We start from the raw sequence: 348,529 nt of genomic DNA, 5'->3' as shown, positions 1-348,529 counted from the left end.
GAGCGTCTCCGCAGCTTCCACCGCGTCCCAGCACCTCAGCAGCGCCGGTGAAGGGGTATTTACGGATTAGGTCTGGGACCTGCAACCCCCAATTTGAAAAAACTTCACATTTCCGACCACCTTCTTCTTCACCTTAATAAAAACAACAGGTTAGCTTAACAAATCCTCCCGAGAACTCACAAAAAAGAGGTTTATAGAAAGAGAAAGAACAGTCTCTCGGCGGAATCGTACCCAATGCTTGGTACGCGCCCTGAGTCAGGCGCATGAAAACGCCGCCCGACTCTCCTCGGGCGGCGCAATTTACTGCGTTGGTTATAGGGTTACTTCAGATCAAAACGATCCGCGTTCATCACCTTGTTCCAGGCCGAGACGAAATCGCAGACAAATTTGCCACCTGCGTCGTCCTGACCATAGACCTCGGCCAGTGCCCGCAGCTGCGAGTTCGACCCAAAGACCAAATCCACGCGGGTACCTGTCCACTTCACGTCACCACTTGCGCGGTCGCGGCCTTCATAGACGCCGTCACCGGATGGTTTCCATTCGGTGCCCATATCCAGCAGGTTAACGAAGAAATCGGTGCTGAGCGTGCCGACCCGTTCGGTCAGCACACCATGAGAAGTTCCGTCAAAGTTTGTGCCCAGCACACGCATCCCACCTACAAGCGCAGTCATCTCCGGTGCCGACAGCGTCAGCAGTTGCGCTTTGTCTACCAGCAGGGCCTCGGCCGGAACCGAGTATTCCTTGTGCAGGTAGTTGCGGAAACCGTCCGCCATCGGTTCCATCACCGCGAAAGACTCGACATCCGTCTGCTCTTGCGAAGCATCGGTGCGGCCGGGGCTAAAGGGAACATCAACGTCATGACCTGCGGCCTTGGCTGCCTTTTCGATGGCAGCACCACCACCCAAGACAATGAGATCGGCCAATGAGACCTTCTTGCCACCAGACTGTGCGTCATTGAACGCTTTCTGAACGCCTTCCAGCGCATCCAGCGCCTTGGACAGTTTCAACGGTTCGTTGACCTCCCAATCCTTCTGCGGGGCCAGACGAACGCGCGCACCGTTGGCACCGCCACGCATATCCGATCCCCTGAAGGTCGAGGCCGAAGCCCAAGCGGTCGACACCAGATCTGAGACAGACAATCCCGTCGCGAGTATCTTGGCTTTCAGATCGGCTACATCAGCGTCGTCAATAAGCGCGTGATCGACGGCCGGGACGTTGTCTTGCCAAATAAGCTCTTCGCTGGGTGCCTCGGCTCCCAGATAACGCGCACGCGGACCCATGTCGCGGTGGGTCAGTTTGAACCACGCGCGGGCAAAGGCATCGGCAAATTCGTCCGGGTTTTCGTGGAAGCGCTTCGAGATCGGGCCATAGATCGGGTCCATGCGCATCGCCATGTCGGCGGTGGTCATCATAGTCTTGACCTTTTTCGATGGATCACCCGCTGCCGGGGCCATGTCCTCTTCCTTGACCCCAACAGGTTCCCAGATCCATGCGCCCGCTGGGCTCTTGGTCAGGTTCCAGTCGTAGCCAAACAGCAGGTCGAAGTAACCGTTGTCCCACTTGGTCGGGTTTGCGGTCCAGGCACCCTCGATGCCGCTGGTGGTGGTATCATCACCCTTGCCGCTGCCAAAGTCGTTGATCCAGCCAAAGCCCATCGCCTCCATCGGGGCGGCCTCGGGTTCGGGACCGACAAGACCGGGATCACCGGCGCCGTGGGCCTTACCAAAGGTGTGACCACCCGCAACCAAAGCAACGGTTTCTTCGTCATTCATCGCCATTCGGCCAAAGGTGTCGCGAATATCGCGACCTGAAGCCAAGGCATCTGGCTGACCATCTGGACCTTCGGGATTCACATAGATCAGACCCATTTGCACAGCGGCCAACGGGTTTTCCAGATCACGTTCGCCCGAATAGCGGCTGTGCGGGTTCTCGGTTGGGGCCAGCCACTCGGTCTCGGCACCCCAATAAATGTCTTCTTCGGGTGCCCAGATGTCTTCACGACCACCGGAGAATCCAAATGTTGTACCGCCCATGGATTCGATCGCGCAGTTGCCCGCCAATATGTAAAGGTCAGCCCACGAGATCTGGTTGCCGTACTTCTGCTTGATCGGCCAAAGCAGACGGCGCGCCTTGTCCAGGTTGCCATTGTCCGGCCAGCTGTTCAGCGGAGCGAACCGCTGATTGCCGGTCGATGCGCCACCGCGGCCATCTGCCGTGCGGTAGGTGCCCGCTGCGTGCCAGGCCATACGAATGAACAAACCGCCATAGTGCCCATAATCTGCGGGCCACCAATCTTGCGAATCCGTCATCAGCGCATAGAGGTCTTCCTTCAGTGCCTTCAGGTCGAGCTTCTTGAACTCTTCGGCATAGTCGAATGTCTCGCCCATCGGGTTCGATGCAGGGCTATGCTGATGCAGAATCGACAGGTTCAGTTGGTTCGGCCACCAATCCCGGTTGGACCGGGCCTCGGCGCCATGCATTACCGGGCATTTGCCCATGTTGGGGGTATCACTTCCGTCCATATCGATCTCCAGTCCTGGCTAGATGTGTGCGTCGCGCGGTTAACTTTGAAACGAGAAACAGGGGTCTTGAGTGTTTTTGCGCTCGTCCTTGGCAAGGGCGTTACGCGGGATCGCGCAGATCGGCCCTGCCTTCATTGTAGGAAATAGCATTAACGACTCGTTCTTTCTGTTTGGGTGTAGATTTAGCAAATCCAAGTCATTCATATAAGTTTTGTTTTTTGATGATATTGATAATCCAGAGCTATCACTTGAACATCTGCGCGCAGCCTGGCCCTGAAGCGCGTGATTGCGATTGCACCACCAAGCTTCACCGTGCCTCGCAAGTCGGGCACGAGAGAGAGTGGACGCAAATAAGCTTACGATGATGGCCGCGCATGAAACGACTGAACTGAGTTAGCGCAAAACGGATTGACCGGCCCAGATTCAGTGGCCACTGACCTTCTTATAAAGGGCCGATTTATAGCCGAAGGGAATTCCCAATACCCCGACAAGCCACCCAACCGTTCGGGCGATCTGGATCAATCGCCGATCTGGTTGGAACGGAAACAGAAGGATTGCCCCTAACAGCGCCAACAAGCGAAACGGGGTGCTCAAAAACCCCAAGATCGCCTTTGTTGGCTTCTGATCAAGCTTACGGCGCATATGGGTGTTGGACTGGTCCCTTCCCCGGGCGGTCTGATACCAGAATGACAACCTTTCGGGAGGAATGGTCTCGTACACAAAAGCGTCGGGCACCCAGCCGACCGGTAAGCCTGCAGCAACGGTCTCGGCATAAAACTTTGCATCCGTCCCGCCGGTCATCCGCATGGTTTCATCGAACCAAAGGCCGGTTTCGCTGAACAGACGTGTCTCGCCCAGCCAGTTATTTGTCACGATGGTCACGCCACCGGTACCGTTCAACGTGGCTTTCTTTGCAGCCGCGTTTTCCTTGTCGAGGTAACGATTGCTGATATTGCGCAACATCAGCCGCTGAATCGCGGTCTCCTGCCCCGATGGCCCCGCCGCACGAAGCGGAGCGCCCATTAGCACGGCAGAGCTGTTGCGATACCCGGCGACCAACCGTTCAAGCCAATCGACCGCCACCACCTCGTCATCATCGACAAAACAGAGCAGATCCGAGCCATTCTCCAACGCTTCGCGTGCGGCTCGGTTGCGTCCGAACGGGATGCCGAGTTCGGTCTCAAGGACATAGTTCAGACTTGCTCCATTAGGCAGCTTCTCCCCTACTGCCTGCACGGTACCTTCGCTGAGCGCTACGCTGTCGTTTTCCACTACCAAACATCGCACCGAGCAGTCGGGCGGCAGCTTCATCTCGCCCCAGCTTCGAATCAAAGCGGCCAGCATCTCGGGCCGCTGCCGGGTCAGGGTCGAAACGGTAATGTTCAGCGGGACAGAGCGGTCTTTCATCGAAATCCCATACAATCCGTGCCGGTTTCTTGGCAAGGCGCGGTGATCAAGTGGCATCCTTCTGATGCTGCATCAGTGCTTCCAACCCTACACGGTAGTTCGGATAGAGCAATGAGACGCCCAGTTCATCCTTGATCCGATCATTCCGAACGCGCTTGTTCTCATTGTAGAAACTGCGCGCCATCGGAGTCAGATCAGCCTCATCAAACGGAACGGCAGGCGGCATCGGCAGACCTTGCAGCTCGGCCGCATAGCCGATCACATCCTGCGGTGGCACCGGTTCATCATCACAGACATTGTAGATCGCACCCGGATTGGGTTTGACCATCGACGCGATTAAAACCTGTGCGATGTCGTCAACATGAATGCGCGAAAACACCTGGCCTGGCTTGATGATCCGCCGCAACCCTCCGCGCCTGAGCTTCGAAAACGGTCCTCGACCCGGCCCGTAGATCCCCGCCAAACGGAAGATATGCAAAGGAAGGCCCGGAATGCTGCGCCACTGCTGTTCAGCGCACACCCGCCAACGGCCGCGCTCCGCCGTCGGGGTGGCGGGCGTCGACTCATCTACCCAGCCTCCCTGGTGATCCCCATATACCGCCGTCGTCGACAGGTAGCCGACCCATTTGAACTGTCCGATCCGCGCGGCGATCTCATCCTTCAATTCCGCCAGCACCGGATCACCATCGGCTGTGGGTGCTGTAGAGACAAGCAGATGCGTCACCCCATCCAGATCAGGCCGATCCCCCGGCCAGACCCAAGGCTCGGCGCCCGAGTCGCGGATTGTCTCAAGTTGCTTGGAATCACGCGTGGTTCCGATGACCCGCCATGTGGTTGGATCCAGTTGCCTCGATATCGCTCGGGCAGAATAGCCGTGGCCGAAGGAGAATAGTGTCTGTGTCATGGTCCCTTTGATGATCTGCCCGGCACGTGGATGCAAGCGCCGGATGGACGCACTTGATTCGAATCCTCTGATGCGCATTCATTGAGAAATGACCAAAAAGACACCTGACTTGCACGCAGCCTACTCCCTGAAATCGCCCGAGGAGAACAAGCGCCTTTATGCGGAATGGGCAGGGGAATATGACGACAGTTTCGCAGCGCTTGAGGATTATCAACTCCACAACCACACGGCGCGCGCTTTTGTGGGTGCAGGCGGACAAGGCCCGGTATTGGATGTAGGCGCGGGCACGGGGTTATGCGGAGCGATTCTGGCCGGGTTGGGCGTGGGTCCGATCGACGCAACCGATATCAGCGCCGAGATGCTGGACGAGGCGATGCGCAAGGATATCTATCGCGACGCGATCGAAGCCGATCTCAATCAGGGCCTGCCAGTTCCACGCGGCAGCTATGCCGGTGTCGTCTCGTCCGGAACGTTCACCCATGGCCATCTTGGGCCAGAAGTTTTGCCAGCGCTCTTGCGTGTCGCACGCCACGGTGCGCAGTTCGCCCTGTCGATCAACGCAAAACACTTTGAGGCGCTCGGGTTCGCCGATACCTTCCGCCGCCTCGAGGCGGATCAGATCAGAGACTTATCTTTAACGCAGGTCCGGATTTACGGCGATCTTGCTGCTGGCCCCAACAAAGATGACATCGCTTTGATCGCGTTGTTTGAGAAAACCTGACCAAAGCTCTGCGTAGGTCATATACGGACCTATGCAAAACTCGGCGGGGCAGAACGCCCTCGTGATCTAAGTATACATCTGCTTCTTGAAAGCCCGTGTCCGTGTTGTCGCCTCGGCTGAACCATCGTGATAAGTGCCGAACCACTTGTCGAACGGAATCTCGGATGTGCCGTAGTTACACTCGAAATACCGGTGATGAAGCTGGTGGAAGAAATCCCCGGCCCGCGCGGCATCCGTTTCACCAGCCTTCAGCTTTTCGAAACCCGAGTGAGACAGTACAGGGCTGATCTGCTGGAAGTAGGCGTGAAACAGCAGATGCAGCGGATGCGAGGGTACAATCAGATGGATGAAGTAGGTGGTGAAATAGAGAAGGTTTTCATACCAGTGGTTCGATATTCCTGACCATGGTCCGATATTGACGTTGCGATGGTGCACAGCATGAACGTGCTTGTAGAGTTTCGGGTGATGTTCCAATCGGTGCACCCAGTAGAAATGAAGCCCTGACCACATCGGGATGAAAAGCATCCAGATCACGAACCAAACGGGGGCCGCGGCCCAGGTTATCACTGGCGCATAGCCATTCGCCATCGCCCAGTAGATCAGCCACTGATAGACCGTCGCCACAGTCATCGCACTTCCCAGCGTCCACCAGATGTTATCCAAAACCTGATTTCGAAAGGTAAACGACCCATTGTCACGTGTCAGATCACGCCGGTCGAATTTCTTGTACATGCCCTGCCCTTTGCGCATGTAAAGCCACCAATGCAGACCTCCTGCTATCATGATCTGAGGCACCATGTTCAGCAGCCAGATACGGAACATCCAGCCGGGCGCGAAACTCTGCATGGTCTCTAATGGAGGTAAAAACACGAAATAGGCGGCAAAAGCCATCACCATGCAAAGCGTCAGCGACGTAAGGGGAAGCCAAGCCCCTTTGTACCAGTTCAGGATAGCCGCAGGACGCGGCGGCCAGTTGAACAAAGGGTTCAAACCGACGGGCCCTTCGGGGCGGTAATTCCATCGGGCGGCTTCTGCATCATGTATATCGGTCATGGCTGAAACTCCTAACAGTGCGCTTCAGGTTGCGTAATCCGAGCCTTCGGCATCCAGAACAGATTTGATTTCGCGTAAATGTGCTTCGGCCTGACCGGGATATTCATCAAGCTCTTGCGCGGTTTTCTCAGCAATCTCATCGGACAGAACGCGCAAAGGTTGCCCGGTTTGAAGAGCACGAATGTACGTTTCTGCGGCGCGTTCAAAATAATAGAGTCTGTTAAAGGCATCTGCCGGACTGTCGCCGATCACCAAAACCCCGTGGTTGCCCATGATCATGACTTTCTTTTTCGGGTCCGACAGCATCGCGGCACAGCGCTCACCTTCGCTTTCAAAAGCCAGACCTCCGAATTCTTCATCGATTACGTAGCGATTGAAGAAAGTTGCGGTGTTCTGATCGATCGGCGGCAAGCTGCTGTCTGCCAGCGAGGCAAGAACCGTCGCAAAAATCGAATGCACGTGCATCACGCAGCGCGCATGCGGGCAATGGCGGTGGATCGATCCGTGGAGCCCCCAAGCCGTCGGATCCGGTGCGCCGGGCTGGTCCATGACATCTTTGTCATTGGCATCAAGCAGCAGCAGATTTGACGCCTTGATACGCGCGAAATGCATCTGATTGGCATTCATCAGGAACTGCGTGCCGTCTTCGTTCACTGCAAGGCTGAAATGGTTCGCCACCCCTTCATGCATGTTCAACCGTTCGGTCCAGCGGAATGCGGCGGCCATGTCCACGCGTTCGGACCAATGATCGATGTTGGGACGCAGGTTTGTAACGCTCATGCCGGGCTCCTTCGCTTGTCAATTGACTTCTGGGAAATCGTGCCTTCACCGCAAACGTTTGACCAACGAAAAAAACATGCCTAGTTCATTAGTAAAACTACTGGCAGAGTTATGAGCATGCAGAAATCACTTCCACCGCTCGGCTGGCTACGCACATTTGAAGCGGCGGCCCGTCATTTGTCATTCACGGGGGCAGCGCGGGATTTGAACATGACGCAAAGCGCAGTCAGCCAGCAAATCAAATCACTAGAGGGCTATTTGGGTCAGCCATTATTCCTACGTCGTCCGCGTGCATTGGAGCTGACCGAAGCTGGTATCACCTATCTGCCGGTCGTGCGTGAAGCCTTTCGAACTCTGGTAAGGGGGACACAAGCCGTCACGGGCGCACAACAAAACGCGGTTCAGGTCCAGAGCAATATCACATTTGCCGTCAACTGGCTGGCTCCGCGCCTACCCCGGTTTCGGGAACTGCATCCGGATGTACATCTGAATATCTTCACCGAACTGTGGGAGCCTCGCGAAATGGCCGAAGGCGCGGCGGTGGAAATCCGCTATTCGCTGCGCCCAGCCGATACGGTGCGAACGGAATTGCTACGGACAGATCACTACTATCCTGTCTGTGCCCCCGACTTCCCGGTGACGCTGGAAACTCTGCAGGAACAGCCCCTGTTCGACTGTTCAAATTTGTTGTCGAATTGGGAGAGCTGGATCACAGATCAGGGCCTAACTTGGGGGAAACCTAAGGTAACCTATTCGACGACCTATCTGGTCAGCCTGTCGGTTGCGATGGCCGGAGGAGGCTTGTGTTTAGCCCACGACATGATCGCAAAACGGTTGATTGAAGAAGGCCGCCTGATCGCGCCGTTCAACCATCGCGCTGCTATGCCCGAGGCCTATTATCTATTGCTATCGCCCCAAGCCGAGGAAACGCCGGGCGCGTTGGCGTTTGTCGACTGGCTGCGCGCGGAGATTGAAGCCGATCGCCACAACTAATCGCGGGTCGCTCCCACCCATCGTCAATGCCCTTCGGGCCTCTCCTCTGGTTGGGCGTGGCAGCGCTGGCGCGCTGCGGATGGCAGGTTTTGTGATGATTCCATGATACCTTAATAGTGGGGGTTGCACCTTGCGCCGCATTCGGGAAAGTTGGGCCATGGAATACACTCCCTTCCCAAGTTGGCCCGATACCGCCCCTCGTCTCATCGCTGTTGCTGCTGGCCGCGAGGCTGCCGATTTGGTGATCCGTGGCGGCGTCTGGGTCAATGTGCATAGCCGCGAAACCCTGCCTGACCATGACGTGGCGATCGCTGTGGGGCGCGTTGCTTTTGTGGGGCCGGACGCCGCGCATTGTATCGGTCCTGAGACTCAGATCATCGAGGCGCACGGTCGCTATTTGGTGCCGGGGTTATGCGACGCACATATGCATATCGAATCAGGTATGTTGACCCCGGCAGAATTTGCCCGCGCAGTCATTCCGCATGGCACAACTTCGATGTTCACCGACCCGCATGAGATCGCCAATGTGATGGGGTTAGAAGGTGTGCGACTGATGCATGACGAGGCGCTGATGCAGCCGCTGAACATCTTCACCCAGATGCCGTCCTGTGCACCCTCAGCACCGGGGCTTGAGACCACAGGGTATGAGATCACCGCCGAGGATGTGGTTGAGGCGATGTCTTGGCCCGGTATCATCGGTCTGGGTGAGATGATGAACTTTCCCGGTGTCATTCATGGCGATCCGAAGATGTTGGCAGAGATCGCGGCCACACAGCGCGCCGGAAAAACCGTTGGCGGGCACTACGCTTCGCCCGATTTAGGGCCTGAATTTGCCGCTTACGTCGCTGGTGGCCCTGCCGATGATCATGAAGGCACCTGCGAGGCAGACGCCATCGCACGTGTCCGTCAGGGAATGCGGTCAATGATGCGGTTGGGGTCGGCTTGGTATGATGTCGAAACCCAGATTACTGCGGTGACTGAAAAAGGGCTGGACCCGCGCAACTTCATCTTGTGCACCGACGACTGCCATTCGGGAACGCTGGTAAATGACGGACACATGAACCGCGTAGTGCGACATGCGATTGCCTGTGGTTGCGATCCTCTGGTTGCGCTGCAAATGGCGACGATCAACACGGCGACCCATTTTGGGTTGGAACGCGAGATCGGCTCGATCACACCCGGGCGGCGCGCTGACATTATCCTGAGTTCTGATCTGGTAGAGCTTCCGATCGAAACCGTGGTCGCGCGCGGTCAGATTGTGGCTGAAAACGGGACCGTAACGGTCGAATGCCCGCATCTGAACTGGCCCGCTAAGGCGCGAAATACCGTACACCTAGGGCACGCGCTGACCTCGACAGACTTTGAGATCGCAGCCCCTGCCGGAGCGAACCGTGTCACGGCCAACGTGATCGGGGTGGTTGAAAACCAGGCCCCAACGCAAGCGTTGAAATCCGAGCTGCCGATTATCGAAGGGCTGGTTGAGGGCGAGGGCGATGTGTGCCAGATCGCATTGGTCGAGCGGCACCGCGCCACGGGAGGTGTGACCAACGCCTTTGTCTCGGGCTTTGGATATCAGGGCAAAATGGCCATGGCCTCGACCGTTGCGCATGACAGCCACCATATGATTGTTGTCGGCACCGACCGTGAACAGATGGCACTGGCCGCGAACAGGCTGGCCGAAGTGGGCGGAGGCATCACAATCTTTCGCGATGGCGAGGAACTGGCCTTGGTGGAACTGCCGATCGCAGGCCTGATGTCCGACAACCCAGCGACTGAGGTTGCCGCCAAAGCTGAACAAATGGTCGAGGCGATGAAGACCTGCGGCTGTCAGCTTAACAACGCATATATGCAGCATTCTCTGCTGGCCCTGGTTGTGATTCCTGAACTGCGGATCTCGGACCTTGGGCTGGTGGACGTACGTACATTCGAAAAGATCGACCTTCTGGAACCCCTTGCATGACTACTATCCGAACACCTGACGTTCCCAACCCCGAGAAATTTAGCGATCCGCTTGCAGCTGTCGCACGTTTAGAAGAGCTCTATGAACAGGCGACAAAATTCCTGTGCGATAGGTTTGCAAATGCACTTAAGAACGGCGCTCCTACTGAGAGGTTTCGGGCGTTCTACCCCGAAATCCGGATCAGGACCTCGTCTTACGCGCAGGTCGACAGCCGGCTGAGCTTCGGTCACGTGTCCGAGCCGGGCACGCACGCCACGACAGTGACGCGCCCCGATCTGTTCCGGTCCTACCTGACCCAGCAGATCGCGCTTTTGATCAAGAACCACGATCAACCGGTCACAATCGGAGCTTCGGAAACGCCGATCCCGGTCCATTTCGCTGTCGCCAATAACCCGAATCTGGTTGTCCCGCATCAGGGTGCAGCTGGGTTCACTCTGCGCGATGCGTTCGATGTACCGGACCTGAATACAACAAACGACGATATCGTGAATGGCGTGCACGAGCTGGAAAACGAAGCGGGACCCCTTGCGCTCTTCACAGCCCAGCGAGTGGACTATTCGCTTGCACGACTGTCGCATTATACGGCGACTGACCCCGGCCATTTCCAAAACCATGTGCTGTTCACCAACTATCAGTTCTATGTCTCGGAATTTGAGAGCTACGCACGGGCGCAACTCGCTGATCCCGACAGCGGCTATACCAGCTTTGTCTCGACCGGGAATGTTGAGATCACGGACGCCGAAGCCGTACTGGAACAGCCCCTTAAACTGCCGCAAATGCCAACCTACCACCTGAAACGCGCGGATGGGTCTGGGATTACGCTGGTCAATATCGGCGTCGGGCCATCGAATGCCAAAACGGCCACCGACCACATTGCGGTTCTGCGCCCGCACGCCTGGTTGATGGTCGGCCACTGCGCCGGTCTGCGCAACACGCAGGCGCTTGGGGATTTCGTACTGGCACATGCCTACCTGCGCGAGGACAAAGTGCTGGACGACGACCTGCCCGTCTGGGTGCCGATCCCACCGCTGGCCGAAGTCCAGGTCGCGCTGGAACAGGCTGTGGCCGAGGTAACCGAGTTGGAAGGCTACGAGCTGAAACGTATCATGCGAACAGGTACAGTCGCCTCCGTCGATAACCGCAATTGGGAGCTTCGCGATCAGTCCGGCCCGGTGCAACGGCTCAGCCAGTCCCGTGCGATTGCGCTGGATATGGAAAGTGCAACAATCGCAGCCAACGGTTATCGGTTCCGGGTGCCATACGGCACCTTGCTGTGCGTCTCGGATAAGCCCTTGCATGGTGAATTAAAGCTTCCCGGCATGGCTTCGGCGTTCTATACCACTCAGGTCAGTCGTCATTTGGCGATCGGAATCCGGGCGATGGAGCACTTGCGCGGCATGCCGCTGGAACGGTTACACAGCCGGAAATTGCGTTCGTTTGACGAAACGGCCTTTCTCTGAAGCAAAAAAGCAACGAATTTCCCCTATTTTTGGGGTTTTTAGTGCTACTATTCGTTGTGTTCAGCCACAATATCCCGTTACAGTTACGCGGTGAGGCCCTATAGATCGGGCACGTTAAGGAGACCAAGAAATGGCAAAGCCTATGACAAAGACTCAGCTGGTGGCTGCTCTCGCTGAGGAAATGGGAACTGACAAGAAATCCGCAAATGCCGCGCTGGAGGCCATGACCGGCCTGATCACTCGCGAAGTTTCGGCCGGTGGTGCCGTCACCCTGCCCGGCGTTGGCAAAATCTACTGCCGCGAGCGCCCCGAGCGCATGGTGCGCAACCCCGCCACCGGCGAGCAGTTCAAGAAAGAAGCCGACAAAGTGGTCAAAATGACCATCGCGAAAGCTCTGAAAGACAGCGTCAACGGCTAATTCGCCGAAGACAGATCGCAAGATCGAAGGGGTCGCCACCGGGCGGCCCTTTTTTTGCCTGAATAAGTTATGTAAACATCTGATTAATATCGAGTTTTTGCAGCTATCGCCATAGCTGTGTCATATTCCTCATCCACTCGCTTAATGGGAGTATTATTGAGGAATTTCGATTTATGGCACGATATCAAACCACTGAATTCGATACAGAAAATCAATTCGACTGGGCAAGCATCCAATACACGATTGAAGACGATGTTGTCGTTGCAACGCGGACGACTTTTGATGCCGGATACGAGGTCTTCGGGACTTACGAAGACGGCGTTTTGCGTCAGGAATTTTATGTCGGAACAGAAGAGGCATTGGGCTTTGATAATCGGTTCATTGACTATGACGCCAATGGCATAATGACCGAACGCGGAACGGTTTATCCAGACAGTATCCGCGTGACCGAGACCTTTCAAAATGGTGTTCCGAATGAGATTCTCATCCAAGATGGGTTTTTCGGAGACGGTGCAAAACCCTGGGACCAGATCGTTCTACGCTATGATGCGTCGGGCAATATCATAGGCCGCACGATAACAAACGATAATGGTGCCCGGACGGTTGAAGCCTTCGCGCCCGGTCATTTCAGTACTGTTCAGGACTTTCTACAAACCAAATCCTGGGATCGGATCGACTCGTTCTTCGATGTCAACGGAGAGACAAACGGACGGACGACCACCTATGACAATGGAATTGTCAAACAGGAAACGTGGGCAGACGGACAGCATAGCAACGTAACGCAGACAGACGGAAGCGACATACGACAACGGCGTCGTGAAGCACGAGGTCTGGTCAGATAGCCAGCGCGTCAGCATCAGCCAGACTGATGAGCTGGATGCGAAATCCTGGGATTCGATCACGACCGCCTATCAGGACGGACAAATCTCAGAACGTCGGCTGGAGAAAGATAATGGGGACGTAACCGTTACACTTTACGCGGATGGAAAACGTTCTGACGTGCTGCAACTGGACGGGGACGACAGTGCTTTTTGGGCATTGAAAGTCACCAGCTATCCAGACGCAGGCGGCAAAGAGATTTCTTTGTATGAAAAGGTCGAGGACATCCCTGAATCCTTGTTCCAATACTTCCCGGAACTGACCGCGCCTGACCCGCTTGAAGAGTTCGTGCTGGATTTCAATGACGGAACCCGCATCAATGACAGTGATCAGGTGCTGAATGGTGCATTTATTGCAAGTGTTAGCAAAGGGCAGAGCAACACTGATGGTATTCTAACCCCATACGAATACGGTGGCTCAAACCCCGACCCCGACCTGGAGGCGTTCAATTCCTGGGGGGCAACGGTTGGCTTCTCGAAAAGCGATGGCGAAGAATTCAACTTCAACAGCGTTTCCTTGGCCAATGCTTCCAGATCGGACACCACGTATATACCTGAATCGAACTGGGCAAACCAAGTCACAATCAATGCCTATAATGGCGATGAGCTGGTGCACTCCGCAGAGGTCGATCTGACATTCGATCACGTCACCCACGAATTTGACTGGCGCGATATTGATCAGTCGAGTTCGTCGCATCGGGAGGTGAAATCACCAATGACCATGTCGAGAACGCGGGTTGGTTCTCGATGGACGATCTTAGCTTTTTCGCCTGAATCAAGCGACAAGCTGAATCATAATGATGAGCAGCGCTTTTCTACAAAAAGCTCTGCTCATTCTCATTGCGCGCAAGCTCATTGATGCCAACTATCGGGCGACCCCGCTATTCGACGCAATGGGTCCTTGCAGCTCATGTTAAAATCAGGAACAGTCGCCCGAATTTCATCAGGAGGCCGTAATGGACCTGCGCGCCATCGCCATGGGGCTTGTTTTCGCCCTCATCTGGTCTTCGGCCTTCAGCTCGGCGCGGATCATCGTTGCCGATGCCTCGCCTTTGTTCTCGTTGGCGCTGCGATTTCTGATTTCGGGACTAATGGGCGTGGCGATCGCACGCGCCATGGGGCAAAGCTGGCGCCTGACTCGCAACCAATGGCGCGCCACTATTCTGTTCGGAATCTGCCAAAATGCCCTTTATTTGGGTCTAAACTTCTATGCGATGCAGACAGTCGAGGCTTCGGTCGCGGCGATCATCGCCTCGACTATGCCCCTGCTGGTAGCCCTTGCCGGCTGGCTGCTATTGGGTGAGCGGATACGCCCGCTGGGCATCGTCGGCTTGCTGGCAGGTTTTGTCGGTGTCGCGCTGATCATGGGTAGCCGGATTAACGCTGGTGTCGATCTGTTCGGGGTTCTGCTCTGCGGAATCGGGGCGCTGGCGCTGACCTTTGCCACCTTGGCTGTTCGGGGGGCGACTTCGGGCGGTAACTTCATGATGGTGGTTGGGCTGCAGATGCTTATCGGATCGGCGGTGCTGTTTCTCGCCGCCCCGGTGTTCGAGTCTATTCATATCCACGCCACACTGCCTTTTATGCTGGCTTTCACCTACACCACGTTATTCCCGGGCCTTCTGGCAACTTTCATCTGGTTCCTGCTACTGGATCGCATCGGCCCGATCCGTGCAGCAACGTTCCATTTCCTCAACCCGGTATTCGGCGTGACCATCGCCGCCATTTTACTGGGTGAGAAGCTGGGCCCATTGGATGCGGTGGGGGTTCTGATCACAACGCTGGGAATTCTTGCTGTACAGCTGTCGCGCGAACCCGGTCAGCGCAGCAACGCCTCGACCTGATCTATCAATTTAGGCGCATTTGGCTTGGTGCTTGACCCATAGGTGGCAACGACCTCACCCTCGGGGCCAATAAGCACTTTGTTAAAGTTCCATTTCGGGACAAAGCCAGTCTGCGCAGCAACAGCTTGGTAAAACGGATGGGCATCCGAACCTTTCACTGGAGTGATATCCGTCATCGGAAGCGTAAGGTCATAATTTAGTTCGCAAAAATTCTTGACCTCTTTCGACGACGCCAGCTCTTGTTTGAACGAATTCGACGGGACCGCCAGTACAACCAGCCCGCGTTCTTCATATGTTTCGTGCAGCTCCTGCAACGCTGCGTATTGTCCGGTAAAGCCGCAAAGCGACGCCGTGTTGACCACAAGCACGGGCTGTCCGCGCCAGTCTTCCAGTGATAGTGTCCCGCCATCGATTGATGAAAATTCGCCCGTCAGTGGTGCCGCCTGAAGGGCTTTGCCCAACAAGATCAGAGCAGTCAAAAGAGCCATACGGAACATCACTTCACCTCCTGTTATAAATCATACGCGCTGTGCATTCGTTTGGATCAACTGCACAGACCCGCGAGCGCGCTGTAATATGGTTTTGATTCCTGCGCATCTATGCCCAAATAGGACATCATCATTCAAACACCGGAGGATCCATGTCCCGTTATACCAAAGACCCCGAGGTCATTGCGGCCCTCTCACCTGAAGAATTTCACGTCACCCAGCGCAGCGGCACCGAACGCCCGGGCACTGGCAAGCTGTTGAACAACAAGGAACCGGGCATCTACGTGGATATCGTCTCGGGCGAGCCGCTGTTCGCCTCGACCCACAAATACGAATCCGGCTGCGGCTGGCCCAGTTTCACCAAGCCAATCATACATGAACATGTCGAAGAGTTTCGCGACACCACTCATGGCATGATCCGGACCGAGGTCCGCTCGAAACACGGCGACAGCCACCTGGGCCACGTGTTTCCCGATGGCCCCCGCGAACATGGCGGGCTACGCTATTGCATCAATTCCGCCTCGCTGCGGTTCATTCATCGCGACGAGATGGAGGCCGAAGGGTATGGCGAATTTCTGATCCATGTGGAGGATATCTGATGACCGATGAACGCGCCGTTCTGGCCGGAGGCTGCTTTTGGGGCATGCAGGACCTGATCCGCAAACTGCCCGGCGTCTCGCGCACCCGCGTCGGGTACACCGGCGGCGATGTGCTAAACGCAACTTATCGCAACCACGGCACCCATGCTGAAGGGATCGAAATCTTGTTCGACCCGACCCAGATCACCTATCGCGATCTGCTAGAGTTCTTTTTCCAGATCCACGACCCGACCACCCTGAATCGTCAGGGCAATGACCGCGGAATGAGTTATCGCTCGGCGATCTACTATGTGGACGATGCCCAGAAACAGGTGGCCGAAGATACAATTGCCGATGTCAACGCCAGCGGCATTTGGCCCGGCAATGTGGTGACCGAAGTCGAACCCGTCGGCGATTTCTGGGAAGCCGAGCCCGAGCATCAAGATTACCTAGAGCGCATCCCCAACGGATACACCTGCCATTTCCCGCGCCCGGACTGGGTGCTGCCAAAACGCTCCAGTGCGGCAGAATGACATGCGCGGTAGCCCCTTGCGGGGCTATCCGACCGCCACCCGTGGTCGTCCGCTCGCTTCAACCGTGATCAACGCTTCGACGAATACCTCTTGCGCCTCAATCTTGGCGGTGCGGATATCGCGGTCGACTGTCACGCGTATATCCTCGGCACCTGCTTGGCGCACCGCGCCCTCAGCCTCGTTGCGCAGCACCTCTTCAAGCAGCTGCAGAGCGGAATTCGAGTCCGAGAAATCCTGCGGCCCCTCTTCCAGATGTACCCGATAGCGGCCTTCGGCCGGGGACGTAACTGAACCGGCACGCCGAAGGGTCAGCCGCCCGACAACCGCACCGATGGCATTTGCAACACCGGCATGCTCTGGCAGGACCATCTTGCAATGCAACCGCTCTCCGACTGCCGGGTAATAGCTGGGGGCCGAAGCCCCAAGGCCCACCACATCCACATTCAACGCGGTATCCAATGCCAACAACCCTCGGTGTTTCGCCAACCCGCGCTGCGTCAGAACATGCCGGGCCAGATCTCTTGCAGGCTGGTCAAACCCATGGCTCTCCTCGGCAAAAGCAGTCTCTAACAAGGTCAATGCGGTTTGTTCCGTCAACTGATCAACGATAATCTGAGCCAGCGCTTCAGGCGATACTGCCAGCCTGTCCCCTGATCCAACCCGCTTACGCGCCATCAGTTCCAGCGCCTTGAGCGCTGCCGAGCAGTCCCAATCCGCAAGCCGCCCCAGAGCATGGCTGGCATCCGAAGGGGTGACACCCGAGACCTGTACGATCCCGCGATCCACCAAACGACCCAGTGCCCCATGCTCCATCCGGGTTTGCAACAGACTGCTGAGCGGCACAACACGATCCTCCAACCGGTCCAGTAACACTGATTCACGCGGCCCGACCCCATCGGCGGGGATACCCGACACACGACGGGCAAACCTCGTGTCATGTTCACCTACGGTCGTCGCCCGCAATTGCTCATCCAATGCCGCATGTACCACATCCGGGGCCTCAGCTGCGATCAGCGACACCGGCAGCACCCGACGCGGCCCAAGGAAGACACCGCCGCCCAAGCCTTCGGTCACCACATGCACCTGACTGTCACCGCCCAAACCATGAGTCCGCATCGCAACCGCTTCAACCATGGTCCTGAAACCGCCAACCTGCGCGCCTGCGGGGTCGATGGCAGGTTTGCCATCTCTGATCAGCGCGACGTCGGTCGTGGTCCCGCCGATATCGGACACCAGCGCGTTCTCAACATCGGTCAGCCAGCGCGCGCCAACGATAGAGGCCGCAGGGCCACTTAGGATCGTTTCAATCGGACGCTCCCGCGCCTGCTCGGCGCTCATCAAAGCGCCATCCCCGCGCACAACCATCATTGGGGCGGTGATGCCCTGCGCGCGCAACTGATCCTGCGCGCGCCCGATCAAGCGGTCGATCATCCCGATCAATCGTGCATTCAGCACGGCGGTCACTGCACGCTTTGGCCCATTCAGCTTGGCCGACAGATGATGAGAGCACGTGACCGGCACTCCCGTACGCTCGGAAATCACGCGCGCCACTTCCAGTTCATGCGCCGGATTCCTGGTCGCGAACTGTGCCGCAACCGCATAACCGGAAATGCCTGAATGTGAGTCTAAAAAGGCCTCAAGCCCTGCAACATCCAATTCGGCGACCTGACCCCCGGCATGGTTGTGCCCACCGGCCAGAACCAAAGCCGGATCGCCCTTCAACGCCTCTCTTAGACCGTGTTTCTCAAGGTCGCTTTCCCGAAACCCGACATAGATCAACGCCACGCGCCCGCCCTGGCCTTCGACCAACGCATTGGTGGCCAGCGTTGTCGACAACGATGCCATCCCAATCTGATCCGGAGACACATCAGCCGTCTCTAGCACAGCAGAAACCGCGCGGCCCACACCAATCGCCAGATCCGCTCGTGTGGTCAGCGATTTGGCCGACGCGATCACCTCGCGCTCATCCCGGATCAGCACCGCATCCGTGTAGGTTCCGCCCGTATCCACCCCCAAAGCCAACGCCATCGGGTCCTCCATCTGTTCGCCAGAACCGGGTGTAGCGTTTTCCTGCGGCGCGTCCAGCCTGTTTACGACAACCGGGATGCCGCCCAGCGCGCGGCATCAGCCACGGTCGGATCCGGATCATCGGTCAGCGTCTGTGCAACCTGCAGTAACGCCGGCACCGCTGAGTTCCCAATCGCATAAAGCACGTTCCGCACGAACCGATTCCGTCCGATCCGCTTTATCGGCGAGCCCGAGAACATCGCGCGGAATGCTGTATCATCCAGCTGCGCCAGTTCCGCCAACGGAGGTGCCTTTAGCTCCTCCCGCGCCGCATAGCGAAGGTCACTGGCCGCGACCGCAAACTTGTTCCACGGGCAGGCCGCAAGACAATCATCGCAGCCATAGATTCGGTTGCCCAACAGCGCGCGCAACTCTTCCTCCACCGGCCCCTTATGCTCGATGGTCAGATACGAAATACAGCGCCGCGCATCCAACTGATACGGTGCCGGAAACGCGTCGGTCGGACAGGCCGTCAAACACGCGCGGCATGAGCCACAATGGTCGACCTCAGCGCCATCCACAGGCAAATCCAAAGTTGTGAAAACAGACCCTAAAAAGGCCCAATTTCCCCAATCCTGACTGACAAGATTGGTATGCTTGCCCTGCCACCCCAGCCCAGCGGCCTGCCCCAGCGCCTTCTCTGGCACCGGAGCAGTATCGACAAACACCTTCACTTCACCCCCACCCTCGGCAATCAGCCAGCGCGCCAATCGTTTGAGGCGCTTCTTAACCAGATCGTGATAATCCTTGTTCTGCGCATAAACCGAAATGGCGCCCAAGTTGGAATGCGCCAGCACCGCAGTCGGGTCATGCTCGGGCGTATAGCTCTCCGCAAGCATGATCACCGACCGCGCGTCAGGCCACAGCACAGACGGATCACCGCGCCAATGAGCCCGCTCAGCCATCCAGCCCATCTGGCCATGATATCCGGCTTGTAGAAAGGCATCCAACCGTTCGGGAACAAGGGGCACATCCCAAGGACGACAAACCCGACAGGCGACAAACCCCTCAGACAAGGCTTGCTCCACCAACCGCTGTTTCAACTCCGATCCGCTCTTCATCTGGCCAAAAATACCTTCGGGGGTGAATTGACCCAATGGCCAAGAGGGGGCGGACAGCCCCCTACCCCTCAATCTATCAGAAATCCAGATCCGCGTAATGTGGCGGTGGCCGGAATCCCGGAACCTGATCCGCCAGAATCGAGCGGAACGCCGGGCGGGATTTGATCTTGGCGTACCAGTCCTTCACCGCAGAGCTTCGGTTCCAATCTACGTCCGAAATGTAATCCAGCGCCGACAGATGCGCCGCCGCGGCGAAATCGGCCAATGTCATCTGATCTCCGGCCAGCCAGCGACGGTGATCCAGCAGCCAGGCCATATAATCCAGATGATACTTGATCGCGCGCGCGCCTTCCTTGACGTTCTTGCTGTCCGGATAGCCTTGCCCCGTTACTTTCTTGTTCACCCGCTCATAGAGTAGCTTTGAGGTCACCTCGTGGTGAAACTTGTCATCAAACCAGCCTACCAAACGCCGCACCTCATAACGTGCTTCGGCTTTTTTAGGCATCAAGGGTGGCTCGGGTCGGGTCTCTTCGATATATTCGCAGATCGCGGCGCTCTCGGCCATGATCTGACCATCCAGTCGCAGCACAGGAACCTTACCCGCCGGGTTGCGGCGCAAAAAATCCGGGTCCTGTTCCCAGTATCGTTCTTCGACCAGCTCAACCTCGATCTTCTTTTCGGCCAGAGACAGGCGAACCTTGCGGCAATAGGGCGAGAGGGGGACGTGAAACAGACGCGCCATGAACTTCCATTCGAACCAGTAGAGTACCCTTCAAGCTTTAGCCGCTGAGGGGTCTGGGTTTCAATCCTCGAAACACGCGGCGCGTCCATCTGCGCGGATGGTGGCCGCTCCATCCAGAATTGACGCGGCACGCCTGCGGGTCCGCACCGATGGATCCGTCACCGACCGGTTGCGCGGGGATGGCAGAATCGCCGCCACACGCGCCGCTTGTGTCGGAGACATTTTTGCCGCACTCACCCCATAATACTTCTGCGCCGCGGCCTCGACGCCAAAGATCCCTTGTCCGGTTTCCGCGACGTTCAGATACACTTCGAGAATGCGCTGCTTGCTCCAGACGATTTCAACAATCGGAGTCATCGAGGTTTCAAGCGCCTTGCGGACCCAGCTGCGCCCCTGCCAGAGAAATACATTCTTGACCACCTGCTGCGTGATGGTCGATGCACCCCGGCTGCCGCCATCTTCCAGCGCATCGCGGATCGCTTCGACATCAAAGCCCCAATGCAGGCAGAAGTTGGCATCCTCGGCTGCTACGACCGACCGCGCCATGATCGGGGCAATCTCTTCGATCGGCACCCACTCGCGATCAACCTTCCCAAGCCGACGCCACTCGGACCAGATCGTATGCGTGACCGGCGGGTTCACGACTGAATAGATCAGAACCAAAGACACAAAAGCCACGACCATCGCCAGAACAACACGAAGGGCCCAGCGCCGTATCCGAGCGATGGGGCCTGTTGTTTTGTTTGATCTGGACGCCTTCTTTTTCTTACCGCGCGGTTTGCGGACTGCTTTTTTTGCCATGCCTTGCTATACGCCGCGAAGGGCGTATTTGAAACGGATTATTTCGACAACATCTGTCCGTCGCGCGGTCGCACAACCGGGCGTGCAGTTCTGACTGAGGCTGCTCCGCGCGCCGCCAACTCCGGGAACAAGGCCAATACTTCTGCTTGCGTCCGACGCTCGGCCTGGGTCAGTGCATGTCCCGGGTAGTAGCTTTCACTTTTGGCGCCATTGGCGAACACGATCTCATGTCGCCGGAACAGAATGTGGATATAATCCACCTCGCCCCCTTCGACACGCGTCACTGTTGTTCCGTTCACAAGACAATGGGCAGCGATCAGAACTTCTTCATGGCCAAACAGGTAGGGTGCACGCCAATCATCGATCAGCATCCTGTGCTGCGGCGAAACAAGCAGAGGGCGCGTGAGCCCGAACATCCCTGTCTCGAAGCGAATTGGGGCCAGTTTACCCTCGGCTGCTACCTTGGTCCGACCAATCCAGAGCACAGGTTTAGCGCCGCTATCCGCGGTCGTAACCAGATCTCCAGGTTTCAGGTCCTCGACCGGTCGGGGCCCATCGGGGGTATTAATCAATGTGCCGGGCGTAAAGCAGGGCGGACCGAGATCACCGTTGGCGATATCGACCGAACCAAACGAAGCCCCATCATCGCTAAAATCGGTGACTGAAGAAGAAACAAATGTGCCTTGCTGCAGAACCGATCCGTCTGTTGGGGTAAAAACCTCGCGCCCGTCAGCAAGGTAGAAGGTAACGCCGGTATATGTAACCTGCGCACCACCTGGCAACTCGATCGTCACCATATCATTGAAGTAAGACGCAGTGATATCAGATCCGTCAACCGAGTCTCCATTCAGCCGGTTGACCAGATCATCGTCATTCTGATCGATGATATCAAAGAACTCGACGTTGAGCGTGGATCCAACAACGGTTCCGTTCGCACCCGGATTGGCCGGGTCGAGCACAAAAAACTGATCTGTATACGTCGTGGGCACACCGATATTCCACTTCACTCACATCATTGGGATAGCAGCATGCCTGCATTTCCCGAATAAACTATGACTAAAGCTAGGCGTTATGCACGGCATTACACAAGAATTGGAAACAATATGGCCAGACAAAAGAATACCCGGCGTGTTGGGAACGACACGCCGGGCCAAAGATTTAGATCTCTCAAGACCTATTCTGCAGGAACCGCCGCCACTTCGGTGGTCAGAGGATGACTGAGCTTGTTCAACATCTCTTTTGGGCAAACCTGCAGGAAGTTGGTCTTTTCCACATCCCAATGCTGTAAGATATCAATGGCTTTGCGGCTGTTGGTCTCCGCGACATGGCGCTCGATCATTGCTTTCAGCTGATCTTCCCAATGGTCCACTGTCACCGGACAGGTGACAAGCGTCTCCATATTCATCAGCGCCTCAGCTTTGCCTTCGGGGTCGTACAGATAAGCCATACCACCCGTCATCCCCGCACCAAAGTTGGCACCGATATCGCCGAGAATAACCGCAACGCCGCCGGTCATGTATTCACATCCGTTCGAGCCGCAGCCTTCGATAACCACTCTGGCACCTGAATTTCGCACCGCGAACCGCTCACCTGCGCGGCCTGCTGCAAATAGGTGGCCATCGGTGGCACCGTATAGGACGGTGTTGCCAATGATGGTGTTATATTCCGCCTTGAGCGGGCTCACCTGCGGGGGTCGCACAACAATCATGCCGCCCGAAAGCCCCTTGCCGACATAGTCGTTGGCATCACCCGAGACCTCCAGCTTGAGACCTGGAGCGGCAAAAGCCCCCAGCGACTGGCCGGCCGAACCCTGCAGTTTCACATGCAAGTGATCGTCCTGGAACGTGTTCCGCATGCCGAAATTCTGGACGATGTGGCTTGAGACACGTGTACCCACGGTCCGATGCGTGTTCTGCACCGCGTAAGATAGTTGCATCTTCTCACCGTCTTTCAGGAACCGTGCTGCATCGCGCACAATCTCGGCATCCAGCGTATCCGGCACTGCATTACGATCCTTGTCGCGGTTGTAGACGATATCATGTGCACCATCGACGGTGATCAACAGCGGGTTGAGGTCCAGATCATCCAGATGCGCCGATCCGCGGCTGACCTGTGCTAGCAGATCAGCACGACCGATGATTTCGTCAATCGAACGTGCGCCGAGGCTAGCCAGCAGTTCTCGCACTTCCTGTGCGTAGAAGGTGATCAGGTTCACCACCTTGTCCGCGTTGCCAGTAAACTTGGCACGCAACGATTCGTCCTGCGTACACACGCCCACCGGACAGGTGTTCGACTGGCACTGACGCACCATAATACAGCCCATTGCGATCAGGGCGGCGGTACCGATGCCGTATTCCTCAGCGCCCATCATCGCGGCCATGACGATGTCACGACCGGTGCGCAGGCCACCATCCGTCCGCAGAGTCACACGGTCGCGCAGGTTGTTCATCGCCAGAACCTGATGGGCTTCGGTCAGGCCCATTTCCCATGGCAGGCCGGCATATTTGATGCTGGTCGCAGGTGAGGCCCCAGTACCGCCATTGTGACCCGAAATAAGGATAATATCGGCTTTCGCCTTGGCCACACCGGCAGCAATCGTGCCAACGCCCGAGGACGCCACCAGCTTAACCGTCACTTTGCAGCGCGGGTTGATCTGTTTCAGGTCATAGATCAGCTGCGCCAAATCCTCGATCGAGTAGATGTCGTGGTGCGGCGGCGGCGAGATCAGCGTAACGCCCTTGGTAGAATGCCTCAGACGCGCGATCAGGTCTGTGACTTTCATACCCGGCAGCTGACCGCCCTCACCCGGTTTCGCGCCTTGAGCGACCTTGATCTCAAGCTCTTCGCACTGGTTCAGGTATTCGGCGGTCACGCCGAACCGGCCCGAGGCCACCTGTTTGATCTTGGCCGACGGGTTGTCACCGTTGGGCTCGGGCACAAAATGCGCAGGGTCTTCACCACCTTCGCCGGAATCCGACTTCGCGCCAATCCGGTTCATCGCCACGTTCAGTGTCTTGTGCGCCTCGGGGCTTAGGGCGCCCAGCGACATGCCTGGAGTGACAAAGCGTTTGCGGATTGAAGTGATCGATTCGACCTCTTCGATCGGCACCGGCTTGCCCAGCGGCTTGAAATCCATCAGATCGCGCAAGTGAATCGGAGGATTGGACTGCATCTTGGCCGAATACTGTTTCCACAGCTCATATGAGGCGCGGTTACAGGCCATTTGCATCATGTGCATTGAGGTTGCTTCCCACGCGTGGGTCTCACCCGATTTACGCGCTTTGTAGAAACCTCCGATGGGCAGAACATCCAAACCGCTGTCCCACGCCTTGGCATGAGTTTCTTCGACTTTGGTCTGAATACCGGTGACACCGATGCCGGAGATACGACTGGTCATACCCGGGAAATACTCGGCCACCATCGCGCGGCTGAGACCCACGGCTTCGAAATTCAGACCACCGCGATAGGACGAGATCACCGAAATACCCATCTTGGCCATAATCTTCAGCAGACCCTGGTCGATGGCTTCGCGATAGCGCGCAACGTTTTCGGTCAGGGTGCCGTCCAGCAGACCACGGTCAATGCGATCAGCCAGTGAGTCTTCGGCCAGATAGGCGTTCACAACAGTCGCGCCACAGCCGATCAGAACCGCAAAGTAATGAGGATCAACACATTCAGCAGACCGCACGTTCAGCGAACAAAAGGTCCGCAAACCCTGACGGGTCAAATGCGAATGCACAGCACTGGTGGCCAGGATCATCGGCATCGCCACACGACCTTGCCCTGAATTCATGTCAGACAGCACCAAGTGACCCGCGCCCGAGCGCACGGCTTCTTCTGCTTCGGCTCTAACACGCGCCAAAGCAGCGCTCAGAGCGCCTCGGCCGGGTTCAAAGCTACAATCGATCTCCGCAAGGGGTGAACCCAGTTGATTGACCAGGGTGTCCCATTGTGCATTGCCGACAAAGGGGCTTTCCAGAACGATGATCTCGGTCTGGCTGCTGTCTTCGTCCAGCACGTTCTTAAGGTTGCCGAACCGCGTCTTCAGCGACATCACACGGTATTCACGCAAACTGTCGATCGGAGGGTTCGTCACCTGGCTGAAGTTCTGCCGGAAAAAGTGGCTAAGCGGGCGGTATTGCTTGGACAGAACAGCCGAGGGCGTATCATCGCCCATCGAAGCCAGCGCCTCTTTGCCGTCCTCTGCCATCGGGGCAAGAATCTGTTCTAGGTCTTCTACAGAATACCCGGCCGCGATCTGACGCTTGCGCAGTTCTTCTCCGGTGAATTTCGGGTGTTCCGTAACGCCCGCAAGTGACTCGTCCAGATCGTTTATCTTGCCGACCCAGTCGCCAAACGGCAGTGCTCGGGCCAGTTTGTCCTTGATCTGCTTGTCGCGGAACAGCTTGCCCTTTTTCATATCGACAGCCAGCATCTGGCCCGGTCCCAGCGCGCCTTTTTCGGTCACGGTGGCCTCATCAATCGGCACCATACCCGCCTCGGACCCCGCGATGACCAGACCATCGCCGGTTACCACATAGCGCATCGGGCGCAGACCATTCCGATCCAAACCGGCACATACCCAGCGGCCATCCGTCATTGCCAGCGCAGCAGGGCCATCCCAAGGTTCCATCACTGAATTGCAGTAGGAATACATGTCGCGCCAGCTTTGCGGCAGCTCGATAGCTTGCTTGGACCAGCTTTCCGGAACCAGCATGGTTTTCGCCATCGGCGCCGAGCGCCCCGCACGCACCAAGACCTCGAATACCGAGTCTAATGCGGCGGAATCCGACGATCCGCCCGCTATGATCGGTTTGATATCCTCGGCATAGACGCCAAAGCTATCCGAGGTCATGCGGATCTCGTGGCTTTTCATCCAGTTGATGTTGCCTTTCAGCGTGTTGATCTCACCGTTGTGGGCCAACATACGGAAGGGCTGGGCCAGCCACCATTGCGGGAACGTGTTGGTCGAATAGCGCTGGTGGTAAATCGCAAAAGCGGACTCGAACCGCTCATCCATCAGGTCGGGGTAGAAAACAGCGACCTGCTCGGCCAGCATCATGCCTTTATAGATGATCGACCGGCAAGACAGCGACGCCAGATACAGCCCCGAGATTCCTGCGGCCAGCGCCGCTTTTTCAATACGGCGACGAATGACATAGAGCTCACGCTCGAATGTCTCTTCATCCACGCCTTTGGAGTTCGAGATCAGGATTTGCTCAATCTCGGGCCGGGTCGCGTTGGCCTTTTCGCCCAGACAGGTCACATCAACCGGCACATGTCGCCAGCCATAAATATAGTAACCCATGCGCAGAACTTCGGTTTCCACTATAGTCCGGCATTGTTCCTGCGCGCCAAAATCCGTGCGGGGCAGGAAAACCTGACCGACAGCAACCAGTTCATCCAAGTTTGGTTCATGACCCGTGCGACGAATCTGATCATAGAAGAATGGGACCGGGATCTGCACATGGATACCTGCGCCATCCCCGGTTTTACCGTCCGCATCTACCGCGCCGCGATGCCAGATTGCCTTTAGCGCATCGATCCCGGCATCCACCACCTTGCGTGACGGCTTACCATCGACGGACACAACAAGGCCCACACCGCACGAGGAATGTTCTTCTTCCTCTGAATAGAGACCGTTTTCTGCCATCCATTTGCGCTTGGCTTCTTCGGCCCGCACCCAATCGGCATCATATTTGGTCATTGGCTGTCTCCTTCTTCCCAAGGGGGCACACAGGCTTTTGTTAATCTGTCGGCGTTCGCTTTCGAACGCATACCCGCTGGGATTTTTCGAATTGCTTTTGCGTTTTGTTTCACTCGGCTGCGATGGCGGATTTGGCGTTAAAACGCTCAATTATGGCATCTGCGCAATCGCGCCCGTCACGGATCGCCCAGACCACCAGCGAAGCACCGCGCACGATGTCGCCGATGGCATAAACGCCCTCCATCTCGGTTGCACCGGTCTGGAACGCAGCTTTGATTGTACCCCAGCGGGTCACAGGCAGATCAGGTTGGCCGAATAAGGTGGGCAGGTCTTCGGGTTCGAAGCCAAGCGCCTTGATCACCAGATCGGCCTCTTCGACATAGTCTGCGCCCTCAATCACTTCGGGAGCCTGACGGCCCGAGGCATCGGGCTGGCCCAGACGCATCTTCTGCACCATGACACCGTTTACTTGCTCATCGCCGGTAAAGCCCTTGGGTGCGCTAAGCCATTCGAAGATCACGCCTTCTTCCTCGGCATTCTGGGTCTCACGCTGCGAGCCCGGCATATTGGCGCGGTCCCGACGATAGAGGCATTTGACCGACGTCGCACCCTGACGAATCGACGTGCGCACGCAATCCATTGCGGTATCGCCCCCGCCGATGACGACCACTTTCTTACCTTCCGCGTTCAGGCGGCCATTGTCGAAGTCATCAACCGCATCGCCAAAACTTTTGCGATTCGAGGCTGTCAGAAAATCGATCGCCTTTTCAATCCCACCCAGACCGCTGCCGGGCATGGACAGATCACGGGATTTGTAGACGCCCGTTGCAATAATCACCGCATCATGTTTCGCGTGGATTTCCGCGAATTTCGCGGCGTCCACATCGCAGTTCAGCTCAAATGCAACACCACCATCTACAAGCAGGTCATTTCGGCGTTGGACGATATCCTTTTCCAGCTTGAATCCTGGAATGCCGTACATCAGCAGCCCCCCCGCACGGTCATATCGATCATAGACCGTGACCTGAATACCCGCCCGGCGCAGCATATCCGCCGCAGCCAATCCACCGGGTCCACCGCCAATGATACCCACGCTTTCGTCGCGCTCGGCACGGGGATGAACGGGTTTGACCCAGCCTTTATCCCAGGCTGTATCGGTAATGTATTTCTCGATCGAGCCGATGGTGACCGTACCGTGGCCTGATTGCTCGATCACGCAATTGCCTTCGCACAGACGGTCCTGTGGGCAAATGCGACCGCAAATTTCAGGGAAAGTGTTGGTAGCCTGGCTTGTTTGATACGCCTCTTCCAACCGCCCGGTTGCCGTCAGATTCAGCCAATCAGGGATATTGTTGTGCAGCGGACAATGGGACTGGCAATAGGGCACTCCGCACTGGCTGCATCGGCTGGCCTGTTCGGCCGCCTTCTCCGCGGCGTACTCGGCATAGATTTCATCGAAGTCCTCTTTGCGGTCACTGGCGGCACGCTTTTCAGGCATGACACGATCGATCTGCACAAATTTCAGCATCGGTTGCTTGGCCACGGGTCAGACTCCATGAATTGGCTTGGTCAGGGTTCTTTAAGTGATGTCATTCTGGATGAAAAGTCAACAGTACTGACCTATATTGAGAAAACTGCATCGCTCGATGTTTTTTCAGAGAAATTTGTCGTGTTTTTAGTTCCGATTCGGACCTATCTGGACACTTCACTTTCCCGTTGCCCGCTTATACCCATTGTTCTCAACAAAACGAGCACGGTACCGGCAGAGCAGATGAGCCTTTTTCACTTGATTCTTGTGGCGATCATTCAGGGCGTCACCGAATTCTTGCCTGTATCTTCATCCGGGCACCTGATCCTGCTGCCCCGCCTGACTGGCGCGGTTGATCAAGGCCTGGCAATCGATGTCGCCGTCCATGTAGGAACACTTGGCGCGGTTATTCTTTATTTCTGGTCAGATGTGAAACAAGCCCTCGCCGGGATACCCCAAATTATCCGAGGACGAATTGAGACGCCTCAGGCGCGGTTGGCACTGGGCTTGGTCATCGCCACGATCCCGACAGTCATCGCGGGCGGGATCGTGTACCTGACGGGGCTTGAGCAGGCTCTGCGTTCAGTCGCCGTCATCGGATGGGCGATGCTTGGCTTCGGGTTAGTGCTGTATTGGATGGATCAAAAGGGGGTACAAACCAAACGTAGTTCGGACTGGGGCTTAAAGGACGCAATGATCATGGGGCTGTGGCAGATGTTGGCCTTGATCCCGGGGACTTCACGCTCGGGGATTACGATCACAGGCGCTCGTCAGCTTGGCTATACACGCGAAGATGGTGCGCGGATTGCCATGCTGATGTCGATACCTACGATCATCGCTTCGGGCGTCCTGCTTTCGGTCGACGTCATCCGTGAGGCGGATACACAGCTGGCCAAGGACGGCGCGATTGCCGCAGCCTTCGCCTTTGTTTCGGCTCTGCTCGCGCTTAACCTGATGATGCGGCTTCTGCGTAGCGTCAGTTTCACACCCTATGTGATCTACCGGGTCATCCTCGGAGCAATACTGCTAATGATCGCCTATAGCTGATCAGATGCGCAGGTTCTTGGCCGAGTTCTGAATATCGTCATACTGACCCGCGGGGCGGAATTTCCACAGATATTCTGGCAGAACCGACTCCAACGTTGCGGGCTCGATCCCGAGGTCCGAAAAACCTTTAGCGTCATCCGCCACCACATTATCGCGCCGCAGATTCTTAAGTTGGTCACGAGTCAGGATATTGTTCGGAAACAACTGAAAACTGACGAACTTCGCGATATCCAACACACCCGCCATGATTTTCGCCGCCCAGAAAGGCATCCCGATGATGATCCGGCGGCGATGAATTACTTCGAGCATCTGCTGCATCAAGGCGCGGAAACTCTTTACCTCTGGCCCGCCCAGTTCATAAACACCGGCAGACGCTTTGCCCAGAACGCCTTGAACTGCCGCTTGTGCAACATCATCGACATAGACAGGTTGAAATTTCGTTTCCGCCCCAACAAGCGGCAGGAACGGGCTCATCCGTGTCATTCCTGCGAAGCGGTTGAAAAACTGGTCTTCGGTGCCGAAAATGACTGATGGGCGCAGAATGACGGCACCCGGCATGTGTTGCAAAACGCCCGCCTCGCCCTGCGCTTTGGTGCGTGCATATTGGCTGTCGGATTCGGGATCCGCACCGATGGCCGAGATATGAACCATGCGGTCAATACCCTGAGCGGCCGCCAGCCGGGCGATCCGTTCGGCACCTTCGGCCTGCACTGCGTCGAACGCATTCTTGCCCAGCTCATTCAATACGCCAACGCAATTCACCACGGCGTCCACACCATGCATCGCTGCAGCGACCGAGGCGTCATCACGGATATTGCACAAGATAGGCTCGACCTGACCAACCGCGCCATAGGGTCTGACGAACATCGCTTCATTGGGCCGCCGCACAGCGACGCGGACACGCCAGCCTTCGGCAGCCATACGCCGCGCGATATATCGGCCAACAAAGCCCGATCCACCGTAAATCGTGACGAGTTTCGACATGATGGCGCTCCTGCTGTCTTGGTCTGAATTGATCTAGCGCCCACGAGCCCGTCGAACAAGGCGCAATAACGCCGCGCTTCTCTGAAAATCCGTCGCGTGAACCAGAAGTTGGGGCACGCATCAAAAAACTTTCAAAAACACCCCCGAATCTGGTTGACGCCCACTGCCAGTCAGCTTAAACGCCCCTCCACGACACCTGCCCAGGTGGCGGAATTGGTAGACGCGCTAGCTTCAGGTGCTAGTGTCCGTATGGACGTGGAGGTTCGAGTCCTCTCCTGGGCACCAAAATCTCCATAAAATTTGAACCCTGGCACTTCCGGTCACTTGACCGATGTACAATCAGACTGGTTTGGCCTGTCTGAGTCAATTTCTTTGTTTGACCCCGAGAATCGACCCGTAGCTACCGGAATTAACAGTCTCTGTTGCACTACCTTTTGCCAGTCGAAGAAGGACATGGTGCAATGCTATGGCAATTTCCTGCAAATCAAACTCATCTTTTTTGAAGATACCTACCCGTCACGCTTGTTAGTTACAAAGTCAACTATTACCACACCGATTAAATTCGATCGTATCTGTCCGGAAGGAACGTGCAAAATGAATGAGCCGACCAAGAATGAACGCATGACAGTTGCCCCATCCTTGAAAGGGCCGCACGAAGGGTACATGCCGGGCTTTGGCAACGATTACGAAACTGAAGCGCTTCCTGATGCTCTGCCCCAGGGTATGAACAGCCCGCAGAAATGCAATTACGGCCTCTATGGAGAGCAACTTTCAGGTACTGCGTTCACGGCACCCTCGCACCAGAACGAGCGCACCTGGTGCTATCGTATCCGCCCGTCAGTAAAGCATTCACATCGCTATGAAAAAATCGATGTTCCCTATTGGAAATCAGCGCCAAATGTCGATCCTGACGTTGTCAGCTTGGGACAGTACCGCTGGGATCCGGTGCCCCATACCGGTGAACAGACAACCTGGGTCACGGGCATGCACACCATGACCACTGCCGGGGATGTGGACACTCAGGTCGGGATGGCCAGCCATATCTATATGGTGAATACTTCGATGCAGGATGATTACTTCTTCTCGGCTGACTCCGAGCTGCTGGTGGTGCCGCAAGAGGGCGTTCTGCGATTCTACACCGAATTGGGGATCATCGACCTTGAACCCAAGGAAATCGCTATCATTCCACGCGGCCTTGTCTACCGGGTCGAAGTTGTGGAAGGCCCTGCGCGCGGGTTCGTGTGCGAAAACTACGGCCAGAAATTCGAACTGCCTGGCCGCGGCCCGATCGGCGCCAACTGCATGGCCAACCCGCGTGATTTCAAAGCACCGGTCGCGGCGTTTGAGGACCGCGAAGTGCCTTCAACCGTGACCGTCAAATGGTGCGGCCAGTTTCACCAGACTAAAATCGGTCACAGCCCGCTGGACGTGGTGGCGTGGCATGGCAACTATGCACCCGTTAAATACGACCTGCGTACCTATTGCCCGGTCGGAGCCATCCTGTTCGATCATCCGGATCCGTCGATCTTCACCGTTCTGACCGCACCTTCAGGCCAGCCCGGCACCGCCAATATCGACTTTGTTCTGTTCCGCGAGCGCTGGATGGTCATGGAAGATACCTTCCGCCCGCCCTGGTACCACAAGAACATCATGTCCGAACTGATGGGCAATATTTACGGCCAATATGATGCGAAACCGCAGGGCTTTATTCCCGGCGGTATGAGCCTGCACAACATGATGCTGCCCCACGGCCCGGATCGCGAAGCCTTTGAAAAAGCATCGAATTCAAACCTAGGGCCAGACAAGCTGGAAAACACCATGTCCTTCATGTTCGAAACCCGCTTTCCGCAGCATCTCACAGCGTTCGCCGCCAATGAGGCACCACTGCAGGACGATTACATCGACTGTTGGAGCGACATCGAAAAGAAATTCGACGGCACACCCGGCAAGAAGTGACGAGGGTATAATTTCTTCGTCTCCCAAAGGGCAGAGATTTAGAACGCTTGATCTGTAACGCATTTAAGCGGGTACGTTCAGAAAAGCTTGGCGACCCCGGCAGGATTCGAACCTGCAACCTGCCCCTTAGGAGGGGGCTGCTCTATCCAGTTGAGCCACGGGGCCGCGCGTCGTTTTCTCTAGCGGGGTTTTTTCAGATTGTCATGGGCTTTGCACAACAGTTGAACAATTCGCCCTGTTCACGCTACCATCGGCCAAACAAACAATGCAGGTATCTCGGTGACAACAGAAACAAAACGCCCGCTTACCCTTCGTGATGTCTCGGAAGCGTCCGGAGTATCCGAAATGACCGTTAGCCGGGTGCTACGTAATCGCGGGGATGTGTCGGATGCCACCCGTACCCGTGTTTTGGCCGCCGCAAAAGAGCTGGGATATGTGCCCAACAAGATCGCGGGAGCATTGGCGTCAAGTCGGGTGAATCTGGTCGCTGTGATCATCCCGTCATTGTCAAATATGGTCTTCCCCGAAGTTCTAACCGGTATCAATCAGGTGCTGGAAGATACTGAACTGCAGCCGGTGGTTGGCGTCACGGACTATCTGCCAGAAAAAGAAGAAAAAGTGCTGTACGAGATGCTCTCGTGGCGGCCCTCAGGCGTGATCATTGCCGGACTGGAGCATACCGAAGCCGCGCGCGCTATGCTGGATTCAGCTGGCATACCGGTGGTCGAGATCATGGATACTGATGGCAAACCGGTGGATGCGATGGTGGGAATCTCTCACCGCCGCGCCGGGCGCGAAATGGCGCAGGCAATCCTGAAGGCGGGCTATGAGCATATCGGGTTTATGGGCACCAAGATGCCGTTGGACCACCGTGCCCGTAAACGGTTCGAAGGGTTCACCGAAGTATTGGGCAAGCACGGGATCGAGATTGAGGACCGTGAATTTTATTCGGGTGGCTCGGCGCTGGCCAAGGGGCGCGAGATGACACAAGCGATGCTTGAACGCTCGCCCGAGTTGGATTTTCTGTATTATTCCAACGATATGATCGGCGCGGGTGGGCTGCTGTATTTGCTGGATCAAGGGATCGATGTGCCCGGTCAGATCGGATTGGCCGGATTCAACAATGTGGAGCTGCTGCAGGGGCTACCACGCAAGCTGGCCACCATGGATGCCTGCCGGACCGAGATTGGGCGCACCGCGGCCGAGATCATTGCGGCGAAGCTGGCCGATCCGGATTCCGAGGTTGAAACCCGCGTTACCCTAACCCCCAAGATCAGCTATGGCGACACGCTGAAACGGCGATAACGCCAGATGGCGCAGCAACGTCTGGACAACCGCGCTGCGCGGGCGCTGTTCATGGATCGGCACGCGCTTTTGGAACAGCCTACCGGAAGTTCCAAAGGCGATGACTTGTTACAGCTGATCCATCGTTTAGGGTTTGTCCAGCTTGACAGTATCAACACCGTCGCCCGCGCGCATGACATGATCCTATATGCGCGTAAGCCCAGCTATCGCGCGCGCCACCTCAAACACCTCTATGAACGCGACCGCGCGCTGTTTGAGCATTGGACGCACGATGCGGCGGTGATTCCAATGGAATTCTATCGCCATTGGCATCTGCGGTTCCTGCGCGATGCCGACATGCTGAAAGCTCGTTGGAAGAACTGGCGGCGAGACGGGTTTGAGCAAAAGTTCGAAACCGTCCTACAACATATCCGCGACCATGGTCCGGTTGGCTCGTCCGATGTGGGAAAAGACGAGAAAAAGGGATCTGGCGGTTGGTGGGACTGGCATCCATCCAAGACCGCGCTGGAATATCTCTGGCGATCCGGCGCGCTGACCGTGGTTGGACGCGATGGGTTTCAGAAACGCTATGACCTGACAGAGCGGGTTATAGAAACTCAACTTTGCCCCGGCAATTTGCACTGCGACGCAAATGAAACTGTGGATTGGTTGTGTAACGCCGCACTCGACCGGCTGGGGTTCGCCACATCAGGAGAGCTTGCCGCGTTCTGGGATACGGTAAGCGCTGCCGAGGCAAAATCCTGGTGCCAACAGGCTCTAACACAGGGTGAAATCGAAGAGAACTGCGTCGAATGCGCAGACGGGCGGGAACGAAAAGTGTTCGCCCGCCCCGGTCTATGCGAACACGCAGCGGCGATGCCCGATGCGCCGGGCCGGATCAGAGTTCTCAGCCCTTTTGACCCTATGTTGCGTGACCGGAACCGGGCCGAGCGGTTGTTCGGATTCCACTATCGGATCGAGGTGTTCGTACCCGAACCCAAGCGTATCTACGGCTATTATGTCTTCCCGTTGCTTGAGGGGCACCGGTTAATCGGGCGCATCGACATGAAGGCCCAGCGAGACCGTGGACTGTTGCGAATCCGATCCGTATGGCCAGAAAGGTCGGTGCGTTGGTCTGATGCAAGAACCCGCCGCCTGCAGGCCGAATTGGACCGGGTAAGGCGATTTGCGGAACTGGACGGGGTGGAATTTGAAAAGGATTGGCTGAAAGATCCTAAATAGAACCCAATTTTTCGATCAGGAAACCTTGTTCCTCAATCAGTAGGCGCAGCTCGTTCAGCGAAACATGGGGCGCCCTGCCCGATGTATCTAGCTGCGCATTTGCCCGCCCATACAAAGCCTCGCGACTGGCCAATATGTTCTTGAGCTGTTCCATCGCCTTGGGATTTCCGGCCATCGGGCGTTCGTCGCCTTGGGCGCGCACGCGGTCCATATGCTCGGTCGGTGACGCGCGCAGCCAGATGGTGTGAAACCGGCCAAGCAGGGTAGCATAGGTCGAAGGCTCTGATACGATCCCGCCCGCGACTGCCAGCACGACCCGATCATGCTCTGCAATCACCCGATCCAGCGCCTGCGCTTCCAGATTGCGATACCCGTCTTGCCCGTAGAACGCCATCACTTCAGACATGGGCATGCCGGCCATCTCTTCAATCATGGCTGTGAGCTCAACAAACGGCAGTCTTTGTGCAGCGGCCAGCATAGCGCCAAGAGTTGACTTACCCGCTCCGCGTAATCCAATCAGACAAACCCGATGCGCACGTGCATCCTCATCTGGGTGTGGTTGCAATGCACGCCTGACGCTTTCTTTGACGTCGTCGCTGGCTTGTCGGAAAAGCTCAACTATCTGCAAAGCATCCGAATCCCACGGATCATCTTCACCAATCAACCATTCGGCTTTGTAATCCAGTGCCTGTGCGACACGGTGCAACACGCCGATCGAGATGTTGCCCTCACCCGCCTCAAGCTGCGCCAGATAGCGTGGGGAAACGCCCGAGTACTCAGACAGGATCCGGCGCGGGATGCCTCGCATTTGACGCGCCCGGCGTACACGCGCGCCCACTCGTTCGCTCAAATCCTGCTTTGCAATATGTGCAGGCGGTGCCGGTTCTGGCGGTTTGGGCCCATCCATCTGCATTGAACCGTTTGTTAAAGGTAAGGATGAGGCTACGACGCGAACCATCTACGGGCAACGAATATTACCTTCTCCGCCCACAATGCTTATCGTTTGGGGCCTTAAACGAGGTCTGAACGACGGCAAACAGCTTGGTTAGAGCCTGTTCTGAGCATTGCGCTCAGCCTTCCAGCTGGTGAAGCTCTACCAGAAGGTCCAGCAACTTCTCGTGCTGCTCTGCCCCGAGCAAAGAGCGGGTGTGTTCCGCCAGCTCCAACATTTCCGCCAGATTTGCGTCGATAATTTGCAACCCATTCTCGCTGATTTCGACAATCTGTCGGCGGCGGTCTTTGGTATCCGGCCGCCTCATGATCAGCTTGCTGTCTTCTAGCTTTTTCAGAATGCGCGTCAGGCTGGGCAACAAGAGGCAGGCGCGCTCGGCGATCTGAGTAGGCTCCTGAGGTCCTTCTTCCTGTAAAACGCGCAGAACGCGCCATTGTTGCTCGGTGACGCCAGCATCCGTTAGCACACCACGAATAGGCCCCATCACCCTTTCCCGAGCGCGCAACAGCGCTATCGGCAATGATCGGGACGTCTGTGGTAAGTTTCTTGACATATGGAATTTTCGCGCAATTCCAAATATTTCGCAATAGAACGTTGGTTGTGGTTGAGTTTCGTGTACTGGGCTTTACTTAACTTGTTTAGCATATGATACTGACAAAAAGGCTACCGAGGCGGATAAGATGAAATGGAATGAATTCTCCGATTGGGGCAAGAAGGTTTCCGAGTGGACGCAAGACTATCACCTGACGGTGGGCGACAAGCCCGTGCGCGCCCGGACCGAGCCGGGCGATATCCTGAACGCTCTGCCCGCGCATCCCCCTGAGCGGGGCGAGCCGATCGAGGACATCTTTCATGATTTCGAACAAATCGTGATGCCCGGCATTACCCATTGGCAACACCCTCGGTTCTTCGCCTACTTCAATTCGAACGCGTCGGCCCCGTCTGTTCTGGCCGAGTTCCTGGCCAGCGCCATCGCGCCGCAATGTATGCTGTGGCAGACCTCGCCCGCCGCAACCGAGATGGAAACACGAATGATGGACTGGCTGCGCGAAGCGCTGGACCTGCCCAAAGGGTTTGCCGGGGTCATTCAGGATTCGGCGTCATCTGCGACATTGGCGGCTGTGCTGACCATGCGCGAGAAGGCGATGAACTGGCAGGGCAACACGCTGGGGCTGTTCGGTCAAAAGCCACTGCGCATTTATTGCTCTTCCGAGGTTCATACCTCAATCGACCGCGCAATCTGGGTTGCGGGGATTGGACAGGACAATCTGGTGCGCATCCCCGTGCAAGGTGATTGGCGTGGAATGAACCCCGAGGCGCTTGAAGCAGCGATTCAATCAGATTTAGAGTCTGGTTTCCACCCGGCGGGCGTGATCCTTTGTGTTGGAGGGACCGGAACCGGGGCAACTGATCCAGTGGATCGCTGCCTTGCGGTCGCACAGAAATACGGCCTTTATTCCCATGTCGATGCAGCCTGGGCGGGGTCGGCGATGATCTGCCCCGAATATCGTCACTACTGGCCGGGGATCGATCAGGCCGACAGCATTGTATTCAATCCCCATAAGTGGCTGGGCGTGCAATTCGATTGCTGTGCGCATTTCCTGAAAAACCCCGATGATCTGGTCCGCACGCTTGCGATCAGCCCGGAATATCTGAAAACCCACGGCAAGGACGGGATCATCAATTACTCGGAATGGTCGGTGCCATTGGGACGTCGGTTCCGCGCGCTGAAACTGTGGTTCGTCATCCGCACCTATGGGCTGGAGGGGCTGCGCGAACGGCTGCGGAATCACGTCAATTGGTCGCGCGCGCTGCATGATCGTCTAGCAGCAGAACCGGATTTTCGGATCGTGACGCCTCCAATGTGGTCTCTTTGGACCTTCAGATACGAGCCGGATGGGGCCGACGATCTGGATGATCTGAACCTGCGGCTGGTGAATGCAATCAATGATGCTGGGCGGATCTACCTGACACAGACCCGCGTGGATGGCGATCTGGTCATCCGCTTTCAGGCCGGTCAGTTTGAAACCACAGAACAGGACGTGATGATGGCCTATGACGTGATCACTGAAATCGCTCGAGGGCTTTAGGCCCTCATTGACGCTGCAGCCTGCGCGTATCCCCCCGAGGCCCCGTCAACAAAATGCACATGGTCGTCACGCATGGCCGAGGGAACAAAGCAGGTCATCATCGCCTCTTGCTGGGCGTGCATGCCATATCTGATTTTGCCTTTTGTTTGCGCGTCTTCCAGCATCTGAGTGAGCTTTTCCAACGTGCTCGAGTCACAATCCAGCGTCATTTTCAGACCGTCATCAAACTTTCGGAAATCAGCGTTGCGACTGACCATCTCCTTGTAATGCTTGGGTTCGAATTGACCCAGGCGCATCCCGGTTTTGAACAACAAGCCGATCAACATATTCCCGATCATCAAGCGTGTTTTCTGCATCAGAAGATTCCGACCCGCGCGTGAGACATGGGCATCGATATCGACGCCGGGCGGAGGGAAACTCATCGGAGGTCCTTTGGCCGGAACCGGGTGACCGGCGCGTTCTAGCCCTTCGGCGACGGACAGGATGGATTGAGTCAGGGCGGCGAATTCAGCCTCATTAGACTCTGATGTAGGCTGAATAACCAGTGAAACGATCTGACCAACCCTCGCTGGACTGTTGGACCAACGACAAGATAGGCCGGTTAGATCGGGCTGCGCGTCAGGTCCGGCTGGTTGCACAACAAGTTGCCCGGATTTCATCTGAGCCTCGGCCCAGGCCAGTCCCCCGCCGGTAAACATCGCATAGTCAACGCCGGTGGACGGCGCAAAGCGAGCAACACGCAGATCACGTCCAGCGGCGCGGATGTCGGCCACCGAAACCAGCGCTGCACGCAGAGTGATTGAGAATTCCGTTTCGGCCCAGCTTTGCAATGTTGCCAGCGTATCTCGCGCGATCTCGGCATCCTCGTCCGATACGGCGAATCCAGCACCATCACCACCGAAGACATACGGGAATATGCGCCCGCCCAGCGCATTGATCATGCCTGAAATCACGGCCGCCCCCACCATGTTGACGGTCTTGTACCGGCCCCGCGCGATTTCACCGGTCGAATCTACGATATCGGCGACGCCCAGAACCCATGTCTCTGGCAAAGGTGTGAACTGCGCGGGGTCACTGAGGCTGAGGAAATTGTCCGAAATGGGGACGGAGGCATAAAATACAGAGTCTGAGAGGGTCATAACACACTCGGGAAATCCTAAATCTGCAGTGATGATAGCTCAATTGTGAAGAATGTCCGCCCCAATCGATTCAATCATGGCACTTGTGCCGATCAACGCGGCGTGCAAAGCATCGGGGCGGGGCAGCTAGACAATAGGTCAAGAAATGCAGGCAGGTTTGGTGATCTTGTGTCTGGCCTATGTACTCAGCCAGTTTTTCCGCGCTTTTCTGGCAGTTTTGACTACCGATCTGGGACGCGATATCGGCGCAACACCCGAAGACCTCGCCTTTGCTTCAGGTCTTTGGTTTCTAATCTTTGCGGCGATGCAGATTCCGGTGGGCTGGGCACTGGACCGCGTCGGTCCTCGGCGCAGTTCTGCGGTGCTGCTGCTGATCGGCGGGGCTGGCGGGGCTGGTCTGTTCGCGGTCGCAACGACCCCGTTCCATGTGGCGCTCGCCATGGCGCTGATCGGGGTAGGATGCTCGCCGGTTCTGATGGCATCCTACTATATCTTTGCACGAGAGTTTCCGCCCGCCAAATTCGCCACGCTCGCCGCCGTGATGCTGGGCGTAGGGTCTGTCGGCAATCTGGTCGCCTCATACCCCACGGCGCTGGCGGTCGAGCTGATGGGCTGGCGCGCTACGCTGGCCGGTCTGGCGATCATCTCTGCCGCAGTGGCTGCGGGGATCTGGCTGACAGTACGTGACCCTAAAAAGGCCGAAACCGAGCAAAAAGGATCACTTCTGGACCTGCTGAAAGAACCTGCGCTGTGGACCATTCTGCCGCTCATGCTTGTGTCTTATGCGCCTTCGGGTGCGATCCGAGGGCTTTGGGCCGGGCCGTATTTGAATGACGTGTTCGGGCTCAGCACCGCTCAGATCGGGACGGCAACGTTGATCATGGGGGCCGCGATGATCGCGGGAACCTTCGCCTATGGGCCGCTGGACCGTATGCTGGGCACCCGGAAATGGGTGATCCTGGGCGGTAACGTGTTGGGGGCCACGACGCTCGGCCTGTTGTGCCTGTGGGTCGACAGCGGCGTTTGGGTCTCGGTGCTGCTGTTGGCAGTGATCGGCTTTCTGGGCGCCAGTTTTCCGGTGATCATGGCCCATGGCCGGGCCTTCGTGCCGCCGCATCTGGTCGGGCGGGGCGTCACCCTGCTAAACCTTTTTGGCGTCGGCGGCGTCGGTCTGGCGCAATTTGCCACCGGGCGCATCCATGCAGCCAGCGCCGGGATCAGCCCCTCAGCACCTTATACGGCGATCTTCGGCTTTTTCGCGGTCACCCTTGCCATTGGCTGCGTGATCTATCTATTCAGTCGGGACAGCGTGGACTGAAACCGGAGACCGCCAGTGCAGGACATTGAGGTGATTGCACCCAATCTGAAGCATTCCCTGTCGGGCGTGACAACGACGGTGATCCGTCTGCTGCCAATCCAGCAGAAAATGATCGGCATCCGTGCCACCGGTCCCGGCCTACCGGCAGATTTGCCCCATATCAGACTCTGGAAACTACTGTTTCTACCCAATCGCAAACGGGTCTGGCATGCACGCCGGAATACCGAGATGTTGATGGGTCTGGTCTTGCGTTCGGTGCTTCGACGCAACTACAAACTGCTATTCACCTCAGCCGCGCAACGTGATCATTCCGGGTTCACCAAGCGGCTGATTTCGAAAATGGACGCGCTGATCGCGACGACGCCTCAAGCCGCTTCCTTTCTGGAGCATCCCGCTACTGTTATCATGCATGGCGTCAACACCGAGCTGTTTCACCCGGCCGAGGACAAAAGCGCCCTGCGCCAAAAACTTGATCTGCCAGACGGGCTGCTGATCGGGTGTTTTGGCCGTATCCGCCCTCAGAAAGGGGTCGACTTGTTGGTCGATGCCGCCCTGAAGGTGCTGCCTAATCACCCCGATGCGCATGTGATCTTCACCGGGCGTACCACCAACGAATTTGAGGCGTTTCAGGCTGAGCAGGAGCAAAAGCTGCAGGACGCCGGGCTGGGCGACCGCGTTCATTTTCTGGGTGAGCGCCCTTGGGATGAGATTGTCGAGACCTATCGCGCGCTCGATCTGTTCGTTGCGCCCGCACGGCACGAAGGGTTCGGCCTTACACCGCTTGAAGCGATGGCCTCGGGCGTGCCCGCCATAGCCAGTCACGGGGTCGGAGCGTTCAGTGCGCAAATCAAGGATGGTGAGACCGGAAGACTGGTCGAGAAAGACAATGCCCCTGCACTGGCCGACGCGCTGGAGGATATGGTGCAGGACCGCGCTGCGCTGGCCGCTGCGGGACTAGCCGCGCGCGCCCATGTCGAGCAGAATTTTCGAATCGAAGGCGAAGCGCAGGCGATTGTCGAAGTTTATCGATCCTTGCTGAAACAACCCTGAACGGTACTGAACTGTGTCAAATCGGTGTGACGGGGTGAAATAAGCCGAAACCCCTCTTTTTTCTTTGCCACAACGCGGCTATGAACGCGCGTCCTTAACTTTGGAGACATGAAATGGGCTATCGCGTCGTAGTCGTCGGCGCCACGGGCAACGTGGGCCGCGAAATGCTGAACATCCTGGCGGAACGCCAGTTCCCTGTCGATGAACTTGCTGCTCTGGCAAGCCGTCGTTCGCTGGGTACTGAGGTGACATTTGGCGACAAGACGCTCACTACCAAAGATCTGGACACATTCGATTTCACTGGTTGGGACATGGCGCTGTTTGCCGTGGGTTCCGAGGCCACAAAGGTTTACGCCCCCAAGGCGGCAGCGGCTGGCTGCGTGGTGATCGATAACAGCTCGCTCTATCGCTATGACCCGGACATTCCGCTGATCGTGCCGGAATGTAACCCCGAGGCGATCCACGACTATAAAAACAAAAACATCATTGCCAACCCAAACTGCTCGACCGCGCAGATGGTGGTCGCGCTGAAGCCGCTGCATGACCGTGCACGCATTAAGCGCGTGGTCGTCTCGACCTATCAATCGGTGTCGGGAGCCGGCAAGGAAGGCATGGACGAGCTTTGGGATCAGACCAAGGCCATCTACAACCCGACGACCGAGGTTGAGCCGAAGAAGTTCCAGAAACAGATCGCCTTCAACGTCATCCCTCAAATCGACGTCTTCATGGAAGACGGCTCGACCAAGGAAGAGTGGAAGATGGTTGTCGAGACCAAAAAGATCGTCGATCCGTCGATCAAGGTCACCGCAACCTGCGTTCGCGTTCCGGTATTCGTTGGCCACTCCGAGGCGGTGAATATCGAGTTCGAAGAGTTCCTCGACGAAGACGAAGCCCGCGACATCCTGCGCGAAGCACCGGGCATCATGGTAATCGACAAGCGTGAAGCCGGTGGTTACGTCTCGCCCATCGAATGCGCGGGCGATTTCGCCACGTTCATCAGCCGCATCCGTCAGGATTCGACGGTTGAGAATGGCATCAACCTGTGGTGCGTTTCGGACAACCTGCGCAAAGGCGCGGCTTTGAACGCTGTTCAAATTGCAGAATTGCTGGGCCGTGAAGTTCTGAAGAAGGGGTAACCTTCGCCAGTTGGTTATGACTCTATTAAACCCCGCTGTACCGCCAGTGGGGTTTATTATTTTGTGGACGGGCAGAGATGGCAATATTGCGGGGCAAAGCCGCCCTGTGCATGCGTTGCCATTGCCTATCCAGCACCAGTTGGTCAGCCACCGATCTGGGACATTGTCGCTTTTACCGCATGGTATCTTTGAGAGTTTGGGGGATGCGTCCCTAGAAAGCGATCACCAGGATCAGGAACTCGTGCGAAGTACAGCGCACCCTTGAGTGGATCATAACCCGCTTTGTAGGCTATTACAGTGCCTAGTCGATCAGCTTCCAATTCAAAGTTCTTTGAATAGCTGCGGCCGCCAACAAAGGCTCCAAGGTCTTGTGCTGCGGCAATGTCATTCGGCCCTGACCCCGCAATTGTTGCTAGACCGGCCAAAAGCACCGCACCAGCCGCCGCATTTTGGGCCTGTCGCGCCAAATGCGCTTGAATGTGGTGAGCGGCCTCATGCGCCATAACAAATGCAAGTTCGTCAGTGTTGTTTACATTCCGTATCAGCGCTTGAGTCATTGTGATAACGGGGCGCCCCGACTTGCTTAAACTCTGATACGCGTTTGAGGGTGCTTTTTTGTCTGGATCAATGCGGATCAAAAAATCACAATTCACATTCTTAGTGCGGCGGCGGCATTCTCGTTCTGCCACAGGTTCTATTCGTGAGGCGACCTGACGGAACCTTATTTGTGCCTGTTGTGAACTGACGGGCGCGCTCGCGCGACCGGGGTTTGGAATAGGTGCTGATGGAGGAGTGGTGGTTGAAGCGCATCCCGCTAATGCCAAAACAGCTAACATCAATACCGTTCGCCTCATAAACACACCTTTCCAAATGTTCAGAGCATCAAAATCGAATCTGTGGCTTTCGAGAAACCAACTTGCACATTCGAACCTACGGTCTTCACGATTTGATATTCAATAACAGACGGGTTGTCGGTGGTCGCCCCGATTAAGCTGTCGTCAAAATGGTAGGCACTACAAATGGCTTTGAAGCGAAGGACCAAACGATCCACGCCCCGTTCTGTATGGGCTTGAACCGAGTTGAACACCGCGTCAGCGGAGGTTATTTGCGCTGCACGATGGCTTGATCCCAGCCTCCTGCGCGGCAAAGGGACTGCTATGAGCGCACGTACATTTCAACAATCGTTTCTGGTATGGCCTCAAAGCAGTCATCAGAGAGATGCCTACTGCCTGATCCTTCACCCCTGTCCCTCAACCAGCGTCTTCAAATTCTCCAACCCGCGCTCGTAATCTCCGCCGACCCAATTGTCCATCATTAGGCCCATCCAGCGGGACATGGGGTTCATACCAAGGTCGGATACGAATCCCCAGGTAACCTGTGTGCCTGATCCTTCTGGCCGCAACTGGAACGAGGCGGTGGCTGTCCCCATCGGGCCAAAATCCAGTGCGGTTTGCACGGACTGATCCGGGGTGCTCTCGGTGATTTCCTGCGAACCGGTTCCCACCTGCGGGTTGTCCGAGGCCCAGTTCAGCGTGTTTCCGACACCCGCTTCCGGGCCACTATAGCTCAGCTTGGTTTCGGGGTCTCGGGACAGCCAGGGGGACCATTTCTCGGTCTCCTGCATCGAATTCACATAGGGAAAGATCGCCGAGGCTGGTGCGTCGATTGTGATGCTGCGGGACACCTCGGCTTGACCAGGCAAAAGATATGATACTCCGACAAGCGCCAGAATGATCACCAGTAGGGTGACGAGAATGCGTTTAATCAATTTCATGAGCTCGATCCGATTCTGACAACATCATCGGAAACATATCAAAAAATCGACGTAATTTCAGAGGCCCGATCGTATGACCCGCAGGATCAGGCCGGTGGCTGGTAAGGCAGCGACGAATGGTGCAGCACGATGCGAAGCACTCCGTCAGCGTCTTTTTTGTAGCCGAAGCTTTTGTCGACTTGCGTGATGTTACCTTGGCTATCCGTCAGAATGACCTTGCCCATCCACATGGCGACATCACCTTCGACGAAGCTGGCCGATGTCTCACTTGCCATTTCGCGCCAACCCTTGATTCCGAAACCGCCATCAAGCGGAAATTCGGCATCGTGACCGACAAAATAGGCCAGTGCACCGTGGCGAGTCGGGCGAAAGGTTTGATCTCCGGACGCCATAGTTGGTTTGAACAGGACCGGACCCAGATTATAGCCGTATGCCGCATCCAGAACACCCTCGGCAACGGAACGGGCCGCATCGATCCCACCGTCTTCAAAAGCTTTGGAGATCGCAATCAACCCATCGCCCCAGGCGGTACGGGCAGCGGCCAGCTCGTCAGTGGTAATCGGCATGATCCTGTCCTTCTCTGTCCGGTTTCTACGGTACTGGCAGCAAGTGAGCGTCAACGCAAGAGGTGTGACCGGACTCTCGCCCGGTTTTGCCCACAGAACCGCGTGGAAGCCTGAATTCTCAGAAAATTCGACCCATTCTTTTGAACCGGTGCAAGGTTTTGCAAAGCATTTTGCCGCCAATCTCTGACAGTGCCGTGGGGGCACTTCAATTGGGGTGAATGTGGTGGACAAGATTATCACACTGGAACAGAAAGAACCCGTGCGTCTGGACCCGGACCGCCTGAGCAGCCTGTACAATCAGCTTGGCGACACCAACGCGATGGATGTGCTGTGCCGCACGGTTGAGGAACTGGCGTTGCGGTTGTCGAATTGTGAACGGTTTTGGCGGCAACGCGATTGGGCCGGGCTTCGCAAATGCGCAAAATCTCTCGTGGCCATATCCGAGCAAATCGGCATGACAGCACTGGCACGTGTGGCAGGCGATGTAGCCTGTACTGTCGACGCTGGCGATGCGGTGGCGACAGGGGCGACTCTGAGCCGCCTGATCCGTGTGGGTGAGCGATCGCTGACTGCCGTCTGGGACCAGCAAGATCTATCCGTCTGAGGGGGGTTGCGAGTGCGCCGCAGACAGATAGTCTGGGCGAAAATCCAACCAGCCGAGACACGCATGACCCTGTCCTTCGCCCCTGCCTCCGACCCATCGCTGCCACTACATGTGTTAGAGCAATCAGATTTTGAAAGCTGGCTGACCGATCAGCCGGATCATATCCGAGCTTGGGTTGCGGCCGATGGGTTTTCCGGAGCTCTGGGTCAAACACTTCTGGTGCCCGGCACAGATGGTAATCCGCAGTTTGCCTTGGCGGGGTATGGCAGCGCGGCAAAACGGGTACGCAAGCGATTTCCGCTAGCCGCTGCCGCAGAATCGCTGCCCAAGGGCACCTATCATATCGCCTCGGGCGTTCCCGCAGATGTGCTTGAGGCTGAATGCCTGGGCTGGCTGATGACGGGATATGCCTTTGATCGCTATGCAGCGCAAAGCCCGGCTAACGCTACGCTGATCGCGCCCGAGGGCGTAGATGCCCGGCGGATCGAAATCATGGCCAATGCCGAGGCATTGACACGGGATCTGGTCAACACACCCGCTTCGGACATGGGCCCGGTGCAATTACAACACGCGGTTGAGGCACTGGCACGGGAACACGGCGCAGACATCTCGGTCATCACAGGCGATGCGTTGCTGGAACAGAATTTTCCGATGATCCACGCGGTGGGGCGTGCTGCCGAACAGGCCCCGCGTCTGATCGAGATGAACTGGGGTGACCACGGGCCAAAACTAACATTAGTTGGGAAAGGGGTCTGTTTCGATACCGGCGGCCTGAATCTGAAACCCGGTGCTTCGATGGGGTTGATGAAAAAAGATATGGGCGGAGCGGCCAATGTGCTGGGTCTGGCCCGTATGATCATGGCGCTGGATCTGAAGGTGCAATTACGGGTCCTGATCCCGGCGGTCGAAAACGCTGTAGCGGGCAATGCTCTCCGCCCCGGCGACATCCTGACGGCGCGCAATGGGCTAACGGTTGAGATAAACAACACTGATGCCGAGGGTCGGTTGGTGCTGGCCGATGCCCTTGCTCTGGCGCATGAAGGGGCACCAAACCTGCTCATCTCGATGGCCACTTTGACTGGCGCGGCCCGGGTTGCATTGGGCGCTGATCTGGCCCCGTTTTATACCGATGACGACAAAGCCGCAGACGTGCTGGCGCGTGCTGGCCGGGCTGCCGCTGATCCGGTCTGGCGTATGCCTTTTCATGACCCCTATGAAGCGATGATCGAACCCGGCATCGCTAACCTCGACAATGCGCCTTCTGGTGGATTTGCAGGCTCTATCACCGCGGCACTGTTCCTGCGCCGGTTCGCTGCCGAAAGCCGTTATATGCATTTTGACATCTATTCGTGGCAACGCAGTAAGGAACCCGGTCGCAGCAAAGGTGGTTTGGGCCAAGGCCCGCGTGCCCTCCTGGGTGCTTTGCCAGAGATCCTTGGCCTATGACTCAGGCGCGCATCATTCAACCGGTCATAGACCTGCTGCGCCACCCTGACGGTCCGCGCGACCGGCAATTGTTGTTCGGCGACACGGTCACTGTTTTGGACGACCAAAACGGCTGGAGCGAGATCTCAGCCAGCAAGGACGGCTATACCGGATGGGTGGCGACAGACCATCTGGGACCAATTGAGCCACAGACTCACTGGATCGTCGCCGCTTCGACCCATGCCTATGAGAAGCCCGATATTAAAAGCCGCGATCTGACCTCGCTGAGCTTTGGCAGTAAAATCAGGGCTCTGTCTGAGGAGGGCGGGTTTCTGGAAACGCCAATCGGGTTCATTCCGGAGGTGCATGCCGTGCCCGCCTATTCCCTGCTGACCGATCCCGTTTCCGCGGCCGAACTTTTTCTCGGCACCCCTTATCTTTGGGGTGGTAACAGTCGATTCGGGCTGGATTGCTCGGGCCTCGTACAGCTCGCACTGCTCGCCTGCGGCGTTCCTTGTCCCGGAGACAGCGGCGATCAGGAACGCGAAGTTGGTGGATCGGTGCCCGAGGGCGATCCCGCACGGCGCGGAGACTTGCTGTTCTGGAAAGGCCATGTTGCCTGGGTTGCCGCCGAAAACCTTCTACTTCACGCCAACGCCTATCACATGGCCGTCGCGCTCGAACCGATGGATCAAGCGATTGCCCGGATCGCTGCCCAGGGTGACGGGCCGGTTACAGCGCACAAAAGGCTCTAATCCAGGTCAACCGCACGGATAAGCTTGCGTTCCAGAACCCTCAGAACCGCGCGCAGATCGTGCCCGCGCTTCAATATACGCCCATCCATGCCGACCACGGAATACATGCCCTGACGTAGCCGCAGGCGCGGGTGCTTCTCGACCCTGTAAATGGGATGTTCCGCCGTGCGCCGAAAGATCGAAAACACCGCCATATCCCGCAGGTTCGAGATTCCGTAGTCGCGCCATTCACCGGCAGCAACCATTCGGCCATAAACAGACAGGATTTGAGACATCTCGCGCCGGTCAAACGCGACCGGCATCTGGGCAGAGCCGGACCCGAACCGGCTGGGAGGCTGCATGTTCATATGACAAGCCTTGCCGGAAATCGCCGTCGAATCAAGCCCACTGGCATCAAGGTGTTGTATTTTTGGATCGCCCGCCCGCTATCTGCGCCCAACCTGACGGCAAATCAAGATCACCGGCAGCAACCCGACAGCCAGAATAACCAGCGACGGAACCGCTGCACCTTCAAGCCTCTCATCCGAGGCCAGACGATAGGCCTGCACTGCTAGCGTGTCGAAGTTAAAAGGCCGCATGATCAGGGTCGCGGGCAGCTCTTTCATCACATCCACAAAGACAATCAACAGTGCCGTTAGCAGCGAAGGCGTAAGGATCGGCAGATGCACCCGGCGCAGCGTTCCCAACGGGGTTTGACCCAGTGACCGCGCGGCGGCATCCATATTGGCGTGAACCGTACTCTGCCCACCCTCATAGGCGCTGAGCGCGGCGGCCAGAAAGCGCACCATATAGGCCGCGATCAACAACCAGATGGATCCAGTGACCAGCAGTCCGGTCGAGATACCAAAGGTTTGGCGCATCCACGCATCCAGTGCGTTGTCGAATCCCGCAAAGGGGACGATCAGCCCCACGGCGATCACGCCACCCGGCACCGCATAGCCTAACCGCGCCACATAAGCCGCCATGGCGGATCCGCGCCCGGGGCGCAGGCGTTGGAAGAATCCTATCGAAATCGCCGCGCTGACGGTGATAACCGCCGCAGTCCCCGCCAGTGTCAGCGAGTTCTGTATGAACCCGATATATCGGCGCGACAGCAGGTTCTGCTCGGATTCCAACCCCATCTGCACCAGGATAACCACAGGCAGAAGGAATCCGAACAGGACGGGAATTGCGCATAGCAGAAATGCCGCAAGTGATTGCCATCCCTTGAGTTGCGCCGCTGGCAGACCTGCGTGGCGCTTGCCTGCCTGATAGTATTTGGCCTTGCCGCGCTGTGTCCGCTCGGCCACGGCCATGACAAGCGCAAAACCCAACAGACAAAGGGCGAGTTGCGCCGCAGCAGCGCGATCAGCCATGGAAAACCAGCTTGTGTAGATGCCAGTGGCAAAAGTCTGCACTCCGAAATAGGCGACTGTGCCGAAATCGGCGATGGTTTCCATAACCGCCAGCAAGACGCCCCCCGCAATCGCCGGGCGTGCCATCGGCAGGGATACGCGCCAAAAGGCATGCCAGGGGCCATTGCCCAACGCCCGGGCCGCCAGAAAGGCCGTGGCGCTTTGCTGCAGAAACGCCGCGCGCGCCAGCAAATAGACATAGGGATACAACACCAGGATCAACATCACCGCCGCACCCTCGGTCGAGCGAATCTCGGGGAACCAATAGTCGCGCGGGCCCCAGCCGGTCACATCCCGCAGCGTGGTCTGAACGATTCCGGGGTGATCCAGAATGAAGGTATAGGCATAGGCCAGCACATAAGCCGGAAAGGCCAGCGGCAGGACCAGAGCGATTTCCAGCCACCGCACTCCGGGAAAGCGGGTCATCGTGACCAGCCACGCAGCGCCGACGCCAATCGAAAACGTCCCTGCTGCGACCAGCACCACCAGGATCACCGTGGTCAGCGCATAGCCAGGCAAAACAGTCTCTAACAAATGGGAAATTGTGTCGGTGCCACCGGTCACCGCCGCCAGAACAACCGCCACCATTGGCAACACACAGGCGGCTGCCACGACATAGGCAATGCCGCCCACAAAGCGTGTGCCTAGTGCGCCGCGATTATGCGTTCCGTGTTCTGAATATTCGACTTCGGCCATGGCGTCTGACTGAGAATCCCGTAGGGTCTGCCTTTAATCGACTAAAACTCTAAGAAACACCAGTGGGCGGACTAACAAAAACTGCGGCAATGTTCGCCGCAGATCCCTATTCATAAACGCGCTGATCCTCGATCACCAAGCCATCTTTTGGTAATGAGCCCGGCGCCACAACTTCAATCGCGCCTTTCAGTTTCAGGACTTCGACCACCGATTTTGCATAGGCACCATCGTTCTCGCAGGGGCTTTCGATCTGAACGGTCATGGTATCCATCTCGCCCTGTCGCGCCGCAATGACACGCGCCTTGACGATTTCATCATGCTTGTCGACCAGCGCGGCCACCTGTTCGGGGCGGACGAACATGCCCTTAATCTTGGTGGTCTGATCGGCGCGACCCATCCAGCCTTTGATACGCATATTTGTGCGCCCGCACGGAGACTCTCCGGGCATGATCGCCGACAGATCACCGGTGGCAAATCGGATCAACGGGTAATCGGGGTTCAGCGTAGTCACAACCACCTCACCTACTTCACCAGGTGCAACCGGGGTTCCTGTGCCGGGGGTGACGATCTCAACGATCACGTGTTCGTCGATGATCATACCCTCCATCGCAGGGCTTTCATAAGCTATGTTGCCCAGATCAGCGGTCGCGTAGCATTGCAGGCAGACGATGCCCCGATCGGCGTAATCTTGTCGTAGGCTTGGAAACAGCGCCCCGCCACCCACAACGGCCTTGGAAAATTTCAGCGCGACGCCCATGGCTTCGGCTTTATCCAGAATGACTTTCAGATAGTCAGGCGTTCCTGCATATGCGGTGCAACCCACATCGCGCGCAGCTGTCACCTGCAACTCGGTCTGACCTGTACCTGCAGGCAGGACCGACGCGCCAACAGCCTGCGCGCCGCTTTCAAAGATCATGCCCGCGGGGGTGAGGTGATAGCCAAAACAGTTCTGAACGATATCGCCCGGACCAACCCCGGCTGCATTCAGGAACCGGCCCATGCGCCACCAGTCGTGATCAGTGCTGCCGGGTTCATAGATTGGCCCCGGAGATTGAAAGACATGCTGGAAATTCCGCGCCGGTTTGACGGTGAACCCTCCAAACGGAGGCCGGGTGCCCTGCGCCTTTGTCAGATCAGATTTTCGCAGAACCGGCAGTTGTGCCAGCGCCTGCATGTCTGTCACTGTGCCGGCGTCCACGTTGGACAGGATGCCGGCATATCCGGGCGCTTTTTGCGCGCGGGCAATCTGTTCTGGCAAGGCGCGCGCGTGATCAGCGGTGCGCTCGTCAGCGGATCGGGTTTCAAGCTTATCAAAATAGGTCATTGAAATATCCTCCACCCACTTACAGCCATCTCTTGCGGCGGCGGTATGAGCGCACGTCTCGAAAGCTCTTGCGGCCTTCGTCAGACATGCCGAGATAAAATTCCTTTACGTCCGGGTTTTCGCGCAATTCCGCGGCGGGGCCGTCCATCACCACGCGGCCAGATTCCAGAATATAACCGTAATGAGCAAACCTTAGAGCCACATTTGTGTTCTGCTCGGCCAACAGGAAGGACACGCCTTCCTTCTCGTTCAGGTCCCTTACGATGCCAAAAATCTCTTCGACAAGTTGCGGAGCCAGACCCATTGAGGGTTCATCAAGAAGGATGGTCTCGGGGCGCGACATCAGAGCCCTGCCCATCGCCACCATCTGCTGCTCACCGCCCGAAGTATAACCGGCCTGACTACGACGGCGTTCCTTCAAGCGTGGGAAGTAATTGTAAACCAATTCAAGGTCCTGCTGGATCGCGGCAGACCCGTCCTTCCGGGTATAGGCACCGGTCAGCAGATTTTCCTCGACTGTGAGGTGTTCGAAACAGTGGCGGCCTTCCATGACTTGAATGACGCCCTTCTCAACCAAGGCAGCCGGGTCGCTTTCATGCACGCCCTCGCCGCGATATTTAATCGAGCCTTTGGTGACCTCGCCCCGTTCCGAATGCAGCAAGTTCGACACGGCCTTCAATGTGGTTGTCTTTCCCGCACCATTGCCACCCAGTAGGGCTGTGATGCCGCCCTTGGGCACAGTCAGGCTAACGCCTTTCAGAACAAGGATCACATGGTTGTAGATCACCTCGATATTGTTGACCTCAAGCAGGGTTTCCGCCTGCACGTCAGTGGTTTGTGCCGCATCCAACATCAGCGCGTGTCCTTGTGCGAGTGTGGGGTTCGGGGCGGCAGCGATCCGCCGCCCCGTTTGGTTCAGAGCACCTTATTCGCAGCGCTGAGAAATATTGTTCTCAGCAGCATATGCGCCCGAGTCTTCGTCGATCAGTGCGTTGATGACCTCAGCGTCAGTCGGTTCGAAGCCCTGAATCGAGTTCCAGGTACCCGCCGCTGCATCCCACTGAACAACGCCGACAAGGCCTGGGCCGCCGTGGTTTTCGCACGAGACCGCGAATTCAGGTCCGAAACCGGCCATACCCAACGCTTCCATCTTGGCGTTGGTGATCTCCAGCGCCTCCATGCCATCGCGCATCATCGATGCGTCGATTTCGGCAGTGCCGTGCATCTCTTGCGCGGTTTTCACTGCTTCTGCGGCCAGCATCGCAGCATAGAGGCCGCGGTTGTACTGCACCGTACCCAGTTGATCACCGGCGCCTGCAGCTTTGCCCGCATCGACGACATATTTCTTCAGGTCGTCATAGACAGGATAGTCGTCGCCCAGACCGGTGAAGGTCAGCGCTTTGTAGCCGGTGGCCTTATCACCCGCAGGCTCAACATCAAACTCGGCCCCGGACCACCAGACGCCGATGAAGTTCTCCATCGGGAAGCGGATATTGGCGGCTTCTTGCACGGCGACCTGGTTCATAACGCCCCAGCCCCACATGATCACATAGTCGGGCTTTTCCCGGCGGATTTGCAGCCACTGCGACTTCTGCTCCTGACCGGGGTGGTCGACCGGCAGCAGGGTCAGGTCATAGCCATGTTTTTCAGCCAGTGTTTCCAGCGTACGGATCGGTTCCTTGCCATAGGCCGAGTTGTGATAGACCAGCGCGATCTTCTTGCCGCTCAAGTCGCCACCGTTTTCGTCCAGCAGATAGTTGATCGCGCCCGACGCCCCGTTCCAGTAGTTGGCAGGATAGTTGAACACGTTGCTGAACACCTTACCGTTCGCCGCCGAGGTGCGGCCATAACCCATCGTGTGCAGCGGAATGCCGTCTGCGGTCACTTTAGGGATCAACTGATAGGTGATGCCGGTGGACAGGGGCTGATAGACCAAAGCACCTTCGCCCTTGGTCGATTCATAACATTCCACGCCTTTTTCCGTGTTATATCCGGTCTCGCATTCGATCACGTTGGCCGCAACACCGCCGATACCGCCATCGCGTTCGTTCAGCAGTGTGAAGTAGTCGGCATATCCGTCCGCAAATGGGATACCGCCGGCCGCATAAGGCCCGGTCCGGTAACTGAGCGACGGGAATACGAGGTCGGCCATGACCGGACCTGCGGCCATCACGGCGCCCAGCGCCAGGGTTGCCAGTTTCTTTTTCATCGGGTGTCTCCTCCCTTGGTTGATCCGATGTTGGGTTTCGGGTTTCACACCCGTCTTTTCGTTGGGCCGGTCCTTAGTGCGGGAACGGCCAGAGTCTGAGTTTCTCTTTCGCCACACGCCAGAGCTGCGCCAGACCGTGCGGTTCGAGGATCAGGAACATGATGATCAGAGCACCGACGATTACGAGGTTCAGGTGCGCCACGATATCTGTGGGCCAGCCCAGCAGATCGACGCCAAGCAGTTTCAAAACGACTGGCAGCAGCACGAGGAAGGCGGCACCGGCAAAGGACCCAAAAATAGACCCTAATCCGCCGATAATCACCATGAACAGCACCAGGAACGATTTTTGAATGCCGAACACTTCTCCAACCTCGACCGCGCCCAGATAGACCGCAAAGAACAGCGCGCCGGCCACGCCCACGAAGAACGAACTGACAGCAAAGGCGGTCAGCTTGGCCTTGAGCGGGTTCACCCCGATGATCTCGGCCGCGATGTCCATGTCGCGGATTGCCATCCAGGTACGACCAGTGGTGCCGCGGGTCAGGTTACGCGCGATGATCGCGCAGACGGTCAGGAAGATCAGGCAGAACAGATAAGTCGCCCATGCCGGAGCATTCGGGCCGGTGATGATGATCCCAAATACGTCGCGTTCCGGCGCATTGATCTGGCCCGAGGCCGAGTAGTTGTAGAACCACGGCACCCGGTTAAACAGCCACACAAGAAAGAACTGCGCCGCCAGCGTGGCAACCGCCAGATAAAAGCCTTTGATCCGCAGTGATGGTAAGCCGAATAGGACACCCACAATGGCGGTGATGCCGCCGGCTAGGATCACATGGATGAACATGCTAACATCGGGAAAGGCCGTCATCAGCTTGTAGCAGGCATAGGCCCCCACTGCCATGAACCCGCCGGTGCCCAGCGAGACCTGCCCGCAATAGCCCACCAAAATGTTCAGCCCGATCGCAGCGATGGCATAGATCAGGAATGGCAGAAGCAGCGCATTGGCCCAATAATCGTTGATGATGAACGGAATTATTCCAAACGCCACCGCCAGAACGACATAGTACCGATACCGGTCAAACTTGATCGGGAAAGTCTGGCTGTCGGCGATATATGAGGTTTTGAAATCCCCGGCCTCACGATAGAACATGTCTTACTTTCCCCATTCTTCCTGCGCCCGATTGCGGGCAGCGGCGTCCAGTTGATTGGACCCTTTGGCATATCCGGTGGCCTCGGAAGCGCGCACCAGTTTCATGTAAGCCAGGATGCCCATGACCAGCCCGGCAAAGGCCAGAATTACAGCGATCACAAGTTGGCCCTCGGTCAGATCGCTCGATGTCAGGGCGATGTAGCCGAAAGCCCAAAACCCCGCCCATGCGATCACGTTGATGATAGCAATCAGCTTGGTCACGCCCTAAACCCTCTCGATGATCTTCTCGCCGAACAGGCCCTGAGGTCGGAACACGAGGAATATCAGCGCCAATACATAGGCAAACCAGTTCTCAGTCGCACCGCCAACCATTGGGCCGATGGCGAACTCGAACAGTTTCTCACCCACACCGATGATCAGGCCACCGACGATGGCTCCGGGGATCGAGGTGAATCCGCCTAGCATCAGCACCGGCAGCGCCTTCAGCGCGATCAGCGACAGCGAGAACTGAACGCCCGATTTGGTGCCCCACATGATGCCCGCGACCAGCGCCACAAACCCGGCGACCGACCAGACCATGATCCAGATGAAGTTCAGCGAAATCCCGACCGATAGCGCCGCCTGATGGTCATCCGCCACCGCACGCATCGCCCGACCCTGCTTGGTGTACTGGCTGAACGCGACCAGAGCCGCCACCAGAAGTGCTGCGATGATCGTGGCCACGATGTCCAGATTGTCGATGAAGAAACCGTAGTCGAAGATATTAAAGGTCGTCTCGTCAATCCACAGGTTGATACCCTGCGGCAGACCCACATCCAGCGTCTTGATCTCGGACCCCCACATCAGGTCGGCGACGCCCTCAAGGAAATAGGCCAGACCAATGGTCGCCATGAACAGGATGATCGGTTCCTGTCCGACCAGATGGCGCATGACGAACCGTTGCACGCACCAGGCCAGCAACACCATCACGGCCATGGTCAGAATAATCGCAAGCAACGCGGGCACATTCCAACCAAAATTATAGACATGCGTGCCGAAAGTCGCGTTGATCAGATGCGCAAAAGGTACCTGCCCATTCATGATTCCGACCAGCGTCATCGCCGCAAACAGGGCCATAACCCCTTGGGCATAATTGAAAATCCCCGACGCCTTGTAGATCAACACAAAGCCCAGTGCGACCAGCGCATACAGCACCCCAGCCATCAGACCGTTGAGGATGACCTCCATCGCGAAGATTAATTGTTCAGGCATGCCAGCCCCTCCCCAATTCTGCCCGGACCTCAGTCATGGCTGACCCCCAAATAGGCATCAATGACTTCTTGGTTGTTGCGCACCTCATCCGGGGTGCCGTCACCAATCTTTTTGCCGTAATCCATCACAACCACACGGTCGCTCAGATCCATTACCACGCCCATATCGTGCTCGATCAGCGCAATCGTGGTGCCAAACTCGTCATTCACGTCGAGGATAAAGCGGCTCATGTCCTCTTTCTCTTCGACGTTCATCCCGGCCATCGGCTCATCCAGCAGCAGCAATTTCGGTTCCGCTGCCAGCGCGCGCGCCAGTTCGACCCGTTTCTTCAACCCGTAAGGCAGCCGGGACACCGGCGTTTTGCGGATGTGCTGAATCTCAAGGAAATCAATGATCTTCTCGACCGCCTCGCGATTCTCGGTCTCTTCTGCCTCGGCCTTACCCTTCCACAGCGCCTGCTGAAGAATATTGGTCTTCATAAAACCCAAACGCCCGGTCATGACGTTGTCCAGAACGCTCATCCCTTCAAACAAGGCAATGTTCTGGAACGTCCGCGCGATCCCTTGCTGGGCTACTTCAAAGGGCCGCATCGGCGGGCGTTTGGCACCGTGAAACCAAACCTCACCCTCTTGCGGAACATAAAAGCCCGAGATCACATTCAGCATCGAGGACTTACCCGCCCCGTTTGGCCCGATGATCGCACGGATCTCACCCTCACGGATGTCGAACGAGATATCCTTGATCGCCACCACGCCGCCAAAGCGCAGGGTGATGTTCTTCATCTCCATCACCACACCGCCGATCTTGCGGCCGTCTTCGGTGACATATCCTTCGGAGTTATCCAGCATCAGAACCTCCCTGACACAAAAACGGGATGGCGGGCTGGGCGATGACCGCAGGTCGAGCGGCGCGCGTCAGCCCACTCATTCCGCCGCCACCTTGTGCTGCGCGACCGGAACCACTGGCGCATCGACAATTTCCAACGTCGCAGAAATCGATCCCTTACGACCATCTTCATAGGTCACTTCAGTCGTGGTCGAAACGCTCGACGACCCGTCGTACAACGCCGCAATAATGTCGCTGAATTTGTCCTCGACAAACCCACGCCGCACCTTGCGGGTCCGAGTCATCTCGCCATCATCGGCATCCAGTTCCTTGTGCAGAACCACAAAGCGATGCACCTGACAGCCCGATAGCATTTCATCCGCCGCGACCGACTTGTTTACCACTTCAACGTGGCTCCGAATCGTCTCTAACACACGAGGATGTCCCGCAAGTTCCTGATAGGACGCGTAGGCCACGTTGTTGCGTTCCGCCCAGTTTCCGACCGCCGTCAGGTCGATATTGATGAAAGCGACGCATCGATCCTTGCCATTCCCGAAAAGCACGACTTCAAGAATATCGGGATAGAACTTCAGCTTGTTCTCGACATATTTCGGCGCAAACATCGAACCATCAGCCATCTTGCCCACGTCTTTGGCACGATCAATGATCCGCAGATGGCCTGAATTCTCCTCTATGAACCCGGCATCCCCCGTCGCCACCCAACCTTCGGCATCCTTGGTCGAAGCCGTCGAATCCGGGTTGTTGTAATACTCGACGAACACGCCGGGTGAGCGGTAATGAATCTCGCCCTTATCATCGATCTTCAGCTCGACATCTGGGGCCGGAACACCAACCGTATCCGCCCGTACCTCGCCATCCGGCTGCACGGTGATGAACACGGTCGCTTCGGTCTGACCGTAAAGCTGCTTCAGGTTGATGCCCAAAGAGCGGTAGAAATCAAAGATTTCCGGCCCGATCGCTTCACCCGCCGTATAGCCCACACGGAACCGGCCATAGCCAAGCGTATCCTTGAGTGGCCCATAGACCAGCAGATTGCCCAACGCATATTTCAACTTGTCGCCAAAGCCCACCGGCTTGCCGTCCAGCAGCAATCCACCAACCCTCTTGGCATGGGCCATGAAATAATGGAACATGCGCTGCTTCAGCTTGCCCGCATCCTCCATCCGGATCATCACGTTGGTCAGCTGGGTTTCGAACACCCGCGGCGGGGCAAAGAAATAGGTCGGCCCGATCTCGCGCAGGTCGGTCATCATCGTGTCGGCGCTTTCGGGGCAGTTCACGCAGAAGCCGCACCAATAAGCCTGACCAATCGAGAATATGAAATCGCCAACCCAAGCCATCGGCAGGTAAGACAGGATGTCTTCGTTCCGGGTAAGATGATCGAATTCCGCCGAGTTCTTAGCGCTTTCGATAACATTGCGGTTCGACAGCACCACGCCCTTGGGCTTGCCCGTGGTGCCCGAGGTATAAAGCATCACGCAGGTATCATTGTAAGTGATCGCCGCGATACGCTTGTCCAGCTCAGCATCGAAACGCGCGTGACCAGCGCTGCCTTCAGCCATGATATCTTCAAGCGCGTTCATCTGCGAGTGGTCGTATTTCCGCATCCCCCGCTTGTCGGTGTAGAGTATGTGTTTGACCTGATGCAGGTTTTCCTGAATTTCAATGACCTTGTCGACCTGCTCCTGATCACCGCAGACGACATATTTCGCACCGCAATGTTCCAGCACATAGGCCATCTCTTCGGCGACCGAGTCCTGATACAGAGGCACCGGCACCGCGCCTACCATCTGAGCGGCAACCATCGACCAGTAATGGGCGGGACGGTTCCGACCAATCACAGCAATATGGTCACCCTTTTCAACGCCAAGTTCTAGAAACCCAAGCGCGATGGCACGGATTTCTTTGGCGGCTTCCGCCCAGGTCCAGCATTGCCAGATCCCGAATTCCTTTTCCCGATAGGCCGGGGCATCCCCGAACTGGGTCACATTGCGGTGTAATAGCGCCGGAAGAGAGTCCATCCCTTCAGCGCCCGACTGCGTCTGAGCCAATCTTTCTCTCCTCCCCATCCGACCCCTCCCCGGGCCGAAAATGGCGGGTTCGGGATGGTGCCCGAACGCCAATGCCCCGATAAGGGACGTCGTAACGATCAGCGTCAAGTTTTGCCTGATGTTTTCTCAATTCTTACGAATTGTAACAGGGGTGGAGGGGTGATCCTTCGAGTTGTACGAAACGCGCAAGAAGGCTTACCAGCTGTCATGCGTTGGCGAAGAGTGGCCGTTTAACGGCATGAGTGACTTTGGTTCCAGTTACATCAATTGATAATTCCTACGAGCTAAGAAATACAGGAATGTTAACTTGAGAAGGAGCAGTACTTGCTGACGTATGCGTCATAAGCCTCTGTAAACGTAATAGCTTTTGTTTCCACACCGGGCCCAGTCATCGAAATCACCATGCTATCTCGCCACTCGTAGTAGTGGCTATTTCCGTCACCTCTAGGAGAAGGAGACGTATCCGACGAGGGCTCTCTTAACACCGATCGTTCTTGTCTAGTAAGCGTGCCATCTCGCATTGTGAATCCGTACAGCGCCAAACCTACCTCAGGTGTACCGTCGTAAAGCTTGCCATAGGCGTACTTCTTTCCAGGAAAACGATTGTCCTCATTGAGTTGAGCGTCAATCATATCGAATTGGAATGAAGTCCAGAGAACCCAGCCATGGTTGGGTATTTCGCGCCACCTAAAGGTGGTCATTTGACACCCATCAACCTGAACTTCACGGCGTTCATCTTCGAATTGATGGCTTCCCCCTTGCATCAGAGCCGCGACGAGTTCTTCCCTTTCGCCCGCGTACGCAGCCGTAGAAACAAAAATCAAAACTGCAGAAATATTCTTCACAACTTTTTCTCGAAATATTTGGAAAACACTACAACCAATCCCGCAAAATCGGAATCAACGGGACATCCGCCGCGGGCATCGGATAGTTCCGCAGGTCATTTGCCCGCACCCATTTCAACGCCTGGCCTTCCTTGGACTGTGGGATGCCTTCCCACTTCCGGCAGGCAAATAGCGGCATAAGCAGATGGAAATCGTCATAGCTGTGGCTAGCAAAGGTCAGCGGCGCGAGGCACGAGGCCCAGGTGTCGATGCCCAGTTCCTCGTGCAACTCGCGGATCAGGGCGGCCTCAGGGGTTTCTCCGGGTTCGATCTTGCCGCCGGGGAATTCCCACAGACCGGCCATGGATTTGCCCTCGGGGCGTTGGGCCAGCAGGACGCGGCCCTCGATGTCGATCAGAGCGACGGCAGACACCAATACTGTCTTCACGAGCGGTAATCCGCGTTGATCTCGATATAGCCGTGGGTCAGATCGCAGGTCCAGACGGTGGAAGCGCCCTGACCCAGTCCCAGATCGACTGCGATCACCAAATCCTGACCTTTCATATAGGCCGCAGCGTCTTCCTCGCGGTAGTCGGGGCTGACCCAGCCTTTTTCAGCCACAAGGATGTCTCCGAACGATATGCTCAAAAGGTCGCGGTCTGCAGCAGCACCGGATTTGCCGATGGCCATGACGATGCGGCCCCAATTCGGGTCCTCGCCCGCGATGGCGGTTTTGACCAGCGGGGAGTTGGCGATAGCCAGCCCGTGGGTTTTGGCATCAGCATCCGTGGCGGCGCCGGTCACACGAATTTCTACGAATTTCGTGGCCCCTTCGCCGTCGCGGACCACTTGCTGCGCAAGGTCCAACATCACTGTTTCCAGCGCTTGCGCGAAAGCGGCATTGCCGGTGGCATCGACGCCCGATGCCCCGGTGGCGCAAAGCAAGAGGCTGTCGGATGTCGAGGTATCGCTATCCACGGTGATGCAGTTGAAGGTCCGGTCGGTCTGCGCGCCCAGCATCGCCTGCAGCGCTGTTTGCTCGATCTGAGCGTCGGTGAAGATATAAACCAGCATCGTCGCCATATCGGGCGCGATCATGCCGGAACCCTTCGCTATCCCCGCAATAGAGACTGTTTGGCCGCCAATATCGACCTGCGCCGACGACCCCTTCGGGAAGGTGTCGGTGGTCATGATCGCGCGCGCCGCGTCCTCGATCGCGTGACGGCTGAGGCCCGCCCTCAACGCCTCAAGCTGTGCAACGATGCGGTCATGGGGCAGCGGCTCGCCGATGACGCCGGTCGACGAGGTAAAAACCCGATCTACCTCAACACCGGTAGCTTTGGAGACGGCTTGCGTCACCTCGGCCACTGAGGTCTGCCCGTAATGGCCGGTAAACGCATTGGCGTTGCCCGAATTCACAAGGATCGCTGCAGGCCCGTCGCCGGGCCCGCCGATCTTGTCCTGACAATCCAGAACGGGGGCCGCACGGGTTGCCGAGCGGGTGAACACCCCCGCCACCGAAGTGCCCGGATCAAGAACGGCCAGCATCACATCGGTGCGGCCTTGATATCGGACACCAGCCTCGACAGTGGCGAAGCGCACACCGTCGATCGCGGGCAATTCGGGGAAGGCCGCCGGGGCCAGCGGTGAAACCTTGGTTATCGTGGCCACGGGGTTACTCCTGCAGCAGCTCCAGCTGGCGCATGACCTCGGGGCCGGCGCCCTCGAGCGTGGGACGCTCGATTTGCGCTTGCTGCGTCAACTCGTCAATCTTAGCCTGAATTGCTTCTTGCCGAATGGTCTGAGCCAATTCATCGCGCACGACCGCCAATTCGGGGGCCTCGGTCTTGCGCTTGTCGTTCAGCGTGACCACGTGCCAACCGAACTGGGTTTGCACCGGATCCGAGACTTGACCCTTTTCAAGGCCAAGCACGGCACCTTCAAACTCGGGCACCATCTGGCCTTTGCCGAACCAGCCCAGCGCACCGCCATTGGGGCCAGAGGGTCCTGTGGATTTTTCTTTCGCTAGCTCAGCGAAATCTGCGCCTTCTTCAAGTTGGGCTTTGACAGCTTTGGCTTCGTCCTCGGATTCGACCAGAATGTGGCTGGCATTGAACTCGTCTTCACCCTGAAACTCGGCGAATTGCGTGTCATAGGCGGCCTGTATGGCCTCATCAGTGACACTGGCGGCTGTCAGCGCTTCGACGGTTTGCACGGCGCGCAGGGACCGGGTTTCGTTTTCCAGTCGAAGGGCGTTGAGTGTATTCAGCTCTTCCTGTTCAAGGCTCAGAAGGTGCTGCTGGACAAGTTGCTCGAGGATGAAATCATATAGCACCTCATCTTCAAGCTGCTGATACTGCGCCGGCAGCGCCGAGGCGGTGGCGATGACGTGACCCAATGTGATCTCGTCGCCGTTCACGCGGGCAACCACGGTGTTGGCATCCGGTGCGTCCTGGGCGGCCAGCGGCAACGCCATCACGGCAGCAAGCGCAAGCGATGGCAGAAAAGTGAGGCCTTTGGGCATGGAATTATCCTATTTCTTTGCCGCGACAGGGCGCAGCGTTGACACTGTGGAACCTGCCCCTTACATCGCTTTGAAGCCTTGGACAGGGCCGCCTTTCACCCCCCCGTATCTAGGGGCTGCGCGCAAGGTGGGCAAGCCTGTCGCAACCAAGAAAAAAACAGATCCGCTGGAGTGAACATGCTGGGACTCGGAACGCTCGCCAAAAAGGTGTTCGGAACACCGAACGACCGCAAGATCAAGGCGGCCCGCCCGCTGGTCGAAAAGATCAATGCGCTGGAGCCGGAGTTCGAGATCCTGACCGACGATGGCCTGATCGAGAAAACCGCTGAGCTGCGCAAACGAGCGCTGGACGGTGAAAAGCTGGATGACTTGCTGCCGGAAGCATTTGCCAATGTCCGCGAAGGGGCCAAGCGCGCCCTGGGTCTTCGGGCCTTTGATGTGCAGTTGATGGGTGGTTTGTTCCTGCACCAGGGCAATATCTCGGAAATGAAAACGGGTGAAGGCAAAACCCTGGTCGCCACCTTCCCCGCCTATCTGAATGCACTGACCGGCAAGGGCGTGCATGTGGTCACGGTGAACGAATACCTGGCCAAGCGCGACTCGGAATGGATGGGCAAGGTGTTTGCGTCCGTTGGCATGACGACCGGTGTGATCTGGTCGGGCCAACCGGATGCCGAGAAGATGGCGGCGTACAAGTGTGACATCACCTATGCCACAAATAATGAGTTGGGCTTTGACTATCTGCGCGACAACATGAAGGCCGATCTGGAACAGGTCTATCAGAAGCACCACAATTTCGCGATCGTCGACGAAGTCGACTCGATCCTGATTGATGAGGCGCGGACGCCGCTGATCATCTCGGGGCCGGCACAAGACCGATCGGACCTTTATACTGCCATCGATACCGTGATCCCGACGCTGCAGGACGATCATTACTCGCTCGATGAAAAAAGCCGCAGCGTGACGTTCACCGATGAAGGCAACGAGTTTTTGGAGCAGCAACTGCTTTCAGCGGGTCTGCTGCCCGAGGGGCATTCGCTGTATGACCCCGAAAGCACCACTGTAGTGCATCACGTCAATCAGGGCCTGCGCGCGCATAAACTGTTCCAACGTGACAAGGACTATATCGTTCGGGATGGCAATGTGGTGCTGATCGACGAATTCACCGGTCGGATGATGCCGGGCCGCCGCTTGTCGGAGGGTCTGCACCAAGCTATCGAAGCCAAGGAAGGCGTACAGATTCAGCCCGAGAATGTGACGCTGGCCAGCGTGACATTCCAGAACTATTTCCGCCTCTATGACAAGCTGTCCGGCATGACCGGCACTGCGCTGACCGAGGCGGAAGAATTTCAGGAAATCTATGGTCTGGGTGTGGTCGAGGTTCCGACCAACAAACCAATCGCGCGTGAGGACAAAGACGACCAGGTCTATCGCACGACAGCCGAAAAATACGGTGCCATTATTGAACAGGTCAAAAAGGCCGGTGAAAAAGGTCAGCCGGTTCTTGTCGGTACCACGTCGATCGAAAAGTCCGAAGTGATCAGCCAGATGCTGACTAAGGAGGGTATCGAGCACAATGTTCTGAACGCCCGTCAGCACGAACAGGAAGCCCAGATCGTGGCAGATGCCGGCCGTCTGGGTGCGGTGACCATCGCCACCAACATGGCGGGTCGCGGTACTGACATCCAGCTGGGCGGTAACGTTGAGATGAAGGTGCTACAGGCGCTGGCCGAAAACCCCGAGGCTGACCCGGCCGAGTTGCGTGCGGCAGAAGAAGCCAAGCACGCGGAAGAAAAGGAAAAGGTGCTGCAGGCCGGTGGTCTTTACGTAATGGCGTCCGAACGTCATGAAAGCCGCCGGATCGACAACCAGCTGCGAGGGCGTTCGGGACGCCAAGGTGACCCGGGCCGCACCGTGTTCTACCTGAGCCTGGAAGATGACCTGATGCGCATCTTCGGTTCGGAACGTCTGGACAAGGTCCTGACCACGCTGGGCATGAAAGAGGGCGAGGCAATCATTCACCCCTGGGTGAACAAATCGCTGGAACGGGCGCAATCCAAGGTCGAAGGTCGCAACTTTGACATGCGCAAAAACGTTCTGAAATTCGACGACGTGATGAACGATCAGCGGAAAGTCGTGTTCAGCCAGCGGCGTGAAATCATGTCAGCAGATGATCTGTCGGATGTCGTGTCCGATATGCGTGAGCAGGTGATCGACGATATGATCGACGAATTCATGCCGCCAAAATCATATGCAGATCAATGGGATACAGAAGGTCTGCACGAAGCGGTCAAAGAGAAGCTGACCATCGATGCGCCGGTTCAGGACTGGGCCGCCGAGGAAGGCGTAGATGACGAGCAAATCCGCGAACGTCTGATCAAGGCCGCCGATGAAATGATGGCGCAGAAGGCCGTGGCGTTTGGCCCGGAAAACATGCGCAACATCGAAAAGCAGGTTCTGCTGCAGACTATCGATGGCAAATGGCGCGAACATCTTTTGACGCTGGAACATCTGCGCTCGGTCGTGGGTTTCCGTGGCTATGCACAGCGCGACCCGCTGAACGAGTACAAGAACGAAAGCTTCCAGCTGTTCGAAGGGATGCTTGATTCCTTGCGCGAAACCGTCACTCAGCAATTGTCGCGCGTGCGCCCGCTGAGCGAAGAAGAACAGAAGGAAATGCTCGCGCAGATGGCAGCGCAACAGGCACAGGCGCAGAAAGCTGTGGATCAAGCTGCCGGGAATGCCGAGGCGATCGCCGAAGCCGAAGCGTCTGGTGACAGTCGTCCGGGTTTTGTCGAGGATGATCCTTCGACTTGGGGTAACCCGTCACGCAATGATCCTTGCCCCTGTGGCTCGGGGAAAAAATTCAAACATTGCCACGGCAGGTTGACTTAACGTCACCTGCTTTCCACCACAATGAGTCCGCCTCACGGCCACATATTGGCCTTGATTGGGAAGCAAATTGCGACTCGCTCCTTCAACTGGGGAGGGTGTCTTGTTTGTCATTAAGAACTACGTGACCACGGGCGGAACCGTTGCCTGCGCTCTGGCCATTGGATATTTGATGCAAAGCGGATCGGCGCAGCAACCCAATGCTGAGCCGAGCGGTGAACGCGTCGCTTCGATCTCGGAACAGGACTCGGACCTGACCGGACTGGAAAGCGTTGTCCTGACCTCTTCTTCCCCGACAGAAACGCGTCCCAAGGATCTATCTCAATCCATACGCTCAGCGCCAGAAACCAGCCGTTTGCCTTCGAATTGCGATATGAGCGCGCGCGCCATGGCTGTGCCCGGCGCCAACGTACGGCTGCGGGTCAAGGCCCCCTGCCACGCCAATGAGACCATTGAGGTTCATCACAACGGGCTGGTTTTCAGCACCGAGACCGATGCGCTTGGCGGCTTGAACCTGACCATCCCGGCGCTGTCGGAATACGCTATTTTCCTGATCTCGCTGCCGGATGAGAAAGGCACCGTTGCGACGACGCATGTGCCCGAGATCAACAGCTTCAACCGGGTTGCCTTGCAGTGGCAGGGCGAAACCGATCTGCAGCTTCATGCGCTGGAATTCGGCGCAGGTTACGGGGAAGAAGGCCACGTGTGGTCCGGGTCCCAGACCGGCGGCGCGGGCTCGGTGATCCATCTGGGTCAGGGCGGTTCGGACGTCGCGCGCAACATCGAGGTTTATTCATACCCCATTGAGACCGCAACCGAGGCCGGAAGTATCACTCTGTCGGTTGAAACTGAGGTCACTGAAGCAAATTGCGGCAAGCCCCTAAGCGTGCAATCATTGGAATGGCGCGCGGAACGGCTACGCTCACGCGACCTGTCGCTGGATATGCCCGGTTGTGAGGCAGCTGGCGATTTTCTGGTGTTGAATAATCTGTTCTCAGACCTGACAATCGCTGCCAAATAAGCAGCAGGCAGATCTACGGTTTCCAATGAGCATTCTTCGTGCGGTGTTCGCCGCGCTTTTTGCCTTATCCTTGGCACAAAGCGTATTCGCGCAGGACATCACTTTGACCTCGCATGACGGCAAGGTAGAAGTGGTCGGCACCCTTCTTGGTTACGACGGTGAATTCTACCGTGTCGATACGCAATTCGGAGAGCTTACGGTCGATGGATCGGGGGTCACCTGCGACGGCCCAGCTTGCCCCAACCTGACGGATTTTGTGGCCGAAGTTCGGTTCTCTGGCTCATCAGTGATCGCCGAGACGCTGCTGCCCGCACTTGCACAGGGCTTTGCCATCGAGGAAGGGTTAACACTGTCACAGCCTGAGGGAACCGGAGACCTGCGGGTCTACGCTCTGAATCACCCTGATCGGCAGGCGCCTTTGGCGAGGTTCATATTTCGTGCAACGGATACGGCTGACGGCTTTATCGATCTGGTTGAGAACACCGCAGATGTCGTGTTGGCGCAGCGGGAAATTCGATCAGACGAACTGGAGTTGACCAAAGCCGCTGGGCTCGGAGATCTGACGCAAACCCGCCGGTCGCGCGTCTTGGCTCTGGATGCAATCGTGCCAATCGTGTCAGCCGACAATCCCGTGCGCCAGATATCGCTTGCTGATCTGGTGAAGGTTTTCACCGCCGAGGTCGCAAATTGGGGCGATCTCGGTGGGCCTGATGCGCCGATCTCTCTGCATCTGCCACAGGTCGGTTCCGGGCTGGATCAGGCGGTCGAGGATTTGCTGTTAGCACCTGCCAACGCACATATGACCGCTCAGATCACGCGCCACGATCGAAACAGCGATCTGGTGCGCACGGTCTCGAACGACCCGTTCGCGCTCGGCGTCGCCAGTCTTGCCGAGGCCGGGACTGTGCGCGCCCTGCCTCTGACCGGTGGGTGCGGACATGCCCTGTCGGCAACACGGCAATCGGTCAAGACCGAAGATTATCCGCTGACCTCACCCATGTTTTTCTATTTGCCACAAAGACGATTGCCCAAAGTCGCGCGACAGTTTTTGGCCTATACCCAAAGCAGCGCCGCACAGATGGTCATCCGGCAAGCCGGATTTGTCGATCAATCCCTTGAAACAATCCAGGTTGGGCTGCAAGGCGATCGGCTGGCCAATGCGATCAGCACCGGTGGAGCTGAGGTCGGGTTGCAAGAGTTGCAGCGCATGATCGAAACCCTCCGTCCACTTTCGCGGCTATCTTTGTCCTTTCGGTTCGAACCGGGGTCTTCGCGACCCGATGCTCAGTCCCGGTCAAACATCTTGAACCTTGCGCAAGCTTTGGAAAGCGGAACGTTGGAGGCGCGTCAATTGATCTTTGTTGGGTTTAGTGACGGCGAGGGCGCGGCGGTCGCCAATTCACGTATTGCCCTGCAGCGAGCCAAAACCGTCCGAAACGCAGTGCTGGCATCGGTCGAAACCAGCCTCCCCGACAGCATCGAAATCAGTGTCGAGGGCTTTGGCGAGGCCATGCCGATGGCCTGCGACGACACCGAATGGGGCCGCAAGGTGAATCGTCGGGTCGAAGTTTGGATCCGATAACCCTTACAAATAGCCTTGCGAGCGGAAACTCAGTTCAGCCGATTTCCCGATGATCAGGTGATCATGCAAAGTCAGCCCAAGGGCGGAACACGCATCCTGAATCCGGTTGGTCATATCGATATCCGACTGCGACGGCGTCGGATCACCGGATGGATGATTGTGGACCAGGATCAGAGCCGAGGCATTGAGTTCCAACGCCCGCTTCGCGACCTCTCGCGGATAGACCGGCACATGATCCACCGTGCCTTTGGCCTGCTCTTCATCCGCAATCAGCACATTCTTGCGATCTAGATAAAACACACGAAACTGCTCGATCTCGCGGTGCGCCATCGTGGTGTGACAATAGTCCAGAAGCGCATCCCATCCCGAGATCACATGCCGTTGCATCACCCGGGCACGCGCCATGCGATGGGCACAGGCCTCAAGGATTTTCAGATCGGTAATCACCGTGTCCCCAACGCCTTTGATCTGACGCAGCCGTTCCTCGGGTGCCGTCAACACACGATTGAAATCACCAAACGCTTCCATCAGTGCCCGAGCCAGCGGTTTCACATCCTGACGCGGGATGGATCGGAACAGAGCAAGTTCCAGCAGTTCATAATCCGGCATCGCTGCTGATCCGCCAGACATGAACCTTTCGCGCAGCCGCTTGCGATGGTCTTTGATGTAGGAGGGTAACCGACCAACGGGCAGCGGCTGCGCCGGTGCTTCATCCGTATCGAACAGCATGGGGGCTTCGGCAAAGGCGTCTTGGGTCATAACACCACTCTGACGCAGAATCGGTTTCCGAAAAGTTAACGCGCCTTATCTCTGCCCGCCGGATCGGCAACACACGGATCCCCTGCTTCATCTGGCCATAAATATCTCGGGGGGGTCGCCCAAAGGGCGATGGGGGGCAGAGCCCCCCTGCTTAACCGTTTAACCCTTCATGCCATCCCAGAAGGACTTTACAGAAGAAAAAAAGCTTTTAGATTCCGGATGGTTATCCTCACCCAAATCGTCAAACTCACGCAGAAGTTCTTTCTGACGACTGGTCAGATTGACCGGAGTTTCCACGGCAAGTTCGATGAACATATCCCCGATGCCTCCGCCACGCAGGGCGGGCATGCCTTTGCTACGCAGGCGCATCTGGCGACCCGACTGGCTGCCGGCAGGAATCTGTACACGACCGCGACCACCGTCGATGGTCGGCACCTCGATCGAACCGCCAAGTGCTGCCTTGGCCATGCTGACTGGCACACGGCAATAGAGGTTCACGCTGTCACGTTCGAACAGCTTGTGCTCGGAAACTTCGACAAAAATATAGAGGTCACCGGGAGGACCACCACGCATTCCGGCCTCACCCTCACCGGCCAGACGAATCCGGGTGCCGGTCTCGACACCGGCAGGGATGTTCACGGACAATGCGCGATCTTTTTCAACGCGCCCCGCACCTTGGCACGACTTACAAGGGTTCTTAATGATCTGACCCAAACCAGAGCAGGTCGGGCAGGTGCGCTCAACCGTGAAAAAGCCCTGTTGCGCGCGAACCTTGCCCATGCCGGAACAAGTCGGACATGCGGTAGGTTCAACACCACCTTCGGCACCAGTTCCCTCGCAAGAGGAACAGGCCACAGCCGTAGGAACGTTTATGGTTTTCTGCAGGCCTGCATAAGCCTCTTCCAACGTGACCCGCAGGTTATAGCGCAGGTCTGAACCGCGTGCGGCGCGACGGCCCCCGCCTGCCCCACGCTGGCCACCCATGAAGTCGCCGAACAGATCGTCGAACACGTCAGAGAACGCGCTGGAGAAATCGCCCTGACCGAAGCCGCCACCGGGACGGCCGCCGCCGCCACCCATGCCGTTTTCAAACGCGGCGTGACCAAAGCGGTCATAAGCGGCTTTCTTGTCAGCATCACGCAGAACATCGTAAGCCTCGTTGGCCTCTTTGAACTGCGCTTCGGCATCGGGGTTGTCCTTGTTGCGATCGGGATGCAGCTGTTTGGCTTTCGAGCGAAAGCCTTTCTTGATCTCATCCGCAGAAGCGCCCTTGGACACGCCGAGCACTTCGTAATAGTCGCGTTTGGACATCAGTATTTCCTTCTGCCTCAACGTAATCGGGCCGGCCCGGCAACCGGACCGGCCCAAATTGGCCCGGTTACCCGTTAGTTACGCTTGTCGTCGTCCAGATCTTCGAACTCGGCGTCGACAATGTCATCGTCACCCGGCGCGGCATCTGCGGCTGCGGGCTCATCTTCGCCCTGTTCCGCCTGTGCCTTATAGATCGCCTCACCCAGTTTCATGGCCGCTTCGGTCACGTTCTGGATGCCCGACTTGATCTTGTCGGCATTGTCCGTTTCCAGCTCATCCCTCAGCGCAGCAACGGCCAGCTCGATCGCTTCGACGGTTGACGGGTCGACCTTGTCGCCATGTTCCTCGATCGATTTCTCGGTCGCGTGGACAAGGCTTTCGGCCTGGTTCTTGGCTTCGACCAGCTCTTTGCGGGCCTTGTCTGCCTCGGCGTTTTCCTCGGCATCCTTGACCATCTTGTCGATATCTTCGTCCGACAGACCGCCCGAGGCCTGAATGGTGATCTTCTGCTCTTTGCCGGTGCCTTTGTCCTTGGCCGAAACCGAGACAATGCCGTTGGCGTCGATGTCAAAAGTCACCTCGATCTGAGGCATGCCGCGCGGTGCGGGCGGGATTTCTTCGAGGTTGAACTGACCCAGAATCTTGTTGTCTGCGGCCATTTCGCGCTCACCCTGGAAACAGCGGATGGTCACGGCGTTCTGGTTGTCCTCGGCGGTCGAGAAGACCTGAGACTTTTTGGTCGGAATGGTCGTGTTGCGGTCGATCAGACGGGTGAACACGCCACCCAGCGTCTCGATACCCAAGCTGAGCGGGGTCACGTCCAGCAGAACCACGTCTTTGACATCACCCTGCAGAACACCGGCCTGAATGGCGGCGCCCATGGCAACAACTTCGTCCGGGTTCACACCCTTGTGCGGCTCTTTGCCGAAGAACTTGGTGACCTCTTCGATCACTTTCGGCATCCGGGTCATACCACCGACCAGAACAACCTCATCCACGTCGCCAGCCGACAGGCCCGCGTCTTTCAGAGCAGCCTGGCAAGGCTTCATCGACTTCTTAATCAGGTCGCCAACCAGCGATTCCAGCTTGGCACGGGTCAGTTTCATGACCATGTGCAGCGGTTGACCGTTCGAGCCCATCGAGATGAACGGCTGGTTAATCTCGGTCTGCGAGGTCGAGGACAGCTCGATCTTGGCTTTTTCAGCAGCTTCTTTCAGACGCTGCAGGGCCATCTTGTCGGCAGACAGATCGACACCGTGTTCCTTTTTGAACTCATCCGCCAAGTAGTTGACGATGCGCATGTCAAAGTCTTCACCACCCAGGAAGGTGTCACCGTTGGTCGATTTGACTTCGAACAGACCGTCGTCGATTTCCAGAATGGTTACGTCGAAAGTACCACCACCAAGGTCATAAACCGCGATGGTTTGGGTTTCTTCTTTGTCCAGACCATAGGCCAGAGCAGCTGCTGTCGGCTCGTTGATGATCCGCAGCACTTCCAGACCGGCAATTTTACCGGCGTCTTTGGTGGCCTGACGCTGTGCGTCGTTGAAGTATGCCGGAACGGTGATAACCGCCTGCGTGACTTCCTCACCCAGATAGCTTTCTGCGGTTTCCTTCATCTTGCCCAGAGTGAAGGCCGAGATCTGGCTTGGGGAGTACTTTTCACCGCGGGCTTCAACCCACGCGTCGCCATTGCCGCCATCAACGATGGCGTACGGCACCATTTTCTTATCTTTTTCGACTTCTGCATCATCCACACGACGACCGATCAGGCGCTTGACGCCAAAGATCGTGTTGTCGGGGTTGGTGACCGCCTGACGTTTTGCAGGCTGACCGACCAGACGCTCATCTTCTGTAAAAGCGACGATCGAGGGCGTGGTCCGCGCCCCTTCGGCGTTTTCGATGACCTTCGGCTGCGAGCCGTCCATGATGGCCACACACGAGTTTGTGGTACCGAGGTCAATCCCGATTACTTTTCCCATATTTTCAATCCCTTTCTCTTCAAGGCGATGTCCCGAGGGTTGGACCCGTTTTGGCATCCTGCCCCCGATTGATGTGCGCGACAGCACTACACCATCGCGCGTCGAGGCGTATATAAGGGCGGGAACAGGGGCCTGCAAGCGTTCAGAAACGCAGGTTTTCGGGATTCTGTGGCCTTTTTTGGCAAGGTTTTGGCAAGGTTTGGGGATTCTGGAATGGCGCGGCTGTTATTGCGCGGATTTGAAATTCGGAAAGGCTATTTGGATGCGGCGGCGCAGTCGCATCTAGTTGACCTGCTTAGGCCGATTCTGAAAGTGGCACCGCTTTATCGGCCCGTGACACCTTCGGGCAAGGAAATGTCAGTGCGCATGACCTCGGCCGGGGTGCTGGGATGGGTCACTGACCGGGCGGGCTATCGGTATCAGGACACGCACCCAAAGGGCAAGACATGGCCCGCGATTCCGGATGAGATTTTGACCATCTGGCAGGACCTGACAGGCGCGGATCGCCGGCCCGATTGCTGTCTGATCAACTATTACGGTGAAGGCACCAAGATGGGCCTGCATCAGGACAAGGATGAGGCCGATTTCTCGTGGCCCGTGCTGTCGATTTCATTAGGCGATGACGCGCTGTTCCGGATCGGCAACACCACACGCGGTGGCAAGACTGAATCGATCTGGCTGGGCTCGGGCGACGTGGTGGTCATGGGTGGCCCGGCACGGCTGACCTATCACGGGGTGGATCGCATCCGGTTCGGATCATCCAAACTGCTGCCGAAGGGTGGGAGGATCAACCTGACGCTGCGAGTTGCGACCTAACGGCGGGCGTCCCAGCTTTTTGAAACCTGCTTGCGCGTGTAGAATTCGGCGAGCAAGCCGATCATAGTCAGCACGATGCCGATCCACAGCGCATACTCCCAGCTGGAATTGCGCGGAAAGTAATTGCGGAACACAAAGCCCCGACATTGATCAATGACATGAAACAATGGGTTCCAGGCGAACATGGTCAGCATGAATCCACCCAGCGCGTTGCCGACGACCATCTTGCCGGAAAACACCATATTCATGCGACGATAGACATTGGTCAGGATGGCAACCGTATTGGGAAACCACGGCTTGAGTGACAAGAACACAAGGCCCACCGAACACCCCGTGAACCAAGCCAGCGCAAGCATGGCAAAGGCGCCCCCAGGTTCCTGAATTTCAAGCGGTGAAACCGTAACGCTGTAGACAAACAGGATCACCAAGATCGAGGCGAGCTGCGTATAAAACGTGCCAAGAGCAGCAGCAGATAACATCACCATCATGGTCATGGGCGAATGCAGCGTCATGGGATTGTTGCCATCCCCGACGCCCGCAATAGCGCCGACCGACTTGATATGTGTCAGGAACAGAAACACGCCGGACAACAGGAACAGGATGAACTCTCCCCGTATCTTGGCAATCCGGGTGCCCATCAGCGAGAGGATAAAGTAGAACGCGGATGCGACAATAACGACTTGCAGAATATTGATCAGGATCGCTATGACCGCGTTTGAATGCTGCGAGCGGATATTGCGGACCACCGCATGGAATATAAGCTCGGCGGTGGTGAAAACCCCGCCAAGCAACGACTGATTTCGCTTGTAGTGAAACACTCGAATACTCTTTCCTGCTGTGTCAGCCGCAAATTGGCACGAAATTCTTGCTGTTCCGTATCCATAGCATCATAAGTCCGTGAGATGCCCTGATCAACAAACCACAGGAACGGAGCTTTTTTGTGACTTATGACGCGCTTATTCCCGTCATCCGGCGGCTGGCCTTGCAGGCAGGCGACAAGATCATGCAGATCTATGAAGCAGATGATTTCGACGTCAAGGTCAAGTCAGACTCAAGCCCGGTAACCGAGGCGGACGAGGCGGCGGATGCTTTGATCTCGGCCGGATTGCGCGAGGCTTTTCCAGATATCCTGCTGGTGACCGAGGAACAGGCGGCTTCGCATTCCGAAAAGGGCGAGACCTTTCTGATTGTTGATCCACTTGACGGCACCAAGGAATTCATAAATCGGCGCGGCGATTTTACCGTAAATATCGCTTTGGTCGAAAACGGCGTACCGACGCGTGGCGTGGTCTACGCCCCTGCACGCGGCCGGATGTTCTATACGCAAGCTGACGGGCAATCGGTTGAAGAAATCGGGGATCTGGACAAAGATCAGCCGGGTGCGTCAACGCCAATATCAGTCTCTAAACCAAACAATTCGGCGCTGATGATCGTTGCATCCAAGTCGCATCGGGATCAGGCGACCGAGGATTACATCAACAAATATCAGGTGCGCGACAGCAAAAGTGCCGGGTCGTCGCTGAAGTTCTGTCTGGTGGCGACGGGAGAGGCCGACCTCTACCCCCGTGTTGGCCGCACCATGGAGTGGGACACCGCTGCGGGCCACGCGGTTCTGGCCGGTGCGGGCGGACATGTGGTGCGCTTTGACGACCATTCGCCGCTGACCTATGGCAAAGACGGCTATGCCAATCCATTTTTCATCGCCTATGCTCCGGGCGTTGAGCTGAAGGAAGCCTGATGTCAGTATTGATTGCCATTCCCGCGCGCTACGCTTCGACCCGCTATCCAGGCAAACCTCTGGTTCCGCTGACCGGGGCAAACGGAACCAGCATGACTCTGATCGAACGATCCTGGCGCGCCGCGATTTCCGTGTCAGGCGTAGATCGCGTGGTTGTGGCAACCGACGATGACCGTATCCGCGAAGTCTCAGAGGGATTTGGTGCCGAGGTGGTGATGACTTCAGACACCTGCCGCAACGGTACCGAACGCTGCGCCGAGGCGCACTCGGCTCTGGGTGGCGGTTATGACATCGTCGTCAACCTGCAAGGGGATGCGCCTTTGACCCCGCATTGGTTTGTTGAAGACCTGATCTCGGGTCTGCGCAACGCGCCAGATGCGGGTGTGGCCACCCCCGTGCTGCGCTGTGACGGGGACGCACTGAACGGATTACTGAACGATCGCAAGCAAGGCCGGGTCGGGGGCACTACAGCGGTGTTCGGCAATGACCACAGCGCGCTTTACTTCTCGAAAGAAGTGATCCCTTTCACAGCCGAGACCTATGCCAGCAGTGACCCGACACCGGTATTCCACCACGTCGGAGTTTATGCCTATCGGCCTGACGCTCTGACTGCTTATCCGGGCTGGACTAGCGGTCCGCTGGAGACACTGGAAGGGTTGGAACAGCTGCGCTTCATGGAAAACGGCCGCAAGGTTCTGTGTGTCGAAGTTGAAGCCAAAGGTCGTCAGTTCTGGGAGCTGAACAACCCGCAGGACGTGGCCAAGATCGAAGAAATGATGGCCGCTATGGGGCTTGAATGACAAATATTCTGGTTACAGGTGGTGCAGGTTATATCGGCTCTCATGCCTGCAAGGCACTGGCAAGGGCGGGGTATACGCCCGTAACCTATGACAATCTTGTCACCGGATGGCAGGACGCGGTGAAATTCGGCCCTTTCGAGCAGGGCGACCTGCTGGACCGCGCCCGGCTGGACGAAGTGTTCGCCAAATACCAACCCGCCGCCGTGATACATTTCGCCGCCCTCAGTCAGGTCGGCGAAGCGATGGTTGAGCCCGGAAAATATTGGTCGAACAATGTCACCGGTTCGCTGACACTGATACAGGCGGCTGTGGATGCGGGATGTTTGAACTTTGTGTTCTCGTCGACCTGCGCCACCTATGGCGAACATGACAACGTTGTGCTGGACGAGAGCACTCAGCAGCAGCCATTGAATGCCTATGGTGCTTCGAAACGAGCGATCGAGGACATCTTACGTGATTTCCAAGCCGCATATGGCCTGAAGCACGTGATCTTCCGCTATTTCAACGTGGCCGGGGCCGACCCGGATGCCGAAGTTGGAGAGTTTCACCAACCAGAAACCCATCTGGTACCGCTGATGCTGGACGCCATCGATGGCAAGCGGGGTGGCTTGACTGTATTCGGCACCGATTACGACACACCCGACGGCACCTGCATCCGCGATTATGTACACGTCTGTGATCTGGTCGATGCACATGTACTGGGGCTGAAGTGGCTAGAACAGGGCAAAGAAAGCCGCGTGTTCAATCTGGGCACCGGGTCGGGGTTTTCGGTGATGGAAGTCATCGAGCATTCCAAAGCCGTCACCAACCGTGCGGTGCCGTATAGCATCGGCCCGCGCCGAGCCGGGGATTGCACGCGTCTAGTTTCAGGCTCGGTCCGAGCCAAGGAAGAGCTGGGCTGGACACCAAAAAGATCAACGTTAGAGACGATGATCACGGATGCCTGGCGTTGGCATCAGAATGGCAGCTATACCAAGTGAACCTTGAGGATCAGCCGCTTACCTGGGTGCAGCGCTACAAGCTGCGCCTGAAACGCAAGCGGCTGTTGTGGCGATCTTTTCGCAGCCGCCATCAACTGAAGTCGTTGACTGACAACACGCAAAAGATCACGCCCAGCGCCATTCTGGCCTTTACTACGCTGCGGAATGAGATCAGCCGTCTGCCGTGGTTCTTTCACCATTATCGCACGCTGGGCGTTGATCATTTTCTGATGGTGGATAATGGCAGCGATGACGGCTCGGTCCCGTATTTGCTTAAACAGCCGGATGTGTCGCTGTGGCGGACTACGGCAAGCTATCGCGCGTCTCGGTTCGGGTTGGATTGGCTGACTTGGCTGCAGTGGAAATTTGGGCACGACCACTGGACGTTGATGGTCGACGCCGATGAGTTGCTGATCTACGCCCATCACAACACCCATACGCTGCGCGATTTGACCGCATGGCTGGACGCGCGCGGTCAAACCACGTTTGGGGCGATGATGCTGGACCTCTATCCCAAAGGTCGGCTGGGCAAGCAAAGTTATGATCCGCATTCCGATCCAACCGATTGCCTGAACTGGTTTGACCCCGGCCCCTATCGTGCCCAGCGCCAAAGGCCGATGGGCAACCTTTGGGTTCAGGGAGGCGTACGCGAGCGGGTGTTTTTTGCAGATCAGCCCCAAAAATCACCGACCCTGAACAAAATCCCTCTGACCCGGTGGTCACGGCATATGGCCTATGTGAATTCGTGCCATTCCGCGCTGCCCCGGTTCCTGAATTTTGAATATGACGGTCCGGGTGGGCAGACCGCCTCGGGCGTGTTGTTACACACGAAATTCCTGCCCGAGGTTGTCGACAAATCGCGGATCGAAAAACAGAGGCGGCAACATTTTCACGACCCCGATCGGTTCGGCGCCTATTATGACGGGATCATCAGCGGGCCTGATCTTTGGACTTCTGACTCGGTCAAACTAGGTGATTGGCAACAGTTACAAGACCTTGGGCTCATGAACGCGGGCGGATTTCCTGCCACAGGGGGGAAGTAAACCGGATTTAAACCCGTTGCCTCACAAGGTGCAGAGATGTCATAAAACGTTAATGTCCGGCACCACTCAGGCCTCAGGCGGCCCCGGGCAGACGCGCGTATCAAAAAAGGTTGGGCAGCCGCGTGAGCCTTTTGGATTCCTATCGCATGAGATTGCGGCGCAAGCGCCGCCTGCTGCGTTGCCTACGTCGGCGTCGGGATCTGAAAGCGGTGCAAGATAACACCAACAAGATCAAAGAAAACGACATCTTGTTGATGAGTGTGATGCGGAACGAAAAGATCCGCCTTCCCTATTTCTTAGACTACTATCGAAAGCTTGGCATCAATCACTTCCTGTGCGTGGACAACAACAGCGATGACGGCACCCACGAATACCTGAGCAGCCAGCCGGACGTTTCGCTGTGGTGGACGGATGTAGGTTACAAGAATGCGACCTTTGGTCTGGATTGGTCCAACTACCTGCTGCGCCGCTATGCGCATAAGCACTGGGTTCTGACGGTCGATCCGGATGAATTCTTTATCTATCCTTTTTGCGATACCCGCCCGATCCGCGCCCTGACCGACTGGCTGGACGATACTGGTGTGCGCAGTTTCGGCACCATGCTGATCGACATGTATCCCGAAACCGGAATCATGGATGCGCCCTATCATGAGGGCCAGAACCCCTTTGAAGTCGCGCCTTGGTTCGATTCAGGCAACTTCATGATTACCCGCAACCCGACCTATGGGAATCTGTGGATTCAAGGCGGTGCACGCGCACGGGTTTTCTTTCAGGACAATCCCCTGAAGGCTCCGGCCCTGAACAAGATACCTCTTGTGAAATGGCACCGGCGCTACGCCTATGTCAGCTCAACCCACGCCTTGCTGCCGCGCGGGCTCAATCAGGTCTATGAAGAGCAGGGCGGTGAAAAAACCAGCGGAGCGCTGCTGCATGCAAAGCTGATCAATACGCTTGGGGAAAAAGCTAAAGAAGAGTTGCTGCGCGGACAGCACTATGCTGCGTCGGGCGAGTACAAGGCTTATGCCAAGCAGTTAGAGGATAATCCGGTTTTCTGGAACAAATGGTCCGAGAAATACATCAACTGGCGACAGATTGAGATCCTCGGCCTGATGTCCAAGGGGAACTGGGCATGAGCAGCTTGGGCATCGTAATGCTGGTGCACACCGCGCTGGATCGGGTTGAGCAGGTGGCACGCCATTGGGCCGCCTCGGGCTGTCCTGTGGTCATTCATGTAGATCAGAAAGTCGGCGATCCGGCTTATTCCGATTTTGTCGCCGCTTGTTCGGATGAACCACTGATCCTGTTTTCAAAACGCCATGTCTGTGAATGGGGCGGCTGGGGTATTGTCGCCGCATCACAATCTGCCGCATCGCTAATGTTGGAGAGGTTTCCAGATGTCCGGCATGTATATCTGTCTTCAGGCGCGTGTCTGCCGCTGCGTCCGGTCGCTGATCTGATCGACTATCTGGCCGACCGGCCCCGTGTCGATTTCATCGAAAGCGCAACCACGCGCGACGTCAGCTGGACGATTGGCGGGTTGGATCTGGAACGTTTCACCCTGAGGTTCCCCTTCTCATGGCGCAGGCAACGAAAACTGTTTGACAATTACGTGCGGTTGCAACGCGCCCTCGGTCTGCGCCGCAGAATTCCCGAAGGCCTTGTACCGCATATGGGCAGTCAATGGTGGTGTCTGACCCGCCAAACCTTGTCGGCCATCCTTCAGGATCCCAAGCGCGCCGAATATGATCGCTATTTCCGCCAGGTCTGGATTCCCGATGAAAGCTATTTTCAGACACTGGCACGACTCTATTCCACCCATATCGAAAGCCGATCGCTGACCCTGTCGAAGTTCGACTATCAAGGTCGGCCGCACATGTTCTACGACGATCACCTGCAATTGCTGCGCCGGTCCGACTGTTTCGTGGCGCGCAAAGTCTGGCACAGCGCTAGCCGGTTGTATCAGACCTTCCTGACCGACCAGGACAGCGCACTGACCCCGGCCGAGCCCAACCCCGGCAAGATCGACCGGGTGTTTTCCAAAGCGGTCGAGCGGCGCGTTCGCGGACGGGATGGTCTTTATATGCAAAGCCGTTTCCCCCGCGCGGCTACGGAACGCAGCCTGACAGCCTTTCCCTATTCGGTGTTTCAAGGCTTTACCGAGTTGTTCGAGGATTTCGAACCCTGGCTGACAAACGCCATCGGCGGGCGGGTGCATGGGCACCTGTTCGGTTCCGAACGGGCGCAATTTGCCGAAGATGAGACGATCATCAACGGTGCGCTCAGCGATTGCGCCACGCTACGCGACTATAACCCCTCGGCCTTTCTGTCGAACCTCATCTGGAATACACGAGGCGAGCGTCAGTGCTTTCAATTCGGGCCAACGGATATTCAGAAAATCAATGAATTCCTGACGCAAGACCAGAATGCACATATTGCGGTCATCTCGGGGGCCTGGGCGGTTCCATTGTTCCGTTCGAACCTGAATTTTGCCGATATCCGGTGCGAAGCTGCCCGCCTACAACAGATCGAAAGTAAACAGCTCAAGCTGCTGGATGCCGCCCGCGCAAAGACGCGCATTCGAATATGGACGATGGCAGAGTTTGTGGAATCCCCTATGGAGCAACTGCAGACCGTTCTGGAAGACATGGGCGCGCCCAAGCCCACCCATCTGACCGAGGCACCGACGATGGTGGATCTGACCGGGTTCGGAAAGTTCCTGCAAAACCTCAAGAACCAAGGGATGCATCCCTATCTGATGGGGGATTTCCCTGTGAATGACGTGTTTGGCGCGCAATCCAAATCGTTCAAGAAGCCCTATTTGGTGCAGTAACATAAAATGACCCGCCGCTTCGATTATTTCATCGTTCTGGCCGATATGCGCACCGGTTCGAACCTGCTTGAATTACAGCTGAACACGCTGGATGGCGTCACGTGTCACGGAGAAGCGTTTAACCCCTATTTCGTCGGCCTGCCAAAACTGGACAGCGTTCTGGGCTTTACCCTGGAAGATCGTGAACGCGACCCGATGGCGCTGATCGACGCCATCCGAAACGCGCCGGGCGAGATGAACGGCTTTCGCTTTTTTAGCGACCACGATGCGCGGGCGCTGCCACCGGCGCTGGATGATCCGCGCTGCGCCAAAATCATTCTGATGCGCAACCCTCTGGATAGCTACATATCGTGGAAAATCGCTTTGGAAACAAAGCAGTGGCGGTTGGTGAACATTAAGCAACGGCGGGAGGCGCAAATCACCTTCGATGCCGAAGAATTCGCCGAACAGCTCGACCAGCGGCAAGCATTTCAACAAACAGTGCTCAAACATCTCCAGACCACCGGGCAAACACCGTTCTATATCGACTATGACGATCTAACAGATTTGGACGTTCTGAACGGCCTTGCCGCGTGGCTTGGCGTCAGCGCACGTCTTAAGGAGCTGAACCAGCATCTCAAACGTCAAAACCCGGCGCCTGCCCTGTCGAAAGTGACCAATCCGGATGATATGGAGCTGGCCCTGTCGCAACGTGACCGCTTCAAGCTACACCATATCCCAAGTTACGAGCCGCACCGCGGGCCGGCTGTTTCGCGCTATGTGGGTGCTGCGCAAACTTCGCTGATGTACCTTCCGGTGCGCGGCGGCCCCGAGGCTGAAGTGGTGCGGTGGATTGCCGATCTGGACGGGGTGTCTCAAGCCGACCTGATCACCGGCCGCAATCAAAAACAGACCCGTCAATGGATGCAGGATCATCCCGGTTACCGCAAATTCACGGTGCTACGCCATCCGCTGGCGCGCGCGCACGCTGTGTTCTGCGACCGTATTCTGCACACAGGCCCCGGCGCGTATGTGAGCATTCGCAATATGCTGAGCCGACGGTACAAGGTGCCTCTGCCTGCCAAGGGTGATCTCAGCAATTATACCCGGGATCAGCATTCCGAGGCGTTCGCGGCCTTTCTGGGCATGCTGCGCAGTATTTTGGCGGGTCAAACCCCGATCCGTGTGGATGGGGAATGGTGCGGACAGGCGCAGACGCTGGAAGGCATGGCCGGTTTCACCATGCCCGACCTGATCCTGCGCGAGAATGAGATGGAAACCGCCTTGCCCGACCTTGCCTACAAAGTTGGGCATACAGCCCCGCCAACGCCAAACAGGGCCAAGCCGGACGCGCCGTTTGCACTTGATCAGATTTACGACGCACAGCTTGAAGCGCTAGCGAAGGAAGCGTACCAGCGCGACTATACAATATTTGGATTTGGTGACTGGAAACCGCTTTGAACCTTGCTTAGGGGCGCAGGGTAATCACGGTTCCTTCATTCACCATGGCGTAGATCTCTTCGATCTCATCATTCTTGACCGCAATACAACCTGCCGTCCAATCCGGGGTCTTCTTCGCCCGCTTGAACTCGGATCGCAGATTGGGTTGTCCGTGAATGAAGATGTCGCCGCCCGGATCAACACCTGCGGCCTTGGCTTTAGCCAAGTCTTCCGAATTGGGATACGATATACCCAACGATAGATGATACCTGCTGCGCGGATTGCGGCGGTCGATCAGATAGGTACCCTCGGGCGTACGACCATCGCCTTTTTTGTTTTTCGTGCCGTTGGGCGCAAATCCTAGATCGATATCGTACTCCCGCAAAATCTGCTCGTTATGGAGCAAATACAGCTTGCGTGCACCTTTGTTGATGACCATCGAGGTCACCTCGGGCCCGCGATAAGAAAGAAATCTAGGTTTGGCTGAGGCACACGCTGAAAGGCTCAGCGTTGCCATTGCGCCCATTCCGAATGCTCGACGATCCATTATTTTCACTGCCTGATGCTCTTTTTTGTCAATTATTATGCCAGATTTTCGCGAAACTTAAATCACTTTTTGCTGCTCGACTGTTCCGTCAGGCGGCGTTCGATCGATTCCAGCCTTTCAAGAACCTCATCACGATAGGCGTCGGTCTTGACCTCATCCTCGGCATGGTGGGCATCCTGCATCGAGTTCACGATGAGACCGACCAGCAAGTTCACCACCGCAAAGGTGGTCACCATGATGAAAGGAACAAAGAAAAGCCAGGCGTAGGGATACACCTCCATCACAGGGCGGACGATGCCCATGGACCAGCTTTCCAGCGTCATGATTTGGAACAGCGTATAGGCCGACAGACCCAGATCGCCGAACCAATCGGGGAATGTGCCCGAGAAAAGTTTGGTTGAGATCACAGCGCCGATGTAAAACAGGATCGCCATCAGCAGGAACACGCTGGCCATGCCCGGCAAGGCTGAGATGAAGCCTTCGACCACTCGGCGCAGGCGCGGCGCGACCGAGATAACGCGCAGGACCCGGAGGATACGCAGTGCCCGCAGAACCGAAAGCGCCCCTGCACTGGGAACTAGGGCCACGCCCACGATCACGAAATCAAACACATTCCAGCCGCTGGTGAAGAACCGGCGCCCTGTGGCGATCAGTTTCATGACGATTTCGATGACGAATATGGTAAGGCACAGCTTGTCCAACGTCACGATCAGTGGACCCGCTGCGTCCATCAGCGTAGGCGATGTCTCCATCCCCAGCAGTACCGCGTTGAATAGGATCACACCGGTGATGAATTTCCCGAAAGCCGGTGCTTCGATGATGGGCAGCAGTCGTTGGGCGATCACCATGCGGGTGGTCCTTATCTCAGGATTATTTGTTCAAAATGAACCGAGCAGCAAGTTCGGTGTGTGACGACCATCGAAATTGGTCAACCACCTGTACCCATTCAAGGGCATATCCGGCGTTAACCAGCATTTTTGCGTCACGGGCAAAGGTGATCGGGTTGCACGAGACATAAACAACCACCGGGCGCATGGCCTGCGCCAGCTCGGCCACCTGCGCCTCGGCCCCAGCGCGCGGCGGGTCAAGCACAACGGCGTCGAATTTCTTGAGTTCATCGGGCATGAGCGGGCGGCGGAACAGGTCTCGGGCCTCGGCTGTGACGTGTTTCAAGCCTTGCGCCTTGCGCCAGCCCTGATCCAAGGCCTTCGTCATCTCGGCCTCACCTTCAACCGCATGAACTTCAGCTGTCTGTGCCAGCGGCAGCGAGAATGTCCCGCATCCGGCGAATAGATCGACAATCCGCTTTGCCCCCGACGTAACGTCGGAAACAGCCTGTAATAGAGCCTGTTCTCCGTCTTTTGTGGCTTGTAAAAACGCTCCGGGCGGTGGGGTGACACCAGCGGTTCCAAAGCGTTGGATCGGAGGTACACGCATGGCGATAACCTCATCATCCCAACTAAGCCGGGCAAGGCCGTGATGCTCGGTCGCTTGCGCGAGCGCCAGCTCCAACGGTCCATCCAGCGGTTTGCCGCCCTTGACCGCAACATCCAATCCGCCTTCGGACAGGGTCAGCGTTACGGCCAACACACCTTTCCGACTGCCACCCAACAACGCCAATGCTTCGGCCACCGGGATGGCAGCAATCAAGGTTGGGTGCAGCAAATGGCAATCCGGGATTTCGGTAATCGTGTCAGAAGCGCGACCATGAAACCCGGCCAGCGTACCCTTCTTGGTGCGCCGCACGGCGATGGTGGCCCGACGGCGGGATCGATCAGGCGAAGTGTGAATGGGCCGCATCGGGGCATCGAGCCCCTGCGCGGCCAACGCGTTGCGCACCACCTCAACTTTCCACTCGGCGACAAAATTATCGGTCGCATGTTGCAACTGGCAGCCGCCGCAGGCCTTGTAATGACGGCAGGGTGCCTTCACCCGCTGATCCGAGGGTGTTTCGACGCGAATATCGTTCAGAAACTGACCCAGCAACGTACCGCTGACCACTTCACCCGGCAGAGTGCGTGGCGCATAGATCGGACCATCGGCGATTCCGTCGCCCTGATGTCCAAGGCGGTTTATTGTGTATTGCTGCGTCATGGAGGCCTGATAACTGGGGTTTGAGCGCAACAAAACCCTTTATTCTGCAGCCTCGGCCTGAATGAAGCCGCCCGATTGGCGATGCCAGAACCGGGCGTACAACCCGCCACGCTCCAGCAGAGCCTCGTGCGTCCCGCTTTCAACGATGTGACCGTGGTCCAGAACAATAATCCGATCCATCTCGCTAAGCGTGGACAGGCGGTGGGCAATAGCCAGCACGGTCTTGCCCTGCATCACCCGGTGCAGTGCCGTCTGAATCGCTGCCTCGACCTCGGAATCCAATGCCGACGTCGCCTCGTCCAGAACCAATATCGGTGCGTCTTTCAGGATAGCGCGAGCCAGAGCGATCCGCTGTCGTTGCCCGCCGCTCAGCTTCACGCCGCGTTCGCCCAGATGCGCGTCATAGCCCTTGCGTCCTTGCACATCCTCGAGACCGAGTATGAATTCATGCGCCTCGGCTTTGGTCGCGGCCTCTATCAGCTCATCTTCAGTCGCGTCAGGACGACCATAGAGGATGTTCTCGCGCGCCGAACGATTGAACATTGCGGTTTCCTGCGTGACCATGCCGATCTGGCGGCGCAAGCTGTCCTGAGTGACTTGGCTGACATCCTGCCCGTCGATGCGAATGACGCCTTTTTCGCCGTCATAGAGCCTGAGCAGCAGTGAAACCAACGTTGATTTCCCTGCACCAGACGCCCCGACAATGCCCAGCTTTTCGCCCGGTGCGGCGGTGAAATGCAGATCGGAGACACCGCCAATATCGCGGCCATAAGCAAAACTGACATGATCAAACGCAATCTCCCCTTCTGAGACGATCAGTTCAGAGGCGTTCATCGCGTCCTCGACCCGGTCGCGCTTGGTCAGAGTATGCATCCCGTTTTCAATCTCACCGACATTTGCGTAAAGACCCATCAGTGTGAAACTGACCCAGCCTGTCATTTGTGAGATACGGATCGCCACGGCCCCCGCCGCTACGATATCCCCGGCGGTCGCGCCACCCGCCCGCCACAGCCATAGCGTTGCGCCGATCAACAGGACCGGCAGAACCCCCGCCAGAGTCATCAGGATGAACCGGAAACTGGCCGATAGTTTGCCGAATTCCAGCGACCGTTCACGCAGGTCGACCATGGAATTTCGGGCGGTATGATCTTCGAACTCGGAATGGGCAAACAGCTTGACGGTCTTGATGTTGGTGATCGTATCGACCACCTGCCCCGACACCATCGCCCGCGCCCCCGCCCGCGCGGCAGAGCTTACGCGGATGCGTGGAAGATACCAGCGCACCAGCAGGAAATAGACAACAAGCCAGGCAACAAATGGCAGCATCACAAGCGGGTGAATAGACCCTAATAAAAGCAATGAGCCTGCAAGTGAGGCAATAGCGAAGACAATAGCGCTGATTGTTTCGGACACCACTTGCGTCATGGCGTTCGATGTCTGCATCTGTTTTTGGGCGATACGTCCGGCGAAATCGTCATCGAAATAGGTCACAGACTGGCCCAGCGTCCAGCGGTTCAGTTTTGCCAAAACCAACGGCGTGATGTTGGGCATGACGATGTAGTTGTTTGCCACCGATGACAGTCCGAACAGTGCGGGGCGTAGAAGCATGAAGAATGCGACAGCACCCAAAATGATCGCGAGATTGCCGCCGGTCAGAAACGCCTCGGGGCTGCTGTTGGTGGTCAGATCAATCACGCGGCCCAAGACCCAGGCGGTGCCAGCCTCCATCGCACCCGCGATCGCCGAGAAGGCGGCTGCGACGAACAGCATCGGCCAGGCGCCGGACAAGCTCCAACGGATGAACGCCCCCAGCGTTTGCGGCGGGGGCGTTTCTGTGTCTTTGAACGGTTGGATGAGGTCGGCAATCCTCATTCAGCAGCCTCCGGGTTCAGGAAGCCTCCAGATTGCCGCGCCCAGAACTGGGCGTAAAGCCCTCCTTGCGCCAATAGATCGGAATGGCCGCCTTGTTCAACGATCCGGCCGCCATCCATCACCAGGATGCGATCCATCTGTGCAATCGTGCTGAGCCGGTGCGCGATGGCGATCACGGTCTTGCCTTGCATCATGCCGTAGAGTGTTTCCTGAATCGACGCTTCGACTTCGGAATCTAGGGCGGATGTGGCCTCATCCAACAGCAAAATCGGAGCATCTTTGAGGATCACCCGCGCAAGCGTCACCCGCTGTCGCTGACCACCCGAGAGTTTCACGCCCCGCTCGCCCACATGCGCATCGTAGCCGGTGCGGCCCTCCGGGTCCTGCAGGTCAAGGATGAAATCATGCGCCTCGGCCTGTTTCGCAGCGGCGACCATCTGTTCCTCGGTCGCATCAGAACGACCATAGAGGATGTTAGCCCGCACCGATCGATGCAGAAGAGCGCTGTCTTGTTGGACCATCCCGATATGGCTGCGCAAACTGTCCTGCGTGACCTTCGAGATATCCTGGCCATCGATCAGGATCGCGCCCTTCTCGACGTCGTAAAACCGCAAAAGCAGCTTTACTAGGGTCGATTTTCCGGCTCCTGAGCGACCGATCAGGCCGATCTTTTCGCCTGGCCGGATGGTCAAGTTGACGTGATCCAAACCACCGGTTTCCCGTCCATAGTGATGAGACAGATCGCGTATTTCGATCTGGCCATTACCCAGCCGCAAAGGTTTCGCATCAGGTTCATCCAACAGATCGATGGGCTGCGCGATGGTCTGCATACCCTCGGCAACGATACCCAATTCGCGAAAGAAGCTGGTCAGCGCCCACATGATCCAACCGGTCATGGCATTCAGCCGCAGCGTCAAGGCTGTGGCGGCGGCCACCACACCGACCGTTGCGCTTCCTTGCGCCCAAAGCAGGATTGCCCAACCAACGACACCCACGATCAGCACACCGTTCAACGCAACAAGCGCGGCATCCATAATGGTGAAAATCCGCATCTCGATCTGGAAAGTGCGGCGGGTTTCCGCAATCGCCTCGCGCGCATAGTCCTGTTCCTGAGTGTCATGGGCAAACATCTTGATGGAGTGGATGTTGGTATAGCTGTCCACCACCCGGCCCGTCACGGTAGATCTTGCATCCGACGCCGCCTGCGACGCGGGGCCGACCCGCTTGACGGTCCACCGCACCAAGGCCCCATAGAACACCAGCCAAATCAGCAACGGCAGCAACAGGCGCGGATCAGCTGCCATCAGCAAAATGGCCGCGCCGATCATGTAGGCGATCGAGAATGAAATCGCGTCAAAGACCTGAAACACCACCTCGCCCGCGGCGGGTGGGGTCTGCACGACCCGGTTTGCGATGCGCCCGGCAAAGTCATTCTCGAACCAGCCAACCGATTGACGCAGAACATGTTTATGGGCGCGCCAACGGATCAGCGTGCCAAAGTTCGGCAAGATTGTGTTGTTGAGCAACAGCACGTCAACAAGTTGCAGGATCGGGCGAATGAACAGGATCAGCGCGGCAACCACGATCAACTCAGTTCCATGCGCCCGCCAGAATTCGGCGGGAGAACTGCCCAACAGGTCCACAACGCGGCCCATATAAAAGATCAGCCCGACCTCGACCGCCGCAACGACCACAGACATCAGCGCGGCCATTACGAAAACGCGTTTGAAAGGCTGCGAGTAGCCCAGCATGAAAGGCCACAGCCGCGTCGGTGGCTTGTCTACCTGTTCATAGGCAACAAAAGGGTCAATGAGATTTTCGAAGTAGCGAAACATGGAGAGTGCTCCGATTGAGCAGAAAATAGGTCATGCGAAGAAAGATGGCGCCAGAACACCACCCCTACGGGTCAAAGTGTTCCGGGCTTTAGCCGAACCAGATCCCGTAATACATTCGCATTCCTCCCTCCATATGAGTCAGGCGCACCCTGCCAAATCAAATCGGGTTTGTCATCCCTTTTTGAGACTTCAAATCAGTCGGCCAGCAATTCTTCGCGGCTAAGCGCGAAATCCGACGCGATCCAACGCGCCTCAAGCTCGGCCAGTTTTGCGCCCAGCGCGGGGCCCGAGAAAGCGGGGATCAAATCCGCCGCCTTGATCGGGAAACTGGCCGCGGACCCTTTTTGCAAAGCTCGGTTCAGGTCTTCAGACCAAGGCTGTTCAAGAAATGCATGACGCAAAAGTGTCTCGTGCAATCCGCCTTCCGACCCATAGCGATAACCCAATTCTGCGACACTCGTCGTCGCCATCGCTTCGTCGCGCATCCGAGCCAGACGCTGCAGTTGCGCGCGGCTAAGACGCAGGGTTTTGGCCACTTCGGGCGATGCAATCACGGCCAAACGACGAATCGCTTCGGGCGCTGCATGGGCGTCTTGTTCCAGCTGAATCAGGATCGCCAGCGCCCGGTCATCAACCCCGGGCAAAAGCTGCGCCAAAACGCCAGTGATGCGCATGGCGGCCACCGACGGCGCGGGGTCAGGCGCAGCGAGCAGTTTAAGCATCTCGGCCCCGACCCGTTCGCGCGAAAGTGTCTCTAACCCGTCCAAATTTGCAGCTATTGCATCCAGTGCAGCGGAGTCAAAGCCACCGTCCACATCCCCGTACCAAGCATGAAACCTGAAATATCTGAGCGATCTCAGGTAGTCTTCTTGGATGCGATCACTGGCCTCCCCGATGAACCGTACGCGACGCGCCTGTAGATCCGGCAAACCGTTCAGCGGATCAAGGATTGTGCCGTCAGGTTTGGCATAAAGCGCGTTCATGGTGAAATCACGACGCGCGGCGTCTTCTTCGACCTTGTCGGAAAAGGCGACGACAGCACGCCGACCATCCGTTTCGACGTCACGGCGAAACGTCGTGACCTCGTGCGGGATACCTTTGCTGACAATCGTCACGGTGCCATGGTCTATCCCTGTTGGTATCGGCTTCAGCCCAGCTTTCTGCGCCAGTTCCACGACGTGTTCCGGCCCAGCGTCTGTGGCGATATCAATGTCAGAAACCGGCGCCTGCAGCAGAGCATTGCGCACACAGCCACCAACGAATAGCGCCTGCGCCCCGCCGTTGGTCAGGGCGGTGCATACATCCTGCGTGGCTTGGTCGGTTAACCAATCTTCTGTGATCCGCTTCATTCACTCATCCGCGCTGCCAATCCCCGCAGCATCCGTGCCGTCGCACCCCAGATATAATAGGGGCCATAGGGCACAGCATAGTAATACCGTCTTTGGCCACGCCAACGGCGCGACTCGACGACATAATTCTCTGGGTTCAGGACATGCGCAAGCGGAACGAAGAAGATCTCATCCACCTCGCCCGGTTCGGCGACTGGTTCAAAACTGGCTTCAAGGATCGCAACAACCGGCGTGACCGAAAAGGACGTCACGGTTTCATGAGTCGGCAGATGACCCAGAATACTGGGTAGTTCTGGCGGAAGACCAATTTCTTCCTGTGCTTCGCGCAAAGCTGTCGCAGTAACGTCGATGTCGCCCTCATCCTGTTTTCCACCCGGAAAGGCGATCTGGCCCGGATGGTGTTTCAACGCCGAAGAGCGTTTGGTCAAGATCAATCTGGGTGCGTCTCCCGTCACGGAAACAGGCACTAACACGCCTGCAGGGCGCAGTTTGCGCCCCGCCGGCAGCACCGTTTCCGGGTTCAGATCAAAGTCACTGGACCCGGACCCGTCACGGCTCAGCGCCTCGGTCAGGTCTGTGATCAGATCACGCGCCATCCGGGCCTTCGGCCTCGAACCCGACGGTCGCAGGGTCCAGCACATAGTGCGCACCGCAGAATTGGCAGTCTGCTGTGACGGTGCCTTCGTCCGTGGTCATTGTCGCAATATCCTGCGCCGAATAGATCGACAGGCTTTGGCGCACGCGATCTTCGGAACAGGTGCAGCCGAATTTTACCTGTTGCGCATCATAGACGCGAGGCTGTTCCTCGTGAAACAGACGCACCAGAAGGTCGGTTGGCGCAACGGATGGCCCGATCATCTCCAGATCATCCACGGTATCGAGCAGGATGTTGACGCGATCCCAGTTCTCGCCCTCTTCACCATCCACCAGATCCGAGGCAGACAGGATCTCTCCGCTGCCCTCCCCGGAAGCGGCAAAGGGCGAGGCTTTGGGCATGTGCTGCAGCATGATCCCGCCAGCGCGCCAGTGTTCACCGACACCGGGCTCAGTCGATTTGCCGAAGCTCAACGAAAACCGGGTCGGCAGCTGTTCGGACTGCGCGAAATAGGCTTCCGCACACGCGCTCAGTGATCCCCCGGCCAGTGGGGTGATGCCCTGATAAGGCTGTGTACCTTCACCTTGGTCAATCATGATGGCGAAGTACCCGTCACCCACCTGATCGAAAGGGGCTGCATCGGTCAGCCGGTCGCGGTCAAAGCTCGCATATGCGCGGATCTGCGCGGGTTCGCCCTCGACCTGTGGCGCATAATAATCGGTTGCGATCATCCGCACCGCGCCCTTGGATTGCACCTGCAGAGACAGCTTCCAGCGCAGCGATACCGTTTGCCCTATCAATGCAGTCAGCAGGGCCATCTCGGCCACCAGCGCCTCGACCACCTCGGGGTAGTCGTGCTGTTTCAAGATGCCGCCCAACACGCCGTCCAGCCGGGCCACGCGGCCTCGCATGTCGGGTATATCGAGTTGAAAGGGCAGGACCGTGTCGTCCCACGCGATTTTGGTTCCAATAGACATGGGGTTTCCTTAAGCGCCACAGGTTGGCATACCGCCACCATATAGGTTGAACAGTTTTGGTTGAAAGGGGCCTTACATGATCAGACGGTTCGGTGAAAGCCCCGAGGCAGAGCGAAAATACACCCGGCGGGTCGGCGTTTATGCCCTATTGCCACAAGGCAACCGATTGCTGCTGACCTGTCAGCTGGAACCCGGACCCGATCTGCAGCTGCCGGGCGGCGGCATCGATCCGGGGGAATCACCGATTACAGCGCTTCACCGTGAGGTTTACGAAGAAACCGGCTGGCTGATCGCCGCGCCCCGGAGAGTGGGTGCGTTTCGTCGATATACCTACATGCCGGAATACGATCTGTGGGCCGAGAAGGTCTGCCTGATTTACCGCGCCCACCCGGTCAGACGCCTAGGCCCTCCGACCGAAGACATTCATGAGGCCATTTGGATGGAGACCGCAGATGCCGTTCATCTGTTGGGCAACGAGGGCGACGCCCATTTCGCCCAGCGCCACCTGCATGGGCTTTAAGGTCCGTTATATTCAAAAAACACTGCAGAGACATCATCCGCAATTCCGCTGTCCGGTGACATCACCTGTGTAAGACGCCAGAACATGTCATCCAGGAATTCCGGTCCACCGTGATCGACGGCGCATTCAACAGCCATTGCCTTCAACCCGTCATCATCCAGCAAACTGCCGTCGGCGAGCTTGCATTCGGTGAACCCGTCCGAATGCAAGAGCAGTTTGTCGCCCGGTTGCATATAGGTTTCCGTCTGCTGAAACTGCGCCTCAGACAGCAGACCAATGGGCAACCCGCCTTCGCCCAGAAACTCGGTTTTACCATCACGGCGCAGCAACAGCGGATGCGGGTGTCCGGCCTGCACCATTTTCAGATGTCCGTTGCGCAGATCGATGATGGCATAGACCATGGTGAAATATTCTTCGATCCCGGCATCGGCGATCAGACGCGAGTTGAGCAACGACGCGACCTCTTCGGGTGGCAGAAGGGCGTAGAATTTATTGAAACGACGCTCCATCGCAATGTTCTGATCGAAATGCGTGCTGGACAGATACCCGCCCAGCCGTGCCGTCATCATCGCAGAGGTGATCCCGTGGCCCGAGACATCGATGCTGTAAAACCCGAGCCGATTGACACCGGGCGAAAACATCCCCACCAGGTCACCACCGATATGACCACAGGGTTTCAGAAGCAGGCTGACCTGTGAGTTGCCAAAGGTCCCCTTCAATTCAGGCACCAGCGAATCCTGAATTTTGCGCGCCTGCATCAGGTCTTTATCAATCGCATCATGGGCAAGCTTCAGTTCGTTCAGCGCTGTTTCGATCAATTGGTTTTTTCGGGACAATTCGCGTTGCATGTCAAGAATACGCGCCCCGGCCGATATGCGCGCACGCAGCTCATCAGCCTCAAGCGGCTTGATCAGAAAATCGTCTGCCCCAGCATCCAGACCGCGCGCGACCTCCTGCTTTTCGCTTTTTGAGGTCAGAAGAATGAAATAGCTATATTGCTCACTGTCCAGCTCTCGGAAGGCGCGACAAAACTCAAGCCCGCCCATACCTGGCATGACCCAGTCGCTTAGAACAAGATCAGGTGGGTCCGAGGTGCAAAGCTCTATCGCGGCTTCACCACTGTCGGCTTCAAGAACCTCGAATCCCCACTTTTTTAGCGAGGCCACCAGAATGCGCCGCTGCAGACGGCTGTCGTCCACAACAAGAACCTTGCGGATCGCGCCAAAATCCAGCTCGACCCGGGCCTCTACTTGACTGGCATCCGGCACCATGAAGTCCCTGTACTTGCTCAACTCTCCTGTTGTCGCAACGCTAAGGGCGGCGGCTTAACATCAGATGAAAGATCGAGCAGCCATAGTTTAACCCCACGTTTACCCGCAGCAGGATACCAATATGTAACCGCAAGAGGGTGGCATGATTCAGTGGTCCAGAGTCAGACAATTACGTGATGAAGTCGGCGCAGACGAGTTCACCGAGGTTGTCGAAATCTTTTTGGACGAGGTTCAGGAAGTTATCACTAAGCTACGCGATGACACTGCCCGCTCCGAGATCGAACAGAACCTACATTTCCTGAAGGGCAGCGCGCTGAGTCTTGGCTTTGATAGTTTCTCGAAACTGTGCCAGGACGGTGAGCGACGCGCAGCCGCTGGTGAAAGCGCCGCCGTTGATTTGCTGGCGATTATCGCGGCCTACGACGAGTCGAAAAAACTGTTTCAGGCCGGTCTGGCCGAAAACCTGCGCTAGATCACAAACTGTGCCAGCGTCTCGTCTTCGGTGATATCCGTATAAGTAAACCCGGCTTCATCCAGATGCGCAAACAGGCGCATGAAATTCTCGGGCTTGCGGGTTTCGATTCCGATCAGGACCGAGCCAAAGTTGCGCGCCGATTTCTTCATGTATTCGAACCGTGCGATATCATCCTCAGGGCCGAGGATGCCGAGGAATTCTTTCAGGGCACCGGGGCGCTGCGGTAGGCGCAGGATGAAGTATTTCTTCACCCCGGAATAGCGCTGCGCACGTTCTTTGACCTCTGGTAAACGCTCGAAATCGAAGTTCCCGCCCGAGGTGACACAGACCACCGTCTTGCCACGCACAAAGCTTTGCACGTCACCCACGGCCTCAACCGCCAATGCACCGGCAGGTTCCAGAACGATGCCTTCGACATTCAGCATCTCGATCATGGTGGTACAGATGCGGTCTTCGGACAAAGTCAGCACATCCGACAGATGCCGCGATTTCAGCAATTCAAACGGTTTCTCACCAATCCGGCCTACTGCTGCGCCATCGACAAATGTATCCACATGATCCAGCGCCACCGGGTGCCCCGCTGCCAGCGCCGCGCGCAAACACGCCCCGCCGGCCGGTTCCACGAACAGGCAATGCGCCCGGTCCCCGAACCAGGTCGCCACCCCCGAAGACATACCGCCGCCGCCAACCGGCAGAATTACATGATCGGGCACTCGGCCCAATTGCTCTTCGATCTCAACCGCCAATGAGGCCTGCCCCTCGATCACATCCGCATCATCGAACGGAGACAGGAAATATCCGCCCTGTTCTGCGCACCAGTTTTGCGCCGCAGCCAGCGTGTCATCGAAATAATCACCGATCAGGTGAACCTCGATATTGTCGCCGCCGAAAATGCGCGTCTTTTGGATCTTCTGCTGCGGCGTGGTCACCGGCATGAAGATCACACCCCGCACACCCAGATGCTTACACATATAGGCCACGCCCTGCGCATGGTTGCCAGCGCTGGCGCAGACGAAAAGGTCCTGCCCCTGCTGCTTGCGCATCGCATTGAACGCACCGCGGATTTTATACGACCGCACCGGGCTGAGGTCTTCGCGCTTGAGCCAGATATCCGCGCCGTAACGGTCGGACAGATGGGCGTTCCGCTGCAACGGAGTTGCCGGAAACACTGAGCGCATTGCCTTTTCGGCAGCGCAGGCGCGGGTCGTGAAATCAGTCATGTTGGATTCCCTGCCCCATCATCGTCGAAAGGGCAAGGAATACATATGTGTACGGGCTTAGGCCAGCTCGCGCTTTTCGATGAACACACCATAGATCGTCGTCAGGATACTGACATTGATCAGTGGGACGATCAGCATGCTCGCAAATAAGACAATCAAGACACCGATGATCGGGACGAAAAGCAGCAAAGACGCCAGTAGCTGAAGCAATATTTGGAAGAGGATGGATAAGACGACCAGAAGTGCGATGGCTCCGCTTGCGCCCGAGGTTGCTTGCCACGCTTCAGACAGCTTTATTGGTTTTCCGATCGCTGCGCCGGGTAAAATCGGGGAGGCCCGATAGAATCCGATCGTGAGAAAGATGATCAAACCCAGCCAAACCAGAATTCCCAGCGCCACAGAGGATTGCGCCATCATGCCCATGATCAGCGCTCCCGGTATCATGATGATAAGAGCGATTAGGCCGAGCATCAGAAGGCGTCCGAAATAGGCGAGCACACGGTCGAACCTGAAAGGCGGAACCAAACCGCTTGGATATTCCTCAAGTAGAACAAAACGGTGCCACGACACGACAATCCACAGCATGACCCCAAAGACAACGGCCATAAGGCAGAGCAGAAATCCGGTGAAGGACGCGGCCGTTACGCCTTCAGGGAAGCCATTGGTTTCACTGTTGAATTCTTCGAAAGGGATGCCAAACAGGAAGAACAGGCCGATGGCTAAAAAGCCTCCAATGAGCGCCGGTACGAATGAAATCTGTAGCGCCTGCGTCAGGTTCCTAAGAACCATCCTCACCGAATGCACGAAAATCTCTAATCCCAGCATAAATACCGCCCTCTCAACCAATCCTTGTTCTCTATCCGCCCGTTTCACCCCAATTCCCGGGCTGCGTCAATCCACACAGCTTGCCCCCACGCCCAAAACCCGTTAGGGGCCAGTCGTTCTACGCATAAAGGGAAGTCAGATGTCCGCGCCCAAGAAAGTTGTTCTGGCCTATTCCGGTGGCCTTGATACCTCGATCATTCTGAAATGGCTGCAGACCGAGTATGGCTGTGAGGTCGTAACCTTCACCGCCGATCTGGGTCAGGGCGAGGAGCTGGAGCCCGCCCGCAAGAAAGCCGAGCTGCTGGGGATCAAGCCCGAGAACATCTATATCGAAGATATCCGCGAGGAATTCGTCCGCGATTTCGTCTTCCCGATGTTCCGCGCCAATGCACAGTACGAAGGGCTGTATTTGCTGGGTACGTCGATTGCGCGCCCTCTGATCTCGAAACGTCTGGTCGAGATCGCCGAAGCGACCGGTGCTGACGCTGTGGCCCACGGCGCGACTGGCAAGGGCAACGATCAGGTTCGTTTTGAACTGGCTGCTTACGCACTGAATCCCGAAATCAAGGTGATCGCGCCGTGGCGTGAGTGGGACCTGACCAGCCGTACCAAGCTGTTGGAATTTGCCGAGGCGAACCAGATCCCGATCGCCAAGGACAAGCGTGGTGAGGCCCCGTTCTCGGTCGATGCCAACCTGCTGCACACCTCGTCCGAGGGTAAGGTTCTGGAAGACCCCGCCGATATGGCACCCGACTATGTCTATCAGCGCACCGTCCACCCCGAGGATGCGCCGAACGAGCCGGAGTTTATCGAGATCGGTTTTGAAAAAGGCGACGCGGTCAGCATCAATGGCGAGGCGATGAGCCCCGCGACCATCCTGACCAAGCTGAACGAATATGGCGGCAAGCACGGCATCGGTCGTTTGGACCTGGTTGAAGGTCGGTTCGTGGGCATGAAATCGCGCGGCATCTACGAAACTCCCGGCGGCACCATCCTGCTGGAAGCACATCGTGGCATCGAGTCCATCACCATGGACCGCGGCGCGATGCATCTGAAAGACCAGCTGATGCCGCAATATGCCGAGCTGATCTATAACGGCTTCTGGTACAGCCCCGAGCGTGAGATGCTGCAGGCAGCCATCGACAAGTCGCAAGAGCATGTCACCGGCACCGTTCGCGTGAAACTGTACAAAGGTCTTGCCTCAACCGTGGGCCGCTGGTCGGATCATTCGCTGTACTCCGAGGCGCACGTGACCTTTGAGGAAGACGCTGGTGCATATGATCAGAAAGATGCGGCAGGCTTCATCCAGTTGAACGCACTGCGCCTGAAGCTTCTGGCCGCGCGTGACAAACGGCTGAGCAAGTAAGCGTTCAGAATTTTAGATCTGGCCCCGGTGTCTGATCAGGCACCGGGGTTTTTCTTTGCCGGGTTTCCGTCGGGTCGGGCTTGCCCGGATCAGGAAATTGTCTTTACGCATACGTCAACCAGGGAAGGACGGATAATGCTGCAAGACATCGCCGACGGAATTCAAAAGGGTTTGAACGGCAAAAGCTTTGACGGATCGCTTAAGTTCGATTGTGGTGATGAGGGTGTGATCGTTCTGGCGGAGAATACTGCCTCAACCCAGGATCGGGACACAGACTGCACCATCCGCATCTCACGCGAGAACCTCTCTAAGTTGCTGACCGGTAAGCTGAATCCAATGACCGGGGTTGCGCTGGGCAAGCTGAAAATCTCGGGCAACATGGGTGTTGCGATGAAGCTGGGGCAGCTGCTGGGCTGATAAACTCGTCTCACCAGCGCGTGACAAATCATGTCAGCGCATTGCAAGCACAAAAATCTGCGGGCAGCTTGGTTTCGGAAGGAGACCTGCCATGACCCGGATCACTTACCTTGATCGCCTGAAACCTTCACTTCTGTTTGTGCTGATCTTGTTGGCAGCAATGCTGCGCGCCTTACCTGCTCCGGCCGCTGGCACTGAGACGCTAACAGTCGCCGGTGGCTGTTTCTGGTGTGTGGAATCCGATTTCGAATCCGTGCCCGGCGTGATCGGCGCGGTCTCGGGCTATACCGGTGGCAAGACGGATAGCCCCACCTATGATCAGGTCTCGAAAGGCGGAACGGGGCATTACGAGGCGGTCCAGATCACCTTCGATCCCGCCCGCGTTTCCCGTGCAACCTTGCTGAACATGTTCTTCCGCTCAGTCGATCCCACGGATGCGGGCGGCCAGTTCTGCGATCGCGGCGACAGCTATCGCACAGCAATTTTCGTCTCTAACAAAGGGGAAAAGGCGCAGGCACAGCAAGCCAAGACCAGCGCACAAAACGCGCTGGGGCAGACTGTGGTCACGCCGATCCTGCAAGCCGGAACGTTTTATCCAGCCGAGGCGTATCACCAGGATTATTACAAGGGTAGCAAGCTGGTATTGACCCGCTTTGGCCCCAAGCGCCAAAAGAACGCCTATAAGGCCTACCGCGAAGCCTGCGGTCGCGATGCGCGGGTCAAACAATTGTGGGGCAACGAAGCGCCCTTTGCGGGGTCCTAGTCAAACTGCACTTCGCGCACCTCTTTCAGATCAGGAATGACATCTGCAGTGCCGTGCCGCGTGACCATCAGGGCCGCGGCACGGTTTGCTTGGGTAATCGCCTGCGCCATCGGCATACCCCGGTCCATTCCAGCCAACACATAGCCGGTGAATGTGTCACCTGCCCCGGTGGTATCCACAGCGTTGACCTTATGGGCCTGAAACGCTTGGGGTTGATGATCTTGCTGATAATAGCGCGCACCTTTTGAGCCAAAGGTGACGATCACATGTTCGATCGGCAGGTCTGAAGGGGCGAGACCCGTTGCATCCTGCAATTGCTCGGCCTCGACTTCGTTGAGGATCAGAAAATCCAGATACGGTAGAACCGCTTGAACTGCGTCTGCCTGAAATGGGGCGGCGGCGTAGCAGACAGTCAGCCCCATTTCGCAACCTAGTTTAGCGGCCTCAATCTGTGCATTGGTTTCGTTCTGCATCACCAGCAGATCACCAGAAACAGCCGAGGACAATGCCTGCCCAAGTTGGTCGTTCGAGATGGCATGGTTGGCGCCTTGATACAGAACGATCAGGTTTTCACCCTGCGCATCTACTGCGATGATGGCGTGACCGGTCGGCACATCCACCTCGGCAATATGCCGCGTGTCCACGCCATATTCGGTCAGCCGGTCCCGTGCCCAAAGGCCATCCGAGCCCACCGCGCCGATATGGGATACCCGCGATCCGGCTCGTGCAGACGCCACAGACATGTTGGCGCCCTTGCCACCCAGAAACCTCTGTAGCCCACTGGCCGCCAGTGTCTCACCCGCTTCGGGCAAATGCGGCAGGGCATAGACCATATCCGCGTTGATTGAGCCAAGGTTCCAGATTGTCATGATTTACCCGATATCGCAGGAGGCCAGGATGGCCATGTTCAGAATGTCATTTGCGGTCGAGACCGTCGAACAGATCTGGATCGGCTTGTCGACGCCGGACAGGATCGGGCCGATCACGGTGGCGCCGCCCATTTCCTGCATCAGTTTGGTCGAAATCGAGGCCGAGTGTCGTGCAGGAACAATCAGGATATTGGCTGGTCCGGTCAGTCGTTGGAACGGATAGGCTTCCTGCTGATCAACATTCAGGGCGACATCAACCGTCATCTCGCCTTCGTACTCGAAATCGACGCCGCGCTCATCCAGCACCGCCGGGGCGCGGTGCATCTTCTCAGCACGCTCAGACACCGGGTAACCGAAGGTCGAGAAACTGACAAAGGCCGCCCGGGGCTCTAGCCCCATGTGGCGCGCCACGGCTGCGGCGCGTTCAGCGATATTGGCCAGATCGTTCTCGTCCGGCCATTCATGCACCAGCGTATCACCAATCAAGACAATCCGTCCTTTGTGCAGCAACGCGGTAACCCCAGCCGCGCCATGGGCGGCATCGGCGTCAAACACATGGTTGATACGGTCCAGCACGTGCGCCGACTTGCGTGTGGCCCCGGTCACCAGACCATCCGCATGACCATGCGCCAGCATCAGAGACGAAAACACATGCCGATCCCGTGCAGCGAGGCGGTGAATATCTTTGTGATCAAAGCCCTTACGCTGCAGGCGCTGATACAGAAAATCCTTATAGGCCTCGAGATGCGCGGTATTGGCGGCGTTCACCACATCAATTTCACGCACCGCGTCCCCAAGACCAGCGGCTTCGAGCTTTTCCTTTACGTCGTCTGGCCGGCCCACAACCAGAGCCTTACCAAAGCCCGAGCGTTGGTACATAACGGCCGCGCGCAATACGCGCGGATCGTCTCCCTCGGCAAAGATCATCCGGCTTTGCGCCTGACGCGCCCGCGCGTTCAAGCCGCGCAGGATGCTGGCCGTCGGGTCCATGCGGGATTTCAGGCTCAGCTCATAAGCGTCCATATCGATGATCGGACGTCGCGCCGCGCCGGTATCCATACCAGCCTTGGCAACCGCAGGCGGGATACGGTGGATCAGGCGCGGATCAAAAGGCGTTGGAATGATGTAGTCGCGACCAAAAGTCAGCGACTTGCCATAGGCCATGGCAACCTCATCCGGAACATCTTCACGCGCCAATCGCGCCAGAGCATGGGCGCAGGCGATTTTCATCTCGTCATTGATCGCACGGGCATGAATATCCAGCGCACCGCGGAACAGGTAAGGAAAACCCAGAACGTTATTCACCTGATTCGGATAATCGCTACGGCCCGTCGCGACGATCGCATCAACGCGCACCTCGTGCGCCTCTTCCGGGGTGATTTCCGGGTCAGGGTTCGCCATGGCGAAAATCACCGGATTGTCAGCCATGCTGGCGACCATGTCTTGTGTCACCGCCCCTTTGACCGACACGCCCAGAAATACATCCGCATCCTTCATGGCCTCTTCCAAAGTGCGAAGATCAGTCGTGATGGCATGGGCCGACTTCCACTGGTTCATGCCCTCGGTCCGGCCCTGATAAATCACGCCCTTGGTGTCGCAGACGATGCAATTCTCATGCCGTGCACCCATGGCCTTGAGCAGTTCGATACAGGCAATTCCTGCAGCGCCTGCCCCGTTCAGGACGATTTTTACGTCTTCGATCTTCTTGCCCGAGATGTGCAATGCGTTTAGCAGACCCGCCGCGCAGATCACTGCTGTTCCATGCTGATCATCGTGGAAGACCGGGATATCCATCTCTTCCTTCAAGCGTTGTTCGATGATGAAACATTCGGGTGCTTTGATATCTTCCAGATTGATACCGCCAAAGGTCGGACCCATCAGGCGCACAGCGCGACAGAACTCGTCCGGGTCTTCGGTATCCAGCTCGATATCGATCGAGTTCACATCAGCGAACCGCTTGAACAGGACCGATTTGCCTTCCATCACCGGTTTTGAGCCCAGCGCACCCAGATTTCCAAGGCCCAGAACGGCGGTACCGTTCGAGATCACGGCAACCAGATTGCCTTTGTTTGTATAGTCATACGCCGTCTCTGGTGCTTCAGCGATGGCTTCACAGGGAACCGCAACGCCAGGGCTGTAAGCTAGCGAAAGATCGCGCTGCGTGGTCATGGGTACGGTGGCCTGCACCTCCCACTTGCCGGGGGTCGGGTCGAGGTGAAAGGCCAGCGCCTCTTCTTTGGTGATCTTCGCTTTGGGCATCTTACAGGTCGTTTCCATGACTTTGGGGCTTTTGCCTCATAACGCAGGCGGGGCCGCGCCTCAACGAGAATGAGTTTTCACCTTTTACTGAAGATGCGGGATTTGTAAGGTCGCGCCCGGAACACGCCAGAAGGGGGCCGAATTTGTCCACAGTCACGCCGATGATGGCGCAGTACCTTGAGATCAAAGATGCTCATGCAGATGCCCTGCTGTTTTATCGCATGGGTGACTTCTACGAGATGTTCTTCGAGGATGCGGTGAACGCGGCTGAGGCGTTGGATATCGCGCTGACCAAGCGCGGCAAACACAATGGCGACGATATCCCGATGTGCGGCGTGCCGGTGCATTCTGCCGAGGGCTACTTGCTGACCCTGATCCGCAAAGGGTTCCGCGTCGCGGTCTGCGAGCAGATGGAAAGCCCGGCGGAAGCCAAGAAAAGAGGCTCTAAATCGGTGGTAAAGCGCGGTGTTGTGCGTCTGGTTACGCCCGGCACACTGACCGAAGATGCCCTGCTAGAGGCGCGGCGGCACAACTTTCTGGCCGCCTATGCCGAGGTTCGGAACGAAGCCGCACTGGCCTGGGCCGATATCTCAACCGGTGCGTTTCACGTGATGCCGCTGACGTCAATCCGGTTGAGCCCCGAACTCGCTCGGCTGGCCCCGTCCGAGCTGATCGTGGCAGATGGGTCCGAGGAAAAGCTGCATGAAACCGTCATGGACCTTGGCATATCGCTCACCCCTGTTGGACGCGCCAGTTTTGACAGCGCTGCAGCCGAGAAACGCATCTGCGGGTTGTTTCACGTGGGCGCTCTGGATGCATTCGGGAACTTCGGGCGCGCCGAGGTTTCGGCCATGGGCGCGCTGATCGATTATCTGGAGATCACGCAAAAGGGCAAACTGCCCCTTCTGCAAACTCCCCTGAAGGAATCCGAGGATCGTGTGGTTCAGATCGACGCTGCCACGCGGCGCAATCTGGAACTGACCCGGTCGCTCTCGGGCGGGCGCGCCGGGTCGTTGCTGTCGGTGGTCGATCGCACCGTTACGCCGGGTGGCGCGCGGCTGCTAGAACAGCGTCTATCAAGCCCATCACGCAATCTGGACGTGATCCACGCCCGGCTGGACGCGGTATCTTTCGCAGTCGAAGACAGCCTGATCGCCTCGGACCTGCGCGAAGCTTTGCGAAAAACACCTGATCTGGATCGTGCCCTGTCCCGGCTTTCGCTGGACCGGGGCGGCCCGCGTGATCTGGCCGCTATCCGCAATGGATTGGAACAAGCCGCAACAATCGCCGAAACCTGTGCCTCACAGGATCTGCCTGTTCTGCTGGCCACTGCCGTCCAGAACCTTGTCGGATTTGACGATCTGTTGGCTTTGCTGGACGAAGCATTGGTTGCTGATCCACCCTTGCTGGCCCGCGATGGCGGCTTTATCGCCCCCGGGTTTGATAGCGAATTGGACGAAGCGCGCACCTTGCGTGACGAAGGCCGTTCGGTCATCGCAGGTTTCCAACAGAAATACGCCGAGCATACCGGCATCACGTCACTGAAGATCAAACACAACAATGTGCTTGGCTACTTCATCGAGACCACGGCAACCCATGCCGAGAAAATGTTGAACCCGCCATTTAGCGAGACTTATATCCACCGCCAAACCACCGCCAATCAGGTGCGCTTCACCACGGTGGAGCTGTCCGAGATCGAAACAAGGATTCTGAATGCCGGAAATCTCGCGCTAGAGATCGAAAAACGGCTCTATCAAAGGCTTTCTGGGGCCGTTCTGGATCTTGCCGCCCGATTGAATCAAGCCGCGCGCGGACTGGCTGAGCTGGATTTGACCACTGCACTCGCCGATCTGGCTCGCGGCGAAAGCTGGTGCCGTCCAAAGGTCGACGGGTCACGCGCATTCGACATCAAAGGAGGCCGTCACCCGGTGGTCGAGCATGCCCTGAGGCAGCAAAGCGGCGATGCTTTCATCGCCAACGACTGCGATCTGAGCGCCGATGCAGGCGCTGCAATTTGGTTGCTCACCGGCCCCAACATGGCCGGTAAATCAACCTTCCTGCGCCAGAATGCACTGATCGCCCTACTGGCGCAGATGGGCAGCTATGTTCCGGCGGAACGGGCGCAAATCGGATTAGTCAGTCAATTGTTCAGCCGCGTCGGAGCGTCAGACGATCTGGCGCGGGGCCGCTCGACCTTTATGGTCGAAATGGTCGAAACCGCAGCTATTCTGAATCAGGCCGACGACCGCGCGCTCGTAATCCTTGATGAGATCGGCCGAGGCACCGCGACCTACGACGGCCTTTCCATTGCCTGGGCCACACTGGAACACCTACACGCGGCAAACCAATGTCGCGCATTGTTCGCCACCCACTACCACGAATTAACTGCACTCGCTGGAAGTCTGAACGGTGTAGAAAACGCGACCGTTGCAGTCAAAGAATGGGAGGGTGAAGTCATCTTTCTGCATGAGGTACATAAAGGCGCTGCCGATCGGTCTTACGGCGTCCAGGTTGCACAATTGGCTGGCTTGCCCGCCTCGGTCGTGGACCGCGCCCGTATCGTGTTGGATCAATTAGAAAAAACCGAACGTGAAGGCGGTAAGCAGAAAGCACTGATCGACGATCTGCCCCTGTTTTCAGCTGCGCCGCCGCCTCCCCCTGCGCCAAAAACCTCGCCCGTTGCTGATATGCTGGAAACCATCCTTCCAGATGAACTCAGCCCCCGCGAAGCCTTGGACTTGATCTACAAACTGAAAGAGGCGGCCAGATCCTGACCGCCTCGAACCCGGTTGACCCAGGAACTGTTCAGCTTGCGGGCGTTGACGACACCCCAACCTGCGCCGGACGCAACAACCTGTCGTGCAGCATGAAGCCTTCTGCCGACACCTGAATGATGTCGCCGGCCTTGGTTCCGGGCACAGGGGCCTCGAACATCGCCTCATGCACATTCGGGTCGAACCTGTCCCCGACCTGAGGCGTAATCACCTCAATCCCATGCTTCTGGAACACATCCTTCAGCGCGCGCATGGTCAACTCGACACCTTCCAGCAAGCCGGCGGCAACCTCTTTCTGCTCATCCGTCGCGGCCTCAAGCGCGCGTTTCATATTGTCGTAAACCGGAAGCATGTCGCGGGCCAGTTTTGACCCGCCATACTGTTCCGCATCCCGACGCGCCTTGTCGCCACGCTTGCGCGCATTTTCGGCATCGGCCAGCGCACGCATGAACTTGTCTTTGTAATCATCGCGCTCAGCACGCAGTTGATCGACCTCAAGCGCCTCATCGCTGATCTCAGCAAAATCTTCGGCAAACTCTTCCGCCTCGGCGGACATGATGTCGTCCAGAAAATCTTCGTTCTTGGGCTCTGCCATCTCTTACCCTCTAGCTCCGGTCGGAAATCAGCTTGCCGACCAGTTGCGCCGTATAATCCACGATTGGTACGATTCGCCCGTAATTCAGACGTGTGGGTCCAATGACCCCAACCGCACCGATTATCTTACGATCAGCGTTCATATATGGAGACACCACCAAAGAGGAACCCGAAAGTGAGAAAAGTTTGTTCTCAGAGCCAATAAAAATGCGCACACCTTCGCCTTCTTCGGTCAATTCAAGGAATTCGGCGATATCGCGTTTGCGTTCAAGGTCGTCAAACAGGGTGCGGATTCGATCAAGCTCTTCTGCCTGACCCGGCTCATTTAACAGATTCGCACGCCCGCGCACGATCAGCCGGGCCGAGTCGCCGCCGTCCCCGTCCCAAGCGGCAATGCCGCTCTCGACCATCTCACGCGCCAGAACATCGATTTCCTGTTTCCGCGCGTCGATCTGTGACAGCATCTGCCGCCGCACTTCGCCAAGCGTTCGACCTTCGATGAGTGCATTCAGAAAATTGGCTGCCTCGCGCATCGAACTGGGTGTTTGGCCAGGCGGAGGTGTAAACAGCCGGTTTTCTACCTGCCCGTCCGAAAACACCAAAACCACCAAGGCCCGGTCATGCCCAAGCGAGACGAACTCGATATGCTTGATCTCGGCCTCATGCTTTGGCGTCAGAACCAGCGAAGCCCCTTGTGTCACGTGTGATAGCGCCGCGCCGACGCGATCGAGCATACCACCCACATCGCCTGCGTTAGAGCCTAGTGTTTCGTCCAGCTTCTGCCGATCATCCGCACCCAGATCGCCCATTTCCAGCAATCCGTCCACGAACATACGCAGCCCCTGCTGTGTTGGAATTCGACCAGCGCTGACATGCGGACTGTCGAGCAAACCCAGAAATTCAAGATCCTGCATCACATTGCGTACGGTCGCAGCACTGACTTTCTCGGACAATGTGCGCGTCAGAGTCCGGCTGCCCACGGGTTCGCCGCTTTCCAGATAGCTTTCGACAATCAACCGGAACACCTCACGCGACCGGTCATTCATCTCGTCCAGAATTTTGCTTGCTTCGCTCATCGGCGGCCCTCTGCTGGATCGTCATTAAATCGCAGGCAAATGAAAGGTCAATCGGGCTTGCATCGTAACGCCGCGGGACGGTATCCCCAACCCAGCAGATAAAGGATTTCTCATGCGACCCTCAGGACGTGATCTAAACGAAATGCGCGCCGTTTCAATTGAAACGGGGTTCACCAAACATGCCGAAGGCTCTTGCCTGATCAAGATGGGCGACACCCATGTGCTATGCACCGCCACAATCGAGGATCGCGTGCCACCGTTCATCAAAGGCTCGGGCCTGGGCTGGGTCACCGCTGAATATGGCATGCTGCCCCGTGCGACCAATACGCGGATGCGGCGCGAGGCTGCCAGCGGCAAGCAAGGTGGCCGCACGGTTGAGATTCAACGCCTGATCGGCCGCGCCCTCCGCGCCGGTGTGGATCGGGTTGCGTTGGGTGAGCGTCAGATCACCGTCGACTGCGATGTCATTCAAGCCGACGGCGGCACCCGCTGTGCCTCGATCACTGGCGGTTGGGTAGCGCTGCGCCTTGCCGTAAACAAGCTGATGAAAACGGGCGATGTGATATCCGACCCTTTGTTAGACCCTGTTGCGGCCGTTTCCTGCGGAATTTATGCCGGTCAGCCCGTGCTAGATCTGGACTATCCCGAAGATAGCGAAGCTGGCGTTGACGGCAATTTCATCATGACCGGCTCGGGCAAGCTGATCGAAGTGCAGATGAGCGCCGAAGGATCCGTTTTCAGCCGCGCGCAAATGGATCAACTGATGGACCTGGCCGAGAAAGGCGTGGGTGAACTTGCTGCTGCCCAGAAAGCTGCAACCGCATGACTCGCAGGTTCGAAGGTGATCGACTGCTGGTCGCCACCCACAACAAAGGCAAGCTCGAGGAGATGGCGCATCTGCTTGAGCCCTTTGGCGTAACGGTTGTCGGCGCGGGCGAAATGAACCTGCCAGAGCCGGAAGAGACCGAGGACACTTTCGTCGGTAACGCCCGGATCAAGGCCCACGCAGCTGCAAAGGCGACCGGCCTACCTGCCTTGTCGGACGATTCCGGGATCACCATCGATGCATTGGACGGCGCACCCGGTGTTTACACCGCCGATTGGGCCGAAACCGGCAGTGGTCGCGATTTCCTGATGGCGATGACTCGCGCCCATAATGAGCTAGAGGCGAAAGACGCCCCCCACCCGCGTATGGCCCAGTTTCGCTGCACTCTGGTTCTGGCCTGGCCCGACGGGCATGACGAAGTGTTCGAGGGCGTCGCGCCCGGTCACCTGACTTGGCCGATCCGTGGAAAGGACGGGTTCGGCTATGACCCGATGTTTGTCCCTGAGGGGCACGACATTACCTTTGCCGAAATGGATCGCTGGGAAAAGAACAAGATCAGCCATCGCGGGCGCGCGGTGGAGATGTTCGTGAAAGGCTGCTTTGGCGGATGATTGGCGAAACGGGGGCTTTGGCCTTTATGTGCATTGGCCCTTTTGCGAGGCCAAGTGCCCCTATTGCGATTTCAACAGCCACGTTTCCAAAAATATTAATCAAAAACAATGGCTTGAGTGTTATCTCATCGAACTAAGCCGCTCGGCCATCGAAACTCCTGACCGGGTTTTGAACACAATCTTCTTTGGCGGCGGAACTCCATCACTGATGGCGCCTGAGACCGTCGCCACCATCATCGACAAGGCCCGCGCCCTTTGGCGATCGGCCAACGATATGGAAATCACGCTTGAGGCCAATCCAGGCTCGGTCGAGGCCGGGCGGTTCGCGGCCTATCATGATGCGGGCGTGAACCGCATCTCGATGGGTGTTCAGGCCTTGAACGACGATGACCTGCGTCGTCTGGGGCGCATTCACACGGTTGCCGAGGCTCGCGCTGCCTTCGATATCGCGCGCTCTTGCTTTGACCGTGTGAGCTTTGATCTGATCTATGCCCGGCAGCATCAAACTCTGGACGCCTGGCGTGCTGAGCTGACCGAAGCCCTATCGATGGCAGTTGATCACCTGTCGCTATACCAACTGACCATTGAGGAAGGCACAGCCTTTGGTGATCGCTATGCCCTGGGCAAGCTGCGCGGTTTGCCCGAGGATGACAACGCTGCGGATATGTATCTGGCGACGCAGGAAATCTGCGAAGCGCATGGGCTGCCTGCCTATGAGATCTCAAACCACGCCCGGCCCGGAGCGGAATCACGGCATAACCTCATCTATTGGCGCTATGGTGACTACATCGGTATTGGACCCGGCGCACACGGTCGGATCACCCTGGATCGCCGGAAATTCGCGACGGAAACTCATCTTTCACCAAACAAATGGCTGACGGCTGCCTCCAATGGGCACGGCGAAAGTAATCGGTTCGAGCTTAGCCAACGTGAACAAGCCTCAGAATACCTTATGATGTGTCTACGTTTGGTCGAGGGCCTAGATATAGACAGATATACTCTGCTTGCAGGTGAAGAACTTTCGAATGGCAAACTTGATTCACTGATCGATCTGGGCATGCTAACCCTTGATCGCAATCAATTGCGCGCCACTTCATACGGGCGCGCCGTGCTCAATGCGGTAATCCGAGAGCTGTTGGAGTAACAGATGCAATTTCTCTGGGCCGGATTGGGGTTACTATGCGTTGCGCTTGCCATGATCGGAGTCGCTCTACCGCTGCTGCCGACGGTGCCATTTCTTCTGTTGGCCGCGTTCTTTTTTGCTCGCTCATCTTCACGGCTGCACAACTGGTTACTGAGCCATCGAACCTTTGGCCCCATGATCGTCGATTGGCAAAGCTCTGGCGCGATCAGACCCGGCGCAAAAAAGGCGGCCACCCTTTCGGTTGCCGCCGTATTTGGCTTATCGGTTCTACTGTCGGTTCCTTCTCACGTCCTGATCATTCAGGCCATTGTGCTCAGCGCTGTGATGCTCTTTATCTGGACCCGACCTAACGGCTGAGCTTCGCGCACAGATCATCCAACTGATCCAGGTTCTCATAAGCCAACACAACCTGCCCGGATTCAGATCCGGCCTTATGGTTGATCGTCACCTTCATCGCCAGAATCGCAGACAAATCCTTTTCAAGCGCTCGGGTGTCTGCGTCCTTCCCAGCATTCAGATTTCTGGATTTCGGAGCCGGCTTATCCGTCCCACCTTGCTGCTTTTTCACTAATGCCTCGGTCGCACGCACCGAAAGGCCCTCACGAACCACCTGTTTCGCCAGCTCCGATGGGTTTTCTGCCGTGATTAACGCCCTTGCATGACCGGCGGATAATTTTCCTTCTATTACAAGGGATTGTACATCCAATGGCAGTGACAAAAGACGCAGCAGATTAGCGATATGGCTTCTGCTTTTACCAAGCGCTTCGGCCAGCTTTTCTTGCGTGTGACCAAAGCGATCCATCAATTGCTTAAAGCCTGCCGCCTCTTCCACCGCGTTCAGATCTGCGCGCTGAATGTTCTCGATAATCGCGACCTCAAGCACTTCGGTGTCATCAAATTCGCGAACAATAACTGGAATATCATGCAGTTGCGCCATCTGCGCAGCACGCCAGCGCCGTTCACCCGCAACGATTTCGTATTGGCCGCCATCGATGCTGCGGACAATCAGCGGCTGGATAATACCCTTTTCCTTGACCGAGGCCGCAAGCTCATCCAATTGCTCTTGCGCGAAACGGCGGCGCGGCTGATCTGGGTTCGCCTGCAGTTTTTCGATCGGTACCGTGAGATCCGGACGGCGGGGTTCAGATACAATCCGACCGTCAGCTTCTGGTGCGACATCAGCCATCAACGCAGATAGCCCGCGACCTAATCCTCGGGGTTTTCCTTTCCTGGCATTCATGTTGCCCTCCTCACGGCCACTTAAATGGCTATCTTGTTGTTCTTGTGCATAACCTCTCGGGCCAAATGCCGGTACGCCATCGCCCCAAGCGAACCCGAATCATATTGCAGCACAGGAAGCGCGTAAGATGGTGCCTCGCTGACCCGCACATTTCTGGGTATCTTGGTTTTAAATACCATCTCACCCAGATTGTCACGCGCATCCTTTTCGACCTGACGGGACAAGTTGTTGCGGTTGTCATACATCGTTAACACAACACCTTCGATTCTGAGGTCAGGATTAGCGGTCTGACGAACCTCGCGAATGGTCAACATCAATTGTGACAGCCCTTCCAGCGCAAAGAACTCACTTTGCAATGGAACAAGGACGGAATGCGCTGCTACCATTGCGTTTACGGTGAGCAGGTTCAAGGACGGCGGACAATCAATCAGCACAAAGTCCAGATTGAAGGCATCAATTGCAGTCTGTCGAAGCGCGTCATGCAGCAAATAACTGCGCTTTTCATTCGAGATCAGCTCAATATCTGCCGAGCTGAGATCTACGGTCGCCGGAACCACAAAAAGATTACCGATCTCGGTCTCCTGCACCACAGCTTCCAATGGTGCATCTTCGAGAAGAAGATCATATGTCGTCCAGTCGCGATCTTCGACCCCTAGACCCGTAGAGGCATTTCCCTGAGGATCGAGATCGACCACAAGAACCTTGCATCCGGCCTCGGCCAATCCGGCTGCGAGATTGATCGCTGTAGTGGTTTTCCCGACCCCGCCCTTTTGATTGGCAACCGCGATAATCCGAGGCCCAGCAGGACGAGACAGATCAACCACGTGCAACTCCTTTGATTTTCAGGATAACGGCTTGGGGTTCTGTTGAACTCTTAATGGGTTCAGCCTCGAATTTCCATTCTTTGCGCGCATCTTCCAGCTCTTTTTTCCAGGTTGCGCCTTTTGGCAACAACGCTGTACCGTTTTTACTTAAATGCCTGTCACAAAATGACATTAGAGTGGTCAGATCAGCCAGAGCCCGAGCTGAAAGCACGTCCGCATGCAAGGGATCAATGGCTTCAATTCGACGAGAGATCACGGAACAATTGGCGCCACTCTCTCTGGTCACACTTCGAAGAAATGCGGATTTACGTTGGTCGCTTTCGACTAATGTGAAACGCGTTTCAGGTGCAAATTCAATTGCCATGATGGCGCAGACCATGCCAGGAAAGCCGCCTCCGCTGCCTAAATCCACCCAATGATCTACGCGATCTGCGTTCCGAAAAACTTGAATGGAATCTTTGATATGGCGAATCCAAATCTCTTCAAGACTATTTCTTGAAACCAGATTGATTTTTGGGTTCCATTTTTCAAGCAGAGATACATAGATCACCAGGCGTTCGAATGTTTCACGTGAAACATCCAGAGCCTCCGCAGAAACGGCGTTCTGATAACTCATGCTTTTCTGGCTTTCACATCGCGCCTGAGCTTCGCCAGGACGAGGGTTAAAGCCGCAGGTGTGACACCTTCAACCCGACTCGCCTGCGCAATATTCGCAGGCTTCGCCTGCGATAGCTTTTGCTTCATTTCATTCGACAGACCATCAAGCGCAAAATAATTGAAATCCCGAGGAATTTCATGCGCCTCATCGCGCTTCATTGCTTCGACATCCCGTTGTTGGCGCGCAATATAGTTTGCATACAACGCATCGCGCTCGACCTGACGGCGAATTTCATCGTCTGTATTCTGTAGATCGGGTTCGAGTAAAACCATGTCTTCAAACGATACTTCTGGAAAAGCAAGAACCGCCATTCCATCGCGCCGGTTTCCGTCCTGATTTATGCTGATACCAGCTTCGCGAATTTGCTTTGGCGTATATGTGGTCTCTGTCAGTTTGTTCTTTGCCTTTACAAGTTTTTCTGATTTCTCAGCAAAAACCTTGCGGCGGAGTTCACCCACACAGCCCAACTGCTCACCAATCGGAGTCAGTCTTTGATCTGCGTTGTCAGCACGAAGTGATAGGCGAAACTCTGCACGGGATGTGAACATCCGATAAGGCTCGGCAACGCCCCGAGTTGTCAAATCGTCAATCATCACGCCAATATAGCTGTCTGAGCGTGTAAAATGTATTGGCGCACGTCCCTGTGTTTCCAGAGCTGCATTCAAACCTGCAACGAGGCCTTGCGCGGCCGCTTCCTCATATCCTGTGGTCCCATTGATCTGTCCTGCAAGATATAGACCAGGAACATCGGGCACAGACAAAGACGCAAATAGAACGCGCGGGTCAACGTAGTCGTATTCAATCGCGTATCCGGGTTGTAGGATTACCGCGCTTTCCAATCCTACGATGGATTGGACATATTCGACTTGTACATCTTCGGGCAAAGACGTTGAAATCCCGTTTGGGTACACCGTATGATCCCGCACGCCTTCTGGTTCCAGAAATATCTGGTGTGACTCCTTTTCCGCAAATCGGACGATTTTGTCTTCGATTGAAGGGCAATATCTGGGACCAACACCATCAATATGACCTCCATACATTGCTGATCGCGATAGATTTTTCTCGATTATTCCGTGCGTCTGAGCATTGGTATGAGTTATTCCACAGGCGATTTGCGGCGCCGTCACCGCTTGGGACATGAATGAAAACAGTGTTGGCTCTGCATCGCCATCCTGTCGTTCAAGTATATCCCAATTTATGGTTCGTCCGTCCAACCTCGGTGGCGTACCTGTTTTTAGTCGTGCCGTAGGCAAATCAAAGGCATCAAGGCGTTCAGCCAGCCTGATCGATGGGCGATCCCCCATGCGGCCACCTGGTTTTGAAACGTCCCCTATGTGGATCACGCCGCGCAGAAATGTACCCGACGTCAGGATAACTGTCTGCGCGGGGACCTCGGATTCATCTGCCAGTTTAACACCGGTGACGCGGTCGCCATCCATTAGGAAATCAACCACTTCCCCGGTAATCACCGACAGATTGTCTTGTTTTTGCGTTTCCCCCGCCATTGCTGCCCGATAAAGGGCTCGATCCGCCTGCGCCCTCGGCCCTTGAACGGCCGGTCCTTTTCGCCGGTTCAATAAGCGAAACTGGATACCCGCACGGTCCGCCACGCGCCCCATGACCCCGTCTAGTGCATCGATCTCGCGGACTAGATGCCCTTTGCCCAACCCACCTATTGCCGGATTGCAAGACATGACACCGATGTCCCGTTCGGAAAGAGTGACTAGTGCTGTGCTCGCACCCATCCGCGCTGCTGCATGTGCGGCTTCTGCACCTGCATGTCCGGCACCGATGACGACAACATCAAATTTCGAATGTTTCACGTGAAACACTCCCTATTTTCCCAGACAGAAACTTGCGAAGATTTCATCCAAAAGGGTTTCGACATCAATCCTGCCAACCAAAGATTCAAGCGACCGAATTGCCGTTCTCAACTCTTCAGCAGCTATATCATACATGTCCGGACCTGATTCCAGAACATCTCGCGCAGCCGCAAGTGCGTCCGATGCTTTAGTCATCGCAATACGGTGACGTTCCCGCGTTGCAATACCATGGCTAGCTGTTCGGACAGTCAGTACACGCGATATGTTGTCTATCAACTGGTCAATCCCGTGCCCGGTTTTCCCCGATATACCGCCGGAAAAGGGCTCACGCAGGTCAGATTTTGGCAGAACATGAATGTCATCTGCCTGCATCGGTACACCTAGCTGATCAGGCTCATCCGACAGAAATACTCGTAGATCGGCCGCCTCTGCCCGTTTGCGCGCCAGTTCAATTCCCAGGTTTTCAACGTGATCATCGGTTTGCCTCAAACCGGCCGTGTCCAGCAGCGTGACAGGCAATCCGTCCAAGTCCATACGAACTTCAATCACATCGCGGGTTGTCCCGGCATATTCCGAGGTAATAGCGGCTTCCCGACCTGCCAACGCGTTCAGCAAGGTCGATTTCCCTGCGTTCGGAAGGCCAACAATGGCGACCTCAAAGCCGGTGCGAATGCGCTCGGCGATCCGAACACCTTTGGCTTCTTGGGTCAATTCGGCCATCACACCAGAGATCAACGTCCGAACCTCAGGTGATACATCTGTCGGCACCTCTTCATCAGCAAAATCAATCACGGCTTCCAACAAAGACGCCGCACGGATCAGATCACGCCGCCAACCTTCAGCCAGTGTGCCCAAGGCACCAGCCAAAATCGTCTGTGCTTGTTTCCGTTGTGCTTCGGTTTCTGCATCAATCAGATCAGCAAGACCTTCGACCTGCGCCAGATCCATCTTGCCGTTTTCCAGTGCACGACGCGTGAACTCACCAGGTTCGGCCAGCCGAAGATCGTCCATATCCGAAAGAGAGGTCAGCACAGCGTTGACTGACGCCATACTTCCGTGAATCTGAAGCTCGGCCACGTCTTCGCCGGTAAAGCTGGACGGGGCCTGAAACGTCAGAACCAAGCCCTCATCCAACCGCGATCCATCCGACGCGTTGAGTGTTCGTACTGTCATTCCACGCCTTGGCAGGCCCCCGCCAGACAACTCATTGGCGGAGGCATATGCCTGCGGACCAGAAAGCCTGATCACAGCCACGCCTGCTTTGCCCTGGGCGCTGGCCAGGGCGAATATCGTATCCATTGATAGCCCCCGCGTCAGTGCCAGAACCTTGTCAGGTGTTCATTGAATCGAAGAACTCGCCGTTCGTCTTGGTTTGTTTCAACTTCGACAACAGGAACTCGATTGCATCTGTTGTGCCCATCGGATTGAGGATGCGGCGCAGAACGAAGGTCTTGGCCAAATCGCCTTTGTCGACCAGCAGATCCTCTTTCCGGGTGCCGGATTTGAGGATGTCGATTGCCGGGAACACGCGTTTGTCTGCAATCTTACGATCCAGAACGATTTCCGAGTTACCAGTGCCCTTGAATTCTTCGAAGATCACTTCGTCCATGCGGCTGCCGGTATCGATCAGGGCGGTGGCGATGATGGTCAGCGAACCACCTTCTTCGATGTTCCGCGCAGCACCAAAGAAGCGCTTGGGCCGTTGCAGGGCATTTGCATCTACACCACCGGTCAGAACCTTACCCGAAGATGGCACTACAGTGTTGAACGCCCTACCAAGTCTTGTTATCGAATCGAGTAGAATAACAACATCTCGTTTATGCTCAACCAAACGCTTGGCTTTTTCGATCACCATCTCGGATACGGCCACGTGGCGGGTCGCGGGCTCATCGAAGGTTGAAGACACAACTTCACCCTTCACCGAGCGTTGCATGTCAGTCACCTCTTCCGGGCGTTCGTCGATCAGCAGGACGATCAGATAACACTCCGGGTGGTTCTGTTCGATGGAATGCGCGATGTTCTGCAGGATCACCGTCTTACCAGTCCGCGGAGGCGCCACGATCAGCGATCGCTGACCTTTACCAATCGGCGAAACCAAATCGATCACGCGAGCAGACTTGTCCTTGATGGTCGGATCTTCGATTTCCATCTTCAGACGCTCATCCGGATACAGAGGCGTCAGGTTGTCGAACAGAATCTTGTGTTTGGCCTTGTCCGGATTTTCAAAGTTGATCTTGGTGACATTTGTCAGCGCAAAATAACGTTCATTCTCGTCAGGCGCTTTGATCTCACCTTCAACCGTATCTCCGGTGCGCAGCGAATGCTTGCGGATCATGTCAGGCGAAACATAGATGTCATCCGGTCCGGGAAGATAGTTCGCCTCGGGCGAGCGCAGGAAACCGAAGCCGTCTTGTAGAACCTCTAACACGCCGTCGCCGCCGATGGTCCAGCCCTCATCCGCACGTTCGCGCAGAATCTGAAACATCATCTCGCCCTTGCGCATGGTTGAGGCGTTTTCGACCTCAAGCTCCTCGGCCATGGCCAGAAGGTCTTTGGGGCTTTTGGCCTTCAGATCGGCCAGATTCAGGGATTCAGTTGTCATGATGATACGAACCTCGGCCGCTTGGATCGCGGCACCAGAGTGGAATTTCAGAACGGAAGATACCTCGCCCGGACGGGCGCGTTACGCGTTAGATAAGCGCTTACCTAAGAAGAGTCAAACAGGCCCTCAGAACTTCACAACGACCGCTAGAACGATAACAACCATTAAAACGGTCGGAACCTCATTCATCATGCGGTACTGCCGCCCAGTCAGCTTATTTCGCCCCTCAGCAAAGTCCTTGCGCCGAGCCATAAGCCAATGGTGAAACCATGTCATGCCGATCACTGCTGCGCCTTTGACCCAGGGCCAGCTCCAGTCCCATCCGACAATACCAGGCGTGAACACCATGATCAGCCCGCAGACCCAGGCCACGACCATTGCAGGGCGCATGATCACACGCAGCAGCTTTTCTTCCATTTCAAAGAAAATCTGTTGCGCACCCTCTACGGCTTGCGCCTTTTCAACGTGATACACGAACAATCTGGGCAGATAGAATAAACCAGCCATCCATGAAATCACGGCCATGATGTGCAGCGATTTCACCCAAGGGTATATTGCGAAAAGAATATCGGTCATTGGGTATTCCGGGCTTACCTGAACCCCTCCTAATAAAAAAAATAAGAAAGAAAAAGGATGATGGTTTTGTAGGGAGGTCAAATTCGGTGGATTACTTTTTTGTCCTGCCTTTTTCCCCAGGTGGAAAAAGTGAAGCACATCGGCGCAGAATCTGTTGATCAAGAAAAAAAATGATTAATAACAATAAATTATGAGATAAAAGCTCGGGCTGAATTGTGGATAACCATTGGACCAATCCGGGACGGGATGCTTATCCGAGTATTCCAACTTATCCTTGTCCCGTCTGGACAGGATCCGGGCGACTCGGGGAAGTCTTGCGCCAAATTCCCGGGGTTGCGTGTCAACCGGAAAGCCATACAAACCATTCGAGACTACTCATTGATTTGCACACGGGGTTTTCCACATGACTGTCCCCATAGTCCTTGCCTCAGGTTCCGTGATCCGCGCGCAGTTGCTCAGAAACGCAGGCGTCCCGTTTTCGGTGCAGATCGCGCGGGTGGATGAAGACACAGCCAAACGCGCCCTGATGGCTGAGGGAGCTTCGCCCCGTGATGTTGCCGATGCGCTTGCCGAAATGAAAGCCCGTAAGATCAGTGACAAAGTGCCCGGCACTATGGTTCTGGGTTGCGATCAGGTTCTGGATTTCGAAGGTCAGATGCTGTCGAAGCCGGAAACGCCGGAAGAAGCACTGGCGCAGCTTAAAGCAATGCGCGGCAAGCGACATATGTTGCTGTCGGCGGCGGTGATCTATCAGGATGGTGAGCCCATCTGGCGGCAAGTCGGTCAGGTGCGTTTGCGGATGCGGGCCAGCTCGGATGCTTATTTACGTGATTACGTGGCGCGGAACTGGGACAGTATTCGGCACGCAGTGGGGGCTTATAAACTGGAAGAAGAAGGCGTGCGCCTGTTTGCTACCATTGACGGCGACTATTTTAATGTTTTGGGTATGCCCCTGTTAGAGTTGCTCAATTTTCTGGCCGTAAAGGGAGTAATCGATCAATGACGGAGCATCGCGTTCCTCTGGCCGGCGTGATTGGGCAACCCATTGCACATTCCCGCTCGCCAAAACTGCACGGGCATTGGCTGAAAACCTATGGATTGGTGGGGCACTACATCCCAATGGATGTCGCCCCGGCCGATCTGGAAACCGTTCTGCGGACACTACCCAAGGCTGGGTTCGTTGGGGCCAACGTGACCGTACCGCATAAAGAGGCTGCTTTGCGGTTGGCGGATCATGTCTCGGACCGTGCCTCAGTCATCGGGGCGGCAAATACGCTTGTATTCCGCGAGGATGGTTCAATTCACGCGGATAATACGGATGGCTACGGGTTCATGGCCAATATTCGCAGCGGTGCGCCCGATTGGAACCCGCAGGATGGGCCTGCGGTTGTATTTGGTGCGGGCGGTGCTGCGCGGGCGGTGCTTCAAGCGCTGGCAGAAGCCGGAGTGCCTGAAATCCTGTTGACCAACCGCACCCGCACCCGTGCGGATCATTTGAAGGAAGAGTTCGGCCAACGGATTACGGTCGTTGACTGGGTGCAGGCGGGAAATGTGATCGAAGACGCAGAACTAGTCGTGAACACCACGTCTTTGGGTATGCAAGGGCAGCCAGAGTTACGCGTTCCACTGGATGGATTGCAACCCGGCGCTGTTGTCACCGATCTGGTATACGCGCCGCTTCAAACGCATCTGTTAAAACAGGCGGAAGAGGCTGGATGTACAACGGTCGACGGGCTGGGAATGTTGCTGCATCAAGCTGTTCCCGGGTTTGAACGCTGGTTCGGTGTTCGCCCCGAAGTGGACGCTGAAACCCGCGCGGCGGCCTTGGCATGAGTTTTGCGCTGGGGCTCACCGGATCAATCGGGATGGGCAAGAGTACGACCGCTCAGATGTTTGCAGATGAAGGCTGTGCGCTTTGGGATGCGGATGCTGCGGTGCATAGGCTCTATGCAAAGGGCGGTGCGGCGGTTGAGCCCATGCGGATTACGTTTCCCACCGCCATTGCCGAGGATGCGGTCAGCCGGGATGCATTGAAGCAAATCATTGCGGATAATCCTGACGCGCTAAAAACAATAGAAAAAATCGTACACCCTCTGGTAGCGGCGGATCGCGCCTCATTTCGTTCTTCGTCGTCCGCCGATATCTTGGTATTCGACATTCCGCTGTTGTTTGAAACCGGTGGTGATGCGGCGATGGATGCTGTTGCTTGTGTTTCAATCTCTGCTGAAGAACAAAAAAGACGGGTCATGGCGCGCGGCACGATGAATGAGGCGCAGTTTGAGCAGATTCGCTCCAAGCAAATGCCAAACGAAGAGAAATGCGCGCGATCGGATTTCGTGATTGTCACGGATACTCTGGACCATGCTCGAGCGCAGGTGCAGGATATCGTCAGGCAGATACGGGCAGGGTTGGCAGATGCGTGAGATTGTACTCGATACCGAGACCACAGGGTTTGATCCCGAAAGCGGCGACCGGATCGTCGAGATCGGCGCGGTTGAGCTGTGGAACCACGTTGCCACAGGAGAAACTTATCACGTCTACATCAACCCCGAGCGTTCTATGCCGGAAGAGGCATTTGGTGTGCATGGCATCGGCCCCGACCTGCTGGAAAACCCGCGCCCGCCGGAAAAGGGCGAAGTGACGCTGAAGGACAAACCTGTCTTTGCCAAGGTTGGGCAAGGGTTTCGTGAATTCGTGGGTGACGCCAAGCTGGTGATCCACAACGCTTCGTTCGACATGAAGTTTCTGAACGCCGAACTGGGCTGGATGGGGGTGTCGCTGATCCCGATGGATCAGGCAATCGACACGCTGGCCATTGCCCGCAAACGGTTTCCGGGATCACCCGCTTCGTTGGATGCATTGTGCCGCCGGTTTGGCATCGACAATTCGAACAGGCTGCTGCACGGCGCGCTGCTTGACTCGGAAATTCTGGCCGAAGTGTATCTGGAGCTGATCGGAGGCCGTCAGCCCGACTTTGGATTGTCAACGTCGGCAAGTGCAGCGTCTGGCGGTGGTGAGGAATGGCGCCCGACAGCGCGACCCGATGCCCTGCCATCCCGGATCACCGAGGATGAGCGCGCAGCACATCAGAAATTTGTTGAAAAGCTGGGCGAGAACGCCCTGTGGACCCGCGCCTGACCCGAACCAGACGCGGACTAAAACCTTAGGCGTCGGTTTTTTGCTCTTGTGCGGCCGCCTGACGGCGCGCCAGTTCGTTGCGATAGAGCGCCACGAAATCAATGTTATCCAGGTTGACCGGCGGGTAGCCACCGTCGCGTGTGATGTCGCTGACGATTCGGCGCAGGAACGGGAACAGCATGCGCGGGCATTCGATCATCAGGAACGGATGCATTTGATCTTCGGGCACACCTTCCACGTGGAACAGGCCGCAATAGTCGATTTCGCACAGGAACAGGACGTCTTCTAGGCCCTTGGCCTTGGATGTCAGTTTTAGCTTGATCGAGACTTCATACTGGTGCTCGGTCGTGCGTTTCTTTGCGTCCAGATTGACCTGAACTGAAATCTCGGGCTGTACGTCGCCTGAGACGCCTTTTTGCGCCATGACGTTTTCAAAGGACATGTCGCGAATGAACTGTCCCAGAACGCGCATCTGGATCTGAGGGGCTGCCTGTGCGGCGGTGTTTTCTGCAGGGCTTTCGTCAGCCATGAAACTTCTCCGGAATTGAAATTCGGCACTGCTTAGCAATTTGGGCCGGATAGCTCAATGCTGGTGCGGGCCTTCCACCCACTTCGACGGCTTTCCGGAGTTCTGGCGAGGGCGAACCTCGGTGAATTCGCCATCTATCACATCGTCCTGATCAAACGGGTTTGGCCCCGACCTGAATTGTGCGCCGGTGCCCATTTGAAAATGTGTGATGGTCGCCTTGGACTTGAGATAGCGGAACACTGCGACCCGGATGCCGGGAACAAGCAGCGCAAAACCAATGGCATCGGTGAAAAACCCTGGTGTCAGCAGCAAAACACCAGACAGCAAGATCATCGCCCCATGGGCCAGCGGTTCGGTTGGGTCGTCCAATTCGGCAAAGGATCGCTGCAAATTCGCCAGCGCCATGCGACCTTGTGTCCGCACCAGAACCGTGCCCAGAACGGCGGTCAGAACCACGATTGCAAGCGTCGGCCAAAGCCCGATCAGACCGCCAACCTGGATAAACAGGGCGATCTCGATGATCGGAACCAATAAAAAAGCCAAGAACAAGTACATTTGCGGTATCCTTTAGCATGGTCCGGGCTGTGGACTTGGCCCCGACTGTCACCTACATAGTGGCAGAGGGCAGCGTATACAAAGCCCGGGTTCTGAAAAGAGGACGAAATGAACTCACCCCTGATCCAGCTTCTGGTGCTGGCCGGAATTGCCATTTTCCTGATCCTGCGCTTGAAAAGCGTGTTGGGTACACGCGAAGGTTTTGAGAAACCGCCCCTTCAGCAACAGCCTGATACCAATGGCGCGCGCCGTGATTTCGAAGTGATTGAAGGCGGGCCAGATCACGACATCACCGACCATGTGGCCGAAGACAGTGAACAGGCGCAAACATTGGCCGCAATGAAGCGGGTCGAACCCAGTTTTTCTGTCAGCGAATTTGTACAGGGCGCGCGCGGCGCCTATGAGATGATCGTGATGGGCTTTGAAAAGGGCAATCTGGACGAAATCCAGCCGTTCCTGTCCGAAGAAGTATTCGACAGTTTTGTATCAGTTGTTGCGGATCGTGAAGACAAAGGTCTGACCATCGAAGCCGAATTCATCGGGGTGCGTGAAACCACTCTGGTCGATGCGACCTTCGATAAGGATACCAATCAGGCCGAGATCACCATGCGCTTTATCGGTGAGCTGACGTCGGTCGTGCGCGATCGCGGCGGGGATATTGTCGAAGGCAACCCGAACACCGTCAAACGCCAAAAGGACAGCTGGACCTTTGCCCGTGTCATGGGCGCGGACGATCCGAACTGGCTGCTTGTTGCCACGGACGCATGATTGCAGCGCTCCGGTCGCTATTTCTGGGGGTCGTCATGACCACTGCCAGCGCCGCCGGAGCCGAGGCGACGCGATCCATCCTGTCATTCGATGACCTCGATGGCTGGGCCGCCGACGATCACGGGGCGGCCCTTTCGGTTTTTCTGAACACCTGTGGTGATCTGGACGATCCTGATTGGCAGACGCTGTGTGGCGTGGCTCAGAGTTATGAACCTGGCGCGGCGCGGGCTTTTTTCGAGCTGTTCTTTCGTCCTGTTCTGGTCGAAGACGGCGATGACGCCCTGTTCACCGGATATTTTGAACCTGAACTGGATGGGTCGAAAACCCCAACTGATAAATACCGCTATCCACTCTATCGGATGCCGCCCGAGGCGCGAGAGGCGGGCAAGTGGCTCAGTCGCCGTGACCTGCTGACCGGTGACGCCCTGACAGGTCGGGGCCTTGAGATAGCGTGGGTCGATGACCCTGTTGAGCTGTTCTTTCTGCAAATTCAAGGCTCGGGCCGGATACGTCTGCCCGATGGCGGTGCATTGCGGGTTGGATATGGCGGTGCGAATGGGCATCCCTATCGCTCGATCGGCGCGGAACTGGTCCGACGGGGTGCGCTGGGCGCGCACCAGGTCAGCGCGCAGATGATCCGGACCTGGGTACGCAAAAACCCTGAAGCCGGGGCTGAGCTGTTACTACACAACCCTTCGTATGTTTTCTTCCGTGAAGTGACGCGTGTCGCGCCCGAGTTCGGGCCGTTAGGCGCCATGAACCGCTCAGTGACCACGATGCGCAGTATCGCGGCAGATCCGGCTTATACACCTTTGGGCGCGCCAGTTTGGGTAGAAAAGGATGGCAAAAACCCGCTGCGCCGATTGATGATCGCACAAGACACCGGATCGGCGATCAAGGGTGCGCAACGTGCCGACATTTTCTTTGGCACAGGGGATGATGCCGGGCAGGCCGCCGGTCGCTTGAAGGATCCCGGCCGTATGGTTGTGCTGTTGCCGATCCAGAGGGCCTACGCCCTGTTACCGGATGAGTTCTGATGACCCGGCGCAAACTGACTGCGGATGAGATCGATTTGTGGCGCAAGGTCGCCAAACAGGCTGAGCGTTTGCACCCCGAACTGCCTCAGACTGTGCACCCCACTACCTTGCCCAAGCCCAAACCGACCAAAACGCCCAAGGCATGGATAGAAGCCTTTGAACTGGGTCAGACTGCGCCAACCAAACCGTCACGGAATAACCTTAAGCCATCGATCACCGAAGGTTTGCGGGCAAATCCGGTGCAGATGGACACCAAGTCTTTTGGTCGCATGAAACGCGGCAAGCTCAAGCCCGAAGGCAAGCTGGACCTGCACGGGATGCGCATGAGCGCTGCTCATCCCGCATTGGTTCGGTTCGTCCTGACCGCACAGGCACAGGGCAAACGGCTGGTGCTTGTCATAACCGGCAAGGGCAAGGACCGGGACGAACCGGGACCCATTCCAACGCCGCGTGGGGTCTTGCGCAATCAGGTGCCCCACTGGTTATCTATTCCACCACTTGCACAAGCAGTGCTGCAGGTAACACCCGCACATATCAGCCATGGCGGTGATGGCGCCTATTACGTTTACCTCAGGCGCGTCCGTTAGTCGGATCGCTGATTCTAGCTGGTCCACATGAACCGGATTCGCACGCGAACCCTGCCCTTACCCCTACTGGTTTATTGTTTCTGCAGGTCCCGCAACCCCGGTGATAAACTGCCGGCGCAATGAAACTTCGTAGCCTTGTCCAAGGCTTGCGAGGTTGTGCTTAACAACACAACCAGAACGATACGGCAGACAATCGCCGATCCCATCTGATTGCATTGACCCAGTGGTTTCCGATTGCTTACCCTACGTAAAGCACCCCTGTGGCGCTGATATTTTTATGACGAATTTATGGTGGCCGAATGTTAGGCTCCACTGCCATTTCCCGACCTCAAAGGTCGGAAGTATCCGCCATTTCAAGTGACAATGGCGCCATCAAGGATGTGCTGTCGCTTAATCTGCCGAAAGGCGGTGGTGCGATTTCTGGTATTGGTGAAAAGATCACCTCGAACCCGGTGACCGGGTCTGCGTCTTTGACGATTCCGGTTCCTGTCAGCACCGGGCGCGGTGGTTTCACACCAGAGCTGCAACTGAGCTATGAGGCTGGCACCAGCAGCGGCATTTTCGGCTTTGGATGGTCACTTTCGCTGCCCGAGATCACGCGCAAAACGGAAAAAGGCCTGCCCCAATACGACGATGCCGCCGGATCGGATGTCTTCCTGATTTCGGGGTCTGAAGATCTGGTGCCGTTGCTCGACTCTCAGGGGGTACAATGGGAGGATCGCGCGCGGTTTCCAGGTGTGACCATCCACAGGTTCCGCCCCCGGATCGAAAGCACTTTTGCCCGCATTGAGAGGTGGACAGACGAGGCGACGGGTATCGCGCATTGGCGTGTCACGTCGCGCGAAAACGTCACTTCGATCTATGGCGCGTCAGGCCTATCAAGGGTGGCAGACCCGAACGACCCCGCCCGTGTATTTCGCTGGTTGTTGTCCGAGACCTTCGACGACAAAGGCAACGCCATCCGATACGAGCATGTCGCCGAAGACGCAGTTGGCATCGATCAGGCGCAGGCGCACGAAGCCAATCGGTCCCGCACAGCCGAGCGGTATCTGAAACGCATCCGCTACGGCAATCGAGTCTCTCGTTTGGTTGATCCGGATGTGAATGCAGGTGGATGGCTGTTCACGGTCGTATTCGATTATGGCGAAGACCACCTGTTGCCAATCGCACCTGATCCCAACGTGGCGACGGATGCACAGCATGAGCTTGTCCATGCATCCTCTGATCCCGGCCGAAATTGGCAAGTGCGCCCAGACCCCACATCAAGCTACCGCGCGGGCTTTGAGGTTCGGCGCTATCGCCGCTGCCATCGAATTCTGACCTTTCATAATATCCCCGACTTGCCGACGGGCGAACCTGGCTATCGCGGTCTCGTGAAGGCAACTGAGTTTTCCTATGACGATTTCACCCCTCCCGGTGCTGACACAGATGACGAGCGTCAGCACCCCGGCAGTACGCGCTATGGCTCATTCCTCATGGCGGTCGCGCAGTCGGGCTTCGCTCCGGACGATACTGTTGCACCACGCGATGTGAACGGTGCCACGTTCCTCGCCTACAGACGACAGGCAATTCCGCCGGTGGAATTCACCTATAACCGGGCCGAGGTGAACGATATTGTGCACGGCCTTGACCGCGAGCAGACCGAAGGTGCTCCGGCCGGACTTACTGATCCGGCAAACTGGGTTGATTTGGACGGTGACGGTGTTGGTGGAATACTGACCTCGACCCCGGTTGCCTGGCATTACACTCGCAACCTTGGACCAATGAACGGCACGGCGCGCTTTGCGGCCCCCGTGCTGGTTGCCGAGCGGCCTGCATTTGCTGAGTCAGGCCAATGGATGGACCTTGCAGGGGACGGTCGCCCGGATCTGGTGGTAATGGACCGGACAACCCCGGGGTTCCATGAGCGCGACGCGCAATCAGGTTGGTCCGACTTCCGCGCGTTTGAATATTGGCCACATGTAGATGCGTCCAATGACAGCATGAAGATGGTTGACCTGACAGGCGATGGCCTTGCAGACATTCTTCTGACCGAGGACACCGCTTTTGTCTGGCACCCCTCCGAAGGCGAGGCCGGGTTTGGCCCCGCGCGCAGGCAAGCGCAGCCATGGAACGACACTGACGGACCCCGACTTGTGTTTTCCGATCCGGAGGCTGCAATATTTCTGGCGGATATGTCCGGCGACGGATTGTCTGATCTGGTTCGTATCCGCTGTGGTGAAGTCGCCTATTGGCCCAATTGCGGATATGGGCGTTTCGGCACCAAAGTGGCGATGGACGACGCGCCACAATTTGATCGCCCCGAAATGTTCGACCGCAGCCGCCTGCGCCTGACGGATATCGACGGCTCGGGCACCACCGACATTGTCTATCTGGGTGCAGAAGGTATCGACCTCTATTTCAACATGTCTGGCAACCGGCTTGCACCGCGTCGACGCCTGGGGAATGTGCCGCCGCTTGATACCGAAACTTCGGTTGATCTGCTCGATCTATTTGGAACGGGCACCGCCTGTCTTGTGTGGTCCTATACTTTGTCCCGCGACGCAGGTCAGCCACTGCGTTACGTCGATCTGATGGGCGGACAAAAACCGCACCTCATGACCCGATATGTCAACAATTTCGGTGGCGAGACCGAGTTGCGCTATGCCTCGTCGTCGCGGTTTTACCTGCAAGACCTTTATGAAGGCCGCCCTTGGGCCACGCGCCTGCCGTTCCCGGTACAGGTCGTTGATCGCATCGTCACACATGATCGTGTGGCGCAGACACGGTTCGTATCTCGCTTTGCCTTTCACCATGGTCATTTCGACGGGGTCGAGCGCGAGTTTCGCGGGTTCGGCATGGTCGAACAATGGGACACCGAGGAATTTGCGACGCTCTCGTCAGATGCGCTGGGGCCACTGGCATCAAACGAAGACCCGGCATCTCATGTTCCGCCCGTACTGACCAGAACATGGTTTCATACCGGCGTGTATCTCGACCAAGGTAGTCTGCCCGATGTCTTGGCTGGTCTGCTTGATGGGCAGGATCGTGGGGAATACTGGCGCGCACCCGCTTGGCGTGACGACGATGTTGACGCGCGACGGCGGCTTTTGCCAGACACGGTGTTGCCACCCGGATTGACAACCGGAGAAACCCGCGAGGCTGCGCGCGCGCTTCGCGGCACAGTGCTGCGACGTGAGACCTACGCACTCGATGGCAGGGCGGAGCCCGGCTATCCCAACGGTCACCCCTATCAGGTGGTCGAGCAAACGCAGACTGTGCATCTGCTGCAGTCCCGTGGACCCAACCGTCATGCCGTGTTTCTGACCCATGCCCGGGAAAGTCTAACCGCGCATTATGAGCGGATCCCCGATGACCCACGCCTTCAGCATCAGGTCATACTGGAGGTTGACCCGTTTGGGACTGAACTGCGCCGCGTCGATGTCATGTATGGCCGGCAAACACCTGATCCGACGCTGACGCCTGAAGATCAGGTGCGTCAGGCGCAGTTATATGCGGTATTACACACGCGGCGCGTCACGGACCTGATCGCGACAGATCAAACCTACCGCGCCCCGGTGTCATGTGAAGAACAAAGCTTTGAGCTTACCGGCTTAAGCCCAGCGCCGGGTACGCGTTTGTCCTTTGATGAGATCGAGACAGAGGCGAACGCTGCAGCCGATCTTGCTTATGAAGCGACCTCAACCGCGGGTCAGGTGCAGCGTCGTCTGATCGAACACCGCCGTCAGTACTTCAGGGATGATACGCTGACCGGCCCACTGCCGCTTGGCCAGATGGGCAGTTTGGGGCTTCTCCATCAAAGCTTCCAACTGGCCTTCACGCCGGGTCTTGTCACGCAGGTTTATGGAGGCCGCGTTGGTGCGGCCGAGATGGCGCAGGCGGGATACACCGAGATTGACGGCGACGGCCAGTGGTGGCGCCCATCGGACCGTCAGCTTTTGTCGCCCTCAAGCGGTGATACGCCCGCGCAAGAGCTGGCATTTGCACGACAGCATTTCTTTCGACCACATCGCCTGCGGGACCCGTTCCATCAGCCTGCGACACATACGGAAACAACAGCCCGCTATGACGCTTTCGACCTGCTGATCGAGGAAACGCAGGACGCATTGGGCAATCGCATGTCGGCAGGGGTACGCTCGACCGGTCCAGCTGGCGCAATCACCGAACGCCGACAGGATTATCGCGTTTTGCAAGCCTCGGTATTGACCGATGAGAACGGTAATCGCAGCGAGGTGGTCTTTGACGCCTATGGCCGCGTGACCGGCATGGCCCGAATGGGCAAGGTCGATGGGCCCGACGAAGGTGACAGGCTGGATGGCTTTGATCCGACACTGGTGCCTGCAGCACGCACCCAAGTGCTGACTAATCCGCGTGGACCTGAAGCTCTGGTAGCACTTGGGCGCGCGACAATGCGTTATGTTTATGATCCCTGGGCCTATTATCACTCTCGTGGGGATCCTGTCCCATCACCCGTCATCGGTCTTTCCCTGCATCGAGAGGTTCACGACAGTGATCTTTTGCCGGGTCAAACCACCCCGTTCCTGGCCGAACTTACCTTTACAGATGGGATGGGGCAGGAAATTCAACGCAAGATTCAGGCCGAAGACGGTCCGGTCCCAACGCGTGATGGCTCGGGGAACATCCTGTTGGGTCCTGATGGTCGACCGGTTATGTCCGCATCGCCGTCGCCACGCTGGGTCGGTACCGGCTGGCAAGTGCGCAACAACAAAGGCAATATTGTTCGACAGTTCGAACCGTTCTTCACAGATCGCCCGACCTATGAGTCCGACATCCGCATCGGTGTAAGCCCAATTTTCTTCTACGACGCATTGGGCAGAGAGATCGGGATTTTGAATCCCGATCATACATGGAGCAAACACCGGTTTTCTGTTTGGGACCAGACGACATGGGACCCGGGCGATACTGTACTGATTTCGGATCCCGCCCAAGACCCCGATCTTGGCGACCATTTCCGCAGGTTGCCGCAGGCTGCCTATTTACCCACTTGGCACGCGCTGCGAACCGATCCGGCGCAAGTGCAGGCGTTGGCTACCCGTTTCCCCGATCCCGAAGACCGGCAGCGCGCCACTGAGGCTGCATCGAAATCGGCGCTTTATGATGACACACCGATGCGGGCTTTGGCGGATACCCGTGGTGCGCTGATCGCGCGCCTCACTCCGAACCGCACGCTCTACAGCAACGCGGCCCCGGGCACCCTACCGACCGAGACACTCCACCGCGTTGCGATCGAAATCGATATCGAAGGCAATACGCGCCGAACCTGGGATGAGCTTGGGCGCGAGGTTCAGCGTACCGCTTTCGACATGCTCAGCACCGCCATTCGGACCGACAGTATGGAGGGCGGTACCCGTTGGCGGCTAACGGATGTAGGTGGCGAAACGGCGTTTACGTGGGATGCGCGCGACCACCGGCTGCGCCACGAATTCGATGTATTGCGCCGACCCATCGCCACTCATCTAAGCATCAATGCGGGTCCTGAGCTGCGGATCGATGAAACGATCTACGGAGAATCGCTGCCGACGCCCGAAGCCCTGAACCATCGCAAACGCATTGCGATCAGCCGCGACCAATCCGGCACGATGGAAATTCTGGCCCATGATTTCAAAGGCAACCCAATCCGCAGCCAGCGGCAACTGGCGCAGGAGTTTCGCACCACGCTCGATTGGACCGCACCCGTGGCGACTGAGCCCGAGATTTTCGCAGGGCAAACCCGCTTTGACGCGCTGGACCGTCCGGTCCAACTGGTGCCGCTGCAACCGCAAGGGCCGGGCGCGCGTATCCAGGTTGTGCAGTACCGCTATAACCCGTCCACGCGGCTTGATCGGGTGGACACCTGGCACGCACGACCCGCGGCACCTGACACTTTATTGGATCCCGCCACTGCGGATCATGCCGTGGTCACAGGCATTGCATACAACCCTTGGGGCGACCGCGAACGCATCACCTATGGCAACGCGGTTGAAACAGAAATCCTACATGATCCGTTGACCCGTCTCACCGAACGCATCATCACCCGGCGCGATGCAATCGGATTTGGCTCGGACTGTCCGACACCGCCAGTTGCAGGCTGGCCAGGATGCCACTTGCAGGCGCAGCACATGATCTACGATGTGTCTGGCCACGTGACCCACATCCGCGACAGCGCGCAACAGCAGATCTTTTTCCGCAATCGCCGTGTTGATGCTTCTAACGACTATACGTTTGATGCCCTGCATCGTTTGATCGAAGCGACGGGCCGCGAACATCTGGGCCAGCAAGGCGGCGCACCCGGCGCCCACAGCTATAACGACGCCGCGCGAACCCGGCTGCCACACCGCAGTGATGGTTTCGCCCTTGGCCGTTATCTTGAGCGTTTTCACTATGACATTGCGGGCAACTTGATTGAGATGCGCCACCGGGGCTCTGATCCCGTGGCGCCCGGTTGGACGCGGACCTACACCTATGGCGAGGACAGCGATCTGGCCGCGGGGGTATCCTCGAACCGCTTAAGTCAAACATCGGTCGGTGCCTTGAATGATATCATCAGTCAGGGCGGCGATGGCTATGACGCGATGGGTAACATGTTGCGGCTTTCCCACCTCGATCAGATTGAATGGGATCACGACAACCAGCTGCGTATGTGTCGCCGTCAGGCAGTTGGACCGGGTGATACGGACGGCCTTGCCCATCAGGGGGACCGCACATTCTTTGTTTACGCATCTGACGGGACCCGCATCCGAAAAGTGACAGAAACCGCTGCAGGAGCCATCCGTCGCGAGACGATCTCGCTGGGCGGGTTCGACATTATCCGCGAACCGGGTGCAAACCCGCGGACCCGAGAGACCCTGCATGTGGGGGACGAAGCTGGCCGTATTGCATTGGTTGAGACGACGATCGCCGGTGGTGCGGTCAGCCGCGTCATTCGTTATCAGCACAGTAACCATGTGGGCAGTGTGGGGATCGAACTGGACGAGAACGGCAATGTTCTGTCTTACGAGGAATACAGCCCCTTTGGCAGTACCACCTATCAAGGCGTTGCCACCGCTGGCCTAGGTCCGAAACGTTTTCGATATACCGCGATGGAGCGGGATGCCGAAACCGGGCTTAACCATCATGGTGCCCGCTATGCCGCCCCTTGGCTCGGCCGATGGATCAGCGCCGATCCCATCGGAATTGAAGGCGGGCTGAACCTTTATGCCTATGCCTATAACAACCCGGTAACGCTCAACGATCCCGAGGGCACTGCGCCGCCCACTGTGCCCAACGGAGGCCTTGAAGTTGCATCGTTGCAGAAGGGTCTTGAGACGCTTGATGCGCTGGCGACTCAGGTCAGGAACACCGAAGGCAGCGTGCAGGAGTTCGCCCTTATCAAAGAGAACAACACGTTCAAGATATTGAAGGGCACGGCCACCAAGCCCGAGGTCTCGATTCCAAAGGGAACGACGGCTATCGCACACACGCACCCGCCCACTGCCATGGTTTCCTTTGCAGACGTCAACACCACCCATGCCCAGGGTGTGAAGGTCGCCGGAGTCCGGTCTCACCTGGTGGCGCATGGCAACGGCAATTGGACGCTGATCGAGATCCCGAAACAGGGAAACGGAATGTTGACCTCATTCGACACCAATACCGGCATGATAAAGGGCACCGTGCAAGTCTACCGCCCGGGCGCTGCGCCTGACACTGCGTCGATGGTGCAAAAAGTCGACACCATGAACATGGTGAACAAGCAAGGCAAAATCACCTCAATCTCCAAGCTCGCCAAAGCAATGCGGGGTAGCAAGGCAGTGTCGCAGACCCTGTCCGGGGGCCGCGCCATCCTAGGGGTCATGGGCCGTGGGCTCATGGTGATCGGTATGGCGGCCAGCGGCATTCAGGTTGGCACAGGGATCACGCAAATCGCCGAAGGCGAGACCGGCGTGGGCACCGCAAATGTGGTCGAGGGCACAGCCTCGGGCACTCTCAACGTGGTCTCGGTGTCGGGCAAGCTCGTCACGGGTGGTGGTGCCGGATCGGTCCTTGCCGCCGGACTCGCAGCTTTTGGCTCAATTGCATTGGCCGGAACCGAAGCTCGCTCCGCCATCAAAGGCGAAAAAACCGCCGCGCGCGAAGCGGCCGATTATTGGGTGGACGAAATCGATGCAGGCCATCGTCAGGGCGGCGTTGGCGGCTTTTTCCGACGGTCCGCTGGTTACCTTGGCCTGGGCGCGGCAGGCACGATGTCGATCCTGCAAGGCCAGGGCATCAAAGGCCATTTGAAATGGTGAACGCAGTTGTCAGAAAGGGTACCTCCTCATGACCAAAGTTACGCATCCGCTAAAGCCCAGAATGCGCCGCGCTACGGTGGGCGATCTGCAATCCGCTTTGCTGGCACTGCTGCGTGAAGGCTTGCTGCTGGCCAATGATATCAGCGCGCGCCGAGCGCTGGCCGATATCGTGTCGCGCGAAAAGGATGGCCGCACACCGACCTACGGAAAGGGCACCACTGAAGCCGTTCGTCTGGTTCAAAAAGAGGCCGATCTGTCCCCGACCGGCAGTGTCGACAAAAGAACGGCGGCTATGATTAACGATTTGGTTGCTCGACTGGACACACCGACGGATTTTGGCACCTACCGTGTCAGCGGTCGCGTCATAAGTGCGCAAAGTGCGGCTGTTGATGGCCTTGCTGTTGTTGTTGTCGACAAAGGTGTCGGCGGCGACGTTGAACTGGGGAAGGCTACAACCGGTAAACGCGGTGCCTTCGAGATTGTGTTTACCGGAGATCAGATCACCAAGCGCGGCAAGGATGCACCAGACCTTCAGGTGCAGGTGCGTTTGAATGACGATGTGGTTGCCGCTTCGGCAGTGGAATATGACGCCGGACCGGATTCCGAGCTTTCCGTGGTTCTGCCTGCTGAAAGTGCCGCAAAACTGTCGTCAGAACACGCCACACTGGCCAAGGCGCTCTCTGGTCAGTTCAACGGTGCCTTGTCGAAACTTGAAGAAAGCGACACCCGTCAGGACATCACATATCTGGCCAATAAAACAGGTTGGGACGCGCGCGCCGTGGCACTGGCGTCGCTATCCCAGCAGTTGTCTGACAAGACCGCTGGACGGCGTGGTCAACGCATCGACTCTGGCCTGTTCTATGCGCTTTTACGTGCAGGTGTTCCCGCCGATGACACCGCGGTTTTCCGCACGCCCCCTGCTAAAGTGGCGCAAATCTGGAAATCCGCGCTGGATGAAGGATTGATCGACGCCAAACTGGCGGATCAGACAGATGCCTCCCTTGCCCGATTTACCGAAGTCTCCGCGCGCGTGCGGCTGGATACGCCCCCTCCCGGGGCTTTGGCCGGAATGCAGCCTTTGCTTGCACTTTCGCTGACGCGGGATGACGAGCGTGAAACTTTTGCCGCGCTCCATGCGGCGCATGGTGATGATCTCGATACATTCTGGACCGAGGTAGAGGGTAAGTTGGGTCAGGACAAAGCCACCCGTTTGCAGACCGATGGCAAGCTTGCCTATCTGACGCTCAACAACTCCAAGCTGGTCGAACGCTTGCATCGTGACACCGATGGCGATGCGGACGGTACGTTGGGAGGCCTAGTGAAGGCGGGTTTTCATAAAGCCGATGCCTGGGCCGCGATCATGGATAATACCGACCCCGTGCCAGAGGCAGTTCAGGGCCGGGATGCCGCCGAAAGACGCGCCAACTATGCAGAATTCATGGCCGCTCAGGTGCGGCTGTCTTTCCCGACTGCGGTTGTTGCGGAAATGGTCCGGGCGCAGGAGACGCCATTGGTCGATACCGGGTTGTCGAACAACGTTCATGAATTCCTCGCAAAACATGCCGATACCTTCCAGATAGGTCAGCAGCCCGTTGCGCGCTTTATTGCAAAAAATGCGCTGGACGAACCGCCAGAAGTGGTGCGCGAAATCTCACGCATTCAGCGGGTCTATCAGATCTCGCCCGACGACGGCAGTATGAATACCATGCTGGCTGCAGGGTTGGATTCGGCCTATGCGGTCGTGGCGCTGCCACAAGATGAGTTCCTGCGCGCCCACAAGGCCGTTCTGAACGAGGCCGTCGCGATGCAGATCTACCGCAAGGCAGAACAGGTCCATGGAGCGGTTCTGAATCTGGCCACCGCCTATATGACTCATCGGATGATGCCAGCGATCGGCCCCGGCGTGGGCGCTGCTGACGGGTTTTTGAACCCTACCCCGGGCGGGTCGGACAATTTTGGTGATGTGCTCGCATACTCCACATTAGAAGAGCTTTTCGGTTCGATGGATTATTGCGGATGCGAGCATTGCCGGTCAGTCCTCAGCCCCGCAGCCTATCTTGTCGATCTTCTGCTGTTTCTCGATCGCCCCGCAACTGAGATTCCGAACGGCTTCACCAATCCACTTGATGTGTTGCTTGATCGGCGGCCTGATATTCAACACCTGCCTCTGACTTGCGAAAACACTCTGACGCCTGTGCCATACATCGACTTGGTGAACGAGGTGCTTGAGCATTTCGTTGTCAACGGCATGTCTTTGGGTGGATATCAGGGTCATTCGACCGATGGTCAAACACCGCCTGAAGAGTTGTTGGCCAGCCCTCAATTTGTACGCGATGCCGCCTATGCCACGCTGGCCACCGCCCAGTTCCCCACCCCATTGCCGTTTGACCGTTCGTTGGAGGCACTGAAGGCCCTGTTCAATCGTTTCGACGCGCCTTTACATCGGGTTATGGCCGACTTGCGTTCGTCAGACGCGCTGGACGATGCACCGTACGGATGGCGCGACATCTGGCTGCAGCGCTTGAACATCTCGCGCGGTCTCAACGCCGTCCTGACCGAAAGCGTGTCGGTTGCCGGGTCAGCGCGACCCGATCTGACAGTGCGTTCGCTTTATGGTTTTGATGCGGGTGCCAGCGCAGCCGAAGTGCGTGATGGCTTGGAAAGCGTGCGCGACCTGTGCCGCCGCACCGAGATCACGCCGGTTGATCTCGTGAACATCCTAAAGACCGAGTTCGTGAACCCCGGAGCCGCGCTGATCCCGAAGCTTGAGCATCTTGGCCTGGTCTTCGACGATATCCGGGCCTTCCGGGACGGCGCGATCAACTTCGCAGAACTACAAAGCCGGATGGCGGCAGGGGTCGAGCCTGAACGCTTTGGGGGTGATATCGAGGCATGGTTGCTTGATGACACTACTTTCGACCGGATCATGGGTCTGATCGTGCTTACAAATCCGCAAGACCCGTCGGATATGTGCGACCTAAGCGCGCTTGAACTGCGTCACCCAGACCCTGATCCGCTGTCCAACCGCCTTGAATGGAATGACTTTATCCGGATTAACCGGTTCATCCGTCTGTGGCGTGTTCTGGAACTTAGCATTGCCGACACGGATGCTATCATCTCGGCGCTTTATCCGACGAACCAGATGCCGGACGGCGCCGACGCGCAGGTGGACCTAGCTCGCATGGACGCCGGCTTTGCCGAGCTCCTGCCACAGTTGGGCATCGCCATGGCGGCCCTTGATGCGCTGGAGCTAAGGCACGAGGACGCGCTGCGCCCGATCCTGGCCCTCTTTGGACCAATCAGCACCAATGGAACCGCCGCGCTATTCCGTGAAATGTTCCAGCGGCCTGCTCGCGAAAACCCCGCCTTTGCCGAAGATGGTTTTGGCGGCGTGCTTACAGACCCTGCGGCCCTGTTGCTGCCCGAGGTTGAAACATTGCGCGCGGCCTTTTCATTGACGGGTCCGGAATTTAACCGGATCGTTGCTATTTTGGGGTTCGATGACACGACACCCCTGACCATCGAGACGGTCAGCGCAATCTACCGTCGCGGCTGGTTGGCGCGCGCGCTTGAGCAAAGCGTGCCGGGATTGGAGCGTTTGCTGCAAGCCACCGGTCTTGACCCCTATGGCCCGCAAGATGCCACTGCACCCGCTCTGCTGATGGTTATCGATCTGGTGCATCGCCTGTCCGAGCTAGGCCTGTCGCTGGAAACTGCGCTGGCGCTGCTGTTGAACCATGACCCAAGTGGCCAGACGACACCGCCCGCAGAAAACATCACGACCCTGGCACGCGATCTGCGTGCAGGGTTTGCGGCGATCACCAATGACTTTGTTCTGGTGGACGATCCCGATGGCGGTATTGCCCGGTCCCACATGGCTCTGGTCTATGGGGCCGAAGCGACCGAGCAGTTCTTCGGATATCTGGAGGCCACATCCTCGGCCGAGGTTACCTATGACCATTCTGCCCCTGCGCTAGAGCCGGTGATCCTGGCCGAGGCGCCCGATCAAATCGCTTATGACGATTTCCGCAAAGTTCTGGTTTTCAACGGGCTCATGTCGACCACGGTCAGAGATGCCCTGCAGGCCGTTGCCGGGACACCTGCTGCCTTCGCGCCAGCAATTGACGCTTTATTCAACGCAAGCGAGGCACAATCACAGCCATTCTTCACCCGCTTCCCCGAGCTGCTCCCGCTTCACGACGCATACCGCAGCTCAACCGCGTCAAAGGCCGAGGCCTATCGTGCCCTGCTTGAAGGAATCCTGCCGCAGCTGATCTCAAGACGGAAACGCCAGGTGGCGTTGCAGCTTCTGGGTACCGCGATCGAAGTTGAGGCTGATCTGGCAGCCGTCCTGTTCGAAAAGGCCGAGGTTCTGCATGCGGCGACTGATCCAGCCAGCTCCGCGCTTGAGGATGCCCTGATGCTCGAATCCGGGGGTCTGAGTGCTGAAATCAGCGATGGTCCGGCCCACACTGCACCGCCTGCGCGGGTCGAAACCATATCTGGCGCGATTGATTTTGCCTCCACTGGAACAGTGCTGCCAGACAATCAAACCACACCAGGTTCTTCGATTTCGATCCGGTTACGGGGATATCTGGAAGCGCCTGAAAACGGATTCTTCAACATTGATGTCGAAGCTGATGCGGGCGCGACCGTGACACTCAGCATCGCAGGCGAACCTGTTCCTCTGACCGAGGCGGGCGGCATATGGTCAAACACCAACGCGATCGAGCTTCGCGCAGGTACTTTGGTCGAAATCGCGCTGGGCGTGGCCAATGTGACCGACCGTCTGGCGTTGCGTTGGAGTGCACCGGGCCGAGGAACTGAGGTCATCGGCGCTTCGCATCTCTACCCGGCTGATCCGGTATCGCATCTGGGCGCGGCCTACCTGCGTACGCGCCGCATTGCACGGTTGTCCGAAACGCTGAAACTTGACGTCGCTGAGGTCTTGCACCTGACGACACATGGCGATTTGCAGATTGCGGGTGCGGCCTGGCCAAACAGCCTGCCCATCACCGGTACACCCGATGATCCGACCTCCGCCGCGCTGATGGGGGTGCTAACGGCCCACCTGCGCATGGCGCGATTAAAGGCGGCTTATGCCCCTGAAAATGCCCGGCTGGTTTCGATAGCCGAGAATCCAGCGGTCGCCATCGCCGACGCCGAGGCTGAGTTGTTCCAAGTCACGCGCTGGGATCCCGTGGATATCGCCGCCCTGTTGGTACATTTCGGACTCACCCCAGCCGATATTGGCGATCTGGCCGTTCTGGAGCGGCTTCATGACATCGCCGAATGGCTGGCGGCACTTGGGATTCCGGCGACAGCGCTGATCGCCGCCGCAACACCCGCCCCAACCGGACCCATTGTGCGGAATTTCCGGGCTGCCCTTCGCGCGCGCTACAGCCCGGATGACTGGCTCAAAATCCTGCAACCGATCAATGACCGCCTGCGCAAGCGCCAGCGTGATGCATTGGTGGCGCATATCCTGCACGATCTGCGCGGGCGTCCGGATGCGGCGCATATCAACACGCCCGAAAAGTTATTCGAATTCTTCCTGATGGACGTGCAGATGGAGCCGTGCATGCTCACTTCGCGGGTTCGTCACGCATTGTCCTCGGTACAGATCTTTACCGAGCGCTGCCTGATGAACCTTGAACCCCGTGTAGCCGCGTCCAGCCTCAGGTCGAAACACTGGGAATGGATGAAGCGCTATCGCGTGTGGGAGGCAAACCGGAAAATCTTCCTGTACCCTGAAAACTGGATGGAGCCGGAATTGCGCGACGACCAGTCACCCTTCTTCCGCGAGGCGATGAGTGAATTGCTGCAGGGTGACATCACCGAGGAACGCGCAGCCACCTCGCTGATCGGGTATCTGCAGAAACTGGAAGAGGTCGCCAAACTGGAAGTATGCGGTCTCTACCAGATCGAAGGCGATCCCGGTGCTGCAGACCACGTGTTGCATGTTATCGGGCGCACCGCCGGGGCCAAACGCAGTTATTACCACCGGACCCGTGCCTACGGCTCGTGGAGCGCGTGGGAGAAAATCCCGCTGGATATCGAGGATAATCCGGTCATGCCGCTGGTCTGGAACAATCGTCTGTTCCTGTTCTGGATCAAGATGATGCCGGAAAACACGGCACAAGGAACACCCAACGCGGGATCAGGCCCGCTGGCCGAGGTTGAGGCGTCATCGTTGATGGATGTTGATGAACCCACCTTTGACGTCAAGGTCATGCTGAACTGGACCGAACGGGTGGATGGCGTGTGGCAACCGCCGCGCAGTTCGGATCCTGATGAGCCCCTGTTGCTGCGCGAAAACGTGCCAGCCCGAGAGATGCGCAATTTCCGCAAAGGCATCCGCCTGTCTTCATTCCCATGGACCAACGGGATGCGGATATCGATCTCGTACAAGGATTGGCTGGGCGTTTCGTTCTTTATGTACAACACGTTTAGCACACCCGATACGCGCTCACCCAAGAAGGCGCCGCATTTCTTGCCGAAACGTATTACGTCGACCGGGTCAAACCGCCTTACAGCGATCTATTCCAATGACGGGATCACGCATCGGTTGCTGTCCAATAAGGCGCCCGATCAGGCCACACAGCCGCATCACCCGACCAATGGAGAAGCCTGGGAGTCGCCGTTCTTCTATGCCGACCCGCGACATGTGTTCTACGTGTCCACGAAGCAGCGGATCGTCGAAGTTGTGACCTGGCTTGATTTTGGCCGCGTGGCCGAAGTTGACCCGACAATCGATACCATGGTGCTGGCATTCGAGCCGCTTGCCGAGCAGCCCGACCGGATTGAACGGGTGACTGCAATCCCCGGCTTTGGCAGCGCCGACCTGAGCACTCTTCGTGCATTCGTGACCGAAGACGCCTTTGTCCATACAGCGCTGGGCACTGGTGGCACGGTCCGCTTTGGCGACCGCGACATCGGCCCGATGGGCAGCACCGTCCGCATGCGTCGCACTTGATCCGGAAAGGACTTTGATCATGGATACCAGCAAGATCAGCACTTACGGCTATCATCACCTGCTTGATCAGGACATTTTCGGCCCCCAGAAGATCAAGCTTATCAGCTATGAAAAACACTGGGACTACACGTTTGAAAACTTCTTCCACCCCTTCGTGTCGGAGTTGATCGAGCGTCTGAACATACAGGGTGTGCCCGGGATGTTGTCCCCGGAGTTTCACAAAAGCTTGCGCAAGTCATTCTTCAATTCCCTCTATTCCCCGCAGGAAACCGACAAGATCGACATCCATTCGTTCCCGAAGGAAATCGACACGCGGATGGGTGGGCCTTATGCCAACTACAATTGGGAACTGATGTTCCATGTGCCGCTGACCATTGCGGTGCACTTGTCCAAGACCCAACGTTTCGCCGAAGCGCAACGCTGGTTCCATCTGATTTTCGATCCGACCGAGAATGACCCCGATGTACCGGTGCCCACACGCTATTGGCGTTTCCTTGCCTTTCGCGAGGGCGAAGCCCAATCCATCGATACGTTGTTGACCCTGCTCAGCAAACCAAACGACGAATGCACCGACGCGGAGCTGGCCGAGAAAGAAGCGATCCTAAATGGGTATGAAGCGGTGCGAAACACCCCGTTTCAGCCCTTTGCAGTCGCGCGCACACGGACGATTTCATTCATGATGCACGTGGTGATGAAGTACCTCGACAATCTGATTGCCTGGGGTGACAACCTGTTCCAGCAATTCACGCGCGAAGCCATCATGGAAGCGCTGCAGATCTATGTGCTCGCCTCGAACTTGCTGGGCGACAAGCCGCAGCGTTCACCTGCGGGTGGAACAACCACGCCACGCACCTTTGCGCAGCTTCGGGCGCAAGGGCTTGATCCGATGGGCAATGCACTGGTCGAGCTTGAAGGCGCGTTCCCCTTCAATTTCACAACGCCAACAGGTGCGGGCACCAGTGACAGCGCTGCGCCGTTATTCGGTATGGCCCGCACGTTGTATTTCTGCATCCCGCATAATGAAAAGCTGCTGGGTTATTGGGATACGGTTGCCGACCGGCTGTTCAAAATCCGCAACTGTATGGATATCGAAGGGCAGGTTCGTCCGCTTGCCCTGTTCGACCCGCCGATCGATCCCGGAATGCTGGTCAAGGCGGCGGCGGCTGGGCTGGATATCGGCTCTGTCGTTTCGGGTTTGAATCAACCGGTCAGCCCCGTCCGCTCGCGCGTGTTGATCGAGAAGGCGGCGGAATTGGCCGGAGAGGTCCGCAATATCGGGTCGGCGTTGCTGACCGCCTTGGAAAAACGCGACGCCGAGGCACTGGCCCTGTTGCGGCAAGGTCACGAAGTCAGCTTGCAGAAACTGCAGGTCGATCTTCGTTACCTTCAATGGAAAAACACCGAGGCAGCGACGCAAGCGCTAATAGGCAGTCGTGGCGCGGCGCTTGAGCGATTGAACTATTACAAGCGCCTGCTGGGTCAGGAAGCTGATCCAAATGCGCCCGAGACCCTTGAGTTGACCCGTCAGACCCTGACAAAGGCCAATTTCGACGAAGCCTACGAAGCACTTGTTGCGCAATATGACGTGCCGGTTCAGCGGCTGGAGTTTCCCGATCTTGAGCGTCCGGGCGATGGCGATGGCGCGCAGACGTCAGGCCAAACCGGGGACGGAGACCTTCACCTGTCGAAAAAAGAGAATGAAGAACTTAACATCCTGCTGCCAATAGCCCGTGACACAACGCTGGCCAAATCGGTATTCCACTCGATTTCAGCAACCCTTACCCCGATCCCCGACCCGAAACTTGATCTGCACTATTGGGGTCTCGGCGGCACCATCGATTTTAAGGTGGGAACCGTGCTGTCCTCGGTCATGCGGATCGCGGGGGATGTTTCCGGGATGATCGCGGACTGGAACCGTGATCAGGCCGGGATGGCGGCCCGCACTGCCGCCTATGAACGTCGCGCCGATGAATGGATATTGCAGCACAATCTGGCGGCCCATGATGTGATGCAGATCGGGCGTCAGATTCTGACATCGTTGATCGCGGAACAGGCGCAGCATCGCGAATACCTGAACTTGAAGAAGGCAATCCGTCTATCAGAGCAAACCCGCGATTTCTTGCAGGACAAGTATACCAACGAAGAGCTCTATGGCTGGCTGCAAGGCGAGTTGTCAAAGCTGTATTACGAGTACTACCGCTTTGCCTTCGATACCGCGCGACGCGCCGAGCAGACCATGAAAGCCGAACTGATGCGGCCCGAGCTGGATCAGAAAACTCTGGTGCAGTTCAACTACTGGGATGGCGGTCGCAAGGGGCTTCTTTCAGGCGAGGCGCTGCTGCTGGACGTCAAGCGGATGGAGCTTGCGTATCACGAGCACAATCGCAACGAATACGAGCTGACCAAACATGTCAGCCTGCTACAAATCGATCCGCTGGCCCTGGTCAATCTGCGAAGAACAGGTCGGTGTACCTTTAAAATCCCCGAGGCCCAGTTCGATCTGGATGGGCCGGGCCATTACTTCCGCCGGATCAAGAGTGTTGCGCTCAGCCTGCCCTGTGTTTCCGGGCCCTATATCGGGACCCATGCGAAACTTGTGCATCTCAAGAGCAGCATCCGGCAACGACCGGATATCGGGGGTGGCTATGTTCGCACGGGCCCCGAAGACGACCGTTTCGCCGATATTCACAGCGCCGAAAGCAATGTGTTCAGTGCGGCGCAAATGGAAACCGGTCAGTTCGAGGGCATGCCTGATGATCGCTATTTACCATTCGAGAATGTGGGCGCAGTCAGCGAATGGCGGCTAGAGCTGCCGGCGGACCCAACGCAGGGCGATCCGCAACAGTTCGACTATGACACGATCTCGGACGTCGTCTTGCACCTGCGCTACACTGCGCGGGATGGCGGTGGACCTGTGCGCAATGCGGCGGTTGATCATCTGAAAGCCGATATCGCGGCAGACGGGACTGTGGGCAATGTGCGGCTATTCTCACTGCGGCACGAGTTCCCGACAGAATGGGCACGCTTCCGCCGCGAAACACCACCTGCGGGTGGGCGTCACGAGCTGCGGCTGACACTCCGACCCGAGCACTATCCCTATTGGTCGGCTGGTCGCCTCACGACGCTCAAACGGTGCGATCTTTTTGCTGAAAGCAGTCTGGATGCTGCTCCGGCAACAATCACGGTGTCTGATCGTTCTGATACAAGCGACGGAGGTGTGGTTCAGGACACATTGACCCGCCGTCCGGAACTGGGCGATCTGGCGGTTGGTCAGTTGGCGACGGTTCCGTTGCCCGCAGGCCCAACGGGTGAGATCGTGCTGTTTTTCGACACCGCAGAGTTCGAGGATATGCTGATGACTGTAACCTGGGGTGGTTGACGATCCTCAGCCATATAGGAGTGTCACGGATGGCGCGGACCATCCGGGGTGATCATCCAGTTTGACAGTGTCTTGTCCATTTTCCGCATCCGGTGACGCAACATGTCGCGTGTCATGCGTGCCAATGTGGCGGCGTGTTCAGGATGTTCTGCCACGTTCTCCATCTCACCCTGCCCTTCACCGTCAAACAGCATGGGCGGAAGATCAGCCGCAAACTCAACCAATGTAAACCGGTCGTCGCGCAGGATGCTCAGGCAGCTGTCCTCTAACCCCGTTTCCAGATCGCGTTGCCAGTGGGTTGGGTTCAGCGGATCAGCGAAGTCCAACTCCGAGAATGAATAGCGGCGCCAGTCAGCCGGGGTTGAGGATTCACTCTGAAGGAAGGGCAACAGCGAATGCCCATTCATGGAATCCGGTATTGTCTGCCCGATCCATTCGAGAATCGTCGGAACGATATCAATCGATTCCGTGGGTGCCTCGACCCGTTTGCCACGGGCTCCATCGGGCAAGCGCACGATCAAGGGTGTATGATAGGCCGCATCATAAACCGACATCTTACCCCAACTGTGTCGATCCCCCAGCATCTCGCCATGATCTGCGGTGACCACCAGCAACGTGTTGTCGTACTGCCCGGTTTCTTTCAAAAACGAAACCACGCGGCCGATATGATGATCTACCTCCGTGGCAAGACCCAGATAGATCGAACGCAGCGTCAGCACTACCTCGTCCGTCGGTTCAAGGTCCGGGAAGCCTTCAACAAACCCGGCAACCGTGCTGTTGGCCCGTGCCGGAGCGAAAAACGGATGCAACGCCTCTTCGGCCTCGGCGGTTAGCAGTCGCGATGGCAATGGTAGCGAGGCAGGGTCATACATTCGGTTATATGGTGCCGGGGCTACCAGCGGTGGATGCGGGCGAATGTAGGTCAGATGTGCAAACCATCCCTTGTCATCATCCGCATACGCCGGCATGGTTTCCAGAAACCGATCGGTTAGAAAGGCGGTATCGCTATCCTCGGCTGCGTAGAAGGCCGGGTCATTCAGTGCAGGCTGGCCGCCATTGGGTGCGACCGGTTTGAACACGTCAATATAGTTTTCGAACTCATATCCACGGTTTTTCAGATGAGAACGCCATGGGAATGACATCTCCAAACGCATTTCCAGCATTTCCTGAAAACCGGCCATGTGGAATTCATATGACCTGAGCGCCGGGTCTTTTGCATCAAACACGCGCGGGTCCTGTGATGTGTCGGTATATCCAAACAGCATCGGCAGATACCCTGCCTTGCGCATCTCGCTGGCGATGGTCGGTGCATCGTGGCGCAGGGGCGTGCCGTTTCGTACCGACCGGTGGTTCATCGCGTATTGCCCGGTCAGCAATGAGGCGCGCGATGGCCCGCAGGGGTTGGTAACGGAAAAGTGCCGCGTGAAAGAAACACTGTCCTCCATCAATGCGCGCATGTGAGGCAGGTCAACATGGGCCTCCAATGCCCCAAACAAACAATCCGCCCGCATCTGGTCGGTAATGATAAACAGGACGTTGTGTTTGTCTGTCATATCCCGGTGCTCCTGATCGCTGAACCGAATCTTTGGCCCTGCGCGTGTATTCCTGCCAAAACTACGCGGCGGTATTGCCTGCTTTGCCTCGGAATGGCGATACCCACCGCTCAAAAATCCACAAACGAAACCGCTAATCAACCAAAAACGGAATAATTTAGTTGAATAAGTTGTTTTTTGTGGGTTAATGTTGCTGTGCTGTGTGGGGTTTTGTGACGTTGATGCTTAAAAGATGTTGCGTAATGCAGCATCGCAGAGTGACGATACAACCGGAACACCCATGTGCAATGGCGATCCGTTAGTCATCCAGTTTACCTGTACCATGACGGCGTCTCTGAATACTGCTTAAGGCATTGCAATGAGGGACAAAAACAGATGCTAACCCCACCAAATACCGTTGCAACGCCCGAAGGTACGTCAGATATCGCGATTCACGCCGCCGAAATCGCCAATATCGCCGCGCAGGCTGCGCGCGGGTACTTTCGGGGACGTTTGGGGGTTGAGTTCAAGGCGGACGAAAGCCCGGTCACACAGGCGGACAAGGGTGTCGAGGCCGTTGTGCGACAATATTTGGCTGAGAACTTTCCAGATGACGGTATCTTTGGCGAAGAGCAGGGGTTCGAAGGTCAGGATCGGCAGAATGTCTGGATTGTAGATCCCATTGACGGCACCCGGTCATTCCTGTCGGGGCATCCGTTGTTTGGGTTCCTGTTGGGATATCTCACGAATGGTTTTCCCCGATTGGGGGTCATCGGCATGCCTGCCCTGAACGAATTTCTGATCGGCATGAAAGGTCAAGGGGCCACACTGAATGGCAAGCCTGTCTCGGTCAGCGTTACACGCCAATTGAGCGACGCAGTTTTTTTCGTCAACGAAGGCGACAAGATTTACCGGGATCATCCGGCCCTGTTTGATCGGTTGATGAATTCGGGACAGACCCGACGCTTTGCCTATGACTGCTACCCGCATGCACTGCTTGCGATGGGCCATGTTGATGCGGTCATCGATTATGATCTGCAGCCTTATGACTATCTGCCGGTTTCCGCCGTAGTTGAAGCTGCGGGCGGGATTATGAGCGATTGGGAGGGCAATCCGCTTAATCTGAACTCTGACGGTCGGGTGATATCGGCGGCGACGCCGCAATTACACGCCGAGCTTCTTGATCTGGTGAACGGATAGCAGGATGGCGATTGTCAGTTTCCTCATAAGTTTGGCCGGGGCAACAATGCTGCTGCTCTACGCTGTGCGCATGGTGCGCACGGGCATCGAGCGTAGCTATGGTGCATCGTTTCAGCGGGTGATGACGGGGCAGCGCAGCTATGCGCAGGCCTCGATGGTAGGGCTTACAATGGCCGTCGTCCTGCAAAGCTCGGCCGCGGTTGCATTGCTGACCTCCGGATTTGCGGCGGGCGGGATGTTGGCCTTTCCGACGGGGCTCGCGATGGTTCTGGGTGGCGATCTCGGCTCGGCGTTGATCATTCAGGTTCTGTCCTTCAAACTGGATTGGTTGGTGCCGCTACTGCTTGCGGTCGGCGGCTATCTGTTCGTCAAGACAGAGGCCAAGAAACCGCGCCAGTTGGGCCGTATTCTGATGGGTGTCGCATTCATTCTGATCTCGCTGCGTTTTCTGCGCGAGGCGATGGACCCAATCCGTGACAGCGCCTTTCTACCCGCCATCGCCGAGTATCTTGCGCGTGATTACATCACAGCGTTCCTGGTCGGTGGAGCGCTGGCCTTTGTCATGCATTCTTCGGTCGCTGCGATCTTGATGTGTGTGACCCTGGTGCAAATCGGGGCGATCCCGTTTGCCGCCGGGCTCTCGCTGGTGTTGGGTGCTAATTTCGGGTCCGCCTTCATCCCGGTTTGGCTGACACGCGGCATGGCCCTGTCTGCAAGGCGCATTCCCTTCGCTAATCTGGCGCTGCGGGGCAGTTGGTCAATTGTCTCGCTGTTTGCTGCCAACATGGCGCTGCGAACCGGAGTATTGGGCGATCTGCAAGGCGGGCAGATGCTGGTGAATGCACATCTGATTTTCAACGCCTCGCTTCTGGTTCTGGCCCTGCCGTTCTGCGGCATGCTGCGCGCGCCATTCGAAAAACTGCTGCCCGATCCGAAAAGTCCTGAAAGCAGCGCGCAGCCCGGGCAACCGATCAGCGCACTTGATCTCGACTCCCTCAGCAGACCCAATCAGGCCCTGTCTAACCTCAAACGCGAGCTTCTGCGGATGAGCGACATGGTTGGCGCGATGTTCCGGCCTGCGCTGGAGCTTTATCGCAGCGGCGACAAGGAGCAGATCCGGGCCATTCGGGACATGGATACTGATGTGAACGATTGCCTTTCTGGTATCCGGCAATATGTGGCGGCTATCCCCGCTGATGCGTTCGGCAAGGAAAATGCCAAGATTGCGCGGGACCTAATGGAATATGCCATTCGCCTGGAAACCGCGGGCGACGTGGTGGCCAAACGCCTGACGGCATTGGCGGATGACATGCGCAAAAAGGGGGCCGCGTTCTCGAAAGAAGGTTGGTCAGAGCTGGTCGAAATGCACGAGGGGATTGTGGCCAACCTGAAACTGGCCTCGAACGTGCTGATCTCGGACGATCTGGAAAGCGCGCGCCTGCTGAGCCTTGAGAAGACCGAAATCAAACGGGCCGAGCGTGACAGCCGCAAACGTCACCTAAAGCGTCTGCAACATGGCAGTGCGGAGAGCTTTGAAACCAGTGACATCCACCTCGAAACCCTGCGCGCCTTTCGCGAATTCAACAGCCATATCGCGGCGGTTGCCTATCCGATCCTGTATCGCAACGGGCAGTTGCTTGAAACCCGTCTGATCGAAGAAATGCCGCAGATGGAACAGGATGCGGATACCGAGGTCAAAGGATGACCGGATCGGTCGAAATCCTGAACCAGGCGGGCGTTGGGCGCGTCGTTCTGCTGTGTGAACATGCAAGCAACCGCATTCCGGCAGAGTTTGATGATTTGGGATTGTCCGCATCCGCGCGCGTCAGCCATGCCGCTTGGGATCCGGGCGCAATGGCGCTGACACGGGCGCTGTCGACAGCGCTTGATGCTCCGGTCGTGGCCTCGACCGTCTCGCGATTGGTCTATGATTGCAACCGTCCGCCCGAGGCGGCAAGCGCAATGCCCGAGAAATCAGAACTGATCGAAGTGCCGGGCAATGTGGGCCTCGATCAATCGCAACGCGATGCACGCATCCAGGCAGTGTATGCCCCGTACTGTCAGGCAGTTGCACAGGTTCTGGATGCGCGCGGTCCGGATACAGTCGTTGTGACTATTCACTCCTTCACGCCAGTCTATTTTGGGCAGCCGCGCGCGGTTGAACTTGGACTTCTCCATGACGAGGACAGCCGTCTGGTCGATGCAATGCTGGATCACATGGATCAGATCCCGCATCGCCGCACGGAACGCAATCAGCCCTATGGCCCCGCTGACGGTGTAACGCATTCGCTCCGTCTCCATGCGCTGAGCCGGGGGCTGGCCAATGTGATGATCGAAGTACGCAATGATCTTTTGGGCAATGAAATACAGGTTGCCAACATGTCCCGGGATATACTGGCGCTGCTTGAACCGGCGCTGAACGATATCACGATCAGGGAGGACGCATCGTGAGCGCGACGCTGACATTTGAGCATTTGAAGGCTGAGGTTTCGTCTGGCGAGATTGATACGGTATTGGTTTGTCTGGTTGACATGCAGGGCCGTTTGATGGGGAAGCGGTTTCATGCGGGTCATTTTGTTGCGGGAGCGTGGGAAGAGACGCATTGCTGCAACTATCTGCTGGCGACGGATCTCGAGATGGGGACGCCGGATGGGTATGCGTCGACCAGTTGGGAGCGGGGCTATGGCGATTATGTGATGAAGCCGGATCTGAGCACGCTGCGCCCAGTGCCGTGGCTGGAAGGCACGGCGATGGTGATGTGCGATGTGCTGGATCATCACGCGCATGAAGAAGTCCCACACGCGCCGCGCTCGATCCTGAAGCGTCAGGTGAACCGGCTGAAGGCGATGGGTTATGACGCCATGTGCGCCACCGAGCTGGAGTTTTTCCTGTTCGAGAAAAGCTTTGATCAGATCCGCAAGGAAGGCTTTCGCGACCTTGAGCCGATCTCGGGGTATAACGAAGACTATCACATCCTTCAGACCACCAAGGAAGAGCATGTGATGCGCCCGATCCGCAACCATCTGTGGGATGCGGGGATACCGGTCGAGAACACGAAAGGTGAGGCCGAGACCGGGCAGGAAGAGCTGAACATCAAATATGCGCCTGCGATGGAGACGGCCGAGTATCACTCGATCGCCAAGAACGCGGTGAAAGAGATTGCCTGGCAGCATGGGCATGCCGCGACCTTCCTGCCGAAATGGCATCATGAGAAAGTGGGCAGTTCCAGCCACGTGCATCAGTCGCTCTGGTCCGAGGGGCGGCCGATCTTTTTCGACGAAAAAGATCCGCTCGGCATGTCGGATGTGATGAAAAGCTACATGGCGGGTCTTTTGAAATACGCCGCCGATTACACCTGTTTCATGGCGCCCTACATCAACAGCTACAAGCGGTTCATGAAGGGGACCTTTGCGCCGACGCGGATCATCTGGTCGGTGGACAACCGCACCGCCGGGTTCCGCCTGTGCGGTGACGGCACCAAGGCGGTGCGGGTGGAATGCCGTATCCCGGGCTCGGATATGAACCCCTATCTGGCGATGGCAGGGATGCTGGCGGCGGGGATCGCTGGGATCGAAGAAGGGCTGGAGTTGCAGCCGCCGACCACGGGCGACGTCTATCAGGGAGAGACGGGGATGATCCCGGGCAATCTGCGCGCGGCGCGAGATGCGCTGCATGGCTCGGCGATGTTGCGGGCTGCAATGGGAGATGACGTTGTCGAACACTATGCGCGCGCGGCCGAGGTTGAGATCGAAGAGTTTGATCGCGTGGTGACCGATTGGGAAATTGCCCGCGGGTTCGAGCGGGCTTGAGAGGGTGAAAGCGAGGGGCCAGCCCTGCCGCCATTGGCGCTCGAACCAATGGCGCACCAATGGCGGCCCCAGAGATATTTATGGCCAGATGAAGCAGGGATCCTGCTCTCTTTAGAGATGGAGTGACTATGGGGCAGATGTTGCAATGTGTCTCGCCGATTGATGGGTCGGTCTATGCCGAGCGCGAGGTGTTGTCGCGGGAGGCCGCGTTTCAGGTTGCGGGCCGGGCGCGGGCCGCACAGGCGGCTTGGGCGGCGCGGCCCTTGCGGGAACGCATTGATCTCGTGATGGCGGGTGTGGCTGCTGTTGGCGCGATGAATGAGGAAATCGTGCCCGAGTTGGCGCATATGATGGGTCGCCCGGTGCGCTATGGCGGTGAGTTTGGCGGCTTCAACGAGCGCGCAAGCCATATGGCCGGGATTGCCGAAAGCGCATTAGCTGATATCGCGGTGGGCGAAGATGAGACGTTCAAGCGCTATATCAGGCGCATCCCGCATGGGGTGGTGTTTGTGGTGGCGCCGTGGAACTACCCCTACATGACGGCGATCAACACGGTGGCCCCGGCGCTGATCGCGGGTAATACGGTGATCCTGAAACACGCCACGCAGACCCTGCTGGTGGGCGAGCGTATGGCGCAGGCCTTCCATGCAGCGGGTGTGCCCGAAGACGTGTTCCAGAATGTCTTTCTGAGCCATGACGTGACCAACGATCTGATCGCGGGCAATGCGTTCGACTTCGTGAACTTCACCGGCTCGGTCGGCGGCGGCCAGGCGATGGAGCGCGCGGCGGCGGGCACCTTTACCGGCGTCGGGACTGAGTTGGGCGGCAAAGATCCGGGTTATGTGATGGACGATGCCGATCTGGAGGCGGCGGTTGAGACGCTGATCGACGGGGCAATGTTCAACGCGGGCCAGTGCTGCTGCGGGATCGAGCGGATTTATGTGCATGAAAGCATGTATGACGACTTCGTCGCCAGGGCGGTGGAGATCGTGAAGGGCTATAAGCTGGGCAATCCGCTGGACGCTGAGACCACCATTGGCCCGATGGCCAATGTGCGCTTTGCCGATGAGGTGCGGGCGCAGATTGCCGAGGCGGTCGAGGCTGGTGCGGTGGCCCATATCGACATCTTCCCCGAGGATGATGGCGGCGCATATCTGACGCCGCAGATCCTGACCAATGTCACCCATGACATGCGGGTGATGCGGGATGAAAGCTTTGGTCCGGTAGTGGGCATTATGAAAGTGTCCACGGATGACGAGGCCATCCGGCTGATGAATGACAGCGCGTTTGGCCTGACGGCGAGCCTCTGGACCAGCGATCTGGACCGTGCTGCGCGGGTGGGCGACCAGATTGAGACGGGCACCGTCTTCATGAACCGCGCCGATTATCTGGATCCCGGCCTGTGTTGGACCGGCTGCAAGAATACCGGGCGCGGCGGCGGTCTCTCGGTCATTGGCTATCACAACCTGACACGTCCCAAATCCTATCACCTGAAAAAGGTCACGGGCTAAGGACGCCGGCCTGCCTCGGAATGACCCCCTCGCCGGGGCAGGCCTTTTGACACGAAGGAAAGCAAACATGTCACTTGTTGGAAACTGGTCTTATCCAACCGCAATCAAATTCGGGGCCGGGCGGATCAATGAATTGCCCGAAGCCTGTGCTGCGGCCGGCATGAAGAAGCCGCTGCTGGTCACCGACAAGGGGCTGGCCGACCTGCCGATCACCACCGCGACGCTGGATATCATGGAGACCGCCGGTCTGGGCCGGGGTCTGTTCGCGGATGTGGACCCGAACCCCAATGAACAGAACCTCGAGGCCGGTGTTGCGGCCTATAACGCGGGCGGCCATGACGGGGTGATCGCTTTTGGCGGCGGCTCGGGGCTGGATCTGGGCAAGATGGTCGCCTTCATGTGTGGTCAGACGCGCCCGGTCTGGGACTTTGAGGACATCGGCGATTGGTGGACCCGAGCGGATGCCGATGCCATCGCGCCGATCATCGCCGTCCCCACAACTGCCGGGACCGGGTCCGAAGTGGGGCGCGCCAGCGTCATCACCAATTCTGAAACCCACGCCAAGAAGATCATCTTCCATCCCAAGGTGCTGCCGACCGTGGTAATCTGCGACCCCGAGCTGACGGTGGGCATGCCAAAGTTCATCACGGCAGGCACCGGTCTGGATGCGTTTGCGCATTGTGTCGAGGCGTTCAGCAGCCCGCATTACCACCCGATGTCTCAGGGCATCGCGCTGGAAGGGATGCGGCTGGTCAAGGACTACCTGCCACGTGCCTATGCGGACGGCACCGACATCGAAGCCCGCGCCCAGATGATGAGCGCGGCGGCGATGGGGGCCACCGCCTTCCAGAAAGGCCTGGGCGCCATCCACGCCATGAGCCACCCCGTCGGCGCGGTGTTCAACACCCACCACGGCACCACCAACGCGGTCTGCATGCCCGCCGTGCTCGAGTTCAACGCGCCAGTCATCGCCGACCGCTTCCAGCAGGCCGCCGCCTATCTGGGCATCGACGGCGGCTTCGACGGCTTCCGCAGCTTCGTGCAAGAGTTCAACGACAGCCTCGCCATCCCCCGCAAACTCTCCGACCTCGGCGTCACCAAAGCCGCCATCCCCGAACTGGTCCAAGGCGCAATCATCGACCCCTCATGCGGAGGGAATCCGATCGAATTGACCGAAGAAAACCTGACAACGCTCTTCAACGCAGCACACTAACAGGCTTGCCGAACCCATCCCTCACCTTTCATACTGGTCGGAGGTGAGGGAGATTTTCATGACGAAAGAGATTGTTCTGATCCACGGTGCTTTTGCCGGACCGTGGTGTATGGAGGATTATGCGGGCTTCTTTCGTGCACGTGGCTGGACGGTGCATACGCCCGCGCTACGCTACCATGGTGGCGGCCCCAAGGCAGATCCCGATCCCGGCCTCACCGACACAAGCGTCCTAGATTACGCCAATGACATTTCGGACTTCGTGCAGGGGTTGGATAGCAAACCTGTTCTACTGGGCCATGCGATTGCGGGGGTAGTGGCGCAGAAGGTGGCGTCTCGGGGGTTGGCCAGCGCAATTGTCCTGATCAACCCAAACGCGGCTTGGGGCACATTGCCGGAAACCGACGACGAACGCGCTGTGCCGCGCGCGTTGATGGAGGGTGGGGCGTTCTGGAAACAGCCCATGCGGGTCGATTTCGACCTGATGGCCCCCTTTGCGCTCAACAAGATGCCCGAGGCGCAGCAGCATGAGGTGTATGACCAGCTCGGCCCCGAAAGCGGGCGGGTGATGTTCGAGATGTTCTTCTGGATGTTCGACGACCACCACGCGATGAAGGTGGAGATCGACAAGGTCGACTGCCCGGTGCTGATCGTTTCAGGCACCGAGGACCGGGCCGTGAACCCCAACACCTGCCGCGCTCTGGCGAAGCTTTACGGAGACCGTGCGACTTTCCTGCCCGTCGACAACCACGCGCATTTTCTGTTCATGGAGCCGGGCTGGGAAGGTCCAGCCGAACGGATTGCCGACTGGTTGGATCGGAATGTTGGGTAAGATGGGGTTTCACCCCATCGTCCCCGCTCCGCTTTGATGGGTTGGAAACCCATCCTACGTCAGTTGTTGGTTTGAAACGTGCTCTGTGGTTTCCAGACCAGAGAACCATCGTCATTGCGATGACACCGCAGCAGCCGTTCCTCGCGCGTGCTGATGGTTGAGGTGACGGTGTTGTCACCGGTCAGCAGGATGAAGGCGTCTGGCGAATAGGCCATGCCGTCATAGTAGCAAAACCGCGTCTCGGCCCCGTCCGGAATGGGCGATGCAGTGCTGAGCATCTGCTGCGCGGGGGCTGCCGAGGCAAGCAGGGTCAGGGCCAGCCCTAGGGTTAGTGTTTTCATGTCGTCCTCCCGTTCGGAAATGTGTTGGTTGTCAAATTAGGTCTTGGGCGCTCGGAACCTCATATGTCGTTCTTGGATGACGGATTGAGGGTAAGTGTGAACGGGATCAACGGGTTAGGCAAGGGGGTTGCGGTGTGCCGGGCTGAAGCCCGGCCTACTGGTTGGGAAGCACCGTACTATCTACCAGTTGCTTGATGCAAAGCATCAAGCACGCGCCCAACCCGCCCCCGTGGGCGGGCGCGATGGTTGCGATAAAGCGCGAAGGGTGGAGTATTTATGGCAGAGATTTCTCTGAGGATGCCAAAAACAGAATGCAAGATGCAGTCATGTTCAGCATAAATTTGACCACCTCGTCTGAGACGACTGTCGGAGTACTACCTTGCCCATGACCACTTTGTTTGTTTCGCCCAGTTGGTACGCTACTCTCCAACAAAGATCGAAGTGTATTGAACTGGTTCTGCCAAAAGCTTGGAACAAGACCTTGATCAAACATGATTTTAATTAGTGCTTTAGCGGTATCGTTCTTGTCAAATGCCCAACCATGCTTCACGCAAATGGCCTTCATCGTGCTTTCAAAAGACTTGAGGCAATCGTTCAGGGCTTCTTTATTCTTGCCTTGTCTTTGATGGTCAAAGGCACTTAGAAACTCTTGCTGTGCGCCAGAGTATTCCGGCTCAGATAAGAAACGCAGCACAGGTTTCACAATTTCTTTGTGGGTAAACTCTGTATCTTTGCGAATGATCTGCCCGTCGTCGAAACTGAATCCAATTCCGTGTTCAGAAAACCGTTCATTCAACTCCTCTATCGCATCGTCGGCCGCAGATGCGTGATCATTGCTCCAATCACGGCAAATATTGTCAATCACACGGAAACTCAATTCAATTACGTCAATTGCTTGATCGGCATCCGCGGAACTTAAGAAGAATGCCCTCAACTCTTCTCTGAAGTTCTCCCGGTACTGTCTAACCAGTTCTAATTTTCCATATTCCTTTCGGAGGGTCTGAACGATTAGGCTAAATGCGCCTTTGGCGTCTCCAACTCCATAACGTTCATTGTAATCTCTTTGGGTTCCGATTGTGCTATCCCACAGATACAGCACTTGAACGCGTAGCTGTTCAGGGGTCTCATCGTATGTAAATACGTCCGGAACCTCGCCAAGCGCTCGTCTTCTTCGCTTGGAATAAAGATCAAAAACCGCCATTAAATCAAATTCTCAAACATCCAACTCCTCCACAAACCGCGCGTTCTCTTGAATGTATTGGAAACGCAGTTCGGGTTTTTTGCCCATTAGGCGCTCGACCAGATCACCTGTCTCGCCGGGTTCGTCCTCGTCAATAGTGACGCGGATCAGTTTGCGGGAGGCGGGGTCCATCGTGGTCTCTTTCAGGTCCTTGGCGTCCATTTCGCCCAGACCCTTGAAGCGCGAGACGTCGATCTTGCCCTTGCCGCCCAGACCTTTTTCGAGCCATTCGTCGCGCTCGGCCTCGTCCAGACAATAGACGCGTTTGGCGCCTTGGGTCAGGCGATAGAGGGGCGGGCAGGCGAGGTAGAGGTGACCTGCATCAATCATGGGTCGCATCTGGGTAAAGAAGAACGTCATCAGCAACGAGGCGATATGCGCTCCGTCCACATCCGCGTCGGTCATGATGATGATCTTGTCATAGCGCAGGTCGTCGACGTTGAACTTGGTGCCAAGGCCAACACCCAGCGCTTGGGTCAGGTCGTTGATTTCGGCATTGGTGCCCAGTTTCGAACTGGCCGCGCCCAGCACGTTCAGAATCTTGCCGCGCAGGGGCAGCAGGGCCTGCGTTTTGCGGTCCCGGCCCATTTTGGCGGACCCGCCCGCCGAGTCGCCCTCGACGATGAATAATTCCGTGCCGTCGCGTGTTGAACTACTACAGTCCACCAACTTGCCGGGGAGACGAAGTTTCTTAGTGGCGGACTTGCGTTGTGTTTCCTTCTCGGCCCGTCGGCGCAGGCGTTCTTCGGCTCTCAGGATGAGGAAGTCGAGGATCGCCCCGGCGGATTTCGTATCAGCCGCCAGCCAGTTATCGAAATGGTCGCGGACGGAGTTTTCGACCAGCCGCTGCGCCTCGACCGTGGCCAGACGGTCTTTGGTTTGGCCGACGAATTCCGGTTCCGAGATAAAGCAGGACACCAGCGCGCAGCCTCCGGTGATTAGGTCGTCACGGGTGATCTGACCTGCTTTCTTGTTATTGATCAGCTCGCCATAGGCCTTGATCCCCTTGAGGACCGCAGCCCAGAAACCGGCGACATGTGTGCCGCCTTCGGGGGTGGGGACAGTGTTACAGTAGGACTGGATGAACCCGTCGCGTGAAGGCGTCCAGTTGATCGCCCATTCGACTTTGCCGGGGGTGCCGAACTTCTCGTTAAAGTCCACGGTGCCAGCAAAGGGCTGCTCGGCATAGGTCGACGAGCCGTTCATCGTCTCCTTCAGATAGTCCGACAGACCGCCGGGGAAGTGAAAGGTGGCCTCGGTCGGGGTTTCGCCGTCGTCGATGGCAGATTTCCAGCGGATTTCGACGCCCGAGAACAGATAGGCCTTGGAGCGGATGGATTTGAATAGGCGCGCGGGTTTGAATTTGTGGTGGCCGAAGATGTCCGCGTCGGCGTGGAACGTGACGGTTGTACCGCGCCGGTTGGGCGCTGCGCCTACTTTTTCCACCGGACCTAGAGGGATACCGCGCGAGAAGCGTTGTTCGAATAGCTGTTTGTCGCGTGCCACCTGCACGACCATCGAATCCGACAGGGCATTCACCACCGATGCACCCACACCGTGCAGACCGCCCGAAGTCTGATACGCCTTGCCCGAGAATTTACCGCCTGCGTGCAGGGTACAGAGGATCACTTCAAGTGCCGACTTGTCGGGGAACTTGGGATGCGGGTCGATCGGAATGCCGCGCCCGTTGTCACGAACGGTCAGGGCGTAATCTGCGTGCAGCTCGACCTCTATCCGGTTGGCATGGCCCGCAACAGCTTCGTCCATTGAGTTGTCGAGTATCTCGGCCACCATATGGTGCAGCGCCCGCTCATCCGTGCCGCCGATATACATGCCGGGGCGTTTGCGCACCGGTTCCAGCCCTTCGAGCACCTCGATGGACGAGGCGTCATAGGTGGAGGTCGCTTCTGGCGTCAACAGATCGTCGGGCATGGGTGCTGCTCTTGTTTTTGAGTTTCCCCCATTATGGCAGGTGATGTGGTCCGGGGGAAGAGGGACGCGAGGTGTTGTATCCGGTTTGTCGGGGCCAACGGAACCGGAGCGATATTCAGCGCTGTATTGCAGCGCGTTTACAATGACAGCCAGAGAGTCTTGTCTTTAAAGCCACCTCGAACAAGAGAACTTTTCTCAAGCACATCCGAATATTCGTCATCCCAATCACGGAACCGGTCATTTGTGACGATAGCAGCGCCGAGATCCCGCGCTACCTGAAGGACTAGCGGGTCGGCAGGAGTACCCTTCGGCGCAACCATCACGTGGCTGCATGGCAACCCAAGCAAAGCCGCAAGGGAACTGTCGTTCATATAGCGATCTGAGATTTTGTATCCTACATTGGCATCAAAGACGACGCCCGGTGTCCGCCCCTTTGTCTTCAACTCGTCGACAACCTCGCGCACTGTGGCGATATTAGGAACACCGCCTTTCCAGTGCAAAACATTTGATCCATCGACGACAGCCCAGTTTTTCGAAGTTTTGAGCCGGCGTAGCCTTTTTCCGAACAGCAGCAGCAAACTTGCCAATGCGCACGGTCCTGTCAGCAATAACCAATCTGAGAACGCTGGATTGAACATAGCTATAGCAGAGCCAAAACAAGACAGGGCAAAAATACAGATGAGAGGGCACACAGTTGAAAAGTCTTTGGTCAGAAAGTTGTTTCAATAGGGACGTAGCAGACAGTAGGGGTGGCTGCCCAGCATATATCAGTGATGCAAAACAGATTGATATTAAACCGCGAGCTTTCCAAGGTCTCGTCATGTTTCGAAATCCCGTTTAGGCTTTGTTCCGGAAGCAGAAATTAGGGAGCAGAAGAATTGAGCTGGATCAGAACCATTCCATTCGAAGAGGCGACGGGAAAGCTGAGGAGGCTTTATGACCGGGTCACCGGGCCGGACAACAATGTGGACAATATCATGATGGCGCACAGCCTGCGGCCGCATTCGATGGAAGGCCATATGGCGATGTATAAGGCCGTGCTGCATCACTCGGGCAACAAGATACCGAAGTGGTTTCTTGAGGTGCTGGGCGTGTGGGTCAGCTCTCTGAACCGATGCGGGTATTGCGTGGAACATCACTTTTCCGGATTGCAGCGGTTGCTGCAGGATGAGGCGCGCGGCAATGCGATCCGTGCGGCGATTGAGGCGCGTGATCCGGCGGCGGCTCCGCTGGATGCGGCGCAGGTCGAAGCGATGAGATATGCGCGCAAGCTGACCGAGGCACCCTGTGATCTGACCGAGGCGGACGTGATCGCTCTGCGAGAGGCGGGGTGGGAAGATGGCGAGATTCTTGAGATCAATCAGGTGTGTTCGTATTTCTCCTATGCGAACAGAACCGTTTTGGGTTTGGGGTGTTCGACTGACGGAGACGTTTTGGGCTTGTCGCCGAACAACTCGGACAATCCTGATGATTGGGGACATCGGTAAGTGCGGGGCTGGCCGCTCCCCCCCTATGTATTTTGGGGTCATGTAAAGAACGGGCATAGGCTTGTTCTTTGACGCCCCGACAAAACCTATGTCAATTTGACACCAATCAAAGCGCGCCGTGTGACAATCGGCTAAGCATCTCCTCGACAGTGAAACCGAGGAGAACATGTATGGATGCGGCACCCCAGATCAAACAAAAATCATCTCAGATCAAAGCTGTAACTGACCTGAAGGCGGATGCCTCGGCACCAACATCCGAGAAAATCCGGCAAGCTTTTGAGAGCGGCAAGTACCCCTATGGCCGCAAGATGGCACGCAAGGATTACGAGGCGCAAAAGGCCGAGCTGCAGGCAGAGTTGCTGAAGGTTCAATTGTGGGCGCAGGAGACCGGGCAGCGGTTTGTGCTGTTGTTCGAGGGCCGCGACGCCGCCGGCAAGGGTGGGACCATCAAGCGGTTCATGGAGCATCTGAACCCGCGTCAGGCGCGTGTGGTCGCATTGAACAAGCCGACGGATGAGGAGAAGGGGCAGTGGTATTACCAGCGTTATGTGCAGCAGCTGCCCACCGTGGGCGAGATGGTGTTTTATGATCGGTCCTGGTACAACCGTGCGGGCGTCGAGCGGGTGATGGGCTTCTGCTCACCCAATGAGTATCTGGAATTCATGCGGCAGACGCCCGAGTTGGAGCGGATGCTGGTGCGTTCGGGCATTCAACTTTACAAGTACTGGTTCTCGGTCACGCAGGAAGAGCAGCAGCGGCGCTTTGGGAGTCGTGAAACTGATCCGTTGAAGCAATGGAAACTGTCACCGATTGACAAGGCTAGCCTGAGCAAATGGGATGACTATACCGAGGCGAAAGAGGCGATGTTCTTCTACACCGACACCGCTGATGCGCCCTGGACGATTGTCAAATCCAACGACAAGAAACGCGCGCGTCTGAACTGCATGCGGCATTTCCTGTCGACGCTGGACTACCCGGACAAAGACCTCAGGATCGTTGGTGAGCCTGATCCGTTGATAGTTGGGCAGGCGCATCACGTAATTCATAACTCGGACCATATTCTGGGGACAGCGCTGCATCCTGACGCGAAGATCGGCTGAAAATCGATAAACTGTAAAGCAGTTGCACCAAAGGTGATGGCTTGCGTCGCTTTGTTCTCATTAGTCTCATTATGAAATAAGTTTGTTCCGCTCTTGTCTCGGGCAGCGCGCAAGCCTAAGGCTGGCGGAATGAACAAGGTGATGACATATCCCGGCCATTTGCGCGCAATCGCGGTGCTGGGCCTGCCGTTGATTGGCGGGCATCTGGCACAGTATGCGATTGGTTTGACCGATACAGTCATGCTGGGCTGGTACGGTGTCGAGGCGTTGGCTGCCGTGACGCTGGCCAACAGCTATTATTTCGTCCTGTTCCTGTTTGGTGCCGGGTTTGGGTGGGCTGTAATGCCGATGGTGGCGACCGCTGCCGCCGAGGAGAATGAGACCAGCATTCGTCGCTCCACTCGCATGGGTCTGTGGCTATCACTGATCTATGCGACGGTGATGATGCCTCTTTTGTGGTGGTCCCATCCGATCCTGATTGCTTTGAAGCAAGAGCCGCAAGTTGCTGAAACTGCGTCAGTATACCTGCGGGTCGCGGGGTGGGGCTTGTTCCCGGCGCTGTTGGTGATGGTCCTGAAGTCCTATTTGGCCGCACTTGAGCGGACGCAGATTGTGCTGTGGATCACGATTGTTGCAGCTGTGGTCAATGGCGTGACCAACTATGCGCTGATCTTCGGAAACTGGGGCGCGCCCGAACTTGGGGTGATTGGTGCGGCTATCGCGTCAGTGGTGACGCAGATCGTATCATTGGTGGCGGTCGTGATCTATGCGGTGCGTGCGTTGCCGGAACACAGCTTGTTTCAGCGGTTTTGGCGCCCGGATTGGGAGATGTTCATGAGCGTGCTGCGTTTGGGCGTTCCCATCGGTCTGACGACACTGGCGGAGGTGTCGTTGTTCGCGATCTCTGCTGTCATGATGGGCTGGTTGGGTCCAGTGCCGCTGGCAGCTCACGGGATTGCGTTGAACCTCGCCTCGGCGACGTTCATGGTTCATTTGGGCTTGTCTAATGTGGCGACTATTCGGGCGGGCAACGCGTTGGGTCGACGGGATCGGGCGCATCTTGAGAAAGGCGCGATTACGGTGACCGGGATGTCGTTGATCGTGTCGGTCTTGACGATTGTTCTATTCCTGACATGCGCTGAGCCCCTGATCTCGCTGTTTATGGAGGCTGATGATCCGCAGCGGCCACAGATCCTGCTAATCGGCACTGGCCTGCTGGCGATGGCTGCGTTGTTCCAGCTGGTCGATGGGGCGCAGGTCATCGCACTAGGCCTGTTGCGAGGTTTGCAGGATGCAAAAATACCGATGGTGATGGCCGCACTCAGCTATTGGGTGATTGGTATCCCCGCTTCGTACTATTTCGGCTTTGTTCGAGGTATGGAGGGGATCGGAGTCTGGCTTGGCCTCGTGATTGGCCTCGCTTGTGCTGCCGTATTGTTGATGGCGCGCTTCTGGCTAAGGTCGGTGCGCTATGTAGGAGAAGTTCCCGCCTAGGGGATCATTCTTTGCTCATCCGGTCGGATTTCTTTCGAACAAGTACCGACCGCAAGTCGTGCATTGCCATCAGCAATGGGTCGGTCACGTCCTCTAATTGCGCATCCGTTGCTTTAGACTGAGCCCATTGCGTGGTCAGATTCAGGTAGTCAACCGCACGGTGTATATCATCCACATCGCGGCGGGATAGCAGGGCTTTGCGCTCTTCCATCCAGCGCGCGATTTCATCGTTGTCGGCGTCGCTTAGTACACGCTGGCCCTGCGGTTTGACCTCGCCATTGCGGATGTTGATGACCGCGATCTGTTCCATCTCGATCCGGCGATGGCGATTTTCCGTGTCGATCCTGAACACCGCTGCCCCATTTTCGCGCACGCGGAAATAGTATTCAGGCAGGGCTGTGGACATAACAAACTCCGGTATCAGGTGAGCGCGGCGCAAAAACGTTGGATGCGTGTGCAGGCTTCAGTCAGGGCTTCATCAGAGGTCGCATAGCTGACGCGGAAATTGGGGGACAGACCAAAAGCTGCGCCAAACACAACCGCCACGTCGGCCTCTTCCAGCAGGGCGATTGCGAAGGTTTCGTCCGAATCTATCACAGTGCCCGCGGGTGTGGTTTTCCCGATCAAGCCTGCAATTGATGGATAGACGTAGAAAGCGCCTTCGGGTGTCGGGCACGAGATACCGTCGATTTGGCTGAGCATGTCGACGACCAGATCGCGACGGCGTTTGAAGATCTCATTATTCGGCGCAAGGAATGCTTGAGTTCCATTCAGAGCCTCGACTGCTGCCCATTGGCTGACCGAACTGGGATTCGAAGTTGATTGAGATTGCACCTTGCGCATCGCGGCGATCAACTCGACCGGGCCTGCCGCATAGCCAATACGCCAACCGGTCATGGCATAGGCTTTGGAGACGCCATTGCAGGTCAGCGTCCGATCATAAAGTCTCGGTTCCACCTGTGCGGGCGTGCAGAACTCGAACCCGTCATAGGCCAGGTGCTCATACATATCATCGGTCATCACCCAAACATGCGGATGCCGCATCAGGACATCTGTCAGTTCTTTCAGTTCAGCCCGGCTATAGCCCGCTCCGGTGGGATTCGAGGGTGAGTTGAAGATGAACCATTTCGTTTTAGGTGTGATTGCGGCTTCCAGTTGATCCGCTGTCAGTTTGAAATTGGTCTGCAGCGAAGTTTCGACGATCACTGGTGTGCCACCGGCCAGCAACACCATGTCCGGGTAGCTGACCCAATAGGGCGCGGGGATGAGGACCTCATCGCCCTCGTTCAGCGTAGCCATCAGCGCGTTGTAAAGCGTCTGCTTACCCCCGGTCCCGACCGAGACCTGAGCGGGCGTATAGTCCAATCCGTGGTCACGCTTCATCTTGGCGCAAACCGCCTGTTTCAGCTCGGGGATGCCGTCCGGAGCAGTGTATTTGGTCTTGCCCGCAGCGATGGCGGCCACGGCGGCGTCCTTGATGTTCTGCGGCGTGTCGAAATCGGGCTCGCCTGCGCTCAGCCCGATCACATCGCGCCCGGCGGCCTTCAGCTCGGCTGCTTTGGACGTCATCGCGATGGTGGGCGAGGGTTTTACGCGTGACAGTGTCGCAGACAGGAAACTCATGGTCGGCCTCGGTTTGTATGTTCAGCTCGACTGTCATAGGGTGCGCCGAAATAACGATCAAGCCAATTGAGTTTTACCCTTTGGAGACCCCGATGAACGACGAAACAGACTGGTTCGGACCGGACACCGCAACCTTCGGGGATCGCGTTGCTGGCGCACGCGAAGCCGCAGGCATGACGCAGACCCAATTGGCCCGCAGGCTTGGTGTCAAAAAAGCCACGATCACTTCGTGGGAAGATGATTTGTCGGAACCCCGCGCGAACAAGCTGTCGATGATGGCGGGGCTGCTGAATGTCTCGATCATGTGGCTTCTGACGGGCGAGGGCGACGGCATGGACGAAACAAGCCTGCATGGCGATACGGACTCGGAATTGCGCGATCTCGTTGCAGAGCTACGCACGATCCGAGGTGAGATGCGAGCCAACTCCGAGCGGCTGGCCCGCGTCGAAAAAGCGCTGCGTCTGAAATTGGAACGCAATCAATGACCGAGCCGCGCGAGACCCGGATCAAGCGCATGAAAATGCGTTCGATGCGGCGGGGCATCAAAGAGATGGATTTGATCCTGACGGCATATGCCGATCGCAATCTGTCTTCTATGGACGAGGCGGGATTGGACACATACGATGCCTTGTTGCATGAAAATGACCAGGACCTGTATCAATGGGTCACTGGTCAGGCCAGCCCGCCGGAACCGCTGGCCGAATTGATCGCGGATATCGCGCAAACCTTTCAAAAATAAGCAATCATCAGGCTTAACCGATTTTTCGGGAATTCGCGTCATGTTTTCAGAAACAGCGCGATGAATCGGAGGATTGAATGAGTATGGAGTTACAGGTCACCGCGCCCGGGACCAAGGGGTTCATGACGAGCTATCTTGAGGCGTTGGCGCTGGTCGAGCGTCTTCATCGCTTGCTTCTGGACGTTATCAAGGATGAATTCGAGCGTGTCGGCGTACTTGAGATCAACGCGGTGCAGGCCCTGCTGTTGTTCAACATAGGCGACCATGAAGTAACCGCCGGAGAGTTGAAGAGCCGTGGTTACTATCAAGGCAGCAATGTCAGCTACAATCTTAAGAAACTGGTCGAGATGGGCTATATGCACCATCAACGATGCGAGATTGACCGCCGCTCGGTACGGGTACGCCTGACGCCGCGTGGGCGTGAGATTCGCGATATCGTGTCAGACCTGTTCGCCCGCCATGCAGAAGGGCTGCAAAACCGCGGCGTGATCGGGACCGATGGGATTGAAGAGATCACCGGTTCACTGCGTCGGGTCGAACGATATTGGACCGATCAGATTCGGTATATCTACTGATAGCTTTGATGGCTGAGTTTGGGAGAGCGACAGACCCTCAAGCTCACGGATCAGTTTACGTGTCATCGCATCTTCATAGGCTTCGAAGCCAAGGGCGACTTCGACGAAAGCATCGGGGCCTCGGATGACCCACGCGTGGTAATAAGCAGATAGCTCCCCAATCTCTACCTGGCGAGTGTCTCCTGGATTGGGGTCGTCGATACCGATTACAAGGGCATTGATTGTAATATCAGTGTTTTGCAGAGCGGCTTTTATATCCCGTGGGTGATGTCCGAGATTGTGTTTGCCATCACCGGACAGATCCAGCGTTCGCCGCCAGCAATCGCTTTGGCTCTCCAACATCTCAGCACCGTACAACATGGCCGACCCGACCGCCGTTCCCTGAGGCGCTGATGAGCGTGTTGTGCTTTCTAAATGTTGCTGAATTCGACGCAGATCAGCAGTCGAGCGAACATCTGTCCAACCAAGCAAGAGGCGTTGGTGGCCAGGTTCGCTCCATTCATAGATAGAGATCCGTATAAAGGTAGACGGGTTTGAAAGGATCAGGTGAACCACCTCGGGATGGCGCAACGCCGCCGCAAGGCCACTAAGTTGCAACCTGTACTCACGACTGTCGACCGAACCAGAGACATCCATTCCCAACGCCAAAGCCTGTCGACATTGCGCTGAAAGCGGGTTGGCCAGCAGGCAAAGAAGTGTCGCACACAGGCGGATCATTTCGCATTATCCGGTTGCAACGCACTAAATTCCAATCCTTTCAATTCCCGTTCCAGTTTGCGACGCATGGCACGCTCAAAATCTTCGAACCCGGCGGCGATCTCAAGAAAAGCACCGGGTCCGTGTAGTACATTTTTCTGAAAGAACGGGATCAAGTCGATTTCTCCTTCGAAATCAGCTGCATTGATCACCAGACCATTCACGGTCGTGTTGTCGAACGGAAAGTGCTTGTAGGCGATCTGTGGCCCGTAGCCATCGTTATTCTTGCCATCGCCCGAGATATCAATGGTTTGGAACAGACAATTCGGGGCGCTCGCCAGCAGGGTTGCCCCATACGCCAGCGCGTGACCCATTGCAGTTGGAAACTCGTCTTCCGATCGCTTCGATGTGCCGATCCGATGCGCGGCGGAGATCAAATTGGCCCGAGTATCAATTATCGTCCAATCCAAAAGCAATGTCTGGTTGAAACTGCCGGACCATTCATAGACGGCTAATGCAACCGGTTGAGGTGAAAGGAAGAAAGCCTCCTGCACCTCGGGCGCAATCAATGCGTTGGCCAGCCCCTGTCGTTGCAGCGCATCCTCAGTCGCGTCCACCGAGGTCGAGATATCCATGGCCAGCGCCAGCGCCAGGCGGCAGGTCTCGGCCCAAAGGGGGCTGCCCGCGACAGCCAGCCCCAATGCTCCCAGCCAGCGGATCACCAGTGGCCGGTGCTTTCCATGCTAGACCAAGGCTCTGCCGGGGCTAACGCTTCACCATTTTGCAGCAACTCGATCGAGACATTGTCGGGCGAGCGAACGAACGCCATACGCCCGTCGCGTGGCGGGCGGTTGATCACGACGCCATTGTCCTGAAGATGCTGGCAGGTCTCGTAAATGTTGTCGACGCCATAGGCGAGGTGCCCGAAATGGCGGCTGTCGCTTGGCAGTGCGTCGTCGCCATCCCAGTTGTATGTAAGTTCAATGGGCGCGTCCTCTTGTCCCGGTGGGGCGAGGAATACCAGTGTGAACCGCGCAGCCTCGCTTTCATAACGACGCGTTTCCTTCAGGCCCAATAGTTCATAAAACGCTATGGATTTCTCAAGATCCTTCACGCGGACCATGGTGTGGAGATATGTCAGCCCCATCGCGACTTTCCTTGCATTGGTTGTGATGCCAAGCACCTTAGCGCGCCTTCATCCCATGTCGAGGGGCTGGCCGGACACAATTCCGATTTAGCGCAATGCGCCGCACATATCGCGGTTCCGATGGCAAGCTTGCCGATATATAGTGGTCGGCGACTCATTGCTGGAAAGGATAATTTCATGCCTCTGTCTGCCGACCAACTGGCCGAGATCGAAGCTCAGCGCGCACAGTCGAGCCCGACCCGCCGCGTCGTTGCCGAAGGTATGGAAGATCATCTGTACACGGCGCATCAGGTTCTGGATCACGGGTTTGTCCGCGTTATCGACTATATGGGCGACGATGCTGCGATCTGTCAGGCCGCGCGTGTTTCCTACGGCAAAGGCACCAAGTCGGTGCAAAATGATGAAGGCCTGATCCGCTATCTGATGCGCCACTGGCATTCGACCCCGTTTGAAATGTGCGAGATCAAGTTGCACGTCAAACTGCCCGTATTCGTAGCCCGCCAGTGGATCCGCCACCGCACGGCGAATGTGAACGAATATTCGGCGCGGTATTCGATCCTGGATCGAGAGTTCTATATCCCGGCACCCGAACATGTCGCCGCGCAATCCGAGGTTAACAATCAGGGCCGTGGAGACACATTGCAAGGCGAAGAGGCCGCGCGTGTGTTGGAGATACTGAAAGCGGACAGTGCGCGCTGCTATGACAACTACGAGGCGATGATCGGTCAGGACGGCCAGCAAGGGCTTGCGCGTGAACTGGCGAGGATGAACCTTCCAGCCAACATTTATACGCAATGGTATTGGAAGGTGGACTTGCACAACTTGTTCCACTTCTTGCGTCTGCGTGCCGACCCGCACGCGCAGTACGAAATCCGCGTTTACGCAGATACCATGTGCAAGATTGTCGCCGACTGGGTACCGTTTGCCTACCGCGCGTTTGAGGACTACCGCCTTGGCGCAGTCAACCTCTCGGCGCAGATGGTGACCTGCTTGCGTCGGATGCTCAGCGGTGAAGATGTCACTCAGGAAAACTCAGGCATGACCGCACGGGAATGGCGTGAGTTTGAGGCTGTTATCCGAGAGGGTTGATTCAACAGAAAACTAAGCACGTCCCAAGGTGGGCGCGTTCACTAGGGTTTGCGGTTAACGGCCTGAAATTGGCCGTCAACCTTCTTTTGTCTTTCCCGCCGGGGCGGGCTGTGCCTTACAGCGGCTTCAAATCAGCAGCCATTTGGCGGCCGTCACGTCCGTCCTGCAACTCGTACGAGACTTTCTGATTGTCAGCGAGTCCGGTCAGACCGGATCGTTCTACGGCCGAGATATGAACAAACACATCTTTGCCCCCTTCGTCGGGCGCAATAAAACCATAGCCTTTGGTTGTATTAAACCATTTCACGGTGCCGGTTGGCATTTCCCGTGTCTCCTTCTACTTACAAGTTGTCCCACAAATTGGTGGGGGCCTTGGCTGGCAAAACCGCCACACGTCACTGTTCGCCCTCACGATACAGCCCGGGTCGCGTGTTTCGCCTTTTTCAACATTACACGGTGAAGTAAAAAATCAAGAATAACTGGGGCAGCCTGATGGGTTTGTCTAAATTTGCAGCGATTACAGGATCAGTTAGATGATGCAGCTATATGGGCTAAAAACTTGCGATACGTGCCGTAAGGCATTGAAACTGCTTCCAGATGCGGTTTTCGTTGATGTCCGCGCGCAAGGGGTTCCCGAAAATGTGCTGTCCGAGGCGTACGAGACTTTCGGCAAAGCCTTGCTCAATACGCGATCAACAACCTGGCGGGGATTGGATGATGACACACGCAATCGACCGGTGCTCGCGCTGTTGGCTGATCATCCGACCCTGATGAAACGCCCACTGATAGTATCCAATGGTCAGATGTATCTGGGTTGGACGCCTGAAACCCGTCAGGCCCTTGGTGTTGCCTGAAGAACTGCTTATGTGACACGGGCAACAAGCGGAGACCTGTGAATGCGAAACGCTGCCATGATTTTAGGCGTCATTGCCGGGCTGATCGGGATGATCGTCGGTTTTTTTGGCTACGGCTTTGTGGAACTGATCGACCAGTTTGGTGAGATCGAAGGCATTGCCGAGCAGGTAGAGAACCCCGAGTTGATCCAGACGGCTTCGATCGTGGCGCCTTTGTTGGCAATCGTTGGCGGGGCGATGGCCCATTCTCGAGCGCTGATTGCGGGTTTATTGCTGCTGATTTCTGCGGCTGGGATGTACTATGCCTTTGGCTTCGGCGTTTTCACCATGTTCCCGATTGCCTTTGCAGGCGTAGCAGGGTTGCTCGGGCTCGCTGCAGGAAAACCGGACGAGCCCAAGGCACATTTCTAGGTCACTTCAGGCGTAGTAACCGATCCAGAGACAGCGGACCCGCGCCGTTGATCACAATCACCAGCAGCAGGAATGTCCACATCACGCGCTGATCCATCAACGTAATTGCGTTGTCGAATAAGCTACCTAGTTTGACGCCATGTCCGGTGACATCGGTCAGTGTTTGAACCCAGACAAATCCGATCATGCCAAGCGCGGCAAGGCGCGTCAGCAGGCCGACCAGCAAAAGCACAGGCAGGACAAATTCGGCCACTGTGCCAAAGAAGATGACGACCCGCTGGAAAAAGGTCATCTGAGTCACATCATACAGCACCGCCTCTGCAGCTTTGGGAAAGATCTGGCCGAAGGCTCCGGCCGATGGCGAAAAGATCGAGCCGTCGATTTTCAGCGTGGCCGAGTTCCAGTAGTAGACGAACAACACGGCGATAAAGACCACCCGAGCCAGGGTTGGTGTCAGCCAACCGGACGCGTGATCCGCTTTTTCCATCGCATTATTGTAAGTTGAGATCAGGGCAGTCATGTGTCCAGCCTTTCGATAGTCACAGAAGTTATTGCACCGCCCTGCAAAAGCAGTGCCAGAGTGGTTCCAAGATCAAATTCGGGTGTTTCGGCCATGGTGGATTCAAATGCCTCACCGATGGATTTGCCATCCTGAATCAGCGCGATCCATGCCGCACCACCCGGTAGCAATGGGTGTGGGGCAGGGTCGTATTCGGGACGCATGATCAAAACATCCTGAGCGCCCGCCTCAGGTTTCGGCGCGCCTTCTTCGGTGTTAAATAGCCAGATCGAATGTACGGGCCAGCTTGAACGCAACACCTGCACCGACGGCGCGAGGGTCAGTTTGGCTTGCATCAAATCTTCCGGTGGCAAGCTGAGCGCTTCGGCATCTATGGGTTGTCGATCAGCGGCGTGGTAAGCCCTACGCAGCGCCAGTTCCAGACGGGCAACATCCGGCAGGTAGCCCAGATGCGACAACTGCTCCATTCCTTCCAGAAATTTAGGGAATTCCTCGCCATAAAACATCATCAGGGGTGAGGACGGCGGGTGCTGGCGCAAGAATATTCCAGCCAGCCCGTCCATATTCTGGGGTCCCAGCAGTTTTGTGATCACCGGGAAGGCCTGATGCATCGCCTCGGTCAGCGAGACGGCGACGTTGTTGCGATAGACGCTGAAGCGACGACCGGCGGGCTGCGCCTCGGCGTCCAGCAACCCATCGGGAATGGGCTTGTTGGCATCTAGCAGTGCCATGTGGAATGTCGTTTGCGACACGCTCATGCGGGCACGCGATCCAGCGCTTTTTGCGCGCGCTCGGCTTCGGCCCGTAACACCGGCCAGTCCGGTACATCGGTGTCCCATTCAATCAACAGGGGTTTGGGGCCGGATTTGTCTAGTACGTAGTCCAGCAGCGCCCAGACCGGGTCCACCACTTCGCGCCCGTGGCTGTCGATCAGCAAGGGATGCCCATGATCGTCCTCGTCCTCATCATGCCCGCCCAGGTGAATTTCACCGACTTGGTCCAGCGGGTAGGCATCAATATAGCCCTGCGGTGAGAAATCCAGATTGGTAGCTGAAACAAAGACGTTGTTCACATCCAGCAACAGCCCGCAGCCGGTGCGCCGGGCGATTTCGCGCAAGAAATCAGGTTCGGACCATGTGCTTTCCTCGAAAGCCAGATAGCTCGAGGGGTTCTCTAACAGCATTTGCCGCCCGACAATCTCTTGCACCTCATCAATATGGTCGCAAACACGGTCCAGAGTCGCATCAGTATAGGGCAGAGGAAGTAGATCGTTCAGGAAGTGGCTGTCATGGGTTGACCATGCCAAATGCTCCGAAAAGCTGGCCGGGTTCAACCAGCCGACAAGATGCTTCAGGCGGTCCAGGTGATCTGGGTCAAGTGGCGTTTCGCCGCCGATCGACAGCCCGACACCATGCACTGAAATGGGGAATTGTTCGGACAGGTGACGCAGTTGTGCCAGAGGTCTGCCACCATCGCCCATATAGTTTTCGGCATGAATCTCTAGCCACGCCACAGGCTTGGCCTGTTCAAGAATCTGCGAGAAATGCTGTGGTTTGTAACCAACGCCCGGTGCTGCAGGCAGCCGGTTCGATCTGAGCGCATTGTCCAACATTTGCAAATCCCCTGATCACGTGGAAAGGGCGGGCGATCCTGCCCGCCCTTTCTGGTTCGTTCGGAAAAGCCTTATGCAGGCAGGTCACGCTCCAGCGGCTCAAGCGAGCCTTTGCGATCTGCACCGTCTGCTGTTTTAGGCAGCTCGATGTCGGCGCAGGTGCCTGCGTCAACCAGGGTCCATGCGTTGCCCTGATAGTCGACAGTCGAAGTGCCCGCGCAAGTTGTGCCGGGGCCGGCTGCACAGTCGTTCTGACCAGCCAGAGAAACGCCATAGCACTTTTCTTTGGCCTGGGCTGTTGCGGTTGTGGCCGCGCCGGAAACGGCTGCAGCAACTGCGCTTGCGATAACCAGTGTTTTTGCAGTGTTCGACATCTTGGTAATCCTTGTTAATGACTGCGTATGTCTGCTTGTGACAACGACAAGGTAATGGTTCAGGGGCAGCAGTTGAATTCACGAGCCCGTGTCTCACAACCCCGTCAAAGGTCGTCATGCACCCTTGAACGTTAACAAATTGTTTTTGAATTGAAAAATGATATTTGTTTCAATCCGGCCCAAAATACCGGGCCGGATTTCTAGCGGTTTGCTGCCGAATGTTACAGCAGATCGGGGGGCGTTGCAGCCACGCTCAACTCATTTGTTACAGCCTCAAGCGATTGGACCTGCGTCTGTTTTTCGCCAAGGCGACGGACACTGACCGTGCGATCTTCGACTTCACGGTGACCGACGGCCAGAATGATCGGCACTTTGCCAACCGAATGTTCGCGGACTTTATAGTTGATCTTCTCGTTGCGAATATCCGCCTCGGCGCGGATGCCTGCTGCGCGAAGGGTGCTGACCACTTCGGCCACATACTCATCGGCCTCGGAGGTGATCGAGGCCACAACGACCTGGCGCGGGGCCAGCCAGAACGGCAGCTTGCCCGCGTGTTCTTCGATCAGAATGCCGATGAAACGTTCAAACGAGCCCAAGGTCGCGCGGTGCAACATAACTGGGCGGTGTTTGCCACCATCAGCGCCGATATACGTGGCGTCCAAACGCTCGGGCAGAACAAAGTCCACCTGATGCGTGCCGCATTGCCAATCCCGCCCGATCGCATCGGTCAGAACAAACTCGAGTTTCGGGCCGTAGAATGCCCCTTCACCCGGATTGAGTTCCGGCTCGATCCCAGCTGCGCGAGTTGCGCTGAGCAGGGCGGCTTCAGCCTTGTCCCAGACCTCGTCCGATCCTGAGCGTTTTTCCGGCCGATCCGAGAATTTGACCGAGAAGTTCTCAAACCCGAGGTCTTTGTAGATCCCGGACAGGAACCGAATGAACTCAGCGGTTTCGGATTCGATCTGGTCTTCGGTGCAGAAGATATGGCCATCATCCTGGGTAAAGCCACGCACGCGCATGATGCCGTGCAGCGCGCCCGAAGGTTCGTACCGGTTACACGATCCGAACTCGGCCATGCGCAGAGGAAGGTCGCGGTAGGATTTGAGACCCTGATTGAAAATCTGCACGTGGCAGGGGCAGTTCATCGGTTTCAGGGCGTTGACCGCCTTTTCCCGTGCATGTTCCTCGTCCACTTCGACGATGAACATGTTCTCTTGGTATTTGTCCCAATGACCCGAGGCTACCCACAGCTTGCGATCGACGACCTGAGGGGTGTTGACCTCAACATAGCCACCTTTGCGCTGTTGCCGACGCATGTAATCTTGCAGAAGAGTGTAGATGGTCCAGCCATTAGGGTGCCAGAAAATCTGCCCCGGGGCCTCTTCCTGCATGTGGAACAAATCCATCTCGCGACCCAGCTTGCGGTGGTCGCGCTTGGCGGCTTCTTCCAACATGTGCAGATGAGCCTTAAGCTTTTCCTTGCCGGTGAAGGCCACGCCATAGATGCGCTGTAGCATTGCGCGGTCGCTGTCGCCGCGCCAATAAGCCCCGGCGATTGACATCAGCTTGAACGCGTCGCCCGGCAGTTGACCGGTATGCTGCAAGTGCGGGCCACGGCAGAGATCCTGCCAGTGACCGTGCCAATACATGCGCAGTGGTTCATCACCCGGGATGGATTCGATCAGCTCAACTTTATAGGGCTCATTATTGGCCTTGTAGAACTCGATCGCGCGATCGCGGTCCCAGACCTCGGTGGTCACCGGGTCACGCTTGTTGATGATCTCTTTCATCTTTTTCTCGATGAGGCCGAGATCTTCGGGCGTAAACGGTTCCTCACGGTCAAAGTCATAGTACCAGCCGTTTTCGATGACGGGGCCAATGGTGACCTTGGTTGCGGGCCAAATCTCTTGCACGGCGCGGGCCATGACATGCGCCAGATCGTGTCGGATCAGCTCATTGGCTTGCGCCTCGTCCTTCATGGTGTGAATAGCGATTTGCGCGTCGGCTTCGATTGGCCATTGCAGGTCCCAATGCTGTCCGTTCACCGTGGCAGAAATGGCTTTTTTCGCCAGCGAGGTCGAGATGTCGGCGGCGACCTGTGCGGGCGTAACGCCTGCTTCATAGGATCGGGAATTGCCATCGGGAAAGGTAAGGGAGACTGACTGTGAGTCCAGGGCCATATCGGCTCTCCTCGTCGGTTTGGCGCCCACTGAACGCCCGGTTGCGGGTTATGTATGCTCGGCTCATGTGGCAGGTGGGGACACAGGTGTCAAGGGCAGGAGCGAGGGGCCAGCCCCTCGCACTCCCCGAGGTATTTTTAGTCAGATGAAGAAGGATCGGGCAATTGCAGAGAGGTGCGTGACATGCATGATGGGCGGACAAGCAAAGAGGGTAGCATGGCAGAGGCAGAATTTCTGGAAACCGCTCAGGGACGACGTCTGGCGTATCACAAGAGTGATGGGCGCGGGCCGACCATCGTTTTTCTAGGTGGCTTGAAATCAGATATGGAGGGCACCAAGGCGGTGCATCTGGAAGCGTGGGCTCGCGCGCGCGGGCAGGGGTTCCTTCGGTTTGACTATTCGGGGCACGGTGAAAGCTCGGGCGCCTTTACTGACGGGTGTATCGGGGACTGGCACGAGGATACGCTGGCTGCAGTTTCTCGGTTAACTGATGGTCCGCTGGTTGTTGTGGGATCGTCGATGGGCGGGTGGCAAGCGCTGTTGCTGGCGCGTGTCATGCCCGAACGGATCGCAGGTATGGTGACAATTGCGGCGGCCCCAGATTTTACCGAGGATGGGTATTGGGCGTCGTTTTCGGACCAGCAGAAATCTGAACTAGAGACGGTTGGACATGTGGAACTGCCATCGGACTACATGGAGCCCTACGTCATCACCAAGCGGATGATTGAGGATGGGCGGCAGCGGTTGGTTTTGCGCGCTTCGCTTGATCTGCCTTTCCCTGTGCGTCTCCTGCAGGGAACAGCAGATACGGCCGTCTCGACCGATACGGCAGTGCGCCTGCTGGATCATGCCACTGGTCCGGACATGCAACTGCTGCTGGTCAAAGATGCGGATCACAGGTTCTCGGATGAGCGATGCCTCGGGCTGATTGAGCAGGCTCTGCGAGAAGTCCTGGAAGGCACCTGATGCGTCGCCTCGGCTGGGTTTTGGGGCGGGTGCTGGTGGGTTTGACGCTGGTTGGTGTGTTGATCTACGCCTTTGGCCCGCGCGAGCCAGTGGACCTGCATCCGCGTTTCGATCCGCGCAAATTTGGCGAAGGCGTTCAGGTTTACTTTGAAAGCATCGAATCCGCCTATGATGACATCGTGCCAGGTGTTGAAAAGCGCGTGGTCTGGCAAGATGGTTTTGTTGAACAGCGGACAGCTTTTGCGGTGCTCTACATTCATGGGTTTTCCGCCACGTCCGAGGAGATCAGGCCAGTACCTGATCGCGTTGCGGACGCGTTGGGTGCCAACCTTGTCTACACAAGGCTTCAGGGGCATGGCCGCGATGGGGACGCAATGGCCGAAGGTACAGCGTCGGGCTGGATGCAGGATACCGCCGAGGCGTTGGCTGCCGCCAGGGCTGTTGGTGAGCAAGTCATTGTGATCGCAACATCAACGGGGGCGACATTGGCCGCCGCGGCTGCGATGGATACGGAACTGAGCACTGATGTGGCTGCGTTGGTTTTGGTGTCGCCGAACTTTGGCGTAAACTCGGCTGGTTCCTGGGTACCATCCTTGCCGTGGGCCCGGCATTGGCTGCCGCCTTTGATGGGACAGGACCGGGATGTCTCAAGCACTGATCCCGAGAAGAACATCTTTTGGACAACTGTTTATCCGTGGGAGGCGGTCGTGCCGATGTTTGCCCTTGTAGATGCGGTCAATGCGCTGGACTTCTCGGGCGCGCGGGTTCCGGCGCTGTTCTGGTTTTCTGATGATGATCAGGTGGTGCGTCCGGATAAAATGCATGAGGTGGCCAAGACCTGGGGTGGTCAGGCGATGGTTTCATTGGTGACAATGGGGCCCGGGGATGATCCGGCCTCACACGTGGTCGCGGGGCGTCTGATGTCACCGGGTCAGACCGACGCGGCGGTCGCGGGCATATTGGAGTGGCTGTCAGAGCAGGGGATTCAGAGGCAAAGCGGGGGCTGAATATGCGTAGACCGGGCAGTATGTGGAGCCTTGAGACGTTGGGTCGCGTGCGACTATCCCGGCATTTTTTCATGCGTGATTTTCTATATTCCGAGATCGGGAACTTTCACGCATTGCAAAATATTCCCGACAACCCTGATCTTGCGATCGAGACCGGGCGCGCGTTTTGCGAGACCCTGCTGGATCCGCTGGAAGAAACCTTTGGTCGTATCGCGGTGCGCTCGGGCTATCGCTCGCGATCTCTGAACCGGTTCGGGAACGAGAACAGGTTGAACTGTGCCCGCAATGACAACCCGTTGGAGTGCCACATTTGGGATTGGGGCGAAGGTGACGCACGTGTAGCAGGGGCGTCGGTGGTAATTCCGTGGTTTGCAGACTGTTATGCGCAGGGGCGCGATTGGCGCGATTTGGCGTGGTGGATGCATGACCATCTGGATTATTCCGAGATTTGGTTCTTTCCCAAACTATGCGCGTTCAATCTGGTCTGGCGGCCCAAGCCTGTACGGCGGATCGACAGCTATATCGCCCCGCGCGGCTGCTTGTTGCGGGCCGGGACGGAGCCAGATGACCCGCTGGGCCAAAGGCAGGAACGCTATGCGGATTTCCCACCGTTTCGGGCGATCAGCTATCCGTGAAGTTTTGCTTGCCCGCTGTTGGCAAACCTCTCATCCTGTAACAAAACAATAACAACGAGCGGAGGGCACCGAGGTGATCGAGCCGTTGGTTTTGCTACCCGGATTGATGTGCGATGCACGGTTGTTTCAGGCGCAGATCACCGCGCTGTCGCGTGAACGTGCAGTTATGGTCGCACCAATCACCGGCGGTGAACGGTTCGAAGAGATCGCGTCGGGCTTGCTGGATCAACTGCCGCACCGGTTTGCTTTGTGCGGGTTTGGTCTGGGTGGTGGCGTCGCGCTTGAGATCGTGCGGCGAGCACCTGAGAGGGTGACACGACTGGCCTTGCTGGCGACGGATGCGCAGGCCGACACACCTCATATCGCGGCGAGTCGCGAAGACCTGATCGTTGGCGCGCAGGCGGGGAGGTTGGACGAAGTGATGCGCAAGCTGATCGGCTCGGACATGTTGTCTCCCGGTCCGCAACGCATCCCGATTTTGAACGAAGTGTTGCAGATGGCCGAGGAATTGGGCTCGGATGTGTTTGTGCGTCAGATAAGAACCCTGCAACGCCGTCCGGACCAACAAGGCACGCTGCGCCGGATCAGGATGCCCACGCTGATCATTTGCGGTGCCCATGATGCGGAGAATCCGGTCCGCAAGAATACCTTCATGGCTGATCTCATTCCGGATGCAGAGTTGCGCGTGATTGATGAGGCCGGGCACTATCCGACACTGGAAGCACCCGAATCCGTGATTGCGATGCTGCAGGATTGGCTCCGGAAACCACTGCGGCTGACCTAGTCGTAGAAAACCGCGCGCTGGTTCTTGGTCAGAACAGTTGGTTGCACCACCGGCCGACCGGTTTCAGAGTCAAAGAATGGCGTTTTCTTCCAGCTCCCGGACAGACGCGATTTTAGTACGCGTTTAAGCAGACCCACAGCGGCATAGCGGATTTTCTCATGAGACTGCTTGCCGTCAGCCCTTGGCACAAATCCACGCGTAGTAATGGGACCCAAACTGCTGGGGTGGGGAATACGTTTGACGATAAAACCCGCGAACGGAAATTTTGGAGTTGTCGGCGTCGTGGCCAGCGGCGCGTTGCAGCATCTGGCATACCACCGCAACATGCCCTTAGGGCTAAGTTGCATAGCTGCCAAGTGCTCGACCCCTGCATCGATCTTGATGTCTTCCGGTGACATCTGAAACACCTCGACTGGGTCGGGCGCAGGGTCGGGCTGTTCAAAATAAAGCTGAGCCGCGCGGCAGTCATGGCAAAAACACACGACATGAGTGCCGGATACGACGCCGTGTTCAGCAATGCGCCCCGAAAGGGCACCGCAATTGCAACGGAAAGGAAGGTCTCCTGCCGCTGCGCGGCTCATGCAACTTTGTTGCTATTGGCGGCTCGTTGACGGGGTTTGCGGCTGTTTTCATTCATGAAATCAATCACTAGCGGACGGATGTTGTCGCGCCAGCTGCGGCCCGCAAAAATGCCATAGTGACCCGCGCCGGGTTCAACATGGCTGGCCTTTTTGCTGTCGGGCAGACCCGTGCATAAATCCAGCGCCGCAATGCATTGCCCGGGGGCTGAGATATCGTCATTCGTGCCTTCGACCGATTTCACAGCCACATCAGTGATCTTGCCGATATCTACCTTGTGGCCGGCTACAACGAACTCGTTGCGCGCGATCTCACGGTTTTTGAAGACACGTTCAACGGTCGAAAGATAGAACTCGGCAGTCATGTCCATCACCGCCAGATATTCGTCATAGAACCGGTTATGGGCATCGTGGTCGGATGCCTCGTCACGAATAACGCGCTGGATCTGATCCGAGAACGCCTTGCTGTGACGTTCGGCATTCATTGACATGAACGAAGCCAGTTGTAGCAAGCCCGGATACACCATCCGGCCTACGCCCTTGTATTTAAAGCCAACCCGCTGGATCATCGTTTCTTCCAACTGACCCATCGTAACACGGCGACCAAAATCCGTAACTTCGGTCGGAGTTGCGTCGGGGTCGACGGGACCGCCGATCAGCGTCAGGGTACTTGGCTGCGCCTTCGGCTCGACCTCGGCCAGATAGGCGGTTGCGGCCAGAGTCAGCGGTGCGGGCTGACAAACCGCAATAACATGCGTATCGGGGCCGAGCTCTTTCATAAAATCGACAAGGTAGAGCGTGTAATCCTCTACATCGAACTTGCCTTCGGACACGGGAATGTCGCGCGCGTTATGCCAATCGGTAATGTAGACCTCACAATTGACAAGCAGGCTTTTGACGGTCGAGCGGAGCAGGGTCGCGTAATGCCCCGACATCGGCGCAACCAGCAGCACCTTGCGCGGCTGTTCTTTGCGTCCATTAACGCGGAAATGGATCAGGTCGCCGAAAGGACGCTCGAGCACGGTTGTGATATCGACCAAATGGTCCTTGCCGTCTTCGCAGGTAAAGGTGCGGATGCCCCAATCAGGCTTGACGACCATACGCTGAAATGTGCGCTCGGTTACTTCGCCCCATGCAGCCATCCAGTTGAAGGCCGGGTTGGGTGTCATCGAGAACAGGGGGTAGGATGCCATCGCGCTTGCGGTTGCACCAAGCCATTGGTTGGTGTTACGCATGGTTTCCATCAGGTCATAGGTCATCATGTAGCGCATCGAATGTGCCTCCTGAGTATCAGCCTGAGAATTCGGACCATTCGCCGCTTTGCCCCCCGACGCCAACGACGTTATTCTGCACAGCAGCGAGACTAGGGGGGAATTGTTAAAATGACAACTACCGAAGACCAGACGCCAAAACTGACCGAAGAACATATTGAACGACTTAAAGAAAATATGGGCAAAGTAGAAGAACTGTCCAAACGCCTGGTCGAGGTCATGGCCGGAAAAACGCCGCACACCCCCGCTCTGGATGGCCCGAATCAAGAGCTTTTTGCAAAAGCAGCAACTGCGTATTGGGCTGAAGCGTTTCAAAACCCCACAAAGCTGTTGGAGCAGCAAATTGAGTATTGGGGAAAATCGGTTCTCAACTTTGCGGAAGCGCAGAAAGCGATGACCCAAAGCGACGGGGATGTACCCCCAGCCGCTGCCAAAGATAAACGGTTTGCCAATCCAATGTGGGAAACCAACCCCTACTTTCGCCTCATTCGCCAGCAGTACCAAACCAATGCCGAAGCGATCGCGCAGGCCGTTGCATCGGTTGACGATCTGGAAACCAAGGATAAGCAGCGTCTGCAGTATTTCTCGCAGCAGATCATAGATATGATGGCGCCAACGAATTTTCTGGCCACCAACCCCGATGCGCTGGAAAAGGCCATCGAGACCGAAGGGCAGTCCCTGATACAGGGGCTGGAGAACCTCGTGTCGGACCTTGAGGCCAATGACGGCGAAATGGTTGTCAGGCTGGCTGACGAAAGTGCCTTTGAGATTGGCGGGAATATCGCAACTACACCCGGCGACGTCGTCTATCGCAACCGAATGATGGAACTGATCCAGTATAAACCGGTGACCGAGACGGTGCACGAAACGCCGATCGTTCTGTTCCCGCCATGGATCAACAAGTTCTATATCTTGGACCTGAAGGCTCAGAACAGCCTGATCAAATGGGTGACCGAGCAGGGCTATACCCTGTTTGTGGTCAGCTGGGTGAATGCCGATAGTTCACACGCCGATATTGGGATGGAGGACTATATTCAGGAAGGGTTCCTGACCGCCATCGAAGAGGCGAAGAAAATCTGCAAGGTCAAGCAGGTCAACGCAGTGGGTTACTGCATCGCCGGTACGACGCTGAGCCTGACGCTTTCGCTGATGAAGCAGCGCGGCGACAAGTCGATCAAATCTGCCACTTTCTTCACCACCCTGACAGACTTTGGTGAGCAGGGGGAGTTCACGCCGTTCCTGCAAAATGACTTTGTAGATGGCATCGAAGAACAGGTCTCGAAGGATGGTATTCTAAAGGCATGGATCATCGGGCGAACGATGTCTTTCCTGCGATCCAGAGATCTCATCTATACGCCGGCGATCCGCAGCTACATGATGGGTGAAACACCGCCAGCGTTTGACCTGTTGTACTGGAACGGCGACGGGGCCAACCTGCCAGGTCGGATGGCGATCCAGTATCTGCGCGGTTTGTGTCAGAGCAACGATTTCGTCAACGAAGGGTTCGAATTGCTTGGCCATAAGCTGCATATCAAGGATGTCGATGTGCCTTTGATGGCGATCACCTGCGAGACAGACCATATTGCCGCGTGGAAGGATTGTTATCGCGGGGTGCAGCAGATGGGCGCGAAGTCGAAGACCTTTGTGGTGTCCGAGTCCGGTCACATCGCGGGCATTGTGAACCCGCCCAGTAAGAAAAAATATGGTCACTATACCAATCCTGAGCTGAAGTGTGATGCCGATACATGGCTGAAAGAGGCTGACTTCCACGAAGGTTCGTGGTGGCCGATGTGGGAAGCGTGGTTAAAGAAGCGATCAGGCAAGCAGGTTCCCGCGCGCGATACTGGCGATTCGGATCATCCACGCCTTTGCCCGGCTCCGGGTACCTATGTTTTGGTCAAGGCAAACCGCTGATATCATTTTGAAACTCAAAAATTTCTGCACTGCAGCAAGAAAAAACTTGCAATGCTGCGATGCAGCAATCATATTGCCTTCAAGCTGATGAGAACCGGGGTGGGCCCGGAACGGCTAGAAGGATTTAGGACAATGGCAAAGACCCAAGACTTTACCGCGACCCTGAAAGACATGATGGGCGCGTTCCCGGTTGACACAACCGCTCTGGAAGACGCATTCAAATCGACCGCTTCTCTGAACGAAAAGCTGTCGGGTGTTGCTCTGGACGCAGCTGAGAAATCGGCTGAAATCTCGAACAAATGGACCAAAGAAACCCTGGCCAAACTGACCGAGATGTCGAAAGCAAAAACCGAGCCTGCGGATTACGCAAAAGCTGCAACCGACTTCGCAAGCGCGTCGGCTGAAGTTGCCGCTGAAAACCTGGCTGCTTTCGCTGAAATCGCGAAAAAAGTTCAGACCGAAACCGTTGAGCTGCTGATGGCAGCTGGCAAAGACGCTGCAGAAGATGCAACCGCAGCCGTCAAAAAAGCCACCAACGAGGTAACTGCTGCAGCCAAGAAAGCAGCAACTGCCAAGTAAGGTAATTCTGCGACGCAGCACCCATTCCTCCCAAGCGGTGTGATCGCATCAGGGCGGGTCTTAGGACCTGCCCTTTCTTTTTGTTCTGCAGTCGCATAACCTCTGCTGCAACGCATCATCCTTGGGGAGGGTACAGGGTGTCGGACCAGGAAAAACCGCTGCTGATCAAGCGCTATGCAAGCCGTCGGCTGTATAACACCGAGACCAGCGATTACGTGACGCTCGAAGATATCGCGGGTTTTATCCGCGATGGTCGCGAGGTTCAGATCATCGACCTGAAAACCGGTGATGACCTGACCCGTCAGTATCTGCTTCAAATCATTGCCGAACACGAAAGCCGCGGCGAAAATGTTCTGCCGATTAATGTGCTGAACGATCTGGTGCGCAGCTACATGGTGCCGGGCGGGGGCATGATGCCGCAATTCCTGCAAAGCTCATTCGAGATGCTGCGCGAAAGCCAGTCGAAGATGATGGAGAACATGAGCGCCATGAACCCGATGTCCCAGATGCCGGGATTCGAGGCGATGCAAGCGCAGCAAAAGGCCTTTCTAAAAGCCATGACCGGTGGTCTGTCGGGGAACTGGTCGGGGCCGGATGATGAACAAGAAACATCGCCCGAACCCAAAGAGGATTTGGACGACATCAAAAAGCAACTTGCCGAGCTGCAGCAAAAACTATCGAAGCTGAGCTAGCCTGACCGATGCGCTGGCTGTCTGTTCTGGGCGCGTTGATCTGGGCCCAGACTGCACAGGCCCAAGGCCAGTTTACATCCGTGTGGGAACCTATCTGCACAATGGGTCGGGATACGGCTGCGGGCTGCGACGAGATTCGCGCGCGCGAAATTCTGGATGCAACGACCCCGCCCTGGCGCGCCATTGGCCGGGTCAATTTTGCCAGCCGCAGTCAGCGGTCCCATTGTACAGGCGTGCTGGTGTCTGAGCGGCTGGTTTTGACCGCGGCACATTGCTTGTACAACAGCGCGCGCAACCGCTGGATTCCTCCGGCCAGTATCCGGTTTGCCGCAGGGTATCAGCGCGGCGAGGCTGCCGCCGTGTCCAATGTATTGGCCTATCGGCTGGATTCGGAACAGGGGCGCGACGGTGTATTCAACAATCGCGCCGATCTGGATTGGGCCGTGTTGGAGTTGGCCGAGCCAATTGGAGAGCAGGTTGGTTTTTTCGATATTTCCCGGACTGTCCCGCAGATGGGCACGTTCGCGGGCTATCCCGGATTGCGGCCCCACGTGCTCAGTCGCACCGAGAGCTGTAATGCCGCACAGGCCGGCCAGGGGCTGATGCGCGCGATCTGCCCTGTCATGATGGGGGATTCCGGTGCACCGTTTCTGACGCAAACAGAAACCGGGCTTGCCGTTGCCGGGATTTTGTCGCGCGTCGCGCCAACCCCTGACGGGATCGACGCATTGTTACTTTCAGTTCATGACCTTGATCTGCAATAGTACTGACGATCAGGTCCCGTAGACTGGCACCGGGCCAACAACCTCGCCAACAGAAGCCAGCAGGATGTCCGAGATTACGTCCAGTTCATCGCGCGTCAAACGCACGGGCAGACGTACATCGCAGGCCTTCATCAGCATCGCACGGGTCTGTGGCAGGTCGAACTGTTCGGGTAGGAACTGCCAGTTCCAGAAGGCACGAGCGTTATCCTTGCTCAGTCCAAAGACCTGCACCTTGACACCGCGTGCCTCGGCTGCGGCGGCAAAGGCGCGGATTTCATCGTCGCTGAGGTCAACCAGATTGAATTGGATCGAATCCGGTGCGCGCTGCTCGGGTGTCAGAGGGGCAGGGACATCGATGTAGGGCGATGTGTTCAGACGATCAGCCACATAGTCATGGTTTGCCAGCCCGTCGCGGACACGGCGTGCCAATTCGGGGATTTGCGGACGAATGACTGCAGCGCTGAGGTTGCTCATACGCAGGTTATACAGTGGCAACTGGTTCTGCCATTTGGCAAAGGCCTGTTCCAGCTCGGGTGAGCCAGAGTGCTTTTTCCAGTTGTGCTCGTATGCGCCCGACATGATGACAGCGCGCGCTACAAGATCCGCATCGTCGCTGACCAGAATGCCACCTTCGCCTGCGTTGATCATTTTATAGGACTGGAACGAGAAGCAGCCGACCTTACCGATGGTGCCAATATTGCGCCCATGCCAGGTTGTGCCCAATGAGTGGGCGGCGTCTTCGATCACCGGGATATCGCGCGCTTCACACAGCTCCATAATCGCGTCCATGTCCGAGGTATGGCCGCGCATATGGCTGATGATCACTGCCTGCACGCTGTCCAGCTTGGCCGTGAAATCGGCCATATCGACGCGATAATTGTCCCCGACCTCGCACAGAACCGGAATGCAATCCGCGTGAACAATCGATGACGGCACGGCGGCAAAGGTAAATCCGGGGATCAGAACCCGCGCATCGCGGGGCAGCCCAAGCGCCTTGAGCGACAAAAACAGCGCGGCAGAACAGGAAGAGACCGCCAGCGCGTATTTTGTGCCGAGCAGTTCGGCAAACTCTGTTTCCAGAAGAGCAACGGGCGCATCCTGAGGTGCGGTATAGCGAAACAGATCGCCTGACTTCATCAGGGCGTCGATTGCGTCTCGGGCGGCTGCGGGGATGGGTTCGGCTTCATGAACGTTGGGTACAAGCGTCATATTTGGATTTCCCGAATTTTATCTTTGGGAAATATAAATTCGATGTGCAGGCAAGCCAAGTCCCAATTCGCATCGTCAGCGAGATTTCACCAATTCGTCGTAAAGAATGTGTTCAGATACCCAGCCTGTCACGCAGCGCATACCAAGTCATGGCCAGTATCAGCAACGGCGTCCGCAAAGCAGGACCACCCGGGAAGGGCACTGCAGGAACGCGGGCCATGGTATCGAACCCCTCAGCCTGCCCCTGGATCGCCAACGCCATGAGTTGCCCCGCATGGGTCGCGGTGCCGACGCCGTGGCCAGAATAACCCGAGGCGGACAGGATATTTGGCGCAACCCGGGTCAAATAGGGCATGCGCCGCATGGTGATGCCCAGCGTTCCGCCCCATGCGTAGTCGATTTTGACGTCACGCAGATGCGGAAAAATCTCGGTCATCGGCTTGCGGACTTTTGCGGCGATGTCCTCGGGGAAACGATAACCATAACTTTCGCCACCCCCAAACAGCAGCCTGCCATCGGCGCTTAGCCGGAAATAGTTTATCACGAACTTGGTGTCAGCAACGGCGATATCTTTGGCCAAAACTTTTTGCACTTCAGCGCCCAAAGGTTCGGTTGCCGCGATGAAATTGTTGATTGGCATCACGCGCGATGCAACTTGCCGGTTCAGATCTCCGAGGTATCCGTTGCAGGCCAGAATAACGTGATCGGCAGTGATCTTGCCCTTTTCCGTGCGTACAGTGACACGAGCGCCCTGATCGATGCCAAGAACCTCGGTCTCTTCATGCAGTCGTAACCCGGCTCTGACAGCGGCGCGCGCAAGGCCGAGGGCGTAGTTCAACGGGTGTAGGTGCGCGGCACCATTGTCCAGATACCCACCTGCATAGGCTGGTGAGGGGCAAAGCCCGCGCGCGGCATCGGCATCTAAAGTTTCGATTTGGTCGTATTTGTATTTACCCGTCAGATGCGCCGCGTGATCATGTAGCTCTGCGCGCTCCGAGTTGTTAAAGCCCAGAACCGCAATGCCGGGCTTCAGGTCGCAATCGATCTGATGTTTTGAGATAAGAGATTTGACCAGATCCTTGGCTTCTTCGGCCAGATCCCAAAGCTTTAACGCATCTTCATCGCCGACAAGCCGTTCAAGATCCTCTTGATCCAAACGCTGCGCGCTGCCCAGTTGGCCTCCGTTGCGACCCGAAGCCCCAAAGCCCGCGCGATGAGCTTCCAGCAGGACGACATCGAACCCAGCCTCAGCCAGGTGCAATGCTGCCGAAAGGCCCGTGTATCCGCCTCCGACAATGCAGACGTCTGCGGTATGGTCGCCTTCAAGCGCCGGGTGGCGGTCAAAGGCGTGCGCCGTCGCGGCATACCAGCTTGGCGGGTACTCCGCCTTGCGGTCATTAGAGTACAGCAGGTTCATCGCGTCTTTGCCCTAGACGTTCATCAGCAGATGCTCGCGTTCCCACGGGGAAATGACCTGCAGGAACTCTTCGTACTCAGCACGTTTGACGATGCCGTAGACACGGGCGAACTCGGGACCCAGAACTTCGTGCAGGGCAGTGGCTTCATCAAACAGATCCAGAGCTTCACCCATGATCTGAGGAATGTCGCCGTCGCCTTCATAGGCGTCGCCATAGAATTGGCGGCGTGGGCGCTCTTGCTGAGTCAGGCCCAAATAGCCGCAGGCCAACGACAATGCGATGCCCAGATAGGGGTTGCAGTCCATGCCTGCGATGCGGTTTTCGACCCGGCGCGCCTCGGGGCCGGACAGAGGTACGCGAATGCCAGTTGTGCGATTGTCGCGTGCCCACTCCAGATTAATCGGGGCCGCATGGTCTTTGACATAGCGGCGATAAGAATTCACATACGGCGCCATCACCGCCAGCCCTGCAGGCAGGTGGTTCTGCAAGCCGGCGATGAAGTGATAAAACGCATCCGTCTCGCCACCTTGTGGGCCGGAGAAGATGTTCTGTCCTGTTTCTTTTTCGATGATCGAGTGATGGATGTGCATGGCCGACCCCGGCTCATCTTCGATCGGTTTTGCCATGAACGTAGCAAAGCAGTTGTGACGCAACGCGGCTTCGCGGATCAGACGTTTGAAGTAAAATACCTCGTCCGCCAGCTTCACCGGATCGCCATGACGCAGGTTGATCTCTAGTTGTCCGGCACCGCCTTCTTGCGTGATCCCGTCGATCTCAAACCCCTGAAACTCGGCAAAGTCGTAGATGTCGTCGATCACCGGCCCGAATTCATCGACCGCTGTCATCGAGTAAGCCTGCCGCGCCGCCGCAGGTCGGCCCGAGCGACCCATCATCGGCTTGATCCCTTGCGCGGGATCTACATTCGGCGCGACAAGAAAAAATTCCATCTCGGGGGCGACAACCGGCTTCCAACCTTTGTCGTGATACATCTTCACAACGCGTTTGAGCACATTGCGGGGGCTGAAAGGGATCGGTTCGCCATCTCGGTCGAACGCGTCGTGAATCACCTGCAAGGTCCAGTCGCCCGTCCAAGGAGCGGCCGACGCAGTTGAGAAGTCGGGTTTCAGGATCATGTCCCGCTCAATGAAACCGTCCTCACCTGCAGCTTCGCCCCAATCCCCTGTGATGGTCTGGTAGAAAATGCTGTCGGGTAGGTGAAAATAGGATTGCTTGGCAAACTTTGACGCCGGGACCGCCTTGCCGCGGGCGATGCCGGGCAGGTCAGAGATGATGCATTCAACCTCATCCAGCCGTTTGCCTTCAAAGTAGGTGCGCGCCGCCTCAGGCAGCTGATCTGTCCAGTCGGCCATCAGGCCCTCACTTTCTTTAGGAACTCTGCCATGTGGTGTCCGATTTTGGCATTATCATCCGGGGCATCTTTTCGGTTCGCTGCCGCCTGCATCAACGCATCGGGAACCACGCCTTTGCCTCGGGTCTCCATCAAGCCCTGTATGAAGTCATTTCCATATTCAGGATGGGCCTGCACGGTCCAGATCGTATCGCCATAGGTGACCATGGCGTATTGGCAAAAGTCATTCGTACCGGTGACCACCGCACCTGCGGGCAGTTTGGTCACTTGATCCTGATGCCAAGCATTCAAGGTGACGGTCTGATCGCCAAAGCTGTATTCCGTGCGTCCTACAGCCCAGCCACCATCAAACTTTTCCACTTTTCCACCAAGCGCTTGTGCGATGATTTGATGGCCAAAGCAAACACCAATCAAGGGGTTTCCTGTCTTCTGAATATCCCGGATCAGCTGTTCAAGCGGGGGAATCCAAGCGTGATCTTCGTATGCGCCATGACGAGATCCGGTGATGATCCACCCGTCGGCCTGATGCGCGTCTTCCGGAAACTCACCATCGACCACTGCGTATGTTTGGAATTCAAAGCCGTTCCCACCCAGTAATGCGCGAAACATGCCATCATATTCCCCGAATTGTTCATGCAATTCATCGGGTGGGTGGCCGGTTACAAGGATGCCGATTTTCATAGTTCACCAAATTTGATCAAATTTATTCTAACGGAGCGAAGCGAGCTGGGCAAGAGGTTCAAACGCTCTCAAGATAGCTGAGCCAGTGCTCGTCAGGGGGGTGGGACGCGAAGCGTGCAATTTCCTGCCGTTTGGTCATTACCAGGTTGCGGATCAAATCGTCCGGGAAAATGCGCGCAACTACCGGGTCAGTTTCGAAAGCAGAGATGGCCGACGGCCAGTCGGCTGCCAGCTGCGGCAGATCGGTCAACTCATAGGCATTGCCCGAAATCGGGCTGGGCGGTCGCAGGCCATCCTCGATCCCAACCATTGCCGCGCCCAGAACTGCGGCCAGCATGAGATAGGGGTTGATGTCACCGCCAGCAACGCGATGTTCGATCCGTCGGGCGGCAGGGGCACCACCCGGAATGCGCAGGGCCGCCGTGCGGTTTTCATAGGCCCAGCTTGCTCCGGTGGGTGCATGGGCACCAGGCACCAGGCGCGTGTAAGAATTGCCATGGGGAGCGAAGATCAGCGTAGAGCCGGGCATCGCGGTCAGACATCCGGCAACCGCCGAGCGCAGTTCATCGGTTCCCTCGGCCCCTCCGTCATCGAAGACATTGCGTCCATCGACATCGACGATCGAGAAATGCACATGCATTCCGTTACCCGCATCCTCGGCATAGGGCTTGGACATGAAGGTCGCTGTGAAGCCATGCTTGCGGGCCACGCCACGCGCCAAGGTCTTGAAAAGCCACGTATCATCGGCGCAGCGCATGGCGTCCTGATGGTTCAGATTGATCTCGAACTGACCGATCCCGCTTTCAGATATTGCAGTCTGAGCGGGAATACCCATAGCGGCGCAACCATCATAGAGATCGGTGAAGAACGCATCAAACGCGTCCATTTCGGCCATCGACAGAACGGCTTCGTCCCGCAGCCTGCGGCGCGTGACCGGGTTGATCGGAGGCTGCGGTTGGTCGCCTGAGGCGTCAAGCAGAGTGAACTCGAGTTCGGTGGCGGCGATGACCGACCAGCCCCGTTCGGAAAATCGATCTAGAACCGCAGAAAGCGCGTGTCTCGGATCGCCCGCAAAAGGCATGCCGTCATCGTGGTACAGGCACATGGGCACCAGCGCGGTGGGTGTATCCAGCCAGGGCATGGGAATCGGACCACGCCCGGTGGGGCGCAACACACCATCTGCATCACCGCTTTCGAAGACAAGCGGGCTGCCTTCGATATCAGCGCCCCAGAGATCGACATTGAGCGCAGAGAACGGCATGCGCACGGCGCCTTTGTCCAACTTGGCACCGTATGAGGGCGGCACGCGTTTGCCACGCATCTGACCGTTGAGGTCACAGGCGGCGACGCGGAATGTATGCAGGGCGCTCAGGTCCATAGGGGGCTCCGTGGTCTAGTCACGAGAGGTTTAAATCAGGATTAGCGTCTTGTCACGAAATTTGATCAAATTACGAATAGGCGTCGCTTGCGGTGGGGCGCGATGTTGAAAATCAACCGACTTGTACAGTGGTCGAGACCGCTGTCTTCCGAGTTGTACAACATTCAAGTGCCCGATTGTGCCGGGCGTAGCGATACCTATAGTCTCAGATATGTTCATCTTTCTTACCATAGTGTTACTGATCGCAGGCGGGGTCGGCTATTACGTCTGGTCCAAGAGACAGGCCCGCGCGGCGCTGTTGGCGACGCGTCTGACCTCGGATCAACGGGACATCATTGATCAGCAAGTTCCCATCATCCGGCGGCTGCCCGCCGGGCTGCGCAGCCACTTGGATGGCAAGGTGAACCTGTTTCTGGATCAAGTGAGCTTCTACGGCTGCGACGGGTTGGAAGTGACTGAGGAGATGGAGCTGTCGATTGCGGCGCAGGCCTGTTTGCTCGTGATCAATAGCGACATTTGGTATGACAATCTGACGACCATTCTGATCTATCCCAATGCGTTCAAGTCAAAGCAGCAGCGGCGCTCGGGCTATGTCGTGTCCGAGAAGGAGATCGTGCGGACCGGGGAAAGCTGGGATCGCGGACCGGTCATTTTATCATGGGCACACAGCCAGCAGGGCGCTCTGGATGATCGCGACGGGCAGAACGTAGTGCTGCATGAATTTGCGCATCAGATCGATGATCTGTCCGGGGGTACAAATGGCGTACCGATCCTGAGTGAAGGGCAGACATTCGCGGAATGGGAAAAGGTGTTCCTGACCGCCTATGACGCGCATGTCGATGCGGTTGAAAGCGGGCGGCGGACAGTCATCGATCCGTATGGTGCGACCGGGCATGAAGAGTTCTTTGCCGTTTCGGTTGAAGTGTTCTTTGAGCGCCCGAAGGCGCTGAAGCACGAGGTGCCCGAGGTCTATGAGCAGCTTTCGAAACTGTTCCGGCTGAACCCGGTGGAGTGGGCTTAGCGCGCCAAGTTTAGTCGGAAGCGCATCTTGGCTTTCCGCTCGGCAGGTAGGTGGCGGTTCAGGCGTTTGTTGACCCTTCCGAAGCCCCAAACGATGACCAGCGTCAGCAGGATGAAATAGAACGCCAGAATCGGGTAGGGGATGAACGGGTTGAACGTCTTGTCCGCGAAGTAGCTGGCGTAGTAGAGCGCGTCGCCCCGTTGTTGCCAGGCCGGGAAGGCCGAGAAGAAGACCAGTGTGGTGGACTGGAAGACAAAGATCGCTTCGTTCGTATAGGCGGGCCACGCCAGCCGCAGCATTGTGGGCCAAACGATACGTCGGAAGCGCGACCAACCGGACATGCCATAGGCGTCGGCGGCTTCGATATCGCCCTTGGGGATTGAACGAAGGGCGCCATAGAAGATCTCACCCGAATAGGCGGAAGTATTCAGGAACAGCACGATCAGCGCCCCCAGCCAGGCCGAGGTGAAGGCGTCGAACATCGGATAGGGCTTCTTCAGCGAAAGGAAGAAGAAATAGGCAAAGAAGAACTGGATGAACAGCGGCGAGCCGCGGAACAAAAAGATGAACCACTCGGACGGTTTACGCAGCCATTTATTCGACGAGGCTTTGCCGACGGCCAACGCGGTGGCGAGGAAGAACCCCGTGACCATCGCCATGATCCCGAAATAGATATTCCAGATCATGCCCGAGCCGATCAGCGTGAAGTGCTCGCACAGGGTGAAATCGGTTTTGGGCAGCAGGCGTTCCCCGAAGCCCAGCGAACGGAGGCCGTAGTCTTGAATGGTCTGGATGCAGCTCATGCGGTGGTCTCCTTGCGCAGAAGCTCTCCGCCCGATGTGGCCTGACCATGGGACAGGCGGCGCATCAGTTTCTCAAGCCCGATTTCCGAGACGCGGGTCATGCCGAGGTAGAAGATCAGAAGGGCGAGGAAGTACCACATGCGCCAGTCGCCATGAGGGTAATCGGTAAAGCGGGATGTTTTTGTGCCGCCTAACTCGCGCGCCCAATAGACGATATCTTCGATGCCCAGCAGAAACAGCAGTGGCGTGGCCTTGATCAGCACCATCCACAGGTTCGATAGGCCAGGCAGGGCGTAGACCCACATTTGCGGCACCAGGATACGCCAAAAGGTCTGGCGGCGTGTCATGCCGTAGGCTGCGGCCGTCTCAAGCTGGGCGTGTGGTACAGCGCGCATGCCGCCGAACAGGACGTTGGCGGCAAACGCGCCGAACACGATAGAGAATGTGACGACGGCAAGGAAGAAGCCGTAGGTTTCATGCACCCATTCGGGTGCAGTGCCCAGCGGCAGCTTGGCGGCCTGACAGACGATGAAGTCGTTGCCCTGCCGCACCGGATCGGTCCATTCGGGGCAGAGCACTTTATGGCGCAGCCATTCAAAGCCCTGATCCAGAGCGATCACGAAGAACAGAAAGAAAGCGATATCAGGCACGCCACGCACGATGGCGATATAGGCCTTACCCAGCCAGCTAAGCGGTGGGAAATGCGATCGCGCTGCCATAGCGCCGGCAAATCCGAAGCTCAGGGCGACCGGGGCGGTGACGGCCAGCAGACCCAGCACCTTGAAGAACGACAAGTAGAACGACCAGTGGACGCCATTGGTCAGATAGCACGAGAACCAGCGGAACGTGCCCAGCGTGTCAGGATCAGCGCAGTAGGAGAACATAAGGCGTCTTTCGAACGTCTGGCCGGTCTCAGGTCCGGCAGGTCCGGCGCGCGCACGCGCCGGACAATTGGACGGAGGGCTTAGTTGGTTACGACCGAGCCGTCTGTGTTGTATGTAGCGATACCTTCGCCAAACCATTTGACCAGCATCTCGTTGAGCGTGCCGTCTGCCTTCATGGACGAAATCGCGTCATCGAACTTGCCGCGCAGTTCTGCGTCGCTCTCGCGCAGGCCCATGCCGATGCCACCGCCCAGCGGGACAAGATCGCCGACAAAGACCAGCTCGCCACCGGATTCCTCAACAATCGGGACCAGGAAGTCATAGTCCGCCAGCACAGCATCCGCTTCGCCATTGCGCACCGCGGCGATGGTTTCTTCGGGGGTTGCGAATTCGACCAGAGTCGCGCCGGATTCAGCAACGTGACCGGCCTGAATGGTTGCGGTCTGTGCAGCGACGATGCCACCTTTCGTGTCAGCGCCATCTGAAGCAGCTACGTAAGCTGAGGCGGTCGGCGGGTAGTAGTTCTGGGTGAAGTCGATGACCTCATCGCGTTCGTCAGTGATCGACATGCCGGCGATGATGGTATCGTAGTTGCCCGAAACAAGGTTCGGAATGATCGAATCCCAGTCGTTCTTGACCCATTCGCATTCCAGACCAGCGCGCTTGCACAGCTCGTCGCCAACTTCACGCTCGAAGCCGTCGATCTCACCAGCGTCATTGATGAAGTTGTACGGAGGGTAGGCGCCCTCGGTGCCCATGCGCACAGTTTCGGCCATTGCGATACCGGCGGTCAACGCCAGCGCTGCGGTGGTCAGAATCAGGTTTTTCATGAGTTACTCCCCTTTATTGGTTCTGTCCGTTGGTTAAGCCGCCTGAGTGGCGGAGAGAAAGCCCTGAAGCCGTTCGGATTCAGGGGCAGTGAAAATGTCTTCGGCTGAACCCTCTTCTTCGATCAGGCCCTGATGCAGGAACACAACGTGGCTGGAGATATCCGCAGCCATCTTCATGTCATGGGTCACGATGATCATGGTGCGGCCTTCTGCGGCCAGATCCTTGATCACTTTGATCACTTCCTGTTCCAGTTCGGGATCGAGCGCTGAGGTCGGTTCGTCAAACAGCAGCGCCTGAGGTTCCATGCACAGCCCACGTGCGATTGCGGCGCGTTGTTGCTGTCCGCCCGATAGTTGCGCCGGATAAACGTCGCATTTGTCGCCGATGCCGACCTTCTCCAGATATTTGCGCGCGCTGTCTTCGACCTCGGCCTTGTCGCGGCCCATGACAGTGACCGGAGCCTCCATCACATTCTGCAGGATGGTCATATGGGCCCACAGATTGAACTGCTGGAACACCATCGACAGATTTGTGCGGATGCGCAGCACCTGCTTGGGATCGGCGGGACGGCGATGATTGTGGCTGCCAGTCCAACGGACGGGCTCGCCTTTGAACAGAATCTCGCCCTCTTGGCTGTCTTCCAACAGATTGCAGCAGCGCAGCAGGGTAGACTTCCCCGAACCGGATGATCCGATCAGCGACACGACGTCGCCGCGATGCGCGGTGATGTCCACGCCCTTGAGCACCTCGAGTTGGCCAAAGCTTTTGTGCAGGTTCTTGATCTCAATGACGGGAGCGGCGTCTGTCACGGGCAGTCCAGATATGATTGGTGTTGGTGCGGTAATAGGGCTGAAAAATCGGGCTAATGCAATGCGCAATTGACAAGTTCACGCAGCGAAATTGCCAAATCGGGCGGTCGCGCTGTCTAAACTGTCAGTTTGTTGGGCGCATTGTGTGACTCGATGCACCATTATCGACAGGTCAGCCAGATCAATCTCTTGATTGCGGCCCAGAGATTCAGGTCACAGGATTCCGGATCAACCGAGGTGATCCTCAGCGAAACCAAATTTATTGAACTGGCTTGATCCAATCACCAAAACTGTTTGAATTTGGGAATAATTCGTTTTGAGTTAAAGATTGAAATATACGAATTCAATTCACGTAAGGGGCTTCTTGTGATCGCGCTATTATTTACATTGTTCGCCGGCACGATGGTGCTGGCATACTTTAAGCTGGTCAGAATTTCATACGCATTGTTCGTGCTGACGCTTTTGGCGAGTGCCTACTGGCTGAAGTTTCACGCCACGACCCCCTTAACGATTCAACTGTGAGGTCGTCCAATGTCACCTGAATTTGCTCGTAACATGAATGCGATTGGTGCACTGGCGGTTTGCCTGGTTCTGGTGCTTGCCTTCTACTTTCAGCTTGTCCTTTACGAACTGCCCTGTCCGTTATGTTTGCTCCAACGCGTGGGATTCGTGGCCGTTGGGTTCGGGCTTGCTCTGAACCTGTTGTGGGGTACGCGCGCCAGAAACTATGGCATCGTGCTGGTGGCGGCGATCTTTGGGATCAGTGTTTCGATCCGCCAGATCCTGCTGCATATCGTGCCCGGAACAGGGCACTACGGCTCCCCGGTTCTGGGCCTACACTTCTATACCTGGGCGGGAGTCGCGTTTGGTTTGATCATCCTTGGCACCGCAATCATGCTGGTATTCGAGAAGCAGTATGATCTTGCGTCGGACGTTCGGGCAACCGAACGCTTCGGAGGAAGTACATTGGCCAAAACAGCGTTTTTTCTGATTTTGGCATTGGCCGTCGCGAACGCTGGTTCGGCGCTTTTGGAGTGTGGGCCTGGCATCTGTGACGATCCGCCGACAGACTACAAGTTTCTGAATGAGCTTGAAGGCAGCGATTCATAGCGCTGACAAAGCCCGAAGGCTTGCCGGTTGATCAGACCTTCGCCGCCTTTTGTCTTGCAAGCGCCGAATCCACATCGCTCACGCCGAGCAGGCTGACGACAAGGCGTAGCAGAGAATCCTCTTCACCGCTGCGGTGCCCATCCGCCAGTGCGACCGACCACATGGCCTGCACAACGGCCAGGCGGTCGTCATAGGCGATGGCCTCTTTGATGGCGCGAGTAAAGCGGACGGTGTCGGGCGCCTCGGCTTCAAGGTCTTCGGCGCGGGCGCGCAGGGCTGCGGCCTCAAATGGCGACAGGCCGTAGCGTTCGGCCGAGATGCGGTCGATTCGGGCCATTTCGGTATCGGCATAGTCGTTGTCGGACCGAGCGATACGCACCAACAGGGCGGTGAGGGCCAGACGGGCATCATCTTCGACAAGCGGGTCGGGCTGCGGCTGCGTGAGCCGGGACAGGAAATCACTGAACATAAGCGTTTATATAGAGATAGCCTAGGTCGCTTCCAAGCGGCTTTGTATCCGCTCGCGTGCCGCTTTGCTGTCGTTGAAGCTGAGGCCCATGGCAATGCGGGCTTCTTCGACGATCTTGACCTCGCCCTCGTCCGAGTTGCCATCGGCCAGCACGACCTCCCACAGGGCGTCAAGCGCGGCCAAGCGTTCCTGAAGATCGGTGGTTTCGCGGATCAGTTTGCCGAATGTATCTGTTTCCGGAGCAGCTGCGTGCAATTTTTCGCAGGTGGCGCGGACCTTGGCGGCCTCGATCGCATTGTGCTGGTAAAGTCGCGCAAGAATGCGGTCGATCAGGCTGATCTCTTCCAGCTTGTAGTCGCGGTCGGCCTGCGCGACACGTACCAGCAATGCCCCCAGGGCCAGTTCGGCATCAGGATCGGGCAGTTTGTCATGTTGCGGCGGCCGAAAGGCCTGGAAGAATTTTTTCAACATATCGGCAGGATATTCCGTAATTCGAGGCGCGCCAAGCGGTGCTAGCCCTCATAGCCCTGAATAATCACAAGATCGCCGGTCGAAACCGGATCGCGCAAGGCCTTGGCGGCTTGATAGGCATCGCTTTCATAGCAGGCCAGCGCCTGTTCATAGCTGGGAAATTCGATGACAACGGTGCGGGCGCGAGCCTTGCCTTCGGGCTCGCTCCTCTCGCCGCCGCGTACAAGAAACTTGGCCCCGTAATCGGCGAATGGGGCCGCATTGGCAGCAATGTAAGATTTGTAGGTTTCAATGTCGTCTACATCGACATGGGCAACCCAGTATCCTTTGGCCACAAGGTGTCCTCCGCTGGTATCGGATGCAAGGTGCGGAGGAACAGGTTGAAATGCAATCCCCTAAAAGTGGATCATCCACCGGATTGCAGCGCGGCGCGTGCTGAATCCTGTAACCAAGCGGTCATTTGCCGATAGGGAACCGGGCCATAGCTGATCCGGGCCACGCCGAGTTTCGCCAGCGTCGGCGTGTCAGGCGTGCCGGGCAGGGCGATGATGTTGACCGGCAGGTCGGTGGCCGCGCAAAGCTGGCCGATCATGGATTCGTCTTTCAGGCCCGGCGCGAAGAACCCGCTGGCTCCGGCATCGGCGTAGGCTGCCGCGCGGGCCATGGCGTCATCCAGCATCGCTTGATCATGCGTGTCCGGAGCGGCTTTGAGGAAGATGTCAGTGCGGGCGTTGATGAAGGCGGGAACACCGGCCACGTCACAGCTTTCGCGCATCGCAGCGACACGCGCTGCCTGTGTTTCGATGTCATAAAGATCTTTAGTTCCAACGACCTGATCTTCGAAGTTAAAGCCGATTACACCGGTTTCCAGCGCGCGTTTGACATTGGCCGATATGCCAAAAGTATCCTCGGCATAAGCGCCTTCGAGGTCCATGGTGACCGGTATATCAACCGCCTCGACAATGCGGCGAGCGTTGTCTAACGCCAACTCAAACGGGATGTTCTGGCCGTCCGAAAACCCCTGCGCCATCGCGACCGGAGCACTGCCAGTCGCCAGCGCTTTGGCCCCTGCATCGCGTACAGCGACGGCGCTGCCGGGGTCCCAAATGTTATAGAGGATGACCGGATCACCCTTCTTGTGCAGGGCGGCAAATGTTTCTGCTTGGGTAATCTGATCGGTCATGGCCGGTCTCCTGTCGCTGCTATGGCGGCAGTTAACCGTGCAAACCGCCGGCGCGTAAAGATATTTCGCGCCGACTGGTACAAATCTGTTATCGGCCCGTGATCAGACCAGACGCGAGGTGTCTTTCGCGGCGCGCACGAATTCGCGGAACAGGGGGTGCGGGTCGAAGGGTTTGGATTTCAGTTCCGGGTGATACTGAACACCAATAAACCATGGGTGATCCGACCATTCGACGATTTCCGGCAGGCGACCATCCGGGGACATGCCCGAGAAATTCAGGCCTGCCTTTTCCAGTTTGTCGCGGTACTTGATGTCGACCTCGTAGCGGTGACGGTGGCGTTCCTCAATCTGGGTGCCGCCATAGACTTCCGCGACCTTCGAGCCTTCGGCCAGAACCGCATTATAGGCGCCCAAACGCATGGTGCCGCCCTTGTCGTCTCCGACTTTGCGTTCGACCTTGTGGTTGCCCTGCACCCATTCTTTCAGGTGGTAAACAACGGGTTCAAAACGCTTTTTGCCAGCCTCGTGGTCAAATTCCTCGGACCCGGCTTCGGTGATTCCCGCCGCGTTGCGTGCGGCTTCGATCACGGCCATCTGCATGCCCAGACAGATGCCCAGATAGGGCACTTTGTGTTCACGCGCATATTGAGCGGCCTTGATCTTGCCTTCTGTCCCACGCTCGCCAAAGCCGCCGGGGACGAGGATGGCGTGGAAGCCTTCCAGATGAGGTGCGGCGTCTTCGTTGTCAAACACCTCGGCATCGACCCACTCGATCTTGACGCGGACGCGGTTGGCCATGCCGCCATGGGTCAGGGCCTCGGCAATTGACTTATAGGCATCTTCAAGCTGGGTGTATTTGCCGACGATGGCTACTTTCACTTCGCCTTCGGCGTTGTGGATGCGGTCGCTGACGTCTTCCCATTTGGCCAGATCGGGCTTGGGGGCCGGGCTGATCTGGAATGCGTCCAGAACCGCCTGATCCAGACCTTCACGGTGATAGGCCAGCGGGGCGTCGTAGATGGTGCTGAGGTCTTGTGCGGCAATCACGCTGTCGGGGCGGACGTTACAGAACAGGGCCAGCTTTTCGCGTTCTTTAGTTGGAATCGGTCCCTCGGACCGGCAAACCAGAATGTCAGGGGCTAGACCGATCGAGCGCAACTCTTTCACCGAATGCTGGGTTGGCTTGGTTTTCAACTCGCCCGAGGCTTTGATATAGGGCAGCAGCGTCAGGTGCATGAAGATACACTGACCGCGCGGCTTGTCCTGACTGAACTGGCGGATCGCTTCAAAGAAGGGCAGGCCCTCAATATCACCTACGGTGCCGCCGATTTCGCAGAGCATGAAATCAACCTCATCCTCGCCAATGGCGATGAAATCCTTGATTTCGTTGGTGACGTGCGGGATCACCTGAATGGTCTTGCCGAGGTAATCTCCACGGCGTTCTTTCTCCAGCACGTTGGAATAAATCCGCCCCGAGCTGACCGAGTCGGTCTTGCGTGCCGCCACACCGGTGAAGCGTTCGTAGTGGCCAAGGTCCAGATCGGTTTCAGCGCCGTCATCGGTGACGAATACTTCGCCGTGTTCGAAGGGCGACATGGTGCCCGGATCGACGTTTAGATAGGGGTCCAGCTTGCGCAGACGCACCGAATATCCGCGGGCCTGCAACAGCGATCCCAACGCCGCCGAAGCCAGTCCTTTGCCCAAGGACGAAACCACACCACCAGTGATGAAAATAAAACGCGCCATGTTTTTCGGCTGCTCCCGTGAGACGTCATTATTAGCTGCCCGGCGGTTCGAAAAAACCGCTGCATCACGGGACTTCACGTATAAAGGATTCGCGCACATAGCGCAAGAGAACCGCAAGATGCTGTTGCAGTTCCCTTATGAATTTCTAGGTTTTGTGGCTTAGTCGCCAGCCTGCGGGATCAGCGGAGCATTGTCGCCTTGCGCCGGCGGCAACAATTCATCTGCCGATGGGACTGCCGGAGCGCTTTCCTCAGCCGGGGCCGGGGCAGGCACGCCCAAACGGTCAATCACTGAGCTGCCAGAAGATTTCTGGGCCGCCAGAATCGTCAGCGTGATCGAGGTGACGATAAAGCACGCGGCCAGGATCCATGTCAGCTTGCCCAACGCCGTTGCTGCCGCGCGGCCCGTCATGGCCCCGCCGCCACCGCCACCCATACCAAGGCCGCCGCCTTCGGAACGTTGCATCAGCACAACGACAATCAGGCCCAAGGCCAGAAGAAGGTGGATGATGAGAACGACGTTTTCCATGGTGGTCCTGTACAGCGTGGCGTGTATCGCGTGGTACTTATGCAAGTTTGCCAGCGGGGGCAAGTCACGAGTTGGCATCACGTGCGGTGATGTTTCATATCACACCAAAGAGACTGGACAGAGCGCTGTTCTGTCGCGCAGGCTGCGCCTCATGCCACATGATGATCACGACCACCCGCACGCCCTGTTGCCTCCCGAACCCGCGCTGCGCGTCAAAGCGCTTGAGACGATTCTGACCCGCAAGGGTCTGATTGATCCTGCAGCGCTGGATGAAATCATCGATACTTATCAGAACAAGATAGGTCCACAGAACGGCGCGCATGTTGTTGCAAAGGCTTGGAGTGATCCCGATTTCAAAGCCTCACTGCTGGCAGACGCCACATCGGTCGTGGCCGATCTGGGGTTTTACGGTCGTCAGGGTGAGCATATGATGGTCGTCGAGAACACGCCTGAACAGCACAACATGGTCGTCTGCACCTTGTGCAGCTGTTACCCGTGGCCGCTGCTAGGAATTCCACCCGGCTGGTACAAATCTGACGCTTACCGCGCCCGCGCCGTGCGAGAGCCGCGCAAGGTCCTGTCTGAGTTTGGCGTTACCTTGCCCGAAGGCACTTCGGTCCGCGTTTGGGATTCGACGGCCGAAATTCGTTACCTCGTCCTGCCGATGCGCCCAGAGGGCACAGAAGGATTGAACGCGGACGAATTGGCGGCGCTGGTCACCCGCGACAGCATGATCGGCACTGGGCTACCCAAGGTGCCGTCATGACGCGGGTCCATGATATGGGAGGGCGCTTTGGTGATGGTCCGGTGAGCCCGGAACCCGAAGACGCGCCGGTGTTTGCCGAAGACTGGCACGGTCGGGCGCTGGCGGTAACGCTCGCTGCGGGGTTTCTGGGGCAATGGAATATCGATGTCTCACGTCACGCGCGGGAAAGGTTGTCTCCTACGGACTACGCGCGGTTTTCTTACTATGAGAAATGGATGTCCGGTCTGGCTGATCTTCTGGTCGAAAAGGGTGTCCTGACGCTTGATGATTTGCGCGGTGTTGACGGGGATGGTGTTCATCCTCTGACTGAGCGTACCCTGAAGGCTGACGCCGTCGCAGGCGCCTTGGCCAAGGGCGGACCCGCAGATCGCCCGTCGAACGTCGCAGTTCGGTTTCAAGCCGGACAAGCAGTCCGAACCTTGGGCCAGAGCGCCAATCGACTGGTTGATGGCGGCCACACCCGGTTGCCGATCTATGCCGCGGGTGCAACGGGTCGCATCCTCAGGCTGCATGGCACTCATGTCCTGCCGGATTCCAACGCCCATGGGTTGGGTGAAGCCCCCGAGCCGCTATATGCGGTCGTGTTTCCCGCCTCAGAGCTTTGGGCAAACCCCGAGCATCCGGCGGATGAGGTCGTGCTGGACCTCTGGCAGTCTTATTTGGAGCCCGCATGAGCGATTGTATAACTCACTCGGCCCCCGAGCCGGTTTTTGCTGAGCCCTGGCACGCACAGGTTTTTGCGGTCACAGTGGCCTTGAACGAAGCGGGCCGGTTTGATTGGCCGGACTGGGCGGAACGGTTTTCCAATACTTTGAAACGGAACGGCCTCAAAAAAGATCTGGATGGTGGGGACGATTACTTTCACGCTTGGTTGGAGACCTTGGAGGCGCTGCTGGCTGAGCAGGGGGAAGCGCCCACTGATGATGTCCAGGATCTTCGCAATGCATGGGAAGAGGCTTACCTGACAACACCCCACGGTCATCCCGTACAATTGCGCTAAAAGCAGAGGGGGCGCTGCCCCCGCCGCCCGTCCGGGCGACTCCCCCGAGGTACTTTTGGCCAGATGAAGCAGGGGATCCGCTCTTCATCTGGCCAAAAACACCTCCGCCGGAGGCATCGCGCGCAGCACGATTTGTATCTGCGGCGAAATATCGGTTTCCCTGCCGTCTGTGCCCGGCTATATGAGCCGGGTTTGAATATTCAGCGCAAAAGGACCGGATATGGCCAACGTGGTTGTTGTCGGCGCCCAGTGGGGCGACGAAGGAAAAGGCAAGATCGTCGACTGGCTCAGTGAGCGAGCGGATGTGATCGCGCGTTTTCAGGGTGGACATAATGCCGGGCACACGCTGGTCATTGAGGGTGAGGTTTACAAACTGCATGCGCTACCTTCGGGCGTCGTACGCGGTGGAAAGCTGAGCGTGATCGGTAACGGGGTCGTTCTGGACCCTTGGCACCTGATCAAAGAGATCGGTACCATCCGCGCGCAGGGAGTCGATATCACGCCCGAGACGCTGATGATTGCCGAGAACACCCCGCTGATCCTACCGTTCCATGGCGAGCTGGATCGTGCGCGCGAAAGCCAGAACTCGGTGGCCAAGATCGGCACGACCGGTCGCGGGATCGGTCCATGCTATGAAGACAAGGTTGGTCGGCGTGTAATCCGGGTGGCTGATCTGGCTGATGATGCGACGCTGGCGCTGCGGGTCGATCGGGCTCTGGTCCATCACAATGCGCTGCGTAATGGGCTGGGGTTGGAACCTATTGATCGTGACGCGTTGATTGCGCAGTTGAAAGAGATCGCGCCGCAGATTTTGCCTTTCGCAGCACCGGTGTGGAAGGTGCTGAACGAGAAGCGCAAGGCAGGCAAGCGAATCCTGTTCGAAGGCGCACAGGGTGCGCTGCTCGATATCGATTTCGGGACCTATCCGTTTGTGACATCGTCGAATGTGATTGCGGGCCAGGCCTCGACAGGCGTTGGGATTGGGCCGGGTTCGATCGACTTCGTTTTGGGCATCGTCAAGGCGTACACGACCCGCGTGGGTGAGGGGCCTTTCCCAACCGAATTAGACGACGAAGATGGCCAGCGCCTGGGCGAACGGGGGCATGAGTTCGGCACCACGACGGGGCGCAAACGCCGTTGTGGTTGGTTCGATGCCTGTCTGGTACGCCAAACCTGCGCGACCAGCGGCGTGAACGGCATCTCCCTGACCAAGCTGGATGTGTTGGACGGGTTCGAGACGCTGAAAATTTGTGTCGGGTATGAGCTGGATGGCGATCGTCTGGACTATCTGCCGACCGCCGCCGACCAGCAAGCACGTTGCACGCCGATTTACGAAGAGATGCCGGGCTGGAGCGAATCCACCGAAGGCGCGCGCAGTTGGGCAGACTTGCCTGCGAACGCGATCAAATACGTGCGCCGCGTCGAGGAATTGATCGAATGTCCGGTCGCCCTTTTGTCCACCAGCCCGGAGCGGGAGGACACCATTCTGGTGACCGACCCGTTTGCAGATTGATGAGCAGCAACGACAAACCCGGCCTCAGCTATAAGGCACGTCGGCGGTGGTCATTGGTGCTGCTGCTGATCGGGCTCCCCATCTATATCGTTGCGGTTGTGACAATCGTGAACTGGTTGGATCGCCCGCCGATCTGGCTGGAACTTCTGGTATATGTCGCGCTTGGCATTGTCTGGGCGTTGCCGTTCAAATTTGTCTTCCGCGGGGTGGGCAAAGAGGACCCGGATCAAGATCAAAGCTAAGCCGCCCGATTGTCTTGGTGTCTTCTGCGTGGCACGATGTTTGCGACTTTCTTTCGCGGCAACCAGAGGCAGACAGGGCATGAAAAACCGGGTATTAGCGGCGGTTACCACAACATGTATCGCGAGCAGCGCTCAGGCCGATGATTGGCGCTATACCATTGCGCCTTATTTCTGGGGGCCGGAATTCAGAACCTCACTGGACGTGGGACCAAACCCGCCGGTGAACGGGGATACCTCGATCTTCGACATTCTGAAGGGCGCGTTCCTGATCGCTGGTCAGGCCCGAAATGGGCGTTGGACCATTGGTGGTGAGTTCAATTATCTCAATTTGGGTGACGATGTCTCGGTCGGTCGGTTCGACGATGCAGCCAGTTGGGATCTTGAGGGCACGATGGTCTCACTGGCGGCCAGCTATGCGGTCTATCAGGATGATCGGTCACGGTTGGAAGCGTTGGCCGGGCTGCGCCATTGGGACCTGGATGTTTCGACCACCGTGCTGGATCGCACCTTCAGCACAGATCAAAGCTGGACCGACCCGTTGATCGGCGCACGCTATAACTACGCGCTGAATGACCGCTGGAGCCTCACAGCGATGGGCAATATCGGCGGCTTCGGTTATGGCTCGGAATTCCAGTGGGAGGCGCTGGTGCAGGCTAGTTGGAAGTGGCGTGAGAATATCAACGTTGCGGGCGGGTATCGCCATCTGGATGTTGAGTTTGAAGACGGGCGCGATGTGATTGATCTGATCCTGACCGGCCCTTACGTGGCGCTGGCGTTCGACTTCTGAACTTGATTGGCTTTTTGGCTGCCAGCCAAGGAACGAAAAAGGGCCAGAGTTTCCTCTGGCCCAATTTTGTCTTGAGGGGGTATTGGGGGATCTTGGAGTCAGCCAGCGGCACGCTCGTCGTCGTTCGGGCGGAACCCGATTTGGGTTGAGGCGGCAAAACGGCCACCTCCGGCCTTTTCGATCTTGCCGTCCCGCAGCAACTGACCGAATGAGCGCAAGCTTTCTTCGCGGTTGAACGAGTCCTGCTTGAGCGAGCGAACCTTGTTCATCAGCTGTGGACGTGAGAACTGCTCCTGACCTTCGATGAAGGACAGATAAGCCGCGGCAGCTTCCAGCAGGTCGAGTAGTGATTGGGCACCCTGTTCTTGCGCAAAGGCTGCAAAACCACCTTCTTCATCTGCAGATTCCTCGTCCGCCGAGGTGACACGGCGCGGTGTCACCGGGCCGGTGTCAGCCGTTTCGGTATCCACCCGCTGTTCAGCCACCAGTTTCAATGGTGCGGCAGCATCCGGGGTGGGGCGTTCACTGGTGACCTCGATCTCGGGTCGGCGTGGATTGACGACCGAGGCCAGATCACCGCGATAATCATCCTCGGGGGTCTGAGATTTGTCTGCGCCATCTTCGCGGTCTGCTTCGGTTGCAGCAACGGCAGTGCGCAGGTGAGAATATGTTTCGCGCTGGCCGCTGGTGGCAGGATCATCCATATGGGCGCCCGCTTCGTCCATCAGGCGCGAGACGTCCTGATCCAGACCCGTCATATCGGGCAGCTCAGCCGTCGTGTTTGCCGCCAGCTCGGATTCTACCAGCGCCATTTCGTCAAGCAGCAGCGCCTCATCCTCGGCCGAGATGACGCCATGGGCGAGGCCGGTAAGATCCGGTGTTGTTTCATCTTCGTCGGTGTTGTCCTGGTCATTCAGGATGTTTGAGGGGCCTTCGTCTTCAGTTTCAGATTCGTCGTCGAGGTCCGAGAACAACACGTCCTTGTCCGTGACATCGGCTGCCGGCTGTTCGGGCGCTTCGTCCTCGTCTTCAAGTTCGGCAGTGATCGCCGGTGAGATGATCGGGGCTGGTTCGACTTCGTCCTGCTCGTTGGTGGCAGGTGCGATAGGTTCTTCGTCCTGAACGGGCAGCTCAGCGATGGTTGCCATTTGCTCAGGTTCAGCAGGCTGTTCGACCTTCGGGGCCGTTGCCGGAGCGTCGTCCGCGGCCGTGTCTTCCAGATCGGTCGGGCTCAGCGCGCCGGACTCAAAAGCGGCAGAAATTGCATCGACCTTTGGCTTCACGGGCTGCAGATAGCTGACGTCTTCGTCTTCAGAGTATCCGGCAGGGGCAGCATCGGAATGCGAAACAACAGCCCGGATTCGCTGCAGCTTGGCTGCGATGCTGTCAGCGGCGGGAGCATCTTCGGATTGCGGAGCAGACTGAGCAGGGGGAACAACATCCGCGACAGGCTGAACAGGTTCAGGTGCTGTGGCTGGCGCAATTGCAGCGGGGGTCGGTGCTGCAACCGGGGCGGTTTCCGTTGCGCGCAGCAACAGGCCGGTCTCGTTCTGGCTGGCTTCAACCTTCTGTGCGGCGTCCCGCTGTGCGATCCGGGTCAGCATCTCGGCGTCAGGCTGAGGAGGTTCCGATCCGAAGTATCGGTCATCCGCTGCAAGGTCCCGGAAATACTCGGCGATCGCCTTCATTGTTTCAAATGAATCGTCAAAGCCTTCGAGGGTGCACGAGAAGGTGCCGTATGAAACGGTGAGTACCTTGTTGTTCTGTACCATCAGACGCATGTCCTTTACAAACTACCAGGTCGATTACCAGACACAGCAGGGGCAACCGACTCGAAACTCTAGCCATGAAGCTATCATTTTGTGGTTTCATTATGTCCAAAACTGGAAATTATGGTCAATCTTGTGGAAAATGGGGCAATTGTTCGCTCTGGCGGGCCAATCGGGCTGTTTGGTGGGGGCGAAATCTGTTCAGAGGATGTGAATCTGGTGCTAAATCGCGTCAATTCTGCCGTTGCGGCGGATGGCGGTGCGGCTGCGTTGATTGATTCGGGACGGATGCCGGACGCAGTGATCGGCGATTTGGACTCGATTACGGCAGAATATCTGGCCCGGATTCCTAAGGATCGGTTGTTCCAGATATCCGAGCAGAACAGCACCGATTTTGATAAGGCGCTGCGCAATATGGATGCGCCTGTGGTGCTGGCAGCAGGATTTCTGGGCGCGCGCGTGGATCATCAGTTGGTGGCGTTCAATACACTGGTTCGGTTGCAGGATCGGCCTTGTGTCCTGTTGGGCGCACGAGAAATTGTCTTTCATGCGCCACCCAGGATCAGTCTGGAGCTCACAGCAGGAGACACGGTTTCATTGTTTCCGCTGCGGCGGGTGACCGGGCGCAGCGAGGGGCTGGAATGGCCGATTGATGATCTGGTGCTAGAACCGGACGGGCAGGTCGGAACCTCAAACCGAGCGCTAGGCGTGCTAAAGCTTGAGGTCGATGGACCCGGGTTGCTGACGATCCTGCCGCGCGCGGCGTTGGATCTGGTTATGCAGGCGTTTCAGTCGGGCCGGACCGAGCGTTGGCCCGCTCGTGCAGGATAACGTAGAGCCCGGCGGCGATGGTGATGCCGATGCCTAGCGCGGCCAGCCCGTTTGGCAGATCGTGGAAGATCAGCCAGCCGATCAGGGTGGCGACCGGAATCTCTAGATATTGCATCGGGGCCAGAGTCGCAGACGGCGCATAGCGCAGAGACCATGTCATCAGCAGATGCGCCACGGTGCCCAGCACACCGATCCCCAGCAGCAGCCAGAGCGTCTCGGCCGTGGGCATGGTCAGGGACATTGCGGGCAGGCCGATTTGGGAACCCAGCAGGACAATCGGAAGCAAAAAGGCGGTCGCCATGGCCCCCGATACAGCCTGCAGCGCAACCGGGTCGGTTTCCTTGGCGATCTGCCGCGTAACCAGCATGAACAGGGCGAAGACCACTGCGACGATCAAGGGCAACAAGGCAGGCGCGCCCACTTGTGCAAAGCTGGGTTGGATGACCAGCAAGGTGCCGATGAATCCCACGACACAGGCGACCAGACGTCGGGGGCCGACCTGTTCGCCCAGAACGTATTTGCCCAAAAGCAGCATGATGAAAGGCATTACAAAGGCGATGGCCACGGTATCGGCCAGCGGCATATATTGCAGCGCTGTGAACATCGCTGCGATCCCAATGATGTGCAGAAGGGTGCGGATCATCGTCAGGCGCAAAACGCGCGGCGTCATCTTCCATGGCTTGCCGGTCATCGCGATCAGTGGGATCAGGATCACCGCCTGAACAGCAAACCGAACCAGTACCAGCAGTCCCAAAGCTGTGGTTTCACCCAACAGCTTTGCCATCCCGTCACCCAGCGGTGCGAGCACGCAAAAACCGAGCATCAATATGATGCCGAGAACGGGGCGATCCTGAGTCATGTGCGCGACGCTAGCGGTTTCGCGGCAGAGGGGGAAGCTCTGATCTCAGGTGTCGGGCAGGGGTTGGACTTTGGTGTAATCCGGGCCGATGCAGGTGGGCAGGCCGTCACCAAGCTGCAGCCAGCTAAGCTTTTCCTCGTGCGCGACATGCAAGGTCGGGCTGAGTACTTCGGGATTTTCCAGTGTCGCGACGTAGAGGTGCATCACATCCGACATCACCGTGGACCGGAAGGATATCGGCGTGCCGCAATGGGGGCAGAAACTGCGCTCGACTCCAGGTGAGGAATTGAAGCGTTTCGGCTGCTCACCGGTCCAGCGCCAATTGCCGTCGCGCACGCCGAAATAGGTGGTCATCGGAGCGGCGCATTGGCGACGGCAGCTGTCGCAATGGCATGTGACACAGGACAGAACCGGAGGGTCAACCTCGTATCCAATCTTGCCGCACAGGCAATGTCCGCGCATGTCACCCCACTTGTTCTTGCTGTCAGATCAGCAGTTCGGCACGTTGACGGCCAACCCGCCCAAAGAGGTTTCCTTGTATTTCTCGTGCATATCCTCACCGGTCTGGCGCATCGTTTCAATGGCCGCGTCCAAAGGCATAAAGTGCTTGCCGTCGCCGCGAAGCGCCAGCGATGCGGCTGAGACGGCCTTGATCGCGCCCAATCCGTTACGCTCGATACACGGCACCTGCACAAGGCCCGCGACTGGGTCGCAGGTCATGCCAAGGTGATGCTCCAACGCGATCTCGGCGGCATTTTCAACCTGCTCAGGCGTACCGCCCATCACGGCGCACATGCCTGCCGCAGCCATGGCTGACGCGCTGCCAACCTCGGCCTGACAGCCCGCTTCAGCGCCCGAGATCGAAGCGTTGAACTTGACCAGACCACCGATGGCGGCGGCGGTCAGCAGGAAATCCTCGACATGGCTTTCGGACGCGCCGGGCACGTGATCGAGGTAATAGCGCAGAACTGATGGCAGCACGCCTGCCGCGCCATTTGTAGGGGCGGTGACAACTTGCCCACCGGCTGCGTTTTCCTCGTTCACGGCCATGGCGTAGACGCTCATCCAGTCGTTGATCGTATGCGGGGCATTCAGGTTCATGCCGCGTTCCGCCAGCAGGGCATCGTGAATGCCTTTGGCGCGGCGGCGCACGCTGAGACCACCGGGCAGGATGCCATCCGTTTTTAGCCCACGCTCGATGCAGTCATTCATGACCTTCCAAAGACGCGCGGTGCCTTTGGCAAAGCTATCCGCGCAACCGCGCGCGATCTCATTTTCGCGCTTCATCTGAGCGATGCTTTTACCGTTGTCTTTGGCCATTTGCAGCATTTCGGCGGCGGATTTGAACGGGAAGGGCACAGGCGCACCTTCGTCAGTTGCCTTGCCTTCGGCCAATTCCTCTTCCGTAAGAACAAATCCTCCACCGATGGAGTAGTAGACCTGACGCAGGATGACATCGCCTTGTGCGTCAGTGGCCATCAGGATCATACCATTGGCATGACCGGGCAGATTGTTGTCGTAGTCGAAGATCAGATCGGCTTTGGGATCAAAGCTCAGCGTCGGCAGGCCTTCGGGTGTCACCGTATGGGATTCTGCGATAGCTGCCAGTGTGGCTTCGGCCTTGTCGTTGTCATAGGTGTCAGGCACAAACCCGGCGAGGCCCAGAATGGTAGCGCGGTCGGTGGCGTGGCCGACGCCGGTAAAGGCCAGCGAGCCGTGCAACGAGCCGCGCAGGCCCGAAAACTCGAACGGTGAGGCGCGCATCAGGTCAAGGAATCGTGCGGCGGCCACCATCGGACCCATGGTGTGGGAAGAAGATGGGCCGATGCCCACCTTGAACATATCGAAGACAGAGAGAAACATATCAGGTAGCTGAGCCTTCTGGAGGGTTGGCGTAGGTCGGCGAGGTGAAGGGAGTGACCCCCAGCCCCTCGGCGGCAATAGCTGCGCGGGTCGACGGGTTTGATTCTAGCTGCATCAGGATTTTTTGCAGATAAGGCGTGTCGGCGAGTTGATACCAGCTGCGGTCCGCCTTAGCGGGATAAAGCGCCATCCAGCGCATCATGCAGGCGACATATATCGTCAGGACTGAAGGGTGATCAGCACTGAACCAGTCGGGCGCTTTTTGGGCTTGAGCATCCAGCAGATTCAGGTGCTGCCGCAGCCGCGGGTGGATGCCGGAGCGTAGTGTATCGGCTTGATCTGCCGCGATGTATTTTTCGGCATAGAACAGGATTCGCAGATCGGCATGCAGGGTATTCGAGGCGAAGAACAGCCACTTCAGGAATGCCGCCCGATCAGGGCTGACCTGTGTCGGGGCTAATTGCCCATGCGTATCAGCCAGCCACAGCAGGATTGCGGCGGTCTCGAAGATCGGACCCTGGGGCGTCTCCAGCACCGGGATCAGCCCGTTCGGATTCAACGCCCGATACGCCGCACTATTCTGTGCATCACGGGCGCGATCGACCAGTATGGTCTCATAGGGTAGGCCCATCTCTTCCAGCGCCAGTCGGATCACCAGCGAGGCGTTGTCGGGGGCGTAGTGCAGGCGGTATGGCGATTCCATGGCGACTATCTAGGGGGTCTGGCGATCACAATAGAGGCTGATTGCGACGTTTCCTATCGGAAACGCGTATTTCAGCGACATGTTAGCACAGGTATGGCGTGTTTTGCCTCTCGCAGTTGCGCGGGGCATTCCGTATAAGTCTGGCAGTATTCTTGGGGGAAGCTGCCATGACCAGAGACTTGTCGCCCATCGACAAAGCGAAATACGTTGCTGCCTGTCGCGCCGCCGATCTTGTTCAGGACGGGATGCGTGTGGGATTGGGGACAGGCTCGACCGCCGCATGGTTGGTGCGCCGCCTGGGTGAACGGGTGCGCGATGGAGGGTTGAAAATCAAGGGCGTTCCGACATCGACCGCGACGGCGCAATTGGCGCGGGAAGAAGGGATCGAGGTCGTCTCGCTGGATCAGGCCGGCTGGTTGGACCTTACAATCGACGGCGCGGATGAGTTTGATGGCGAGTTCAACCTGATCAAGGGCGGTGGTGCTGCGCTGTTGCAGGAAAAGATTGTGGCCACAGCCAGCGATCAGATGGTGGTGATCGCGGATGCAGGCAAAGAGGTTGAGACGCTGGGCGCATTCCCTCTGCCGGTTGAGGTGATCCCGTTCGGCTGGCAGACCACCCGCACCCTGATTGAAGAAGCGCTGGACACAATGGATGTGCTGGGCACCTCGGTCACTTTGCGCATGAACGGTGAGGCGCCCAAGGTTACAGATGAGGGCAATCACATTCTGGACCTGCATCTCAAGCGGATCGGCAATGCCCGCCAATTGGCACTGGTAATGAATCAGATCCCGGGTGTGGTCGAAAATGGGCTGTTCATTGATATTTGCGACAAGGTTGTCATTGGTTATGGCGATGGCCGGGTCGAATTGCGTGATATCAATGAGGGTACAGTCCTGACCGATATGCTGGGTGACGGTGGGGACAACCTGTTTTCCGATCTGGCGGACTAAAGATCAGGCAAGTAGCGCGATAAACTGCAGAAGAAAAATCACTATTTCCCGCGCCAGGGGTTGGCAGTTCAGGATTTGCGCCCAGATATCCAGTGAATTTTGGCCACGCGGAATAAAAGGAACTCGTACATGAGCTTTGACTATGATCTGTTCGTCATCGGAGGCGGCTCGGGCGGAGTTCGCGCGGCACGGGTGGCGGCGGGTGAAAACGGCGCCAAGGTGGCTCTGGCGGAAGAGGATCGTTACGGCGGAACCTGCGTGATCCGTGGCTGTGTACCCAAGAAGCTGATGGTTTTCGCTAGCGAGTTCGCGGATACGGTCGGGGACGCGCAGGCTTATGGCTGGGACATGCAGCCGGGTGCGTTCAACTGGAACACTTTCAAAGTTAAGCTGCACGCAGAGCTCGATCGGTTGGAAGGTATCTACCGCAATATCCTGAAGAACAATGGTGTCGAAAGTTTCGACCAGCGTGCCCATGTCGTTGATCCACATACGGTTGAACTGGCTGATGGTACCCGGAAGACGGCCAAGCATATTCTTGTCGCAACGGGCGGTCGCCCGGTTGTACCCGAGTTCCCGGGATCAGAGCTTGCGATCACCTCGAATGAAATTTTCCATCTGGATGAATTGCCCGAATCCATGCTGATCGTTGGCGGTGGATATATCGCCTGTGAATTTGCCGGGATCATGAATGGGATGGGGGTCAAAACGACTCAGTTCTATCGCGGGGCGCAGATTCTGCGGGGCTTTGATGATGAGGCGCGCGGGCTGATCAGTGAAGAGATGTGCCAGAACGGGATCGACCTGCATCTGGGTACCAACGTGCTTGAGATGAAAAAGCAAGGCGACAAAATCTGGGTGAAGGCCACAAATGGCTCCGAGCAGCTATTCGACGTTGTGATGTATGCCACGGGTCGCGCGCCGAATGCGGATGATCTGGGGCTTGAGGCTTTGGGCGTCGCGCGCGGTCGCAAGGGTGAGATCATCGTGGATGAGTACAGCCAGACCGGCGTGCCCTCGATCTTTGCCATTGGCGATGTAACGGATCGGGTGAACCTGACCCCTGTGGCGATCCGCGAAGGCATGGCCTTTGTCGAGACCGTCTTTAAAGGCAATCCAACACCCGTTGATCACGAACTGATCCCGACCGCGATCTTTACCCAGCCGGAAATGGGTACTGTGGGCCTCAGCGAGGAAGCGGCTGCGGAACAGGAACCGATTGAGGTTTATGCGACCTCATTCAAGCCCATGCAGAAGGCGTTTGCCGGAGGCACACAGCGCGTGCTGATGAAGCTGATCGTGTCGCAAGAGACGCGGAAAATCCTCGGCTGTCACATCGTTGCGCCGGGCGCGGGTGAGATGATCCAACTTGCCGGAATTGCCGTAAAGATGGGTGCCACCAAAGAAGATTTCGACCGTACGGTTGCAGTTCATCCGGTGATGGCCGAAGAACTGGTGACAATGCGGCAACCTGTGCGCACGGCTTGATTTGCAAGCGCGCGCACACACGTTACAAGGGAACCCGTGATCACACGGTCCAACACAAGGGAAAAGATACATATGGCGGGCAACAGCGGCGGCCCCTGGGGGGGCGGAGGCTCATCCGGAGGCGGAGGAAATCGGGGTAACAACGGGGATGGGCGCAAGCCCCCCGAAGGTGACGGCCCGCAGATCCCCGAGATCGATGAGCTGATGAAAAAGGGCCAGGAACAGCTGCGCGTCCTGATGGGCGGTCGTGGCGGCGGTGGCCGTGGTACAAATGGTTCGGGCGGCGGCGGTGGCCCCGCGTTTACTAAGGGAACCGTTGCGATTGGTCTGCTTGTTGCGGCTGGTCTTTGGGGTTTGGCGAGCTTCTATACCGTCAAACCGGAAGAACAATCCGTCGAACTGTTTCTGGGCGAATTCTCGGCTGTGGGAAATCCGGGCCTGAATTTTGCCCCGTGGCCGTTTGTAACCGCCGAGGTCATTCCGGTGACCCGCGAACAGAACGAAGACATGGGCGGTGCTCGTGGCAGCGACGATGGTCTGATGTTGACCGGTGACGAGAATGTGGTTGATATCGATTATCAGGTTGTCTGGAACATCAACGACCCGGCGAAATTCCTGTTCAACCTGCGTGATCCGCGCCAGACGATCCGCGCCGTGTCTGAATCGGCGATGCGTGAGATTATTGCGCAGAGCGAACTTGCGCCGATCCTGAACCGGGATCGCGGTATCATTGCTGATCGCCTGCAGGAACTGATCCAAGAGACAATGGACAGCTACGATTCGGGTGTGAACATCGTTCGTGTGAACTTTGACAAGGCTGACCCACCGCAGGACGTGATTGCCGCGTTCCGCGACGTTCAGGCCGCCGCGCAGGAGCGTGACAGGTTGCAGAACGTCGCTGACGCCTATGCCAACCGCGTTCTCGCTGAGGCGCGTGGTGAAGCCGCGCAGGTACTGGAAGAGGCTGAAGCTTATCGTGCCCAGCAGATCAACGGTGCACAGGGTGAAGCCAGCCGCTTTAGCGCGGTTTTGGAGGAGTATTCCAAAGCACCTGATGTGACCCGCAAACGTCTGTATCTGGAACGCATGGAGCAGGTGCTGGGTGACGTGGACAAGATCATTCTGGATGAAAACTCGACAGGATCGGGGCAGGGCGTCGTGCCTTATCTGCCGCTCAACGAGTTGCGCCGTAACCCTGCAGGGGAGAGCAACTGATGCGTAAGACAACGTTTATTCTGCCGATCATCTTTCTTGCGATTGTCGGTGTTCTGTCCTCGATCTTCATCGTGGACGAGCGTGAACGCGCTCTGGTTCTGCAATTTGGTCGCGTTGTTGCGGTTAAGGAAGATCCGGGGCTGGCATTCAAAATCCCGCTGATTCAGGAAGTGGTGCGGTATGACGACCGTATCCTGTCGATTGACGTTCAGCCGCTGGAAGTGACGCCTCTGGACGATCGTCGTCTGGTGGTCGATGCCTTCGCACGCTACCGGATTTCTGATCTGGAACAGTTCCGTCAGGCCGTTGGTGTCGGCGGTATCCCGGTTGCCGAGGATCGTCTGGACCGCATCCTGCGCGCCGAAACCCGCGAAGTGCTGGGTTCGGTTTCGTCCCGAGACATCCTGAGTTCGGATCGTGCCGCGCTGATGCTGCGTATCCGCAACAGCGCGATTGCACAGGCACGTGCGCTGGGCGTGAACGTAATCGATGTGCGTCTGAAGGCGACTGATCTGCCGCAGGCCAACCTTGAGGCGACGTTTGACCGGATGAAGGCAGAACGGGAACGTGAAGCGACCGACGAACGCGCCCGCGGTAACGAAGCCGCGCAGCGTGTGCGCGCGCAGGCCGACCGGACCGTGGTTGAACTGGTTTCCGACGCCAACCGTGAGGCCGAGATCATTCGCGGTGAGGCAGATGCCGAACGCAACGCGATCTTCGCCGAAGCCTATGGTGCCGATCCGGAGTTCTTTGAATTCTACCGTTCGCTGACCGCCTATGAGAATGCCCTGCAAGGCAGCAACAGCTCGTTGATCCTGAGCCCGGACTCGGAGTTCTTCAACTACCTTGCTTCTCCGACCGGGCGTCGGGCACCGGCAGCTGCGGCCGCTGAGTGATGGGCATGATCCTTCTGGCCTTCGGGCTGGTACTGATTGTCGAGGGGCTGGCCTATGCGCTGGCCCCTTCGCTTATAGAACGCATGCTTGAGGCGCTGCGCGCGTTGCCGGAACAGGCGCGGCGGCTGGTCGGGCTGCTTTGTGTGGTCAGTGGGCTGGTGCTGCTGTGGGGCGCATATCAGGTCGGTTTTTGATGCGATGGTTTCACGCACCGGTGATTTCCCCGCGATCCCGAGTTGCGGGCCGGGACAAACTGACTACATTGGTTGCAAAGAAGGGCATCCAGGTGATGCCAACAGAGAATTAGTCAACAAGGAGACCCCAAGTGCAGGCTAAGGCGCGCAGTGTGTCCGTCCGACGGGACGATTTTGTTATGAAGATGCGGCTGATGTGGCTGACCTTAGTGGGGGTGCTGCTGGTTTTGGCTCAATCTGTGTCCGCGCAGGCACGGGGTGATAGCCTGGCACCGCTGGCTGAACAGATTAGCCCTGCGGTGGTCAATATCACCACGTCGACACTGATCGAAGGCCAGACTGGCCCGCAAGGGATCGTGCCTGAGGGCTCACCATTCGAAGACTTTTTCCGAGAGTTTCAGGATCGCAATGGCGGGGACAATGAAAATCGTCCACGTCGCAGCAATGCGCTGGGCTCGGGCTTCGTGATCTCGGAAGACGGCTATATCGTCACCAACAATCACGTGATTGCCGAAGCCGATGAGATATTGGTCGAGTTTTTTCCCGGTGATGGCCAGCCCGCGAAAGATTTGGTTGCCAAGGTAATCGGCCGGGACGAAAAGACCGACATCGCGCTGCTGAAAGTCGAGGCGGAAGGGCCGCTGAAATACGTGCAGTTCGGTGACAGCGACATTGCCCGCGTGGGCGATTGGGTGATCGCGATGGGGAACCCGCTGGGGCAAGGCTTTTCGGTGTCAGCAGGGATTATCTCGGCCCGGAATCGGGCGCTGAGCGGGTCATATGATGACTACATCCAGACCGATGCTGCGATCAACCGGGGCAACTCGGGTGGGCCGCTGTTCAACATGAATGGCGAGGTGATCGGCGTAAATACTGCGATCCTGTCGCCCAATGGCGGCTCGATCGGGATTGGTTTCTCGATGGCTTCTAACGTGGTGATCAAGGTCGTTGATCAACTGCGTGAGTTCGGGGAGACCCGCCGCGGTTGGCTGGGCGTGCGCATTCAGGACGTGACCGAGGATATGGCCGAGGCGATGGGGCTGGACAAACCCGGAGGTGCGTTGATCAGCGATGTACCGGACGGCCCGGCAAAAGAAGCGGGCCTGCTGGCCGGAGACGTGATCATCAGCTTTGATGGCGTCGAGGTCGAGGATACACGCGGCCTTGTGCGGCAGGTGGGAGAGACCACCGTTGGCAAATCTGTGCGTGTGGTCGTGCACCGTGATGGAGGCACCCAGACCGTGCTGGTGACGCTGGGCCGCCGCGAAGACGCCGAACGTGCCGAGAACGGCGAAGAGCCGGAAGCCGAAACGCCGACGGAGGAAGACAAGGATATTCTTGGCCTGACCATCGCTCCGCTGGGGGATAGCCAGCGCGAGGAATTGGGTCTGGATGCCGACGCCGAAGGATTGTTGGTGACCAATGTTGATGAATCCTCGGAAGCCTTTGAAAAGGGTCTGCGCGCCGGTGATCTTATCACTGAGGCGGGGCAGCAGAAGGTGACTTCGATCACTGATCTGGAGACGCGGATGGATGAGGCGCGTGAAGCAGGACGCAAATCTCTGTTGCTGCTGGTGCGGCGGGGCGGGGAACCCCGGTTCGTAGCGCTGAGCCTAGAATAATAAACTCAGCGAATAGATCTGAAATTAGAAGGTCGGGATATTTTCCCGGCCTTTTTCATACTTTGTAAAGAAAAAAGCCATATGCCGGGGAAGGCATATGGCTCTGTACAGGGAGAGGTCGGTGGACAGATATCGGGGATGATAAAACCGACCTCCTACGGTAACGGGATTGACCTTAGGGCAATCTTAAAGCTGCGTATGTGAAGCGGATCACATCTGTGCCGAAAATTTAGATTAAATCGGATTCGGCCAGTTGCCGCAGCGCGTCAAAGTCGTGGATCTGCAGCCCGCCGCGCGAAGCTTCGACGACATTGTCGCGTTTCCATGTCGAAATGGTCTTTGACACTGCCTCACGCGTCGCACCGACAAATTCGGCCAATTCGCTCTGCGAAAGCGTGATACGTGCCGTTGGGCTGTCCTGTTGTCCTGCCAGGTGCAAAAGCTTGCGCGCCAGTCGGATCGGCATCGGCAGGAATACCTGCTCGTTCAATTGAGCGCCCATATAACGCATGCGAAGACCGGCCAAGCGGATCAGATCCACCGCAAGGTCAGGATGTTCCCGGATCTGCGCCATCATGTCTTTCTGGCGAACGCGCAGGACTTTGGAGGGCTCAGCTGCAGTAACGGTTGCGGTGCGGGGACCGCTGTCAAACAACGCGATTTCCCCGAACACCTCACCTGGGCGCATCATGCTGAGAGACAGCTTGCGCCCGCTCGACGCAAGAAATGACACTTCGAGCGCACCGGAAAGAATGGCATAGAGCGCATCGCCTTCATCGTCCTGCTCGAACAGGACATCGCCCCGATCCAATGTGACTTCGGTGGCCTGGGCTGCCAGCATGGTGCGCAGCTCTTCAGAGGCTTCGGACAGGAATCCACTGTTGGGAAATGCCATCATTCGGGCGCTGATCTCCGGGGTTGAGTGGTGCGGGTGGTGACCCAACTTTTCACAGCTTCAAGCTTAAGCCAAGAAATTTTGTTAGCTTGTTACGCTTGGGCAAGAACAGTTATTGCTTGTCGGGATCATCCATATAGCTTTGCAGCAGGTTGAACTGCATCATCAGAAACGCCATCAAGGCAATGGGAAAGCCGAAGGTTTCGATCTTGACCCATAGGTCCGTTGACATCGTGCGCCAGACCAATTCATTGGCTGCGGCCAGTACTGCGAAACAGGCACACAGACGCCGGGTGAGGATCATCCAGCCCTCGTGCTGCATGGGTAGCATCTCGTCCAGAACATATGCCAGGTAGGATTTCCCCTGCAAAAGCCCGATCCCGAGGATGGCGGAAAAGAAGCCATAGACCAGTGTTGTTTTCATCTTGAAAAACCGCTCGTCATTGAACCACGCGGTGAGGCCGCCGAAGAAAATCACCATGAATGCGGTGAAAATCTGCATCCGGCTGAGTTTGCCCGTCAGGTACCAGAGGATGCCCATGGCAGCCAGCATCAGCGGCACGAACAGGATGGTGGCGACAATGAACCCAGAATACTCGGTGCCGCCGATCACGAAATTGTCATCACGCAGGCGCAGGTAGATGAAGAAGAAGGCCAGTGGGGGGCCAAGTTCCAGTACCTGTTTGAGGAATGGGTTGATGTCTTTTTTCTCTGCCATGATTCCGACCTGCTGCTTACCCGCCCATTTCAACTATTACTGCGCCGAGTGCAATCAATGCCATCAACGCAATGCGTCTGGGGCCGACAGTTTCTTTCAGCACCAGCCAGCCGATGAGTGCTGCGAAAACGGTGGAGGTTTCGCGCAGGACCGCCGCCTCTCCGACCTTGTCCAGTCGCGTGGCGAGCATGATGGCACCGAAGGACATCGGCGCGATGATGCCGCCCGCGAACCCGCGAAGCATCAGAGGTCCGAGCGCAGGGCGGTGGATCATTGCGCGGTATCTGAGCGCAGCATAGATCGGCATCGCGGCCCCGTCGATCATGAAGAACCACGCAAGGAAGGTGAACGGGTCGGCCGTAGCGCGGATACCGTAGGCATCATAGGTCGTATAGAGCGCCACGAAGAGGCCCGTGACGACCGCCAGCACCAGCGCGATTTGCAGCGTATCTCGATTGGTCTCAAGGTAGCGCAGGTTATAGGCGGCAAGGCCGAAGATACCCGCAAGAAGCGTCGCCACTCCAAGCCATTGGATGGCCGAGAAGGTTTCACCGAACAAAAGATAGGCTCCGATCACAGTGAAGAGCGGGCCAGTACCGCGCACGACCGGATAGACAACGGTATAGGAGCCTTTGGTGTAGGCCATCGCCTGCAGCACCTTATAGCCGATATGGATCAGCCAAACGACGCCAAAGATCGGCCACATGTATGGTTCGGGCCATGGCACGATAAAGAAGGCGAATGGCATCGCCATAAGGCAGTAGCAGGCATCGATCGCCCCGCGCGACATCCACGGGTCGTGGCGACCTTTTTGCAGTGCACCGAAAACCGCATGCAGAAAGGCCGCCATCAGCGCGAGGGCGAGGGCGAGTTGGTGGCCTGCTTCGGTGCCTTCGAGGGAGATCAGCCAGTCGCTCAAATCGGGGCTTTCGCTTGGGCGGAGAGAGTGGGGGGCTGTCTGCCCCCCACGCCCCCCGAAGGTATTTTCGGCCAGATGAAGGGGCGGATCAGGATTGTAAGCCCGTCAGGGCGGCGGCGAATTCTTCGGGATCAAACGGGGCGAGGTCGTCGATTTGCTCACCGACACCAATGGCGTGGATCGGAAGGCCGAACTTGTCGGCGAGGGCGACCAGCACGCCGCCTTTGGCTGTGCCGTCCAGTTTGGTCATCACGAGGCCCGAGACATCGGCCAGTTTGCGGAAGGTTTCGACCTGACTGAGGGCGTTTTGCCCGGTGGTGGCGTCCAGCACCAGCAGAGTGTTGTGCGGTGCGGTGTCGTCAACCTTGCGGATGACGCGGACGATTTTGGCCAGCTCTTCCATCAGGTCGGCGCGGTTTTGCAGGCGGCCTGCGGTGTCGATCATCAGAAGGTCAGCACCTTCGCTCTGGGCTTTGGTCAGTGCATCGAAGGCGAGCGAGGCAGGGTCGGACCCTTCGGGTGCCGTCAATACGGGCACGCCTGCGCGGTCACCCCAGACCTGCAGCTGTTCGACGGCGGCGGCGCGGAATGTGTCTCCGGCGGCGATGACGACTTTCTTGCCGGCGGCTTTGAACTGGCTGGCAAGCTTACCGATTGTCGTAGTTTTGCCCGAACCGTTGACGCCAACAACCAGCACCACTTGCGGGCGTTTGGGGTAGATCGGCATTGGTTTGGCCACGGGTTCCATCACGCGGGCAACCTCCTGCGCCAGCAGCTGTTTGATTTCCTGGGTCGAGAGTTTGCGGCCAAAGCGGCCCTCGGCCATGTTGGACGTAACGCGCAAGGCGGTGTCGACGCCCATATCCGAGGCGATCAGAAGCTCTTCGAGTTGCTCCAGCATGTCGTCGTCCAGCGTGCGGCGGACAACGGTCTTGGATTCATTTCGGCCGAACAGGCGACCCATCAAACCCTTGGATTCTGGAACCTCTGGGGGTGGAGGCGCCGGTGTGGGATCAGCCGGGATCGGAGCGGGAGGCTCGACCGGTTGGGGCGCGGGCGTGGGTTCTGGCACTTCGGGAACCGGTTGCGGTTCGGGCTCTGGTTCGGGGATCACCGGATCAGGATTTGGGGTTTCCTCGCCGCCATCCTCGACAATTGCATCCAGCCCCTCTTCGAGGCGCGATGAGGATTTGAACAGCTTGTCCTTGAGCTTTGAGAAAAACGCCATTTTTGATCTCCGCAGGTGTTCCCCTCACCTAATGTGGATTGAAGGCAGTTGCAAAGGGTCAGGTGAAGGCGATCAGAAACCCGGCTTGGGCCGCCCAATAAAGCGGCCAGACCAGATAGGGCGTAAGTTTCAGGGCCGGGTGATTGGCAGGTAGCAGGAACTTTTCAGTCGCAAGCGCCAGGTCCGAGGCAATGAAGGCCATCGCGGCGGGAAGGGCCCAGCGTAGTGCTCCAGTTTCGGGAAGGGCAAGAACGGTGATGCCCATGCCCAGGATGATTGGAATATAAGCGAGGACGGGGACTTTGAGGTCTCCGGCGCGGGGGGTGAGCAGCGTGGCCATAACGATGCCCAGGATGATCAGGGACCAGAAGATCGCGGGGTGGTCGAAGATCAGTTCAGGGTTGCTGCTGGGGCTCGTCAAAAATAAGGCGATATAGGCCAAATGCCCCGCAGCAAATGCACCGATGCCTGCCATGAATGTGCTGTCGGTTTCGCGTGACAAAAGGGCATCGCCTATCGCGCAGAAGGTGAGGGCGAGGATCAGGAGCCATGGCGCGCTTGCCAGTATGGCGGCGCCTGCCAGCAGCACGACCGATGCTGTTTTCAGCATGCTACGCAGCGTGCCGGCCGGGCGCGCGGTAAGTGGCAGGTAGGTCAGCGCGCAGGCCGCCGCAATCCAGAAAAGAAGTGTCGTCATGGTGCGTCCCCGATGTTTTTGAGGCAATCATCGCCATGATCTCGGCGGTGCATCAAGGCGTGACGTGGAGTTATCTTGCCGATCGTCGCGATGTGGAAAGGTTGAATGGCACTTGTGGGCTGCTTCTGACACAGTGTGGTCATGATCCGAATTTGCTTGATTCTGCTGACCCTTTTCGCTCAGCCCGTTGCGGCGCAGTCGCCTCTGACAGGGCCTGAGTTTGATGCGTATACGCGTGGAAAAACCTTGTATTACGGGTTCGATGGGCAGGCCTACGGAGTCGAACGGTATCTGCCAGACCGCAGAGTCATCTGGTCATTTCTGGATGGCAATTGCATGAACGGGGTTTGGTACGAGCAGGAAGATCAGATCTGTTTCATCTATGAGGATCAACTGGCGCCGCAATGCTGGGTTTTCTGGCAATCCGGAGGCGGATTGATCGCGCAATTTGAGGGTGACCCGACCGCGACCGAGCTGTACGAGGCCGAGGATATTGGCGAAGAGATGTTGTGCTACGGACCGGATGTCGGGGTCTGAAATGGTCGCAGGTCTTCATAGTCCAGCATGACGTGATGTTGAAACGCGGGCCTTTCGGTTAGCCGTTCATAGTATCGACGCAAATGCGGTAACGGTGCGCGGACGATGTCGATATCGTAGTAGCGGTAAAGAACGTGGCCGAACTGTATATCCGCCAGTGTAAAATGCTCACCCGCAAGGAACGTGTTTTGGTCCAGCTCCTTGTCTGCGATTGCCAGTTTGATTTCCAAATCGCTGACAGCCCGACGGATCGCTGTTTGGTCCTGCTGTTCAACGGGTGTTCGCACAATTTGCCAGAACACCGGAACGGTGAACGCCATCGCCACGTTGAGTTTCGCCCATTCGGCCCATTTGTCGATCGTGGCGCGCCGGGCAGGATCTGAAGGCCAGAATGCCTGTTCGCCATATTGGGTGGCCAGATATCGCAGGATGGCGCCGGTTTCCCAAAGCGGTGGGTTGTCGCCATCTTGCAGGACGGGGATGGTTTTGTTTGGGTTCAGTGCCCGAAACGCTGCAGTGTCCAGCCCGCCGAAGCGATGGCCAAGATCGTGACGCTGGTATTCTAGGCCAAGCTCACCCACGCACCACATTAAGGCCTGAACGTTCGAGGATGTTTTACGGCCCCAGATCGTCAACATCGGTCAGAACAACGATCCCTGATCAGGAGGTGCCTGTTTGGATTTCTTGGGTGGCGCCTTGCCCGCAGCCCCGGTGCTGAGGCGACCGTCAGCGAATTCGATCTCAAGAACAGCGTGACCGGAGGCTTGAGCTTTGGTTGTGATGACCTCTCCTTCGGCGCGCACGACGGCGTAGCCACGCCCGAGCGTCGCTTTGTAGCTCAGCGTTTCGCGCAGGCGATCGGTGGCCTCCATCTGCTGGCGGAGGCGGTCCAGTCGTGTGGATTGTGCGGCATTCAAACGCTCGGACAGGCGATTCAGAGCGTCGCGGCGTGTTTCCAGTTCGCGCTGGATCGGGCGCATTGACAGGCGCGAGGACATGTTGCGCCAGCGATCGCGGCGGGTTTCGACAAAGCTGCGCAGGGTCGAGGGGCGCAGACGCGCCGCACTGTCCAGCAGTTTGACGCGGCGGTTCTGAACACCCCAGATCAGCGCGTTGGGCAAGCGCTCGGATATCTGGTCTAACCTTTGGCGCGGGCTTTCCAGCAGTGTGTCTGGGCGCGGCAGGGCGCGGGACAGATCGCGCAGCCGTTGACTGCGGCGTTGTACGGCATCTGTTGCCGCGCGCGACAGGCGGGCCCCTTGTTCGTTGGTCCAAGCCAGCAATTCCATGCGGACCGGTACGGCAAGTTCGGCAGCGGCGGTTGGCGTAGGCGCGCGGCGGTCCGAGACATAGTCGATCAGGGTGGTGTCCGTCTCGTGCCCGACGGCCGAGATCAGCGGGATTTCTGAGGCCGCAGTCGCGCGCGCGACGCTTTCTTCGTTGAAGCCCCAGAGGTCTTCTATGGACCCACCGCCGCGCGCGACGATAATCAGGTCGGGTCGCGGGAGGACCCCGCCCGGTGTGAGTTGATTGAAGCCTTCGATGGCGCGGGTCACTTCGGGGGCACAGTTTGCACCCTGAACCGCGACGGGCCAGATCAGTACTTTGCGCGGGAACCGATCGCGCAGCCGATGCAAGATGTCTCGGATCACCGCACCGGAGGGCGAAGTGACAACGCCGATGATCTGCGGCAAGTAGGGCAGGGGTTTCTTTCGTTCAGCCGCAAACAAGCCTTCGGATTCGAGCTGCTTTTTGCGCTTTTCCAGCAATGCCATCAGCGCGCCTTGCCCGGCGACGGCGACTTCATCGACATTCAGGTTGTATTTCGACTGGGCTCCAAAAGCTGTCAGGCGCCCGGTGACGACAACCTCGAGGCCTTCTTCGGGAACAACTGAAAGACCAGAAATCTGCCCTTTCCAAGTTGTGCAGGCCAGCACGTTCCGGTCGTCCTTTATGTCGTAATACAGATGGCCCGAGCGGGCCTTGAACACGCGGCCCACTTCTCCACGCACACGGATTCGGCCAAAGGTTCCCTCGAGCGTGCGCTTCACCTCGCCCGAGATGTCCGAGACAGTGTATTCGGGGGTGTTCTGACCCGGAATCGGGTCATCTAGCAGGTCGGACATTTCAGCGCCTTGTGTCAAATCTCTGCGCAGCTTAGAACGCCGCGCAGGCAAGGCCAAGCAGATCGGAGCGTTTCATGAATATCCTCATTCTCGGCAGCGGTGGACGCGAGCACAGTCTGGCTTGGGCGGTGATGCAAAACCCCAAATGTGATCGCCTGATTGTGGCGCCGGGGAATGCCGGGATCGCCCAGATCGCAGAGTGCGCGGCGTTGGATATCGAGGATGGCGGTGCTGTGGTCAACTTTGCCGAGGAAAACGCGATTGATTTCGTGATCGTTGGCCCCGAAGCGCCTTTGGCTGCAGGGGTTGCTGACCGGCTGCGCGAAGCGGGTGTGCTGGTTTTCGGGCCCTCGGCAGAAGCGGCGCGGCTGGAGGCCTCAAAAAGTTTCACCAAGGAAATCTGTGACGCATCCGGCGCGCCGACGGCGGCTTATGCCCGGTTCGCCGAGGCTGAGCCCGCCAAGGAATACATCCGTGCGCAGGGGACCCCGATCGTGGTCAAGGCCGATGGGCTGGCTGCCGGGAAGGGCGTGATCGTTGCGATGGACGAGCAAACCGCCCTGGACGCGATTGACGACATGTTCGGCGGAGCTTTTGGTGGCGCGGGGGCCGAAGTGGTGATCGAGGAGTTCATGGAGGGCGAGGAGGCGTCTCTGTTCGTGCTCTGTGACGGAGAGGATATCCTGTCGATCGGCACAGCGCAGGATCACAAGCGCGTCGGCGAGGGCGATACCGGGCTGAACACTGGGGGGATGGGCGCCTATTCTCCGGCCCCGGTGCTGAGCGCCGAGATCGAGGCCCTTGCGATGGATCAGATCGTGCGCCCGACGGTGGCCGAGATGAAGCGGCGCGGGACACCGTTTCAGGGTGTGCTCTACGCCGGTTTGATGATCAAGGATGGTCAGCCCAGGTTGGTGGAGTACAACGTGCGGTTCGGAGATCCCGAATGTCAGGTACTGATGATGCGCCTTGGCGCTCAGGCCATGGACCTGATGCACGCGGCGGCCGAGGGTCGCTTGGCTGAGACGCGGGTGAACTGGGCCGACGATCACGCCATCACGGTCGTGATGGCGGCAAAGGGGTATCCTGGTTCTTATGAAAAAGGCACTGTGATCAACGGCCTGGGCGATCTGGCCGAGGATAGTAGCAACATGGTATTCCACGCGGGGACAAAAGCGGCTGAAGGCAAGGTTCAGGCCGCGGGTGGCCGCGTTCTGAATGTGACTGCGCGTGGGGAAACGCTGAAAGACGCACGCGACCGGGCGTATGACATGGTTGAAGGTGTTGATTGGCCTGAAGGGTTCTTCCGTCGCGACATCGGCTGGCGCGCGCTTTAACTCAGTAGTCGGGCTGCGCCCGGCTTGATGATTTCGGGGCGAGGGGCCAGCCCCTCGCGCTCCCCGAGGTATTTATGGCCAGATGAAGATCGGATCAGCACTTTAGTGAATTGGTCAGATCTTTGAGACTGTTGAGTGGTCCGAGGTCTTTTTGTCGCCAGCCCTTGCTGTACGAGACGCCTATGATCCGCGACCAGTCGGCGCTGGCGAGGATCAGCTCTGGGTGCGTTTCGCATTGGCGCAGACCGCCTGAAATAAAATCTTCTCCGATCCTGTGATTGGTAAGGCCAGGGATTGTCGCGATTTCAATGAGTTCACCGTCTTTGTAACGCCAGATGCGCAGAGTTTTCGCAAGGTGTGGGCGGTCGACATAGGCGATCTCGACATGTCCATCACCATCCAGATCGGCGGCACCGATGGGGGCGAGCCAGCGGTTGCGCGTGCCGATATGGGGGGTGGCGGCGATTTTTTGACCATTGACGTCATAGATCGCCAGTTGAGCACCCGTATGCTGCTGGGTCTCTACAACGATGACTTCGGGCAACCCGTCCTGATCGATATCGGCCAGGCGTGGGGCAAGATCTTCGAATACGCGGTCTTCGGGCAGACGTACAGTAACAGTCGAGCGTTTGGAGCTATCGGCTTTTCGCTTTGCCGCCGAGGAAATACTTGTTCCGACGTCGATTTCCAAAGCACCGTATTCGACGGCGTCGCCAAGCACCCCATGGGCGTAGCGTGTTGTTGGTTCCGTGAAGCGAGCAGATACTTTGGTTTCGCCGCTGGCTGCGGGCATATTCCCCGTTAGCCAAATGCAAACCATCAGAACAGCGCCGCGCGCCCGACGGTGCCAAAGGCGGTTGGGCTGACGCGGCGCATCAGAGTGCATCAGATCTGCTTTTCGGGCATCTGCACAACCAGACCATCCAGCGCGTCGGTGACCTTGATCTGGCAGGTCAGGCGCGAGCGGGTCGGGTCGGGTTCATAGGCGAAGTCCAGCATGTCTTCTTCCATGTCGTCCTTGGCGGGGATTCTCTCGACCCAGTCAGGATGAATATAGACGTGGCAGGTCGAGCAGGCGCAGGCGCCGCCGCAATCGGCCTCGATGCCGGGGATGTTGTTGTCGCGGGCCCCTTCCATGACCGTCAGCCCGTTGGCGACGTCGACTGTATGTTCGGTACCGCTGTGCTCGACATAGGTGATCTTTGCCATTGCTTGCGTCTTCCTTTTGCGATGTTCGAGAGCTTTCTTAGTGAAGGGAATTAGGTGATTCCAGTGGCAATTGCGACTCTGGATGCCGTGTTTGGAGTTTTGCGGCTTTGGCAAGGCTAAGTTTGCGTGCCTGGCGACGCGATTGCAGGGAAACACTGAGAAAACGAATTTGCCTGATGAGTGCTACCAGCGCCCGGACGCGCCCCCGCCACCAGATCGACCGCCGCCGAAACCGCCCCCGCCAGAGCTTTGGGAAACCTGAGGGATATAGTAGCTGGTTTCTTCAGCGTAATCGCATTTTAGGCATTCGATCCGGCGAATGCCCGAACCGGCCCTCGTTGTACTTGCGGAGAGCGTGATGCGTCGCCTCTGGCGCAGACTGCGGTTCCCACATTTTGGGCAGGTTCGAAGTCGTACCAGACCATCACTTATGAAATTGCGGCCTTTGAGCATCATAATCATCATGGCAAAGAGGCCAAATATCCAGAGACCTGGATCATCATTTGTTTTCTTGGCGGGCGCGGCCTCGCCAGTGCGAAAAGGCTGTATGATCTGATCTATGATAGCCGTAGTGCCGGCCTTGATCCCGATTGCATAATTGTTTGCTTTGAAGGCCGGGAGGAATTGCGTGTCAACAATGCGTTCCGCGGCGTGATCCCAGTCGCGCCCATAGGCGGCACCAAGCTCGATTCGCATAGCCCGGTCATCCCGTAAGACCATCACAAGCACACCATCGTTTCGAGAAGCGTCGCCGATCCCCCAGTGGTCAAAAAGCCCGGTGGCAAACTGTTCGAGCGTCAGACCGTCGGCATAGTCGCCTTGAGTGCGCAGTGTCAGGATGGTCATTTCGACCCCTGTCTCGCGTTTGAGCCCATCTAGTTGCTCAGCAAGTGCCTCCTCGTCCAACGGGCTGAGCAAATTGGCAAAGTCGTTGACGGTCGTGCTTCGATAGTCGGGATAAGTTTGCCCAAATGCAGTATTGGCCCAAATCATTAATAAGACGAAAACAATTCTCATGGCTGCCCGCGTGTTTTTCGGAAACGTATCACCGAGCGACACAATAGCAACCGGGATATGGCCCGACCCTGGAAGGTTGTGTGTCAAATGCCGATGATGGTTTTCGGTAACGATTACCGCCTGAACAATACCCCCTGCGACTGCCGGTCCCGATGATCCCCGCGCAGTTCCGCATGTAAGGCTCGGCCTGCCTGCACGCTGGGTCGGGCGCTCATCATGTCCAGCCAGCGGGTGAAATGCGGTTTGTCCTCAAGCACCTGTTGCTGGCCTTCCCATAGGCTGGCCCAGCCCCAGATCGACATGTCGGCGATGGAGTAGAAATCGCCGGCGACGTATTCGTTTTCGGCCAGCCTGCGGTCGAGCACGCCGTAGAGACGCCCGACCTCACTGCGATAGCGGTCTTTCGGATAGGGATGGTCTTGTGGCGGGTCCAGATGTGGGGCGTATTTAAGGAAGTGATGCGCTTGGCCGGCCATCGGGCCTACGCCGCCCATTTGCCACATCAGCCATTCCTCGACTGCGATCCTGTCACGTTCGGTATTGCCGTAGAACCGCCCGGTCTTGCGGGCGAGGTACATCAGGATCGCGCCGCTTTCGAAGACCGAAACAGGCGCGCCGTCAGGGCCGTCCGGGTCGACGATGGCGGGCATACGGTTGTTAGGCGAGATCTTTAGAAACTCGGGATCGAACTGGTCGCCCTTGCCGATGTTGATCAGGTGGGTTTTGTAGGGCAGCTCCATCTCTTCCAGAGCGATGGACACTTTCCAGCCGTTGGGCGTGGGCCAGAAATAGAGTTCAATCATGGGGCCTCCTTGAGTTTGGGCGATCATGAAGCTTTCTGCACAAACGGCAAGAGCGCGCCTGGCCGTGTTACGAAAGCGTGACCGGTGATCAGTCGGGCTTGACGTGTTCCGGGGCGGGGCGTAAACGCATCTTCATTCATGTGGCGATTTGTTACCGGATTGCGGGCCACGTTAAACAACACCGCTAAAAGGTCAGGATGAAAGACCCCTTTCGCTTGGCCGCGTCTGGGGTTTTTTGTTTGCCTCCAATGCGGGGCTGAAAGGAATGAGATGAGCGAGAGCTGGAACAAACGCACCCAAGCCGTCCATGGCGGCATCCGTCGCAGTCAGTACAATGAGGTTTCTGAGTCGATCTTTCTGACGCAGGGGTTTGTCTACGATAACGCCGAGCAGGCCGAGGCCCGGTTTATTGAAAGCGGCCCGGATGAGTTCATCTATGCCCGCTACGGCAACCCCACCGTGTCGATGTTCGAGCAGCGTATCGCAGCTTTGGAAGGCGGCGAGGATGCGTTTGCCACCGCTTCAGGTATGGCCGCTGTGAACGGTGCGCTGACTTCGATGCTGCGGGCGGGCGACCATGTGGTTTCAGCCAAGGCGCTTTTTGGGTCCTGTCTGTATATCCTTGAAAACATCCTGACGCGTTATGGCGTTGAGGTGACCTTTGTAGACGGCACCGATCTGGACGCGTGGGAGGTCGCGATCCGGCCTGACACCAAGGCAGTGTTTTTTGAATCCATGTCGAACCCGACGCTTGAAGTGATCGACATCACGTCCGTGTCTAAGCTGGCCCATGCGGTGGGTGCGGTTGTAATCGTGGACAACGTGTTCTCGACACCCGTGTTCTCGCGCGCGATCGAACAGGGAGCCGACGTGGTGGTCTATTCGGCGACCAAGCATATCGACGGGCAGGGCCGGGCGCTGGGCGGCGTGATCATCGGCACTAAGGAATTCATCCGTGGCACGGTCGAGCCTTACATGAAGCACACCGGCGGTGCGCTTAGCCCGTTCAGCGCTTGGATCATGGTCAAAGGTCTTGAAACTATGGCCCTGCGCGTAAACGCGCAAGCCGACAGCGCGCAGAAGATTGCAGAAGCTTTAGAAGGGCATTCTGCATTGGAGCGGACTCTGTATCCCGGGCTGAGAACCCATGCGCAAAACGCGTTGGTGCAAGAGCAGCTGGGCGGCAAGGGCGGTACGGTTCTATCGCTGGACATCAAGGGCGGCAAAGCGGCGGCGTTTGCTTTCCTGAATGCGCTGACGATCCCTGTGATCTCGAACAATCTGGGCGATGCCAAGTCGATCGCAACGCACCCGGCCACCACAACGCACCAGCGTCTGAGTGACGAACAACGCGATGAGTTGGGTATCACGCCGGGCCTGATCCGCCTTTCGGTTGGGCTTGAGGATGCCGGTGATTTGCTGGCGGATATCCAGCGCGCGCTAGACGTATCTCAGGGCTAGTGATGCGCCGGGAATGCACCATCAGGCGGATGTGATCCGCCTGATCCGGCGCATTTGGTTGTAAAATGACGATTTCTTGCCTCGAATTTCGATCCGGACTGCTATTCCGCGCGTATCGTTCAGGACTGGTAATTAAACCTCGGTGGTATATAACCGTCGGCCTAGCAAGGGATCCGTGCCAATGAACATTCATCCGCGCGACATCAACGAGACACCCGATCACGATCAGGCCGCAGCAGCGCTCAAGGTGCTGCGCGAATGGGCGAAATCAGCCTCGGCGGCCGAGATCAGTCAACTGGACCCGGCCATTGCGCAGCTTGTCCCGGGGCTGTTGCCGTCAAACTATCCAGCCCTGTCGCGCGAATATCCCCACGAGTTCGAGGCGGATGCAGCCTACAAGGCCACATTGCCGGATCTGCAAAACGGTCCGTCCAGCCTGATCCGGGGTTCGATGCAGCAGATCCAGCATGTCGGCATCTCGAATTTCCGTCTGCCGATCCGGTTCCATCGCAAAAGCGGTGCCGAGCTGACACTTGAGACCTCGGTCACCGGGTCTGTCAGCCTTGAGGCCGAGAAGAAGGGCATCAACATGTCTCGGATCATGCGGTCCTTCTACAAGCACGCCGAGCGCACCTTTAGTTTTGAGGTGATGGAGGCAGCACTGAACGACTATCTGACTGATCTGGATAGTTTGGATGCGCGCATACAGATGCGGTTTTCCTATCCCGATCGGATTGAGAGCCTGCGTTCGGGCTTGTCCGGATACCAGTATTACGACATCGCGCTGGAACTGGTTGATCAAGGCGGGGAACGTCTGAAGATTATGCATCTGGACTATGTCTATTCGTCCACTTGCCCCTGTTCATTGGAACTGAGCGAACACGCGCGCGCAACCCGCGGGCAGTTGGCGACGCCGCATTCCCAGCGCTCGGTGGCGCGGATTTCGGTGGTTATCGATTGCAACGCCGATTGCCTGTGGTTCGAAGATCTGATCGCGCTGTGCCGCCGCGCGGTGCCAACCGAAACTCAGGTGATGGTCAAGCGCGAAGATGAACAGGCCTTTGCCGAACTGAACGCGGCCAATCCCATATTCGTGGAAGATGCCGCGCGTCTGTTCTGCGCCGAGCTGCAGGCCGATCATCATGTCGGCGATTTCCGTGTGATCGCCAGCCATCAGGAAAGCCTGCACAGCCATGATGCGGTCTCGATTCTGACCGAAGGTCCAACCTTCGAATCCGCGAGCCTGGACCCGCGTTTGTTCACGACGCTGTTTCATGTGGGCTGATTGACCCTGCGGAAACTGCTGGAAAAACAGTCAAAAATCCTGCATGGGCGCTTTTTTGCCGCAATGCAGCAGGAATTGCTGCATCTGCACCCTGAATTGCGCTAGATTGTCCCCGAGTGCAGCTGCTGCGCATCCGTAAAAACCGGGTCGCGCAGCCCGAAAGGAAACCGGGACGTGCAACACTTGGACCGCCAACCTGCAAATCCGCCCGGACGATTGGGGCGGGCGGGGTCCTTTACTCATCTACCCGCTGCCTCGGTTTTATCAGGAGAGACATGCAATGAATCCGATTACTCAACCGCTTGAGTTTCAGGCAGCCGCCATCCGGATGGCCGGTTACGCAATGGCCAGTCAGATGGAGATCATGCAGATCATGACCCGCGCGGCTTTTGATCTGCCGATGACACCTCTGCACGGACTGAAGACAGCCGAGGCACCCGCACCGGTTGCCCGCGAAGTGGCGACACCAGCAACGCGAAAGCCAGCCAGACCGGCTGCAAAAGCCAAGGTTGCAGTAAAGCCTAAAGAGGCGCCGAAACCCAAAGCAGCACCAAAGCCGAAGGCGGCGGCTAAGCCTGCGGTGGCACCTGCGCCGAAAGCGGCGGCTCCTAAGGTTGCGGCCTCTGCACCCAAGGCGGCCCCGGTAGCCAAACCGGCTGTGAAAGCAGCACCGGCGAAGGCCAAAGTATCTGCAAAACCCGCCTCGAAAGCGGCCAAGCCAGTATCAACGGCGGCCAAGCCGGTTGCGGAGTTCAAATCTTCAGCACAAGCCAAGGCACAACCGGCAGCCGCAGCGCCGAAAGCATCAGCAAACACGGCAAAAGCGGCGCCCAAGGCACCTGCGGCAGCTAAGCCCGCCCCGGCAAAAGCTGCGCCTCTGGCCACAGCGGCTCCGAAACCTGCCGCTGCAAAACCTGCGACGAAGAAACCCGCAGCTGCGTCGGCTGAGCAGGCCAAACCGGCACCGCGTCGTGCACGCGCCCCGTCGAAGCCACCCGCGATGCCGGGCGTTGAGATAAAATCCGACAGTTAACACGGATCATCTGCTTGACACCGTCGGGCTGGCGCGCCAACGCTGCCCGTCATGATGGATCTTCGCCCGGTCGGATATGTGATTGGCCTGCTGGTCGCCATTCTAGGGGCGACCATGCTGCTGCCTATGCTTGTCGACATGATCGAGGGGCGGGGCGAGTGGCATGTTTTCTTTGAAAGCGCGGTCATAACACTGCTGACCGGCAGTGTTCTTGCGATGAGTTGTTCCAACGGAGTGGGCGAAGGTCTGACCATCCGTCAGACCTTTTTGCTGACCTCGGGTGTCTGGGTGGCGTTGCCGGTTTTTGGCGCAATTCCTTTTCTGTTCGGCGAAACTGAACTGCGTTTCGTCGATGCCTATTTCGAGGCGATGTCGGGGCTGACCACCACAGGTTCAACCGTGATCTCGGGGCTAGACGAACTGCCACAGGGCTTGTTGCTCTGGCGGGGCGTTTTGCAATGGTTGGGGGGCATCGGAATCATCGTCGTGGCGATGGTGTTCCTACCCGAGCTGCGCGTTGGTGGGATGCAGATCTTCCGCTCGGAAGGGTTTGAAACCATGGGAAAAATTCTGCCCCGTGCGCAAGAGATCGCCGGGCAGATTTCCTTGATCTACGTATTTCTGACGGTGGTCTGTGCATTGGTCTATGCCGGTTTCGGCATGAGCTTTTTTGACGCCGTCGTACATGCCATGACCACAATCGCGACGGGCGGGTTTTCAAACTATGACAGCTCTTTCGCCCGGTTTTCGGGACCTCTGGAATATGCCGCTGCCATCTTCATGATCCTCGCGGCGCTGCCATTTGTGCGGTATGTGCAATTGGCCAATGGTCACACAAGCTCGTTGTGGAAAGACAGCCAGATTCGGGCGTTTCTGGCAACCATCGTGGTTCTGGTTGTGATCATGTCGATCTTCCTGACTTCGGTCTTTCCGCACCATTGGGAGCAGGCGTTCCGCGAGTCGCTGTTCAACATCACATCGATCATTTCGGGCACCGGGTACGCGAGTGTCGACTATATGGGCTGGGGCAGTTTTCCGGTCATGTTGTTCTTCCTGATCGGATTGATTGGCGGTTGCGCGGGGTCCACCGCGTGTTCGATCAAGGTGTTCCGCTATCAATTGCTGTTTGCGTCGATTAAAACCCAGCTCAGCCGAATTCGTTCGCCGCATGGTGTGTTCGTGCCGCGCTATGATGGACGACCGATCAGTCGCGACGTGCTGACCTCGGTCATGAGTTTCTTCATGTTCTTTGCACTATCGATGGGGGTTCTGTCGTGGGCGCTGGCCCTGACTGGGTTGGACTTTATCACCTCGGTATCGGGGGCCGCGACGGCACTGGCTAATGTGGGGCCGGGACTGGGGGAACAGATCGGGCCAGCAGGCAACTTTGCGGGGCTGAATGACGGTGCCAAGTGGCTGCTGACGATTGGGATGCTGGTCGGACGCCTTGAACTGCTGGCTGTCTACGCAATCTTTACCGTTCAATTCTGGAGAGGCTAATGAAACGACCCCTTGGGGCGCAGATCTCGCACATGCTTAAGGATCGTGGCGTTGACGTGATCTTTGGCATACCGGGCGTGCATAATCAGGAGATGTATCGCGGTATCGAAGAGGCCGGGATCACGCATGTTCTGGCCCGGCATGAGCAGGGGGCCGGTTTCATGGCCGATGGATATGCCCGCGCGTCTGGCAAGCCGGGGGTGGCCTATGTGATCACCGGACCGGGCCTGTGCAACATCATGACGCCGATGGGGCAGGCTTATTCGGATTCGGTGCCGATGCTGGTGTTGTCTTCTTGCCTCGAAGAGACACAAGCACTGCGTGGCCAATTGCATCAGATGAAGGATCAACGCGCTGCGGCCGAGACAGTTACAGACTGGTCCTGTCAGGCGAACGATGCCAAGGCTGCCTATGGTCTGATCGAGCGCGCCTTCGAAGAGTTTGAGCTGTCGCGCCCGCGACCGAAACACATTCAGGTACCCATCGCGCAATTGGAGGCCGAGGCAGCGCCTGCACCTTTTCCAAACCAGCCTGCCTTGCGCAACCAGACTGTTCCACCGGATGTGGCACCGGTTCTGTCGCTGCTGAATATCGCGCAGCGGCCGTTGTTCATATTAGGCGGCGGGTGCCGGTCTAACCTTTGGCGACAGATCCTGACCCAATTGGGGGCGGCGTGCTTCACGACGTATGCCGGTCGCGGGCTGGCCGGGTCCGATTATCCGCTGGATTTCGGATCGATGCTGCCACGACCGGGCAGCGCCAAAGTAATTGCCTCGGCTGATCTTGTCGTTGTTGTCGGTGCTGAACTGGGCGAGGTTGATCTGTGGCGCCATGATCTGGGCCACAACGCAACTATGGTGCGTGTTGATCTGGACCCGCAAGTGCTGTCAGACCACCATCGTGCGGCTGTCAAACTGCAGGCAGATGGTGAGAGTTTTGCGCATGCGCTGTGGGCAGTGTCCGATCAGGTAAAACCATCCGCTGGTTGGTCTGCGGACGAGGTGCGCGAGGCGCGCGCGCGCTGGCGGGCCGAGGTAGATGCCGAGCGCCCGGGCATTGTCCCCGTGGTCGATGCACTCAGGGCGGCCATGCCCTTGGATACGATGATTTATTCGGACATGACCCAATTCGCGTATGTCGCGAAAGAAGTCTGGGACATGGGCTTTCCTTATCATTGGCACCACCCGACTGGATTTGGCACGCTGGGGTACGCCCTGCCAGCCGGGATCGGTGGTGCAGTAGCACGGCGGGGCAAACCCACAGCGGTCATCGCGGGTGACTATGGTTTTCACTACACAATGCAAGAGCTTGGGGTTGCTGTCGAACTCGGCCTGCCGCTACCCATCATTCTGTGGGACAATGGTAAACTCAAAGAGATTGAAGAGAGCATGGTGCGCGGACAGATCGCGCCTAATGCGGTGATCGCGCGAAACCCGGATTTCTGCAAACTGGCCGAGGCGTTCGGGGCGCTGTCAGCTGCACCGAAGACGCTGGATGAGATGCAGGCCGCAGTGCGCGCCGCCTTTCAGGCCGAGGTTCCCACATTGATACGGGTCACACCGGATATCCTGTAAACCTATGAAAAAAGGCGTGCACCTTCGTGCAGCGCCTTTTCCCTGAACCTGATTGTTCAGTCCCAGCAGTGCACCAGAACGGTCATTCCGTTGGCTCTGCGGCTCAGTTCGTTGGGTGAAATCTGGGCTGAGCCTTGGGCGGGCTGACCTGAGATGCCCGCCTTGGTCAGAACTTCGGTCAGACGTGCCACATTCGCCGCAAGGCTGACCGAGTCGGGCAGGGTACGCCCATCGGAAGGGGCAGGTAGCAACATGCCAACAACGCTGCCGCTATCGTCAAAGACAGGTCCTCCCGCGTCGCCGGGCTGGGCGGACAGTGCAAGGCGTTTGACGCCATCTTCTCCATTCAGGCCGCGGATATCAGCGATTTCGCCAAAGGTCAGAGTAGGGGCACCCAACGCGCCTTCGTAAGAAAAGCCCGAAACAGCGACCTGAGACTGAATACGCGGAACGCCCGCGCGGAACTCGGCAACACTGATCGGGGCTAGGGTCTTGCTAGGACGCAGCACAGCGACACCAAGGTCGGCATCCTGCCAAGCCAGCTGAACCTCTTGGTCACCGTCCAGCGTGATGCGGGTGCAGCTTTCAGCGGCCTCGGTGACCGTCAGAACCGTACCATCAGCGTCGGCGAAGAAGCCCGATCGCGATAGCCGCGGTTTGCGGATTTGCAGTCCTGACATCAAATCGATGCGCTGGTCAGCATCCGCTCCGGCACCGGCATCCAGTACGGCATCGGTCGTGGCAAAGCTTGCGCGCATCGCGGCCAAAACTCGGGCGCGGCGAGCCTCATCCCCGGCAGGCCAGACCAGCGTGAAACCTTTGATCTTGCCGTCTTTCAGAGCTGCTTGCGTGAACGAGGTCATGCCATTTCCGCGCCCTTCAATCGTGAAGCTGTTGCCGCGCAGGCTGCGCTCACCGTCCAGAGGAACGATTTCAAGCGACTGCATCACTTGATAGAGCGCCCGCAGGGTTGCGGCAGAGCCTTCCTGCGAGATCAGCAGCGCCTTGGCGTCCAGATCAGAAGTGGGGTTGAAATGGGCAAAGGGTGCCTCGTAACGGTCAAAGCCCAAGACGCCTATTGGCATGTCCAGTTCGATCCCGGCTTGCGGGTCGGAATAGTGTGCCATCCCGACGCTGATCAGTGGAGCGTTGTAGTCATCCATCAGGGTTTTGCGCTGCAGCGTGGTCAGAACGCCAGTCGCGTCGAACCCGTTGGAACGTTGCCAATCGCCCATCGAGCGGCGGGTGTCCTGACCAAAGGCTCCGTCAATTGTTGAATTGTAGAACCCGGCTGCCTGCAACGCGATTTGCAGGTCTCTGCGCTCTTGCGCGGTCAAAAGGCGTTCGCCCTGCAGAGCCTGCGAACGGGTTTCATCTGCGTCCTGCAGGGTAAGACCGGCCAAGGGCTGATCTGGCTGCGGCTCGGGTTGGATCGGGGCGGTGACGACGCCGCGGTTCAGGATGTTGGCACCGATGGGCCAGAACTGTTGCCCCAGCGCGCTGGAGAAGGCGATGAAACTGTCCGATGGGATCTGACGCTCGGCCCTGTAAACGCGCAGCACCTGTTCGGCGTCGTCGCGTAAATAGGGCCCGATAACAATGGCATACCAGCCAGAATTCAGCCGAAACCCGTTCACATCGGGCAGCGCGTTCGCATAGACCTGCGCCCGTTCCTGCGCCTCGCGCAGCGACGGCTGCGCCTCGATCTGAACAAAGACGCCCGCATCTTGCTGGGCAAAAGCGGCGCGCAGGCCGAAGAGGATAAAGAATGTAATAACCGTAAATACGCGTGTCATTGTCTGCCCGTGTTCTGCAGTGTTTTCACTTTGGCGCAGATTACGCGGAATCGCGGTCCGATTGCCATGCCCGGAATACGGGGAATTCTGTGTGTGGCCGCTCAGCGACAGAGTGGCCGATTGGCCCGTTGACGCCCTTGGATGCCTTGCATAGGAAGGGCCGAACCCACCGGAACCGGGCGCTTGGGCGTCCAAGGGAATTGTCATGACCGAACCCAATAGCGCACCACGTTCATTTCAAGAGATTATCCTAAGGCTTCAGTCCTATTGGGCGTCGAAAGGCTGTGCGATCCTGCAACCCTATGACATGGAGGTCGGCGCAGGTACGTTCCATCCGGCAACCACCCTGCGCGCTTTGGGGTCCAAGGCTTGGGCAGCGGCCTACGTTCAGCCCTCGCGTCGCCCGACAGACGGACGTTATGGCGAAAACCCGAACCGGTTGCAGCATTACTATCAATACCAGGTGCTGATCAAACCCAGTCCGCCTGATTTGCAGGAACTGTATCTGGGCAGCCTCGAGGCCATCGGCATCGACATGGATCTGCACGACATCCGCTTTGTCGAGGATGACTGGGAAAGCCCCACTCTGGGTGCGTGGGGTCTGGGATGGGAGGTTTGGTGTGACGGCATGGAAGTCAGCCAGTTCACCTATTTCCAACAGGTCGGCGGCCATGACTGTGCGCCGGTTTCGGGTGAGCTGACCTATGGTTTGGAACGTCTGGCCATGTATGTGCTGGGCATCGACCATGTGATGGACATGCCCTTCAACGATCCTCAGTCGCCCAGCCCGCTGACCTATGGCGACATCTTCAAGCAGACCGAAGAGGAATACGCCCGCTGGAACTTCGATATTGCCAATACCGAGGTCCTGCTGCGTCATTTCGAAGAGGCTGAAACCGAATGCGCGACCATTCTGGCGCAGGAACATGACGACCCGAAGACGGGCAAGCGCATCATCATGGCGCATCCCGCATATGATCAGTGCATCAAGGCCAGCCACATCTTCAACTTGCTGGACGCCCGCGGGGTGATTTCGGTTACCGAAAGACAGGCCTATATCGGCCGCGTTCGCGCATTGGCCAAGCAATGCGCCGATGCGTTCGTGCAGACCGAGGCTGCCGGGTTCGAAGTTTGATGCAGCGCCTAGGCCAGTCCGGGCAACAACGCCTTCAGGCCGTCTGCGATCATGCTGATTGCGATAGCCGCAAGAATCATGCCCATGAAGCGGCTCATTATCACGCGAGCATTGTCCGACAGCCGCTTAGCCAACGCCGATGCGTTCCAGAACGTGATCAAAAGCAAGGCCACCACGAACAGAAATACACCTGCATAGACAACGGCTTCGACCGGGGTTTTGATGTGGTGCGCATAAAGGATCAGTGTTGTGATTGTTCCGGGGCCGACCAGAATGGGAAAAGCCAAGGGATAGAACGCAACGGTCTCGGGCGCGGGATAGGATTTCTTTTCTCCGTCGGTTCCGTGATGCGAGCTGCTCTCGTTCCCGTTCAGCATGTTCAGGCCGATCATCAGTACAACGAGGCCACCGGCGACGCGCAGGTCATCGACGCTGATGCCAAAGAGCCCAAGCGCTTGACTGCCGATCGCAGCGAAGGCGCCACCGAGGATCGTGCAATAAAGCGCAGTTTTCACAGCCACTTTGCGTTGATCCGAAATGGGCAGGTCTTGCGTGACACTCAGGAACACAGGCAAGTTGGTAATCGGATTCATGATTGCAAAAAGCGCGCCAAAGAATCCGACGGCAAGAGTGGTTTCCATGCGAGTAGCCTCGTTTCTGACCGTACTGCTTGGGAACCTGTCTTATTTTCTATGAACTTGAAAGAGGTGGCGTAAACGATGACTGGAAAATTGGTTGCGCTAATCCTTCTGATTTCTGGCGTTCTGGCCGGTGCTGGCATGTATTACCTGCAGGTTTATGGGTTCTATTATGAGGTAGAACCGCGCCCGGGCCAGGATGTGGTCCTGCTGGCGCAAGGGGCGGAAGCGCCCGAAGCCATCGCCTATGCTGGGTTTAAGGCCATTGACGCCGACAGCTCTCCGATCCGGTATCGGGCCTGTTTCGAAACCGAGTTGAGGCCGGATCAAATGGTGGATTTTACCCCTGTCGAGAACCCCGAGCCATTGACCGCGCCAGGGTGGTTTGACTGCTACGACGCAGTTGCGCTGGCCAACGTATTGAAATCGGGTCAAGCACAGGCTTTCTTGGGCACCAAGAACATCCATTATGGTGTCGACCGGATCGTTGCCATTACACAGGATGGTAAAGGCTACGTCTGGCATGCGCTGAACAATTGCGGTGAAAAAGCCTATGACGGCACGGTTGTGGGCGAGGAGTGCCCACCCAGGCCCGAGGGCTGATGCAGATGGGGATGGTCGTTGAGATACCGGAGTTCCTGACAGCAACGCTGGGCTTTGCGGTCTATCTGCTGGGGGCAGAGATCAACGCCCGTGTCGCACAATTGCGCAGCTTCAACATCCCCGAGCCGGTAACCGGGGGCCTTATGGCCTCGCTCGTGGTATTGGCGCTGTATCTTGGTTTCGGCATTGAGCTATCCTTTGGCTTGACCGCACGAGACTTTCTATTGGTTCTGTTCTTTGCCGGGATTGGTCTAAATGCCCGTCTGTCCGATTTGATCGCGGGCGGCAAGCCTTTGCTTTTGCTTCTGATTTTGACACTTCTGACCATCGTTGCGCAAAACGTGATCGGCGCAGTGGGGGCCGCGATGTTCGGTTATCCGGCGCAAGCCGGGGTGCTGTTCGGGTCTGCTGCGCTGATCGGGGGGCACGGAACCGCGATCGCCTGGGCCCCCGAAGTTGCGGGCGCCACCGGTTTGAGTGGCGCAACCGAGTTGGGGGTGGCCGTGGCCACATTGGGTCTCGTGCTGGCCGCTTTGGTCGGGGGGCCGATTGCGCGGCTGCTGATCGAAGGGCGCAAGCTCAGCCCCGAACGACCCGGGGAAGAGCATACGGTGGGTTTGCCCAATGAGGTCGACCAGAAATCCGAGATTGATCATCTGACAATCATGCGGGTGCTGCTGTACCTCAACCTCGCGATCATTTCAGGCGCGATCCTGAGCGAAGCAATCAGCGCCGCAGGGCTGAAACTGCCGTTGTTTGTGCCCTGCCTTATCATGGGGATCGTGATTGCCAATCTCCGCGCCATGTTCGCGCCGAATGCCAAGCCGGTCTCACGCACGCCCTCGCTGGCGCTGATCTCGGAATTCGCGCTTGGTGCATTTCTGGCGATGTCGCTGATGAGCCTGCAACTGTGGACCATCGCCGAACTGGGCCTTGCGATTGCGGTGATCATGACCGCTCAGACCCTGTTTGCCGTGGTGTTCGTGATCTGGGTTCTGTTTCCGTTGATGGGATCGAATTACCGCGCCGCCGTTCTGGCCGCCGGGTTCGGGGGGTTCGCTCTGGGTGCTACCCCCACAGCTATCGCAAATATGACCGCCGTAACCAAGCGATATGGCCCGTCGCCTATTGCCTTTATCGTACTGCCCCTTGTATCCGCATTCTTTGTGGACATCGCCAATGCCATCGTCATTCAGACGATTGTCAATTTCTAAGGACCGAAAATGCCCGACCTGCTGATCGAACTGTTTTCCGAGGAAATCCCCGCGCGCATGCAAACCCGCGCCGGTGAAGACCTGAAAAAGCGGATCACCGATGGTCTGGTCGAAGGCGGTCTGACCTATGCCTCTGCCGCTGCACTGACGACGCCGCGTCGCCTGACGCTGGCGGTTGAAAGCCTGCTGGCGGAAAGCCCGACAATCCGCGAAGAACGCAAAGGCCCAAAGGTCGGTGCGCCTGACAAAGCCATCGAAGGCTTTCTGCGCGGCGCGGGACTGACCCGAGACCAGTTGGAAGAGCGCGACACGCCCAAAGGCGCAGTGTATTTCGCCACCATTGAAAAGGCGGGTCGTCCAGCAGCTGAAATCATCGCCGAGGTCTTAGAAGCTACCATTCGAAACTTCCCCTGGCCCAAATCCATGCGCTGGGGGGCTGGATCGATGCGGTGGGTACGGCCCTTGCACTCGATCCTGTGCATCCTGACCGATGAAGCAGGTGCGCAGGTCGTGCCGCTTGCGATCGAAGGGATCACGTCCGGTGATACGACTGAGGGCCATCGTTTTATGGCCCCGAACCGGTTTACGGTGAACTCGTTCGAGGATTATGCCGCCAAGCTGAAACGCGCCTTCGTGGTGCTGTCGCCCGAAGAGCGCGCCGAACATATCTGGAACGATGCCCAGAACATGGCCTTCGCCGCAGGTCTGGAAGTCGTCGACGACAAGGGTCTGCTGGCAGAAGTTGCCGGTCTGGTCGAATGGCCCGTTGTGCTGATGGGGCAGATCGACGAGGAGTTTCTTGAGCTGCCGCCCGAGGTACTGCAGACCTCGATGAAAGAGCATCAGAAGTTCTTTTCTGTGAAGAACCCCAAGACGGGGCGGATCGAGCGCTTCATTACCGTTGCCAATCGCGAGACCGCCGATAACGGCGCGACCATTTTGGCGGGGAACCAGAAGGTTTTGTCTGCCCGTCTGGCCGATGCGAAATTCTTCTGGGAGAACGACCTGCGCGTTGCCAAGTCGGACATCGCCCAATGGACCCGTGCGTTGGAGAATGTGACTTTCCACAACAAGCTGGGCACTCAGGCGGAACGCATCGACCGCATTGCCGCGCTGGCCCGAGAACTGGCCCCTGTGGTCGGGGCGGATGCGGATCAGGCCGAGAAAGCCGCGCGTTTGGCCAAGGCTGATCTGAACTCCGAAATGGTCTATGAATTCCCTGAACTTCAAGGGCTTATGGGGCGGTATTACATCGAAGCGGCAGGCGAGGATGCCGCAGTGGCCGCCGTTGCGCAGGAACATTACTCGCCGTTGGGGCCGTCGGATGATGTTCCGACCGCACCGTTGTCTGTGACAGTCGCGCTAGCCGACAAGCTGGACACGCTGACCGGGTTCTGGGCGATAGATGAGAAACCCACGGGTTCGAAAGATCCCTTTGCTTTGCGTCGTGCGGCGTTAGGGGTAATTCGACTAATCGTGAATAATGATCTGCGTCTTCGGTTGGACCGTTTTTTCGATAGTCAACTGGTTCGATCAGAACGCGCTATCAATGAGGCTTTGCCCGAAGCGAATGTCCGCGATCTCCTGGAAGAAATCGCAAAACATGGTGTCTTTGGTGCTTCATTCCATACTGTCAAAGAAAAGCTTGAAGGATCGCCCGCAGCAGCATTTCTTGAGCTTGAGAAAAAGGTTCCTGACGCGTCTGACGATCTTCTTTCTTTCTTCCACGACCGCCTCAAAGTCTTCCTCCGAGACGAGGGCATCCGCCATGATGTCATCGACGCTTGTATCGCGATGGAGGGGAATGACGACCTCAACCTGCTGGTCAAACGCGCCCGCGCTCTGAATGCGGTGATTGCGACCGAGGATGGAGAGAACCTCGTGCAGGGGTTCAAGCGTGCGAACAACATCCTGTCTCAGGCGGAAGAGAAGGATGGAGTCGAATACTCTTACGGCGCGGATGTGAAGTTTGCTGAAACTGACAGCGAAAAGGCACTGTTTGCAGCGCTTGACGCGGCAGAGGCCAAGATCGATCCTGCTCTGAAGGCCGAGGATTTCCCGACAGCGATGGCGGCAATGGCCGAACTGCGCGGGCCGGTGGATGCGTTCTTTGAGGACGTGCAGGTCAATACCGATAATGACATTCTGCGCCGCAACCGTCTGAACCTGCTGAGCCAGATCCGCAAGGTCTGCTCTAGCGTTGCTGATCTGACCCGTATCGAGGGATAACGCCCTTGCGCCAAGGGCGCAGGGGCTTATGCTGCGGTGAAACCAAAAGGTGCCGCAGTGCAGAATAATCCGCATACCACGCTTATCACTCCAAAAGCGCCCGTTGCCGCCAATACCCATGGTGGCCGGGCAAAGTGCCTGCAACGACTGGTCCGGCTGGACATGCCGGTGCCGCGGACCGTGGCCCTTTCTTTTGACGCGGTGCAGCGAATTGCCCAGGGCGACATTCCGGACATCGCGGCCATTCTGGAACAGTTCGACGCCGAGTCATTGCTGTGTGTACGGCCCAGTTCGGAAGATCCTGACTGGGGTGGACCGGGGGCGGTGCTGAATATCGGCATGAACGATGCCCGATATCTGGATCGGTCTGCGGAAATGGGGGCGGATGCGGCGGCGGCGCTATATCTGCGGTTTGTGCAGAGCTATGCGCTCCATATTGCGCGTCTGGACCCTGACGTATTCGATACCATCGATGCGGATGGGCGCGAAGGGCTGAGCTTGTCCCTGCGGGCGTATGAAGATGAAACCGACGAGGCCTTCCCGCAAGATCGAGGAGAGCAACTGATTGGTGTTCTGCGCTCGATGGCGCGTGCCTGGGATGGCACGTCGGCCCGGCTGCTGCGGCAGGCCAAGGGCGCACCTGCGGATGCCGGTTTGGGGCTGGTGATTCAAGAGATGATCCCGGGCGTCGGGCAGGGCGAATGTGGCTCGGGCGTATTGCAACTGATTGACCCTGCGACAGGCATGCCCCAGATCACGGGCCGGTATCTGAGCCAGAGCCAGGGGCGCGACGCGCTGGGGGAAGGTGTCGCTGCGCTGTATCTGGAAAAGGATGAACGCGGCCAGTCGCTGGAGGATGTGGCGCCCGAGGCGTTCGCCGATCTCAAGACCCACGCCGCGCTGATGCGTGAGAAGTTGCGCGAAGAGATGCAGGTTGAGTTCGTGGTGCAGAACGGCAAGGTGCATATTCTGGACGGCGTGCGGGTTCCGCGTGGTTCACGGGCCGGGATGCGGATCGCGGTGCGCTTGGCCGAAGACGGGATCATTCCGCCGCAAGAGGCTGTGATGCGGATCGACCCGCATTCGCTGAACGAACTTCTGCACCGGCAGGTCCATCCTGAGGCCGAGCGTGATGTGCTGACCACAGCCATCGCGGCCAGCCCCGGTGCAGCGACCGGTCGAATTGTCTTTACGGCTGCCGAAGCGCAGGCCAGCGCCGCGCGGGGGGAGCCCTGTATTCTTGTGCGCCGTGAAACCTCGCCCGAAGATGTGCGCGGAATGCATGCCGCAGTAGCTGTTCTGACCGAAAAGGGCGGGATCACCAGCCATGCGGCGGTGATTGGCCGTGGTCTGGGTCTACCGTGTATTGTCGGCGCGTCCGAAATGCGGTTTCAGACCAAGAAAAAGCTGCTAAGTGCACCGGATGGGCGTGTGTTCAAGACAGGCGATATTCTGACCATCGATGGGACTTCGGGTCAGGTATTGGCCGGACAACCCGAGATGCTTGAAGCGGCGCTGGATGATTGCTTTCAGACACTGATGAGCTGGGCCGATGCCGAGCGGGACATCGCCATCCGCGCCAACGCCGATACACCCGCTGACGCGCAAACTGCACGAAACTTCAAAGCAGAAGGGATCGGGTTGTGCCGAACGGAACACATGTTCTTCGATCCCGGTCGTTTGACCGTAATGCGCGAAATGATCTTTGCGCAGACCCCATCTGGACGCGCTGCTGTGTTGGAACGGTTGCTGCCGATGCAACGGCAGGATTTTGTGCAGTTGTTCCGGATTATGGAGGGGCAGCCGGTCTGCATCCGCCTGTTCGATCCGCCCTTGCACGAGTTTCTGCCCACTACGCGCACTGGTCAGCGCGAGCTGGCTGAGGCGCTGGATTTGCCAATCTCGGATGTCGAACGTCGGGTCGAGGCGATGAGCGAATACAACCCGATGCTGGGATTGCGCGGGGTTCGTCTGGGTGTCACCGTGCCGGAAATCTACGACATGCAGGCACGCGCGATCTTCGAGGCGACGGTTGAGGCCAGCAAAGAAGGTGCCCCTGTCGTGCCCGAGGTCATGATCCCGCTGGTCTCGGCCAAGCGCGAGGTTGAACTGGTCAAAACACGCATCGATACTGTAGCGGCCGAGGTTGCCTCGGAGCAGGGGCAGGAGTTCGACTATCGATTGGGAGTGATGGTGGAAACGCCTCGGGCCTGTCTGCGCGCGAATGAGATTGCGCCACATTCCGCTTTCCTAAGCTTTGGAACAAACGACCTGACCCAGATGACCTACGGATTGTCGCGCGATGACGCGGGGCGCTTCATGTCGGCATATGTCCGCCAAGGCGTGTTTGGCGAAGATCCATTTCACGTTCTGGATGCAGATGGGGTAGGTGAATTGCTGAAGCTGGGGGCCGAGCGCGGGCGCCAAGCCCAACCAGACGTTACGCTTTCTGTCTGTGGCGAACATGGTGGTAACCCCGAATCAATCGCAATCTGCCGGTCACTTGGATTCGACTATGTGTCCTGTTCTCCTTTCCGGGTTCCTGTCGCTCGGCTGTCTGCCGCTCAACTGGCGATTTCGTCCAAACTTGGGGGTTGACTAACTGTCTCCTACCTAGAAATAGTGGCGTAAGAAACGTTCCGCTGTCGATAATAATTGGCGGCGTGAGCGGTTTTTCTCTTGCATTTTTTTCAGAACTGGACGTCTCGCTTCGTCTGGGGTATTAGCCTCGTCGCGCCCGCCGGGGGAGGGTATGGCGCGTTTGTGCCTGTGCGAGGTTATCTGATGAGACGCTACATAGTGGCTGTTGCCGTGGGGGCCGCAGCCTTGCTACCGAGTTTGTCCTTTGCCGATAGGCAAGGCGATACAAAATCTGTTGAGTTGGTCACACGTAACGAGTTGCCAGCACAAAGCTTCCGCGATTACCTGAAACTGTTTAAGCCGCGTAAGGCGCCGGAAAAAGTCGAAATCTCCTACACCAAAGCCTGGCTGGACCAGCAGCCAAAGGCGACCGGAGATGAAAATTTCCGTTGTCTTGCCGAAGCGCTGTATTTCGAGGCTCGCGGTGAAAGCGTACGTGGTCAGTTTGCAGTGGCCGAGGTTATCCTGAACCGGGTTGAAAGCGGTCGCTTTCCGGATTCACTGTGCGGTGTGATCAAGCAAGGAACGGGCAAGAAATATCAGTGCCAGTTCACCTACACCTGTGACGGGCAGAAAGAGATTATCAACGAAAAACGTGCTTATGATCGCGTTTCGAAAGTCGCCCGTGCCGCAATCGATGGTGTAGCTGAAGAGATGACCGCAGGTGCCACGCACTACCACACCAAGGCAGTGCGCCCGTCCTGGTCCCGCGTTTATAAAGAAACGGCGCGTATTGGCGTGCATATCTTCTACAAGCACAATTATCGCACGGCCAGCAACTGATTGACGCACCAGCGCTGGAAGGGTGCTGGCAACAGGCGTTTTACCAACTATGTTGCGAGCCAGGAGGCTCGCAATGACCATAACACGCCGACAGTTTCTGCAATCGACCCTGGCCTTGTCGATGATACCACGCGTGGCGATGGCATCTGCCACCGAACTGGTGGCACAGACTTCCCTCCAGCAGATCGCGCCCCAGGGATATCCGGAAACTCCGGTCTGGAGTTATGGCGGCGGTGTTCCGGGCGCGGAAATCCGTGTTCCGCAGGGTGCTCGAGTACGCCGCAAGCTTGTAAACATGCTGCCGCAACCAACGACCGTTCACTGGCATGGCATCCGGATCGACAATGCGATGGATGGAGTGCCCGGCCTGACGCAGGAAGTTGTGCAGCCAGATTCCAGCTTTGAATATGATTTCGTGGTGCCGGATGCGGGAACCTATTGGTATCATGCGCACAACCAATCGATGGAGCAGGTCGCGCGTGGGCTTTATGGCCCTTTGATCGTCGAAGAAGCCAGCGGACCCGATGTTGATCAGGACCTGACCTTAATGCTGGACGATTGGCGCCTTGACACCGAGAGCGCAAAGATATCCAGCGATTTCGACAATGGTCATGATCTGAGCCATGCGGGTCGGCTGGGCAACATTGTAACGGTGAACGGAGAGTTTGACCCTTCTTATCCGGTGCAGGCGTCTGAACGATTGCGATTGCGGGTGATCAATGCCGCGAATGCCCGGGTATTCGACGTAGCGCTCGACGGGCTTGCTGGTTGGATTGTTGCGCTTGACGGTATGCCGCTTGAGGTTCCATTGCGAGTTGAGAGCAGTTTTCCTTTGGCGCCTGCGCAGCGGGTTGACTTGATCGTTGATGTCTCAGCGGAATCCGGCCAGACGGCAAGTATTGTGAGTGTAGAACGGGATGGCGCTTACGGACTCGTCAAATTTGATGTGTTCGGAGTAGCATCGCGTATTGCTGATGCAAAAGTTAGACCGTTGCCAGCAAACCGAATGCCCGAAATTGAACTGCAGAATACACCTCTGCATCGTATGACGATGCAGGGGGGGGCAATGCGCTGGCTGGAGAGCGCCAAATTGGGCAATTCCGAGCTGTCGGGGCGCGAGTTGGCTCAGCTTGGACGATTCTGGGCTTTGAACGGATATGCGGAGCGGCCAGATGATCCGTTTCTGGATGCGCGATTGGGATCAGTTCATCGGATTGAATTCGCAAATGAAACGGCGTTTCCACATGCGATGCATCTGCATGGACACCATTTTCGCATTATCCTGCAGGACGGTACACTAGGGCCGTGGCGCGACACTGTTCTAGTCGAGCGAGGGCAGGTGCGGCAGGTAGCGTTGGTAGCTGACAATCCGGGCAACTGGCTGTTGCATTGTCACATGCTTGGCCATGCGGCATCGGGTATGATGAGCTGGTTCCGGGTCACGTAACGCCGCATTCCGTAGCTGGAAAGGCGTTTGCTGTGATGCTATACGCCCGCGAAACGCCTAAAGTGGGCTGATCATCAGTCCACCGAGCCCGAAAAGGTCCGCCGCATGAGCTCTGAAATCCGTCTTGCCTTTGCGCACCCGTCCGAACGGTCCGAGGCTACCGCCGCGCGCGGTGCGCTGGACCGCATTTCGCTGCGCGATCACATCGTTGAGGTCGAGATCGGGGCGTTTCAGGCCGAACGCGGTACCACGCAACGGATCTGCTTTAACATCGTGGTCGAGGTGCGTCCGCTGACAGACCCCATCGATGATGACGTGGATCGTATTCTGTCTTACGACCGTGTAACCGAAGCGATTGCGTTCGAGCTGGCTGCTGAGCGACTAAATTTGCTCGAGACACTGGCAGATCGCGTGGCGGAACGTATTCTGCTTGAGCCTCAGGCTGTAAGAGCCTTTGTTCGCATTGAAAAACTGGATCGTGGACCTGGCGCGCTTGGCGTCGAGATCGTGCGCGGCAAGGATGCGGTACATCATGATGTGACCGAAGAAGAGAGGCCACATCCACGGTTGGTCTTTCTGTCGAATGCAGCAATTTCATCAGGTAATCTCACCGGCTGGATCGACCAGCTTGAGAATCGCCAGCGCCCGCTGATCCTGTGTGTTGGGGCGTCTGATCTGGATGTGCCGCAGACGGGTCACGCAATGACCCAACGCCGGATAGATCTGTTGGCAATTGAACAGAACGCCTGGGTTCTGGCTGCGCGCGATCACCGTTGCGTGGTCGTTTCAACCCGGACCGAGCTGGATTGGGCGATGAAAAACGGCCAGATCTGTGTTTGGGCACCCTCCAAAATTGTTCTGGATGCGGTCGATGGCCCCTCAGCCGCGCCGTCTGACGCGGTGGCGCTGGCTGCTTGGTTCGCGGCAACCTTTGAAGCCAGCGAGATGCTGGTTATTGGCGGAGACCTGCCCGAAGCCCCCAAAACGCCATTGCGCGCAGTTCCGGTGGAGCAGGCGCAACTGTGACCGTCTATTACCGCCCATTGGTCCAGCATGGGAGCACGCGCGTCGACGGGGCGGTGCCACTGGCAGGGCAGGTGCTGTGGTTCTCACAGGCCGAGCGGATTGAGCGCGGGCAAAGCACCCAGATCGTCGATGCCGTTGAAATCCCAAAGGAACAGCTGGATCGTCTGACCTGCGCGCGTCCAGCGATTGCCGGGCTTGATATGGCACGAACGCAGATCATGGGCATTCTGAATGCCACGCCGGATAGCTTCTCGGATGGGGGGCTGTATAACTCGGTCGAGGCCGCTCGGACCGCTGCCGCCGACATGGTAGCGTATGGCGCAAGTATTCTGGACATTGGCGGCGAATCCACGCGCCCGGGCGCTGATTTTGTGCCTGAAGACGAAGAGATTGCCCGCACACGCCCTTTGATTGAGGCAATTCGGGGCGAGACGGATGTGTTGATCTCGATCGATACTCGCAAGGCCGGTGTTGCCAAGGCGGCTCATCTGGCAGGTGCAGGACTGATCAACGATGTGTCGGGATTTACCTTCGATCCTAAACTTGCACCATTTTGCGCGCAGATTGAGGCTCCGGTTTGTGTGATGCATATGCAGGGTGATCCGACCACGATGCAGGATGACCCGCACTATGACAATGTTCTGCTGGATGTTTACGATTTCCTTGAGGGGCAAATCGCGCATCTTGAAGGACTGGGGCTCAGCCGCGATTTGATTGTCATCGATCCGGGCATCGGGTTTGGCAAGAATCTGGACCACAACCTGACCCTTCTGCGCAATCTCAGCCTGTTTCACGGGCTGGGCTGTCCAATCCTTCTGGGCGTTTCGCGCAAGGGATTTATTGGTCAGATCGGCAAAGAGCCGCGCAAGGATGCCCGCGCGCCGGGGTCAATCGCGGTTGCTCTGGCGGGAATATCACAGGGCGTGCAGATTGTACGGGTACATGACGTGGCCGAGACGGCTCAGGCCTTGCGTCTATGGGCCGCCGTCCGGTAATCCGGGCAAAAGGAATTTTCAGGAGACCGACTTATGCGCAAGCTGTTTGGAACCGACGGGGTGCGGGGCACCGCCAACACGCACCCTATGACGGCGGAAATGGCTTTGCGAATTGGCGCCGCTGTGGGGCGGTATTTCCGCCGCGATGCCTCGGGCGTACACCGCGTTGTTATTGGCAAGGATACGCGGCTGTCGGGCTATATGCTGGAAAATGCGTTGACGGCAGGTTTGACCTCGACCGGTATGAACGTGCTTCTGCTGGGGCCGGTGCCGACTCCTGCGGTAGGGTTGATGACGCGCTCGATGCGCGCGGATCTGGGCGTGATGATCTCGGCCAGTCACAATCCGGCGATCGACAATGGAATTAAATTCTTTGGGCCGGACGGGTTCAAGCTGTCCGATCAAGCCGAGATTGAGATCGAGCGGCTGATCGAAGAAGGCGTAAGCCCCGCACAGGCGCAGAATATTGGTCGTGCGCGTCGGGTCGACGATGCGCGGTTCCGTTATGGCGAGCGCGTGAAATCATCGCTGCCGCGCAACCTGCGCTTGGATGGGCTGAAGGTCGTGATCGACTGCGCCAACGGTGCCGCGCACCGTACTGCGCCGGAAGTTCTTTGGGAGTTGGGAGCAGATGTGATCCCGGTCGGCATCGCGCCGAACGGCAAGAACATCAACCTCGGATGTGGCTCAACCCAGCCTCGTGTTGCGGCCGAAACCGTGGTTTCACATGGCGCCGATGTAGGTATATGTCTGGATGGGGATGCCGACCGCGTCGTTGTGATCGACGAAACTGGCGCTGTCGCCGATGGGGATCAGTTGATGGCTCTGTTGGCGACCGCGTGGTCCCGCGCGGATCAGCTGAAAGGCGGCGCCTTGGTGGCCACTGTGATGTCGAACCTCGGGTTGGAGCGGCACCTGGCCGGGCAGGGGCTGCGTCTGGAGCGGACTGCCGTTGGCGACCGCTATGTGGTTGAACGGATGCGCGAGGGTGGTTTCAATCTTGGTGGCGAACAGTCAGGTCACATCGTGATGAGCGATTATGCCACAACCGGCGACGGTCTGATGGCGGGGCTGCATTTTCTGGCAGAGATGGTGCAATCCGGCAAGAAAGCCTCGGACCTATCGCGCCAGTTTGAGACGGTGCCGCAATTGCTGAAGAATGTGCGCTTTAGCGCGGGGCAGGCCCCGCTGGAAGCGGCCAGCGTCAAAAGCGCGATTTCCGAGGCTGAGGCGCGTCTGAATGGGCAGGGGCGTTTGCTGATCCGCAAATCGGGCACGGAACCTCTGATCCGGGTGATGGCGGAATGCGAGGATGCCGCACTGCTGACCCAAGTGGTCGATGGGATCGTATCCGAGGTTGAGGCGGCGACAGGTTAACGCCCCAGTAGCATTTTCTGCAGAGTGAACCACTGGCTGATTGCCAGCCCGGTTAGGATCATGGCAAGCGCGATATAGAACCGCAGCGGCAGGGCTTCGGATAGAATCCAGGCCCCGAACACCATCGACCAAACGGGCACCTGATAGTTCACCAGCGTCAGAAAGACGGACCCGGCGCTGCGGGTGATGGATACTCGCAGCAGGGTGGCGAAGGCCGTGGGGACAAGGCCCAGAACGATCAGGGCCAGACTGGGGCGCGTTCCCTGCCACGAGGGCAGCCCCTCGGTTAGCAGCATGATAGGTATCAATAGTACTGCGCCAACCAGCAGCGTCAGGGCTGCCAGAGCCATCGGTTCAATCGGCGGGCAGCGGCGGGTCAGGATCGACGAGCTGGCGTAGCACAAGGCTGCCGTGACGCAGGCCATTTGCGCCAGTGGCTGCGTACCCTGACCCAATTGCGCCAGACCGGGCCCGATCAACACAAGCGCGCCAGAGAAGCCAAGGCAAACGCCGACCAGACGCCGTAGGTTCATAGGCTCATCCGAAAAGAAATGTGCCAGCGGCAGAACCATCAGCGGAATCGCCGCCATGGACAGACCCGCAAAGGCCGAAGGGACAAATTGTTGCCCCCAGCTTAACAGCATGAAGGGAACCGCCGTCGACAGAATGCCGATGAAGAAAATCGAACTCAAAAGGGCTGGTGTCAAACTCGGAATACGCCGTCCGGTAAGGCGCATCAGCACCAGCAGCATAACGGCACCCAATGTGGTGCGCGACGTCGCCACGGTGACCGGTCCATAGCCTTCCAACGCCATGGCAACCACCATAAACGTCCCGCCCCAGATGAGGCCCAGCGTGAAAACACCGCTCCAATCCTGTTTTGTCGGTTGTTGAACCATTCCATCCACTTATCCCGCGAATCTGACGGTGTCACGCGCTGATATTGACATTAGGTAAGTCATTACTTACCGTAAGCTATGGCTTACAAAGAAGTGCTTTCGGCTTTAGGGGATTCGACCCGTCGTCAGGTTTTTGAGGCGGTGGCCAAGCGCCCCAGGGCGGTTGGTGATCTGGCTGCGGATTTGCCCGTAAGCCGCCCGGCGGTCTCGCAACATTTAAAGGTCTTGTCCGATGCCGGACTTGTCGTTTGCAGGGCTGAGGGAACGCGCCGCATCTATGCCGCCCGACCCGAGGGGCTGGCCGACCTGCGCGCCTGGCTCGAGCAATACTGGTCGGACGTGTTGGAGAGTTTCGCCGCCGAGGTAAACGAAGGACGAGATGCATGATCGAACCAATCATTAAGACCATTGTTGTGAACGCAACGCCCGAGCGCGCCTTTGACATTTTTGTAAATCGCATCGCCAATTGGTGGCCATTGGATGGGCACGCTGTCTCAGCGGCGCAAGGCAAGCCTGCGCTGGCAGTTGTGATCGAACCTCATGTCGGCGGTGCGGTTTATGAAACCATGTTCGATGGCACCCGCGCTGATTGGGGCAAGGTGTTGATCTTCGAACAGGGGGCTCGCCTGGCCTTCAGCTGGCACCCCGGCACCAACACCGACCGCCCCACGCGGGTTGAGGTCCGGTTCGCAGCCCACGGAGCCGGGCATACCACGGTCACTCTGACCCATTCGGGCTGGGAAGTCTGGGCATCTGAGGCGTCGGACAAACGCACCGGTTACGACAGTGGCTGGGATTATGTTCTGGGCGAATGCTACGCAAATGCTGTCACCAAATGAAAAGGGCGGCCACCGGGGCCGCCCTTTCGCTGACAATTGTCAGACTTAGTTCTTTTCTTTGTCGACCATTTTGCCAGCCGAGATCCAGGGCATCATGGCGCGCAGTTTTGCACCGGTTTCCTCGATCATGTGCTCATCGTTCGCACGGCGCGACGCTTTGATGGTCGGTTGGCCTACAGCGTTTTCCAGCATGAAGTCACGGACGAATTTACCCTGCTGGATGTCGTTCAGAACCTCTTTCATACGCGCTTTGGTCTCGTCGTATTTCAAAATACGCGGGCCGGTGACGTACTGGCCATATTCAGCCGTGTTCGAGATCGAATAATCCATGTTGGCGATGCCGCCTTCATAGATCAGGTCAACGATCAGCTTCACTTCGTGCAGACACTCGAAATATGCCATCTCGGGCGCGTAGCCGGCCTCAACCAGCGTTTCAAAGCCGCAGCGGATCAGTTCAACCAGGCCGCCGCACAGTACGGCCTGCTCACCGAACAGGTCGGTTTCGCATTCCTCGCGGAAGTTGGTTTCGATGATGCCCGAACGGCCGCCACCGATGGCCGAGCAGTAGGACAGGCCGATTTCCAGCGCTTTGCCGGTCGCGTCGTTGTCGACCGCGACGAGGCAAGGAACGCCGCCGCCTTTGGTGTATTCGCCGCGCACGGTGTGACCGGGGCCTTTGGGGGCCATCATGATCACGTCAACGCCTTCTTTCGGCTCGATCAGGCCAAAATGGACATTCAGGCCGTGGGCGAACGCGATGGCAGCGCCCGGCTTGATGTTGTCGTGGACGTATTTCTTGTACGTCTCAGCCTGCAGTTCGTCAGGCATGGTGAACATAATAACGTCGCACCAGGCTGCGGCTTCGGCGATGCCCATCACCTGCAGGCCTTCCGCTTCGGCTTTCTTGGCCGAGGGGGAGCCTTCGCGCAGGGCGATGACCAGGTTCTTGGCGCCCGAGTCGCGCAGGTTCAGCGCGTGGGCGTGGCCTTGCGAGCCATAGCCCAGAATCGCCACTTTTTTGTCTTTGATCAGGTTGATGTCGCAATCGCGATCGTAATAGACGCGCATTTCGCCGGTCCTTTCAGTTTCGGTTGATGTGCTTCTATCTTGCGTGATTGCTATTGGCGATAGGGTTTGGATTGGGTATTTGACAAATAGATGAAGAATAATTCTTCTAGTGAACAAAATGTGAAAAAATCATGCTTGATGATGTTGATCGACGTATACTACGCCACTTCCAGGCCGAGCCAAGCCTGACAACGGCAGAATTGGCTGAGCGATGCCGCATCACTACGGGCGTCTGCTGGCGCCGGATCGAAAAGATGCAAGCGGCAGGAGTGATCGAGGGGCAGGAAGCCGTTATCGACTGGGCCGCCTTGGGCTATGCGGTCGAGGTCTCTTTGCGGATAACGCTGGACAAGACGCAGGCACGGGCGTTCGACGAATTCACGGCGGCGGCGCGGAACGTGGCCGAGGTGATCGAGATCCAGACCTTCCTTGGCCGGGTGGATGTGCGCCTATCGGTGTTGGCGCGAGATATGGCGCATTATCAACAGGTCTATCGCGATCGCATTCTGACCCTACCGCATATCGCCGATATCGAAGCCCTTATGCATATCGCCCGAGTCAAACGGGATGAGGTGTTGCCGGTATGATCGAACTGGATGAGATCGACCGCAGAATTCTGCGCGCGCTGGTGCAGGACGCGACCCAAAGCGCGGGAGCTCTGGGGCGCCGCTTTGGCTTATCGCAGCCCGCGACCTGGCGGCGTATTCGTCGACTGGAAGAAGCAGGCGTGATCAAGGGGCGGCGGCTGCGTCTGAATGCCGAGGCCCTGGGTTTTGGAGTGACCGTCTTTCTCGGCGTGAAACTTGCGCGAAAAGGGCAGGTCAGCCTTGAAGATTTTGAACGTGCCGTCAGCGCCATTCCCGAGGTGCAGACGGTTGAGCATGTGCTGGGTCTTTATGATTATCGCTTGCGCGTCGTGGCGCGGGATCTGGCAGACTTCGAACGGGTTCTGCGCCGAAGGGTGATGACCTTACCAGGGGCCGGAGAGGTCGAAGCCAATGTACTGCTGAGCGAAGAACGCCTGCCCGGGCCGATCGGTTAGTATTTAGTGCGGATGCGGAACCCCGGATGATGGGTCATGCGGGCGAAAGTCATCGGTTGCCCGTCCTTCCACGTGGTCCGTTCCAGCTGAATCATCGAAGTGCCAGTGGTCGTGCCCATGAAATCAGCTAGACGATTGTCCGCCGAGATCGCGCAAAAGGCGATTTCAGCTTCGGTGAACGGGGCAGCATTCAACAACCATTCGTGTGGGCCACTTTTGTTGAGGTCGGCTTGCTCGACCTCGGGCACGGCTTCGATATTGATCCAGCGTTCTTCAAGCTGGAAGGGGCGGTTGTCTGCATAGTGCATGCAGATCACGTGCAGAACGCGCGCGTCCGGTTCGACATTCAGTTGCGAGGTCAGCCAGCCGGGGCTGTAGACCACGTTCCGTTCCACCAGCGCATAGCGATAGGCTGAGTTTTGGTTCTCAACCGCTTGTCTCGCAAGTGAAATTTCAAGCTTGGCTTGTTTGCGTGGTTCTTTCTTGACCCGCGTTCCGCTTTTGCGCTTGCGCTCGACAAAGCCCTGTTCAGCGAGCTCCCTCAGCGCCCGGTTCACCGTGGCGCGGGCACAATTGAACTCTTCCGCTAATTGGGTTTCGGTGGGTAAAAGCGAGCCCTGAGGCCATATGCGGGATTCAATCCGCCGCTTTACCTCGTCTCGAACGACTTGAAAACTAATCCGCTTTTGCGCAGTCACGAGTAAAATTATCCGTTCTTGTTCAAAGTGTGTGTATCTGTTCAGAAACACGCTAGGGTGTAAAGGGGACCTGACTCTGGTTGGCGTCATTTCTGCTAATTGTGGCATGTAAAAACTCAAAATGAAATTTTTGGCTGTGGGTTACTTTGGGTCAACTTCAGGCCGCGTTTGACGCTTTACCGAGCGCGCAAGACAAGGCAGAACAAAAAGGACCCAATAGAAAGGATGCGTCATGCCGGCACTACTGAATACTGTTGACCCGGGCGGGCTGGAGGAGTTCTCGGTGGTTTTTACCGACCGTTCTCTGAACCATATGTCTGCAAGTTTTCAGCAAGTCATGCGCGAAATTTCGGCAATGCTGCGTGAAGTTTACAATGCTGAAGGCGCTGCGGTCATTCCTGGCGGAGGCACCTATGGGATGGAAGCTGTCGCGCGACAGTTTGCGCGGGGTGCTGATGTGCTTGTCGTACGCAATGGGTGGTTTTCATATCGGTGGAGTCAGATCATCGAGTCAGGTGATCTGACATCGTCGACCACCGTTCTCAAAGCGCGCGAAACCGGCAATTCCAGCCCGTCACCTTTTGCTCCGGCCCCGATTGATGAAGTTGTGGCGACAATCCATGAGAAACGACCGGGTATTGTCTTCGCACCGCATGTTGAGACCTCGGCCGGAGTGATTCTGCCTGATGATTATGTGACAGCGATGGCCGCTGCTGCGCATGAGGTGGGGGCGTTGATGGTGCTGGACTGCATCGCCTCGGGCTGTGCCTGGGTCGATATGAAGGCCACCGGAGTGGATGTGCTGATCTCGGCTCCGCAGAAGGGGTGGAGCGCAACGCCATGCGCCGGTCTTGTCATGCTATCCGAACGCGCCGAGGCGCGGCTGGCAGAAACCTCATCCGATAGCTTTGCGATAGATTTGAAGAAATGGCGCCAGATCATGCAGGCCTACGAGAATGGCGGCCATGCCTATCACGCCACCATGCCGACGGATTCTCTGCTTTCCTTCCGCGACACAATGGCCGAGACGCGCGCGTACGGCTTCGAAAAGCTGCGCGCGGCGCAATGGGCGCTGGGTGATGGCGTCCGGGCCTATCTTAGGGACATGGGCGTCATGTCGGTTGCTGCCGAAGGGTTCGGCGCGCCCGGTGTGGTGGTCAGCTATACAGCAGACCCCGAAGTGCAGAACGGCAAGAAGTTCGCGGCCCTGGGCATGCAGATCGCAGCGGGCGTGCCGCTGCAATGTGACGAACCCGAAGGGTTCAGTACCTTCCGTCTCGGCCTGTTTGGCTTGGACAAGCTGTATGATGTTGACGACACGATTGCGCGCCTGAAAAGGGTTCTGGATCAGGTGCTGTAATAGCGTGGCGGGCAGAAGCCCGCCCTGCGGTTCAGCGGACGCCGAGGCCCATTTGCATGAGCGTCTTGCGCACGGGTGGTAGGGAATAGAGCGCATTCAGCCCCATCGCTCGTGCGTCGCGCAGCGGACGCGCTTCGATCATGGAGGCGCGGTTCAGCAGGTCGATGCCCTTGACGCGCAGTTCGATCTCGGTATGGCGGGCCTTGTGATAGGAATCCAACATCTGCGCATCGCCTAAGCCCTCGGGCCGGGCTTGCGTCAATTCCAGCAAGCAGCGCAGATCGCCCAACGACATGTTCAGCCCCTGCGCACCAATAGGTGGCACCACATGCGCGGCCTCGGCCATCAGCGCGATGCGTTCGCCCGACAACCGTTCCGCCGACTGGCTGATGATCGGCCAAATCGTCCGGCGTGAGGCCAATTTCAGCGGTCCGAACAGCCCGCAAGAGCGTTCGGTCATGGCGGCTTCGAACGCGTCGGATTCAAGGTTTAGCAGTTCAACGGCACGTGGCCCACGTTCCATCCAGACAATCGCCGAGGACGGCTGGCCTTGCCAGTCGGGCAGGGGCACCAAAGTGAACGGCCCGCCCGAGCGGTGAATCTCGGTCGAGACATTGTCGTGTGGGATGGGATGGGTGACGGCGAAGGCGAGGGCCTTTTGGCCGTAGCGCGTGGTATGAACATTGATCCCGGCAGCTTCGCGCATTGGTGAACTGCGCCCGTCGGCGGCGATTACCAGTTTGCAGCGGATGCGGGTTCCGTCGCTCAGGCCGACCCGCGCCTCATTGGTGCGGGTGAACAGGCTGACCGTGCCGGTGCCCGGGCGGAAATCGACATTTGGCAATTCGGCCAAGCGTACTACCATCTCGCGGCGCAACAGCCAGTTGGGCAGGTTCCATCCGAATGGCTGGTCCGAGATATCGGCGGCGTTGAAATCACGCACGACGCGCGGTTCAGGCACATCTCCGCCCGCATCTACGATGCGCATGATCTGCAGGGGCGCGGCGTGGGCATCCAGTTTGGCCCAAAGCCCGCATTGTTCCAACAGACCGTGGGCAGGCTGCAAAAAAGCGGTGGTACGCAGATCCGATCCGTCCACGTCCCGCTCGGTGATCGGAGGGGTGGGATCGACGCAGACTACGTCGAACCCGGCAGCGCCAAAGGCGGCGGCGGCGGTCAATCCGGCGATTCCGCCGCCGGAAATCAGGATGTCACAGCTGTCAGTCATGAGTATGTCTCCGTTGCCGCAGACACTAGTGCTGTTGCGCGGTGGGCGCCAAGTGACATCCTGTCTCGTGCTTTATCCCCGAGAGATCAAAATCAGGACAAGGAACATCGTCGGCACCAGCATCAGGGCGGGAATATAAAGACCCGGCAGGCCGAACAGAAGGATGGAACAGCCCCACATGCTGACCAGCGCCGCGGCTGTATAATAAAGGTCTTCAGCTTCGGCATTGGCCGCGTCCCGGGCCATCCAGCCAAACACGGGAATTGCGAACAAAAGGCGCTGCCAAAGAGGCAGGCGCTGTGGCATCTCAAGCGCGGTCATTGGGGTCTCCGATTCTGTTCGTCGCTGAGCTGCATATGGGGTCAATTCTGCAACTGCGAAACGAACAGATCGTCGCAGTGTGACAGCCTATCGCAGGCGACCCAGAAACCCGGTCAGATCATCGGTGTGATGGTGAATATGGTCAGCCTCGTGCGGGTCAGGCGCGACGTGCACGGTACGCATTCCCATCTCGTGCGGGGCGGCCAGATTGCGTGGATCATCTTCGAACATGGCGGCTTTCGCGGTATCGATTCCATCCTGCGCAAAGATCGCCTCGAACGCGGCTTTTTGCGGCTTGGGGCGATAGCCTGCGTGTTCTACGCCATAGATCGCGTCGAACAGCCCATTCAGACCGCGTGCCGCCAGAACGCGCTCGGCATAAGGTGCAGATCCATTGGTATAGACAATGCGTCGCCCGGGCAAAGCGCGGATATGTTCCGCCAGCGCAACATCGGGTTCCATATGGCTCATGTCCACCTGATGCACGGCGTACAGATAGGGATCGGGGTCCAGATCGTGCTCTGCCATCAGGCCCGCGAGTGTCGTGCCGTATTCGCGCCAGTAATGTGAACGCAACCGGTCGGCCTCGGGGCGGTCGACGCCGATAGCTTGCACGACGTAATCCGTCATCAGCACTTCGATCTGATCGAACAGGCGCATATGCGGCGGGTAAAGCGTGTTGTCTAGATCGAACACCCATTGGGTGACATGGGAAAAGGCAGGTTTGACCATGCTTTGGGTTTAGGGCGGTGGGCTGCGGTTTTCAATGCCGCACTTGATCGGGGGGGCGTGTGGCGGCTAGACAGGTCCGAACGAGGAGACAATTCAGCCGATGCCCCAATCCAAACAGTCCAATACGGACGCCTATAGCCTTATTCTCGAAGCGATAGACGTCGGTGTCTACAAGCCTGGTGATCGGCTGGTGGAAAGCGAACTGGCCGAGCGGTTTGGCGTTTCGCGTACTCCGATCCGCGAGGCGCTGCAGCGGCTGGAAACGCAGTCGTTGCTGGAACGGGACGGGCGGTCGTTGATCGTGGCCTCATTGGACCACAACCAGATGGCCGAGCTTTATGTTGTCCGGCGTGAATTGGAAGGGCTGGCCGCACGTCTGGCCGCAAAACACGCAACCGAAGAGGAAATTCGGGTCCTTCGGGACATGGTGGTGGCTGACAATGAGTTGATCGGAGATCCTGTTGCGCTGTCGCGGGCCAACCGGAGATTTCACGAACAGATTCACCTGGCTTCGCATAACCGCTATCTGGTGCAGCAGCTTGATCTGGTGCATCGGACCATGGCCTTGATGGCGACCACATCGCTGGCCGCAGAAGGGCGTGGCGAGATTGCGCAGAGCGAGCACAAAGGCATCGTGGACGCGATTGCGGCGCGAGACGAGGACGCGGCGGCCAAGGCGTTGCAGGATCACATTTCGGTCGCTTTCATGACGCGGCTGAAACAGGATGCGATCCGGCGCGAGAAATAGCGGCCTCACGTTCCTCGACCGCATGGCCGTGCTGGGTCTTGTCCCAGAAGAACGGATTGACCGCCAGTTCCCACAGGCCTTTGTAGGCCGCCAACACGCCCAGCGGATAGTAAAGCACCATGGTCGGCACCCAGGGTAGCAGGAACCTGCGTTTGCCTGCGATGACACCGCAGATACCCACCAATAGGTTGGCGGCTTCGGCGACGAGAAACAGAACCACGCAGGCAGTCAATAAACCGGGTGTCAGGATTGGTTGATACAGGTGGGGCAGCCCGAAAAAGATGGGCCAGAACGCCCACAAAAGCGGGGCCAGAAGGAATTGGCCCAGTGTTCCCAGAAAAAAGGCCTGTAAGCCCAAAAAGCGCAGCAACCCCAGATCGCGCAGCAATTGGCGTGGTGCGCGCATATGCACCAGATAGGTTACCATGAACCCCTTCAGCCAACGCGAACGCTGCTTTACCCATGGCCAGGCGCGAAAGTTCGCCTCTTCATAGGTCGTGGTGCTGACGATCTCGGTCCGATATCCGGCACGGCTTAGGCGGACACCCAGATCGGCATCTTCGGTGACATTATGGGCATCCCAACCGCCCAGTTCGACCAGCTTGTCGCGGCGAAAAAAGAAGGTTGTGCCGCCCAGCGGAACGACCAGACCAATTCGCGCGATGCCTTTCAGGACGACGCGAAACCAGCCGCTGTATTCGATGCTAAAACAGCGCGACCGCCAATTGGTGCGCGGATTGTAGTAGTCTAGAATACCTTGCAGGCACACCACTTCCTTTGGGGCGTTCGCGAAATGGCGGACAACGGTTTCAATCTGATCGGGTTGCGGCGCGTCTTCGGCATCCCAAACGCCCAAAATCTCTCCACGGCAGAAATCCAGCGCATAGTTCATCGCACGGGGCTTGGTGGTCAGGTCACCCCGAGCCGGCACAACAATGGCGCGCATCCAGGTTGGCAGTTCTATTTGCCTGAGCGCCTCATTGGTTACGTCATCCCGCTCTTCCAGCACCAGAATGACATCCAGCAACGCTTTGGGATAGGTCAGGCGGCGCAGCCGGGCGATCAGGTCATCGGCAATCTCGCGTTCCTTATATAGCGGCACCAGGATCGAGACGCGGGGTAGGCGAAGTGACTCAGAGGTCTTTGTTGTTGGCTCAGATTTTTCTCGCCATAGATAAGCAATGAGCCCCGAGAGCCTGAGAGACAAGAACAACCCCAGAGTCAGCAGTGCAAAGCCCAAAAGAAGGCCGAGGCCAACTATCGGGAAACAAACACAGAGTGCCGCGAACAGGATAAATCCAATGATCGGCCCACGGCGCGTCTGGGCCGACCAATTCCTGCAGCTTTGCCGCGCCTCAACGCGAGTTTCTGCAGCTTGTGCTAGCGGTTGAGCATATTGACGAGCGATGGCAGCATCGATCTGCTCGGGTCCTGCCAGAACCGGGATGATCGTGTAACCGTGGCCTTTCAATGCGTCTGCCACTGCGTCGAATGTATCTGGCCTGGCTGTAGCGATCAGCAGGATTGGCCCCACACGCATCCAGGGCAGTACATTGTGCTTCAACCAAAACTCGACCGGTTCGAGCAAGCAGAGGTCTGCGGCTGGTGGTACCTGCGCAAGATCGGCGATCTGAAGGCCGGTTTGGTCAGACAGCGCCGAGAGAACCTGCGCACGGCTGGCCCATACTTCACTGACCAGTATTTCCCCCAATGGCGCGTTCTGGAATACTTGCATCCGCAGGGCGCGCGCCAACTGGTCGGATGTGATGATGCCTTGTTCGACGAGACATGTGCCGAGCGGTTTGCGCGAATGCGGCCCGGGCACAGGCTGCGCCAGTGTCTGACGCTGGAGATTCAATTCGACCATAACGAAACCCTGCCGCATGTAACATCCGGCAGGGTTGCTTAGTCAGGGTTAACACACGGTTAACGCTGTTGAATTCGCCTTTAAGCTTGTGCTTTTTGATCCGCCATCGCCGCGGCAAAGCGTTCGAACAGGTAGAAACTGTCCTGCGGGCCGGGTGACGCTTCTGGATGATGCTGCACCGAATAAACCGGGCGACCCGTCATGCGGATGCCGCAGTTCGAGCCGTCAAACAGAGAGCGATGCGTTTCGACTACGCCATCGGGCAGTGTTTCCGCGTCCACGGCGAAGCCGTGGTTCATCGAGGTGATCTCGACCTTGCCGGTTTCCATATCCTTGACCGGATGATTGGCACCATGGTGGCCGTGGTTCATCTTGATCGTCTGCCCACCAAGCGCCAGTGCCAGCATCTGATGGCCTAGGCAGATGCCAAAGACGGGCAGATCTGTTGTATCCAGCACTTCCTTGATCATGGGAACTGCATATTCGCCGGTAGCCGCGGGATCGCCGGGTCCGTTTGACAGGAACACTCCGTCCGGCTTGTGTGCCAGCACCTCCGCTGCCGTTGCGGTGGCGGGCAATACGGTTACGTCGCAACCCGCCGAGGCGAGGCAGCGCAAGATGTTGCGCTTGGCACCATAGTCGATCGCGACCACCTTGTGCATCGGAGCTTCCTGACGCTGGTAGCCATCGGGCCAAGCCCAACGCATCTCATCCCAGCGATAGCTTTGGGCGCAGGTGACTTCTTTGGCCAGATCCATCCCTTCGAGACCCGCAAAACTACGCGCTGCAGCAATCAGGGCTTCGATATCGAAGTTTCCCTCGGGATCATGAGCTAGCGCCACGTGCGGCGCGCCTTGCTGACGGATCGCGCGGGTCAGGCGGCGGGTATCGACGCCGCCGATTGCGATGCGACCACGGCGGGCTAACCAGCTTTTTAGCTCTTCTGTCGCGCGCCAATTCGACGGCTCGGTCGGGTCCCATTTGACCACCATCCCGGCTGCCACCGGGTCGCCGGTTTCGTCATCTTCGGGATTCACTCCGGCATTGCCGATATGCGGGAAAGTGAAGGTCACGATCTGACCCGCATAAGAAGGATCGGTCATGATCTCTTGATAGCCCGTCATGGCGGTGTTGAAACACAACTCGGCCTCGGTTTGACCGGTTGCGCCGAAGCCCACACCGTAAAACAGGGTTCCATCGGCCAACGCCAGACATGCGGTGGGCTTGGACGGGGCGTTCTGGGCCATGGCGCGACTCTCCTGTAAGGTAAACGGGCGCATAACTAAGTGGGTTATACGCTAGGGTCAAGTCTGTTCAAATTTTGGGCTATTGTTAAAAATCAATGAGTTACAATTAATGTCCACTGTTGTACCAACCTTTTTGTTTCGATATGGTCAGGGTTCCTTTGCCATGGGGATGGACAGACCATATGGATATGCGATCACGGGTGAACTCTGCCCTGAAGCAAGCTATGAAAGACAAAGCCGCCGAGCGTCTTTCGACACTGCGCCTGATCAATGCGGCGATCAAGGATCGTGATATTGCTTCGCGCGCCTCTGACAATGAAGAGACCAAGGGCTGCGGCGATTCTGAAGTGCTTGAAATTCTGGGTAAAATGACCAAGCAGCGCAAGGAAAGCGCACGCGCCTATGAAGAGGGCGGACGCCTTGATTTGGCCGAGCGGGAACTGCGCGAGGTTGAGGTGATTGAGGAATTCCTGCCCAAACAGCTGGACGACGACGAAGTTAGCAAGGCCATTCAGACCGCCATCACGTCTACGGGGGCGGGCTCAATCCGCGATATGGGCAAGGTGATGGGCGAGTTGAAGTCGCGCTATACCGGTCAGATGGATTTCGGCAAAGTAGGACCGATGGTCAAAGATCATCTTTGCGCTAACTCCAACGGCGCTTAATCACGTCGATTTGCGCAGTTTCTGACTCAGATCATCAAACAGCGCGATCCGCTCGTCTTCGGACAGGAACGCGCCGATCTCAACTTCGCGCCCATCGCCGATCAGCGTTACGTAGTGGGGTACCGGACCACCGCTGGTGTGCATTTCGGGACGGGCCCAATAGCGGTTGCAGGTCCATTCCTGATCGCCTTTGTCTGGGTGGTGGTGCACAAGGTGGGCTTGCGTCTGGCCCAAGGTCAGAACCTCGAACACGCTGCGCGCGCGATAGTTTGTCTGGATTGCCAACCAGAGGCCCAGAACCGTCAGCAGCAGGAACGGCAGCAGACCCCACAGGACGATCGAACCCAACATCGCCAGCAGCGGGATCAGTCCGAACAGGAACACCGACAAGATGACGGTAATTGCACCACGTGGTGGCAAGGAGTTGTGCGGCCAAAGCCGCAGTTCCTGTTCAGCGTCCGAGTTTTTTGTCCATTGATAAGGCATGGCGAGAACCTAGCTCAGACCGGCGCAATGTCGAAGCAAAAATCAGTCAGACAACGTGGCCGACGCGGACCCACGACAGGGCATCGTCAAGCCGGTCATCACCCCAGAACACTTCGTCGCGGACAACAAAGCTGGGTGCGCCGAAAACCCCCAGTTTGATGGCCTTGTTTGTCTCGTCCTCCAAGGCTGCAACAGCGTCCGGGCTGCGGGCACGGGCAAGCATCAGGCGTGGATCTTGTTGGCACCGAAGCAGGGCTTCGGAAATGGCGCTTTCGCTACCGGCTTCAATCCCGTCCTCGAACCAGATCCGATAAAGATTTTGCGTGAACCCGGCGCCCCAGCCGTCCTGCATGCCCAGCAAAGCCACCTGATTTGCCAGCGCCAGGTCAGAAATTGGATAGGGGGCGGGAAGTTTGGCGTGGATGTGATATTTCGCAGCGCGCCGCTCAATATCGCGCCACATATAGGCCGACTTCACCGGTTTGCCAGCGAAGGGAATATTTTGCTGTTCCGACATCACCGTGCGCACGTTGAAGGGGCGCCAGGTTACTGTCGCATCGTTTTCTTCGCACCAGCCATCCAGGCGCGTGATGGTCAGAAAACTGTAAGTGCTGCCGATTGAATACCAAAAGTCGATCTCGGGCATAGCAAGGCTCCTGTCAAAAGGGGCTTTGCCAACCAGAATACCGCAAAACGGAGGTTTTTTCGATCTTTGCCCAATTTAAGTGGTCAAAGTAGCGCTTTATCGATGGGTTCTGTCGGCTGAGGGACAGTGCCGCAGGATGTCATCTGGCGCAGGTCGATTTCGATCATGCGGCAGATGGACGAGATCGGAACATCGGTTACGTCGCCTTCGAACGGGTCCTCCATCGAGGCGCTGACCCGTTCAGTCACGAAGAAAATCCAGCAAACCAACGCTCCGATCGGAGCAAAGACTGCCCAGTCAAGCAGAACGGATTTTGTTACCGAGTAGCCCATCCCAGCGGTGATCGAGCGTTGGTCATTCAACGCCAGCGGTAACATGAAGATAAAAATATAGCTGAAGATGCGTCCGACTTCGGCGACCTGCCGCGGGAACGGGGTATTCTTGATACGCTCGCTTTGGCCTTGCGCGTCTGCAAACCGTGCTAGCCGGTTCATCAGCGCCACATGCCAATAGGGGTCGATCTTGCCGGATTGCGCCAGTGATGAAAGCCGCTCACCCTGAAGAAACAACAGGTACGCGGCACGGTTGGATTTCCCTTCGAGCAGAGGCAAATCAGCCGCCAGTTGGGTGTCGCGCCAGCATTCGGGTTCCTGATGCAGCGCGATTTTGTCCACGACCGGCTTGTGTCCGAACATCCACGGGCGGCGGGCGCGTCCATGCGTTGCGGGCTGGCGCAGTTGAAAGGCCAGCATGTTTAGCCAAGCGATATGACGCTCCAGCAACTCGCGGCGCATCTCGGGCGCAAGCGGCGTGCCGTCAGCCTGAACCAGATTGCTGATCGTATTGCCCCAATCGCGACTGGCGTTGACGATGTCCCCCCAAATCCTGCGGGCCTCGACCCAGCGGCCATAGGCCGAGGTGTTCTTGAAACCCAGAAAAAATGCCACTGCCAAACCCAGCATCGTGACCGGTGGGCTGGAGTTCGAGATCAACTCAAGCGGAGTAACTTCATCCACTAGTTCAAGCAGGAGTATCCAGGCCATGACGATGCAAATGAACCCGGCAGAGCCTTTGACCAGTTGCCGAAGTGTGATGCCATGATGGAGAATCATGTGGCGCGCACCCATCTTAGATTATGCTGTTTTCGCAAATACTAACGGCCTGATCTTTGGTGCGTCTACGTGTTGGGTGCAGCAAGTTGCGGATTGGGGGCATAAAAAACACAAAGCCCCGCACGGGGCGGGGCTTTGCTGAATTTGGTTTGGATGGCGGGATTAGTGCGCGTGGCCCTTGTCCCAGTCTTCCTGCTTGGGCAGCTGCTCGAACGTGTGTTCAGGCGGCGGCGTGGGCAGGGTCCATTCCAACGTATCCGCGTATTCGTTCCACGGGTTCGGGCGTGTCTCTTTCGCACCACGCAGCAGGGCGTAGATCACGATGCCGAAGAACAGCAGGAACGAGGCGAACGAGATGAACGCACCAATCGACGAAACGAAGTTCCACTGAGCAAACGCTTCAGGGTAGTCGATATAGCGGCGTGGCATGCCTTGACGGCCCAGGAAGTGCTGCGGGAAGAAGGTCAGGTTGGCGCCGATGAAGAACAGCCAGAAGTGAACCTTGCCCCAGAACTCGGAATACTGACGGCCCGTCATCTTCGAGAAGTAGAAGTACACGCCAGCGAAGATCGCGAAGACTGCACCCAAGCTCATCACGTAGTGGAAGTGCGCAACGACGTAGTAGGTGTCGTGATAGGCACGGTCCACGCCGGCCTGCGACAGCACAACGCCGGTCACACCACCAACGGTGAACAGGAATAGGAAGCCGAAAGCGAACAGCATCGGGGTTTTGAACTCGATCGAGCCGCCCCACATGGTCGCGATCCACGAGAAGACCTTAACGCCTGTCGGAACCGCAATGACCATCGTGGCCAGCATGAAGTAGGCCTGCTGACGCAGCGACATGCCAACGGTGTACATGTGGTGCGCCCATACGACGAAGCCCAGCACACCGATCGCGATGATCGCCCAGACCATCGGCAGGTAGCCGAAGATTGGTTTGCGCGCGAAGGTCGCGATCACGTGGCTGATGATGCCAAAGCCGGGCAGGATCACAATGTACACTTCCGGGTGGCCAAAGAACCAAAGGATGTGCTGATACAGGATCGGATCGCCGCCACCGGCCGGATCAAAGAAGGTGAAGCCAAAGTTGCGGTCCATCAGCAGCATGGTGATCGCGCCTGCCAGAACCGGCAGCGACAGCAGAATCAGCCACGAAGTGACGAAGATCGACCAGCTGAACAGAGGCACCTTGAACAGTGTCATGCCCGGGGCACGCATATTCAGGAAGGTGGTGATCATGTTGATCGCGCCGAGGATCGAGGAGGCGCCCGATACGTGCACGGCGAAGATCGCAAGGTCCATGGACATGCCGCCTTCGGTCGTCGACAGCGGTGGATACAAAACCCAGCCTACACCTGAACCAAGCTGGTCATTACCACCGGGGCTGAGCAGCGAGGCGACGCCCAGCGAGGTGCCAGCGACATACAGCCAGAAGGACAGGTTGTTCATCCGCGGGAACGCCATATCCGGCGCACCGATCTGCAACGGCATGAAATAGTTGCCAAATCCGCCGAACAGGGCGGGGATGACAACGAAGAACATCATCAGAACACCGTGATAGGTGATCATCACGTTCCAGAGGTGACCGTTGGGGGTGCATGGATCGGCCATGAACCCTTCGAGGCACATATACTGAACACCGGGGTGCATCAGTTCGAGCCGCATATAGACAGTCATCAGAACCGAGATCAGACCGGCAAGGGCCGAAAAGACCAGGTAGAGAATCCCGATGTCCTTGTGGTTGGTCGACATGAACCAGCGGGTGAAAAAGCCGCGCTGATCTTCATGCTCGTGACCATGAATGGCTGCGTCTGCCATTAGGTGCCTCCTGTTGCAACTGTACCGCGCAGTCGGACCTCTCCAACGCGCGGGATTCCTGCTGGTTTTAGATTGCGAAGGGGCGACCTTCAATGGTCGAGTTTGATCTGGATCAAGATTAATTGTCGCGGGCAGACTGTGCTGCGCGATAATCTGACCTCGGATGCGAGGGATTTGGGGATTCAGTCCGCGATTACAAGTGGTGACGGGGAAACCCGCTTGACCCGCATCAAGCGGCGGCTCAGAACAACGGGTAAGTCCAACACCGGAGGCCTGTAATGACCGCTTATGATCCCGAAAATGTCTTTGCCAAGATCCTGCGCGGAGAAATCCCGTCAAACCGTGTGTATGAAGACGACGACACCGTCGCGCTGATGGATATCATGCCCCGGGCGGACGGGCACTTGTTGGTGATCCCCAAAACCCCCTGTCGCAACATGCTGGATGCAACGCCCGAGCAACTGGCAGCGGTGATGGCGACGGTACAGAAGATGGCTCACGCTGTGAAAGAAGCGTTTGACGCTGATGGCGTCACCGTTCAGCAATTCAATGAGGCCGCAGGCGGGCAAGAGGTATTTCACCTGCATGTGCATGTATTGCCGCGCCACGAGGGCGTCTCGATACGCCCGCCCGGTAAAATGGGCGATTTTGACCTGATTGCTCAACACGCCGACAAGATCCGCGCGGCACTGACCTGATCCACCTTCGAAGCGAGCTGTCGCAGGCGTCGTGATCACCAAACGCATGGAACACGACACTTGCGTAATCGCGCTGCCCGTCGCAGACCTGAGGAATACGGATCAGTCTTGTTCCATTCTTTTCAGGCGTGCGATCCGGACTCGTAAATCATCAGGCTGCTGTTCGGCGATTTCATTAGCCCGGTTCAAGTTTTTCCATTTGCACCTTCGAGCGTGAGCAAAGCCTCTAATTAGGCCAGCGGCTGGCCAGATCTTGGCCATGGCGTACGCATTGCAACCGCCGCAGCGCGGTTTCGTCATAGCGGCGCTGATTACCCGCAGTAGGTTTGAACGGCGGTAGAAGTCCAGAACCGGATCGTAGGTGCTTTGATTCCAGTGCGAAATGAGGGAGCCCCGATTGCATTCATTTTCGAAAACACCCCCTTGAACCTCTAGTCACTAGAGGAATTATGTAGCATGGTGATTCAGAAAATAGGACTCACTAAAATGGCTCATCAGCATTCCCACAAAGGGCACAGCCACGCGCATGTTGATCCGCAGGCCGGAGATGCGCGCGTTGCCTGGGCCATCGCGGTCAATATGTTCTTGACGCTGGCACAGGTTGTGGGCGGGGTTATTTCAGGTTCGCTCGCCTTGATTGCGGACGCCTTGCACAACCTGTCAGATGCGATTGCGCTGGTCATCGCATTCTTTGCCCGCAAGATCGCTCGTCGACCCGCAAACGCGCGTATGAGTTTCGGGTATGGCCGGGCCGAGGTTGTAGCGGCGCTGGTTAACTACACAACACTGATCGTTCTGTCGGTCTATCTGCTGTACGAAGGCGTAATGCGGTTTGTCGAGCCCGAGCCGGTTAATGGCTGGATCGTTGTCTGGATCGCTGGGATCGCATTGGTCGTCGACCTTGTCACCGCTATGCTGACCTATTCCATGTCCAAGGACAGCATGAATATTCGTGCGGCATTCCTGCACAATGTGGCCGATGCATTGGGGTCCGTCGCCGTGATTGTCGCAGGTACCGCTGTAATTGTCTTCAACTGGACTTGGGTCGACCCAGCGGTCACCATCATGATCTCACTTTACATCCTTTGGCACGTCAAATCCGAGATCGGTGAAACCATACGCGTTCTGATGTTGGGCGCGCCAACAGAATTGGATCCGGAAGAGGTCGCCACAGCCATTGAAGGCGTATCGGGCGTGGCAGGAGTTCACCACATCCATCTGTGGAGCATGCAGGAGCGTGAGCCCGCGCTGTCGGCGCATCTGGTCATCAAACCCGACGCACAAGATAGTGCCGAGGATATCCGGGTGATGGCCAAGCAGGTTCTGCAGAACAAGTTTGGGCTTGGTCATGTTACGCTTGAAATCGAAGCCAGCGGGCACGCTTGCGTCGGATCAACCCGATTTGGGCATCAACAGATTTAGGGGCCTAAAACGAGAATTGCCGTTCCGATATGGGGTCGGAACGGCAGACTCGTAACCAAACACTTTCACGGATTTCGCAGGGCAGCCCTGAGATCACCGGTTAACACACCACTCACTCATGAACGGTCACTACATACTATGTGGTCAGATGGCGTTTGTAAGGAGAGGATGTGAAGAATCCCTGAATTTGAGGCGAATTGAGACCATTCAAAGGAATTTTCTGAATGATTTTCGAAACAGAGTGCCCCAAATTCTAGCATTGTCTTTTGCGTATTCTGGCCAGATCTGTCCGAATACGTGGAATCACCTATAAACTAGGCGCCTTCGGTGGCGAATACCTCATCAAAGGTCTTTTTTAGCGCAACATCGACGTCATCCATGGTCACCGGCAACCCAAGATCGACCAGTGAGGTCACCCCGTGTTCCTGAATTCCGCAGGGCACGATACCGGTGAAATGTGACAGGTCCGGCTCGACATTGATTGAGATGCCGTGAAAGCTGATCCATTTCCGCAGGCGAATGCCGATGGCCGCGATCTTGTCCTCGGCTGGCTGGCCGGTGATCGTCAGCGGCTTGTCTTGCCGTTGCACCCAGACGCCCACGCGGCCGTCGCGGATCTCACCGGTGACATTGAACTCGGCAAGAGCCGCAATCACCCATGCCTCAAGCTGCTGCACAAAGCGGCGCACATCATGACCGCGTTTGCCCACATCAAGCATGACGTAAACAACGCGCTGACCGGGGCCGTGATAGGTGTACTGTCCACCGCGCTTGCTTTCATAGACCGGAAAGCGATCCGGATCGGTCAGATCTTCTCGCTTGGCAGAAGTCCCAGCGGTATAAAGCGGAGGGTGTTCTAACAGCCAAATGCATTCGTCCGCCTCACCCGCTGCAATCGCAGCAACGCGCGCCTCCATGAAGGCAGTGGCCTCGTCGTAGTCGATCAGCCCGTCGGTAGTCTTCCATTCCATGCTCGTTCCTTAGACCGTCTGCGGGGCAGGGGGAAGGGGTCAGGCGGCCTCGGCCAGGCAGCGTTGCAGGACCTGCGCATAAGTGTCCGTGCCCTGTGCGCCGGTCAGCAGATATTTCCCTCCAAACACCATCGAAGGCACGCCCGAGATGCCTCGGCTGGTCCAGAAATCTTGTTTTTCACGCACCGGTTGGGCATGCGCACCTGATTCAAGTGCGGTTCGCGCCGCCTCCGGGTCGAGCCCGGCCGCCTCGACCGCGCCTATCAACACTTCGACGTCAGAGACATCCTGTTGCTTGGTGAAATAGGTTTCGAACAAGGTCAGTTTCAGCGGATGCTGACGCCCCTGTGTTTCCGCCCAGTCAAGCAGTTGATGCGCGGCAAAGGTGTTCACGATTCTGCTGTCATCAGTGAAATTGAAGGTGAACCCAAGTTCAGTGCCCAACGCAGTCAATCGCTCCCGCGCCTGCTGGCTTTGTTCGGGCGTCGAGCCATATTTCTCGGCAATATGCTCCCTCAGATTCTGTCCCTCTGGCCCCATGTTGGGGTTCAGTTCGAACGGATGCCAGCGCAATCGGGCCAGCACATTCTCTTGCTTCAGTGCGGCATCGAGTTGACGAAAGCCGACAATACACCACGGACAGACCACATCCGAGACGACATCAATCTGCACTGTAGGGCGGGGATCGGGCGAGGGCATGGCTGCTCCAGATTGCATTGTATCGCGGTTAGATATGGCTAAAGCACGTGATTTCAATCGGCTGTGTTTTTGCCTCTTCACATCGCGCGGCTCAGCGTCTATACGCCCCTCTACCAAGTCATTGGCAGTGCGGTCGTGGCGGAATTGGTAGACGCGCAGCGTTGAGGTCGCTGTGGGGTAACACCCGTGGAAGTTCGAGTCTTCTCGACCGCACCAGAGCCTTGTGCAAGGTATCCCCCTGATATATAAGAAATCCCTGAAAAATAAGGCTTTCTGGCAAGGCTCGATATTGGATTTTGTGCACAGGCTTTGCACAAACCTTGCACAAACGGGGTTATACCAATGGAGAAAAATCAGGGTGACGCGCTCAAAATAGAGGGCGCTAAGCTCGTCGGCAGTACGTGGCATTACTATAAACGAGTGCCTAAACGACTCGTTGAGGCGTACGATCTATCGTCTTTCCCAAATTACAAAAACGGCTTTGTCAGGGGGTCTATGAAAACCAAGGACCCCGAAGCGGCTAAGAAGCTGGCAAGGGCGATGCTCGTGAGGTTGGACGAGTTGGAGGCAAAAATGTCCTCTGTGTCTGCGCGTGTGATGACCTACGGGGATTTGCAGCCGAAACAGCAATCCCAGCTTGACGGTGAAATCGCGGCCAAGGTCGAAGAGTTGCCAGTGGATCAGAAGCAATTGATCCAAAAGAGCGGCGGCGTTTGGCACGCAGGAGCAGCCATGCGTGAGCATGAGACACGCGCGGCGTTTTTGAATGCGGGGCAGGGTGCTGAGTATGACGTCAAAGATGGTACCGGCGAAGACTACGATCCCGATGAACGCGATCTGGAAGAGGCGCAGGAGTCTGGGCGTATCGCGCTACACAAGAAGAAAGGTAAAGCGCTTCGGGACGCTTTGACTGCCGCAGAGGTGATCGAACCAACGGCTGACGCCGTTAACGGGCTTCGTGGTCTCTTGGACAAGTTCTGTGAGGCGAAAGGGTACGTTCACACCGACAAGATCAAGAATAAGACCCGTGGGCAGTATGAATACGCTGTGAGACGGTTCGTCGAATATCACGGTGATGTGCCGCTTGCTGACCTTACAAAGAAGCACCTAACCAGTTTTGCGGCGGACTTTTTAAAGCTGCCGGTCTCATCGCGCAAAGACGTTCGCCCGTTATCGTTCTGGGATGCTGTGAAAGTGGCGGACCGTGAAGGCCTTCCCCGCGCGTCAGCGCGAACACGGGACCAGAACTTGACGCTGTTGAAGTCTCTGATGGCGTATGCGGTGAACGAGGGCGACCGTGACGACGATGCCAAGTGGGGTGGCTACACGGTTGTTGAGAAGAAGGGAAAGGTCAGCGCGAGGCAAAGCAACAAGCGCTATGTGTTCAGTCGTGACGATGTAAAAAGGGTTGTGGATCACGCGCAGAAGACTCGCGATCCAAACACTGTGGATTTCTGGGGGCCGCTCTTAGGCGCGTTTCACGGCTTGCGACTTGAAGAGGTCTCACAAATACGCGTCAGTGACCTGACAACCCAAGATGGTTTCTTGTGTGTTGCCGTCACCGACGAAGCTGAATTGCAGAAAGTCAAAAACGAAAACACCTTTCGCACGATTCCGGTGCACCTTGGCCTTGTGGATCGTGGATTTGAAGACTTTTTAAGCCGCCGCCGTAAGGCGGGCGGTGACATGCTATTCATGGAAGCTGAGCGTTGGGGTGGGAACCTTCACGAAGTCGCCCATGATGGACAGGGCCGGTTTGGCACTTATTACGGCGCACGCTTCATTGGTGATCTTGGTAAGCTGGGTATCACTGGTTACAAAGCTGGTTTTCACAGTTTCCGCCACGCTTGGGCTGATTTGGCTCGTAACGCCGGTATCGGACCTGAACAGCGCCGCGCGCTTGCTGGTCGTGATAGCGATAGTGAAAGCGAGGGGTACCGCGTCGATCCAACGGAAGATGGATACGGCCACGGTTTCAGCATTGAAGTTCTGGCAGAAAGTTTGAACAAGTTGAGGCCATTAGGCTGAGTGTACTGACACGATGTTTCGGGTGGTGCATGGGAGGGTCTTCCTGCCTCAAGAGAAGAGAGATTTATGAAGCACGAGACAATTAACTCGATTATTGCCGCACTCGGACTGTGCCTTGCGTCGGTCACGGCTTGGCACCAGTTCGCACCGGCTTCGGATGCAATAGAGTTGACCACTGAGGGGCGGGTAAACCTTGGACGTGGGCTCGAAATCGAACCTCTTGGTCCCGTGCCGTTGTTTGGTGATGAAACACATGTCTCTACGGCTGGCCCAGTCGCATGGAAGGTGCGCGTATACAACGCATCGGATCGTCCTGTGTCGATTGTCTCATTCTCTGTCTATTTGTTGGACGACAGTAATGGACTGATCGAGTATTCGACCATGAAAGAACGTCTTTCATCTTACGATTCAACGCTGGCGGAACAGAGATTGCCGGAGAATATCGACGGGAGGGAAGCAAAGGCCTTTCTGGTGTCTCTGTCTATGCCATTCCTGAGCGATGAGGGAGATGGCGGAAAATGCGAAGATCAGGAAACTAGCCTTTCCGATTTGGAGCGTTGCTTTTTCTTGAAAGGGCGTGATCTTTTTGGAAACTCAGTTTCCGTCACGAAATACGGAGAAGATGAGCAAAGCCCAATTTCGGTAAGTTGGGACAAAGGTGCATCAAGCCCTCAATTCGTCTTGGTTTTTGAGACGGCAGATGGGTCAATTTTTGAAACGAGACTTACATATTTCCCAAACTTCTGAAGTGCGTGAAGCTTGGTCTAGGCGCGCCGCAATTTGCGGCGGCATCCCTCGGAGTGAGGCCCGCGTCAGCGGGCCTTTTTTTACCAGCATCGCGACCCGTTCTATCGCGTTTTCGAAACTCTGCGCTACACGGGCCCCGGAGACCATGGGCGCAATGGCTGCCGCCCTGAGCTAGGATTTGCTATCAATGCGTATTTTCATCTCTTCTATGAACAACGGAAGTTCATCTTCCATCGCGCGATCAAAGCTACCATGTCCGTTAAAGGGTAGATCGTGCTCCTTCGTTCCAGCTTGTTTATGCTTGATGATCAACCAATTCGAGAAGTGGATGAACCCTTCTATACAAACGTCTGTAAGATACTTTCCAACGAAAGCGGCATTTCGGAACTCAGGGTCCACTGGCATTCTGTCGCCGTGAACGATTTCACTTCGCTTCGAATAAAACTCAGCAACCTTTCCATTCAATTCTGGACGCCAGCCAGAGTACTCCAGAAGGAGGCGAGAACGTTTCGCGAGTTGTTGTTTCTTGCCTTTGTCATTCGTCACGAAGATGGATTCGAGGCAGTTTGAAAAGGCGACTATTCTCTCAGCGTCACTGATCTGACTATTGCCAAGGTCGAGCCAAATCACTGCGGTAACAATCTTTGACTCTAGGTAACTCCATTGCCCTAGATTCATTGCTTTGTTTAGAAAGGCTCCGAACACCAGAAACCATGATCTTGAGCTTTCACTTAGCAGACGCACTGCTACTTCCTCGTCCATCCCGGTGGCAATGAATTGACGCCTCCACCCTAAACAAATCTTGGATGGGTCTTCGCCGTTCGGTTCGGATGTAAGACTGTAGCGCAATAGTCCTGGCATTGATTGCTTCTCGTTGCCCAGCCATTGCGCATGTTCCCGTTCAAGGCGAGACTTGATAGAAGCAACGGCCAAGCGAACTATAAAAAAAGCCCTGTCTTCGGAGCTAATTTCGTCAAAGCCATCAATGCGAACATGTGCGATCCAGTTCTGTACTTGATAAAATGACTTCAGCTCATCGACCTTTAGCGAATTATCGGTTTGAATTCTCTTTGCGTGATGCTTAAGAAAGTACTCTTTTTTGATAAATGTGACTGGGCCAATCTTGAATGTTGTTACGCCCTTAATGCTTGGAGCTATGCAAGGAATATAGAACTCTCTGGGCTTTAAATGGATCGATAGCGTTTTCGTTATGCAGCCTTCGATGAAGTCTCGTTCATCAATCTCTTTCCCCTCGCTGATCATACGCCCAAGCTCTTCTGAAAGTAGCTGAAAAAAAGGGTTAACTTTGACCTTTCCTACCAAGCGCTTGTCACTTGCTACAATTGCGCGCGCGAGAGCGGCTAGCTCGTCGTGTGCAGCCTTACCTATCAATCGGCGCTGGTTGTCAGGAAATGGAATGTCGTAGGTCCAGCCCTCTTCTGTAATGAGCTGCCTGAGCTTTGTGATGTTCGTTGAAATCTCTGAGCAGCGAACCAGTTCACTAAGCACAAAGCTGAGTGTTTTCCGGATTTGGCGTTTTGTTGGCCGCTTTGCCATTGTTGTGATCTTTCGACAGCGCTTTAAATTAGTTTCTTGTCCCACGGCATCTAGGGAATCTTGAACACCCCCAGAATTTATTACCCGCATTCGGTCCTTTTTTGGCAGTGCGCCGGACCATGCGTGAACCACACGCTGGGCAACTAGGAGTGGTCGGTTTTGACGAAGACGGAGCAATCTTTCGGGGTGGCGACGAGTGCTGAATTGTAGGCGAACTTGGTTTAGTTCGGGTGAACGGTTGAGGTTGGTAGCTAGGGGATTTTATAGGGTTTGGCCTTCCGGTAATCGGAAGCGAAAAGGAAACATTTGAGCTTGGGACGGTTCCACCTAGATGCACAATGTCTTGTGCGGCCTGCTCCCGACGTGCGAGTGCCGTTTGAAGACCTTGGTCTTGCTTGGTTGTTGAAGCCAAGGCGTTTACTTGGCTTTTGGAAGTTCTGAGTGTTTTCAAGCCATTGCGTATCTGTGCTTCTAGCATACTCTTGTGGGCGGAAAACTTTGCTTTGAGGGCGTTTTCGTCCGTGGCGTCCTGAGCATTTGGAGCCGTATTATATCGAAAATCTGACTCCAGCACGCGCCTCCACGCCAACAGTTTGCCGGACATAACCGCTCCAAATCCGGGAACGCCATTAACCGCTGCAAAGGAAACATCTGCGGCAGTTTCGATGCCGAATGAAATGAGTCTTGCCTTCTTGGCGGGGCCGATACCGGAAATCTGAGCGCCTCGAATTGGATGCCGGTCGAGGAAAGAGATTAGCTGGCGCTCTTTTCGGGTAGATTTGAGTTTTTGTAACTCACGGTTCAGATCGCTATCAAAGCTATTATACGAAGCGATAGCAGCCTCGGTATCACTTTGTACTCTTAGAACCTGTGCAAGACCACTTCTCTGTATAATGTTGTTCAGTTCATGCTGAATGTTGTCTTCGGCGAGGTTGAATGCTTCCCTAAATGGCTGCGCGTCGACTTGTCTATCTCCTATCATCGACCAGCCCCACCCTCCTAATCCCAACCATAGAAACCAAGCGGGGGAGGCAAAGATCAGGCCAGCAAGCGCACCACATATCAACAAGGCTCCAAACAGAGCCTTACCTTGCTTTGAGCGTTTGGCCTCTTTGAGTTTTAAACTTATTCCGGCACCAGTTGGACTCGGAGGAAGTAGGTCGTCGATTGTAGGGAACTTGAAAGCTAGAATTTCGCGGATCGCCTGTTCGGTCGCGCGCGCATCTGTTGGGTTACGATGGGCGGCAACAGACAAATTTGGGAACATGTCAAAGCCGCTGGATCCAGCCATCGCACACCAAACACATTGTTTGGCATTAGTGGGGTAGTAGTGCGTCGATACCCTACTACACCGGCACAAATTTGCTTCGAGTTTGGTTAGTGCATCAATCCACGCGGATGCGCTGGGACGGTCCTGCGCGCGGGTTCCGAAAGCGTTTTCAAAGTTTTGTGCTATGGCATCAGGAAAGACGTCGAGCGGTAGTGTGCCGGGAGGGGGAGAAGTCAAGGTTTCCGCTTTTCGCGTCATCGAAAAAGCGAAGCGGTTTTGGGCAATGGCTTCACCCATGGAGATGTCTGGCCCGTTGTACCGCCCTGCGTAGGGATGCCGACCCATGAACAATAGATGGAAAATCGCAATTGCTAAACCGAAGTTGTCGTGGCCTACGGTTCGCTCCACGGACGCAAAGTTCTTCCCGTGGAGTTCCGGAGGCGTGAATTCAGGAACCCCGACAAGACAAGGATAAGCTTGTCCGTTCAGACTAAACTGGAAACTATCGGCATCAATAAGTGCTACAGTGGCATCATTTCCGACAAGTATGCCCGAATGGTTCAAATCGCCGATCACGCAACCAGTCTGATGGACCTTTCCAACTGCCCGTGCAACGTTTGAGGCGGTATGAATCAAGAACCGAAAATCGGCCTTCGGAAAATGACGCTGTCGCGACTTCGGGCTATACAACTCGTGCAGCGGGCGGTAGCCCGAAACCAATCGCATCACGAAACCCAAGAATCCGCCTTGTTTGTCTGTGATGACTTCACCGGGGTAAGCGACAAGGTCGGTCTTCGATGCGAGACCTTCACCGACCATTGCGCGTACTTTTCTTTCGCGTTTCGTACGCAAATCCGGGTTGTAGATTTTGGCAGCTTGTCCTGACCGCCCGTTTATTGCGTAGACTTCGCCCTCGCCCCCCTTTCCAATCATTTCGGCGATTGAATAGCGCTCGTTTCCGACAATTATTTCTTTCACTCTATCCTCCGGAAATGAGGATGAGCGTTTTGTCATCATCGGTACGTTCGCAGACCGAAGGCTGACGTAGATATGCCGCCAGTCTTTCCGATAGCTCAGTTAACCGCCCTTGTCCGGTTGCTTTGTCAACTGGACGCATCATTGGATTGAAAAATTGAGGATGCGCGACCTCTTCTTTATGCGATAATGCCAAGTCGCCAACGCCATCTGAGAACAACGCGAATGCATCATGCTCAGTCGGTCGCCGGGTAATTGTCAAACGAGGTTCCGGGTCATCGGTTACGAAGTACGTGCTTGACGCGTATTCTCCGTTTTCAGGCCAACACAGAACGTCCCAACCATCAGGGACTCTTCCCACTACGGCACTGTCACCCACTTGCATGGTAAGGGTTTCTTCTGGCGTAATCAAAACGGCGGCTAACGTAGCGGCAAACTGTCGGGGTGTACTCTCCTTTCGCGTGGCTGCTGCCGCAATGCGATCCCTTAGTTCGTCAATCCAGTCGGTTAGCACTGCATTGCTTGGCACCGTGGAGTTTTCGTGCATCCATGCGCGAAAGCATACCGTCAATGAACGGCAGACAAGCCATGCGCCTTGCGCACCAAACTGCGCACTACCAGCTCCATCCGAAACAACAGCGAATATACAATCATCCCTGAGAGGGGAAACCGCATAGGCGTCTTGCAGCCTGCTGCCGGATCGTATGTGCGACGTACCAATAACGGACGCTGACGCCCATTTCCACGTCACTCGATTACCCCGCTACAGCCCAGCCGTCTGGGGCAGTCGGATTTTCAAGCGGAACGGCGTCACCGGGATTGGACTGGGAAACAGCGCTAAGCGAACTGGACAACCACTGAAATAGTTCTTTGAACGCAAGACCTTTGAGCTTTAGAGGTTGCCGCGTGGCCAGTTGAGAAAGAACTCCCATGTCCGCCTGTTCGACACCGACCGTATAGAACATAAATTCCTTGCGCTCTTCCCCTTCGTGAACGCGGCGTTTGGCCTCGTCCCAATTGTCAGTTGGTGCGCCGTCCGTAATTAGAAATACCCACGGGCGATAGTATTTGACGCCATTTTCACGATATCGATCCTTACGCTGACGTAGCATGTCCAAACCGGTCACGACTGCTTCACCCATTGGAGTGGCTCCGCCAACTTCAAGAGCTTCTGGGTAAAAGCAATCCACCGTTGCGAAGTCAGAGCGGTTCTCGACCGGCCCAAAAGTCACCATTGCCAATTCGACGCGTTTGGAGGCCATCGGGTCATTTAGTAATTCTTGGCGTAATGTGGCCAACCCCTCGTTTAGCTCCGCTATCGGCGCTCCATTCATCGAATAAGAGGTGTCCAGCAACAATACGACAGGGCATCGCTGCTCTGGATTCTCAGCAAACTCTGCATCGCTAAATGGTTGCTGCTCGAAATCTTCCATTTTTGTCCTCAAAATGTCTGTTCACACGCTTAAATCCCACATGGATTCTCAAATTGATAACACAACCGGAGAGGAGATGAAGCTTCATTCGAAGTTCCAAACAGTGACATATTAACTGACACCAGCGCTGCCTTCGATTGCACAAAACTGTGCCTGACTGAAACCAGACCGTTAACCGTCTGGCCTTTGACATTTTCTCGTTTTTGTGGCATGTTTCTCTTAGAAATCTGAGGCACCGGGGGTGTCTAAACCAACGCCGGGGGCGTTGTCATTTCATCTCAAAATCAAACACTTGGAGGGCCTATGAGCCACGAACTCCATTGTATCAGCACGGCTGAATTGTGCCGTGCGTACAGTATAACTTCACGTACTGGGCATCGCTGGCTGAATGAACGCGATCCTGCATTTCGCCATCGCGAGGGTAACGAGCATTTCTACGCGCTTGCGGACTTAATCCCCCGTGTTCCCGATCCGCGGCCTTTGTTGCGAGCTTCGCGTCAGACGTGTGTCAATTCGCCTGCTGACATTGATTTGGGGACGGCACCTCAGGCTCGTTCGAAGCGCCTAAGGGCGTCCCTCGGAGATGCCGAACGCGAACGCGCCGCAGAGATTCAGGCTGAGTTTCGGGAAGTTGTAGCACGGGCGTTCTGGGAGAAAGTTGTACATCTGGATTCCGCCTTTCTCGCCGATGCTCTTTTGATCCATCCAGCGATCATCCACGCAATCTTTGGCGATGACCTTCCCGAAAATTGGGAAGGTTTCTGCATCGCCTTCACCATCAAGAACAGTTCAACCACGGCTATTTGGAACATGGCCAAAACAAACAACTACTATGAAGGAAACAAACATGCCGCATGACGTGGAGTTCGTCATCACCGATGAAATGGTCGCATTTAGTGAAGAGGCGAACGGCGCAACGGAAGCGCTGCTGGAAAACCTGAACAGCGCGAGTGCCGGTGCCCGGTTGTCGTCAGTCCTTGCGAAGGTCACTGCCATTGTGGCCAGTGAATACGGGGTAGAGATCACCCCCGATCAGGCATTGACGCTGCCCGGCGTTAAGTCGGCGGTACTGGCGAAAGTCGATGTCGACCGCGACACGATCATTTCCAGCGCGAGGAACAAGGTTCCTTCTGTTGCGTACGCCGCTGGAAACTGGACGCGAAGCGATTGTGACGAAAATCAGCAGCCTTCGAACTGGGATGAATTGCCGCCCGCTCAAAAGATTAACTGGGCGCGCCGCCATGGCTTGGCGTAAGGCGGTGGCGGAATGATTGCCCAAGAGAAATCACTTTTCGCAGGAGGTCCAATCCCGCCGTCGCTCACTGCGGCGCAAGAGAAACGCAAGACCGCGCGCGACGACAAGTGGCGCGCAGCTTCTGAGCTTCGTTCCGACATGTCACAAGCTGAGAAGGACGATGAGGAGGCGCGTCTCCGCGCGGAGATCAATGCCATCTTGGAGGCACGCAATGAGGCAGCATAGCAAGATGCCTCGTGCTTTGCAGCGTGCTCTCAGACGCGCCCAGTTGTGGCACGCTAGCCGCATTGCCTGTGATGACGAAGCTACGTGGAGGACCGCTTGGCCTGCTATCGGAGCAGAGATTGATGCCATTTTATTCGACGAATTCGGAACCTGACTGGCACTGTTGATCCCCGGTGGCAGACCCCACCGCGTCACCCCAACAATCAACCTGACTAGGAGAAAAGAAATGTTCGATATTGAACACCCCGGTAAAATTGCCGGTGAATCGGCGCGTGCGCTATTGGCGCGAATGTTCAACCATGACAAGCGGGACGGTCTGGGCGGCTACTACATCAACAGGCAGGATGTGGAGCGCCTTCGTAAGTTACTGGATGAAGACTTCGAACTCGCAATGACCACAGCCGGATTTGAACCGCATCCGCGCCACCGACATCAATACTGGACTGGCCCCAGATCACCTGCCGGTGATGGTGCGAAGATTCGTTTTGAACCCCCGTGGTCACTGTTGCACGCGGTCGTCGAGCACTTCGGGGCTCAGGGAAGCAGTGCCTGACCATCATGAGGTGCGGCAGGGCGTCGCACTTCAGGAACATGCCTAATGTCATTTTGCCTGACCTCAGTTGTGTAGTTTTGCAAATGCACAAATGTTGGGCAGTTTTTGTCATTTAGAATTGCTCAATTCGAGGTTGGGGAAAGTGCCTCTGACTGTCCCGATCAGATGCAAGTAGATGTGACATTTTGCAAGAAATGCCAGTTTTTCTGACATGGCATCTTTGCTAAATAGAGAAGTAATAACAATACTTTAAGCGTTGATTTAAGGATGGATTGATTGCAGCTTCCCGGTGTCGGGCAGACCGGCATTTCAAAAACTAGAAGGAAGGAGCAACGGGTATGGAAAATCAACTTTTGGTAGCGTGCGAGCAGATCAAGCAGGTTTCAGAGCTTGAGCGGACTCCTGAAATTACAGCGCGTCTGCGGGCTTTGATCCGCGAGGCCTCCGGGCTGCTCGATGAGCTGGAAGCTGCGTGACGGCAACGGGCGGCGTTAGCCGCCCAAAAAACAGAAGGGGAAAGACACTGACTAGGAGAATGACTGAATGACGGCAATTAGAAAGGTGTTGGACAACACGCTTCCTTGGAATGCGGAGGAGACGTGGAACGATGCCTATATCCTCGGAGAAGCGTCCGCCGATTTTGACGCCCTTATGGATCGAACTGCGCCCTTGATCGAAAAGCACTGGGGAACCGGGGGCCCGAAGAAACAGGGCTGGCGCGCCAAGGAAAAGACGTGGGGCGAATGGCTGGCCGACAGTCTGACGTTCCATCGCGAACACGACCGGAAGGGCGGGGCAGGCTATGTGTTCGGTGCCAGCGCAAATGGGGAGCGAAAGGCCTCCAACATGCGTGGCATGGTTGCAATCGGCCTTGATGTAGAACCGGAGCAATCGCTGGAAGATGTGGTTGACCGTTGTGAAGCGTCTGGATTGGCAATTGTTCTTTACACGTCCCACAACTTCGACAGAACTACCGACTCCAAGCCGGTCGATTCCGTTCTTAAACACGGCACTGAAATCACCACAGAAACTGTCCGCGCATATCTGCGGAGCATGGAATCCTATTCTGAAGAGTTCATTCTGCAGTGCGAACTAGTGGACCCACGGGCCGACATTGACGGCGAAATTAAGTGTGTTTGGTCTTGTCCGGCTTTGCAGAAGATGCGTGTCATTGCGATGTTTGCTGACCCGGTGGACGTTACTGAACTGGATATCAGCCCGAAGAGGGGGCCTGAAATCTGGGCCAACAAAGTGCGCGGCCTTGCTCAGAAACTTGGCTTGCAGATTGATCCTGTTGCCACGGACCCCAGCCGTATTCTGTACCTTGCAACGCATCGTCCTGGCGCAGACTATTATTGCGCGATCTTTAGAGGGCGTCCGATCAAGTGGGAAGAAATCCCCGATGTCGCGAACGGCGCGAACAATCCCTTTACCGCCGCAGGTGGTGGCACTGGTGGTTCGTCTATCCCGGAGGTGACCACGAGTACCGGAGTTGATGTAACTGGGCTTTATCGCCGCTATGGGAAGCGGTGGATGCTGGCGGACATGTTGGCGGACTCGCACGTAGCAAAGGAACAGGCTGGCGACCGTTTGCACGTGGAATGCCCATTTTCTGACAACCACACCACTGAAAGTGCCGTTAGCTCTACCAGTGTTTGGAATGCACCTGATACCGAAAACGGATTTGCAAAGGTGCTGTGCCTGCATTCTTGTAAGGAACGTTATCACACGGTTGATTACATTACTCAGTGGATCGAAGACGGTGTTATTGATCCCGACTGGCTGGAAGTCCCGGCATTCATGGTTGATGCTTCGGATCAGCCGGGACGCTTTGAAGAACTCACCCCTGAAGAAATCGCGGAACAGCAGGGCGAAGAAGCAGAACAGGCCGCAGATTTTGAAGCGCAGGCAGCAGCGTTCAATTATGACACAGCCAACGAGTCGGATGTAGAGTCCTTCCTTGGTGAGGTTCACGCGGCTGGTATCGAAGACGCAGCAATGCGGGAACGGATTTCACAGAACCTATCCAAGAGCACCGCTCTAAGCTTGCCGAAGGTTAGGGGAATTTGGGCGAAGTTCGACCGCGAAGCTCGGGCTAACGCCCGTCAGAAGCTTGCAGAAGCGCGCCGAAAAGCTGCCCCGGCACCCTACATTCCATTGGAAGATGCCACGACTAATACCGTTGAACGTGCCGCAGAAACCGCAGGGTGGTTGCCGTCTTTTGCTACCTACAAGGACGGATGGTTCTGGGCGGTAGATTTCGACAAGCCGGATGCTGGCTACAAGCGAGTCTGCCGCGCTTTTGAGGTTCCGCACGTGGCGTTCGGGGAAACCGAAGCTGGGCGGACAAATGAAATCACAATCCGATACCGGCACCGCTCAGCGCAGCGGGGTGTTGTGGAGTCCGTTTACCGTATCGGGGACACATATCGGGATACGGGATCGTTTCTGTCGCGCCTTGTGGATGAGGGACTTGAAACCGATCCGCAGGCGAAGTCTGAAACCATTGTGTCACTCCTTCGATCCGTAAACACCGACAACGAAGCCGTACTTGTTGAAAAGGCTGGGTGGCATGGGGATACCTATGTTTCGCCTTCCGGCGCTGTGGCAAACGCGGATGGGGTCCGTTACATCCTGCACCCCAAGGCCCGCGTTAGCGGGCGAACAAGGGGCACACTTGCCGAACACAATACTTACGCCACAACCGCCCTGATGGGCGTCAACGGCAAGTTGTTCCTTCCCGGCTACCTGTCCGGGTTGGTCGGGTGTCTAGTGGACTTCATCCAGAATGATGTGTCGCCTGTTGTGGCGCTGGAAGGTGACTCATCCAAGGGTAAGACGTCCGCCGGGAAGGCTGGTGCGGCACACTACGCACCGCCGGACAATACCGGTTTGTTCATGAAGGCAGATCAGACAGCAACGGCAACGGAATCCAATGCTGAACGCTCAAATGGTTCCGTGCTGGTGTTGGACGATGATGGTGCATCGAAGCTAGACGCAGGGGAAAAGCAGCGTATCACTTTGCAGTTGGCGGATGGTTCCGGTCGGGGGCGTGGTACGCGGGACGGTGGTGTGCAGCGCACCCGCACTTGGCACACCTGCTTTGTAACATCTGCCGAACGGGGCTTTCTCAACCGCCTGACGGCGGAGGGTGCAGACCCACTGACCGGGGCAGTAGCCCGTATTTTCTCTGTGGAATATGACGGCGCTGCCGATCTGGCAGAAGGTAGTGATGAGCTTGCCGCGATCCGGGCTTTGTCAGGCGATGACCCGGAAGCGGCTGTGTATGGTGTCACCGGGTTGGTGTTTGCTGAAAAGCTGGCGGAACTTGGTCGAGACATGGTGAGCAGCCGCGTTAGCGGCGTCATGGACGAATGGGCGGATTTGGTGAAGGGTGCAACCCGCCGCGTTGTGCGTCTAGCCGCGTTGTTTTGCGTTGCTGGTGAAGTCGCTCAGGAAGCTGGGATTTTCGGAGATCAAGTCCCCGTGCGCCAGTTCATGCGCGAACTTCTTGAGGATACTTTGAACGCCCGGATGGTGCATCTGGATACCGATAGCCAGCAGGTGGAGGCCCTACGTCGCGTTATCCTCCGGGGCATCCAGACGGGTAGCATTGTGTCCATGCACGAGTATCGGGATTTCAATCGACAGGAAATTCTGGGGTACTACGGACACCTGTCAGTAAACGGCAAACCGGACGATACTGCGCCGAAGAAGCTAAAGATCGCTGACGAGGAAATGCGGCTGCGCACTTACATTCTGCCTCTGGACCGTTTGGGCAAGCTGGGCATCACTACCGGGCACAAGGCGCTGGCAGACCGGCTGCGTGATGCTGGTGCGTTGGTTGAACGGAAGAAGGGCGCGCAGTCTCAGTGGTTCCACGACTACGTGCCCGGAGAGGGGAGCGGCATTAAGTGCATCCGGGTGTACGGTACATTTGTGCATGGTGTGGAGAACGATTAGGCGCGTTAGCGCCTAGTTGTCTATTCGGCCACAGGGCAGACAAACGGATAGGCAAATAGAAATCATTATAATTCAGCGGGTTGCAGACTATTTGTCTGTTTGTCCTACCTGTCTTCCGAAATCCTCTCAGACGGTCAGACAGAAAGAGACACTACAGGCGGGGTGCGCTTTCCCGCCCTTTGTCAGGCGAAAAGAAATGGCCCTATATTTATGTGTACAAATAGACAAATAGACAAATAGATACGAATAGACCATAGAAATAAGGGGTTCTGGACCGATTTCTATTTGTCTTCCATTTGTCCCACCCGCTGGTCTTGGACAAACAGGCGAATTATTTCCCGGCGATTGTGACCTGCTAATTCCATTCTCGCGAACTTTGTAACCCAGTCCAGAATGGTAGGACTTCACCACATTTGGTCAGATTGGGAACATTTAGCGAACTAAGCTTGCGCGGCAGGTTGCCGCATGCTATATAGGGGCAGGGACGTATGGTCGTCGCGAGATGTAGCGAAGACCCATATAGGGAGGAGAAAATGCGTTAAGTACGATAGGCCGGAGGAAACCGCATCATGTCTGATCAGCATTCACTAAAACGCCAAAACGCTGCGCTGATTAGGGGTGTTCTGGCTGGCCACGTTATCGTCTTTGCATTTGTCCTGATTGGTTCAGAACGACTTCTGAGTGTAACTAACCTAAAGCCAGTCGAAATACTGGCTGGGGCAGGGTTCCCGACTTCCGCAGCTCTTATTTTTGCTTGTTTGACCAAGCTGCTTCTGCTGGGAATGCTTCCTGCCTCATGTCGTGACAGCTTGGTGCATTGGCGCTTGGCGCATCCATTACCGGGGGCCAGAGCGTTTTCAGCTATCGGTCCTAAAGATCGTCGGGTGAACATGGTTTCACTCGCTGCGAACCATGGACCATTGCCTGAGGACCGCCGCCTACAAGATTCACATTTCTATCATGTGTATCGGCAAGTTAGGGATGAAAGTGGAGTTCTAGACGCCCATGGAAATTACCTCGCCGCGCGGGATACCGCCACGATCAACGCTTTCATGATGTTAGGTTTGCCACTGCTATTGTGGTGGTTTTCCGACGATGTTCGAATGTCTCTGATCTACGGTTTCGGCTTGGTCGGGGCCTACCTAATTAGTGCTTGGACCGCACAGCAGTATGGCGTGAGGTTTGTGCAAAACGTGCTTGCCGCTGCATCATCACAACCCACAGACTGCATGGAGAAAACCGCATGATGGACATCACAATCCACGACGTAGGTCATGGGGCCTGCTCAGTGGTAACCTGCCCGAATGGAACTCGCTATATGCTGGACTGTGGCTTTTCGAGCCACAGACCATGGTACCCGTCGGTTGAATACGCAGGGCAAGCTTTCGACCGGCTGATAATTCAAAACTTGGATGAAGACCATGTTCAAGACCTGCCCTCTATGTTCGAAAAAGTTCGCTTTCGCGGAGTTTTCAGCAATCCATATATAGGAGCTGATCAACTGAAAAAGATGAAGCCTGACGGGATGCGATCTGGCGTGACGGCCGCATGGGAATTCTTGAAATCATATGGTCCCGGACATGTTGGTCCACTCCCTTACACTGACGATGTTGGCGTGGTCCATTTCTTCAATACCTACCCATTTCATGCCACGGACACGAACAATTTGAGTGTCGCGACGTTCTTTATTTGGGGGCGTTTCGCCATTCTATTTGGCGGAGATATGGAGTCGAAGGGTTGGGAGCAGTTAATGGCTCATAGTGGTTTTGTTAGCCTGCTGCCTCTCGTTAGGGTCTTCGTCGCCTCGCATCATGGTCGGCAAAATGGGACGCATGATGGTCTGATGAAACACATGGACCCAGATGTTGTGGTTATATCGGACGACGGTATTCAGTATGAAACGCAAACAACGAACGGTTGGTATCGGCAACGTGTTCGCGGTATTCCAGTGGTCGACTCGAATAATTGTCCAACTGGTGAGAGCCGATATGTTTTCACCACCCGCAAAGACGGAACAATGAAGATACGGGTAAACCGTTTCGGTGGGTACTTGTTGGGCACGACTAATCCGCAACCAGCCAAGCAATCATTGGGGCTAGGAGAGTTGTTGGCTCAAGCAGCAATAAGGTGAAAGAACTGCTGCTTCCCAGTCGCCGCTGACGCGGCACAATACAACTTTAGAAAGTTGTATATATAAAATATATACAATTGAATAACTCAAGCGACTACTAACAGCCCGCTAACGCGGGGAAGGGGATATTCATAAAAATAAGGATAATTGTGCGAATTCAATGCGTTATGCGGCAGTTGACTGAGTAATAATATTGCGCGCATTTCCGAAAAATTTGTAGAGAATCACGCGTTCGCGTAAGTCGTTGAAAACAATAAGTGAATCGAATTAATTCCAAAAATAGAATTTAACATAATCGACCTTATTAAGCACTTCCCGCCCGTATCCGGCTGGTCAGCATAACACGGGCAGGGTCATAACACGACATAGAAGCTGTTTTGTCGTTGTTCGTCGTCGCCGCGTTAGCGGTGCAGATCAGAAATAGCCCCGGATATTGTATCGGGGACCCAAAGGGGCACTAGGGGTGGGGTGAATTCGACCCTCAGTCGCTGCCTCAGCGGCCCAATGCAACCCATTAATACAACTTCTTGAATCACAAATCTCAGAAGGGCCCATTTTGTGTTACTCTAAGCCATATTGATGAATTTTGATTAGGAGTTAGTTGCAATGGCGTTTGGACCGGGACCGGGTGAGTCATACACACCGAAAATTGGGAAATTTTGGACCTACGCAAATCCACTTGAAGTAACGATGCTTTCAGTTGGAGCCCCACCCGCAACCCCTCTCGACCCTCTGGACCCGGCTAGAGATCAGCATGAGTTTTCCAGATCATTCTATTCCGATGATAGAATGGCGTGGAGGACCGAAACAGGTGGAAATGGGGAAACGAAGCTCGTTCAGGAGGAATTTCAGTTCGTAGTTTCACACTTTAGAAGACATGAGAGCGGGACGTACTGGTCTCGTTACAACCGATACTGGTTCAAATACTTGATTTATGGACTTGGTCTTCCTCTTCACAACAATCTCGGAAGCCCACGTGATCATGGCCCTACTCAAATAGATATTATTCTAACAATTGGTGGAGGAGATTATATCTTACCTAGGTTCGGTTTTGTTGAATGGGGCTGCAGGATGGCCAAAGCTCCTCGAACGTGGAATTATGATCAAATCGGGAACGACGACGAAGTAGACTACCAGTCAATCGCCAAAAATATTTACTCTGTAAAATACGTTCCTAAGGGGGGTGTCTGTTGGGCAGAGCAGTGTCCAGGCTGACCTCGTATTTGTTCGACCGATAGTTCCAAATATTTTGCTGCGCACAACTTGTGTGATAAAATACTGATATCTCCACAGTCAGTAGGCGCGGTGCTTTTCTTTTTTGCCCCGCACGACTTGGCCTCGGCAGCAACGGCGGGTCTGCATGGCCGTTGCTGCCGAGGCCAACCCTTTTCAGAACAGACCTAGAAAGAACTGAGCAAATGAGCGAAACGCACGAATTGCGTTTGAAGATCAACGCCACCGCTGCTGAATCCGGCGCACGTAGATTTACAACAGCGGTGGAAGCCGTAAAGCGGGCTGTTCGCGATCTTGAGCGGGATAGTACAGGCGCGTTCACCAAACTGAGCAAAATCAATCCCCAGATCGATGTGAAACCGCTAACGCGGGCACTTACCGAAACTGAGAAGCTAGGCACCGCAACCGACCGCGCGGCAGAACGTATTCGGACCTTGGCTGTCCAAAGTTCCAACGCCCTACGTGTCAGCACGGATCAAGCCAGCCGCCTACGTGATCGCCTCCTTTCCATTGGCGACACGGCAGGTTTGGCACGGCTTGAAGACGGGCTCGAACGCCTGCGCGCAGGCCTGACCAATGCCACGACGAGACTCGATGTCAGGGAGGCCCGCGCAGGGTATTCCGACCTAGCTAGCGAACTGAACCGAACGGCACGGGAAGCGGAACGTCTGCGCGCCGAAACCATCGCGTCAGCGAATGCTCAAGAGACCGCCGCTAACGCGGCTGCGCGCCGTTCTGCCAACCTTGAAACGCTTCGGGCTAAGCACGATAGCCTGTTCGCCACTTCTCGCGCATACGAGCAGTCACTAGCCGAAGTACAGCAACTAGAAGACGCCGGTGTGCTGAGTGCTCAGCGGGCCGCTGCTGCCCGCGAACAAGCCGCAGCAAGTCTTATGGCGGCAAGCGACGCAGCAGACGTGTATTCCGGCAAGGCCCGCGTCAGCGGGCACGAGACGGCCTATATGGCGGCGCAGTTCAACGATATCGGGGTTATGCTGGCATCTGGGCAATCCCCACTTATTCTGGCTGTCCAACAGGGTACTCAGATTTCCCAGATGCTGAATCAAATGGGCGATAGAGCGTCTATTCTTGCAACGCTTCGCTCCGGTTTCATGAGCATGATTAACCCGGTTTCCTTGGCGACGATCGGGATCATTGCGGGCGGTGCCGCGCTGACGCAATGGGCAATGAGCGCATTGGACGCCGGGGAAGAGACTAAGAGCTTTGAAGACCGGCTAACCGATCTTTCAACCGCTGTTTCCACATATCGCGGGTACGCTGACGCTGCATCGCAGACCACCAGCGAGCTAAGCGCCAAGTTCGGTGTGTTCGGCGCACAGGCCGGGTCCGTAAATGCCGCCCTTGCCACCATTGGACGACTCGATGCGATCAGGGCGGCGGACTCGGCTGTTGCCGACCTGACGGAGCGTTTCGGTGGTCTATCCCGCACAACCCTGACCTATGCCGATGCTGTGGTGCCTCAGATCGAAGCCACATTCCTGAACCTCAAGGACTCGCTGGCGCTGACCGATGTGCAGGCCGCTACCGTGGTCAAGTCTCTCGAAGGCTTGGCGACTGCTGACACCATGCAGGAGAAGGTCGCGGCGGCGAACTCGCTAAATGAAGCGTTTGTGCGGGTGTTTGGATCAGTCGAAGCAATCCCCGAAGAATTACTGAACGTGCAGCGAGAGGCCCTTCTGGTGGCCCTACAGGTCGCAGAAATCGGCACCGAAACAGACAAGGCCGCCGACAAAATTTCCCGCATGCATGAAGGCTATGCCCGGTCTCGAATTGAGGCTCAGAAGGCTAAGGCATCGGCTCAGGAATTGCTGACTGGCCTGCGTCAGCAGGCCGAATTGAACCGGCTTATCGCGACGTTTGGACGTGATTCAGTGCAGGTAGCTGAAGCCCGTATCCGGGCAGAGCGCGCCGCGTTTGCCGAGACTACCCGCACCCTTGATGTATCGGAGTCCATGAAGACCGAACTCATGGCGGCGTGGGATGCTGCAAACGGTGTGGCGTCGTCCAACATGACAGGCAATATTTCGTCGGCATCGCAGGCCGCTGCCACTCTTGCGCGGAATCTAGGAATTGCCGTGGATGCCGCAGCTTCCTTGAGCAACGCGCAATCTTCCAAAGAATACGGCGGTAGGGGTCAGGACCCACGCGCATTTGGCGATGGCGGGCGACTGTCCGGTTCGAATTATCAGGCGGACCAGAACTACACCTCAGTAAGTGATCTGATTGATCAGTTGGCCAAGTCCAGCGGCGGCGGGGGACGGAGTGCCGCACTGTCCGAAGAGCAGCGGGCTATCGAAGACCTGAACAAGAGCTTGAAAGATCGTCTGACCAGCTTGCAGGCTGAGAAGCTTGAACTTGAACTTGTCGCCTCCGGGCAATTCCAGACCGTCGAAGCCGCTCGACTGATGGCTGAGGCTCAGGCTTCCATGGGGTCATCTGTGGACAAGACTACAGAAGCGCTCATTCGGCAGGTGGATGCTGCTCAAAAGTCGGCAAACGAGATGAAGGACGCCGCAAACGCTGGGGCTGCGGGATGGCTTGCAGTGGTGCCCAGCTACAAGGACGCTGCAAACCAGATTCAAACCGACGTTCTGGATAGCTTGAGCAGTGAAATCGCCAGCTTCGCCCAGAGTGGAAAATTTGACTTTGAGCGCCTCGCTGACTCGATTTTGGCGACCATGACACAGCTTGCCGCCCAGCTCGCGGTCAAGGAGCTTTTTGGGGGGCTGTTGGGCGGTGGTGACAGCGGCGGCGGTGGTGGGTTCATCGGCGCGCTCGTTAGCTCATTCTTCGCCGCAGAAGGTGGCCTGACAAGCAGTCCAACGTCAGTGAATGCTGGTCCAATGGTGTCGCCGGCCGCCTACAGGCACGCTCCTCACTACAAGGAAGGTACAACAAACACGTCAGGTATCCCTGCCGTACTACATCCTAACGAGGCGGTCATCCCCCTCAGTAAAGGGCGAAAAATTCCGGTCGATCTGGGCGGCACGAACGGTGCGGCAGGCGGTACAGTCATCAACCAGCCGCAGACATTCAACATCACAACGCCTGATGCTGACAGCTTCCGCAGATCACAGAAACAGATTCAGAACGACGCATTCCGCGCAGGACAGCGCGCGGCGGCGTCAAATAGCTAAAAGGACGCAAGACATGGCATACGAAATGAAGAGTCCGGGGCATCCGACCGGCATGCATTACCCAAAGGTTATCAAGCGGCGTCAGGAGCTTGGGCTGGATGAAAAGGGTTTTCCGATCCCGCGTCAGGATCAGGAAGCGGGATCGGACGACAAAAGCGACGACTCCGACGCCCGCTAACAAGGGCAACGATTCGACGTGCCACTTTGCACAAAACTAGGCCTGACTTTGCACAATTCTAAAAATCTGCGATCCGGAAAGATTTGTAAAGCATTGTAAAATAATGTAAATATTTTTGTGCGGTGGAATAAATCGACAATCGAGTCTTCTCGACCGCACCAGCATCCTGAAATCTTTACCCGAAATTGTCAGGTGAGACGGGCGCCCTGTCGGTTGAAGCGATAGGTTCGATCATGGGCGTAGCCGAAATGGACGGATTCACCAGCGTTGACCTGATGCTGGCCGAACAGGCGCGCGGTTATCTGGTGGTCTTGCATCATCGCGATCACGTTTGTGTCTCCACCCAGATGCTCAACATGGGTCACGTTTGCGGTCAGGGGGCCTTCGTCGGATAAATACAGATCCTCTGGGCGGATACCCAACGTTGTGTCTGCGCTGTCGCCGATCACGCTGGCGGGGAAGAAATTCATCGACGGAGCGCCAAGGAAACCCGCGACGAACTGGTTGGCGGGGTTATTATATAGCTCCATCGGGCTGCCAACCTGTTCAACGCGCCCGTCGCGCAGGACGACGATCTTGTCAGCGAGCGTCATCGCCTCGGTCTGGTCGTGGGTGACGTAGATCATCGATGCATCGAGCTGCTGATGCAGATTGGCGATTTCCAGTCGCGTATTCATACGCAGGGCGGCGTCCAGATTGGATAAGGGTTCGTCAAACAGAAACAGTTTGGGTTCACGCACAATGGCACGCCCGATGGCGACACGTTGGCGCTGGCCGCCTGACAGTTCTGAGGGGTAACGGTCGATATAGGGCTCAAGGTTCAGCATCTTGCTGGCCTTGGCGACGCGTTCTTCGATGACCTGCTTGCTCTGGCCTTCCTGTTTCAGTGCCAGCGACATGTTCTTGCGCACATTCAGGTGGGGATAGAGTGCATAGCTTTGGAACACCATCGCGATGCCGCGTTTCGAGGGGGGCGTAAGGTTCATCACCTCTCCGCCAATGCGCACTTCGCCCGAGGTCACGTCCTCCAGCCCCGCGATCACGCGTAGCAGGGTGGACTTGCCGCAGCCGGAGGGGCCGACGAAGACGACGAATTCTCCGTCTTCGACTTCGATGTTAATATCTTTCAGTACCTCGACAGTGCCGAAGGACTTGTTCACGTTTGTCAGCGTCAGGGCGGTCATGTGCGTGCCTCTTTCAGCGAAATGGGTTGGCCAATGCGGATGCTTTCATCGGCAGCTAGACAGATGGCCAGCGATTGCACGGCGTCGTTCATATGGCGGGTCAGGTCGATGTCCTCGGCGATGGCGCGCAGCATATAGGCTTGTTCGGCATCGCAGAGCTCCTGATGACCGGGTTCATCCGGCATGTCGATTTTCTGGTCGCCGTCGGGGCGATGGACCAGAAGGCCGCCGACCTTGGTGTGTCCGTCGATATCGGCGGATGCGCCCTTGTTGCCATCGGTGATCGAGACCGAGCCGTTGGGCGACACGATGTCTTTCACGAAGAACGCGGTTTCGGACATCATCGGGCCCCAACCGGCCTCATACCAGCCGACCGAGCCATCCTCGAAGACCACCTGAAACTGGCCGTAGTTGTACATGTCTTCGGCGATCTCATCGCTTAGGCGCAGGCCCATGCCGTGGACTCGCACGGGGTCGGAGTCAGTGATCTGACACATCACGTCGACATAATGCACACCGCAATCGACGATGGGCGAGGTGGTCTGCATCAGAGCTTTGTGTGTTTCCCACTCGGCCCCGCTGCTTTGTTGGTTGAGATTCAGTCGGAAGACGTAAGGCCCGCCAAGGTCGCGCGCCTCGGCGATCAGGCGCATCCACGAAGGATGGTGGCGCAGGATGTAACCGATCACCAGTTTGCGGTTGGTCTCAATGGCTTTCGCGACGACTCGTTTGGCATCAGCCACAGTGGTTGCCAGCGGCTTTTCAACGAAGACATGCGCCCCGGCCTCCATCGCCGCGCAGGCGAAATCGGCGTGGCTGTCGGAGTAGGTCGCCACGACCACCAGATCGGGCTTGGTCTCGGCCAGAGCGGTGTGAAACTCAGAATAGGCTGGATAGCCTGTCAGGCCAGGATGGTCCACGCGGCCAGACCGGTTCACCAGCCCCACGACTTCAGCGTCCGGGTGGTTGTGGTGGGCCAAAGCGTGGCTCAGCCCCATATTGCCGAGGCCAGCGATCAGAACTTTGGTCATTTGACAGCTCCTGAAGTGATGCCGCGGATCAGTTGGCGCGAGAAGATGACATAGAGCACCAGCACCGGCAGGATCGCCATGCTGAGCGCCGACAGAACCGCGTTCCAGTCGGTGACGAACTGGCCAATGAAGACTTGGCTGCCCAGCGTCAGTGTTTTGGTTTCCTCGGCTGGGGCAAGAATCAGCGGGAACCAGAGGTCGTTCCAGATGGGGATCATGTTGAACACGGCCACGGTCGCCATGGCGGGGCGGACGAGCGGTAAGACCAATCGGAAGAATATGGTGTATTCGGACAGCCCGTCGACGCGGCCTGCGTTCTTCAGATCATCCGAGACCTGCCGCATAAATTCTGACAGGATGAACACGGCTAGCGGCAGGCCTTGTGCGGTATAGACAAGGATCAGGGCCCACAAGGTGTTCACCAACCCGGTTGCCACCATCATCTCAAGTATCGCCACGGTGCCGATGCGGATCGGGATCATAATCCCAAGCGCCAGATAGAGGCCCATCAGAGTGTTGCCCTTGAATTTGTATTCGCTCAGGGCAAAGGCGGCCATGGCGCCGAACAGCAGAACGAAGGCCAGCGACACCACGGTCACGATCAGCGAGTTTTGGAAATAAAGGAAGAAATCCCCTTGTTTCATTACCGTCTGGTAACCGATCAGCGAGAAGCTTTCGGCATCGGGCATGGCGAGCGGCTCGCGGAAGATCGAGCGTCGGGTTTTGAAGCTGTTGATGATGATCACGAAGACCGGGAACAGGGCGATCAGGGTATAGAGGATCAGCGCCCCGTGCATGGCAGCCGTGTTCAGCGGGTTATGGCGTGCTTTGTTCATGCGTTCACCCTCACAGCTGATACCGGCGCATCCGGGTCTGGATGCCGAAGAGGTAGATGCAGACACCCACAAGGATGATCGCGAACATGGCGCCTGCGATAGCGGAGCCCATATGCGGGTCGCCCAGTTGCAGTTGGAAGCCAAAGAAGGTGCGGTACATGAAGGTGCCTAGGATATCGGTTGAGAAATCCGGCCCTGCCAGCGCACCTTGCGAGACGTAGATCAGGTCGAACGCGTTGAAATTGCCGACGAATGTCAGGATCGAGATGATGCCAATCGAGGGAATGATCAACGGCAGCTTGATCTTCCAGAACGCCGAAGCACCGGTGATGCCGTCTATTTCTCCGGCTTCAAGGATCTCTTCAGGGATCGACAGCAGGGCGGCGTAGATCAACATCATCGGGATGCCGACGAATTGCCAGACCGAGACAAGTGCTAGTGTTGTCAGCGCGTATTCTTCCTTGCCCAGCCATGGTGCAAACAGCGACTTCAGACCAATGGCGTCCAGCATTGAAGGTGCGATGCCCCAAAGCGGGGACAATATCAGCTTCCACGCGAAACCGACGATCACAAAGCTCAGAATGGTCGGAATGAAAATTGCGGACCGATAGAGCGCGGCAAACCGCAAGCGTGGATGCGACAAAAGCGCGGCCAAAGCGATACCGATGGGGTTCTGAACCAGCATGTGGATCAGGAAGAACCAGAAGTTGTTGCCCAAAGCGTTCCAGAACTGCTCGGACCAGATCGGATCGAAGAACAGGGTGCGGAAATTCTGCAAGCCCACGTAGATACGTGTCTGATCAACCTCGGTGAACAGTGCGAGGCGCAGTGTGTTGAACAAGGGGAAGATCATCACTGCCGTGTAGACCAGCACCGCAGGGGCGAGGAAAACGGCAATGTGCCAGCGTATGCGGCGGGTCTGCATGGGAATCTCCGGGGGAAAGGTCCGGACGCGACGCGGTAGCCGCGTCCGGTGTGAGTGGCCTAGGTGTTACTGATGCGGTGCGTACCAGCTGGCCAGACCGTCTTGCAGTTGCTGACCCAGCGCTTCGGGTGTCTCGGCACCCTTGATGGCTGCAACGGATGCACCCCAAGTCTCGTTTTCGAGGTTCGGTGTGCCGCGCGACAGGATTTGGTAGGTCGAGCGGATTGTGCTTTCGCACTCATCTCGCCAACCGACGATTTCCTTGGCCAGTGGGTCTTCCAACTCGACCGGAGTGCTGGACAGCGGGAAGAAGCCGGGTAGGGCGTTACCGAAGATGCTGGCGAATTCCGGGCTTGCGACCCAAGCCAGGAAAGTGCGCGCAGCTTCTTGGTTTTCGCTCGCCGCGTTCATGCCTATGCCGATATCGGTGTGGTCCGAAATATAGCAGGTATCGCCCGCGTTCTGGACCGGTGGCTTAAAGGCGCCCATTTCGAAATCGGCCTGCGTGTTGAAGCCCGAGATTTCCCAGCTGCCTGCTGGATAGACCGCTGCACGACCCAGCGTGAACAGGTTCTGGCTGTCGGGATAGGTTTGCGCTTCATACCCGTCGCCGAGATAGTCGGCCCACTTGGCCAGTGTCGCATACGGGGCGACCCACTGGGGGTCGGTCAGCTTCTGCTCGCCCTTGATCAGCGCCTGACGGCCTTCTTCACCCTTCCAGTAGTTTGGGCCGATGTTGTTGTAGCCCATCGTTGCGGCTTCCCACTGGTCATTGGTGCCCATCGCCATCGGGATATAGGTACCGTCTTCCTTGATCTTATCGAGGGCGGCAAAGAACTCAGCTTCGGTAGTTGGAACTTCGATGCCCAACTCATTGAACGCATCTTTGTTGTAGATGAAGCCGTGAATCACTGACGCCATCGGGACGCAGAAACTGGCCGAACCGTCATCGGTTTGCCACGCAGATTTGGCCACGTCCGAGAAATTTCCCATGGCCTCAAGATCAGACAGATCGGTCAGGTGCCCCGACTCGTATAGCGCAAGCGAGGCATCAAACGGACGGCAGGTAATCAGATCGCCAGCCGATCCGGCCTCGAGCTTCGAGTTCAAGACAGCATTGTATTCTGCCGGTGCAGAGGGCGAGAATATTACTTTGATGCCGGGATTCTCGGCCTCGAACGCCGGAATGATCTTTTCCTGCCACAACGCCAGATCGTCGTTTCGCCAACTTTCGATGGTCAAAGTGGCCTCTTGCGCATAGGCGCTTGTGACCAGCGCCGTGCTCATCAAGGCAAGGCTCAGAACTTTGCGTGTCATTTGATATCTCCCAGGTTGATGGTTTCTTGGTTTTGTTTCATCCGCTCCAGCGCAGGGCGGAGGTGATCGTCGGTGTTGCTTAGCATTGCTTGCGCCGCGTCCAGCGACCCTGCGCCTACAGCCAAAAGGGCCGCGCATTTGAGGTTGCCCTCTGCCGCAGTCAACGCCTTTGTAGCCTGAGCGGAGGAAACGCCGGTCAACTGACAGACGATCCCGTTGGCTCGGGCGCGTAGCTTGTCATTGTCAGCGCGCAAATTGATCATCATGCCGTCCTGAATATGCCCCAGCTCCATCGCCATCAGCGTCGAAAGCATGTTCAGTGCGATTTTCTGCGCTGTACCAGCACCCATGCGGGTAGAGCCCGAGATCAGTTCAGGTGGTGTCGAAAGCAGGATTGGATGGTCAGAAAGCTGCAACAGTTCGGTGCCCCCGTTATTGGCAATGCCGATAACTGTGGCGCCTCTGTCCCGCGCGATCCGCGCTGCTGCGGTTGTGTACGGTGTGGTTCCGCTGGCCGAGACGGTGATCAAGGTGTCTTTGGCAGAAAGATCGGCCAGGTCTCGGGCAAGGCTGTCGGTGGCATCTTCGACATCTCCCGGCATCTCAACTCCTGAGGGCAATCCACCTGCCATGTGGATGCGAATCTGGCGGGCTGGTATCGAAAAAGTTCCCCCGAGTTCCAGCGCATCCGAGGCGGCCATCAAGCCGGAAGAGCCTGCCGCCAAATAGCGCAAAACCCCGCCCGATCGGATGGATTGCGCCATAGCTTTTGCGCCTGCGCAGAGGGTGGGCAGCGAGGAAAGCGGGGCAGCGGCAGCGTCGGCTTGCGAGCGGGCCAGCAGCTCGGCCACTTCAGTCAGCGGTCGGGCGTCAAGTCCGATCGCGTCTTGATGTAGCTGTTCGGTAACTGGCTTGGTCACGTGATTCTCCCCCGAGATTTTGAATATCATACCTTTTAGATACCATTAGTCTACCATTTTATTTTTACGCCCACTATTTTCAAGATTTAGACAACTATTACTGCATTATTGTGTAATTTGGTCTTCAATATTAGAAAAAGGTATTATAAAGGTATCTCCATGAGTCGCCCTTCTGATACCATTGTGCTGGCCGCTGATGGCGGTGGAACACGCTGCCGTCTTGCTGTTTCAGACGGCTCTGCGGTTCAGTGTGTCGAGGTTGGTGCGGCAAATGTATCAACCGATTTTGACGCAGCCTGCGCTGAGTTGATGCACGGAATTGCTGCTTTGGCCCGACTTGCCGGACTAGAGGCAACTCAAATTTCTCGTGCGCCAGCCTACTTGGGGCTGGCCGGTATCACGGGGCGTGCGCTGGCTGATCGGCTGGCAGAAAAGCTGCCATTTGACCATGTTCTGATTGAAGATGACAGGCCCGCCGCATTACGTGGTGCGTTGGGCTCGAAAGGCGGTTTCGTAGCGCATTGCGGAACGGGTTCTTTTCTGGCGGTCCAGAATGGGGATCGCAGGTCATTTGCCGGGGGCTGGGGACCTGTTCTCGGGGATCAGGCCTCGGCGCAATGGGTTGGGCGGCGGGCTTTGGCCTGTACGCTTGATTTTGTGGACGCTCTGAAGCCTGCGTCTGAATTGGCGGACAGCCTGTTGTCGCGTTTTGATGGCGCTGCTGGGATTGTCAGGACCGCCTCCAAGATGTCGCCTACCGAGTTCGGAGCGCTGGCGCCTGTTGTCACGCAACACGCAAAGCAAGGAGATGCGCTTGCGCTGTCGATCATGGAGGATAGTGCACAATATCTGACAGATCAGATGTTGGCGATGGGCTGGATGCCCGGCCTTTCGATCTGCCTGACCGGCGGCATCGGCCCGCAATATGCGGAATTTCTGCCTGCGCCAATGCAACAGGAATTGGCCGACCCGCTGGGCGATCCGTTGACCGGTGCCATCGCGTTGGCCCACGCCTTTCAAAAGGAGACCCGACATGAGCGTTGCTGACTTCTTGCGGCCCGAGGGTTGGCTGGGTCAGACCGCCGGTCCCCGATACGTACAGCTGCGGCAGCGGCTGGAGCAGGGGATTGAAGAGGGTATTCTGGCCCCGAACAGTTCACTCCCGCCCGAGCGCGAGATTGCCGAACTGACGGACCTGTCGCGGGTGACGGTCCGCAAGGCGATTCAGGAACTTGTGCGCAAAGGCGCGATTGAACAGCGGCAAGGCTCGGGATCATTCGTGCGTCAAGCGGTTGCGCGGGTTGAGCAGTCGCTGTCGCATTTGACCTCGTTTACCGAAGACATGGAGAGGCGCGGTTTTGAAACGACTTCAACCTGGTTGGAGCGCGGTATATTCCTGCCGTCGCCTGATGAGATGCTGGCGCTGGGTCTGTCGGCCAGCGATCAGGTCGCGCGCATTCATCGACTGCGCGCGGCTGGTGGGCGGCCAATGGCGCTGGAACGCGCGGCGTTGCCGCTGGATATCCTACCCAACCCGACCGAGGTTACCGGATCGCTCTATGCGTTCCTCGAACACTCGGGCAATCGTCCGGTGCGCGCGATCCAGAAAATCTCAGCCATCAATCTCGAAGCGACCGAGGCCGGTTTGCTGGACGTTGCCGAAGGTACGGCAGGGCTGCGCATTCAGCGGACCTCATACCTAGAAAGCGGGCGCGTTGCTGAACTTACCCGATCCATCTATCACGGCGATGCCTACGATTTCGTGGCAGAGCTGCGTCTGTCAACCTGAAAGGCAGGGCACATGTCCAGCGAAACAACTCAAATGCGGCAGGAAATCAATGAGATACCTTTTGCCGTTGATCGGCTTCTCACTGATGGTGCCACGGCGATTACAAAGACCGCAAGCGCGATCCGCGCGCACGATCCCGGCTTCCTGATTTCGGTTGCGCGAGGTTCGTCGGACCATGCCTGCAGCTATCTGAAATACGCTTCAGAACTGCTGCTGGGCCTGCCCATGGCCTCGGTTGGGCCGAGCGTGAAATCGATCTACGGGGTCGATATGCGATGCCCCGGGGCGCTGTGTATTTCGGTATCCCAATCGGGTCAAAGCCCCGACATCGTACAGCTGACGAAGTCCCTGACAGAAGGCGGCGCGTATTCGGTGGCGATCACGAACGATACCACGTCTGCACTGGCCCAGAACGCCACCTCGGCTCTGCCCATCCTTGCAGGCCCCGAGCTTAGCGTGGCTGCCACCAAGACTTTCGTCACCTCTCTGGTCGCCGGGCTTTGGTTGCTGGCCGAGGTAAAGGGTGATGACACTTTGCTGGCTGCAATTCACAAATTGCCGGAAGATTTATCGCGGGCGATCACCTGCGATTGGAGTGCGGTGGTCGAGGCAGTCGATGGCCAATCCCTGTTCACTTTGGGACGTGGGATGTCCTGGGCAATTTCGAATGAGGCGGCGCTGAAATTCAAGGAAACCTGCCAGATTCATGCGGAAAGCTATTCCTCGGCCGAAGTTCTGCATGGCCCGGTTTCGATCGTGGATCAGGGCTTTCCGGTGATTGCGTTCTCGTCCGGAGACGCGGCTGAGGCCAACATCGCCGAAGTCGCCGATGCGCTCGCAGCTAAGGGCGCAAAAGTCTTCGCAACGACCAATCAGGTGTCTGATGCCGTGAGGCTACCACATGTCCGCACCACGCACTGGATGACAGATCCGGTAGCCTCAATCGCTTCGTTCTACGGTATGGTCGAAACTGTGGCCACGCGCCGGGGCATCAATCCCGATGCACCGCGTCACCTGCGGAAAGTGACGGAGACGGTATGACCGATGCGACGATCACCTTCGCGGGCGGGCTTATCTTTGATGGTAAAACCCTGAAGGACGGCCACGCCGCCCGTTTCGTCGGCGGGCTGCTCGACAGTATTTTGCCCGAAGCCGAGTTGCCTTCGGATGAGATGGTTCAGGATCTGTCGGGCGATATTTTAAGCCCCGGCTATGTAGATTTGCAGGTGAATGGCGGCGGAGGCGTCATGTTCAACGACGATCCATCGGTCGAGACATTACAGCGTATTGCGGCGGCTCATCGCAAGCTTGGCGCGACGTCGATCCTTCCGACGCTGATCACGGACACGCCCGAAAAGACAACGGCTGCCATTTCTGCTGCTTCTCAGGCCATTCAGCGCGGAGTTCAGGGGATTGTCGGCTTGCATCTTGAGGGGCCGCATCTCTCGGTGCGACGCAAGGGCGCGCATGACGGCGGGCTGATCCGCCGGATGCAGGACGCTGATCTTGCACAGCTGATAGAAGCGGCAGGGGCGTTGCCTGCATTGATGGTCACGCTTGCGCCTGAAAGTGTCACGATTGCTCAGGTCGAAACGCTCAGCAAGGCGGGGGTCATCGTGTCGTTGGGGCACAGTGATGCCGAGTTTCAAACCTGCGTGGCTTACGCACAGGCGGGCGCGCACTGCGCCACCCATTTGTTTAACGCGATGAGTCAGTTGGGCAACCGCGAACCGGGGCTGGTTGGCGCAGTCTTGTCCAGCGGTGCGATGTCTGCCGGGTTGATAGCGGATGCAATCCATGTTCACCCGCAGACGATGCGCGCCGCCTTTGCAGCTAAACAGGGGCCGGGGCATCTGTTTCTGGTGAGCGACGCGATGGCCGTTGCTGGAACAGATCTGCGGGAATTCAAGCTGGAAGGGCGTGTCATCCAACGTGAAAACAGCAGGCTGACCTTACCGGATGGAACCCTGGCCGGGGCCGATCTGAACCTGACCACCGCGCTGCGCGTGTTGACAACGGATGTCGGCGTTTCACTGACGGACGCCTTGGCAGCGGCCACACGCATTCCGGCGGATATCATTTCCCAGCGCTCAATCGCGCGCCTGAACTTGATCTCGCAGGCCATTCGCATTTCTCCGGACTTGTCGCAGGCCCGTCCGGCGGTTGCTTAACCTCGCATTGCAACAAATTGCGAAACACCGCGTTTTTCGCATCTCGCCTCAACTGTAGCGGTTGTGTAAGACCTTAGGCGAACGTGGTTTGGGAATGTCTGTATGTATCAGATAATTGGAATAGTTGGCAGGGCATTGACCACCCGGATCGCGCAATGATCCAAACGCGTGGCGTTTTCATTGGTCAGCGTACGGATTGTTTGGGCGCGCGCCTGCTGATGATCCTGACCTGTATCCGTCTGGCCGAAGACTTTGGGACAGACTACCGGGTGAACTGGTTCCCGCAAGGCGCCGATGCGCCGGAGTTGGATCATCCTGAGGAGTTATTCACCAAAGACTGGATGGATGCGCATTTCCTTGATCAGGCAGAGTTCGACGCGATAAGCGCGACCGCTCTGCCAATTTGGGCCTTCCAACACGATCCATCGCCCGAGCGGCTGATCGACCATTTGGCTTCTGGCCGTTCGGTTCTGGTCGAAGAAGCGAGCGAGATATTTGGCTTCCCGTGGGAAGATATCGAAACCATCCGTCCCCGCTATCGCGATTTCATACATAGCGTTGGATTTGTGGATGAGGTTCGTCAGATCATGGATCGCGCGGATCAGAAGCTCTCGGGGCTGGGGATTTCGGCTTACCACATTCGGCGCGGAGAAATCCTGAACGGATTACCATGGAAGCATTCGATCTGGCCCGCCAAGATCGAACCTGACGAGTTTTACGAGGCCCATCTGGAGAAATCCAAGGGCCAGACGGCGATCATGTTTTCGGATCAGCCAGAGGTGATAGACCGTTTCAAGCAACGGTTTCCGGAGCTCATGCAGATGTCGGATATCGCTGATCTGTCGGCTCTGACCCGGGCGCAGCGGGACTTTCTGGAGCTTTTTGCGATGTCACGGGCGGATCAGGTGATCGCGCCACACATATCTGGCTTTTCAATGGCTGCAGCCCGGATTTCGGGGCAGCAGCGTAAAGTGTTCCGCGATGTATTGTCCAAGGATGAGATGCAGGCGGCCAATGCGCGGTTCATCGAACGGGTTGCGAAGGGGCCATCGGCCTTTCCGAATCCCTCAGAGGCGGCGCATATCTATTCAAAGGCGGTGCAATATCTGTCAGCGCAGGATCGCTGCGAAGAGGCGTATGATAGTGCGAAACCTATTCTGGACGCCGGGGCCGACAACGCCTTTATGCCACTTCTGCAATCCCTGAACTGTTTTTACCTGTCGAAGTGGCAGGAAAGCGAGGCACATGCCAAAGAGGGATTGCAGAACCCGCATCTCTGGCCCGAAGACTATTCTGTTTTGTGCGCCTTGCGTGGCGCTGTTCTCGGCATGCAAGGCAAGCGTGGTGCGGGGACACACCATTTTGCAAAAGCGTTCTGGTCCAAGTCATTACGGCCGGATATTGTGGTTCTGGGGTCCAGAATGCTCTACCGTGCTCAACTCGCGCTTAGGCTGATGCCGCCTGTGGACTGGTCATTGCAAAAGGTCGTTCGGCAACGCCGGTTTGCACCGTTCAATAACCTGTATCTGGTTCAGCGTAAGGTTGTCGTCAGGCGTCCTTGCAACTTCGATTTCATACTCTTGGATTGGGCCGAGTTGGCGCTGGATCAACGCGCAAGACGTATCTTTGATCACCAACAAAGATTGGAAGCGCTTTCAACCTCACTCGATGAGGTTCACGACGTACCGGCAGACGACCCGCGATTCTTGGGCGCCAGGGTGATACTACAGAGGCATCTGGGGGAATTGTCGGGGGCCCACGCCATTGATAAAACCCGCCAGATCGTAGCTGAAGTGCCGGAAAGTGCCTTGTACCAAAAGCGGCTGTCCGAACTTTACGAAGCAGAAGGCGATACCGTAGCTGCGCATCGAACGATGTCAGAGGCGCTAGCTTGTGACCCGGAAAGCCCGTTTCTTCTTTTTGCCATGGGGCGCTTGCTAGAGCGGACGGGCAAGACCGGTCAGGGTGAAAAGTTCATTCTGAAAGCTGCCGATCTGGATGAAGTCACCGTCGTCATTCAGGGCATGGCGGGCCAGATTCACATGCGTCGCGGGAACAAGAACAAGGCACGCCCCTATCTTGAGAAAGCGCGCGACCTGTATCCGCCCCACAAGCGGTTCACCAATCAACTGAATAGACTTTCGGGTCAGGCGTGAAACTAGTTCAGCGTAACCTCTTGCCGCAGGTTTCCGGTTGTCTTGTCGAAGATCAGAATCCGATTGTCCTCGGTCACTACCGCATACCAGTTGTTGCCGATGGTCAACGCTTGCGCTTTTGCGCCATCCGGAAGTTCGATCTGGTCGGGCAGCTTCGGAGTGCGGTCCGATAGGCGGATGACAATCAGGGCGAATGTCACTAGAACCCCGCCAATCATTACCGCGGTCAACAGCATGACCATACGCCGCAGCAGTCGAAGCTGCGGTGTTTCCTGCGGTTCCTGAGGTTCGGAAGGGACAGTCATGGGCACCCGCCTGATAGAGTTTCATATCGCGGCCGCTCCGCCGCCCCGCCTTGATAAGGCGCTTGCGCGGGATGTGCCAGCGGAAGAGAACCTGTCGCGCACCCGGCTGGCCCGACTGATCAATGAGGGTGCCGTCACCGTTGATGGCGTCGCCGTAGAAGACCCCAAAGCTAAGATAACCGAAGGCGCGCAGATTGGGATCACCGTGGCCGAAGCCGAAGATAGTCATATCGGCGCTGAGGATATCCCACTTGAAGTCGTCTATGAGGACGACGATCTGATCGTGATCAACAAACCAGCAGGGATGGTCGTGCATCCGGCGCCGGGCTCGCCGAACGGTACGCTAGTCAATGCGCTGCTGCATCATTGCGGGGATGATCTCTCGGGTGTTGGGGGCGTCAAGCGCCCGGGCATCGTGCACCGGATCGACAAGGAAACCAGCGGGTTGCTGGTTGTGGCGAAATCGGATGCGGCGCATCACGGGCTGGCTGCCCAGTTCGAGGCGCATAGCGTCGAGCGCTACTATCGCGCGATCTGCTATGGTGTGCCGGATGCCAATGACCCTCGGTTGCGTGGGATCAAGGGTGTCAGCTTTGAGCCGGGCAACATCATGCGTTTGACGACACAGCTGGCACGGCACAAGACGGATCGGCAAAAGCAGGCTGTGTTGTTTCACGGTGGGCGCCATGCGGTAACGCGCGCACGGATTGTCGAGGTTTTTGGAACGCCGGGCAGCCTCTCTCTGATCGAATGCTGGCTTGAGACGGGCCGAACGCATCAAATCCGTGTCCATATGGCCCATGCCGGCCACGGGCTTGTCGGAGATCCGGTTTACGGCGGAAAGCGCAAACTGGCTGCGCGGTCATTCACGCCTGAGGCCGCCGAGGCGGTGCAGGCTTTCCCCCGCCAAGCTCTGCACGCAGCAGTGTTAGGCTTCGAACACCCGGTTTCGGGCCAGGCATTACGTTTTGAAGCCCCGCTGCCGCAGGATATGGCGGACCTGCTGGAAAATTTCAGAAAACCACTGAAATAAACTGCAAAGGCTTGTGAAAAAGGCCTTTTCAGCTTTCCTTTACATAGGGTTAATCTCAGACTGTTAACAGATCCTCTTGAATGTATCGGGTCTGGTACCCATATCCCATGTTAAGGGCTTAAACATTTGTCCAAGGGGCAGAAATAAATGGCAAATTACTCAAATCTTCCAGCGCCGACACCCGAGGGTGGGCTGAACCGCTATATGCAGGAGATTCGCAAGTTTCCTCTGCTGGAGCCGGAGGAAGAATATATGCTGGCCAAGCGCTGGGTCGAGGAACAGGATACCGAGGCCGCGCATAAAATGGTCACGTCGCATCTGCGTCTGGCAGCCAAGATCGCCATGGGATATCGCGGTTATGGCCTGCCGCAGGCCGAGGTGATTTCCGAAGCCAATGTGGGCCTGATGCAGGCGGTCAAGAAATTTGACCCCGAAAAAGGCTTCCGGCTGGCGACCTATGCCATGTGGTGGATCCGCGCTTCGATCCAGGAATACGTCCTTCGGTCGTGGTCGATGGTGAAACTGGGTACAACATCGGCGCAGAAAAAGCTGTTCTTCAACCTGCGTAAAGCAAAGGCACGCATTGGCGCGCTGGAAGAAGGTGATCTGCGTCCTGAAAACGTGGCCAAGATTGCAGAAGACCTCGGAGTGACCGAGGAAGAAGTGATCAGCATGAACCGTCGGATGTCCGGTGGCGATGCTTCGCTGAACGCGACCGTGGGGTCCGAAGGCGAAGGCACCATGCAGTGGCAGGATTGGCTGGAAGATGAAGATGCCGATCAGGCTGGTGACTACGAGGCTCGCGATGAATTGGAAGCCCGGCGCGAATTGCTCGCTGCTGCGCTGGATGTTCTGAACGATCGCGAGAAAGACATCCTGACTCAGCGCCGTCTGATGGACCAGGCTGTTACGCTGGAAGAGCTGAGCACGCAGTACAATGTCAGCCGTGAACGTATTCGTCAGATTGAAGTGCGCGCGTTTGAGAAGCTGCAAAAGAAGATGCGAGAGCTTGCGCGCGAAAAAGGTATGCTGGGTTCAAACTAACCCCAGACTGATATCAGCCCGCCATATGAGCGGGCTGATTTTTTTAGTTATGCGAAAATGAAATCGGACTCGGACAGGTGGCTTGCCCAGATGCCTGATAGATAGATGCTGTCTCCGTCGTCCAACTCGATCTTGGTCCCGAAGAGCTTTCCGTCGATATCGTCTTCGATGTCCTCAAAGCTGGTGATGCCATCGTATTCGGACAGGTCGATCTTGTCCTTGCCGACGCGGAAATCGACAATCCAGTCGTGACCGTCGCCTTCATCGAACACAAACGTGTCCTTACCGCGCCCACCAAAGAGTTTGTCATTGCCTTCGCCGCCGTCGATGATGTCTTTCCCACGACCTCCGAAGATTTTGTCATGGCCTTCATCGCCACGCAGAATATCCTTTCCGCGCCCCCCGAAGATTATGTCGTTCCCGGCACCGCCAAGCGCCACATCATTGCCCGAGCCGGTGTTGATCACGTCATTGCCACCATCACCGTGAACAAAGTCTTTGCCGCGTCCGGTAAAGATGAATTCATCGCTGCTGTCACCCAGGATAAAGTCCGTGTTCTTTTTGCCCAGAATGCCCGACACCGAGACGGGTAGAAGTACGCCGTCAAGTACGTGAATGATACCGTTTGACGCATCCACGTCGAACGCGATCAAGCCGGGATCGTCGATGCCCGGATCGGCATCGCCCAGGCTGGGAGGATCGCTTTCAAGGTTCAGTTCGACTGACGACCCAAGCAGAGTTTGGATTTCAGCCCCGTCGCCTAGACCGACCACTGTGGTGCTGTCGAACTCACCATCGACCACGTGATACTTCAAAATGTTGGTTAGCAAAGGGATAGGGTCTCCGCCGCCAAGCAGGGTGAGCGCCTTGATGATGTGGCCCAATGCTCCAGCCTCGTCATCCCCTTTATACCCAAGCGTTTGTGCCAGAGTAATAAAGGCAGCGTCATTTGGGGCAAAGACGGTCAGTTCTGCCTCAGAATTGTCCAGCGTTTCCGCCAGCCCGGCTGCAATCACCGCTTCGCGGAGAATGTCGAAATCCTGATTGTCGCTGTCGAACGTTCCGGGATCACCGCTTTTTAGCACTGTTCCTGTAATCGTATGTGTTGCTGGCATTTCAGTAAGCCTCCCACCCTGTTTGCCGTTGCTCCGGATGTTGCCAGAGCGCCATCCGAGCATGATTCAGTCGATGTTTGAGCTACGGCGGCAGTATCAGACTGGATCAACAAAACTGATTTGCGAGGGCAGGTTTGACGCCGATCGATTTTAGATTATCGATATAAAGTATAAGGTTATCGGGGTTTTTTAATCTCATCAAAAAATTTACCGAGGCGTATGATTTTCAAATAGATAGAGAAAGGACTGACTTATTGGCAGGTGGTTGATAGACAGATCAGGAACTGAATTACATTGAGCTCGCCCTGGGCGGGTTACATCAATTTTTAGGGGGCGCGCATGCATAAACCGGTCAATTGGGGTGTTCTGGGTGCAGCCAGATTCGCACGACAACACATGGCGCCCGCCATCCATGCGGCAGAGGGCGCGCGGCTGGCGGGGTTGGCGACCTCGGATCCGGCCAAGGCCGAGCCCTTTGCCAGATATTGCCCTGATCTGAATGTCTACAACAGCTATGAGGCATTGCTAGCCGATCCTGAGATTGAGGCGGTGTACATCCCGCTGCCAAACCATCTTCATGTCGAATGGAGCCTGAAGGCGCTGGATGCGGGCAAGCATGTGCTGTGCGAAAAGCCGATGACCATGCGGGCCGATGAGTTTGACGCGCTGATCGCAAAGAGGGACCAGACGGGTTTACTGGCTGCCGAAGCATATATGATCGTGCATCACCCTCAGTGGCTTCTGACCCATAAACTGATCGCGGACGGAGCGATCGGCCGGCTGGTCCATGTCACCGGGGCGTTCAGCTATGACAACCGGGCGGACACGGGCAACATCCGCAACCGTGCGGAAACCGGTGGGGGCGGGCTGCGTGACATCGGGGTGTATGTTATCGGCAGCGCTCGGTTTGCGACTGGGCAAGAGCCGGTCTCGGTCAGCGGTGCGATCCGGTGGGAAAATGACGTGGATGTCTTCACCGAAATACGCGCGCAGTTTCCCGAATTTACCTATTCCGCCTACGTCTCGACACGCATGCATCCACATCAGGAAATGGTGTTTCACGGAGAAGGTGGCATGATCCGTTTGACTGCTCCGTTCAATGCCCGTGTGTTCGGCGAGGCGCGTGTTGAACTGCACCGACCGGGCCTTGAAGTTCTGGTGCCCCGGTTTCCAGCGGACAACCACTATCAATTGCAGGTCGAAGCGTTCTGCCGATCGGTTCGCGAAGGGGTTGAATATCCCTGTTCGTTGGAATTCGTGAGGGGCACACAAGAGGTTATCGATCAGGTCTTTGACGCCGCCGTTTCGCTCTAGCTTGCCACCCCTGTGGTGTCTCGCGTATCCTGTCCCGACCGGATCAGGAGGGCTAAATGGCGGGCGGCTGGGCGCGCGATGGCGCGGTGAGTGAACAGATCGAAGCGTCGATTTCAGATGAACTCGCGCGGATGCAGGCGCAAAAGCGACCTGTGGGCGAAAGCCTGACACATTGTGCTGAATGCGAAGAACCGATCCCCGAAAAACGCCGCCTTGCTCTGCCCGGCGTAAAGCTGTGCCTGGATTGCCAGCAAGAGCGTGACAGCAGCTTCAAATCTCGCGGCGGGATCAATCGGCGGGGTTCGAAAGACAGTCAGTTGAAATAACGCGAGGAGCACCCGGTGAAGGATCAGCCGCAGAGATCAGTACTGCAAAACGGGTTGGTTCTTGGGTTCCTAGCCGCGTTTCTATGGGGCACGCACAGCGTTATCGTGCGGTACCTGACCAGTGATCTCGGCGGGTTGCAGATTGCCGTATCACGCCTGTTCATCGCTGCGTTTGCGATTTACTGCATGCTGCGGGTAATGGGCGCACGGGTTTCAATCCAGTACAGGGATTGGAACTTCCGACTGGCGGTGTTGTCGACGGTGGTGAACTATATTTTGTTCCATATTGGCCTGGAGCATACAGGTGCCGCGAATGCGATGGTGCTTGAGAATACCGCGCCGTTCTTTGTGTTGATATTCCTGTATTTCTTCGCGGATACCACCGTTGGCCGGACTGATGTATTGGCAACCCTGCTGGCGATCCTCGGTGTGTTTCTAACCGTCTATCGGGATTTTCAAGGCGGGGGAGAACCCCTGCTGGGCGATCTGATGGAAATCGGGGCGGGACTTAGCTGGGCGGTGTTCCTGATTTCCAGCAGCCGCGCGATGCAGTCATCGGAGACCACTGCCGAAAGGTTGAACTTCCTGTTTGGCATCTTTTTGTGTTCGGGCGTTTTGCTGGTGCCACTGGCGGCTTTTTCTATTCAGATGCCGACCGCAAACGACGTGATCTTCTTGATCCTTCTGGGCGTTTTACCCACCGCGCTTGCCTATTATCTTTGGTACGAGGCCGCCGCCCGCGTGTCGACATTGACGGCGACGTTGCTATTCGCCGCCTCGGTTGTGTTTACCTTTGTCAACTCGGCACTGTTTCTGGGCGCAACGATCACACCGCTTTCGATTGTTGGCGCGGTATTGATTGTCACGGCCATTTTCGTGACGACGATGAAATCAGCCAAAGAGAAATGAGGCAGCCATACAGGCTGCCTTTCAACATCAGCTTTCCATCGCTTCCAGTTCGTCAATAAAGCCCGAGATCATCGACAGGCCTTTGTCCCAGAACTCGGGATCACTGGCGTCCAGTCCGAACGGGGCCAGAAGCTCTTTATGGTGCTTGGAGCCACCGGCGCGCAGCATTTCGAAATACTTGTCCTCGAACCCGTCCGCACCGCTTTCGTAAACCGAATAGAGCGCGTTCACCAAGCCGTCGCCAAACGCATAGGCATAGACGTAGAACGGTGAGTGGACGAAGTGCGGGATATAGGCCCAGAAGGTCTCGTACCCGTCCATGAATTCGAATGCGGGGCCAAGGCTTTCAGCCTGAACGCTCATCCAAAGGGCGTTGATATCGTCTGGTGTCAGCTCGCCCTCACGACGGGCGGCGTGCAGTTTGCATTCGAAGTCGTAGAAGGCGATCTGGCGAACGACCGTGTTGATCATATCCTCGACTTTGCCGGCCAGCAGCACCTTGCGCTGTTCCGGAGTCTCGGCCTGATCCAGCATTTTGCGGAAGGTCAGCATTTCACCAAAGACCGAAGCAGTTTCGGCCAAGGTCAGCGGGGTCGATGAAAGCATCTCGCCCTGATCGGCGGCCAATACCTGATGCACCCCGTGGCCCAATTCATGCGCCAAGGTCATCACATCGCGCGGTTTGCCCAGATAGTTGAGCATCACGTAGGGATGAACTTCGGTCACGGTGGGATGCGCAAAGGCGCCAGGCGCTTTGCCGGGCTTCACGGCCGCATCGATCCAACCCTTCGAGAAGAAGGGAGCTGCGATCTCACCCATCCGAGGATCAAACGCGTTATAGGCGTCCATCACCGTCTTCTCGGCCTCGGACCAATCGACGATGCGGGTGTCCTCCATCGGCAACGGAGCATTACGGTCCCACACTTGCATCACGTCCAGACCAAGCCATTTGCGTTTCAGTTCGTAGTAACGATGGCTTAGCTTGGGGTAGGCGGCCACAACAGCCTCGCGCAGGGCTTCGACCACTTCGGGCTCGACATCGTTCGACAGGTGACGACCGGTCTGGGCAGATGGCATTTTGCGCCAGCGATCAACGATCTCTTTTTCTTTGGCCTGCGTGTTATGAACGCGCGCGAAGGTTTTGATGTTGCTTTGGAAAACGTTGGCGAGTTCGCGCGCTGCGGCTTCACGCTTGGCGCGATCCTGCTCGGTCAGCAGGTTCAGCGTACCTTCGATGTTCAGCTCTTCACCATCGACGGTGAAGGTCAGGCCCGCGATTGTTTCGTCGAATAGGCGTTCCCACGCGTCGCCGACAACGCCGAGGTCGTGCAGGAATTTTTCCAACTCATCAGACAGTTGATAGGGTTTCATCGCGCGAATGCGACGGAACACGGGCTCGTATCGCGCCAGATCAGAATTGGCGGCAAAATGCGCAGCCAGCGCGTCATCGTCGATGCGATTCAGTTCCAGCGTGAAGAACACCAGAGGCGTGGTGAAGACGGTGATCTTCTCCTGCATGTCAGACAGGAACTTGGCGCGATCCGCGTCGGTGGTCAGTTGGTAATAGCGCAATCCGGCAAAGGACATGATCCGCCCGGCGATGGCGTTGATCTTTTCGTTGCGCAGCACGCAGGTCAGTAGTCCAGCTGCGTCCAATTCGGCCAGCTTACCCTCATAATCTGCGGCAAAGGACGCACATTCGCCCTCCAACCAGTCCAGATCGCGGGCCAGTTCGGGTGCATCTTCCGAGGCATAGAGGTCCGTCAGATCCCATTCCGGCAAATTGCCCAGATCATCGGCACCGCCGCCTGCATTTGCATCACGGACGGGAAAGGGAAGGTCGCGCATGGAACACCTCGAATAAACTGCGTTGGCAAACATTTAGGCGCGGCGTGTCCGGATCACAAGCAAGCTGTCTGGTCAAACCTTAATGACAGGGCTCTGGTTTTGGTTTCGCCGCGGCTGCCGCGAAATGTGCAGCAAGTTGATCAAAGACCGGCCCGCGCACCTCGGGTGCCTCCATCAGAACTTCGTGTTCGCCGTTGGGAATCTCGACCAGAGTACCGCTAGGCCAGTTGGCCATACGTGCCCGAATGGCCTTGCGGTCCACGATCTGTTCATGGCTACCCAAGAAGGTCAGGGCAGGGATCTCGGGCGCGGCCTGTTCCACCAGCCAGGTGCATTCATCCAGCGCCTCGCGCAGCCAGATGGTAGACGGTGCGCCCAAAGCAAGTTCAGGGTGTGCGGCCAACTGATCCTGCATCATTCGGTACATCGCCGGATCGCGTGTCAGCACGTTTCCTTCGAAGGGCTGTGAGGCCACATAGCTCTCTAGCGTGGTGGTGGGCGGGGTTTTCTCGCCCAAGCCCAAGCGTGGCCCCCAATAGGCAGTTAGCTGGCTGAGCGGCTTCATGATTGGTGTAAAGAAAATCCCCCACATCGGGCCCGTAAAGGCGCAGGCCGCAAAATCAGCCCCCTCCAGAACGGCGCGAAGCCCGATAGCTCCGCCCATGGAATGGCCTATGACGTACCAGGGCTTGGGCAACTCCAGTTGTTCGGCCAGTTTCAGTATTGAGCGAACGTCGTGCTGGTAATCGGTGAATTGTTCGACATGACCGATCCGCGGATCATCCAGCAGGCGATCTGCAAGCCCTTGCCCGCGCCAATCGACCGCGAGACTTGCAAAGCCCCGGTTCACAAATTCCTTGGCGGTATCACCATATTTTTCGATGTATTCCGTGCGACCGGGGAACAGCATCACCGTGCCGTGCGTATCGCCTCCGGGCAGCCAATGTGCCACGCGGATACGTTTGCCATCTTCGGTGATCAGCCAATGCGCCGCACCATCGGCAGGGCCGCCGGCCACGTCTTCGAATAAGGGGGCCGGCGAAAACTCCATCAGGCCAGCACCGAGGCGAGTTTCATGGCAATACCCATGTCTCCGTCAACGCTCAGCTTGCCGGACATAAACGCACCGGTTGGGTTCAGGTCACCGCTGAGAATCTGTTCAAAGGTGTCCGCATCGGCGCTGAGGGTCACATCAGCATCTTCGTCGCTTACCCGCGCACCGCTTGCATCCAGAATGATAGAACCCAGATCGGCAATGGCAAATTTGGCTGACGCATCGAAATCGCCGCCCGACAGTTTCTCATTCAATGCCGCCGCGGCTTTTTCCAGAATATCGCTCATGGTCTTCCTCATATTGTTCATGCGCCGTGAATGGACATCCCCGGTCGCTACGCTACACTGACCATTGTTATGGGTATTGCAATCACCAATCTCAAACGTACCGTCGCGGCACTTGCCGTCATAGTCACGTTTTCCACCAGTTGTATCGCGCAGCAGGCGGATTCGCGGGACGAGGCGTCACTGTTGCAGCAACTGGCGCAATCGACGCCCGAACAGGCCATCGGATTGGATCGGCAATTGCAGGCGCTGTGGTCACAATCAGGTTCGGCTTCGGCGGATTTGCTGTTGGAACGCGGACGCGAAGCGCTGGATGACGGGGATGTCGAGGCCGCGCTTGATCATTTGACGGCGCTTACCGATCACGCACCCGAATTTGCCGAGGGTTGGCATGTGCGCGCTTCGGTTTTCTTCGGCATTGACAGGTTTGGCATGGCTGCGGCGGATCTTGAACAGGCATTGACGCTGAATCCGAACAACTACGACGCTATCTACGGCCTTGGCCTCATCTTTGAGATCGTGGGCAAGCCAGAACAAGCACTTGAGGCCTATTCACGTGCGCTGGCTATACATCCCCATCATGAAGAAGTAACCAATGCCGTGAATCGGCTGAAGCCTCAGGTTGAAGGCAAGGCGCTGTAAGTCTTAGGGCGCAGGGGGCAAAGGTGAGCGGGTCATCCCGAATCGTGGCCGTACTTGGCCCGACGAACACAGGTAAAACTCATTACGCGATTGAACGTATGCTGGGGTACCGGACCGGTGTCATCGGTCTGCCGCTGCGGCTGCTCGCGCGCGAAGTCTATGACAAGATTGTCGCTATTCGCGGTCCGTCTGTTGTGGCGCTGGTGACCGGCGAGGAACGGATCGTACCGCCGCGCACCCAATACTGGGTCTGTACAGTTGAGGCGATGCCAGAAGGCATGGGCACTGATTTTGTGGCGATTGACGAAATTCAGCTTTGCGTGGATCCCGAACGCGGCCATGTCTTTACTGATCGCCTGTTGCGGTCGCGCGGCACCAATGAAACGCTGTTTCTCGGCTCTGACACAATGCGCGGCCCCATCGCGGCCCTTGTGCCCGAAGTGCAGTTCATCCGTCGTGAACGGATGTCTCAGCTGGTCTATTCCGGTTCGAAAAAGATCAGCCGAATGCCTGCGCGCAGTGCGATCGTCGGATTCTCGGTCGATAACGTCTATGCCATCGCCGAGCTGCTTCGTCGCCAAAAGGGCGGGGCGGCGGTCGTCATGGGGGCGCTCAGCCCTCGCACGCGGAATGCGCAGGTTGACCTCTATCAAAACGGTGAGGTTGATTATCTGGTGGCTACGGATGCCATCGGAATGGGGTTGAACCTGGATGTGAACCATGTGGCGTTCTCATCTCTGACCAAGTTTGATGGCCGCCGAATGCGGCCTCTGGCCCCCAACGAGTTGGCCCAGATCGCAGGACGGGCCGGGCGCGGAATGTCCGACGGCACCTTTGGTGTGACCGGCGAGGCCCCGCCGCTGGACGAAGGCGTGACGCAGGCGATCATGGACAGCCGCTTTACGCCGATGAAAAAGCTGAACTGGCGGAATGCCGCCCTCAGGTTCGGCTCGATTGACGCACTGATCGACTCGCTTGAGGTCAGCCCAGACAATGAGCACCTGATCAAAGCGCGGCCAGCTGACGATCTGAACGTCCTGAAATCTCTGTCCCAAGTCACCGAAGTCGTTGCCCGTGCCAGCGATGGACCGTCGATCCGTTTGCTATGGGATGTGTGCAGAATCCCCGATTTTCGTGGCATCAGCCATGCCGAACATGCCAGCCTGCTTGAGGTGATCTATGGCCATCTGCATGAGCGCGGAAGTATCCCCGATGATTTCATGGCGCGGCAAATCCGCCGTATCGACCAAACCCATGGCGACATTGATGCATTGTCCAAAAGGTTGGCATATATTCGCACTTGGACATATGTTGCGCAACGAAACGGTTGGGTGCGTGACGAATCCCATTGGCGCGAGGAAACGCGCACTGTAGAAGACAGGCTGTCGGACGCTCTTCACGACCGTTTGACTCAGCGATTTGTGGACCGGCGCACGTCAGTGTTGCTGCGCCGGCTCAAACAGAAGGAGGCCCTTTTGGCCGAAGTAAATGACAAGGGTGAAGTGACCGTCGAAGGCGAATTCGTCGGTCGTCTGGAAGGGTTCCGGTTTACCCCGGACAAAAGCGCGCAGGGGACTGAAGCGAAAGCCTTGAAGTCAGCCTCTCTGCAAGCACTCGCGCCGCAATTCCATCTGCGTGCCGATCGCTTCTACAATGCGCCCGATACCGAAATTGATTTCACCGATCAGGGTGGCCTGATGTGGGGCGAGTATGCCGTGGGCAAACTTGTTGCCGGTGCCGAGCCTCTCAAGCCTGTGGTCGAGGTTTTTGTCGATGAGGCCGCCGGGCCGGACGTGGAACAGAAGGTTCAGCGCCGCCTGCAGCATTTCATCGACCGCAAAGTGGCAGCCCTGTTCGAGCCGCTGCTGAACCTGTCGCGGGATGAGGAGCTGAGCGGTCTGGCCAAAGGTTTTGCCTTCCGCATGGTCGAGGCGCTGGGCGTTCTGCCGCGCGCGCAGGTCGCGCAAGAGGTCAAGGATCTGGATCAGGATACCCGTGGTGCACTGCGTAAACATGGCATCCGGTTCGGTCAATTCACCATCTTCATGCCGCTGCTGCTGAAACCCGCGCCAACGCGCCTGCGTCTGGTACTTTGGGCATTGTCCGGTGGCTTGCAGGAGTTCCCCGAAGCACCACCTCCGGGTCTGGTTACCGTTCCGGTCGCCAAGGACGCGCCGCAGGGCTATGACACCATGTGCGGCTACCGCGATGCGGGCGAACGCTCAATCCGGATCGATATGCTGGAACGGCTGGCCGACATGCTGCGGTCCGAGGATAGCCGCGGTGGGTTCGAAGCCAAACCCGACATGTTGTCGATTACCGGCATGACCTTGGAACAGTTTGCAGACCTGATGCAGGGACTGGGTTACAAGGCCGAACGCGGCGAACGTGAGAAGGCCAAACCGGTCCCCACGGAGCAGCCTGTGGCGGAAGCCGAGGAACAACCCGTCGTCGATGAGACGCCGACCGCAAATGCCGAAGCGGATGACGTCGGTATAACCGCCGAGGCGTCAGCCGAAGCCTCCGAAAGCACCGAGGCGGCAGCAGAGGCTACGGCCACTGAGAAATCAGCAGAGTCCAAATTGGATGAGCCCGAAATTGAGGTGTTCTACACCTTCACTTGGGGGCGCCAACGTCAGCAAAACCGTGGTCCGCGTCGCGAGCAGGGGCAGGGCAAGGGCAAGCCGCGTGGTAAACCTCAGGGCAAGCCGCATGGCAAGAAGGGGGGCAAGCCTCAGGGCGCCAAGACCTTCTCGTCACGGCCACCCAAAAAGGAAAAGGCAATCGATCCCGATAACCCATTTGCGGCAGCGTTGATGGGTCTGAAGGACGGCAACTGATCCGCGATGGCCGAGGCCAAGCTGCGGATCGACAAATGGTTGTGGCAGGCGCGGTTCTTCAAGACCCGTAGCCTGGCCGCCAAACAGGTCAGCGGCGGCCATGTGCGTCTGAACGGAAATCGGGTGCTGAAACCGGCGCAAGCCGTGGCACCCGGAGATGTCCTGACCTTTCCGCAGGGGCGTATTGTTCGGGTTGTACGTATCGAAGCGCTTGGCGTGCGTCGCGGCCCGGCCCCCGAGGCGCAAGCTTTGTACTTTGATATGACCGAAAAGCAGGACGTATCGCCCAAGAATCCTGCGTTTGAGGGAAAAGGTCGTCCAACCAAGAAAGAAAGACGCGCGCTTGATCTTTCTCGCATCCCAAAGGGGTGATCTGACCTTGAAGCGGCGGTCAGACTGGATTAGCTAGTCGCCAAAGCGCAAACGGGAAATCCAATATGACCTACGTTGTCACCGAAAACTGCATTGGCTGCAAATACACCGACTGTGTCGAGGTTTGTCCGGTGGATTGTTTCTACGAAGGTGAAAACACATTGGTCATTCACCCCGACGAATGCATTGACTGCGGTGTCTGCGAACCCGAATGCCCCGCCGACGCCATCCGCCCGGACACCGAGCCGGGGATGGAGCAGTGGGTCGAATTCAACCGGAAATACTCGGAAATGTGGCCGGTGATCGTGACCAAAAAAGACCCCTTGCCCGAGGCCGAGGAACGCGACGGCGAAGAAGGCAAGATGGAGAAATATTTCTCGGAAGCCCCCGGCGAGGGCGGTTGACCGATTCGGCAGCCGGTTACCGTTCATTTGGCATCAATCTGTGCATTAATTAGTTGAGGTAGAAAGGGAATTTCCCATTTACCTTGGCGCGGTCTTTTGAGTGTCGCAAATTTGTGATATACTTAGGACCGAATGATGACTGTGATTGGGATGTGCTCCGTAAGTATGCTCGCTTTGGAGTTCTGAATTTATGACAAATAAGCCGCCTGACGGGGCCATGCAGGGCCTCGGCTGTGGTGCTTTTGTCGTCTCATGTCCCGATCAGAAATGAAGGATGAATATGAATGTCGAAATCGAAAAAGCTTGAGTTCCGCCCGAACGATTATGTCGTCTACCCGGCTCATGGCGTAGGTCAGATCGTATCAATCGAAGAGCAGGAAGTTGCAGGCTTCTCGCTTGAGCTGTTCGTGATTTCTTTTGAAAAAGACAAAATGACCCTGCGCGTGCCGACTAACAAGGTCACTGAATCGGGGCTTCGGTCGCTCAGCTCACCGGATGTGATCAGCCAGGCAATGAAGACGCTGAAGGGCAAAGCCAAGGTCAAGCGTGCCATGTGGTCGCGCCGGGCGCAGGAATACGAGCAAAAGATCAACTCGGGCGACTTGATCTCGATCGCCGAAGTGGTCCGCGACCTGCACCGCACCGACGACCAGCGCGAGCAGAGTTATTCCGAGCGTCAGCTGTACGAAGCCGCGCTGGAACGTCTGACACGCGAAGTGGCCGCAGTTTCTGGCGCCGATGAGATTTCGGCTGCCAAACAGGTCGATGAGGTTCTGACCTCACGCGCAGCCTGATCGCGTTCAAGCCAATTTAAGGGTCGTCCCGATATCCGGGGCGGCCCTTTTTCGTGACTAGGCGCTTGGTCTTGTGGTGTGTGTCGGGTATTTTTCTGTAACTGCAGGAAGATACGGGGACATGATGAAGCAAACTGTCAAGTTTCTCTACATCAGCCACGAGCCGGTCTCGGTCTGGTTTCGCTATGGGCTGATCCTGTTCGATATCGCCTCGATCATCTTTTTTGTCTCCACGGCGAATATCCCGCACGGGCCTGGGCTGACGGCGGCAAGTTTGGGTGTCGGGCTGATCATCCTAATGGATTTCTGCGCGCGGATGTGGATTTCCAAAGACCGCTGGAAACTGCTGCGCCAGATTTACACGATGGCAGACATCGTTGTGATCGTGTCGCTGCTGCTTGACCCGTTCCTGACCGGCAATCTCGCGTTCCTTCGGATATTGCGCGCGTTGCGGCTGATCCATTCCTATCATCTGCTGCGGGATTTGCGCCGAGATAGTCCTTTCTTCCGAACCCACGAGGACGCGGTGATTGCGGCGATCAATCTGATGGTCTTTGTTTTTGCAACCTCGACTGCAGTACTGGTCTTTTTCGTCCCCGAAGATGCGCAGACCCCCTATATCGACGCGCTTTATTTCACTATGGCGACCCTGACGACAACGGGGTTCGGAGATATCACGCTGGGCACACCAGCGGGAAAGCTGTTTTCCGTTTTCATCATGGTTGTGGGCGTGGCGTTGTTTGTCCGTCTGGCGCAGGCGATCTTCATGCCGCAGAAAGTGCGCTACAAATGCCCAAGCTGCGGCCTGTTCCGGCACGATCCGGATGCTGTGCATTGCAAACACTGTGGCGCGACGCTGCGCATTGAAACCGGTGGGGCGTCTTAGATTGAGGCTGACAGCGCCAGGAGGAAGGTGATTTCCGAGACCTGCTGCGTGGCCCCCAGAATATCACCGGTTTGGCCACCGATCTTGGTCTTGGCGATGCGAGCGACAAAAGCCGCTGCAAGCAGGGCGCAGAGTATCGGCGTGATGGCTGATCCACCCAGCAGCAATAGCGACAGGACGATAGCCAACACGATACCGGCCAGCACCGCAGACAAGGGGGGCGCACCAACCGAATGGCTCAGCCCCGATTTGCGAGCGTTGGGTAGCGCGCGCATCAGCACCGGCATCATTGCGCGTGAGAACAGGCAGGCGGCCAATATGCCCGTCAACAGACCCGCACCGATCACTGCCATGACAGCAGCAATTCGAAGCAGTTGGCCCAGCAACAGGGCCAGTACGCCGTAAGTACCGATATGGCTGTCCTTCATGATCTCCAGTCGACGTTCGGTTGTGAAGCCGCCCCAAAGCCCGTCGGCTGTATCGGCTAGCCCGTCTTCGTGCATCGCTCCGGTTGCGATGATCAACGTGGCGACCAGCAGGGCGGCGGTGGCAAGGGTTGGCAGCTGCGCCCAGATTGCAATCCAGGCGACGCCGCAAGCCAGCGCCCCCACAACAATCCCGGCAAGGGGATAGGCCCAAGCCGCACGCGACTGGCGGGTGAACGCTTGATCGGGCAGGCGCGGTAGGGGCAGGCGCGTCAAAAGGACCAGAGCCAGCGGGATATCCCACAGGGAAAACGGGGTTGTGTCGTTTTTGGTCACTCCCAGGCCTTTCCGGGTCTTGTTGCTTTGCCAGCATTGGTTAAACACACACAACCACTCTGATGCAACGAGGCTTTCCATGCTGCCCGAACTCAATGACCTGAACAGTTTCCGCAATGCGCTGACCGGCGCACCCGGCCCGGGCACCGCTGCCAAGCAGGGCGCGGAAGAGCGCAACGGTCAACTAACCAAACCGCCCGGCGCGTTGGGGCGGCTTGAGGATCTGGCGATCTGGTATGCAGGTTGGCGCGGGGATGCGCGGCCTCGGATCGATGCGCCGCAGGTCATCGTGTTTGCTGGCAACCATGGCGTAACTGCTCAAGGTGTCTCGGCGTTCCCGCCCGAAGTGACGGTGCAGATGGTCATGAATTTCGAACATGGCGGCGCGGCGATCAACCAGTTGGCAAAGGCTGCGGGCGCGAAGATGGACGTGCACGCGCTGGAGCTGGACCGTCCGACCGCAGATTTCACCCAAGGCCCCGCGATGAGCGAAGAGGAATTTCTAAGCGCACTGCGCACAGGATGGCAGGCGGTTGATCCGCAGGCCGATCTGCTGGTTGTTGGAGAGATGGGGATCGGAAATACCACGCCGGCTGCCGCCATCGCTTGCGCGCTATTTGGCGGGGATGCCGCCGACTGGACCGGGCGCGGGACCGGTGTGGATGATGCAGGTCTGGCGAACAAAACCCGGGTTGTTGCGGAAGGCGTCGCTCTGCATGGTCAGGGCGATGGACTTCATATTCTAAGGTGTCTCGGCGGACGCGAGATTGCGGCTATGGCTGGCGCGATAGCCGCCGCGCGCGTATTGCGGATACCGGTTATTCTGGATGGATTCATCTGCACCGCAGCTGCAGCCTGTCTGGCGCAGATTTCGGAAACAGCGCTGGATCACACCATCGCGGGCCACCAAAGTGCCGAGGGCGCACATGCCGCGATGCTGGACAAGCTGGGCAAAGAGCCGTTGCTGAGCCTCGGCCTGCGCCTGGGCGAAGGCTCGGGCGGAGCGTTGGCGATCAATATTCTGAAAAGCGCGGTTGCTTGCCATTCCGGCATGGCGACATTCGCTGAAGCGGGTGTGTCGGACGGTTAAGCCGACTTCTTGGCGTGTTCCTCGGCCAGTTCCAGCAGCGCGGTTTCCAGATCTTTTTCCAGTTGCCGCGCACGCTCGATGTATTTCTTGTTTTCGGCTGTGGGCATGCCGGGGATCCACAGTTCTGCAAGCTCGCGCACCGATCCCCGGTCGTGGTGATAAAAGGTTTGTTCAGCTTGTGCGGCCTCGTATTCACTGAGGCCAATGTTCTCCAAAACATAGCGGCCCGCGCGTAGCGATCCGTCGAACATCTCGCGGACAATGTCGTTGGCCCCGGCCTGATACAGTTCATAGACATGGTTGCGGTCGCGGGCGCGGGCGATGATGTGCAGATCGGGCCGCTGGCGGCGGGCATATCCGACGAGACGGGTGACCTGTTTGTAGTCATCCATGGCCGCGACAAGGACCGCTGCCTTTTCGATTCCAGCAGCGCGCAGCAATTCGGGGCGAGTCGGGTCGCCAAGGAAGCCTTTGACACCGAACCGTCGCATCAGCTGGATCGTTTCGATATCGTGGTCCAGAACAACTGTTTTAAACCCACTTGCCTGTACCAGCCGGTTGACGATCTGCCCAAAGCGACCGATCCCGGCGATGATGACAGGGCCTTTTTCGTCGATCTGATCGGGTTCAACCTGCGGATTGCTCTCGCCGAGAAAGCGCGAAAGTACGTCGTAGACGATAAACAGAAGCGGTGTGATCAACATGGTCAGCGCAATGATCATCAACAGTTTTTGCGACAAGCCCGGCGGAATCACGTTCTGCTGCGTAGAAAACGCCAGTAAGACAAAGCCGAATTCACCGGCCTGGGCCAAACCCAGCGTGAACAGCCAGTGATCGCGCCCGCGCAGCTTGAAGGCGCGCCCGACGATGAACAGGATGATCCCCTTGGCCAGTATGACCAGCAAGGCCAAACCGATCAGGTCAAACGGGTCGGCGAAGAAATACCCGATATCGATCCCAGCGCCCACGGTGATGAAGAACAGGCCCAGCAACAGCCCCTTGAACGGCTCAAGGTCGCTTTCCATTTCGTGTCGAAACTCCGAACTGGCCAGAACCACTCCGGCCAGAAACGCGCCAAGAGCGGGCGACAGGCCCACAAGGGTCATCAGGAACGAGATGCCGACCACGATCATTAGCGCCAGTGCCGTATACATTTCGCGCAGGTGGGTGGCGTGGATGAAACGGAACAGTGGGCGGGTCAGGTAGATGCCGGCCAATACGACAAACGCGACGGCGCCAATGGTGACAAGCGTAACGGCCCAGCCGGGCAGACCTTCGACCAGCGAGAGTTTGGCGTGATAATCCGCGTCTTTGGCTATGCCTACGCCACGGCTGATGGAGCCGTCATCTTCGATGTGGATGCTTGCGGGCAGGGCAAGCAGCGGCAGGAAAGCTAGGATCGGGATTACGGCAATGTCCTGCGTCAGCAGGACCGAGAAGGTCGCTCGACCTCCGTTGGTTTGCATCAGGCCCTTTTCGGATAGGGTCTGCAGCACGATTGCAGTGGAAGAAAGTGACAAGGTTAATCCAACCGCCAGCGCCACCGACCACTGATGACCCGCATAGAACGCCACAGCTGCGATTGCGGCGGTCGACAGGCCGACCTGCAGCCCGCCCAAGCCTAACAATTTGTCCCGCATATCCCACAAGGCACGGGGCTCAAGCTCGAGCCCGATCAGGAACAGCATCATCACGACGCCGAATTCGGCCACATGCTGCAGGCTTTCCGTCTCGGCCCCGACAAGGCCTAAAATGGGACCAATCGCGATGCCTGCGGCCAGATAACCCAGCACCGATCCCAGACCCAGACGGGCGGAAAGCGGCACTGCGATCACCGCAGCTGCCAGATAGATCGATGCCTGATAAAGGAACTCGTTCATTATTGTCCTCTTAAATCCGCTCAGGTCGGGAGCGGCGCGTCGCGTTTCAATTGGTCCATTACGATCTGGCTTTGCACCCGTGCAACTGCAGGATGCGGCAGGATCACTTCGTGAAGCAAGGTATTGAGTGCGGATAAGTCGTCACAATAGACATGAAGCAGGTAATCTGCCTCACCTGTCATCGTCCAGGCGCTGGTGATCTCGGGGCGGGTGTTGACCATGCGGGCGAAGCCTGCGGATTGTTCGGGGCCATGAGTGCCCAGATGCACCTGAATGAACCCCTGAACCTGTAGCCCCAGCCTCAGCGGGTCCAGTCGTGCGGTGTACCCAGTGATATAACCCTCGGCCTCAAGGCGCTGTCGGCGACGGCCCGCCTGACTGGCGGATAGATTCAGCACATCACCCAATTGCTGCGACGTCAGATGCGCGTCGCGCTGCAAAGCTGCGAGTATTCCGATATCAATCCGATCCAGCACGTGCGGCGTTTCCTCAAGATTTGCGATCAATATGCGGAAAGTACGCATCTAAACTTAGTTTATACGAAAACAATGCGCAGAAACAGCACTCATTAAGGCGTATTTTTGAATCAGCAAAGAAATTCCTGTTTTCCGAGGAGACGCGCCATGGGTCCTTTCCCGCATAACGCCCCGAAATCTGTCATCAGCGAAGAAAACCCAGCCGGTACCGACGGGTTTGAGTTTGTTGAATTCGCACACCCCGAGCCGCAAGAGTTGCGAGACCTGTTTGCGCGAATGGGCTTCGACTATGTCGGCTATCACCGCAACACCCCCAAGGTCGAGCTTTGGCAACAGGGTGATGTAACCTACATTCTGAACGCGGATCCTGATAGTTTTGCAGCCAAATTCGTGGCCGAGCACGGCCCCTGCGCCCCTGCCATGGGCTGGCGCGTTGTTGATGCTCAGAAGGCTTATGAGCACGCGATCGCCAAAGGGGCTGAGCCTTATGATGGCGCAGACAAGACCATGAACGTTCCGGCGATCAAGGGCATTGGTGGTTCGCTGATCTACTTCATCGATCAGTATTATGACACCTCGCCCTACAATGAGGAATTTGAATGGCTGGAGCAGTCAAAACCGCGCGGCGATGGGTTCTACTATCTCGATCACCTGACCCACAACGTGTTCAAGGGCAACATGGACAAGTGGTTCAAATTCTATGGCGACCTGTTCAACTTCCGTGAAATCCGCTTTTTCGACATTCAAGGTAAGTTCACCGGGCTTTACAGTCGCGCGTTGACTTCACCTTGTGGTCGCATCCGCATTCCGATCAATGAAGATCGTGGCGAGACCGGACAGATCGTCTCCTACCTGAAGAAGTACAATGGCGAAGGCATCCAGCATATCGCGGTGGGCAGCGACGACATCTACGCCTCGACCGATGCCATTGCCGAGAAGGGTCTGAAGTTCATGCCCGGTCCGAACGAGGCCTATTATGACATGTCTTACGACCGTGTGTCCGGCCATGATGAGCCCAAGCATCGGATGATGAAGCACGGCATTCTGATCGACGGTGAAGGTGTAGTTGATGGCGCTGAGACCAAGATTCTGCTGCAGATCTTTTCGAAAACAGTCATTGGCCCGATCTTCTTTGAGTTCATTCAGCGTAAAGGGGATGACGGGTTTGGTGAGGGCAACTTCAAAGCCCTGTTTGAATCGATCGAACGTGAGCAGATTGAGTCGGGTGAAATCTCTGCAGCCTAAACATGAATCAATGAAATCAACCGAGCGCCGTGTCTGACCGACATGGCGCTTTTTCTTTACCCGCGCGGCATCTTGAGCGTGATGTTCTTGCCGCGCTTCTGATAGCGCAACTCGCTGTCGCCGATGGCGATGACATTACCTCCGTCGATGCGATCGCCCACCTTAAGCTTTTTGTAGCGTCCGCTGGGCAGGCGGACCAAAGCACGGCGGTTTGCCGGGGTGCCGTACACGCCGATTAGGTTCAACTTGCGCAGGTTAATCGCGTTGTCGATGGTTGCTTGTCTCGCAACTGACGCGGAAGACGGAATTTTGGGATTGACCGTTCTGGGCTGGAACGAACCAACTTCATCGGCATTACTGGCCACATTTGCGGTCGAGGCCAGCGCTGCACTCCCAGAACTAGGTTGCCGTGTCGCGCGCGCCGTGATGCTGGCAGGCCTGATTTTTGGACGGGGTACCCGTACAACAGCCAGCGCAGTCGGGGTTTCATCGACCTGCGGCGGGGTTTGCAGAGACTCGGGCCGCAGCTTAGGCCGGACCGAGGCCAGCTCTTGCCGGGATCGACCGCCAAGTTGCTGGCGTTCGAATTGATCCACCAGATTTTCCGGGCGTGGCCGTGGGCGAAACGCCGCGAGTCTCTCATCGACCTCTTCTATGACAACGGGTTCTGTTTCGAACCTGGTTGGGGGTTCGGGGGGCACGGATGCGGGACGACCCAGATAAACCATCACACCGGCCGGGTTCAGCGTGCCTTCGGCGCTTGGCGTCACAAGTCCGCGTTCATCCAGGTTGAACCGCTGCCCCACTTGGCCTGGCAAAGAGATCGACTCAAAAGACGCATCTGTGTCCAGGCTGGCAAGTTCGGGTAGTGCGACGGAATCGGTCGACAGGTCCGAGCGATCGACCGATGTGAGATATTGATTATCCACGCCAGCCACAGGCGCTGGCTCCAGGCCTGAAGGTTCAACGGGGGCGGTGCCGGTAAACTCACGAAACTCGGTTCTGCTCTCTGGCAGATCAGCGATGTCTTCGACCGGCTCCGGTTCAATCTTCAGTGCTTCGAGAATGGCCTCGTCCGTGGGGGTGAGCACCGGTTCTTCCTCTGCCACTTCAGGTTCTTGTGGGAGGCTTGCGATCTCGGTTTCCTGAGGTTCGGGTTGTGCCTGCGGTTCTGCCGTCACAATCTCTGGCTCTGGCTGCAGCTCGGGCTCTAACGGTTCGGCCACTTCGACAATTTCGGGGTCAGAGCTGTTGTAAGACCAGACACCCAGCAACATTCCAACCACAACCGACGCTGCGATCGCAGGAATTGCAAAGCGTTTCAGATCCGTTCCTGTTTTGGCAGACGAGGGCAGTGCTTTGGTAACAGGCTCAAATGCAGGGGGGGCTGCATCTTCAGCGATGGCGTGAACCGGTATGTCCGGCGTATCAACGGGTTTGGGGGCCGCAATCACAGCGTCCTCATCCACAATGATCGGCAGTTCCAGAAATGGCGCGTCCAAAGTATCGTTGCCGGTTGCGCTGACCCAGAATGCCTCGGGGATAAAGCCATGATCGGTGGCAAATGCGCTGGCTTCGTCCAGCGTTTGCTGGGCCACAGCGGCAACCGGGGTCTCAGTCCCCACGTCGCCCGCGACATAAGCCAGCTCTGATAGCTCATAGGGCGTGGCTGCGGCCAACGTATCCTTGACCTTTTTCGCCGCTGCATCGGTGTCCAAACCATCGGTGTCGACAACCAAGAGGCGCACCTGATCGGATGGAATCACAAGCTTGCAACTCAGGTCATTTTCCAGCGCGAATCCCTGATCCCGAAGGGCCTGCATCTGGTCCGCGAAATCCGACGCATCTAACGGAACGGTTCCAATGCAGTACCAGTCTCCATCCGACTGATGATGCAAGGAAATGCCGTTTTCAGAAAATGACAGCGCAAAGGCGGGTTTCATAATCGCGATGAACCATAATTGTCGGCTTTTATGCAAACGCTTAGATGTCTGCCCGCCGAGATTAGAGCAGGAACTCGCCGAGGGAAAGAAAAAGGCACGTTTCCCCCTTGCCGTGTACGGGCCTGACCACCCATCTTGAGGGCAAGCATCAAGGAGGGATCATCTTGAAGACACTTGCTTTTTTGGCCGCCATGGCCGCTGCCACCGCGACTCTGCCCGCCCATGCGGAAGAACGTCGCATCTCGGTCAGCGGGACCGGTACGGCTCTGGTTGCACCCGATATGGCAACGATAACGCTGGGCGTGACCAATCAGGATGCGCAGGCATCGGTAGCGATGCAGGCGACCTCGGATGCGGTGACGCAGATCCTCAAACGACTGGACGAAATGGGATTGGAGGCGCGCGATGTTCAGACGCGCGATCTTTCGCTTTCACCGGTCTGGTCGGGGCGCAGCAATTCCAGCAATGAGCCACCCAAGATCACTGGGTTCACCGCGTCCAACCGCGTTTCGGTTCGCGTGCGGGATCTGGATAATCTGGGCCAGATCATGGATGCGGTCATCAAGGATGGTGCGAATGATTTCGGCGGTCTGAGCTTTGGCGTGCAAGAGCCCAAACCGCTTGAGGCTGAAGCACGGGCCAAAGCTGTGGCAGATGCGACCGAGAAGGCGCAGCAACTAGCGCAGGCGTCCGGGGTTACGCTGGGTCCAGTCCTATCGATCAACGACCACGGCGGAGGTGTTCGCCCGATGGCTCAGATGCGCGAGATGGCTATGTCGGACGCCGGTGGCGTGCCGGTCGCAGGCGGAGAGATTTCCGTTTCGGTCAATATCGCGATGGAGTTCGAAATCGCGGAGTAATCTACGATCCAACCCGGGCTTGCAGCGGTTGGCGCTGCCGGCCCGATGCATCGAAATTCCCCGGCGCAAGCCAGTTCTCGAATGCCGCGCGAATGCGCGGCCACTCGCTGTCGATAATCGAAAACCACGCCGTATCCCGGTTGCGTCCTTTGTAATGTGTCGCCTGCCGGAAGACGCCCTCGAACGTGAAACCCAAACGTTCAGCTGCGCGTTTTGATGGCGCGTTCAGGGCGTCGCATTTCCATTCATAGCGGCGATAACCAAGCTCATCGAACACACGGCGCATCATCAGATACATAACCTCGGTCGATTGCGGTTTACGCTGCAGCAGGGGTGAGAAATGGATGTGGCCCACTTCGATTGCACCCGCAGCTGGTTCGACCCGAAGGTATGAGGCCATCCCCACGGGCACCTCATCGGCGTCGAGCACCGTATGGAACATCGGGTCCGCATCCATGCAGTTTGACTGCGCCCATGCGGTGAAATCCGCCTCCGAGTCGAACGGGCCGTAGGGCAGATAAGTCCAATTGTGGCCGTCCATGTCATTGGCAAACGCCCGGTACAAGCCGGGCGCGTGCCTGTTTACATCCAATGGCACAACGGAACAGAACCGGCCCTGCATCGGTGTGTAAGGTGGCGTGGGGCGAGGGAACTCGCCCGTGACCGAAAAACCGATGGGTTGACCCAGTTCATTTGTGTTGTGCCCGGTCATCGGATCAGGCGCTGGCTTTGGACAGAGCCTGATCGAGATCAGCGATCAGATCGTCTGCATCCTCGATCCCGATGGACACGCGCACCACTCCAGGGCCTGCGCCTGCAGCTTCCTGCTGCTCGGGCGTCAACTGACGGTGTGTGGTCGAGGCCGAGTGGATGATCAGCGACCGTGCGTCGCCAAGGTTGGCCACGTGGCTGAAGATCTCAAGCGCGTTCACCAGCTTTACGCAGGCGTCATAGCCGCCCTTGACCGCAAAGGTGAACAGGGCGCCCGCGCCGCGCGGGTAGTGCTTTTTTACCCTGTCGCTATAAGGCGAGGATGGCAGGCCAGCATATGTCACGTAATCCACACGGTCGTCTGCCTCGAGCCACGCTGCTATTTTCTGCGCGTTTTCGACATGGCGCTCCATCCGTAGCGATAGCGTTTCTATCCCCATCAGTGTGTAATGCGCCGCCTGAGGGTTCATCGTCATGCCCAGATCGCGTAGACCGATCGCGATGCCGTGGAATGTAAAGGCGAGCGGGCCGAAGGTCTCGTGGAATTTCAGGCCGTGATAGGCGGGTTCGGGTTCGCTGAGCGAAGGAAACTTGTCATTTGCCGACCAGTCGAACTTGCCCGAATCCACGATGCAGCCGCCGGTCACGGTGCCGTTTCCGGTCAGGTACTTGGTGGTCGAGTGCACGACCAGCGTCGCGCCCTGTTCAATCGGGCGGCACAGGTAGGGCGTGGCAGAGGTGTTGTCGACGATCAGCGGAATGCCTGCTGCATCGGCTAAATCCGCCAGAGCACGGATATCAGTGACATAGCCGCCGGGATTGGCGATGGATTCGCAGAATACTGCACGGGTGTTTTCGTCGATAGCGGCCTTCACAGCGTCCAGATCATCGGTATCAACGAATTTGGCCGACCAGCCGAAACGTTTGATCGTCTGGCTAAACTGCGTCACAGTCCCACCGTAGAGGCGGGTCGAGGCGACAACATTGCAGCCCGGCCCCATCAGCGGGAACAGCGCCATGATCTGCGCTGCGTGTCCCGAGGAACAGCAGACCGCACCGACACCGCCTTCAAGCGTCGCCACACGTTCCTGCAGCACCGCAACAGTCGGGTTGGTCAGTCGCGAATAGATAAAACCCACTTCCTGCAGGTTGAACAACGCGGCGGCGTGTTCCGCGTCGCGAAATACATATGCCGTGGTCTGGTAGATCGGTGTCTGGCGCGCGCCTGTGGCAGGGTCGGGGCGGGCCCCGGCGTGAATTTGCAGCGTGTCAAAACCGTAGGTGGGTCCGTCAGACATCGAGGAAATCTCCTGTTGGAATGTGTGTTGCTGAATCTCTAGGACATTGGCTCGCCCGGCACAATGTCCGCGTCACCGCAGCCAAAGCCCCTTGGACTTGATCGTTTTGCGAATGACCTGTTCGCGTGCGGGCAGGTTGTTTCGATCGAACAATGCCCGGATCTTCGCACCCTTGCGCTGTATCACGAGCTTCTTCAGTGGATCATAGCCTTTGAGCACTTTTTTGATCTTGTTCGGGGCCACGACGGTTTCCAATATCCCGACCACATGATCGCTTTCGCGGGCGTAGAGCATCGGGAACAGGCGATAGTGGCAGCTGATCCGACCATCCAGCAGGCCCTCGGGCAGGGCATCCCGTCCGCCACCGAAGGAATGGATGACCAGCGGCAAGGCGATCTGATCTAGCCACGGGTTCAGAACTTGCCCGGTCAGTTCGGGGATTTCCTCGTCGCGAATGGTGCGGGCATAGCCCATAAACCGCTCACCAAATTGGCGGGGGCATTTGTAGAAGAAATAACCGGCGTTAAAATACAGGTAGCGCCGCCAATAACCCTCGGGCTGGCTGGGATCGAGAGAGCTTTCGAAATCCAGCCCGAACCGGTCATACAGTGCGCGCCAGATACCCTCATATCCTGGGCCGTAGAGCGTGGGTTTGGGCCATGTTCCCTCGACCCGAAGTGAGGCGCCGGGCTGTTCGAAATCGAACGGGACGTCGGAAATTTCGCCGGTGATCAGAGTGTCGGAGTCGAAGAAGACAAAGGGCTCACCCTCTGGCATCGCCAGCAAAGCTTCGATCTTGTTGCCATTGGGATAGCTCGAGCCAAAAGCATGAGACTCAAAAGGCAGAATCTCGGCACCCAGATGCTGCAGGGCTTCGAGAACTTCGGCATCCTGAATGCTGGGGTTCTGAGGCCAAAGAGGGCCGGGCTGTGGCACCCCGACGAACAGCCGACCGTTGAACCCTGGTGAGCTGTGGCGCAGCGAGGCGGCGAACAAAAGAGCCTCGTATTGCAGCCGGTTGTTTTGCCCGATGATGAGGATGTTGAATGTCGCCGGGCTTGCCTGCATCGTGTTGCGCTTTCTGATCGGGCCGGTATTCGGCCGCTGCCTCAACCGGAAGTACAACAAGCTGTGAAGGGCGTCAAAACCCCAAACATGACCGGTTTGCAAATCCGGCTCGTGCTCCCATCTAATGTGACAGCAATGCTGGAGGATTGCATATGCGGGTCAATGCAGATTTCACACAGCGGGTCGCCGTTCACTTTGATCAGACCGAATGGGTCGCGTCACCGGCTGCTGGCGTCGAACGCAAGATGCTGGACCGCATTGGCGAGGAAGTGGCGCGTACCACAACCATCGTGCGCTTTGCCCCCGGCAGCGCGTTTTCGGCGCATACTCATGACGGGGGTGAGGAATATCTGGTGCTGGACGGAGTGTTCCAGGATGAAACCGGAGATTTCCCTGTCGGCAGCTATGTACGCAATCCCCCGACGTCCTCCCATACACCTTCGGCCAGCGAAGGCGCGACTATTCTGGTCAAATTGCATCAGTTCGACCCCGACGACCGCACCGAGGTTCGGCGCTCGATCAACGGGGGCGGAGATATCGATTTGTTCAAGGACGTGCATGAGGATGTCCAGGTGCAAACCTGGGGCGCGGGCGAACATATTGAATTGGACGCCGATAAGGGGTTTGAGGTCTTCGTTATCGAAGGTGGCTTTGCCGAGGCGGGCGAAGAATTTGGCACTTGGGACTGGTTGCGCTTGCCGCCTGGATCATGCTTTGCTGCTGTAGCAGGAGAGGGCGGAGCCCGTGTTTGGATCAAATCCGGCCACCTGGGCGGGATGGTCTGAGCCACCGCTGCCAACAAAATAGGCAATTTCTGACTGAATCCGGGCGATTTCGCCCGGATTTTTCATTTTTTGACCATTTGGCAAATTTTACCAATTGATAAAAAATCAGATTGTGGCAAGCTGGGGTCCATAACAAACATATCTACAGGGAGTAGAGTGATGGCACAGGGCCAGATGGCACCCGGGATCGTCTCCGGGCGGCTTTCCAGCGATGAGCTGACCTCGAATTTCACCGATCTGCATCCGCCACTGGCCCCGCACGAGGCCGCTGTGGCCGCCGATCGATGCTATTTCTGCTATGACGCGCCATGTGTGACGGCCTGTCCTACGGATATCGATATTCCGTTGTTCATTCGCCAGATTCAGGCCGGGCAACCGCAGGCGGCAGGGCAAACCATTCTGGAGCAGAACATTCTGGGCGGCATGTGTGCCCGGGTTTGTCCGACCGAAACTTTGTGTGAAGAGGCTTGCGTGCGTGAGACGGCAGAAGGCAAGCCGGTCGAGATCGGACGCCTGCAGCGTTATGCAACCGACGATGTGATGGCTTCGGGCGTTCATCCGTTCGAGCGCGCCACGTCAACCGGCAAGACAATCGCTGTGGTCGGGGCAGGGCCCGCCGGTCTGGCCTGTGCGCATCGTCTGGCGATGCTGGGGCATGATGTGGTGATCCACGAAGGCAAGCCCAAGCCAGGCGGTCTGAACGAATACGGGATTGCGGCGTATAAATCTACCAATGATTTTGCACAGGCCGAGGTCGATTGGCTGCTTAAAATAGGCGGGATCGCGATCGAGACCGGTTCGATTCTGGGAGAGACGATTTCTCTGGAAGGGTTGCAGGAGAACTATGACGCTGTTTTCCTGTCAATCGGACTTGCGGGGGTGAACGCACTGCGGGCTGATGGGGTCGATAAAGACGGGGTGCGCCCGGCGGTCGACTTTATCTCGGATGTGCGACAGGCCAGCGATCTGGTTGATCTACCTGTGGGTCGCAATGTCGTTGTGATTGGCGGTGGTATGACTGCCGTAGATGCGGCAGTGAAATCGAAACTGCTAGGCGCTGAGCACGTCACCATCGCCTATCGCCGAGGTCGCGACGCGATGGGTGCCAGCCGGTACGAACAGGATTTGGCGGCGTCGCATGGTGTTCGGATTCTCTGCAATGTTCAGCCGGTGGCCATTCACGGAAATGGTGCCGCAGCAGAGATCGAATTGGAGTATACTGCGAGCCATGATGGTCGACTGACCGGAACGGGTGAAACTGTCCGTGTGCCGGCCGATCAGGTTCTTAAGGCCATCGGTCAGACGCTTGACGGTGCGCCGGAAGGCCTAACGCTGGATGGCAATAAGATTGCCGTGACCGGGGCGGGACGCACTTCAATGGCCGGTGTGTGGGCTGGCGGAGACTGTGCGGCAGGAGGCGAAGACCTGACCGTGACCGCCGTAGCCGAAGGTCGCGATGCCGCGATGGATATCCACGCTGCTCTGAGCGCGTGAAACTCAAAGACAAAGATGCAGAACTGCATCAGGGAGGCCGGATAAATGGCTGATTTAACATCAAACTTTCTTGGAATATCAAGCCCGAACCCGTATTGGCTGGCCTCCGCGCCACCGACGGATAAGGAGTACAATGTTCGCCGCGCCTTCGAGGCCGGATGGGGCGGCGTAGTGTGGAAGACCTTGGGGGCCGAGGGGCCTCCGGTCGTGAATGTGAACGGCCCACGCTATGGCGCGATTTATGGCGCGGACCGCCGGTTGTTGGGACTCAACAACATCGAACTGATCACAGATCGACCGCTTGAGGTGAACCTTGAGGAAATGGCCCGCGTAAAGGCGGATTATCCAGATCGCGCCCTGATCGCCTCGATCATGGTGCCCTGTGAAGAGGCTGCTTGGAAGGCCATTCTGCCGCGTGTGGCTGAAACCGGTGCGGACGGGATCGAGCTGAATTTTGGCTGTCCGCACGGGATGAGTGAACGGGGTATGGGGTCTGCCGTCGGGCAGGTGCCGGAATACATCGAAATGGTGACCCGTTGGTGCAAACAGTATTACGACCGCCCAGTTATCGTGAAGCTAACGCCGAACATTACGGATATCCGCAAACCTGCGGCGGCAGCGAAGAATGGGGGCGCGGATGCGGTGTCGCTGATCAATACGATCAACTCGATCACCAGCGTCAATCTGGACACCTTCAGCCCCGAACCCTCGATTGACGGTAAAGGCAGCCATGGTGGCTACTGCGGACCGGCGGTGAAACCAATCGCGTTGTCGATGGTGTCCGAGATTGCGCGGGCCGAAGCCACGCATAGGCTACCGATCTCAGGCATCGGTGGCGTCACCACTTGGCGCGATGCAGCAGAGTTTATCTCGCTGGGTTGCGGCAATGTTCAGGTCTGCACTGCAGCGATGACCTATGGGTTCAAAATCATCGATGAATTGACGGCTGGCTTATCAGAATGGATGGATGAGAAAGGCTATGCCAATATCGACGAAGTGATCGGACGCGCAGTGCCCAATGTGACGGATTGGCAATATCTGAACCTCAACTACATCGCCAAAGCGAAGATCGATCAGGATCAGTGCATCAATTGCGGTCGCTGTTTTGCAGCCTGTGAAGATACCAGCCATCAGGCGATTTCGATGTCGGCGGATCGGGTGTTCGAGGTTATCGACGAGGAATGCGTGGCCTGCAATCTTTGCGTGGATGTGTGCCCTGTAGAGGGGTGTATTTCCATGGAGCCGATGGCCGCCGGAGCGGTTGATCCGCGCACAGGCAAGGTCGTTGATCCTGAATATGCCAATTGGACGACACACCCCAACAACCCCATGGCGAAAGCGGCGGAGTAGTCAGAGATTTTTCGTCGAAAAATCTTGGCGGAGAAAATTCGAAGAATTTACTCAGAACAGAATGTCGATGGGTCCGTTGTGGCAGATGATGACATATTGATTGGCGGTGCGGATCAAATGGTATCCGCGCCGTTTCACTTCTGCCTGAAAAGCCGCGTGACCAACCTCGCGTTCGACCCAAGCAACTGAGCGTCGTACAACAGCTCCCATTCGAGCAGATCGGGACGAGAAAAGCTGGGTGATCCAAGGCTCGGGATCTGAGCGATACGTCATCATGCTCCGAGCTTTTCTCAATAGGGTTAAGCGTCTCTTAAGGTGTAAGCAGTTTTCGATAGAGCGTTTCCACGAACGGAACCGCGCCTTCGAAAGGGTCTTCTTCCCCAAGAATTGCCCGGACTTGAACATCGAAATCCGCATAATGCTGTGTCAGTGCCCAGATCGAGAAAATCAGATGATAGGGATGGACTCGTGCAATTTTGCCCTGAGCCATCCAGCTTGTCAGAATCGTGGTTTTTTCATCGACCAGTTTTTTGAGATCGCTGGACAAAGCTTCATGAATGCGCGGCGCGCCCTGAACAAGCTCATTGGCAAAGAGGCGGCTCTCGCGCGGCAGATCGCGGCTCATCTCAAGCTTGCGTTGGATATAAGATAGTATTTCTTCCAGTGGGTCGCCATCTTCATTCAACGCGTGCAGGGGAGCGAGCCAGACTTCAAGCAGACCCGACAACAGGGCTGTATGGATCGCTTCTTTCGATGGAAAATAATAGAGCAGGTTGGGCTTGCTCAGCCCCGCCTCAGCTGCAATTTGGTCGACGGTTGCGCCGCGAAAACCGTGGGCTGAGAACACATTCAGGGCCGCCTCGAGAATCGCTGCTCGGTTCTTTTGCTGAATCCGGGTTGGGGCGCGGTCTTTGGGCATGTTCACCTGTTGTCCTTTTTTCGGCCAGTTGGGCGTCAATTATGTCGAAAATTCCGGCAGGCCACTGCAATTTCTTGACTGATGTCGAACCCGTGATAGCGTGAGTTTGACCAGATGGTCAAATCAAGACACCAAAAGCGAGCCAAATCGCAAGCAACAGGGAAGAACAAGATGGCAGCTCCGGCGCAGAATCTCAGGATCAATGGCGACAGGTTATGGGACAGCCTGATGGAGATGGCCAAGATCGGCCCGGGCGTCGCGGGTGGGAACAACCGTCAGACGCTAACGGACGAGGATGCCGAAGGGCGCGCGTTGTTTCAGAAATGGTGCGAGGATGCCGGTTGCTCGATGGGGTTGGACCAGATGGGCAACATGTTTGCCCGACGAGAGGGAGCGGACCCCGAGGCACTGCCGGTTTATGTAGGGTCGCATTTGGATACGCAGCCCACAGGTGGCAAGTATGATGGCGTTCTTGGCGTGCTTGGTGGGCTGGAGATCATTCGCACGCTGAATGACCTGGGCATCAAGACCAAGCACCCTATTGTGGCCACCAATTGGACCAACGAAGAAGGAACGCGATATGCCCCGGCGATGTTGTCTTCGGGGGTGTTTGCCGGAATGCACACTCAGGACTGGGCTTATGCACGTGAGGATGCCGAAGGAAAGAAGTTCGGGGATGAACTGAACCGCATCGGTTGGCGCGGCGATGAAGAGGTTGGCGCGCGCAAGATGCACGCTTTCTTTGAGTTGCACATTGAACAGGGCCCGATTCTGGAAGCTGAGGGTAAGGATATTGGCGTTGTAACCCATGGTCAGGGTTTGAGCTGGACCCAGGTTACCGTGACCGGCAAGGATGCGCATACTGGGTCTACACCGATGCCGATGCGCAAGAATGCCGGGCTGGCGATGGCGCGTGTTCTTGAGAAAGTGGACGAGATTGCATGGTCGCATGCACCTCATGCCGTGGGTGCGGCGGGGCATATCGATGTCTATCCGAACTCACGCAATGTGATCCCTGGAAAGGCAGTGTTCACGGTCGATTTTCGCTCGCCCGAGTTGGACGTGATCACTGATATGGAGAACCGTCTGCGAGTCGCAGCTGAAGATATCGTCGAAGAGATGGGGCTGCAGATCGAATTCGAGAAAGTGGGCGGTTTTGATCCGGTGAAGTTTGATGAAGGTTGCGTGGCGGCGGTGCGCGATGCGGCTGAGCGGTTGGGGTATTCGCATACGGATATCATCTCGGGCGCCGGGCATGATGCCTGCTGGATCAACCGGGTAGCGCCAACGGCGATGGTGATGTGCCCATGCGTTGATGGGTTGAGCCATAATGAAGCTGAGGAGATCAGCAAGGATTGGGCTGCAGCCGGGGCGGATGTTCTACTGCATGCGGTCGTCGAGACGGCTGGGATCGTGGAATAGGGGGCTCTGCCCCCGTCGCCCGATGGGCGGCTCCCCCGGGGTATTTTTAGCCAGATGAAGCAAGCGGCGCAGACCGCATCAGGGAGTTTAACATGAGCACTGTAATCAAGAACGGAACCGTTGTGACCGCTGATCTGACCTATAAGGCGGATGTAAAGGTCGAAGGTGGTGTGATTACTGAGATTGGGCCGGACCTGCGAGGTGATAAGGAACTTGATGCATCGGGCTGTTATGTCATGCCCGGAGGGATCGACCCGCACACGCATCTGGAAATGCCGTTTATGGGAACCTATTCCAGCGATGATTTCGAAAGCGGAACACGCGCAGCGCTGGCAGGCGGGACCACGATGGTTGTGGATTTCGCGTTGCCTAATCCGGGCGAAAGCCTGTTGGACGCCCTGAAGCGTTGGGACAACAAGTCTACGCGCGCGAACTGTGATTATTCGTTCCATATGGCGGTGACCTGGTGGGGCGAGCAGGTGTTTGACGACATCAAAACCGTCATCGAGACGCGTGGCATCAATACGTTCAAGCATTTCATGGCCTATAAAGGCGCGCTGATGGTGAACGACGATGAGCTGTTTGCTTCGTTCAAGCGTCTGGCCGAGTTGGGTGGCACCGCGATGGTTCATGCCGAGAATGGCGATGTGGTTGCAGAACTGAGTGCGAAGCTATTGGCAGAAGGTAATACCGGGCCAGAGGCGCATGCCTATTCCCGCCCGCCACAGGTGGAAGGTGAGGCAACCAACCGCGCGATCATGATCGCGGATATGGCGGGCGTACCGCTCTATGTGGTGCATACTTCCTGTGAGGAGGCGCATGAGGCTATTCGACGCGCCAAGATGCAGGGCAAACGGGTTTGGGGCGAGCCTTTGATCCAACACCTAACATTGGATGAAAGCGAGTATTTCCATCACGATTGGGAGCATGCGGCACGGCGAGTCATGAGCCCTCCGTTCCGGAATAAGCAGCATCAGGACAGCTTGTGGAACGGTTTGCAATCGGGAACTCTAAGCGTCGTGGCCACGGACCATTGCGCCTTTACGACCGAGCAGAAACGATATGGCGTGGGTGATTTCACCAAAATCCCGAACGGGACCGGAGGGCTGGAGGATCGGATGCCGATGCTTTGGACGCATGGGGTGAATACCGGGCGATTGACGCCGAATGAGTTCGTGGCTGTTACTTCAACTAACATCGCCAAGATATTGAATTGTTATCCGAAAAAAGGTGCGGTTCTCGTGGGAGCGGATGCTGATCTGGTGGTTTGGGATCCGGATAAGGCCAAGGTGATCTCGGCTGATACGCAGCAGTCGTCGATCGACTACAACGTCTTCGAGGGCAAAGAGGTGCGAGGGCTGCCTCGGTTCACGCTGACCCGCGGTGCGGTGGCTGTACATGATGGCGAGATTCAGACTCAGGAAGGGCACGGTAAGTTCGTGGCACGTGAGGCCAATACCCATGTGAACAAGGCGCTGAGCACCTGGAAAGAGTTGACAGCGCCCCGGCCTGTTGAGCGGACAGGTATACCGGCAACGGGAGTATAAACCCCTTGGGTCGCCTTTCTGGCGACTCGGGTCTGAGCTTCTTCAAGGCAATGGAATGAATACAGAAAATACTACTCAGCCCGTTATTGAGGCAAGGCAGCTGGATCTTACATTTCAGACGAATGATGGGCCTATTCATGCGCTGAAAGATGTGAACTTGTCGATTGGCAAGGGGGAGTTCGTTAGTTTTATCGGCCCCTCGGGCTGCGGCAAGACGACGTTCCTGCGCTGTATCGCAGCGCTGGAAACACCGACCGGCGGGACCCTGACCGTGAATGGCATGACGCCTGACGAAGCACGGCGAAAGCGCGCTTATGGGTATGTGTTTCAGGCGGCCGGGCTCTACCCGTGGCGGACCATTGCAAAGAACATCAAGCTGCCGCTTGAGATCATGGGCTATTCCTCCGCCGAGCAGGAGGAACGCGTTAGAAAGGTTCTGGAACTTGTTGATCTTGATGGATTTGGCGGTAAGTTCCCCTGGCAGCTCTCGGGCGGGATGCAACAGCGGGCCAGTATTGCGCGGGCCTTGGCATTTGATGCGGATATTCTGCTGATGGACGAACCGTTCGGTGCGCTGGATGAGATTGTGCGCGACCATCTGAACGAACAGCTTCTGGCATTATGGGCGCGCACCGAGAAGACCATCGGTTTCGTAACACATTCGATCCCCGAAGCGGTGTATCTCAGCACCAAGATCGTGGTAATGAGCCCTCGGCCTGGCCGGATCACGGATGTGATCGATAGCCCTCTGCCGAAAGAGCGGCCTCTGGATATCCGTGACACGCCCGAGTTTATCGAAGTCGCCCACCGCGTGCGAGAAGGATTGCGAGCGGGTCATGGGGATGATGTGTGATGGCGGATAAAGGCATCAGACGGGCATCCCGCGAAGATGTGGGGGATTGCGCGCGCATCATCGCGACCTGGGCCGCCCAGACCGATTGGATACCCGAGGAATTGCCAGAAGAAAAGCTGGCGGATCTGATCCTTGAGGCGTTTCCGAACAGGGACATCTGGATCGCAGGTGATCCGATTGATTGCTATATGTCTGTCGATCCGGTCGAACATAAGGTTGGTGCGCTGTATTGTTTGCGCACTGGGCAGGGCATCGGCAAGCAATTGCTGGATAAGGCGAAGGAGGGGCGCGACCATCTTTGGCTGACCACACATGTGCCAAATGTCGACGCGCAACGGTTTTATCGGCGCGAGGGCTTTGTTGAGACGGGAAGAGAGCCTCCGGTGCCACCTGACACGGTGCCTGTCATTCGGATGGAGTGGCACGCATGAAGCAGATCATTGCAGTCCTCACCGTGATCGCCGCCATTGTCGTTGTCTGGTACGCGGCCTGTATTCCTATGAATATCAAAGGGGTTCTGACTGAACAGGAGCGCGCGGGTGCTGAAGTCCAACCACCTTCAGCCAAGGATCGCCGGGACATGGGGGAGATCGGTCTGGCCTTGAACAACGCGTTTGCAATCCCAGCCACATGGGAGCAGGACCGCCCGCGGCTGCCTGCACCGCATCAAGTTGGGATTGAGCTGTGGGAAACCACGATTGAGAAAAAAATCACCTCGAAACGCTCTCTGATTTATCATGGCTGGGTCACGCTGAGCGCCACGATGCTGGGTTTTGCTATCGGAACCGGGTTGGGCATCCTACTGGCGGTCGGGATCGTGCACAGTCGGGTGATGGATCTGTCGGTGATGCCCTGGGCGATCGTTAGCCAGACCATTCCTATCATTGCGCTGGCTCCGATGATCATTGTCGTTCTGTATTCTGTCGGGGTTCAGGGGATCATTCCTAAGGCGATCATTTCGGCGTATCTGAGTTTCTTCCCCGTCGTCGTAGGCATGGTAAAAGGGCTGCGCAGCCCGGATGCTATGCAGTTGGATTTGCTGCGAACCTACAATGCCAGCCGTTCGCAGGGGTTTTGGAAACTGCGCCTGCCGGCCTCGATGCCCTATCTCTTCACATCGCTGAAAATTGGCGTCGCTGCTTCGCTGGTCGGGGCCATTGTTGGAGAACTGCCGACCGGGGCTGTTGCCGGGTTGGGTGCACGGCTGCTGGCCGGTAGCTACTATGGCCAGACGGTACAGATCTGGTCGGCGCTGTTTGCTGCGGCCATTCTCGCCGCCTGTCTCGTCGGGTTGCTGGGGCTGATCGAGCGGACCGTCCTGAAGCGAATGGGGATGGCACAATGATACCTATTCTTGGTGCAATCGCTGTCTGGTTATTGGGCTGGTGGTTGAACAGCCGTCTGGCCAGCGGACCCTATTCTGACACACGGATGGTGCGGTTTCTTGCGCCCCTGATCTTCGGTCTGACCGTGATTGGCATCTGGGAGCTGGTGGTGCGTGGACTAGAAGTGCCCTTGGTCATTCTGCCTGCGCCATCAGTCATCTGGGACCGTTTCTGGGACAGTTTGCCGACACTTTGGGCTGACTTTGTTCAAACGATCATCAAGGGAGCACTCAGCGGCTATATCATCGGCTGCGGTTCGGCCTTTCTCATGGCAATTGCCGTGGATAGATGGGATTTCCTGCGCCTCGGGCTTCTTCCCGTCGGCAACTTCGTTGCAGCGCTGCCGATCGTGGGCACCGCACCCATTCTAGTGATGTGGTTCGGGTTCGACTGGCATTCCAAGGCGGCGGTCGTCGTAGTGATGGTGTTCTTCCCGATGCTGGTGAACACGGTGGCAGGGCTGCGCGAAGCCACAACGATGCAGCGCGATCTGATGGAGACCTATGCCGCCACCTATTGGCAGAGCTTCCTGAAACTTCGCCTCCCCGCCGCGATGCCGTTTATTTTCAACGGGCTAAAGATTTCTACCACTCTGGCGCTGATCGGCGCTATCGTGGCTGAGTTCTTTGGCTCCCCCACATTGGGCATGGGCTTTCGGATATCGACCAGCGTCGGGCAATTGTCGCTGGATATGGTGTGGGCCGAGATTGTGGTGGCCGCGCTGGCGGGGACGGCCTTCTATGGCGTAGTGGCGATGATCGAAAAGGCGGTGACCTTCTGGCATCCGTCGCAGCGAGGATAAAGGAATAACTCAACAGACCCCATAAACGGGGCAAACATAAGCAACTAGGAGATATGAAGATGAAGAAGCTACTCAGTGGGGCGGTTGCGGCCTTTAGCCTGGCAGCCAGTGCGACACTTGCTGCGGATGAGGTGACACTGCAATTGAAGTGGGTCACGCAAGCGCAGTTTGCGGGCTATTATGTGGCAAAAGATAAAGGGTTCTACGAAGAAGAGGGGCTGGACGTCACCATTCTGCCCGGTGGTCCTGATATTGCGCCCACACAGGTGATCGCAGGTGGCGGAGCAGACGTTACGGTGGAATGGATGCCGGCTGCACTTGCCGCGCGCGAAAAGGGTCTGCCTCTGGTGAACATCGCGCAGCCTTTCAAGAGCTCGGGCATGATGCTGACCTGCTGGAAAGATGCGGGGATTGCCTCGCCCGAAGATCTCAAAAATCGCACGCTGGGAGTCTGGTTCTTCGGCAACGAATTCCCGTTCATGAGCTGGATGAGTCAGCTGGGAATCGGTACCGATGGCAAAAGCGACAGCGGTGTCGAAGTGCTGAAACAAGGCTTTAACGTCGACCCGCTGCTGCAGCGTCAGGCCGATTGCATCAGCACCATGACCTACAATGAGTATTGGCAGGTCATTGATGCCGGTGTCACGCCTGAAGAACTGGTAACCTTCAAATACGAAGATCAGGGCGTCGCCACGCTTGAGGATGGTCTATATGTGCTTGAAGAAAATTTGAGCGATGCGGCCTTCACCGACAAGATGGAACGGTTTGTCCGTGCCTCGATGAAGGGTTGGAAGTACGCCGAAGAGAACCCGGATGAAGCCGCCGAGATCGTTCTCGAAAACGATGCGACCGGTGCCCAGACCGAAGAGCATCAAAAGCGCATGATGGGCGAGATTGCCAAGCTGACCGCAGGGTCGAACGGGGCGCTGGATCCAGCCGATTTCGATCGCACGGTTGATACCCTGCTGGCGGGCGGATCTGATCCGGTTATCACCAAAAAGCCTGAAGGGGCATGGACACATCAGATCACCGACGCTGCGCTGAACTGAACCAGCTACAGCAAAAGACGTGCCAATCAAACGCGGCCCCGTCAGGGCCGCGTTCTTAGTTTTGAATGTCGAATTTGTGCCTGTACTTGCTGGCCAGAACCTTTAGTATTTCCCTGTAATTCATAGCATTTTGTCACAGCATACGGCATGAATGGTAGAATATGCAGGGATTTGCATCAGAATTCACTCAGGCGCTCTCGCTGATCCTCGAAGGGGATGCAGAGCTGTGGGCAATTGTGTTGTTGTCGCTGCGTGTTTCGATCTTTGCTGTTCTGATTTCGGCGGTCATCGGGATGCCTATTGGGGCAGCTTTGGCCGTCGCGCGGTTTCCGGGACGGCGGGCGCTGATTATCCTTGTGAACGCTCTGATGGGGTTCCCACCAGTCGTCGTCGGTTTGCTGGTCTACCTGATGTTGTCCCGATCCGGTCCTCTGGGGGTGCTGGAACTTCTCTACACCCCCACCGCAATGATCATAGCGCAGGTGGTGCTGGTGACGCCGATCATGGCCGCACTTACCCGGCAGGTAGTCGAGATGCTGGCCGAAGAGTATTCTGAACAGCTTCGCTCGCTCGGCGTATCGCGGTTGGCTTCGATCCCGGTGCTGTTGTGGGACGCGCGTCTGGCTCTGGTCACCGCATTACTGGCCGGGTTTGGCCGGGCAATCGCCGAGGTAGGCGCAGTGATCATCGTCGGCGGCAATATCAATCACGTGACGCGCGTGATGACGACCACGATTGCGCTTGAGACTTCGAAGGGGAACTTGGCGCTGGCGCTGGCCTTGGGTGTGATCCTGATCGGTTTGGCCGTGGCGGTAAACGCGATGGTCAGCGCATTGACCCTGCGGGCCGAGCGGGAAGGGCTGCGCCATGCGTGATGTCGTGACCGAGGTGCCAGGCATGTTAGAGGTCCAAGGGTTGCACATTGCACGCGAAGGCAAGGTGCTGCTCGATGTCCCGCATTTGTGCCTGGATGGCGCGGGTCCGACCATGATCTTGGGTCCAAACGGCGCTGGCAAAAGTCTGTTGCTGCGTTGTCTGCATGGTCTGATTCAACCCGACAGCGGGCGTGTCAGTCAGGACGGTGTTGTGTTGAATGCAGCCCACAAATCGCGGCAGGCGATGGTGTTTCAAAGCCCCGTGTTGCTGCGCCGCTCGGTCGCGGCCAATCTGGACTTTGTGCTAAAGCGGAAATCGATGCCCCGTGCCTTGCGCAGGCATCGTATCGAAGCTTTGCTGGCCGAAGGAGGACTGGATGGTAAAGCACGTCAATCCGCGCGTTCGCTGTCTGGTGGCGAGGCGCAAAGGTTGGCGATCCTGCGCGCGTTGGCCTTAGACCCCAAGACCTTGTTCCTGGACGAACCCACCAGCGCATTGGATCCAAGTGCTATGCAGATGATCGAACGGATGGTCTTGCGCGCCTCGGCCCGGGGTGTGCGCATCGTGATGGTGACGCATGACATCGGGCAGGCGCGGCGCCTGGCATCTGACATCGTGATGATGCAGGCAGGGCGTGTGGTGGAACACGGAAGGGCGCAGCAGGTTCTGGAAGCCCCCAAAAGCAACGAGTCGCGCCGGTATCTGGCTGGCGGTCTGGTAACCTGATGAACAGAGATGGAGACTTCGAATGATCCCTGATTTCGTTCGGGCATCAATTGTCGCGCTTGGGCTGACCGCAGGCGCAGGTTTGGCCGAAGAACCCTTTATCGTTGTGCAATCAACGACCTCGACGCAGAATTCGGGTCTGCTGGACTATATCCTGCCGGGGTTCGAGGCCGAAACCGGTATCGATGTACGGGTTGTGGCCGTCGGGACCGGTCAGGCGATCCGGAACGCAATCAACGGCGATGGCGATGTTCTTCTGGTTCACTCCAAGCCCGCTGAAGAGCAGTTTGTAGCAGACGGTTGGGGTGTCGAACGGTTCGATGTCATGTACAATGATTTTGTATTGGTTGGCCCAAAATCTGATCCAGCCGAAATTGCCGGTGGCAACGACATTGTAACCGCTTTGACAGCTGTGGCCGAAACGAAGGTACCCTTTGCCTCGCGCGGTGATGATAGCGGCACTCACAAAGCCGAGATGCGCTATTGGGAGGCGACAGGCGTTGACCCGACGGAGGCCTCGGGGACTTGGTATCGCGAGACCGGATCGGGGATGGGGGCAACGCTGAACGTGGCCAGCGGCATGGACGCGTATGCTCTGACCGACCGGGCGACTTGGTTGTCTTTCGGAAACCGGGGCAATCTGGAGGTCTTGGTCGAGGGCGATCCGCGCCTGTTTAACCAATATGGTGTAATCCTCGTGAACCCTGAAAAGCACTCCGGCGTTCGCGCCGCTGCCGGGCAAAGGTTTATCGATTGGCTTATCGGCCTTGATGGACAGGCGGCGATTGCGTCTTACACGCTGGATGGTGAGCAGTTGTTTTTTCCAAACGCTCAGTAAGTTCGACTTGGGTTAGCGCAACCGCGAATAGACGACAGATCAACCACTGGCGCCGTTGTGGTGGATCCGACCCAGATTTGCGAGGTCATAGCCGCCTAGTTCATCAGCGCGTTCGATAAAACGCTCGGATTTCAAAAACTGGGTCAGCGTCTGCATGGGGGCCTCGAAGAAGGCGCGGCGCCAGATTGCAAGGTCCAGACGCTCGGAATGGGTGGGCACGAAACTCAGCCCGTACGGGCGCGCCAGTGCACCAAGGCCAAAACCAACCTCTGCCTTGCCGTCACGCAGGGCGGTGGCCAGCTCTTCTTCTGTGCGGGCGCAAACGGGCAGGGTGTTCAGATCATCACGACCCAGACCGTGGGCGTCGAGCAGTGCATCGAACAGACGCTGGCTGGCGGCGCTGTCTTGCCGCAGAATGATCCGTCTGCCTTTCAGATCCTGAAACCCCGAGATGTCCGAAGTGCCGGGTGCCAGCAACAGGCCGCGCTGCCGGTTGGCAATCTGGTAGAGGATCACAGGTGCTTCGCCCATCGTGTCGCGCAGGGTCTGAGTGTTGAAGCCTTCTGGTTCGTGGATATGCAAGGCCGCCGCCTGTGCGCTGCGCTCCGCAAGACGATTCAGCCCGTCGAAAGACCCATCATAGTAAGTCGCAAGCCCAGAGCCGCTTTCCCGCAAAGCCCAGTCCAACAGGGGATCGTGGCTACCTGCCACGATCGGCGGCAGGGGTGGTTCGACGACATCGGGGCCAGAGCGTGAGGCGTTGAGCCACGCTATGATCTCGGCTTTTGGGAACAACAGCTTGCCCATGGCGCGTACACACGGGATTTCGCCCGAGGATGCCAGATCATAGGCCTTCCGCTCACCAATGCGCAGCAGATCCGCCAATTCGCGGGTGGTCAGGTATTGCGGCATTCAGTCGAGGCGTACAGCCGAACCGGACGTCTTGTCGGCGGCGCTGAAACCGAATTGATCCAGCGTGTAAGGAGCGGCGACAGTGATCACGACCATCGCGGCGACGGCGGTCAGAAAGGCTTTCATGTTCTCCTCCGGCTCAATCCTGCGGTGCGGTGGCGCTGCGCAGAAACGCGACCAGATCTAACCGGTCCTGTGCTTGCGTGATCCGCTGCATTGGCATCTTTGACCCCGGAATGTAATGGTCCGGGCCTTCGTCGAAAAGAGCATTTATTGTCTCTTCATTCCAAATAATATCAGAGTCTTGCAGCGTATCCGAGTACAAATAACCGGGCAATGTGCCCGCTTTCCGCCCAAAGATGTCGTGCAAGGTAGGACCTGCACGTCGACCCCCATCCGGCGTCAGGCTGTGACAGATCGAACATTTGCGCGCAAATTGCCGTTCTCCGTTGCCCATCTCGCTTGGGTCTTTCAGAAAGCTGGGTTCGGCAGCGGCCATCTGTTCGCGATCGCCCAATGCTGAAACGGGCCAGCTGTACATTGCCTCATCAATGCCGCCTGCGTGAAGGTTTTGACCATCGGCAGAAAAAGCGAGCGCCCAAACCGGACCGCGCAGGGTGGCGCGGAAATCTTGTGCAATGCGCCATTCAGCCGTGTCGATGACCATTATAAAGCCCTCACCATCACCGACAGCCAACAGCTTGCGATCGGGGCTCAGTGCCATGGCGAGGATCGGGCGCCGATCCAACGTAAAGTCATGTTCTTCTTCGGTGGTGAGGCTCAGGATGCGTGTCACTCCATCGACGGTACCGTAGGCGATCCAGTTGTCTTGTGCGTTCAGGACCAATTCATTGATGCCAAAACCATGCTCGATCAGGCGATTTGTTTCCTGACCGCTGGCGACATCCCAGATACGCAACGCTCCGTCGACACCTGCCGAATAAAGCTGCTTTCCGTCCGGCGTAAAAACAACTGCATTCACCCCGCTGCCGATTGGCCCAAGCAGGGTCGGCTCGGACCCGTCCACCGGCCACAGGCCGATGGTGCCATCCCAGCTGGCCGTCGCGATATGAGTTTTTGACGCTGCAATGCCGATAATCTTGCCTTTGTGCTGTCCGACTACATCCCCGCCGGGCCAGCGGCGGAGGGTGAAGTCATCCCCGGCAGAATAGATTGCAGTGCCATTGAAAACGACCGAGTTCACTGCCGCTTCGTGCCCCTCCAGCCATTCCGGTGTCTGTCCGGTCCAGAGACCGACCGAATTGTCGAAACTGGCCGTTGCGATGCGCCCATCCGGCGCCGAAGCGATCCCCATGATCGGCCCGCCATGGCCTTTGAGCGTGAAAAACTCGGACCAGGCGGGCAGGGGGGTCAAAACAAGCGCAAGAGCGAGCCAGCGCATCTATTCTGCAGGTGAGGCCGCTGCCTTGCCGGCCTCTTTTTCTTGCACCTCTTCCAGCCACAGCGAGTGGTGCTCGCGTGCCCATTGTTCTTCGACTTCACCGGTGCCCATGGCGTCAAACGCACCCTCCATGCCCACCGAGCCAAGGTAGATATGGGCGATGATGATGGCGATGAACACGTAGGCGACCATGACATGCCAAACTTGGGCATATTGCATCTCTTCCTGCGGTGACATCTGCACTGGCAGGTTCAGACCCAACGCCTGCGGAATACCTGTCGAATTGGCGATTGAGAAGGTTTTGGCGAACATCGGCAGCTCGAACGGGAATAGCAGCGACAGGCCTGACAGGCTGATAGAGACACCCAGTAGAATGCAAGCCCAGAAGATTATCTTTTGACCCGCATTGAATTTCTTGGCTGGTGGGTGGCTGTCTTTGGTGAACAAGCCCCCTCCGGCGGCCAACCATTTCAGGTCGGTCTTGTTGGGGATGTTATGGGCAATCCAATTTATGGTGATGATTATCAGTCCCAGCATGAAGGCCCATGCGAGGTTGTTGTGAAGCCACTTGCACCCTTGCGCGATAGTGGCGAACCCTTCTTTGCCAAACACCGGGATCAAGAAATCGCGGCCATAAAGGGTCAGCAGGCCTGTGATGCCGAGCACAAGGAACGACCCGGCAAAGAGCCAGTGACCGAAACGTTCGAAACTGTTGAAACGAAGGACCGTGCGGCCGGTTTTTTCTCCGTCGATGCGGATTTTTCCTCGGATCAGAAAGAAAAGCACAATGATCGCAAGCATTCCGCCCAGAATGTAGGTTCCATATTCACGCAACGGGCCAGTTCGGAAGTTCAACCACCACATGCCGCCGTCTTGAATCAGCACGCTGTCCGCAGGTCCCTGGGATGAAACGGTGACGTCCGCAGATCCGTAACGCAGCGCGCGGTAGACGTCACTGTCAGAGGCAACACCATGGGTGCCGAACTGTCCCAGCAGGCCTTCAACATTGCCCTGACCGGTGTTTTCAGACCTGTAGCTGTTGTCGACCTTCTCGCCACGCTGGCGGGCCAGAATGTCCTCAAGGGTGGTCGCGCCGCCGGTTGTAGACCGGTCGGTCGAATCCGCAGGGGCGGCCCCCTCACTGGTTTGAGCGCCCGCAACTTGGGTCAGCGTTAGCGAAAGCAGGAAAGCGATGAATAAGCGCAACATCGGAACCTCAATAAAAATCCAATGCAGGATGACCCACATCTGCGGGTCATCCGTTTTGCTTTAGTAGACGGGGTCAGCCGTCTTTCTGATCGTAGGCCGTGCCCCAACCCCAAGCGCCCGAACCAAATCCGCGCGCGACGACACGCTCACGGTAAATAGCCGAGACCACGTCGCCATCGCCGGCGAGCAGGGCCTTGGTAGAACACATCTCGGCGCAGATGGGCAATTTGCCCTCTGCGATCCGGTTGCGTCCGTATTTGGCGAACTCTGCGGTCGAGTGCGTTTCCTCGGGGCCGCCAGCACAGAAGGTACATTTGTCCATCTTGCCTCGCGATCCGAAGTTGCCCGCCTGCGGGTATTGCGGTGCGCCAAACGGGCACGCATAGAAGCAATAGCCGCAGCCAATGCACAGGTCCTTGGAGTGCAGGACGACCCCTTCTTCGTTCTGATAGAAGCAGTCGACCGGGCACACCGCCATGCAGGGCGCATCCGAACAATGCATACAGGCCACCGAGATCGAGCGTTCACCCGGATTGCCGTCATTGATCGTCACCACCCTGCGGCGGTTGATGCCCCACGGCACCTCGTGCTCGTTCTTACACGCGGTTACGCAGGCATTACACTCGATGCAGCGTTCAGCGTCGCAGAGAAACTTTGCTCTAGCCATTATCGTCCTCCTTACGCTGACCAGATTTTGCAGAGAGTCGCTTTGGTCTCTTGCATCTGGGTCACTGAATCATAGCCATAGGTCTGGGCGGTGTTGGTACTTTCACCCAGCACATAGGGGTCTGCACCAGCAGGATACTTGTGCCGCTGGTCTTCGCCCTGGAAATGGCCGCCAAAGTGGAAGGGCATGAAGGCGACACCGGCGCCGACTCTGTTAGTCAGCATCGCCATCACCTTGACCTTGCCGCCCTCAGGACCTTCGACCCAGACCTGTGATCCGTCCCGAATACCAAGGTTGTTGGCATCGCGCGGATTGATCTCGACGAACATGTCCTGCTGGAGCTCAGCCAGCCACGGGTTCGACCGCGTCTCATCGCCGCCACCCTCATACTCGACCAGACGACCAGACGTGAGGATTATCGGGTAATCCTTTGAAAAGTCGTTCTTTTGGATCGACGCATAAAGGGTAGGTAGACGATAGGCATGCCGATCCTCGTAGGTTGGATAATCCTCCACCAGATCGCGCCGGTTGGTATAGAGCGGCTCGCGATGCAGCGGGATCGGATCCGGGAAGGTCCAGACGACCGCGCGGGCCTTGGCGTTCCCGAAGGGCGCACAGCCATGCTCGATCGCGACCCGCTGGATGCCGCCGCTAAGGTCGGTTTTCCAGTTGGTCTCTGGTCCCGCAACGGCGTCGATTGCCGCGCGTTCCTCAGCCGTGAGGTCTCTATCCCAGCCAAGGTCCATCAGCATCTGCATCGTGAATTCGGGATAGCCATCCTGAATTTCCGATCCAACGCTATAGACCCCTTCGGCCAGCAGGTTGTCGCCATCGCGTTCCACGCCAAAGCGCGCGCGGAAGGTGAGGCCACCTTCGGCCACCGGTTTGGACATGTCATAGAGGTTCGGTGTCCCCGTATGACCCATCTCAGCCGTTCCCCAGCAGGGCCAGGGCAGACCGTAATACTCACCGTCGTTGGGTCCACCAATGGCTTGCAGCGTGGTTCTGTCGAACGTGTGCTGGTTGGCCATGTGGCTTTTCAGACGTTCCGGCGACTGACCGGTATAGCCGATGGTCCAGAGGCCCGAGTTGAACTCACGCGTGATGCTTTCAACATTCGGGGTTTCCGGGTCGTCCATCTCGATGTTGCGGAAGAACCGATCTGCCCAGCCGAACTTGTTGGCGAACTTGGCCATGATGACCTCGTCCGGCAGGCTTTCGAACAGAGGTTCGACCACGCGGTCCCGCCACTGCAGCGATCGGTTCGAGGCCGTGACCGAGCCACGGGTTTCGAACTGCGTACAGGCGGGCAGCAGATAGACGCCATCGGTGCGGTCATGCAGCACGGCCGAGACGGTGGGATACGGGTCGATCACGACCAGCATGTCCAGCTTCTCCATCGCCGTCTTCATTTCCGTCATCCGGGTCTGTGAATTGGGCGCGTGGCCCCACAGCACCATGGCGCGGACATTATTGTCCTGATCCATGTTAGCTGGGTCTTCCAGAACACCGTCGATCCAGCGGGAAACCGGGATGCCGCGCTCATTCTGCAGCGGTTTATCCTTGCCTTCCTTGTCTTTGATCGTGGCGAACTGGCCTGCAAGCCACTCGGGCTCTTCACCCCAGACACGGGCCCAGTGACCCCATGCGCCTTTTGACAAGCCATAGTAGCCGGGCAGGGTATGGGACAGAACACCAAGGTCTGTCGCGCCTTGCACGTTGTCATGGCCGCGGAAGATGTTGGTGCCACCACCCGAGGTGCCCATGTTGCCAAGCGCAAGCTGAAGCACGCAGTAGGCGCGAGTGTTGTTGTTGCCGTTGGTATGCTGCGTACCACCCATGCACCATACAACGGTACCGGGGCGGTTGTTCACCATGGTCCGTGCGACGCGGCGCAGCTGCGAGCCGGGCGTGCCGGTGACACGTTCAACCTCATCCGGGTTCCACTTGGCAACCTCTTCACGGATTTGGTCCATCCCCCAGACACGGGTGCGGATAAACTCTTTGTCCTCCCAGCCGTTGTCGAAGATGTGCCACAGGATACCCCAGATCAGAGCGACGTCGGTACCGGGGCGGAAGCGGACATATTCATCCGCATGGGCCGCGGTGCGCGTAAAGCGCGGGTCACAGACGATTAAAGGCGCATTGTTCTGCTCTTTCGCACGCAGAATATGCAGCAGCGAGACGGGGTGCGCCTCGGCCGGGTTACCACCGATGATGAAGATGGCCCGGCTGTTGTGCATGTCGTTGTACGAATTGGTCATGGCGCCGTAGCCCCATGTATTCGCAACACCCGCAACAGTGGTCGAGTGGCAGATACGCGCCTGATGGTCCACGTTGTTCGTGCCCCAATAGGCGGCGAACTTGCGGAACAGATAGGCCTGTTCGTTATTGTGCTTCGCAGACCCCAGCCAGTACACGCTGTCCGGCCCGGATTCTTCGCGGATGCTCATCATGCCATCGCCGATCTCGTTGATCGCCTCTTCCCAGCTGATGCGCTTCCACTCGCCACCTTCCTTTTTCATCGGATATTTCAGGCGGCGCTCGCCATGGGCGTGCTCGCGGACCGAGGCCCCCTTGGCGCAGTGTGCACCCAGATTGAATGGGCTGTCCCAGCCGGGTTCTTGCCCGATCCAGACTCCGTTCTGTACCTCGGCAACGACCGTGCAGCCGACCGAGCAGTGAGTGCATACGGATTTGATATTCTCAACGGCGGTGTTTGCCGCTGTCTGGGCACTGGCGGGCGTCACGGTTCCACCCGTGGCGCTGATCGCGGCAAGGCCGCCGATCGTCAGGCCCGAGCCACGCAAGAATGCGCGGCGATCGACGGTTTTCTCGCCGACCTGGGACAGGATACTTGTCCGCTGGGGGCGTCTCGCAACCCCGTTGGTCTTTTTCCTAAGCATTTCTTTCCTCCCTTGCTGGCCATGTAACCCATGGCTGGCTTGGTACTTCGCGAAACCGACTTCAGGGCCAATCGCAACCGTCAGTCGGGTATGACTACGTCCGGGTCAGAACCGGGCGCTGTCGAGGTATGCGCGCGTGTGCGCGGTGTCCTGCATCCGGGTTTCGTCCGTCGGCAGTTCGGCTGCTTCGGCTTTCCCAGACAGGCTGGCGGCGGCTACAGCAGCGGGCGCTGCGGTACCGGCCAGTTTCAGGAAGTCGCGGCGGGTTGCGCCTTCTTCCTTGGTCTTGCTCATGGGCTCCTCCTGTCCCAATTGCGGTTTGGTGCCTAAAGGCACCGGCGAGTGGCGGGCTAGGCCGCCGTCATTCGAAAGGCTTCACGTTCGATCTCCATGAACACCCGACCAGCCGTGCCGACCGAGGCGTAGAGAACCGAGTTCTCGGCACCTTCCAAATCCGAATAGAAATGCGCGGCCCAGGGCCCGATATGTTTGCTCCAGAACGCCTTTTGATCTTCCAGCGTGGCGGGCGCGCCGAACCGACCGACGATCATGCCCGCCATCATTTCCATTAGCGAGGCGATGTTGTCTTCGGGTTCATAAACATTCTGCGCCCGGGTGATGCCCCGCGCGGCCATGTCATTGCGCAGCTGCGCTAGGGGTTTTTCGTTCAGAAAGCCCGTCAGGTAGAAAGAGGCATAAGGCAGCAGTTCGCCTCGGCCCAATCCGATGAACAGTGCGTTGAATTCGCGCTCTGCGGCGGCAGGCTTGGTCACCTTGGCCACCCGTGCCATTGCCTGAATGGCCTGACCTAGATCCGAGTCATCACCGCTTAGCCCGGCCATATGATCCAAAAGCAACTGATCGGGTGGACCGGCCAATAGCAGGCCAAGAAAATTATAGAAATCCGCACGCAGACGATCCTCAGTTGAGATATCCAATGTTTGCGCGTTGTCTGCGGTCATAGAGTTATCCTTCGAATTCGAATTTCATACGGCGTGGAGCAGGGGTGAGTTCGATTTCCTCTGGCTCTTCCATTTCAACCATCTGTGGGGCTTCCGGTTCTGGTTCGACGGCGTTGATCGGTTCTTCACCTGACTCGATCGCCTCGGGCATGTCAGCTTCTGTTTCTGCTTCGGACATTTCCGCCTCGGCAGCGAGCGCTTCGACATGCGCCAACATACCCTTGCCAACCTGATACGCGGTCTGGATGTTCTCAATCACGCAAGCCGCATCGGTATAATCCTCGCCGTAATCGACCAGCCCGTCGACATTGGCCAGAACAGGATTTAACCGCCATAGGCGC

323 protein-coding genes, 3 tRNA genes and 1 riboswitch (1 of these 327 only partly in view) are annotated in these 348,529 nt (G+C 57.2%); of the genes, 165 read left to right on the top strand and 161 right to left on the bottom strand.

The window, feature by feature from the left end; translation table 11 throughout:
• Positions 1-320: 320 nt before the first annotated feature.
• The 3 genes from katG to AC2TEM_RS04985 form a co-directional block, all read right to left on the bottom strand.
• Positions 321-2,522 (bottom strand): catalase/peroxidase HPI, encoded by a 2,202-nt coding sequence (katG, locus tag AC2TEM_RS04995; protein WP_170426222.1) that lies wholly within the window; start codon positions 2,520-2,522, stop codon positions 321-323.
• A 423-nt stretch (positions 2,523-2,945) separates the two neighbouring features.
• Positions 2,946-3,929 (bottom strand): glycosyltransferase, encoded by a 984-nt coding sequence (locus tag AC2TEM_RS04990; RefSeq protein ID WP_170426224.1) that lies wholly within the window; start codon positions 3,927-3,929, stop codon positions 2,946-2,948.
• Positions 3,930-3,975: 46 nt separating this feature from the next.
• The gene (locus AC2TEM_RS04985) at positions 3,976-4,833 is read right to left on the bottom strand and encodes an SDR family oxidoreductase (protein WP_480856014.1); all 858 of its coding nucleotides are present in this window, start codon (positions 4,831-4,833) and stop codon (positions 3,976-3,978) included.
• 88 nt (positions 4,834-4,921) lie between these two features.
• Between AC2TEM_RS04985 and AC2TEM_RS04980 the strand changes: the two genes are divergently transcribed.
• Positions 4,922-5,554, top strand: coding sequence for a class I SAM-dependent methyltransferase (locus AC2TEM_RS04980; protein WP_170426228.1), 633 nt, complete (start codon positions 4,922-4,924; stop codon positions 5,552-5,554).
• A gap of 66 nt (positions 5,555-5,620) precedes the next feature.
• Here the strand turns inward: AC2TEM_RS04980 and AC2TEM_RS04975 are convergent, their stop codons facing one another.
• Positions 5,621-6,607: a sterol desaturase family protein gene (locus AC2TEM_RS04975; protein ID WP_170426230.1), complete on the bottom strand. Its 987-nt coding sequence runs from the start codon at positions 6,605-6,607 to the stop codon at positions 5,621-5,623.
• Between the two features lie 24 nt (positions 6,608-6,631).
• Entirely contained in the window at positions 6,632-7,387 is a 756-nt protein-coding gene (locus AC2TEM_RS04970; RefSeq protein ID WP_170426232.1) for a class II aldolase and adducin N-terminal domain-containing protein, read from the bottom strand.
• A 117-nt stretch (positions 7,388-7,504) separates the two neighbouring features.
• On the opposite strand from AC2TEM_RS04970, the gene AC2TEM_RS04965 reads away from it, so the two are divergent.
• The 7 genes from AC2TEM_RS04965 (at position 7,505) to AC2TEM_RS04935 (ending at position 14,940) form a co-directional block, all read left to right on the top strand.
• Complete coding sequence (locus AC2TEM_RS04965; protein ID WP_170426374.1) at positions 7,505-8,380, top strand: LysR substrate-binding domain-containing protein; 876 nt, start codon at positions 7,505-7,507, stop codon at positions 8,378-8,380.
• A gap of 157 nt (positions 8,381-8,537) precedes the next feature.
• On the top strand, positions 8,538-10,340 hold the full coding sequence (gene ade / locus AC2TEM_RS04960; protein ID WP_170426234.1) for an adenine deaminase: 1,803 nt from the start codon (positions 8,538-8,540) through the stop codon (positions 10,338-10,340).
• Positions 10,337-11,800, top strand: a complete 1,464-nt coding sequence (locus tag AC2TEM_RS04955; RefSeq protein ID WP_170426236.1) for an AMP nucleosidase — start codon at positions 10,337-10,339, stop codon at positions 11,798-11,800. Before ade ends, AC2TEM_RS04955 begins: the two co-directional genes overlap by 4 nt.
• A gap of 130 nt (positions 11,801-11,930) precedes the next feature.
• Positions 11,931-12,218, top strand: coding sequence for an HU family DNA-binding protein (locus AC2TEM_RS04950; RefSeq protein WP_010442901.1), 288 nt, complete (start codon positions 11,931-11,933; stop codon positions 12,216-12,218).
• Between the two features lie 173 nt (positions 12,219-12,391).
• Positions 12,392-13,060, top strand: coding sequence for a hypothetical protein (locus tag AC2TEM_RS04945; protein WP_170426238.1), 669 nt, complete (start codon positions 12,392-12,394; stop codon positions 13,058-13,060).
• Entirely contained in the window at positions 13,035-13,955 is a 921-nt protein-coding gene (locus tag AC2TEM_RS04940; protein ID WP_170426240.1) for a hypothetical protein, read from the top strand. Before AC2TEM_RS04945 ends, AC2TEM_RS04940 begins: the two co-directional genes overlap by 26 nt.
• Positions 13,956-14,052: 97 nt before the next feature.
• Positions 14,053-14,940 (top strand): DMT family transporter, encoded by an 888-nt coding sequence (locus tag AC2TEM_RS04935; RefSeq protein WP_170426241.1) that lies wholly within the window; start codon positions 14,053-14,055, stop codon positions 14,938-14,940.
• Here the strand turns inward: AC2TEM_RS04935 and AC2TEM_RS04930 are convergent.
• On the bottom strand, positions 14,916-15,437 hold the full coding sequence (locus AC2TEM_RS04930; RefSeq protein ID WP_170426243.1) for a glutathione peroxidase: 522 nt from the start codon (positions 15,435-15,437) through the stop codon (positions 14,916-14,918). The two genes, AC2TEM_RS04935 and AC2TEM_RS04930, sit on opposite strands and share 25 nt — an antisense overlap.
• Before the next feature lie 143 nt (positions 15,438-15,580).
• Between AC2TEM_RS04930 and msrB the strand changes: the two genes are divergently transcribed.
• Together msrB and msrA (AC2TEM_RS04920) are read left to right on the top strand one after the other, a co-directional pair.
• Positions 15,581-16,027, top strand: coding sequence for a peptide-methionine (R)-S-oxide reductase MsrB (msrB, locus tag AC2TEM_RS04925; protein ID WP_170399151.1), 447 nt, complete (start codon positions 15,581-15,583; stop codon positions 16,025-16,027).
• Positions 16,027-16,539: a peptide-methionine (S)-S-oxide reductase MsrA gene (gene msrA, locus AC2TEM_RS04920; protein WP_170426245.1), complete on the top strand. Its 513-nt coding sequence runs from the start codon at positions 16,027-16,029 to the stop codon at positions 16,537-16,539. The genes msrB and msrA (AC2TEM_RS04920) overlap by 1 nt, the downstream gene beginning before the upstream one ends.
• A 24-nt stretch (positions 16,540-16,563) precedes the next feature.
• Here msrA (AC2TEM_RS04920) and AC2TEM_RS04915 read toward each other — a convergent pair whose 3' ends face one another.
• The 7 genes from AC2TEM_RS04915 to AC2TEM_RS04885 all read right to left on the bottom strand — a co-directional run bounded on the left by AC2TEM_RS04915 (position 16,564) and on the right by AC2TEM_RS04885 (position 28,460).
• Positions 16,564-18,567 (bottom strand): hydantoinase/oxoprolinase family protein, encoded by a 2,004-nt coding sequence (locus AC2TEM_RS04915; RefSeq protein WP_170609207.1) that lies wholly within the window; start codon positions 18,565-18,567, stop codon positions 16,564-16,566.
• Positions 18,568-18,629: 62 nt separating this feature from the next.
• Positions 18,630-19,667 (bottom strand): tRNA epoxyqueuosine(34) reductase QueG, encoded by a 1,038-nt coding sequence (queG, locus tag AC2TEM_RS04910; RefSeq protein ID WP_170426247.1) that lies wholly within the window; start codon positions 19,665-19,667, stop codon positions 18,630-18,632.
• Positions 19,668-19,743: 76 nt separating this feature from the next.
• On the bottom strand, positions 19,744-20,409 hold the full coding sequence (fzlA, locus tag AC2TEM_RS04905; protein ID WP_170399162.1) for an FtsZ-binding protein FzlA: 666 nt from the start codon (positions 20,407-20,409) through the stop codon (positions 19,744-19,746).
• Between the two features lie 60 nt (positions 20,410-20,469).
• A complete protein-coding gene (gene mtgA, locus AC2TEM_RS04900) occupies positions 20,470-21,210 on the bottom strand; it encodes a monofunctional biosynthetic peptidoglycan transglycosylase (RefSeq protein ID WP_170426249.1) in 741 nt (246 codons plus the stop codon).
• A gap of 38 nt (positions 21,211-21,248) precedes the next feature.
• A complete protein-coding gene (locus AC2TEM_RS04895) occupies positions 21,249-22,217 on the bottom strand; it encodes a Hint domain-containing protein (RefSeq protein WP_480856013.1) in 969 nt (322 codons plus the stop codon).
• A gap of 167 nt (positions 22,218-22,384) precedes the next feature.
• Positions 22,385-26,917: a glutamate synthase large subunit gene (gene gltB / locus AC2TEM_RS04890; protein WP_170426251.1), complete on the bottom strand. Its 4,533-nt coding sequence runs from the start codon at positions 26,915-26,917 to the stop codon at positions 22,385-22,387.
• A gap of 109 nt (positions 26,918-27,026) precedes the next feature.
• Positions 27,027-28,460: an NAD(P)-dependent oxidoreductase gene (locus tag AC2TEM_RS04885; RefSeq protein WP_170426253.1), complete on the bottom strand. Its 1,434-nt coding sequence runs from the start codon at positions 28,458-28,460 to the stop codon at positions 27,027-27,029.
• A 228-nt stretch (positions 28,461-28,688) separates the two neighbouring features.
• Here AC2TEM_RS04885 and AC2TEM_RS04880 point away from each other — a divergent pair, with 228 nt between their 5' ends.
• Positions 28,689-29,492: an undecaprenyl-diphosphate phosphatase gene (locus AC2TEM_RS04880; protein ID WP_170426255.1), complete on the top strand. Its 804-nt coding sequence runs from the start codon at positions 28,689-28,691 to the stop codon at positions 29,490-29,492.
• Here AC2TEM_RS04880 and AC2TEM_RS04875 read toward each other — a convergent pair whose 3' ends face one another.
• Complete coding sequence (locus AC2TEM_RS04875) at positions 29,493-30,476, bottom strand: complex I NDUFA9 subunit family protein (protein ID WP_170426257.1); 984 nt, start codon at positions 30,474-30,476, stop codon at positions 29,493-29,495.
• Positions 30,477-30,674: 198 nt separating this feature from the next.
• On the opposite strand from AC2TEM_RS04875, the gene AC2TEM_RS04870 reads away from it, so the two are divergent.
• Positions 30,675-30,761, top strand: a tRNA-Leu gene (locus AC2TEM_RS04870).
• A 309-nt stretch (positions 30,762-31,070) separates the two neighbouring features.
• Positions 31,071-32,432, top strand: a complete 1,362-nt coding sequence (hmgA, locus tag AC2TEM_RS04865) for a homogentisate 1,2-dioxygenase (RefSeq protein WP_480790616.1) — start codon at positions 31,071-31,073, stop codon at positions 32,430-32,432.
• A gap of 88 nt (positions 32,433-32,520) precedes the next feature.
• Here hmgA and AC2TEM_RS04860 read toward each other — a convergent pair.
• Positions 32,521-32,597, bottom strand: a tRNA-Arg gene (locus AC2TEM_RS04860).
• Positions 32,598-32,711: 114 nt separating this feature from the next.
• Between AC2TEM_RS04860 and AC2TEM_RS04855 the strand changes: the two genes are divergently transcribed.
• Complete coding sequence (locus tag AC2TEM_RS04855) at positions 32,712-33,737, top strand: LacI family DNA-binding transcriptional regulator (protein ID WP_170399205.1); 1,026 nt, start codon at positions 32,712-32,714, stop codon at positions 33,735-33,737.
• Between the two features lie 6 nt (positions 33,738-33,743).
• Complete coding sequence (locus AC2TEM_RS04850) at positions 33,744-34,958, top strand: winged helix-turn-helix domain-containing protein (protein WP_480856012.1); 1,215 nt, start codon at positions 33,744-33,746, stop codon at positions 34,956-34,958.
• Here the strand turns inward: AC2TEM_RS04850 and AC2TEM_RS04845 are convergent.
• Together AC2TEM_RS04845 and hpaR are read right to left on the bottom strand one after the other, a co-directional pair.
• A complete protein-coding gene (locus AC2TEM_RS04845) occupies positions 34,951-35,865 on the bottom strand; it encodes a helix-turn-helix transcriptional regulator (protein WP_170426261.1) in 915 nt (304 codons plus the stop codon). The two genes, AC2TEM_RS04850 and AC2TEM_RS04845, sit on opposite strands and share 8 nt — an antisense overlap.
• Positions 35,866-36,028: 163 nt before the next feature.
• Positions 36,029-36,463, bottom strand: coding sequence for a homoprotocatechuate degradation operon regulator HpaR (hpaR, locus tag AC2TEM_RS04840; RefSeq protein ID WP_170426263.1), 435 nt, complete (start codon positions 36,461-36,463; stop codon positions 36,029-36,031).
• Between the two features lie 127 nt (positions 36,464-36,590).
• On the opposite strand from hpaR, the gene AC2TEM_RS04835 reads away from it, so the two are divergent.
• Positions 36,591-38,000, top strand: coding sequence for a pyridoxal-dependent decarboxylase (locus AC2TEM_RS04835; RefSeq protein WP_170426265.1), 1,410 nt, complete (start codon positions 36,591-36,593; stop codon positions 37,998-38,000).
• Here the strand turns inward: AC2TEM_RS04835 and AC2TEM_RS04830 are convergent.
• Positions 37,997-39,139 (bottom strand): DUF3095 domain-containing protein, encoded by a 1,143-nt coding sequence (locus AC2TEM_RS04830; RefSeq protein ID WP_170426267.1) that lies wholly within the window; start codon positions 39,137-39,139, stop codon positions 37,997-37,999. The two genes, AC2TEM_RS04835 and AC2TEM_RS04830, sit on opposite strands and share 4 nt — an antisense overlap.
• Positions 39,140-39,284: 145 nt before the next feature.
• On the opposite strand from AC2TEM_RS04830, the gene AC2TEM_RS04825 reads away from it, so the two are divergent.
• From AC2TEM_RS04825 to AC2TEM_RS04815, 3 genes are all read left to right on the top strand, one after another.
• Positions 39,285-40,457 carry an MFS transporter gene (locus AC2TEM_RS04825; protein WP_170426269.1) on the top strand — a complete coding sequence of 391 codons (1,173 nt, stop codon included), beginning with the start codon at positions 39,285-39,287 and terminating at the stop codon, positions 40,455-40,457.
• Positions 40,458-40,472: 15 nt separating this feature from the next.
• A complete protein-coding gene (locus AC2TEM_RS04820) occupies positions 40,473-41,507 on the top strand; it encodes a glycosyltransferase family 4 protein (protein ID WP_170426271.1) in 1,035 nt (344 codons plus the stop codon).
• Positions 41,508-41,620: 113 nt separating this feature from the next.
• On the top strand, positions 41,621-42,643 hold the full coding sequence (locus tag AC2TEM_RS04815; RefSeq protein WP_170408757.1) for an aspartate-semialdehyde dehydrogenase: 1,023 nt from the start codon (positions 41,621-41,623) through the stop codon (positions 42,641-42,643).
• Positions 42,644-42,786: 143 nt separating this feature from the next.
• Here the strand turns inward: AC2TEM_RS04815 and AC2TEM_RS04810 are convergent, their stop codons facing one another.
• From AC2TEM_RS04810 to AC2TEM_RS04800, 3 genes are all read right to left on the bottom strand, one after another.
• On the bottom strand, positions 42,787-43,479 hold the full coding sequence (locus AC2TEM_RS04810) for a M48 family metalloprotease (RefSeq protein ID WP_480790617.1): 693 nt from the start codon (positions 43,477-43,479) through the stop codon (positions 42,787-42,789).
• 401 nt (positions 43,480-43,880) lie between these two features.
• Positions 43,881-44,417, bottom strand: coding sequence for an SRPBCC family protein (locus AC2TEM_RS04805; protein ID WP_170408759.1), 537 nt, complete (start codon positions 44,415-44,417; stop codon positions 43,881-43,883).
• An 86-nt stretch (positions 44,418-44,503) separates the two neighbouring features.
• Entirely contained in the window at positions 44,504-44,983 is a 480-nt protein-coding gene (locus tag AC2TEM_RS04800; RefSeq protein WP_170399250.1) for a phosphoribosyl-AMP cyclohydrolase, read from the bottom strand.
• 214 nt (positions 44,984-45,197) lie between these two features.
• Between AC2TEM_RS04800 and AC2TEM_RS04795 the strand changes: the two genes are divergently transcribed.
• The 3 genes from AC2TEM_RS04795 to AC2TEM_RS04785 all read left to right on the top strand — a co-directional run bounded on the left by AC2TEM_RS04795 (position 45,198) and on the right by AC2TEM_RS04785 (position 47,767).
• Positions 45,198-45,587 (top strand): hypothetical protein, encoded by a 390-nt coding sequence (locus tag AC2TEM_RS04795; RefSeq protein ID WP_170399254.1) that lies wholly within the window; start codon positions 45,198-45,200, stop codon positions 45,585-45,587.
• Positions 45,588-45,650: 63 nt separating this feature from the next.
• Positions 45,651-47,033, top strand: coding sequence for a M17 family metallopeptidase (locus AC2TEM_RS04790; protein ID WP_170426275.1), 1,383 nt, complete (start codon positions 45,651-45,653; stop codon positions 47,031-47,033).
• Positions 47,030-47,767 carry an NlpC/P60 family protein gene (locus tag AC2TEM_RS04785; protein WP_170426277.1) on the top strand — a complete coding sequence of 246 codons (738 nt, stop codon included), beginning with the start codon at positions 47,030-47,032 and terminating at the stop codon, positions 47,765-47,767. The genes AC2TEM_RS04790 and AC2TEM_RS04785 overlap by 4 nt, the downstream gene beginning before the upstream one ends.
• Here the strand turns inward: AC2TEM_RS04785 and AC2TEM_RS04780 are convergent.
• The 14 genes from AC2TEM_RS04780 to AC2TEM_RS04715 form a co-directional block, all read right to left on the bottom strand.
• Complete coding sequence (locus AC2TEM_RS04780; RefSeq protein WP_170399260.1) at positions 47,764-48,114, bottom strand: DUF2794 domain-containing protein; 351 nt, start codon at positions 48,112-48,114, stop codon at positions 47,764-47,766. The two genes, AC2TEM_RS04785 and AC2TEM_RS04780, sit on opposite strands and share 4 nt — an antisense overlap.
• A 78-nt stretch (positions 48,115-48,192) precedes the next feature.
• Positions 48,193-49,857: an ABC transporter permease gene (locus tag AC2TEM_RS04775; RefSeq protein ID WP_170426279.1), complete on the bottom strand. Its 1,665-nt coding sequence runs from the start codon at positions 49,855-49,857 to the stop codon at positions 48,193-48,195.
• Positions 49,858-49,963: 106 nt separating this feature from the next.
• Positions 49,964-51,181, bottom strand: coding sequence for an acyl-CoA synthetase family protein (locus AC2TEM_RS04770; protein WP_170426281.1), 1,218 nt, complete (start codon positions 51,179-51,181; stop codon positions 49,964-49,966).
• Positions 51,182-51,200: 19 nt separating this feature from the next.
• Positions 51,201-52,034, bottom strand: a complete 834-nt coding sequence (locus AC2TEM_RS04765; protein WP_170399269.1) for an ABC transporter ATP-binding protein — start codon at positions 52,032-52,034, stop codon at positions 51,201-51,203.
• Positions 52,035-52,106: 72 nt separating this feature from the next.
• Positions 52,107-53,390: an ABC transporter substrate-binding protein gene (locus tag AC2TEM_RS04760; RefSeq protein ID WP_170408764.1), complete on the bottom strand. Its 1,284-nt coding sequence runs from the start codon at positions 53,388-53,390 to the stop codon at positions 52,107-52,109.
• Between the two features lie 73 nt (positions 53,391-53,463).
• Positions 53,464-54,540 carry a branched-chain amino acid ABC transporter permease gene (locus tag AC2TEM_RS04755; RefSeq protein ID WP_170408765.1) on the bottom strand — a complete coding sequence of 359 codons (1,077 nt, stop codon included), beginning with the start codon at positions 54,538-54,540 and terminating at the stop codon, positions 53,464-53,466.
• A gap of 3 nt (positions 54,541-54,543) precedes the next feature.
• Positions 54,544-54,801: a hypothetical protein gene (locus AC2TEM_RS04750; protein WP_170408766.1), complete on the bottom strand. Its 258-nt coding sequence runs from the start codon at positions 54,799-54,801 to the stop codon at positions 54,544-54,546.
• 3 nt (positions 54,802-54,804) lie between these two features.
• Entirely contained in the window at positions 54,805-55,791 is a 987-nt protein-coding gene (locus tag AC2TEM_RS04745; protein ID WP_170408767.1) for a branched-chain amino acid ABC transporter permease, read from the bottom strand.
• A 29-nt stretch (positions 55,792-55,820) separates the two neighbouring features.
• The gene (locus AC2TEM_RS04740) at positions 55,821-56,639 is read right to left on the bottom strand and encodes an ABC transporter ATP-binding protein (RefSeq protein ID WP_170426283.1); all 819 of its coding nucleotides are present in this window, start codon (positions 56,637-56,639) and stop codon (positions 55,821-55,823) included.
• A gap of 75 nt (positions 56,640-56,714) precedes the next feature.
• Positions 56,715-58,658: an AMP-binding protein gene (locus AC2TEM_RS04735; protein WP_480856018.1), complete on the bottom strand. Its 1,944-nt coding sequence runs from the start codon at positions 58,656-58,658 to the stop codon at positions 56,715-56,717.
• A 332-nt stretch (positions 58,659-58,990) separates the two neighbouring features.
• A complete protein-coding gene (locus AC2TEM_RS04730) occupies positions 58,991-59,533 on the bottom strand; it encodes a hypothetical protein (protein WP_170426285.1) in 543 nt (180 codons plus the stop codon).
• Between the two features lie 28 nt (positions 59,534-59,561).
• The gene (mutT, locus tag AC2TEM_RS04725) at positions 59,562-59,960 is read right to left on the bottom strand and encodes an 8-oxo-dGTP diphosphatase MutT (RefSeq protein WP_170334201.1); all 399 of its coding nucleotides are present in this window, start codon (positions 59,958-59,960) and stop codon (positions 59,562-59,564) included.
• Positions 59,957-61,183, bottom strand: coding sequence for a bifunctional glutamate N-acetyltransferase/amino-acid acetyltransferase ArgJ (argJ, locus tag AC2TEM_RS04720; protein ID WP_480856010.1), 1,227 nt, complete (start codon positions 61,181-61,183; stop codon positions 59,957-59,959). Before argJ ends, mutT begins: the two co-directional genes overlap by 4 nt.
• A gap of 4 nt (positions 61,184-61,187) precedes the next feature.
• Complete coding sequence (locus AC2TEM_RS04715) at positions 61,188-62,036, bottom strand: peptidylprolyl isomerase (RefSeq protein ID WP_480856009.1); 849 nt, start codon at positions 62,034-62,036, stop codon at positions 61,188-61,190.
• 177 nt (positions 62,037-62,213) lie between these two features.
• Here AC2TEM_RS04715 and secA point away from each other — a divergent pair, with 177 nt between their 5' ends.
• The 3 genes from secA to AC2TEM_RS04700 all read left to right on the top strand — a co-directional run bounded on the left by secA (position 62,214) and on the right by AC2TEM_RS04700 (position 67,531).
• Positions 62,214-64,931 (top strand): preprotein translocase subunit SecA, encoded by a 2,718-nt coding sequence (gene secA / locus AC2TEM_RS04710; RefSeq protein WP_170426291.1) that lies wholly within the window; start codon positions 62,214-62,216, stop codon positions 64,929-64,931.
• 100 nt (positions 64,932-65,031) lie between these two features.
• Entirely contained in the window at positions 65,032-65,949 is a 918-nt protein-coding gene (locus AC2TEM_RS04705) for a hypothetical protein (protein ID WP_255611988.1), read from the top strand.
• Between the two features lie 25 nt (positions 65,950-65,974).
• Positions 65,975-67,531 carry a phosphate ABC transporter substrate-binding/OmpA family protein gene (locus AC2TEM_RS04700; protein WP_170426293.1) on the top strand — a complete coding sequence of 519 codons (1,557 nt, stop codon included), beginning with the start codon at positions 65,975-65,977 and terminating at the stop codon, positions 67,529-67,531.
• 3 nt (positions 67,532-67,534) lie between these two features.
• On the opposite strand, the gene radC is transcribed toward AC2TEM_RS04700, so the two are convergent.
• From radC to dnaK, 3 genes are all read right to left on the bottom strand, one after another.
• On the bottom strand, positions 67,535-68,290 hold the full coding sequence (gene radC, locus AC2TEM_RS04695) for a RadC family protein (RefSeq protein ID WP_170426295.1): 756 nt from the start codon (positions 68,288-68,290) through the stop codon (positions 67,535-67,537).
• A 159-nt stretch (positions 68,291-68,449) separates the two neighbouring features.
• A complete protein-coding gene (dnaJ, locus tag AC2TEM_RS04690) occupies positions 68,450-69,601 on the bottom strand; it encodes a molecular chaperone DnaJ (RefSeq protein ID WP_170399308.1) in 1,152 nt (383 codons plus the stop codon).
• A 74-nt stretch (positions 69,602-69,675) separates the two neighbouring features.
• Positions 69,676-71,583, bottom strand: coding sequence for a molecular chaperone DnaK (gene dnaK / locus AC2TEM_RS04685; protein WP_170426297.1), 1,908 nt, complete (start codon positions 71,581-71,583; stop codon positions 69,676-69,678).
• 213 nt (positions 71,584-71,796) lie between these two features.
• Here dnaK and AC2TEM_RS04680 point away from each other — a divergent pair, with 213 nt between their 5' ends.
• A complete protein-coding gene (locus tag AC2TEM_RS04680) occupies positions 71,797-72,399 on the top strand; it encodes an alpha-ketoglutarate-dependent dioxygenase AlkB (protein WP_170426299.1) in 603 nt (200 codons plus the stop codon).
• Here AC2TEM_RS04680 and AC2TEM_RS04675 read toward each other — a convergent pair.
• Entirely contained in the window at positions 72,396-73,217 is an 822-nt protein-coding gene (locus AC2TEM_RS04675; protein ID WP_170399317.1) for an ABC-2 transporter permease, read from the bottom strand. The two genes, AC2TEM_RS04680 and AC2TEM_RS04675, sit on opposite strands and share 4 nt — an antisense overlap.
• Positions 73,218-73,339: 122 nt before the next feature.
• On the opposite strand from AC2TEM_RS04675, the gene cysQ reads away from it, so the two are divergent.
• The 7 genes from cysQ to AC2TEM_RS04640 all read left to right on the top strand — a co-directional run bounded on the left by cysQ (position 73,340) and on the right by AC2TEM_RS04640 (position 81,230).
• On the top strand, positions 73,340-74,137 hold the full coding sequence (cysQ, locus tag AC2TEM_RS04670) for a 3'(2'),5'-bisphosphate nucleotidase CysQ (RefSeq protein ID WP_170426301.1): 798 nt from the start codon (positions 73,340-73,342) through the stop codon (positions 74,135-74,137).
• Complete coding sequence (locus AC2TEM_RS04665) at positions 74,137-74,937, top strand: 3-deoxy-manno-octulosonate cytidylyltransferase family protein (RefSeq protein ID WP_170408777.1); 801 nt, start codon at positions 74,137-74,139, stop codon at positions 74,935-74,937. The genes cysQ and AC2TEM_RS04665 overlap by 1 nt, the downstream gene beginning before the upstream one ends.
• Positions 74,934-75,917, top strand: coding sequence for a UDP-glucose 4-epimerase GalE (gene galE, locus AC2TEM_RS04660; protein ID WP_170426303.1), 984 nt, complete (start codon positions 74,934-74,936; stop codon positions 75,915-75,917). Before AC2TEM_RS04665 ends, galE begins: the two co-directional genes overlap by 4 nt.
• Positions 75,914-76,960, top strand: coding sequence for a glycosyltransferase family 2 protein (locus AC2TEM_RS04655; RefSeq protein WP_170426386.1), 1,047 nt, complete (start codon positions 75,914-75,916; stop codon positions 76,958-76,960). Before galE ends, AC2TEM_RS04655 begins: the two co-directional genes overlap by 4 nt.
• Positions 76,961-77,106: 146 nt before the next feature.
• On the top strand, positions 77,107-78,093 hold the full coding sequence (locus AC2TEM_RS04650) for a glycosyltransferase family 2 protein (protein WP_170399507.1): 987 nt from the start codon (positions 77,107-77,109) through the stop codon (positions 78,091-78,093).
• Entirely contained in the window at positions 78,090-79,790 is a 1,701-nt protein-coding gene (locus AC2TEM_RS04645; RefSeq protein WP_170426305.1) for a DUF5927 domain-containing protein, read from the top strand. Before AC2TEM_RS04650 ends, AC2TEM_RS04645 begins: the two co-directional genes overlap by 4 nt.
• 6 nt (positions 79,791-79,796) lie before the next feature.
• Entirely contained in the window at positions 79,797-81,230 is a 1,434-nt protein-coding gene (locus AC2TEM_RS04640; protein ID WP_170426307.1) for a sulfotransferase family protein, read from the top strand.
• 7 nt (positions 81,231-81,237) lie between these two features.
• Here the strand turns inward: AC2TEM_RS04640 and AC2TEM_RS04635 are convergent, their stop codons facing one another.
• The 8 genes from AC2TEM_RS04635 to hslO all read right to left on the bottom strand — a co-directional run bounded on the left by AC2TEM_RS04635 (position 81,238) and on the right by hslO (position 90,478).
• Positions 81,238-81,756: a L,D-transpeptidase family protein gene (locus tag AC2TEM_RS04635; protein ID WP_170408782.1), complete on the bottom strand. Its 519-nt coding sequence runs from the start codon at positions 81,754-81,756 to the stop codon at positions 81,238-81,240.
• 62 nt (positions 81,757-81,818) lie between these two features.
• On the bottom strand, positions 81,819-82,604 hold the full coding sequence (locus AC2TEM_RS04630) for an ion transporter (protein WP_170426309.1): 786 nt from the start codon (positions 82,602-82,604) through the stop codon (positions 81,819-81,821).
• 22 nt (positions 82,605-82,626) lie between these two features.
• Positions 82,627-83,850, bottom strand: coding sequence for a class I SAM-dependent RNA methyltransferase (locus AC2TEM_RS04625; protein WP_170426311.1), 1,224 nt, complete (start codon positions 83,848-83,850; stop codon positions 82,627-82,629).
• A gap of 39 nt (positions 83,851-83,889) precedes the next feature.
• Positions 83,890-85,722 (bottom strand): ABC transporter ATP-binding protein, encoded by a 1,833-nt coding sequence (locus tag AC2TEM_RS04620; protein ID WP_170426313.1) that lies wholly within the window; start codon positions 85,720-85,722, stop codon positions 83,890-83,892.
• Positions 85,719-87,557, bottom strand: coding sequence for an ABC transporter ATP-binding protein (locus tag AC2TEM_RS04615; protein ID WP_170426315.1), 1,839 nt, complete (start codon positions 87,555-87,557; stop codon positions 85,719-85,721). The genes AC2TEM_RS04620 and AC2TEM_RS04615 overlap by 4 nt, the downstream gene beginning before the upstream one ends.
• A gap of 194 nt (positions 87,558-87,751) precedes the next feature.
• Positions 87,752-88,906 (bottom strand): CCA tRNA nucleotidyltransferase, encoded by a 1,155-nt coding sequence (locus AC2TEM_RS04610; RefSeq protein WP_170426317.1) that lies wholly within the window; start codon positions 88,904-88,906, stop codon positions 87,752-87,754.
• The gene (locus AC2TEM_RS04605) at positions 88,903-89,502 is read right to left on the bottom strand and encodes a CoA pyrophosphatase (protein WP_170399354.1); all 600 of its coding nucleotides are present in this window, start codon (positions 89,500-89,502) and stop codon (positions 88,903-88,905) included. Before AC2TEM_RS04605 ends, AC2TEM_RS04610 begins: the two co-directional genes overlap by 4 nt.
• The gene (gene hslO, locus AC2TEM_RS04600) at positions 89,492-90,478 is read right to left on the bottom strand and encodes an Hsp33 family molecular chaperone HslO (RefSeq protein WP_170399357.1); all 987 of its coding nucleotides are present in this window, start codon (positions 90,476-90,478) and stop codon (positions 89,492-89,494) included. Before hslO ends, AC2TEM_RS04605 begins: the two co-directional genes overlap by 11 nt.
• Positions 90,479-90,554: 76 nt before the next feature.
• Between hslO and AC2TEM_RS04595 the strand changes: the two genes are divergently transcribed.
• Positions 90,555-90,998, top strand: a complete 444-nt coding sequence (locus AC2TEM_RS04595; RefSeq protein ID WP_170426319.1) for an NUDIX hydrolase — start codon at positions 90,555-90,557, stop codon at positions 90,996-90,998.
• Here the strand turns inward: AC2TEM_RS04595 and AC2TEM_RS04590 are convergent.
• Positions 90,995-92,269, bottom strand: a complete 1,275-nt coding sequence (locus tag AC2TEM_RS04590) for a SpoIIE family protein phosphatase (protein ID WP_170426388.1) — start codon at positions 92,267-92,269, stop codon at positions 90,995-90,997. The genes AC2TEM_RS04595 and AC2TEM_RS04590 overlap by 4 nt on opposite strands.
• 142 nt (positions 92,270-92,411) lie before the next feature.
• On the opposite strand from AC2TEM_RS04590, the gene AC2TEM_RS04585 reads away from it, so the two are divergent.
• Positions 92,412-92,741, top strand: coding sequence for an Hpt domain-containing protein (locus tag AC2TEM_RS04585; RefSeq protein ID WP_170426321.1), 330 nt, complete (start codon positions 92,412-92,414; stop codon positions 92,739-92,741).
• On the opposite strand, the gene ilvA is transcribed toward AC2TEM_RS04585, so the two are convergent.
• Together ilvA and AC2TEM_RS04575 are read right to left on the bottom strand one after the other, a co-directional pair.
• Positions 92,738-93,964, bottom strand: a complete 1,227-nt coding sequence (gene ilvA, locus AC2TEM_RS04580; protein ID WP_170426323.1) for a threonine ammonia-lyase IlvA — start codon at positions 93,962-93,964, stop codon at positions 92,738-92,740. The genes AC2TEM_RS04585 and ilvA overlap by 4 nt on opposite strands.
• Positions 93,965-94,021: 57 nt before the next feature.
• Positions 94,022-94,789 (bottom strand): hypothetical protein, encoded by a 768-nt coding sequence (locus AC2TEM_RS04575; RefSeq protein WP_170426325.1) that lies wholly within the window; start codon positions 94,787-94,789, stop codon positions 94,022-94,024.
• Between the two features lie 139 nt (positions 94,790-94,928).
• On the opposite strand from AC2TEM_RS04575, the gene AC2TEM_RS04570 reads away from it, so the two are divergent.
• The 3 genes from AC2TEM_RS04570 to msrA (AC2TEM_RS04560) all read left to right on the top strand — a co-directional run bounded on the left by AC2TEM_RS04570 (position 94,929) and on the right by msrA (AC2TEM_RS04560) (position 97,335).
• A complete protein-coding gene (locus AC2TEM_RS04570) occupies positions 94,929-96,155 on the top strand; it encodes an argininosuccinate synthase (protein WP_170426327.1) in 1,227 nt (408 codons plus the stop codon).
• Between the two features lie 135 nt (positions 96,156-96,290).
• Positions 96,291-96,572 (top strand): SCP2 sterol-binding domain-containing protein, encoded by a 282-nt coding sequence (locus AC2TEM_RS04565; protein ID WP_170408793.1) that lies wholly within the window; start codon positions 96,291-96,293, stop codon positions 96,570-96,572.
• Positions 96,573-96,663: 91 nt separating this feature from the next.
• Positions 96,664-97,335, top strand: a complete 672-nt coding sequence (msrA, locus tag AC2TEM_RS04560) for a peptide-methionine (S)-S-oxide reductase MsrA (protein WP_170426329.1) — start codon at positions 96,664-96,666, stop codon at positions 97,333-97,335.
• On the opposite strand, the gene AC2TEM_RS04555 is transcribed toward msrA (AC2TEM_RS04560), so the two are convergent.
• The gene (locus AC2TEM_RS04555) at positions 97,332-98,204 is read right to left on the bottom strand and encodes a ribokinase (protein WP_170426331.1); all 873 of its coding nucleotides are present in this window, start codon (positions 98,202-98,204) and stop codon (positions 97,332-97,334) included. The two genes, msrA (AC2TEM_RS04560) and AC2TEM_RS04555, sit on opposite strands and share 4 nt — an antisense overlap.
• A gap of 3 nt (positions 98,205-98,207) precedes the next feature.
• On the bottom strand, positions 98,208-100,463 hold the full coding sequence (locus AC2TEM_RS04550; protein WP_170426333.1) for an NADP-dependent malic enzyme: 2,256 nt from the start codon (positions 100,461-100,463) through the stop codon (positions 98,208-98,210).
• Positions 100,464-100,624: 161 nt separating this feature from the next.
• Between AC2TEM_RS04550 and mutS the strand changes: the two genes are divergently transcribed.
• Positions 100,625-103,237, top strand: coding sequence for a DNA mismatch repair protein MutS (mutS, locus tag AC2TEM_RS04545; RefSeq protein ID WP_170426391.1), 2,613 nt, complete (start codon positions 100,625-100,627; stop codon positions 103,235-103,237).
• Positions 103,238-103,268: 31 nt separating this feature from the next.
• Here mutS and AC2TEM_RS04540 read toward each other — a convergent pair whose 3' ends face one another.
• Both AC2TEM_RS04540 and hrcA read right to left on the bottom strand, forming a co-directional pair.
• Entirely contained in the window at positions 103,269-103,832 is a 564-nt protein-coding gene (locus AC2TEM_RS04540) for a nucleotide exchange factor GrpE (RefSeq protein ID WP_170399405.1), read from the bottom strand.
• Positions 103,833-103,842: 10 nt separating this feature from the next.
• On the bottom strand, positions 103,843-104,907 hold the full coding sequence (gene hrcA / locus AC2TEM_RS04535; RefSeq protein WP_170399408.1) for a heat-inducible transcriptional repressor HrcA: 1,065 nt from the start codon (positions 104,905-104,907) through the stop codon (positions 103,843-103,845).
• A gap of 112 nt (positions 104,908-105,019) precedes the next feature.
• Here hrcA and rph point away from each other — a divergent pair, with 112 nt between their 5' ends.
• Genes rph through AC2TEM_RS04515 form a run of 4 tightly spaced genes read left to right on the top strand, consistent with a single transcriptional unit; the run spans position 105,020 to position 107,845 of the window.
• A complete protein-coding gene (gene rph / locus AC2TEM_RS04530; protein ID WP_170399411.1) occupies positions 105,020-105,733 on the top strand; it encodes a ribonuclease PH in 714 nt (237 codons plus the stop codon).
• A complete protein-coding gene (rdgB, locus tag AC2TEM_RS04525; RefSeq protein WP_170426335.1) occupies positions 105,730-106,344 on the top strand; it encodes an RdgB/HAM1 family non-canonical purine NTP pyrophosphatase in 615 nt (204 codons plus the stop codon). The genes rph and rdgB overlap by 4 nt, the downstream gene beginning before the upstream one ends.
• Positions 106,334-107,488: a radical SAM family heme chaperone HemW gene (gene hemW / locus AC2TEM_RS04520; RefSeq protein ID WP_170426337.1), complete on the top strand. Its 1,155-nt coding sequence runs from the start codon at positions 106,334-106,336 to the stop codon at positions 107,486-107,488. Before rdgB ends, hemW begins: the two co-directional genes overlap by 11 nt.
• Positions 107,489-107,491: 3 nt before the next feature.
• Positions 107,492-107,845, top strand: coding sequence for a YbaN family protein (locus AC2TEM_RS04515; RefSeq protein ID WP_170408799.1), 354 nt, complete (start codon positions 107,492-107,494; stop codon positions 107,843-107,845).
• On the opposite strand, the gene AC2TEM_RS04510 is transcribed toward AC2TEM_RS04515, so the two are convergent.
• From AC2TEM_RS04510 to hemJ, 7 genes are all read right to left on the bottom strand, one after another.
• Positions 107,835-108,728: a ParB/RepB/Spo0J family partition protein gene (locus AC2TEM_RS04510; protein ID WP_170399423.1), complete on the bottom strand. Its 894-nt coding sequence runs from the start codon at positions 108,726-108,728 to the stop codon at positions 107,835-107,837. The genes AC2TEM_RS04515 and AC2TEM_RS04510 overlap by 11 nt on opposite strands.
• Positions 108,729-108,748: 20 nt before the next feature.
• The gene (locus AC2TEM_RS04505; RefSeq protein ID WP_170426339.1) at positions 108,749-109,552 is read right to left on the bottom strand and encodes an AAA family ATPase; all 804 of its coding nucleotides are present in this window, start codon (positions 109,550-109,552) and stop codon (positions 108,749-108,751) included.
• Entirely contained in the window at positions 109,545-110,168 is a 624-nt protein-coding gene (gene rsmG / locus AC2TEM_RS04500; protein ID WP_170426341.1) for a 16S rRNA (guanine(527)-N(7))-methyltransferase RsmG, read from the bottom strand. Before rsmG ends, AC2TEM_RS04505 begins: the two co-directional genes overlap by 8 nt.
• The gene (gene mnmG / locus AC2TEM_RS04495; protein ID WP_170426343.1) at positions 110,165-112,033 is read right to left on the bottom strand and encodes a tRNA uridine-5-carboxymethylaminomethyl(34) synthesis enzyme MnmG; all 1,869 of its coding nucleotides are present in this window, start codon (positions 112,031-112,033) and stop codon (positions 110,165-110,167) included. Before mnmG ends, rsmG begins: the two co-directional genes overlap by 4 nt.
• Before the next feature lie 12 nt (positions 112,034-112,045).
• The gene (mnmE, locus tag AC2TEM_RS04490; protein ID WP_170426345.1) at positions 112,046-113,332 is read right to left on the bottom strand and encodes a tRNA uridine-5-carboxymethylaminomethyl(34) synthesis GTPase MnmE; all 1,287 of its coding nucleotides are present in this window, start codon (positions 113,330-113,332) and stop codon (positions 112,046-112,048) included.
• 31 nt (positions 113,333-113,363) lie between these two features.
• Positions 113,364-114,635 carry a transcription termination factor Rho gene (gene rho, locus AC2TEM_RS04485; protein WP_170399438.1) on the bottom strand — a complete coding sequence of 424 codons (1,272 nt, stop codon included), beginning with the start codon at positions 114,633-114,635 and terminating at the stop codon, positions 113,364-113,366.
• Positions 114,636-114,761: 126 nt separating this feature from the next.
• Positions 114,762-115,211, bottom strand: a complete 450-nt coding sequence (gene hemJ / locus AC2TEM_RS04480; RefSeq protein ID WP_170399440.1) for a protoporphyrinogen oxidase HemJ — start codon at positions 115,209-115,211, stop codon at positions 114,762-114,764.
• A 403-nt stretch (positions 115,212-115,614) separates the two neighbouring features.
• Between hemJ and AC2TEM_RS04475 the strand changes: the two genes are divergently transcribed.
• The 4 genes from AC2TEM_RS04475 to dnaQ are packed head-to-tail and all read left to right on the top strand — an operon-like array spanning position 115,615 to position 118,349.
• Positions 115,615-116,214 (top strand): nucleoside triphosphate pyrophosphatase, encoded by a 600-nt coding sequence (locus AC2TEM_RS04475; protein WP_170426348.1) that lies wholly within the window; start codon positions 115,615-115,617, stop codon positions 116,212-116,214.
• Positions 116,211-117,044, top strand: coding sequence for a shikimate dehydrogenase (locus AC2TEM_RS04470; protein WP_170426350.1), 834 nt, complete (start codon positions 116,211-116,213; stop codon positions 117,042-117,044). Before AC2TEM_RS04475 ends, AC2TEM_RS04470 begins: the two co-directional genes overlap by 4 nt.
• Positions 117,041-117,634: a dephospho-CoA kinase gene (coaE, locus tag AC2TEM_RS04465; RefSeq protein WP_170426352.1), complete on the top strand. Its 594-nt coding sequence runs from the start codon at positions 117,041-117,043 to the stop codon at positions 117,632-117,634. Before AC2TEM_RS04470 ends, coaE begins: the two co-directional genes overlap by 4 nt.
• A complete protein-coding gene (dnaQ, locus tag AC2TEM_RS04460) occupies positions 117,627-118,349 on the top strand; it encodes a DNA polymerase III subunit epsilon (RefSeq protein ID WP_170426353.1) in 723 nt (240 codons plus the stop codon). The genes coaE and dnaQ overlap by 8 nt, the downstream gene beginning before the upstream one ends.
• A gap of 25 nt (positions 118,350-118,374) precedes the next feature.
• Here dnaQ and secB read toward each other — a convergent pair whose 3' ends face one another.
• The gene (secB, locus tag AC2TEM_RS04455; protein WP_170399455.1) at positions 118,375-118,878 is read right to left on the bottom strand and encodes a protein-export chaperone SecB; all 504 of its coding nucleotides are present in this window, start codon (positions 118,876-118,878) and stop codon (positions 118,375-118,377) included.
• 54 nt (positions 118,879-118,932) lie between these two features.
• Positions 118,933-119,433, bottom strand: a complete 501-nt coding sequence (locus AC2TEM_RS04450; RefSeq protein WP_170399458.1) for an FxsA family protein — start codon at positions 119,431-119,433, stop codon at positions 118,933-118,935.
• 108 nt (positions 119,434-119,541) lie between these two features.
• Here AC2TEM_RS04450 and AC2TEM_RS04445 point away from each other — a divergent pair, with 108 nt between their 5' ends.
• The 6 genes from AC2TEM_RS04445 (at position 119,542) to AC2TEM_RS04420 (ending at position 140,447) form a co-directional block, all read left to right on the top strand.
• The gene (locus AC2TEM_RS04445) at positions 119,542-120,201 is read left to right on the top strand and encodes a Tim44/TimA family putative adaptor protein (protein WP_170399461.1); all 660 of its coding nucleotides are present in this window, start codon (positions 119,542-119,544) and stop codon (positions 120,199-120,201) included.
• Positions 120,198-121,238 carry a murein transglycosylase A gene (gene mltA / locus AC2TEM_RS04440; protein ID WP_170426356.1) on the top strand — a complete coding sequence of 347 codons (1,041 nt, stop codon included), beginning with the start codon at positions 120,198-120,200 and terminating at the stop codon, positions 121,236-121,238. The genes AC2TEM_RS04445 and mltA overlap by 4 nt, the downstream gene beginning before the upstream one ends.
• Positions 121,238-121,825, top strand: coding sequence for a Smr/MutS family protein (locus tag AC2TEM_RS04435; RefSeq protein WP_480856008.1), 588 nt, complete (start codon positions 121,238-121,240; stop codon positions 121,823-121,825). Before mltA ends, AC2TEM_RS04435 begins: the two co-directional genes overlap by 1 nt.
• A gap of 299 nt (positions 121,826-122,124) precedes the next feature.
• The gene (locus tag AC2TEM_RS04430; RefSeq protein WP_170426360.1) at positions 122,125-130,092 is read left to right on the top strand and encodes a SpvB/TcaC N-terminal domain-containing protein; all 7,968 of its coding nucleotides are present in this window, start codon (positions 122,125-122,127) and stop codon (positions 130,090-130,092) included.
• Positions 130,093-130,120: 28 nt separating this feature from the next.
• Positions 130,121-137,068 carry a neuraminidase-like domain-containing protein gene (locus tag AC2TEM_RS04425; RefSeq protein ID WP_170426362.1) on the top strand — a complete coding sequence of 2,316 codons (6,948 nt, stop codon included), beginning with the start codon at positions 130,121-130,123 and terminating at the stop codon, positions 137,066-137,068.
• Positions 137,069-137,087: 19 nt separating this feature from the next.
• The gene (locus AC2TEM_RS04420) at positions 137,088-140,447 is read left to right on the top strand and encodes a Tc toxin subunit A-related protein (protein WP_170426364.1); all 3,360 of its coding nucleotides are present in this window, start codon (positions 137,088-137,090) and stop codon (positions 140,445-140,447) included.
• 23 nt (positions 140,448-140,470) lie between these two features.
• Here the strand turns inward: AC2TEM_RS04420 and AC2TEM_RS04415 are convergent, their stop codons facing one another.
• Positions 140,471-142,000: a sulfatase-like hydrolase/transferase gene (locus AC2TEM_RS04415; protein ID WP_170426366.1), complete on the bottom strand. Its 1,530-nt coding sequence runs from the start codon at positions 141,998-142,000 to the stop codon at positions 140,471-140,473.
• A 375-nt stretch (positions 142,001-142,375) separates the two neighbouring features.
• Here AC2TEM_RS04415 and AC2TEM_RS04410 point away from each other — a divergent pair, with 375 nt between their 5' ends.
• The 7 genes from AC2TEM_RS04410 to AC2TEM_RS04380 all read left to right on the top strand — a co-directional run bounded on the left by AC2TEM_RS04410 (position 142,376) and on the right by AC2TEM_RS04380 (position 150,541).
• A complete protein-coding gene (locus tag AC2TEM_RS04410) occupies positions 142,376-143,179 on the top strand; it encodes an inositol monophosphatase family protein (protein WP_170426368.1) in 804 nt (267 codons plus the stop codon).
• A gap of 4 nt (positions 143,180-143,183) precedes the next feature.
• Entirely contained in the window at positions 143,184-144,884 is a 1,701-nt protein-coding gene (locus AC2TEM_RS04405) for a Na/Pi cotransporter family protein (RefSeq protein ID WP_170426370.1), read from the top strand.
• Positions 144,881-145,630, top strand: coding sequence for an N-formylglutamate amidohydrolase (locus AC2TEM_RS04400; RefSeq protein WP_170426372.1), 750 nt, complete (start codon positions 144,881-144,883; stop codon positions 145,628-145,630). Before AC2TEM_RS04405 ends, AC2TEM_RS04400 begins: the two co-directional genes overlap by 4 nt.
• A complete protein-coding gene (locus AC2TEM_RS04395) occupies positions 145,627-146,988 on the top strand; it encodes a glutamine synthetase family protein (RefSeq protein ID WP_480856007.1) in 1,362 nt (453 codons plus the stop codon). The genes AC2TEM_RS04400 and AC2TEM_RS04395 overlap by 4 nt, the downstream gene beginning before the upstream one ends.
• 128 nt (positions 146,989-147,116) lie before the next feature.
• Positions 147,117-148,499 carry an aldehyde dehydrogenase family protein gene (locus tag AC2TEM_RS04390; protein WP_170420977.1) on the top strand — a complete coding sequence of 461 codons (1,383 nt, stop codon included), beginning with the start codon at positions 147,117-147,119 and terminating at the stop codon, positions 148,497-148,499.
• Positions 148,500-148,566: 67 nt separating this feature from the next.
• Positions 148,567-149,712 (top strand): iron-containing alcohol dehydrogenase, encoded by a 1,146-nt coding sequence (locus tag AC2TEM_RS04385; protein WP_170420979.1) that lies wholly within the window; start codon positions 148,567-148,569, stop codon positions 149,710-149,712.
• Between the two features lie 58 nt (positions 149,713-149,770).
• Positions 149,771-150,541, top strand: coding sequence for an alpha/beta fold hydrolase (locus AC2TEM_RS04380; protein WP_170420981.1), 771 nt, complete (start codon positions 149,771-149,773; stop codon positions 150,539-150,541).
• Between the two features lie 59 nt (positions 150,542-150,600).
• On the opposite strand, the gene AC2TEM_RS04375 is transcribed toward AC2TEM_RS04380, so the two are convergent.
• The 4 genes from AC2TEM_RS04375 to AC2TEM_RS04360 all read right to left on the bottom strand — a co-directional run bounded on the left by AC2TEM_RS04375 (position 150,601) and on the right by AC2TEM_RS04360 (position 154,692).
• Positions 150,601-150,882, bottom strand: coding sequence for a hypothetical protein (locus AC2TEM_RS04375; RefSeq protein WP_170420982.1), 282 nt, complete (start codon positions 150,880-150,882; stop codon positions 150,601-150,603).
• A gap of 274 nt (positions 150,883-151,156) precedes the next feature.
• Entirely contained in the window at positions 151,157-152,083 is a 927-nt protein-coding gene (locus AC2TEM_RS04370) for an STM4504/CBY_0614 family protein (RefSeq protein ID WP_170420983.1), read from the bottom strand.
• A gap of 12 nt (positions 152,084-152,095) precedes the next feature.
• The gene (gene parE / locus AC2TEM_RS04365; protein ID WP_170420984.1) at positions 152,096-154,054 is read right to left on the bottom strand and encodes a DNA topoisomerase IV subunit B; all 1,959 of its coding nucleotides are present in this window, start codon (positions 154,052-154,054) and stop codon (positions 152,096-152,098) included.
• A 137-nt stretch (positions 154,055-154,191) separates the two neighbouring features.
• Complete coding sequence (locus AC2TEM_RS04360) at positions 154,192-154,692, bottom strand: NYN domain-containing protein (protein WP_170420985.1); 501 nt, start codon at positions 154,690-154,692, stop codon at positions 154,192-154,194.
• A 240-nt stretch (positions 154,693-154,932) separates the two neighbouring features.
• Between AC2TEM_RS04360 and AC2TEM_RS04355 the strand changes: the two genes are divergently transcribed.
• The 3 genes from AC2TEM_RS04355 to AC2TEM_RS04345 all read left to right on the top strand — a co-directional run bounded on the left by AC2TEM_RS04355 (position 154,933) and on the right by AC2TEM_RS04345 (position 158,135).
• Positions 154,933-155,541 carry a peroxidase-related enzyme gene (locus tag AC2TEM_RS04355; RefSeq protein ID WP_170420986.1) on the top strand — a complete coding sequence of 203 codons (609 nt, stop codon included), beginning with the start codon at positions 154,933-154,935 and terminating at the stop codon, positions 155,539-155,541.
• Between the two features lie 170 nt (positions 155,542-155,711).
• The gene (gene ppk2 / locus AC2TEM_RS04350) at positions 155,712-156,641 is read left to right on the top strand and encodes a polyphosphate kinase 2 (RefSeq protein ID WP_170404818.1); all 930 of its coding nucleotides are present in this window, start codon (positions 155,712-155,714) and stop codon (positions 156,639-156,641) included.
• Positions 156,642-156,770: 129 nt separating this feature from the next.
• Positions 156,771-158,135 carry an MATE family efflux transporter gene (locus AC2TEM_RS04345; protein ID WP_170420987.1) on the top strand — a complete coding sequence of 455 codons (1,365 nt, stop codon included), beginning with the start codon at positions 156,771-156,773 and terminating at the stop codon, positions 158,133-158,135.
• Between the two features lie 4 nt (positions 158,136-158,139).
• On the opposite strand, the gene AC2TEM_RS04340 is transcribed toward AC2TEM_RS04345, so the two are convergent.
• Positions 158,140-158,541: a hypothetical protein gene (locus tag AC2TEM_RS04340; RefSeq protein ID WP_170420988.1), complete on the bottom strand. Its 402-nt coding sequence runs from the start codon at positions 158,539-158,541 to the stop codon at positions 158,140-158,142.
• 14 nt (positions 158,542-158,555) lie between these two features.
• A complete protein-coding gene (locus AC2TEM_RS04335) occupies positions 158,556-159,758 on the bottom strand; it encodes a pyridoxal phosphate-dependent aminotransferase (protein ID WP_170420989.1) in 1,203 nt (400 codons plus the stop codon).
• Positions 159,759-159,850: 92 nt separating this feature from the next.
• Here AC2TEM_RS04335 and AC2TEM_RS04330 point away from each other — a divergent pair, with 92 nt between their 5' ends.
• The 3 genes from AC2TEM_RS04330 (at position 159,851) to AC2TEM_RS04320 (ending at position 161,072) form a co-directional block, all read left to right on the top strand.
• Complete coding sequence (locus AC2TEM_RS04330; protein ID WP_170393655.1) at positions 159,851-160,243, top strand: helix-turn-helix domain-containing protein; 393 nt, start codon at positions 159,851-159,853, stop codon at positions 160,241-160,243.
• Positions 160,240-160,497 carry a succinate dehydrogenase assembly factor 2 gene (locus tag AC2TEM_RS04325; RefSeq protein WP_170393653.1) on the top strand — a complete coding sequence of 86 codons (258 nt, stop codon included), beginning with the start codon at positions 160,240-160,242 and terminating at the stop codon, positions 160,495-160,497. The genes AC2TEM_RS04330 and AC2TEM_RS04325 overlap by 4 nt, the downstream gene beginning before the upstream one ends.
• Positions 160,498-160,574: 77 nt before the next feature.
• Positions 160,575-161,072, top strand: coding sequence for a MarR family winged helix-turn-helix transcriptional regulator (locus AC2TEM_RS04320; protein ID WP_170393651.1), 498 nt, complete (start codon positions 160,575-160,577; stop codon positions 161,070-161,072).
• Here the strand turns inward: AC2TEM_RS04320 and AC2TEM_RS04315 are convergent.
• From AC2TEM_RS04315 to AC2TEM_RS04305, 3 genes are read right to left on the bottom strand one after another with little or no spacing between them, the layout of a single operon-like run.
• Entirely contained in the window at positions 161,019-161,789 is a 771-nt protein-coding gene (locus tag AC2TEM_RS04315) for a DUF1194 domain-containing protein (protein ID WP_170420992.1), read from the bottom strand. The genes AC2TEM_RS04320 and AC2TEM_RS04315 overlap by 54 nt on opposite strands.
• Positions 161,786-162,490 carry a DUF1194 domain-containing protein gene (locus AC2TEM_RS04310; RefSeq protein ID WP_170420994.1) on the bottom strand — a complete coding sequence of 235 codons (705 nt, stop codon included), beginning with the start codon at positions 162,488-162,490 and terminating at the stop codon, positions 161,786-161,788. Before AC2TEM_RS04310 ends, AC2TEM_RS04315 begins: the two co-directional genes overlap by 4 nt.
• Positions 162,487-162,915 (bottom strand): VOC family protein, encoded by a 429-nt coding sequence (locus AC2TEM_RS04305; RefSeq protein ID WP_170393645.1) that lies wholly within the window; start codon positions 162,913-162,915, stop codon positions 162,487-162,489. Before AC2TEM_RS04305 ends, AC2TEM_RS04310 begins: the two co-directional genes overlap by 4 nt.
• Before the next feature lie 177 nt (positions 162,916-163,092).
• Between AC2TEM_RS04305 and thyX the strand changes: the two genes are divergently transcribed.
• Entirely contained in the window at positions 163,093-164,004 is a 912-nt protein-coding gene (thyX, locus tag AC2TEM_RS04300) for an FAD-dependent thymidylate synthase (RefSeq protein WP_170393643.1), read from the top strand.
• 115 nt (positions 164,005-164,119) lie between these two features.
• On the opposite strand, the gene AC2TEM_RS04295 is transcribed toward thyX, so the two are convergent.
• On the bottom strand, positions 164,120-164,326 hold the full coding sequence (locus AC2TEM_RS04295) for a cold-shock protein (RefSeq protein ID WP_008758035.1): 207 nt from the start codon (positions 164,324-164,326) through the stop codon (positions 164,120-164,122).
• 214 nt (positions 164,327-164,540) lie between these two features.
• Here AC2TEM_RS04295 and AC2TEM_RS04290 point away from each other — a divergent pair, with 214 nt between their 5' ends.
• Complete coding sequence (locus AC2TEM_RS04290) at positions 164,541-164,858, top strand: arsenate reductase family protein (protein WP_170422413.1); 318 nt, start codon at positions 164,541-164,543, stop codon at positions 164,856-164,858.
• Between the two features lie 42 nt (positions 164,859-164,900).
• On the top strand, positions 164,901-165,269 hold the full coding sequence (locus AC2TEM_RS04285; protein ID WP_170420996.1) for a hypothetical protein: 369 nt from the start codon (positions 164,901-164,903) through the stop codon (positions 165,267-165,269).
• A 1-nt stretch (position 165,270) separates the two neighbouring features.
• Here the strand turns inward: AC2TEM_RS04285 and AC2TEM_RS04280 are convergent, their stop codons facing one another.
• The 5 genes from AC2TEM_RS04280 to thrS form a co-directional block, all read right to left on the bottom strand.
• Positions 165,271-165,789 (bottom strand): DoxX family membrane protein, encoded by a 519-nt coding sequence (locus AC2TEM_RS04280; RefSeq protein ID WP_170404850.1) that lies wholly within the window; start codon positions 165,787-165,789, stop codon positions 165,271-165,273.
• Positions 165,786-166,547 carry an HvfC/BufC family peptide modification chaperone gene (locus AC2TEM_RS04275; protein ID WP_170420999.1) on the bottom strand — a complete coding sequence of 254 codons (762 nt, stop codon included), beginning with the start codon at positions 166,545-166,547 and terminating at the stop codon, positions 165,786-165,788. The genes AC2TEM_RS04280 and AC2TEM_RS04275 overlap by 4 nt, the downstream gene beginning before the upstream one ends.
• On the bottom strand, positions 166,544-167,401 hold the full coding sequence (bufB, locus tag AC2TEM_RS04270; RefSeq protein WP_170421001.1) for an MNIO family bufferin maturase: 858 nt from the start codon (positions 167,399-167,401) through the stop codon (positions 166,544-166,546). Before bufB ends, AC2TEM_RS04275 begins: the two co-directional genes overlap by 4 nt.
• Positions 167,402-167,472: 71 nt before the next feature.
• Positions 167,473-167,775 carry a BufA1 family periplasmic bufferin-type metallophore gene (locus tag AC2TEM_RS04265; protein WP_010439128.1) on the bottom strand — a complete coding sequence of 101 codons (303 nt, stop codon included), beginning with the start codon at positions 167,773-167,775 and terminating at the stop codon, positions 167,473-167,475.
• A 221-nt stretch (positions 167,776-167,996) separates the two neighbouring features.
• Positions 167,997-169,955 (bottom strand): threonine--tRNA ligase, encoded by a 1,959-nt coding sequence (thrS, locus tag AC2TEM_RS04260; RefSeq protein ID WP_170421002.1) that lies wholly within the window; start codon positions 169,953-169,955, stop codon positions 167,997-167,999.
• A gap of 216 nt (positions 169,956-170,171) precedes the next feature.
• Between thrS and AC2TEM_RS04255 the strand changes: the two genes are divergently transcribed.
• From AC2TEM_RS04255 to AC2TEM_RS04240, 4 genes are all read left to right on the top strand, one after another.
• Complete coding sequence (locus AC2TEM_RS04255) at positions 170,172-170,921, top strand: alpha/beta fold hydrolase (protein WP_170393631.1); 750 nt, start codon at positions 170,172-170,174, stop codon at positions 170,919-170,921.
• The gene (locus AC2TEM_RS04250) at positions 170,921-171,928 is read left to right on the top strand and encodes an alpha/beta fold hydrolase (RefSeq protein WP_170421004.1); all 1,008 of its coding nucleotides are present in this window, start codon (positions 170,921-170,923) and stop codon (positions 171,926-171,928) included. The genes AC2TEM_RS04255 and AC2TEM_RS04250 overlap by 1 nt, the downstream gene beginning before the upstream one ends.
• Positions 171,929-171,948: 20 nt before the next feature.
• A complete protein-coding gene (locus AC2TEM_RS04245; RefSeq protein ID WP_170422415.1) occupies positions 171,949-172,563 on the top strand; it encodes a hypothetical protein in 615 nt (204 codons plus the stop codon).
• Between the two features lie 73 nt (positions 172,564-172,636).
• Entirely contained in the window at positions 172,637-173,347 is a 711-nt protein-coding gene (locus tag AC2TEM_RS04240; protein ID WP_170421006.1) for an alpha/beta fold hydrolase, read from the top strand.
• On the opposite strand, the gene AC2TEM_RS04235 is transcribed toward AC2TEM_RS04240, so the two are convergent.
• Positions 173,344-173,928, bottom strand: coding sequence for a DUF6151 family protein (locus AC2TEM_RS04235; protein ID WP_170421008.1), 585 nt, complete (start codon positions 173,926-173,928; stop codon positions 173,344-173,346). The two genes, AC2TEM_RS04240 and AC2TEM_RS04235, sit on opposite strands and share 4 nt — an antisense overlap.
• Positions 173,925-175,196, bottom strand: coding sequence for a polyhydroxyalkanoate depolymerase (phaZ, locus tag AC2TEM_RS04230; protein ID WP_170404873.1), 1,272 nt, complete (start codon positions 175,194-175,196; stop codon positions 173,925-173,927). The genes AC2TEM_RS04235 and phaZ overlap by 4 nt, the downstream gene beginning before the upstream one ends.
• A 111-nt stretch (positions 175,197-175,307) precedes the next feature.
• Here phaZ and AC2TEM_RS04225 point away from each other — a divergent pair, with 111 nt between their 5' ends.
• From AC2TEM_RS04225 to AC2TEM_RS04210, 4 genes are all read left to right on the top strand, one after another.
• The gene (locus AC2TEM_RS04225; protein WP_170421010.1) at positions 175,308-177,110 is read left to right on the top strand and encodes a class I poly(R)-hydroxyalkanoic acid synthase; all 1,803 of its coding nucleotides are present in this window, start codon (positions 175,308-175,310) and stop codon (positions 177,108-177,110) included.
• A gap of 132 nt (positions 177,111-177,242) precedes the next feature.
• Positions 177,243-177,689 (top strand): phasin family protein, encoded by a 447-nt coding sequence (locus AC2TEM_RS04220; protein WP_029621740.1) that lies wholly within the window; start codon positions 177,243-177,245, stop codon positions 177,687-177,689.
• 137 nt (positions 177,690-177,826) lie between these two features.
• The gene (gene phaR, locus AC2TEM_RS04215; RefSeq protein WP_170421012.1) at positions 177,827-178,381 is read left to right on the top strand and encodes a polyhydroxyalkanoate synthesis repressor PhaR; all 555 of its coding nucleotides are present in this window, start codon (positions 177,827-177,829) and stop codon (positions 178,379-178,381) included.
• Positions 178,382-178,389: 8 nt separating this feature from the next.
• A complete protein-coding gene (locus AC2TEM_RS04210; protein ID WP_170421014.1) occupies positions 178,390-179,145 on the top strand; it encodes a trypsin-like serine protease in 756 nt (251 codons plus the stop codon).
• A gap of 9 nt (positions 179,146-179,154) precedes the next feature.
• Here the strand turns inward: AC2TEM_RS04210 and AC2TEM_RS04205 are convergent, their stop codons facing one another.
• The 5 genes from AC2TEM_RS04205 to AC2TEM_RS04185 form a co-directional block, all read right to left on the bottom strand.
• On the bottom strand, positions 179,155-180,354 hold the full coding sequence (locus AC2TEM_RS04205) for an aminotransferase class I/II-fold pyridoxal phosphate-dependent enzyme (RefSeq protein ID WP_170421016.1): 1,200 nt from the start codon (positions 180,352-180,354) through the stop codon (positions 179,155-179,157).
• 112 nt (positions 180,355-180,466) lie between these two features.
• The gene (locus AC2TEM_RS04200; protein ID WP_170421018.1) at positions 180,467-181,771 is read right to left on the bottom strand and encodes an NAD(P)/FAD-dependent oxidoreductase; all 1,305 of its coding nucleotides are present in this window, start codon (positions 181,769-181,771) and stop codon (positions 180,467-180,469) included.
• Between the two features lie 12 nt (positions 181,772-181,783).
• Positions 181,784-183,142: a glutamine synthetase family protein gene (locus tag AC2TEM_RS04195; protein WP_170393610.1), complete on the bottom strand. Its 1,359-nt coding sequence runs from the start codon at positions 183,140-183,142 to the stop codon at positions 181,784-181,786.
• On the bottom strand, positions 183,142-183,822 hold the full coding sequence (locus AC2TEM_RS04190; RefSeq protein WP_170421020.1) for a type 1 glutamine amidotransferase: 681 nt from the start codon (positions 183,820-183,822) through the stop codon (positions 183,142-183,144). The genes AC2TEM_RS04195 and AC2TEM_RS04190 overlap by 1 nt, the downstream gene beginning before the upstream one ends.
• Positions 183,823-183,880: 58 nt before the next feature.
• A complete protein-coding gene (locus tag AC2TEM_RS04185) occupies positions 183,881-185,200 on the bottom strand; it encodes a glutamine synthetase family protein (protein ID WP_170421022.1) in 1,320 nt (439 codons plus the stop codon).
• A 211-nt stretch (positions 185,201-185,411) separates the two neighbouring features.
• Between AC2TEM_RS04185 and AC2TEM_RS04180 the strand changes: the two genes are divergently transcribed.
• Positions 185,412-186,221 carry a M90 family metallopeptidase gene (locus AC2TEM_RS04180; RefSeq protein ID WP_480856004.1) on the top strand — a complete coding sequence of 270 codons (810 nt, stop codon included), beginning with the start codon at positions 185,412-185,414 and terminating at the stop codon, positions 186,219-186,221.
• On the opposite strand, the gene AC2TEM_RS04175 is transcribed toward AC2TEM_RS04180, so the two are convergent.
• The 4 genes from AC2TEM_RS04175 to AC2TEM_RS04160 form a co-directional block, all read right to left on the bottom strand.
• Entirely contained in the window at positions 186,218-187,024 is an 807-nt protein-coding gene (locus AC2TEM_RS04175; RefSeq protein ID WP_170393602.1) for an ABC transporter permease, read from the bottom strand. The two genes, AC2TEM_RS04180 and AC2TEM_RS04175, sit on opposite strands and share 4 nt — an antisense overlap.
• A complete protein-coding gene (locus AC2TEM_RS04170; RefSeq protein ID WP_170393600.1) occupies positions 187,021-187,908 on the bottom strand; it encodes an ABC transporter permease in 888 nt (295 codons plus the stop codon). Before AC2TEM_RS04170 ends, AC2TEM_RS04175 begins: the two co-directional genes overlap by 4 nt.
• 80 nt (positions 187,909-187,988) lie before the next feature.
• A complete protein-coding gene (locus AC2TEM_RS04165; protein WP_170393598.1) occupies positions 187,989-188,738 on the bottom strand; it encodes a transporter substrate-binding domain-containing protein in 750 nt (249 codons plus the stop codon).
• 33 nt (positions 188,739-188,771) lie between these two features.
• A complete protein-coding gene (locus AC2TEM_RS04160) occupies positions 188,772-189,548 on the bottom strand; it encodes an ABC transporter ATP-binding protein (protein ID WP_170393596.1) in 777 nt (258 codons plus the stop codon).
• Between the two features lie 366 nt (positions 189,549-189,914).
• Between AC2TEM_RS04160 and AC2TEM_RS04155 the strand changes: the two genes are divergently transcribed.
• Positions 189,915-190,070, top strand: coding sequence for a DUF5993 family protein (locus AC2TEM_RS04155; protein ID WP_480790422.1), 156 nt, complete (start codon positions 189,915-189,917; stop codon positions 190,068-190,070).
• A gap of 9 nt (positions 190,071-190,079) precedes the next feature.
• Entirely contained in the window at positions 190,080-190,658 is a 579-nt protein-coding gene (locus tag AC2TEM_RS04150; protein ID WP_170393594.1) for a disulfide bond formation protein B, read from the top strand.
• Positions 190,659-190,689: 31 nt separating this feature from the next.
• Here AC2TEM_RS04150 and AC2TEM_RS04145 read toward each other — a convergent pair whose 3' ends face one another.
• From AC2TEM_RS04145 to secG, 6 genes are all read right to left on the bottom strand, one after another.
• Positions 190,690-191,127 (bottom strand): tellurite resistance TerB family protein, encoded by a 438-nt coding sequence (locus tag AC2TEM_RS04145; RefSeq protein WP_170393592.1) that lies wholly within the window; start codon positions 191,125-191,127, stop codon positions 190,690-190,692.
• Positions 191,128-191,148: 21 nt separating this feature from the next.
• The gene (locus tag AC2TEM_RS04140) at positions 191,149-191,598 is read right to left on the bottom strand and encodes a tellurite resistance TerB family protein (protein WP_170393590.1); all 450 of its coding nucleotides are present in this window, start codon (positions 191,596-191,598) and stop codon (positions 191,149-191,151) included.
• A 41-nt stretch (positions 191,599-191,639) separates the two neighbouring features.
• Positions 191,640-191,933 (bottom strand): DUF1330 domain-containing protein, encoded by a 294-nt coding sequence (locus AC2TEM_RS04135; protein ID WP_170393588.1) that lies wholly within the window; start codon positions 191,931-191,933, stop codon positions 191,640-191,642.
• A gap of 71 nt (positions 191,934-192,004) precedes the next feature.
• Positions 192,005-192,781 (bottom strand): isocitrate lyase/PEP mutase family protein, encoded by a 777-nt coding sequence (locus AC2TEM_RS04130; protein WP_170393586.1) that lies wholly within the window; start codon positions 192,779-192,781, stop codon positions 192,005-192,007.
• Positions 192,782-192,883: 102 nt separating this feature from the next.
• Positions 192,884-194,527 carry a CTP synthase gene (pyrG, locus tag AC2TEM_RS04125; RefSeq protein ID WP_170421030.1) on the bottom strand — a complete coding sequence of 548 codons (1,644 nt, stop codon included), beginning with the start codon at positions 194,525-194,527 and terminating at the stop codon, positions 192,884-192,886.
• Positions 194,528-194,686: 159 nt separating this feature from the next.
• Entirely contained in the window at positions 194,687-195,055 is a 369-nt protein-coding gene (gene secG / locus AC2TEM_RS04120) for a preprotein translocase subunit SecG (protein WP_170422417.1), read from the bottom strand.
• 151 nt (positions 195,056-195,206) lie between these two features.
• On the opposite strand from secG, the gene nthA reads away from it, so the two are divergent.
• The 6 genes from nthA to AC2TEM_RS04090 all read left to right on the top strand — a co-directional run bounded on the left by nthA (position 195,207) and on the right by AC2TEM_RS04090 (position 199,363).
• Complete coding sequence (nthA, locus tag AC2TEM_RS04115; RefSeq protein WP_170421032.1) at positions 195,207-195,821, top strand: nitrile hydratase subunit alpha; 615 nt, start codon at positions 195,207-195,209, stop codon at positions 195,819-195,821.
• Positions 195,818-196,495 (top strand): nitrile hydratase subunit beta, encoded by a 678-nt coding sequence (nthB, locus tag AC2TEM_RS04110; RefSeq protein WP_170421034.1) that lies wholly within the window; start codon positions 195,818-195,820, stop codon positions 196,493-196,495. The genes nthA and nthB overlap by 4 nt, the downstream gene beginning before the upstream one ends.
• A complete protein-coding gene (locus AC2TEM_RS04105; protein ID WP_170404914.1) occupies positions 196,492-196,821 on the top strand; it encodes a nitrile hydratase accessory protein in 330 nt (109 codons plus the stop codon). The genes nthB and AC2TEM_RS04105 overlap by 4 nt, the downstream gene beginning before the upstream one ends.
• A 220-nt stretch (positions 196,822-197,041) precedes the next feature.
• Entirely contained in the window at positions 197,042-198,334 is a 1,293-nt protein-coding gene (locus AC2TEM_RS04100) for an adenylosuccinate synthase (RefSeq protein WP_170393577.1), read from the top strand.
• Positions 198,334-198,576 (top strand): DUF2842 domain-containing protein, encoded by a 243-nt coding sequence (locus AC2TEM_RS04095; protein WP_170393574.1) that lies wholly within the window; start codon positions 198,334-198,336, stop codon positions 198,574-198,576. Before AC2TEM_RS04100 ends, AC2TEM_RS04095 begins: the two co-directional genes overlap by 1 nt.
• A 79-nt stretch (positions 198,577-198,655) precedes the next feature.
• On the top strand, positions 198,656-199,363 hold the full coding sequence (locus tag AC2TEM_RS04090; protein WP_170421036.1) for a YfaZ family protein: 708 nt from the start codon (positions 198,656-198,658) through the stop codon (positions 199,361-199,363).
• A gap of 98 nt (positions 199,364-199,461) precedes the next feature.
• Here the strand turns inward: AC2TEM_RS04090 and AC2TEM_RS04085 are convergent, their stop codons facing one another.
• The gene (locus tag AC2TEM_RS04085) at positions 199,462-201,135 is read right to left on the bottom strand and encodes a midas domain-containing protein (RefSeq protein ID WP_170421038.1); all 1,674 of its coding nucleotides are present in this window, start codon (positions 201,133-201,135) and stop codon (positions 199,462-199,464) included.
• A gap of 120 nt (positions 201,136-201,255) precedes the next feature.
• On the opposite strand from AC2TEM_RS04085, the gene AC2TEM_RS04080 reads away from it, so the two are divergent.
• Positions 201,256-201,963, top strand: a complete 708-nt coding sequence (locus tag AC2TEM_RS04080) for a thiamine diphosphokinase (protein WP_170421040.1) — start codon at positions 201,256-201,258, stop codon at positions 201,961-201,963.
• Here the strand turns inward: AC2TEM_RS04080 and AC2TEM_RS04075 are convergent.
• The 4 genes from AC2TEM_RS04075 to AC2TEM_RS04060 are packed head-to-tail and all read right to left on the bottom strand — an operon-like array spanning position 201,908 to position 205,388.
• A complete protein-coding gene (locus AC2TEM_RS04075) occupies positions 201,908-202,822 on the bottom strand; it encodes a DMT family transporter (RefSeq protein WP_170421042.1) in 915 nt (304 codons plus the stop codon). The two genes, AC2TEM_RS04080 and AC2TEM_RS04075, sit on opposite strands and share 56 nt — an antisense overlap.
• A 45-nt stretch (positions 202,823-202,867) precedes the next feature.
• Positions 202,868-203,284, bottom strand: coding sequence for a GFA family protein (locus AC2TEM_RS04070; RefSeq protein WP_170421044.1), 417 nt, complete (start codon positions 203,282-203,284; stop codon positions 202,868-202,870).
• 27 nt (positions 203,285-203,311) lie between these two features.
• A complete protein-coding gene (locus AC2TEM_RS04065) occupies positions 203,312-204,685 on the bottom strand; it encodes an L-serine ammonia-lyase (protein WP_170421047.1) in 1,374 nt (457 codons plus the stop codon).
• Between the two features lies 1 nt (position 204,686).
• The gene (locus tag AC2TEM_RS04060; RefSeq protein WP_170393562.1) at positions 204,687-205,388 is read right to left on the bottom strand and encodes a glutathione S-transferase family protein; all 702 of its coding nucleotides are present in this window, start codon (positions 205,386-205,388) and stop codon (positions 204,687-204,689) included.
• A 167-nt stretch (positions 205,389-205,555) separates the two neighbouring features.
• Here AC2TEM_RS04060 and rpiA point away from each other — a divergent pair, with 167 nt between their 5' ends.
• From rpiA to AC2TEM_RS04030, 6 genes are all read left to right on the top strand, one after another.
• Complete coding sequence (gene rpiA, locus AC2TEM_RS04055) at positions 205,556-206,341, top strand: ribose-5-phosphate isomerase RpiA (protein ID WP_170421048.1); 786 nt, start codon at positions 205,556-205,558, stop codon at positions 206,339-206,341.
• A gap of 129 nt (positions 206,342-206,470) precedes the next feature.
• Positions 206,471-207,829 (top strand): glutathione-disulfide reductase, encoded by a 1,359-nt coding sequence (gene gor / locus AC2TEM_RS04050; RefSeq protein ID WP_170421051.1) that lies wholly within the window; start codon positions 206,471-206,473, stop codon positions 207,827-207,829.
• Positions 207,830-207,901: 72 nt separating this feature from the next.
• A complete protein-coding gene (gene hflK / locus AC2TEM_RS04045; RefSeq protein ID WP_170393723.1) occupies positions 207,902-209,044 on the top strand; it encodes an FtsH protease activity modulator HflK in 1,143 nt (380 codons plus the stop codon).
• On the top strand, positions 209,044-209,940 hold the full coding sequence (hflC, locus tag AC2TEM_RS04040; RefSeq protein ID WP_170393556.1) for a protease modulator HflC: 897 nt from the start codon (positions 209,044-209,046) through the stop codon (positions 209,938-209,940). The genes hflK and hflC overlap by 1 nt, the downstream gene beginning before the upstream one ends.
• Positions 209,940-210,134, top strand: a complete 195-nt coding sequence (locus tag AC2TEM_RS04035; RefSeq protein WP_170393554.1) for a DUF2065 domain-containing protein — start codon at positions 209,940-209,942, stop codon at positions 210,132-210,134. The genes hflC and AC2TEM_RS04035 overlap by 1 nt, the downstream gene beginning before the upstream one ends.
• Positions 210,135-210,313: 179 nt before the next feature.
• Positions 210,314-211,756 (top strand): Do family serine endopeptidase, encoded by a 1,443-nt coding sequence (locus AC2TEM_RS04030; protein ID WP_480503421.1) that lies wholly within the window; start codon positions 210,314-210,316, stop codon positions 211,754-211,756.
• Between the two features lie 229 nt (positions 211,757-211,985).
• On the opposite strand, the gene AC2TEM_RS04025 is transcribed toward AC2TEM_RS04030, so the two are convergent.
• From AC2TEM_RS04025 to AC2TEM_RS04005, 5 genes are all read right to left on the bottom strand, one after another.
• Complete coding sequence (locus AC2TEM_RS04025; protein WP_170393550.1) at positions 211,986-212,654, bottom strand: Crp/Fnr family transcriptional regulator; 669 nt, start codon at positions 212,652-212,654, stop codon at positions 211,986-211,988.
• Positions 212,655-212,763: 109 nt separating this feature from the next.
• Positions 212,764-213,369 (bottom strand): inner membrane-spanning protein YciB, encoded by a 606-nt coding sequence (locus AC2TEM_RS04020; RefSeq protein WP_170393548.1) that lies wholly within the window; start codon positions 213,367-213,369, stop codon positions 212,764-212,766.
• 16 nt (positions 213,370-213,385) lie between these two features.
• A complete protein-coding gene (locus AC2TEM_RS04015) occupies positions 213,386-214,288 on the bottom strand; it encodes a DMT family transporter (RefSeq protein WP_170393546.1) in 903 nt (300 codons plus the stop codon).
• A gap of 88 nt (positions 214,289-214,376) precedes the next feature.
• Complete coding sequence (ftsY, locus tag AC2TEM_RS04010) at positions 214,377-215,516, bottom strand: signal recognition particle-docking protein FtsY (protein WP_170421053.1); 1,140 nt, start codon at positions 215,514-215,516, stop codon at positions 214,377-214,379.
• Between the two features lie 58 nt (positions 215,517-215,574).
• Positions 215,575-216,213 carry a lysoplasmalogenase gene (locus AC2TEM_RS04005; RefSeq protein WP_170608838.1) on the bottom strand — a complete coding sequence of 213 codons (639 nt, stop codon included), beginning with the start codon at positions 216,211-216,213 and terminating at the stop codon, positions 215,575-215,577.
• A gap of 141 nt (positions 216,214-216,354) precedes the next feature.
• Between AC2TEM_RS04005 and AC2TEM_RS04000 the strand changes: the two genes are divergently transcribed.
• The gene (locus AC2TEM_RS04000; protein ID WP_170421058.1) at positions 216,355-216,750 is read left to right on the top strand and encodes a hypothetical protein; all 396 of its coding nucleotides are present in this window, start codon (positions 216,355-216,357) and stop codon (positions 216,748-216,750) included.
• On the opposite strand, the gene AC2TEM_RS03995 is transcribed toward AC2TEM_RS04000, so the two are convergent.
• Entirely contained in the window at positions 216,726-217,388 is a 663-nt protein-coding gene (locus AC2TEM_RS03995; protein ID WP_170421059.1) for a glutathione S-transferase family protein, read from the bottom strand. The two genes, AC2TEM_RS04000 and AC2TEM_RS03995, sit on opposite strands and share 25 nt — an antisense overlap.
• A gap of 3 nt (positions 217,389-217,391) precedes the next feature.
• Positions 217,392-218,876: an exodeoxyribonuclease VII large subunit gene (gene xseA / locus AC2TEM_RS03990; RefSeq protein ID WP_170608840.1), complete on the bottom strand. Its 1,485-nt coding sequence runs from the start codon at positions 218,874-218,876 to the stop codon at positions 217,392-217,394.
• Between the two features lie 74 nt (positions 218,877-218,950).
• Here xseA and purD point away from each other — a divergent pair, with 74 nt between their 5' ends.
• Positions 218,951-220,213 carry a phosphoribosylamine--glycine ligase gene (gene purD, locus AC2TEM_RS03985; protein WP_170421063.1) on the top strand — a complete coding sequence of 421 codons (1,263 nt, stop codon included), beginning with the start codon at positions 218,951-218,953 and terminating at the stop codon, positions 220,211-220,213.
• A 94-nt stretch (positions 220,214-220,307) separates the two neighbouring features.
• On the opposite strand, the gene AC2TEM_RS03980 is transcribed toward purD, so the two are convergent.
• From AC2TEM_RS03980 to AC2TEM_RS03965, 4 genes are all read right to left on the bottom strand, one after another.
• Positions 220,308-221,006 carry an FG-GAP repeat domain-containing protein gene (locus AC2TEM_RS03980; RefSeq protein ID WP_480856002.1) on the bottom strand — a complete coding sequence of 233 codons (699 nt, stop codon included), beginning with the start codon at positions 221,004-221,006 and terminating at the stop codon, positions 220,308-220,310.
• A 92-nt stretch (positions 221,007-221,098) separates the two neighbouring features.
• Positions 221,099-221,422 (bottom strand): 2Fe-2S iron-sulfur cluster-binding protein, encoded by a 324-nt coding sequence (locus AC2TEM_RS03975; protein ID WP_170404961.1) that lies wholly within the window; start codon positions 221,420-221,422, stop codon positions 221,099-221,101.
• Between the two features lie 183 nt (positions 221,423-221,605).
• On the bottom strand, positions 221,606-222,439 hold the full coding sequence (locus AC2TEM_RS03970) for a TPM domain-containing protein (protein WP_170421067.1): 834 nt from the start codon (positions 222,437-222,439) through the stop codon (positions 221,606-221,608).
• Between the two features lie 113 nt (positions 222,440-222,552).
• Entirely contained in the window at positions 222,553-223,242 is a 690-nt protein-coding gene (locus AC2TEM_RS03965) for a glutathione S-transferase N-terminal domain-containing protein (RefSeq protein ID WP_170421069.1), read from the bottom strand.
• Between the two features lie 130 nt (positions 223,243-223,372).
• A riboswitch (SAM riboswitch) is annotated at positions 223,373-223,450 on the top strand.
• Positions 223,451-223,512: 62 nt separating this feature from the next.
• On the opposite strand from AC2TEM_RS03965, the gene metZ reads away from it, so the two are divergent.
• From metZ to AC2TEM_RS03940, 5 genes are all read left to right on the top strand, one after another.
• On the top strand, positions 223,513-224,703 hold the full coding sequence (gene metZ, locus AC2TEM_RS03960) for an O-succinylhomoserine sulfhydrylase (RefSeq protein WP_170421071.1): 1,191 nt from the start codon (positions 223,513-223,515) through the stop codon (positions 224,701-224,703).
• Positions 224,704-224,884: 181 nt separating this feature from the next.
• The gene (gene folE2 / locus AC2TEM_RS03955; RefSeq protein ID WP_170421073.1) at positions 224,885-225,988 is read left to right on the top strand and encodes a GTP cyclohydrolase FolE2; all 1,104 of its coding nucleotides are present in this window, start codon (positions 224,885-224,887) and stop codon (positions 225,986-225,988) included.
• Between the two features lie 280 nt (positions 225,989-226,268).
• The gene (locus tag AC2TEM_RS03950; RefSeq protein ID WP_170421075.1) at positions 226,269-227,021 is read left to right on the top strand and encodes a hypothetical protein; all 753 of its coding nucleotides are present in this window, start codon (positions 226,269-226,271) and stop codon (positions 227,019-227,021) included.
• Positions 227,022-227,072: 51 nt separating this feature from the next.
• Positions 227,073-228,521 (top strand): TrkH family potassium uptake protein, encoded by a 1,449-nt coding sequence (locus AC2TEM_RS03945; protein WP_170393516.1) that lies wholly within the window; start codon positions 227,073-227,075, stop codon positions 228,519-228,521.
• Positions 228,521-230,095 (top strand): thiamine pyrophosphate-binding protein, encoded by a 1,575-nt coding sequence (locus tag AC2TEM_RS03940; protein WP_170421078.1) that lies wholly within the window; start codon positions 228,521-228,523, stop codon positions 230,093-230,095. Before AC2TEM_RS03945 ends, AC2TEM_RS03940 begins: the two co-directional genes overlap by 1 nt.
• A 56-nt stretch (positions 230,096-230,151) precedes the next feature.
• Here AC2TEM_RS03940 and AC2TEM_RS03935 read toward each other — a convergent pair whose 3' ends face one another.
• Positions 230,152-231,891 (bottom strand): serine protease, encoded by a 1,740-nt coding sequence (locus AC2TEM_RS03935; protein WP_170422418.1) that lies wholly within the window; start codon positions 231,889-231,891, stop codon positions 230,152-230,154.
• A 205-nt stretch (positions 231,892-232,096) separates the two neighbouring features.
• Between AC2TEM_RS03935 and AC2TEM_RS03930 the strand changes: the two genes are divergently transcribed.
• A complete protein-coding gene (locus AC2TEM_RS03930; RefSeq protein WP_170404985.1) occupies positions 232,097-233,026 on the top strand; it encodes a glycine--tRNA ligase subunit alpha in 930 nt (309 codons plus the stop codon).
• 8 nt (positions 233,027-233,034) lie between these two features.
• On the opposite strand, the gene AC2TEM_RS03925 is transcribed toward AC2TEM_RS03930, so the two are convergent.
• Positions 233,035-233,667 (bottom strand): MarC family protein, encoded by a 633-nt coding sequence (locus AC2TEM_RS03925; protein WP_170404988.1) that lies wholly within the window; start codon positions 233,665-233,667, stop codon positions 233,035-233,037.
• 78 nt (positions 233,668-233,745) lie between these two features.
• On the opposite strand from AC2TEM_RS03925, the gene AC2TEM_RS03920 reads away from it, so the two are divergent.
• The 9 genes from AC2TEM_RS03920 (at position 233,746) to glmM (ending at position 245,978) form a co-directional block, all read left to right on the top strand.
• On the top strand, positions 233,746-234,267 hold the full coding sequence (locus AC2TEM_RS03920) for a DUF6446 family protein (RefSeq protein WP_170421080.1): 522 nt from the start codon (positions 233,746-233,748) through the stop codon (positions 234,265-234,267).
• Positions 234,268-234,272: 5 nt separating this feature from the next.
• The gene (gene gltS, locus AC2TEM_RS03915; RefSeq protein WP_480856017.1) at positions 234,273-235,481 is read left to right on the top strand and encodes a sodium/glutamate symporter; all 1,209 of its coding nucleotides are present in this window, start codon (positions 234,273-234,275) and stop codon (positions 235,479-235,481) included.
• Positions 235,482-235,490: 9 nt separating this feature from the next.
• A complete protein-coding gene (gene glyS / locus AC2TEM_RS03910; protein ID WP_480856001.1) occupies positions 235,491-237,710 on the top strand; it encodes a glycine--tRNA ligase subunit beta in 2,220 nt (739 codons plus the stop codon).
• A 36-nt stretch (positions 237,711-237,746) separates the two neighbouring features.
• A complete protein-coding gene (locus tag AC2TEM_RS03905) occupies positions 237,747-240,308 on the top strand; it encodes a pyruvate, phosphate dikinase (protein ID WP_170801236.1) in 2,562 nt (853 codons plus the stop codon).
• A gap of 186 nt (positions 240,309-240,494) precedes the next feature.
• Positions 240,495-241,133, top strand: coding sequence for a cell wall hydrolase (locus tag AC2TEM_RS03900; protein ID WP_170393504.1), 639 nt, complete (start codon positions 240,495-240,497; stop codon positions 241,131-241,133).
• A gap of 73 nt (positions 241,134-241,206) precedes the next feature.
• Positions 241,207-242,580 (top strand): multicopper oxidase family protein, encoded by a 1,374-nt coding sequence (locus AC2TEM_RS03895; RefSeq protein WP_170421085.1) that lies wholly within the window; start codon positions 241,207-241,209, stop codon positions 242,578-242,580.
• Between the two features lie 105 nt (positions 242,581-242,685).
• On the top strand, positions 242,686-243,606 hold the full coding sequence (locus AC2TEM_RS03890) for a dihydroneopterin aldolase (RefSeq protein ID WP_170393501.1): 921 nt from the start codon (positions 242,686-242,688) through the stop codon (positions 243,604-243,606).
• Positions 243,603-244,601, top strand: coding sequence for a dihydropteroate synthase (gene folP / locus AC2TEM_RS03885; protein ID WP_170405004.1), 999 nt, complete (start codon positions 243,603-243,605; stop codon positions 244,599-244,601). Before AC2TEM_RS03890 ends, folP begins: the two co-directional genes overlap by 4 nt.
• Positions 244,602-244,634: 33 nt before the next feature.
• Positions 244,635-245,978, top strand: a complete 1,344-nt coding sequence (gene glmM, locus AC2TEM_RS03880) for a phosphoglucosamine mutase (protein WP_170393497.1) — start codon at positions 244,635-244,637, stop codon at positions 245,976-245,978.
• Here glmM and AC2TEM_RS03875 read toward each other — a convergent pair.
• Positions 245,975-246,877, bottom strand: a complete 903-nt coding sequence (locus AC2TEM_RS03875) for a DMT family transporter (RefSeq protein WP_170405007.1) — start codon at positions 246,875-246,877, stop codon at positions 245,975-245,977. The genes glmM and AC2TEM_RS03875 overlap by 4 nt on opposite strands.
• Positions 246,878-246,955: 78 nt before the next feature.
• Between AC2TEM_RS03875 and AC2TEM_RS03870 the strand changes: the two genes are divergently transcribed.
• Both AC2TEM_RS03870 and AC2TEM_RS03865 read left to right on the top strand, forming a co-directional pair.
• Positions 246,956-247,264 carry a metalloregulator ArsR/SmtB family transcription factor gene (locus AC2TEM_RS03870; RefSeq protein WP_170421087.1) on the top strand — a complete coding sequence of 103 codons (309 nt, stop codon included), beginning with the start codon at positions 246,956-246,958 and terminating at the stop codon, positions 247,262-247,264.
• Complete coding sequence (locus AC2TEM_RS03865) at positions 247,261-247,716, top strand: SRPBCC domain-containing protein (RefSeq protein WP_170421089.1); 456 nt, start codon at positions 247,261-247,263, stop codon at positions 247,714-247,716. The genes AC2TEM_RS03870 and AC2TEM_RS03865 overlap by 4 nt, the downstream gene beginning before the upstream one ends.
• Before the next feature lie 45 nt (positions 247,717-247,761).
• Here AC2TEM_RS03865 and ilvC read toward each other — a convergent pair whose 3' ends face one another.
• Positions 247,762-248,784 carry a ketol-acid reductoisomerase gene (gene ilvC, locus AC2TEM_RS03860; protein WP_170393489.1) on the bottom strand — a complete coding sequence of 341 codons (1,023 nt, stop codon included), beginning with the start codon at positions 248,782-248,784 and terminating at the stop codon, positions 247,762-247,764.
• 131 nt (positions 248,785-248,915) lie between these two features.
• Between ilvC and AC2TEM_RS03855 the strand changes: the two genes are divergently transcribed.
• Positions 248,916-249,371 (top strand): Lrp/AsnC family transcriptional regulator, encoded by a 456-nt coding sequence (locus tag AC2TEM_RS03855; RefSeq protein ID WP_170421091.1) that lies wholly within the window; start codon positions 248,916-248,918, stop codon positions 249,369-249,371.
• On the top strand, positions 249,368-249,826 hold the full coding sequence (locus AC2TEM_RS03850; protein ID WP_170393485.1) for an Lrp/AsnC family transcriptional regulator: 459 nt from the start codon (positions 249,368-249,370) through the stop codon (positions 249,824-249,826). Before AC2TEM_RS03855 ends, AC2TEM_RS03850 begins: the two co-directional genes overlap by 4 nt.
• On the opposite strand, the gene AC2TEM_RS03845 is transcribed toward AC2TEM_RS03850, so the two are convergent.
• On the bottom strand, positions 249,823-250,524 hold the full coding sequence (locus AC2TEM_RS03845) for a histidine utilization transcriptional repressor HutC (protein WP_170393483.1): 702 nt from the start codon (positions 250,522-250,524) through the stop codon (positions 249,823-249,825). The two genes, AC2TEM_RS03850 and AC2TEM_RS03845, sit on opposite strands and share 4 nt — an antisense overlap.
• Before the next feature lie 232 nt (positions 250,525-250,756).
• Here AC2TEM_RS03845 and AC2TEM_RS03840 point away from each other — a divergent pair, with 232 nt between their 5' ends.
• Entirely contained in the window at positions 250,757-251,884 is a 1,128-nt protein-coding gene (locus AC2TEM_RS03840) for an aminotransferase class V-fold PLP-dependent enzyme (protein ID WP_480790420.1), read from the top strand.
• Positions 251,885-251,915: 31 nt separating this feature from the next.
• Here AC2TEM_RS03840 and AC2TEM_RS03835 read toward each other — a convergent pair whose 3' ends face one another.
• The 3 genes from AC2TEM_RS03835 to AC2TEM_RS03825 form a co-directional block, all read right to left on the bottom strand.
• Positions 251,916-253,112: a UbiH/UbiF family hydroxylase gene (locus tag AC2TEM_RS03835; protein ID WP_480601798.1), complete on the bottom strand. Its 1,197-nt coding sequence runs from the start codon at positions 253,110-253,112 to the stop codon at positions 251,916-251,918.
• Between the two features lie 72 nt (positions 253,113-253,184).
• Positions 253,185-253,433, bottom strand: coding sequence for a hypothetical protein (locus tag AC2TEM_RS03830; RefSeq protein ID WP_170405023.1), 249 nt, complete (start codon positions 253,431-253,433; stop codon positions 253,185-253,187).
• A gap of 87 nt (positions 253,434-253,520) precedes the next feature.
• Entirely contained in the window at positions 253,521-254,165 is a 645-nt protein-coding gene (locus tag AC2TEM_RS03825) for a pyrimidine 5'-nucleotidase (protein ID WP_170635565.1), read from the bottom strand.
• A gap of 100 nt (positions 254,166-254,265) precedes the next feature.
• Between AC2TEM_RS03825 and AC2TEM_RS03820 the strand changes: the two genes are divergently transcribed.
• On the top strand, positions 254,266-254,913 hold the full coding sequence (locus AC2TEM_RS03820) for a GntR family transcriptional regulator (RefSeq protein ID WP_170393473.1): 648 nt from the start codon (positions 254,266-254,268) through the stop codon (positions 254,911-254,913).
• Here the strand turns inward: AC2TEM_RS03820 and AC2TEM_RS03815 are convergent.
• Both AC2TEM_RS03815 and carA read right to left on the bottom strand, forming a co-directional pair.
• A complete protein-coding gene (locus tag AC2TEM_RS03815) occupies positions 254,870-256,798 on the bottom strand; it encodes a glycosyltransferase family 2 protein (protein WP_480790419.1) in 1,929 nt (642 codons plus the stop codon). The two genes, AC2TEM_RS03820 and AC2TEM_RS03815, sit on opposite strands and share 44 nt — an antisense overlap.
• A 62-nt stretch (positions 256,799-256,860) precedes the next feature.
• Entirely contained in the window at positions 256,861-258,027 is a 1,167-nt protein-coding gene (gene carA / locus AC2TEM_RS03810) for a glutamine-hydrolyzing carbamoyl-phosphate synthase small subunit (RefSeq protein ID WP_170421096.1), read from the bottom strand.
• Between the two features lie 182 nt (positions 258,028-258,209).
• On the opposite strand from carA, the gene AC2TEM_RS03805 reads away from it, so the two are divergent.
• Positions 258,210-258,692 (top strand): GatB/YqeY domain-containing protein, encoded by a 483-nt coding sequence (locus AC2TEM_RS03805; protein ID WP_170421098.1) that lies wholly within the window; start codon positions 258,210-258,212, stop codon positions 258,690-258,692.
• Here AC2TEM_RS03805 and AC2TEM_RS03800 read toward each other — a convergent pair whose 3' ends face one another.
• The 4 genes from AC2TEM_RS03800 to ctaD all read right to left on the bottom strand — a co-directional run bounded on the left by AC2TEM_RS03800 (position 258,693) and on the right by ctaD (position 262,757).
• Positions 258,693-259,178, bottom strand: coding sequence for a DUF2244 domain-containing protein (locus AC2TEM_RS03800; RefSeq protein ID WP_170421100.1), 486 nt, complete (start codon positions 259,176-259,178; stop codon positions 258,693-258,695).
• 46 nt (positions 259,179-259,224) lie between these two features.
• The gene (locus tag AC2TEM_RS03795; RefSeq protein ID WP_170393465.1) at positions 259,225-259,824 is read right to left on the bottom strand and encodes a 2-hydroxychromene-2-carboxylate isomerase; all 600 of its coding nucleotides are present in this window, start codon (positions 259,822-259,824) and stop codon (positions 259,225-259,227) included.
• Positions 259,825-259,907: 83 nt separating this feature from the next.
• Entirely contained in the window at positions 259,908-260,936 is a 1,029-nt protein-coding gene (locus AC2TEM_RS03790) for a bestrophin family protein (RefSeq protein WP_480790418.1), read from the bottom strand.
• A gap of 162 nt (positions 260,937-261,098) precedes the next feature.
• Positions 261,099-262,757 (bottom strand): cytochrome c oxidase subunit I, encoded by a 1,659-nt coding sequence (gene ctaD, locus AC2TEM_RS03785; protein ID WP_170393460.1) that lies wholly within the window; start codon positions 262,755-262,757, stop codon positions 261,099-261,101.
• Positions 262,758-263,035: 278 nt separating this feature from the next.
• Between ctaD and AC2TEM_RS03780 the strand changes: the two genes are divergently transcribed.
• Both AC2TEM_RS03780 and AC2TEM_RS03775 read left to right on the top strand, forming a co-directional pair.
• Positions 263,036-263,455 carry an HIT family protein gene (locus tag AC2TEM_RS03780; RefSeq protein ID WP_170393458.1) on the top strand — a complete coding sequence of 140 codons (420 nt, stop codon included), beginning with the start codon at positions 263,036-263,038 and terminating at the stop codon, positions 263,453-263,455.
• 486 nt (positions 263,456-263,941) lie between these two features.
• Entirely contained in the window at positions 263,942-264,877 is a 936-nt protein-coding gene (locus AC2TEM_RS03775) for a cation diffusion facilitator family transporter (protein WP_170421106.1), read from the top strand.
• Positions 264,878-265,191: 314 nt separating this feature from the next.
• On the opposite strand, the gene lipB is transcribed toward AC2TEM_RS03775, so the two are convergent.
• Entirely contained in the window at positions 265,192-265,848 is a 657-nt protein-coding gene (lipB, locus tag AC2TEM_RS03770) for a lipoyl(octanoyl) transferase LipB (protein ID WP_170393453.1), read from the bottom strand.
• Between the two features lie 39 nt (positions 265,849-265,887).
• A complete protein-coding gene (locus AC2TEM_RS03765) occupies positions 265,888-266,547 on the bottom strand; it encodes a DsbA family oxidoreductase (RefSeq protein WP_170421108.1) in 660 nt (219 codons plus the stop codon).
• A gap of 129 nt (positions 266,548-266,676) precedes the next feature.
• On the opposite strand from AC2TEM_RS03765, the gene AC2TEM_RS03760 reads away from it, so the two are divergent.
• The 3 genes from AC2TEM_RS03760 (at position 266,677) to AC2TEM_RS03750 (ending at position 269,322) form a co-directional block, all read left to right on the top strand.
• Positions 266,677-266,763 (top strand) — tRNA-Leu (locus AC2TEM_RS03760).
• A gap of 126 nt (positions 266,764-266,889) precedes the next feature.
• Positions 266,890-268,575 (top strand): DUF6538 domain-containing protein, encoded by a 1,686-nt coding sequence (locus tag AC2TEM_RS03755; RefSeq protein WP_480856000.1) that lies wholly within the window; start codon positions 266,890-266,892, stop codon positions 268,573-268,575.
• Between the two features lie 66 nt (positions 268,576-268,641).
• Positions 268,642-269,322 carry a hypothetical protein gene (locus AC2TEM_RS03750; protein WP_480855999.1) on the top strand — a complete coding sequence of 227 codons (681 nt, stop codon included), beginning with the start codon at positions 268,642-268,644 and terminating at the stop codon, positions 269,320-269,322.
• A gap of 171 nt (positions 269,323-269,493) precedes the next feature.
• Here AC2TEM_RS03750 and AC2TEM_RS03745 read toward each other — a convergent pair whose 3' ends face one another.
• The 4 genes from AC2TEM_RS03745 to AC2TEM_RS03730 are packed head-to-tail and all read right to left on the bottom strand — an operon-like array spanning position 269,494 to position 274,557.
• Entirely contained in the window at positions 269,494-270,879 is a 1,386-nt protein-coding gene (locus tag AC2TEM_RS03745) for a hypothetical protein (RefSeq protein WP_480855998.1), read from the bottom strand.
• A 28-nt stretch (positions 270,880-270,907) separates the two neighbouring features.
• On the bottom strand, positions 270,908-273,163 hold the full coding sequence (locus AC2TEM_RS03740; protein WP_480855997.1) for a topoisomerase DNA-binding C4 zinc finger domain-containing protein: 2,256 nt from the start codon (positions 273,161-273,163) through the stop codon (positions 270,908-270,910).
• A complete protein-coding gene (locus tag AC2TEM_RS03735; protein WP_480855996.1) occupies positions 273,129-273,875 on the bottom strand; it encodes a PP2C family serine/threonine-protein phosphatase in 747 nt (248 codons plus the stop codon). Before AC2TEM_RS03735 ends, AC2TEM_RS03740 begins: the two co-directional genes overlap by 35 nt.
• Positions 273,876-273,879: 4 nt before the next feature.
• On the bottom strand, positions 273,880-274,557 hold the full coding sequence (locus tag AC2TEM_RS03730; RefSeq protein WP_480855995.1) for a vWA domain-containing protein: 678 nt from the start codon (positions 274,555-274,557) through the stop codon (positions 273,880-273,882).
• A gap of 303 nt (positions 274,558-274,860) precedes the next feature.
• Between AC2TEM_RS03730 and AC2TEM_RS03725 the strand changes: the two genes are divergently transcribed.
• The 11 genes from AC2TEM_RS03725 to AC2TEM_RS03675 all read left to right on the top strand — a co-directional run bounded on the left by AC2TEM_RS03725 (position 274,861) and on the right by AC2TEM_RS03675 (position 287,253).
• Positions 274,861-275,415, top strand: a complete 555-nt coding sequence (locus AC2TEM_RS03725) for a hypothetical protein (RefSeq protein ID WP_480855994.1) — start codon at positions 274,861-274,863, stop codon at positions 275,413-275,415.
• Positions 275,390-275,812 carry a BTB/POZ domain-containing protein gene (locus AC2TEM_RS03720; protein WP_480855993.1) on the top strand — a complete coding sequence of 141 codons (423 nt, stop codon included), beginning with the start codon at positions 275,390-275,392 and terminating at the stop codon, positions 275,810-275,812. Before AC2TEM_RS03725 ends, AC2TEM_RS03720 begins: the two co-directional genes overlap by 26 nt.
• A 12-nt stretch (positions 275,813-275,824) precedes the next feature.
• Positions 275,825-276,037 carry a hypothetical protein gene (locus AC2TEM_RS03715; protein WP_480855992.1) on the top strand — a complete coding sequence of 71 codons (213 nt, stop codon included), beginning with the start codon at positions 275,825-275,827 and terminating at the stop codon, positions 276,035-276,037.
• Between the two features lie 226 nt (positions 276,038-276,263).
• Positions 276,264-276,590, top strand: coding sequence for a hypothetical protein (locus tag AC2TEM_RS03710; protein ID WP_480855991.1), 327 nt, complete (start codon positions 276,264-276,266; stop codon positions 276,588-276,590).
• Positions 276,591-276,928: 338 nt separating this feature from the next.
• The gene (locus tag AC2TEM_RS03705; protein ID WP_480855990.1) at positions 276,929-277,066 is read left to right on the top strand and encodes a hypothetical protein; all 138 of its coding nucleotides are present in this window, start codon (positions 276,929-276,931) and stop codon (positions 277,064-277,066) included.
• 67 nt (positions 277,067-277,133) lie between these two features.
• Positions 277,134-280,553, top strand: coding sequence for a DUF927 domain-containing protein (locus tag AC2TEM_RS03700; protein WP_480855989.1), 3,420 nt, complete (start codon positions 277,134-277,136; stop codon positions 280,551-280,553).
• Positions 280,554-281,122: 569 nt separating this feature from the next.
• Positions 281,123-281,800, top strand: a complete 678-nt coding sequence (locus AC2TEM_RS03695) for a hypothetical protein (protein WP_480855988.1) — start codon at positions 281,123-281,125, stop codon at positions 281,798-281,800.
• A complete protein-coding gene (locus AC2TEM_RS03690) occupies positions 281,797-282,684 on the top strand; it encodes a ComEC/Rec2 family competence protein (protein ID WP_480855987.1) in 888 nt (295 codons plus the stop codon). The genes AC2TEM_RS03695 and AC2TEM_RS03690 overlap by 4 nt, the downstream gene beginning before the upstream one ends.
• A gap of 606 nt (positions 282,685-283,290) precedes the next feature.
• On the top strand, positions 283,291-283,899 hold the full coding sequence (locus AC2TEM_RS03685; RefSeq protein WP_480855986.1) for a hypothetical protein: 609 nt from the start codon (positions 283,291-283,293) through the stop codon (positions 283,897-283,899).
• Between the two features lie 203 nt (positions 283,900-284,102).
• Positions 284,103-287,075 (top strand): phage tail length tape measure family protein, encoded by a 2,973-nt coding sequence (locus tag AC2TEM_RS03680; RefSeq protein ID WP_480855985.1) that lies wholly within the window; start codon positions 284,103-284,105, stop codon positions 287,073-287,075.
• Between the two features lie 13 nt (positions 287,076-287,088).
• On the top strand, positions 287,089-287,253 hold the full coding sequence (locus AC2TEM_RS03675) for a hypothetical protein (RefSeq protein ID WP_480855984.1): 165 nt from the start codon (positions 287,089-287,091) through the stop codon (positions 287,251-287,253).
• 188 nt (positions 287,254-287,441) lie between these two features.
• Here AC2TEM_RS03675 and AC2TEM_RS03670 read toward each other — a convergent pair whose 3' ends face one another.
• From AC2TEM_RS03670 to AC2TEM_RS03645, 6 genes are all read right to left on the bottom strand, one after another.
• Positions 287,442-288,437, bottom strand: a complete 996-nt coding sequence (locus AC2TEM_RS03670; protein WP_170421110.1) for an ABC transporter ATP-binding protein — start codon at positions 288,435-288,437, stop codon at positions 287,442-287,444.
• Entirely contained in the window at positions 288,434-289,468 is a 1,035-nt protein-coding gene (locus AC2TEM_RS03665) for a Gfo/Idh/MocA family protein (protein WP_170421112.1), read from the bottom strand. The genes AC2TEM_RS03670 and AC2TEM_RS03665 overlap by 4 nt, the downstream gene beginning before the upstream one ends.
• Positions 289,465-290,304 (bottom strand): carbohydrate ABC transporter permease, encoded by an 840-nt coding sequence (locus tag AC2TEM_RS03660; protein WP_170421113.1) that lies wholly within the window; start codon positions 290,302-290,304, stop codon positions 289,465-289,467. The genes AC2TEM_RS03665 and AC2TEM_RS03660 overlap by 4 nt, the downstream gene beginning before the upstream one ends.
• Positions 290,305-290,314: 10 nt before the next feature.
• The gene (locus tag AC2TEM_RS03655) at positions 290,315-291,229 is read right to left on the bottom strand and encodes a carbohydrate ABC transporter permease (protein ID WP_170421115.1); all 915 of its coding nucleotides are present in this window, start codon (positions 291,227-291,229) and stop codon (positions 290,315-290,317) included.
• Between the two features lie 66 nt (positions 291,230-291,295).
• Positions 291,296-292,546 (bottom strand): ABC transporter substrate-binding protein, encoded by a 1,251-nt coding sequence (locus tag AC2TEM_RS03650; protein ID WP_170393441.1) that lies wholly within the window; start codon positions 292,544-292,546, stop codon positions 291,296-291,298.
• Positions 292,543-293,466 carry an N-acetylmuramic acid 6-phosphate etherase gene (locus AC2TEM_RS03645; RefSeq protein ID WP_170421117.1) on the bottom strand — a complete coding sequence of 308 codons (924 nt, stop codon included), beginning with the start codon at positions 293,464-293,466 and terminating at the stop codon, positions 292,543-292,545. The genes AC2TEM_RS03650 and AC2TEM_RS03645 overlap by 4 nt, the downstream gene beginning before the upstream one ends.
• 159 nt (positions 293,467-293,625) lie before the next feature.
• Between AC2TEM_RS03645 and AC2TEM_RS03640 the strand changes: the two genes are divergently transcribed.
• The 5 genes from AC2TEM_RS03640 (at position 293,626) to AC2TEM_RS03620 (ending at position 299,582) form a co-directional block, all read left to right on the top strand.
• The gene (locus AC2TEM_RS03640) at positions 293,626-294,513 is read left to right on the top strand and encodes a BadF/BadG/BcrA/BcrD ATPase family protein (protein ID WP_170421118.1); all 888 of its coding nucleotides are present in this window, start codon (positions 293,626-293,628) and stop codon (positions 294,511-294,513) included.
• The gene (locus tag AC2TEM_RS03635) at positions 294,500-295,255 is read left to right on the top strand and encodes a GntR family transcriptional regulator (RefSeq protein ID WP_170393434.1); all 756 of its coding nucleotides are present in this window, start codon (positions 294,500-294,502) and stop codon (positions 295,253-295,255) included. Before AC2TEM_RS03640 ends, AC2TEM_RS03635 begins: the two co-directional genes overlap by 14 nt.
• A 12-nt stretch (positions 295,256-295,267) precedes the next feature.
• Positions 295,268-296,296 (top strand): SIS domain-containing protein, encoded by a 1,029-nt coding sequence (locus AC2TEM_RS03630; RefSeq protein ID WP_170421120.1) that lies wholly within the window; start codon positions 295,268-295,270, stop codon positions 296,294-296,296.
• A complete protein-coding gene (nagA, locus tag AC2TEM_RS03625; protein WP_170421123.1) occupies positions 296,293-297,426 on the top strand; it encodes an N-acetylglucosamine-6-phosphate deacetylase in 1,134 nt (377 codons plus the stop codon). The genes AC2TEM_RS03630 and nagA overlap by 4 nt, the downstream gene beginning before the upstream one ends.
• A gap of 155 nt (positions 297,427-297,581) precedes the next feature.
• Positions 297,582-299,582 carry a tetratricopeptide repeat protein gene (locus AC2TEM_RS03620; RefSeq protein ID WP_480855983.1) on the top strand — a complete coding sequence of 667 codons (2,001 nt, stop codon included), beginning with the start codon at positions 297,582-297,584 and terminating at the stop codon, positions 299,580-299,582.
• Positions 299,583-299,584: 2 nt separating this feature from the next.
• Here AC2TEM_RS03620 and AC2TEM_RS03615 read toward each other — a convergent pair whose 3' ends face one another.
• Complete coding sequence (locus AC2TEM_RS03615) at positions 299,585-299,887, bottom strand: DUF6476 family protein (RefSeq protein WP_170421127.1); 303 nt, start codon at positions 299,885-299,887, stop codon at positions 299,585-299,587.
• On the opposite strand from AC2TEM_RS03615, the gene AC2TEM_RS03610 reads away from it, so the two are divergent.
• Both AC2TEM_RS03610 and rpoH read left to right on the top strand, forming a co-directional pair.
• Positions 299,886-300,920 (top strand): RluA family pseudouridine synthase, encoded by a 1,035-nt coding sequence (locus tag AC2TEM_RS03610; RefSeq protein ID WP_170421129.1) that lies wholly within the window; start codon positions 299,886-299,888, stop codon positions 300,918-300,920. The genes AC2TEM_RS03615 and AC2TEM_RS03610 overlap by 2 nt on opposite strands.
• Before the next feature lie 147 nt (positions 300,921-301,067).
• Complete coding sequence (rpoH, locus tag AC2TEM_RS03605; protein WP_170393423.1) at positions 301,068-301,964, top strand: RNA polymerase sigma factor RpoH; 897 nt, start codon at positions 301,068-301,070, stop codon at positions 301,962-301,964.
• Positions 301,965-302,011: 47 nt separating this feature from the next.
• On the opposite strand, the gene AC2TEM_RS03600 is transcribed toward rpoH, so the two are convergent.
• On the bottom strand, positions 302,012-303,079 hold the full coding sequence (locus tag AC2TEM_RS03600) for a fasciclin domain-containing protein (RefSeq protein WP_170421131.1): 1,068 nt from the start codon (positions 303,077-303,079) through the stop codon (positions 302,012-302,014).
• A gap of 339 nt (positions 303,080-303,418) precedes the next feature.
• Between AC2TEM_RS03600 and AC2TEM_RS03595 the strand changes: the two genes are divergently transcribed.
• From AC2TEM_RS03595 to AC2TEM_RS03585, 3 genes are read left to right on the top strand one after another with little or no spacing between them, the layout of a single operon-like run.
• Positions 303,419-304,393 (top strand): Gfo/Idh/MocA family protein, encoded by a 975-nt coding sequence (locus AC2TEM_RS03595; RefSeq protein ID WP_170421132.1) that lies wholly within the window; start codon positions 303,419-303,421, stop codon positions 304,391-304,393.
• A 56-nt stretch (positions 304,394-304,449) separates the two neighbouring features.
• On the top strand, positions 304,450-304,719 hold the full coding sequence (locus tag AC2TEM_RS03590; RefSeq protein WP_170393417.1) for a DksA/TraR family C4-type zinc finger protein: 270 nt from the start codon (positions 304,450-304,452) through the stop codon (positions 304,717-304,719).
• Between the two features lie 15 nt (positions 304,720-304,734).
• Positions 304,735-305,628: a DMT family transporter gene (locus tag AC2TEM_RS03585; RefSeq protein ID WP_170393415.1), complete on the top strand. Its 894-nt coding sequence runs from the start codon at positions 304,735-304,737 to the stop codon at positions 305,626-305,628.
• A 27-nt stretch (positions 305,629-305,655) separates the two neighbouring features.
• Here the strand turns inward: AC2TEM_RS03585 and AC2TEM_RS03580 are convergent, their stop codons facing one another.
• The 3 genes from AC2TEM_RS03580 to AC2TEM_RS03570 all read right to left on the bottom strand — a co-directional run bounded on the left by AC2TEM_RS03580 (position 305,656) and on the right by AC2TEM_RS03570 (position 308,817).
• Complete coding sequence (locus AC2TEM_RS03580; RefSeq protein ID WP_170608846.1) at positions 305,656-307,476, bottom strand: M3 family oligoendopeptidase; 1,821 nt, start codon at positions 307,474-307,476, stop codon at positions 305,656-305,658.
• A 79-nt stretch (positions 307,477-307,555) separates the two neighbouring features.
• On the bottom strand, positions 307,556-308,527 hold the full coding sequence (locus AC2TEM_RS03575; RefSeq protein ID WP_170421139.1) for an alpha/beta hydrolase: 972 nt from the start codon (positions 308,525-308,527) through the stop codon (positions 307,556-307,558).
• Positions 308,527-308,817, bottom strand: a complete 291-nt coding sequence (locus AC2TEM_RS03570) for an SCP2 sterol-binding domain-containing protein (protein WP_170393409.1) — start codon at positions 308,815-308,817, stop codon at positions 308,527-308,529. Before AC2TEM_RS03570 ends, AC2TEM_RS03575 begins: the two co-directional genes overlap by 1 nt.
• Before the next feature lie 30 nt (positions 308,818-308,847).
• Between AC2TEM_RS03570 and AC2TEM_RS03565 the strand changes: the two genes are divergently transcribed.
• From AC2TEM_RS03565 to AC2TEM_RS03540, 6 genes are all read left to right on the top strand, one after another.
• The gene (locus AC2TEM_RS03565; RefSeq protein ID WP_170405089.1) at positions 308,848-309,456 is read left to right on the top strand and encodes a tetratricopeptide repeat protein; all 609 of its coding nucleotides are present in this window, start codon (positions 308,848-308,850) and stop codon (positions 309,454-309,456) included.
• A gap of 23 nt (positions 309,457-309,479) precedes the next feature.
• Positions 309,480-312,296, top strand: coding sequence for a helicase-related protein (locus AC2TEM_RS03560; protein WP_480855982.1), 2,817 nt, complete (start codon positions 309,480-309,482; stop codon positions 312,294-312,296).
• Positions 312,297-312,302: 6 nt separating this feature from the next.
• The gene (locus AC2TEM_RS03555; RefSeq protein ID WP_170393403.1) at positions 312,303-312,668 is read left to right on the top strand and encodes an RNA-binding S4 domain-containing protein; all 366 of its coding nucleotides are present in this window, start codon (positions 312,303-312,305) and stop codon (positions 312,666-312,668) included.
• A 65-nt stretch (positions 312,669-312,733) separates the two neighbouring features.
• A complete protein-coding gene (fdxA, locus tag AC2TEM_RS03550; protein WP_010439399.1) occupies positions 312,734-313,072 on the top strand; it encodes a ferredoxin FdxA in 339 nt (112 codons plus the stop codon).
• Positions 313,073-313,356: 284 nt separating this feature from the next.
• Positions 313,357-313,866 carry a CarD family transcriptional regulator gene (locus tag AC2TEM_RS03545; RefSeq protein ID WP_010439402.1) on the top strand — a complete coding sequence of 170 codons (510 nt, stop codon included), beginning with the start codon at positions 313,357-313,359 and terminating at the stop codon, positions 313,864-313,866.
• A 124-nt stretch (positions 313,867-313,990) separates the two neighbouring features.
• Positions 313,991-314,752 carry an ion channel gene (locus AC2TEM_RS03540; RefSeq protein WP_170406404.1) on the top strand — a complete coding sequence of 254 codons (762 nt, stop codon included), beginning with the start codon at positions 313,991-313,993 and terminating at the stop codon, positions 314,750-314,752.
• Here the strand turns inward: AC2TEM_RS03540 and cobS are convergent.
• Entirely contained in the window at positions 314,749-315,513 is a 765-nt protein-coding gene (gene cobS / locus AC2TEM_RS03535; protein WP_480790401.1) for an adenosylcobinamide-GDP ribazoletransferase, read from the bottom strand. The two genes, AC2TEM_RS03540 and cobS, sit on opposite strands and share 4 nt — an antisense overlap.
• Positions 315,514-315,592: 79 nt before the next feature.
• Here cobS and cobT point away from each other — a divergent pair, with 79 nt between their 5' ends.
• On the top strand, positions 315,593-316,603 hold the full coding sequence (gene cobT / locus AC2TEM_RS03530; protein WP_170421145.1) for a nicotinate-nucleotide--dimethylbenzimidazole phosphoribosyltransferase: 1,011 nt from the start codon (positions 315,593-315,595) through the stop codon (positions 316,601-316,603).
• Here cobT and AC2TEM_RS03525 read toward each other — a convergent pair.
• Entirely contained in the window at positions 316,600-318,483 is a 1,884-nt protein-coding gene (locus tag AC2TEM_RS03525; RefSeq protein ID WP_170393396.1) for a monovalent cation:proton antiporter-2 (CPA2) family protein, read from the bottom strand. The two genes, cobT and AC2TEM_RS03525, sit on opposite strands and share 4 nt — an antisense overlap.
• A gap of 20 nt (positions 318,484-318,503) precedes the next feature.
• Entirely contained in the window at positions 318,504-319,007 is a 504-nt protein-coding gene (locus AC2TEM_RS03520) for an Lrp/AsnC family transcriptional regulator (RefSeq protein WP_370644441.1), read from the bottom strand.
• A gap of 99 nt (positions 319,008-319,106) precedes the next feature.
• Here AC2TEM_RS03520 and hppD point away from each other — a divergent pair, with 99 nt between their 5' ends.
• Entirely contained in the window at positions 319,107-320,204 is a 1,098-nt protein-coding gene (gene hppD / locus AC2TEM_RS03515; RefSeq protein ID WP_480855981.1) for a 4-hydroxyphenylpyruvate dioxygenase, read from the top strand.
• Positions 320,205-320,260: 56 nt separating this feature from the next.
• On the opposite strand, the gene AC2TEM_RS03510 is transcribed toward hppD, so the two are convergent.
• Entirely contained in the window at positions 320,261-322,147 is a 1,887-nt protein-coding gene (locus tag AC2TEM_RS03510) for a hypothetical protein (RefSeq protein WP_170421147.1), read from the bottom strand.
• 164 nt (positions 322,148-322,311) lie between these two features.
• Between AC2TEM_RS03510 and AC2TEM_RS03505 the strand changes: the two genes are divergently transcribed.
• Complete coding sequence (locus tag AC2TEM_RS03505; protein WP_170421149.1) at positions 322,312-323,007, top strand: SIMPL domain-containing protein; 696 nt, start codon at positions 322,312-322,314, stop codon at positions 323,005-323,007.
• 1 nt (position 323,008) lies between these two features.
• Here AC2TEM_RS03505 and AC2TEM_RS03500 read toward each other — a convergent pair whose 3' ends face one another.
• The 3 genes from AC2TEM_RS03500 to AC2TEM_RS03490 form a co-directional block, all read right to left on the bottom strand.
• Positions 323,009-323,719, bottom strand: a complete 711-nt coding sequence (locus tag AC2TEM_RS03500) for a GNAT family N-acetyltransferase (protein WP_170421151.1) — start codon at positions 323,717-323,719, stop codon at positions 323,009-323,011.
• Between the two features lie 4 nt (positions 323,720-323,723).
• On the bottom strand, positions 323,724-325,016 hold the full coding sequence (locus AC2TEM_RS03495; RefSeq protein ID WP_170405113.1) for an O-acetylhomoserine aminocarboxypropyltransferase/cysteine synthase family protein: 1,293 nt from the start codon (positions 325,014-325,016) through the stop codon (positions 323,724-323,726).
• Between the two features lie 72 nt (positions 325,017-325,088).
• Positions 325,089-326,084, bottom strand: coding sequence for a hypothetical protein (locus AC2TEM_RS03490; protein ID WP_170422422.1), 996 nt, complete (start codon positions 326,082-326,084; stop codon positions 325,089-325,091).
• A 152-nt stretch (positions 326,085-326,236) separates the two neighbouring features.
• Between AC2TEM_RS03490 and AC2TEM_RS03485 the strand changes: the two genes are divergently transcribed.
• From AC2TEM_RS03485 to preA, 3 genes are all read left to right on the top strand, one after another.
• On the top strand, positions 326,237-326,869 hold the full coding sequence (locus AC2TEM_RS03485) for a cupin domain-containing protein (protein ID WP_170421152.1): 633 nt from the start codon (positions 326,237-326,239) through the stop codon (positions 326,867-326,869).
• A gap of 159 nt (positions 326,870-327,028) precedes the next feature.
• The gene (locus tag AC2TEM_RS03480) at positions 327,029-328,363 is read left to right on the top strand and encodes an NAD(P)-dependent oxidoreductase (RefSeq protein WP_170421155.1); all 1,335 of its coding nucleotides are present in this window, start codon (positions 327,029-327,031) and stop codon (positions 328,361-328,363) included.
• 45 nt (positions 328,364-328,408) lie between these two features.
• A complete protein-coding gene (preA, locus tag AC2TEM_RS03475; protein WP_170421157.1) occupies positions 328,409-329,713 on the top strand; it encodes an NAD-dependent dihydropyrimidine dehydrogenase subunit PreA in 1,305 nt (434 codons plus the stop codon).
• Between the two features lie 51 nt (positions 329,714-329,764).
• On the opposite strand, the gene AC2TEM_RS03470 is transcribed toward preA, so the two are convergent.
• Together AC2TEM_RS03470 and AC2TEM_RS03465 are read right to left on the bottom strand one after the other, a co-directional pair.
• Complete coding sequence (locus AC2TEM_RS03470) at positions 329,765-329,986, bottom strand: N-(5'-phosphoribosyl)anthranilate isomerase (protein ID WP_480790400.1); 222 nt, start codon at positions 329,984-329,986, stop codon at positions 329,765-329,767.
• 37 nt (positions 329,987-330,023) lie between these two features.
• Positions 330,024-330,632, bottom strand: a complete 609-nt coding sequence (locus tag AC2TEM_RS03465; RefSeq protein ID WP_170393378.1) for a TetR family transcriptional regulator C-terminal domain-containing protein — start codon at positions 330,630-330,632, stop codon at positions 330,024-330,026.
• Positions 330,633-330,803: 171 nt separating this feature from the next.
• Between AC2TEM_RS03465 and AC2TEM_RS03460 the strand changes: the two genes are divergently transcribed.
• The 10 genes from AC2TEM_RS03460 (at position 330,804) to AC2TEM_RS03415 (ending at position 340,130) form a co-directional block, all read left to right on the top strand.
• Positions 330,804-332,054 carry a Zn-dependent hydrolase gene (locus tag AC2TEM_RS03460; protein ID WP_170421161.1) on the top strand — a complete coding sequence of 417 codons (1,251 nt, stop codon included), beginning with the start codon at positions 330,804-330,806 and terminating at the stop codon, positions 332,052-332,054.
• A 92-nt stretch (positions 332,055-332,146) separates the two neighbouring features.
• Positions 332,147-333,601 (top strand): dihydropyrimidinase, encoded by a 1,455-nt coding sequence (gene hydA / locus AC2TEM_RS03455; RefSeq protein ID WP_170393377.1) that lies wholly within the window; start codon positions 332,147-332,149, stop codon positions 333,599-333,601.
• A 55-nt stretch (positions 333,602-333,656) separates the two neighbouring features.
• Complete coding sequence (locus AC2TEM_RS03450) at positions 333,657-334,454, top strand: ABC transporter ATP-binding protein (RefSeq protein ID WP_170421163.1); 798 nt, start codon at positions 333,657-333,659, stop codon at positions 334,452-334,454.
• Entirely contained in the window at positions 334,454-334,885 is a 432-nt protein-coding gene (locus AC2TEM_RS03445) for a GNAT family N-acetyltransferase (RefSeq protein ID WP_170393374.1), read from the top strand. The genes AC2TEM_RS03450 and AC2TEM_RS03445 overlap by 1 nt, the downstream gene beginning before the upstream one ends.
• Positions 334,882-335,799, top strand: a complete 918-nt coding sequence (locus AC2TEM_RS03440) for an ABC transporter permease (RefSeq protein WP_170405143.1) — start codon at positions 334,882-334,884, stop codon at positions 335,797-335,799. The genes AC2TEM_RS03445 and AC2TEM_RS03440 overlap by 4 nt, the downstream gene beginning before the upstream one ends.
• Complete coding sequence (locus AC2TEM_RS03435; protein WP_170421165.1) at positions 335,796-336,641, top strand: ABC transporter permease; 846 nt, start codon at positions 335,796-335,798, stop codon at positions 336,639-336,641. The genes AC2TEM_RS03440 and AC2TEM_RS03435 overlap by 4 nt, the downstream gene beginning before the upstream one ends.
• A gap of 59 nt (positions 336,642-336,700) precedes the next feature.
• Complete coding sequence (locus AC2TEM_RS03430; RefSeq protein WP_170393369.1) at positions 336,701-337,690, top strand: ABC transporter substrate-binding protein; 990 nt, start codon at positions 336,701-336,703, stop codon at positions 337,688-337,690.
• A 161-nt stretch (positions 337,691-337,851) separates the two neighbouring features.
• Complete coding sequence (locus AC2TEM_RS03425) at positions 337,852-338,565, top strand: ABC transporter permease (protein ID WP_170421167.1); 714 nt, start codon at positions 337,852-337,854, stop codon at positions 338,563-338,565.
• Positions 338,558-339,292, top strand: a complete 735-nt coding sequence (locus AC2TEM_RS03420; protein WP_170421169.1) for an ATP-binding cassette domain-containing protein — start codon at positions 338,558-338,560, stop codon at positions 339,290-339,292. The genes AC2TEM_RS03425 and AC2TEM_RS03420 overlap by 8 nt, the downstream gene beginning before the upstream one ends.
• 22 nt (positions 339,293-339,314) lie before the next feature.
• Positions 339,315-340,130 (top strand): substrate-binding domain-containing protein, encoded by an 816-nt coding sequence (locus AC2TEM_RS03415; protein ID WP_170421171.1) that lies wholly within the window; start codon positions 339,315-339,317, stop codon positions 340,128-340,130.
• Between the two features lie 39 nt (positions 340,131-340,169).
• On the opposite strand, the gene AC2TEM_RS03410 is transcribed toward AC2TEM_RS03415, so the two are convergent.
• From AC2TEM_RS03410 to AC2TEM_RS03370, 9 genes are all read right to left on the bottom strand, one after another.
• Entirely contained in the window at positions 340,170-341,042 is an 873-nt protein-coding gene (locus AC2TEM_RS03410; RefSeq protein ID WP_170421173.1) for a helix-turn-helix transcriptional regulator, read from the bottom strand.
• Positions 341,043-341,168, bottom strand: coding sequence for a hypothetical protein (locus tag AC2TEM_RS03405; protein ID WP_255612119.1), 126 nt, complete (start codon positions 341,166-341,168; stop codon positions 341,043-341,045). It lies immediately after the preceding gene.
• Positions 341,169-341,181: 13 nt separating this feature from the next.
• Positions 341,182-342,444 (bottom strand): c-type cytochrome, encoded by a 1,263-nt coding sequence (locus AC2TEM_RS03400; RefSeq protein ID WP_170626029.1) that lies wholly within the window; start codon positions 342,442-342,444, stop codon positions 341,182-341,184.
• On the bottom strand, positions 342,445-343,653 hold the full coding sequence (locus AC2TEM_RS03395; RefSeq protein ID WP_170421178.1) for a formate dehydrogenase subunit gamma: 1,209 nt from the start codon (positions 343,651-343,653) through the stop codon (positions 342,445-342,447).
• 73 nt (positions 343,654-343,726) lie between these two features.
• Complete coding sequence (gene fdh3B / locus AC2TEM_RS03390; protein WP_037307340.1) at positions 343,727-344,320, bottom strand: formate dehydrogenase FDH3 subunit beta; 594 nt, start codon at positions 344,318-344,320, stop codon at positions 343,727-343,729.
• Positions 344,321-344,331: 11 nt separating this feature from the next.
• Positions 344,332-347,226, bottom strand: coding sequence for a formate dehydrogenase subunit alpha (locus tag AC2TEM_RS03385; protein WP_170421180.1), 2,895 nt, complete (start codon positions 347,224-347,226; stop codon positions 344,332-344,334).
• Between the two features lie 105 nt (positions 347,227-347,331).
• On the bottom strand, positions 347,332-347,520 hold the full coding sequence (locus tag AC2TEM_RS03380; RefSeq protein WP_170393361.1) for a ubiquinol-cytochrome c reductase iron-sulfur subunit N-terminal domain-containing protein: 189 nt from the start codon (positions 347,518-347,520) through the stop codon (positions 347,332-347,334).
• 56 nt (positions 347,521-347,576) lie between these two features.
• A complete protein-coding gene (locus tag AC2TEM_RS03375) occupies positions 347,577-348,188 on the bottom strand; it encodes a TorD/DmsD family molecular chaperone (RefSeq protein ID WP_480855980.1) in 612 nt (203 codons plus the stop codon).
• A gap of 4 nt (positions 348,189-348,192) precedes the next feature.
• Positions 348,193-348,529: the 3' portion of a DUF3306 domain-containing protein gene (locus AC2TEM_RS03370; RefSeq protein ID WP_170626027.1), read on the bottom strand. It continues 245 nt past the right edge of the window; 337 of the gene's 582 nt are visible here — the last part of the coding sequence; its start codon lies off the right edge, out of view; it ends in the stop codon at positions 348,193-348,195.

The sequence above is a fragment of the Ruegeria sp. HKCCD3925 genome, assembly GCF_057221175.1.
This window is presented reverse-complemented; position numbering and strand designations above follow the sequence as displayed.

Coding starts and splice junctions, on each gene's coding strand:
- katG (WP_170426222.1), bottom strand. CDS start 2,522: ATGGACGGAAGTGATACCCCCAACATGGGCAAATGCCCGGTAATGCAT.
- AC2TEM_RS04990 (WP_170426224.1), bottom strand. CDS start 3,929: ATGAAAGACCGCTCTGTCCCGCTGAACATTACCGTTTCGACCCTGACC.
- AC2TEM_RS04985 (WP_480856014.1), bottom strand. CDS start 4,833: ATGACACAGACACTATTCTCCTTCGGCCACGGCTATTCTGCCCGAGCG.
- AC2TEM_RS04980 (WP_170426228.1), top strand. CDS start 4,922: ATGACCAAAAAGACACCTGACTTGCACGCAGCCTACTCCCTGAAATCG.
- AC2TEM_RS04975 (WP_170426230.1), bottom strand. CDS start 6,607: ATGACCGATATACATGATGCAGAAGCCGCCCGATGGAATTACCGCCCC.
- AC2TEM_RS04970 (WP_170426232.1), bottom strand. CDS start 7,387: ATGAGCGTTACAAACCTGCGTCCCAACATCGATCATTGGTCCGAACGC.
- AC2TEM_RS04965 (WP_170426374.1), top strand. CDS start 7,505: ATGCAGAAATCACTTCCACCGCTCGGCTGGCTACGCACATTTGAAGCG.
- ade (WP_170426234.1), top strand. CDS start 8,538: ATGGAATACACTCCCTTCCCAAGTTGGCCCGATACCGCCCCTCGTCTC.
- AC2TEM_RS04955 (WP_170426236.1), top strand. CDS start 10,337: ATGACTACTATCCGAACACCTGACGTTCCCAACCCCGAGAAATTTAGC.
- AC2TEM_RS04950 (WP_010442901.1), top strand. CDS start 11,931: ATGGCAAAGCCTATGACAAAGACTCAGCTGGTGGCTGCTCTCGCTGAG.
- AC2TEM_RS04945 (WP_170426238.1), top strand. CDS start 12,392: ATGGCACGATATCAAACCACTGAATTCGATACAGAAAATCAATTCGAC.
- AC2TEM_RS04935 (WP_170426241.1), top strand. CDS start 14,053: ATGGACCTGCGCGCCATCGCCATGGGGCTTGTTTTCGCCCTCATCTGG.
- AC2TEM_RS04930 (WP_170426243.1), bottom strand. CDS start 15,437: ATGTTCCGTATGGCTCTTTTGACTGCTCTGATCTTGTTGGGCAAAGCC.
- msrB (WP_170399151.1), top strand. CDS start 15,581: ATGTCCCGTTATACCAAAGACCCCGAGGTCATTGCGGCCCTCTCACCT.
- msrA (WP_170426245.1), top strand. CDS start 16,027: ATGACCGATGAACGCGCCGTTCTGGCCGGAGGCTGCTTTTGGGGCATG.
- AC2TEM_RS04915 (WP_170609207.1), bottom strand. CDS start 18,567: ATGGCGTTGGCTTTGGGGGTGGATACGGGCGGAACCTACACGGATGCG.
- queG (WP_170426247.1), bottom strand. CDS start 19,667: ATGAAGAGCGGATCGGAGTTGAAACAGCGGTTGGTGGAGCAAGCCTTG.
- fzlA (WP_170399162.1), bottom strand. CDS start 20,409: ATGGCGCGTCTGTTTCACGTCCCCCTCTCGCCCTATTGCCGCAAGGTT.
- mtgA (WP_170426249.1), bottom strand. CDS start 21,210: ATGGCAAAAAAAGCAGTCCGCAAACCGCGCGGTAAGAAAAAGAAGGCG.
- gltB (WP_170426251.1), bottom strand. CDS start 26,917: ATGACCAAATATGATGCCGATTGGGTGCGGGCCGAAGAAGCCAAGCGC.
- AC2TEM_RS04880 (WP_170426255.1), top strand. CDS start 28,689: ATGAGCCTTTTTCACTTGATTCTTGTGGCGATCATTCAGGGCGTCACC.
- AC2TEM_RS04875 (WP_170426257.1), bottom strand. CDS start 30,476: ATGTCGAAACTCGTCACGATTTACGGTGGATCGGGCTTTGTTGGCCGA.
- hmgA (WP_480790616.1), top strand. CDS start 31,071: ATGAATGAGCCGACCAAGAATGAACGCATGACAGTTGCCCCATCCTTG.
- AC2TEM_RS04850 (WP_480856012.1), top strand. CDS start 33,744: ATGGCGCAGCAACGTCTGGACAACCGCGCTGCGCGGGCGCTGTTCATG.
- AC2TEM_RS04845 (WP_170426261.1), bottom strand. CDS start 35,865: ATGGATGGGCCCAAACCGCCAGAACCGGCACCGCCTGCACATATTGCA.
- hpaR (WP_170426263.1), bottom strand. CDS start 36,463: ATGTCAAGAAACTTACCACAGACGTCCCGATCATTGCCGATAGCGCTG.
- AC2TEM_RS04835 (WP_170426265.1), top strand. CDS start 36,591: ATGAAATGGAATGAATTCTCCGATTGGGGCAAGAAGGTTTCCGAGTGG.
- AC2TEM_RS04830 (WP_170426267.1), bottom strand. CDS start 39,139: ATGACCCTCTCAGACTCTGTATTTTATGCCTCCGTCCCCATTTCGGAC.
- AC2TEM_RS04825 (WP_170426269.1), top strand. CDS start 39,285: ATGCAGGCAGGTTTGGTGATCTTGTGTCTGGCCTATGTACTCAGCCAG.
- AC2TEM_RS04815 (WP_170408757.1), top strand. CDS start 41,621: ATGGGCTATCGCGTCGTAGTCGTCGGCGCCACGGGCAACGTGGGCCGC.
- AC2TEM_RS04810 (WP_480790617.1), bottom strand. CDS start 43,479: ATGTTAGCTGTTTTGGCATTAGCGGGATGCGCTTCAACCACCACTCCT.
- AC2TEM_RS04805 (WP_170408759.1), bottom strand. CDS start 44,417: ATGAAATTGATTAAACGCATTCTCGTCACCCTACTGGTGATCATTCTG.
- AC2TEM_RS04800 (WP_170399250.1), bottom strand. CDS start 44,983: ATGCCGATTACCACTGACGAGCTGGCCGCTGCCCGTACCGCCTGGGGC.
- AC2TEM_RS04790 (WP_170426275.1), top strand. CDS start 45,651: ATGACCCTGTCCTTCGCCCCTGCCTCCGACCCATCGCTGCCACTACAT.
- AC2TEM_RS04785 (WP_170426277.1), top strand. CDS start 47,030: ATGACTCAGGCGCGCATCATTCAACCGGTCATAGACCTGCTGCGCCAC.
- AC2TEM_RS04780 (WP_170399260.1), bottom strand. CDS start 48,114: ATGAACATGCAGCCTCCCAGCCGGTTCGGGTCCGGCTCTGCCCAGATG.
- AC2TEM_RS04775 (WP_170426279.1), bottom strand. CDS start 49,857: ATGGCCGAAGTCGAATATTCAGAACACGGAACGCATAATCGCGGCGCA.
- AC2TEM_RS04770 (WP_170426281.1), bottom strand. CDS start 51,181: ATGACCTATTTTGATAAGCTTGAAACCCGATCCGCTGACGAGCGCACC.
- AC2TEM_RS04765 (WP_170399269.1), bottom strand. CDS start 52,034: ATGTTGGATGCGGCACAAACCACTGACGTGCAGGCGGAAACCCTGCTT.
- AC2TEM_RS04760 (WP_170408764.1), bottom strand. CDS start 53,390: ATGAAAAAGAAACTGGCAACCCTGGCGCTGGGCGCCGTGATGGCCGCA.
- AC2TEM_RS04755 (WP_170408765.1), bottom strand. CDS start 54,540: ATGTTCTATCGTGAGGCCGGGGATTTCAAAACCTCATATATCGCCGAC.
- AC2TEM_RS04745 (WP_170408767.1), bottom strand. CDS start 55,791: ATGCCTGAACAATTAATCTTCGCGATGGAGGTCATCCTCAACGGTCTG.
- AC2TEM_RS04740 (WP_170426283.1), bottom strand. CDS start 56,639: ATGCTGGATAACTCCGAAGGATATGTCACCGAAGACGGCCGCAAGATC.
- AC2TEM_RS04735 (WP_480856018.1), bottom strand. CDS start 58,658: ATGGACTCTCTTCCGGCGCTATTACACCGCAATGTGACCCAGTTCGGG.
- AC2TEM_RS04715 (WP_480856009.1), bottom strand. CDS start 62,036: ATGCCCAAAGGCCTCACTTTTCTGCCATCGCTTGCGCTTGCTGCCGTG.
- secA (WP_170426291.1), top strand. CDS start 62,214: ATGCTGGGACTCGGAACGCTCGCCAAAAAGGTGTTCGGAACACCGAAC.
- AC2TEM_RS04700 (WP_170426293.1), top strand. CDS start 65,975: ATGAGCATTCTTCGTGCGGTGTTCGCCGCGCTTTTTGCCTTATCCTTG.
- radC (WP_170426295.1), bottom strand. CDS start 68,290: ATGACCCAAGACGCCTTTGCCGAAGCCCCCATGCTGTTCGATACGGAT.
- dnaJ (WP_170399308.1), bottom strand. CDS start 69,601: ATGTCCAAACGCGACTATTACGAAGTGCTCGGCGTGTCCAAGGGCGCT.
- dnaK (WP_170426297.1), bottom strand. CDS start 71,583: ATGGGAAAAGTAATCGGGATTGACCTCGGTACCACAAACTCGTGTGTG.
- AC2TEM_RS04680 (WP_170426299.1), top strand. CDS start 71,797: ATGGCGCGGCTGTTATTGCGCGGATTTGAAATTCGGAAAGGCTATTTG.
- AC2TEM_RS04665 (WP_170408777.1), top strand. CDS start 74,137: ATGTCAGTATTGATTGCCATTCCCGCGCGCTACGCTTCGACCCGCTAT.
- galE (WP_170426303.1), top strand. CDS start 74,934: ATGACAAATATTCTGGTTACAGGTGGTGCAGGTTATATCGGCTCTCAT.
- AC2TEM_RS04650 (WP_170399507.1), top strand. CDS start 77,107: ATGAGATTGCGGCGCAAGCGCCGCCTGCTGCGTTGCCTACGTCGGCGT.
- AC2TEM_RS04645 (WP_170426305.1), top strand. CDS start 78,090: ATGAGCAGCTTGGGCATCGTAATGCTGGTGCACACCGCGCTGGATCGG.
- AC2TEM_RS04640 (WP_170426307.1), top strand. CDS start 79,797: ATGACCCGCCGCTTCGATTATTTCATCGTTCTGGCCGATATGCGCACC.
- AC2TEM_RS04635 (WP_170408782.1), bottom strand. CDS start 81,756: ATGGATCGTCGAGCATTCGGAATGGGCGCAATGGCAACGCTGAGCCTT.
- AC2TEM_RS04630 (WP_170426309.1), bottom strand. CDS start 82,604: ATGGTGATCGCCCAACGACTGCTGCCCATCATCGAAGCACCGGCTTTC.
- AC2TEM_RS04625 (WP_170426311.1), bottom strand. CDS start 83,850: ATGACGCAGCAATACACAATAAACCGCCTTGGACATCAGGGCGACGGA.
- AC2TEM_RS04620 (WP_170426313.1), bottom strand. CDS start 85,722: ATGAGGATTGCCGACCTCATCCAACCGTTCAAAGACACAGAAACGCCC.
- AC2TEM_RS04615 (WP_170426315.1), bottom strand. CDS start 87,557: ATGTTTCGCTACTTCGAAAATCTCATTGACCCTTTTGTTGCCTATGAA.
- AC2TEM_RS04610 (WP_170426317.1), bottom strand. CDS start 88,906: ATGAAGCGGATCACAGAAGATTGGTTAACCGACCAAGCCACGCAGGAT.
- AC2TEM_RS04605 (WP_170399354.1), bottom strand. CDS start 89,502: ATGGCGCGTGATCTGATCACAGACCTGACCGAGGCGCTGAGCCGTGAC.
- hslO (WP_170399357.1), bottom strand. CDS start 90,478: ATGTCTATTGGAACCAAAATCGCGTGGGACGACACGGTCCTGCCCTTT.
- AC2TEM_RS04595 (WP_170426319.1), top strand. CDS start 90,555: ATGATCAGACGGTTCGGTGAAAGCCCCGAGGCAGAGCGAAAATACACC.
- AC2TEM_RS04590 (WP_170426388.1), bottom strand. CDS start 92,269: ATGGTGCCGGATGCCAGTCAAGTAGAGGCCCGGGTCGAGCTGGATTTT.
- AC2TEM_RS04585 (WP_170426321.1), top strand. CDS start 92,412: ATGATTCAGTGGTCCAGAGTCAGACAATTACGTGATGAAGTCGGCGCA.
- ilvA (WP_170426323.1), bottom strand. CDS start 93,964: ATGACTGATTTCACGACCCGCGCCTGCGCTGCCGAAAAGGCAATGCGC.
- AC2TEM_RS04575 (WP_170426325.1), bottom strand. CDS start 94,789: ATGCTGGGATTAGAGATTTTCGTGCATTCGGTGAGGATGGTTCTTAGG.
- AC2TEM_RS04570 (WP_170426327.1), top strand. CDS start 94,929: ATGTCCGCGCCCAAGAAAGTTGTTCTGGCCTATTCCGGTGGCCTTGAT.
- AC2TEM_RS04565 (WP_170408793.1), top strand. CDS start 96,291: ATGCTGCAAGACATCGCCGACGGAATTCAAAAGGGTTTGAACGGCAAA.
- msrA (WP_170426329.1), top strand. CDS start 96,664: ATGACCCGGATCACTTACCTTGATCGCCTGAAACCTTCACTTCTGTTT.
- AC2TEM_RS04555 (WP_170426331.1), bottom strand. CDS start 98,204: ATGACAATCTGGAACCTTGGCTCAATCAACGCGGATATGGTCTATGCC.
- AC2TEM_RS04550 (WP_170426333.1), bottom strand. CDS start 100,463: ATGCCCAAAGCGAAGATCACCAAAGAAGAGGCGCTGGCCTTTCACCTC.
- mutS (WP_170426391.1), top strand. CDS start 100,625: ATGATGGCGCAGTACCTTGAGATCAAAGATGCTCATGCAGATGCCCTG.
- AC2TEM_RS04540 (WP_170399405.1), bottom strand. CDS start 103,832: ATGGCAGAGCCCAAGAACGAAGATTTTCTGGACGACATCATGTCCGCC.
- hrcA (WP_170399408.1), bottom strand. CDS start 104,907: ATGAGCGAAGCAAGCAAAATTCTGGACGAGATGAATGACCGGTCGCGT.
- rph (WP_170399411.1), top strand. CDS start 105,020: ATGCGACCCTCAGGACGTGATCTAAACGAAATGCGCGCCGTTTCAATT.
- rdgB (WP_170426335.1), top strand. CDS start 105,730: ATGACTCGCAGGTTCGAAGGTGATCGACTGCTGGTCGCCACCCACAAC.
- AC2TEM_RS04515 (WP_170408799.1), top strand. CDS start 107,492: ATGCAATTTCTCTGGGCCGGATTGGGGTTACTATGCGTTGCGCTTGCC.
- AC2TEM_RS04510 (WP_170399423.1), bottom strand. CDS start 108,728: ATGAATGCCAGGAAAGGAAAACCCCGAGGATTAGGTCGCGGGCTATCT.
- rsmG (WP_170426341.1), bottom strand. CDS start 110,168: ATGAGTTATCAGAACGCCGTTTCTGCGGAGGCTCTGGATGTTTCACGT.
- mnmE (WP_170426345.1), bottom strand. CDS start 113,332: ATGGATACGATATTCGCCCTGGCCAGCGCCCAGGGCAAAGCAGGCGTG.
- rho (WP_170399438.1), bottom strand. CDS start 114,635: ATGACAACTGAATCCCTGAATCTGGCCGATCTGAAGGCCAAAAGCCCC.
- hemJ (WP_170399440.1), bottom strand. CDS start 115,211: ATGACCGATATTCTTTTCGCAATATACCCTTGGGTGAAATCGCTGCAC.
- AC2TEM_RS04475 (WP_170426348.1), top strand. CDS start 115,615: ATGACTGTCCCCATAGTCCTTGCCTCAGGTTCCGTGATCCGCGCGCAG.
- AC2TEM_RS04470 (WP_170426350.1), top strand. CDS start 116,211: ATGACGGAGCATCGCGTTCCTCTGGCCGGCGTGATTGGGCAACCCATT.
- coaE (WP_170426352.1), top strand. CDS start 117,041: ATGAGTTTTGCGCTGGGGCTCACCGGATCAATCGGGATGGGCAAGAGT.
- dnaQ (WP_170426353.1), top strand. CDS start 117,627: ATGCGTGAGATTGTACTCGATACCGAGACCACAGGGTTTGATCCCGAA.
- secB (WP_170399455.1), bottom strand. CDS start 118,878: ATGGCTGACGAAAGCCCTGCAGAAAACACCGCCGCACAGGCAGCCCCT.
- AC2TEM_RS04450 (WP_170399458.1), bottom strand. CDS start 119,433: ATGTACTTGTTCTTGGCTTTTTTATTGGTTCCGATCATCGAGATCGCC.
- AC2TEM_RS04445 (WP_170399461.1), top strand. CDS start 119,542: ATGAACTCACCCCTGATCCAGCTTCTGGTGCTGGCCGGAATTGCCATT.
- mltA (WP_170426356.1), top strand. CDS start 120,198: ATGATTGCAGCGCTCCGGTCGCTATTTCTGGGGGTCGTCATGACCACT.
- AC2TEM_RS04435 (WP_480856008.1), top strand. CDS start 121,238: ATGACCCGGCGCAAACTGACTGCGGATGAGATCGATTTGTGGCGCAAG.
- AC2TEM_RS04430 (WP_170426360.1), top strand. CDS start 122,125: ATGTTAGGCTCCACTGCCATTTCCCGACCTCAAAGGTCGGAAGTATCC.
- AC2TEM_RS04425 (WP_170426362.1), top strand. CDS start 130,121: ATGACCAAAGTTACGCATCCGCTAAAGCCCAGAATGCGCCGCGCTACG.
- AC2TEM_RS04420 (WP_170426364.1), top strand. CDS start 137,088: ATGGATACCAGCAAGATCAGCACTTACGGCTATCATCACCTGCTTGAT.
- AC2TEM_RS04415 (WP_170426366.1), bottom strand. CDS start 142,000: ATGACAGACAAACACAACGTCCTGTTTATCATTACCGACCAGATGCGG.
- AC2TEM_RS04410 (WP_170426368.1), top strand. CDS start 142,376: ATGCTAACCCCACCAAATACCGTTGCAACGCCCGAAGGTACGTCAGAT.
- AC2TEM_RS04405 (WP_170426370.1), top strand. CDS start 143,184: ATGGCGATTGTCAGTTTCCTCATAAGTTTGGCCGGGGCAACAATGCTG.
- AC2TEM_RS04400 (WP_170426372.1), top strand. CDS start 144,881: ATGACCGGATCGGTCGAAATCCTGAACCAGGCGGGCGTTGGGCGCGTC.
- AC2TEM_RS04390 (WP_170420977.1), top strand. CDS start 147,117: ATGGGGCAGATGTTGCAATGTGTCTCGCCGATTGATGGGTCGGTCTAT.
- AC2TEM_RS04385 (WP_170420979.1), top strand. CDS start 148,567: ATGTCACTTGTTGGAAACTGGTCTTATCCAACCGCAATCAAATTCGGG.
- AC2TEM_RS04380 (WP_170420981.1), top strand. CDS start 149,771: ATGACGAAAGAGATTGTTCTGATCCACGGTGCTTTTGCCGGACCGTGG.
- AC2TEM_RS04375 (WP_170420982.1), bottom strand. CDS start 150,882: ATGAAAACACTAACCCTAGGGCTGGCCCTGACCCTGCTTGCCTCGGCA.
- AC2TEM_RS04370 (WP_170420983.1), bottom strand. CDS start 152,083: ATGGCGGTTTTTGATCTTTATTCCAAGCGAAGAAGACGAGCGCTTGGC.
- parE (WP_170420984.1), bottom strand. CDS start 154,054: ATGCCCGACGATCTGTTGACGCCAGAAGCGACCTCCACCTATGACGCC.
- AC2TEM_RS04360 (WP_170420985.1), bottom strand. CDS start 154,692: ATGTTCAATCCAGCGTTCTCAGATTGGTTATTGCTGACAGGACCGTGC.
- ppk2 (WP_170404818.1), top strand. CDS start 155,712: ATGGATGCGGCACCCCAGATCAAACAAAAATCATCTCAGATCAAAGCT.
- AC2TEM_RS04345 (WP_170420987.1), top strand. CDS start 156,771: ATGAACAAGGTGATGACATATCCCGGCCATTTGCGCGCAATCGCGGTG.
- AC2TEM_RS04340 (WP_170420988.1), bottom strand. CDS start 158,541: ATGTCCACAGCCCTGCCTGAATACTATTTCCGCGTGCGCGAAAATGGG.
- AC2TEM_RS04335 (WP_170420989.1), bottom strand. CDS start 159,758: ATGAGTTTCCTGTCTGCGACACTGTCACGCGTAAAACCCTCGCCCACC.
- AC2TEM_RS04330 (WP_170393655.1), top strand. CDS start 159,851: ATGAACGACGAAACAGACTGGTTCGGACCGGACACCGCAACCTTCGGG.
- AC2TEM_RS04325 (WP_170393653.1), top strand. CDS start 160,240: ATGACCGAGCCGCGCGAGACCCGGATCAAGCGCATGAAAATGCGTTCG.
- AC2TEM_RS04320 (WP_170393651.1), top strand. CDS start 160,575: ATGAGTATGGAGTTACAGGTCACCGCGCCCGGGACCAAGGGGTTCATG.
- AC2TEM_RS04315 (WP_170420992.1), bottom strand. CDS start 161,789: ATGATCCGCCTGTGTGCGACACTTCTTTGCCTGCTGGCCAACCCGCTT.
- AC2TEM_RS04305 (WP_170393645.1), bottom strand. CDS start 162,915: ATGGGGCTGACATATCTCCACACCATGGTCCGCGTGAAGGATCTTGAG.
- thyX (WP_170393643.1), top strand. CDS start 163,093: ATGCCTCTGTCTGCCGACCAACTGGCCGAGATCGAAGCTCAGCGCGCA.
- AC2TEM_RS04295 (WP_008758035.1), bottom strand. CDS start 164,326: ATGCCAACCGGCACCGTGAAATGGTTTAATACAACCAAAGGCTATGGT.
- AC2TEM_RS04290 (WP_170422413.1), top strand. CDS start 164,541: ATGCAGCTATATGGGCTAAAAACTTGCGATACGTGCCGTAAGGCATTG.
- AC2TEM_RS04285 (WP_170420996.1), top strand. CDS start 164,901: ATGCGAAACGCTGCCATGATTTTAGGCGTCATTGCCGGGCTGATCGGG.
- AC2TEM_RS04280 (WP_170404850.1), bottom strand. CDS start 165,789: ATGACTGCCCTGATCTCAACTTACAATAATGCGATGGAAAAAGCGGAT.
- AC2TEM_RS04275 (WP_170420999.1), bottom strand. CDS start 166,547: ATGAGCGTGTCGCAAACGACATTCCACATGGCACTGCTAGATGCCAAC.
- bufB (WP_170421001.1), bottom strand. CDS start 167,401: ATGTTGGACAATGCGCTCAGATCGAACCGGCTGCCTGCAGCACCGGGC.
- AC2TEM_RS04265 (WP_010439128.1), bottom strand. CDS start 167,775: ATGTCGAACACTGCAAAAACACTGGTTATCGCAAGCGCAGTTGCTGCA.
- thrS (WP_170421002.1), bottom strand. CDS start 169,955: ATGGCCCTGGACTCACAGTCAGTCTCCCTTACCTTTCCCGATGGCAAT.
- AC2TEM_RS04255 (WP_170393631.1), top strand. CDS start 170,172: ATGGCAGAGGCAGAATTTCTGGAAACCGCTCAGGGACGACGTCTGGCG.
- AC2TEM_RS04250 (WP_170421004.1), top strand. CDS start 170,921: ATGCGTCGCCTCGGCTGGGTTTTGGGGCGGGTGCTGGTGGGTTTGACG.
- AC2TEM_RS04245 (WP_170422415.1), top strand. CDS start 171,949: ATGTGGAGCCTTGAGACGTTGGGTCGCGTGCGACTATCCCGGCATTTT.
- AC2TEM_RS04235 (WP_170421008.1), bottom strand. CDS start 173,928: ATGAGCCGCGCAGCGGCAGGAGACCTTCCTTTCCGTTGCAATTGCGGT.
- phaZ (WP_170404873.1), bottom strand. CDS start 175,196: ATGCGCTACATGATGACCTATGACCTGATGGAAACCATGCGTAACACC.
- AC2TEM_RS04225 (WP_170421010.1), top strand. CDS start 175,308: ATGACAACTACCGAAGACCAGACGCCAAAACTGACCGAAGAACATATT.
- AC2TEM_RS04220 (WP_029621740.1), top strand. CDS start 177,243: ATGGCAAAGACCCAAGACTTTACCGCGACCCTGAAAGACATGATGGGC.
- AC2TEM_RS04210 (WP_170421014.1), top strand. CDS start 178,390: ATGCGCTGGCTGTCTGTTCTGGGCGCGTTGATCTGGGCCCAGACTGCA.
- AC2TEM_RS04205 (WP_170421016.1), bottom strand. CDS start 180,354: ATGACGCTTGTACCCAACGTTCATGAAGCCGAACCCATCCCCGCAGCC.
- AC2TEM_RS04200 (WP_170421018.1), bottom strand. CDS start 181,771: ATGAACCTGCTGTACTCTAATGACCGCAAGGCGGAGTACCCGCCAAGC.
- AC2TEM_RS04195 (WP_170393610.1), bottom strand. CDS start 183,142: ATGGCCGACTGGACAGATCAGCTGCCTGAGGCGGCGCGCACCTACTTT.
- AC2TEM_RS04190 (WP_170421020.1), bottom strand. CDS start 183,822: ATGAAAATCGGCATCCTTGTAACCGGCCACCCACCCGATGAATTGCAT.
- AC2TEM_RS04185 (WP_170421022.1), bottom strand. CDS start 185,200: ATGGACCTGAGCGCCCTGCATACATTCCGCGTCGCCGCCTGTGACCTC.
- AC2TEM_RS04180 (WP_480856004.1), top strand. CDS start 185,412: ATGTTCATCTTTCTTACCATAGTGTTACTGATCGCAGGCGGGGTCGGC.
- AC2TEM_RS04175 (WP_170393602.1), bottom strand. CDS start 187,024: ATGAGCTGCATCCAGACCATTCAAGACTACGGCCTCCGTTCGCTGGGC.
- AC2TEM_RS04170 (WP_170393600.1), bottom strand. CDS start 187,908: ATGTTCTCCTACTGCGCTGATCCTGACACGCTGGGCACGTTCCGCTGG.
- AC2TEM_RS04165 (WP_170393598.1), bottom strand. CDS start 188,738: ATGAAAAACCTGATTCTGACCACCGCAGCGCTGGCGTTGACCGCCGGT.
- AC2TEM_RS04150 (WP_170393594.1), top strand. CDS start 190,080: ATGTCACCTGAATTTGCTCGTAACATGAATGCGATTGGTGCACTGGCG.
- AC2TEM_RS04145 (WP_170393592.1), bottom strand. CDS start 191,127: ATGTTCAGTGATTTCCTGTCCCGGCTCACGCAGCCGCAGCCCGACCCG.
- AC2TEM_RS04140 (WP_170393590.1), bottom strand. CDS start 191,598: ATGTTGAAAAAATTCTTCCAGGCCTTTCGGCCGCCGCAACATGACAAA.
- AC2TEM_RS04130 (WP_170393586.1), bottom strand. CDS start 192,781: ATGACCGATCAGATTACCCAAGCAGAAACATTTGCCGCCCTGCACAAG.
- pyrG (WP_170421030.1), bottom strand. CDS start 194,527: ATGGCGCGTTTTATTTTCATCACTGGTGGTGTGGTTTCGTCCTTGGGC.
- secG (WP_170422417.1), bottom strand. CDS start 195,055: ATGGAAAACGTCGTTCTCATCATCCACCTTCTTCTGGCCTTGGGCCTG.
- nthA (WP_170421032.1), top strand. CDS start 195,207: ATGCCACATGATGATCACGACCACCCGCACGCCCTGTTGCCTCCCGAA.
- nthB (WP_170421034.1), top strand. CDS start 195,818: ATGACGCGGGTCCATGATATGGGAGGGCGCTTTGGTGATGGTCCGGTG.
- AC2TEM_RS04105 (WP_170404914.1), top strand. CDS start 196,492: ATGAGCGATTGTATAACTCACTCGGCCCCCGAGCCGGTTTTTGCTGAG.
- AC2TEM_RS04100 (WP_170393577.1), top strand. CDS start 197,042: ATGGCCAACGTGGTTGTTGTCGGCGCCCAGTGGGGCGACGAAGGAAAA.
- AC2TEM_RS04095 (WP_170393574.1), top strand. CDS start 198,334: ATGAGCAGCAACGACAAACCCGGCCTCAGCTATAAGGCACGTCGGCGG.
- AC2TEM_RS04090 (WP_170421036.1), top strand. CDS start 198,656: ATGAAAAACCGGGTATTAGCGGCGGTTACCACAACATGTATCGCGAGC.
- AC2TEM_RS04085 (WP_170421038.1), bottom strand. CDS start 201,135: ATGGTACAGAACAACAAGGTACTCACCGTTTCATACGGCACCTTCTCG.
- AC2TEM_RS04080 (WP_170421040.1), top strand. CDS start 201,256: ATGGTCAATCTTGTGGAAAATGGGGCAATTGTTCGCTCTGGCGGGCCA.
- AC2TEM_RS04075 (WP_170421042.1), bottom strand. CDS start 202,822: ATGACTCAGGATCGCCCCGTTCTCGGCATCATATTGATGCTCGGTTTT.
- AC2TEM_RS04070 (WP_170421044.1), bottom strand. CDS start 203,284: ATGCGCGGACATTGCCTGTGCGGCAAGATTGGATACGAGGTTGACCCT.
- AC2TEM_RS04065 (WP_170421047.1), bottom strand. CDS start 204,685: ATGTTTCTCTCTGTCTTCGATATGTTCAAGGTGGGCATCGGCCCATCT.
- AC2TEM_RS04060 (WP_170393562.1), bottom strand. CDS start 205,388: ATGGAATCGCCATACCGCCTGCACTACGCCCCCGACAACGCCTCGCTG.
- rpiA (WP_170421048.1), top strand. CDS start 205,556: ATGACCAGAGACTTGTCGCCCATCGACAAAGCGAAATACGTTGCTGCC.
- gor (WP_170421051.1), top strand. CDS start 206,471: ATGAGCTTTGACTATGATCTGTTCGTCATCGGAGGCGGCTCGGGCGGA.
- hflK (WP_170393723.1), top strand. CDS start 207,902: ATGGCGGGCAACAGCGGCGGCCCCTGGGGGGGCGGAGGCTCATCCGGA.
- hflC (WP_170393556.1), top strand. CDS start 209,044: ATGCGTAAGACAACGTTTATTCTGCCGATCATCTTTCTTGCGATTGTC.
- AC2TEM_RS04035 (WP_170393554.1), top strand. CDS start 209,940: ATGGGCATGATCCTTCTGGCCTTCGGGCTGGTACTGATTGTCGAGGGG.
- AC2TEM_RS04030 (WP_480503421.1), top strand. CDS start 210,314: ATGAAGATGCGGCTGATGTGGCTGACCTTAGTGGGGGTGCTGCTGGTT.
- AC2TEM_RS04025 (WP_170393550.1), bottom strand. CDS start 212,654: ATGATGGCATTTCCCAACAGTGGATTCCTGTCCGAAGCCTCTGAAGAG.
- AC2TEM_RS04020 (WP_170393548.1), bottom strand. CDS start 213,369: ATGGCAGAGAAAAAAGACATCAACCCATTCCTCAAACAGGTACTGGAA.
- ftsY (WP_170421053.1), bottom strand. CDS start 215,516: ATGGCGTTTTTCTCAAAGCTCAAGGACAAGCTGTTCAAATCCTCATCG.
- AC2TEM_RS04005 (WP_170608838.1), bottom strand. CDS start 216,213: ATGACGACACTTCTTTTCTGGATTGCGGCGGCCTGCGCGCTGACCTAC.
- AC2TEM_RS04000 (WP_170421058.1), top strand. CDS start 216,355: ATGATCCGAATTTGCTTGATTCTGCTGACCCTTTTCGCTCAGCCCGTT.
- AC2TEM_RS03995 (WP_170421059.1), bottom strand. CDS start 217,388: ATGTTGACGATCTGGGGCCGTAAAACATCCTCGAACGTTCAGGCCTTA.
- xseA (WP_170608840.1), bottom strand. CDS start 218,876: ATGTCCGACCTGCTAGATGACCCGATTCCGGGTCAGAACACCCCCGAA.
- purD (WP_170421063.1), top strand. CDS start 218,951: ATGAATATCCTCATTCTCGGCAGCGGTGGACGCGAGCACAGTCTGGCT.
- AC2TEM_RS03980 (WP_480856002.1), bottom strand. CDS start 221,006: ATGCCCGCAGCCAGCGGCGAAACCAAAGTATCTGCTCGCTTCACGGAA.
- AC2TEM_RS03975 (WP_170404961.1), bottom strand. CDS start 221,422: ATGGCAAAGATCACCTATGTCGAGCACAGCGGTACCGAACATACAGTC.
- AC2TEM_RS03970 (WP_170421067.1), bottom strand. CDS start 222,439: ATGAGAATTGTTTTCGTCTTATTAATGATTTGGGCCAATACTGCATTT.
- AC2TEM_RS03965 (WP_170421069.1), bottom strand. CDS start 223,242: ATGATTGAACTCTATTTCTGGCCCACGCCCAACGGCTGGAAAGTGTCC.
- metZ (WP_170421071.1), top strand. CDS start 223,513: ATGAGCGAGAGCTGGAACAAACGCACCCAAGCCGTCCATGGCGGCATC.
- folE2 (WP_170421073.1), top strand. CDS start 224,885: ATGAACATTCATCCGCGCGACATCAACGAGACACCCGATCACGATCAG.
- AC2TEM_RS03950 (WP_170421075.1), top strand. CDS start 226,269: ATGAATCCGATTACTCAACCGCTTGAGTTTCAGGCAGCCGCCATCCGG.
- AC2TEM_RS03945 (WP_170393516.1), top strand. CDS start 227,073: ATGATGGATCTTCGCCCGGTCGGATATGTGATTGGCCTGCTGGTCGCC.
- AC2TEM_RS03940 (WP_170421078.1), top strand. CDS start 228,521: ATGAAACGACCCCTTGGGGCGCAGATCTCGCACATGCTTAAGGATCGT.
- AC2TEM_RS03935 (WP_170422418.1), bottom strand. CDS start 231,891: ATGACACGCGTATTTACGGTTATTACATTCTTTATCCTCTTCGGCCTG.
- AC2TEM_RS03930 (WP_170404985.1), top strand. CDS start 232,097: ATGACCGAACCCAATAGCGCACCACGTTCATTTCAAGAGATTATCCTA.
- AC2TEM_RS03925 (WP_170404988.1), bottom strand. CDS start 233,667: ATGGAAACCACTCTTGCCGTCGGATTCTTTGGCGCGCTTTTTGCAATC.
- AC2TEM_RS03920 (WP_170421080.1), top strand. CDS start 233,746: ATGACTGGAAAATTGGTTGCGCTAATCCTTCTGATTTCTGGCGTTCTG.
- gltS (WP_480856017.1), top strand. CDS start 234,273: ATGGGGATGGTCGTTGAGATACCGGAGTTCCTGACAGCAACGCTGGGC.
- glyS (WP_480856001.1), top strand. CDS start 235,491: ATGCCCGACCTGCTGATCGAACTGTTTTCCGAGGAAATCCCCGCGCGC.
- AC2TEM_RS03900 (WP_170393504.1), top strand. CDS start 240,495: ATGAGACGCTACATAGTGGCTGTTGCCGTGGGGGCCGCAGCCTTGCTA.
- AC2TEM_RS03895 (WP_170421085.1), top strand. CDS start 241,207: ATGACCATAACACGCCGACAGTTTCTGCAATCGACCCTGGCCTTGTCG.
- AC2TEM_RS03890 (WP_170393501.1), top strand. CDS start 242,686: ATGAGCTCTGAAATCCGTCTTGCCTTTGCGCACCCGTCCGAACGGTCC.
- glmM (WP_170393497.1), top strand. CDS start 244,635: ATGCGCAAGCTGTTTGGAACCGACGGGGTGCGGGGCACCGCCAACACG.
- AC2TEM_RS03875 (WP_170405007.1), bottom strand. CDS start 246,877: ATGGTTCAACAACCGACAAAACAGGATTGGAGCGGTGTTTTCACGCTG.
- AC2TEM_RS03870 (WP_170421087.1), top strand. CDS start 246,956: ATGGCTTACAAAGAAGTGCTTTCGGCTTTAGGGGATTCGACCCGTCGT.
- AC2TEM_RS03865 (WP_170421089.1), top strand. CDS start 247,261: ATGATCGAACCAATCATTAAGACCATTGTTGTGAACGCAACGCCCGAG.
- ilvC (WP_170393489.1), bottom strand. CDS start 248,784: ATGCGCGTCTATTACGATCGCGATTGCGACATCAACCTGATCAAAGAC.
- AC2TEM_RS03855 (WP_170421091.1), top strand. CDS start 248,916: ATGCTTGATGATGTTGATCGACGTATACTACGCCACTTCCAGGCCGAG.
- AC2TEM_RS03850 (WP_170393485.1), top strand. CDS start 249,368: ATGATCGAACTGGATGAGATCGACCGCAGAATTCTGCGCGCGCTGGTG.
- AC2TEM_RS03840 (WP_480790420.1), top strand. CDS start 250,757: ATGCCGGCACTACTGAATACTGTTGACCCGGGCGGGCTGGAGGAGTTC.
- AC2TEM_RS03835 (WP_480601798.1), bottom strand. CDS start 253,112: ATGACTGACAGCTGTGACATCCTGATTTCCGGCGGCGGAATCGCCGGA.
- AC2TEM_RS03830 (WP_170405023.1), bottom strand. CDS start 253,433: ATGACCGCGCTTGAGATGCCACAGCGCCTGCCTCTTTGGCAGCGCCTT.
- AC2TEM_RS03825 (WP_170635565.1), bottom strand. CDS start 254,165: ATGGTCAAACCTGCCTTTTCCCATGTCACCCAATGGGTGTTCGATCTA.
- AC2TEM_RS03820 (WP_170393473.1), top strand. CDS start 254,266: ATGCCCCAATCCAAACAGTCCAATACGGACGCCTATAGCCTTATTCTC.
- AC2TEM_RS03815 (WP_480790419.1), bottom strand. CDS start 256,798: ATGCGGCAGGGTTTCGTTATGGTCGAATTGAATCTCCAGCGTCAGACA.
- carA (WP_170421096.1), bottom strand. CDS start 258,027: ATGGCCCAGAACGCCCCGTCCAAGCCCACCGCATGTCTGGCGTTGGCC.
- AC2TEM_RS03805 (WP_170421098.1), top strand. CDS start 258,210: ATGGATATGCGATCACGGGTGAACTCTGCCCTGAAGCAAGCTATGAAA.
- AC2TEM_RS03800 (WP_170421100.1), bottom strand. CDS start 259,178: ATGCCTTATCAATGGACAAAAAACTCGGACGCTGAACAGGAACTGCGG.
- AC2TEM_RS03795 (WP_170393465.1), bottom strand. CDS start 259,824: ATGCCCGAGATCGACTTTTGGTATTCAATCGGCAGCACTTACAGTTTT.
- AC2TEM_RS03790 (WP_480790418.1), bottom strand. CDS start 260,936: ATGATTCTCCATCATGGCATCACACTTCGGCAACTGGTCAAAGGCTCT.
- ctaD (WP_170393460.1), bottom strand. CDS start 262,757: ATGGCAGACGCAGCCATTCATGGTCACGAGCATGAAGATCAGCGCGGC.
- AC2TEM_RS03780 (WP_170393458.1), top strand. CDS start 263,036: ATGACCGCTTATGATCCCGAAAATGTCTTTGCCAAGATCCTGCGCGGA.
- AC2TEM_RS03775 (WP_170421106.1), top strand. CDS start 263,942: ATGGCTCATCAGCATTCCCACAAAGGGCACAGCCACGCGCATGTTGAT.
- lipB (WP_170393453.1), bottom strand. CDS start 265,848: ATGGAATGGAAGACTACCGACGGGCTGATCGACTACGACGAGGCCACT.
- AC2TEM_RS03765 (WP_170421108.1), bottom strand. CDS start 266,547: ATGCCCTCGCCCGATCCCCGCCCTACAGTGCAGATTGATGTCGTCTCG.
- AC2TEM_RS03755 (WP_480856000.1), top strand. CDS start 266,890: ATGGAGAAAAATCAGGGTGACGCGCTCAAAATAGAGGGCGCTAAGCTC.
- AC2TEM_RS03750 (WP_480855999.1), top strand. CDS start 268,642: ATGAAGCACGAGACAATTAACTCGATTATTGCCGCACTCGGACTGTGC.
- AC2TEM_RS03745 (WP_480855998.1), bottom strand. CDS start 270,879: ATGGCAAAGCGGCCAACAAAACGCCAAATCCGGAAAACACTCAGCTTT.
- AC2TEM_RS03740 (WP_480855997.1), bottom strand. CDS start 273,163: ATGACAAAACGCTCATCCTCATTTCCGGAGGATAGAGTGAAAGAAATA.
- AC2TEM_RS03730 (WP_480855995.1), bottom strand. CDS start 274,557: ATGGAAGATTTCGAGCAGCAACCATTTAGCGATGCAGAGTTTGCTGAG.
- AC2TEM_RS03725 (WP_480855994.1), top strand. CDS start 274,861: ATGAGCCACGAACTCCATTGTATCAGCACGGCTGAATTGTGCCGTGCG.
- AC2TEM_RS03720 (WP_480855993.1), top strand. CDS start 275,390: ATGAAGGAAACAAACATGCCGCATGACGTGGAGTTCGTCATCACCGAT.
- AC2TEM_RS03715 (WP_480855992.1), top strand. CDS start 275,825: ATGATTGCCCAAGAGAAATCACTTTTCGCAGGAGGTCCAATCCCGCCG.
- AC2TEM_RS03710 (WP_480855991.1), top strand. CDS start 276,264: ATGTTCGATATTGAACACCCCGGTAAAATTGCCGGTGAATCGGCGCGT.
- AC2TEM_RS03705 (WP_480855990.1), top strand. CDS start 276,929: ATGGAAAATCAACTTTTGGTAGCGTGCGAGCAGATCAAGCAGGTTTCA.
- AC2TEM_RS03700 (WP_480855989.1), top strand. CDS start 277,134: ATGACGGCAATTAGAAAGGTGTTGGACAACACGCTTCCTTGGAATGCG.
- AC2TEM_RS03695 (WP_480855988.1), top strand. CDS start 281,123: ATGTCTGATCAGCATTCACTAAAACGCCAAAACGCTGCGCTGATTAGG.
- AC2TEM_RS03690 (WP_480855987.1), top strand. CDS start 281,797: ATGATGGACATCACAATCCACGACGTAGGTCATGGGGCCTGCTCAGTG.
- AC2TEM_RS03685 (WP_480855986.1), top strand. CDS start 283,291: ATGGCGTTTGGACCGGGACCGGGTGAGTCATACACACCGAAAATTGGG.
- AC2TEM_RS03680 (WP_480855985.1), top strand. CDS start 284,103: ATGAGCGAAACGCACGAATTGCGTTTGAAGATCAACGCCACCGCTGCT.
- AC2TEM_RS03675 (WP_480855984.1), top strand. CDS start 287,089: ATGGCATACGAAATGAAGAGTCCGGGGCATCCGACCGGCATGCATTAC.
- AC2TEM_RS03670 (WP_170421110.1), bottom strand. CDS start 288,437: ATGACCGCCCTGACGCTGACAAACGTGAACAAGTCCTTCGGCACTGTC.
- AC2TEM_RS03665 (WP_170421112.1), bottom strand. CDS start 289,468: ATGACCAAAGTTCTGATCGCTGGCCTCGGCAATATGGGGCTGAGCCAC.
- AC2TEM_RS03660 (WP_170421113.1), bottom strand. CDS start 290,304: ATGAACAAAGCACGCCATAACCCGCTGAACACGGCTGCCATGCACGGG.
- AC2TEM_RS03655 (WP_170421115.1), bottom strand. CDS start 291,229: ATGCAGACCCGCCGCATACGCTGGCACATTGCCGTTTTCCTCGCCCCT.
- AC2TEM_RS03650 (WP_170393441.1), bottom strand. CDS start 292,546: ATGACACGCAAAGTTCTGAGCCTTGCCTTGATGAGCACGGCGCTGGTC.
- AC2TEM_RS03640 (WP_170421118.1), top strand. CDS start 293,626: ATGAGTCGCCCTTCTGATACCATTGTGCTGGCCGCTGATGGCGGTGGA.
- AC2TEM_RS03635 (WP_170393434.1), top strand. CDS start 294,500: ATGAGCGTTGCTGACTTCTTGCGGCCCGAGGGTTGGCTGGGTCAGACC.
- AC2TEM_RS03630 (WP_170421120.1), top strand. CDS start 295,268: ATGTCCAGCGAAACAACTCAAATGCGGCAGGAAATCAATGAGATACCT.
- nagA (WP_170421123.1), top strand. CDS start 296,293: ATGACCGATGCGACGATCACCTTCGCGGGCGGGCTTATCTTTGATGGT.
- AC2TEM_RS03620 (WP_480855983.1), top strand. CDS start 297,582: ATGATCCAAACGCGTGGCGTTTTCATTGGTCAGCGTACGGATTGTTTG.
- AC2TEM_RS03610 (WP_170421129.1), top strand. CDS start 299,886: ATGGGCACCCGCCTGATAGAGTTTCATATCGCGGCCGCTCCGCCGCCC.
- AC2TEM_RS03615 (WP_170421127.1), bottom strand. CDS start 299,887: ATGACTGTCCCTTCCGAACCTCAGGAACCGCAGGAAACACCGCAGCTT.
- rpoH (WP_170393423.1), top strand. CDS start 301,068: ATGGCAAATTACTCAAATCTTCCAGCGCCGACACCCGAGGGTGGGCTG.
- AC2TEM_RS03600 (WP_170421131.1), bottom strand. CDS start 303,079: ATGCCAGCAACACATACGATTACAGGAACAGTGCTAAAAAGCGGTGAT.
- AC2TEM_RS03595 (WP_170421132.1), top strand. CDS start 303,419: ATGCATAAACCGGTCAATTGGGGTGTTCTGGGTGCAGCCAGATTCGCA.
- AC2TEM_RS03590 (WP_170393417.1), top strand. CDS start 304,450: ATGGCGGGCGGCTGGGCGCGCGATGGCGCGGTGAGTGAACAGATCGAA.
- AC2TEM_RS03580 (WP_170608846.1), bottom strand. CDS start 307,476: ATGCGCGACCTTCCCTTTCCCGTCCGTGATGCAAATGCAGGCGGCGGT.
- AC2TEM_RS03575 (WP_170421139.1), bottom strand. CDS start 308,527: ATGGAGTTTTCGCCGGCCCCCTTATTCGAAGACGTGGCCGGCGGCCCT.
- AC2TEM_RS03570 (WP_170393409.1), bottom strand. CDS start 308,817: ATGAGCGATATTCTGGAAAAAGCCGCGGCGGCATTGAATGAGAAACTG.
- AC2TEM_RS03565 (WP_170405089.1), top strand. CDS start 308,848: ATGGACATCCCCGGTCGCTACGCTACACTGACCATTGTTATGGGTATT.
- AC2TEM_RS03555 (WP_170393403.1), top strand. CDS start 312,303: ATGGCCGAGGCCAAGCTGCGGATCGACAAATGGTTGTGGCAGGCGCGG.
- fdxA (WP_010439399.1), top strand. CDS start 312,734: ATGACCTACGTTGTCACCGAAAACTGCATTGGCTGCAAATACACCGAC.
- AC2TEM_RS03545 (WP_010439402.1), top strand. CDS start 313,357: ATGTCGAAATCGAAAAAGCTTGAGTTCCGCCCGAACGATTATGTCGTC.
- AC2TEM_RS03540 (WP_170406404.1), top strand. CDS start 313,991: ATGAAGCAAACTGTCAAGTTTCTCTACATCAGCCACGAGCCGGTCTCG.
- cobT (WP_170421145.1), top strand. CDS start 315,593: ATGCTGCCCGAACTCAATGACCTGAACAGTTTCCGCAATGCGCTGACC.
- AC2TEM_RS03525 (WP_170393396.1), bottom strand. CDS start 318,483: ATGAACGAGTTCCTTTATCAGGCATCGATCTATCTGGCAGCTGCGGTG.
- AC2TEM_RS03520 (WP_370644441.1), bottom strand. CDS start 319,007: ATGCGTACTTTCCGCATATTGATCGCAAATCTTGAGGAAACGCCGCAC.
- hppD (WP_480855981.1), top strand. CDS start 319,107: ATGGGTCCTTTCCCGCATAACGCCCCGAAATCTGTCATCAGCGAAGAA.
- AC2TEM_RS03510 (WP_170421147.1), bottom strand. CDS start 322,147: ATGAAACCCGCCTTTGCGCTGTCATTTTCTGAAAACGGCATTTCCTTG.
- AC2TEM_RS03500 (WP_170421151.1), bottom strand. CDS start 323,719: ATGACCGGGCACAACACAAATGAACTGGGTCAACCCATCGGTTTTTCG.
- AC2TEM_RS03495 (WP_170405113.1), bottom strand. CDS start 325,016: ATGTCTGACGGACCCACCTACGGTTTTGACACGCTGCAAATTCACGCC.
- AC2TEM_RS03490 (WP_170422422.1), bottom strand. CDS start 326,084: ATGCAGGCAAGCCCGGCGACATTCAACATCCTCATCATCGGGCAAAAC.
- AC2TEM_RS03485 (WP_170421152.1), top strand. CDS start 326,237: ATGCGGGTCAATGCAGATTTCACACAGCGGGTCGCCGTTCACTTTGAT.
- AC2TEM_RS03480 (WP_170421155.1), top strand. CDS start 327,029: ATGGCACAGGGCCAGATGGCACCCGGGATCGTCTCCGGGCGGCTTTCC.
- preA (WP_170421157.1), top strand. CDS start 328,409: ATGGCTGATTTAACATCAAACTTTCTTGGAATATCAAGCCCGAACCCG.
- AC2TEM_RS03470 (WP_480790400.1), bottom strand. CDS start 329,986: ATGACGTATCGCTCAGATCCCGAGCCTTGGATCACCCAGCTTTTCTCG.
- AC2TEM_RS03465 (WP_170393378.1), bottom strand. CDS start 330,632: ATGCCCAAAGACCGCGCCCCAACCCGGATTCAGCAAAAGAACCGAGCA.
- AC2TEM_RS03460 (WP_170421161.1), top strand. CDS start 330,804: ATGGCAGCTCCGGCGCAGAATCTCAGGATCAATGGCGACAGGTTATGG.
- hydA (WP_170393377.1), top strand. CDS start 332,147: ATGAGCACTGTAATCAAGAACGGAACCGTTGTGACCGCTGATCTGACC.
- AC2TEM_RS03450 (WP_170421163.1), top strand. CDS start 333,657: ATGAATACAGAAAATACTACTCAGCCCGTTATTGAGGCAAGGCAGCTG.
- AC2TEM_RS03445 (WP_170393374.1), top strand. CDS start 334,454: ATGGCGGATAAAGGCATCAGACGGGCATCCCGCGAAGATGTGGGGGAT.
- AC2TEM_RS03440 (WP_170405143.1), top strand. CDS start 334,882: ATGAAGCAGATCATTGCAGTCCTCACCGTGATCGCCGCCATTGTCGTT.
- AC2TEM_RS03435 (WP_170421165.1), top strand. CDS start 335,796: ATGATACCTATTCTTGGTGCAATCGCTGTCTGGTTATTGGGCTGGTGG.
- AC2TEM_RS03430 (WP_170393369.1), top strand. CDS start 336,701: ATGAAGAAGCTACTCAGTGGGGCGGTTGCGGCCTTTAGCCTGGCAGCC.
- AC2TEM_RS03425 (WP_170421167.1), top strand. CDS start 337,852: ATGCAGGGATTTGCATCAGAATTCACTCAGGCGCTCTCGCTGATCCTC.
- AC2TEM_RS03420 (WP_170421169.1), top strand. CDS start 338,558: ATGCGTGATGTCGTGACCGAGGTGCCAGGCATGTTAGAGGTCCAAGGG.
- AC2TEM_RS03415 (WP_170421171.1), top strand. CDS start 339,315: ATGATCCCTGATTTCGTTCGGGCATCAATTGTCGCGCTTGGGCTGACC.
- AC2TEM_RS03410 (WP_170421173.1), bottom strand. CDS start 341,042: ATGCCGCAATACCTGACCACCCGCGAATTGGCGGATCTGCTGCGCATT.
- AC2TEM_RS03405 (WP_255612119.1), bottom strand. CDS start 341,168: ATGAAAGCCTTTCTGACCGCCGTCGCCGCGATGGTCGTGATCACTGTC.
- AC2TEM_RS03400 (WP_170626029.1), bottom strand. CDS start 342,444: ATGCGCTGGCTCGCTCTTGCGCTTGTTTTGACCCCCCTGCCCGCCTGG.
- AC2TEM_RS03395 (WP_170421178.1), bottom strand. CDS start 343,653: ATGTTGCGCTTATTCATCGCTTTCCTGCTTTCGCTAACGCTGACCCAA.
- fdh3B (WP_037307340.1), bottom strand. CDS start 344,320: ATGGCTAGAGCAAAGTTTCTCTGCGACGCTGAACGCTGCATCGAGTGT.
- AC2TEM_RS03385 (WP_170421180.1), bottom strand. CDS start 347,226: ATGCTTAGGAAAAAGACCAACGGGGTTGCGAGACGCCCCCAGCGGACA.
- AC2TEM_RS03380 (WP_170393361.1), bottom strand. CDS start 347,520: ATGAGCAAGACCAAGGAAGAAGGCGCAACCCGCCGCGACTTCCTGAAA.
- AC2TEM_RS03375 (WP_480855980.1), bottom strand. CDS start 348,188: ATGACCGCAGACAACGCGCAAACATTGGATATCTCAACTGAGGATCGT.